Annotated in this window: 452 protein-coding genes, 3 tRNA genes, 2 pseudogenes and 1 riboswitch (2 of these 458 cut by a window edge); of the genes and pseudogenes, 229 read left to right on the top strand and 228 right to left on the bottom strand. The window is 56.3% G+C overall.

What is annotated here, in order from left to right; all coding sequences use genetic code 11:
• From ACR0L9_RS02650 to ACR0L9_RS02635, 4 genes are all read right to left on the bottom strand, one after another.
• On the bottom strand, positions 1-795 hold the 5' portion of the coding sequence (locus tag ACR0L9_RS02650) for a DMT family transporter (RefSeq protein ID WP_480894653.1). It extends 48 nt beyond the left edge of the window; 795 of the gene's 843 nt are visible here — the first part of the coding sequence; the start codon lies at positions 793-795; its stop codon lies beyond the left edge, outside the window.
• Between the two features lie 182 nt (positions 796-977).
• Entirely contained in the window at positions 978-2,621 is a 1,644-nt protein-coding gene (gene groL, locus ACR0L9_RS02645) for a chaperonin GroEL (RefSeq protein ID WP_170392413.1), read from the bottom strand.
• 55 nt (positions 2,622-2,676) lie between these two features.
• Positions 2,677-2,964 (bottom strand): co-chaperone GroES, encoded by a 288-nt coding sequence (gene groES / locus ACR0L9_RS02640; RefSeq protein ID WP_010441779.1) that lies wholly within the window; start codon positions 2,962-2,964, stop codon positions 2,677-2,679.
• Positions 2,965-3,138: 174 nt separating this feature from the next.
• Positions 3,139-3,813, bottom strand: coding sequence for a DUF2161 domain-containing phosphodiesterase (locus ACR0L9_RS02635; RefSeq protein WP_480894651.1), 675 nt, complete (start codon positions 3,811-3,813; stop codon positions 3,139-3,141).
• Between the two features lie 121 nt (positions 3,814-3,934).
• Here ACR0L9_RS02635 and ACR0L9_RS02630 point away from each other — a divergent pair, with 121 nt between their 5' ends.
• The 8 genes from ACR0L9_RS02630 to ACR0L9_RS02595 all read left to right on the top strand — a co-directional run bounded on the left by ACR0L9_RS02630 (position 3,935) and on the right by ACR0L9_RS02595 (position 11,180).
• Entirely contained in the window at positions 3,935-4,915 is a 981-nt protein-coding gene (locus ACR0L9_RS02630; RefSeq protein WP_480894649.1) for a TraB/GumN family protein, read from the top strand.
• Between the two features lie 99 nt (positions 4,916-5,014).
• Positions 5,015-5,935, top strand: a complete 921-nt coding sequence (locus ACR0L9_RS02625; protein ID WP_170735587.1) for a manganese-dependent inorganic pyrophosphatase — start codon at positions 5,015-5,017, stop codon at positions 5,933-5,935.
• 196 nt (positions 5,936-6,131) lie between these two features.
• Positions 6,132-7,007, top strand: a complete 876-nt coding sequence (locus ACR0L9_RS02620; protein ID WP_170392423.1) for a TIGR01459 family HAD-type hydrolase — start codon at positions 6,132-6,134, stop codon at positions 7,005-7,007.
• A 100-nt stretch (positions 7,008-7,107) separates the two neighbouring features.
• Positions 7,108-7,551 (top strand): MaoC family dehydratase, encoded by a 444-nt coding sequence (locus ACR0L9_RS02615; RefSeq protein ID WP_074736482.1) that lies wholly within the window; start codon positions 7,108-7,110, stop codon positions 7,549-7,551.
• Between the two features lie 127 nt (positions 7,552-7,678).
• A complete protein-coding gene (locus tag ACR0L9_RS02610; RefSeq protein ID WP_480567363.1) occupies positions 7,679-8,644 on the top strand; it encodes a phosphatase PAP2 family protein in 966 nt (321 codons plus the stop codon).
• 99 nt (positions 8,645-8,743) lie between these two features.
• A complete protein-coding gene (locus tag ACR0L9_RS02605; RefSeq protein WP_170392424.1) occupies positions 8,744-9,676 on the top strand; it encodes a bifunctional riboflavin kinase/FAD synthetase in 933 nt (310 codons plus the stop codon).
• Positions 9,673-10,146, top strand: coding sequence for a YcgN family cysteine cluster protein (locus ACR0L9_RS02600; protein ID WP_480894646.1), 474 nt, complete (start codon positions 9,673-9,675; stop codon positions 10,144-10,146). The genes ACR0L9_RS02605 and ACR0L9_RS02600 overlap by 4 nt, the downstream gene beginning before the upstream one ends.
• A complete protein-coding gene (locus ACR0L9_RS02595) occupies positions 10,146-11,180 on the top strand; it encodes a threonine aldolase family protein (protein WP_480894644.1) in 1,035 nt (344 codons plus the stop codon). The genes ACR0L9_RS02600 and ACR0L9_RS02595 overlap by 1 nt, the downstream gene beginning before the upstream one ends.
• A 19-nt stretch (positions 11,181-11,199) precedes the next feature.
• On the opposite strand, the gene ACR0L9_RS02590 is transcribed toward ACR0L9_RS02595, so the two are convergent.
• Complete coding sequence (locus tag ACR0L9_RS02590; RefSeq protein WP_480894642.1) at positions 11,200-11,799, bottom strand: DsbA family protein; 600 nt, start codon at positions 11,797-11,799, stop codon at positions 11,200-11,202.
• Positions 11,800-11,907: 108 nt separating this feature from the next.
• On the opposite strand from ACR0L9_RS02590, the gene ACR0L9_RS02585 reads away from it, so the two are divergent.
• On the top strand, positions 11,908-12,927 hold the full coding sequence (locus ACR0L9_RS02585) for a ribose-phosphate pyrophosphokinase (RefSeq protein ID WP_170392433.1): 1,020 nt from the start codon (positions 11,908-11,910) through the stop codon (positions 12,925-12,927).
• 52 nt (positions 12,928-12,979) lie between these two features.
• On the opposite strand, the gene ACR0L9_RS02580 is transcribed toward ACR0L9_RS02585, so the two are convergent.
• The 8 genes from ACR0L9_RS02580 to ACR0L9_RS02545 all read right to left on the bottom strand — a co-directional run bounded on the left by ACR0L9_RS02580 (position 12,980) and on the right by ACR0L9_RS02545 (position 20,142).
• The gene (locus ACR0L9_RS02580; protein ID WP_480894640.1) at positions 12,980-13,672 is read right to left on the bottom strand and encodes a nitroreductase family protein; all 693 of its coding nucleotides are present in this window, start codon (positions 13,670-13,672) and stop codon (positions 12,980-12,982) included.
• A 103-nt stretch (positions 13,673-13,775) separates the two neighbouring features.
• Complete coding sequence (locus ACR0L9_RS02575) at positions 13,776-14,126, bottom strand: H-type lectin domain-containing protein (protein ID WP_480614977.1); 351 nt, start codon at positions 14,124-14,126, stop codon at positions 13,776-13,778.
• A gap of 117 nt (positions 14,127-14,243) precedes the next feature.
• Positions 14,244-14,654: a F0F1 ATP synthase subunit epsilon gene (locus ACR0L9_RS02570; RefSeq protein WP_480614979.1), complete on the bottom strand. Its 411-nt coding sequence runs from the start codon at positions 14,652-14,654 to the stop codon at positions 14,244-14,246.
• A gap of 12 nt (positions 14,655-14,666) precedes the next feature.
• On the bottom strand, positions 14,667-16,091 hold the full coding sequence (gene atpD, locus ACR0L9_RS02565) for a F0F1 ATP synthase subunit beta (protein ID WP_480894638.1): 1,425 nt from the start codon (positions 16,089-16,091) through the stop codon (positions 14,667-14,669).
• 20 nt (positions 16,092-16,111) lie between these two features.
• Positions 16,112-16,990, bottom strand: coding sequence for a F0F1 ATP synthase subunit gamma (locus tag ACR0L9_RS02560; protein ID WP_170392441.1), 879 nt, complete (start codon positions 16,988-16,990; stop codon positions 16,112-16,114).
• A gap of 15 nt (positions 16,991-17,005) precedes the next feature.
• On the bottom strand, positions 17,006-18,544 hold the full coding sequence (atpA, locus tag ACR0L9_RS02555) for a F0F1 ATP synthase subunit alpha (RefSeq protein ID WP_480894636.1): 1,539 nt from the start codon (positions 18,542-18,544) through the stop codon (positions 17,006-17,008).
• Positions 18,545-19,105: a F0F1 ATP synthase subunit delta gene (locus ACR0L9_RS02550; protein WP_170392445.1), complete on the bottom strand. Its 561-nt coding sequence runs from the start codon at positions 19,103-19,105 to the stop codon at positions 18,545-18,547. It lies immediately after the preceding gene.
• Positions 19,106-19,407: 302 nt separating this feature from the next.
• Positions 19,408-20,142 carry a methyltransferase domain-containing protein gene (locus ACR0L9_RS02545; RefSeq protein WP_170401881.1) on the bottom strand — a complete coding sequence of 245 codons (735 nt, stop codon included), beginning with the start codon at positions 20,140-20,142 and terminating at the stop codon, positions 19,408-19,410.
• Between the two features lie 61 nt (positions 20,143-20,203).
• On the opposite strand from ACR0L9_RS02545, the gene gloB reads away from it, so the two are divergent.
• Both gloB and clpA read left to right on the top strand, forming a co-directional pair.
• On the top strand, positions 20,204-20,971 hold the full coding sequence (gene gloB, locus ACR0L9_RS02540) for a hydroxyacylglutathione hydrolase (protein ID WP_480459604.1): 768 nt from the start codon (positions 20,204-20,206) through the stop codon (positions 20,969-20,971).
• Between the two features lie 174 nt (positions 20,972-21,145).
• Positions 21,146-23,470, top strand: coding sequence for an ATP-dependent Clp protease ATP-binding subunit ClpA (gene clpA / locus ACR0L9_RS02535; RefSeq protein ID WP_170401887.1), 2,325 nt, complete (start codon positions 21,146-21,148; stop codon positions 23,468-23,470).
• An 87-nt stretch (positions 23,471-23,557) separates the two neighbouring features.
• Here the strand turns inward: clpA and ACR0L9_RS02530 are convergent, their stop codons facing one another.
• The 3 genes from ACR0L9_RS02530 to ACR0L9_RS02520 all read right to left on the bottom strand — a co-directional run bounded on the left by ACR0L9_RS02530 (position 23,558) and on the right by ACR0L9_RS02520 (position 27,018).
• Positions 23,558-25,237: a peptidoglycan -binding protein gene (locus ACR0L9_RS02530; protein WP_480894634.1), complete on the bottom strand. Its 1,680-nt coding sequence runs from the start codon at positions 25,235-25,237 to the stop codon at positions 23,558-23,560.
• Between the two features lie 3 nt (positions 25,238-25,240).
• Complete coding sequence (locus ACR0L9_RS02525) at positions 25,241-26,419, bottom strand: biopolymer transporter ExbB (protein ID WP_170392455.1); 1,179 nt, start codon at positions 26,417-26,419, stop codon at positions 25,241-25,243.
• A 68-nt stretch (positions 26,420-26,487) separates the two neighbouring features.
• Positions 26,488-27,018: a gamma-glutamylcyclotransferase gene (locus ACR0L9_RS02520; RefSeq protein ID WP_170392457.1), complete on the bottom strand. Its 531-nt coding sequence runs from the start codon at positions 27,016-27,018 to the stop codon at positions 26,488-26,490.
• Positions 27,019-27,085: 67 nt separating this feature from the next.
• On the opposite strand from ACR0L9_RS02520, the gene ACR0L9_RS02515 reads away from it, so the two are divergent.
• The gene (locus tag ACR0L9_RS02515; RefSeq protein ID WP_170392459.1) at positions 27,086-28,087 is read left to right on the top strand and encodes a DUF2125 domain-containing protein; all 1,002 of its coding nucleotides are present in this window, start codon (positions 27,086-27,088) and stop codon (positions 28,085-28,087) included.
• Here the strand turns inward: ACR0L9_RS02515 and ACR0L9_RS02510 are convergent.
• The 4 genes from ACR0L9_RS02510 to ACR0L9_RS02495 all read right to left on the bottom strand — a co-directional run bounded on the left by ACR0L9_RS02510 (position 28,084) and on the right by ACR0L9_RS02495 (position 32,384).
• On the bottom strand, positions 28,084-28,905 hold the full coding sequence (locus ACR0L9_RS02510; protein ID WP_480894632.1) for an extensin-like domain-containing protein: 822 nt from the start codon (positions 28,903-28,905) through the stop codon (positions 28,084-28,086). The genes ACR0L9_RS02515 and ACR0L9_RS02510 overlap by 4 nt on opposite strands.
• Positions 28,902-29,822 carry a prephenate/arogenate dehydrogenase family protein gene (locus tag ACR0L9_RS02505; protein ID WP_170609504.1) on the bottom strand — a complete coding sequence of 307 codons (921 nt, stop codon included), beginning with the start codon at positions 29,820-29,822 and terminating at the stop codon, positions 28,902-28,904. The genes ACR0L9_RS02510 and ACR0L9_RS02505 overlap by 4 nt, the downstream gene beginning before the upstream one ends.
• Positions 29,819-30,904 (bottom strand): histidinol-phosphate transaminase, encoded by a 1,086-nt coding sequence (hisC, locus tag ACR0L9_RS02500; protein WP_480894630.1) that lies wholly within the window; start codon positions 30,902-30,904, stop codon positions 29,819-29,821. Before hisC ends, ACR0L9_RS02505 begins: the two co-directional genes overlap by 4 nt.
• Positions 30,905-30,968: 64 nt before the next feature.
• Entirely contained in the window at positions 30,969-32,384 is a 1,416-nt protein-coding gene (locus tag ACR0L9_RS02495) for an aminotransferase class V-fold PLP-dependent enzyme (protein ID WP_480894628.1), read from the bottom strand.
• Positions 32,385-32,487: 103 nt separating this feature from the next.
• On the opposite strand from ACR0L9_RS02495, the gene ACR0L9_RS02490 reads away from it, so the two are divergent.
• Positions 32,488-32,949, top strand: a complete 462-nt coding sequence (locus ACR0L9_RS02490; protein ID WP_170401903.1) for an Lrp/AsnC family transcriptional regulator — start codon at positions 32,488-32,490, stop codon at positions 32,947-32,949.
• A gap of 124 nt (positions 32,950-33,073) precedes the next feature.
• Here ACR0L9_RS02490 and rpsD read toward each other — a convergent pair whose 3' ends face one another.
• The 14 genes and pseudogenes from rpsD to ACR0L9_RS02420 form a co-directional block, all read right to left on the bottom strand.
• Complete coding sequence (gene rpsD / locus ACR0L9_RS02485; RefSeq protein WP_170392466.1) at positions 33,074-33,694, bottom strand: 30S ribosomal protein S4; 621 nt, start codon at positions 33,692-33,694, stop codon at positions 33,074-33,076.
• A 212-nt stretch (positions 33,695-33,906) separates the two neighbouring features.
• Positions 33,907-34,221 carry a hypothetical protein gene (locus ACR0L9_RS02480; RefSeq protein ID WP_480894626.1) on the bottom strand — a complete coding sequence of 105 codons (315 nt, stop codon included), beginning with the start codon at positions 34,219-34,221 and terminating at the stop codon, positions 33,907-33,909.
• A gap of 317 nt (positions 34,222-34,538) precedes the next feature.
• Positions 34,539-35,247 (bottom strand): annotated as a pseudogene (locus tag ACR0L9_RS02475) (IS5 family transposase); the annotation flags it as partial.
• A gap of 110 nt (positions 35,248-35,357) precedes the next feature.
• A complete protein-coding gene (locus tag ACR0L9_RS02470; protein WP_480894624.1) occupies positions 35,358-35,834 on the bottom strand; it encodes a DUF411 domain-containing protein in 477 nt (158 codons plus the stop codon).
• Between the two features lie 283 nt (positions 35,835-36,117).
• Positions 36,118-36,507, bottom strand: a complete 390-nt coding sequence (locus tag ACR0L9_RS02465) for a hypothetical protein (RefSeq protein WP_480894622.1) — start codon at positions 36,505-36,507, stop codon at positions 36,118-36,120.
• A 152-nt stretch (positions 36,508-36,659) separates the two neighbouring features.
• Positions 36,660-37,046 carry a Cu(I)-responsive transcriptional regulator gene (gene cueR, locus ACR0L9_RS02460; RefSeq protein WP_170392471.1) on the bottom strand — a complete coding sequence of 129 codons (387 nt, stop codon included), beginning with the start codon at positions 37,044-37,046 and terminating at the stop codon, positions 36,660-36,662.
• A 15-nt stretch (positions 37,047-37,061) separates the two neighbouring features.
• Positions 37,062-39,572, bottom strand: coding sequence for a heavy metal translocating P-type ATPase (locus ACR0L9_RS02455; protein WP_480894620.1), 2,511 nt, complete (start codon positions 39,570-39,572; stop codon positions 37,062-37,064).
• Between the two features lie 325 nt (positions 39,573-39,897).
• Positions 39,898-40,626 (bottom strand): DsbA family protein, encoded by a 729-nt coding sequence (locus ACR0L9_RS02450; RefSeq protein WP_480894618.1) that lies wholly within the window; start codon positions 40,624-40,626, stop codon positions 39,898-39,900.
• Position 40,627: 1 nt separating this feature from the next.
• A complete protein-coding gene (locus ACR0L9_RS02445; RefSeq protein ID WP_170392473.1) occupies positions 40,628-41,101 on the bottom strand; it encodes a c-type cytochrome in 474 nt (157 codons plus the stop codon).
• Positions 41,098-42,471: a multicopper oxidase family protein gene (locus ACR0L9_RS02440; RefSeq protein WP_480894616.1), complete on the bottom strand. Its 1,374-nt coding sequence runs from the start codon at positions 42,469-42,471 to the stop codon at positions 41,098-41,100. The genes ACR0L9_RS02445 and ACR0L9_RS02440 overlap by 4 nt, the downstream gene beginning before the upstream one ends.
• Before the next feature lie 39 nt (positions 42,472-42,510).
• Complete coding sequence (locus ACR0L9_RS02435; protein WP_480894615.1) at positions 42,511-43,410, bottom strand: c-type cytochrome; 900 nt, start codon at positions 43,408-43,410, stop codon at positions 42,511-42,513.
• 9 nt (positions 43,411-43,419) lie between these two features.
• Positions 43,420-44,025, bottom strand: coding sequence for a c-type cytochrome (locus ACR0L9_RS02430; protein ID WP_480588125.1), 606 nt, complete (start codon positions 44,023-44,025; stop codon positions 43,420-43,422).
• A gap of 396 nt (positions 44,026-44,421) precedes the next feature.
• Positions 44,422-44,871 carry a c-type cytochrome gene (locus ACR0L9_RS02425; RefSeq protein ID WP_170392477.1) on the bottom strand — a complete coding sequence of 150 codons (450 nt, stop codon included), beginning with the start codon at positions 44,869-44,871 and terminating at the stop codon, positions 44,422-44,424.
• A 69-nt stretch (positions 44,872-44,940) separates the two neighbouring features.
• Positions 44,941-45,531 carry a L,D-transpeptidase gene (locus tag ACR0L9_RS02420; RefSeq protein ID WP_480894612.1) on the bottom strand — a complete coding sequence of 197 codons (591 nt, stop codon included), beginning with the start codon at positions 45,529-45,531 and terminating at the stop codon, positions 44,941-44,943.
• A gap of 15 nt (positions 45,532-45,546) precedes the next feature.
• Here ACR0L9_RS02420 and ACR0L9_RS02415 point away from each other — a divergent pair, with 15 nt between their 5' ends.
• Together ACR0L9_RS02415 and ACR0L9_RS02410 are read left to right on the top strand one after the other, a co-directional pair.
• Positions 45,547-45,822: a hypothetical protein gene (locus ACR0L9_RS02415; protein ID WP_480894610.1), complete on the top strand. Its 276-nt coding sequence runs from the start codon at positions 45,547-45,549 to the stop codon at positions 45,820-45,822.
• Positions 45,823-46,291: 469 nt separating this feature from the next.
• Positions 46,292-46,513, top strand: coding sequence for a helix-turn-helix domain-containing protein (locus ACR0L9_RS02410; RefSeq protein ID WP_170564439.1), 222 nt, complete (start codon positions 46,292-46,294; stop codon positions 46,511-46,513).
• Between the two features lie 303 nt (positions 46,514-46,816).
• On the opposite strand, the gene ACR0L9_RS02405 is transcribed toward ACR0L9_RS02410, so the two are convergent.
• Entirely contained in the window at positions 46,817-49,099 is a 2,283-nt protein-coding gene (locus tag ACR0L9_RS02405; protein ID WP_480894608.1) for an adenosylcobalamin-dependent ribonucleoside-diphosphate reductase, read from the bottom strand.
• 129 nt (positions 49,100-49,228) lie between these two features.
• On the opposite strand from ACR0L9_RS02405, the gene ACR0L9_RS02400 reads away from it, so the two are divergent.
• Entirely contained in the window at positions 49,229-49,660 is a 432-nt protein-coding gene (locus ACR0L9_RS02400) for a DUF1489 family protein (protein ID WP_480894606.1), read from the top strand.
• On the opposite strand, the gene hisG is transcribed toward ACR0L9_RS02400, so the two are convergent.
• From hisG to hisS, 3 genes are read right to left on the bottom strand one after another with little or no spacing between them, the layout of a single operon-like run.
• Complete coding sequence (gene hisG, locus ACR0L9_RS02395; protein ID WP_480894604.1) at positions 49,657-50,346, bottom strand: ATP phosphoribosyltransferase; 690 nt, start codon at positions 50,344-50,346, stop codon at positions 49,657-49,659. The genes ACR0L9_RS02400 and hisG overlap by 4 nt on opposite strands.
• On the bottom strand, positions 50,343-51,431 hold the full coding sequence (locus ACR0L9_RS02390) for an ATP phosphoribosyltransferase regulatory subunit (RefSeq protein ID WP_170512662.1): 1,089 nt from the start codon (positions 51,429-51,431) through the stop codon (positions 50,343-50,345). The genes hisG and ACR0L9_RS02390 overlap by 4 nt, the downstream gene beginning before the upstream one ends.
• A 3-nt stretch (positions 51,432-51,434) precedes the next feature.
• A complete protein-coding gene (gene hisS / locus ACR0L9_RS02385) occupies positions 51,435-52,934 on the bottom strand; it encodes a histidine--tRNA ligase (RefSeq protein ID WP_480894602.1) in 1,500 nt (499 codons plus the stop codon).
• Between the two features lie 125 nt (positions 52,935-53,059).
• Here hisS and ACR0L9_RS02380 point away from each other — a divergent pair, with 125 nt between their 5' ends.
• Together ACR0L9_RS02380 and ACR0L9_RS02375 are read left to right on the top strand one after the other, a co-directional pair.
• Entirely contained in the window at positions 53,060-53,254 is a 195-nt protein-coding gene (locus tag ACR0L9_RS02380) for a SlyX family protein (protein WP_170392484.1), read from the top strand.
• Between the two features lie 10 nt (positions 53,255-53,264).
• On the top strand, positions 53,265-53,954 hold the full coding sequence (locus ACR0L9_RS02375) for an imm11 family protein (RefSeq protein ID WP_480894600.1): 690 nt from the start codon (positions 53,265-53,267) through the stop codon (positions 53,952-53,954).
• A 23-nt stretch (positions 53,955-53,977) separates the two neighbouring features.
• On the opposite strand, the gene ACR0L9_RS02370 is transcribed toward ACR0L9_RS02375, so the two are convergent.
• The 3 genes from ACR0L9_RS02370 to dnaE all read right to left on the bottom strand — a co-directional run bounded on the left by ACR0L9_RS02370 (position 53,978) and on the right by dnaE (position 58,151).
• A complete protein-coding gene (locus tag ACR0L9_RS02370) occupies positions 53,978-54,346 on the bottom strand; it encodes a hypothetical protein (RefSeq protein WP_480894598.1) in 369 nt (122 codons plus the stop codon).
• A 5-nt stretch (positions 54,347-54,351) separates the two neighbouring features.
• Positions 54,352-54,564, bottom strand: a complete 213-nt coding sequence (locus ACR0L9_RS02365) for a YMGG-like glycine zipper-containing protein (RefSeq protein WP_480894596.1) — start codon at positions 54,562-54,564, stop codon at positions 54,352-54,354.
• Positions 54,565-54,650: 86 nt separating this feature from the next.
• Entirely contained in the window at positions 54,651-58,151 is a 3,501-nt protein-coding gene (gene dnaE, locus ACR0L9_RS02360) for a DNA polymerase III subunit alpha (protein WP_480894595.1), read from the bottom strand.
• A 342-nt stretch (positions 58,152-58,493) separates the two neighbouring features.
• Here dnaE and xdhA point away from each other — a divergent pair, with 342 nt between their 5' ends.
• The 8 genes from xdhA to ACR0L9_RS02320 all read left to right on the top strand — a co-directional run bounded on the left by xdhA (position 58,494) and on the right by ACR0L9_RS02320 (position 69,151).
• On the top strand, positions 58,494-59,855 hold the full coding sequence (gene xdhA, locus ACR0L9_RS02355; RefSeq protein WP_480894594.1) for a xanthine dehydrogenase small subunit: 1,362 nt from the start codon (positions 58,494-58,496) through the stop codon (positions 59,853-59,855).
• Positions 59,852-62,254: a xanthine dehydrogenase molybdopterin binding subunit gene (xdhB, locus tag ACR0L9_RS02350; protein ID WP_480894592.1), complete on the top strand. Its 2,403-nt coding sequence runs from the start codon at positions 59,852-59,854 to the stop codon at positions 62,252-62,254. Before xdhA ends, xdhB begins: the two co-directional genes overlap by 4 nt.
• Positions 62,254-63,189 (top strand): xanthine dehydrogenase accessory protein XdhC, encoded by a 936-nt coding sequence (gene xdhC / locus ACR0L9_RS02345; RefSeq protein WP_480894590.1) that lies wholly within the window; start codon positions 62,254-62,256, stop codon positions 63,187-63,189. Before xdhB ends, xdhC begins: the two co-directional genes overlap by 1 nt.
• Positions 63,186-64,703, top strand: coding sequence for an ABC transporter ATP-binding protein (locus ACR0L9_RS02340; protein WP_480894588.1), 1,518 nt, complete (start codon positions 63,186-63,188; stop codon positions 64,701-64,703). Before xdhC ends, ACR0L9_RS02340 begins: the two co-directional genes overlap by 4 nt.
• 38 nt (positions 64,704-64,741) lie before the next feature.
• Positions 64,742-65,824, top strand: coding sequence for an ABC transporter permease (locus tag ACR0L9_RS02335; protein ID WP_170392492.1), 1,083 nt, complete (start codon positions 64,742-64,744; stop codon positions 65,822-65,824).
• Between the two features lies 1 nt (position 65,825).
• Positions 65,826-66,746 (top strand): ABC transporter permease, encoded by a 921-nt coding sequence (locus ACR0L9_RS02330; RefSeq protein ID WP_170392493.1) that lies wholly within the window; start codon positions 65,826-65,828, stop codon positions 66,744-66,746.
• A 34-nt stretch (positions 66,747-66,780) separates the two neighbouring features.
• On the top strand, positions 66,781-67,854 hold the full coding sequence (locus tag ACR0L9_RS02325) for a BMP family ABC transporter substrate-binding protein (RefSeq protein WP_170392494.1): 1,074 nt from the start codon (positions 66,781-66,783) through the stop codon (positions 67,852-67,854).
• 262 nt (positions 67,855-68,116) lie between these two features.
• Positions 68,117-69,151: a S41 family peptidase gene (locus tag ACR0L9_RS02320; RefSeq protein ID WP_480894921.1), complete on the top strand. Its 1,035-nt coding sequence runs from the start codon at positions 68,117-68,119 to the stop codon at positions 69,149-69,151.
• Between the two features lie 195 nt (positions 69,152-69,346).
• On the opposite strand, the gene ACR0L9_RS02315 is transcribed toward ACR0L9_RS02320, so the two are convergent.
• Both ACR0L9_RS02315 and ACR0L9_RS02310 read right to left on the bottom strand, forming a co-directional pair.
• Positions 69,347-70,579, bottom strand: coding sequence for an HlyD family secretion protein (locus tag ACR0L9_RS02315; RefSeq protein ID WP_170392496.1), 1,233 nt, complete (start codon positions 70,577-70,579; stop codon positions 69,347-69,349).
• A 3-nt stretch (positions 70,580-70,582) separates the two neighbouring features.
• Entirely contained in the window at positions 70,583-70,993 is a 411-nt protein-coding gene (locus ACR0L9_RS02310; RefSeq protein ID WP_170392922.1) for a hypothetical protein, read from the bottom strand.
• A gap of 203 nt (positions 70,994-71,196) precedes the next feature.
• Here ACR0L9_RS02310 and ACR0L9_RS02305 point away from each other — a divergent pair, with 203 nt between their 5' ends.
• From ACR0L9_RS02305 to ACR0L9_RS02295, 3 genes are all read left to right on the top strand, one after another.
• The gene (locus ACR0L9_RS02305; protein ID WP_480894586.1) at positions 71,197-72,258 is read left to right on the top strand and encodes an NAD(P)/FAD-dependent oxidoreductase; all 1,062 of its coding nucleotides are present in this window, start codon (positions 71,197-71,199) and stop codon (positions 72,256-72,258) included.
• 2 nt (positions 72,259-72,260) lie between these two features.
• Positions 72,261-72,914, top strand: coding sequence for a DUF938 domain-containing protein (locus tag ACR0L9_RS02300; RefSeq protein ID WP_170465111.1), 654 nt, complete (start codon positions 72,261-72,263; stop codon positions 72,912-72,914).
• A 72-nt stretch (positions 72,915-72,986) separates the two neighbouring features.
• The gene (locus ACR0L9_RS02295) at positions 72,987-73,322 is read left to right on the top strand and encodes a carboxymuconolactone decarboxylase family protein (RefSeq protein ID WP_480894584.1); all 336 of its coding nucleotides are present in this window, start codon (positions 72,987-72,989) and stop codon (positions 73,320-73,322) included.
• A 69-nt stretch (positions 73,323-73,391) separates the two neighbouring features.
• On the opposite strand, the gene ACR0L9_RS02290 is transcribed toward ACR0L9_RS02295, so the two are convergent.
• From ACR0L9_RS02290 to ACR0L9_RS02275, 4 genes are all read right to left on the bottom strand, one after another.
• Positions 73,392-75,899, bottom strand: a complete 2,508-nt coding sequence (locus tag ACR0L9_RS02290; RefSeq protein WP_480894582.1) for a GcvT family protein — start codon at positions 75,897-75,899, stop codon at positions 73,392-73,394.
• Positions 75,900-76,039: 140 nt separating this feature from the next.
• Entirely contained in the window at positions 76,040-77,341 is a 1,302-nt protein-coding gene (locus ACR0L9_RS02285) for a hypothetical protein (RefSeq protein ID WP_480894580.1), read from the bottom strand.
• A 113-nt stretch (positions 77,342-77,454) separates the two neighbouring features.
• Positions 77,455-78,852, bottom strand: a complete 1,398-nt coding sequence (locus ACR0L9_RS02280) for an FAD-binding oxidoreductase (RefSeq protein WP_480894578.1) — start codon at positions 78,850-78,852, stop codon at positions 77,455-77,457.
• Between the two features lie 27 nt (positions 78,853-78,879).
• Positions 78,880-79,866: a 2-hydroxyacid dehydrogenase gene (locus ACR0L9_RS02275; RefSeq protein ID WP_170392503.1), complete on the bottom strand. Its 987-nt coding sequence runs from the start codon at positions 79,864-79,866 to the stop codon at positions 78,880-78,882.
• A gap of 169 nt (positions 79,867-80,035) precedes the next feature.
• Between ACR0L9_RS02275 and ACR0L9_RS02270 the strand changes: the two genes are divergently transcribed.
• The gene (locus ACR0L9_RS02270) at positions 80,036-80,524 is read left to right on the top strand and encodes an SH3 domain-containing protein (RefSeq protein WP_480706986.1); all 489 of its coding nucleotides are present in this window, start codon (positions 80,036-80,038) and stop codon (positions 80,522-80,524) included.
• A 27-nt stretch (positions 80,525-80,551) separates the two neighbouring features.
• On the opposite strand, the gene ACR0L9_RS02265 is transcribed toward ACR0L9_RS02270, so the two are convergent.
• Entirely contained in the window at positions 80,552-81,061 is a 510-nt protein-coding gene (locus tag ACR0L9_RS02265) for a ferritin (RefSeq protein ID WP_480894576.1), read from the bottom strand.
• A gap of 370 nt (positions 81,062-81,431) precedes the next feature.
• Here ACR0L9_RS02265 and ACR0L9_RS02260 point away from each other — a divergent pair.
• Positions 81,432-81,506, top strand: a tRNA-Gln gene (locus ACR0L9_RS02260).
• Between the two features lie 572 nt (positions 81,507-82,078).
• Here the strand turns inward: ACR0L9_RS02260 and ACR0L9_RS02255 are convergent.
• The 10 genes from ACR0L9_RS02255 to ACR0L9_RS02210 form a co-directional block, all read right to left on the bottom strand.
• The gene (locus ACR0L9_RS02255; RefSeq protein WP_480894574.1) at positions 82,079-82,531 is read right to left on the bottom strand and encodes an SRPBCC family protein; all 453 of its coding nucleotides are present in this window, start codon (positions 82,529-82,531) and stop codon (positions 82,079-82,081) included.
• Positions 82,532-82,633: 102 nt separating this feature from the next.
• Positions 82,634-83,242: a nucleotidyltransferase family protein gene (locus ACR0L9_RS02250; protein WP_480894572.1), complete on the bottom strand. Its 609-nt coding sequence runs from the start codon at positions 83,240-83,242 to the stop codon at positions 82,634-82,636.
• Positions 83,235-84,017, bottom strand: a complete 783-nt coding sequence (locus ACR0L9_RS02245) for an XdhC family protein (protein ID WP_170564287.1) — start codon at positions 84,015-84,017, stop codon at positions 83,235-83,237. Before ACR0L9_RS02245 ends, ACR0L9_RS02250 begins: the two co-directional genes overlap by 8 nt.
• Positions 84,014-85,195 (bottom strand): vWA domain-containing protein, encoded by a 1,182-nt coding sequence (locus ACR0L9_RS02240; protein ID WP_480894570.1) that lies wholly within the window; start codon positions 85,193-85,195, stop codon positions 84,014-84,016. The genes ACR0L9_RS02245 and ACR0L9_RS02240 overlap by 4 nt, the downstream gene beginning before the upstream one ends.
• The gene (locus ACR0L9_RS02235) at positions 85,192-86,067 is read right to left on the bottom strand and encodes an AAA family ATPase (RefSeq protein ID WP_170802045.1); all 876 of its coding nucleotides are present in this window, start codon (positions 86,065-86,067) and stop codon (positions 85,192-85,194) included. Before ACR0L9_RS02235 ends, ACR0L9_RS02240 begins: the two co-directional genes overlap by 4 nt.
• Before the next feature lie 46 nt (positions 86,068-86,113).
• Entirely contained in the window at positions 86,114-88,543 is a 2,430-nt protein-coding gene (locus tag ACR0L9_RS02230; protein WP_480894568.1) for an aerobic carbon-monoxide dehydrogenase large subunit, read from the bottom strand.
• On the bottom strand, positions 88,540-89,034 hold the full coding sequence (locus ACR0L9_RS02225) for a (2Fe-2S)-binding protein (protein WP_480894566.1): 495 nt from the start codon (positions 89,032-89,034) through the stop codon (positions 88,540-88,542). Before ACR0L9_RS02225 ends, ACR0L9_RS02230 begins: the two co-directional genes overlap by 4 nt.
• 12 nt (positions 89,035-89,046) lie before the next feature.
• Complete coding sequence (locus ACR0L9_RS02220) at positions 89,047-89,901, bottom strand: FAD binding domain-containing protein (protein WP_170513581.1); 855 nt, start codon at positions 89,899-89,901, stop codon at positions 89,047-89,049.
• A 111-nt stretch (positions 89,902-90,012) separates the two neighbouring features.
• Positions 90,013-91,128, bottom strand: a complete 1,116-nt coding sequence (locus ACR0L9_RS02215; protein WP_480894564.1) for an MHYT domain-containing protein — start codon at positions 91,126-91,128, stop codon at positions 90,013-90,015.
• Positions 91,129-91,413: 285 nt separating this feature from the next.
• Entirely contained in the window at positions 91,414-91,758 is a 345-nt protein-coding gene (locus tag ACR0L9_RS02210; RefSeq protein ID WP_480894562.1) for an adenylate/guanylate cyclase domain-containing protein, read from the bottom strand.
• 241 nt (positions 91,759-91,999) lie between these two features.
• Between ACR0L9_RS02210 and ACR0L9_RS02205 the strand changes: the two genes are divergently transcribed.
• Positions 92,000-93,277 carry a tetratricopeptide repeat protein gene (locus ACR0L9_RS02205; protein ID WP_480894560.1) on the top strand — a complete coding sequence of 426 codons (1,278 nt, stop codon included), beginning with the start codon at positions 92,000-92,002 and terminating at the stop codon, positions 93,275-93,277.
• 127 nt (positions 93,278-93,404) lie between these two features.
• Here ACR0L9_RS02205 and ACR0L9_RS02200 read toward each other — a convergent pair whose 3' ends face one another.
• Genes ACR0L9_RS02200 through ACR0L9_RS02185 form a run of 4 tightly spaced genes read right to left on the bottom strand, consistent with a single transcriptional unit; the run spans position 93,405 to position 98,890 of the window.
• Positions 93,405-94,253 (bottom strand): ABC transporter six-transmembrane domain-containing protein, encoded by an 849-nt coding sequence (locus ACR0L9_RS02200; protein ID WP_480734687.1) that lies wholly within the window; start codon positions 94,251-94,253, stop codon positions 93,405-93,407.
• Positions 94,254-94,259: 6 nt separating this feature from the next.
• Positions 94,260-94,679, bottom strand: coding sequence for a DUF2141 domain-containing protein (locus ACR0L9_RS02195; protein ID WP_480894558.1), 420 nt, complete (start codon positions 94,677-94,679; stop codon positions 94,260-94,262).
• The gene (locus ACR0L9_RS02190) at positions 94,676-97,804 is read right to left on the bottom strand and encodes an efflux RND transporter permease subunit (protein WP_480894556.1); all 3,129 of its coding nucleotides are present in this window, start codon (positions 97,802-97,804) and stop codon (positions 94,676-94,678) included. The genes ACR0L9_RS02195 and ACR0L9_RS02190 overlap by 4 nt, the downstream gene beginning before the upstream one ends.
• Before the next feature lie 3 nt (positions 97,805-97,807).
• Positions 97,808-98,890: an efflux RND transporter periplasmic adaptor subunit gene (locus ACR0L9_RS02185; RefSeq protein WP_480894554.1), complete on the bottom strand. Its 1,083-nt coding sequence runs from the start codon at positions 98,888-98,890 to the stop codon at positions 97,808-97,810.
• Between the two features lie 167 nt (positions 98,891-99,057).
• Here ACR0L9_RS02185 and ACR0L9_RS02180 point away from each other — a divergent pair, with 167 nt between their 5' ends.
• Complete coding sequence (locus ACR0L9_RS02180; protein WP_480894552.1) at positions 99,058-99,675, top strand: TetR/AcrR family transcriptional regulator; 618 nt, start codon at positions 99,058-99,060, stop codon at positions 99,673-99,675.
• 327 nt (positions 99,676-100,002) lie between these two features.
• On the opposite strand, the gene ACR0L9_RS02175 is transcribed toward ACR0L9_RS02180, so the two are convergent.
• On the bottom strand, positions 100,003-101,598 hold the full coding sequence (locus ACR0L9_RS02175; protein ID WP_170392531.1) for a GMC family oxidoreductase N-terminal domain-containing protein: 1,596 nt from the start codon (positions 101,596-101,598) through the stop codon (positions 100,003-100,005).
• A 109-nt stretch (positions 101,599-101,707) separates the two neighbouring features.
• Here ACR0L9_RS02175 and ACR0L9_RS02170 point away from each other — a divergent pair, with 109 nt between their 5' ends.
• The 4 genes from ACR0L9_RS02170 (at position 101,708) to ACR0L9_RS02155 (ending at position 105,827) form a co-directional block, all read left to right on the top strand.
• Positions 101,708-102,946: a TRAP transporter substrate-binding protein gene (locus ACR0L9_RS02170; protein WP_170402109.1), complete on the top strand. Its 1,239-nt coding sequence runs from the start codon at positions 101,708-101,710 to the stop codon at positions 102,944-102,946.
• A gap of 66 nt (positions 102,947-103,012) precedes the next feature.
• Positions 103,013-103,678: a TRAP transporter small permease gene (locus tag ACR0L9_RS02165; RefSeq protein WP_170392533.1), complete on the top strand. Its 666-nt coding sequence runs from the start codon at positions 103,013-103,015 to the stop codon at positions 103,676-103,678.
• A complete protein-coding gene (locus ACR0L9_RS02160) occupies positions 103,678-105,036 on the top strand; it encodes a TRAP transporter large permease (protein ID WP_170392534.1) in 1,359 nt (452 codons plus the stop codon). The genes ACR0L9_RS02165 and ACR0L9_RS02160 overlap by 1 nt, the downstream gene beginning before the upstream one ends.
• Positions 105,037-105,047: 11 nt before the next feature.
• Positions 105,048-105,827, top strand: coding sequence for an IclR family transcriptional regulator (locus ACR0L9_RS02155; RefSeq protein WP_170402115.1), 780 nt, complete (start codon positions 105,048-105,050; stop codon positions 105,825-105,827).
• Between the two features lie 271 nt (positions 105,828-106,098).
• On the opposite strand, the gene ACR0L9_RS02150 is transcribed toward ACR0L9_RS02155, so the two are convergent.
• Positions 106,099-107,136 (bottom strand): LacI family DNA-binding transcriptional regulator, encoded by a 1,038-nt coding sequence (locus tag ACR0L9_RS02150; protein ID WP_170422384.1) that lies wholly within the window; start codon positions 107,134-107,136, stop codon positions 106,099-106,101.
• Positions 107,137-107,307: 171 nt separating this feature from the next.
• Between ACR0L9_RS02150 and ACR0L9_RS02145 the strand changes: the two genes are divergently transcribed.
• From ACR0L9_RS02145 to ACR0L9_RS02075, 15 genes are all read left to right on the top strand, one after another.
• Positions 107,308-107,499: a hypothetical protein gene (locus tag ACR0L9_RS02145; RefSeq protein WP_170392536.1), complete on the top strand. Its 192-nt coding sequence runs from the start codon at positions 107,308-107,310 to the stop codon at positions 107,497-107,499.
• A gap of 31 nt (positions 107,500-107,530) precedes the next feature.
• Positions 107,531-108,676, top strand: coding sequence for a TRAP transporter substrate-binding protein (locus tag ACR0L9_RS02140; protein WP_170392537.1), 1,146 nt, complete (start codon positions 107,531-107,533; stop codon positions 108,674-108,676).
• 102 nt (positions 108,677-108,778) lie between these two features.
• Positions 108,779-109,294 (top strand): TRAP transporter small permease, encoded by a 516-nt coding sequence (locus tag ACR0L9_RS02135; RefSeq protein ID WP_170392538.1) that lies wholly within the window; start codon positions 108,779-108,781, stop codon positions 109,292-109,294.
• 15 nt (positions 109,295-109,309) lie between these two features.
• Complete coding sequence (locus tag ACR0L9_RS02130) at positions 109,310-110,641, top strand: TRAP transporter large permease (RefSeq protein WP_170402124.1); 1,332 nt, start codon at positions 109,310-109,312, stop codon at positions 110,639-110,641.
• Positions 110,642-110,677: 36 nt separating this feature from the next.
• Positions 110,678-111,985, top strand: a complete 1,308-nt coding sequence (gene hisD / locus ACR0L9_RS02125; RefSeq protein WP_480894550.1) for a histidinol dehydrogenase — start codon at positions 110,678-110,680, stop codon at positions 111,983-111,985.
• A gap of 8 nt (positions 111,986-111,993) precedes the next feature.
• A complete protein-coding gene (locus ACR0L9_RS02120) occupies positions 111,994-112,731 on the top strand; it encodes an SDR family oxidoreductase (protein ID WP_170392541.1) in 738 nt (245 codons plus the stop codon).
• Positions 112,728-113,690 carry an alcohol dehydrogenase catalytic domain-containing protein gene (locus ACR0L9_RS02115; RefSeq protein WP_170392542.1) on the top strand — a complete coding sequence of 321 codons (963 nt, stop codon included), beginning with the start codon at positions 112,728-112,730 and terminating at the stop codon, positions 113,688-113,690. The genes ACR0L9_RS02120 and ACR0L9_RS02115 overlap by 4 nt, the downstream gene beginning before the upstream one ends.
• 18 nt (positions 113,691-113,708) lie before the next feature.
• The gene (locus ACR0L9_RS02110) at positions 113,709-114,014 is read left to right on the top strand and encodes a UxaA family hydrolase (protein ID WP_170392543.1); all 306 of its coding nucleotides are present in this window, start codon (positions 113,709-113,711) and stop codon (positions 114,012-114,014) included.
• A gap of 12 nt (positions 114,015-114,026) precedes the next feature.
• Positions 114,027-115,205 (top strand): UxaA family hydrolase, encoded by a 1,179-nt coding sequence (locus ACR0L9_RS02105; protein ID WP_170392544.1) that lies wholly within the window; start codon positions 114,027-114,029, stop codon positions 115,203-115,205.
• A 208-nt stretch (positions 115,206-115,413) separates the two neighbouring features.
• Positions 115,414-115,830, top strand: a complete 417-nt coding sequence (locus ACR0L9_RS02100; protein WP_170402133.1) for a universal stress protein — start codon at positions 115,414-115,416, stop codon at positions 115,828-115,830.
• Positions 115,831-115,985: 155 nt separating this feature from the next.
• Positions 115,986-116,873, top strand: coding sequence for a helix-turn-helix domain-containing protein (locus tag ACR0L9_RS02095; RefSeq protein ID WP_170402136.1), 888 nt, complete (start codon positions 115,986-115,988; stop codon positions 116,871-116,873).
• Positions 116,874-116,986: 113 nt separating this feature from the next.
• Positions 116,987-117,940, top strand: coding sequence for an alpha/beta hydrolase (locus ACR0L9_RS02090; protein WP_480894548.1), 954 nt, complete (start codon positions 116,987-116,989; stop codon positions 117,938-117,940).
• Between the two features lie 58 nt (positions 117,941-117,998).
• Positions 117,999-118,493, top strand: coding sequence for a nuclear transport factor 2 family protein (locus ACR0L9_RS02085; protein WP_223116901.1), 495 nt, complete (start codon positions 117,999-118,001; stop codon positions 118,491-118,493).
• Between the two features lie 53 nt (positions 118,494-118,546).
• The gene (locus ACR0L9_RS02080; protein ID WP_480894546.1) at positions 118,547-119,053 is read left to right on the top strand and encodes a nuclear transport factor 2 family protein; all 507 of its coding nucleotides are present in this window, start codon (positions 118,547-118,549) and stop codon (positions 119,051-119,053) included.
• Positions 119,054-119,164: 111 nt separating this feature from the next.
• A complete protein-coding gene (locus tag ACR0L9_RS02075) occupies positions 119,165-119,857 on the top strand; it encodes an SDR family NAD(P)-dependent oxidoreductase (protein ID WP_480894544.1) in 693 nt (230 codons plus the stop codon).
• A 3-nt stretch (positions 119,858-119,860) separates the two neighbouring features.
• Here ACR0L9_RS02075 and ACR0L9_RS02070 read toward each other — a convergent pair whose 3' ends face one another.
• Positions 119,861-120,697 (bottom strand): LysR family transcriptional regulator, encoded by an 837-nt coding sequence (locus ACR0L9_RS02070; RefSeq protein ID WP_480894541.1) that lies wholly within the window; start codon positions 120,695-120,697, stop codon positions 119,861-119,863.
• Positions 120,698-120,788: 91 nt separating this feature from the next.
• Between ACR0L9_RS02070 and ACR0L9_RS02065 the strand changes: the two genes are divergently transcribed.
• Positions 120,789-121,784, top strand: coding sequence for a quinone oxidoreductase family protein (locus ACR0L9_RS02065; RefSeq protein ID WP_480894539.1), 996 nt, complete (start codon positions 120,789-120,791; stop codon positions 121,782-121,784).
• Positions 121,785-121,821: 37 nt separating this feature from the next.
• Entirely contained in the window at positions 121,822-122,562 is a 741-nt protein-coding gene (locus ACR0L9_RS02060) for an SDR family oxidoreductase (RefSeq protein WP_480894537.1), read from the top strand.
• Positions 122,563-122,590: 28 nt separating this feature from the next.
• Here ACR0L9_RS02060 and ACR0L9_RS02055 read toward each other — a convergent pair whose 3' ends face one another.
• A complete protein-coding gene (locus ACR0L9_RS02055) occupies positions 122,591-123,478 on the bottom strand; it encodes a MurR/RpiR family transcriptional regulator (protein WP_170392553.1) in 888 nt (295 codons plus the stop codon).
• 130 nt (positions 123,479-123,608) lie between these two features.
• On the opposite strand from ACR0L9_RS02055, the gene ACR0L9_RS02050 reads away from it, so the two are divergent.
• The 4 genes from ACR0L9_RS02050 to ACR0L9_RS02035 all read left to right on the top strand — a co-directional run bounded on the left by ACR0L9_RS02050 (position 123,609) and on the right by ACR0L9_RS02035 (position 127,627).
• A complete protein-coding gene (locus tag ACR0L9_RS02050) occupies positions 123,609-124,691 on the top strand; it encodes an alcohol dehydrogenase family protein (protein ID WP_480894535.1) in 1,083 nt (360 codons plus the stop codon).
• Positions 124,688-125,266 (top strand): dimethylsulfonioproprionate lyase family protein, encoded by a 579-nt coding sequence (locus ACR0L9_RS02045; RefSeq protein ID WP_480894533.1) that lies wholly within the window; start codon positions 124,688-124,690, stop codon positions 125,264-125,266. The genes ACR0L9_RS02050 and ACR0L9_RS02045 overlap by 4 nt, the downstream gene beginning before the upstream one ends.
• 25 nt (positions 125,267-125,291) lie before the next feature.
• Entirely contained in the window at positions 125,292-126,398 is a 1,107-nt protein-coding gene (locus tag ACR0L9_RS02040; protein WP_480894532.1) for a mandelate racemase/muconate lactonizing enzyme family protein, read from the top strand.
• A gap of 107 nt (positions 126,399-126,505) precedes the next feature.
• Complete coding sequence (locus ACR0L9_RS02035) at positions 126,506-127,627, top strand: aminotransferase (protein ID WP_170610033.1); 1,122 nt, start codon at positions 126,506-126,508, stop codon at positions 127,625-127,627.
• Here ACR0L9_RS02035 and ACR0L9_RS02030 read toward each other — a convergent pair.
• The 5 genes from ACR0L9_RS02030 to ACR0L9_RS02010 all read right to left on the bottom strand — a co-directional run bounded on the left by ACR0L9_RS02030 (position 127,624) and on the right by ACR0L9_RS02010 (position 133,964).
• Complete coding sequence (locus ACR0L9_RS02030; protein ID WP_170392556.1) at positions 127,624-128,706, bottom strand: sn-glycerol-3-phosphate ABC transporter ATP-binding protein UgpC; 1,083 nt, start codon at positions 128,704-128,706, stop codon at positions 127,624-127,626. The genes ACR0L9_RS02035 and ACR0L9_RS02030 overlap by 4 nt on opposite strands.
• Positions 128,707-128,709: 3 nt before the next feature.
• Entirely contained in the window at positions 128,710-130,365 is a 1,656-nt protein-coding gene (locus ACR0L9_RS02025; protein WP_480894530.1) for an alpha-glucosidase, read from the bottom strand.
• 9 nt (positions 130,366-130,374) lie between these two features.
• Entirely contained in the window at positions 130,375-131,523 is a 1,149-nt protein-coding gene (locus ACR0L9_RS02020; RefSeq protein WP_170392558.1) for a carbohydrate ABC transporter permease, read from the bottom strand.
• Positions 131,524-131,535: 12 nt separating this feature from the next.
• A complete protein-coding gene (locus ACR0L9_RS02015; RefSeq protein ID WP_170402173.1) occupies positions 131,536-132,543 on the bottom strand; it encodes a carbohydrate ABC transporter permease in 1,008 nt (335 codons plus the stop codon).
• A gap of 65 nt (positions 132,544-132,608) precedes the next feature.
• A complete protein-coding gene (locus ACR0L9_RS02010; RefSeq protein WP_170512843.1) occupies positions 132,609-133,964 on the bottom strand; it encodes an ABC transporter substrate-binding protein in 1,356 nt (451 codons plus the stop codon).
• Positions 133,965-134,178: 214 nt separating this feature from the next.
• Here ACR0L9_RS02010 and ACR0L9_RS02005 point away from each other — a divergent pair, with 214 nt between their 5' ends.
• Together ACR0L9_RS02005 and ACR0L9_RS02000 are read left to right on the top strand one after the other, a co-directional pair.
• A complete protein-coding gene (locus ACR0L9_RS02005; protein WP_170392561.1) occupies positions 134,179-135,210 on the top strand; it encodes a substrate-binding domain-containing protein in 1,032 nt (343 codons plus the stop codon).
• 1 nt (position 135,211) lies between these two features.
• Positions 135,212-136,531, top strand: a complete 1,320-nt coding sequence (locus tag ACR0L9_RS02000; protein WP_480894528.1) for a GH1 family beta-glucosidase — start codon at positions 135,212-135,214, stop codon at positions 136,529-136,531.
• Between the two features lie 34 nt (positions 136,532-136,565).
• Here the strand turns inward: ACR0L9_RS02000 and ACR0L9_RS01995 are convergent, their stop codons facing one another.
• Complete coding sequence (locus tag ACR0L9_RS01995) at positions 136,566-137,105, bottom strand: ZrgA family zinc uptake protein (protein WP_170513516.1); 540 nt, start codon at positions 137,103-137,105, stop codon at positions 136,566-136,568.
• 231 nt (positions 137,106-137,336) lie between these two features.
• On the opposite strand from ACR0L9_RS01995, the gene ACR0L9_RS01990 reads away from it, so the two are divergent.
• The gene (locus tag ACR0L9_RS01990) at positions 137,337-138,605 is read left to right on the top strand and encodes an imelysin family protein (RefSeq protein ID WP_480894525.1); all 1,269 of its coding nucleotides are present in this window, start codon (positions 137,337-137,339) and stop codon (positions 138,603-138,605) included.
• A gap of 89 nt (positions 138,606-138,694) precedes the next feature.
• Here the strand turns inward: ACR0L9_RS01990 and ACR0L9_RS01985 are convergent, their stop codons facing one another.
• Positions 138,695-138,844: a hypothetical protein gene (locus tag ACR0L9_RS01985; protein ID WP_480894935.1), complete on the bottom strand. Its 150-nt coding sequence runs from the start codon at positions 138,842-138,844 to the stop codon at positions 138,695-138,697.
• Here ACR0L9_RS01985 and ACR0L9_RS01980 point away from each other — a divergent pair.
• From ACR0L9_RS01980 to speB (ACR0L9_RS01940), 9 genes are all read left to right on the top strand, one after another.
• Positions 138,794-139,027: a (2Fe-2S)-binding protein gene (locus ACR0L9_RS01980; protein ID WP_480735683.1), complete on the top strand. Its 234-nt coding sequence runs from the start codon at positions 138,794-138,796 to the stop codon at positions 139,025-139,027. The genes ACR0L9_RS01985 and ACR0L9_RS01980 overlap by 51 nt on opposite strands.
• Positions 138,975-139,460 (top strand): bacterioferritin, encoded by a 486-nt coding sequence (gene bfr, locus ACR0L9_RS01975; protein WP_170392566.1) that lies wholly within the window; start codon positions 138,975-138,977, stop codon positions 139,458-139,460. Before ACR0L9_RS01980 ends, bfr begins: the two co-directional genes overlap by 53 nt.
• Positions 139,461-139,476: 16 nt before the next feature.
• Positions 139,477-140,967 (top strand): di-heme oxidoreductase family protein, encoded by a 1,491-nt coding sequence (locus ACR0L9_RS01970; protein WP_480894523.1) that lies wholly within the window; start codon positions 139,477-139,479, stop codon positions 140,965-140,967.
• A gap of 3 nt (positions 140,968-140,970) precedes the next feature.
• Positions 140,971-141,981: an imelysin family protein gene (locus ACR0L9_RS01965; protein ID WP_170392568.1), complete on the top strand. Its 1,011-nt coding sequence runs from the start codon at positions 140,971-140,973 to the stop codon at positions 141,979-141,981.
• A 3-nt stretch (positions 141,982-141,984) separates the two neighbouring features.
• The gene (locus ACR0L9_RS01960; RefSeq protein ID WP_480894521.1) at positions 141,985-143,070 is read left to right on the top strand and encodes a DUF1513 domain-containing protein; all 1,086 of its coding nucleotides are present in this window, start codon (positions 141,985-141,987) and stop codon (positions 143,068-143,070) included.
• A gap of 102 nt (positions 143,071-143,172) precedes the next feature.
• Positions 143,173-145,062, top strand: coding sequence for a biosynthetic arginine decarboxylase (gene speA, locus ACR0L9_RS01955; RefSeq protein ID WP_170819336.1), 1,890 nt, complete (start codon positions 143,173-143,175; stop codon positions 145,060-145,062).
• A 22-nt stretch (positions 145,063-145,084) separates the two neighbouring features.
• On the top strand, positions 145,085-146,296 hold the full coding sequence (locus ACR0L9_RS01950) for a saccharopine dehydrogenase family protein (protein WP_170646680.1): 1,212 nt from the start codon (positions 145,085-145,087) through the stop codon (positions 146,294-146,296).
• A gap of 89 nt (positions 146,297-146,385) precedes the next feature.
• Entirely contained in the window at positions 146,386-147,555 is a 1,170-nt protein-coding gene (gene nspC / locus ACR0L9_RS01945) for a carboxynorspermidine decarboxylase (protein ID WP_480894519.1), read from the top strand.
• On the top strand, positions 147,552-148,394 hold the full coding sequence (gene speB, locus ACR0L9_RS01940; RefSeq protein ID WP_480894517.1) for an agmatinase: 843 nt from the start codon (positions 147,552-147,554) through the stop codon (positions 148,392-148,394). The genes nspC and speB (ACR0L9_RS01940) overlap by 4 nt, the downstream gene beginning before the upstream one ends.
• Here speB (ACR0L9_RS01940) and ACR0L9_RS01935 read toward each other — a convergent pair.
• Complete coding sequence (locus tag ACR0L9_RS01935) at positions 148,391-148,981, bottom strand: HD domain-containing protein (RefSeq protein WP_170564393.1); 591 nt, start codon at positions 148,979-148,981, stop codon at positions 148,391-148,393. The two genes, speB (ACR0L9_RS01940) and ACR0L9_RS01935, sit on opposite strands and share 4 nt — an antisense overlap.
• Before the next feature lie 102 nt (positions 148,982-149,083).
• Between ACR0L9_RS01935 and ACR0L9_RS01930 the strand changes: the two genes are divergently transcribed.
• On the top strand, positions 149,084-149,917 hold the full coding sequence (locus ACR0L9_RS01930; protein WP_170402209.1) for a LysR family transcriptional regulator: 834 nt from the start codon (positions 149,084-149,086) through the stop codon (positions 149,915-149,917).
• Positions 149,918-149,919: 2 nt separating this feature from the next.
• Here the strand turns inward: ACR0L9_RS01930 and lptF are convergent, their stop codons facing one another.
• The 8 genes from lptF to ACR0L9_RS01890 all read right to left on the bottom strand — a co-directional run bounded on the left by lptF (position 149,920) and on the right by ACR0L9_RS01890 (position 162,620).
• A complete protein-coding gene (lptF, locus tag ACR0L9_RS01925) occupies positions 149,920-151,059 on the bottom strand; it encodes an LPS export ABC transporter permease LptF (protein WP_170564396.1) in 1,140 nt (379 codons plus the stop codon).
• Between the two features lie 72 nt (positions 151,060-151,131).
• On the bottom strand, positions 151,132-152,547 hold the full coding sequence (qhpG, locus tag ACR0L9_RS01920; RefSeq protein WP_170564400.1) for a flavin-dependent monooxygenase QhpG: 1,416 nt from the start codon (positions 152,545-152,547) through the stop codon (positions 151,132-151,134).
• A gap of 4 nt (positions 152,548-152,551) precedes the next feature.
• On the bottom strand, positions 152,552-153,862 hold the full coding sequence (locus ACR0L9_RS01915) for a radical SAM protein (protein ID WP_480894514.1): 1,311 nt from the start codon (positions 153,860-153,862) through the stop codon (positions 152,552-152,554).
• Entirely contained in the window at positions 153,859-155,619 is a 1,761-nt protein-coding gene (locus ACR0L9_RS01910; RefSeq protein ID WP_480894513.1) for a ferritin-like domain-containing protein, read from the bottom strand. Before ACR0L9_RS01910 ends, ACR0L9_RS01915 begins: the two co-directional genes overlap by 4 nt.
• Positions 155,612-157,285 (bottom strand): hypothetical protein, encoded by a 1,674-nt coding sequence (locus ACR0L9_RS01905; RefSeq protein WP_170594301.1) that lies wholly within the window; start codon positions 157,283-157,285, stop codon positions 155,612-155,614. The genes ACR0L9_RS01910 and ACR0L9_RS01905 overlap by 8 nt, the downstream gene beginning before the upstream one ends.
• 39 nt (positions 157,286-157,324) lie before the next feature.
• Positions 157,325-158,890, bottom strand: coding sequence for an FAD-binding oxidoreductase (locus ACR0L9_RS01900; protein WP_480894511.1), 1,566 nt, complete (start codon positions 158,888-158,890; stop codon positions 157,325-157,327).
• Between the two features lie 120 nt (positions 158,891-159,010).
• On the bottom strand, positions 159,011-162,316 hold the full coding sequence (locus ACR0L9_RS01895; RefSeq protein WP_480894509.1) for an adenylate/guanylate cyclase domain-containing protein: 3,306 nt from the start codon (positions 162,314-162,316) through the stop codon (positions 159,011-159,013).
• Between the two features lie 228 nt (positions 162,317-162,544).
• Positions 162,545-162,620 (bottom strand) — tRNA-Trp (locus ACR0L9_RS01890).
• 142 nt (positions 162,621-162,762) lie between these two features.
• Between ACR0L9_RS01890 and ACR0L9_RS01885 the strand changes: the two genes are divergently transcribed.
• A complete protein-coding gene (locus ACR0L9_RS01885; RefSeq protein WP_170392582.1) occupies positions 162,763-163,467 on the top strand; it encodes a DUF374 domain-containing protein in 705 nt (234 codons plus the stop codon).
• 34 nt (positions 163,468-163,501) lie between these two features.
• Here the strand turns inward: ACR0L9_RS01885 and ACR0L9_RS01880 are convergent, their stop codons facing one another.
• The 4 genes from ACR0L9_RS01880 to parC form a co-directional block, all read right to left on the bottom strand.
• Positions 163,502-163,723, bottom strand: a complete 222-nt coding sequence (locus ACR0L9_RS01880) for a hypothetical protein (protein WP_170420395.1) — start codon at positions 163,721-163,723, stop codon at positions 163,502-163,504.
• A 270-nt stretch (positions 163,724-163,993) separates the two neighbouring features.
• The gene (gene tuf, locus ACR0L9_RS01875; protein ID WP_010441214.1) at positions 163,994-165,169 is read right to left on the bottom strand and encodes an elongation factor Tu; all 1,176 of its coding nucleotides are present in this window, start codon (positions 165,167-165,169) and stop codon (positions 163,994-163,996) included.
• A gap of 116 nt (positions 165,170-165,285) precedes the next feature.
• A complete protein-coding gene (locus ACR0L9_RS01870) occupies positions 165,286-165,876 on the bottom strand; it encodes a hypothetical protein (RefSeq protein WP_170392584.1) in 591 nt (196 codons plus the stop codon).
• Between the two features lie 97 nt (positions 165,877-165,973).
• On the bottom strand, positions 165,974-168,322 hold the full coding sequence (gene parC, locus ACR0L9_RS01865) for a DNA topoisomerase IV subunit A (protein ID WP_170818854.1): 2,349 nt from the start codon (positions 168,320-168,322) through the stop codon (positions 165,974-165,976).
• 200 nt (positions 168,323-168,522) lie between these two features.
• Here parC and ACR0L9_RS01860 point away from each other — a divergent pair, with 200 nt between their 5' ends.
• The 6 genes from ACR0L9_RS01860 (at position 168,523) to ACR0L9_RS01835 (ending at position 172,790) form a co-directional block, all read left to right on the top strand.
• Positions 168,523-169,164, top strand: a complete 642-nt coding sequence (locus tag ACR0L9_RS01860) for an SH3 domain-containing protein (protein WP_480454364.1) — start codon at positions 168,523-168,525, stop codon at positions 169,162-169,164.
• Between the two features lie 69 nt (positions 169,165-169,233).
• Positions 169,234-170,061, top strand: coding sequence for an SDR family NAD(P)-dependent oxidoreductase (locus ACR0L9_RS01855; RefSeq protein WP_170565036.1), 828 nt, complete (start codon positions 169,234-169,236; stop codon positions 170,059-170,061).
• A 79-nt stretch (positions 170,062-170,140) separates the two neighbouring features.
• On the top strand, positions 170,141-170,341 hold the full coding sequence (locus ACR0L9_RS01850; protein ID WP_170392587.1) for a twin transmembrane helix small protein: 201 nt from the start codon (positions 170,141-170,143) through the stop codon (positions 170,339-170,341).
• Positions 170,342-170,344: 3 nt separating this feature from the next.
• A complete protein-coding gene (locus ACR0L9_RS01845) occupies positions 170,345-170,917 on the top strand; it encodes a cob(I)yrinic acid a,c-diamide adenosyltransferase (RefSeq protein WP_170425243.1) in 573 nt (190 codons plus the stop codon).
• Between the two features lie 185 nt (positions 170,918-171,102).
• The gene (locus ACR0L9_RS01840; protein WP_170392589.1) at positions 171,103-171,861 is read left to right on the top strand and encodes an electron transfer flavoprotein subunit beta/FixA family protein; all 759 of its coding nucleotides are present in this window, start codon (positions 171,103-171,105) and stop codon (positions 171,859-171,861) included.
• A complete protein-coding gene (locus ACR0L9_RS01835; protein ID WP_170392590.1) occupies positions 171,861-172,790 on the top strand; it encodes an electron transfer flavoprotein subunit alpha/FixB family protein in 930 nt (309 codons plus the stop codon). Before ACR0L9_RS01840 ends, ACR0L9_RS01835 begins: the two co-directional genes overlap by 1 nt.
• 63 nt (positions 172,791-172,853) lie before the next feature.
• On the opposite strand, the gene ACR0L9_RS01830 is transcribed toward ACR0L9_RS01835, so the two are convergent.
• A complete protein-coding gene (locus ACR0L9_RS01830) occupies positions 172,854-173,672 on the bottom strand; it encodes a DUF6473 family protein (protein ID WP_480894507.1) in 819 nt (272 codons plus the stop codon).
• Positions 173,673-173,835: 163 nt separating this feature from the next.
• Here ACR0L9_RS01830 and ACR0L9_RS01825 point away from each other — a divergent pair, with 163 nt between their 5' ends.
• Positions 173,836-174,711 carry a 3-hydroxybutyryl-CoA dehydrogenase gene (locus ACR0L9_RS01825; RefSeq protein ID WP_170392931.1) on the top strand — a complete coding sequence of 292 codons (876 nt, stop codon included), beginning with the start codon at positions 173,836-173,838 and terminating at the stop codon, positions 174,709-174,711.
• A gap of 79 nt (positions 174,712-174,790) precedes the next feature.
• Here the strand turns inward: ACR0L9_RS01825 and ACR0L9_RS01820 are convergent, their stop codons facing one another.
• From ACR0L9_RS01820 to ACR0L9_RS01790, 7 genes are read right to left on the bottom strand one after another with little or no spacing between them, the layout of a single operon-like run.
• Positions 174,791-175,690: a lysophospholipid acyltransferase family protein gene (locus tag ACR0L9_RS01820; protein WP_170625114.1), complete on the bottom strand. Its 900-nt coding sequence runs from the start codon at positions 175,688-175,690 to the stop codon at positions 174,791-174,793.
• Positions 175,691-175,724: 34 nt separating this feature from the next.
• Positions 175,725-175,994, bottom strand: coding sequence for an HPr family phosphocarrier protein (locus tag ACR0L9_RS01815; RefSeq protein ID WP_170392593.1), 270 nt, complete (start codon positions 175,992-175,994; stop codon positions 175,725-175,727).
• Positions 175,995-176,010: 16 nt separating this feature from the next.
• Positions 176,011-176,403: a PTS sugar transporter subunit IIA gene (locus tag ACR0L9_RS01810; RefSeq protein WP_170392594.1), complete on the bottom strand. Its 393-nt coding sequence runs from the start codon at positions 176,401-176,403 to the stop codon at positions 176,011-176,013.
• The gene (gene rapZ / locus ACR0L9_RS01805) at positions 176,400-177,281 is read right to left on the bottom strand and encodes an RNase adapter RapZ (protein WP_255611801.1); all 882 of its coding nucleotides are present in this window, start codon (positions 177,279-177,281) and stop codon (positions 176,400-176,402) included. The genes ACR0L9_RS01810 and rapZ overlap by 4 nt, the downstream gene beginning before the upstream one ends.
• The gene (locus ACR0L9_RS01800) at positions 177,278-177,748 is read right to left on the bottom strand and encodes a phosphoenolpyruvate carboxykinase (ATP) (protein WP_170425232.1); all 471 of its coding nucleotides are present in this window, start codon (positions 177,746-177,748) and stop codon (positions 177,278-177,280) included. Before ACR0L9_RS01800 ends, rapZ begins: the two co-directional genes overlap by 4 nt.
• A gap of 3 nt (positions 177,749-177,751) precedes the next feature.
• On the bottom strand, positions 177,752-179,461 hold the full coding sequence (locus tag ACR0L9_RS01795; protein WP_170392597.1) for a sensor histidine kinase: 1,710 nt from the start codon (positions 179,459-179,461) through the stop codon (positions 177,752-177,754).
• A 32-nt stretch (positions 179,462-179,493) separates the two neighbouring features.
• The gene (locus tag ACR0L9_RS01790) at positions 179,494-180,198 is read right to left on the bottom strand and encodes a response regulator transcription factor (RefSeq protein ID WP_170392598.1); all 705 of its coding nucleotides are present in this window, start codon (positions 180,196-180,198) and stop codon (positions 179,494-179,496) included.
• Between the two features lie 344 nt (positions 180,199-180,542).
• Between ACR0L9_RS01790 and ACR0L9_RS01785 the strand changes: the two genes are divergently transcribed.
• From ACR0L9_RS01785 to ACR0L9_RS01775, 3 genes are all read left to right on the top strand, one after another.
• Positions 180,543-182,141 (top strand): phosphoenolpyruvate carboxykinase, encoded by a 1,599-nt coding sequence (locus ACR0L9_RS01785; protein WP_480894504.1) that lies wholly within the window; start codon positions 180,543-180,545, stop codon positions 182,139-182,141.
• Between the two features lie 322 nt (positions 182,142-182,463).
• Positions 182,464-182,754, top strand: a complete 291-nt coding sequence (locus tag ACR0L9_RS01780) for a hypothetical protein (RefSeq protein WP_170392600.1) — start codon at positions 182,464-182,466, stop codon at positions 182,752-182,754.
• A 32-nt stretch (positions 182,755-182,786) separates the two neighbouring features.
• On the top strand, positions 182,787-183,329 hold the full coding sequence (locus ACR0L9_RS01775; RefSeq protein WP_255611805.1) for a hypothetical protein: 543 nt from the start codon (positions 182,787-182,789) through the stop codon (positions 183,327-183,329).
• Here the strand turns inward: ACR0L9_RS01775 and ACR0L9_RS01770 are convergent.
• Positions 183,326-184,090, bottom strand: coding sequence for a sulfite exporter TauE/SafE family protein (locus tag ACR0L9_RS01770; protein ID WP_170392601.1), 765 nt, complete (start codon positions 184,088-184,090; stop codon positions 183,326-183,328). The genes ACR0L9_RS01775 and ACR0L9_RS01770 overlap by 4 nt on opposite strands.
• Before the next feature lie 144 nt (positions 184,091-184,234).
• Between ACR0L9_RS01770 and ACR0L9_RS01765 the strand changes: the two genes are divergently transcribed.
• The 3 genes from ACR0L9_RS01765 to ACR0L9_RS01755 all read left to right on the top strand — a co-directional run bounded on the left by ACR0L9_RS01765 (position 184,235) and on the right by ACR0L9_RS01755 (position 187,090).
• Positions 184,235-185,926 carry an acyl-CoA dehydrogenase family protein gene (locus ACR0L9_RS01765; RefSeq protein ID WP_480894502.1) on the top strand — a complete coding sequence of 564 codons (1,692 nt, stop codon included), beginning with the start codon at positions 184,235-184,237 and terminating at the stop codon, positions 185,924-185,926.
• A 216-nt stretch (positions 185,927-186,142) separates the two neighbouring features.
• Positions 186,143-186,685 carry a hypothetical protein gene (locus tag ACR0L9_RS01760; protein WP_480894500.1) on the top strand — a complete coding sequence of 181 codons (543 nt, stop codon included), beginning with the start codon at positions 186,143-186,145 and terminating at the stop codon, positions 186,683-186,685.
• Positions 186,686-186,697: 12 nt separating this feature from the next.
• Complete coding sequence (locus ACR0L9_RS01755; protein WP_170402286.1) at positions 186,698-187,090, top strand: META domain-containing protein; 393 nt, start codon at positions 186,698-186,700, stop codon at positions 187,088-187,090.
• Here the strand turns inward: ACR0L9_RS01755 and recO are convergent.
• Positions 187,074-187,799, bottom strand: a complete 726-nt coding sequence (recO, locus tag ACR0L9_RS01750) for a DNA repair protein RecO (protein WP_170392605.1) — start codon at positions 187,797-187,799, stop codon at positions 187,074-187,076. The genes ACR0L9_RS01755 and recO overlap by 17 nt on opposite strands.
• A 168-nt stretch (positions 187,800-187,967) precedes the next feature.
• Between recO and ACR0L9_RS01745 the strand changes: the two genes are divergently transcribed.
• Complete coding sequence (locus ACR0L9_RS01745) at positions 187,968-188,357, top strand: VOC family protein (protein WP_170402289.1); 390 nt, start codon at positions 187,968-187,970, stop codon at positions 188,355-188,357.
• A 9-nt stretch (positions 188,358-188,366) separates the two neighbouring features.
• Here ACR0L9_RS01745 and ACR0L9_RS01740 read toward each other — a convergent pair whose 3' ends face one another.
• From ACR0L9_RS01740 to folK, 15 genes are all read right to left on the bottom strand, one after another.
• Positions 188,367-188,690 carry a SemiSWEET transporter gene (locus ACR0L9_RS01740; protein ID WP_170392607.1) on the bottom strand — a complete coding sequence of 108 codons (324 nt, stop codon included), beginning with the start codon at positions 188,688-188,690 and terminating at the stop codon, positions 188,367-188,369.
• A 110-nt stretch (positions 188,691-188,800) separates the two neighbouring features.
• Entirely contained in the window at positions 188,801-189,130 is a 330-nt protein-coding gene (locus ACR0L9_RS01735) for a DUF1491 family protein (RefSeq protein WP_170402292.1), read from the bottom strand.
• A gap of 55 nt (positions 189,131-189,185) precedes the next feature.
• The gene (gene era, locus ACR0L9_RS01730; protein ID WP_170392609.1) at positions 189,186-190,094 is read right to left on the bottom strand and encodes a GTPase Era; all 909 of its coding nucleotides are present in this window, start codon (positions 190,092-190,094) and stop codon (positions 189,186-189,188) included.
• A 168-nt stretch (positions 190,095-190,262) separates the two neighbouring features.
• Complete coding sequence (locus ACR0L9_RS01725) at positions 190,263-190,775, bottom strand: N-acetyltransferase family protein (protein WP_480894498.1); 513 nt, start codon at positions 190,773-190,775, stop codon at positions 190,263-190,265.
• A gap of 19 nt (positions 190,776-190,794) precedes the next feature.
• Positions 190,795-191,472, bottom strand: a complete 678-nt coding sequence (rnc, locus tag ACR0L9_RS01720; protein ID WP_170392611.1) for a ribonuclease III — start codon at positions 191,470-191,472, stop codon at positions 190,795-190,797.
• Entirely contained in the window at positions 191,469-192,308 is an 840-nt protein-coding gene (gene lepB, locus ACR0L9_RS01715; RefSeq protein WP_170636241.1) for a signal peptidase I, read from the bottom strand. Before lepB ends, rnc begins: the two co-directional genes overlap by 4 nt.
• A 59-nt stretch (positions 192,309-192,367) precedes the next feature.
• A complete protein-coding gene (acpS, locus tag ACR0L9_RS01710; RefSeq protein WP_170392613.1) occupies positions 192,368-192,787 on the bottom strand; it encodes a holo-ACP synthase in 420 nt (139 codons plus the stop codon).
• Between the two features lies 1 nt (position 192,788).
• Positions 192,789-193,766, bottom strand: coding sequence for an NADPH:quinone reductase (locus tag ACR0L9_RS01705; protein WP_480894496.1), 978 nt, complete (start codon positions 193,764-193,766; stop codon positions 192,789-192,791).
• A 27-nt stretch (positions 193,767-193,793) separates the two neighbouring features.
• The gene (locus ACR0L9_RS01700; RefSeq protein ID WP_170636242.1) at positions 193,794-194,120 is read right to left on the bottom strand and encodes a Dabb family protein; all 327 of its coding nucleotides are present in this window, start codon (positions 194,118-194,120) and stop codon (positions 193,794-193,796) included.
• A gap of 16 nt (positions 194,121-194,136) precedes the next feature.
• The gene (locus tag ACR0L9_RS01695) at positions 194,137-194,760 is read right to left on the bottom strand and encodes a LysE family translocator (RefSeq protein WP_170425202.1); all 624 of its coding nucleotides are present in this window, start codon (positions 194,758-194,760) and stop codon (positions 194,137-194,139) included.
• Complete coding sequence (locus tag ACR0L9_RS01690; protein ID WP_170392617.1) at positions 194,757-195,503, bottom strand: pyridoxine 5'-phosphate synthase; 747 nt, start codon at positions 195,501-195,503, stop codon at positions 194,757-194,759. Before ACR0L9_RS01690 ends, ACR0L9_RS01695 begins: the two co-directional genes overlap by 4 nt.
• On the bottom strand, positions 195,496-196,194 hold the full coding sequence (locus ACR0L9_RS01685) for a DUF2062 domain-containing protein (protein WP_480894494.1): 699 nt from the start codon (positions 196,192-196,194) through the stop codon (positions 195,496-195,498). Before ACR0L9_RS01685 ends, ACR0L9_RS01690 begins: the two co-directional genes overlap by 8 nt.
• A 16-nt stretch (positions 196,195-196,210) precedes the next feature.
• Positions 196,211-198,343: a RelA/SpoT family protein gene (locus tag ACR0L9_RS01680; RefSeq protein WP_170392619.1), complete on the bottom strand. Its 2,133-nt coding sequence runs from the start codon at positions 198,341-198,343 to the stop codon at positions 196,211-196,213.
• Between the two features lie 25 nt (positions 198,344-198,368).
• Positions 198,369-198,722 carry a DNA-directed RNA polymerase subunit omega gene (rpoZ, locus tag ACR0L9_RS01675; RefSeq protein ID WP_010437681.1) on the bottom strand — a complete coding sequence of 118 codons (354 nt, stop codon included), beginning with the start codon at positions 198,720-198,722 and terminating at the stop codon, positions 198,369-198,371.
• Positions 198,723-198,816: 94 nt separating this feature from the next.
• On the bottom strand, positions 198,817-199,398 hold the full coding sequence (folK, locus tag ACR0L9_RS01670; RefSeq protein ID WP_480894492.1) for a 2-amino-4-hydroxy-6-hydroxymethyldihydropteridine diphosphokinase: 582 nt from the start codon (positions 199,396-199,398) through the stop codon (positions 198,817-198,819).
• A 126-nt stretch (positions 199,399-199,524) separates the two neighbouring features.
• Between folK and ACR0L9_RS01665 the strand changes: the two genes are divergently transcribed.
• From ACR0L9_RS01665 to ACR0L9_RS01635, 7 genes are all read left to right on the top strand, one after another.
• Positions 199,525-200,100 carry a LabA-like NYN domain-containing protein gene (locus ACR0L9_RS01665; RefSeq protein WP_039541714.1) on the top strand — a complete coding sequence of 192 codons (576 nt, stop codon included), beginning with the start codon at positions 199,525-199,527 and terminating at the stop codon, positions 200,098-200,100.
• Positions 200,101-200,302: 202 nt separating this feature from the next.
• Positions 200,303-201,253 (top strand): 4-hydroxy-3-methylbut-2-enyl diphosphate reductase, encoded by a 951-nt coding sequence (ispH, locus tag ACR0L9_RS01660; RefSeq protein ID WP_170392621.1) that lies wholly within the window; start codon positions 200,303-200,305, stop codon positions 201,251-201,253.
• Complete coding sequence (locus ACR0L9_RS01655) at positions 201,250-201,702, top strand: DUF3429 domain-containing protein (RefSeq protein WP_170818863.1); 453 nt, start codon at positions 201,250-201,252, stop codon at positions 201,700-201,702. The genes ispH and ACR0L9_RS01655 overlap by 4 nt, the downstream gene beginning before the upstream one ends.
• Entirely contained in the window at positions 201,699-202,286 is a 588-nt protein-coding gene (locus ACR0L9_RS01650; protein WP_170565069.1) for a class I SAM-dependent methyltransferase, read from the top strand. Before ACR0L9_RS01655 ends, ACR0L9_RS01650 begins: the two co-directional genes overlap by 4 nt.
• A complete protein-coding gene (gene rnhA / locus ACR0L9_RS01645; RefSeq protein ID WP_480894490.1) occupies positions 202,279-202,746 on the top strand; it encodes a ribonuclease HI in 468 nt (155 codons plus the stop codon). The genes ACR0L9_RS01650 and rnhA overlap by 8 nt, the downstream gene beginning before the upstream one ends.
• Positions 202,743-203,366, top strand: a complete 624-nt coding sequence (locus ACR0L9_RS01640) for a trimeric intracellular cation channel family protein (protein ID WP_170392625.1) — start codon at positions 202,743-202,745, stop codon at positions 203,364-203,366. Before rnhA ends, ACR0L9_RS01640 begins: the two co-directional genes overlap by 4 nt.
• A 24-nt stretch (positions 203,367-203,390) precedes the next feature.
• Positions 203,391-203,990 carry a COG3904 family protein gene (locus ACR0L9_RS01635; RefSeq protein ID WP_170392626.1) on the top strand — a complete coding sequence of 200 codons (600 nt, stop codon included), beginning with the start codon at positions 203,391-203,393 and terminating at the stop codon, positions 203,988-203,990.
• Here ACR0L9_RS01635 and speB (ACR0L9_RS01630) read toward each other — a convergent pair.
• From speB (ACR0L9_RS01630) to def (ACR0L9_RS01605), 6 genes are all read right to left on the bottom strand, one after another.
• Complete coding sequence (speB, locus tag ACR0L9_RS01630) at positions 203,987-204,808, bottom strand: agmatinase (protein ID WP_480894488.1); 822 nt, start codon at positions 204,806-204,808, stop codon at positions 203,987-203,989. The genes ACR0L9_RS01635 and speB (ACR0L9_RS01630) overlap by 4 nt on opposite strands.
• Positions 204,809-204,870: 62 nt before the next feature.
• Complete coding sequence (locus ACR0L9_RS01625; protein WP_480894486.1) at positions 204,871-205,107, bottom strand: GlsB/YeaQ/YmgE family stress response membrane protein; 237 nt, start codon at positions 205,105-205,107, stop codon at positions 204,871-204,873.
• Position 205,108: 1 nt separating this feature from the next.
• Positions 205,109-205,345, bottom strand: a complete 237-nt coding sequence (locus tag ACR0L9_RS01620; RefSeq protein WP_170392629.1) for a hypothetical protein — start codon at positions 205,343-205,345, stop codon at positions 205,109-205,111.
• A 6-nt stretch (positions 205,346-205,351) separates the two neighbouring features.
• Complete coding sequence (fmt, locus tag ACR0L9_RS01615) at positions 205,352-206,266, bottom strand: methionyl-tRNA formyltransferase (protein ID WP_480894484.1); 915 nt, start codon at positions 206,264-206,266, stop codon at positions 205,352-205,354.
• Between the two features lie 23 nt (positions 206,267-206,289).
• Positions 206,290-206,784, bottom strand: a complete 495-nt coding sequence (gene def, locus ACR0L9_RS01610) for a peptide deformylase (RefSeq protein ID WP_170402334.1) — start codon at positions 206,782-206,784, stop codon at positions 206,290-206,292.
• The gene (def, locus tag ACR0L9_RS01605) at positions 206,781-207,299 is read right to left on the bottom strand and encodes a peptide deformylase (protein WP_170392632.1); all 519 of its coding nucleotides are present in this window, start codon (positions 207,297-207,299) and stop codon (positions 206,781-206,783) included. The genes def (ACR0L9_RS01610) and def (ACR0L9_RS01605) overlap by 4 nt, the downstream gene beginning before the upstream one ends.
• A 94-nt stretch (positions 207,300-207,393) precedes the next feature.
• On the opposite strand from def (ACR0L9_RS01605), the gene ACR0L9_RS01600 reads away from it, so the two are divergent.
• Positions 207,394-208,566 (top strand): MalY/PatB family protein, encoded by a 1,173-nt coding sequence (locus ACR0L9_RS01600; RefSeq protein WP_170513414.1) that lies wholly within the window; start codon positions 207,394-207,396, stop codon positions 208,564-208,566.
• A gap of 30 nt (positions 208,567-208,596) precedes the next feature.
• Complete coding sequence (locus ACR0L9_RS01595; RefSeq protein WP_170609756.1) at positions 208,597-209,295, top strand: fumarylacetoacetate hydrolase family protein; 699 nt, start codon at positions 208,597-208,599, stop codon at positions 209,293-209,295.
• Positions 209,296-209,385: 90 nt separating this feature from the next.
• Here ACR0L9_RS01595 and ACR0L9_RS01590 read toward each other — a convergent pair whose 3' ends face one another.
• Complete coding sequence (locus ACR0L9_RS01590; protein ID WP_170513411.1) at positions 209,386-209,739, bottom strand: hypothetical protein; 354 nt, start codon at positions 209,737-209,739, stop codon at positions 209,386-209,388.
• Between the two features lie 212 nt (positions 209,740-209,951).
• Here ACR0L9_RS01590 and ACR0L9_RS01585 point away from each other — a divergent pair, with 212 nt between their 5' ends.
• Positions 209,952-210,941, top strand: a complete 990-nt coding sequence (locus ACR0L9_RS01585; RefSeq protein ID WP_170402342.1) for a glutathione S-transferase family protein — start codon at positions 209,952-209,954, stop codon at positions 210,939-210,941.
• Here ACR0L9_RS01585 and ACR0L9_RS01580 read toward each other — a convergent pair.
• On the bottom strand, positions 210,923-211,285 hold the full coding sequence (locus ACR0L9_RS01580) for a response regulator transcription factor (protein ID WP_008756687.1): 363 nt from the start codon (positions 211,283-211,285) through the stop codon (positions 210,923-210,925). The genes ACR0L9_RS01585 and ACR0L9_RS01580 overlap by 19 nt on opposite strands.
• Positions 211,286-211,466: 181 nt before the next feature.
• Here ACR0L9_RS01580 and cobD point away from each other — a divergent pair, with 181 nt between their 5' ends.
• From cobD to ACR0L9_RS01565, 3 genes are read left to right on the top strand one after another with little or no spacing between them, the layout of a single operon-like run.
• On the top strand, positions 211,467-212,432 hold the full coding sequence (gene cobD, locus ACR0L9_RS01575) for a threonine-phosphate decarboxylase CobD (protein WP_480894918.1): 966 nt from the start codon (positions 211,467-211,469) through the stop codon (positions 212,430-212,432).
• Positions 212,429-213,349 carry an adenosylcobinamide-phosphate synthase CbiB gene (cbiB, locus tag ACR0L9_RS01570; protein ID WP_480894482.1) on the top strand — a complete coding sequence of 307 codons (921 nt, stop codon included), beginning with the start codon at positions 212,429-212,431 and terminating at the stop codon, positions 213,347-213,349. Before cobD ends, cbiB begins: the two co-directional genes overlap by 4 nt.
• Positions 213,350-213,361: 12 nt before the next feature.
• Positions 213,362-214,525, top strand: a complete 1,164-nt coding sequence (locus ACR0L9_RS01565) for a lytic murein transglycosylase (RefSeq protein WP_480894481.1) — start codon at positions 213,362-213,364, stop codon at positions 214,523-214,525.
• Between the two features lie 10 nt (positions 214,526-214,535).
• Here ACR0L9_RS01565 and ACR0L9_RS01560 read toward each other — a convergent pair whose 3' ends face one another.
• The 5 genes from ACR0L9_RS01560 to ACR0L9_RS01540 all read right to left on the bottom strand — a co-directional run bounded on the left by ACR0L9_RS01560 (position 214,536) and on the right by ACR0L9_RS01540 (position 221,097).
• On the bottom strand, positions 214,536-215,333 hold the full coding sequence (locus ACR0L9_RS01560) for a class II glutamine amidotransferase (protein WP_170648503.1): 798 nt from the start codon (positions 215,331-215,333) through the stop codon (positions 214,536-214,538).
• A 125-nt stretch (positions 215,334-215,458) separates the two neighbouring features.
• Positions 215,459-215,812, bottom strand: a complete 354-nt coding sequence (locus ACR0L9_RS01555; protein ID WP_480894479.1) for a hypothetical protein — start codon at positions 215,810-215,812, stop codon at positions 215,459-215,461.
• 53 nt (positions 215,813-215,865) lie between these two features.
• A complete protein-coding gene (locus tag ACR0L9_RS01550; RefSeq protein WP_480894477.1) occupies positions 215,866-219,321 on the bottom strand; it encodes a chromosome segregation SMC family protein in 3,456 nt (1,151 codons plus the stop codon).
• A 141-nt stretch (positions 219,322-219,462) separates the two neighbouring features.
• Positions 219,463-219,858, bottom strand: a complete 396-nt coding sequence (locus ACR0L9_RS01545) for a hypothetical protein (protein ID WP_170392642.1) — start codon at positions 219,856-219,858, stop codon at positions 219,463-219,465.
• Between the two features lie 45 nt (positions 219,859-219,903).
• A complete protein-coding gene (locus ACR0L9_RS01540) occupies positions 219,904-221,097 on the bottom strand; it encodes an aminotransferase-like domain-containing protein (RefSeq protein ID WP_480894475.1) in 1,194 nt (397 codons plus the stop codon).
• A 151-nt stretch (positions 221,098-221,248) separates the two neighbouring features.
• On the opposite strand from ACR0L9_RS01540, the gene ACR0L9_RS01535 reads away from it, so the two are divergent.
• Positions 221,249-222,019 carry a FadR/GntR family transcriptional regulator gene (locus ACR0L9_RS01535; RefSeq protein ID WP_170392644.1) on the top strand — a complete coding sequence of 257 codons (771 nt, stop codon included), beginning with the start codon at positions 221,249-221,251 and terminating at the stop codon, positions 222,017-222,019.
• 81 nt (positions 222,020-222,100) lie between these two features.
• Here ACR0L9_RS01535 and ACR0L9_RS01530 read toward each other — a convergent pair whose 3' ends face one another.
• From ACR0L9_RS01530 to ACR0L9_RS01510, 5 genes are all read right to left on the bottom strand, one after another.
• Complete coding sequence (locus ACR0L9_RS01530) at positions 222,101-222,661, bottom strand: F0F1 ATP synthase subunit B (RefSeq protein WP_170392645.1); 561 nt, start codon at positions 222,659-222,661, stop codon at positions 222,101-222,103.
• A gap of 5 nt (positions 222,662-222,666) precedes the next feature.
• The gene (locus ACR0L9_RS01525) at positions 222,667-223,218 is read right to left on the bottom strand and encodes a F0F1 ATP synthase subunit B' (RefSeq protein WP_170392646.1); all 552 of its coding nucleotides are present in this window, start codon (positions 223,216-223,218) and stop codon (positions 222,667-222,669) included.
• An 86-nt stretch (positions 223,219-223,304) separates the two neighbouring features.
• The gene (locus ACR0L9_RS01520) at positions 223,305-223,529 is read right to left on the bottom strand and encodes a F0F1 ATP synthase subunit C (protein WP_005981269.1); all 225 of its coding nucleotides are present in this window, start codon (positions 223,527-223,529) and stop codon (positions 223,305-223,307) included.
• A gap of 48 nt (positions 223,530-223,577) precedes the next feature.
• Entirely contained in the window at positions 223,578-224,336 is a 759-nt protein-coding gene (locus tag ACR0L9_RS01515) for a F0F1 ATP synthase subunit A (protein WP_170392647.1), read from the bottom strand.
• A gap of 2 nt (positions 224,337-224,338) precedes the next feature.
• A complete protein-coding gene (locus ACR0L9_RS01510) occupies positions 224,339-224,671 on the bottom strand; it encodes an AtpZ/AtpI family protein (RefSeq protein ID WP_170392648.1) in 333 nt (110 codons plus the stop codon).
• 231 nt (positions 224,672-224,902) lie between these two features.
• On the opposite strand from ACR0L9_RS01510, the gene ACR0L9_RS01505 reads away from it, so the two are divergent.
• Positions 224,903-225,235 carry an ArsR/SmtB family transcription factor gene (locus ACR0L9_RS01505; RefSeq protein WP_170392649.1) on the top strand — a complete coding sequence of 111 codons (333 nt, stop codon included), beginning with the start codon at positions 224,903-224,905 and terminating at the stop codon, positions 225,233-225,235.
• Here the strand turns inward: ACR0L9_RS01505 and ACR0L9_RS01500 are convergent.
• The 4 genes from ACR0L9_RS01500 to ACR0L9_RS01485 all read right to left on the bottom strand — a co-directional run bounded on the left by ACR0L9_RS01500 (position 225,232) and on the right by ACR0L9_RS01485 (position 227,849).
• Complete coding sequence (locus ACR0L9_RS01500; protein ID WP_170402365.1) at positions 225,232-225,645, bottom strand: universal stress protein; 414 nt, start codon at positions 225,643-225,645, stop codon at positions 225,232-225,234. The genes ACR0L9_RS01505 and ACR0L9_RS01500 overlap by 4 nt on opposite strands.
• An 81-nt stretch (positions 225,646-225,726) precedes the next feature.
• Positions 225,727-226,005: a hypothetical protein gene (locus ACR0L9_RS01495; RefSeq protein ID WP_170392651.1), complete on the bottom strand. Its 279-nt coding sequence runs from the start codon at positions 226,003-226,005 to the stop codon at positions 225,727-225,729.
• Between the two features lie 57 nt (positions 226,006-226,062).
• Entirely contained in the window at positions 226,063-226,974 is a 912-nt protein-coding gene (locus ACR0L9_RS01490) for a DMT family transporter (RefSeq protein WP_480894473.1), read from the bottom strand.
• Positions 226,971-227,849 (bottom strand): LysR family transcriptional regulator, encoded by an 879-nt coding sequence (locus ACR0L9_RS01485; protein ID WP_170513380.1) that lies wholly within the window; start codon positions 227,847-227,849, stop codon positions 226,971-226,973. The genes ACR0L9_RS01490 and ACR0L9_RS01485 overlap by 4 nt, the downstream gene beginning before the upstream one ends.
• 120 nt (positions 227,850-227,969) lie before the next feature.
• Here ACR0L9_RS01485 and ACR0L9_RS01480 point away from each other — a divergent pair, with 120 nt between their 5' ends.
• Positions 227,970-228,551 carry an NAD(P)H-dependent oxidoreductase gene (locus ACR0L9_RS01480; protein ID WP_170648517.1) on the top strand — a complete coding sequence of 194 codons (582 nt, stop codon included), beginning with the start codon at positions 227,970-227,972 and terminating at the stop codon, positions 228,549-228,551.
• Between the two features lie 64 nt (positions 228,552-228,615).
• A complete protein-coding gene (locus ACR0L9_RS01475; protein WP_480616295.1) occupies positions 228,616-229,356 on the top strand; it encodes an aspartate/glutamate racemase family protein in 741 nt (246 codons plus the stop codon).
• On the opposite strand, the gene ACR0L9_RS01470 is transcribed toward ACR0L9_RS01475, so the two are convergent.
• Positions 229,357-229,887, bottom strand: a complete 531-nt coding sequence (locus ACR0L9_RS01470) for a prolyl-tRNA synthetase associated domain-containing protein (protein WP_480894471.1) — start codon at positions 229,885-229,887, stop codon at positions 229,357-229,359.
• Positions 229,888-229,976: 89 nt separating this feature from the next.
• Here ACR0L9_RS01470 and ACR0L9_RS01465 point away from each other — a divergent pair, with 89 nt between their 5' ends.
• The 12 genes from ACR0L9_RS01465 (at position 229,977) to trmD (ending at position 237,435) form a co-directional block, all read left to right on the top strand.
• Positions 229,977-230,495 (top strand): hypothetical protein, encoded by a 519-nt coding sequence (locus tag ACR0L9_RS01465; RefSeq protein ID WP_170818880.1) that lies wholly within the window; start codon positions 229,977-229,979, stop codon positions 230,493-230,495.
• Between the two features lie 160 nt (positions 230,496-230,655).
• On the top strand, positions 230,656-232,164 hold the full coding sequence (ffh, locus tag ACR0L9_RS01460; RefSeq protein WP_170402391.1) for a signal recognition particle protein: 1,509 nt from the start codon (positions 230,656-230,658) through the stop codon (positions 232,162-232,164).
• A complete protein-coding gene (locus ACR0L9_RS01455; RefSeq protein ID WP_480894469.1) occupies positions 232,161-232,718 on the top strand; it encodes a GNAT family N-acetyltransferase in 558 nt (185 codons plus the stop codon). The genes ffh and ACR0L9_RS01455 overlap by 4 nt, the downstream gene beginning before the upstream one ends.
• The gene (locus tag ACR0L9_RS01450) at positions 232,715-233,266 is read left to right on the top strand and encodes a GNAT family N-acetyltransferase (protein ID WP_170625087.1); all 552 of its coding nucleotides are present in this window, start codon (positions 232,715-232,717) and stop codon (positions 233,264-233,266) included. The genes ACR0L9_RS01455 and ACR0L9_RS01450 overlap by 4 nt, the downstream gene beginning before the upstream one ends.
• The gene (locus ACR0L9_RS01445) at positions 233,263-233,802 is read left to right on the top strand and encodes a GNAT family N-acetyltransferase (RefSeq protein WP_170513361.1); all 540 of its coding nucleotides are present in this window, start codon (positions 233,263-233,265) and stop codon (positions 233,800-233,802) included. The genes ACR0L9_RS01450 and ACR0L9_RS01445 overlap by 4 nt, the downstream gene beginning before the upstream one ends.
• Positions 233,799-234,095 (top strand): chorismate mutase, encoded by a 297-nt coding sequence (locus ACR0L9_RS01440; RefSeq protein ID WP_170392662.1) that lies wholly within the window; start codon positions 233,799-233,801, stop codon positions 234,093-234,095. Before ACR0L9_RS01445 ends, ACR0L9_RS01440 begins: the two co-directional genes overlap by 4 nt.
• A gap of 42 nt (positions 234,096-234,137) precedes the next feature.
• Positions 234,138-234,527 (top strand): 30S ribosomal protein S16, encoded by a 390-nt coding sequence (gene rpsP, locus ACR0L9_RS01435; protein WP_010437590.1) that lies wholly within the window; start codon positions 234,138-234,140, stop codon positions 234,525-234,527.
• Between the two features lie 12 nt (positions 234,528-234,539).
• Positions 234,540-235,175 carry a 5,6-dimethylbenzimidazole synthase gene (bluB, locus tag ACR0L9_RS01430; RefSeq protein WP_480894467.1) on the top strand — a complete coding sequence of 212 codons (636 nt, stop codon included), beginning with the start codon at positions 234,540-234,542 and terminating at the stop codon, positions 235,173-235,175.
• A 2-nt stretch (positions 235,176-235,177) separates the two neighbouring features.
• Positions 235,178-235,324, top strand: a complete 147-nt coding sequence (locus ACR0L9_RS01425) for a hypothetical protein (RefSeq protein WP_170392664.1) — start codon at positions 235,178-235,180, stop codon at positions 235,322-235,324.
• Positions 235,317-235,820 (top strand): ribosome maturation factor RimM, encoded by a 504-nt coding sequence (gene rimM, locus ACR0L9_RS01420; RefSeq protein WP_170392665.1) that lies wholly within the window; start codon positions 235,317-235,319, stop codon positions 235,818-235,820. The genes ACR0L9_RS01425 and rimM overlap by 8 nt, the downstream gene beginning before the upstream one ends.
• Entirely contained in the window at positions 235,820-236,635 is an 816-nt protein-coding gene (locus ACR0L9_RS01415; protein WP_480894465.1) for a hypothetical protein, read from the top strand. Before rimM ends, ACR0L9_RS01415 begins: the two co-directional genes overlap by 1 nt.
• Positions 236,632-237,435, top strand: a complete 804-nt coding sequence (gene trmD, locus ACR0L9_RS01410) for a tRNA (guanosine(37)-N1)-methyltransferase TrmD (RefSeq protein WP_170392667.1) — start codon at positions 236,632-236,634, stop codon at positions 237,433-237,435. Before ACR0L9_RS01415 ends, trmD begins: the two co-directional genes overlap by 4 nt.
• Positions 237,436-237,437: 2 nt before the next feature.
• On the opposite strand, the gene ACR0L9_RS01405 is transcribed toward trmD, so the two are convergent.
• Entirely contained in the window at positions 237,438-238,238 is an 801-nt protein-coding gene (locus tag ACR0L9_RS01405) for a glycoside hydrolase family 25 protein (RefSeq protein ID WP_480894463.1), read from the bottom strand.
• A gap of 370 nt (positions 238,239-238,608) precedes the next feature.
• Between ACR0L9_RS01405 and rplS the strand changes: the two genes are divergently transcribed.
• Both rplS and rpmE read left to right on the top strand, forming a co-directional pair.
• Positions 238,609-238,992: a 50S ribosomal protein L19 gene (rplS, locus tag ACR0L9_RS01400; protein ID WP_170328369.1), complete on the top strand. Its 384-nt coding sequence runs from the start codon at positions 238,609-238,611 to the stop codon at positions 238,990-238,992.
• Between the two features lie 11 nt (positions 238,993-239,003).
• The gene (gene rpmE / locus ACR0L9_RS01395; RefSeq protein WP_170392669.1) at positions 239,004-239,225 is read left to right on the top strand and encodes a 50S ribosomal protein L31; all 222 of its coding nucleotides are present in this window, start codon (positions 239,004-239,006) and stop codon (positions 239,223-239,225) included.
• An 85-nt stretch (positions 239,226-239,310) separates the two neighbouring features.
• Here rpmE and ACR0L9_RS01390 read toward each other — a convergent pair whose 3' ends face one another.
• The 3 genes from ACR0L9_RS01390 to ACR0L9_RS01380 form a co-directional block, all read right to left on the bottom strand.
• A complete protein-coding gene (locus tag ACR0L9_RS01390; RefSeq protein WP_480894461.1) occupies positions 239,311-239,988 on the bottom strand; it encodes an SOS response-associated peptidase in 678 nt (225 codons plus the stop codon).
• Between the two features lie 51 nt (positions 239,989-240,039).
• Positions 240,040-241,629 carry an MFS transporter gene (locus ACR0L9_RS01385; protein ID WP_480894459.1) on the bottom strand — a complete coding sequence of 530 codons (1,590 nt, stop codon included), beginning with the start codon at positions 241,627-241,629 and terminating at the stop codon, positions 240,040-240,042.
• A 118-nt stretch (positions 241,630-241,747) separates the two neighbouring features.
• A complete protein-coding gene (locus tag ACR0L9_RS01380) occupies positions 241,748-242,635 on the bottom strand; it encodes an AEC family transporter (RefSeq protein WP_480894458.1) in 888 nt (295 codons plus the stop codon).
• A gap of 218 nt (positions 242,636-242,853) precedes the next feature.
• Here ACR0L9_RS01380 and ACR0L9_RS01375 point away from each other — a divergent pair, with 218 nt between their 5' ends.
• Complete coding sequence (locus ACR0L9_RS01375; protein WP_170402416.1) at positions 242,854-243,663, top strand: division plane positioning ATPase MipZ; 810 nt, start codon at positions 242,854-242,856, stop codon at positions 243,661-243,663.
• A 132-nt stretch (positions 243,664-243,795) separates the two neighbouring features.
• Here ACR0L9_RS01375 and ACR0L9_RS01370 read toward each other — a convergent pair whose 3' ends face one another.
• Positions 243,796-245,031 (bottom strand): adenylate/guanylate cyclase domain-containing protein, encoded by a 1,236-nt coding sequence (locus ACR0L9_RS01370; protein ID WP_170609786.1) that lies wholly within the window; start codon positions 245,029-245,031, stop codon positions 243,796-243,798.
• A gap of 62 nt (positions 245,032-245,093) precedes the next feature.
• Positions 245,094-245,546: a MarR family winged helix-turn-helix transcriptional regulator gene (locus ACR0L9_RS01365; RefSeq protein WP_170392676.1), complete on the bottom strand. Its 453-nt coding sequence runs from the start codon at positions 245,544-245,546 to the stop codon at positions 245,094-245,096.
• 65 nt (positions 245,547-245,611) lie between these two features.
• Between ACR0L9_RS01365 and ACR0L9_RS01360 the strand changes: the two genes are divergently transcribed.
• Together ACR0L9_RS01360 and fahA are read left to right on the top strand one after the other, a co-directional pair.
• Positions 245,612-246,235: a LysE family translocator gene (locus ACR0L9_RS01360; RefSeq protein ID WP_170609788.1), complete on the top strand. Its 624-nt coding sequence runs from the start codon at positions 245,612-245,614 to the stop codon at positions 246,233-246,235.
• A 22-nt stretch (positions 246,236-246,257) separates the two neighbouring features.
• Complete coding sequence (gene fahA, locus ACR0L9_RS01355; protein ID WP_480894455.1) at positions 246,258-247,517, top strand: fumarylacetoacetase; 1,260 nt, start codon at positions 246,258-246,260, stop codon at positions 247,515-247,517.
• A gap of 20 nt (positions 247,518-247,537) precedes the next feature.
• Here the strand turns inward: fahA and ACR0L9_RS01350 are convergent, their stop codons facing one another.
• Positions 247,538-248,101: a DUF2585 domain-containing protein gene (locus ACR0L9_RS01350; RefSeq protein WP_170402422.1), complete on the bottom strand. Its 564-nt coding sequence runs from the start codon at positions 248,099-248,101 to the stop codon at positions 247,538-247,540.
• Positions 248,102-248,153: 52 nt separating this feature from the next.
• Between ACR0L9_RS01350 and ACR0L9_RS01345 the strand changes: the two genes are divergently transcribed.
• From ACR0L9_RS01345 to ACR0L9_RS01320, 6 genes are all read left to right on the top strand, one after another.
• The gene (locus ACR0L9_RS01345) at positions 248,154-249,104 is read left to right on the top strand and encodes an MBL fold metallo-hydrolase (protein WP_039541551.1); all 951 of its coding nucleotides are present in this window, start codon (positions 248,154-248,156) and stop codon (positions 249,102-249,104) included.
• Positions 249,105-249,238: 134 nt separating this feature from the next.
• Complete coding sequence (locus ACR0L9_RS01340) at positions 249,239-250,849, top strand: FAD-dependent oxidoreductase (RefSeq protein ID WP_480894454.1); 1,611 nt, start codon at positions 249,239-249,241, stop codon at positions 250,847-250,849.
• A gap of 5 nt (positions 250,850-250,854) precedes the next feature.
• The gene (locus tag ACR0L9_RS01335; RefSeq protein WP_170392682.1) at positions 250,855-251,052 is read left to right on the top strand and encodes a DUF2783 domain-containing protein; all 198 of its coding nucleotides are present in this window, start codon (positions 250,855-250,857) and stop codon (positions 251,050-251,052) included.
• 4 nt (positions 251,053-251,056) lie between these two features.
• Positions 251,057-251,599, top strand: coding sequence for a VOC family protein (locus ACR0L9_RS01330; RefSeq protein WP_170392683.1), 543 nt, complete (start codon positions 251,057-251,059; stop codon positions 251,597-251,599).
• Positions 251,600-251,606: 7 nt separating this feature from the next.
• The gene (gene maiA, locus ACR0L9_RS01325) at positions 251,607-252,245 is read left to right on the top strand and encodes a maleylacetoacetate isomerase (protein WP_170402426.1); all 639 of its coding nucleotides are present in this window, start codon (positions 251,607-251,609) and stop codon (positions 252,243-252,245) included.
• A gap of 87 nt (positions 252,246-252,332) precedes the next feature.
• Positions 252,333-252,665 (top strand): DOPA 4,5-dioxygenase family protein, encoded by a 333-nt coding sequence (locus tag ACR0L9_RS01320; protein ID WP_480894452.1) that lies wholly within the window; start codon positions 252,333-252,335, stop codon positions 252,663-252,665.
• Here ACR0L9_RS01320 and ACR0L9_RS01315 read toward each other — a convergent pair.
• A complete protein-coding gene (locus ACR0L9_RS01315; protein ID WP_480894450.1) occupies positions 252,662-254,290 on the bottom strand; it encodes an acyl-CoA synthetase in 1,629 nt (542 codons plus the stop codon). The genes ACR0L9_RS01320 and ACR0L9_RS01315 overlap by 4 nt on opposite strands.
• 221 nt (positions 254,291-254,511) lie before the next feature.
• Between ACR0L9_RS01315 and ACR0L9_RS01310 the strand changes: the two genes are divergently transcribed.
• Positions 254,512-255,903, top strand: a complete 1,392-nt coding sequence (locus tag ACR0L9_RS01310; protein WP_170392687.1) for an aminotransferase class III-fold pyridoxal phosphate-dependent enzyme — start codon at positions 254,512-254,514, stop codon at positions 255,901-255,903.
• Positions 255,904-256,450: 547 nt separating this feature from the next.
• On the opposite strand, the gene ACR0L9_RS01305 is transcribed toward ACR0L9_RS01310, so the two are convergent.
• Positions 256,451-257,011, bottom strand: a complete 561-nt coding sequence (locus tag ACR0L9_RS01305) for a CHAP domain-containing protein (RefSeq protein WP_170392689.1) — start codon at positions 257,009-257,011, stop codon at positions 256,451-256,453.
• Positions 257,012-257,333: 322 nt separating this feature from the next.
• Here ACR0L9_RS01305 and ACR0L9_RS01300 point away from each other — a divergent pair, with 322 nt between their 5' ends.
• The 19 genes from ACR0L9_RS01300 (at position 257,334) to ACR0L9_RS01210 (ending at position 276,284) form a co-directional block, all read left to right on the top strand.
• Positions 257,334-258,149 carry an ABC transporter substrate-binding protein gene (locus tag ACR0L9_RS01300; protein WP_480894449.1) on the top strand — a complete coding sequence of 272 codons (816 nt, stop codon included), beginning with the start codon at positions 257,334-257,336 and terminating at the stop codon, positions 258,147-258,149.
• Position 258,150: 1 nt separating this feature from the next.
• Positions 258,151-258,984, top strand: coding sequence for an amino acid ABC transporter permease (locus tag ACR0L9_RS01295; RefSeq protein WP_010437538.1), 834 nt, complete (start codon positions 258,151-258,153; stop codon positions 258,982-258,984).
• Complete coding sequence (locus ACR0L9_RS01290) at positions 258,984-259,715, top strand: amino acid ABC transporter ATP-binding protein (protein ID WP_170392692.1); 732 nt, start codon at positions 258,984-258,986, stop codon at positions 259,713-259,715. Before ACR0L9_RS01295 ends, ACR0L9_RS01290 begins: the two co-directional genes overlap by 1 nt.
• A 101-nt stretch (positions 259,716-259,816) precedes the next feature.
• Positions 259,817-261,292 (top strand): Y-family DNA polymerase, encoded by a 1,476-nt coding sequence (locus ACR0L9_RS01285; protein ID WP_480894447.1) that lies wholly within the window; start codon positions 259,817-259,819, stop codon positions 261,290-261,292.
• On the top strand, positions 261,289-264,636 hold the full coding sequence (locus ACR0L9_RS01280; RefSeq protein ID WP_480894446.1) for an error-prone DNA polymerase: 3,348 nt from the start codon (positions 261,289-261,291) through the stop codon (positions 264,634-264,636). The genes ACR0L9_RS01285 and ACR0L9_RS01280 overlap by 4 nt, the downstream gene beginning before the upstream one ends.
• 145 nt (positions 264,637-264,781) lie before the next feature.
• Positions 264,782-265,768: a cobaltochelatase subunit CobS gene (gene cobS / locus ACR0L9_RS01275; protein ID WP_010437533.1), complete on the top strand. Its 987-nt coding sequence runs from the start codon at positions 264,782-264,784 to the stop codon at positions 265,766-265,768.
• 121 nt (positions 265,769-265,889) lie between these two features.
• Positions 265,890-267,767 carry a cobaltochelatase subunit CobT gene (gene cobT / locus ACR0L9_RS01270; protein WP_480894444.1) on the top strand — a complete coding sequence of 626 codons (1,878 nt, stop codon included), beginning with the start codon at positions 265,890-265,892 and terminating at the stop codon, positions 267,765-267,767.
• A 265-nt stretch (positions 267,768-268,032) separates the two neighbouring features.
• Positions 268,033-269,199 (top strand): alpha/beta hydrolase, encoded by a 1,167-nt coding sequence (locus ACR0L9_RS01265; RefSeq protein ID WP_170392696.1) that lies wholly within the window; start codon positions 268,033-268,035, stop codon positions 269,197-269,199.
• A gap of 77 nt (positions 269,200-269,276) precedes the next feature.
• Positions 269,277-271,067 (top strand): aminopeptidase P family protein, encoded by a 1,791-nt coding sequence (locus ACR0L9_RS01260; RefSeq protein WP_480894442.1) that lies wholly within the window; start codon positions 269,277-269,279, stop codon positions 271,065-271,067.
• Between the two features lie 63 nt (positions 271,068-271,130).
• Positions 271,131-271,475 (top strand): DUF427 domain-containing protein, encoded by a 345-nt coding sequence (locus ACR0L9_RS01255; protein WP_170392698.1) that lies wholly within the window; start codon positions 271,131-271,133, stop codon positions 271,473-271,475.
• A gap of 86 nt (positions 271,476-271,561) precedes the next feature.
• Positions 271,562-272,116 (top strand): DUF333 domain-containing protein, encoded by a 555-nt coding sequence (locus tag ACR0L9_RS01250; RefSeq protein ID WP_170597492.1) that lies wholly within the window; start codon positions 271,562-271,564, stop codon positions 272,114-272,116.
• Between the two features lie 134 nt (positions 272,117-272,250).
• Positions 272,251-272,487, top strand: a complete 237-nt coding sequence (locus tag ACR0L9_RS01245) for a hypothetical protein (RefSeq protein WP_170636270.1) — start codon at positions 272,251-272,253, stop codon at positions 272,485-272,487.
• Between the two features lie 333 nt (positions 272,488-272,820).
• Positions 272,821-273,696: a carbon-nitrogen hydrolase family protein gene (locus ACR0L9_RS01240; protein WP_170402459.1), complete on the top strand. Its 876-nt coding sequence runs from the start codon at positions 272,821-272,823 to the stop codon at positions 273,694-273,696.
• Between the two features lie 90 nt (positions 273,697-273,786).
• Positions 273,787-274,005 (top strand): translation initiation factor IF-1, encoded by a 219-nt coding sequence (gene infA, locus ACR0L9_RS01235; RefSeq protein ID WP_005978431.1) that lies wholly within the window; start codon positions 273,787-273,789, stop codon positions 274,003-274,005.
• Between the two features lie 10 nt (positions 274,006-274,015).
• Positions 274,016-274,594: a Maf family protein gene (locus tag ACR0L9_RS01230; protein ID WP_170513311.1), complete on the top strand. Its 579-nt coding sequence runs from the start codon at positions 274,016-274,018 to the stop codon at positions 274,592-274,594.
• Positions 274,591-275,613 carry a ribonuclease E/G gene (locus ACR0L9_RS01225; RefSeq protein ID WP_480894440.1) on the top strand — a complete coding sequence of 341 codons (1,023 nt, stop codon included), beginning with the start codon at positions 274,591-274,593 and terminating at the stop codon, positions 275,611-275,613. Before ACR0L9_RS01230 ends, ACR0L9_RS01225 begins: the two co-directional genes overlap by 4 nt.
• Positions 275,610-275,792: a DNA gyrase inhibitor YacG gene (locus tag ACR0L9_RS01220; protein ID WP_170513305.1), complete on the top strand. Its 183-nt coding sequence runs from the start codon at positions 275,610-275,612 to the stop codon at positions 275,790-275,792. The genes ACR0L9_RS01225 and ACR0L9_RS01220 overlap by 4 nt, the downstream gene beginning before the upstream one ends.
• A 79-nt stretch (positions 275,793-275,871) precedes the next feature.
• Positions 275,872-275,946 (top strand) — tRNA-Phe (locus ACR0L9_RS01215).
• A gap of 203 nt (positions 275,947-276,149) precedes the next feature.
• The gene (locus ACR0L9_RS01210) at positions 276,150-276,284 is read left to right on the top strand and encodes a hypothetical protein (RefSeq protein ID WP_480537039.1); all 135 of its coding nucleotides are present in this window, start codon (positions 276,150-276,152) and stop codon (positions 276,282-276,284) included.
• A gap of 490 nt (positions 276,285-276,774) precedes the next feature.
• On the opposite strand, the gene xylB is transcribed toward ACR0L9_RS01210, so the two are convergent.
• Entirely contained in the window at positions 276,775-278,211 is a 1,437-nt protein-coding gene (gene xylB, locus ACR0L9_RS01205; RefSeq protein ID WP_480894438.1) for a xylulokinase, read from the bottom strand.
• Between the two features lie 121 nt (positions 278,212-278,332).
• Between xylB and ACR0L9_RS01200 the strand changes: the two genes are divergently transcribed.
• The 8 genes from ACR0L9_RS01200 to ACR0L9_RS01165 all read left to right on the top strand — a co-directional run bounded on the left by ACR0L9_RS01200 (position 278,333) and on the right by ACR0L9_RS01165 (position 286,888).
• Entirely contained in the window at positions 278,333-279,358 is a 1,026-nt protein-coding gene (locus tag ACR0L9_RS01200) for a LacI family DNA-binding transcriptional regulator (protein ID WP_480894436.1), read from the top strand.
• 95 nt (positions 279,359-279,453) lie between these two features.
• A complete protein-coding gene (locus tag ACR0L9_RS01195) occupies positions 279,454-280,758 on the top strand; it encodes an ABC transporter substrate-binding protein (protein ID WP_170392705.1) in 1,305 nt (434 codons plus the stop codon).
• Positions 280,759-280,867: 109 nt separating this feature from the next.
• Complete coding sequence (locus ACR0L9_RS01190) at positions 280,868-281,734, top strand: carbohydrate ABC transporter permease (protein ID WP_170392706.1); 867 nt, start codon at positions 280,868-280,870, stop codon at positions 281,732-281,734.
• Between the two features lie 12 nt (positions 281,735-281,746).
• A complete protein-coding gene (locus ACR0L9_RS01185) occupies positions 281,747-282,577 on the top strand; it encodes a carbohydrate ABC transporter permease (protein ID WP_010443328.1) in 831 nt (276 codons plus the stop codon).
• Between the two features lie 11 nt (positions 282,578-282,588).
• Entirely contained in the window at positions 282,589-283,593 is a 1,005-nt protein-coding gene (locus tag ACR0L9_RS01180) for an ABC transporter ATP-binding protein (protein WP_170392707.1), read from the top strand.
• Entirely contained in the window at positions 283,590-284,363 is a 774-nt protein-coding gene (locus tag ACR0L9_RS01175) for an L-iditol 2-dehydrogenase (protein WP_480894434.1), read from the top strand. Before ACR0L9_RS01180 ends, ACR0L9_RS01175 begins: the two co-directional genes overlap by 4 nt.
• Complete coding sequence (locus ACR0L9_RS01170; RefSeq protein WP_480894433.1) at positions 284,363-285,862, top strand: mannitol dehydrogenase family protein; 1,500 nt, start codon at positions 284,363-284,365, stop codon at positions 285,860-285,862. Before ACR0L9_RS01175 ends, ACR0L9_RS01170 begins: the two co-directional genes overlap by 1 nt.
• A gap of 417 nt (positions 285,863-286,279) precedes the next feature.
• Positions 286,280-286,888 carry a histidine phosphatase family protein gene (locus ACR0L9_RS01165; RefSeq protein WP_480615589.1) on the top strand — a complete coding sequence of 203 codons (609 nt, stop codon included), beginning with the start codon at positions 286,280-286,282 and terminating at the stop codon, positions 286,886-286,888.
• Positions 286,889-287,319: 431 nt separating this feature from the next.
• Here ACR0L9_RS01165 and ACR0L9_RS01160 read toward each other — a convergent pair whose 3' ends face one another.
• From ACR0L9_RS01160 to ugpB, 5 genes are all read right to left on the bottom strand, one after another.
• Positions 287,320-288,267 carry a glycerophosphodiester phosphodiesterase family protein gene (locus ACR0L9_RS01160; protein WP_480894431.1) on the bottom strand — a complete coding sequence of 316 codons (948 nt, stop codon included), beginning with the start codon at positions 288,265-288,267 and terminating at the stop codon, positions 287,320-287,322.
• A complete protein-coding gene (ugpC, locus tag ACR0L9_RS01155; RefSeq protein ID WP_480752231.1) occupies positions 288,267-289,322 on the bottom strand; it encodes a sn-glycerol-3-phosphate ABC transporter ATP-binding protein UgpC in 1,056 nt (351 codons plus the stop codon). Before ugpC ends, ACR0L9_RS01160 begins: the two co-directional genes overlap by 1 nt.
• A gap of 3 nt (positions 289,323-289,325) precedes the next feature.
• Positions 289,326-290,162, bottom strand: a complete 837-nt coding sequence (gene ugpE / locus ACR0L9_RS01150; protein WP_170392936.1) for a sn-glycerol-3-phosphate ABC transporter permease UgpE — start codon at positions 290,160-290,162, stop codon at positions 289,326-289,328.
• 20 nt (positions 290,163-290,182) lie between these two features.
• Positions 290,183-291,064, bottom strand: coding sequence for a sn-glycerol-3-phosphate ABC transporter permease UgpA (gene ugpA, locus ACR0L9_RS01145; protein WP_155150415.1), 882 nt, complete (start codon positions 291,062-291,064; stop codon positions 290,183-290,185).
• 61 nt (positions 291,065-291,125) lie between these two features.
• Positions 291,126-292,436 (bottom strand): sn-glycerol-3-phosphate ABC transporter substrate-binding protein UgpB, encoded by a 1,311-nt coding sequence (ugpB, locus tag ACR0L9_RS01140; RefSeq protein ID WP_170513071.1) that lies wholly within the window; start codon positions 292,434-292,436, stop codon positions 291,126-291,128.
• Positions 292,437-292,617: 181 nt separating this feature from the next.
• Between ugpB and ACR0L9_RS01135 the strand changes: the two genes are divergently transcribed.
• Together ACR0L9_RS01135 and ACR0L9_RS01130 are read left to right on the top strand one after the other, a co-directional pair.
• Positions 292,618-293,520, top strand: coding sequence for a LysR substrate-binding domain-containing protein (locus ACR0L9_RS01135; RefSeq protein WP_223116970.1), 903 nt, complete (start codon positions 292,618-292,620; stop codon positions 293,518-293,520).
• A gap of 506 nt (positions 293,521-294,026) precedes the next feature.
• Positions 294,027-294,863 (top strand): TauD/TfdA family dioxygenase, encoded by an 837-nt coding sequence (locus ACR0L9_RS01130; RefSeq protein WP_170392715.1) that lies wholly within the window; start codon positions 294,027-294,029, stop codon positions 294,861-294,863.
• Positions 294,864-295,191: 328 nt separating this feature from the next.
• Here the strand turns inward: ACR0L9_RS01130 and ACR0L9_RS01125 are convergent, their stop codons facing one another.
• Positions 295,192-295,947 carry an isochorismatase family protein gene (locus ACR0L9_RS01125; protein ID WP_170597516.1) on the bottom strand — a complete coding sequence of 252 codons (756 nt, stop codon included), beginning with the start codon at positions 295,945-295,947 and terminating at the stop codon, positions 295,192-295,194.
• A 27-nt stretch (positions 295,948-295,974) separates the two neighbouring features.
• Entirely contained in the window at positions 295,975-296,421 is a 447-nt protein-coding gene (locus tag ACR0L9_RS01120; RefSeq protein ID WP_170425024.1) for a VOC family protein, read from the bottom strand.
• Between the two features lie 70 nt (positions 296,422-296,491).
• Here ACR0L9_RS01120 and ACR0L9_RS01115 point away from each other — a divergent pair, with 70 nt between their 5' ends.
• Positions 296,492-297,388 carry a LysR family transcriptional regulator gene (locus ACR0L9_RS01115; protein ID WP_480894428.1) on the top strand — a complete coding sequence of 299 codons (897 nt, stop codon included), beginning with the start codon at positions 296,492-296,494 and terminating at the stop codon, positions 297,386-297,388.
• A 231-nt stretch (positions 297,389-297,619) separates the two neighbouring features.
• On the opposite strand, the gene ACR0L9_RS01110 is transcribed toward ACR0L9_RS01115, so the two are convergent.
• Positions 297,620-298,537 (bottom strand): LysR family transcriptional regulator, encoded by a 918-nt coding sequence (locus tag ACR0L9_RS01110; protein ID WP_480894427.1) that lies wholly within the window; start codon positions 298,535-298,537, stop codon positions 297,620-297,622.
• Between the two features lie 103 nt (positions 298,538-298,640).
• Between ACR0L9_RS01110 and ACR0L9_RS01105 the strand changes: the two genes are divergently transcribed.
• The 5 genes from ACR0L9_RS01105 to ACR0L9_RS01085 all read left to right on the top strand — a co-directional run bounded on the left by ACR0L9_RS01105 (position 298,641) and on the right by ACR0L9_RS01085 (position 303,701).
• Positions 298,641-299,600, top strand: a complete 960-nt coding sequence (locus ACR0L9_RS01105) for a tripartite tricarboxylate transporter substrate binding protein (RefSeq protein WP_170565251.1) — start codon at positions 298,641-298,643, stop codon at positions 299,598-299,600.
• A 69-nt stretch (positions 299,601-299,669) separates the two neighbouring features.
• A complete protein-coding gene (locus ACR0L9_RS01100) occupies positions 299,670-300,137 on the top strand; it encodes a tripartite tricarboxylate transporter TctB family protein (protein ID WP_170818912.1) in 468 nt (155 codons plus the stop codon).
• A 6-nt stretch (positions 300,138-300,143) separates the two neighbouring features.
• Positions 300,144-301,658, top strand: coding sequence for a tripartite tricarboxylate transporter permease (locus tag ACR0L9_RS01095; protein WP_480894425.1), 1,515 nt, complete (start codon positions 300,144-300,146; stop codon positions 301,656-301,658).
• Entirely contained in the window at positions 301,651-302,766 is a 1,116-nt protein-coding gene (locus ACR0L9_RS01090; protein WP_170392723.1) for a lyase family protein, read from the top strand. Before ACR0L9_RS01095 ends, ACR0L9_RS01090 begins: the two co-directional genes overlap by 8 nt.
• A gap of 53 nt (positions 302,767-302,819) precedes the next feature.
• Positions 302,820-303,701, top strand: a complete 882-nt coding sequence (locus tag ACR0L9_RS01085) for an SDR family oxidoreductase (RefSeq protein WP_480894423.1) — start codon at positions 302,820-302,822, stop codon at positions 303,699-303,701.
• On the opposite strand, the gene ACR0L9_RS01080 is transcribed toward ACR0L9_RS01085, so the two are convergent.
• A complete protein-coding gene (locus ACR0L9_RS01080) occupies positions 303,664-304,335 on the bottom strand; it encodes a substrate-binding domain-containing protein (protein WP_480894421.1) in 672 nt (223 codons plus the stop codon). The two genes, ACR0L9_RS01085 and ACR0L9_RS01080, sit on opposite strands and share 38 nt — an antisense overlap.
• A 3-nt stretch (positions 304,336-304,338) precedes the next feature.
• Positions 304,339-304,515 (bottom strand): annotated as a pseudogene (locus tag ACR0L9_RS01075) (LysR family transcriptional regulator); the annotation flags it as partial.
• Between the two features lie 189 nt (positions 304,516-304,704).
• Between ACR0L9_RS01075 and ACR0L9_RS01070 the strand changes: the two are divergent.
• On the top strand, positions 304,705-304,887 hold the full coding sequence (locus ACR0L9_RS01070) for a PACE efflux transporter (protein ID WP_170818917.1): 183 nt from the start codon (positions 304,705-304,707) through the stop codon (positions 304,885-304,887).
• A 131-nt stretch (positions 304,888-305,018) separates the two neighbouring features.
• Here the strand turns inward: ACR0L9_RS01070 and ACR0L9_RS01065 are convergent, their stop codons facing one another.
• Complete coding sequence (locus ACR0L9_RS01065) at positions 305,019-306,053, bottom strand: hypothetical protein (RefSeq protein ID WP_170818918.1); 1,035 nt, start codon at positions 306,051-306,053, stop codon at positions 305,019-305,021.
• A 670-nt stretch (positions 306,054-306,723) separates the two neighbouring features.
• Between ACR0L9_RS01065 and ACR0L9_RS01060 the strand changes: the two genes are divergently transcribed.
• Positions 306,724-309,816: a hypothetical protein gene (locus ACR0L9_RS01060; RefSeq protein WP_480894419.1), complete on the top strand. Its 3,093-nt coding sequence runs from the start codon at positions 306,724-306,726 to the stop codon at positions 309,814-309,816.
• Between the two features lie 225 nt (positions 309,817-310,041).
• On the opposite strand, the gene tcuB is transcribed toward ACR0L9_RS01060, so the two are convergent.
• From tcuB to ACR0L9_RS01045, 3 genes are read right to left on the bottom strand one after another with little or no spacing between them, the layout of a single operon-like run.
• Entirely contained in the window at positions 310,042-311,112 is a 1,071-nt protein-coding gene (gene tcuB / locus ACR0L9_RS01055; RefSeq protein ID WP_480894417.1) for a tricarballylate utilization 4Fe-4S protein TcuB, read from the bottom strand.
• Positions 311,102-312,496: an FAD-dependent tricarballylate dehydrogenase TcuA gene (gene tcuA / locus ACR0L9_RS01050; RefSeq protein ID WP_170609827.1), complete on the bottom strand. Its 1,395-nt coding sequence runs from the start codon at positions 312,494-312,496 to the stop codon at positions 311,102-311,104. The genes tcuB and tcuA overlap by 11 nt, the downstream gene beginning before the upstream one ends.
• A gap of 11 nt (positions 312,497-312,507) precedes the next feature.
• Positions 312,508-313,188 (bottom strand): GntR family transcriptional regulator, encoded by a 681-nt coding sequence (locus tag ACR0L9_RS01045; protein WP_170392730.1) that lies wholly within the window; start codon positions 313,186-313,188, stop codon positions 312,508-312,510.
• A gap of 78 nt (positions 313,189-313,266) precedes the next feature.
• Here ACR0L9_RS01045 and ACR0L9_RS01040 point away from each other — a divergent pair, with 78 nt between their 5' ends.
• Positions 313,267-314,331, top strand: a complete 1,065-nt coding sequence (locus ACR0L9_RS01040; protein ID WP_480894414.1) for an AbrB family transcriptional regulator — start codon at positions 313,267-313,269, stop codon at positions 314,329-314,331.
• Here ACR0L9_RS01040 and ACR0L9_RS01035 read toward each other — a convergent pair.
• From ACR0L9_RS01035 to ACR0L9_RS01015, 5 genes are all read right to left on the bottom strand, one after another.
• Positions 314,300-315,280 carry a D-2-hydroxyacid dehydrogenase family protein gene (locus tag ACR0L9_RS01035; protein WP_170565297.1) on the bottom strand — a complete coding sequence of 327 codons (981 nt, stop codon included), beginning with the start codon at positions 315,278-315,280 and terminating at the stop codon, positions 314,300-314,302. The genes ACR0L9_RS01040 and ACR0L9_RS01035 overlap by 32 nt on opposite strands.
• Positions 315,277-315,513 carry a hypothetical protein gene (locus ACR0L9_RS01030; protein ID WP_170513062.1) on the bottom strand — a complete coding sequence of 79 codons (237 nt, stop codon included), beginning with the start codon at positions 315,511-315,513 and terminating at the stop codon, positions 315,277-315,279. Before ACR0L9_RS01030 ends, ACR0L9_RS01035 begins: the two co-directional genes overlap by 4 nt.
• 51 nt (positions 315,514-315,564) lie before the next feature.
• Positions 315,565-316,653 (bottom strand): 4-oxalomesaconate tautomerase, encoded by a 1,089-nt coding sequence (locus tag ACR0L9_RS01025; protein ID WP_170565300.1) that lies wholly within the window; start codon positions 316,651-316,653, stop codon positions 315,565-315,567.
• 92 nt (positions 316,654-316,745) lie between these two features.
• Positions 316,746-318,776, bottom strand: coding sequence for a tripartite tricarboxylate transporter permease (locus tag ACR0L9_RS01020; protein ID WP_480894412.1), 2,031 nt, complete (start codon positions 318,774-318,776; stop codon positions 316,746-316,748).
• Between the two features lie 79 nt (positions 318,777-318,855).
• Positions 318,856-319,944, bottom strand: a complete 1,089-nt coding sequence (locus tag ACR0L9_RS01015) for a type 2 periplasmic-binding domain-containing protein (RefSeq protein WP_170402506.1) — start codon at positions 319,942-319,944, stop codon at positions 318,856-318,858.
• Positions 319,945-320,083: 139 nt separating this feature from the next.
• Between ACR0L9_RS01015 and ACR0L9_RS01010 the strand changes: the two genes are divergently transcribed.
• From ACR0L9_RS01010 to ACR0L9_RS00970, 9 genes are all read left to right on the top strand, one after another.
• Entirely contained in the window at positions 320,084-320,752 is a 669-nt protein-coding gene (locus ACR0L9_RS01010) for a response regulator transcription factor (RefSeq protein ID WP_170424968.1), read from the top strand.
• Positions 320,749-322,116, top strand: coding sequence for a sensor histidine kinase (locus ACR0L9_RS01005; protein WP_480894410.1), 1,368 nt, complete (start codon positions 320,749-320,751; stop codon positions 322,114-322,116). The genes ACR0L9_RS01010 and ACR0L9_RS01005 overlap by 4 nt, the downstream gene beginning before the upstream one ends.
• Before the next feature lie 190 nt (positions 322,117-322,306).
• Positions 322,307-323,428: an aromatic ring-hydroxylating oxygenase subunit alpha gene (locus ACR0L9_RS01000; protein WP_480894408.1), complete on the top strand. Its 1,122-nt coding sequence runs from the start codon at positions 322,307-322,309 to the stop codon at positions 323,426-323,428.
• Positions 323,425-324,951: a choline-sulfatase gene (gene betC / locus ACR0L9_RS00995; protein ID WP_480894406.1), complete on the top strand. Its 1,527-nt coding sequence runs from the start codon at positions 323,425-323,427 to the stop codon at positions 324,949-324,951. Before ACR0L9_RS01000 ends, betC begins: the two co-directional genes overlap by 4 nt.
• A gap of 32 nt (positions 324,952-324,983) precedes the next feature.
• Positions 324,984-325,751, top strand: coding sequence for an SDR family NAD(P)-dependent oxidoreductase (locus tag ACR0L9_RS00990; protein WP_480894404.1), 768 nt, complete (start codon positions 324,984-324,986; stop codon positions 325,749-325,751).
• Positions 325,751-326,683 (top strand): 3,5-dioxohexanoate:acetyl-CoA acetone transferase, encoded by a 933-nt coding sequence (gene kce / locus ACR0L9_RS00985; protein WP_170597199.1) that lies wholly within the window; start codon positions 325,751-325,753, stop codon positions 326,681-326,683. Before ACR0L9_RS00990 ends, kce begins: the two co-directional genes overlap by 1 nt.
• A gap of 10 nt (positions 326,684-326,693) precedes the next feature.
• Positions 326,694-328,112 carry a gamma-aminobutyraldehyde dehydrogenase gene (locus ACR0L9_RS00980; protein WP_170597198.1) on the top strand — a complete coding sequence of 473 codons (1,419 nt, stop codon included), beginning with the start codon at positions 326,694-326,696 and terminating at the stop codon, positions 328,110-328,112.
• Positions 328,112-328,852: an SDR family oxidoreductase gene (locus ACR0L9_RS00975; protein ID WP_170597197.1), complete on the top strand. Its 741-nt coding sequence runs from the start codon at positions 328,112-328,114 to the stop codon at positions 328,850-328,852. Before ACR0L9_RS00980 ends, ACR0L9_RS00975 begins: the two co-directional genes overlap by 1 nt.
• Entirely contained in the window at positions 328,852-329,784 is a 933-nt protein-coding gene (locus tag ACR0L9_RS00970) for a 3-hydroxyacyl-CoA dehydrogenase NAD-binding domain-containing protein (protein WP_170818525.1), read from the top strand. The genes ACR0L9_RS00975 and ACR0L9_RS00970 overlap by 1 nt, the downstream gene beginning before the upstream one ends.
• Here the strand turns inward: ACR0L9_RS00970 and ACR0L9_RS00965 are convergent.
• Complete coding sequence (locus ACR0L9_RS00965; RefSeq protein WP_480894401.1) at positions 329,762-330,859, bottom strand: GlxA family transcriptional regulator; 1,098 nt, start codon at positions 330,857-330,859, stop codon at positions 329,762-329,764. The two genes, ACR0L9_RS00970 and ACR0L9_RS00965, sit on opposite strands and share 23 nt — an antisense overlap.
• Positions 330,860-330,960: 101 nt before the next feature.
• Between ACR0L9_RS00965 and ACR0L9_RS00960 the strand changes: the two genes are divergently transcribed.
• Positions 330,961-331,290: an alpha/beta hydrolase gene (locus tag ACR0L9_RS00960; RefSeq protein WP_480894399.1), complete on the top strand. Its 330-nt coding sequence runs from the start codon at positions 330,961-330,963 to the stop codon at positions 331,288-331,290.
• 89 nt (positions 331,291-331,379) lie between these two features.
• On the opposite strand, the gene ACR0L9_RS00955 is transcribed toward ACR0L9_RS00960, so the two are convergent.
• On the bottom strand, positions 331,380-332,324 hold the full coding sequence (locus tag ACR0L9_RS00955) for an alpha/beta hydrolase (protein WP_480894397.1): 945 nt from the start codon (positions 332,322-332,324) through the stop codon (positions 331,380-331,382).
• A gap of 118 nt (positions 332,325-332,442) precedes the next feature.
• Between ACR0L9_RS00955 and ACR0L9_RS00950 the strand changes: the two genes are divergently transcribed.
• The 8 genes from ACR0L9_RS00950 (at position 332,443) to ACR0L9_RS00915 (ending at position 342,735) form a co-directional block, all read left to right on the top strand.
• On the top strand, positions 332,443-333,033 hold the full coding sequence (locus tag ACR0L9_RS00950) for a TetR/AcrR family transcriptional regulator (protein ID WP_480894395.1): 591 nt from the start codon (positions 332,443-332,445) through the stop codon (positions 333,031-333,033).
• Positions 333,034-333,458: 425 nt separating this feature from the next.
• Positions 333,459-334,697 carry a hydroxymethylglutaryl-CoA reductase gene (locus ACR0L9_RS00945; protein WP_480894393.1) on the top strand — a complete coding sequence of 413 codons (1,239 nt, stop codon included), beginning with the start codon at positions 333,459-333,461 and terminating at the stop codon, positions 334,695-334,697.
• Positions 334,694-335,605 (top strand): UbiA family prenyltransferase, encoded by a 912-nt coding sequence (locus tag ACR0L9_RS00940; protein WP_480894391.1) that lies wholly within the window; start codon positions 334,694-334,696, stop codon positions 335,603-335,605. Before ACR0L9_RS00945 ends, ACR0L9_RS00940 begins: the two co-directional genes overlap by 4 nt.
• On the top strand, positions 335,602-338,058 hold the full coding sequence (locus tag ACR0L9_RS00935; protein ID WP_480894389.1) for a PEP/pyruvate-binding domain-containing protein: 2,457 nt from the start codon (positions 335,602-335,604) through the stop codon (positions 338,056-338,058). Before ACR0L9_RS00940 ends, ACR0L9_RS00935 begins: the two co-directional genes overlap by 4 nt.
• The gene (locus ACR0L9_RS00930) at positions 338,051-339,151 is read left to right on the top strand and encodes a DUF3419 family protein (RefSeq protein WP_170733690.1); all 1,101 of its coding nucleotides are present in this window, start codon (positions 338,051-338,053) and stop codon (positions 339,149-339,151) included. The genes ACR0L9_RS00935 and ACR0L9_RS00930 overlap by 8 nt, the downstream gene beginning before the upstream one ends.
• The gene (locus tag ACR0L9_RS00925) at positions 339,148-340,479 is read left to right on the top strand and encodes a hypothetical protein (protein ID WP_480894387.1); all 1,332 of its coding nucleotides are present in this window, start codon (positions 339,148-339,150) and stop codon (positions 340,477-340,479) included. The genes ACR0L9_RS00930 and ACR0L9_RS00925 overlap by 4 nt, the downstream gene beginning before the upstream one ends.
• Positions 340,476-341,321: a hypothetical protein gene (locus ACR0L9_RS00920; protein ID WP_480894385.1), complete on the top strand. Its 846-nt coding sequence runs from the start codon at positions 340,476-340,478 to the stop codon at positions 341,319-341,321. The genes ACR0L9_RS00925 and ACR0L9_RS00920 overlap by 4 nt, the downstream gene beginning before the upstream one ends.
• Positions 341,314-342,735, top strand: coding sequence for an AMP-binding protein (locus ACR0L9_RS00915; protein ID WP_480894383.1), 1,422 nt, complete (start codon positions 341,314-341,316; stop codon positions 342,733-342,735). The genes ACR0L9_RS00920 and ACR0L9_RS00915 overlap by 8 nt, the downstream gene beginning before the upstream one ends.
• A gap of 265 nt (positions 342,736-343,000) precedes the next feature.
• Here ACR0L9_RS00915 and urtE read toward each other — a convergent pair whose 3' ends face one another.
• From urtE to urtA, 5 genes are all read right to left on the bottom strand, one after another.
• Positions 343,001-343,696, bottom strand: a complete 696-nt coding sequence (gene urtE / locus ACR0L9_RS00910; RefSeq protein ID WP_480894381.1) for an urea ABC transporter ATP-binding subunit UrtE — start codon at positions 343,694-343,696, stop codon at positions 343,001-343,003.
• A 3-nt stretch (positions 343,697-343,699) separates the two neighbouring features.
• Complete coding sequence (gene urtD, locus ACR0L9_RS00905) at positions 343,700-344,440, bottom strand: urea ABC transporter ATP-binding protein UrtD (protein WP_170392779.1); 741 nt, start codon at positions 344,438-344,440, stop codon at positions 343,700-343,702.
• Positions 344,437-345,666, bottom strand: a complete 1,230-nt coding sequence (gene urtC, locus ACR0L9_RS00900) for an urea ABC transporter permease subunit UrtC (protein WP_170424908.1) — start codon at positions 345,664-345,666, stop codon at positions 344,437-344,439. Before urtC ends, urtD begins: the two co-directional genes overlap by 4 nt.
• Before the next feature lie 3 nt (positions 345,667-345,669).
• Positions 345,670-347,622 carry an urea ABC transporter permease subunit UrtB gene (gene urtB, locus ACR0L9_RS00895; RefSeq protein ID WP_480894379.1) on the bottom strand — a complete coding sequence of 651 codons (1,953 nt, stop codon included), beginning with the start codon at positions 347,620-347,622 and terminating at the stop codon, positions 345,670-345,672.
• Between the two features lie 62 nt (positions 347,623-347,684).
• Entirely contained in the window at positions 347,685-348,965 is a 1,281-nt protein-coding gene (gene urtA, locus ACR0L9_RS00890) for an urea ABC transporter substrate-binding protein (protein WP_480894377.1), read from the bottom strand.
• Between the two features lie 443 nt (positions 348,966-349,408).
• Between urtA and ACR0L9_RS00885 the strand changes: the two genes are divergently transcribed.
• The 9 genes from ACR0L9_RS00885 to ureG all read left to right on the top strand — a co-directional run bounded on the left by ACR0L9_RS00885 (position 349,409) and on the right by ureG (position 354,757).
• The gene (locus ACR0L9_RS00885) at positions 349,409-350,176 is read left to right on the top strand and encodes an urease accessory protein UreD (protein WP_480894375.1); all 768 of its coding nucleotides are present in this window, start codon (positions 349,409-349,411) and stop codon (positions 350,174-350,176) included.
• 1 nt (position 350,177) lies between these two features.
• Positions 350,178-350,480 (top strand): urease subunit gamma, encoded by a 303-nt coding sequence (locus ACR0L9_RS00880; protein ID WP_170392784.1) that lies wholly within the window; start codon positions 350,178-350,180, stop codon positions 350,478-350,480.
• Between the two features lie 14 nt (positions 350,481-350,494).
• Positions 350,495-350,656 (top strand): peptidase M23, encoded by a 162-nt coding sequence (locus ACR0L9_RS00875; protein WP_170392785.1) that lies wholly within the window; start codon positions 350,495-350,497, stop codon positions 350,654-350,656.
• The gene (locus ACR0L9_RS00870) at positions 350,653-350,958 is read left to right on the top strand and encodes an urease subunit beta (RefSeq protein ID WP_155150183.1); all 306 of its coding nucleotides are present in this window, start codon (positions 350,653-350,655) and stop codon (positions 350,956-350,958) included. The genes ACR0L9_RS00875 and ACR0L9_RS00870 overlap by 4 nt, the downstream gene beginning before the upstream one ends.
• Positions 350,958-352,667 (top strand): urease subunit alpha, encoded by a 1,710-nt coding sequence (gene ureC, locus ACR0L9_RS00865; RefSeq protein WP_480894373.1) that lies wholly within the window; start codon positions 350,958-350,960, stop codon positions 352,665-352,667. Before ACR0L9_RS00870 ends, ureC begins: the two co-directional genes overlap by 1 nt.
• A 121-nt stretch (positions 352,668-352,788) precedes the next feature.
• On the top strand, positions 352,789-353,013 hold the full coding sequence (locus ACR0L9_RS00860) for a DUF1127 domain-containing protein (RefSeq protein WP_170392788.1): 225 nt from the start codon (positions 352,789-352,791) through the stop codon (positions 353,011-353,013).
• A gap of 28 nt (positions 353,014-353,041) precedes the next feature.
• Positions 353,042-353,494, top strand: a complete 453-nt coding sequence (gene ureE, locus ACR0L9_RS00855; protein WP_170424891.1) for an urease accessory protein UreE — start codon at positions 353,042-353,044, stop codon at positions 353,492-353,494.
• Entirely contained in the window at positions 353,478-354,131 is a 654-nt protein-coding gene (locus tag ACR0L9_RS00850) for an urease accessory protein UreF (RefSeq protein ID WP_480894371.1), read from the top strand. The genes ureE and ACR0L9_RS00850 overlap by 17 nt, the downstream gene beginning before the upstream one ends.
• On the top strand, positions 354,128-354,757 hold the full coding sequence (ureG, locus tag ACR0L9_RS00845; RefSeq protein WP_170392791.1) for an urease accessory protein UreG: 630 nt from the start codon (positions 354,128-354,130) through the stop codon (positions 354,755-354,757). The genes ACR0L9_RS00850 and ureG overlap by 4 nt, the downstream gene beginning before the upstream one ends.
• A gap of 70 nt (positions 354,758-354,827) precedes the next feature.
• Here ureG and ACR0L9_RS00840 read toward each other — a convergent pair whose 3' ends face one another.
• The 10 genes from ACR0L9_RS00840 to ACR0L9_RS00795 form a co-directional block, all read right to left on the bottom strand.
• Positions 354,828-355,952: a cytochrome-c peroxidase gene (locus ACR0L9_RS00840; RefSeq protein WP_480894369.1), complete on the bottom strand. Its 1,125-nt coding sequence runs from the start codon at positions 355,950-355,952 to the stop codon at positions 354,828-354,830.
• Positions 355,949-356,254 carry a hypothetical protein gene (locus ACR0L9_RS00835; RefSeq protein WP_170392793.1) on the bottom strand — a complete coding sequence of 102 codons (306 nt, stop codon included), beginning with the start codon at positions 356,252-356,254 and terminating at the stop codon, positions 355,949-355,951. Before ACR0L9_RS00835 ends, ACR0L9_RS00840 begins: the two co-directional genes overlap by 4 nt.
• Positions 356,255-356,322: 68 nt before the next feature.
• The gene (locus tag ACR0L9_RS00830; RefSeq protein ID WP_170513215.1) at positions 356,323-357,129 is read right to left on the bottom strand and encodes an amidohydrolase family protein; all 807 of its coding nucleotides are present in this window, start codon (positions 357,127-357,129) and stop codon (positions 356,323-356,325) included.
• A gap of 21 nt (positions 357,130-357,150) precedes the next feature.
• The gene (locus tag ACR0L9_RS00825; RefSeq protein ID WP_480894367.1) at positions 357,151-358,017 is read right to left on the bottom strand and encodes a dioxygenase family protein; all 867 of its coding nucleotides are present in this window, start codon (positions 358,015-358,017) and stop codon (positions 357,151-357,153) included.
• Between the two features lie 10 nt (positions 358,018-358,027).
• Positions 358,028-359,332, bottom strand: coding sequence for a TRAP transporter large permease (locus ACR0L9_RS00820; RefSeq protein ID WP_480894365.1), 1,305 nt, complete (start codon positions 359,330-359,332; stop codon positions 358,028-358,030).
• Complete coding sequence (locus ACR0L9_RS00815) at positions 359,329-359,880, bottom strand: TRAP transporter small permease subunit (protein ID WP_480894363.1); 552 nt, start codon at positions 359,878-359,880, stop codon at positions 359,329-359,331. The genes ACR0L9_RS00820 and ACR0L9_RS00815 overlap by 4 nt, the downstream gene beginning before the upstream one ends.
• A 30-nt stretch (positions 359,881-359,910) precedes the next feature.
• On the bottom strand, positions 359,911-360,984 hold the full coding sequence (locus ACR0L9_RS00810; protein WP_170392798.1) for a C4-dicarboxylate TRAP transporter substrate-binding protein: 1,074 nt from the start codon (positions 360,982-360,984) through the stop codon (positions 359,911-359,913).
• 35 nt (positions 360,985-361,019) lie between these two features.
• The gene (locus tag ACR0L9_RS00805) at positions 361,020-361,475 is read right to left on the bottom strand and encodes an OsmC family protein (RefSeq protein WP_480894361.1); all 456 of its coding nucleotides are present in this window, start codon (positions 361,473-361,475) and stop codon (positions 361,020-361,022) included.
• Positions 361,476-361,493: 18 nt separating this feature from the next.
• On the bottom strand, positions 361,494-362,159 hold the full coding sequence (locus ACR0L9_RS00800; protein ID WP_170424876.1) for a malonic semialdehyde reductase: 666 nt from the start codon (positions 362,157-362,159) through the stop codon (positions 361,494-361,496).
• On the bottom strand, positions 362,156-363,040 hold the full coding sequence (locus ACR0L9_RS00795; RefSeq protein WP_170663025.1) for a fumarylacetoacetate hydrolase family protein: 885 nt from the start codon (positions 363,038-363,040) through the stop codon (positions 362,156-362,158). Before ACR0L9_RS00795 ends, ACR0L9_RS00800 begins: the two co-directional genes overlap by 4 nt.
• 84 nt (positions 363,041-363,124) lie before the next feature.
• On the opposite strand from ACR0L9_RS00795, the gene ACR0L9_RS00790 reads away from it, so the two are divergent.
• The 5 genes from ACR0L9_RS00790 to ACR0L9_RS00770 all read left to right on the top strand — a co-directional run bounded on the left by ACR0L9_RS00790 (position 363,125) and on the right by ACR0L9_RS00770 (position 365,170).
• Positions 363,125-363,511: a YciI family protein gene (locus ACR0L9_RS00790; protein ID WP_170625007.1), complete on the top strand. Its 387-nt coding sequence runs from the start codon at positions 363,125-363,127 to the stop codon at positions 363,509-363,511.
• A gap of 51 nt (positions 363,512-363,562) precedes the next feature.
• On the top strand, positions 363,563-364,219 hold the full coding sequence (locus tag ACR0L9_RS00785) for a GntR family transcriptional regulator (RefSeq protein WP_480615705.1): 657 nt from the start codon (positions 363,563-363,565) through the stop codon (positions 364,217-364,219).
• Positions 364,220-364,330: 111 nt separating this feature from the next.
• The gene (locus ACR0L9_RS00780; protein ID WP_480894358.1) at positions 364,331-364,570 is read left to right on the top strand and encodes a hypothetical protein; all 240 of its coding nucleotides are present in this window, start codon (positions 364,331-364,333) and stop codon (positions 364,568-364,570) included.
• A complete protein-coding gene (locus ACR0L9_RS00775; protein ID WP_480894356.1) occupies positions 364,555-364,848 on the top strand; it encodes a malonyl-CoA decarboxylase domain-containing protein in 294 nt (97 codons plus the stop codon). The genes ACR0L9_RS00780 and ACR0L9_RS00775 overlap by 16 nt, the downstream gene beginning before the upstream one ends.
• A 100-nt stretch (positions 364,849-364,948) precedes the next feature.
• Positions 364,949-365,170: a hypothetical protein gene (locus tag ACR0L9_RS00770; protein WP_480894354.1), complete on the top strand. Its 222-nt coding sequence runs from the start codon at positions 364,949-364,951 to the stop codon at positions 365,168-365,170.
• A 409-nt stretch (positions 365,171-365,579) separates the two neighbouring features.
• Here the strand turns inward: ACR0L9_RS00770 and ACR0L9_RS00765 are convergent, their stop codons facing one another.
• Together ACR0L9_RS00765 and ACR0L9_RS00760 are read right to left on the bottom strand one after the other, a co-directional pair.
• The gene (locus ACR0L9_RS00765; RefSeq protein WP_480894352.1) at positions 365,580-367,205 is read right to left on the bottom strand and encodes an FAD-binding oxidoreductase; all 1,626 of its coding nucleotides are present in this window, start codon (positions 367,203-367,205) and stop codon (positions 365,580-365,582) included.
• A 273-nt stretch (positions 367,206-367,478) separates the two neighbouring features.
• The gene (locus ACR0L9_RS00760; protein ID WP_480894350.1) at positions 367,479-368,102 is read right to left on the bottom strand and encodes a glutathione S-transferase family protein; all 624 of its coding nucleotides are present in this window, start codon (positions 368,100-368,102) and stop codon (positions 367,479-367,481) included.
• Positions 368,103-368,214: 112 nt separating this feature from the next.
• Between ACR0L9_RS00760 and ACR0L9_RS00755 the strand changes: the two genes are divergently transcribed.
• The 3 genes from ACR0L9_RS00755 to ACR0L9_RS00745 all read left to right on the top strand — a co-directional run bounded on the left by ACR0L9_RS00755 (position 368,215) and on the right by ACR0L9_RS00745 (position 372,169).
• Positions 368,215-369,117 (top strand): LysR substrate-binding domain-containing protein, encoded by a 903-nt coding sequence (locus ACR0L9_RS00755; protein WP_170424855.1) that lies wholly within the window; start codon positions 368,215-368,217, stop codon positions 369,115-369,117.
• Between the two features lie 480 nt (positions 369,118-369,597).
• Positions 369,598-370,308, top strand: coding sequence for a M48 family metalloprotease (locus ACR0L9_RS00750; protein WP_480894348.1), 711 nt, complete (start codon positions 369,598-369,600; stop codon positions 370,306-370,308).
• 1,237 nt (positions 370,309-371,545) lie between these two features.
• Positions 371,546-372,169, top strand: coding sequence for a transglutaminase-like cysteine peptidase (locus ACR0L9_RS00745; RefSeq protein ID WP_255611833.1), 624 nt, complete (start codon positions 371,546-371,548; stop codon positions 372,167-372,169).
• Positions 372,170-372,274: 105 nt separating this feature from the next.
• Here the strand turns inward: ACR0L9_RS00745 and ACR0L9_RS00740 are convergent, their stop codons facing one another.
• A complete protein-coding gene (locus ACR0L9_RS00740) occupies positions 372,275-372,958 on the bottom strand; it encodes an energy-coupling factor ABC transporter permease (RefSeq protein WP_480894346.1) in 684 nt (227 codons plus the stop codon).
• Positions 372,959-373,034: 76 nt separating this feature from the next.
• Positions 373,035-373,247: riboswitch (cobalamin riboswitch) on the bottom strand.
• Between the two features lie 215 nt (positions 373,248-373,462).
• On the opposite strand from ACR0L9_RS00740, the gene ACR0L9_RS00735 reads away from it, so the two are divergent.
• Complete coding sequence (locus ACR0L9_RS00735; RefSeq protein ID WP_480894344.1) at positions 373,463-374,125, top strand: L,D-transpeptidase; 663 nt, start codon at positions 373,463-373,465, stop codon at positions 374,123-374,125.
• 41 nt (positions 374,126-374,166) lie between these two features.
• On the opposite strand, the gene ACR0L9_RS00730 is transcribed toward ACR0L9_RS00735, so the two are convergent.
• Complete coding sequence (locus ACR0L9_RS00730) at positions 374,167-374,439, bottom strand: hypothetical protein (protein ID WP_170424852.1); 273 nt, start codon at positions 374,437-374,439, stop codon at positions 374,167-374,169.
• A gap of 186 nt (positions 374,440-374,625) precedes the next feature.
• On the opposite strand from ACR0L9_RS00730, the gene ACR0L9_RS00725 reads away from it, so the two are divergent.
• Complete coding sequence (locus tag ACR0L9_RS00725) at positions 374,626-376,968, top strand: heavy metal translocating P-type ATPase (protein WP_480894342.1); 2,343 nt, start codon at positions 374,626-374,628, stop codon at positions 376,966-376,968.
• 192 nt (positions 376,969-377,160) lie between these two features.
• Here ACR0L9_RS00725 and ACR0L9_RS00720 read toward each other — a convergent pair whose 3' ends face one another.
• The 8 genes from ACR0L9_RS00720 to ACR0L9_RS00685 all read right to left on the bottom strand — a co-directional run bounded on the left by ACR0L9_RS00720 (position 377,161) and on the right by ACR0L9_RS00685 (position 383,519).
• Positions 377,161-379,056: a penicillin acylase family protein gene (locus ACR0L9_RS00720; protein WP_480894340.1), complete on the bottom strand. Its 1,896-nt coding sequence runs from the start codon at positions 379,054-379,056 to the stop codon at positions 377,161-377,163.
• Between the two features lie 23 nt (positions 379,057-379,079).
• Complete coding sequence (locus ACR0L9_RS00715) at positions 379,080-379,271, bottom strand: hypothetical protein (RefSeq protein WP_170818853.1); 192 nt, start codon at positions 379,269-379,271, stop codon at positions 379,080-379,082.
• A gap of 76 nt (positions 379,272-379,347) precedes the next feature.
• On the bottom strand, positions 379,348-380,715 hold the full coding sequence (locus ACR0L9_RS00710; protein ID WP_480894338.1) for a peptidoglycan DD-metalloendopeptidase family protein: 1,368 nt from the start codon (positions 380,713-380,715) through the stop codon (positions 379,348-379,350).
• Positions 380,712-381,338 carry an SCO family protein gene (locus tag ACR0L9_RS00705; RefSeq protein ID WP_480894336.1) on the bottom strand — a complete coding sequence of 209 codons (627 nt, stop codon included), beginning with the start codon at positions 381,336-381,338 and terminating at the stop codon, positions 380,712-380,714. The genes ACR0L9_RS00710 and ACR0L9_RS00705 overlap by 4 nt, the downstream gene beginning before the upstream one ends.
• Positions 381,338-381,817, bottom strand: coding sequence for a copper chaperone PCu(A)C (locus ACR0L9_RS00700; RefSeq protein ID WP_480894334.1), 480 nt, complete (start codon positions 381,815-381,817; stop codon positions 381,338-381,340). The genes ACR0L9_RS00705 and ACR0L9_RS00700 overlap by 1 nt, the downstream gene beginning before the upstream one ends.
• A gap of 18 nt (positions 381,818-381,835) precedes the next feature.
• A complete protein-coding gene (locus ACR0L9_RS00695; protein WP_480894333.1) occupies positions 381,836-382,495 on the bottom strand; it encodes a DsbA family protein in 660 nt (219 codons plus the stop codon).
• Positions 382,492-382,914, bottom strand: a complete 423-nt coding sequence (locus ACR0L9_RS00690) for a disulfide bond formation protein B (RefSeq protein ID WP_480894332.1) — start codon at positions 382,912-382,914, stop codon at positions 382,492-382,494. The genes ACR0L9_RS00695 and ACR0L9_RS00690 overlap by 4 nt, the downstream gene beginning before the upstream one ends.
• Positions 382,915-382,919: 5 nt before the next feature.
• The gene (locus ACR0L9_RS00685) at positions 382,920-383,519 is read right to left on the bottom strand and encodes an SCO family protein (protein WP_480763719.1); all 600 of its coding nucleotides are present in this window, start codon (positions 383,517-383,519) and stop codon (positions 382,920-382,922) included.
• 177 nt (positions 383,520-383,696) lie between these two features.
• On the opposite strand from ACR0L9_RS00685, the gene ACR0L9_RS00680 reads away from it, so the two are divergent.
• Both ACR0L9_RS00680 and ACR0L9_RS00675 read left to right on the top strand, forming a co-directional pair.
• Entirely contained in the window at positions 383,697-384,125 is a 429-nt protein-coding gene (locus ACR0L9_RS00680; RefSeq protein WP_170392752.1) for a MerR family transcriptional regulator, read from the top strand.
• 97 nt (positions 384,126-384,222) lie between these two features.
• On the top strand, positions 384,223-384,972 hold the full coding sequence (locus ACR0L9_RS00675; protein ID WP_480894330.1) for a transglutaminase-like domain-containing protein: 750 nt from the start codon (positions 384,223-384,225) through the stop codon (positions 384,970-384,972).
• 7 nt (positions 384,973-384,979) lie between these two features.
• Here the strand turns inward: ACR0L9_RS00675 and phnE are convergent, their stop codons facing one another.
• Genes phnE through ACR0L9_RS00655 form a run of 4 tightly spaced genes read right to left on the bottom strand, consistent with a single transcriptional unit; the run spans position 384,980 to position 389,203 of the window.
• On the bottom strand, positions 384,980-385,723 hold the full coding sequence (gene phnE, locus ACR0L9_RS00670) for a phosphonate ABC transporter, permease protein PhnE (protein WP_480894328.1): 744 nt from the start codon (positions 385,721-385,723) through the stop codon (positions 384,980-384,982).
• Complete coding sequence (locus tag ACR0L9_RS00665) at positions 385,723-386,493, bottom strand: phosphonate ABC transporter ATP-binding protein (RefSeq protein ID WP_480894326.1); 771 nt, start codon at positions 386,491-386,493, stop codon at positions 385,723-385,725. The genes phnE and ACR0L9_RS00665 overlap by 1 nt, the downstream gene beginning before the upstream one ends.
• The gene (locus ACR0L9_RS00660) at positions 386,490-387,350 is read right to left on the bottom strand and encodes a phosphate/phosphite/phosphonate ABC transporter substrate-binding protein (protein ID WP_480894324.1); all 861 of its coding nucleotides are present in this window, start codon (positions 387,348-387,350) and stop codon (positions 386,490-386,492) included. Before ACR0L9_RS00660 ends, ACR0L9_RS00665 begins: the two co-directional genes overlap by 4 nt.
• Entirely contained in the window at positions 387,350-389,203 is a 1,854-nt protein-coding gene (locus ACR0L9_RS00655; RefSeq protein WP_480894322.1) for a cytochrome c peroxidase, read from the bottom strand. Before ACR0L9_RS00655 ends, ACR0L9_RS00660 begins: the two co-directional genes overlap by 1 nt.
• A 116-nt stretch (positions 389,204-389,319) precedes the next feature.
• On the opposite strand from ACR0L9_RS00655, the gene mntR reads away from it, so the two are divergent.
• The gene (gene mntR, locus ACR0L9_RS00650; RefSeq protein WP_170392758.1) at positions 389,320-389,772 is read left to right on the top strand and encodes a manganese-binding transcriptional regulator MntR; all 453 of its coding nucleotides are present in this window, start codon (positions 389,320-389,322) and stop codon (positions 389,770-389,772) included.
• 199 nt (positions 389,773-389,971) lie between these two features.
• On the opposite strand, the gene ACR0L9_RS00645 is transcribed toward mntR, so the two are convergent.
• Together ACR0L9_RS00645 and ACR0L9_RS00640 are read right to left on the bottom strand one after the other, a co-directional pair.
• A complete protein-coding gene (locus ACR0L9_RS00645) occupies positions 389,972-390,223 on the bottom strand; it encodes a GDCCVxC domain-containing (seleno)protein (protein WP_480503660.1) in 252 nt (83 codons plus the stop codon).
• A gap of 112 nt (positions 390,224-390,335) precedes the next feature.
• Positions 390,336-390,551 carry a hypothetical protein gene (locus ACR0L9_RS00640; protein WP_480894320.1) on the bottom strand — a complete coding sequence of 72 codons (216 nt, stop codon included), beginning with the start codon at positions 390,549-390,551 and terminating at the stop codon, positions 390,336-390,338.
• Positions 390,552-390,650: 99 nt separating this feature from the next.
• Here ACR0L9_RS00640 and ACR0L9_RS00635 point away from each other — a divergent pair, with 99 nt between their 5' ends.
• The 3 genes from ACR0L9_RS00635 to ACR0L9_RS00625 all read left to right on the top strand — a co-directional run bounded on the left by ACR0L9_RS00635 (position 390,651) and on the right by ACR0L9_RS00625 (position 393,200).
• Positions 390,651-391,049 (top strand): MerR family transcriptional regulator, encoded by a 399-nt coding sequence (locus tag ACR0L9_RS00635; RefSeq protein ID WP_170392759.1) that lies wholly within the window; start codon positions 390,651-390,653, stop codon positions 391,047-391,049.
• Positions 391,050-391,230: 181 nt separating this feature from the next.
• Complete coding sequence (locus ACR0L9_RS00630) at positions 391,231-392,556, top strand: sensor histidine kinase (protein WP_480894318.1); 1,326 nt, start codon at positions 391,231-391,233, stop codon at positions 392,554-392,556.
• The gene (locus tag ACR0L9_RS00625; protein ID WP_170392761.1) at positions 392,553-393,200 is read left to right on the top strand and encodes a response regulator; all 648 of its coding nucleotides are present in this window, start codon (positions 392,553-392,555) and stop codon (positions 393,198-393,200) included. Before ACR0L9_RS00630 ends, ACR0L9_RS00625 begins: the two co-directional genes overlap by 4 nt.
• A gap of 76 nt (positions 393,201-393,276) precedes the next feature.
• Here ACR0L9_RS00625 and ACR0L9_RS00620 read toward each other — a convergent pair whose 3' ends face one another.
• From ACR0L9_RS00620 to ACR0L9_RS00605, 4 genes are all read right to left on the bottom strand, one after another.
• A complete protein-coding gene (locus ACR0L9_RS00620; protein WP_480894316.1) occupies positions 393,277-394,146 on the bottom strand; it encodes a hypothetical protein in 870 nt (289 codons plus the stop codon).
• 159 nt (positions 394,147-394,305) lie between these two features.
• Positions 394,306-395,187, bottom strand: a complete 882-nt coding sequence (locus ACR0L9_RS00615; RefSeq protein ID WP_480894314.1) for a cation diffusion facilitator family transporter — start codon at positions 395,185-395,187, stop codon at positions 394,306-394,308.
• 158 nt (positions 395,188-395,345) lie between these two features.
• Complete coding sequence (locus ACR0L9_RS00610) at positions 395,346-396,254, bottom strand: c-type cytochrome (protein ID WP_480894312.1); 909 nt, start codon at positions 396,252-396,254, stop codon at positions 395,346-395,348.
• Positions 396,255-396,267: 13 nt separating this feature from the next.
• Positions 396,268-396,735, bottom strand: a complete 468-nt coding sequence (locus ACR0L9_RS00605; RefSeq protein ID WP_170392763.1) for a cytochrome c — start codon at positions 396,733-396,735, stop codon at positions 396,268-396,270.
• A gap of 86 nt (positions 396,736-396,821) precedes the next feature.
• On the opposite strand from ACR0L9_RS00605, the gene ACR0L9_RS00600 reads away from it, so the two are divergent.
• Positions 396,822-397,670 (top strand): LysR family transcriptional regulator, encoded by an 849-nt coding sequence (locus tag ACR0L9_RS00600; protein WP_170818946.1) that lies wholly within the window; start codon positions 396,822-396,824, stop codon positions 397,668-397,670.
• Positions 397,671-398,328: 658 nt separating this feature from the next.
• Here the strand turns inward: ACR0L9_RS00600 and ACR0L9_RS00595 are convergent.
• Positions 398,329-399,339, bottom strand: a complete 1,011-nt coding sequence (locus tag ACR0L9_RS00595) for a LacI family DNA-binding transcriptional regulator (protein ID WP_170625029.1) — start codon at positions 399,337-399,339, stop codon at positions 398,329-398,331.
• 107 nt (positions 399,340-399,446) lie between these two features.
• Between ACR0L9_RS00595 and ACR0L9_RS00590 the strand changes: the two genes are divergently transcribed.
• Genes ACR0L9_RS00590 through ACR0L9_RS00575 form a run of 4 tightly spaced genes read left to right on the top strand, consistent with a single transcriptional unit; the run spans position 399,447 to position 405,408 of the window.
• Entirely contained in the window at positions 399,447-401,768 is a 2,322-nt protein-coding gene (locus ACR0L9_RS00590; protein WP_480894310.1) for a DUF1989 domain-containing protein, read from the top strand.
• Positions 401,769-401,803: 35 nt separating this feature from the next.
• A complete protein-coding gene (locus ACR0L9_RS00585) occupies positions 401,804-402,772 on the top strand; it encodes an ABC transporter substrate-binding protein (RefSeq protein ID WP_170392767.1) in 969 nt (322 codons plus the stop codon).
• A gap of 58 nt (positions 402,773-402,830) precedes the next feature.
• Positions 402,831-403,880 carry a quaternary amine ABC transporter ATP-binding protein gene (locus ACR0L9_RS00580; RefSeq protein WP_170392768.1) on the top strand — a complete coding sequence of 350 codons (1,050 nt, stop codon included), beginning with the start codon at positions 402,831-402,833 and terminating at the stop codon, positions 403,878-403,880.
• 10 nt (positions 403,881-403,890) lie between these two features.
• Positions 403,891-405,408 (top strand): ABC transporter permease, encoded by a 1,518-nt coding sequence (locus tag ACR0L9_RS00575; RefSeq protein ID WP_170392769.1) that lies wholly within the window; start codon positions 403,891-403,893, stop codon positions 405,406-405,408.
• Positions 405,409-405,579: 171 nt separating this feature from the next.
• On the opposite strand, the gene ACR0L9_RS00570 is transcribed toward ACR0L9_RS00575, so the two are convergent.
• Both ACR0L9_RS00570 and ACR0L9_RS00565 read right to left on the bottom strand, forming a co-directional pair.
• Entirely contained in the window at positions 405,580-406,281 is a 702-nt protein-coding gene (locus tag ACR0L9_RS00570; RefSeq protein WP_170392770.1) for a hypothetical protein, read from the bottom strand.
• A gap of 437 nt (positions 406,282-406,718) precedes the next feature.
• Positions 406,719-408,494 carry an amidohydrolase gene (locus tag ACR0L9_RS00565; protein ID WP_480894308.1) on the bottom strand — a complete coding sequence of 592 codons (1,776 nt, stop codon included), beginning with the start codon at positions 408,492-408,494 and terminating at the stop codon, positions 406,719-406,721.
• A gap of 711 nt (positions 408,495-409,205) precedes the next feature.
• On the opposite strand from ACR0L9_RS00565, the gene ACR0L9_RS00560 reads away from it, so the two are divergent.
• From ACR0L9_RS00560 to ACR0L9_RS00550, 3 genes are all read left to right on the top strand, one after another.
• Positions 409,206-411,128, top strand: coding sequence for a DUF3604 domain-containing protein (locus ACR0L9_RS00560; protein ID WP_480894306.1), 1,923 nt, complete (start codon positions 409,206-409,208; stop codon positions 411,126-411,128).
• A gap of 158 nt (positions 411,129-411,286) precedes the next feature.
• The gene (locus tag ACR0L9_RS00555) at positions 411,287-412,117 is read left to right on the top strand and encodes a peptidyl-prolyl cis-trans isomerase (protein WP_170613830.1); all 831 of its coding nucleotides are present in this window, start codon (positions 411,287-411,289) and stop codon (positions 412,115-412,117) included.
• Between the two features lie 155 nt (positions 412,118-412,272).
• Entirely contained in the window at positions 412,273-413,103 is an 831-nt protein-coding gene (locus ACR0L9_RS00550) for a HupE/UreJ family protein (protein ID WP_480567581.1), read from the top strand.
• 433 nt (positions 413,104-413,536) lie between these two features.
• On the opposite strand, the gene ACR0L9_RS00545 is transcribed toward ACR0L9_RS00550, so the two are convergent.
• The 4 genes from ACR0L9_RS00545 to ACR0L9_RS00530 form a co-directional block, all read right to left on the bottom strand.
• The gene (locus tag ACR0L9_RS00545) at positions 413,537-414,547 is read right to left on the bottom strand and encodes a DUF2955 domain-containing protein (protein WP_480894303.1); all 1,011 of its coding nucleotides are present in this window, start codon (positions 414,545-414,547) and stop codon (positions 413,537-413,539) included.
• On the bottom strand, positions 414,537-415,493 hold the full coding sequence (locus ACR0L9_RS00540) for an HlyD family secretion protein (protein WP_170392807.1): 957 nt from the start codon (positions 415,491-415,493) through the stop codon (positions 414,537-414,539). Before ACR0L9_RS00540 ends, ACR0L9_RS00545 begins: the two co-directional genes overlap by 11 nt.
• 104 nt (positions 415,494-415,597) lie before the next feature.
• The gene (locus ACR0L9_RS00535; protein WP_170465183.1) at positions 415,598-416,677 is read right to left on the bottom strand and encodes an AI-2E family transporter; all 1,080 of its coding nucleotides are present in this window, start codon (positions 416,675-416,677) and stop codon (positions 415,598-415,600) included.
• 180 nt (positions 416,678-416,857) lie between these two features.
• Positions 416,858-417,127, bottom strand: a complete 270-nt coding sequence (locus ACR0L9_RS00530; protein ID WP_480439390.1) for a potassium channel family protein — start codon at positions 417,125-417,127, stop codon at positions 416,858-416,860.
• A gap of 423 nt (positions 417,128-417,550) precedes the next feature.
• On the opposite strand from ACR0L9_RS00530, the gene ACR0L9_RS00525 reads away from it, so the two are divergent.
• On the top strand, positions 417,551-420,199 hold the full coding sequence (locus ACR0L9_RS00525; protein WP_480894301.1) for an AsmA family protein: 2,649 nt from the start codon (positions 417,551-417,553) through the stop codon (positions 420,197-420,199).
• Between the two features lie 547 nt (positions 420,200-420,746).
• On the opposite strand, the gene ACR0L9_RS00520 is transcribed toward ACR0L9_RS00525, so the two are convergent.
• Entirely contained in the window at positions 420,747-421,667 is a 921-nt protein-coding gene (locus tag ACR0L9_RS00520) for a LysR family transcriptional regulator (protein WP_480894299.1), read from the bottom strand.
• Between the two features lie 111 nt (positions 421,668-421,778).
• Between ACR0L9_RS00520 and ACR0L9_RS00515 the strand changes: the two genes are divergently transcribed.
• Both ACR0L9_RS00515 and ACR0L9_RS00510 read left to right on the top strand, forming a co-directional pair.
• Complete coding sequence (locus ACR0L9_RS00515) at positions 421,779-422,702, top strand: SDR family NAD(P)-dependent oxidoreductase (protein ID WP_170597648.1); 924 nt, start codon at positions 421,779-421,781, stop codon at positions 422,700-422,702.
• 17 nt (positions 422,703-422,719) lie between these two features.
• Positions 422,720-423,094, top strand: a complete 375-nt coding sequence (locus tag ACR0L9_RS00510) for a DUF4345 family protein (RefSeq protein WP_480894297.1) — start codon at positions 422,720-422,722, stop codon at positions 423,092-423,094.
• Positions 423,095-423,298: 204 nt separating this feature from the next.
• Here the strand turns inward: ACR0L9_RS00510 and ACR0L9_RS00505 are convergent, their stop codons facing one another.
• A complete protein-coding gene (locus ACR0L9_RS00505) occupies positions 423,299-425,143 on the bottom strand; it encodes a DUF3604 domain-containing protein (RefSeq protein WP_170818646.1) in 1,845 nt (614 codons plus the stop codon).
• Between the two features lie 303 nt (positions 425,144-425,446).
• Here ACR0L9_RS00505 and ACR0L9_RS00500 point away from each other — a divergent pair, with 303 nt between their 5' ends.
• Positions 425,447-426,934, top strand: coding sequence for an arylsulfatase (locus ACR0L9_RS00500; RefSeq protein ID WP_480894295.1), 1,488 nt, complete (start codon positions 425,447-425,449; stop codon positions 426,932-426,934).
• Between the two features lie 238 nt (positions 426,935-427,172).
• Here the strand turns inward: ACR0L9_RS00500 and ACR0L9_RS00495 are convergent, their stop codons facing one another.
• Complete coding sequence (locus ACR0L9_RS00495) at positions 427,173-427,559, bottom strand: excinuclease ABC subunit A (RefSeq protein WP_255612012.1); 387 nt, start codon at positions 427,557-427,559, stop codon at positions 427,173-427,175.
• Positions 427,560-427,888: 329 nt separating this feature from the next.
• On the opposite strand from ACR0L9_RS00495, the gene ACR0L9_RS00490 reads away from it, so the two are divergent.
• A complete protein-coding gene (locus ACR0L9_RS00490) occupies positions 427,889-428,077 on the top strand; it encodes a hypothetical protein (RefSeq protein ID WP_170424798.1) in 189 nt (62 codons plus the stop codon).
• 253 nt (positions 428,078-428,330) lie between these two features.
• Here the strand turns inward: ACR0L9_RS00490 and ACR0L9_RS00485 are convergent, their stop codons facing one another.
• The gene (locus ACR0L9_RS00485; RefSeq protein WP_480894293.1) at positions 428,331-429,437 is read right to left on the bottom strand and encodes a hypothetical protein; all 1,107 of its coding nucleotides are present in this window, start codon (positions 429,435-429,437) and stop codon (positions 428,331-428,333) included.
• A gap of 198 nt (positions 429,438-429,635) precedes the next feature.
• Between ACR0L9_RS00485 and ACR0L9_RS00480 the strand changes: the two genes are divergently transcribed.
• From ACR0L9_RS00480 to ACR0L9_RS00470, 3 genes are all read left to right on the top strand, one after another.
• A complete protein-coding gene (locus tag ACR0L9_RS00480) occupies positions 429,636-430,256 on the top strand; it encodes a PepSY domain-containing protein (RefSeq protein ID WP_480894291.1) in 621 nt (206 codons plus the stop codon).
• A 38-nt stretch (positions 430,257-430,294) separates the two neighbouring features.
• Positions 430,295-430,954: a response regulator transcription factor gene (locus ACR0L9_RS00475; protein ID WP_170395997.1), complete on the top strand. Its 660-nt coding sequence runs from the start codon at positions 430,295-430,297 to the stop codon at positions 430,952-430,954.
• 500 nt (positions 430,955-431,454) lie between these two features.
• Complete coding sequence (locus ACR0L9_RS00470) at positions 431,455-432,282, top strand: ATP-binding protein (protein ID WP_480894289.1); 828 nt, start codon at positions 431,455-431,457, stop codon at positions 432,280-432,282.
• A 736-nt stretch (positions 432,283-433,018) separates the two neighbouring features.
• Here the strand turns inward: ACR0L9_RS00470 and ACR0L9_RS00465 are convergent.
• From ACR0L9_RS00465 to ACR0L9_RS00445, 5 genes are all read right to left on the bottom strand, one after another.
• On the bottom strand, positions 433,019-433,981 hold the full coding sequence (locus ACR0L9_RS00465; RefSeq protein ID WP_480894287.1) for an ion transporter: 963 nt from the start codon (positions 433,979-433,981) through the stop codon (positions 433,019-433,021).
• Positions 433,974-435,164, bottom strand: coding sequence for a low temperature requirement protein A (locus ACR0L9_RS00460; RefSeq protein ID WP_480894285.1), 1,191 nt, complete (start codon positions 435,162-435,164; stop codon positions 433,974-433,976). The genes ACR0L9_RS00465 and ACR0L9_RS00460 overlap by 8 nt, the downstream gene beginning before the upstream one ends.
• 198 nt (positions 435,165-435,362) lie before the next feature.
• Positions 435,363-436,016 carry a DsbA family oxidoreductase gene (locus ACR0L9_RS00455; RefSeq protein WP_480894283.1) on the bottom strand — a complete coding sequence of 218 codons (654 nt, stop codon included), beginning with the start codon at positions 436,014-436,016 and terminating at the stop codon, positions 435,363-435,365.
• 3 nt (positions 436,017-436,019) lie between these two features.
• Positions 436,020-436,739, bottom strand: a complete 720-nt coding sequence (locus ACR0L9_RS00450) for a glutathione S-transferase N-terminal domain-containing protein (RefSeq protein WP_170612612.1) — start codon at positions 436,737-436,739, stop codon at positions 436,020-436,022.
• A complete protein-coding gene (locus ACR0L9_RS00445) occupies positions 436,726-437,334 on the bottom strand; it encodes an NAD(P)H-dependent oxidoreductase (RefSeq protein WP_480894280.1) in 609 nt (202 codons plus the stop codon). Before ACR0L9_RS00445 ends, ACR0L9_RS00450 begins: the two co-directional genes overlap by 14 nt.
• A 213-nt stretch (positions 437,335-437,547) precedes the next feature.
• Between ACR0L9_RS00445 and ACR0L9_RS00440 the strand changes: the two genes are divergently transcribed.
• The gene (locus tag ACR0L9_RS00440; protein WP_480894278.1) at positions 437,548-437,832 is read left to right on the top strand and encodes a winged helix-turn-helix transcriptional regulator; all 285 of its coding nucleotides are present in this window, start codon (positions 437,548-437,550) and stop codon (positions 437,830-437,832) included.
• Between the two features lie 96 nt (positions 437,833-437,928).
• Here the strand turns inward: ACR0L9_RS00440 and ACR0L9_RS00435 are convergent, their stop codons facing one another.
• The 9 genes from ACR0L9_RS00435 to ACR0L9_RS00395 form a co-directional block, all read right to left on the bottom strand.
• The gene (locus tag ACR0L9_RS00435) at positions 437,929-438,282 is read right to left on the bottom strand and encodes a GFA family protein (protein ID WP_480894276.1); all 354 of its coding nucleotides are present in this window, start codon (positions 438,280-438,282) and stop codon (positions 437,929-437,931) included.
• Positions 438,283-438,356: 74 nt separating this feature from the next.
• On the bottom strand, positions 438,357-438,485 hold the full coding sequence (locus tag ACR0L9_RS00430) for a hypothetical protein (protein ID WP_480685655.1): 129 nt from the start codon (positions 438,483-438,485) through the stop codon (positions 438,357-438,359).
• Positions 438,486-438,583: 98 nt separating this feature from the next.
• Positions 438,584-439,540, bottom strand: coding sequence for an ABC transporter substrate-binding protein (locus tag ACR0L9_RS00425; protein ID WP_480894274.1), 957 nt, complete (start codon positions 439,538-439,540; stop codon positions 438,584-438,586).
• A gap of 28 nt (positions 439,541-439,568) precedes the next feature.
• On the bottom strand, positions 439,569-441,230 hold the full coding sequence (locus tag ACR0L9_RS00420) for a BCCT family transporter (protein ID WP_480894272.1): 1,662 nt from the start codon (positions 441,228-441,230) through the stop codon (positions 439,569-439,571).
• Between the two features lie 84 nt (positions 441,231-441,314).
• On the bottom strand, positions 441,315-442,661 hold the full coding sequence (gene dddP, locus ACR0L9_RS00415; RefSeq protein ID WP_120981183.1) for a dimethylsulfonioproprionate lyase DddP: 1,347 nt from the start codon (positions 442,659-442,661) through the stop codon (positions 441,315-441,317).
• Between the two features lie 259 nt (positions 442,662-442,920).
• A complete protein-coding gene (locus ACR0L9_RS00410) occupies positions 442,921-443,919 on the bottom strand; it encodes a GlxA family transcriptional regulator (protein ID WP_480894269.1) in 999 nt (332 codons plus the stop codon).
• Positions 443,920-443,933: 14 nt separating this feature from the next.
• Positions 443,934-446,384: a GcvT family protein gene (locus tag ACR0L9_RS00405; RefSeq protein WP_480894267.1), complete on the bottom strand. Its 2,451-nt coding sequence runs from the start codon at positions 446,382-446,384 to the stop codon at positions 443,934-443,936.
• A 172-nt stretch (positions 446,385-446,556) separates the two neighbouring features.
• The gene (locus ACR0L9_RS00400; protein WP_170671924.1) at positions 446,557-448,116 is read right to left on the bottom strand and encodes a trimethylamine methyltransferase family protein; all 1,560 of its coding nucleotides are present in this window, start codon (positions 448,114-448,116) and stop codon (positions 446,557-446,559) included.
• Between the two features lie 263 nt (positions 448,117-448,379).
• Positions 448,380-448,973 carry a helix-turn-helix domain-containing protein gene (locus tag ACR0L9_RS00395; RefSeq protein ID WP_170646503.1) on the bottom strand — a complete coding sequence of 198 codons (594 nt, stop codon included), beginning with the start codon at positions 448,971-448,973 and terminating at the stop codon, positions 448,380-448,382.
• A gap of 85 nt (positions 448,974-449,058) precedes the next feature.
• Between ACR0L9_RS00395 and thrC the strand changes: the two genes are divergently transcribed.
• Together thrC and ACR0L9_RS00385 are read left to right on the top strand one after the other, a co-directional pair.
• Positions 449,059-450,456: a threonine synthase gene (gene thrC / locus ACR0L9_RS00390; RefSeq protein ID WP_480894916.1), complete on the top strand. Its 1,398-nt coding sequence runs from the start codon at positions 449,059-449,061 to the stop codon at positions 450,454-450,456.
• Positions 450,453-451,241, top strand: a complete 789-nt coding sequence (locus tag ACR0L9_RS00385; RefSeq protein WP_170626388.1) for a hypothetical protein — start codon at positions 450,453-450,455, stop codon at positions 451,239-451,241. Before thrC ends, ACR0L9_RS00385 begins: the two co-directional genes overlap by 4 nt.
• Before the next feature lie 144 nt (positions 451,242-451,385).
• Here the strand turns inward: ACR0L9_RS00385 and ACR0L9_RS00380 are convergent, their stop codons facing one another.
• On the bottom strand, positions 451,386-452,315 hold the full coding sequence (locus tag ACR0L9_RS00380) for a LysR family transcriptional regulator (protein WP_010442716.1): 930 nt from the start codon (positions 452,313-452,315) through the stop codon (positions 451,386-451,388).
• Positions 452,316-452,395: 80 nt separating this feature from the next.
• On the opposite strand from ACR0L9_RS00380, the gene ACR0L9_RS00375 reads away from it, so the two are divergent.
• Positions 452,396-453,445 (top strand): ABC transporter ATP-binding protein, encoded by a 1,050-nt coding sequence (locus tag ACR0L9_RS00375; RefSeq protein WP_170567760.1) that lies wholly within the window; start codon positions 452,396-452,398, stop codon positions 453,443-453,445.
• A gap of 78 nt (positions 453,446-453,523) precedes the next feature.
• Positions 453,524-454,565: the 5' portion of an ABC transporter substrate-binding protein gene (locus tag ACR0L9_RS00370; RefSeq protein ID WP_029622133.1), read on the top strand. 203 nt of this gene lie beyond the right edge of the window; 1,042 of the gene's 1,245 nt are visible here — the first part of the coding sequence; it begins with the start codon at positions 453,524-453,526; its stop codon lies beyond the right edge, outside the window.

Genomic DNA, 454,565 nt, shown 5'->3' with positions numbered 1-454,565 from the left:
AAATCCGGCGCCGAGTAGAAGCCTTAGACTTGCCATCTCGGCTAACAGGATGACCCCGGCAGCAATTGCGATAACTGGAACGCTGAGTTGCACGATCGCGGCCACCGCCGGTGAAAGCTGTGGCACGACACGGTACCATAGCGCATAGCCGAGACCGGACGTGACGCCTCCGGAAAGCGCAGCCAGCCAATAGCCAAGCGGAGACATTTGCCAATTGCTTCCCAGCAGGAACAGGGCAAATCCCGTGACGGGCAACGCCATGATGAAATTTGCTGCAGTTCCCGACAATGCATCTGGTTCGGACCGGCCCGCGATGGAATATATGGCCCACCCGACCCCGGCAGCCGTCATTAAGCCGGCCCCTGTCGGGTCGACCTGAACCGTCCCAGCAGGCCAAAGAACAAACGCCAGTCCACCAAGCGCAATACTGGCACCCAATATCTGTCTCAACGTGGGTGCAGAACCGGTCATAGCACCAATCGCAAACATGGTAATTTGCACAACCCCAAACAGGATCAGCGCACCAAGCCCGGCATCAAGCGTCAGATACGCTACTGAAAACCCGATCATATAAAGCGACAGTGACCCGGCCCCAACAACACGTCGACGATTAAAAACAGGGATCGAGCCGCCCCGAAGCGCCACCAATACCGTTAAAACCAAGGCACCAGCCAAAACCCGGATAATGGCAAATCCCGCCGGATCACTTGCGCCATTATCGATAGCAAGGCGGTTCAGGATCGAATTCGCAGCGAAGGCGCACATTGTCAAAGCGGTCAGAAGAAACAGTCGCATATCAACCGCATAGCCGTTTCAAAGGGATTTGCACACTCACATTCCCGATTGCCGAGCCAATCCCGACCCTCCTCGGACCAGAGCCTACCAGCGCCAATGATACGAATGCACAACAGACATTCCAAACAAAACCGGGGCCGCCCAAAGGCGACCCCGCTATTAAGCACTAAGGCTTAAGCAGCTTACATCATGCCGCCCATGCCGCCCATGTCGGGCATGCCGCCGGCAGGTGCCGCGCCTTCTTTGGCGGGCTTGTCGGCAACCATTGCTTCGGTGGTGACCAGCAGGCCAGCAACCGATGCCGCATCTTCCAGAGCGGTACGTACAACTTTGGCCGGGTCGATCACACCGAACGAGAACATGTCGCCATATTCTTCGGTCTGGGCGTTGAAGCCGAATGCTGCGTCGTCGCTTTCGCGAACTTTGCCAGCAACAACCGCACCGTCGACACCTGCGTTCTCGGCGATCTGACGCAGAGGCGCTTCGATTGCCTTACGAACGATGTTGATACCTGCGTTCTGGTCAGCGTTTGCACCTTCCAGAGTTTCCAGTGCTTTACCGGCCTGAACCAGAGCAACACCACCGCCCACAACAACGCCTTCTTGTACAGCAGCGCGGGTTGCGTTCAGAGCATCGTCCACACGGTCCTTACGCTCTTTCACTTCAACTTCGGTCATGCCGCCAACGCGGATAACGGCAACACCGCCTGCCAGTTTGGCAACGCGCTCTTGCAGCTTCTCACGGTCGTAATCCGACGAGGTTTCTTCGATCTGAGTGCGGATCTGAGCAACACGTGCTTCGATCTCGGCTTTCTCGCCAGCACCGTCGACGATGGTGGTTTCGTCTTTGGTGATCTCGATCTTCTTGGCGGTGCCCAGCATGTCCATGGTGACGGACTCGAGCTTCATGCCCAGATCTTCGCTGATGACCTGACCACCGGTCAGGATCGCGATGTCCTGCAGCATGGCTTTGCGGCGATCGCCGAAGCCCGGTGCTTTGACAGCAGCAATTTTCAGGCCGCCGCGCAGTTTGTTGACAACCAGAGTTGCCAGCGCTTCGCCTTCAACGTCTTCCGCGATGATCAGCAGCGGCTTCTGCGACTGGATCACCTGCTCGAGCAGCGGAACCATCGGCTGCAGCGAGGACAGTTTCTTTTCGTGCAGCAGGATCATGCAGTCGTCGAGTTCTGCGATCATCTTGTCTGCGTTGGTGACGAAGTAGGGCGACAGGTAGCCACGGTCGAACTGCATACCTTCGACAACATCGGTCTCGGTTTCCAGACCTTTGTTTTCTTCGACGGTGATAACGCCTTCGTTGCCAACTTTCTGCATCGCGTCTGCGATCTGCTGGCCGATTTCGGCTTCGCCGTTGGCCGAGATGGTGCCAACCTGAGCAACTTCTGCCGAGTCTTTGACTTCACGCGAAGCGTCTTTGATGCCTTCGACAACCTTGGCAGTTGCCAGATCGATGCCGCGCTTCAGGTCCATCGGGTTCAGGCCCGCTGCAACCTGCTTCAGACCTTCGCGAACGATGGCTTGGGCTAGAACGGTTGCAGTGGTGGTGCCGTCGCCGGCTTCGTCATTGGTGCGGCTGGCGACTTCTTTCACCATCTGCGCGCCCATGTTTTCGAACTTGTCTTCCAGTTCGATTTCCTTGGCAACCGAAACACCGTCTTTGGTGATGCGCGGCGCGCCAAAGGATTTGTCCAGAACCACGTTGCGGCCTTTCGGGCCCAGGGTCACTTTAACAGCATCGGCCAGAACATTTACACCGGCCAGCATGCGGTTACGGGCATCGGTGTCAAACTTGACGTCCTTTGCAGACATGTTGTCTCTCCTTGAGAATATCTGTTGAAATGAAGATCAGAGAAAGCAGGTGCGCTTACTCGATGATCCCCATGATGTCGCTTTCTTTCATCATCAGCAGCTCTTCGCCGTTGACCTGAACCTCGGTGCCCGACCATTTGCCGAACAGGATCTTGTCGCCAGCTTTTACAGCCATCGCGATCAGTTCGCCGCTGTCCTTGCGCGCGCCTTCGCCGGTTGCAACGACTTCGCCTTCGCTGGGCTTTTCTTTTGCGCTGTCGGGAATGATCAGTCCGCCTGCGGTTTTCTCTTCGCTTTCTACGCGACGAACCAGCACACGGTCATGAAGCGGTTTCAATGCCATCTTTGCAGCTCCTTGGGCTCAAAGTTTGTTATCCTCCCCTCGCCGACTGACGAGGCGTTAGCACTCGGGTCTCATGAGTGATAACGACGCATAGCTAGGGAGTTGCAGGAAGCGAGTCAACAATATGTGAAAGATTTTTTTGCCCGGCGCGATAGGCAGGCTGGATCAAGGCACCTAATCCGGCTGATCCCAGCTGTACGCCCAGTGTTTCAGACCTTCTTGCCCTGCCTCAGACAGCGCGTAGACGCCCTTTTCCACTTTTTCGAACCAGCCGTAATGATTGTCGTACATCAAACGTGTCGCCGCACTTACGCCAGTGGCCTTTGCGACATCAGCCCCCCTGCCCGCTCCGTTCTCTGCCAGATGGGCCGCGCATTTTAGCGCATCTTGCCGATAGGCCGTTACGATCCCATGGCGGGTTGCACCACCCGAATTGGGATCACCTTGCAACCGTTCAAACTCGCGCAGCAAACGCTTGGCCCTGACCTTATCCTTGCGCGGCGCATATGGGCCGGGATCGCATTGAACCTCGACCGTCCCATCAGAGCGCACGGTGATCAAGCCCAACCCCAGGCGACGGCACAACGCCAGATTATCCTTCAACGCCCGTCTCGCTGCCCGGCCTTTTGGTTTACAGACCCCAATGTAGACCTGATCGGTTATTTTCAGACGAGTGATAGCTTGATGAAACAGCGCGAGGCTGAAGCGAAGCTTGAGTTCAACGATCACCGGCTCCTGCCCGTCTCGCAGAGCAACAATGTCGGCGGCGCCAACTTCACCTTTCACGGTATATCCCTGACGTTCCAACAAGGCTTTGATGGGTGGATAGAGATCCTGCTCGAGCTTCATGACGCCATGCTATGCAGTTTCGCGCGGATTGCCAGCCACGGTTTGGAGACAAACCACATTGCACCTTGCAAGAAGGCAAGCGTATGTCTTGGTCATATTCGCCATTTCCGGAAGGTTCCATATGCGCTTGATCAGCTTTTGTCTCGGCCTTTTGCTTCCGATTACCGCCCATGCGGCCTGCGAAGGGAGAGATCTTAGGCTTGACCTGTCGGCCGAAAGTCAAGCTGATCTCGAGAAGACAATCAGTGACATTCCGTTTCCGGAGGGCAACCACTGGATCGCGACAAAAGACGGGACCGTCTTGCACCTGATCGGCACCCTCCACACCAGCGACCCCCGCATGGCACCCGTGGTCGAGCGCTTGGAGCCAGTTCTGAGTCAGGCCGACTCGTTTTTCTTCGAGGTCACACAGGACGAAATGGACGCGTTCGAAAAAGATCTGGCCGATGATTTCAGCCCGGTCCTGATTACGTCCGGCCCCACTTTGATTGACCTGATGTCGGAAGAAGATTGGACAGCGCTGTCCGCGACTCTGGCCGAGCGTGGCATTCCCGCCTGGATGGCCGCCAAGATGCGCCCTTGGTTTCTAAGCATGATGTTGGGCATTCCGCCTTGCCTGATGAATACCCCAGACTTTGATCGCGGCATGGACACGCGCCTGACGGAACTGGCCGAACAACACGGGATACCCCAGTATTCGCTGGAGCGGATCGAGGATCTGATCGCCATGTTCGACAGCCATTCTTTAGAGGAACAAGTGGCCTCACTGACCAGGCTCGCTGGGGCGCTGCAGGCCGGGGACGACCAAATGATCACGATGGCGAACGCCTATATCGAAGAGCAGCACGCCGCGATCATTGAGCTTGCGAAAATTCAGGGACTTGAAGCTTCAGGGATGACACCAGAAGAGTTTAACGCCGAATGGAAAGGGTTCGAGGATCAGCTTCTGGTGCAACGCAACGCCAACTGGATGGAAAAGATTCTGGACCTGAAGGATCAGACCGCGGTGATCGCTGTCGGGGCCGGACATCTGAGCAACGACTACGGCTTACTGAACCAGCTACAGCAAGCCGGATATACACTGGAACGCGCTGAATTCTAGGTTTTCAGACCAAGGGTCGCAGCAAGTTTGCTTCCGGGTGACAACCGTGTTTGACCACCCTATAAGGCGCGCAAATCCATATTCTTCAGGACACGAGACATGACAACGCTAGTTTTTGGCCACAAATCTCCCGACACCGATTCCACCGGCTCTCCAATCCTGTGGTCGTGGTATCTGAACGAAGTGAAAGGTGAACAGGCACAGCCCGTTTTGCTAGGCGAACCCAACACCGAAGCCGCCTTTATGCTTGAGCGTTGGGACCTGCTCAAGCCGCAAATCATCGAGGACGTGGCCGAGGATGCACCGGTTGTCATCGTCGACACCAACAATCCGGCCGAGCTGCCCGCCAGCATCAACAGCGCCGATATCCGCGCCATAATCGACCACCACAAACTGGTTGGCGGGCTTGAAACCAAAGGCCCCATCGACATCACTGTGCGCCCGCTGGCCTGCACGGCAACCATCATGGTCGACCTGATGGGTGACGACGCCGCCAAGATGCCCGACGCGATCAAAGGTGCCGCGCTGACCTGCATCCTGTCGGACACACTGGAATTCCGCTCACCCACAACCACCGCGCACGACCGCGCCGTGGCTGAGAAACTGGCGGCTGAACTTGGTCTGGATGTCTCGGCCTACGCCGCCGACATGTTTGCAGCAAAATCGGATGTATCGTCATTCTCGGACGCCGAACTGATCCGCATGGACAGCAAAGAATACGAAGTCGACGGCACCAAGTTCCGGGTCTCGGTTCTGGAAACCACTGCCCCCGGTGTCGTGCTGGATCGCAAGGACAGCATCGTAAGCTCGATGGCTGATGTGGCCAAGGAAGACGGCGTTGATCAGGTGTTGCTGTTCGTGGTCGATATTTTGAACGAAGAAGCGACGCTATTGGTTCCAAATGATCTGGTGAAAAGCGTCGCTGAGAAGAGCTTTGGCGCAACCGTGGACGGTGACGCGGTTGTGTTGCCCGGCGTGATGAGCCGGAAAAAGCAGATCATTCCGAACCTCAAGGTTTGAATTTAGATCATCAAAGGCGCCCGAAACCGGGCGCTTTTTTTTTGCGAGGCTCTGCCTCGTGCTCCGAGATATTTTTGGCCAGATGAACAAGGGGGGTTGATTTCGGCCGCTCCGCCTGGGCTGCACCTCTGGCCAATTGCGCCACGCTCTGCCATAGGCTTTGACATCTCGCATTCCCTGCTGCACGAGGCGCGCCATGACCCAGATCGTTTCTTCACTCGCTGAAATCTCTGACCGCTACAAAGCGCTGTTTGTTGATTTGTGGGGTTGCGTTCATAATGGGATAACTGCCTACCCAGAGGCCGTCGCGGCACTGCAAGCTTATCGTCAACGTGGTGGCACGGTGGTTCTTGTAACCAATTCCCCCAAGCCTCGGGCCGGGGTTGCCGAGCAGCTTTTACATTTCAATGTGCCGGCAGATTCCTATGACACGATTGCAACCAGCGGTGATTCGGCGCGTTCAGCGATGTTTCGCGGGGCGATTGGCGAAAAAGTCTACTTCATGGGGGAATGGCAGCGGGATGCCGGTTTTTTTGAACCCCTGAAACTGCTGGATCATCCGATCCACATTGAACGCGTTCCGCTGGACGCGGCCGAAGGCATCGTGTGTTGCGGCCCGTTCGACCCGATGGCGGACCCAGATGTGAACCGGCCCGACTTTCTTTATGCCAAGCAGAAAGGGATGAAACTGCTCTGCGCAAATCCGGACATCGTGGTGGACCGAGGCGAAACGCGCGAATGGTGCGCAGGTGCTTTGGCCCGACTTTATACCGAGATGGGTGGTGAAAGCCTATATTTCGGTAAGCCACACCCGCCGATCTACGATCTGGCCCGGCGCAGGTTGCAGGCGATTGGGGTTGATGTGTCGGATTCTGAAATACTTGCCATAGGGGACGGGCCGCAAACAGATATCGCTGGAGGCATGGGGGAAGGCATTGATACCCTCTTCATCACCGGCGGTTTGGCAGCCGCAGAAACCAAAACATCACATCATCCAGACGAAGACGCGTTGAAAGCCCATAACGAGAAGGAACAGATCAATCCAACCTATTCGATTGGTCGCCTGAGATAGCAAAAAAGACTTGATTTTCTGCAACTGCGAAGTAATAAAGTTGCCGACGAGCGGCAGATGATGGTCTTTTGTTGCTCTTTCGATCTCGAATGAGGGCAGCATGTTGGACAACCTTCCGCGCGGAACGATTTGCATCGAAGACATCGAAATGGGCATGTCACGGCACTTGCGCAAAGTCGTGACCGATGAAGATATCGAGATGTTCGCTCAAGTATCGACCGACCGGAATCCGGTTCATCTGGATGATGACTATGCCCGCGATACGATTTTCGAAGGGCGCATTGCGCATGGCATGCTGACCGCCGGCCTGATCTCTGCCGTGATCGGAGAGCAGCTGCCCGGACATGGAACCGTGTACATGGGACAATCGCTTAAATTTCTGGCGCCGGTGCGTCCGGGCGACATGGTTTATGCCGAGGTCAAGGTGATCGATATCGATTTTGCCAAACGTCGGGTGAAACTGGATTGCCACTGCGCAGTTGACGGAAAGAAAGTGTTGGTGGGTGAGGCCATGGTGCTGGCTCCGAGCCGCAAGTTCGACTGACATTTCCAGCAGCCACACTCCAGTCGTAGATTTTACAATTTACCGACAAAAGCCCAAACTTTAGCCACATTGTCGCCGAATTGCGCTCCTAGTTCTGGGCCGTTCATTAGCGCCAGAGCACCTATTTATGAGAATTTTCTTTTTATTTTCATTTTGTTACGCCGTTTTCTCAATCGCCTTGGCACTCCTTGTCCGTGACAATGCCAGCATAGCACTGAACTACGAAACCACCAAGCTGCTCGCCCGAGTTGTTAAGTTTGTGCTTTATCTAAAGTTCGCCGGGATTCCACTATTGATATTGTTGTATGTTAGTCGGCAACAAAACTGGAAGGTCAAAGCCGCTAATACGGCATATGCGTTCTTCGGTAGCCTGATGTTCTGTGCCGCATTTTCTATAACAAAAACATCCATCCCTTACGTGGTTCCCTTTTACGCCGACCCTCTTCTCGCGGACGTCGACAAATTCCTCCACTTCGGGATTGATCCGTGGGAAATCACACATCGCGTATCCGCAAATATTACGCCAGCTATGGTCGAGGTCGTCTATGTGAAAATGTGGGCCTTGCCTGCATTCTTCCTGCCAGTGCTTATCGCACTCACCGATGGCGACAAGCCTCGTAGCCATCGTTACCTGGTATTGTACTGCGTATGCTGGATTTTACTTGGCAACATTTTGGCGCTTGGATTCAGTTCGGTCGGGCCCGTCTACTACGATTTGCTGTTTGATGACAGTCGCTTCGCTGGCCTGACACGAGCACTCAATGATACAGGGATTTCCGAGAGCATTCTTGGGCAAGTCCAAGCTTTGCTTTGGAACGACTACATCAGTAACTCGCAGAATTTTGCAACTGGGATTTCAGCATTTCCATCACTTCATGTCGGGATGGCAACCGTTATCGCCCTTTACATGACTGAACGTAGCGCCTTTCTGTTTCTGCCCGGCTTCGCGTTTCTGCTCGCCGTATTATTCTGCTCGGTCTATATCGGATTCCATTATGCAATCGATGGCTATGCCTCGATTGGCGTCATATTGGTGGTCTGGGCCTTGCAGAGACGGAGAACGCTCCCGATTGGCGCATTCGCGCCTGCTTGACGGAACACACTGAAACAGAAATCCGGCGAAACTGCTGTATTGAAGCACCGCCACAATCAGATGCTTGAACCTGACGGGCAGTCCCGCTAGGCAAGCCGCATGCATATCATCCGGGACTTCCAGTTTGTTGAACCAGAAGACCGAGGCGCAAGTGTCGCCATCGGGAACTTTGACGGTGTTCATCTTGGCCATCAATCCGTCATCGAGTTGGCGCGCAATGCTGAATTGAACGCGCCGCTGGGGGTCATGACATTTGAGCCGCATCCACGAGAGTATTTTTCCCCAGAGGCACCGCCCTTTCGTCTGATGCGCGGCAATGCACGCGCGCACCGGCTGGAAAAACTCGGCGTGCAGAAGCTTTATGAACTGCCTTTTAATTCAACGCTCGCGGGTATGACGCCCGAAGCTTTTGCGAGAAATGTCATATGCGATGGTCTGGGGCTTTCTCATGTTGTCGTGGGTGCCGATTTTTGTTTTGGCAAAGGGCGCAGCGGTAACCCTCAGGACCTGGTTCGCTTTGGCGAAGAGATGGGGTTCGGTGTGACAATCGCGCCCCTGTTGGAGCGCACCGAGAATGTGGTTTCGTCGACTGCGATCCGGACAGCTCTGTCAGAGGGGCGCCCGCGCGATGCGGCAACAATGCTGGGGCACTGGCACCGGATTGAGGGTGAGGTCGTCGGAGGCGAGCAACGCGGACGAGAGTTGGGGTACCCGACAGCCAATATGTCGATCGAAGGACTGCACCCTCCAAGATTCGGCGTTTATGCAGTTTTGGTCGACGTCCTGGATGGCCCGCATCAGGGCAGCTATCACGGGGCGGCATCGGTCGGGACCCGGCCCATGTTCCAAGGCGAGGTTCCTAACATCGAGACATTTCTGTTCAATTTCTCAGGTGATCTTTACGGTGCCACGCTGTCCGTTGGTCTGGTCGACTATCTGCGGCCCGAAATGACATTCGACGGCCTTGACGGGTTGATCTCGCAGATGGATGCCGATTGCGCGCGCGCCCGAGAGATACTGGCCAGTACATGACTACGGATCCAATCGATCGAGCTGGCCTCGCGCCCCGATTCTGGGAACGCAAGCCGCTGCGCAAGATGAACCAGCGTGAGTGGGAGGCCCTGTGCGATGGTTGCGGCAAATGCTGTCTGAACAAGCTGGAAGACGAAGATACGGGCGAGGTCGCATTGACCTGTGTTGCCTGTCGCCTGCTGGATGACGAAACTTGCCGGTGCACCCAATATGATATCCGCCACCAATTCGTGCCCGAATGCATCGTCATGACACCCGATAACATCGACAACCATGCCTATTGGCTGCCCCAGACTTGCGCCTATCGACTGCTCTGGGAAGGCAAACCGCTTTACGACTGGCACCCTTTGCTATCAGGTAAGCCTGAAAGCGTTCACACCGCCGGCGTTTCCGTTCAGCGGCGAACCGTATCTGAATTCGAAACGCCCATGGAAGAGTGGGAAGACTACATCATCGAGGAGCCGAGTTAATGCATTTTGCCTCTGATAATTCCGGGCCCGTTCATCCCGAAGTTCTGGCCGCATTGGCCGAAGCCAATCAGGGCTATCAGATGGCTTATGGCGCCGACACCTTGATGAACGAAGTGCGCGACCAAATCCGCGGCATTTTCGAAGCACCGGGTGCGGCAGTTTATCTGGTCGCTACGGGAACGGCAGCGAATTCACTGGCGTTGGCAACGCTGAGCAAGCCATGGGAAACCGTGTTCTGTTCACCCGTCGCTCATATCCACGAAGATGAGTGCAATGCCCCCGAATTCTACACCGGCGCGAAACTGACTCTGGTGCCGGGTGGCGACAAGATAACCCCCGAAGCGTTGACCAAGTCCATTGAGGGGGAAGAAACCCGCGGCGTGCATGGTCCGCAGCGCGGGCCTGTCTCGATCACTCAGGTGACCGAGCGTGGCTCGGTTTACTCGCTTGCCGAACTTCAAGCCTTGTGTGGCGTTGCCAAGAAGTATGGGTTGCCGGTGCATATGGATGGTGCACGTTTCACTAACGCTCTGGTCGCTTTGAATTGCTCACCGGCAGAGATGACGTGGAAATCTGGTGTTGACGCAGTCAGCTTTGGCGGCACCAAAAACGGGCTGATGGGTGTCGAGGCCGTAATCTTCTTCGACGAAAGCAAAGCTTGGGAGTTCGAGCTGCGGCGCAAGCGCGGGGCGCACCTGTTTTCCAAGCACCGTTACCTGTCTGCCCAGATGGCTGCTTATCTGCAGGATGACCTGTGGCTGAAATCAGCTCGCAAAGCGAATGCCAATTGCGCGCGATTGGCGGATGGTCTGCGGGCAGTCGGGGCAGAATTCCTGCATGAACCCCAGGCAAACATGATTTTCGCAAGCTTTCCCCGCAGCCAACACAAGCGCCTGCACGAGGCCGGCGCCGTCTATCACTTGTGGGGCGATACGTTGGACGGTGAGGACGAAGACGAGATGCTGGCCTGCCGCCTTGTCTGTGACTGGTCCATCGGAACCGAGCAGATCGATCGGTTTCTGAACCTCTTGTAGCCGTGCCTCCCTGCCCCGGCTATTTCATCTCAGCCAGATGCTTGTCCAGATCATCAAGACGGTCCTGTCCCCAGAACCTCTGATCGTCCAGTGTGATGTAAAACGGTGCCCCGAAAACACCCCGGTCCACGGCTTCTTCCAGATTTGCGGCGTAGGTTTCCGCACCTACCAACAGGCCACTATCAGCTAGATTTGGATTAAATCCTGCCTGTTCCAGGCAATCCCGGATCACGCCGTCATCAGAGATGTCCTTTTCTTCTGCCCAGCAGGCACGCAAGAAGGAATGGCAAAGTTTACCCACATCACCTGATCCATCCTGTACTGCTGCGATCACAGCGTAAGAGGACGGTGCCATGTTCGTCGGCCAGTGCGCAGGCTGCAGGTTCAACGGCATATTCAGATTGAGCGCTTGGCGCACCAATTCCTGCGCGCGGTATTCGATGCGAGAGATATGACGATCTTTTGGTGGCGTTCCACCTGTCCGGCCAAACAGGGCAACAATATCCAATGGTTTATAGTTGATCGTCGCACCGTGTTTTTCCGCGATCTCTTCAAGGCGCATTCCCGCCAGATAGGAATAGGGCGAGAGTGTCGCAAAAAAGTAGTCAATCTGGGCCATGTTCACTTTCTCCGCTGCGTTATCTTTGCGGGACGGTAGACCCATGCTAAGCGGTGTCAACATCACGAATCTGTCACATTGCCACTGCTGCCCGGGGAAAATCAGCCGATGCCGACACTTCACGAACCCAAGCTTATCGCTGGGAACGCCAATCTTCCGCTTGCCGAAACCATTGCACGTCGCATGAGCCTGCATCGCGGCGTTGACCAGGGGCTGGTCGATGCAAGGGTCGAACGGTTCAACGACGGAGAGATTTTCGTCGAGGTTTTCGAGAATGTGCGTGGTGAGGATATGTTTATCGTTCAACCAACCTCGAACCCCGCCAATGACAATCTGATGGAGCTGCTGATCATCGCAGATGCGCTGCGCCGTTCATCCGCAGCCCGGATCACCGCTGTCATTCCGTATTTCGGGTACGCCCGTCAGGACCGCCGCACCAAGGCGCGCACACCAATCAGCGCCAAGCTGGTGGCAAACATGCTGACTGGTGCGGGTATCGAACGGATTCTAACCATGGATCTGCACGCAGCCCAGATTCAGGGCTTTTTCGACATGCCGGTGGACAACCTTTATGCCTCTCCGATCTTTGCCCTGGATGTGAAGAAACAATTCAAGGATCAGATGGACGACCTGATGGTGGTCTCGCCGGATGTCGGCGGTGTTGCACGTGCCCGTGAATTGGCCAAACGCATCAATGCGCCCCTTTCGATCGTTGACAAACGCCGCGAAAAGGCAGGCGAAGTGGCCGAGATGACGGTCATTGGTGACGTGAAAGATAAAATCTGCCTGATTGTCGATGACATTTGCGATACCGCTGGCACTCTGTGCAAAGCTGCCCAGGTGCTGATGGATAACGGCGCCAAGGAAGTGCACTCTTACATCACCCACGGTGTCATGAGTGGACCGGCGGTTGAACGTGTGACCAATTCGGTGATGAAATCTCTGGTCCTATCGGACACGATCCAGCCTACGGCTGAGATCAACAAGGCCGCCAATATCCGCATCGTGCCCACCGCGCCGATCTTTACGCAGGCGATCCTGAACATTTGGAACGGCACCAGCGTGTCATCTTTGTTCGAAGATAAGACACTGACGCCGATCTACGAGTCACTTTATCATATGGATTGATCGAAAAAACTGCTGACTACCATAGATAACGTCTGAATTCATGATGGCCTGCCTATTCGGCGACCGTCATGATTTCTTCCAACGGTTTTTTCATCTTTGCAACTTTTGGCACCTTCGCATCGTCTTGCGGGTGGCCTACAGCTACGATCATAATAGGCTTTTCATGATCAGGGCGGTTTAGCAGTTTATTCAGGAATTTCATCGGGTTGGGTGTGTGGGTCAGTGAAACCAGCCCTGCATGGTGCAGCGCAGTCAACAAAAAGCCCGTGGCAATGCCCGTGCTTTCAGGCACGTAGTAGTTTTTGAACCGATCTCCATCATCGAAATGACCCCAACGTTGGGCGAAAATCACTATCAGCCACGGTGCGTCTTCCAGATGCGGCTTCTGATCGTTAGTCCCGATTGGTTCAAGCGCCTTCAGCCATTCATCTCCGGCACCGCCTTCATAAAACCTGCGCTCTTCAGCTTCCGCTTCTTCCCGAATACGGCGCTTCATCTCAGGGTTCGAGATTGCCACAAAGTGCCAGGGCTGATGATTGGCTCCTGAAGGCGCTGTTCCGGCTGCGCGAATGCACTCTTCGATGACCGTGCGCTCGACGGTCCGGTCCGAATAGTCACGCACGGTATGGCGGCGTTTCATCTTGTTGTAGAACGCTCGCGCTTCGGCCAGCATTTCTTCATCAGACAAGTCCATACGATCCGGAAGATCCAGGGCCTCGTATTCGATATGATCTCGTGCAAACACCTGTAAGATCCTCCGGTTGCGTTAGCCGCTATTTGGGGTGGACAGTCTTCTTTATGGGACGACGCGCGAAGGTGCGCAATCTTATCTCACGAACAGGCCTGCTTCACGAGATATCCCAATCGTCTTCATGCGAAACATCTCCAATTGCGGTCCAATTCACCCGAATTCTGGCGATACGCGTATCAGACCAGGTGCGAAACACCGCATTGAATCCTTCCGGCGTTATATCTTCGGCCTGAACTTCAGCCCGTAAAGCGGAAGACGTATCCACATCCCAAAGCACCACGCCTATCTGGACGATTGGCTCAGAGCGGAACACTTCTGAAAAACGGATGCTTACGCGACGCTCACGCGGGCCCTCACCAGTCCACATCACGCCACCATCGGCGAAATCGGAAAACAAGACCTCCTCGCCCTGATCAATGCCGATGGGATGGGTTTGAAACTTTTTCATCTATCGTCTTTTATTGTTCAATTCCTGCAGCTTAACTTCAGCGAATGGCAAAATCACGACAAAAAAACGGCCCCGCGGATACGGGGCCGTTCCAAGTGATCAGAATGTCATGAACCCTTACAGGCTCATATGCGTTCCTAGGGCTTCCATGTCAGCCAGCAACTTTGCAGCATCGTCGACGATCGTCTGATCTTCACCGGCCTTGGCCGCCTCGTGCGAGGCGCGGGCGTCAGCGATCAGATCGTCCAGATGCGAACGTGTTACTTCAGCAACCGGAATGGCCTTTTCGGCCAGAACCGACAGGCCATCGCCATTGATCTGAGCAAACCCGCCGGTGACCAGGTATTCACTGGCCCCTTCGGGTGCTTCGACCTTCAGGATGCCCGGGCGCAGCGTGGTGATAGTGGGGGCATGATCGGGCATTGCCGTCATATCCCCGTCCGCGCCGGGAATCTGGACCGCGGTGGCCTCGAGCGAAGCAAGGCTCCGCTCGGGGCTAACGAGGTCGAATTGCATCGTGTTTGCCATCAGGGATACTCCTTAGGCGGCTTCTGCGGCCATCTTCTCCGCTTTGGCGATCACTTCTTCGATGCCGCCAACCATCAGGAAGGCCGCTTCGGGCAGGTGATCGTATTCGCCAGCGACAACCGCTTTGAACGACTCGATGGTCACATCCAGAGGAACCTGAACGCCCGGCGAACCGGTGAAGACTTCGGCCACGTCGAACGGCTGCGACAGGAAGCGTTCGATCTTACGGGCACGGGCCACGGTCAGTTTGTCCTCTTCCGACAGTTCGTCCATGCCGAGGATGGCGATGATGTCCTGCAGCGACTTGTAGCGCTGAAGGATCTGCTGAACGTCGGTCGCAACCTTGTAGTGCTCTTCACCAACGATGGCCGGGTCGAGCAGACGCGAGGTCGAGTCGAGCGGGTCAACCGCAGGGTAGATACCCTTTTCCGAGATCGCACGGTTAAGAACGGTGGTCGCATCCAAGTGAGCAAACGAGGTTGCCGGCGCAGGGTCGGTAAGGTCGTCCGCAGGCACGTAGATCGCCTGAACCGAGGTGATCGAGCCCGACTTGGTCGAGGTGATGCGTTCCTGCAGGGCGCCCATGTCGGTGGCCAGTGTCGGCTGGTAGCCCACGGCTGAAGGAATACGACCCAGTAGAGCCGAAACCTCGGAGCCCGCCTGCGTAAAGCGGAAGATGTTGTCGACGAAGAACAGAACGTCGGTACCGGACTGGTCGCGGAACTGCTCGGCCAGGGTCAGACCGGTCAGAGCGACACGTGCACGTGCTCCCGGAGGTTCGTTCATCTGACCGTAAACCAGGGCCACCTGCGATTCCGACAGGTTGTCCGGTTTAATAACGTTCGATTCGATCATCTCGTGGTACAGGTCGTTGCCTTCACGCGTCCGTTCACCAACACCCGCGAACACCGAGAAGCCCGAGTGCACTTTTGCGATGTTGTTGATCAGTTCCATGATCAGAACGGTTTTACCAACGCCGGCGCCGCCGAACAGGCCGATCTTACCGCCTTTGGCGTATGGGGCCAGCAGGTCAACAACCTTGATGCCGGTTACCAGAACTTCCGACTCGGTCGATTGTTCGTCAAAAGTCGGTGCGGGCTGGTGGATCGCACGGGCTTCGGTTGCTTCAACCGGGCCTTTTTCGTCGATCGGCTCGCCAACCACGTTCAGGATGCGGCCCAGAGTGGCGTTACCAACCGGAACCGAGATCGGTGCACCAGTGTCGGTCACGGCTTCGCCGCGGACCAGACCCTCGGTCGCGTCCATCGCGATGGTACGGACGGTGTTTTCACCCAGGTGCTGAGCAACTTCCAACACCAGGCGCTTGCCGTTGTTGGTGGTTTCCAGCGCGTTCAGAATTTCAGGCAGCTGATCTTCGAAGTGCACGTCGACGACGGCCCCGATGATCTGTGTGACTTTGCCTTTTGCATTCGCCATGTTTCGTCTCCGGTATGTCTCTACAGCGCTTCGGCGCCGGAAATAATTTCAATCAGCTCGTTGGTGATCACGGCCTGACGCGAGCGGTTGAACTGGATCGTCAGCTTGTCGATCATCTCACCCGCGTTGCGTGTCGCGTTGTCCATTGCGGACATCCGTGCACCCTGTTCAGACGCTCCGTTTTCGAGCAGAGCCGAGAAGATCGCGGTGGCAACCCCCTTGGGCAGCAGGTCGGCCAGGATGGCCTCTTCGCTGGGCTCGTAGTCGAATACCGCACCGCTGTCGTCACCCGTCGCTTCGTCTTCGAACGAGGCGGGGATGACCTGCTGTGCCGTCGGGATCTGGGTCACAACGTTGACGAACTTCGAGTAGAAGATCGTGGCAACGTCGAACTCACCCCCGTCGAAACGAGACAGGACGTCCTTGGCGATGTCTTGCGCGTTGGAATACCCCAGACGCTTGACCTCGCTCAGGTCGATATGTCCAACGAACAGATCGCTAAAATCACGCTTGAGCGCGTCGCGGCCTTTTTTGCCGACGGTCAAAACCTTGACCGTCTTGCCTTTGGCGCGCAACTCGTCCGCCTTTTGGCGAGCGAGTTTGGCGATGTTCGAGTTGAAGCCGCCACACAGGCCGCGTTCAGCTGTCATGACAACCAGCAGATGGACATCATCACTGCCCGTGCCACGGAGCAGCTTGGGGGCGCTGTCGCTGCCCCCGACCGAAGCCGCCAGTCCCGCCATCACGGCATTGAACCGCTCGGCATAGGGACGCGAGGCTTCGGCAGATTCCTGGGCGCGGCGCAGTTTTGCTGCCGCGACCATCTGCATGGCCTTGGTGATCTTGCGGGTCGATTTGACCGACTCGATCCTGTTTTTAAGGTCCTTAAGATTTGGCATATGCCCGCCTCTCCCTTAAGCGAAGGTTGCGGCGTATTCGTCCAGCGCAGCCTTGATCTTGTCGGAAGCGTCACCCTTGATCTTGGGATCTTCGTCCGTGATCCACTGAAGCAGATCCGCGTGCTTGCCACGCAGGTGCGCCAGCAGGCCGGCTTCGTATCGGCCAACATCGGACACGTCGATCTTGTCGAGGTAACCGTTGGTACCGGCGAAGATAACGCAGACGATTTCGGCGTTGGTCAGCGGCGAGTACTGCGGCTGTTTCATCAGCTCGGTCAGACGCGCACCACGGTTCAGCAGCTGCTGGGTCGCGGCGTCGAGGTCAGAACCAAACTGCGCAAAGGCAGCCATTTCGCGGTACTGAGCCAGCTCCAGCTTAACCGGACCGGCAACCGACTTCATCGAGTTGGTCTGAGCCGAGGAGCCCACACGCGAAACCGACAGACCGGTGTTCACAGCAGGGCGGATGCCTTGGTAGAACAGTTCGGTTTCCAGGAAGATCTGGCCGTCGGTGATCGAGATCACGTTGGTCGGAATAAACGCCGAAACGTCACCACCTTGAGTTTCGATAACCGGCAGAGCAGTCAGCGAGCCCGCACCGAAGTCTTCGTTCAGCTTTGCCGAACGTTCCAACAGACGCGAGTGGAGGTAGAAAACGTCGCCAGGATAGGCTTCACGTCCGGGCGGACGGCGCAGCAGCAGCGACATCTGACGATAGGACACAGCCTGCTTCGACAGGTCATCATAGATGATCAGCGCGTGGCGGCCATTGTCACGGAAGTATTCGGCCATCGCAGTTGCGGCGTAAGGTGCAAGGAACTGCATCGGTGCCGGGTCGGACGCGGTTGCCGCCACAACGATCGAGTAGTCGATCGCACCGGACTCTTCCAGTTTCTTCACCAGCTGAGCAACGGTCGAACGCTTTTGACCGATCGCAACGTACACGCAGTACAGCTTCTTCGACTCGTCGTCGCCTGCTGCGTCGTTGTAAACTTTCTGGTTCAGGATCGCGTCCAGAGCAACGGCGGTTTTACCGGTCTGACGGTCACCAATGATCAGTTCCCGCTGGCCACGGCCGATCGGGATCATCGCGTCAACCGATTTCAGGCCGGTTGCCATCGGCTCGTGCACCGATTTACGTGGGATGATGCCCGGAGCCTTAACGTCTGCAACGCCACGCTTCGACGCGTTGATCGGGCCTTTGCCGTCCAGCGGGTTGCCCAGACCGTCTACAACGCGGCCCAGCAGCTCGTCACCGATCGGAACGTCCACGATCGAGTTGGTGCGCTTAACGGTGTCACCTTCTTTGATGTCACGGTCGGAACCGAAGATAACAACACCGACGTTGTCGCTTTCCAGGTTCAGCGCCATACCCATGATGCCACCGGGGAATTCGACCATCTCACCGGCTTGCACATTGTCCAGGCCGTATACACGGGCAATCCCGTCACCGACGCTCAGCACGCGGCCGATCTCGGCCACTTCGGCTTCCTGACCAAAATTCTTGATCTGGTCCTTCAGGATTGCAGAAATCTCTGCAGCTTGGATTCCCATTTATCCGACCTCTTTCATTGCATTCTGTAGGGAGTTCAGCTTCGAACGGATCGAGCTATCGATCATTTTCGAGCCCACTTTAACGACAAGACCGCCGATGAGGCTTTCATCAACGGTCGCATTGATTGTCACGGTCTTGCCCACACGCTCGGACAGCGTCTTGGACAGTTTATCCATTTGGGTCTTGGTGAGCGCCTTGGCCGAGGCGACATCGGCGGTCACCTCGCCACGCTCGTCAGCCAGCATGTCGCGCAGAACCTGCACCAGTTGCGGTACAACGAACAGACGACGTTTCTGCGCCATCAGACCCAGCGTATTGCGCAGGATGGCATGCAGGCCCATCTTGTCCGCAACAGCGGTGATTGCGCTTTCCTGTTCGGCGCGCGAAACCAAAGGCGATGCGATCAGGTCGCGCAATTCAGCGCTGTCACCCAATGCTGCTGCCAGATCGTTGATTCCGGTTTCCAGACCTGCAAGGTCATTATTCTCTTTTGCGATCTCGAAGATCGCGGTGGCATAGCGCTCGGCGATGCCAGTGGAAATCGAAGCTGGTTCGGACACGTCCACCCTTCCGATATTTGAGGCCCCGATTTTGAGTAGCGGCCGCTACCTTGGGGCGTGAGGAAACCCCGTCCATTTAGGGCGGGGATCAAAATCACCGGGGATGTAGCAGAGGTGTTCCAACCAAGCAATACGCTATAGCGGTAACAGTTTTATCCACAAATTATTATTTTTCATACACTTAACCCAACTGCGACCCTTTGGACCGATTGGGGCAGTTGAAAAATGTTACGAATATGCAGGTTTTTGCGATTCCTGTGACCTTTTTCCCGCATTTTTTCCGTTCAAAATGCGCCGGACTGTCACGCAGGCTTTAACAAACCATCCAACGCTTTGATCGGGCGCTTCGCTGTGTCTTTAGTAACGCTCCCGCTAGGTGGGCGAATGAGTTTACTGGCCTCAACCATAAGCACGCCTCCGGCCATGACGGTTGGGATGCGTTGTCCAGTCTTCTCGATCAGGCTGCCCGATTTTAGCCAGAACCGACGGAACGAAGGCGGCAGGTAAAGCGCCGAGCAATGGTTTTCCGGGACGAAGTGGTGCGCGCGCAATTGGTTTTCCAATTGGGTCGTTGAATAGGGCTGCCCAAAGCCAAACGGCGTCCGGTCTGAGCGCGACCAAAGCCCGGCCCGGTTCGGTACGACAAATAGCACACGCCCTCCGGGCCCCAGAACGCGCCAGCATTCTTCCAGCAATTGGCTGGGTCGGTTTGAAGTTTCCAAACCATGCATCACCACGAGTTTATCCACATGGCCAGTTTCGATTGGCCACATCGTCTCTTCGGTCAGAACGGAAACATTGGGCATCCCCGCAGGCCATGGCATTACACCCTGCGGACCAGGCATAAGACCAATCACACGGCGCGCATCTTTGAGGTAAGGCCGCAATAAAGGTACGGCAAAACCAAATCCGACCACAGTTTGCCCCTTGGCTTCGGGCCAAAGATCCACCAACCGACCACGGATCGCTGCCTGGGCCGCGCGACCCAGGGTGCTGCGATAGTAGAAATTCCTCAGATCCTGCACATCAAGATGCATTGCGGACACCCGGTCAATCGGCTTAGCTGGGCGCAGTCTAGCAATGAAAGGGCAAAAGGCCATGCCTCTTGAGATCGTTACCATTCCTTGCCTCAGCGATAATTACGCCTTTCTCGCCCATGATCCGGCCAGCGGTGAGACTGCCTTGATCGATGCGCCAGAGGCAGCTCCGATTCTGGCCGAACTGGATTCGCGCGGCTGGCAGCTAAGCCATGTGTTGTTGACACATCATCATTGGGATCATGTGGACGGGCTGAGCGGCATTCTAGCGAAACAGCCCGCGCGTGTGATCGGCGCAAAAGCAGATGAGCATCGGTTGCCAAAACTCGATCAGGCGGTGGTTGAAGGTGACACATTTTATATCGGCGGTGAGCCGGTCGAGGTTCTTGATGTGTCCGGTCATACAATTGGGCACATTGCATTCTACATGCCCCAAACTGGCGTTGTATTCACCGCTGACAGCCTGATGGCGCTGGGATGTGGACGATTGTTCGAGGGCACGCCTGCGCAAATGTGGGCCTCTCTCAGCAAGTTGGCGGCCCTGCCCGATGAAACAATCGTGTGCTCAGGCCACGAATACACGCAGGCAAACGCCAAGTTCGCCCTGACCATCGATCCCGACAACCCAGCCTTGCTTGACCGCGTGGCCGATATTAATCGCGCCCGCGCTGCTGGAGAACCTACTGTGCCTTCGCTTTTAGGCCTGGAAAAGGCGACAAATCCGTTTCTAAGGGCCACTGATCCGGCGATTCAGGCCCATCTGGGCATGGAAAACTCTGATCCCGTGTCCGTATTCGCCGAAATTCGAGCCCAAAAAGACAGCTTTTAACCCGTTTCAAGCCCCAATCACGGCCACGGTCACAACAAATGTGACTGTCAAGTGAAAGAAAACCCTTGAAGCCGGGGCGGGATCAACCAAACTCTAATAGTATGAGGACATGGTTGGGATGGGGATCCGGCCTGCAGCCCGCCCCCTTCCGGCCCAATACAGAGGAGCACCCGCGTGCCTTCATTCTCGAGCACACTTGAACAAGCCATCCACGCGGCCCTTGCGGCGGCGAATGAACGGCGACATGAATTCGCAACGCTAGAGCATCTGCTGCTGGCGCTGTTGGAAGAACCCGATGCGGTGCGCGTCATGAAAGCGTGCAGCGTCGATCTGGACGAGTTACGCAGCACCTTGGTCGAATTCATCGACGAAGATCTGTCAAACCTCGTCACTGATATCGACGGGTCCGAAGCAGTACCGACTGCAGCCTTCCAGCGTGTCATTCAGCGCGCCGCGATCCACGTTCAAAGCTCTGGCCGCACAGAGGTGACCGGGGCCAATGTACTGGTGGCCATCTTCGCCGAACGTGAAAGCAACGCAGCCTATTTCCTGCAAGAGCAGGACATGACCCGTTATGACGCGGTAAACTTCATCGCACATGGTGTGGCCAAAGACCCGGCCTATGGAGAGAATCGTCCTGTAACGGGTGCTGATGAAGCCGAAGAAGAGGCTCAGACGACCTCTGGTGACGCTGAGCAGAAAGAAAGCGCGCTTGGCAAATATTGCGTTGATCTGAACGCCAAATCACGCGCCGGTGATGTAGATCCGCTGATCGGACGCTCGGACGAGGTTGAACGCTGTATTCAGGTGCTGTGTCGCCGGCGCAAGAACAACCCGTTGCTGGTAGGTGACCCCGGTGTCGGCAAAACCGCCATCGCCGAAGGTCTGGCGCATAAGATCGTTGCGGGCGAGGCCCCGGACGTGTTGTCGGAAACCACCATCTACTCGCTCGATATGGGTGCCCTGCTTGCGGGAACTCGCTATCGCGGCGATTTCGAAGAGCGTCTGAAAGCGGTTGTGACCGAATTGGAAGAGCACCCTGATGCAGTTCTCTTCATCGACGAGATTCACACTGTGATCGGAGCGGGTGCAACCTCGGGCGGAGCGATGGATGCGTCGAACCTGCTGAAGCCAGCGCTTCAGGGTGGCAAACTGCGCACCATGGGCTCGACCACGTATAAAGAGTTCCGTCAGCATTTCGAAAAAGACCGCGCGCTGAGCCGCCGATTCCAGAAAATCGACGTGAACGAGCCGTCGGTCGAGGACAGTGTCAAAATTCTGCGCGGTCTGAAACCATATTTCGAAGAGCATCACTCGATCAAATATACTGCCGACGCGATCAAGACAGCTGTCGAATTGTCGGCGCGCTATATCAACGACCGCAAACTGCCCGACAAGGCGATCGACGTGATCGATGAGGCCGGGGCAGCGCAGCACCTGCTCGCCGAAAGCAAACGTCGCAAGACCATCGGCGTCAAAGAGATCGAGGCGGTGGTTGCCAAGATTGCGCGTATCCCACCCAAGAACGTCACCAAGGATGATGCCGAGGTTCTCAAAGATCTCGAAACCTCTCTGAAACGCGTGGTGTTTGGTCAAGATGAAGCGATCGAAGCGCTGTCCAGTGCGATCAAACTGGCGCGCGCCGGTCTGCGTGAGCCCGAAAAACCCATCGGCAACTATCTGTTCGCTGGCCCCACCGGTGTTGGCAAAACAGAGGTGGCGAAACAGTTGGCTGACACGCTTGGTGTTGAACTGCTGCGTTTCGACATGTCGGAATACATGGAGAAGCACGCGGTCAGCCGTCTGATCGGTGCGCCTCCGGGTTATGTCGGGTTTGATCAGGGTGGTTTGCTGACCGACGGTGTCGACCAGCACCCACATTGCGTCTTGTTGCTTGATGAGATCGAAAAAGCGCACCCGGACGTATTCAATATCCTGTTGCAGGTGATGGATCACGGCGAATTGACCGACCACAATGGCCGGACGGTGAATTTCCGCAACGTGGTCCTGATCATGACATCGAACGCAGGTGCGCAGGAGCAGGCGAAAGCCGCCATCGGCTTTGGCCGCGACCGGCGCGAAGGTGAGGATACCGCAGCGATCGAACGTATGTTCACGCCGGAGTTCCGCAACCGCCTGGACGCTGTGATCTCATTTGCACCACTACCGAAAGAGGTCATTTTGCAGGTCGTTGAGAAGTTTGTCCTGCAGCTGGAAGCACAGTTGCTGGATCGTGGCGTGACCATCGATCTGACACCGCGTGCCGCCGAATGGCTGGCCGACAAGGGCTATGATGACAAGATGGGTGCGCGACCTCTAGGTCGTGTTATTCAGGAACACATCAAGAAACCTCTGGCCGAGGAACTGCTATTCGGCAAACTGGCCAAAGGCGGCGTGGTCCGTGTCTCGATGAAGAAGGGCGAGCTGAATCTGGAAATCCTGGGCCCCGATCAGCCCCGCATTCCGGGCGACAAGCCCCCGCTCTTGACAGCGGACTAACCTACAGCCTCTATAACGAAAAACGCCCGCCTTTTCGGTGGGCGTTTTTCTTGTTTGGCAGGTGATCCAAGGTGGTTCGTACCAGCCTTATCGCTCTGTCAGCTTCAACTCGATCCGACGATTCTGGGCGCGCGCTTCGGGTGTGTCGGCGGGATTAACGGGTTGGAATTCTCCGAACCCGTTTGCCGCCAAGCGATCAGGTGGAATGCCCAGTGCGTCAACCATGTAGCGCACCACAGAAAGGGCACGACCCTGGCTGAGCTCCCAGTTGTCGCGATATCGTCCGCTGCCTGCAAGTGGCACATTATCGGTATGCCCATCGACACGGATGACCCAGTTCAGCCCTTCGGGTATTTCGGCGGCAACGCTTCGCAGGATATTGGCAACTTTGGCAACCTCCTGACGGCCTTCCGCGGACAGGTTTGCGGACCCGGTGGCAAACAGCACCTCCGACGAGAACACGAAGCGGTCGCCCTCAATGCGCACGCCATCCTGATCACCCAGCACATCGCGCAGTCGCCCGAAGAATTCCGAGCGATAGCGCTGCAAATCCTCGGCCTGTGCGGCTAGTTCCTGATTTTGGCCCGCCAGTTTCTCGGCCTCGGCTTCCAGCCGAATACGTTCAGCCTCTTCCAGCAGTCGGCGACGGCGTTCTTCCGAGGCTGCGCGCGCTAGAGCGGCATTCAGATCCTGGCCCAGCGTCTGTATCTGGATCTCGGCGGCGGTATTACGTTCTTCGTAGTCGTCTAACAAAGCCTGCAGCGACCCCAACTGGCTGCGCAGGGCTGCCATCTGCTGATTAAGCAGCGCGGTCTGACGTTGCGCTTCGGTCGAGATTTCCTGTTCCGATGCAAGCGCCTCTCGGGCGAGCGCCAGCAGCGCCGCGCGCTCCTCGGCCAGCGACCTTTGTTCAGCTTCATTTGCTAGTGCTTGGGTTTGGGCATCCAGTGCCGCCTGCAGTTGTTCCCTCAGTTCTTCGGCATTGATCTCACCGAACTGACGCTCAAGCTCTGCCTTGGCAGCCTGTGCCGCAGCTAGCAAAGTCAGGGTATCCTCGGCTTCCTTTCGCTGCGCTTCCAGCGCCAAGGTCATCGCTGTCAGTTCAGCATCTGCATTCTGCAATCGATCACGCAACGCCTCAGCAGCGGCGGCTTCGGCCAGACGCGCGGCCTCTTCCTCGGTCAGTTGCTGTTCTAGCTCGGATATCTGAGCTGCCTGTGTATCTTCGCTGGTTTCAAGTTCGGCGACGAGAGCTTCAAGTGCTTCGCGTCGAGCCGCGGCAAGGCGGGCGGCTTCGGCCTGTGCGTCGATTTCTTGTCTGCTTTGAGCAAGTGCCAAATTCAAGGCATCTTGTTCATTTAGCAACTCATCGCGTTGCGTTTCTAGCGCGGCGATATCCCCCTGCGCACGCGCCTGATCAGCCAGCAAAGCCGCGACCTGTGCTTCAAAGTCGGTTATGCGGGTTTGTGCCTGCGCCAGATCGTCTTCGACCTGATTAAGCGTTGCATTCAAGTTCCCAAGACGCGCTTGAAGGCGGCTGTTTTCCCGCTCTTCCAGCCCCAGCGCCCCGGCCAGAGCGGCGATTTCGTCGGACAGCGCAGTCAGTTCATCCTCTTGACCTGAAATGGTTTCGCGCAGCACAAATTGCACGACCATGAAGATGGTCAGCACAAAGGTCAGCACCATCAACAATCCCGTCATCGCATCCACGAAGCCGGGCCAGACCGAGCCCGAAAATCGTTGACCTGTGCGGCGGGACAGCGCCATGGGTTACTCTCCTTCCGGGGGGGTACGTACGGCGCCCCGTGGCAAGGTCAACGCTTTGACCAGTAACTCAAAATCCTTGCGCAGTTCGTTCATGCTGTCCTGACGACCAGCGGAGATTTCTTCGAGTATACGCAGCAACTGAACATCCATCGACCGCAGGCGCATGCGGCTTTCCGCATCGATCCCCTCGCCCGCGCCATGTTCGCGCATGTGATCCAACAAAGCGTCCTGCCCCAGCGCCACACGTTCAAGCGCAGCCGTTACGCCTTCGGTCTGGGCCTGCCGCTGGTTCATTTCCCCGATGACATCGACCAAATGTCCCAGTTTGGTCGAGACGTTCGTGCGATCAACTTCTTGCGCCGAGAACATGTCCTGCAGTGCATCCATCTGCTCGGACATGGCATCCAGTACTGGGGTCAGCACGGCCAGTTCCGCGCCGCCCTCATCGCCCGCAGCAAAGCCAACGCGGGTGATTGAGGACAACCATTCTTCCAATTCGCGATAGAACCGGTTCTGGCCATGGCCCGCGAATAGTTCCAGCAAACCGACTATCAAGGATCCGGCCAGACCCAGCAATGACGACCCAAAAGCAACGCCCATGCCCTGCAGCTGCGCTTCCAATCCTGTCATCAGACGGTTGAAGACGGCCAGACCTTCTTCACCTTCCTGCGGGTTCAGGCTGCGGATCGTATCAACGATGGCGGGGACAGTGGTAGCCAAACCAAAAAATGTCCCCAGTAGGCCAAGGTAGATCAGAACGTTGGTGATGTAGCGGGTGATCTCGCGCTCTTCTTCGACCCGTTCGGCGACGGAATCGAGGATCGATCGGGTAGAGCTAGAGCTGATCTGAGACCGCGCCCCGCGTTCCCTCAACAACGACGCCAGTGGGGCAAGCAGTTGCGGCGGGCGCACATCGTCACGTTCGACCCCTCCGGCAAAGGCTTCGATCCAACGAACCGATCCGATCAGCTGTGTGACTTGCAGAAAACAGGCAGCGACACCGATGACAAAAACCAGCAAAATGAACCCGTTAAGATACAGATTGGCCTGAATAACCGGCAGCACATATGGCAACGCCATGAACACGCCAAGTCCTGACAGCCCTATTGCGATCAGCATCATCAAAATCTGACGGATCGGTTGTGAAAAATGTGGTCTCACGCCCTGTTGTGCCTGCGCCATGCGCGTGGCTCCTGGTATTGTCTGCTCTGGGCTGAACCTATCGAAGTTCGCCCCGTGACGCCAAGAGTTTATGCGCTGATTGTCCGCACCCGTTGCGACAACCACTCAAGATCAGGGTCGTGCAGTCCGATCTCGGTCAAGTGCGAGGCAGTATTGTATAGATATTCGGTATTTGGCCCACGTCCGCCAACCGCGTGGGCGATGATCTGGGCCTGCTCTTCCAATGGAAGACCGCCGCAATACTGAACGTGGTGAGCATCGATGACGTAAGTCACTGCATTTACGATCTGCCCGCAGTCCAGATGCACGTCCAGCATCCGCTCCAGATAGGCTGACGAGATCAGCTCACGCTCACGCAATTCAGCCAAAGTGCGCTCTTCGTGACCTGCCTCGACAGCAAGCGCCAATCCAGTGCAATGCGCGTCTGGCTGTTCGTCCAGCGCCAATACCAAACCGGGGTCTTCTTCCGTGCCGCGATGGTGGATAGAGCGCATGCAAAACGACCGCGCATATCCGTGCAATTTAGCGCGTTCGCTGCGTGCCACCGGAAAGCCCGGGTTCCACAGCAGCGATCCATATCCGAATACCCACATCGTCATTGCACTGGTCCTTGCCCGTTTGGCCCTATAAACATCAAATCCGAGGCAGGAAAAAGGGCCATTCATCATGCGCCGTCTGATACGCGTTTTCGTATTTATCGCCCTCGCGTGGAGCGCCTACTGGTTTGTCGCCGGTTATGGTCTGCGAAACGCCCTGACCGGTTGGTTTGACCGACAGCAAGAACTGGGCTGGCAGGCCGAATTCTCGGACGTGTCGACGGCAGGATATCCATTTCAGCACATCACACGCCTGAATAATCCCGCTTTGGCCGATCCGGTCAACGGAACGGCGTGGAGTGCGGACTGGGTCGAGTTCCAAAGCCCAGCAATCTGGCCCGGCCGCCAGATGCTGCGCTTTGCCAGTACGCCGCAGCGCCTTTCCTATTTCGACCAGACCACGACCGTTCAGGCCGAAGCGCTACAAGCCGAATTGCAGCTCCAACCCGGTGTCGCGCTGGTGCTCGAGAAAATGGCGCTGACCTCAAAGCGCTGGCTGCTGACAACCGAAGGTGATCCGCAAGCCGGAGGCCAGTCGCTGAGCCTTGTGATGGAGCAATCTGGAGCGCCCGAAAGCTATGGGATTACTGCGAAGATCGACGGATTTACCCCCGGCGATGATCTGAGACGCCTGATGCGTTCAGCATCGACCCTGCCGCAATCGTTCGAAACGCTGGAAATGGATATGTTTGTCACTTTCGACAAACCCTGGGACCGCACCGCACTTGAGCAGCGTCGCCCCCAACCCGTTGCGATTGATCTGCGTTTGGCAGAAATGAAATGGGGTGAGCTGCGTCTGTTCGCCACCGGCGAACTGGAAGTTGACGAACAGGGCATTCCAACGGGTGAAATTGCGATGAAAGCCGAAAACTGGCGCGACATGATCGCGATGGCAAACGCCGCAGGTGCGCTGCCGGATCAGGCAGTCGATCCTGTGACCCGCGCATTGGGCTTCATGGCTGGACTGGGTGGCAACCCAAATGCGCTGGATTTACAGCTGAATTTCAGAGATGGGTTCGTCGCCTTAGGTCCGTTGCCCCTTGGTCCTGCCCCGAGACTGGTGCTGCGTTAACGGCAATAGGTGCCGCTGCGGTAGCGCGCGGTGTCTAGGTGGAAATGATCCCGATGGTAGCGATCAGAGTTTGGTCCGAGAACCGTGCCAAATGGCCCACACGCGCCGCGCCAAACCTTGGTCAGTTGCTTCTTGGACGGATTTTTGCGCCAGCCATTTAAAACCGTCACCACCTCACCATCGGCCATCTTGAAGCCCGAAATGTCGATGGCGCGCCCTTTACCATGCTCAGAGATCCGCGCCCCTTTACGGTTGTTACGTGTTCTACAGGCGTAATGCGCGGCGACCTGTAGCTCGACCACCGGACCTCGGCGTTTGAACGTGGGCTTTACAGTTTTGTCGACCCAATTGTTCAGCGCCTGTGCAGTGCCGCAATCCATCGTCGCTGGGCGGCTCAGCCCGACCCCCGATACTGAGGTGATTTGCACTGCATCCTTAATCCCGCAGGCTTTGATCTTGCCCTTCACACGTCCAACCGGCTTACCCTGAATATCGATATCGCCACAGACTGAACCCTTACGCAGCTTGCGTTTCTTAAGAAAGACGCGTTGTTCCAATTCTTCCGGGCGCACAAACGGGCGGATCGAATTCTCGGGCCCGAGCAATGGTAATTCAGCGGGAAGGGCTGCAGCGGCCGTTACCTGCGGCGAAGCGGGCCGTAGCACCGGCCGGATGTTGGGGGTGACGATTGCCACCATCGCTTGGGTGGTTTCCGGGCGCGTCAACGGCACAATAGATGTTTCAGGCGCCGCCGCATTTGCAGTCGTTGCCGCCAAAGCAACGCAGAAAATCAAATGGCTGCAGCCGATCTTTCTCATGTCGATGTTTTTCCCCGCCCGAAATCTGGCGCATCCGTATCCTGGCCCGCATCAATGATGCCGCGGCGGATCGCCCGTGTGCGCGTAAAGTAGTCGAACAATTGCTCTCCGTCACCTGTTCGGATGGCCCGCTGTAGCGCAAAGAGCTCTTCCGTAAACCGGCCCAGAATCTCCAGCGTTGCGTCTTTGTTGGTCAGAAACACATCACGCCACATCGTCGGGTCCGAAGCCGCGATGCGGGTGAAATCGCGGAAACCAGCTGCCGAATACTTGATGACTTCGGTGTCTGTAACCCGCCGGAGATCATCCGCAACACCCACCATCGTATAGGCAATCAGGTGAGGTGCGTGCGAGGTGACCGCCAGCACCAAATCATGATGCGCGGCATCCATTTCATCGACATTCGATCCCAGACCCTCCCACAAAGTCCGCAGGCGAGCGATCGCATCCGGATCGGAATCTTCGACCGGCACCAACAGGCACCAACGGTTGTCGAACAGTTCGGCGAAACCCGATTCAGGCCCGGAATGCTCGGTCCCGGCCAGTGGGTGCGCCGGAATGAAATGAACGCCATCAGGTATGTGTGGTGAGACGGCGTCAATCACGTGACGCTTTACCGACCCCACGTCTGAAACGGTGGCACCGGATTTCAGAACCGGCGCAATCTGCTGCGCTACCGGTCCCATTGCGCCAACCGGAACACACAGAACCACCAGATCAGCACCCTCGACCGCCTCTTCCGCGGTCTCGCAAACCCGGTCACAAAGGCCGATCTGGCGCGCCGTCTCGCGGGTTGCCTCGGATCGCGCATAGCCCGTCACTTCGCCCGCAAGCCCAGCCCGTTTGATCGCCCAGAACATGGACGATGCAATCAGGCCCAACCCGATCAGCGCAACACGGTCGTAAATCTGGCTCATACAGCGCCCCCTTTGAACGCAGTAATCGCTGCAACCACGCGACCGCAGGCGATTTCGTCGCCTACGGTGATCCGCAGCGCGTTTGGCAGGTTGTAGCCCGCGACCCGCCGCACGATCAAACCCTGCGTTTTCAAATAGTCATCGCAGGCTTCCGCCTCGGCCCTGTCAGCAAAGCGGGCGAGGATGAAATTCGTGCATGACACATCGGATGAAACGCCGACCTTCGCCAGTTCATCAGACAACCAAATCCGGAGGCGTGAATTTTCAGATAGGCAGAACCGCAGATATTCCTCATCCCGCACGGCGGCCTCGGCCGCCGCAAGAGCCGTCAGCGACAGGTTGAACGGCTGACGAACGCGGTTCAGCACATCAATAATCTCTTTCGCCGCATAGCCCCAGCCAACGCGCATCCCACCTAGACCGTACACTTTCGAAAAAGTCCGGGTCATGATGACATTGCTAAACCGGTCCACCAGCCCTGCGCCTCCATCGAAACCATCGACAAATTCGGCATACGCACCATCCAGCACCATCAGGCAATCGGCTGGCAATGCATCCGCCAACCTCTGCAATTCGGCGTCAGAGATCATGGTTGAAGTAGGATTTCCCGGATTGGTCACAAAGACAATCCGTGTCTGCCCAGTGACCGCAGCAAGGATGCTATCTACGTCTACACGGCGATCTCTCTCGGGCACCATGACCGGGGTCGCGCCAGCCATTCGCGCGATGATCGGATACATGGAGAATCCATGCTCGGTATATATCACCTCATCACCCGGACCAGCATAGGCCTGCGCTACGAACTGCAACACTTCATCACTGCCGACACCGCAGATGACCCGATTGGCATCCAGTCCGTGCCGTTCAGAAATTGCGGCGCGCAGGCTGGAATGATCGGTGCTGGGATAACGATGCAGCGAAACGGCACTTTCGCGCACCGCTTCGATCGCCTTGGGACTTGGCCCAAATGGGTTTTCGTTGGAACTCAGCTTGATGACATCCGCAACACCGTCAACATGCGACTGTCCGCCCTGATACAGCGCGATGTCCATTATGCCGGGTTGAGGTGTGATCTGGTTCATGAGGGGCTCCACTAGCTTGGCCCCTCATACCTTTCTCAACGGGTTGAGAAAAGCGGCAATTATCTTACGCCGCTTTGAAGCGCGCCGTCGCCGGATCGGCATTGTAGAATGGGACGAACTCCTCGGTCCGGCGCGACAGCTCGTTAACGCTGTCGATAATGAACTGAACGGTCTCTTCGCTCATGAGGTAAGAGAAATTCAACCGCACCCAACCCGGTTTCTTCATTTCCTCACCCTCCGACAGGGCCGCATGCAATTCTTCCGACGTTGCCCGATCAATGCCCAGCAAACGATGCGCATAGGGTCCGGCACAGGCACAGCCGCCACGTGCCTGGATGCCGTAGATATCGCTGAGCATCCGGGTAAACAGCTGCTGATGCACCGGCTGCCCATTCCGATCACACACGAGGAACGAGAATATCGGCAGGCGGTGTGCATTCTCGGCACCTAGCAATGTCAGATGTGGGTTTTCGGACCACCCATCCAACGCCATGTGGTTACACTGCGCTTCACGCTGCGCGATCTCATCCGCTCCAACCGCATCTTTCACGATGAAGGCCAAGGCCGCACGAATGTCTCCGATCACATTTGGTGTACCCGCCTCTTCCCGTGTCGCGAGATCGGCGCTGTAGTCGTGCCGCCAAGGCGAGACAAAGCTGACAGTCCCACCGCCGGGCCAACTCGGACACGTCCGCTTCACAGCGCATTGGTTAACGACCAGAACACCCGACGCCCCCGGCCCACCCGGAAACTTATGCGGAGAGACAACGATCGCGTCCTTCCGCGCATCTTCCGGCCCCATGTCCATTGGCAAATAAGGTCCACCACCCGCATAGTCCCATACCGCAAGCGCACCATGCTCTTTCAGCATCCGCGTCACTGGATCAGGGTCGGTGATGATGCCGGTGACGTTTGACGCCGCTGAGAATGACCCAATCACAAGATCGGAATCTGCGTGCTCTACCAGTGCCGCCTTTAGCACCTGCATATCGGGACCGCCATCAACGGCTTCTGGAATCTCGATCACCCGCGCCTTGCTTTCACGCCACGGCAGAATGTTCGAATGATGCTCATACGGACCAATCAAAACGACCGGCTGATTAGCCTCTTGCACTCCCAGCAGACTAACCAGCCGGTTAAGACCCGCTGTAGCGCCAGACCCGGTAAAGATCACCGCGTCCTCTTCCTTGGCGCCAACTATGCAGGCGATCTCGGCCCGCGCCTCGCGGCGCAAACGGGTTATATAGGAACCGCAATAGGAGGCTTCGGTGTGGCTGTTGGCATAGAACGGCAACACATGCTCAGCCACGAAATTTTCGACCTGTCGCAACGCGCGACCCGAGGCAACGTAGTCCGCATACACAAGCGGCACGTCCCCATGCAGACCCGGGATGAGTACCCCCTCACCGATCAGCCCATCACGCAGAGTATTTCCGTGAGCAGCAGATTGAATTTCTGCGCGAAAGTTGGACAAGGTCATTACACAGGCTCCATATTGCTAACTCCAATATGATTGATCCATCCTGTGGAAACCTCACAATTTTATGCTTTATATGTCCGAGTTTTGTGTCATATGAGTTTATATGGAGAAAAAATTAGATCAAATTGACACGCGCCTTCTGAAGGAACTGCAAAAAGACGCAACACTTTCCCAGCGAGAATTGGCAGATAGGGTCGGCCTGTCCCAAAATGCCTGCTGGCGAAGAATAAAGGCCTTGAACGACACTGGTGTCCTGCAAGGTTCTACGGCGCGCATCGCGCGCGAAAAGCTTGGGCTGAATCTGGTGGTTTTCGTCATGCTACGCACGCGCCACCACTCTGCCCAATGGTTGCAGGCCTTTCGCAGTCATGTCCTGACCATTCCTGAAGTGGTCGATTTCCATCGCATTGGCGGCGACTATGACTATCAACTCAAGGTCGTTACAGAAGATATGGCCTCTTACGACAAAGTCTATCAACGCCTCATCGATAAGATCGAACTGGACAGCGTCACCTCCTATTTCGCAATGGAGGCCATTGCCGAAAGTCGCCCGCTTCCTATCTGATCCGCCTCTTCATCTGGCCAAATATATCTCGGGGGAGTCGCGCAGCGACTGGGGCAGAGCCCCATCAAAACAAAAAAAGACCGCGCTGAAAGCGCGGCCCTTAAACTCAACAGGTCGGCGAAGATTAGTTCTTCGCGTAGAATTCGACGACCAGGTTCGGTTCCATCATAACCGGGTAAGGCACATCGCTCAGGCCCGGTGCACGCACGAAGGTCGCGGTCATTTTCGAGTGGTCGGCGTCGATGTAGTCAGGCACATCACGCTCGGCCAAGCCGACAGCTTCCAGGACAACGGCCAACTGCTTGGACTTGTCACGCACTTCGATAACGTCGCCTTCTTTGACGCGGTAGGACGGGATGTTGACCCGCTTGCCGTTCACTTTAACGTGGCCGTGGTTCACGAACTGACGTGCGGCGAACACGGTCGGAACAAACTTGGCGCGGTAAACAACGGCGTCCAGACGGCGCTCCAGCAGACCGATCAGGTTTTCACCGGTGTCGCCTTTGACACGCTCAGCTTCTGCATAGATGCGGCGGAACTGCTTCTCGGTCAGGTCGCCGTAGTAGCCTTTGAGCTTCTGCTTGGCACGCAGCTGCAGACCGAAATCAGACAGTTTGCCCTTGCGGCGCTGGCCGTGCTGGCCGGGGCCGTATTCACGACGGTTAACCGGGGATTTCGGACGACCCCAGATGTTTTCGCCCATCCGGCGGTCGATTTTGTACTTGGCAGACGTGCGTTTGGTCACGGCTGATCTCCTTCTTTAGATCGAGGCCCCGATGGGCCACTATGAAGGGCGTTGTCCTCTTGAGGTTTCCCTCATGACAGGCATCCCCTCGCGGGGGCCACCAACACCAATGAAGCCGCGCTTATATCCCTGCTTCGGCCAGAGTCAACACGCCACAGCAAGCAAAGGGTAGGATTTCTGCTTAGAGTTGGAATCTTTCTGAGAAGTATGCGTTATTCTGCAGCCCAACCGGCAGTATTTGATAGACTTACCGGTACTGAACTTGCATTTACACGAGCGGCCGGGAACACGACAACCTTGTCGTCATAACCGCTGTCAATCTCAACAGGTTCAATATGCGAAGCTGCCGAACTGACCCAGAAATCTTGATCAGGCTCAGGGTATCCATCCTCAAACACAAGCACCAGAGACGCTTCGTTCACCTCACGCACCAGCTCGGCAACGAAAGTCTGAGCCCCGTTTGACAACTCGATCTTGGCACTTTCGTTGATCTCGCCGGGGTTGGCGAAACTGGCTCTGGCCGCCAATATAGATCCAAGACCGGTGGAGCCTGCGTGCAGCGCAACTTGGTCTGCACTTGCGGCGAGTTGGACCCCTCGCCCCCTCCAAGACCAAGAGCTACCAACGCGCATGTGGGCCAAAGGCGCCGCCTCAAGCCCGTCAACTTCCGTCTGTGTCCAAAATATTGCTATTCGACCGTTATAACCGGTTCTCATCTGTCCGCCCGCACTTTTACTCATCCCACAAGTAACTGTGCTTGTGTATCAACGAAAAAATGGGCGGAAAAGAGACCGAAATGCAGCAATCACGAAAATGTTGCTAAAGAACAGCCTCATATTGATACTTATCGTCGAATGTTGGTGACCGTCTGGCGCACTGCGCTAGACTCTAGGCTCATTGAATTTCGGAGCCTGAAAATCGCTGCGAGTGCGATGGCTGATGGGAACTCTTTCGGCCATCTTTCGTAGCAGGATTCTACTCGGCTCGATTCCTTCAAGCGACCGAACATGACCTCGATGCGGTTTCGGCGCTTGAACCTGTGTTTGTCTTTTCGGACAGGCTTCTCGCGTGACTCTCTGCCGGGCATGCATAGGCGTGTCCCTTTGTATTTCATAACCTTTCGGAACTAGTCAGAATCGTAACCCCGATCAGCAATCATCCAATCGGCGGCTGGTAGGCTGCTTAGAAGTGCCCTGGCACCCGTGTAGTCACTGATCTGATCGACAGTTATGAAAGACCGGATTGGGTGGCCAGAAGCATCGCTGACGGCATGCAACTTGGCGCTCATTCCGCCGTTGGCACGCCCAATCAGGCACCAGCGCCCCTTTTTTCAACCGTAGGCTTAAAGCCATGCGATGTGCCTTCAGATACTTGCGCAGGCTCAATTGAACGCATGGCGTTCGCCTGCTCACTTTTATCATGATCGCCCTGTGATCGGAATGGTCCGAAGCCAGCCTTTCCATGATCCGTGCAAACACGCCGTTGTCGCTCTAACGTTTTTAGCAGTTGTAGAGCGTCTTGGGTGGGCCATACTCCTTCGGAGCATCGGACCAGCCCCGTATCGGACTAGCCGACCTTGAACTCGCTTTTCAATCGCTGCTACCGAAATTCACCTTAAACGCATGACAATTCCGTTTGCGGTTGTTGCAAAAAAAATTGGCGATCACGCTGCCTTGTAATGGTTGAAAACTTCAGTGGTGCCATCCTTACCGATCAGGAAAACCGAATAGGCTTCCCGCTCACTCTCCGGCCCCATACCAGGTGAGCCATAGGGCATACCTGGCACTGTCAGCCCGACCGCATCAGGGCGTTCGGCCAACAAACGCCGGATGTCCGCCGGGGGCACATGACCTTCTATGACATAGCCCTCGAGCAAGCCCGTGTGACAGGACGCCATCTCTTCTGGAATACCCTTGTTAGCTTTGTATTCAGACAAAGTCTCCCAGGAGGCATTCTGCACTTCCATCTCGAATCCTTCGCGTTGCATAATATCAATCCACGCGCCACAACACCCGCATGCGGGGTCCTTGAGAACCTTCACCAGCGGTTTGGTCGTTGCAAATGTAGGTGAAGCCAGGGCGATACCGGAGGCGCTGAGGCCAGCCAGGAAAAGGCGTCGGTCAAGTATCGTGGTGGTCATGTCATTTCCTTTCCGTGTTTACGCCTGCGCTGTGATATTCGGTCTTGTGATCGAAATCGCAGGCAAGTGCTATGATTTGTGTCAAGCACGCGATCATGACCAGCCCTGTTTCTGTTCGCTTTCGGTGCATAGCGCACGCATGTCGCAACCGCTTGGATAAGATGAGCGCCAAGGCAAATACTGATAGTTTAGCCTCTCTTCCACGCATAATAATCTCCTGACGACCGCAGTGCATGCTCGAACAGAAACAATTTGAAAACCCGCACTTTCGGGACTTTGGATGCTAGGATATTTGTGGAGGAAGATTGGGCGTCAGAGGCGCTTGAGAATTCTGGTTATCCGTGTCCATGTTAGGGTTTCTCTGGCCATAAGCTTCCACCAAAACCGCAAGTCCTAATTGGGTCGGGTTTTCACCAACGCAACAGGTTCCAGTGTGGCATGCCCCGCCACAACTCACGCAGTCGTCCGCGCAATCTTGATCGGTGGTAGAATGCGAACGGCGATTGTTGTGTTTGAATTCAGATGCTTTTGACGCGATCGAAACGCCATACAGTTTGTGGCTGTCTGCGATCTCAAAGTCGTTGTTTGCAAAAGCAACAGAGCCGATGATTGTCACAGTAAGACAGACGCACACTAAAAGCGTTTCTCTTAAAACAGGGATCAACTCATTCACCGTACTGCGGACGTAGTGTGATCGTGGCAACGTGCTGACCCGAAGCCAACAAAACTACAATTGATAGCGCGGCACGCACTAGAGAAGAGCGGATTGCAACGTCTGAAGAAAAAGATTGCCAAACTTGGAGGCAGATCAAACAACAAGGTCAACTACGCTTGGCCCAAGTTTTTTAGAATTGGACAGTCTGGGCGGTGGTCGCCAGCGCATTCTTCGATCAGATGAGACAGTGTTTCATGCATCGCCTTCAGATCGGAAATCTTATCGTCGATCTCTTTCAGATTCTGTTTTGCAATTTCTTTCACGTCCGCGCTGGCACGTTCTTTGTCCTCGTACAACGCCAGTAGTGAACGACAATCCTCAATGGTAAAGCCCAATGAGCGGGCCCGCCCGATGAAAGCCAGCTTGTGCAGTTCCTTTTCGTCGAAATGGCGATACCCATTTAGGCTCCGCTTGGGTTTGATGAACCCGATATCCTCGTAATAGCGGATGGTTTTGGCAGGCAGACCCGAACGTTCTGCTACATCTCCGATATTCACAGCGGTTCTCCTATACTATCCAGCATGCACTGAACGCAGCGTTTGCTCGGTGTTCTGCGAGATCTGTTCTCGCCCAACTTTGATCGGCTTTACCCAGCGCAACCGCAGCGCATTGGTCAGGACAAATACGCTGGACAGCGCCATGGCACCTGCGGCCAAAACCGGCGACAGCAGCGGGCCGCCAAACGGATAAAGCACCCCTGCCGCAACCGGTATGAGCAGTGTGTTGTAGCCGAACGCCCAGAACAGGTTTTGGCGGATGTTACGCATGGTGCGCTGACTAATATCGAAGGCATTGACCACGCCCGTCAGGTCGCCTGACATCAGAACGACGTCAGCCGCTTCGATGGCAATGTCAGTGCCTGTCCCGATCGCAATTCCTACGTCAGCTGCCGCCAAAGCAGGCGCATCATTGATGCCATCACCCACAAAGGCCAGTTTTCCGCCATTTGAACGCAAATCCTGTAACGCGGATACTTTACCCTCGGGCAGAACTTCAGCCACGACATGATCGATGCCAAGCTGCGCTGCAATGGATTTGGCAGCAGCGGCATTGTCACCGGTGATCATCGCTACTTTCAGGCCCAGCCCGTGCAGAGCTTCGATTGCGTCCGGCGTGGTGGTTTTGATTGGGTCCGCCACAGCGATTACGGCCGCGATAGCCCCGTCTACGGCAGCATAAAGTGGAGTCTTTCCGTTGATTGCGAGTTCAGCGCCCCGATCAGACAACGCGCCCATTTCTACCCCTTCGCGACTCATCAGGCGGTCGGCCCCGATCAGGATTTTATGGCCTTCGACTGAGGCGCTTACCCCGTAACCGGTGATCGACGTGAAGTCTTCTGGCTTGGAAAGCTCCAGACCACGGGTTTCTGCCGCGCGCACGATGGCTGTGGCGATTGGATGTTCGGAAGTGACCTCAACGGCAGCAACAAGGTGCAGAACCTCGTCTTCGGTCATTCCTTCGGCCACAATCAGGTCGGTCAGCTCCGGACGCCCTTCGGTCAGGGTGCCCGTCTTGTCCACCGCAACAACGGTGGTTTCCTGCAGCATTTGCAAGGCATCGCCCTTTCGGAACAGGACGCCCATCTCGGCAGCGCGGCCAGTGCCGACCATGATGGAAGTAGGTGTTGCCAACCCCATGGCGCAGGGGCAAGCAATGATCAGTACCGCAACCCCGGCCACCAACGCCAGGCTAAGCGCGGGATCGGGTCCGAACAACATCCATACCAGCACTGTTACAACGGCCACTGCGATCACTACCGGCACAAACCACAGCGTGATGCGGTCGACCAGGCCTTGAATCGGAAGCTTGGCACCCTGTGCTTGTTCGACCATCTGAATGATCTGGGCCAACATAGTGTCTGCGCCGATCTTTTCAGCACGGTACGTCAATGCACCCGCGCCATTTACGGTCCCCCCGACCACAGTTGCGCCCTCGGTTTTTTCGACGGGAACCGGCTCTCCGGTGATCATGCTTTCATCGACATATGACGCGCCGGTCATTACGGCACCATCCACCGCGATTTTTTCGCCCGGTCGAACGTGCACAATATCCCCTACAACGATCTGCTCAATCGGTAGCTCGACAACCGATCCGTCGCGCTCAACTCGTGCTGTTTTTGCCTGCAGACCGACCAGTTTTCGGATCGCTTCACCAGTTCGGCCCTTGGCGCGCGCCTCGAGGAACCGCCCAAGCAATATAAGAACCACGATTACCGCTGCGGCCTCGTAGTAGACATTTGCGGTTCCGGCAGGAAGAATATGCGGCGCGAAGGTCGAGATCAGTGAGAACCCATATGCCGCCGAAGTGCCCAGGGCCACCAGAGAGTTCATGTCCGGCGCGCCTTTGACCAAGGAAGGGAATCCCTTGGTGTAAAACTGCAAGCCTGGCCCAAAAAGAACGATCGTGGTCAGAAGGAATTGCAGGTAATAGCTGTTCTGGATGCCTATGGTGCTCGCTATCAGGTGGTGCATGCCCGGAATAACATGCGAGCCCATTTCGAGAATGAATACCGGCAATGCGAGCAAGGCGGCGAAGCTTGTTCGCCGCGCCAAATGGCTGATCTCTGCCGCTTTGCGGTCGTGTGGTTCGGTCTGCGTTGCGGATCGCAGGCTCGCCGGATAGCCAGCAGACGCCGCATGCGCCGCTATGGCTTCGGGTGTTGTGACCCCCTCAGCAAAACGCACAGTTGCACTTTCAGTGGCCAGATTGACCGACGCGGACAAGACGCCGCCATCGGCTTCCAGGGCTCGTTCAACGCGCCCTACACAGGATGCGCAGGACATGTTCTGAATATCCAGCGTGACCTCTGCGGTCCGCGCCGGATATCCGGCGCGGTTTAACGCATCAGCAATGGCCGCTTTATCGGCTGGATCGCGGAAATCGACCTGAACGCTTTCACTGGCGAGATTAACCGAAGCGGCATCTACCCCTGGCACATCTTTCAATGCGCGCTCGACGCGCCCAACGCAGGAAGCACAGCTCATACCCTGAACCTGGAACCGCGCATGTGAATTTTCAGTCATATTGTCACCACGTATGTTCTGCTGACGGGCAACATAAGGGTTCCAGCAAGTGGAAGGTCAAGGGATGAGGCTGACTTTCTTTCTCATCATTCATGACGACGCTAAGTATCCCGGATATGAGCTGCGGGCACCGCAAGTCAGCTATAGACAAAGCCATTGACACAGTAAGTTCCTCCGCACAGTTGGACTTTGACATGAAAAACCGCAGGGTACGTGTCTTAAGCGCTAATCAACTTGATCATATCCTTGCAGCTCAGAGTCCGAGGGATACGAAGCCACGTTCGCAACAGAAGCTTAGGGGCGCACATGCTGTCGTCCCTTAGTTCTATCTTGCGTCTCTGACTGCCTCGATTAGCCGGGTCATTTCATCTTCGGCGATCAGACCCGGGGCAAGCGCATCTCCAATCACAAACGAAGGGGTGCCACTGAAGCCAAGCTGCCGGGCCAATTCCATGGACACCTGAATATGCGCGTCGACTTCCGGCGCCTCCATGTCTACGCGCAATTGATCCTCGTCCAGGCCAAGTTCCCGAACAACTTTCAGGACACTGGCCTCAGTGGCACGACCGTTCAGAGCCATAAGCGCCCAATGGAATTCTTCATATTTTCCCTGATTACGTGAGGCAAGCGCGGCGCGTGCCGCGAAGTCGGAACCTTCTCCGAGTATGGGCCATTCTCGGTAAACAACTCGGACATCGGAATCGCCTGCGATTACGTTTTTCACGACCGGGGCCGCGCGTTTGCAATATGGGCAGTTATAGTCAAAAAACTCGACTACGGTTACATCACCTTCCGGGTTTCCGATGACAGGCGCATTCGGATCCTGTTCCAGCAATTCACGCTGATTTTCCAAGACGTTTCCAATGGCTTCGGCTTTTGCCTGATCTTCGCGCTGTTGAAGCAATTGAATCGCCTGCATGATGATTTCGGGGTTTTCCATAATGGCTTCCAGAGCCAGCCGTTTTACATCGGAGTCAGACAATTCGTCAGCACTCGCCATAGCAGCACCAATCGACATAGTGATGGCAATTAAGCCTGCAAAAAATCGTTTCACGTCAGTTTCCTTCCGTTTGTTCTGCCTCGGTGCGCTGCTCTTGCAGCTTGCGTTCCCGATCCGGCCAACTCTCCTTGATGAAGGCAAGGATGTCCCAGATTTCCTGATCCGAAAGAGTGTCCTCGAAACCTGGCATACCGCTTTTGACATCAGCGACGCCCATCTGTTTTAGTGTTTGGTACCCGCCAAGCTTTGTATAATCGAACAACAGCTTGTCGCCGTGATGCCAGGTGTGCCCTGTTCGGTCATGCGGGGGAGCTCGCAAGACGCCATCTGGATCAGGTGTCTGCCAATCTGGTTGACCCTCCAAATCTGCCCCGTGGCATGACGCGCAGTTTTCGGCGTACAAAACTGCACCACGTGCCGAATCCGCTGATGCACCGTTTTGTGCGCGCCCGCTCAGGCCCCAGCCAGCGACCGCGACAATGATCACCACAGCAGCTAGTGACACCCATTTCGCCGCGCTCTTGTTCATGACGCCACGCTCAGCCAGGTCTTCATTCCAGCGGCCTGATGCGAAAGCATGTGGCAATGAAACAGCCAGTCCCCCGGGTTATCCGCAACGAACGCAATCTCCCGCGTTTCCATCCGGTCAACCAGTATTGTGTCTCGCAGAGGTCCCAGGCTCCCGTTCGGCAGAACTTCCTGAAAGTGCGTCCCGTGCAAATGCATGGCGTGCGCAAAGACGGTGTCGTTCTGCATCTGAATACGGACTATGTCGCCACGCGAAACAGAAGCGAGCGGGTCTTCGGGTAACCCTGCGACTCCGTTGAATGTCCAGATCTGTCCTTCCTGAACCAACTCATTAGCGCTCATGACTTGGCCGTTGTAAGTACCTTGACGCAGTCCGCCCATCGCCCCGCCTTCCATCACCAATGGAACCTTTAAGGCGTCAGAAACATCTTCAAGAAAAGAAACAGGGTTGGGTGGCAGAGCTTCGATCTCACCGCGGCTGGCAGATGTACCGCTTCCCGAAACCGGGATCTCAGCGATAACAAATGATTCATCGCGTTCGTGAAGAGTTATTTGAACGGCTTCGTTCGATTCCGCTGTGACGTCGACAATCAAATCTGCTCGCTGCGCAGGTCCGAAAACAAGTGTTTCGAAATCTTCTGGCTGCCTTACAGGCATGCCATCATAAGCGACCAGTTTCCCGTTTGCGCCACCTACTGACACATACATGATCCGATCAGTTGCCACGTTGACCATTCGAATTCGCAATCGCTGGTTCGTCAAAACTTCGGTCATTGGCGATATGCGCGCGTGAACGTAGTTTCCCATGCGACCTGCATGGGTCCAATCATGCATTGCACCAAAATCATCTACTATTTGAGCGTCCTTACCCAACCGCCAATCATCCAGAAGGATCGTGATGTCATGGTCCGTGTCTGGCGGGTCCGTTTCGTCGACGATGAACGCGCCGTAAAGGCCCCTGGCCACTTGTTCCGTTGACTGGTTGTGAGAGTGATACCAGAAGGTCCCCGCGTCCTTCAGAGGCAAGTCATACTGAAATTTGCCGCCGGTTGGTACAGCCTCCTGCGTAAGGCCCGGCACCCCGTCCATATTGTTCGGAACCCGCAATCCGTGCCAATGGATTGCTGTAGGCTGAGGTAGCGAGTTCAGGAGTGTCCGGCGAACCGTTTCGCCTTGCCGGGCACGAATTTCAGGGCCTGGAACACCGCCATCATATCCCCATATCTCGGTTTCCGGATAGTTGTTGGGGGCAACACGCGCCAATCCTGAACGCGCCTCGATTATTCGGGGGGCGGTAGCCGACCTCCCAATAGTCGGCACTGCGATTAGTGCCGACGTGCCTGCAACGAATTGCCTGCGATTGAGCTTCATTAGGACTTCCTTCCAAAGAATACTTGATCTCGCACTGGATTATCCCCCGTCGTGCACATCCAGCAGATAGGTCGCCATTGCCTTCAGGTCTTCGTCTGTCAGAAAGCTGGTGCCATAGTTTACGACCTCTCCCATGGCGCCGCCGAAGACATCGCCATCAGGCATGACGCCGGTGCGCAACGCGTAGGCCAGATCATCAACTGTCCACCCACGCATTTGCAGGGTCTCAAAGTCGATGGCCGGTGCCTTGTCACCGCCCGGCAGTGAGTCACTTCCCTTGAAGTGTTCCGTGTCAGAATTTCTTGCGCCAGCCAGGTTTCTCCCGGTGTGACAGGCGGCACAATGCGTGGCACCTTCAACGAGTAACCGGCCCCGGTTCCATACATCATCATTGCCCGGCACGGGATCGGTCCGCGGCGGTTCCAAAAATGCCGCCCGCCACAGCTTCAGGCCCCATCTCTGATTGAAGGGGAACACCATTTCCTGCTCTTTTGACGGTTCCGCTACTGGCGGAACCGTTTGCCAGGCGGCCCAAAGATCGGCGATGTCCTGATCCGTGAAGTTGGCATAGAACGGATAAGGAAAGGCCGGGTAGTAGGGTTGCCCGTCAGGCGACACACCCTGACGCACAGCGCGGGCAAATTCCTCGATGGTCCAATCACCGATCCCGTGATCGGGATCTGTGGTCAGGTTCGGCGAAAAGAGCGTGCCGAACGGGGTATCCAACTCCACCCCACCGGCCAAGGGCTCACCTCCTTTGGCAAAGTCTGTGTGGCAGGCGATACAGCCGCTTGCCCTTGCCAGATACGCCCCGCGGTTAACGTCACCTTGAATGTCGAGAGCTTGTAAGGGCTGGCCAATCGGCCAAGCCATCACAGCAACAAACCCTGCTGACGCCGTAACGGCGGCAGCAAGACCCAACCGTATTATCGGCTTCATGATGCATTCCTATTCCGACCGAAATCGCGTGTGACACGCCGAGCATGTCTGGCTCAGCATCATGAACACACCATCTGCCGGCATTTCAGACAGCTGTGCTAAGTTTGGACTGCCAGCCATCATCCCGCTGCCCATCATGGAACCACCTCCCATCATGGAACCACCTCCCCTCATGGAACGACCTCCCATCATGGATTTGCCGCCCATCATGCCGGAACCATGACCCGATCCGGACGCCATCAGCCCGTTGTCTGCCGAAAGCGCAAGGCCTTCTGAGTAGATTTCCAACTGTCTGGCTATTTCTGTAAAGGAACCCCAATCCTGCCAGATTTGCGATTTGGCCTCCGAGGGTTTGCCATCAGATCCCTCTGGAAACAGCTTAGTCATGCTCTCACCGGCGTGGCTTCCGATTTTCTTGGCTTCGCTTCGTACCGTTTGCGCATTGTAGGGCGTTTTCCCCTGCATCATCGGTGTAAGGACCTTCATGCTGTCCTTCATCGCGGACATACCGTCCATGCGTTCTTTGACGACGCCGGTTGCGCCACCATGCGCCAAGGCGGCCGCCGCAAATAGAGAAACCAGGGCCACGCCTGTAGTCATTTTTAGAAAGTTCATTTATTTGTCCTTTTCGTCTGCTTCGACGCGCCCATCTTGAGCGCAATTCGACTCGTCAGATCAGGACACGCGGCGGTGGTGGGTCAAACGCGATAATACTAAGAACCCGGTATTGAGCCCGAGGGATCGAGTATCTTCGTTCCGTGCCTTGGGGACCAGGCAGTGTTGGACCCATCAAAAATAGTCCAACAGCGTTGCAGATCGCTCCGCCATGACAATGCCCGGGATGACCCTGCTTGACATGTTCGACGTCCGCAGAGTCGGTTTGGTCAATCACATGCTGTGAATCACCGCCATGTGCATGAGCAGAATCGGCCGTCACAAGTAGCCCGCCAATAGCCAGCGCAATTGACAGGATGGAGTAACGAATTGCTGTGCCCACTCGACTCGTCACCTTCAGAAAATCCCGTTTTCTTGCTGCAACTCTCTTATGTACGCCACGATGCCCTTCACATCCGCGCGGGTCAAACCATCGACCGGCGGCATGTTACCGAACTTCCAATGGTGTGCCCGAACACCATTCTGGACGGCCACGTAAAATGCCTCGTCCGAATGGTGGCTTGGTTCATAGATTTTATGCACCAATGGTGGTGCAAGGCCCTCCAGACCAGTTGCATTCCCGCCATGGCACGCCGAGCATTTTGCGTCGAATGCCACTTTGCCGACGGCCGCAAATTCGCTTAGCTGGTCCGGTAGATTGACGTTTTGGATTGGATCTCCCGACGCCAGCGTCGACGTATCAGGTGTCGTCATCGAATGGCCAGCTGGTTGCTGATTGAGATTGTAGACGATTGCGACGGCACCTGCGATCGCCACACCGCCTATCATGAGTGTAAGTTTATCCATTTTACTATTTCACGTCGTTGTCAGTTACCGAGCTTAAGCACCTGTCCAGAAAAGCCGACTTGACCATGGTCAGATCAGTTTTACCTGCGTGCCTACAGCGGCCAGCTCGAACAATTCCGCAATCTGATCGTTATATAAGCCGATGCAGCCATTGGAGGATCTTCTTCCGATCTTGCGTGTGTCGTTGGTGCCGTGGATCCGGTAGTATTGCCAGCTCAAATATAGTGCATGTGTCCCCAGAGGATTCTCCGGACCCGGGCCCACATAGTCGGGCCAAGCGGGGTTGCGCTTTTTCATTGCTGGTGTCGGTCGCCAAGATGGCCCCTCAACCTTGCGAGTTACTGTGGTGTAGCCCAGCCTTGTAAGGTCTTCCGTCAGCGGCACGCTGGTTGGATACATCCGATAGACGCTCTCGTCTTCTGACCAATATTGCAGGACCTTGGACTGTGTATCGGACAGGATCACACCATTCTTAAGCGTATCAAAGTGATCCTGCCATTTAGCAACGCGGAATGAGGAAACATTCCGGCGCGTCCCCTCGGTTGTCATCGATTGGGCCCAAACGGCCGGTGCTGGAAAAAGAGTTGTCGCAGCAAACGCGGCAATCACTCCGCGTCGCGTAACAGCCTTTCTATCCCTGTTCGGTTTCATGCCTGCCATCCCAAACGTGTATTCTTGCTTTACGACTCATTTGGGCTGTATGCCCGGTTCCCGCGCTGGAAGGTCAACAAACAACAGGTTTTGCGTAAGGGATATTTCATCTGGAATGCCGCCGCCGTGGGCACATGGGGCAGTTTCAAAGGTGGCTTCAGATCGTCAAGCCATTGTGAAAATCCAACTTTTCTTAGACATAATGCCAGTTCGCTTTCAGAAAGAGCTTTGTTTTCTGCACCGATCAAACACAATAAAAGCAACGTTAACAATCGCTTAGATTCTGGTGAATTGATTTGATCAACTGCCGGTGCGAAGGTATCAGAAGCTAAGAATGACAATCATGCTGGTCGAAGCACGATTCTTGTAGGAACTTGGGGACAGCAACCGCTGGGTAAATTCGTATCGAAATTCGCGCCGCATGAACTACGCACAATCAGAGTCTCCACTTCGTTGGCAAGTGGTTGATCGAAGTGCGCTAATAACGCTTCCATTGCTTCGTCAGTGGTCCTACCGGGCGCTACGCAAAGGATTTAGTAGATAGGCTCCAAGTGCTCATATTCGTCTGAAGTTAGTGTGAGTGGCTCTCGGGCAAACGCAAAACAGGGGAAAAAAGCTGCGTTGATTATATGTTTAGCAATTTTCATCATCCGCTCTTAGATATTCAATCTGACTTTCTAAACACTCTGAAAATGAGATTAGGAAATGTCCGAAGCATTAAACGGACACCAAAGCGGCCAAATCTCTCCGCTCGTCAGGGCATCTCGCGCTGATCTCCGCGCCTATCGCCGCCGACAAAGCCCAACGATACTCGCGGGCGAAGCTCGCCAAGAAGTTAAAGTGTCATCCGTTATTTATTGCCAGGATTGAGATCGGCCAAAGGCGCATAGATGTGCCAGAACTTGTTATACTATCGCGCGCACTTAGCATTCCCCCGGAGCAGTTCTTAAAATTTGTCGCAGACGCAATGCCACTCGACGAACGAGTTTAGGGTGCTGCTCTATTAAAGGTTCAAGGTTTGAACCTGCACCTGACGCTTGAAGAACTAAAAAGTACTCCAAAGCAAATGTTTGGAACAAATGCCATGCATCAAGTCGCACAGAGAAGCCGAAGCAACTCGCCAAAGGTGCTTCGGTCGACAAGGCCAGTAAATTTCCTTCAGACAAGAAACGTAAAAAAACTAGCGCTTCTTAGGTTCCGTCAGCAGGTCGGCAGATCGCAGTTAGAGGTCATTTGGTGACAATAATGGCGGTGTCGCCTGAAGCACCACAACATCAAGTCCTCTTCCGCCAAATCAGCCACACTTAGAATGACCGCAGCTGCGGCAGGTCATGCAGCCTTCGATCATCACCATGTCGAACTGACCACAGGATGGGCAAGTCTTGCCACGCGGGGCGTCCATGTTGACCACCTGCGCCTGAGGGTCGGATTTCAGGCCCATGCCTTCGCCCTCAAGGAAGCCGATATTGACCATGTGTTGCTCGATCACGCCGCCAATCGCGGCCAGGATGGACGGAATGTATTTGCCTTTGACCCAGGCCCCGCCGCGCGGGTCGAACACAGCTTTCAGTTCCTCGACCACAAAGGACACATCGCCACCGCGTCGGAACACGGCCGATATCATCCGGGTCAAAGCCAGCGTCCAAGCATAATGCTCCATATTCTTCGAGTTAATGAACACCTCGAAGGGGCGACGGCGTCCGCCAATGACGATATCGTTGATTGTCAGATAAATTGCGTGCTCGCTGTCCGGCCATTTCAGCTTGTAAGTCGACCCTTCAAGCGATTGTGGGCGATCAAGCGGTTCGGACATATAAACGACCTCGCCCCCGTCAACCTCATGCGGGGCATCCGCGCTTTCACCTGGCGCTTTGTCGTCGCTTTCCGATACGCTCAGAACCGAACCGGTGACATCATTGGGGCGATAGGTTGTGCAGCCTTTGCAGCCCTGATCCCAAGCCTGCATGTAGACGTCTTTGAAGGCGTCAAAGCTGATATCTTCGGGACAATTGATTGTCTTCGATATCGAACTATCGATCCACTTTTGCGCCGCCGCCTGCATTTTTACGTGATGGGACGGGCTTAGTGTTTGCGCATTCACGAAATACTCGGGCAATTCGGCGTCGCCAAACTTGTCGCGCCACATCTGCACCGCATAGTCCACAACCTCTTCTTCGGTGCGCGAACCGTCCTTTTGCAGCACCTTGCGCGAATAGGCATAGGCAAAAACCGGCTCGATCCCCGAAGACACGTTGCCCGCATAAAGCGAAATCGTACCCGTCGGCGCGATCGAGGTCAGCAGCGCGTTGCGGATGCCGTGTTCGCGGATTGCGTCGCGCACATCGTCATCCATCTGTTGCATGGTGCCGCTGGCCAGATATTTCTCGGCGTCAAACAGTGGGAAAGCGCCCTTTTCCCTCGCCAAATCGACCGACGCCAGATACGCGGCGCGCGCGATTGCGTGCAACCAGCGCTCGGTCTGACGCGCCGCCTCGTCCGAGCCGTAGCGCAGACCCAACATCAACAGCGCATCGGCCAGACCAGTCACGCCCAGCCCGATGCGGCGCTTGTCTTGCGCCTCGGCTTCTTGTTCGGCCAGCGGGAATTTCGACGCGTCCACCACGTTGTCCATCATGCGAACGGCGGTGGCCACCAGCTCTTCCAAGGCCTCCTCGTCCAGATGCGCGGCATCCTCGAACGGCTCGGCAACCAACCGTGCCAGATTGATCGAACCCAGCAGACAGGCACCATAAGGCGGTAGAGGTTGTTCTCCGCACGGGTTGGTCGCCGAGATCGTCTCGACGTAATTCAGATTGTTCGCCTGATTGATCCGGTCGATAAAGATCACGCCCGGCTCGGCATAATCATAGGTGGCCTGCATGATCTTGTTCCAAAGATCGCGCGCCTGAACGGTGTGATAGACCTTTCCGTCAAATACCAGATCCCACGGTCCATCGGCCTTGACGGCCTCCATGAATGGATCGGTGACCAGAACCGACATGTTGAACATGCGCAAACGCGCCGGGTCGGATTTCGCGGTGATGAACTGTTCGATATCCGGATGGTCGCAGCGCATGGTCGCCATCATCGCACCACGACGCGAGCCTGCAGACATGATCGTCCGGCACATGGCGTCCCAGACATCCATAAAGCTCAGCGGGCCAGAGGCATCAGCGGCAACCCCTTTCACATCCGCGCCACGTGGACGGATGGTTGAGAAATCATAACCGATTCCGCCACCCTGCTGCATGGTCAGCGCGGCCTCTTTCAGCATGTCGAAGATACCGCCCATGCTGTCGGGGATCGTCCCCATCACAAAGCAGTTGAACAGGGTTACCTGTCGCGCGGTGCCCGCCCCGGCGGTGATGCGGCCAGCAGGAAGGTATTTGAAATCCTCTAGCGCCTCATAGAATTTTTCTTCCCAATGCGCCGGGTCTTCTTCCACACGCGCCAGATCACGAGCTATGCGCCGCCAGCTGTCCTCGACTGTCTGATCGATGGGCGTACCATCCGCCTGTTTAAAGCGGTATTTCATATCCCAGATCTGCTCGGCGATGGGGGCGGCAAAGCGGCTCATTGGTGATTCCCTGTGCTGAAAGAGGCATTCAGATTAGCCCAGATCACATCTAAACCACAACACCTTGATGACAAGCGCATGAGGGCTACAATATAGGGATCATCCTTGGGACGACTCTGTGGGAAAGCTGTGGATAAGTACGTAAACCTCATCAAACTTTCGGTTGGGTCAGAAAGCGTCGACACGCTGATGGCGTGGCAAGACAGCCGCAAACCACTCTATGAGGACGGTTACCCGCGTCACGTCACCCGCATGTGGCCCAAGCACGACGCTGAAATTCTGAATGGCGGGTCGATCTATTGGGTGATCAAAGGTGTGGTCCAGTGCCGCCAGCGCATCCTGCGGCTGGATGAAGTCCGAGGCGAGGATGGCATCCGCCGCTGCGCCATCGTCCTGGACCCCGAGGTACACAGAACGCAGAACGCTCTGAAGCGTCCATTCCAGGGCTGGCGGTATCTCAAGCCTGAGGACACCCCTGCCGACTTGCCTAAAAATCGCGAGCAGGACGATGCCCTGCCCGACGATCTGAACCGCGCATTAGCGGAAATTGGGGTGCTTTAGGCCAACCTGTCCAGCAGCTCATTCAAAGCCGTCTTTTCAGCCGCATCGTATTTGGCCACGCGGCTGCGCCACAGCGTGGCCTGCGATTGCAGGATCAACCCATCCGACAGGATTTTCAGGTGGTTCGCCCGCAGTGTTTCCCCGGTCGAGGTGATATCGGCAATCGCCTCGGCTGTCTCATTCACCACCGTCCCCTCGGTTGCGCCCTGGCTGTCGACCAGCGTGTAATCGGCCACTCCCGCTTCGGTCAGGAATTCGCGGACCAGACGGTGGTACTTGGTAGCGATCCGCAGCCGGTGGCCATGCGCCCTGCGAAAACCCGCCGCCGCCGCATCCAGATCATCCAGAGTGTCCACGTCGACCCAGCAGGCTGGGGTTGCAATGACAAGGTCCGCCTTGCCGAACCCCAAAGGTGCAACCTCTTCCACCTGCTGTTCCCAGCGCGGCAGCTTTTCATGCACAAGATCGATGCCGGTCACGCCCAAATGAATGCGTCCCGCCGCCAGCTCGCGCGGAATCTCTCCTGCAGACAATAGGATCAGCGAGACGCCACCAATCCCATCAACCTTGCCCGCGTATTCCCGGTCTGATCCGCTGCGCGACAGTGTAATGCCGCGCTTTTCAAACCATGCGAAGGTCTTGTCCATCAACCGGCCCTTCGAAGGCACACCGAGTTTCAGGCTCATTGCGCAGCCTCCTCGATTTCGAGCATCAGGTCCGGGCGGATCACGCCGCCAATTGCCGGAATCTCGGCTCCACCACCCAATTGCCTGGTCAGCGCATCATAGCGCCCACCGGTCGCGACCGGTGGCAGATCAGGGCGGCCTTCGGCGTAAAAGCCGAATACAAACCCGTCGTAGTACTCCATCGAGGTCCTGCCATAAGACGCCTCAAAATCCAGTGTATCCACATCCACGCCACGCGCCTGCAGGGCTGCGATACGAGCTTCCAAACGATCCAAAGCAGATGTGATCTGTGGCAGATCAACCGCAATGTCACGCAGTTGTTCCAGCGCGAAAGGCATGGTTTCGCGCACATTAAGCAGCGTCTCCAAACCGGCCAGTTCATTGTCCGAGATCGGCGGTGCAGCGCGGTCTTCGCGCAGGGCTTCAATCCGGTCGAGGATTTCCGGCGCGCGGCGTTTACCGATCATGGGCACGTCAATCGCCAATGGGTCGACCGCGTCAAGCAAAGCATCGCGCCCCTCGAGACTTGCTTTGCGTCCGGCATATCGGTCCAGCAAAACGCGGAACCGGCGAGGCCGCCAGAGATGCCGCATCAGTGCAGCCTTACGACGGCTAGTGGTCTTGAGACCCTCAACAGCGGCGATCAGAATACCGATATCACCTGTCGCTGCCCGCAAGGGCAGCCCGCGCAATTGCAGGGCAAATAACGAAAACACCTCGGCATCGGCTCCGGCGGGGTCTTCGCGATCAAAGACTTCGTAGCCGACTTGGATATACTCATTAGCACGATCCGGATCGTGTTCCTGACGGCGGAACACTTCGCCGGAATAGGTGTATCTTGCTGGTTCAGCCCCATCGGACATGTGCATCTGTACCACCGGCAGGGTGAAATCCGGGCGCAGCATCTGCTCACCCCGCAGCGCGTCCGAGGTTACGTAAGCACGGGCGCGGATATCTTCTCCATAGAGGTCCAGCAGCGTCCCGGCTGGCTGCAGCAGAGGCGTATCAACCACCTGCGCGCCCGCTGCCTCGAACCGGACACGCATCATGGCGGCGCGGGCCTGTATTTGGGAACGGTTCGGCATGGGTCAGTCCTGATTGTCCAGAATCTCGCGCACCTTAGCGACCAGATCGCCGCGGGGCACTTCGAACTGGCTGGGCCGTTCTTTCCATTCCTCAAGCGTGGCGCTTTCGGCAATCTTGGCGCCAAGGATCAGGTCCTTGATCTGTACGATCCCATTTGCCTTTTCGTCACCGCCTTCGATCACCGCAATTGGAGAGTTCCGCTTGTCCGCATATTTCAGTTGGTTGCCAAAGTTCTTGGGGTTGCCCAAGTAGACCTCGGTCCGGATTCCGGCATTGCGCAGTTCTGCCACCATCGCCTGGTAGTCCGCCATGCGATCGCGGTCCATCACGGTCACAACCACTGGGCCGGTGGCCTGCGCCGCGATCCGCCCCTTTTCGCGCAAAGCGGCCAGCAATCGGTCAACACCGATGGAGATGCCGGTCGCGGGTACTTCCTGTCCGGTAAACCGTTTGACCAGATCATCATAGCGACCACCACCCGAGACCGACCCGAATTGCCGCTTGCGGCCCTTCTCGTCGTATATTTCGAAGGTCAGTTCGGCCTCATAGACCGGCCCGGTGTAATAGCCGAGGCCACGCACGACCGAAGGATCAATCTCAATCCGGTCCGAACCATACCCGCCTGCATCCAGCAGCGCACCAATCTGCTCCAACTCAGCGATCCCGTCCGCACCGATCTTGCTGTCACCCACAGCCGCGCGCAGGTTGGCCAGCGTTCCAGCGGTATCTGCAGCTTTAGAAGTCAGGAAGGCAATCACCGGCTCGGCCTGATCACCGCTAAGACCAACACCATCGATAAAAGCGCCAGAGGCATCCAATCGGCCTTTGGTCAAAAGCTCACGCACACCAGCCTCGCCCACCTTGTCGAACTTGTCGATCGTGCGCAGAACGTTATCTCGGGCGGCGGCGTCTTCACCCAAACCCATCGCTTCGAGCACGCCATTCAGAACCTTACGGTTGTTGACCCGCACCAGATAGTCACCGCGCGGGATTCCAACGGTTTCCAGCGTGTCCGACAGCATCGCGCAAATCTCGGCATCCGCAGCCATCGAAGCCGTGCCCACCGTATCCGCATCGCACTGATAAAACTGACGATACCGCCCCGGCCCCGGCTTCTCGTTCCGCCAGACCGGACCCATCGCATAGCGGCGATAAGGCGTCGGCAGATCGTTGCGGTGCTGCGCATAGACACGGGCCAAAGGCGCAGTCAGGTCATAGCGCAGGGCCATCCAGTCGCCCCCGGAACCTTTTGAGCCGCCTTCGTCAAATTCCTGCCATGCAAATACGCCCTCGTTCGGGCGGTCCACGTCGGGCAGGAACTTGCCCAACGCCTCAACCGTTTCAACCGCGCTGCTTTCCAAGGCATCGAACCCGTAACGATGATAGACACCCGCAATCGTCCGCAGCATCTCGGTGCGCTGCGTGACTTCCTCGCCGAAATAGTCACGGAACCCTTTCGGCGTTACGGCCTTGGGGCGGGGCTGTTTCTTGGGCTTGGCCATGTGGGGCGTCCTTGGGATTTAGTGTTCCGCGCGCGGTCTATCCCATGGTCTGTTTCGGGGCAAGGCGGGGTTTCTCTGGCCAGGGCGTCACAGGGTCGCTATGAGACGCCTATAAGGAGAGCCCCATGCAGCATCTGGAAGAGCAGATCGCCCATCTGACCCGCACGGTCGAAGAGCTGAACTCGGTCGTCACAAACCAACAGAACGAGATCGACCGCCTGACCCGCCGCGTCGAGATGCTGTTGCAACGCGAGGCGGAACGCGCGCAGGAAGGCTCAGGCGGCGTTGTGTTCGGCGACGAACGCCCGCCGCATTATTGAGGGCAAGCTGATGGCGAGTGAGGACAGCAACGCGCAATGCGTGTGGATTGCTACGACGGTGAACAATATCAACGTCATAGAGGGTGTATCGCGCAGAGAATACACAGACAATTGGCGGAAAAAACAATCTGCCGAAGACGTCGAATGGTCGAAGAGCATCCTCCGTCAAGCCTCTCAAAGCTGGAAACGCGGTGATCTGCTGACCAAAGAACAGGTTGGTAGCGTTTATCATTACAATTCTAAAGCCGAGTATTATACGGCTCCATTCATCAATGGCGGTGGCAAGCCTATGGTTTCCCAATCCGCCAAATCCGTTCTGGAACAGTTCGATCTGGGGGACACGGTATTTCATCCGTTGACGCTGATGGATTCAACTGAAAACCATCTGACCACGTCCGAGCGGTATTACTTTCTGAACGTGTGTAACAAACGACCCATGGGTAATTATGATGTGCTGGGCCCAGAGGGGGATATCCGTTCGCCGTTAAATAACATCGGCAACGGAATCTGCTACCTTCCTAGAAGCAGTCAAGAAACCAAACTGGTAGTCATACCCGAAGCGTTGGGCGGACCGGACATCTGGCTGGACCCGAAAGTTCCAAAACTCTTCTTTTTGTCCGACCGTCTCGTCTCAGGCCTGAAAGCGGCCCAGATGGACAAGGGCTGGGGCCTCATTCGTTGCCCGGTTGGCAGGCTTTAGCGCCCGCAATAACCAGCGCTCGCTTACATCCCCAACGTCGATTTCACCGCGTTATCGACCACACCGCCCAGAAGGGCGTTCTTGTCGGCGGCACAGCCCTCGGACAGAGCGGCGATGAAGGCTTCGCGCAGTTGGGCCTTTTCCTCGTCAGTGGCCGCATGATCTTCGATATTGATCTGGCGGTTATAGAGTGACAGGGCCGTCATTTTTCCAACAACGGCCACGACAAAATCTTCGTCGCCATCAGCCTCCTCTGCGATCGACGCACATGTGTAGTGCATCACAGGCAAGGCATCCTGTACCATCTGCTCTGCTGAATCGTCAGCCAGCGCGAATGTGGGTACGACAAAGAGCGTGGCACAGAAAGTAGATTTTACGAGAATTGACTGCATCAGCTTCACTTCCAGTTATGTCCGATAATCGCACCGGCCACCCCACCGACCGCAGCCCCTTTACCATCGCCGACCAGCGCGCCAACGCCCGCGCCGACCAAGGCCCCGGTAAGAGTATTTTTCTTCTTTTTGTCGTCTGCATGTACCGCAGTGGCCAATGCAAGTGAACATGCCGCGGCGAGTGTATATATCCTGAAAACATTGCCTGAACTTGCCATTTCGGAACCCTCCTGTGAAATGACCTTTGAGGATGTTCACCCAGCCTAGCGGGGTCCATCGCGTGTGGCAACATTACGGTTCGGGATCAGATTTCTTCGATCTCCGATATCCCCTCGAGCGATTTCAGCGCGCCTTTGATTTCTGGGTTGATCGGAAATTCCCGGCCCAGATCCATCTCGACCTCGCCTGGCAGTCCGGGATCGAATAGACAAACATAAACAGGTCCCTTGGCCACCCTTTTGGCTGAAGCCTCCGCGCCTTCCAGTACCGTGGCCATGTTCGGCAAAACCTTCGAATCCTCGACAAACACACGCAAACCCGTTGCACCCGCATCGGCCACAACTGTATCAACCGGACCAACGGAACGGCCCAGCAGTTTCAGCTGATCGGCCTCCATGGTCGCTTCGGCCGTCAGTACCACCTGTGCGCCGGTTTCCAGAAACTCTCGGGATTTCTCCAGTGTTTCCGAGAATAACGTGACCTCGAATGCTCCGGTGGGGTCAGAGAGCTGGGCAAATGCGAACCGATTGCCGCGCGCTGATTTCCTTTCTTGCCGTCCGGCAACGACGCCTGCCATCTTGGCAATAAATGGGCCAGAGCGCGCCTTTTCAGTCACCTGATCCAGTGTCAGTACCTGTTTGCGCTTCAGGGCCGGCATATAGTCATCCAGCGGATGGCCAGACAGGTAGAATCCGATGGCCTTGAATTCCTCGCTCAGGCGTTCGGCAGGTAGCCAATCAGGCGAAGGGGACAGACGCGGTTCGGGCAGGTCATCGCCTGCCTCGCCAAACAGGGAAACTTGGTTGGAAATCTTCTGCTCGTGAATCGCCGCCGAATACTGAACCAACGGATCAAGGCTTTCAAACACACGGCGACGATTTTTATCGAGCTCGTCAAAGGCACCGGCGCGAGCCAGCATCTCAAGCGGGCGTTTGCCGACCTTCTTCAGGTCAACACGGCGGGCGAAGTCGAACAGGTTTACGAAAGGCTTTTCGCCACGCCCCTCAACCACAAGATTCATTGCCTCGACGCCTACGTTCTTGAGCGCGCCCAGCGCATAGACCAAATGCCCATCGGCCACATCAAAGGTCGCTTGGGATCGATTTACGCACGGCGGAACATAGGGCAGCTGCAGCCCCTTGCGGACTTCCTCAAAATAGATCGCGAGCTTGTCGGTCAGATGGATATCGCAGTTCATGACACCTGCCATGAACTCAACCGGGTGGTTCGCCTTTAGCCAGCCGGTTTGATAGCTGACCACCGCATAGGCGGCGGCGTGGGATTTGTTGAAGCCATAGTTGGCGAACTTGTCCAGCAGGTTCCAGACTTCGGTCGCCTTGGCCTCATCCACATTGTTTTCGGCAGCACCTTTGAGGAACTTGGGCCGCTCTGCATCCATCGCCTCCTGAATTTTCTTACCCATCGCGCGGCGCAGCAAGTCCGCGCCCCCAAGGCTGTAACCCGCCATTTCCTGCGCGATCTGCATCACCTGTTCCTGATAGACGATGATGCCCTGCGTCTCATCCAAGATATGGTCGATGGACGGGTGCAGCGTGTCGCGTTCGCTAAGCTTGTTCTTGACCTCGCAGAACTTGGGGATGTTCTCCATCGGGCCGGGTCGATAAAGCGCGACGAGGGCGATGATATCCTCGATACAATCCGGCTTCATCCGCTTGAGCGCATCCATCATGCCCGAGGATTCCACCTGGAACACCGCCACCGTCTTGGCCGCCGAATAGAGTTTGTACGTCGCCTCGTCATCCAGCGGGATGGCGTTGATCTGATTTATTGCCCCTTCGGCGGGTTCATAGAGCTCCGTGCCATCGGGAGCAATGTGAAGGTCACGCCCTGACTTAAAGATCAAATCCATCGCGTTCTGGATCACGGTCAGTGTTTTCAGACCCAGAAAATCGAACTTTACAAGCCCGGCCTGTTCTACCCATTTCATATTGAATTGGGTCGCAGGCATGTCCGAACGCGGGTCTTGGTATATTGGAACCAGTGCATCCAGCGGCCGATCTCCGATCACCACGCCGGCAGCGTGTGTCGAGGCGTTGCGCAGCAGCCCCTCGACTTGCTGGCCATATGTGAGCAGACGGTCCACGACCTCTTCATTGCGTGCCTCTTCCCGCAGGCGCGGCTCATCCTTCAGTGCCTTTTCGATGGAAACGGGTTTGACGCCTTCGACCGGAATCATCTTGGACAGGCGATCAACCTGCCCGTATGGCATCTGCAATACACGCCCAATATCGCGCACAGCCGCCTTCGACAGCAAGGCACCGAAGGTGATGATCTGCCCCACTTTGTCGCGCCCGTATTTCTGCTGCACGTAGCGGATAACCTCTTCACGGCGATCCATGCAGAAGTCGATATCGAAGTCGGGCATAGAAACCCGCTCGGGGTTCAGAAACCGTTCAAACAGAAGCGAATACCGCAGCGGATCAAGGTCGGTAATCGTCAGCGCATAAGCCACCAGTGATCCCGCACCCGAGCCTCGCCCCGGACCCACCGGAATGTCATGATCCTTGGCCCATTGGATAAAGTCGGCAACGATCAGGAAATAGCCTGGGAAGCCCATCCCTTCGATGATGCCAAGTTCGAAATCCAGCCGTTCCTGATATTCTTCAGGTGTCACGGCGTGCGGGATCACGGCCAGACGTTTTTGCAGACCCTCGTTGGCGATGCGACGCAGTTCGGCGACCTCATCATCTGCAAACTTCGGCAGGATCGGGTCGCGGCGATAGGCCATGAAGGCGCAGCGTTGCGCGATTTCAACCGTATTCTCGACGGCTTCGGGCAGATCGGCGAACAGCGTCACCATCTCCTGCTGCGACTTGAAATAGTGCTGCGCGGTCAGACGTCGGCGACCGTCCTGCTGGTCGACATAAGCCCCCTCGGCGATACAGATCAGCGCGTCGTGGGCCTCGTACATGTCCGAAGTCGGAAAATAGACGTCATTGGTGGCCACCAGCGGCAGGTTCTTGTCATACGCCATCTCGACATGACCGCGCTCGGTCAAGCGCTCGGCCTCAGGTTGACCTCCTTCGCCAGGGTGACGCTGCAACTCAACATAAAGGCGATCCGGGAAAATCGCGGACAAACGATCCACCAAAGCCTCGGCAGCAGGGCGCTGACCTTGCTGTAACAGCAACCCTACGGGCCCATCTGGACCGCCGGTTAAGCAGATCAAATCATCTGATCGTTCCGCCAATTCGTCCAAAGTGACCTGCGGCAACTGCCCGCTTTTGTCTACATACAGGCAGGAACTGAGCTTCATCAGATTCTCATATCCCACCTCGGATTGTGCCAGCAGCACCAGCGGCGCGGGTGCTTTTGGCTTTTCTCCCGGCTGCGCCTGAACGTAACTGAGATCGACCTGACAGCCCATGATCGGTTGCACACCCGCCCCGCTGGCGGTTACCGAAAACTCTAAGGCCGAGAACATTGAATTGGTATCCGTCACCGCGACGGCGGGCATCTCCATCTTCTGGCACAGGTCCGGCAGCTTCTTCAGCCGCACGGCACCTTCCAGCAACGAATATTCAGTGTGAACGCGGAGGTGAATGAATCGGGGGGAACTGCTCATACAGGCTAAGCTATCTCAGCCAGCGACGTTGCAAAAGCGGGAACCGGCACCATCGAATGCCGAAAAAATCATCGGTGATTATTCGGCTTTTTCAGAAGGTGCTTCGGGCGCAGGAACGCACACCTTCCCAAAAAGTGTTTATTTTCAATTTATTAAGTTTCACACATACACGACAATCATGGGCCGCTCGGGTGCAATGGTGTATCATATAGGCAGTTTTTCTTGCCAGATAAGGTGCGCTGTTTCTAACATCTGACGGCAAGCTACCGCCCGCCACTCTTTCTACGTCGCATCGAAGGAGGGCCGAACGGGCGCAACCGGGTAACGCGACGGGTTTCTCGAATGAACATCACGTTTCTTCTGAACGGAGAGACAGTGGAGCTGCCGGATGTCGATCCGACGGCCACCCTACTGGACTGGCTGCGTGAAGATCGCGGTCTGACAGGCACCAAAGAAGGCTGCAACGAAGGCGATTGCGGCGCGTGCACGGTTATGGTGACGGACGAAGACGGCGCAAAAGCTCTGAACTCCTGCATCCTGTTCTTGCCCCAGCTGCATGGCAAAGCGGTCCGTACAGTCGAAGGGGCAAGCGGCCCGGATGGCGAAGCACATCCCGTTCAACAGGCAATGGTTGACCTGCACGGCTCGCAATGCGGTTTTTGCACTCCGGGTTTTGTCATGTCGATGGTCGCCAGTCATGCGACGGGCGCCACGGATCATGACACCCAGCTTGCCGGAAACCTGTGCCGCTGCACTGGCTATGCACCGATTATTCGCGCTGCGAAAGCGGTCGAGGACCGTCCCGTGCCAGTCTGGGTCAAAGACAAGCCACTCGCATCTTCTGCTGCGTCGCGCATGCTGCCTGAATCTTCCGATGAACTGGCAGCTGTTTATGCTGAAAACCCAGATGCCACGCTGGTTGCCGGAGCAACAGATGTCGGCCTGTGGGTGACAAAGCAACTGCGCGATCTGGATCCAGTAATCTTCCTCAACCGTTGCGATGATCTCAAACAAGTCACCATCACCGACGATGAAATTCGCTTTGGCGCAATGGTCGACATGAATCGGATGGGTGAGACTCTGGCCGATCTTCACCCCTCTTACGCCGAAATGATCCGCCGCTACGCCAGTGTACAGGTGCGCCATGCTGCAACGGTGGGCGGCAACATAGCCAATGGCTCGCCCATTGGGGACAACCCGCCTGCGCTGATTGCTCTGGACGCAACCCTTCATCTGCGCAAAGGCGACACCCGCCGGTCCCTTCCGCTGGAAGAGTTCTTTATCGACTATGGCAAACAGGACCGCGTTCCCGGTGAATTCGTCGAAGCTGTCAGCTTCCCCCGTCAGCTGGATCGCCTGAAGGCCTATAAACTCAGCAAGCGGTTCGATCAGGACATCTCGGCGGTCTGCGGGTGTTTCAACATCACCGTCTCGGGCGGCATCGTCACGCAGGCGCGCATCGCGTTCGGCGGCATGGCCGGCATTCCGAAACGGGCAACTCATGTCGAGGCCGCATTGGTCGGTAAACCTTGGGCGCGCGAGACGATTGACGCCGCGCTGCCTGCCTTTGCTGACGATTATTCACCACTCACGGACATGCGCGCCTCGGCCACCTATCGACTGGAAACCGCCAAAGCGATGCTCGAAAGATACTTCCTGGAAGATCAGGGCGAAGTGACCAATGTGCTGGAGGTATCGGCATGAGCGTGACCAAACCCCTCCCCCACGACGCAGCACCGCTGCACGTTTCAGGAACCGCGCGGTATGTGGACGATATCCCAACACCCAGGGACAGTTTGCATCTGGCTTTTGGCCTCAGCCCGATTGCCAAAGGCAAGATCACCGCAATGGACCTGTCTGCGGTGAAGGCTGCCGAGGGCGTCGTGATGGTTATGGCTGCGGATGATCTGCCCTTCGCCAACGACGTATCGCCTTCGATCCATGATGAACCGCTGCTGTCGGACGGAACAGTCCACTATATCGGCCAGCCGGTGTTTCTGGTCATCGCCACCAGCCATCTGGCCGCCCGCAAGGCCGCACGTCTGGGCAAGATCGACTATGCCGAGGAAACGCCAATCCTGACGGTCGAAGAGGCTCTGGCCGCCGACAGCCGGTTCGAGGACGGCCCGCGCGTTTACGCCAAGGGTGATGCAGATGCGGCTATCTCTGGCGCGACACACGTGATCGAAGGGTCTTTCGAACTTGGCGGGCAGGAACATTTCTATCTCGAAGGTCAGGCGGCGCTGGCCGTGCCGAATGAAGGCGCGGATATGCTAGTGCACAGCTCGACCCAGCACCCGACCGAGATCCAGCACAAGGTGGCGGACGCTTTGGGCGTTCCGATGCACGCGGTCCGCGTTGAAACCCGCCGTATGGGCGGAGGTTTTGGCGGCAAGGAAAGCCAGGGCAACGCTTTGGCTGTGGCTTGTGCTATAGCCGCACGTGCAACCGGCAAGGCCTGCAAGATGCGCTATGACCGCGACGATGACATGATCATCACCGGCAAACGCCACGCCTTCCGGATTTCCTACAAGGCTGGGTTCGATGAGAATGGCCACATTCAGGGCGTTTCGTTCTTACACCACGCCATCTGCGGTTGGGCGCAGGATCTGTCCCTGCCCGTCGCCGACCGCGCGATGCTGCATTCGGACAATGCCTATCTGTTGCCAAATGCACGGATCGAAAGCCACCGGCTGAAGACCAACACCCAATCCGCCACCGCTTATCGCGGCTTCGGCGGCCCGCAGGGCATGGTTGGCATCGAACGCGTGATGGACCACGCCGCGTATGAGCTGGGTCTGGACCCGGTGGAACTGCGCCGCCGAAACTATTACGAACCGGCCCATGCGATTGCCGAGATCACGCCGTCCGAGAACCCTTTGGGTCATCCCGACCCGCATGAGGACCTGACGAGCCGCGGCGCGGTCGAAACCGGGGACGCCCCCGTGCGCCCTCTGCCCGCTGGTGGCAATACCACACCCTACGGAATGGAGGTCAGCGATTTCGAATTGCACGGGATGACTCAGGCCCTACTGAAATCCAGCGATTACGAAACGCGCAAGGCCGCCATTGCGAAATGGAACGCCGAGAATCGTGTGATCAAGAAGGGCATCGCCTTCTCTCCGGTCAAGTTCGGGATTTCCTTCACGCTGACCCACCTGAATCAGGCAGGCGCTTTGGTGCATGTGTATCAGGATGGCTCGGTCCATCTGAACCACGGCGGCACCGAGATGGGTCAAGGCCTGTTCCAGAAGGTCGCGCAGGTGGCGGCTTCGCGCTTTGGCATCCCCCTGGAGATGGTCAAAATCACCGCCACGGATACGGCCAAGGTACCGAACACTTCGGCCACGGCAGCATCCTCGGGCAGTGACCTGAATGGTATGGCCGTGAAGGCGGCCTGCGATACGATCCGCGATCGAATGGCGGACTATCTGGCCGAGCGGCATCAGGCCGATCCGTCGACTGTCACCTTCTCTGATGGCCATGTTTCGGTTGGCGCAGAACGCTACACCTTCGCTGAAGCTGCGGCGCTGGTCTATCAGGGTCGGATCAGCCTGTCGGCGACCGGTTTCTACAAGACACCCAAGATCGAATGGGACCGGATCGCCGGACGAGGCCGTCCGTTCTTCTACTTCGCCTACGGAGCGTCGGTCACTGAAGTGGCCGTCGACACTCTGACTGGTGAGAACCGCATTCTGCGCACCGATATCCTGCATGATGCCGGTGCTTCGTTGAACCCGGCGTTGGATATTGGGCAGGTCGAAGGAGGTTATGTGCAAGGCGCGGGCTGGCTAACGACCGAGGAACTGGTCTGGGACGGCACGGGCAACCTGCGCACACACGCACCCTCGACCTACAAGATCCCCGCCTGCTCAGATCGACCCGACGTATTCAACGTCGCACTCTGGGATGCAGAAAACCGTGAGGACACGATCTATCGTTCGAAAGCGGTGGGCGAACCGCCGTTCATGCTGGGTATTTCAGCATGGCTGGCCCTGTCGAATGCGGTCGCGGCCTGTGGAGAGGCCTACCCCGCTCTTGATGCACCAGCCACGGCTGAAGAGGTTTGGCGCGGCGTCCAAAAGATGAAGGGAGGCATCTGATGGGATTTGACTTGGAGGCTTTGAGGGAGGCGGTCAAAACCCACGGAACAGTGGTCCGGGTGGTCATCGCCGGCATCAAAGGGTCGTCTCCACGTGAAGTGGGGGCCGCGATGCTAGTCTGGAAGGACGGGCAAAGTGGCACCATCGGTGGAGGCACGTTGGAGTATCAGGCAACTGAAGCTGCGCGATCCCAAACCACCGCCACCCGACTAACGCATCACGCTCTTGGCCCCGACATGGGGCAATGCTGCGGCGGTGCAGTTTCATTGCTGAGTGAAGTATTTGATCATGAAGCGCTGAATGCACTGGACGATACCGTCATCGCGCGTTCGGCCTCGGGCGGAGAGATGCCGCTATCGGTCAAACGTCGGCTGGCGGCAGCGCGAGGACAGGGTGTCGCGCCCGAGCCCCAACTGATCGAAGGTTGGATGGTCGAACCCGTTCACAAACCGACGCGTAATCTGTGGATCTGGGGCGCAGGCCATGTAGGCCGGGCGCTGGTGGACGTTTTGTCCCCCTTACCCGATCTAGCAATCACCTGGGTCGATACCGGACCCGAGCGGTTTCCCGATGTGGTTCCAATCGGTGTAACCCCGGTTCCGACCGCAAAACCCGCCGAGCTGGTTCGCCACGCGCCAACCGACGCCGAGCATCTGGTGCTGACCTATTCGCACAATCTGGATCTGGAACTGTGCAACCGGCTGCTTTCGCACAATTTCCTCTTTGCGGGGCTTATCGGCTCGGCTACGAAATGGTCGCGATTCCGGTCGCGACTTGCAGCCCTTGGGCATCCGCCCGAGCGGATCGGCCGGATCACCTGTCCGATCGGCGATCCGGGCTTGGGCAAACACCCGCAGATGATCGCCGTTGGCGTGGCAGCGCAACTGTTACGCCCCGCCCGACAGAACGAATTGAAGAAGGACCTGAGCGCGTGACCACTCCACTTCTGAGCTTGCAAGGGCTGACCAAAGCCTATCCCGGCGTCGTGGCCAATGATCAGGTGTCCTTTGACATCGGTGAAGGCGAAGTTCACGCGCTGCTGGGCGAGAACGGCGCAGGCAAATCCACGCTTGTCAAAATGATCTATGGGCTGGTGAAGCCCGACAGCGGCTCAATGCTGCTGCTGGGGCAGTCCTATGCACCGCCTGAACCGCGCGCCGCCCGTGCTGACGGGATCGCGATGGTGTTCCAGCATTTTTCGCTGTTCGATGCGTTGAACGTCGCCGAGAACATCGCTCTGGGGATGGAAAACCCGCCCCCAATGGGTGATCTGGCCTCGCGTATCCGCGAAGTATCCGAAACCTACGGCCTGCCCTTGGACCCCTTCCGCACGGTTGGCGATCTGTCTGCAGGTGAGCGTCAGCGGGTCGAAATCATCCGCTGCCTGCTGCAGGACCCAAAGTTGCTGATCATGGACGAGCCGACCTCGGTTCTGACGCCGCAAGAGGTTGAAATCCTTTTCGAAACGCTGAACAAATTGCGCTCGGAAGGGACATCGATCCTGTATATCTCGCACAAGCTGGAAGAGATTCGAACGCTATGCGACCACGCCACGATTCTGCGGCTGGGTAAGAATGTGGGCGAATGTGTACCAGCCGAAACCTCAGCGCGCGATATGGCTGAGATGATGGTGGGCTCGACCCTGCAGACACCTGAACGTTCCGGCCGGGAATTCGGTGACGTTGCGCTGGATGTCAGCGGATTGTCAGTGCCGTCGCCGTCGGAATTCGGAACCGCGCTTCGCAACGTCCACATGACCGTCCGCAAGGGCGAGGTTCTGGGGATCGGGGGTGTCGCGGGGAACGGTCAGGATGAATTGCTGGGTGTGCTTTCTGGCGAAATTCCGACCACCGCAGATGCGATCAAATTCAACGGTCAACCCATCGGCAAACTCGGCCCGACCGCGCGGCGTAAGCTCGGCGTGTTGACCGCGCCCGAAGAACGGCTGGGCCACGCGGCTGCCCCTGATATGAGCCTGACCGAAAACGCTCTGCTGACCGGGTCGGTCCGCGAGGGGCTGGAGAATAACGGCTTTCTGAAGTGGTCCGAGACCAAGAGCTTTGCCGAAAAGATCATTAGCGCCTTTGACGTGCGTACGCCGGGTCCTGAAAATGCCGCCCGGTCGCTGTCGGGCGGGAACCTGCAGAAGTTCGTGATTGGTCGCGAAGTGCTGCAAAACCCGGATGTTCTGGTCGTGAACCAGCCGACTTGGGGCGTGGATGCGGCGGCGGCGGCTTCGATCCGGCAGGCCATTCTGGATCTGGCGGCCAAGGGAACTGCGGTCATCTGTATCTCGCAAGACCTCGATGAACTGATGGAAATCTCAGACAGCTTTGCCGCCTTGAACGAAGGGCGACTAAGCGCCCCGCGTGAAACCACGGGTCTGACGGTCGATGAGATCGGCCTGATGATGGGCGGCGCGCATGGCATGGAGGTGGCCCATGTCTAAACAGTTAAAAGAAAAGAGAAACGCGGGGGTATGAGCAAATGATTGTGTTGGAGAAACGGCCTCAGCCGTCCAAGGCGTGGTCTTATGCCACCCCTCTGGTCGCGGTCCTGGCGACGATGGTTTTTGGTGGCATCCTGTTCGCCATTCTGGGCAAAAACCCGGTCGAGGCTATTGGAACCATATTCTGGGAACCCCTGTTTGGCGAGTTCGCCTTCTATTATCGGCCGCAATTGCTGGTTAAGGGCGCGCCCCTCGTTTTGATCGCCATCGGCCTGTCTTTAGGCTTCCGCGCCGGTATCTGGAATATCGGGGCCGAGGGTCAGTACATTATGGGGGCCATTTTCGGTGCGGGCGCTGGTCTGGCATTCTATCCGCTGGATGCATTCTACATCTTTCCGATCATGGTGATTGCAGGCGCGTTTGGAGGCTGGCTATGGGCAATGATCCCAGCCTTCCTGAAAGTGCGCTTCGGTACCAATGAAATCCTTGTGTCGCTGATGTTGGTCTATGTGGCCGAACAGATGCTGGCCTCGGTCTCGCTAGGCCTGCTGAAGAATCCCGAAGGGTTCGGCTTTCCGGGTTCGCGCAATCTGCAATCCTACGACAGCGCGTATAATGCCGAGCTGATTGCGGGTTCAGGCATGCACTGGGGCGTAGTCACTGCCCTGATCGCTGTTATCTTTGCATATGTCTTGCTGAACCGGCACATGCTGGGCTTCCACATCCGCCTGACAGGTGAGGCCCCGCGTGCGGCGAAGTTCGCCGGTGTAAACCCTGCCCGCCTGATCCTGTTCTGTTTGGGTCTGGCCGGCGCGCTGGCCGGTCTTGCGGGGATGTTCGAAGTCTCGGGCCCTGCTGGCGTGGTCAGCATCGATTTCAACGTCGGTTACGGCTTTACCGCGATCATCGTGGCTTTCCTTGGCCGTTTGCATCCGGTGGGCATCCTGCTGGCCGGAGGTCTGATGGCGTTGACTTATATTGGTGGTGAAATCGCCCAATCTCAGCTGGGTCTGCCCGCCGCAGCCATTCAGGTATTCCAGGGGATGCTTCTGTTCTTCCTGCTGGCATTCGATCTTCTGACAAACTACCGCATCCGTGCGGCCCGTAGCGAGGTAGCGTGATATGGACCTTGGTGAAATTAACCCCGTCCTTCTGGTCGCCTCGCTAATGGTGGCCGCAACCCCACTTTTGTTGGCCGCAATCGGAGAATTGGTGGTCGAAAAAGCAGGCGTCCTGAACCTCGGTGTCGAGGGCATGATGATCGTGGGCGCAATCAGCGGCTTCGCAATCTCAGTCGAGACCGGTTCGCCCTGGCTGGGCTTTATTGCGGCAGCAATCGGTGGCGCGGTGCTATCGCTGTTGTTTGTGCTGCTGACGCAGGTGGCGCTGGCCAATCAAGTTGCCAGTGGCCTGGCCCTAACATTGTTCGGCCTCGGGTTCAGCGCGCTGATGGGGCAGAGCTACGTAGGAATCAAGCCACCCAGCATGGGTGAAATCCATATCCCGGTGATCAGCGATATCCCTGTTATTGGACCAATCCTGTTTCAGCACGACCCGATCCTCTACGTCGGAATTGCCCTGACGGCCGCCGTCTGGGCCACGCTGAAATACACACGCATCGGCCTGATATTGCGCGCCGTTGGCGAAAACCACGATGCGGCGCATGCGCTGGGCTACAAGGTCATCAAGATTCGCATCATGGCGATCCTGTTTGGTGGTGCTTGCGCTGGCTTGGGCGGCGCCTACATCAGCCTGATCCGCGTGCCGCAGTGGACCGAGGGCATGACTGCCGGTGTCGGCTGGATTGCCTTGGCGCTGGTGGTTTTTGCCAGCTGGAAACCATGGCGTGTCTTGCTGGGCGCCTATTTGTTCGGCGGCATCACTGTGTTGCAGCTTAATTTGCAGGCAGCGGGCGTTGCCATTCCTGTCGAGTATCTGGCAATGTCGCCCTACATCATCACGATCCTTGTGCTTGTGATCCTTTCGGCCGACAAGAGCAGCGCACCTGCCGCATTGGGCCGGACCTTCCATGCCTCGCACTAAGCGAGGCCAACTGAACCAACTTGGGGAGTAACACATGAAATTCACTACACTTTTGGCAAGCGCCGCAATGGCGCTGGGTCTGGCCTCGGGAGCCATGGCCCAAGATAAGACCAAAGTCGGCTTCGTCTATGTCGGCCCAGTGGGCGACGGCGGCTGGACCTATGAGCACAACAAGGGCCGTCTGGCCGTGGAAGAGCACTTTGGCGACAAGGTTGAAACCGTGTTCGTCGAGTCGGTGCCTGAGGGCCCAGATGCAGAACGCGTGATGACCCAGATGGCACTGGAAGGCGCGGACCTGATCTTCACCACCTCGTTCGGCTACATGGATCCGACCATCAACGTCGCGAAGAAATTCCCGGATGTGAAATTCGAGCACGCAACCGGCTACAAGACCGCCGACAACGTCTCGGTCTACTCGGCCCGCTTCTACGAAGGTCGCGCCGTTCAGGGTCACATCGCCGGGAAAATGACCGAGTCGAACATCATCGGCTATATCGGTTCCTACCCGATCCCTGAAGTGATCCGCGGCATCAACTCGGCATACATCCACGCCAAGAAGGTAAACCCCGACGTCGAGTTCAAGATCGTCTGGGCTTACACTTGGTTCGATCCTGCGAAAGAAGCTGACGCCGCCACAGTTTTGATCGAACAGGGCGCGGACGTGATCCTGCAGCACACTGACTCGACTGCACCGCAGGCAGCCGCGCAAGAGGCAGGAAACGTTGTCACCTTTGGCCAGGCCTCCGACATGAGCGAATACGCACCCTTCCCGCGTGTGTCTTCAATCATCGACGATTGGGCTCCCTACTACATCGCGCGGACCCAGGCCGTGATGGACGGAACATGGGAAAGTGCCAACACATGGGATGGCATCCGGGAAGGCATGGTAGCAATTGGTGAGATTTCGGACGCCGTTCCCGCCGACGTTAAAGAAGAAGCACTGGCGCTGAAAGCCGCGATGGCAGCCGGTGAATACCATCCCTTTACTGGCCCGCTGAAAAAGCAGGACGGCAGTGACTGGCTGGCCGAAGGCGAGACCGCCGATGACGGTACGCTGGCGGGCATGAATTTCTACGTTGAGGGGCTGGAAGGCGAAATTCCGCAGTAAAAACTGACCTGGAAACTAACAACAAGGCCCGCATGTTTTTGCGGGCCTTTTTAGTCGCCCTGAGCCCAATCTGGACATTGACGAATGGCTATGCGCATCGTGAAACATGTCGCTCACGGAAGACCTGAACCAAATTTTAGAAACTGCCCTGCCGACCGATCCCAGTTTTCGACAGATCGAAAAGGCCGTGATTGACGACTGTATTGGTGAAACCCGGCAATATGCCTCAGAGGGCTCTGTCGAAGCCTTCCTTTTGTCAGCGATGCGTTTATTGGCACTTCCCGGCAATGGGCACACACGGCTGATCCCGAATGATGCGATCGCGGTGCTACCGCTGAGATTCGTGAGCGTTGGACGTTCCGTTCAATTCATCGACGCGGCGCCAGAGATAGCCGCACCGCGAGGAGAGTTGATAGCGGTCAACGGCTCAGCTTTGAGCCAGATTGAAGCCACTGCAGAGAAATTTCTGGCGGGAACGTGCCAAAGGAAACGGGTCATCGGCCCGATTCTACTGGCTTGGCCCTACGCTTTGGCGCGTTTGGGTTTTTCGTCAAACTGCGGCATGACCGAGTACCGTGTGCAGGACGAAAATGGGCGGATAGCCAATCTGAAAGTGGCCAATGAACATACAGTTCCTGGATCGGTGCTCTACCCGAGAAACGAGCACGGCAAGGCTGATCCAGCCTGGGAACCCGAGATATTTGTAGAGATAAAGGACTGGCAAGAGCTAGGGCTATCAATAGCGTTACCAAGCTTCTTTGATCCGAACGAAAATGCGCTGCCTAAAGCCATCTCAGCCGCGGTGAAATGCGTGCGCGCATCCTCGAACAAAACACTACTAATTGATGTTCGCGGAAACACTGGTGGCGACTTTCTTCTAACGATGCCCTTGATCGACGCGATCTCAGAAAGCGCAAACAAGCAGGTTGTTATGCTTGTCGATAAATTCACGTTTTCCGCAGCGATAGTGTTTGTAGCCATCCTCAAACATCGATTGGGAAACAGGCTCAAACTCATTGGTGAGGAAATGGGTGATGCGCTGACGTTCTTTGCCGAGGGCGGATTGCTCGAATTGTCGACCAGTGGAGCGGTCGTTCGATACTCATCAGCCTTTCACGACTGGAAGAATGGAACGACTGACGATACCACGCCGCCCGAAATCGCAAGAAAAATCGTACCTGCGGGATCACTGAACTTGGATTTGGAATGGGTCGAAAGACCTGCAGTTGAGGATGCACCAACCGAACTCCATCAACGAGTTCTCAAAAGCATGAGCAAATCGCTAAACAGCCGCTAAGTCCGCATAGCTGCATTCAAAGAAAGCAAATGCTGCACGCACGGCGAAGGTCTACTTGGTGGCCAGTCTTATTGGAGACCCAACACCATCGGCCCGTGGGCAATATTAGCCACGAGCGTTTTGATACCCAGCTGTCGTCGGGTCAGGACTTCAAGCGATTGAAACGCCGCAATGGTCAGCTTCTAGGGCGTGAAATTAGTGTCCTCCCAGCACCAGAGTGTTCACCGGCATCAGTATCAGTCGCAGGCGCAGGCCTGCCGCATGAACGACGCCAATCGTGTCTACCACATGCAGGAACGATTTTTCCCAGAAGCCGAGGCTCTCATCCTCCAGCTTTGCATGATTGTCCGTATAGATATTCGCCAGACAGTTGCTGCCTGGAGGCACATCATCGGCCATGCTTTTGTAGAGCGGTTCAAGGTAGACAAGGATCGAACCCGGATTAGTGTTGCTCTGCACGTCCCGCAACTCATCAGATGGCCTGATCTGCCCCGATGGGATCACATCCTGCACCTCGACGACAACCACCGGGATAACGGTAAAGGGCTTGGTCATGCAGCCCAATTCGCCAATCATACCCGGTTTGACCACCTGGGCCGAAAGCTGACTGAACGCCGCCTGGAATCGGTCATGTCCGGAGGAGGATGGCACCAGAATACCCGCCGGGCGCAGCAAAGGGCTGACATAGTCGCCGACCTGAAGCCCGAATTGTTCAACCCTGCCCGTCACTCCAGCGTTGACCACAGTCTTGTCCAACTCGGTCAATGCCGCATCCAGCTGCGCATTGGCACTGGCAAGTTGGGCCGGGATCAGCTCTTCGATCTGTTGTACAACCGCTGCGCGTTTTGAGACGGCTGCTTTGACCTGCGCTTCACGCTCGGCAACCAGATTTTCCAATCGATCAATCTCGGCCAAGCGCACCGCGCTGGATCCCTCGTCACGTAGGGTGGTATTGCGTTCCAGATCTTCGAGCGACTGATCCAGAGCTGCGCGCGCGCCTGCAATCCCGGCCTCAGCCTCGGCCAGATCGGTTTCCGCCACCTTCAACGAGGCTTGAACCTGAGCAATCTGGGCATGCGCCGCTTCGACCTGCGCGGTTTGCGTGAAGTCTTCGATCCGGAAAATCGGCTGTCCAGCTGTCACCTGTTCATTGTTGCGCACGTAGACTTCGGAAACGCGCCCCCCTAGCTGCGGCAGGATCGTTACCGTCCGGAAGTAGGAAGCCGCTGTTTTGCTGGACGGGTGAAAATAGAACAGCGTTGTGATAACGGTTAGCGCCAAAATAGCGCAAGTCGTCAGCCCCCAGCGCAACTCGTACCACATGGTGAACAGCGTGATCTCGTGTCCGATCCGTTTGCCCTGCACAAAGCGGCGAAACAGATAGTCAGGAAGCACGGTAATCAGGGCGCACAGCATCGTCTCGATCATTGTTCAGTGCCCCTGTGCTGCCGGTTCGGAGGGTTTGGATTGTTCGGGCTCAGTTTCCGGCTCAGGAGGGGGTGAAGCGTGTTCTTTGTCCTGCCCAGGCGCCAAAGATCGGATGGCATCGGCAATCGAGCGCAGCGGTGCCGCGAAATCAGGGAACTGGAACCCAGCCACAAGGATGGCGGCAACCCAGAAAAGGCCGTTATGCGTAAACAAAGCCAAAAGCGCCAGAATCCCAACCAATTGGAATTGCGGGTGATTGGTTTCATGCGCCATTTTTTCCGGGATCGAATGCAACGTAAAGTAGGCAACCCCGATCAGCACGACCATCCCGACGGTAAAAAACAACATGAAGGTGAAGAGGAAGTCGCTACCATCTGCTTGTGTCACATATGACGGAATGTGCCCCGTTGCCATCGGGTGAATATCTGCCGCGTTCACGTCCGCCTCCGAATCTTATGTTGTTTGCACTAAAAGCAGGCTGGCCGCCTACGATCAAGTTTCCATTGCGGTGGGCTTGTGTCTTTTCGTTTGGCAGTACGCGTGCCATGGTCCGCCAATGTCGCCAGTCAACTTACCACCGGCTCGATCACTTGGCGGCCGGAAACGGAACAAAACGCATGATTGATTTTCTGATAATCGGTGGCGGTGTCGCCGGGCTAAGCGTAGGTGCGCGCCTGTCAGAGCACGGCACAGTTACGGTGTTAGAGGCCGAGGACGGATTAGGATATCATACTTCGGGTCGTTCAGCCGCCCTGTTCGAAAAGGGTTACGGTCCAAACTCGGTCAAGGCATTGAACGAGGCAAGTGCTGCGTTCTTTGAAACAAATGCGTACCTCACACCACGCGGCCTGATGCTGATTGGCGGAAGGGATCAACAGGCGCTGTTTCAAAAAGACGCCCAAGATCTTGGTGTGCAAGAGATTTCGCCGGAAGATGCCATCGGACACATTCCTGTCCTGAATGCTGAAACTGTCGGTTATGCAGCCATAAGTAATAGCGCATATGATATCGATACAGATCGCGTCCTGCAGGACTTTGCGCGAACCGTCCGCAAGAATGGCGGTTCAGTCCTGACCCGTCAGAGGGTCAGCAGCATCCGCAAATCGGTTCATTGGACCGTCGAAACCTCAGAATCCTTAGAGGCACGCAATCTGGTAAATGCCGCCGGAGCCTGGGTCGATGAGGTGGCGCAGATGGCAGGAATCTCCCCCATCGGGATCACACCTTACCGTCGATCGATTGCGCGCATCCCCGCACCGGGCGGACATGACCTGCGAAACTGGCCAATGATGCTGGGCGCAGGCGAGAGCTGGTACGCCAAACCTGATGCGGGCAAGCTACTGGTCTCGCCTTGCGAGGCGGACCCAACCACACCCCATGACGCTTACGCCGATGACATGGTTCTCGCAGAAGGACTGGCACGATACGAAGCGATGGTTACTGAAACTGTAACTCGGGTAGAAACCAATTGGGCGGGGTTACGTAGTTTTGTTGCCGATGGCACGCTGGTGCTCGGACCTGATCCAACCGATCCATCGTTTATCTGGTCGGCAGCACAGGGAGGGTATGGGTTTCAGACCGCTCCTGCTGCCTCGCAACTTGTGGCGGATCTTGTGACTGGCGCGTCGCCGCGCCTTGATGCGGCGATTGTGAAAGCGCTGACACCCGGTAGGCTGTAACGATGACAAAACGCAAACTGCCCTCAAATGCCAGCGTCGCCACCGAGGGCGACGGCAGCAAACTCGTCGCCCCAGCCGCCAGCCGAAACACGGTTGTGCTGTGCGATCTTCTGGCACGGGTCGCTCCGTCATCAGGACAGGCCCTGGAACTGGCCAGTGGAACCGGACAACACATTTCGGCCTTTGCCCAGCGGATGCCCGGGTTGCATTGGCAACCCAGCGAAGTCACCTCCGAACGGCGCGCCAGCATCGATGCGTACACCAAGGGTTTACCAAACACCGCCGCAGCCGTTCATCTGGATGCAACTGCGGAGGGTTGGCACAAATCAATGGCGCAGCAAGATTTGGTTTTACTGATCAACCTCTTGCACCTGATCAGTTTACCCGAGGCTGAAACCCTCGTTGCCGAAGCAGCGTGCGCTCTGAAAACGGATGGGCGTTTGGTGCTTTATGGCCCTTTCAAACGTGACGGACACCTGACAAGCGATGGCGACCAGCGATTTCACGACGCACTGGTCCAACAAGACCCTGAGATCGGGTACAAAGACGACACACATATATTGTCTATGTTAAAGGACAACGCCCTCGAACTGGTCAAAATCGTAAAGATGCCTGCGAACAACTTGGCATTTGTCGCCCAAAAAACTGGAATCTGATCAGGATCAAAGTCTGCTTTGCTCTTCACCATTCATATGCAGATTATCATATGTATCAAGAAGGACGTGATAATGAGCTGGCAGGATTCACTGAACGAAACGCGCAAAAGCTTGCGTAACCTTAACGGAGCCATTCCTGATACGGCGCGTGCCTTCGGGGCGCTGGGAAAATCTGTCAAGGAAGGCGGGACGCTGGACTACAAAACCAAAGAGTTCATCGCGTTAGGCATGTCAATCGCAGTACGGTGTGAGCCTTGCATTACCCTGCATTCCGAGGCGTTGGCCAAGGCAGGAGCCACCCGCGATGAGATTTCGGACGTTCTGGCAATGGCCATCCAGATGGGCGGTGGGCCGTCCATGATGTATGCCGCCAAGGCACTAGACTGCTTTGATGTATTAAGCGCATGAAAAAAGCCCACCGAGAGCGGGCTTTTAATAGGCGGTGCTACGTGAGTACCGCCTTATTTCTTGGAAGCGTCAGCCGTCTTTGCGGATTGTTTCGTTCTTCGGATCGTAGGGGCTGTCGCAAGTCACGACCGCATCCCACAGCTTGTCCTGAATTTTGACCTGCAGCTTGGTGCCTTCGACCGCCAGCTCGGGCTTGACGTAGCCCATACCGATGGATTTCTCGAACGCCACCGAGTACCCGCCCGAGGTCAAACGACCCACGCGCTCACCTTCCGGCGTGTACAGTGCCTCGCGGCCCCAGGGGTCGGCATCGTCCGGTCCGTCGATCAGCAGAGTGCAGCACTTCACGCGCACGCCGGTCTCTTCCAGCTTGGCTTTGCCATAAAAGTCTTTCGACAGATCAACAAAGCGCGGCAGGTCAGCTTCCAGCGGGGTCGCGTCGCGGCCCAGTTCGGTGCCGAAGGCGCGATAGGATTTCTCCTGGCGCAGCCAGTTTTGGGCGCGGGCACCAACCAGTTTCATGCCGTGCTTTTCACCGGCCTTCTCCAGCAGGTCGAACAGATAGTTCTGCATCTCGATCGGGTGGTGCAGTTCCCAGCCCAGCTCACCCGTATAGGCCACGCGGATCGCGTTGACCGGGCACATGCCCAGTTCGATCTGACGGGCCGACAACCAAGGGAAGCGCTTGTTGGACAGCGCGGTTTCCGGATCGGCGTCCTTGATGACCTCTTTCAGAACGTCACGCGACTTGGGTCCGGCGATCGCGAAGACGCCCCACTGGGTGGTCACGTCCTGGATTTCGATGTAGCCGAACTCCTCCATCTTGTCCTCGGCCGCCTTGCGAAGGTAGTCGGCGTCGTACTCGGTCCAGGCACCGGCAGAGACGATGTAGTAATTGTTCTCGCCATTGCGGACGATGGTGTATTCGGTGCGGGTGGTGCCGTGCGCGGTCAGCGCGTAGGTCAGGTTGATGCGACCGACCTTGGGCAGCTTGTTGCAGGTGAACCAATCCAGGAACTGGGTCGCACCGGGGCCTTTGACGACATGCTTGGTGAAGGCCGACGCATCGATCAGGCCAACGCCTTCTCGGATCGCTTTGGCTTCTTCGACGGCATACTGCCACCAACCACCGCGGCGGAAGCTGCGGCTTTCTTTGTCGAAGTTATCAGGCGCATCCAGCGGGCCGAAATAGTTCGGACGCTCCCAGCCGTTGACCCAGCCAAACTGTGCGCCACGCGCTTTCTGACGGTCGTAGGCCGGAACGGTGCGCAGCGGACGGCAGGCTTCGCGCTCTTCGTCAGGGTGGTGCAGGATGTAGACGTGCTCATAGCACTCTTCGTTCTTGCGCGCCGCGAACTCGGTGGTCATCCAGTTCGACGAATACCGCTTGGGGTCCAGCGAAGCCATGTCGATCTCGGCTTCGCCATCGACCATCATCTGAGCCAGATAATAACCGGTGCCGCCCGCAGCGGTGATGCCAAAACTGAAGCCTTCAGCAAGCCACATGTTGCGCAGCCCCGGAGCGGGACCGACCAGCGGGTTGCCATCAGGTGTGTAGCAGATCGGGCCGTTGAAATCGTCTTTCAGACCGGACTCAGCACAGGACGGCACGCGTTCGGCCATCGCCATGTACTGATCGGCGATCCGATCCAGATCCAGCGGGAATAGGTCAGCGCGGAAGCTGTCCGGCACGCCGTGTTCGAACTGCGCAGGAGCGCCATGTTCGTAGATACCCAGAATCCAGCCGCCACGTTCTTCGCGCGCATACGACTCGTTGTCGGCATCACGCACAACTGGATGCTCGGGGTTGCCCGCTTCACGCCATTTGACCAGCTCGGGGTCTTTGTCCATGACGATGAAGGTATGCTCGACCGGGATCGCGGGCATCTTGATACCCAGCATTTTCGCGGTCCGCTGTGCGTGGTTGCCTGACGCGGTCACAACATGTTCGGCGGTGATCACAACCTGCTCATCTGACGGAATGAGGTTGCCGCCCTTTTCGACCATCTTAGTGCAGGTGACTTCCCAGTGAGTACCGTTCCAGCGGAACGCATCGGCCTGCATCTTGCGAACGATGTCGACACCGCGCTGACGCGCACCTTTGGCCATCGCCTGGGTCACGTCCGCAGGGTTAATGTAGCCGTCTTCAGTGTGATAGATCGCGCCTTTCAAGTCCGAAGTTTCGATCAGAGGCCAACGTTCCTTGATTTGCTCGGGCGTCAGCCACTCATATGCAACATCACAAGTTTCCGCTGTGGATGCATAGAGCATGTATTCATCCATACGCTCTTGTGTCTGTGCCATACGCAGGTTTCCGACTACGGCGAAGCCTGCATTCAAGCCGGTTTCTTCCTCTAGTGTCTTGTAGAAATCGACTGAGTACTTGTGGATGTGGGTCGTGGCATACGACATGTTAAACAACGGCAACAGGCCCGCTGCGTGCCAGGTGGAACCGGATGTCAGTTCGTCCCGCTCGATCAGCATCACATCATCCCAGCCCGCTTTGGCCAGATGATAGGCAATCGAGGTCCCGACGGCGCCGCCGCCAACGACCAGTGCTTTGACTTGGGTTTTCATAGCCGGGTGTCTCCCCTTGAATTCAGTTGACACCATATGGCGCATTTGAGGGGCTCGACGCGACATTCATCCGACCAGTGATATAAGAAAAGCGACCTGAGCGTTGCACCACGTCGCTTTCCAACAGTCGATCTGACGTGTTATCCGCCTCCCAATTTACACCTTTTGAACGTTCCGGTGGTTGCGCAATCAATGCCCGTTCCGGAACCGCCTCGGTTTACCCGCACGGCAGTTTCTGCTTCGGAATCAGAGCTACCAAAGGCTGATAACAGTCCGGACAGGAAGCCTTCATTTTCGTTTGCAGATGCGACTTCTTCAGAGGTTTCCTGATCTTTGAATTTGGCGAACAAATTTCCAAAGAAACCCTCGTCATCTCTGTCTGCCTGCTGCATCTCGTCTTCAAGCAAATCTGTCAGTCCTTTGCGGTATCCGACCTGGACCAAATCATCCGCAGATTCGATTCTGTTCGCGGTCAAGTCGAAGGTGTCTGCCGGCAAACCGTATTGCGCGGCCAAAGTATTTGCGACAAGAGACAATCCATCAATGTTTTCTAGCTTCAATCGCGCCAGCTCGCTGCGCAGCTTGACAAACTCGCCGCGCAAGGCGGCCATGTTTGTCGCCAATTCACTTTCTCGTTCAGCATCAAAAACGGTATCGTTGCCGACGCCAGGCACTTGCTTTTGAAGCAGTGCGTTCAATCCGTCATAATCCAGTCGATCCAGAAACGCTCGCAGCATAGGCGCTGGTGCATCGGAATAGACTTGCAAACGAATTTCTTCGCCCAGTCCGATTGTAGCCTTGTAGATTTCAAACCGAGGTTCGACCTCAAGGTCCGTCAGGCTCGCCGTGATCATTGACCAAAACTTTCGATCTTTCACTGTGACGGGTTTGTATCGGCTGTTTTCAAACCTGAAATACGCAGCACCACCAATTATGCCGAATGGAGTGTAGCCACTCGATCCTGCGCCCAACCCTTCGACAGACCTGACGATGTTGCCAGTCAGTGTATTGGATTTAGCGTCTTTCCTGAGTTTCGCCTGTAGCCAGACCGTATGCTCGCCGCTTTCGTAGACCCAACTAGAATTATCGAGTTTTCTGGCCAGTTGTTCGGTCTCTTGCACAGCAACTCTTTTTGCAATTGGACGAGCAGCTTCACTTATTCCGTCCTGCAAAACACCTTCTCGGGCATCGCGTGTAAAATCTGCATCCACGATCGAACGACGCACCCAGCCTTCGCCCGAATCCGGCAGGTACGGCTTGGCCCCCTCACGCCAACGCTTCTGCCTTTCGCGTTCAACTTCTTCCGCGGCTAGCTCCGCCTGATATAAGTTGAACCGCTGATTAATCGTGTCGACATATCCGTTGAAGGACAACCTGCCTTCGACTTTCTTATCCTGCTGATAATAATCCAGACCTACGACAACCACGACGGCAATCAGCAAAAACCCAATGAAACGCAACGCGCCCATGAATAACCTCGGAATCAAATACTGCTCTTTCCTAGATCATTCACCTAAAATTGAGGCGCTGTTATGGCCGAACCCAACAATCGCGGTCAAAGTACCTTGCCCGGATTCATGATGTTATCGGGATCCAGCGCTGCTTTGATCGCCGCCATATAATTTGTCGCCGCACCAAGTTCTTTCACCAGATAGGGGCGTTTACCCTGCCCGATTCCGTGTTCTCCGGTACAGGTGCCCTCCATCGCAATTGCAAGATCATTTAGCCAACCGACGAATTCCTCTGCACTTGCGACCTCTTTTTCGTCATCCATGTCGATTAACAGAAGTGTATGGAAGTTACCGTCACCAACATGACCCACGATTGGGGCCAGCAAACCCAATTCAGCGGCCTTATCCTGTGCGGCGGTCACACATTCGGCCAAACGCGAGATCGGAACACATACATCCGTAGAAATGCCCCGCGCGCCTGGGCGCAGTTGTAAGCTGGCCCAATACATATCGTGCCGGGCCTGCCACAGCTTGTTGCGCTCTTCGGTTGTCGTGGTGGTGGTGATATCGCTGCCACCAAATTCTTCCGCGATTTGGCCAAAAGTCTCTGCCTGTTCCGCTGCACCGCTGTCCGAACCGTGAAATTCCAGCAGCAGCAGTGGCGTTTCTGGCAAATCCAGTCCCGAATAAGCGTTTGCAGCTTTGACCGACATCTGGTCCAGCAATTCGATCCGCGCAACCGGGATACCATACTGAATAGTCATCATCACAGCCTGACAGGCTGCATCCACCGATGGAAACGAACAGCGAGCTGAACTGATGGCCTCGGGGATACCCTGCAATCGCAATGTGATTTCGGTGATTATTCCCAGCGTGCCCTCGGCACCGATTAGCAAGCGGGTCAGATCAAAACCCGCCGAAGATTTGCGCGCACGATGCCCGGTGCGGATCACTTGCCCGTCCGGCATCACGGCCTCAAGACTAAGCACATTGTCTTTCATTGTCCCATAACGCACAGCATTGGTGCCAGACGCGCGTGTCGCGGCCATGCCACCTAGCGACGCATTCGCGCCCGGATCAATCGGGAAGAACAACCCCTGATCCCGCAGATGGGTGTTCAATTCAGCTCGGGTGACACCCGGTTGGACAACGCAATCTAGATCACCGACATTGACCGCCAATATCTTGTTCATCTGACTCAGATCGACGGATATGCCACCAGCAGGAGCGTTTACATGACCTTCGAGTGAGGTGCCTGTTCCGAACGGGATGACTGGCACCTTGTGCTCGGCACAGGTCCTGACGATATCGGCCACTTCTTCGGTTGAATGCGGGAAGACGACTGCGTCCGGACTCTGGTTTTCAATCCACGTTGTCGTGTGCCCGTGCTGCTCGCAGATCGCAGCACCAGATTGCAGCCGGCCTGCGAACCTCTGCTTCAGAATTCCCAGCGCCGTGTCGATCCCGGCCTCGTTTCGCGGCAAAGCGGTTGCCTGAACCATTGCGTTCCCCTTTTCTCAGGCCACAGCCTAAAGCATTGCAGGCACAACCTGATCTGGCGGGCGATGACCGTCTTCGAAGGTCTTGATGTTGATAATGACTTTCTCACCCATCTCGATCCGACCCTCAAGCGTAGCCGAGCCCATATGAGGCAGCAGCACCACATTCGGCAATTGCCGGAGGCGTGGGTTCACATCCGTGCCCTGTTCATAAACATCCAGACCAGCGCCTGCGATCTCACCGGCGCGGATCATGCGTGTCAGGGCGTTCTCATCGACGACTTCACCGCGTGATGTATTCACGATCACGGCCGTGGGTTTCATCAATTTCAAACGCCGCGCATTCATCAAATGAAAGGTCGAAGGGGTCGACGGGCAGTTGATCGAGATGACGTCCATCCGCGCCACCATCTGATCAAGACTATCCCAGTAGGTCGCCTCCAGTTCCTGTTCAATCTCGGGGCGCAACCGGCGGCGGTTGTGATAGTGAACCTGCATTCCAAACGCGCTTGCACGTCGCGCAACGGCCTGCCCTATCCGGCCCATCCCAAGAACACCCAAGCGGCGACCACCGACCCGGCCACCCAGCAAGGCCGTCGGGGCCCAACCGGCCCAATCGCCCTTTTGCATCACGCCTAACCCCTCGGGGATACGTCGTGTAACCGCCAGGATCAGAGCCATAGTCATATCTGCAGTATCGTCAGTCAGTACTCCTGGTGTGTTCGAGACAAGGATCCCGCGCTGCCTCGCCGTCGCCACATCAATATTGTCGACACCGGCACCATAATTGGCGATCAGTCGCAATTTCTCACCAGCCTGCCCCAGGATACCGCCATCAATTGTATCGGTTATCGTCGGAACCAACACATCTGCTGTGTTCACTGCCGCCACCAGCTCTTCGCGAGTCATGGGATCGTCGGTGTCACGCAGTTTTACATCGAAAAGCTCGCTTAGCCGTGTTTCCACCGCTTCGGGCAACCGTCGCGTAACGACAACACTCAGACGTTCTCTTGGCACCTTGACCCTCCTACCGCTTTGCAAACTGCCGCGCGCCATGGCATCGTGGCGCAGGATTACACGGGGCACAAGAACCCCTTGGGCATCGTCTCAACCTTTTTTGCATACGATCCACAGGCATAAGAGCAGACAGGCAGTGAGTGCTAGTTTTTCAGTGAACCGCCATTTTGTGGTGTTGATATCGGTTTTCCTGCTCGTGCTCGGCGCAGTGGCCGTGTCCGCGCAGGAAAAACGCGGTCCAGTGACGAATCTACCGCTTCCACGATATGTCTCGATGAAAGCCGCCGAGGGTAATGTCCGTCGCGGCCCTTCGCTGACTCACCGAATCGATTGGGTGTTCAAACGCCGTGGCATGCCGCTGCAGATCACGGCCGAATATGGAAACTGGCGCAAGGTTCAGGATCGCGACGGTGCCGGGGGTTGGGTGCATTACGCGCTGCTTTCAGGTGTGCGGACAGTCCTTATCGAAGCCGACTTGCTGCCGGTTTACGCGATGCCCGATCCCAAGTCGCAGGTGAACGCGCATTTTGAAACCGGCGTCGTCGCCCGGCTTGAAAAGTGCTCACCCGATTGGTGCCGCATCTCGGCAGGCGGCTATCGGGGCTGGACCCTGAAAAGCAATCTTTGGGGGGTCGACCCCGCCGAGATTCGGGAATGACGTGCGTGCGCGACAGCGCCGACTGAGCTACTCCGCGCCTGCAGCGCTGCCGCGTTTGGCCAGTTCCTGATCCAACAACAGCAGGTTCCATCGGTCCCCGCTGGCCGCCTTGGCCTTATCCAGGATCGATGTGAACAGGTCTTCTTCCTCTATCTGTTCGGCCAGGAACCAGTTCAGCATATTCTGTGTGCTGTATTCTTTGACCTCATGCGCCAGCTCAAACAACGCGTTGATCTGACCCGTCACGGTTTGCTCCTGCGCCAGCGCCTGCTCCAGTACATCAACGGGTGATTCATAGTCCGTTTGCGGTTTTGCGATGCCGTCGAGATTTACCCTCCCACCCCGCTTGGCGATAAAGTCGAATATAAGCATTGCATGGGTTTCCTCTTCGGCAGAATGCCCCCGAAACCAACTGGCGAATCCAGGCAGATCCTGCGCCTCAAAATAAGCCGACATCGCCAAGTAGGTGTACGAAGCGTGGAGCTCATTGTTGATCTGCTTATTCAATGCTTCTGCAACTTGCGGGTTCAATTTCATTGCTCGCTCCTTTTTCGTGCTGGTTAGCGGACTTTATCTAGCTAGGTCCGAAGCCAAAGACATTCAACTGATAAAGGTAATTTTTATCGCTATTAATCAATAATTTAATCCAATTCTTGTGCTATTGAAACGCAATCGCAGGAACGAGCGTTGTAGCGCATTGCGGATTGTATCTCGCGACCGCAAAACCAAGGATTGCCAGTTGGATTTTCGTTTTAGAGATCTAGCTTCGCCTCAAACAAACGCCTGACCCATATTCGACCATCCCGACGATCCAACCGCCATCAAACTAAATTGCATATCCACATCAAAATTGTCCAAAAAAGCCCTTGAACCCTGAAAGCAACAGTCGTAGATAGCCGCTCACCGTTGGGGTGTAGCCAAGTGGTAAGGCAGCGGTTTTTGGTACCGTGTATCGTAGGTTCGAATCCTACCACCCCAGCCATGAGCTTCCAAAGACACAATAAAATCAAGGGGACAGAACCCACCCCTGACTCGCAGTGTGCTACAGCCCTCAGAAACTGAGACACATAGTGCAAAACACCCGAACCACAGAAGTGTACAATGAGTGAGCGGACCATCCGCCTTCTCAGAGCAATAAGCCGGAGCATTGGCACCGTTTGTGGGCTGACTATCAGAATTTCTACAAGACCTCTGTGAGCGAAGAGATCTACAAGGCATCTTTAGAACTGCTTTTATCTAGTCGTTCTGTTACTTTAACCGTAGGATCGCAGAAGTTGACGGCAAAGCGATAGGATTGTTTCACTTTCGATACCATCGCTTTGAGTAATATCTCGAAGATGCCTGCTATCTAAAGAATCTTAATCGCGACGCCTATGTACGAAGGAAAGGTTTTGGTTAAGCGCCGATCGCAGCAGTACACGAAATGGCTAAGATCATCGGAATCCCTAACACCTTTTCAGCGCGTTTGTTGTTGCTGGAACGGTGCAAATTTCCATTCGGATCGTTAGCGGGTGGAGCAAGCTCAAAGAACCGCTTCATCTCCACCCAATAAGATCAAATCATCGCGCCTTCATTCACTACATCAGCGAAGGACTTGAAGAATTTTCCAGCGAGCTTCTTGGCTGTGCTCTGGATCAAACGACTGCCGAGCTGAGCCAGTTTTCCGCCAATCTCGGCCTTGGCTTCATAGCGCAGGATCGTTTTGTCGCCGTCTGCACTCAGCGTCACATCTGCGCCACCCTTTGCATGACCAGCGGTACCACCATTGCCCTGACCAGACAGAGAGAATGCATCAGGGGCGCCGGTCTGGTCCAGGGTGACATTGCCTCCGAACCGCGCCTTTACGGGCCCTACTTTAAGCAAGACCTTGGCCTCCAGTTCAGTATCAGAATGCTTGATTAGTTCTTCACAACCCGGGATGCATTGTTTCAACACCTCGGGATCATTCAGTGCCGCATAGACGCGATCTTTCGGGGCGTTGATGATGATTTCGTCGTTCAGTTCCATAGTCTAGTCCTTCTTAGCAACAGGGAAATCTTATGTTGTCTGCTTGTTCAGTGGTCATTTCGAGCGATTTAAGACGCCCGCGCATCCAGATCAGAAGTCGGCTCATGAGATCGGCTCGTTCGCGGTTTCCAAATGGGTCGCATAGTCATCCGGGGTATCGACATCGGTGTAGAACCCTGGCGATGGCAGCTTAGCGGCTTGTACATGTTCGGGATGATCGCGCGTGAAGCCCAAGCAGCCGGGGCGTGCGGGGTTTTCCAGCAATCGCCGGCGCAATAGCTGCGGGATAGTAATTGGATTGCCTCGTGCGCCGTTATGGACAGGTATCGTCACTTTAGTCGCATCACCTGCAACGTGAGCGGCAATCAGATCTTGCAGATCCTGAGTGGTCAATAGCGGCTGATCACCCAAGCCGATCAGAAGCAGATGGGCGTCAGGTGCACAATGCAATCCCGTGGCAACCGAGCTCTGCTGGCCGCTGGTGAAGTTTGCATTGTGAACCAAAGAAACAGCTAGCCCTGATAATGCCCGGCGCACGGCGCTCGCCTCATGTCCTGTTACCACCGTCAGGTCAGTATCAATGGCACCTAAGTAAACCATGGCTACCCGGCGGATCATCGGCACGCCGTCTATTGGTAACAGCAGCTTGTTTTGCGCCCCCATGCGACGGGAAAGACCGGCGGCCAGAAGGATCGCTGCAACATCAGCCATCGGCAAGCCCCACAGTCTGCCGTCTGACACGGACTAACTGCGCAAGGATCGACAGCGCTATTTCCTCGGGCGTGACCGCCCCCAGGTCCAGACCCGCCGGGGCGTGGACGGTGTTGATGGCCTCGGGCGTTATGCCGGCGGTCTTTAGTTTTTCAGCCAGTGTCGCGAATTTCCGAGCGCTTCCGACGAAGGCAACATAGTCGGGCAAATCTGTCAGTACGGATTTGAGCGCGTCCAGATCTCCTTGGCCTTGCGTCGCAATGACAACGAAGCGGCGTCGATTGCACGTCGTATCAGCCGACGTGGTGCCAGAAACCGACCAGTGGAATTGCGGTGCCAGGGAACTAAGCGCTTGGGCCACAGGGGATGCGCCAAGCACGACAAGTTCGGGCATTGGCAAACAGGGCTCGATAAAAATGTCGACGGTGCCTTTTGACGGGCAACCATTGCGCGCAAAGCGCGTCCCGTCGATCTCATCCCCCGCTATCACGCCCATTTCTTCCAGGAGTTCCTCGGGCGCGACAGAAACCAGTTGCGGCTGACCGGCGCGCAAAGCCTCTACTGCAGCGCGTTTGACTGCGCCACGCGTGCATCCGCCACCAAGCCATCCATGCAGGATTGTCCCGTCCGCGCTGAGCAGCGCTTTGGCACCCGGCTTGGCCGCCGTCGCCCCCGCAGTGCGCACGATTGTCGCGAAGGCGAAAGGTTCTTGCCGGTCACGCAGGTCTTGTGCCGCATCGGCAAGGTCCGTGTCTAAGATCTCTGCCGGACTCATAGCGTCACCAATTTTGGTTCCAGGGCGGCAAGATCGGCAAGGGTGTTGGCCGGTTGAAAAAGGTCGAGATAAGGCAAGGCCGCAGCCATTCCGCCAGCTACGGGCGCGTAGTCGCTCCAACCCTTCAGTGGATTGAGCCAGATGATCTTACAGCCGCGTTTTCTCAGCTTCTCAAGCGCTGCTGCCAGGATTGCGGGCGGCTCGGTATCATAGCCGTCCGACAAGATCACTACGACAGACCGGCCATCTACAAAGCGCCGCGCATAGGTATCGGCAAAGCGTTGCAACGATGGCCCGATCTTTGATCCACCGCCGAAGCCATCTGCCATCAGCGACATCCGACCAATTGCACGCAGTGCGTCTTTGTCGCGCAATGCTTCAGTGATGCGTACCAGCCGTGTGTGAAAAAGATAAGCGTCGGCATCTTTGTCAGCGCGCATCAGCCCAGCGAGAAAAGCAAGAAAAACTTGCGCATAGACGCTCATCGATCCCGATACATCGCAAAGCGCTACGATTTTGCGGCTGCGATCAGGGCGAGACTTGCGCAAGAGCTGCAGAGGTTCCCCTCCTGTCGCAAGGCTCAGGCGAATGGTCTTGCGAAAATGCAGGCGGTCGCCTTTGCGGGCGGCGATCCGACGGCGCGAACGTCGATCGCGCAAAGCGGCACCGATGCGACGCGCAACTGCTTCGGCCTCTGCGATATCATCCGCGCGGACCAGATCACGCAGATCGCGGCGGCTGAGATTGCGTTGCTGAGTTGCGATAAGTTTACCGGTGCCATCGCTGTCGGCCTCGCCGTCACCGGAATCAGGAGCGATGGCGCTGCCCGATGCGCCCATATCCTGACCCTTGGCTTGACGAGAGGAATGCACGTCATCGCTGAGCGCAGACTGCGCTTTGGGCACGGCCCTTTGCTTCACCCGACCGGAATCCATCCAAAAACTATCGAAGAGGCTGTCGAACCGTTCGGCCTCATCCTTGCATCCTGTGCAGATGGCCCGTAACGCGCGACGGCTTTCATTCGGGACAGCGGCATTGACCTCGCCGAGGGCAAGCAAGGCAAGCTCTGCCTCTGCCACACCTAGGCGCAGGCCGTTCTGGCGCAAATGCGCAATGAACCCGGCGACACGGGCCGCTGGCCCCGGATCACGCGCCGCAAATTTGGTAACCCGGCTCATGCGGCCTTCCCCGCGATACGGGCCGCGACTTCGGCGGTGATCTGTGCCTGATCGCTTTGAGTTTTCAGCAGCGTGGTTAAGGTGGAGTGCAACACGGTTGGATCGTTGGTCAGATCCGCAATCCCAAGTCCCATCAAGGCGGCAGCAAAATCGAGCATCTCAGCGATGCCGGGTGTCTTTTCCAGTTCCTCCTCGCGAAGCTTTTGTACAAAGCCTACGACTTGCGCGCCAAGACGCGCCTCAATCGCAGGGCAGCGGGCTTTGAGGATTGCAAGTTCTGTCTGTCGGTCCGGATAATCGACATAGGTGTAAAGGCAGCGACGACGCAGTGCATCGGATAGATCGCGTGTGCCGTTTGATGTCAGGATCACGATCGGCTTACTAGAGGCCGTGATGGTGCCGAGTTCTGGCACAGTCACTTGATAGTCGGCCAGAACTTCCAGCAAGTAGGCTTCGAATTCCACATCAGCGCGGTCAATTTCGTCAATCAACAAAACAGGCGGCGTGTCCTGGGTAATGGCGGCCAATAGAGGGCGTTCCAACAGGAAATCACGGGAAAAAATACGCTCCTCAACGCTTTTGCCCGTCTCACCATCTTCGGCGGCGGCGCGGATCGTCAGCAATTGCCGCTGGTAGTTCCATTCGTAGATGGCCTGCGCGGCGTCGAGCCCCTCATAGCATTGCAGTCGGAGCAATTTGGTGGCGCGCGCATCGCTCAGGGTGCGCGCGACCTCTGTCTTACCTACGCCCGCGGCGCCCTCCAGAAGAAGGGGCCGCTCCAACGTCAGCGCCAAATGGAGAGCAACTGCTAGGTCGTCGGATGCGACATAGCCCTGCCCTTCAAGAGCGGATTGTAAATCGGTCCAGGTCATGTGTGTCTCCGGGCAGAGCGGAACGTCTCCGCCCTGCCTTTCGCCTTTAGCCGTGCAGGCCAAGCTCATTGGCGGTCTTCCAGATCCGCCAGTGATCATGTGGCATGTTGGTATGCCGCAGACCAAAGGCCCGGAACGCATCCTGCACCGCGTTGGAGAAGCATGGCACCCCGCCCACATGCGGACTTTCGCCCACGCCCTTCGCGCCGATGGGATGATGTGGCGACGGCGTGACGGTGTAGTCGGTCTCGTAGTTCGGAACCTCCCATGCCGTCGGCAGGAAGAAATCCATCAGCGTGCCCGTCTTCACGTTGCCCTGATCGTCATAGGCGATTTCCTGGCCCAAAGCGACGGCGAGTGCTTCGGTCAGGCCGCCATGCACCTGTCCTTCGATGATCATCGGGTTGATCCGGGTACCGCAATCGTCCAGCGCGTAGAAGCGGCGGATGTCTGGCACGCCTGTATCCACATCAATATCCATCACGCAGACATAGGCACCGAACGGATAAGTCATGTTCGGCGGGTCATAGTAGCTAACCGCTTCAAGCCCTGGCTCAATCCCTGGAATGGCCTGATTGTAGGCGGCGAACGCGATTTCTTTCATGGTCTTGAACCGCTCGGGCGCTCCTTTGACCACGAAACGGTCGACGTCGAACTCGACGTCATCGTCATGCACTTCCAACAGATAGGCCGCGATCATCTGCGCCTTGGCGCGGATCTTGCGGCCAGCCATGGCCGTAGCCGCCCCGGCAACCGGGGTCGAGCGCGAGCCGTAGGTGCCCAGACCATAGGGCGCGGTATCGGTGTCGCCCTCTTCGATGGTGATGCTATCGGCAGGTAATCCGATCTCGGAGGCCAGTATCTGTGCGAATGTCGTCGCGTGGCCTTGCCCCTGCGAAATCGTTCCAAGCCGTGCAATTGCAGAGCCCGTGGGATGGATGCGAATTTCGCAGCTATCGAACATGCCGAGACCCAGGATATCGCAATTCTTCACTGGGCCAGCACCCACGATCTCAGTGAAGAAACTGAGACCGATTCCCATGAGCTTGCGCGTTTCGCCCCGTTTGAACGCCTCTACACGCTCGGCCTGTTCCTTGCGCAATCCCTCGTAGTCGACGGTGCTGAGCGCTTTGTCCCAGGCAGTGTGATAATCGCCAGAGTCATATTCCCAGCCAAGCGCAGCCTGATAGGGGAATTGCTCTTTCTTGATGAAGTTGATCCGGCGCAAATCTGCCGCGTCCATGTTCAACTCGATCGCCAGCACCTCGATCATCCGTTCGATGAAATAAACCGCCTCTGTCACGCGGAAGGAACAACGGTAGCTGACCCCGCCCGGCGCTTTGTTGGTGTAGACGCCATCAACCTCAAGGAATGCAGTCGGGATATCGTAAGATCCGGTGCAGATATTCATGAAACCCGCCGGGAATTTGGTTGGGTCGGCGCAGGCGTCAAATCCACCATGGTCCGCTGTCACATGGCAATGCAACCCGGTGATCTTGCCGTCCTTGGTGGCAGAAATGCGGCCCTTCATCCAATAGTCGCGGGCAAAGGCGGTGGTCATCAGATTGTCCATCCGGTCTTCGATCCACTTTACCGGCTTGCCGGTGACGATGGAGGCGACGACCGAACACACATAGCCCGGATAGGCCCCAACCTTATTTCCAAACCCGCCGCCAATATCGGGAGAGATCACACGGATATTGTGTTCCTCGATCCCGGAAATCAGGCTGACCACAGTGCGGATAGCATGGGGCGCCTGGAACGTGCCCCAAAGAGTCAGCTTGCCATTGACCTTGTCCATTGAGGCGACACAGCCGCAGGTTTCCAGTGGGCATGGGTGCGTACGGTGGTAATACATGGTCTCTTCGGCAACGACCTCGGCATTGTCGATTGTCTCGAATGTTGGACCCTTGTCGCCCGCTTCCCACGTGAAGATGTGGTTGTGATGCTTTCGAGGACCATGTGCTCCATCGATTGGTTTGCCATCCTCGCCCACGGTGTCTTCACGCAGAACTATCTGTGATTCCATCGCCTTGAACGGATCGACCAGAACCTCAAGCTCTTCGTATTCGACTTCGACGGCCTCGATTCCATCTGCCGCCGCATAGCGGTCTTCGGCGACCACAAACGCCACTTCCTGGCCTTGAAACAGAACCTTGCCATCGGCCAGAACCATCTGCTTGTCGCCGGCCAGCGTCGGCATCCAATGGAGGCCGAGCGGTTCAAGGTCCTTGGCGGTCAGCACAGCGAGAACGCCGGGCACTTCAAGCGCTGCCGCCGTATCGATGTTGGTGATCCGTGCGTGAGCGTAGGGAGAGCGGACGAAATCTCCAAAGAGCATCCCGTCAAGCTTCACGTCATCGACGTAGTTGCCCTTGCCTTGAGTAAAGCGGGCATCTTCCACCCTTTTGCGCGAACAGCCCATGCCCTTGAGGTTCGCGGTGCGTTCCTCACGATCTGGTGTCATGTCATTCATTGGGCCGCCTCCTTGGCTGCATTCATCTCGGCCGCTGCGGCTTTGATGGACTTCACGATGTTCTGATACCCGGTACAGCGGCAGATATTACCTGCCATGCCAAAACGGATCTCTTCCTCGGACGGGTTCGGGTTCTCTTCGAGCAACTTTGCCGCGCGTGTGATCATGCCCGGTGTGCAGTAACCGCATTGCAGCCCGTGATGTTCCTTAAACGTCTCTTGCAGCGGGTGCAGCGCGTCAGGCCCACCGATGCCTTCGATGGTTGTGATATCCTTACCATCAGCCTGTGCCACGAACATGGTGCAGGACTTGACTGATTTGCCATCAATGGTGACGGTGCAAGCGCCACAATGGGAAGTCTCGCAGCCAATATGCGGGCCGGTGATGTTGAGCCGCTCGCGCAGCGTGTAGATGAGAAGTTCGCGTGGCTCGGCAAGGAATTCCTCTTCCTTGCCGTTCACCGTGATCTTGTAGTGTTGTTTCTTTGACATCGGACGATCTCCTCACGCACGCGACCAGGCGCGCTCAATGGCGCGGGTCAGAATGATACCTGCCACGTGTTTCTTGAAAGCGACGGGGCCGCGGTTGTCCTCGGTGGGGTCGATATCACCGAGCATGGCGGCCACAGCGGTCTTAATGGCATTTGCATCGACGCCGGTGCCAACCAGAGCGGCCCCAGCCGCCTCGGAAAAGACCGGTGTGTCGCTCAGATTGGTCATTGCAATCGAGGCGGAGGCACAGGTGCCACCTTCTTTCACGATCTGGACTGCAGCAGCAGCGGTAGCATAATCGCCAATCTTGCGCTTTTGTTTTTCATAGGCGTAACCGCCATGCGGCGTTGGGATGGTGACTGCAGTCAACACTTCTTCGTCTTCCCGAGCGGTCATGTAGGCGGCTTCGTAAAACTCGCGGGCAGCGATTTCGCGTTCCCCGTCAGGACCCTCGACAGTGAAACGCGCATCCAGGCACTGCATCAGGCCGGGCATGTCATTGCCGGGGTCGCCATTGGCCACGTTGCCACCAACTGTCCCCATGTATCGGACTTGCGGGTCTGCGATCTGAAGGGCAGCTTCGCGCAGAATCGGAGCGGCGTCAGCCAGTGCGTCGTGATCAATAATCGCGTGCTGGGTGACCATCGCACCGATGCGAATACTGTCACCTCCGATCTCGATATCAGACATGCCGCCAACATCCTGAAGATCGATCAGATGCGGCACATCCGCCATCCGCAGCTTCATCATCGGAATCAGGCTGTGCCCACCGGCCATGACGCGGGCATCATCGCCATGCTCTTCCAGGATCGACAGCACACCGGCCATGTCCTTGGGTCTGTAGTATTCGAATGCCGCTGGAATCATCGGCTCTCCTCCCTTCAAGCAAATGTTCTGGCTGAAAGGATCACTGCATGCGCTTGGATGGCGACGCTTCAGTAAATCAACAAAAAACAGGTATTTTGCACGAAATGCGCCCTAGGTCGCACGAATTGCACCGACCTGCGATGCAAGCGCATCCTGAACCGTCTTGAGTTTGGATCGACTGACCGGCGCGGGTGGCAAACCATCCCCGTCGAACAGGCATCGGCCCTTATCCTTGGTGCGCTCAAACCGCGCCACGCGCTGAGGATTGACAAGGTAGCTGCGGTGGGTCTGGAGAAATCCGGTGGGCACCAATCGCTTGGCGGCCTCGGTCACTGGCCAGACACAAAACAACCGATCCGTTTCGGTGTAAACTTGGGTGTAGTGCCCATCCGCGCGCAAAAACAACACATCTTCGGCAGAGATGAAGACCTTTCCACCATCCCGTTCGCAAGGAATTTGCAGCAATGGTTTTACATCCACGGCCGCTTCTGTTGGCTCCGGGTCTTTCCTCGAAGATCCAGGCAAATAGGTCACGCTGACCCACAAGCAAGCACCAAATATGATGAAACTGAACAGGATTACGCCAATGGCCAGCGTCTCATTGCTCATCAACGGGCCAAACTCAACCCCACTTGGCACGGCGACGAAACGGGTGCTCGCCAGAGCAAGAAAATGAACGGTGCAAACCGCCGCTGCAAAACACAAAGTGCCCAGCAAAATGTTTCTGTTTGTTCGCTGCCCGTAGGCAATCGCGAAAGCCAGCATACAAAGCGCTATTGCAGCAATCGAGGACAAGATGACGCCACTGGGCGTATACACTGCCCGGCAAAGCTCCAAGCCAGCCATGCCAATATAGTGCATCGCCAAGATGCCCAACCCAACAACGCCTCCTGCCATCGCAATCGTGGCGCGGTTGCGTTCGGTGAAATGCAACAGAATAAGCGCAGCTCCGACGAGCAGGATCGCGACAAGCGCAGACACAAGTGTGATTGCAGCGTCGTAATAGAACAGGATCGGCATCTGAAGCCCGAGCATGGCCACGAAGTGCATGGCCCAGATTCCACCGCCAAGCGAAACAGCCGCAAGAGCCACCGAGGCCTTCTTTTCAAAGACCGGCTTCGTCGAAAGATCTCGCGTCATCGACAATCCTGTAAACCCTGCCACGAAGGCAACAATGCAGGACATGGCGACGAGGAAACTGTTGTGGCTGACGTCGAGAAACTCCATTGTCGCAAATTGGCTAAAAAGTATGCGTTTGGCAAATGGATCAACGATGTCGGACGTTCAAAGAGCGGTTACACATTAGGCGATGCCCAGCTCCGAAGCATTCGTGCCGAGGTGGCTAGCACGCTGCTATTCGGCGGCTTTGAGGCCAAATCCGCCGTTCACATTGATTGGGTGAAAACCACAATTTAAGGCTAATGAAGGTCTGCTCGCCCCCTCGCGCCGTCATCATTTGATGTTTAATTTGTGACTTCCAAAAGCTGTTGGGTGGAATGGCTAGAGATGCCTTTAGACCGCTTCATAAACTTGCCAGTCTTCGGATAAGCCCTTCAGTTCTTTTGTTCCAAGACTTTCGAAGTCCAAACCGGACCCAGCCACCAGATCTTTTACTGTTCTGGAAACGACGATGTCGCCGCCTCCGCCCAATTCAGAGATACGCGCTGCAATGTTAACGGCAATTCCGCGCACATAATGCAAAGAAACTTCGACTTCGCCTGTGTGAACCCCTATGCGAACTTCCAGATTCAGCTTGGAAATGGCATCGCCAATCGCCTTGCCACGATGGATCGCCTGGCCGGGTCCGTCAAACGTAGCGAGAAAGCCATCGCCATATACTTGGTAGGCAATGTGCACCTCATCACTGTGCCTCCTTAGGACAACCCTATTGGCAAAGAAAGGCTATGAGGCACGCTTGGTTCAATCAATTTCTTTTCAATCAGTAGTGAAGGCCAGAAGGCCAGCCCGTTAACCGATGGTTCGATCCTTATAGCAATCGATTATCCACAATAGTGCTTATGGTTTCGCTTTTTATGCTAGCGTTGGGCAGTTGCGAGCACGCACGTTTGAGTATGCTGACGAAAGTGGGAGTATGGAGATGCTGGTTGACCGATATGGACTGACGCTGACGACCAGCCTGCCAGAGGCGCGGGACGCCTATGTCGCGGGGCTTGATCACATCCTTGCAGCAACGTTTGGTGCAAGCGAAGCTTTTTCCGCCGCCATCACGGCCGATCCCGGCTTCGCCCTCGGTCACGTTGGGCTTGCTCGAGCTCGAATGTATGAAAACGATATGTCTGGCGCTCAAGAGGCAATGGCGTCGGCCCGCGCTTGCGCACCTGGGTTGACTGAGCGCGAAGTGGGTCATCTCGCGGTATTCGATCTCTTACTTCAGGGACGTGTCTCACAGGCACGAAACGCAGTTCTGAAGCACGCTGCTCATCACCCCCGCGATGTCCTTGTCGCGCAGATCTGTACCAACATTTTTGGTTTGATTGGGACATCGGGTGAGCCTGGTCGGGAAAGCACGCAACTTGCCTACACGACCAAATTATTTGATGCCTTGGGCGAAGACTGGTGGGTTATGAGCGTACACGGTCAGGCGCTGTGCGAAGTTGGGCGGCTTGATGAGGCCATGTCCATGATGGACGGCTCGCTCGCTTTGAACAACGCCAATGCAAACGCGTCACACTTCAAAGCGCACACGCTCTACGAGCAAGGTTATGGAGAGGCCGGTCGCGCATACCTTGCCGACTGGATCGCGGATTATGATGTGCGCTCGGTATTGCACGGCCACTTAAGTTGGCATCGCGCTCTGTGGGCTTTGGAGCAAGGGGATGAGGCTGAGCTATGGACGATTTACGAGGGGGCTATCGCACCCGCAGCGTCCTATTCTTTGCCGATAAATGTTCTAACCGATGCTGCTGCACTTTTGCACCGCACTGAAATTGCGGGTCTAACAGTTGCGCCCAAACTTTGGCGCGACCTGAGCGAATACGCATCACGGTTTTTTCCAAACCCAGGCATGAGTTTTGCGGACATACATGGCGCGCTGGCTCATGCAATGGCAGGGGAAGGAGAACGCCTTGCGGTTCTGACCGAAACAAGCTTGGGTTATGCGGCAGATCTTGTTCGCCCGGTGGCACGTGCTTGGGGTGCGATTGCGCGACAAGATTGGACGGATGCGCTGCAACAGCTGACTCCGGTCATGGCAGATCACGCTCGTCTGGGTGGCAGCCGCGCACAGCGTGACCTATTGGAGCTGACTTACCTGAATCTGCTATTGAAATCCGGCCATATTCAAGAAGCTCATCGAACGATTACAGCGCGACGCCCGATCTTCAGTCATAATGCGCCCGTTGCAGGCTTTGTCTGAATTCACAAAGCTCTAGTTTATCAGCTCTTCTTACCCCTCCTTTAGCTAGGCTGCGCACGACCGGAATGGACTGGTTACTTCCTGATTACAAATCCCGTATCACGCCATTTATGGTATGCAAGCCTGATCAATCGCTCTGCAACCTGGTCGTAATTTCTGACAGGCGAGACCAGGATTGTAAGGTGACGGGCAAAGCAAGTGCGGCTTCCGCAAACTCCCACGAATAGCTGATAATCGAAAATATCATGCCCGGTGTCGCATCCAGGTTTTGGGTCGCGAACCACAGGTTGAATAGGAGCAGACCTATTAACAGAATGAAGATTACGCCATAAAGAACGGCTTCGGTATCCGAGAGCTTTACTTCGAACCGGCGCAGTTTACTCAGGTGGACGAAAACCGGACGGTCACGTCGTTGTTCCAGAACACTGACCTGATGCTCCATTTGCTCATTCAGCGCACGGTTCCATTGCCAAAACGTCGAATGAAACAGAGCGTATACAGATATCATTCCGACAAGAACCCCACAGGCAGACAGGGCCAGAACTGGCGAGAAGTAAAACAGCAAAATTGCTGATACGACGAACTGCACCACCCCCGCGATTGCCGAGGGCAGGATCTCTTCAAGAAAGTCGGCCAGTTCGCGCCCCATCCCGATCCGGGCGTTCAGCGACGAAATTGGAAGATTTGAAAACCGCGCGGCAAGCGCCTTGCCCAATTCGACACGGATCATACCGTAGACACGTGTATCGTAAATCCGCCGGATCACGCTGATCATAGTGAGGGCAACCATGAGCGCACCTAACTGCACAAAGGGCTCAAAATCTTCGCTCAGCAATCCATCTATGGCGAAGCCGACGAACAGCGGAATCAGAACCGTCAGGGCAGTTTCAACCAGGATCAGGAACCACGTAAGCCCTACGCGCCAGCGGAACACACTCAGAAGCGTGCCGATTGTCAGTTTTCGATCTGTCAGCATGTCGAATTACTGATCATAGTGAATGCGAACACGCACATCGCCCGGCCAGACCGAGGCAGCCTTGAAATCCGGCTCGTCCTGAGGGTCTGAGGCACCTGTTGAACCCAGCCCCTCCAACAGTTTTGTCTCAGTCATGTTCAGGTCATCGTCCTTGTTTTCGTCATGAAACAACAGCACAGCGTATGGGCCCGCATTCAGGCCAGAAAACTCATGGCTGGCGCTGCCTTTACGTGACGGAATCTGGGCGTAGTCAATGGCGCTCCAGACATCCAAACTGTCAAAGGCGCGCGCGTTATCGAATACAAGGATCACGATGTTGCCGTTGGCGTTGCGGATGCCGTCCACAGTCACATTCAGACCCTCGGCGGCGGCCGGTGTCGCAAGCGTTACCACGGCGAACGCAGGGGCTAGAAGGTTCCGTATCATGGCTTTGTCCTTTCTTCAGAAGGCTGCGGAAGGGGTGACTTGAAAATGGCAATGACATCCTCGGTGATGGCGATCAGTACCGGCACCAACAGCAGCATGAGGGCTGTGCCGAAGAGTTCTCCAAAAGCTAAAGAGATTGCCGCAGGGATCAGATACTGCGCTTGCTCAGAGGTTTCGGTCAGCAAAGGCAGCAGACCAATCACTGTGGTTGCGGTGGTCAGAAAGATCGCCTTGAAACGTCCAATGCCTGCGCTTCTCAGCGCCAGATTCACGGGCTGACCTTCCTCTCGCGCCTGATTGTAGCGGGTGATCATGACCAGACTGTCGTTCACAATCACACCGGTCAGAGCAAGCATGCCGAAGAACGAAAACAGCGACAGCGAGACATCCATGATCAGGTGCCCGACGGCGGCTGCGATAAAGCCGAATGGCACGATGGCCAGAATGACGAAAGGCTGCCAATAGCTTTTTAACGGCACGGCCATCAGCACATAGATCAGAACGGCTGCCAGCAACAGCGCGCGCTTCAGGCCATCGCTTATATCGGCCATCTCTTCCAGTTCACCGGCCGGCAGGACGGTTACGCTGGGATATTTGGCACGGAGTTTCGGGACCAGCTGCTCGAACACCGCCTGCCCCACCTCTTCGGGAGCAACAAGGTCGCGGTCGATGGACGCGGCTACGATGTTCATGCGCTTGCCGTCACGGCGATCGATAGTGCCAGAGGCATAGGTACCCTCGATTTCGGCGACGGTCTCAAGCGGCACCCAAGCGCCGGATGCGCTGCGCAACCGGGTCTGCACCAGATCCGCCAACGTATCGCGGTTTTCACGCGCGTTCTGTACGACTACGCGGACTTCGGACCCATCGCGTCTGACCTTGGTCAACTCGGCCCCGCCGAACCCATAGCCAATCTGTCTGGCCAGAGCCTCGGCGTTAAAACCAAGGTGCCGCGCGTCCGGGCGCAGGCGGAGTTTCAGTTCAGGTTGGCCGCCCACCAACCCATCCCTTACATTTGCCACGCCCTCGATGTTCGACAGGAAACCTTTCATTTCGGCGCTGGCTTGCTGCAGAAGGTCTTCGTCTTTTGACGCCAACCGGATTCGGAACCCTCCGGCAAGCGTTTCCGATCCGGTGAACTCCAACTCGGTGGCGCCCTCGACCGCACCGACCCGGTCGCGCCATTCGCGGACCACAGAAAGGATCGGGACATTCGGACGCTCAGCTACCGGGATCATTTCAGCGAAAATTTGCGCATTTCCAGCGCTGTTGATGATGGTGAATACTGTCTGAACGGGTGGAGCAGACATGCTCGCCTCTTCTGCAAGCTCGACGTTCAGCTCGTTCAACACGGCTTCGATCCGATTCACGTTCGTGCGGGTCAGTGCAAAGGGGGAGCGGGCATCCATTTCCAGGTTCATCGTGATGACCTGACCGGGCACCTCGGGAAAGAACACCGTCCTGACCTTGCCCTTGTACATCAGGCCAAGCCCCAGCGTTGCGGCGGCAATGAACAAGATCAGCACGGCATAGCGCTGACGCACCGCCGCGACGAGCAAAGGCTGGTAGATGCGATCCCGCACCCAGTACAACCCGCCCTGCGCAGAATCCTGTACCCGCCCCCACAAGCGGGTCAGCAGGTATCGACGCTCTTGCCGCATCGAAACCTGCGCCAGATGGGCGGGCAGGATGAATTTGCTTTCGATAAGCGAAAAGATCAGCGTCAGGATCACGATGCCCGCGAACCCGGCAAGTACCTTGCCCAGCGGATTGTCGATCAACAGCATCGGGAAAAAGGCTGCGATTGTGGTCAGCACGCCAAAGACGGTCGCAACGGCCACGCGATGCACGCCGCGTTCCGTGTCCCTAATCGGGTCCTTCCCCTTGCGGCGTTCTTCAAAAACACTTTCGCCGACTACAACGGCATCATCGACCAGAATTCCCAAGGCAATGATCAGACCAAAAGTCGTGACATCGTTCAGCGAATAGTCCACCCATTTCGAGCCCGAGACAGCAAGCGCCCCCATGACCGAAACGGGAATGCCCATGGCAACCCAGAAGGCCAAACGCACGTTCAGGAAAATCGACAGCATCAGGGTCACAAGGATCAAACCCTGCACCCCGTTTGAGCGCAACAGCGCCAGACGGTCCGAGATGTAGCCAGCGCTATCACCCCAGACCTCGACCTGAACCTGCGACGGCAGTTGTCGGCTGAACTCGTCAACCGTGCTGCGCACGACATCACTGATCTCCAGCAGGTTTTCCTTCTGCCCGACCAGAACCTCCATCCCTACGGTTGGTTTGCCGTTCAGGCGAAACAGGTACTCGCCGTCCTGAAACCCGTCTTCGATTTTGGCAATATCGCCCAAAGGCACATAGGACCCGTCGTCACGTTCGATAATCGGCAGAGCTGCGTATTCCGGCACGTATTTCGCCCTGTCATCGGCCCGCAGATAAATCGTACCGCCATCAGTCCTCAGACGACCTGCCTGAAAGGCCAGCGAATTCCCTTCGATGGCGCGGGTCACATCCGAAACCGTCAACCCATAGTGGCGCAGCAACGCCGGGTCGATTTCGATGCGTAATTCACGCGGTATCAGGCCCCAGATTTGCAACCGCGACAATTCCGGTTGCGCCAGCAACTCTTCTTTCAGGCGTTGTGCCAAGCTCTGCAATGTGGCGGGGTCTGTTTCTCCGAACAAGTTCAGATACAGCGCCGGGAAATCGAAACCCGAGGCTTCGATCACGGGTCGGCGCGCAGTATCAGGCAGATCAGTCAAGCCGTCGATCCGAATACGGACACGATCCAGGACGGCTTGTAGTTTCTGGCCACCTGCGCGGCGGACAGTCACGACACTTAGGTCATTTTGGGATTGTGAGATCACACTACGCACGCCCTCCAAACCTTCGAGGGCCTGCTCAACTTTCTGGGTCACCAATTCATCAACCTGTTCGGCTGTAGCGTCCGGAAACTCGATCGCGATTGTAACACTTTCCGGCGGAATGCGGGGGAAGCCTTCGATCCGAATGTTCAGCAGCGTTTGCACCCCAAGAAATAGGATCAGCGCCATCATCAAATTGGCAGCGACCGGATTTCGGATAAACCAGGATGTCAGAGCGTGCATGGCTCAGCCCCCATCTGATTGCGGCGTCACTCGCTGACCCGGTAGAAACGAGGCCAAAGGTGTTTTGGCCACGCGCCACGGGCCGGTCCCTTCGGGAGCCGATACCGTCACTGTACTTTCGCTGCGGAACAGGATGTTCGGGCTAAGCCTCTGCAATTGGTCCTTATCGTCTACAATCCAAATGTATCCCGCACGGGTCAGGACGCTTTCGGGTAGGGTTAATGTGTCCGAGATTCGGCGTCCGGGAATGTGAACCTGCAGGAAGTCTCCGGCGAGTATGCGTTCATCGGGCTTTGTGACATCCAGAAAGACCCGCACCTGCCGTGTGTCTTGATCCAGAAACCCTCCTCCACGCCGGACTTGAGCCCGCCCCAACGCTCCGCCCGAGCGCTGTGTCAGATCAGCAGTGGCGCCAGAGATCGGATGATCCAACAACGCCCAGTCCGCCTGACTAAACTCGGCGACCAGTTCGAATTGCTGGTCGTCCGAAAGGTGTATCAGGGCATCGCCTGGGTTGACCGTCTGGCCCAGGCTGGCAAAGCGATGGGTTACAAATCCCGAAAAAGGGGCGACAACCTCCGCGTCCTTCAGTTCATTTCGCGCCGCATTCAGCCGTGCCTGTGCAGCTGCAACGGTTTTCTCGGCAATGCGCAATTGCGGTAGATTCACAGCCAGTTCGTTTGGCGGTTCTGTTTCATCCCGATCAAACTGTCGTTGCGCGACTGTCACTTTGTTCTGCGCGCGCAATAACGCCAGTTCCGCTTGCTCAAGCTCCATCTCAGCGGCTGCAACGGCGCTTTGATAAGGTGCATTTTCGATTGAAAACAAAGGGGCACCCCGTTCCACCTTAGTCCCTGCCAAAGCGGCGTTGTGTACCGCAATGATGCGCCCGGACACAGCAGATCGCAGCTTGGCATCCCACCGAGGCCGAACTTCGGCAAACGCCGAAACCCGCGCTTGTACGGTTGCCGAAACTACTGTGACGACGGAGACGGTCGGTGGCGGAGGTGAGGTCGTTGTTGCCTGAACATCAATTGTATCTTCTGTATCAAACAGGAGGACGACGATCGCTACAAACAGTGCCAACGATAGTCCAATCCAAAGCCATCGCCGGGTCGGTCTTTGCCGAGTTTCCAAAGATTTTTCTGTCATAGACCAGTCTTTCCTGTGCCGCCGAATCCATTGCACCTTGTGGCATTCGATAGAGTGTCATATACTATGAACGATCGTTCGTTCAATATTAAGTTGAAAAAATGTCCGATGACACCAAGAAGCCGGAATCAATCCGGGAAAAGGCAACAGCCAAGCGTCGCAACCAGATTTTGGAGGCCGCAGTTATGTGTTTCCTTGAGCGCGGCTATCATCAGACAGGCGTCCGCGATATCGCTACGCGGGCGGGCGTCAGCCTTGGAAATCTCTATAATCATTTTCGCGGCAAACATGATGTGCTTGTAGAAATCGCAATACTTGAACGCCGCGAGATGGAGCCGTTTCTGAAAATCCTGAACTCAGATGCGCCCGCGCCCAAAGTCATAAGAAAGTTCATCAAGGCCTACGCAAAATACCTTGCTGCGCCGGATAACGTTATTTTAACATTGGAAATTTCGAGCGAAGCAGTTCGTCAACCGGACATCGCGCAGCTGTTCGTCGAGAACCGGTCGAGTTTGACTGAGGCCCTGGAAGCCGTAGTGAAGCGAGGAATTACCGGCGGTGAATTGCGCGCCGTTCCGGATCCCCTTCAGGCGTCACAACTGGTGATCGAAGTTCTGGAAGGCAGTGCATATCGTAGTGTGCTGTCAGAATTGCCCATGACCGGGATCATTGTGTGCGCTGAAGACTTTATTATGAGTTCCCTGTTGGCACGTCATTAGCACGTGGGTAGCGTGTCGTTTTGGAATTCGTGAATGTTAGCCAAAGGGAGCTGCCTGAGACAATCATGTAGGCAGCAAAGACCGATTTTGAGTCGGCCGAAACGCGGGGGAGGTCAAAAGAAAGTTGGAGTTGCGGTTAGGACTATTGGCTAACGCAATATCATCCGAGGTTCGGTTACCAGACTTCGTTTAGTCACAAGACAAAGCGGTCGCAAAGCGAATGCAGATTCCAACCACCGGCACAGCGCCAGATCGTTTTTAATGCGATTGACGCACTGATCTATTGATACTGTAGGGATCAGGCGATCAGATACGATGGCAGATTTCTCAAGCATCCGCCTTAATCAGGTCGCTTGCCTTTTCGCCAATCATGATCGCTGGTGCGTTGGTGTTGCCGCTGACGATTTCCGGCATGATCGAACAATCAGCCACCCGCAGGTTCGAAATACCGTGTACCTTTAGTCTTGCGTCGACAACAGACGTCTCGGCGTTCCCCATCGCGCAGGTGCCGGTTGGGTGGTAGATCGACACGCTGTTCGATCTGGCCCAATCCAGAGTGCCGTCATAGTCTTCGCAGCTCAGCTCTGCCGTTGGTCGAAACTCTTCTGATATCTTCGAGGCCAGAGGGTTTTGTTTGGCAATCCCGCGCGCGATGTTCACGCCGTCGACAATGGTTCGGCAGTCCGTTTCAGTGGACAGATAGTTCGGGATGATCTTGACATGTTCGGATGGGTCCGGTCCGTTCAGGCGCAGCTCTCCCCGACTTTCCGGACGCAGTTGGCAGACCGACATCGTGAAGGCCGAAAACGGATGCACGCCTTCGCCTGGGCTGTCGGCGGACCAGGGTTGCACGTGGAACTGAATGTCGGGCGTCTCAACATCGGGCCGGGTTTTCATGAAACCAGTCGCAAGGCTGGCGGCCATTGTCATCGGACCCGCACGGAATAGTGCGTATTTCAGCGCGATTCGCGCCTGATTGAACAGGCTGCGAACTTCGTCATTCAGTGTGGGCTCATTGCATTTGAACACCAGCCGCGCCTGCAAGTGATCCTGAAGACCTTTGCCAACACCCGGCAGGGCGTGCAGCGGTTTGATACCATTTTCCTTTAGATGATCCGGCTCTCCGATCCCTGACAACATCAGGATTTGGGGAGAGTTGATCGCCCCACCGGACAGGATGACCTCGCGCCGAACTGTCAGGGTCTGCTCGGCACCAGAACGATCCCGGTAGACCAGCCCGGTTACTTTTTTCCCATCCAGAACCACACGCGACACAAGCGCTTTGGTGATGATGTTGAGGTTCTGACGACTGCGAATGGGCTTGAGATAGGCGACGGCGGCGCTACAGCGGCGGCCATTGCGCGTGGTCAGTTGGAAGTAACCCACACCTTCTTGCTCGGCCCCGTTATAATCTGGGTTGAACGGGTAACCGGCGGCCTGTGCCGCCGCGACCCAGGCATCGCAGATCGGGCGCTGAATGCGCATGTTGGACACTGACAAGGGGCCATCGACGCCATGATATTCATCCTCGCCGCGCTCTTGATCCTCACAGCGTTTGAACAGGGGTAGCACATCGTCCCAGCCCCAACCCTCGTTGCCCATTTGCCGCCAGCGGTCGTAATCTTCCTTCTGGCCACGCACATAGAGCAACCCGTTCAGCGAGGATGAGCCACCCAGCACCTTGCCCCGTGGCCAGTCGATGGATCGACCGTTAAGGCCGGGGTCGGGCTCAGTGCGATAGCACCAGTCAACCGAGGGGTTATGCATCGTTTTGAAATAGCCGACGGGGATGTGAATCCACGGGTTGGTATCGCGGCCACCTGCTTCGAGCAGCGCAACAGTTGTGTTGGGGTCTGCGCTCAACCGATTGGCAATGACACAGCCCGACGATCCTGCGCCAACAACTGCATAATCCACCTCCATGACCGCCTCCTTCCAACGTCGCTGAAAAAAACTCTATGCAAGATGCAAGAATTATACTAGCCTTTTTTGATACAAAACGTCTCAATAATTGCGATCAGGGAGGTAAGCAATGGAGATCGGACGGAAACTAAGTGGTATTTCACGGCGAGATTTCTTCCGCGTGGCCGGGCGTTACGGCATGAGCTCGACACTGCTGGCGGCGGGCGGGTTCGGCGGCGCGATGAGTCTGGCGAATCTGGCGCAGGCCGCCGAATCCACCTATGAAAAGCGCTTTTCGAAAGAGCCGAAGCACACGCTGAAATTCGGCGCGTCGGGCTTCAACACCCGCAACCTGTTGATTGAGCGCGCCGGCGCAATTGAGTTCGCGCGCGACCTGGAAGAACGCACGGACGGCGAGATTCGCATCGAATTCATCGGCGACAACCAGATCTGCGGCCAGCTGAGCTGTGTCGAAAAGACCCAACAGGGAATCGTCGATATTTATGCCGCCTCAACTCAAAACTCGGCCGGAGGCGCACCTTATCTGAACGTGCTGGACTATGCCTATATGTTCCCCAGCCGCGCGGCGCAGTATCACTTCTTCTATAGCCCGGCGAGCCAGCGCATCCTGCGTGATCCGCTGGAAAAACGGCACGGGTTGAAGTTCCTGTTTACCCATTGTGAGCTACGCGGCCTGCAAATGGGTTCGACCTTTGCCGACAAGCCGACCGTCACCAAACTGGAAGAGTTGTTTGGTACCAAGAACCGCGTGACGGGTACGCAGTTGGGCCGGATTGCAATGCAATTGCTGAATCTGAACCCAGTCCCGGTGGCTTGGGAAGAGACACTGGATGCGCTTAAGACAGGTCTGATCGATGGGGCGGAAACCTGGGCCTCGGCAGTGGCTTACGCCAACATGGCGCCGGTGGTTTCGCAGTCGGTCAATCTGAAATTTTTCTGCGGCACTGAACATACGTCCATGTCGGCCGAGGTCTTTGACGGTCTGAGTGGAGAATTGCAAGACGCAGTTATGGAATCTTCCTACTTCACTCAAGCGTTGATCCAGGGTGCGAATGAAGCCGCATTGCTGAATACTGTAGGCTTCTCGGAGCCGCAATTGCCGGACACTATCTTCGCCGAAAATGGCGTGCGCCCGGCATTCCTGGCTGACGATCAGATCAAGCTGGCCGAAGAGATGTGCGCTCCGAACTACAACCCAGAGCCTTGGGCCCAGTGGCGCGAACGTCTGAATAAATGGGCAGGCGGCATTGATACCTATCAGGAAATCTACGACATCGCGCGCGAGATTCCGGCTGACACCCTGCCGGAAAATGTCGAACCGCGCCGTTGGTGGAAAGGCGAAGCCTGATAGACTGTTACGAACCGGCCCTGAGCGGGCCGGTTCAACTTCATACCGACTGGGAGGACGGGGTTCATGTCGTTTTGGGCAGACATCGGCGCGATTTTCAGCGCCTTTCTCAGCCAGGATTCGTTCGAGATTCAATCCGCACTGGAATCCGACGCCGCCTGGGTGTTGGGCGCGATTGTCTCGGCGATTGGCGGAATCGTGATCATGTTGATCTATCGGGCGGTGCCCTTTGTTGAACGTCATCTGGAACGGTCGGTGATGGTGTATTCCTACCTTGCGATCGCATTAATCATCTTCTGGGGCGTGATCGACCGGTTTGTGTTCAACGATCAGGAACCCTGGTCGACCACCATTCCCCCGCTGCTGTTCATGGTCATGGCGTGGTTTGGGGCGTCGTACAATGTCCGCCTGCGCACACATTTGAGCTTCAGCGAATTCCGCACTGCAATGCCGAGGGCTGGGCAATTGGCTTGCCTGATACTCGACGCGATATTGTGGTTCATCTTTGCGGTGATCGTCATCGTGACCACAACACGGCTGGTGGCATTGTCGGCATCAAACTTTCAGATCGTTCTGGGAACAGACAATATCATGCAGTGGTGGTTCCTTCTGGCCGCACCGCTGTCGTTCTTTCTGATGGTCGGGCGCGTGTTTCAGAACCTTGCCGATGATCTGAACAACTGGAAAACAGGCGAGCCGCTGATCAAGCAGGCCGTGATCGGAGCAGACTGATGACAGACGGAACTATGGTCACACTGATCTCTCTTGCGGTTACCTTTCTGTTCATGCTGGGTGTGCCGGTTTTGTTGGTAATCGGCTATTGGGTCATCGGCTGTTCGTTTGTTCTTGGCCTGACGCTGGACAACATGGGTGCTGAACTTCTGAACGTGTTCAACAAGGGTTTCGCCTTGCTGGCGATGCCGCTGTTCATCCTGACCGGAGACCTGATTAATAAATCGGGCATCGCGCGGCGGCTCAGCGATTTTGCTTATGCCTGTCTGGGCTGGATACGCGGCGGGTTGGCGATGGCATCCCTCGGGGCTTGCGGATTGTTCGCAGCAATCTCAGGCTCAAACTCGGCCACAACCGCCACGATCGGTTCGATGCTGCACCCCGAGATGGTCAAAGGGGGTTATGACGAACGTTTCAGCGCAGCCACCGCTGCGGCTGGTGGAACTGTGGGGATCATCATTCCTCCCTCGATTATCTTTATCGTCTACGGTTTCCTGATGAACCTGCCGATTTCCGAGCTATTTGTGGCGGGTATCCTTCCGGGCGCGCTGATGGTCTTTGGCATGCAGTTCGCCTGCTGGATCATTTGCCGCATGAACGGGTGGGGTCATCTGATCCCGCTGCAACTGAACCGGGTGCTGAAAACTGCATTCGGTGCCTGGCTTGGATTCTTCGCCATCGGGCTGGTGCTGTGGGGTATATACACAGGCAAATTCTCACCAACTGAGGCAGCCGGAGTGACGGTCGGCTTCTGCGTTATTGCGGGGTTGGTCAGCTATCCGATCAATCGGATCATGGGCGCGCGGAACGACATCTCACCCACCGAAAAAAGCTATGCCGAGATGTTTGTCGTCGAAGGCTTCACGATCCCCGAGATCCCCTCAATCGTGATCCGCTCGGCCCAGATCACAGGTATCCTCGCACCGCTGATCGCGATTTCTGTGGTGATGCAGCAGATCCTGTCATTGCTTGGCGCTCAGCAAACCATTGGGGATTTCGTAACCTCGATGGGGGGCTACCATGCGGTTCTGTTTACTTCGATGGTGATCGTTTTCTTCTCGGGCATGGTACTCGAAAGCCTGCCTGTCACGATCATCCTGGCCCCGATTCTGGCACCGATAGCGGCCTCGGTCGGGATTGATCCGATCCATTTCTCGGTAATCTTCCTTGTGGGGGCTTCGATTGGCTTCATCACACCCCCCTACGGTCTCAATCTCTACGTGGCATCAGGGGTGACTGGCGTTCCCTACTTCCGTCTGCTTCGGTACACTGTGCCCTATCTAGCAGCGCTGATATCAGTGTGGATTTTGATCTCGCTTGTACCTGATCTGGCCTTGATCCTGCTGCCAAATAACTAGACTGTTGCGGGATGGCCGAAACGGAAACACAAGACAAAGAAACCCAGATCCCAACTAACTTGCGCCTTCTCCTCATCCTTGAGGAGGTGGCGCGACGCGGGGTTGCCGTCAAACCATCGGACCTGATCGAGGCACTCGGTCTGGCGAAACCAACAATCCACCGTTTGTTGCAAACAGCAGAGGCCGAAGGTTTCCTGCAGCGTGATCTGGATGGCCGCTCATACGGTCCCGGGCACCGTCTAAGGTTGCTTTCAGTCAACACCATGTCGTCCGAGCATCTGCGCACAGCGCGTTTGGCGATCTTACGCAGTGTCGCCGAGCAGGTTGGTGAGACATGCAATCTCGCCATTCCTGACCGAGAGGGCATGATCTATCTTGACCGGGTTGAGACGAAGTGGCCTTTGCGCATTCAATTACCGGTCGGGACACAGGTTCCCTTTCATTGCACCGCCAGCGGCAAGATGTACTTGTCCACGCTCCGGCAGAAAACACTGGATGGATTTCTTTCAGCAGGAAATCTGCAGCCACAGACTGAAAGTTCCCTGACCGATCCGCAGTCATTGCGCACGGAAATCCAACATATCGCTGAGAACGGTTATTCCACTGATGATGAAGAGTTCATGAGTGGAATGGCGGCCCTAGCAGTACCCGTTCAAGATGGGCAAGGCCGATTGGTGGGCACACTTTCGGTTCATGCACCGACACAACGTCACAACGTCAACAGCCTGATGTCGTTTCTGGGTATCCTGAAAAAGGGGGCAAATGAACTTTCGGCTCTGTTAACCACGTGACCAGAACCTGAAAGACAGCCGCGACAAAATAATTTTTGCCCGATTGCCGCGGCAGGCATCGTCCGGTTCGGGGCATTCTGCATCGCAACGGATGAGCCGCGTACAAAGGCCTTCCTCACAGCTTTCTTAGTCTGCTAGCCATAAACTCTTAGTCTAAGAAATACTCACACCAGTAGTTCAAGTTGGATTGGCCGTGCATGCCGAATCCGGGTCGTACATCGTTGGTAGATTCGAGCGGGTAGATTTCCAGAGATAGCCCTCAAGGTTGGGATCACACAATAGTGCGGGCAGGACCGAGTGATTGACGTAGTCTTATTTCTGTCGGCAACTCAACACTTTGACCGCTGTGCGCATCACGAAGTATCTGGATCAGCATCCCAGCAGCGCGACGACCCATCTCGCGATGCGGGACATGGACCGTCGTAAGAGCGGGTTCGGCGAGCATTGCAATTTCGATATCGTCAAAACCGGTAATTGAGAGATCCCTGGGCACCTCAAGCCCCATTTCCCGAGCCGCACGTAAGGCTCCGACCGCCAAAACGTCATTGACGCACATCACGGCAGTGGTTTCTGGTGCGGCTGTCATGACCTCGCGCAAAGCAACTTCACCAGTTTCAACGCCGTAAGCGGTCTCGACAAGAAACATTGTATTCGGGTCTTGACCGGCCTCTTGTTTGGCATCCCGAATGCCTTGAACGCGTTCCCTTGCCCGATCATTCGAAGCGGTTGGAGCAGAGATACACGCGATATGCCGATGCCCATATCCAATGACCTGCCGGGCAAGGGCAAACATCGCAGCCCGATTGTCAAAGCCAATGGCCGGCGGGGATTGGTCAGGATCAAATGACCAGGCGATCAAAGTTGGTACACGCTGCTTTTCCAGAAACGCATAGATTTCCGGTTCGCGATCGTACCCAATCAGCAGCAACCCATCTGCACCCCGCGCTACCAACGCACGCACCTGTTGTTCTTCCAGCTCTGAATCATAGGCGGACGAAGCAACCAAAAGCGTTTTACCATGCCTCACCAGTTCTTCCTGAAACGCCTGTAGTCCGCGTGCAAAAACAGCGTTCTCCATAGTCGGTATCACGGCGGCAATCGTATTTGTCTGCCTTGCTGCAAGGGCTTGGGCTCCGAAATTTGGCGCGTACCCAAGTTCTCGTACAGCTGCCAGAACTCGTTCCCTTGTGCTTTGCCCTACCCGCTCTGGCGAGTTCAGGCACCGCGAGACAGTTGCGGTGGACACGTTCGCATGTCGGGCAACATCTGCAAGGGTTGGGACTGTGTTTTCGTGACCGCTTTGAGGCATGGTTTTTCTTGTCATTCTGGATGGGCAACTAGCTCAAGACAAATTCTATCAAAAGCACGATTTGTCGGGAACCTACAGCACATATGCAATGTAAGCGCTTGCATAACAAAATGTAAGCGCTTACATTGCGGACGACTCAGTGCAAGACATTGGATGGGTTGGGGAGGACGCATGCCATACTTGATAGCTGGAATATTGCTGCTCGCGTTTGTAGCGAACGTAGTGATCGGAGCAGTCTCGAATGCGCCCTTGGTCAACAATATCTGGGAAATGTTGATCTTGTTTGCTGCGGCCATCGCCTTTTCGATCGGCATTCTGCGGAGCGAAGCAAAAGAAATTTCGGAGAAAAAATCAAAGGAATAAATCCGAAAAAAGTCCAACGGGAGGAGAACACATGGACAAGACTAAACAGGAGCTGGCTTCGGCCGAGCGTCGGAATTTTTTGAAACTCGCGGGCACCGGCTCGTTCACGGCAGCTATGGTCGCCGGCGCGGCTGGGACATTGTGGTCCAGCGAAGCGGCAGCACAGACCGCCGCCGAGGAACGCGATCGCGAAAACGCGGCTGAATTCAAGATGACGTTGGCAACGGCCTATGTTCTGGGCGCGTCTCGCAGCTATCCGATCATGCAGCTGGACCTGAAAGAAAACATCCAGAACATGACGAATGGCAAGGTCTATGTGAAACTGGCGCCCGGTGGTCAGCTTGGTGCAGGTGGTGCGTTGGCGCAGGCGGTTCAGGGGGGGACCATTCAAGCCGCGCAACACTCGTTGTCAAATTTCGCACCCTTCGCAAGCGTCGTCGACCTGATCAACCTTCCATATTTCTGCGGGTCCAACCAGCGGTTCACGAACCTAACTTCCTCTGAAGCTTGGAAGGCGGAAGTAGACCCCAAGATCGCGGCATCCGGCTTTAAAGCGCTGATGTATATCGTGATCGATCCGCGCGTCGTCGCTGTTCGCCAGGGAGGCAACGCAATTATCACCCCCGGCGATATGTCCGGTGTCAAATTCCGCGTACCCGGATCAAAAATGCTGCAGCAGTATTATGGCATGGTGGGTGCGAACCCGACGCCTGTTGCGTGGGGTGAGACTCCGTCAGCGATCCGGCAAGGCGTCGCAGATGCGCTTGATCCCTCGGTGGGCGCGCTGCATGTCTTTGGCTTTGGTGAGATCCTCAGCCATGTGACCTTCACTCAGGCGGTGCCGGACAGTCAGGTCTATTCGATCAACCTTGAATGGTTCGACAGCCTGCCGATGGACGTCAAGGAAGGTATCGAATTTGCGGGCGAAGTCACCCAGCAGCAGAACCTGTCCAAAGTGCCTTCGGCACGGGCCTACGCCATGTCTCAATTGATCGCGAACGGCGTCGAGTTCCACTCGCTCAGCGAAGATCAGTTGGGCGAATGGAAAGAGGCCGGTGGCTATCAGCGCAGCGAATGGGACAGCTTCAAGACCGAGCTGGCCGGATCGATGGATGCGTTCGCCAAGCTGGAAGAAGCCGCAGACACGCGTGCGAAATACTACGTGCACGACGCCTGATCGCGTCTTCGGGCCGGCGCGTCCAGCGTCGGCTCATCCGATGTTTGCCCATTAAAAACCCGCTAGAACACGTCGCCGCCGCGTGACGGTAGTGAGGATGCTATGTCTCAGCTCTTTCGAGCGATTGATAAAAATGCCGAACGTTGGCTGCTTTTAGTCTTCTACGTCATGCTCGTCGGCACGATGTTTATCGAAGTGGTCCGGCGCGAGGTCTTTGCCTACTCGTCCATCTGGGGCGAAGAAATCGTCCGGTATGCGTTCATCTATCTCGCATGGATCGGTGCCGCCGCTGCGGTCAAGGAACGCGGGCATATCCGCATTGATGTTCTGATGCACTACGTCCCGCGCACGGTCAAAACGCTGCTCTATATCTTCGGCGACATCGTGATGTTCATCGTGGCACTCGTCGCGATCTATTGGTCGTGGGAGACAGTCCACGTGTCCTGGAAATTCGGGTCTGTCACACACGGCCTGCGGATCAGCCAGGTCTTTTTCCTCATGGCGGTGCCGTTTGGCTTCGCGCTAGTCATCTTTCGGCTGGTGCAGTCCTTCCTCCGCGATATTGCCGACCTTCGAACGGGCCGTCCCGTCTACGAAGGCGACAAGCTGTTTGATTAAGGGAGGGCCTGAGCCATGATGTGGCAACAACTCGGCGGTCAAACGCTTGAACTTGGGTGGGATTTCTACGCCTCCGTCATTCTCTTCGTCGCTCTTGTCGCGCTCGCCGTTCCGGTCTGGGCCGCGATCGGCGCAGCATCGATCACAATGCTGATCATGTCAGGCGCATTGCCGCTGAGCCTTGTCGGCGAAAAGCTGTTCTCGGGCATCGATGCCTTCGCGCTGACAGCTGTGCCGTTGTTTATCCTGACCGGAGACGTGCTTGTCCGAACCGGGCTCAGTCGAAAGTTTCTGGACGTCGCCGAAGCCCTGACCTGCTGGGCCAAGGGTGGCTTCGGTTCGGCCACCGTCCTGGTCTGCGGCATGTTCGCGGCGATCTCCGGGTCGGACGCAGCAGGTGCGGCAGCGGTAGGGCGCATGACTATCGACCGGCTGGTCGAGAGCGGTTATCCCCGCCCCTACGCCTGTGCTTTGGTCGCAGCAGGAGCCTGCACCGGCATCCTCATCCCGCCCTCTATCGCCTATATCATCATCGGCCTCGTGCTGGGCATAGCGGTCTCGACCTTGTTCCTTGCTGCGCTGATCCCCGGCCTTTTGATCCTGACGGCCATCCTGATCACCAACGTCGTGATGAACCGGCTGAACCTTTGGGAAGGCGGCGGCATGATGACCGCAGCTGAATGGCGCGCGAACCTGTGGAAGACGGTCAAGTCCGGCTGGTACGCTTTCCTTGTCCCCGGCATCATTTTCTACGGCATCTTCTCGGGGAAACTGACCCCGACCGAGGCAGGTGCCGTGGCGGTCGTCGTGACCATCGTCATCGGGTTTATCCTGGGCACACTAAAATTGTCCGACTTCCCGGCCATGCTGGTCAGTTCGGCCAAGGTCAACGGTGTGATCCTTCCGATCATCGCCTTCTCGATCCCTCTGGCCGAAGCTCTGGCGATCATTGGAGTGCCGCAAGGATTTGTCGGAGCTTTGACCTCAGTCAGCAGTAACGAATTCGTACTGATCGCCATGATGGTCCTTATCCTGATCATTGCGGGCTGCGTTATGGAAACGACGCCCAACATCGTGATCCTGGCACCGATCCTCTACCCGTTGGCGCAAGAGATTGAGATGAACCAGATTCAGTTCTGCATCATGATGATCACCGCGCTGGGGGTCGGGTTTATTACTCCACCCTTGGGGCTGAACTTGTTCGTGGTGTCGGGGATTACGGGCGAGTCGATCCTCAAGATCGCCTACCGCGCCATCCCGTTTGTTTTCTTCATGCTGATCGTGACGTTGATGATCGCCTATATCCCGGCGTTCTCTACCTCGCTGTTGCCTGATGTCTATCGATAAGCCGCCGAAAGACGCGGTAAGAAAAGGACCTAATTCATGACCCGTGAATACCTGAAGAAAGCCACGCTGACCGCGCGCAGCGGAGCGTCGGATGTCAGTGAAATTGTGCAGGGAATCCTGACTGATATTGAAGCAGGCGGCGATGCCAAGGCGCTAGAGTACGCTGCCAAATTCGACAAATACGAAGGCAACGTCATTCTCAGCGATGCCGAAATCCAGGCCGCGATGGATGCAGTGCCAGAAAAGCTGAAGCGCGACATCGAGTTCAGCCACAACAACGTCAAACGCTTTGCCGAGGCACAGAAAGCGTCCATGACCGATATCGCAGTCGAGGTCGTCCCTGGTCTGACTGCAGGTCAGAAGATGATCCCCGTGGATGCGGCAGGCTGTTATGTACCGGGCGGGCGATACAGCCATATAGCCAGCGCCATCATGACGGTCACCACGGCAAAGGTGGCGGGATGTAAGCACATTGTCGCGTGCTCGCCGCCGCGCCCGGATGTCGGTATCGCGCCTGCGATCGTCTACGCCGCGCATATCTGTGGCGCCGACAAGATCATGGCCATGGGCGGCGTGCAGGGGGTTGCGGCGATGACCTTCGGGTTGTTCGGGCTTCCCAAGGCTAACATCCTTGTGGGCCCCGGCAATCAGTTTGTGGCCGAAGCAAAGCGTATCCTGTTCGGGCGCGTCGGCATCGACATGATTGCGGGCCCGACGGACAGTCTGGTCCTTGCGGATGTCACTGCTGATCCGATGGTTGTTGCAACTGACCTCGTTGGGCAGGCCGAGCACGGATACAACTCACCGGTTTGGCTGGTGACAGACAATCGCGACCTCGCCGAAGAGGTTATGCGCTTGGTGCCAGTGCTGATCGAGGACCTGCCCGAAGTGAACCGCGAAAACGCTACGGCTGCGTGGCGCGATTATGCCGAGGTCATCCTGTGCGCGGATTGCGAAGAAATGGCGGCGACATCGGATCAATACGCTCCAGAACACCTGACAGTCATGGCCGATGATCTTGATTGGTGGCTGGATCGGCTGACGTGCTATGGGTCGCTTTTCTTGGGCGAAGAGACCACGGTTGCCTTTGGCGACAAAGCCTCGGGCACCAATCACGTGCTGCCCACGAGCCGGGCGGCCACTTACACCGGTGGCCTCAGCGTCCATAAATACATGAAGATCGTGACCTGGCAGCGCTCGACCGCTGATGCGATGAAGCCGATTGCGCAGGCGACGGCCCGTATCTCACGCCTTGAAGGTATGGAGGGGCACGCGCGTACCGCGGATATTCGACTAGCCAAGTTCTTCCCCGATGAAAACTTTGACCTGACAGCCGAAGACTGACCCAACCCGTGACCTATCATCCTGATCTCACTGGACATACCGCTCTTGTGACCGGGGCCAGCTCCGGCCTTGGTCGCAGAGCGGCAGAGGTACTGTCGCATGCTGGCGCTAAGGTCGTGGGCGTGGCGCGACGTGCAGAAGCGTTGGCCGAGCTGGATCAGGTTCATGCGCTGCCATGGGATCTTTCGGATCGCGATCGGTTGGCAGAGCTGGCCGTTGCCGCGTCGCAGCCGTTTGGGGCACCGGATATTCTGGTGCATGCCGCCGGGATCAACACGCGCGAGGCTGCGGATGATGTATCGCCTGAGGGGTGGGACATCACACTGGGATTGAACCTTGCCGTTCCCTTCTTTCTGTCGCAGCACCTAGTGCCCGATATGAAGGCCAAAGGCTGGGGACGGATCGTAAATTTCGCATCGCTCCAGTCCAGCCGGGCTTTTCCAGGTGGGCTTAGCTATGGGGCGTCTAAGGGCGGCGTGGCACAGCTGACCCGAGCAATGGCCGAGGCCTGGTCATCAAGCGGAATATGCGTAAACGCGATTGGCCCTGGGTTCTTTCGAACCGAGCTGACGGCTGCGGTGTTCAATGATCCTGAACGCGCGAACCGTAATGCTGCGCAGACCTGTATCGGTCGCAACGGTGAGCCCAAAGACCTCGACGGCCCGTTGCTGTTCTTTTGCTCTGATGCCTGTGCCTTCGTGACCGGGCAAGTTTTGATGGTCGATGGAGGGTTTACAGCGAAATGAAAGCTTTGGTTTACACCGATGTCGAAACACTGGAATACCGCTATTTCGCGGACCCGGAGCCCGGCCCCGATGAGGTTCTCGTCCGCATCGATAGCGTCGGTATTTGCGGGTCCGACATGCACGCCTATCTGGGCCATGATGATCGCCGCCCAGCACCGCTGATCCTGGGCCATGAGGGGGCCGGTGTGACTGCTGATGGTCGCCGCGTAACCATCAATCCGCTGGTAAACGACCCCAACAGCGCGGCCAGCCGGTCCGGACGTGAGAACCTTTGCCCCTCGCGACAGATCATCTCAATGCCGCCGCGCGAAGGCGCTTTTGCGGAATACGTCGCTATCCCAGAGCGCAATTTGATTGAAGTGCCCTCGCATATCACGCTGGAGCAGGCCGCACTCGCCGAACCGATTGCAGTCAGCTGGCATGCGGTGCGGCTGGGGCTTGCGTCCCTGCACCCGGCAGACGAACGGCGTGCCCATGTGATTGGCGGCGGGGCAATCGGGCTAGCGGCAGCTCTCGCGCTCACTGCGATGGGGGTCGAGCAGGTGACCTTATCCGAACCCAACGCAGCCCGTGCGACCTATCTTCGCGACACCTGTGGAATCGCCGTTGTGGACACACCGGAACAGGACATTCCATTGGTGATCGACGCAGTGGGGTTTTCGTCTACCCGTGCGGTTGCCTCGGCGCTCGTCAGCCCGGGCGGGGTGATTTTGCACATCGGCCTAGGCAGTTCCGAAGGTGGATTGGATATCCGACGCATCACGCTGCAGGAAATCACGCTGATCGGCACCTACACCTATACCGCACAGGACTTCCGCGACACATGCAATGCCATGTTCAACGGCCGCCTCGGGACGCTTGACTGGGTTGAAACCCGCGACCTGTCCGACGGGGCCGCGGCCTTTACAGACATTCGCGCTGGCAAGACGCTTGCGCCGAAAACCATCCTTAAACCATAGCAAAAACCGGAGACCTTCATGTCAAATCCAGCCCCAAATGAAATACCGCACCTTTTGGTGCATGAAGAGGAAGACAATGTCGGTGTCGTGGTCGTCGAAGGCCTGACTGCAGGCACCGACATGCTGTGCTGTATTACACATGACAACTCGACCTTTCGCCTGACCGCAGGCGCGGATGTTCCGATTGGCCACAAGATTGCGCTCACGGACCTCAAGAACGGCGATACGGCGATCAAATATGGCGAAGACATTGGTAAGATCATCGCTGACATCCCACGCGGCGGGCATGTCCACACGCAAAACTGCAAGACCAAGCGCTGGTAAGGGGTTAATACCATGAGCAAATATTCAAACATGACTGTCATGGGCTACCGGCGCGAAAACGGCCGGGTTGGTGTGCGCAACCACGTGCTGATCCTGCCCGTCGATGACATTTCCAACGCCGCCTGCGAGGCAGTCGCCAACAACGTCAAGGGCACGCTGGCAATCCCACATGCTTATGGCCGCCTTCAGTTCGGCGAGGACCTCGAGCTGCATTTCCGCACTATGATCGGCACAGGGGCCAACCCGAATGTCCACTCGGTGGTCGTCATCGGCATCGAGCCGGGTTGGACCAAACGCATTGCCGACGGCATCCGCGAGACCGGCAAGGACGTGGCAGAGTTCTCAATCGAACAGAACGGTGACTTCGAGACCATCCGGCGCGCTTCATGGGCCGCCAAGGATTTTGTTCACAAGGCCACCGAGGTCCAGCGCGAGGAATGCTCGATCAACGAGCTTTGGATTTCGACCAAATGCGGTGAAAGCGACACGACAACGGGTCTGGGGTCCTGCCCAACCGTTGGCAACATGTATGACAAGTTGCTGCCCGAAGGGATCACCGGGTTCTTTGGTGAAACCTCGGAAATCACCGGGGCGGAACATATCTGCCAGAAACGCGCCATCAATGAAGAAGTGGGCGAACGCTGGTACAAGATGTGGAAAGCCTATCAGGACGATGTAATCTTTGCCCATCAGACCGATGACCTCAGCGACAGTCAGCCAACCAAGGGCAACATCGAAGGTGGCCTGACCACCATTGAGGAAAAGGCGCTTGGCAACCTCGAAAAGATCGGCCGGACTTCGCAGTATATCGACATTCTGGAACCTGCCGAGCAACCTAACTCGGGCAAAGGCCTCTACTTCATGGACAGTTCATCAGCTGCGGCGGAATGTGTGACGCTGATGGCGGCGGGCGGTGCTGTGATCCATACCTTCCCGACAGGTCAGGGCAACGTGGTGGGCAACCCGATCGTTCCGGTCATCAAGATCACCGCGAACCCGCGTACAGTGCGCACCATGGGCGAGCATGTGGATGTTGATGTTTCAGGCATCTTGCGGCGCGAACAAACCATCGATCAGGCTGGTGATGCTCTGATCGATATGATCCGCAGGACAGCAAACGGCCGTAACACCGCGGCAGAGGCGCTGGGACATCGGGAATTCTCGATGACAAAACTGTATCGCAGCGCATAGTAAACTCAAGGCGGCCATTGCATATGCGGTGGCCGTCTTTCTCTTGAACCGAGGTCCAGAATGGGCGCGGCTCGAGGTGTTTGGCCACTAAGGCAGGGCGGGGTCCTGGGCAACAGATCAGAACCTTTAATTCTGAAAGTACTTATCAAGTTATGATGCACCAAGCCCTGCTCGTTGACATCGCCGAAACTCACTGGGAGTGCTTTACATGTATAAATCCATATTGATCCCCGTTGCCATTGATCATGAAGAGTTGGTTGCCGAGAAAATCACCACTGCCCGCAAGCTTTTGGCAGCTGACGGAAAGATCACACTACTTACAGTTCTGGAACAGATCCCGGGTTTTACGGCGGAATTCGTGACAGTGAAATCCGAGAACCATCTGACCAACAAAATCATGGGAACCCTAAAGTCGATCGCCGGAGAAGCGACCGATATAAACTGCCAGGTAGAAACGGGAAAGCCAGGGCTGCGCATTACCGAGTTCGCACGTGAAATCGGCGCTGATTTGATTGTTGTCGGAGCGCATCACCCATCGGCAATGGACTATTTTCTCGGATCAACGGCAGCGCGTGTTTCTCGTCGGGCATCGTGTTCCGTCTTGATTCAGCGACCGCAATCTTGAAAATTCTCTAAGCGTCGACCCGAACGCTACGGCTGCGTTGCGAGAAGCAGGTGGCCACGGCACCACTCCATGGGTTCGCACCCCTGTTGGATGTTTTCAACTGTGTGCGATCGACGCCAGCGAGAATTGCCCAGGTGCACTATGGGAGCCGACGATTGCCTTCGAGATATGCGGACATTTACCCCTCGGAACCTTTACTAAACAGCGATGCGATCGAGCGGCCTTCGGCTGCAGGGTTGATGTCCGTTCGGTATTTCCGGGCTGAGCCGGATCAGATGCCCGAGGATGTTTTCAAAGAGCATCACGTGCTTCTCAATCTCCAGACCATTCCGCACAGAGTTCAGAACTGGAGGGATGGTGAGTTGCGGGATTTCATGTTTCACAAGGATGAAATCATCGTCACTCCGGCTGGTATGCGATCGGGTTGGCGGTGGTACGCGACGTCTGATGTCATCGTTATCACGCTGGACCCGGCTAAGGTTGAACGCTTTGCTCAGTCCGAGCTGGGCATGCTGCTTGACCCGCAGCAATTTCGGGATTTGCCGCAGTTCTCGGACCCTGATCTGTGCACGGCTGGCGTTATACTGCGCGACGCATTGGAATCGACCGACATGTCTTCGGTCGTGATGTTCGAAGCCATGAGCCGCGTATTCCTAGTGAAACTGCTCCAGAAATATGGAAAACGCCGGATCGAAGATGTTCAGTTGTCATCCCGCTTCACATCCCGGCATTACCAGCGCGTTTTGGCCTTTGTACAGAACCGGCTGGATCAGACCATAACCGTTGAGCAGCTCGCGACCGAGGCGGGAATGAGCCCTTCGCACTTCGCACGCATGTTCAAAGAGACGTTGGGCACGACCCCGATGCAATATGTCATGGCCTACCGAATTGAACAGGCGATGAAGATGATGCAAGACCAGCAGCGTCCTCTGGGTGATATCGCTTTGGAATGTGGCTTTTCCGATCAGGCTCATTTCACGCGCAGCTTTAAACAGGTGGTGGGACAAACCCCCAAGGCTTATCGCGCGGCCAACATGGCTTGATGCAGGATCATTCAAAAACACAGCAGTCCGGTGCAATCAAGTGAACCTCCGGCAACGTATCTCTTTCGTCATCGGGCTTGCGCCCATCCAGACAGACTTTGGGAGATATCGCGATGAAAACCCTCGCTTTGAATACCGCTGCGGCTTTAATGGCCTCGACAGCTGCCGTCGCACAGGTCGAAACCCGCATTGTCACCTTTGAGAATGAAGGTGCCACCCTATCCGGCACACTGTACCTACCCGAAGAACGCGGCGATGCACCTTTGCCAACGGTCGTGGTCACAGGGGCCTGGACCTCGGTACAAGAACAGATGCCGGCGAACTATGCCCGGGAAATGGCCGAACGCGGATTTGCCGCCTTCACCTTCGATTTCCGAGGCTGGGGTAAATCCGGCGATCTGCCGAGCCAAGCGCGCTTTGTCGAAAGCCCCGAAGCCAAGACCTCGGACATCAAGGCAGCGATCGAATTCATAGCGACCCTGCCAGAAGTGGACGCCGAGCACATCAATGGGCTGGGTATCTGCGCCTCAGCGGGTTATATGGTCGATGCCGTCTCGGGCAACCCGCTGGTTCAGCGACTTGGTTTGGTTGCTCCCTGGCTGCAGAACGCCGAAATTGTTGAGGCCGTCTACGGCGGCTCAGAAGGTGTTGCCGGCTTGCTTCAAGTCTCTCGGGCTGCCGAAGCCGCCGGGGGCCAGATCATTCCTGCCGCGGGTCCAGAAGGTGCCGAAGGCGTGCTGATGCCGATCGGTGGTTACTACTATGAGGCTGACCGTGGGGCGATTCCGGAATATGATGACAAATGGAACAATGCAGGCTGGGAAGGCTGGCTGACCTACCATCCCGCCGACAACCCACAGCGTCTGGATAAACCGCTGACCATTGTTCACTCTGAAAGCGCAGCGATCCCGCAGGGCGTGCAGACCTTCCTTGCCGGATTTGCCGGTGACGCGACTGCGCAGTGGCTCGAGGATGTCACGCAGTTCGATTTCTACGACAACCCCGAGGACGTGACCCGGGCGGCCGACGCCGTTGCCGACCACTTCCGCGCCGGATTGGATAATTGATCCTGCTGATCAGGCGTCGGGCCTCGGTATCCGACGCCTCATTCCCTTGGAGACCCCGATGACCCGAAAACTTCAACTAGCACTCGCGGTCGCGACCGTTATGGGAGGCAATGCAATGGCCGATACCCCCGAAGACAATATGAAAGTGGTTCAGAACTTTTTTGCGGCTTACGGCTCGAACGACCTTGATGGAATCGCCGCAGTCATGGACGAGGACGTACAATGGCACATTCCCGGCCGCCATCCGCTGAGCGGCACCAAAAACGGTCGGGATGAAGTTTTGGCCTTCTTCGCCCAGTTGGGCGCAGCTGGGTTTCAGGCTGACCCGATCTACTTTGGCGCGGATGAAACCCATGTTGTAGATATTCACCGAGGCTGGTCCAACGCCGAAGGTAAGCCGAATGTCGATACCATCTGGGCTCTGGTCTACCGGATCGAGAACGGCAAGATCGTCGAGGCCACCAATCTCAGTGCCGATCAGGATGCGGCAAATGCGTTTTTTTGGTCGCAATACACCTTAGCGCCCGTGCCTGAACGCCTGGCTAATGAATGAAGCAGGCGCAACAACGTACGTTGCTTTGTCCAACTCTGACAAAGGACCCGGATATGAAACGATCCCTCATCGCCATGCTCACCGCCATAACAATGATTGGAGGCCCTGCATTGGCCGATCAAACCGACATCACCCGCACCCTAACGGATATCGCTGCAGGCGCAGACCGGCATGATTGGACCCGTGTAAGGGATGCCTTCGCCGATCACGTCACCATTGACTACACCAGCCTTTGGGGTGGAGACCCGGCAACCCAACCCGCTGACGAACTTGTTGCGGGCTGGGCCGCCTTCCTGCCCGGGTTCGACAGCACGCATCACATGGTGACCAACCATGCAATCACCTCAGTTTCAGAAACCGCCGCGACAGCGCAGGCTGATTTCACCGCCACCCACCGTCTTGACGATGGCCTATGGGTATTGGGCGGCCGCTATGACTATGCGTTGGAAAAAACAGGTGAACGCTGGGTTGTGACAACGATGACGATGACCGCTCTTTGGGAAACCGGCGACCGTGGTCTCGTCGCCCTCGCCGGTGAACGCGGGGCCGGGGCCAACTGACATCAGTTAACGCCGCATCGTTGCGCGCCGGTTGCCTTGCCAGAGCGATGTTGGCAATCTCACTATTAGGCTTTGCTTTCGGTTAACTGACGAAAATTCAAAGGAAACCTCATGACCGAACAACGTATCGCACTTGTGACCGGAGCCAATCGAGGCATCGGTAAAGAAGTCGCCCTACAACTGGCCCGCGATCATGGATTATTTGTTTTGGTAGCATCGCGCGACCCGCAAAAGGGACAAGCCACGGCCGAAGAGATTGGGCATGGAGCTAAGGCCTTGCAACTGGACGTGTCCGATCAGAGCTCGGTCAACGCTGCCTTTGATAAGATCAACTCCGAATACGGATATCTCGACATACTGGTAAACAATGCAGGCGTTGACTACGACACGGATCAGCACTCGCTCAGCGCCGACCTGGTGCGCGTACGCCGTGCTTTTGAGACCAACTTCTTCGGAGCCTGGGCAACAACCATTTCGGCCGTTCCTTTGCTTCAAAATGGTCATGATGCCCGGATTGTAAACGTGTCTTCCGGCTCAGGAGCGCTGACAGGCATGTCATCCAGCACTCCCGGATATGGCATCTCGAAAACAGCGCTCAATGCACTGACTATCAAGACTGCGGCTGATTTGAAACCCGAAGGCATCCTTGTCAACGCAGTGTGCCCCGGCTGGGTCGCCACTGACATGGGCGGGGGTGGTCGCCCGGTTCCCGAAGGGGCTAGGGGCGTCGTGTGGGCTGCAACACTGCCCGTGAACGGTCCAACAGGTGGTTTCTTTCGGGATGGGGTGCAAATTGATTGGTAGGATTTATCCCGGTGCCATGAAATCGATCAGTTTCCTGACACGCTCGGGCAACAGGCGACGGCTGGGATAAACCACATACATGTCTCGAGTCAGCGGGACAGTATTCTCAACTTCCAGTCGTCGCAGATCGCCCTCCACCATATCCTTCGGCAACATCGCTATCCCCAGATTACGACGAGCGGCCTGTGCTATGACATCAAGGTCGCCAATATTATGGGCTATGTGGGCTGGATTCACCGTCTCTCCCGTTTCCAGTACCCAGGGTTGACCCGCTATCAGCGCAGGAAGAGTCTGGAACTTCGGTCGCGTCAAAGGTCCCGAAAGTCCGTGCTCTCGAATGAAGCCCTGCCCTGCGCAAAAACAATATGGAACTGACCATAACCGCTTGGCAACAAGACCGGAGTCCGCAAGCGGACCGACCCGAAAGGCGAGGTCGATATTGTCCGCGAAAAAATCCAGCATGATGTTAGTCGTCGTCAGTTCAAGCTGGACCTGAGGATTTTGTTCCGCGAAATCCACCAGCTTTGGCCCAATCGTTGTACGAGCTGCCAAGGGTGGGGCCGTAATGCGGATCGTGTGGTGCCGCGTGTCATCGGTAAAACCCGCAACACGCTGAAGCGCTTCAATCGGATCCTGGCAACGATCCAGTAGACGGCGCCCCTCTTCGGTCAGGCGCACCTGCCTTGTCGTGCGCTCGAATAGCTTAGCGCCCAGATGATCCTCTAACATGGCAATCCTGCGACTAATCCTGCTAAGCGGAATACCCAGCCGATCTGCAGCTTTGGAAAAGCTGAGGTGGTGGGCGACAACAGTAAACAGGCCAAGGTCGTTGTAGATCATAATTCTATTTATGAGATAATACCTTCCAAATTCAACTATTATCACGAAATGGCGTCATCGCTATCTTCTGCGAAACAAAAGGAGATGCATGATGCCGTACGCAATAGAAATCACCCAAACTGGCGGGCCCGAAGTTCTGCGAAGCGTTGACCAAGCTGTCGCACAGCCCGGTGCCAGAGAAATCCTGATCCGTAATCATGCCGGGGCGGTGAATTTTATCGATACGATTATTCGCCGTGGCGAAATGCCAGAGGGCATGATGCCAGACCTGCCCCATGTACCCGGCGTTGAAGGTGCCGGAATCGTCGAAGCGACGGGCAAAGATGCCGTTGGTTTCGCCGTGGGTGATCGCGTCGCATGGATGGGCCCGATTGGTGCGGGCGGCTACGGTACGCATTCCGTAATAAGTGCACCTTATGTAACCAAAATTGCCGATACCATCGCCTTTGAAACCGCAGCAGCAATCCCTGTCAACGCAATGACGGCCTATCACATGCTGGTCAATCTGGGCGGTGCGGCGGCCGGAAGATCCGTACTGGTGCATGCGGCTGCAGGCGGAGTGGGCACGATGGCCCTACACATCGCCAAGCATCTGGGCATGACTGTGATCGCTTCGGTCAGCACTGAAAAGGTCGGATACGCCCAGGCGCAAGGAGCAGATTTTGTCATCGACTATCGTACTCAGGACGTGGCCAAGCTGGTGTCAGAGATCACAAGTGGGCGCGGTGTTGATCTGACGTTGAATCCGGTTTCCGGTGACTCCTTGAAATCAGACCTTGATGCGCTGGCTCCCCTTGGAACGGCTGTGCTCTTCGGATTCCTTGCCGGGCCGCCAGCTGGCGATTTTGCCGAGGATCTGGCGAAACACTTCCAGAAATCTGTCTCAGTGCGGGTCAGCGATATTTACACGTATTTTTCCAACCGACCAACTGCATTCGGCGCGGACATGACCAAGGTATTCAAGCTGTTGGAAACTGGCATTCTGCGTCCTCAGATCACCACATACCCAATCGCCAAGGCCACGGAAGCGCATCGCCGCCTAGAGGCGGGCGAAACCACCGGCAAGTTGGTGCTCAGCATCGATTGACTCATTTAACAAACACGACAAGCAAGGAACCAAAGCAATGAACTCGGTTTTCGAAACGGCCCTCATCGGCAAACACGTTGTTATCATTGGCGGCAGCAGCGGCATGGGTAAGGCCACCGCAAAGCTGGCGCTGGCGCTTGGTGCGAAAGTTACCATCGCCAGCCGGAGTCTCGCCAAGCTGGAGGCAGCAGCGGCAGACATCGGAGGCGAAGTTCAGATCGCACCGGTCGATACCACAAACGAAACTGGCATGAAGTCCTGGGCCAGCGGCCTTGAAAAAGTAGATCATCTGGTCATCTCTGCCTCAAGCGCAGCGCGTGGGGCCTTCGCCGAATTGCCAACCACTGACCTGCGCGCGATGTTCGAGGCTAAATTTATCGGGCCCTATGTGGCGGCGCGTGAAGTCTTGCCTGTCTTGACTGAAGGCGGCTCCATCACCCTCTTTTCTGGCGTCCTCAGCCGCCGACCCTCTGCCGGTGCAACGGGTCTTGGGGCCGTGAACGCGGCGGTCGAAGCCCTGTCCAAGGGGTTGGCACTAGAGCTATCAGGCCGTGCGCGCGTGAACTGCATCAGCCCTGGAATGGTTGCGACCGAGGCTTACGCGGCAATGTCGAATGAGGCTCGCGAGGCCATGTTCGCTCAGGTTGGTAACAGCCTGCCCGTCGGACGTATTGGTGAGGCCGAGGACATCGCCCAAGCTGTGATAATGGCAATGACAAATGGCTATCTCACAGGCGCTGTGCTGGATGTGGATGGAGGTCACCTGGTGCGTGGCTGAATGGCCAATGCGGATTGGCCTGATCCAATCAGGGCTCTTCCGCGTGATATAGGCCTAGCTGATGGCGACGCTTGTGAAAGGTCGCCACTCTTTCGACAATCTCGTCGCTGGCCACTGCAATGACGAAGGACAAAAGCGTTTCGAGCAATGCGATAGTACTTACTGATGACGGGAAGAATTGCGGCGTATCCGCCGAGATGACGAACCCGTGTTGTGCATTGCGCAGAACAGGGCTGGCTGGGCTGTCAGAAAGACCGACCACCGTCATGCCCTGCTCTCGGGCAACTTGCACCGCCTCGACCACTTCATTCCGATAAGGTTTGCAGGTCATCGCAATTAGCACATCGCGTTTGTCCGCCCATGCCAGATCGTCAATCGGATTTGATCCGGCGCGCGGGATAGCATGAAACTGCACCATGCCCGTCGAGGCCAGATAAACAAAGTTTCGCGCATTCGAATTGTTCACACCAACGCCCAGCACGAACACGTTACGCGAATTCCAGATATCTTCAGCGGCGGCTTTCAGCTGTTCGGACGAGATATTGGCAAACGTCTCCTCGACATTGCGCAGGGCGTCCTGAACCATATCCGCATAAAGCCCGCCCATATTGCCGGACTTACGAATATCCTGCAGCCAACGCGCGCGCTCCGGGAAATCGGCCTGCCCGCGCCTGATCGCCTCGCGGAAGGGAACCCGGAAATCTTCGTAGCCTTCGAACCCCACCTGCCGCGCCATTCTGACAATGGTATTGGGTTTCACATTGGCGGCTTCAGCAATTTCGCGTACAGTCGATACGCCCACGTCGCGCGGGTTCTCAAGCACATAGGTCGCAGCCTTGCGTGCCTCGGGTGTCAACTGAGACAGTTCTTCCGCCAGCCGTTCCAAAACTAAATTTGATACATCTGTCCCATTCATGATTGACGATGGTATTTTTGTTTGCATACGGTGTCGAGACCAAATCGACTCAGGGGGCCGGACCGATGTATTTCAGCTCACTCCCGCGTTTGATTGAGGTCACCGTAAATGCATCGACGGAGTTTGCCGCATGGCCCAATCCGAGACAATGAAGGCGATGGTCACCATGGGGCACGGTGATCTTGATCAGATGGTCTGGCACGAAAACTGGCCCTGTCCCACTCCCAAACCGGGCGAAGTTCTGATCAAGGTCGGTGCCTGTGGCCTGAACAATACCGACGTAAACACTAGGTCCGGCTGGTATTCTAAAACAGTCAGCGATGCGACCACCGGTGGCGCGTTTGAAGAGGTCGGCACTGATGACCCAACCTGGGGCGGAGCGCCACTGGCCTTTCCGCGCATTCAAGGGGCGGATGTCTGTGGGCAGATTGTTGGAGTTGGGGACGGCGTGGATCCAAACCGCTTGGGCGAGCGTGTGATAACCGATTGCTGGTTGCGCGATCCGACCGATCCGATGAACAAGGACAAAACCGGCTACTTCGGATCAGAGCGAGATGGCGGCTTTGCCGAATACACAACGATCCCGGCTGTCAATGCGATAGCCATCCAATCAACACTTTCGGATGCTGAGCTGGCAACCTTCTCCTGTTCCTACTCAACCGCCGAAGGCATGCTGACCCGCGCCAAGGTCACCGCGGCTGACACTGTTCTTGTTCCGGGCGCATCTGGCGGCGTCGGTGGCGCTCTGGTTCAACTGGCCAAGCGCCGAAATGCGCGGGTCATTGCGATGGCGTCGCAGGCTAAGCACGACGACGTAGCCCTGTTGGGTCCAGATGTCATCCTGTCCCGCGCCCCCGATGATTTGCGCAAATCGTTGGGAGACGAAAAGATCACGGTCGTTGCCGACGTGGTGGGCGGGTCATACTGGCCGCAGCTTATCAGCATTCTTGAACGCGGCGGACGCTATACCTGCTCGGGCGCCATCGCGGGCCCTATGGTCGAGTTCGATTTGCGGACGTTCTACTTGCGCGATCTGACCTTTACAGGCTCGACCGTCATCGACCCCGAAGTAATGCAAAATCTTGTACGTTATATCGAAGCGAGCGAAGTAAAACCGGCCCTGGCCGCAACCTACCCTCTAAGCCAATTGCATGAGGCACAAACCGCCTTCATCGCGAAGAAACACACCGGAAACATCGTGGTGATCCCATGACGTTGGATGATGTTTTAATGGCCGCCATGCGATTGCATCAGAACCACCCGGATTTGGCGGGTTTTGGGGGTTGGCCAACAGATTTATCCAGAACGGACTTACAGCCCGCACAGATTCCGGCAACCCGGCTTGTCAGCAAATTTGGTCTGAACGGTACGCCCGAAACACAGGCATTGGTTACGGCTATTGCAGCAACTGCAGAGCAAGCGCACTGGAAACTGACCTATTCCGAATCCGAAGTCGGTGCGGATTTCTTGTCTCGATACGGGTATTACGAACTGTTCGGACCCAGCGGGCATTTCCATTCGACCCAACTACGCGGTTATGTCGCCTATTGGGGCGCAGGTCTGCAGTATGACTGGCACAGCCACCAGGCTGAAGAGCTATACCTGACGCTCGCTGGAAAAGCCTGTTTTAAGGTTGAAGGGAATGCACAGCTTGTCGGGCCGGGCCAGACCCGCCAGCATGAAAGTTGGCAAAGCCACGCCATGACGACAAGCGATCATTCAATCCTGACCTTTGTCTTGTGGCGGGGCGATGGAATGGATGATCTGCCTCGGATGGATGCCGCATGACATACTGCGTCGAGGTGAAACCAAAATGAAAATTACCGGGATTTCTGTCTTTCAAATCGACCTGCCATTGGAGCATCCATACTGGCTGTCAGGCGGGCGATTGAAGTTTGAGAAGCTGGATGCGACGCTGGTCAAGATTGAAACCGACAAAGGGCTTGTTGGTTGGGGCGAAGGCACGCCCTGGGGGCATACCTATGTACCCGCCCACGGCCCCGGCATACGGGCCGGGATCGAGACGATGGCACCGTTTGTTCTTGGCCTCGACCCGCGGCGAGTTCTGGATGTTGAACGCGCGATGGATCAGGCCCTACCCGGACATCTCTACGCCAAAAGCCCGATTGACATGGCGTGCTGGGACATAGCCGGTCAGGTTGCTGGTCTTCCGATTGCTGATTTGATGGGGGGAGGGTCGCGTACGCCGCGCCCAATCGCATCTTCCGTAGGAGCCAAGACAATTAAAGAAACCCGCGCAGTCATCGGACGATACCGACAGCGCGGCTATGTCGCCCATTCCGTGAAGATCGGCGGTGATGTGGCCCGTGACATTGCCCGAATCCGTGACGTGGAAAGCCTGCGCAATCCCGAAGACATCATCCTCTATGACGTCAATCGCGGCTGGTCGCGGCAGCAGGCATTACGCGTGATGAGTGCGGTCGAAGACCTCAATGTCATGATCGAACAGCCTTGCGAAACACTGGATGACATTGCCGCGATCTCAGGCAAACATGCTTCGCCTGTTTCCGTTGATGAAAGCCTTGTGACCCTTCAGGACGCGACGCGCATAGCCCGCGATGGCATTGCCGAAATATTTGGCATCAAGCTCAACCGGGTCGGCGGGCTGACCAAAGCGGCCCGAATGCGCGATGTCGCGCTGGCGCATGGGATCGACATGTTTGTAATGGCAACCGGTGGTTCTGTGCTGGCGGATACCGAAGCGCTGCATCTGGCGGCGACAATACCGGATGCGAATTGCCATGCTGTATGGGCCTGTCAGGACATGATCACCGTCGATATCGCCGGTGGGCGTGGACCGAGAAATGTGGACGGTCACCTGCATCTACCCGAAACACCCGGCCTTGGCGTTCACCCAGATGAAGACGCGTTGGGTGATCCTGTGGCGATCTACCGGTAACGATACACGCCTTTTGTGCAAGTTCGATGACGGTCATCTGCCGAGGTTGACCTTGCCGCTTCGCCATGGGAACGATGCGCGATGGCTTAGTCGAACAGGATAGCGCGATGAAGATCGAACCCTTTGGCGTCGAAATCTGGATGGATGAATGGGAAACCCGCTGCGCCTATAACCTTGCAGAGACTTGCGTCGAGAGCCTGAGTATCGCCGAGCTTTTGAAGCTTTCCGGCAAAAACTCGGATGATCTGTCTGAATTGCTTGGGATGAAGATGACCTATGGCGCGATCCGGGGCTCGGACCGGCTGCGCGATGCGATTTGTAGCCTATATGACCAGCAAAAGCGTGAGAATGTCATCGTCACCCATGGCACCATCGGTGCCAACATGCTGGTCCACAAAACGCTGGTCGAGCGCGGCGACAAGGTGGTGGCCGTCGTGCCCACCTATCAGCAACACTATTCCATCCCGGCCAGCATCGGCGCGGAGGTGACGCAGATCCATTTACGGGCCGAGAACGCTTATTTGCCCGATCTTGAGGAGCTGCGCGCCGCCGTAACTCCGGGCACCAAACTGATTGCCATCAACAACCCCAACAACCCAACCGGTGCGGTGATGGATCGCGCGTTCCTGATTGAGATCGTCGAAATCGCACGCTCCGCTGAAGCATGGTTGCTGTGTGATGAAGTCTATCGCGGTACCGGGCAAGAAGGTTCGGGCATGACGGATGCGGTTGCGGATCTTTATGAGAAAGGCATTTCAACCGCGGGCATGTCCAAGGCGTTTTCGCTGGCAGGGCTGCGACTGGGTTGGATTGCGGCCAACCCAGAACTGATCGAAGCGGTTTCGATCCATCGGGACTATGACACGATCTCGGTCGGGATGATCGACGACCATTTCGCGGCGCTTGCGCTGGAAAACCACGACAAGGTTCTGGCGCGCAGCCACGCCATTACGCGCGGCAACCTCGCCATGCTGGAAGAATGGGTCGAAAGCGAGCCCAAAATCAGTTGGGTCAAACCCAAGGCCGGAACAACCGCGCTGTTGCACTACAACTTCGACATGCCCTCGCGCGAGTTCTGCGTGAAACTGCTGCAGGAAACCGGCGTGATGTTCACACCGGGCTCTGCCTTGGGTCTCGAAGGCTGTGTTCGGATCGGTTACGCCAATACTCCGTCGATCATTCGCGAAGGGCTGGAAAAAGTTTCCACCTTCCTTGCGAAGCTCGACTAGCGCCTCATCGACTGACCGTTGTGGAACAGATGCACCTTTTCGGGTGCCGCCGTGACCGAGACGGTTTTTCCTCGCAGATTGCGCTGAACACCAGGTAGTTTTGCAATCACGGCCTCCCGTCCATCCGGGACTGCAAAGTAAAGCAGCGTGACCTCACCCAAAGCTTCGGTGAAATCCACCAAGCCGGAATAAATTGGTGTTCCATCAGTGATGTTTAAGTCCTCAGGCCGGACACCGATATTGACCTTTTTGCCTTCGTCAGCGGCATCCGTCGGGATTGATGAGATTGCCACGCCGCCATCATCCAGCGTGACGGTTGTTGTCTCTCCTGTCGCGGTAATAGTCCCGGGCAGCAGGTTCATTGCTGGTGAGCCGATGAACTGCGCGACAAACTCGTTATCTGGCGTCTCATAGAGTTCCAGCGGCGTGCCAACCTGCGCAACTCCCTTATTGGCCAAAACCACAATGCGGCTGGCGAGTGTCATCGCCTCGACCTGATCGTGGGTGACGTAAATCATCGTGCTGTCGGGCATCGCCTCTTTCAGGCGTGCGATCTCGATCCGAGTCGCCACGCGCAGGGCAGCGTCGAGGTTCGAAAGCGGCTCGTCGAACAAATATACTTTGGGGTCGCGCACGATGGCACGACCGATGGCAACGCGCTGGCGTTGTCCACCAGACAATGCCTTGGGCAGGCGATCCAGCAGGGGTTCAAGCTGTAGAATCTGGGCCGCGCGCTCCACGGCGGCATCAACCTCAGCGCTCGGCATCTTCGCGATCTTGAGCGCGAAGGCCATGTTTTCGCGCACCGTCATATGCGGGTAAAGCGCATAGGACTGGAACACCATCGCGATGCCGCGTTGCGCAGGTGGCACATCGTTCACCACCTGCCCTTCGATCTCAAGCGTACCGCCAGTGATCTTTTCAAGGCCCGCGATCATCCTCAGCAAAGTGGATTTTCCGCAACCTGACGGGCCGACAAAGACAATCAGTTCGCCTTGCTCGATCTCGAGATCGATATGTTTCAGAACATCGACAGGACCATAGGATTTGGCCACATCCGTAAGCTTGAGTTCCGACATGGTTTACCTCTTTTCCCGAGCCAATAGACAGAATTGAGCGGCATCCAGCGTCACGTTGCTTTCCCCGCGAACGCCGCCCAACTCCTCCCCGATCACTTGCCAGTCACCTTCTGGCAGGGTCACGTCAACCGGACAGTCACCCAGATTGAAGGCGCAGAAGACCTGCTCGGCTTCATCCTCTCGGGTGAAGGTCAATACCGAACCGATTTGTGACATCCCTGTCTGCGCGCCGGACATCAGCGCTGAGTGCGCATGACGCAATGCAATCGCATGGCGGTAGTGGTGCAGTATCGACGCTGGATCTTTTTCCAACCGATCCACCGCCCGCTCGGCCTGCGCAGCGCTGACTGGCAACCAGGGACGGCTCGTGCTGAACCCGGATTGTTCGTCCTGTGCGGCCCAGACCATCGGAGTACGGCAGCCATCGCGACCTTTGAATTCCGGCCAGAATTCAATACCATAGGGGTCTTGCAAATCTTCGAACGCAACATCTGCCTCGGGTAGCCCCAGTTCCTCACCCTGATAAAGACAGGCTGAGCCACGCAGGCACATCATCAGAACGGCGTGCTGCCGGACAGCTGCATCGTCCAAACCCCAACGCGAAGCATGGCGTTGCACGTCGTGGTTTGAGAAGGCCCAGCATGGCCATGCATCACCCGCCTTGTCCTCAAGCTGGTCAAAAACCTGCTTTGCGTAAGCTGCCGTCAAAGCCCGCTTTTCGAGGAACTCGAAAGCATAACACATGTGCATCCGTTTATCGCCGCTGGTGTATTCGCCCATAATCTCAAGCCCGCGCTGCGCGTCGCCGACCTCACCCAGACAGGCGCGGCCCTCGTATTCGTCAGTCAGGGCGCGCAGCCTTTCCAGGAAGGCGATATTCTCGGGCTGACTTTTGGAATAGAGGTGATCCTGATGGTTATACGGGTTCACCATCGGCGCAATTGATGAGTTCCTCTGATCCATCGGCAGGCCAGGATTGTCACGTAGCTGGGCGTCGTGGAAATAGAAATTGATGGTGTCCAGACGGAACCCGTCGACCCCCATATCCAGCCAGAAGCGCGCCACATCCAGCAACGCATCCTGAACTTCCTTGCAGTGGAAGTTCAAATCCGGCTGCGAGGTCAGGAAGTTGTGCAGATAATACTGCAACCGCCGCGCATCCCACTGCCACGCCGAGCCGCCAAAGATCGAAAGCCAGTTATTCGGAGGTGTCCCGTCGGGTTTGGGATCAGCCCAGACATACCAATCGGATTTCGGGTTCTCGCGGCTGGCGCGGCTTTCGTTGAACCATGGATGCTGATCTGAGGTGTGGGATAGCACCAGATCGATCATCACCTTCAACCCATGCGCATGGGCTTGATGCAGCAGCTCTTTGAAATCTCCCATGGTGCCGAACATCGGATCGACATCGCGATAGTCGCTGACATCATAACCGAAATCCTTCATCGGAGATTTGAAGAACGGCGAAATCCAGATTGCATCAACCCCCAGCGAGGCGATGTAGCCTAACCGCTGGGTGATACCCTTTAAGTCTCCGATCCCGTCACCGTTGCTGTCCTGAAAGCTGCGCGGATAGATCTGATAGATCACCCCGCCCCGCCACCAATCTGACGCCGACTTGGTTTTTTCGAATGCTGTCGCGTTGGTCTGCACGTTCATCACACGCCCTTATTTTACGGAACCGGCCAGCAAGCCGCGAACCAGATATTTCTGCATTGCAAAGAAGACTGCCAACGGCACCGCGATTGAGACAAACGCCGCCGTGGCCAAGATTTCCCAGTTACCGCCCCGCGTACCCAGCAGCTCGACGATACGGTTGGTCATTACCGTTGTCTGGCCGCTGGCATCGATCAGGAAGACTTTGGCAACCAACAGATCGTTCCATGTCCAAAGGAACTGGAAGATCGCAAAGGATGCCAGTGCCGGAAAGCTAAGCGGCAGGATCAACTTGGTAAAAATCTGAAACTCGGTTGCGCCATCTACCCGGGCGTTCTCAATCAGGTCACGAGGCAGCCCGGCCATGTAGTTACGCAATAGGTAGATCGCCAATGGCATCCCGAACCCGGTATGGGCCATCCAGACCCCCAGGTATCCTTTGCCGATCCCGATATTGAGATGCAGTTTCAGCAACGGGATCAGCGCCAGCTGCAATGGCACCACCAATAGGCCAACCACCGCAGCGATCAGCAGGGCACGCCCCGGGAAATCCATCCATGCCAGCGCGTAAGCCGCAAATGCTGCGACAAGAATCGGGATAATCGTCGCCGGGATCGTCACCGTCAGGGTATTGAAGAACGCCTTGCCCATACTGTCGGAACTGCTTTCGTTGAACAGAACATGGGCATAGTTTTCCAAGGTGAATTCAGGCGGCAGAGTAGTCGTCACAAACACGCGAGGGCCGCGCTTGCCCGAAAACTCTTCTGCGTTTTCCATCCGATAGTCACCGTTGGCCTGAACCGTGATCGTCCCGCCACGACGAAGCTCAGCCGTTTCGCCCGGAGCAAAGGCATCAATCGCACGGGAATTCACACCCCATCGCGAAATGTCCGAGGCCCGATCACCATCGAAGATATTGCCTTCGATCACATAGAGACCATCCTGCAAAACTTGCGTTTCAGGTGCCGCCGCGCGCAGAGTCAGGTTTTGTTCCGACGGGAAGAGCGCCCGCCACCAGCCGCTGCTGGAAATCTGGTCCGCTGTTCTGAATGACGAGATCAACAAACCGAGTGTTGGGAAAACCCAAAGCACCACAAGCAGCACGACCGAGGCGTGAACGACCCATCTTAGGGCTGGGCGGGTTCCTGCAATATCGCTCATAACCCCGTCCTCCTACTGCATTTCTTTGCGCGCATTGCGCACGTTCCAGATCAGGATCGGCGTCACCAGCAACATGATCACCATGGCCGATGCCGATCCCACGCCCCAGTCATTGGCGCGGAACATCTTGTCGTACATGTAATTGGCCAGAACCTGCGTCTCCCACTGGCCGTTGGTCATCGCAAATACGATGTCAAAGACCTTGAGGACCACGATGGTGATGGTGGTCCAGACCACCATGATCGTGGTTTTGATCTGCGGCACTTTGATCTTGAAGAAAATCTGGAACGGATTGGCCCCGTCCAGAATGGCGGCCTCGATGGTTTCTTCCGGGATGCCGCGCAGCGCGGCGGACAGAATGACCATGGCAAAGCCGGTTTGTATCCAGACCAGCACGATCATCAGGAAGAAATTGTTCCAGAAAGGCAGGGTCAGCCAGGTGTGTGTTTCGGTTCCACCAAAGAAGATGTAGATCGCGTTCAGGACGCCGATCTGATCCTGATCGGCCGGACGCGCATCATAGACCAATTTCCAGATTACCGAGGCGCCAACGAAAGAAATCGCCATCGGCATGAAGATCAGCGACTTGGCGACGTTACCCCAGCGGATGCGATCCGTTAGCTGCGCCACGAGCAGGCCAAATGCGGTGGACATGGCAGGTACAACAATCAGCCAAAGCATGTTGTTGCGCATCGCCTCCCAGAATTTCGGCTCGGCTACCATCTGGGTATAGTTGTCAAAACCCGCCCATTCATATCCGCCTCCGGCTACGCGATCAGTCAGAGACAGGCGCAGCGTCTCAAACACCGGATAGGCAAGATAGACCCCAAGGGCGAGGATCGCGGGAAGCAGAAACAGCCAGGGCCGGATCATATTCGCGCGGTTGATATTGCGACCCGCGTTCGGTCCACGCGCAGGGAACAGGACTTTATCCAGAAATTGGTTGGACAGGTAGAAATAGCCCACGCATCCCGACACACCGATTACGATTGTTAGCAGGCCCTGAATTGCCGGATTCATGGCGTCCTCTCCCTTGCTAGGGTTTCGGGCAACCTGATTGAAAGGTTGCCCGAAGGTTCAGCGGATTACTTGATTGCGTCCCAAGATGACTGGATTTCGCCGGTGACTTCTTCGGCGGATTTCCCGCCAGTATAGTCAACCATGCCGGTCCAGAACGTACCCGCACCCACGGCGCCCGGCATTAGGTCCGAGCCGTCGAAGCGGAAGGTGGTCGCGCCCAGTAGAATGTCACCCAGACCGCGCAGAGTATCATCCTTATAGGCTTCGGTGTTCACGCCCTTATGCGGGGTCAGGAATCCGGTTTGTGCCATCATGACTTCATGTGCAATCGGTTGCTTGAGGAACTCCATGAACGCGCTGGTCGCATCCGATGGATTGCTTACCGCCATCAGAGTACCGCCACCCAGAACCGGGTTACCCAAGTCCTTGTCTGCGAAAGACGGCATGTAAAAGAAATCTGCATCCAGGCCGAACTCGACATCTTCGGGGAAGAAGGCCGGAACAAAGGACGCCTGACGGTGCATGTAGCACTGGGGCGGCGATGAGAACATGCCTTTGGGGCTGTCGCGGAAGTCAGTCGAGGCGACAGCATCTGACCCACCCGAGACCTTGGCGTCATCACGCGCAAACCAGCCAAACTCTTCGATTGCGGCGATAACGCGCGGATCGTCAAATGGGATCTCGTTTGTCACCCACTGGTCGTAAACCTCGGGCGGCTGAGTCCGCAGCATCATGTCTTCAACCCAGTCGGTCGCGGGCCAACCGGTGGCGGCACCCGATCCCAGGCCAATGCACCACGGGGTTTCGCCATCGGCGACGATCTGCTCGGTCAGGGCCTTCAGTTCTTCCATGCTCGTCGGCACTTCGTATCCGGCATCCTCGAAGTTTTCCGGGTTATACCAGACCAGAGACTTGACGTTCACATTGTAGAAGAAGCCATACATCTGGTCATTGCCGTCGGCGTCTTTGTAAGTGCCAAGATCAACCCAGGAATCGCCAGCCGCATAATTGTCACCAACCCAGGCCGCCATATCTTCACCCAGCGGTGTCAGCTGCCCTTTGGATGCCATGATCGCCGCCAGTCCTGGCTGCGGGAAGACCGCGATATTGGGGGCTGATCCTGCCTCGGCATCGATAACGATCTGCTGCTCGAAACTGTCGGAACCGGTATAGATCACATCTGCGCCAGTCGCCTCTTCGAAATAGGCAATCATGTTGTTGAAGTAACCGTCTTCCGGGGTCAGCCACGGACCAAAAATCGTGACCGTCTGACCGCTCAGATCCGGGGCGCTTTCGGCCCAGGCATTATAGCTGTCCCAGTTGAACGGCCCCTCGCCCGGCGCGAAGACCAAATCTTGTGCTTGTACCGACCCGGCCAGCAGAGCGATCGCCGCCGCACCCGAATAAAGTGCGTGTCTCATGAGTTCTCCTCCCAATATTTTCGGCGCAAACGAGATTCGTTTTCAAAGCGCTTTGGATGCGGTACTTTATCCGCTAACATTCAGATCCTGTCAATATCTCGCCTGCTAACCCCTAAAAAACTGCCATTCTAAGGCATTCTCTCGAAACATGTTGACTGAGCCAGGTTTTCACAACAAAACAAATGGGAATCAATTTGAAGGCGCTTTGAGTGAAATGAACCTAAAGCAACTCTCTGAGATCCTCGGCCTTTCACAAACGACCGTCAGCCGCGCGCTGAACGGTTACCCGGAGGTCAGCGAAGGGACGCGCATCCGGGTTCAGGCTGCTGCGAACAAGCATGGTTACCGCCCCAACAGCCGCGCAAAGGGGCTAGCGACAGGGCGGTCTATGGTCATCGGCCATGTGATTCCCACCTCGTCCCGGCACGAAATGGTCAATCCGATTTTCGGAGATTTTGTGGCAGGCGCAGCCAAAACCTATGCGGCGAACAATTATGACATGATGTTCACGCACGCGCCGGACACATCAATTGAAGAATCCTATCGCAGCCTGTTCAATCGGGGCGTCGTAGACGGCGTGGTCCTGCAAGGCCCCAAGGTACGAGAGCCGCGCATCTCGGTATTATCGCGCCTCGGCGTGCCCTTCATTGTTCATGGCCGGTCGACCTACGCCAAAGAGCCCTATGATTGGATCGATGTGAACAACCAGCGTTCATTCGAACGCGCTACTCGGTTTTTGATCGATCTGGGCCATCGGCGCATCGCCTTGATCAACGGGCTCGAGGAAATGGATTTCGCGCGTCGGCGGAGGAACGGCTATCTGGCGGCGCTCAAAGAAACCGGGATCTCGCCTGATCCAAACCTGCTGCGCAGCGCTGAGATGACCGAGATTTATGGGCATCAGACAGCCTGCGACATGCTGAAGCTCGACGACCCGCCAACAGCAATTTTGGCCTCTTCGATTATCTCTGCGGTTGGAGTCCGGCGCGCACTGGAAGAAAGCGGCCTGAAAATGGGGCGCGATATCTCAGTGATCGCTCATGATGACGAGTTGTCATACATGCGCAATGGTATGGATGTTCCAATTTTCACCGCAACGCGCTCGTCGGTCAGACACGCGGGCGAGGTGGCTGCCGAAATGCTGATCGAGCGGATCAACGCTCCGGATGACCCACCCAAAACGCGCTTGCTGGAGGCTGAACTTGTCGTCGGCAGCTCGACGGGGCCAGCCCCACAAAGGATGTGAGATGAAGTACAAACGCGCAGATTTCCCGCCAGATTTTCAGTTTGGTGTGGCGACGTCGGCCTATCAGATCGAGGGACACGCCAATGGGGGCGCAGGCAAGACCCATTGGGACAGTTTCGCTGCAACTCCAGGTAACGTCGCCAATGCGGAAAACGGAGATTTGGCCTGCGATCACTATAACCGGTTCGAACAGGATCTGGATCTGATCCGGAGCGCAGGCTTCGACTGTTACCGGTTTTCAACCAGTTGGGCGCGCGTGCTGCCCGAAGGGCGCGGACCGATCAATCAGCAAGGCTTGGATTTCTATGATCGCCTGACCGATGCGCTGATTGAACGCGGCATCAAACCCTGCGCAACGCTGTATCACTGGGAACTCCCGTCACCACTCGCCGATCTGGGCGGTTGGCGAAACCGGGATATCGCGAATTGGTTTGCAGACTTCACCGAGATCATCATGGGCCGCATAGGCGATCGGGTGTTCAGCGTCGCACCTGTCAACGAGCCTTGGTGTGTAAGCTGGCTGAGCCATTTCGAAGGCCAACATGCCCCCGGCTTGCGCGACATCCGGGCAACCGCGCGCGCGATGCATCATGTATTGCTAGCCCATGGCCGCGCAATCGAAACTATGCGCGGATTGGGCATGTCGAACCTTGGCGCAGTGTTCAACCTTGAATGGGCGGAACCTGCTGACGACAGCGATGAGGCTCAGACTGCGGCGGCGCTTTACGACGGGATTTACAACCGCTTTTTCCTGGGCGGCGCATTCAAGAAATCCTACCCTCAGAATGTTCTGGAAGGATTGGAGCCGCATCTGCCGGACAAGTGGCAGGATGATTTCGACACGATAGCTGCACCTGTCGATTGGTGTGGTCTCAATTACTATACGCGCAAGTTGATAACGCGCGCAGATACGTCTTGGCCTTCCTTGACCGACGTCCCCGGCCCCTTGCCAAAAACGCAAATGGGGTGGGAAATTGATCCGGCAGCCCTGTCCCGTTTCCTGATCCGGACCGCGCAAGAGTATACTGGGGACCTGCCTATCTACGTGACCGAAAATGGCATGGCGAGCGCAGAACGTCAAAACGACGCTGACAGAATTGACTACTTGAACCAGCATCTTGCCGAAGTGTGTAATGCCCTGGACCACGGCGTTCCGATCAAGGGATATTTCATCTGGTCCCTTCTCGACAATTACGAGTGGGCGCTGGGATATGAAAAACGGTTCGGGCTGGTCGATGTAGATTTCGAGACGCTGGAAAGAAGGCCAAAGGACTCCTACCGCGCGTTGCAGGCCGCATTGGTCCGGGATCAGTCTGGTTGACCGTCAAGCTTTGCTACTGCGGGCACACGCCGGTTCAGTTTGGCACCTTCAAATGTGGCGTTTGGCGTTCCACCGTAAGGTTCTGTGTGGCCGAGGATGATGTCAGCTCAACAAACAAGCGCTCGGCGCGCGCAAACCGTTCGAAATAGGTGAACTGGATTGAAGTCACTAACGACGGCTCCTGACACTGCACCAGATAGTCGGCCTGAAATTCGGTGTGATGCGCGGCATTATCGCTGACTTGCCCCTCATCCTGAACGAAGACATCACCAACAAGCGCGACATTGGCCGTTGCAGTCACACACCCCGCTTCAGGCGGCACCTCAAAGATCTCAAGCGGTTTAGAAAGGTCCGAGATTGCGACGGCAACATCCGCCCTCTCATCTTCGTTCTCGGCAGTGTGCTCGAACCCAACAATATCTACGCCTGGCACTTCAAGCGTCAGGCTAAATCCGGTTTCAACAAATGAAATTGCCATATGACCCGCGCCATGAGTATGCGCTTCGATGGCGGTCTCTGCCTGCGCCATCAGCGCGGCTGGTATTAGCGCAAGAACAACGGCCGCGCGTTTCATTCTGTTCACCATTAACCAAACAAACCGTAGGGCATTTTAATACAATTGCGCCTCAGCGCAATGTTCGCCGGGTGCCTCGGGCTCCCCAGATATGGTTAGTCAGAAATGGGAATAATACCTGACAATAAAACTCAGGTTGACATTACTGACTATTTCTCTAAGAAATTGCCGCATCCAGCCCCGCTGCGTCTGCCGGGGTCCGAATCCCGCTAAGAAAGAAAAGTGTTCCACATGACCAGATTGTTCAACGCGGCCAGTGCCCTGACCTTGTGTATCGCAAGTACAGCTGTCGCCGAGGCCCCGTCCAAAGCCGATGTTCTGACCACATACTCCAATATCGCCGAAGCCAAATATGACGACAGTCTGATTGCAGCAAAGAAACTGCAAGCTGCCGTCAACGCCCTCATTGCTGACCCGTCCGATGCCACTCTGAACACAGCCCGTGCCGCATGGATCGCCGCGCGCGTGCCGTATCAGCAGACCGAGGTTTATCGCTTTGGCAACGCCATCGTCGACGATTGGGAAGGCAAGGTGAACGCATGGCCTCTGGACGAGGGCATGATAGACTATGTGGATTCCTCCTACGGCGGCCCCAGCGATGAGAACGAGTTTGCCGCGCTGAACGTCATCGCCAACCCCAGCTTTGATCTGTCTGGCGAGACCATCGACGCCAGCGAAATTACCCCTGCCCTGCTGTCGGATACGCTGCACGAGGCTGACGGGATAGAGGCGAACGTCGCCACCGGCTATCACGCCATCGAATTCCTGCTGTGGGGTCAGGACCTGAACGGCCACGGCACGGGCGCAGGAAGTCGTCCTTATACCGATTATCTAGTTGGTGACGGCTGTACAGGTGGCAACTGCGATCGCCGCGCCCAGTATCTGAAAGCGGCAACCGATCTGCTGATAAGTGATCTGGAATGGATGACTGCCCAGTGGGCCGAAGATGGTGACGCACGTGCCGCTCTTGCCGCAAATGAAACTGCTGGCGTTAGTGCGATCCTAACCGGCATGGGTTCGCTGTCCTACGGCGAGCAGGCGGGTGAGCGTATGCGCCTCGGCCTGATGTTGAACGACCCCGAGGAAGAGCAGGACTGCTTCTCAGACAACACCCACAATAGCCATTACTATGACGGCCTGGGCATCCAGAATGTGTATTTGGGCAGCTATACCCGCATCGATGGCACGCCTGTTTCGGGTGCATCCCTATCGGATCTGGTGACCGCAGCCGATCCGACGCTTGATACAGAGATGAAAGCCAAGCTGGCCAACACCATGCTGGCGCTAGGCCGTATCAAATCAACCGCCGAAGCGGGTTTTGCGTATGACCAGATGCTGGAACGCGGCAATGAAGGTGGCGAAGCGCTGATTATGGCTGGCGTCAATGGACTGGTCGATCAAACCAAGACCATCGAACGCATCGTGACCGTGCTGGAGCTTGACCAGATTGATTTCGAAGGCTCGGACAGCCTGGATAACCCTGACGCGGTATTCCAATAGGCATCATGGCCGGGCGCATTTTTAGTGCTCTCGGCCTTTCTCAACATCGAGTGTGGCGTCTTGGCACTGGACGCGTCCTCAATAACCTACTATTTCACTAGGAAATAGCATACCCCGACTGAGTCGCCATGATCGTTTGCCAATGTACCAACATCTCTGACCACGACATCCGAGCGGCGATCGATTGGATGCGCACGGCAGACCCACAGACCATCATCACTCCCGGCAAGATCTATCATGCCCTTGGCAAGTCAGCGGATTGCGGCGGATGTATGCCGCTTTTCCTAGACACAATGCGCGCAGACGATAATCTTAAAGTCCCCATGCAGCTTCGGTCATTGCGATCCGAAGTATCACAGGAGAAAGCACATGAAGGGCGATCCCAAGGTCATAGAATACCTCAACAAATCACTGCGGCATGAACTGACGGCGGTCAGCCAATACTGGCTACATTACCGCCTGCAAGAGGATTGGGGGCTTGGCCATATGGCCAAGAAAAGCCGTGAGGAATCCATTGAGGAGATGGGCCATGCAGACAAGCTGATCGAGCGGATCATCTTTCTGGAGGGCCACCCCAACCTGCAGAAACTTGACCCACTCCGCATCGGGCAGACCCCGAAAGAAACACTGGAATGCGATCTAGCCGCCGAACAAGACGCGCGGGCGCTTTATGTCGAAGCGCGGGAATACTGCCGCGAGGCCGGCGACTATGTGTCCATGGGCCTGTTCGAAGAATTAATCAGCGACGAAGAAGGACATATCGACTTCCTCGAAACGCAGCTCGACCTTTATGAAAGGATTGGCGAAGCCAATTATGCGCAACTTAACGCATCCAAGATGGACGAAGGCGAGTAAGCTTGCCCTTGCATCGGTGGCCGCACTCACGGCCACCTCTTCCCAAGCCACCGAGCTGCGGGACCCTCATCTAAATTTCCTTCCAAGAACTGCCGAAGAACGCGCCCGGATCGACGCTGTCACAGCAACGCCGGACGACTTCAGTGTGCCGCAACGGTTCGAAGAACTGTCCGCTGGTGCTGCGACTGTGCGGGCGCGCACTGATGCGGACGCGTTTTCTCAGCCCTCCGCCAATTTAAGCTTCGAACAGGAGCTGGACTTCAAAGTCGGCAACGGGTTGTTCAAAAAGATCTGGGTCTCGTCTCCGTCGTCCACTCTGGCTTCGGACGGTTTGGGTCCGCTATACAACGCCCGCTCGTGTCAGCGCTGTCACATCAAGGACGGGCGCGGTCATACGCCTAACGGCCCGGATGACAATGCCGTCTCGATGTTCCTGAGAGTTTCGGTTCCCGGCAAGCCAGAGGGCGCGCCTGCCGAGATCGAAGACTATATCGCCACCCTGCCTGATCCGAGTTATGGCACTCAACTGCAGGATTTCGCTCTGGCAGGCCATCCCGCAGAATATCGGCTGGACATCACGTATGAGGAAGTCCCCGTCGCGCTGTCCGATGGCGAAATGGCCTCGCTCCGCCGCCCCAGCTATAAGGCCGCCGATTTAGGCTATGGCCCGTTGCACCCGGACGCGATGCTTAGCCCTCGAGTTGCGCCGCAGATGATCGGACTGGGGTTGCTGGAATCAATTCCGGTTGAGGACTTGCTGGCCAAAGCCGATCCTGATGACGAAGATGGCGATGGTATCTCGGGCCGTCCGAACATCGTATGGTCGACGGAATTTGGCGAACCAATGATGGGCCGCTTTGGTCACAAGGCCGGGATGCCCACGGTGATGGAGCAATCGGCGGCGGCCTTCGCAGGTGATATCGGCATATCAAGTCCGCTTTACCCCGCGCCGCACGGCGATTGCACCGAATTGCAGGCCAACTGCATTGAGGCACCGCACGGTGACAGCGATGTGCGGGGATTCGAGATTGACGCAATTGGCATGGACCTCGTCGCCTTCTACAGCCGCAATCTCGGTGTTCCGGCGCGCCGAGACACCGATGACCCTGAAGTGCTGCGCGGGAAAGAAGTGTTTCTTGCCTCGGGCTGCGCATCCTGCCACACGCCTGCATATGTCACCCACAGGATGCCCGATAGGCCCGAACAGAGCTTCCAGCTTATCTGGCCCTATACCGACCTGCTGTTGCACGACATGGGCGAGGGTCTGGCCGATAACCGCCCCGAGGCCCGCGCAACGGGCCGCGAATGGCGCACGCCGCCTTTGTGGGGCATCGGCCTGACACAGCGCGTCTCGGGCCACACCCAATTCCTGCACGATGGTCGCGCGCGATCCCTGCTTGAAGCCATCCTTTGGCATGGTGGCGAGGCGCAGGCCGCCCGCGACACGGTTGTTTCAATGCCAAAAGCCGACCGCGACGCCCTGATCCGCTTTCTTGGGAGCCTCTGACCCATGCGTAGCCTTACTTTCGCCGCCGCCCTGCTAGTGCCCTTGGGCGCCTTTGCTCAGGATCGTGCTCCGATTTTGATGGATGTGACCGAAACGCATATTCTACCGCGCTTTGCAGAGCTGGCTGACGCAACCGGTGCTTTGTCGACCACAGCCCAAACAGATTGCGAACCGGAGTCAGACGACCTGCGCGCTGATTACGCCACGGCATTCGATAGCTGGATTTCGGCCAGCCATTTACGTTTTGGGCCGTCCGAGGCTGACGATCGCGCTTTTGCACTGGCTTTCTGGCCAGATACCAAAGGATTCACGCCCAAAACCCTGTCCCGACACATCGCCAGTGAAGACACTGCCGTCGACGACCCCGATGCCTTTGCCGAAACCTCAATCGCCGGGCGCGGCTTTTTTGCATTGGAACGAATGCTCTTTGATCCAGCGATGACAGAACAAGGAAGCGCCGACTATCGTTGCGCGCTTATCCGCGCCATCACCACTGATATCAACCGAAATGCCGTCGCGATCAACGCGGACTGGCAAAGCTACGCACCACGACTGACGCAGCCGGGGGACAACAGCCCCTATCGCTCGGGCGATGAGGCAATGCAGGAGCTGTTCAAGGCGCTTACAACGGGGCTAGAGTTCACAGCCGACACACGCATTGGACGCCCTTTAGGAACGTTCGAGCGTCCGCGCCCGAACCGTGCTGAAGCGCGGCGGTCCAAGCGGTCGTTGCATCATGTCACGCTGTCTCTGATCGCCCTGCGTGACTTGGCCGCCCGTCTGTCCTTTGACCACCCCGAGATTGCTGCAGATCTGGATGCCGGTTTCGCGCGGGCCATCGACCGGGCTCAATCACTGGACGACCCCGCCCTCGCCGGTGTTGCGACACCGCAAGGTCGCGTCCGCATCGAAGCGCTGCAGCAATCGATCAACGACATTCGCGAGATCGCCGCGACCGAGCTTGGCCCGACGCTCGGCATCAGCGCCGGATTCAACTCACTGGATGGGGATTGACCATTGACGAACCGCCGCGAATTTCTTGCAGGCCTTGGTGCCGCCAGTCTTGCTTCGGTGCCGGGCTGGGCGTCCGTCGGCGCGCCCCGCTATCTGGCCGCTGCCTTATTCCCAGATGGTAGCTACCGCCTGTCCGGCCTGGATAACTCGGGCGCAGTTTTGTTCGCTATACCGCTACCCGCGCGCGGGCACGCCGCCGCGGCCCATCCGTTCAAAGCCCAAGCGGTCGCCTTTGCCCGCCGCCCCGGGACCTTTGCAATTGCAATTGATTGTACAGATGGTTCTGTCCTAAAGCGGCTGGAGGCACCCAATGGCCACCACTTCTACGGGCATGGTGCATTCTCGGCTGATGGAACACAGTTTTTCACAACCGAAAACGACTATGAGGCCGCAGAAGGTGTGGTTGGCGTCTGGGACGCGATCAGCTTCGCACGGCTGGGAGAGTTCTCGTCAGGTGGGATAGGCCCCCACGACATGCGCTTGCTGCCCGGTGGCGACATACTGGTCGTCGCCAATGGTGGCATCGAGACACACCCCGACAGCGGTCGGACCAAGCTAAATCTGCCAACGATGCAGCCCAACCTGAGCTATCTCGACATTTCGGGTTCGATTTTGGAGCAAGTGGAGCTACCCCGCGCGCTGCACAAAAACTCGATCCGCCATCTTGCGGTGCGTGACGATGGTCTAGTGGGTTTTGCAATGCAATGGCAAGGCAGCCAGACCAAGTACCCTGCCCTTCTGGGGCTTCACCAAAGGGGCGAAAAGCCTCGCCTTTTGTCAGCGCCCGAAACGCAGCAAAGAGAGTTGCAAGGGTATGCTGGCAGCATTGCCTTTTCCACCGATGGCCAATCGGTTGCGATCACCTGTCCGCGAGGCGATGCATTGCACCGTTTCGACGTAAATAGCGGAGCATTCATCGAAGCTTTAGTGTTCGAAGATGTTTGCGGTTTAGGCGCCGGCAAGGCTGGGTTGGCGTTTACCACCGGAACCGGTGCATTTGGCACTCTGACGACCACCGGCGCCGAAATCACCGCGCGGTCGGATTGCCAGTGGGACAACCACCTGATCCCGATCCGTACATACGGCTAGAATTCGGCGGCGAACCCTCTCACAGTTTACACTTGGACGAATCAAACCGCTGCCGTATTGGCAGGCGCTAAACCAGCACACCCAAGTTAAGGACTGATCTGATTGAAACAGACGCCCGACGCACCGCATTCCATCTACGGGGTTGAGAAATGGGGCCATGGCCTCATTGAGGTGACAGAAAGGGGCGAGATAGCTCTGCGCAATCCGATGGCCCCCGAGGCCGAGGCAATCAGCCTGCCGGGCATCCTCAGCGATCTGGACGACCGGGGGATCAAAGCCCCGATGGTTTTGCGTGTTGCGTCTTATCTAGAGCATGAAATCGCGCACCTGAACGAGAGCTTTGCCGAGGCAATCGCGCGCGTAAACTATAAGGGCCACTATCGCGGTGTTTTTCCGATCAAGGTGAACCAACAGGCGCAGGTGGTCGACCGGATCGTCGAGTTCGGCAAGAAATACAATTATGGCCTTGAAGCAGGATCAAAACCTGAACTGGTGGTGGCCCTGGCCCATCGCCTGGCCCCCCAAGCGCTGATCGTCTGCAATGGCGTCAAGGATGCTGAATTCATCCAATTGGCGATCCTGTCTCGCAAGATCGGGTTCAACACCGTCATCGTTCTGGAAAGCCCAAAAGAGGCCAATACCGTCATCGAGGTCTATAACCAACTGGGGATCGAGCCCCTAATAGGCGTTCGGGTCAAATTGACCAATCAGATCAGCGGCAAATGGGAAGAAAGTTCGGGCGACCGTTCCGCCTTTGGAATGAACACCGACCAGCTTGTTGCCACCGTGGACAAGCTCAAAGCGGCGGGTTTGCTGCACTGCCTCAAGCTGCAACATTCGCATCTGGGTTCACAGGTGCAAGACGTTAACGATGTGCGCCGCGCTGTTGGCGAGGCATGCCGGTATTACACCGAACTCTCGCGTGAAGGTGTACCACTCAGCTATCTGGATCTCGGCGGCGGCATGGGGGTGGATTACACGGGCGAAAAAAAGGCCGCGGAAAACTCGATCAACTACACGGTCGAGGAATATTGCGCCAACGTAGTCGAAACCGTGGCTTACGCCATGGACGAGGCTGAAATCGACCACCCCACACTGATCACCGAAAGCGGCCGTGCGGTGGTTGCGACGTCGTCCATGCTGGTCTTCAACGTGTTGGAAAGCACACTCTACGACGCCCCGGACGGACCAATGGCCGAGCCCGATGACCACCACATGGTTTCGGACCTCGCCGCAGTACACGGCTATCTCAGCAAGGATCGGCTGCAGGAATGCTGGAACGACGCAACTTTCTATCGCAATGAATTGCGCGCGCTTTTCAGGCGCGGGTATGTCGACCTGCGCCAGATGGCCCGAGCCGAGCGCATCTACCTGTCCCTTATGGCCCGTCTCAAGGCCTTGGCGGCAAGTGATGATCTGGACACGGAAGTGGATGACCAGCTTGAGAAGGTCGCAGACATCTACCATTGCAACTTCTCGCTGTTCCAATCCCTCCCCGATGTCTGGGCCATCGACCAATTACACCCGATCGTGCCGCTGCAAAGCTTGAATGAAACACCAGACCGCCGCGCGGTCCTGTCCGACATTACCTGCGACAGCGACGGTAAGATTGACCGGTTCATTTTGGCCGACGGCGTGTCCCCCAGCCTGCCGGTGCATTCGCTGCCCGAAGAAGGCGAGTATTTCATGGGCGTCTTCTTCGTTGGCGCCTATCAGGAAACACTTGGCGACCTACACAATCTGTTCGGCGACACCAATGTTGTCACCATCGACCTGCGCACCGACGGTGGCTTCGACTTGCTGCATGAACAAGAGGGCGACACAATTTCTCAAGTCTTGTCTTATGTGGAATTCGACCCGCAAGACTGTGTCGCCGCGTTCCGCAAAATGGTGGACGAGGCGATTTCGACCGGTACTCTGCAAGCCAAGGACCGAAAAACCCTGATGAGCGCCTATCGCGACTCGATCAACGGCTACACCTATTACGAATAACCCCTTGAGAGGAGACTATCCCATGGGCAAAACACTGGTTGTCGGCGCGGGCGGCGTGTCCCACGCAGCCGTGCACAAAATGGCGATGAATTCGGACATCTTTACCGAGATAACGCTCGCCAGCCGAACCAAGTCAAAATGCGATGCCATCGCAGCGGCCGTTAAGGACCGCGTCGGTGTGGACATCGCGACTGCCGAGTTGGACGCGTACAAGGTTGAAGACACAGTCAAACTGATCAAAGAAACGGGTGCAGAAATCCTCGTAAACCTGGCCCTGCCGTATCAGGATCTGGTTCTGATGGACGCGTGTCTTGAGGCCGGCATCCACTATCTCGACACCGCGAACTATGAGCCTGAGGACGAGGCCAAGTTCGAATACCACTGGCAATGGGCCTATCAAGAGCGGTTCAAAGAGGCTGGTTTGACTGCCATCCTCGGCTCGGGCTTCGATCCGGGTGTTACATCCGTCTTCGCCAAATGGCTGAAGAAGCACAAGTTGGATACGATCCGTCAGATCGATGTGCTGGACGCGAATGGCGGCAGCAACGATCAAGAATTCGCCACCAACTTCAACCCGGAAATCAACCTGCGCGAAGTGCTGGCCGAGGTGCGCCATTGGGAAAACGGCGCATGGCAGCACAGCCCGGCGATGACCCACAAGGTCGAGTTCGACTTCCCCGCCATCGGCCCCAAGAACATGTACCTGATGTATCACGAGGAACTGGAGTCGCTCAGCACCCATTTCCCCGAGATTGAGCGTGCCCGCTTCTGGATGACCTTCGGCGACGCCTACATCACCCACGCCAAGGTGCTGGAAAACGTCGGTATGACTCGCATTGACCCGGTGATGCATGACGGCAAGGAAATCATCCCGATTCAGTTCCTGAAAACCCTGCTGCCCGATCCCGGCGATCTGGGCGCGGAGACCAAGGGCAAAGCCTGCATCGGTGACATCGCCACAGGTCAGGCCAAGGACGGCTCGGGCGAAAAGACCTATTATATCTACAACATCTGCGATCACGAGGAATGCTACCGTGAGGTCGGCAGCCAAGCCGTCAGCTACACCACCGGCGTCCCCGCCATGATCGGTGCGGCGCAGGTGCTGAAAGGCAATTGGCGCGAACCGGGCGTGTGGAACATGGAGCAACTCGACCCTGACAACTTCATGGACATGCTGAACGAACATGGTTTGCCATGGCAGGTCCACGAACTCGACGGCCCCGTCGATTTCTGATCCGCATCAGCTTCATCTGGCTAAAAATATCTCGGGGGGTCCGGGGGCAGCGCCCCCCCCGGCCTCTCCACAATCCGGAGACACCCGAATTGTCCGACATGATGACCACCCAAGCCGGAGATGCCGGAGCTTTCCGCAATTTCGACTTCAACCGCGTGCCCACCCCTTGCTTCGTGGTCGATGAGAAAGCCGTGGAGCGCAACCTGACCATCCTCTCCGAGATCGGCACCTGCTCCGGCGCACATGTCCTGAGCGCGCTCAAGGCGTTTTCCATGTTCTCGCTGGCCCCACTGGTGCGCCGACACCTTGGCGGCACCTGCGCGTCCGGCATCTATGAGGCGCGGCTGGGGCGCGAGGAATATGGCGGCGAGGTCGCAACCTTCTGCGCCGGATATAAAGACGCGGACATGGACGAAATCCTGTCGCTATCGGACCACATCATCTTCAACTCACCCGCGCAAAAGGACCGCTTTCTGGCAAAAGCCCAAGCCGCCGGCGTACAGGTCGGTCTGCGCATCAATCCGGAACATTCCGAAGGCGAAATCCCCAAATACGACCCTTGCGCGCCCCGCTCGCGTTTGGGCACGCCGGTCAGCCAATTGATCGCCGAGACTATGAGTGGCGTGGACGGGCTGCACATGCACACGCTCTGCGAACAGGGGTTCGCGCCGTTGCAGCGGACATGGGACGCGGTTGAGCCAAAGCTCAAACCATACCTTGGCCAACTCAAATGGCTGAACTTCGGCGGCGGGCATCATATCACCCGTGATGACTATGACCGCGACGGGCTGGTCGCCTTCATCAAATCCATCCGTGAGATACACGGTATCGACGTCTATCTGGAACCCGGTGAGGCGGTGGCCCTGGATGCGGGCATTCTGGTTGGCGAAATCCTCGACTTGCCGACCAACGGTATGACCCTTGCGATCACCGATATCTCGGCCACCTGCCATATGCCGGACGTCATCGAAGCCCCCTATCGCCCCGCCCTCATGGATGAGGCCGAGGCAGGCCATACCTATCGCCTGGGCGGCCCGTCCTGTCTGGCGGGCGACGTGATCGGTGACTACACATGGGACAAACCACTGGAAATCGGCCAGCGCTTTGCCTTCCTCGATCAAGCGCATTATTCGATGGTCAAAACCAACACCTTCAACGGAGTTCCGCTGCCGACTATAGCGCTGTGGAACAGCGAAACGGACGAACTGAAAATCATCAAACAGTTCGGCTATGACGACTTTAAAGGCCGCCTCTCATGAGTATTTTCCTCGACAGTGAACTGTCCGCATCCGAGCGCACCGAGGACGCGCGGTTCCGTGTGATCCCTGTGCCGCTAGAACGCACCGTATCTTACGGGGCGGGCACCGCCAAAGGCCCGGACGCAATTATCGAAGCCAGTAATGAACTGGAACGCATCACTGGCGACGCCGAGCCCTGCGTCGAGGGGATCTTGACCGAAGAACCCGTTGACTGCGATGCAGCGTTGTCAGAGATAATGGAACGCCTAGCCCAACGCACGGAAGCGGCCGTTCGCGCCGGCAAAATCCCGGTGACGCTAGGTGGAGAGCATTCACTTAGCTACGGCGCAGTGTTGGGTGTTGCCCGCGCTCTAAACCAACCGATTGGTATCGTGCAGATCGACGCCCATGCTGATCTGCGCAACGCCTATCAGGGCGAGAAACATTCTCACGCCTCAGTCATGCATCTTCTTGCCGAAGAAGGTATCCGTCTGGCTCAATTCGGCGTTCGCGCCTTTTCGACCGAAGAAGCCCAAAGCCGCCTGAGAAACCACGTGTTTCATGTGGACGCCGAAGAACTGGTTACCGGCAACATCCACTCGGTTGATCTGCCAAAGGATTTTCCCGAACTGGTGTACGTCAGCTTTGACGTTGATGGGCTGGACCCGGCAATCATGCCCGCCACTGGAACACCCGTCCCAGGCGGGCTGGGATATTATCAAGCCCTGCGCCTGGTGGAACACGCCCTGAAGGGCCGAAAATGTGTGGGTTTCGACGTCGTCGAACTGGCCCCGAACGGCAATGCCGCCTGGGATTTTACCGCCGCCCAGATCGTCTATCGCCTGATGGCCGCCTGTTAAGCCTCGGCGGTCTCATTCAGTTCCATGTGCCCTTCGCCCTTGTTCAGAACGCGGCGTAGCATGGGCTCGAAGAACTCCAGCGGTTTGGTCGGATAATCCGGGTCGAACGCCTTCTGATCATATTCATGACAAAAATAGCGGCAGTCCTCCCAATACGGACTGTCGCGATATTTGTCGCGGGCATTCCGATCACCACCTAGATGATGATTGTAGTAGTAGCCCTGAAACACGCAGTGGTGCTTGAGAATCCAGTGTGTCTTCTCACTGACATAGGGCTTCATCATCGCGGCGGACAGTTCCCCGTGATTATAAGGCGACAAGATATCGCCGGTGTCATGGATCAGGGCAGCCACAACCAACTCTTCGTCAGCGCCGTCCTCATACGCTCGTGTCGCGGCCTGTAGGCTGTGCTGATAGCGATTTACCGGATACGGCGTCCATTCTTCGTCCAGTGAACGAATGGCGTCCAGTATGCGATCCGGCAAAGCAGCGTTGTAGCTGTCTTCATACTCCATGACCGCATCCCAGTCGGCCTTGGTCGCCTCTTCAAAACTGGTCCAGGTGGGTTTGTGGCTCTTGTCCAGCATCGCGCGAATCCTTTGGCTACGTTAGTCAAATCACTTTAAAGCGGCAGATATAGGCAAAAAAATGAATTGATTTTATCAATACGATCAAAAAATACTTTCAATATGCAAACCAAATCTCTCGAAACATTTTTAAGCGTAGCCGAAACCGGTGGGTTTCACTCAGCGGCCCGTAAGTTGAATGTAACCCAAACCGCAGTCAGCGCCCGGATCAGGGCCCTGGAAGACGCAACAGGCAAACCGCTGTTTTCGCGCGGGGCAGGCGGAACGGTATTGACCGAGTACGGTCGCCAATTCAAACCCTATGCTGAACAGATGCTGTCGCTGTGGTCGTTCGCAGCCAACGACCTGCCTGAACAGATTCAAAATCGGTTGGCACTGCGTCTGGGTGCCCAGTTGAGCGTGTGGGATCCGTTACTGGTGGACCTTGCTGTTCGCTTTGAACAACGGTTTGGACAATTGCTTTTAACCCTGAATTACGACCATGATTTGGATATGGTCGACGCCGTTGCTACCCACGTACTTGACGCCGCGCTGACCCATGAAAAACCTGCGGACCGGCGCGTGGTATTCCACGAACTTGCGCCCGAACGGCTGTCTTTGGTTCAAAGCAGGAAGGATGCGAACACCGACGCTGAACGGGTATTTGTCAACATAGAACTGGGCGAGACCTACCGGGATCATGTCCGTTCCACTGCGCGTCTCGCGACAGGGCAAACTATCTTTCTGGGTAATTGCTTGATGGCTTTACGCTATCTCCTACAGCGTGGCGGGTATGGGTATTTCCCGGACTATGTCATCACTCAGCATCTGAACTCGGGCGAGCTGTTGCGCGAGAAAGATGCGCGCGACTTAATGCTACCGCTGTATTTGGTGGTCCGTTCGGATAGTCAAGAAGTTGAAAACATCCTGCAGTGCCTGGAGGAACTTCGCCGCTGACTTCAGACCGGTGACGGCTTTGTTGCTCCGTTTCGAACCCTTTTTCGCAGCAAGGGTCGCCCCGCGGCCAGTAAAAACAGAACCGACACAAGCACGCCCATAACGGCGGGAAGATACAGCAAGCCCCAAAGTCTGGGATCATTGATGACGAACGGGGATACGAATCCCCGAACCCCCTCAAGCAGGACCAGAATGGTAAAGGCACCCAGGATCTGAGGCCAAAGCCCAAAGCGCGAAAAGCTACCCAGCATCAGGGTCGAATATCCGACCAATGCGACCGCAATACATATCGCAATCCACGAGAACCTCTGGTGCAGCTCATCCACCAGATGGCCGATGCTGTGATCATCTTTCACTGAGACCGCTTCGCGATCCCAGATCAACTCGACCGTCGGGATGGCTTCAAGGCTGCGATGGCCCATACTCGAATTCTGGGTCAGTTCGGAAATGTCGTAAGAGGCGTCTTCGAACAACGTGGATGACAGCGTGTTACCAGCCTGATCATACCGTAGCGCAATCCCATCCAGCATAACCAGATGAATGCCCGAAGCCTGATTGACCAGATAGGCCGTAGCACTGGAATAACTGACAGGGTTAATCCCATCGCGACGGTCCGAGACGAAGACTTCGCGCAGCGTTCCGTCCAAATCGATATTGCCGATATAGACGGTTACACCTTCTGCTGGATGCAAGAACTCGCCCTCATTCAACAGCTGTGCGGTGACATCTCCGGCAACTTCATCCTGTCTTAATTCCAGTTGATCAACCGATGCAGGTCGCAAAAAGACGCTGATGACAGCCATCATCAGTCCCGCACTGAGCCCGAACACCAAGACCGCTCGCGCAAGTCGCCACGGGCTGGAGCCTGTTGCCAGCATCACCGTCATCTCGCTTTCGCGGCTCAAACGGTTGGTGGCGTAAACAGCGGCCGCAAACACCGCCATGGGCATGACCGTCCGGATCAGCGTCGGCAAGGTCAACGCCGTGAACTCCAGGAATACCATCGCCGATTGGCCGCCGCTGATGACCCGATCAAAAAGGCTGACTGAACGCGTGATCCAGAACACCCCGACAAGCACAAGGGTGAAAAAGCCAAACAGCACCAGCAATTGCCGCAGGAAATACCCATCAAAACGCGACATGCGACCTCTTGTTTCTTGGCGATTGGCGTTGCGGCGGACTTTAGGTGATTCAACGCGCCGAGGAAACCTCGATTAAGCCTGATCAGCGGCGGGGATCACGATGCGATGATACCAAAGCCAGCGCAGAATGCGCGACGCCGTGTGCGTGGCCAAAACCTCTGACCAGCTCTTGATGATGTTCAAAGTGGTTGTCGGGGCGCCCAGCCGCTCTAACAACGGTCCCAGCATTGCGCCCTCCAGATTTGCAACTGGCCTTGGAAGATTCGGGTGCCCTATGACAAGGCCGGGTTCGATATGCGAAGCGGTTTGCACGCCGGAAGTGATGAGCTTGGCCTGAGGTGACAGGATGAGGGGCTGATCATCACGCAACGCCTCCGTGTTTGGATCGAACGCTGGAGACTTTACCCAATCCAACGGCTTTGCGCGCTCAGCCCAGAAGTGCGAAGGATCGACAGCATGCTGCCGTGCATAGAAATCGGCTGCGAGCGCTGCATGGGTCTGCACACGCTCGAATTGCCGATCCGCATAAAAAGACAAGGCCAGATCACTATGATCGGGGGTTGTCAGAAGCGTGTTCACCACAGCTGCGGCCTGCACCGCCTGCCCCATCGCCAATTGCACCCCCTGCGACGACAAAGCGTCGACCGCGAAGCTGGCCTCTCCGACCCGCAGAAGGTCGCGCGTTGGCGGTGTTGTCTCGGCCTGGCTGGTCGCATCCGCCCGCCGCGCAGGCCCGATACGGCGCTGTTCCAGACAGGGCGCTAGTAGTGTCGAACGGGCCAGAAGATTCAGATAGAGATCGCGTCGATCTGCGGGTGGCAGCCCGATGCAGGCGTCGGGATCGACAAAAACCATTGCGTTGACCACTCCTCCCGGTAACAACGCGCCCCAATACCAATGCCCTTGTCCCGCCTCGACCCGGGCTTGCGGGCCAAAGCCCGGCGGCACGTGCCAATAAGCATAAAGCGCCAACAAAGGTTGGGATGCAGGGCGAAACCTGCGGCCCAGCCCGGCTTGCCGTCCCGCTGCGTCCAGCAGGATTTGTGCCCGGATCCGAAAGGCGCCCGTGTCGGTCCGAACGGGAATCTCCCAACCAGACTGCTGGCGCACCGGGCGGTATGCGCGCGCAGGTTGGACGACCTGTGCCCCCGCCGCTTGTGCTGCATGTAACAGCACCGCATCAAACTGGCCCCGGTCAACCAAAAGTCCGGGGTGATCACCTTCGACGCCGCGACGTTCGAACGCTCCGGCCCAATGCAAAAGCGATCCGCTTGCACGCAGAAAACCGGCTTGGGAAACGGTTTCGTCGACCCCCAACAGGTTCAGGATCGGCCAGATTGATGGCGGCAATGACTCGCCGACATGTTGGCGCGGGAACGTTTGCCGCTCGATCAGGCAGACGCGCCGACCTAGCTGAGCCAACCTCAGCGCAGCAGCGCTACCTGCCGGGCCGCCTCCGATCACGCAGATTTCGGTCTCAATCTCCATCCGTTCAGGCAGAGGCCACCCGTGCGGACACGCCAAAATAATCCGGACGTGCTTCGGACAAGCGGACATAGGCTTGAAGGCAATAGTGCAGCCAACCTCGAATGTAGTCGCAAGCGGGGCGTCCGCGATGGATGACTTCGTGATGACACCCGCCGCCGCAGAGATACCGCGCCCAGCAGGTGCCGCACGGGGATTGTGTGTGCACGTGCCGATCCGCCAACCAGTTCTCGCGCCGAAGATCAGGGCCATCATATACATCGCCCATGGCTCCGGCTTCGTCTTCAACAAAGCGATGGCAGGCGAACAGGCCGCCATCAGCGGACACGCCAAAATACCCGCCCCCTGCCCCGCAGGCATAGGGCCGGTGGGTGCCTCGGTGGATCTCCTGCATCGCCGCTGCCATATTCGAGAAAGGGTAGCGCCACCCTTCGATTACCGCCGCCTCGAAAACTTCGCCGCAACGGATCATCTGCGATAACATCTCGTCCAAATCACTCCGGTTCAGTTCATGCTGACCGTTGGGCGAGGCCAGCATGGGCGAGAATCCAATCGAATGAAATCCCATTCCCACAAACCGATCCAGCGTCTCTGGCAGGTTCATATTCTTCGACGTAACCGTTACCCGGGCACCAACCTGCATACGGTGTTGAGCTGCCAGCAAAGGCTCGACCCGCTTCAGGATCGTATCAAAACTACCCCGACCGCCACGATTTGGGCGCAGCTTGTCATGGACCTCGCCCACGCCATCCAGACTGATGGTGACAGCAAATCCATGCGCATCGAAAAACGCCGCATCCTCGGGGCGTAGCAGGGTCCCGTTGGTTGTGATCGATAACCCGACGCTCAACCCGTTGGCCTGCGCCTGATCGACGGCATATTCCGTAGTGCGTTGCACCAGATCGCGGTTGATCAGAGGTTCTCCACCCAAATAGGCAAGGTTGATCCGCACACCGGGTTCGGCTTCGGCCACCAGCCGATCAACCGAAGCCTTGGCGACTTCCCATTCCATATTCCGCGCGGGTCCGCCAAATTCTCCCCCTGCAGCATAGCAATAAGTGCAAGCCAGATTGCATTTCTGCGCCACTGCCAGTGACAGCGACCTCACGGGCATACTCTGAGGCGGCGTGTCATCGATGAAAGGTGTTCCATCCAATCCCATGGACCTGAGGAAAGCGCTTTGACTTCTCTTGTCCATCGTTGCGAATTGGTCCGCCGTCCCCTCAGGCACATCAAACACGCGCGATCCATCAACGGCCAGCATGTGATCTCCATGCCCTGTGTCAAAGAAATGCACCTGCGCGGCGGGTGGGATCACGCCTTACCCTCCGTCCAGAACGGGATGCCAATCCCCTTGGCGGCCAGCGCTTCGCCCTCGACGCGGAACAGCTTCATGTCATCGCGCACCTGCTGGATGTAGGCCTGGGAGTCTTCAAATTTGCCATCCGCTTCAAGCGCATAGGCGTTGGCCAACCCATCCTTGACCTTAGCGTAGAGTTCCAGCGCCGTCCTGGCCTCCTCTTCAGTGCCAACCTCAATCTGACGCAAATAGGCAGGCGTGCCCTCTCCCGTATCGTATTTGGCCAAAACGTCCTTCATTTGACTGAAGCGCAGGAAGTGCTCGTCCCCGTCGGTGTCGATCCGTACCGCCAGCGCATAAAGGCGGCGTTCCGGGAACAAATCCTCCTGCTCCAAAGTCGCCACACATTGTGCATAAGCGCGGTCAATAAAGCCTCCGGGGCGCTCGATCTCGATGAAATCCGCAAGCGCTTCGGCCGTTAGTGGCCTCAGTGCGCGCGGCTGCGTCTTACCCTTGCCCGCCGGCAAGGTTTCGGACGGGGTCAAGATGGGTTCATACCCCTCAGGCTCAAGCTCCCAAAGCAACTGGTTCGCCCAGCGCATATGGGTCATCTCGCCAATCGCGACCTCCAGCACCGAACGCCGGGCAAATATCAGATCGTCTTTCAGCGTCGGCCATTTTCGGGTATCCGCCGTTTCGGGATCCGCCAACGAAAAATAGGCATAGAGATATTGCAGGCTCAGCGTCATCTCCATCGCGGCCAGACGCGTCTTGAGGTCCTCGATCATCGCCTGCGGCGTGTCATAGGGCTCCACGCCTGGCATTTCGGGATCAACTTCATAAACCTCGCCCGTTTCGCGGCCTTCAACGACGATAGGCAATTCGCTCCACATCTGATTTACCTGATAATGGTCAATCTGGTAGGGGCGGTTTTGTTCGACCGTATTCAGCGCCGCGACGTTACCGGACGGAGACTTGTCCGAGCGCAGCCAATCCAGATAGGTCTCGGCCTCGATCGGGTTCTTTGACTGACCCGAGGGTAACTGATCGTCATGTGCAACCTCGGCCATCACCACATCGGGATGGTTCGAGGGCCAGTAGTGGCAGCCGCAGTCGCGGAAGTCATGGGACCACGGGTTGCACAGGCTTTGCGTCAATTCTCCGGGATCATAGGCTTCGCTGAAGACCCCCGCCTCGGTCCGGTACTGGCGGCGGAATCCGTGCAGGACGACCTGCTCGGTATCCACGATGCCCTCATGATTGCGCCGTTCCAGAGCAATGCTGACCGGTTTGTTATCACCATGTTCCAGACTGCGGATGAACCGCCAAATCATCAGCCCGTCATAGGGTGTGCCGTCTTCCTCCTTGAAAGTGATGCGCTTACCGCTCTGCTCGACCCATGACAGGAACCAGCGACCTTGGCTGAGCTTTGCGCCGATGTCACCGCTGTAGGCCTCCAACAGCGTCTGCACCCACTCCTCGGGGCTGTTGTCAGGCAGCATCGGATCATAGAAATAGTCCACAAAAACCAGATGGAAGCCCTGTGAATTCTTCGGCGCCTCGGGCACGGGGTTCAGCGGCACCCGCGCGGCGTTGAACACCAGACCGGGGAAAAAGCGGCGGTCCAGGTTGCGCACATCCATTTCCAGACCGGGAAAGCAATTCCCCACCGATCCGTCCAGTCGCGTGTTGTCGGGGTTGCCCGGTACCTTATAGGCCGCGCGGGCGGTCAGGTTGCGGGGTTTAACGCGGATTTGGCCGGGCTGATCAGACATTCTGAGCCTCCGTTTCCTGTGCAACCAGATAGTCGATGAACGAGATCACCAGATGGTACTGCCTGCGCGACAGCGACAGCGGGTAATAGTTGGAATCGCGCATATAGGGCGGCATCCGCGCGTCGTGCATCGAGTCGCGGATAATCCGAGGATCGCGAAAATCCGGGTTCGGATTTTGATCAGGGTTCGGGTCGGTTTCAAGCTCGGTCAGGATACCATATGGTGGACGCAGCAGTGTTTTAACGAAATCCGGGCGACGGCGTAGGAAATCCAGCAGGTTGGCCTCGTCAATCAACTGCTCATGCACGAACTTCGTCGCCACTGTATAGGGCAGCCGATCATTCGGCACGGAGTTCGAAAAGACCGAGATCGGTTGCGGGCGGATCAGTTCGTCGATCTTGTCCGGCGGCCTTGCATCCTCCTCCGTCATGGATTTCGCATCGGTTGACGGCAGGCCCGGCGTCGGGGAAATCCCGGTTTTCGCCTGTAATTTGGCATTGTCCTTCAAACCTTGCGCGCGGATATCGTCGAGGTTGATCAGGCTGTTGGTCTCGAAGGCGCGGCGGAAGATATCGACCACCTCGTCTTTGGCCTGGGTGTAGTTTTCTTCAGTTACCGAGATTAGCGACAGATCACGATCGGCCAGATCATCCTCAAGGCTATAGAACGGACGCGCATCAGGTGCAAAATCGGGTGGTCCGGTCATGATCGTGGCGCGTGCGGTTAGGCGTTCGCCACGCACAGCCAGCGTCGCCTCGATCACGCCATCGCTGGTGTCATCGGCCACTCCCCAGGATTGGTCATTGCCCACACGGGCACCGTCGTAACTATCGTGCGGCTCAGGGTCGTCCGAGGTGCCGGACATCATGATCCATTTCGACCAAGGGGTGTCGGGGTTCAGGATGCGGTTCTGTTCGGGCACGATTTCGTGGATGCGACCATATTCCGATTTCGGCGGGTCGTTCTGATAGCCCGGTACGGCCAGCGTCGCCGGACCGTATGCAGCATCAGGCGGGCCATAAACCTCACCTTTCGGAGGCATAAAGCGCAGGCGCAGGATGCTGCGGTCGATGAACTCCCCTTCGACCGGTTCATCATGACCCTGCACAGGATGCATCACACGGATTGAGCCTAGCGGGATCGGGTTATGCTCATAGACCATCGGCTGTTGTTCGGACGTATACGGGCTGAAGGCCAGCAGGGGTTTCGGGGTGAAATCCTGACCCGCAATCTCGACCCGTGCACGAAACCCGCAAGCCGCGTCGCCAGTCCGGCGCTCGGCCTTGGTGTTCCCGACGGTGACCGAATAGCGCACGTTTTGCAGCGACAGGCCCTGATCGTCGAGCAGATCGAGCGTCACCGGTGTCTCATATTCCTCGCCGGTCTCGGCATCATGCATCCGCGCCCACAGCTCAAAGAACGGGGCAACCGGGCGCAACGCGCCGCCTTCGTCGCGAAAGCGGATCGTGTCGGGATCGGGAAGATAGGCGGTGACACTGCCATCTTCGATCTCGCGAAAGGTTATGTTCGACCGGATGACCGTTTTGTTGTTGCCATGGGCATCCATGTCCTGCTGCCACTCATAGCTTTCCAGCGGTGTCTCACCCGGTCCAAGACGGGCAACCGCCATGGGTGGCAGAAAGAAAATCTCTTGGATCGTGTCCATACTGGGCCCTCCCCCGTTTGGCCTTGGCAGCCCCCGCTTTCAGGGGTTCGAATAGCTCTCGTATGTGATCGTTGGGTCGTCGAAGATCGACTTGGACGTATCTCGGATGATGTCTGGCGGAGCGTCATCCGGCACTGGCGAAATGCTCTGCTGATAATGGAAGAAATTATGCGGGTCGAATTTCTGCTTCACGAACAGCAAAGAGTTGAAATACTCGCCCCAGTATTGCCAGCGATAGTTCTTCTGAGTCCGCCGTGGATAGTTCTGATAGACGCGGTCAATGAAATAGCCTTCTTCGGTCATCAGTTCCATGAATCCGTCGAGCCACGGCACCACGATCTCTTTTTCTTCTTCCGACACCCAGAACACATCGACGTAGAAGTTCAGCGACACATCACGGTGAATGAAGGCATTGCCTTGTTTGCCCAACGGCATCCGATTGATCGCCCCCCCATAGGGTTCGATGGCCACAGCGCCATAAGCGTTGGGCGTGCTGTCGAGATAGTCTACGACGCGCTGCCATTCGGCTTCGTTGAGCTGGCGTTCAATATATCCGGCCTGCTTATCTTCACGCGCCTGATCGGGGACGACGGGGATGTCATATTTGTCGTCATACAGCCATGAGTTGATTTCTTGATAGGTGCCATAGTTCTGGTCGTCCTCACCCATCTCGCCGCCGATTTCATCGCTCAGCAGGGGCTGTACAAACGCGTTCCCCTCTTCGGACGTGCCATCATAGAGCGCCGACACCAGCAGTACCTTTCGATCTCCCTGATAGGCCAGAAAGATATAAGCCCCGAAACGGTCATCTTCGCAGGTGCGCATGTAGTTGGCCTGCAGGTACTCCAGTGCCTTGGCGGCTTTGTCCAACGGCCATGTGATGTGGCAACCCCAGACTTCATACAGCTGGTGCAGCTGGTAGCGGATTTCCAGCAACACACCAAAGTTGTTGCCGGTCCCGCCTCGTATGGCCCAGAAGAGGTCGGAGTTCGTGTCTTTGTCCGCGATCACGATACTGCCGTCCCACAGCATCACGGTGACACCCAGAACGCTGTCGCAAGCCATCCCAAGCCTGCGCGAGGTAAAGCCATAGCCGCCGCCCATCATGAAACCCGCCACGCAGACATCCTGACAGGCCCCGCCCGGCACGTGCAGGTGATAGGAGTTCAACTCCGAATTCAGCATCTTGAACGGTGTGCCCGGACCGACATAGGCCATCGGCACCTTTGGATCGACGGTCACGTAACGCATTCGGCTGGTATCCAGCACCATCTGGTTATTGACCGAATATCCCGCCGTGCTGTGACGCCCTGACCGCGCAACAACCCACAGGTCATGCTCGCGCGCGAAAGCAAGGCTGGCGCGTACATCCTGAACGGTCTCGCAATAGACGATGATCTCTGGGTAGTCCTGGAAAGCCGGATTCCAAACCTGCCGGTCATTGTTGTAATCCGCGTCGGTCGGCAGAGTGACCGTTCCGATCAGTTTCTTCTCAAATTCACGTATCTCATCGGGCGTGATCGAATGGTACTGCTGCAGCGCCAGATCGGTACGGCTTTGCGCCAAGACATCCTTGGCCAGAAGGGTTTTGCTGATCTTACGCATTAGGTCTCCTCATACCACAAGAGCGGGGCGCCGGACTGGTGACCCAGCGCTAAAAAGTCGAAATTCAGGTATCATCCCAACTCTGCCCGCGCCCAAGCTGGCAGCAAGTTGGCCTTCGGGTCAAGTAATCGTTTCCATCAACGCTCGTGCGTCTTTGAGGTCCGGCAGTTGGGCATCTTGATGGAAATGCGACATGACCGAATTCAACGCCTCACCAACCGGTTCGCCTCGGTGTTGCCGCCACTCCGCCAACGCGACCGCTGCACGAAGCTCGTAAAGCCGCGCGCCTTGCCTTTGCGCTGTTTCGATAGCGCGCAACAGCAGCGGTACGGGATCGCCCCCGGTCTTGGCTACAAGGGCGGCCTCAATACGCAGTTGATCGGCCTCGGCCCATTTCTCTTCGGTTTTGCTCAGAACATCTCTGGCGTGCGTCAGAGTCTGATGCGCAGCGTCGTGATGGCCGGCGTTTGTCTGAATCTCGGCAATCAGCGAAGGGAAGAAAGTCTTGTAATTTCCGGCCCCAACCGACCACCAGTCTTCCGACGCCTGACGCAGGTCCTCGATATGCTCGACTTCAGAGGTCGTGGTCGCCTTTGCCCAGCTTTCCCATAGCCGCGCAATGGTCGCCATAAAGGGTAGCGAATGCTCCTCGGCGACTTCGGACAGCGCCTTAACATCCCTTTGCAATGCAGGGATGTCGCGCGCCAGCAGGTGAACCTTGCACATGTAAACCAAGATCTGCGCCACACTATGCGCGTGCTTGAGGTTCTTGGACCATTCCAGCGCTGTATTCTGCACCTGCAGGGCATCTTGATGCCGACCCATCAGGCAATAACATGTGCCCAGAAATGCTGATGTAATCGCGGCATGATCCGTTCCATAGACATAGGCTAGCTGGCTGTGCTGATCAAAATCATAAAGCGCCCAAGCTTGCTCAAGATGGCGCTTTGCATCTGACAGGTTGCCCAGATGCAATTGCACCGCCCCCATGGCGCGATGACCGACCATGCGGTGTTCGGTCTTGCCGCTTGTCGCCGCCAGATCGAGGATCTGCGCAGCCACGCCTTTCGCCAATCGATATTCGGCACGCACAAGATGGAATGCATATAGCCCGTTGAGCACAGGAAACAGCCGCTCGGTCTCGTCAGCTCGGTGACATAGTTCGCGCAGACGCCCATAGGCCTCACCCGTCGCATCCCCTGAAATACCGCTTGTTGAGCGCAGGACACCGGCACGCAGAATCTGGATGTCGATCTCTTGCAAATCCCGTGCACGGCTCTTTGGCAGATCGGCAAGCTGATCCAGAGCTTTCGACAGATGGGTCAACGCCTCGGCCTGGGCCGAGCGTTCGATCGCTCGACGCCCCGCGCTTTGCCAGTGCATCACGGCCTCATCCGCGCGTTGGGCCAACGTGTAATGCTGTGCCAGAACCTCGGGCTGAGTCTGGGCCAGTTGCGGCTGGTTCTCTAGCAATGCACCCGCCGCGCGGTCATGCAGCGACTGCCGTTCCGTGCGCAGCAGGCTGTCATAAGCCATGTCGCGAATCAATGCGTGGCGGAAGATGAACTCATCCTCTGCCGCATCCGGGGCTTGAAGAATGATCCCGGCCGATGAGAGCTGTTCCAGTCCGGCCTGCAGAACCGTCGGAGACAGAAACGAAACAGAGGCCAGCAACGCGATCGAGAACTGCCGCCCGAACACGGCGCCGGTTTGCGCCACTTCTTTGGCCTTGCCCAAACGGTCTAGACGCTCCATCAGCGAATCCTGCAACGTGCTGGGAACTGAAAGCGATGGCAGGGGGCCGCGCACGACATACCCCTTGTCGCTCAAGCGCAATTGCCCCGATTCCAAAAGACCGCGGGTCACTTCCTGGACATAAAGCGGAATGCCATCCGTCTTGGCCGCAATAAGGTCGCAAACCTCGGGTGGTACAGGGTGCCCCCCCGCCACCTCAGTTACGATCTCAGCCACATCCCGATTGGTCAAACGCTTGAGAGGTATACGCAGGGTATTGTTGTGGTGACCCCAACCCGGATCGAAACCGGTACGTGCTGTTACGACGATCAGCACCGGTAAGTCCCGAATATGTTCGATCACCCGATCTGTAAGAGACAAGGTGGTCGGATCAACCCAATGCGCATCTTCGAACAACAGCAACACCGGTCGTTCTCGCGCTAGCGTTGCAAGCTGTTCTGTCACTGCCTCCAACGTCTTCTCAAGCTTCACTTGCGGCGGCAGGTCGAGAGGCCCCAGCATAGCATCAGCATCAACGCTCAACAAATCAGCGATCAGGCGCACATGCTCAGGCGGGTGATGGCGCAAGAGGTACGAGAGTTTTCCCAGTTTATCCTCATCGTTGTCTGTCGGCGCAAATCCTGCGGCGCGTTCCAGATGCTGAATGATCGGATAAAGTGCCGAGTTGGCATGAAAGGGCGAACACTGGAAGTTCAGGCGAAGCGCGCCTTGATCCAGCACTTCTTGGCTAAGCCCCTCAATCAGGCGTGATTTGCCGATCCCTGCCTCGCCAGTGACAAGAACCGATTGTCCAGCGCCCTGACTTGCCTCATTCCATTTGTCGGTCAGCTTGCGGAACTCTGCCTGGCGCCCAATGAGCCGACCAGAACCGGCATCAGGCATTATGTCAAATCTGCGCTCGATCCGCGCCTGCCCTGTGACGCTCCAGGCTTGTATCGGTTCCGAAAACCCTTTCAGTGCGAAAGACCCGCGATCCTGCAGTTCAAATGCATTGCCCACCAATCTGCGAGTGGACGGGCTGATGATCAGTGTATTGGGCTCGGCCAAACTCTGCAAACGTGCTGCCAGATTGGGTGTCCGCCCCATGACCACGTCATGTTCCTTCAACCCTTCGCCATGGATCTCGCCCACAACGACAAGACCGGTCGAAACACCGATCCGCGCAGTCAGACGCTCCTGGCCTTCCATGCGATTCAATCCTTCAAGAATATCCAGACCCGCATGAACGGCGCGCGAGGCCGCATCTTCCACCGCATGAGGATACCCGAAATAGATCATCGCCCCGTCACCCATGAAATCGGCGATATGTCCACCAAATCGAGCAACCGAGGTCGAGCAAATTTCCTTGAACCGCCGAAGCAGCTCCCCCAAGTCTTCGGGATCAAGCCGCTCGGACATGGCAGTCGAGCCAACCAGATCAACAAACATAACTGTCAGTTGCCTCCGCTCGGCGACAATCTTCCCGCTGCCTTGCACCGGGGTCGGATTGGCATCCCGCGCCTGCCCCAATGCGGCCATCAATCGGCGCCTTGGTCCAAGTGGCAGCCCAAGGTCGATCAAATCATGTTCGGAGAGATGTGCGAGATCGGCCAATGTAACTTCGTTCGACGCGAATACCGGCGCATATTTCGACAGCCCGTGTTCTTCAAGGAATGCGTCGATCTCTGTCATTATCCCCGTTGTCCCCGATCGTCTCCGGGTTCCCCTACCCGGTCAGGCTTGCATATTGTGACACAAAAGCCGAACGACTTTAGCACATTAGCTGGACAGTCCTGATGGCTTTTCCTTCAGCCTTGATCAAGCTTTTTCTTTATTGCCGCACACGTCAAGTGAATTGCGCCACACGTAAGCACCAAGCCCACGCCTCTGTTGCAGGAATTTCGCTTGTCTGGTGGGAAATGGCAGGGGCAGCAGGGTTCGAACCCGCGACCTACGGTTTTGGAGACCGTCGCTCTACCAACTGAGCTATACCCCTAGGCTGGGCCATCAGATATGACAGAGGCGCAGCGGACTCAAGAGGCTTTTTGAGTTTTCCGAACACTTTACCGCTGACAAAAAAGTTGCGCCCGGCGCGCAGTTCTTTAAGACAAGGCTCGGCCAGCAGGAGGACCGCAGCCTTGAGCATCCGCAAGAAAATCGCAGACAGCGAAGCCGTGCTGAACTGGGTCGCGCGACGGATCGCAAGCTATATCCGGTTGGTGCATCGCAACACACGCTGGCAGCGCATCGGTTACGAAGAGCTGGATCAACTAGCCGAACAGGGCGAACCGGTCATCGTGGTGCTGTGGCACCAGAGACTGGCACAATCGCCATATTTCTTCCCACTGGACAAGGGCCGCATCTGCTCGATCACTTCGGCAGCGCGCGCGGGCAGCATGGTGGGGCGAGTGCAGAAGCTGTTCGGGATGGATACAATTGCAATGTCCAGCCGCAAGCGCCACGTCGCCTTGTCGCGCGAAGTGCTGGGAAAGATGAAACAGGGTATCTCGATTGGCATTGCCGCCGACGGCCCTCGCGGACCCGAGCGGGTATCCTCGACCGTACCGCTGGTCTGGGCTCGCACATCAGGTAAACGAGTTTTCGGCATCACCTATTCCGCGCGGCACGGGCGCGAAGCCGGAACTTGGGATCGTCTGCTGATGCCTCGCCCCTGGCGCAACGACGGCGTGTTTCTGTGCCGCGAATGGACCGATCCAGTTCCACGCAAGGCCAGCGAAGAGCAGATTGAGGCCCTTCGTCTGAGCCTTGAGCAGCATATGAACGACATCACCGCCGAGGCCGACCGGATGGTCGGGCGTGAGCCATGGGCAAAGAGCATTTGAACCCAGAACCCGGCGTGAAACGACTATTGCGCCGTTAGGCTGCGTCTGCGCTGGTTTTGACCGAGGTCGCTCCTCTCGCCATGCTGTCCGACATTTCAGCAAGCTTGATATCAAATCGCTTGCGCTCTCGGCAAAAGTCGCTGATTTTGCACTCAACTTCCTGTTCGTCGTCACCGAGAACAGCGGCTCTCATATCGTCCAAATCCTTGCTGTGAAGGATTTGCGTTCCATAATTTAGAAATTCAAAACCAAACATCTTGGTCTCCCCTGATCGCCGGGACGCGCTTGATTTGCGCGTCACCCTTGCTGTTGCAATAGAGAGCTGGGAGTTCAGTCTTCGTTTGGAGTGGACGGTAGATTAAGAATGCGAGATCGACAGCTGTTTTGTTCAATGAACTCAGCTTGCCCGAGATCATTCGACGAACAATCTCAATGCGCCGAGAAGATTGGATGAGAAAAGGCCGCCCCATGTGGAGCGGCCTTCTTTAGTTCACCGATTTGTCGGGCCAAAGCCCGACTACCGTGATTACTCGATGATTTTCGAGACGACGCCGGCGCCGACGGTGCGGCCGCCTTCGCGGATCGCAAAGCGCAGGCCGTCTTCCATCGCGATCGGGGCGATCAGCTCGACGGTGAAGCCGACGTTGTCGCCGGGCATAACCATCTCGGTGCCAGCCGCCAGGGTCACGGTGCCGGTCACGTCAGTTGTACGGAAGTAGAACTGCGGACGGTAGTTCGCGAAGAACGGAGTATGACGACCGCCTTCTTCCTTGGTCAGGATGTAGGCTTCGGCTTCGAACTTGGTGTGCGGTGTAACCGAACCCGGCTTACACAGAACCTGGCCACGCTCAACGCCGTCACGGTCGATACCGCGCAGCAGGGCGCCGATGTTGTCGCCCGCTTCACCGCGATCCAGCAGCTTGCGGAACATTTCAACACCAGTACAGGTGGTTTTCTGAGTGTCACGGATGCCGACGATTTCGATCTCGTCGCCAACATTGATCACGCCACGCTCGACACGGCCGGTCACAACGGTACCACGGCCCGAGATCGAGAACACGTCTTCGACCGGCATCAGGAACGGCTTGTCGACTTCACGCTCAGGGGTGTCGATGTAGTCATCAACAGCCGCCATCAGTTCCTTGATCTTCTCTTCGCCGATTTCCGGGTTGTTGCCTTCCATCGCGGCCAGAGCCGAACCTGCGATGATCGGAATATCGTCGCCGGGGTATTCATAGCTGGACAGCAGTTCGCGAACTTCCATCTCAACCAGTTCCAGCAGCTCTTCGTCGTCAACCTGGTCAACTTTGTTCATGAACACGACCATCTTCGGGATGCCAACCTGGCGGCCCAGCAGGATGTGCTCGCGGGTCTGCGGCATCGGGCCGTCAGCTGCGTTCACAACCAGGATCGCGCCGTCCATCTGAGCGGCACCGGTGATCATGTTCTTGACGTAGTCGGCGTGGCCGGGGCAGTCGACATGCGCATAGTGGCGGTTGTCGGTCTCGTACTCCACGTGGGCGGTCGAGATGGTGATGCCACGTGCTTTTTCTTCAGGCGCGCCGTCAATCTGGTCATACGCTTTGAAGTCACCGAAATACTTGGTGATTGCTGCGGTCAGCGTGGTCTTGCCGTGGTCAACGTGGCCAATCGTGCCGATGTTGACGTGCGGCTTATTACGCTCAAACTTTTCCTTTGCCATTCCTCAGGCGCCCTTTTTGCAATTTGGGGGACCCTTGGTCCCGTGGTTACATCTGCGCGCGCGAGATATTTGGTTCAGGGGGGAAAATCAAGCACATCCTGAGGGAAATGCATCCATCACGCCGGATTTTGTGTGACAGCTTCGGTTTCAAGCGGCTGGATCAAGCTGGGGCGCTTGTCAAACCAGCCATCATCCTTGTGCTCTTCGGCCAGCCACTCCTCAACCCGGTCGGCAACCTTCAAGGCCAGACCGTTCATCTGTTCTTCTCGGGTGCGCGCATTTCCTGATCCAGTAAGGGCGCTTTCACCGGTGGTATCTTCGAGCACCTGAAACTGCTTGCCTTTAGCAAGGAACTCTTTCTTTTCGACGTCATAGACGTTTACCAGAACGATGGCGGTGCTTTTGGGGTTGTAAATCACAGGAATTCCCGGAGGTGCCAACATGTAGCCCTCGAGACTGATGCCAATGTCGTATTCCTGTGAACCTTCATACCGGCCAAGCCTGATGTCCACTGCATTCTGGATCGCTTTGGTCCATTCATCCGGCGTAGCATCCCGCGAAACCGGTCCCTGAACGGCCTTTTCCGCAAAGGCATAATTCACGCGTAGCTTGAATTCACCCAGCGACTCGGGGTCTTCATAAACCTGCGTTTGGGTGCATGCGCCCATCAGGGCCAACCCGGTGATCAGTGTCAGAATGCGCAGCATGTCTCTCGTCTCGATAGGCCTGTTTTCTTTGGATGTAGCGCACCGATACGGGTTGTGCCAAGCCGTATCGGCAGATTTTCACCAAGCGGACAGCATATCACGAGAACTTGTAGTCCCTCGGAAAGCCATAAGGTGCTTTTTTCCCAACACCCGCACGCTTGGCCAACCATTGGGACATATCTGCCTCGTGCCGGGTTTTGTCGCCGCCCATGGACCATTTCAGGCCCTCTTCCCAGTTGAAGGTGGTGATATCGGATAACCCACCATCCAATTCCAGTGTGCCCTGCCGCCCACGCGCCATGTTGTACTTCTGCAAGCGGACACCCTTACCACGGGTCATCTCGGGCAGCTCCTCTGTCGGGAAGACTAGGAATTTCCCGTTCTGCGAGACAACAGCAACATGATCGCCCTCAACCGGCTTACAGATCATCGCCGTCTCGTCTCCTTTGACGTTCAGCACCTGTTTGCCATTCCGGGTCTGCGCCAGAACGTCATCTTCCGGCACCATAAAGCCGTTGCCCGCATCTGAGGCCACAAGCAGCTTGCGCCCCGGTTTGTGGATCAGGATGTCGATAATCTGCGCCTCGTTCGGCAGGTCGACCATCAGACGTAGCGGTTCGCCCATGCCACGCCCGCCAGGCAGGTTAGCGGCGCTGACGGTATAGAATCGGCCATTTGACGCAAAGACCAGCAGGCGGTCCGTAGTTTCCGCGTGGAAAATGAAACGCGGGCCGTCACCATCTTTGAACTTCAACTCGCGCTTCAGATCGATATGGCCGGTCATTGCCCTGATCCAACCCATCTGAGAGCAGACGACCGTGATCGGTTCCTTGTCGATCATCGCCTCAAGCGGCACTTCCTCGACCTGACCTGCCTCGGCAAATTGTGTCCGGCGCGCGCCGCCTTCATAGTCTTTGCCGAAGGTCTTCTTGGTCTCTTTGAGTTGCTCAGCGATCTTGGCCCATTGCAAGGCGGGATCAGCCAGCAGGTCTTCGAGATTGGCGCGTTCCAGCATCAGCTCGTCGCGTTCGCGGACCAGCTCCATCTCCTCCAGACGGCGTAAGCTGCGCAGGCGCATGTTGAGGATGGCGTCGACCTGAACTTCGGACAACTCACCCTCACCCGGTTTGGGCGAGATATAGTCGGACTCATCGGTTGCGCGGACGTGATCGATGCCCCAATCTTCGCGCATCAGAGCGGCCTTGGGGTCGTCGTCGTAGCGGATGATATCGATCACCCGGTCGAGGTTCAGGAAGGCGACGATAAAGCCCTCCAATACCTCAAGGCGGTGGTCGATCTTGGCCATGCGGTGACGCGACCGCCTGATCAGCACCTCTTGCCGGTGGTCAAGGAACGCGCGCAGCACTTCCTTCATCGAACAGACCTTGGGCGTCACCCCGTCGATCAGCACGTTCATGTTGAGGCTGAAGCGCACCTCAAGGTCCGAGTTGCGATAGAGCATGCCCATCAGCACCTCGGGGTCCACGTTCTTAGAACGTGGTTCAAGGATCAGGCGGATGTCATCAGCGGATTCGTCGCGGACATCGGCAAGGATCGGGATCTTCTTGGTCTGGATCAGTTCCGCGATCTTTTCGATCAGCTTGGATTTCTGAACCTGATAGGGAATCTCGGTGACGATGATCTGCCACTGGCCACGCCCCAGATCTTCAACCTTGTATTTACAGCGCAGCCGGAATGATCCACGCCCGGTGCGGTAGGCCTGCGCGATATTTTCGGGCGGCTCGACAATGACGCCACCGGTCGGAAAATCCGGGCCGGGAACATAGTTCAATAGCGTATCGTCACGCGCATCCGGCGTCTTGATCAGATGCAGACAAGCGTCGCACAGCTCGGAAATATTATGCGGCGGGATATTAGTCGCCATGCCCACCGCGATACCGCTGGCGCCATTGGCCAGTAGATTCGGGAACTGTGCAGGCAACACGACCGGTTCGGTCAGTGTGCCGTCATAGTTGTCGCGGAAATCGACAGCGTCTTCGTTCAACCCTTCCAACAGGGCTTCGGCCACGATGGTCATCCGCGCTTCGGTGTATCGAGAGGCCGCCGGATTATCGCCGTCGATATTGCCAAAATTCCCCTGCCCGTCGACCAGTGGATATCGGACGTTGAAGTCCTGTGCCAAGCGCGCCATTGCGTCGTAAATCGCCGCGTCGCCATGCGGGTGATAGTTACCCATCACGTCGCCAGAGATTTTCGCTGACTTACGGAAACCGCCCGTCGCACTGAGTCGCAACTCGCGCATCGCGTAGAGGATTCGCCGGTGAACCGGCTTCAATCCATCGCGCGCATCTGGCAAAGCGCGGTGCATGATGGTGGAAAGCGCGTAGGTCAGGTAGCGCTCGCCAATTGCGCGGCGCAGCGGCTCGGCTACCTCGCCCCCATTGTCAGGGGTCTCCATATTGGGGTCGTCGATCGTATCGTTCATACATGATGTGATACGACGCAAGCGCGCGCGGGTAAAGCAATCGGCGCATATTTTGCTGGGGACAAGTCGGGCTTTTTGCAACAGGGGGAGGCAAGTATCGGATTTCCCCCGCTTTTCGACTCGAAGCTGAATCTATGGTAGGCTTTCGAACATTAAGACTGCTGCCTTTTATTGATGTTACGATTGCCAGGGGGTGCGCCATGAAGCGTGTTATTGTTATCACTTTCGCCATGCTCGGCTGGAGCTTCTATGTGATGAGCGGAGGCCCGGATTTCGAACCGCGCGGCACCCGCACCGAGCAACCGGTTCGCGTTGCCTCTGTGCCAGAACATGAGCCTGCATCCGACCACGCACCTCGGGCTAAAGACGACCACGCACCTCGGGCTGAAGACCTTGTGACCAACGTTGCCGCGCGCATTGTACAGGCGCGCGCTCAGCCCGAGCCACAAGTAGAGGAGGATGCCGCAGTCGTTCTGTCACAAGTCACCAACGATCCGCTGTCTCAGTTCTCTGCATTTGACGAGAACGGCGTCAGCTTTACTCTGGCTTCGCTTGAAGACGGAGCCGCCGGACTGTTGCAGGTCGAGGCCGAGGTGCAGGATGACATCACACCTGTGAATCAGGTCATCGAGCCCGAGAAAGATATCCGCGAAATCTCGGGCACGCGGGTCAATATGCGCGATGGGCCCGGAACGATTTACCCCATCATCGCCAAAGCCAAACTTGGCCAGCGCGTTGAGGTTCTCAGCGATTCCGGCACCGGCTGGCTGCGTTTGCGGTTATACCCTGATCAGCGTGTGGGTTGGATTTCTGCCTCACTGGTTCGGAAACCAACAAACTGACGCAACTGTGTCATTGTCCTGACCTATAGCTCGCCATAGCTATGGGCGAAATACACAGGCGGGGGCAATATGCAGAAATCAATTCTGATCACAGGCTGCTCATCCGGGATCGGTCTGGACGCGGCGCACGGGATGCGCGCGCGCGGTTGGCGCGTTTTTGCCTCATGCCGTCAACAGCGTGACTGTGATCGGCTACGGGCACAGGGTTTCGACAGCCCGCTGATCGACTATACCGATTCCGATAGCATTACCTCAGGCCTGCAGCAGGTTTTGGACGCGACCGGTGGTACGCTGGATGCGTTGTTCAACAATGGCGCTCACGGCCTTCCCGGCGCGGTTGAAGATGTCCCAATCGAAGGGCTTCGCCTAATTTTCGAGACCAACGTATTTGGCTGGCACGAACTGACCCGGCAAGTGATTCCCGTGATGCGGGCTCAGGGCCATGGGCGCATCGTGCAGAACTCATCAGTGTTGGGACTGGTCGCGTTCCCCTGGCGCGGGGCATACGTCGCCACCAAATACGCCATCGAAGGCCTGACCGATACCTTGCGCCTAGAGCTACGAGACACCGACATCAAGGTCATCCTGATCGAACCAGGCCCGGTCACCTCGAAGATCCGTGTGAACGCGATCCCTGTCTTCGAACGCTTTATTGACTGGAAAAGCTCAGCCCTGCGACAGAGATACGAGGATACGCTGCTGAAACGCCTCTACGAATCCTCCGGACCTGACAAGTTCGAACTGCCTGCCTCGGCTGTTACCGCCAAATTGGCCCATGCGGTTGAATCCAAGCGCCCACGTCCGCGATACTATGTGACGACGCCCACATATGTCGCCGGATATCTGCGCCGTATTCTGCCCACCCGGGCCATTGATCGCATCCTCTCGGACATATGAGGCGAAATTACCTGTTCGCTTTTGCCGCTATCAACGCTAGATGACGGCTCAACAACTGAACAAACACGGACGGTGAGCTATGGACCTAACGATGGTCATACTGCTTCTGGCCATGGCGGCGGTCGTCGTCGTGCTGGTGATGGGCATTGCCAATTTTGGAAAACCCGGCAAAGAGGCCGCGCTGAAAAGCAACAAACTGATGCGCCTGCGGATCCTGTTTCAGTTCATTGCGGTGCTGCTGATCGTACTTTACGTCTATCTGCGTGGGCAGGGAGGGTAAGGCATGGTCGTTCTCAACAAGATTTACACGCGCACCGGCGATGATGGGAAAACCGCTCTGGGCAATGGTGAGCGCGTTGCCAAATATTCCGGGCGTGTCGCGGCCTATGGCACTGTGGATGAGCTTAATTCCTTTGTCGGCGTGGCACGGACCGAAGCAGACGGAGAAGTCGAAGCCGCCTTGTCCCGTATCCAGAATGACCTGTTTGATCTGGGTGCCGATTTCTGCCGCCCCGACATGGATAAGGATGCCGAGGCCGACTACCCGCCCCTGCGTATCGTTTCCGCTCAGATCGACCGGCTTGAAGCCGAGATCGATGCGATGAATGAAGCGCTCCAGCCCTTGCGCAGTTTCATCCTGCCCGGTGGCTCACGTTTGGCCGCGCATCTGCATGTGTGCAGAACAGTTTCGCGCAGGGCCGAGCGGTTGGCGGTTGAGCTGACAAACATGGAGCCGGTCAATGAGGTGGCTGTCAAATACCTCAACCGCCTGAGCGATTGGTTCTTTGTCGCCGCGCGCTGTGCCAACAACGGCGGGCACGATGATGTGCTCTGGATTCCCGGCGCAAACCGGTGATCGCGCCTGCCGTCGGGAAACTAAATTTCGTTTCTGGTCCAAAAAATGACAAAACGCGACGTCTCGAAACCATGACGTGACGATTTTGCTCTGTCGCAGAACATCACGACCCGCTATCTAAGCCAGCGAGAGCATTGGTGGAGTCGCTGCGCGGCTTGCCGTTTTTGTAAGGAGCATACGCAAAAATGAAGGTACTCGTGCCTGTCAAGCGCGTGATTGACTACAACGTGAAAGTTCGTGTGAAAGCGGATGGCAGCGGCGTTGATCTCGCCAATGTAAAAATGTCGATGAACCCGTTCGACGAAATTGCCGTGGAAGAGGCGATCCGCCTGAAAGAGGCGGGCAAGGCCGATGAGGTTGTTGCCGTTTCGATCGGTGTGAAACAGTCGCAGGAAACCCTGCGGACCGCACTGGCCATGGGCGCCGACCGTGCCATTCTGGTTGTCGCGGCGGATGACGTGCATCAGGACATCGAACCGCTTGCAGTTGCCAAGATCCTCGCCAAAGTGGTCGAAGAAGAGCAGCCGGGCATCGTTCTGGCGGGCAAGCAGGCGATCGACAACGACATGAACGCTACCGGCCAGATGCTGTCGGCCCTGCTGGGCTGGTCGCAAGGCACCTTCGCGTCCGAGCTGGACATCGAAGGCGACACCGCCAAGATCACCCGTGAGGTTGACGGCGGTCTGCAGACCATCTCTGTCAAAATGCCGACCATCGTCACCGTTGACCTGCGCCTGAACGAGCCGCGCTATGCGTCGCTGCCGAACATCATGAAGGCGAAGAAAAAGCCGCTGGATGAGAAAACCGCCGCCGACTATGGCGTCGACGTCACTCCGCGTCTGGAAGTCGTCAAGACCGAAGAGCCGCCGGCACGTGCTGCTGGTATCATCGTGGGCTCGGTTGATGAGCTGGTCGAGAAACTCAAAGAAGCGGGGGCTGTATAATGGCTGTTCTTCTTCTCGCAGAGGTTAACAATGGTGAGCTGTCGGTTGACGCCACAGCCAAGACCGTTGCCGCTGTCAAATCGCTGGGTGAAATCACCGTTCTGGCCGCAGGTGGTTCTGCCGCTGCTGCTGGTGAGGCCGCTGCCAAGATCGATGGCGTATCCAAGGTTCTGGTCGCTGAAGACGCCTCGCTGGGTCATCGCCTGGCGGAATCGACCGCAGCCCTGATCGTGGGTCTGGCCGATGGGTACGAGCATATCGTTGCCCCTGCCACCACCGACGCCAAGAACGTGATGCCGCGCGTTGCAGCCCTGCTGGACGTGATGGTGATCTCGGACGCGTCCGGCGTGGTCGATGCCACCACTTTCGAGCGTCCGATCTATGCGGGTAACGCGATCCAGACCGTGAAATCGAACGACGCCAAGAAAGTCGTGACCATCCGGACCGCCAGCTTCGATGCGGCGGGCGAAGGTGGTTCGGCGGCGGTCGAGACCATCTCGGTCGGCGAAAACCCCGGACTGTCGTCGTGGGTCGAGGACAAGGTTGCTGAAAGCGACCGTCCTGAACTGACTTCGGCTGGTGTTGTTGTTTCGGGTGGCCGTGGTGTTGGCTCGGAAGACGACTTCAAACTGATCGAAGGCCTAGCCGATAAGCTGGGAGCCGCCGTTGGTGCCTCACGCGCCGCAGTTGACTCGGGCTACGCCCCGAACGACTGGCAGGTGGGTCAGACCGGTAAGGTTGTTGCCCCTGACCTGTACGTTGCAGTCGGCATCTCGGGTGCGATCCAGCACCTGGCGGGCATGAAGGACTCCAAGGTCATCGTTGCGATCAACAAGGACGAAGAAGCGCCGATCTTCCAGGTCGCAGATTTCGGTCTGGTCGCAGACTTGTTCCAGGCCGTACCGGAACTCACCGAAAAACTCGGCTGATTTCAGACAAAGATTTTTCGACGAAAAATCTAAGAAGGCCCGCCACTGGCGGGCCTTTGCTGTTTATACGCCCAGGTCGTTGATCACTTGGGCAAGTGAGCCAGCGATATTGCGATGTGTGGCTGGGCCGATCATATGCTCGGCAATCGGTTGTTGCAGGGTGCCAAACAACATGTCTTCAAGCTCATCGGATACGCCGGATACCTGAACCTGCAAGGACAAAATATCCGTACAATGGGGTCTCAAAGGCTCAATCATCTCGGGGTTGATTGCAAAGCCGTCACCCGGTGTCGAATCCAAATCGCTTCTCTCCACTTGCAGATGCAAAAGCAGGACGGGCGGGCCTACTTCTGCAAGAAACTTGCCGAGCTTTTCGATCCAGACATTGCGCAGCTCTTGTTCCACAAGTTCAATACGGGCATCCGAGCGTGCCGACAGGCGGGTCAGCAAGTGCTGTACAAAATGGACATCCGTAAAATCTTCTTCGGGATACAGCGCAACCAGATCGGCATTTGGCGCAACGAAACGGTCATTGCGTCGTGGGTGCACCCGGTAGAATCGGTTCGATAGCCCCAGCATGCCGGGTAACTGCAGGACGCATATGTCAGACCGGTTTGCGATCTCCAGTAGCCCTTTGTCCTGCGTCAACGCCTCGGCACCGCAGAACAGGCTGCCCAGATTGACGCAGAGGCGATCCAGACGACGTTCCAACTCATTGGGAAAGGGGGTTTCTACGAAACGGCCAAAAGTCTCTTCGCCCCCCAAACATGCCACATAGGGGTTGTTCAACGCCCTTTGGGGGCCTCTGAAACGTAGTTTCGAATTTTCATATTCGCACGTCGTTTCCGCGGAATGGACCGCATTGATCGATTGATAGCTCATCACACTCACCCAAATAATCACCCGACCGCCATTTTGCCGCCGCAAGTCTTGAGAAAGTCCTAATGCGCGCATTTGAAGCGAAATTGACTGTCCCCGTCCCCTTGCCGCCCATAGGGAACTGCCGATAATGTCGCCATATTCTGCGAACAAGGGCATCGAACAAATGGACGTAAAATCAGTCGGAGTGATCGGCGCTGGACAGATGGGCAACGGGATTGCTCATGTTATGGCGTTGGCAGAGTATGATGTTCTACTGAACGATGTCAGCCAGGACGCGCTAAACAGCGCGATGGCAACCATTGAAACCAACCTGGCGCGTCAAGCGTCGCGCGGCAAAATCTCGGATGATGCAGTGAAATCCGCGTTGGGTCGGATCACGACGACACTGAATCTGCCGGATTTGGGGCAGACCGATCTTGTAATCGAAGCCGCGACCGAGCGGGAAACGGTGAAACAGGCAATCTTTGAAGACCTGTTGCCGCACCTACAGCCACATACGATCCTGACATCGAACACTTCGTCGATCTCAATTACCCGGCTGGCCAGCCGCACCGACCGGCCCGAACGTTTCATGGGATTCCACTTCATGAACCCTGTCCCTGTGATGCAGCTCGTCGAGTTGATCCGGGGCATCGCCACCGATGAAGCAACCTTTAACTCCTGTAAAGCCGTAGTGGACCGGCTTGGCAAAACCTCAGCCAGCGCCGAAGATTTTCCGGCCTTTATCGTGAATCGCATTCTGATGCCCATGATCAATGAGGCGGTTTACACATTGTATGAAGGTGTCGGGAATGTGCAGTCCATTGACCAATCGATGAAACTGGGCGCAAACCACCCTATGGGCCCATTGGAACTGGCGGACTTCATCGGCTTGGATACCTGTCTGGCGATCATGAACGTGCTGCATGACGGGCTGGCAGACACCAAGTATCGCCCCTGCCCGCTATTGACGAAATATGTCGAAGCCGGATGGCTGGGACGCAAAACCGAACGCGGGTTTTATGATTATCGAGGCGAGGTTCCGGTACCCACACGGTAGAATCTGAGAGGGCCAGCCCTCTCTTGAGCCTATGGCTCAATTCACTCCCGAGATATTTTTGGCCAGATGAAGGGGCGGATCAGGGTTTGAGGGTCTTGCCCAGCGCCATGGTGTGATCCCGGAGCCAGGCCATGAAGCCGCGTGGGTCGCGTTCCAGCAGCGCCATGTCTTCATCCGATATCGGATCACCGATCACCGGCGACTGGGGCCTGTTGCAGGATCGGACGATTTCGTGCAGCAGTAGGCCCTGGCGCAGGATGGGCGATATCCGGTTGGCAATTTGATACCAGCGCGAGTTGCTGCCGGGGAAGAAGATCGGCACGACCTTGGCACCCGACCTACGGATCATCTTCGCGGTGAAGACATTCCACTCCCGCTCGATGGCTGGTCCGAACCAATCATCCGAAGACATCACAACACCTGACGGGAATAACGCGACAACACCCCCATCTGCCAGATGCTTCATCGTCTTGCTGCGCATCTCAAGCATCTTGGCCTGCGCTTCAGGATCATGTGGGAACGGCACCGGGATCATGAATGAGGTCGCAGCTTCATCCAACCCGGTCAGGACTGAGCGGGTCAGGATGCGATAGTCACTGCGGACCCGGCCGATGAGTTCAGCGAAGATCATGCCATCAACCATGCCGTGCGGATGGTTCGCGACGACCACTACGGGGCCTTCTTTTGGGATGCGGGCGATCTGTTCGGCTGGGGTTGTCAGCTCGATACCCATGGTCTTGAGCGCACCGCCCCAGAACTTCTGACCTCGATAGCGTTCGTTCTGCTTCTCGAACTTGTTGACCATGCGCAAGATGGTCAGCTTGCCTGTGCACCATTCGATGGCGCGAATGGCCGTAGACGTCCAGGCATCGTCAAACGAGTTGGCGTAGGTCAGGGTTCTGCGGTCGTAGATTTCACCCTGATCGGTGTCGTGATCCACTACAGGACCTGTCTTGGTATCGTGCGTGGTTTCCGCCAATTGCCTTGTCTTTCCGTCCTTGGTGTCGTGGCTGTCAGAACCCTTCGCCGAACTTATCGTTCACCAATGTTTCCAAAGCCTCTGCCAACGCCTCAGCATCCGGGCCGGACGTCTCGACGTCAATAGTGCTTCCGCGCGACGCTGCCAACATCAAAAGGCCCATGATACTGTCGCCCGAGGCAGAAAGCCCGTCTCGTGACACCTCGGCGCGCGCATCAAAGCCCTCGACCACCTCGACCAGCTTGGCAGAAGCGCGGGCGTGAAGGCCCTTTTCATTGATAATTTTCAAACTCTTGGTCGTCATATGAATCTATCCGGTGTCAATCCAATGTCACATTTTGCGCATTGATGTACTTTCGTCCAGCTTCCAAAGCCAAACGTACGGCCTCGGCCAGTGGCAAGTGGCGACTTTTGGCCAGTTTGATCAGCATGGGAAGGTTGGCCCCGTAAAGGATTCGCCGGTCTTGTGGCGCACATGCGCGCAGGCTCAGATTCGAGGGGCTGCCGCCGAACAGATCGGTCACCACAACGACGCCATCGCCCATATCGACCTCGTCCGCCGCGCGGCAGATTTCAACTTGTTTCGCTTCGCGATCATGGTCGGCTTCTATCGGGATGGCCACCAGTCCGGGTTGCTTTCCAACCACATGCTGCGTGGCCGCAAGATACTCCTGAGCCAACCCACCATGTGCAACAATAACGATCCCGATCACTCCGGCCTCACATTCAACGCGCGTCGTTCCATTTCGCGATGCCTAATTGCCACCTGCTGCCCCCCTTCTGCAAGGGCCTTTGCAACTGCTTCAGCCACCGCGACCGAGCGGTGCTGCCCTCCGGTGCACCCAAATGCAACTGAAAGGTGCGCTTTGCCTTCCTCACGGAAGGCCGGAAGCAGTTCGATCAGCAGGTCGACCACCCGGTCAAAGAAGACGCCATAGTTTGCATCTGATTGAACATAGGCTGCCACATCCGAGTTTCGACCATCCGCATCCCGCAGTTCAGGCCGCCAGTATGGATTGGCCAGAAACCGGCAATCGAACACCATGTCCAAACCGCGCGGCAAGCCCCGCTTGTACGAGAAGGATTCGATCGACACCGCCAGATGCCGCCCGCCCTTTGGGGCGAACCAGCGTTCGACCTCTTCCCGCAGCTGATGCACATTCAACGCGCTGGTGTCGATCAGCGTGTCGGCAAACTCGCGAATTGGGGCTAACAGTTCCTTTTCCTGACAAATGCCGGTTTCCGGGCTGGCATCAGTCGCAACCGGGTGACGGCGGCGGGTCTCCGAGAAGCGACGCAGCAGCACCTCGTCCCGGCAATCCAGATAGAGGATCGTCAGGTCGACATTCTCCATCCGGCCCAGTTTGGCGGCAAGTTCGATAAACCCGGTGGTTGAAAAATCGCGGTTGCGCGCGTCGATACCCAAAGCCATTGGGCGCGCAGGCTCCGAATTGTCGACGAGGCGAGCCAGCAACCCCATCGGCAGGTTGTCAATCGCCTCGAACCCCAGATCTTCAAGCACATGAATTGCGGTCGATCGCCCTGCACCGGAAGGACCTGTTATCAGAACGACGCGCTGTTGTGCTGTCATGTATTCGGCCATTCCGGGGCTACGCGCCCCATTTTCACAAGTTGAATAAGTCCTGCAGCCAAATTGGGCACGCCAGCCCCGCGAAGCAAGGGAACAGTTTGCTTCAACACAAGAATTTCAGCGGGTTCAGGTAATCGCGCGGGCTCGGGTTGGTCCATATCCACAACAAATGCCAATCGGACCGGCCTCGCGGCTTCAGCTCGCAGTAACCCGATGCCGCGCGCTTCAATCAGGCCGCGGATCTGCGGAAGTCCAGCTGCCATCACGTGATCGGCCTGTCCGGTCAATTCGACCCGGTCATCAGCGACAAGCTGCGCCCCAAGCGCCATCATCTGTAGCGCCAAAGAAGATTTACCCGTACCCGAAGCGCCAATGATCAATACGCCCTTTTCCTGAAGCGCAACACAGGTCCCATGAATGCAGGCCGACCCTTGATCCGCTATCTCAGAAAGTGGGGTGGTGCTCATAACCTAGACGGGAAGCCCGACAACAAACCGCGCACCCAGTGGGTCCGAGGTGATATCGGCCTCGGTTGGACGGATGTTTTCTGCCCAGATCACACCACCATGCGCCTCGACGATTTGTTTCGAAATCGCCAATCCAAGGCCCGAATTGTTGCCGAAATGCTCTTCGGGGCGTTCGGAATAGAAACGCTTGAAGATCTTGGTCAGCGCCTGATCAGGAATGCCGGGACCGGTGTCTTCAACCACCACGAGCACGCGGTTGTCACGACGGCGGACCCAGACCCGGATGGCGTCTTTGTCCTCGCAGAACGAAATCGCATTGGTGATCAGGTTGACAAAGACCTGCGCCAGACGCGCCTCGAGCCCGTTGACCACGATGGGGTCCGAGGGAAGGTCTGTGATATATTCGATGCCTTTCGAACGGGCATCTTCACCCAGAAACTGACTGATATTGCCAAGCAGATTGAGCAGGTCAAAGGGCTGCTCTTCTTCTTTCACCAACTCCGCGTCCAGCCGCGATGCGTTCGAGATATCGCTGACCAGTCGATCCAATCGCCGCACATCATGCTCAATCACGCCCAATAGCTTTTCGCGCTGATCATCGCGTTTGACCATACGCATGGTGCCCACGGCGGATTGCAGGCTCGCCAGTGGGTTCTTGATCTCATGCGCGACATCGGCCGCAAATTGTTCGTTCGCGTCAATGCGGTTATAAAGCGCCGTGACCATCCCGCGCAAAGCCTGGCTCAGGCGGCCGATTTCATCCGGACGCGCACTGAGATCCGGGATGCGGATACGTCCGGGGTTCACTCCGGCTCCGCGGTCCTTGCCCATCTCGGCAGCGGCGGCCAGATCAGCAAGAGGATTGGCAATCGTTGAGGCCAAAACGAGGCTCAGACCGATCGAGACCAGCAGTGCCACCACAAACATCTGCAGGATCCGCTCTTGCTCCTTGCGGGCCAGCGCATCGATCTCGCCCGCCGGGCCCGCCATAGCAACGGCACCCACAGGCGTATCGTCCAATAGGATCGGGGCCACGGCGACAATCACCGTCTTGCCTTTATCGTCGTGCACGGCCTGTACTTGCAATCCGCCGTTCAGCGCCTGCGGGATCATTTCCTGCACCCGTTGCGCCAGCGTCGGAGCCTCGCTTTCGGAAGAACCGCTAAAGACCGCAGACACACCATTCCAAACCGCATTCAATGCGTCGCTGATCAAAGTGCTTCCAGTGGCGCTGTCGGCGTCCTGATGCAAAAGGCTGGGCAATTTGTCGGCCATGGACGCCCCGCGTGTCCAACCGATCAGAGTGCCCGTGCCGTCATAAACAAAAACCTCGCCGCCTTCGGGCAAGCTGAGACCCGCTAGCGTATCACGGACATCCAATGTGCCTGCACCATTGGCAGAGGGTTGACGCAGCTGGGTTTCAAAAACGTTGCTGACAAGTTGCGCATCACCGACCAGGTTCTGCGCGGTTTGTTGAACCCGTTCTTTTCGCGTGTCGTCAAGATACAGCAGCCCTGCCACCAAAATGACAAGGGCAATGAGGTTGAAGGTGATGATCCTGCGCGCCAGGGGCGAATAGCGCATAGAAAACAGGTTTCGTCGCGAACGCTTGGCCTGTAGCTCGGCAGCATCAGGGTCTTGGGGGATGACCCAGTCATCCCCAAGAACGACGTCTGCGTCGTGCACTTGGTTGGCTTGTTCAGTATCGCGCACGAGACCCCTTCGGCTTGATAAAACGGCCGCGCCTATTCTTCGTTATAACGATACCCGATACCGTACAGCGTTTCTATCGCCGAAAACTCGGGATCGGCTGCGCGCATCTTCTTACGCAGTCGCTTGATATGACTGTCAATGGTGCGGTCATCCACGTAGACCTGATCATCATAAGCCACATCCATCAGCTGATCGCGACTTTTGACAAAGCCCGGACGTTGCGCCAAGGCCTGCAGCAGCAGAAACTCGGTAACTGTCAGCGAGACATCATTGCCTTTCCAGCTGACAGCGTGGCGCAGCGGGTCCATCCGCAGCTCGCCCCGCTCCATCACTTTTGTATCGCCCGAGGCCGCATTGGTCACATCACCATCGACCGCTTCCTGACGGCGCAGCAAGGCGCGAATCCGTTCCACCAGCAACCGTTGCGAGAACGGCTTCTTGACGTAGTCATCCGCGCCCATCCGCAGGCCCAGAACCTCATCGATCTCATCATCCTTGGAGGTTAGGAAAATCACGGGCATCTGGGTTTTCTGCCGCAGCCTTTGCAGAAGATCCATGCCGTCCATCCGCGGCATCTTGATATCCAGTACGGCCATGTCTGGCAGCTTTTTGTTGAAAGCGTCCAGCGCAGCCTGACCATCGTTGTATGTTTCGACCTCAAACCCTTCGGCTTCGAGTGTCATGGACACGGACGTCAGGATATTTCTGTCGTCGTCCACCAGTGCAATCTTTGACATCGGGTTCACCCCTATTCCTGCTCACTCGCGCAATAATACGCTTTTTTGTAAGGCATTGTTGGCGGTTTTGAGCCACCGAATCAACTCGTAACCTCGAATCGTGCCATTCTTGCGGCAGGTATGCGGCAAATTTGCCTTGCTGCGCCCAAATAGCTGCCTTGATTTACGGCAGACAAATCGTGATGGCGCTAAACCTCAACTTGGTTGCGCTAACTACCCCCAACCCTCCTGTTCATGTCCCAAAATACCGTGATAAGAGGCGCTTGACCGCCGGCTCTTTCCGGTATCCGCCCCAATGGTGCACCCGGCCCAAGGCCCTCGCGCCGCCACAGGAGAAGACACACATGACATCTGGACGGGTTAACCCGCAATTCCGCCTCGAAGATCAGGGCATCGAGGGTCTGGGCAATGTCTATTACAACTTCATGGAACCGGCGCTGATCGAAGAAGCGCTGAAGCGCGGCGAAGGCACCCTTGGCAATGGCGGCGCCTTTCTGGTCACCACCGGCAAATTCACTGGCCGCTCGCCCAAGGACAAGCATGTTGTCAAGACAGACAGTGTTGCCGACAGCATCTGGTGGGAAAACAACGCCGCCATGAGCCCTGAAGGTTTTGACGCGCTCTATGAAGATATGCTGACCCATATGAAAGGCCGCGACTACTTCGTGCAGGACCTCGTGGGTGGGGCTGACCCCAGCTACTCGATCAATGTGCGCATGGTAACCGAGCTGGCGTGGCACAACCTGTTCATCCGCCACCTGCTGCGCCGCCCGGATCGTGAGGATCTGGATGATTTCACGGCTGACTTTACCATCATCAACTGTCCCAGCTTCCAGGCGGACCCCAAAAAGCATGGCTGCCGCAGCGAAACGGTGATTGCATTGAACTTTGATCGCAAGCTGATCCTGATCGGCGGCACCGAATACGCCGGCGAGAACAAGAAGTCCGTCTTCACCCTGCTGAACTACATGCTGCCCGAAAAAGGCGTGATGCCGATGCACTGCTCGGCTAACCACGCGGTTGGCAACCCGGTCGACACTGCCGTGTTCTTCGGCCTGTCCGGCACCGGCAAGACCACCCTGTCCGCCGACCCGTCGCGCACCTTGATCGGTGATGACGAACACGGTTGGTCGGATCGAGGCACCTTCAACTTTGAAGGTGGTTGCTATGCCAAGACCATCAACCTGAACGCCGAAGCCGAACCAGAAATCTACGCCACCACCTCGAAATTTGGCACCGTGATCGAGAACATGGTTTTTGATCCCGAGACCAAAGAGCTGGATTTCAACGACGACTCGCTGACTGCGAATATGCGCTGCGCCTACCCGTTGGAATACATCTCCAACGCGTCGAAAACTGCATTGGGCGGGCATCCTAAAAACATCATCATGTTGACCTGCGATGCGTTCGGCGTTTTGCCTCCGATCGCTCGGTTGACGCCTGCGCAGGCGATGTATCACTTCCTTTCCGGCTTTACCTCGAAGGTCGCCGGGACCGAACGTGGCGTGACCGAACCGCAGCCCACCTTCTCGACCTGCTTTGGCGCGCCCTTTATGCCACGCCGCCCCGAGGCTTATGGCAACCTTCTACGCGATAAGATTGCTCAGCATGGTGCGACCTGCTGGTTGGTCAACACCGGCTGGACTGGAGGTGCCTACGGCGTGGGCAGCCGCATGCCAATCAAGGCCACCCGCGCGCTGCTGACGGCTGCGCTGGAAGGATCACTGACCGATGCGGAATTCCGCAAGGACGCCAATTTCGGCTTCGATGTGCCGGTCTCTGTCCCTGGTGTGCCCGAGGTCTTGCTGGATCCGCGCCGCACCTGGGACGATCAGGAAGCGTTCGACAGACAGGCGGAAAAGCTGGTGCAAATGTTCGCGGAAAACTTCGAGCAGTACCTGCCCTTCATCGACGAAGACATCAAAGCTGTCGCGATCGGTTGATCGAATTCAGGGGCCATCATGGCCCCTGACCCACCAAAGCTTACGCTTCGGCACCTTGTGTGCACACAGACAAGTTCATTGCGATAACGTGCAACATGCGCTATCGCAATTTACCCAAGACGCTTCGAAGCCCGGCGTCCTTTGGCAGCGGCTTCTGTTAAATTTGAACATCGGGCGATCCGGGCTAGCTTACTCACATCATGTCTCGGGCCGTTCAACAAGGTAATGATTATTTCTACACGGGGATGGGTGTCGGCGTGATGTGTTCCAAAGGTCAGCCTTTCGAACTGCCTCGGTCCGTCACGGAAACTATAGGCAAGTAATGACTGAAATCTCAAAACTCACCGAACTGCGCAAACTGATGCAAAGCATGGAGCGCACTCTTGGGCTGGAAGAACTCTCACCGGTCGAGCGCGACATCTACTATGCCGCCGAAGAACTGTCGAAAGATGATCGCGAAGTACGCACCTTTGGTCTGATCGAACACACGCTGGTCAAAAGCGTATCTCGCCCGACATTTTTCCGCGCGCTGAAGTCTCTGGTTCAAAAGGGTTATCTGTCGCAAAGCGGTAGCGCCAATCGCGGACGGTATCTGGTTCATGCGCCCAGGTGATCGCCACCCCAGATCTGTAATCGGCTGACCCCGTGCGCAGATGGGCCTCTGAAACATTCTATGCCTCTTTGGCCTATGTCGCTGCATCGTTCCTAACATTCCAGGTGCTGATGCCGCTTCAGAACGTGTTTTTTCCCGCATACCCCAGCTATGCCAGCTTATTGTTCCTGCCGCACGGCGTGCGGGTTCTGTCGGCTTGGTTATTGGGATGGAGGGCGATATTCGCACTGTTGCCCGGCGTAGCCATCGTCTTTGCCCTTGTGGGCGGTTGGGATGTTCTTCTGCCCAGCAGATTGCTGGCGATCACTATCGCGGTCACCACAGTTCCAGCGGTTTTTTATGTCTGCAAGGCGTTGGGCTGGGATTTGTTTCCGCGCGTCGATCGGAAGCCATGCTGGCTGTGCGTGATGGGCGTTGGAATCATCACATCGGTATTGGTGTCCGTTCTCACCAACATGGCCTTCGGCAGCGCAACGGCCGAGTATATCGCCTATCTGATCGGTGATATCTCAGGTCTTTTTTTCCTAATGTTGGGCCTCTATTTCGCCTTTCGATTTGCTGAAAGACGCAATTAACCCAAAAGACCCCTGCGCAGCAGGTTCAGCCCTGCAATCAGCAGTACAAGCAGAGTGAGTTTGCGGAACTGTGCCTGATCGATACGATCCTGCAGAAACTGACCCCCGCGCATTCCCACCAAGGCAGGGATAATCAGCAGCGCTGAGAACACCGCTGTGTCAGTCCTTAGAATACCCGAACCCAGATGCGCCACAATAAGCGCCACGGCGCCCAGACCGTATATCACGCCCTGTACCCGCATCTGATCCTTCTTCGGTGTATTCAAGGCTGTCAGATAGGCCACAGTTGGTGGTCCCCACACGCCCGAGATGCCGCCGACAGCACCGGCCACCGCACCCACCATAGCCTCAACCCGCATTGAGGGCGCTTGCAGCGTCAGTTTCAGCCCCAGTAGTTGCATCAGAGCGAAGAACGAAACTGGTGCGCCTAAGATCAGCAGAAATGCTTTGGGCGACAAGATGTTGATCAGCTGTGCGCTGGCCAATAGACAGACCAGTCCAACGCTCAGAAATACCTTGAACTTTCGAACTGACGCCGCCGCCGCAGGTAAACCTTCCCGCAAGGCCTGCACCCCATTGGTCACCAGCGTGGGCAAGATTAGACCTGCCAGCGCCAGCTCAGGCGGCAGCATCATGCTAAGACCAGAAACAAGCACCATTGGCATGGCAAAACCGACCATGCCTTTGACCCAGCCCGCGACGAAGGCAACGACCAAAGCCAGACAGAAATCCTGCGGCGACATAAGTGAAAACAGTCCCATCGACCCTTCATACCAGTCCAAAAAATTTCTGCACTGCAAAAGTCACTAAGCAATTTTTGAACTTTTTATGAATGATTTGCGTATTTTTGTTGCGCTGCATGTGCAGCATGATATGACCAGACAACCCAGCAGAGGACGTGATTCATGGCCCATGACGGACAGGATGTGACGAACATGACGCAGCCAGCGGTTTTGCCCGATCTTCTAACACTCAGCGCAGCAGCCCTGCCCGGCGTTCAAGCGGTGTTCGATAAGGCGGTCGAATCGGTTCGCGCGCAGGTGACGAGCGAAGGTCGCATATCGGGCGCACTGATCGAGGCCAATCAGACAGCCGCCCATGGGCTGGCTTGGCTGGCCACATACCACCAGTCGCTGCAGCAGATGCAGCGCTGGGCCGAGGCGCTTCAGGCCGAGGGTAAATTCGGCGAGATGGAGCAGCTGTTGCATCAGATCGCTTTTGGGGAATACCTGCATCAGATCGCCGGTGGTATTCCGATGAACCAGGGCGAGGTTGTACGTTTGCAGGATCTTGGCCTTGGCTGGGATGCGCTGTCGGGATTCCAATGCAGCGAAGTGCAGACACTGATGGCGCAAGCCAACTCTCAGGCCGCGCGCACGCGTCTGGTTGAGTTGATGCAGGACCAGTCCGGTGCCACGATGTTTGGTGCGTCTGGTCTGGACGAAGAACTGGAGATGATCCGAGACCAGTTTCGCCGCTATGCCGTTGAAAAGGTTGAGCCTAATGCCCATGAATGGCACCTGAAGGACGAACTGATCCCAATCGAGATTATCGAGGAACTGGCCGAGATGGGCGTGTTCGGTCTGACCATCCCCGAAGAATTCGGCGGGTTCGGCCTATCCAAAGCCTCAATGTGTGTGGTCTCGGAAGAGCTTTCGCGCGGGTACATCGGTGTGGGTTCTCTGGGCACACGGTCCGAAATCGCCGCAGAACTGATCATCGCGGGCGGTACGGATGAACAAAAGGCCAACTGGCTGCCAAAACTGGCCAGCGCCGAGATCCTGCCAACCGCTGTTTTCACTGAACCCAATACCGGATCGGATTTGGGCAGCCTGCGCACGCGGGCCGTCAAGGGTGAAGCTGGTAACTATAAGATAACAGGAAATAAAACATGGATCACGCACGCGGCGCGCACCCATGTGATGACCTTGTTGGCGCGGACTAATCCCGACAGTACCGATCACCGTGGGCTGTCCATGTTCCTGGCCGAAAAGACACCTGGAACCGACGAGAACCCCTTCCCCACGCCCGGCATGACTGGTGGTGAGATTGAGGTGTTGGGTTATCGTGGCATGAAGGAATACGAGCTGGGATTTGACGGCTTCGAAGTGAAGGGTGAAAACCTGCTGGGCGGCGAAGAAGGCAAAGGTTTCAAGCAGTTAATGGAAACCTTCGAGTCTGCCCGCATCCAAACGGCTGCCCGCGCCATCGGCGTAGCGCAGAGTGCTTTGGACATTGCCATGCAATATGCACAAGACCGCAAGCAGTTCGGCAAATCTCTGATCAATTTCCCTCGCGTCTCGGGCAAGCTGGCGATGATGGCGGTCGAGATCATGATCGCGCGACAGCTAACTTATTATTCTGCTTGGGAAAAAGATCACGGTCAACGTTGCGACCTTGAGGCCGGGATGGCCAAGCTGCTGGGCGCTCGAGTTGCTTGGGCTGCGGCGGATAACGGGCTGCAGATTCATGGCGGAAACGGCTTCGCTCTGGAATACAAAATTAGCCGCGTGCTTTGTGACGCGCGCATCCTAAATATCTTTGAAGGCGCCGCAGAAATACAGGCGCAAGTCATCGCGCGTCGATTGCTGGGCTGACGCCCGAAGCGACGCGGTTTCCCCAACTGAACCCGGCCTTGCGCCGGGTTTTCTTTTTCTTCCGTGTTGTACGGACCTTCAGGCCTATTTCTTCCGAGTTGTACAACTCGGTTTCAGGGCTTAATGGGCGAAACTTCCCCCTCGGATCGAGCGCAGAAATCGGGTAAAGGGCGTCAACCAAACCCAGCGCCCAAGCTGGCCAGAGGAGAATCGAGCGTGAAGATCATCATCGCAGTTTTGGCCACCTGCATGGCCCTTGCCGGATGCGCCATGGCACCAAACACCGGGCCCGATGATGTGGACCAGTTGGCACAAGCGATCCAGCAGCTTGACCCCAAGGTTGACCCTGCCGAGGCGCGGCGTGCAGCGGAGATATCTTATGCCTATTCCAATCAACTGAAACAGGACTGGAACGTCACCGATCCAGCCATCATCCACAACGCAAAGGTCATCAACGGATTTCGCGAAAAAGGTCTGTGCAATGATTGGGCGCAGGCCATGACCACGCGTTTGAAGCAAGAGAACTTTCGCACGCTGGACCTGCACTGGGCCACGTCGCCTCCAACTGCGTTCCGGATCATCCACCATTCGGCTCTGATCAGCGCTAAGGGAGATTCAATGTATGAAGGCATCATCCTTGACCCGTGGCGCAACAGCGGGGTGCTTTACTGGGATCAGGTGCGCGAGGACGCCAAATACAACTGGCGCCCCCGCCTTGAAGTGCGCGAAGAGTTAATCAGCGGTGTGAACCCCTACTGACAGGATATTGCGATGTTACGTCTGGCCTTGTTCCTGCCCCTTTTGACCCTGTTCCAATGCGACAAGGATGAGACTGTCGCCGCCTATGGCGCAGCGGATCAGACATGGGCTTTGCAAGAGATCGACGGGCAGCCTTTTGAGGCCAGCGCCCTTTTGCGATTCCCCGAAGAGGGTCGGATTGAGGGCAATGCCCCGTGCAACACTTATTCAGGTACACTGAATGCACCCTACCCGTGGTTTGAGATCACCGATCTTGTCGCCACCCGCGCGGCTTGCGCCGGGCTTGAAGCCGAGGGGTTTTATTTCGCCGCACTGATGGCGATGACCCAGTCCGAGGTGTCCGGCGATGTGCTGATCCTGCGCAATGAGGACGGGCACGAAATGGTGTTCAAAGCCGCCGAGTAAACTGTGCCACAAATCGCGCGCGTGCGTCCGGCAACGGCGTATGACCCAGCGACGGAGCCAGATGGTTTTCCAGAAAATACCCGGTTGTGCGTAAGGCTTCAGCAATCTCGGTATCCGGAGCCGCGCCTTCGCCGCGCAGGCAGGGGGGCAAAGGCAGCAGCTTATCGGCCCAGTCCCCTGCCCCCGCCGCACTGACCGCGCGGCCGGTTTTCGGAGAGACATAGACCAACCCCTCGGTCGCCCCTGTCACTGCGCAGGCCGAAAGATCCAAGCCAAAGCCCAGCTCTTCCAGCAGCGCCAGTTCCCAGCGCAGATAGGCCAGTGGCCAGACCTCATCCTGACCCAGCAGGTCCATCAACTGTTCTGTTTGCTGATAGATCGCCGGATGAGGCTCGCGTTCGGGCAGGCAAAAGGACAGCAGCGCCACCACCGCATTTAATCCGGCGAGCGCCAGCCGCCCTGAAAACGCCGCTGCAGCGCGCGAACGCAGGGGTTCGACCTGAAAGGTGCCAAGATGTTCTTCGAGCCGCGCGCGCCAAAGCACGTCCAGTTGCGCGCCGGGTTGCAGGATCGGGGCGATCTTGCGGCTGGTGCCTCCGCGCACAATGCCGGCGTGACGACCATGGGCTTCGGTAAAGACCTCGATGATCGCCGCTGTCTCACCATGACGGCGAGAAGTCAGAAGAATGCCGTGATCACGCCAGTCCAAGTTTGGCCTCGTCAGGTCACCAGATATATACGCAGGAAATCTTATGGCCGTTGCAGGTTCAAGATGGAAACGCGTTAGGTTGACCCTGTGGAACACCAAAAACACGTTGCGTGACATCTGTTCACGCAATAGTGTTCACTTTATGTTCTACACGGAGGAATTTAAGAAATGTCACTTAACTATGTCATGATCGGTTCAAATGATGTCGTCAAAGCGCGAAGCTTTTACGATGCGGTTGTGCCCAAAATCGGCGGCAAGGTTATTGCTGAATATATGCCCCACGCTGTTTGTTACGAGCTGCGGGGCGGTGGGTCCATGTGGGTCGCGACGCCCTTTGACAAAGAGGCCGCGACGGTTGGAAACGGCAACATGGTTGGCTTGCTTTGCGAAAGTGAAGCGGAAGTTCGCGAGGTGCATGCCGAGGCTCTTGCCAATGGCGGAACAAATGAAGGTGACCCCGGGGATCGACCTCAATATGGCCCGAACTTCTATGGCGCTTATGCGCGCGATCCTGATGGCAACAAGATGAGCTTTGTCTATTTTAGCGATGCAGGCTGATCGCGCGCCCTAGAACGTCATACCTGCGTGAATCAGAATGCCGATAACCATCAGCAGGTTCAGCACCATTGAGATACCGTTGCCCACATAGATGGGCAACTTGCCCACCACCAGCCCATAGGCGAACCACAAAAACGACAGCCCAGCATACAGAGACCAGGACAGCAGCGACTGTCCGGTCGCGTGTTCGGAGTGGGTGAAATAAAGCTTAATCAGTTGTGGAAGCGTGGCGAAGGGGCCAACGACGCCGATGAAGACCATGAACCCCTCGAACCGCTGCATCCAGTGACCGAGATTTGAGTTTTCCAGTTTCTGGGCAAGCGTTTCAGCCACTCAACCCCCTCCTGTTCCTGCGGCCCCCGGAAGATTGGGCCGTTTCATTCAGCCGGTTGCAAAGCAAAATAGTCGCTTTGCGCCGCGCGTCCAAGATCATTTGGCGCGGGTTAGTCCAGACCTTCTTCACCCAGCAGGTGCCTGCCTTGGCGGTCTTCCACCTCGATTACCCAAAGGTCGGGGTCAAAACTGCGTTGGCGGGTGATGGCGGCATCTACGTCTGCCTCTTCTCCGGATGAGAGCTCCACCCATTTGCGCTCGCCGCTCATCAGATCAAAACTGCGCTGAAAGGCTGCGGCCCGCCCGTTGAGTGTGTTGAGTTTGATAAGCACCGCCCCAGCGGTGTCATCCCCATGCGCCACAACAAAAGCAGGTATTTCCTGAAACCGCAGCCGCGCCAGATAGGCATGCACCCAGAATTCAGCTGTCAGCCGGGTCATGGTTCTGACCTTTCCGTAGGGGTTGAGAATTTTCGACGAAAATTCTTGGCCCGGGTCATGCGTTGCCGTCTTTGAAATCCAGACCCATTTCCGAGTAGCGCTCGGACTCCTCCAGCCAGTTGGGCCGGACTTTCACCTGCAAGAACAGGTGAATCTTGCGGTCCAAAAACTCTTCCAGCTCGGCACGCGCCGCTTGACTGACGGCCTTTATGGTCTCACCACGTTTGCCCAGCACAATCCCTTTGTGGCCATCACGCATGACATAGATGACCTGATCGATCTTGGCCGAGCCGTCCTTGCGCTCTTCCCAGTTCTCGGTCTCGACGGTCAGCTGGTAGGGCAGTTCCTGATGCAGGCGCAGGGTCAGTTTCTCGCGCGTCATCTCAGCCGCGATCATGCGCAGAGGCAGATCCGCAATCTGGTCTTCTGGATAGAGCCACGGGCCCTCAGGCAGTTCCGAGGCCAGCCATTTGCGCAGGTCGTCGACACCGTGGCCTTTTTCGGCCGAGATCATGAAGGTCTCGGCAAAGGGATAACGCGCATTCAGGTCACTGGTCAGCGCCAGCAGCTTTTCCGAGGGCACCTTGTCGATCTTGTTGATCGCAAGTGCGATGGTGCGGCCCTGTCCGATCTCTTCCAGGCCTTCGAGGATGCGTTCGACACCTTCGGTGATACCGCGATGCGCCTCGATCATCAGCACGACCACATCCGCATCTGCAGCCCCGCCCCAAGCGGCGGCTACCATGGCACGGTCCAGACGGCGGCGCGGTTTGAAGAGGCCCGGCGTGTCCACAAAGACCAGTTGCGCATCGCCCTCCATCGCCACGCCACGGATACGAGCACGGGTGGTTTGCACTTTGTGCGTCACGATCGAGACTTTGGCTCCGACCATGCGGTTCAGAAGGGTGGATTTGCCTGCGTTGGGCTCTCCGATCAGGGCGATAAATCCGGCGCGTGTGCTCATGTGTCCTGCGATCCTGTTTGCAAGTGCGCACCCCTATAGCAGAATGCGCGGACGGGCCAGAGGGATTTGTCGCATTGCGGATATCAGTGAGCGAAGGCCAGTCTGCGGCCCATAGGGCGACGCTGCCCGGTCGACCGGTGCCGGCAATGGCAGGGCTTGATCGCGCGATCAGGTTGTAGTGTTCAACGCCAGAACTTGGTTCGGATAGGCTTGGTCCCCGATCCGAAAATCTGTGACTCCGACCTGCCGGAACCCTTTGGCTAGATAGAAGTCGATTGCGGGCGTGTTCTCGGAATTGGTTGTCAGCCAAATCGACGGGCGCCCTTTTTCACGCATGGAGTCAATCGCGATGTCGAGCAGCGCTGAGCCGATGCCTTTACCTTGATGGCGGTGCTGGACATAGAACGTCACGATTTCTAGGTCAGAAAGCCCGTCCACAGGTGCGATGCGATTTTCCGCAAGCCGAATATATCCGTCGATCCCGTCTTCGTTTTCGGAAACCATCAAGAGGTCTTGGCCGTCCTCCAATATGGCTTCGAACCGGGCGGTCGTGAACTCGGACAGTGCGAACTCGGCAAAGAAGGCGTTCACACCACGCTTTAGATATGTTCCGATCCAGACCTCAATCGACAAGGCGGCGAGGCTGGCGGCATCGGATTTCTGGGCGGGTCTGATCTTCATGATCTGGCCGCAAAACGGATCAAGACAACTGTTCCAACAACGCCTTTGCCGCTGCCTGTTCGGCCTGTCGCTTGGAGCCTGCGGTGGCCTGAGCTTCGGTACCATTCTGCAGACGAGCGGCGATCGTGAAGATCGGGGCATGGTCAGGGCCGGTGCGTTTGACCTCGACATAGCTGGGTGGTTTCTGGCCGCGGGCCTGTGCCCATTCCTGCAGGGCGGTTTTTGCATCGCGGGCGTCGGCCTCGACCTTGTGGATGCGATCGCCCCAGAGGGCGAGGATCACGTCTCGGGCAGCCTCGAACCCTGCGTCGCGGTAGATGGCCGCGATGACCGCCTCCATCGCGTCGCCCAGCAAGGCCTGCTTGCGACGACCTCCGGACAGCATCTCGGACCGGCCCAGTTTCAGCACCGCACCCAGATCAATCTGGCGGGCCACATCGGCGCAGGCTTCCTTGCGCACCAGCGCGTTGAAACGGGGGGCCAGTTGGCCTTCGGAAGCTTTCTTGTCGGCCTCAAGCAAAGCAGTGGCCATGACGAGGCCCAGGACGCGGTCGCCCAAAAATTCAAGACGCTGATTGTCGGGGCGCGTGGCAGAAGACACCGAGCCGTGGGTCAGCGCGCGCACCAGCAGTTCAGGGTCGGAAAACTCATACCCCAAGCGCTGCTGGAACGCCTTTATCTCAGCCGATAGCTTCAATTGACCGCCTTGAAGAAGCGGTCACCGCGCCATGTCCAGAAGAACAGCATCGAGCGACCTGCGGAGGAGAACATGATCCGGTCGGCGCGACCGATCAGGTTTTCGTAAGGTACATAGCCCACGCCACCAGCGGATTGCGGTAAGCGGCTGTCGGCCGAGTTGTCGCGGTTGTCGCCCATGAAGAAATAGTGGCCCTCGGGTACAGTATAGACCCCGGTATTGTCCGATCCCTGATTGCCGATGTTCAGCACGTCGTAGGAAACGCCATTTGGCAAGGTCTCGATCAGGCGGTTCTTTTCGCAAACACCGCCGATCCCGACGGGACCGTTGGAACAGCGCGGGCGCAGGCCTTGTGGGCCCTGCGGTTCAGCAACTTCGGTGAACACACCGTCGGGTTGCTGCGGCACAGGAGTGTCGTTGAGGATGATTTGGCCTCCACGAATCTGGATACGATCACCCGGCAGGCCGATCAGTCGCTTGATATAGTCGCGCCCTGTCACCGGATGGCGGAAGACGATGACATCGCCCCGCTCGGGATCGCCACCCAGCAGACGGGAGTTGTCATCACCCTGCATCCAACCGCACACATCCTCGGCATCGATGTTCAGGCCGACGCTGGGGATGATCAGGCTGGGGCAGGACGCGTAGGAATAGCCATAGGCCATCTTATTGACGAAGAGGAAATCACCGATCAGCAGCGTCTGCTTCATGGAGCCTGAGGGAATCCAGAACGGCTGAAAGAAAAGCGTGCGGAAAACGCCCGCGATCAGCAGGGCGTAGACGATGGTTTTGATCGTCTCCCAGACGGCGTTTCCGGATTTGGCTTCCTCGGCCATACTGCTCTCTCCAGTCTATGCGTGGTTGGGGTGCTACATGCGGGTCAGTTGGGGGCAAGTCAAGGCTGCGCGGGCGCTTCTTGAAGCGGGCGGGCCTCGATCACCACAAAGGCCTGCGCCCAGGGATGATCATCGGTCAGGGTGACGTGGATGATCGCCTCGTGGCCTTCGGGAGTCATTTCTTTCAGACGCTCTGCGGCCCAGCCGGTGACATGCATAACGGGCTGGCCGGTGCGCAGGTTGGTCACCGCCATGTCCTTCCACGCGATCCCCATCCGCAGGCCGGTGCCTAACGCCTTCGAGCACGCCTCTTTCGCGGCCCAGCGTTTGGCGTAGGTGCCCGCAGTATCGGCGCGACGCTCAGCCTTGCGCTGTTCGGTTTCAGTGAAGACACGGTTACGGAAGCGGTCGCCGAACCGGTCGAGCGTGCCCTGAATGCGATCAATATTTGCGAGGTCGGTGCCGATGCCGAGGATCATGTCAGACCTCCAACACAACGGTCCCGAGCTTTTGCCCCGCCTCGACCATTGCGTGTGCATTTGCCGCATCCATCAGCCCTCCGCCGGGGACGACGGCGTGCGACAGTGCGCCTTGTTCCAGCCACTGGCCCAACTGCGCCTCGCCACGACGGCGGGCCGCGGCGTCGAGTTGGTAGACGATCAGCATATGCAGGCGGATGTTCTTGAACATGAAGCCATAGAAATCCAGTTCGGGCTTCATTTGCGAAGCCGAGGCATAGCTGGCGATGGTGCCACCGGGGCGGATCATAGAAAGGGAAGCGGGTTGGTTGGCTGCGAAATCAACCTCGACAATGCGGTCTATGCCTGCGCCGTTGGTCATGTCCATCGCCGCCTCGGCCACGTCTTGCGTGCGGTAGTTGATCCATTCGGACGCGCCGGAATGGGCGGCTTTTTCATCTGAACTGACCGTTGTGATAACGCGTGCGCCGCCCAGTGCGGCCATCTGGCAGGCGTAGCGCCCGACCGTTCCCGCACCGCCGGTCACAAGCACGGTCTGGTCGGTGATCGGTCCGTCACGATAGAGCGCGCACCATGCAGTCAAGGCGGGGATACCAAAACACGCGCCCTCGGCGAAGCCGGTCGTATCTGGAAGGAATACGGCCTGTTCGGAAGGTAGTGCGATGTATTCGGCCCCAGTGCCAAAAGCGCGTTGCCATTGGCCGTTCCAGATCCAGACACGTTCGCCGACGCGCGCGGGATCGACCCCTTCGCCTACGGCCTCAATCACTCCGGCCCCGTCCGAGTGGGGAACAACCATCGGGTATTGCATCACAGCGCCAGGGCGCGCGCCGCCGCGCAGCTTGACGTCTGAGGGGTTGATGCCGCTGGCATGGACCCGGACAAGAACGTCGCCTGGGCCGGGGTTGGGCGTGGGCAGGTCGACCAACTCAAGGACATCCGCCGCCGCACCAAATCCGCGATAGGTGATTGCTTTCATGACAGTCCCTCGTCTCCTATTGGTCAGCTATTGGTCAGCCGCGTCGGGCGTTTCCAGATCGAACACCAAGACGCCCTCGGCCCCATCCACGCACAGCGCGACAAGCCGTGCGCCAAGTTGCTGGTGGGTTTCGTCACTGGCATAGCGCTGTAGGTCGGCCTGAGCCGCGAAATCCAGCGTGAAGCCGTAGGGATAGCTTGGGGATTTTGCCTCAAAATCGCGGTTGGGGCCGTGGATGAAGCCACCGCAGCCAGACAAACGGTCTGCGACCGCGCCCAGCCCATCCATCACAGCTGCAAGCTCTGCAGTGTCGTGATCGGGCTTGAGTCGCAGCATCACGCAATGTCGGATCATCCTTGCACCTCAGAGGTCATGACAGGCGCACCGTGAGGATCTTGTAGCTGGCCACGCCAAAGAAACCCGCGAAGGCAAAATCAAACCAGCGGCGGGCGCGGCGATAGGCGTTGACCATGCGCGCAGACGAAAACAGGAAGGCGTAGCCGATGAAGATCAGCAGTGAACCCGCATAAAGCATGGCGAAATAACCCAGCAGCATAGCAAGGCTGGCGTCATTTGGCGCAACTATGGCGTAGATCGAGCCCCAGCTGAGGATCGCCTTGGGGTTGGTCAGGTGGATCGCCGCACCTTTGGCAAATATCGTACCCAATGAGCCGGTGACCGGATTGCCCAGCGCCACTTCATCCGAAGTCAGCGCGCGACGTAGCGCCTTGAGCGCCAGCCAGCCCAGATAAGCGACGCCGATATAGCGGATCACCTCGAACACCCAGACATTGGCCAGCATGATCGCCGACAGCCCCAGTGCGGCGGCGATGCCCCACGCGGCGGACCCGGCGCAGATGCCCAGCGCAAAGGCCAGACCGGCGGTGCGGCCTTCGTTCATGGCGGTTCCGGCGATGCCCATGGTGGCAGGGCCCGGAGAGCCCCCAGCCATGAGCCATGCAAACCAGATCGCCACAAAGCCGGGTGTGATCATGCCCGCGCCTCGTCCATCAGGCGGCGCATTTCGTGAACCGCAGGGGTGAGGCCCCGGAATATCGCCTCGCCGATCAGGAAGTGGCCGATATTCAGCTCTCGTACTTCAGGGAAGGCCGCCACCGGTTGCACGGTGTCGTAAGTCAGCCCGTGACCCGCATGAACTTCAAGACCCAGCGAATGGGCATAGGCGGACATCTCGCGCAGGGCTTCCAGTTCGCGCGCGGCGTCGTCCAGTTTGCCTTCGGCGTGGAAATCGCAATAGGCACCGGTGTGCAGTTCGATCACCTCAGCCCCGATGCGGTGGGCGGCGTCGATCTGGCGCTGGTCGGCGGCGATGAAGATCGACACGCGGCAGCCCACATCGCGCAAGGGCGCAATGAAATGGGCCAGCTTGTTTTCCTCGCGCGCGACTTCTAACCCGCCCTCGGTTGTGCGTTCCTCGCGCTTTTCGGGAACGATGCAGACGGCGTGCGGCTTGTGGCGCAGGGCGATTTTCTGCATCTCGTCGGTTGCGGCCATCTCGAAGTTCAGCGGCACCGACAGGATCTCCATCAACCCGTCGATATCGGCGTCCGAGATGTGGCGGCGATCTTCGCGCAGATGTGCTGTGATGCCGTCGGCCCCGGCCTCTTCCGCGATCCGGGCGGCGCGTAGTGGGTCGGGATAGGCCCCGCCGCGCGCATTCCGCACGGTGGCTACGTGGTCGATATTCACGCCCAGACGCAAACGGTTGTCAGACATCTTTCGAATCCTTCATTTTCCCTGAGGTCGAGCCTAGTGGTTTTGTCGGGGGAACGTCAGCCTCTGCCTGAGCAAGGCGTTTGATTTGTTCAAACTTCGCTTTGATTCTGGCGCGGCGGCGTTGCTGATAAGTGCGGATAAGCGGCAGGCTAAGATAGGCGCAGATCACTCCGGCCACGATGCCTGGAATGACCCCGCCGATCATATAAGGAAAGAACACATCGTCATAGAACCGGCTAAGCCCGTGCCAGTCCGCCTCGCGATGGGTAAACATGGCGATGCAATTGTCCTTGAGATCGCCCATCGCATCCGCAAATTTCCCCATCAACCCATCGGTATCGTCTTTGCGGAACTTGGTCCCCAGCAGGAAATGCCCGGTTTGCAGGCTGATGACCGCGATCGGCACATAGGTCAGGGGATTGCCAAAGAACGTGCCGCTGAGCGCGGCAAGAATGTTGCCGTTCAGCAGCCGCGCCAGCACGGCGGCGACCAGGAAATGCAAGCCATAGAAAGGCGTGAACGAGGCAAACACCCCTGCCCCGATGCCACGCGCGATGCGTTCCGGGCTGTCAGGCAGGCGCCGAACCCGATGTTTGACATAGTGAAAGGCGCGGGTCCATCCGCCGCGCGGATAGACGAACTCTGACGCGACTTGGACAGGCGAGCGGCGATCTCGGCGCTTGAAAACCACTCGTGATCACCCCTTCTCAGCCAGCCGCAACGGCGGGTTTCGCACTTTCCCGGTACCGTTCGACCGCAGCAACGTCGCTTTCAGCCTCGAGCATCAGCATCAGCGAATGCAGCTGTTCAAGATCGCGAAGTTCGACATTGATCATCAGCCGATAAAAATCCGGTTTGCGGTCGACAAATTCGAGGTTCGAGATATTGGCCTTTTTCTCGCCGATCAATGTGCAAATACGCCCCAGCACCCCGGCATCATTGCCGATGGTCAAATCCAGCGTCGCGCCATAGACGGCGGGGTGGGTGCCCGAATGCCAGTGCAGATCAACCCAGCGCTCGGGTTCATTTTCAAACTCGGTCAGGCGATCGCAGTCGATGGCGTGCACGACAACACCCTTGCCGCGATATGTAATTCCGACGATGCGCTCGCCCGGCAGTGGCTGGCAACAGGGGGCACGATCGAATTTCTGGCCCGGTTCAAGCCCGATCACAGCGCGACGGGGCGAGATCGCGTCGCCATCATCCTTGGTGAGTTCGGGATATACCGCTTCGACCACCTCATGGGCGGTCAACTCGGCACTGCCCAGACGGGCCAGCAACTCGTCCCGATCTTTTAAACGCAGGTGTTTGGCCGCGGTTTCCAGCGCCTTGTCGGTGGCTTTGCGGCCCAGGTTTTCGAACCCGGCGCGGGCCAGTTCCTTACCCAGCTTGATGAAGCGTTCCCGGTCGACCTCGCGCAAGGCGCGGCGGATCGAGGTGCGGGCTTTGCCGGTAACTGCGATCTCAAGCCAAGTGACCTGCGGGCTCTGGCCATCGGCGGTGATGATGTCCACCGACTGCCCGTTCTTGAGCCGGGTCCAAAGCGGCACACGAATGCCATCGACCTTGGCCCCCACGCAGGCATGACCAATGCGGGTATGGATTGCGTAAGCAAAATCAATCGGCGTCGCCCCACGCGGCAGTTTCACCACATCGCCCTTGGGGGTGAAGCAGAACACCTGGTCCGAATACATCTCGAGCTTCACAGCTTCGAGGAAATCCTCATGATCATCCTCACTGTCGAATTGCTCGGTCAGGTTTGCGATCCACTTTGCCGGGTCGACCGCAAAGGGGTTTTCGGACCGCACACCGTCGCGATAGGACCAGTGCGCTGCAACACCGGTTTCGGCCACATCGTGCATCTGACGGGTGCGGATCTGGACCTCGACCCGTTTGCCGTCGCGCCCCGAAACTGTTGTGTGGATCGAGCGATAACCGTTCGATTTCGGTTGGCTGATATAGTCCTTGAATCGCCCTGGCACCGCGCGCCAGCGCTGGTGGATGGCACCGAGTGTGCGGTAACAGTCTTCCTCGGTCTGGGTGATGATGCGGAACCCGTAGATGTCGGACAAACGTGAGAAACCCTGATCCTTTTCCTGCATCTTGCGCCAGATCGAATAGGGTTTCTTGGCGCGACCAAAGACTTCGGCTTCAATGCCCGCCTTTTCCAATTCGTGCCGCATGTCGCCGGTAATGCGATGGATCACGTCGCCGGTTTCGCGTTGCAGAGTGATAAAGCGGCGGATGATCGACTGGCGGCCTTCGGGGTTCAGGACGCGGAAGGCAAGGTCTTCGAGTTCCTCGCGCATCCATTGCATCCCCATGCGGCCCGCAAGCGGCGCGTAAATATCCATTGTCTCACGCGCTTTTTGCACCTGCTTTTCAGGGCGCATCGCCTTGATCGTGCGCATGTTGTGCAGGCGGTCGGCGAGTTTGACCAGAATAACCCGAAGGTCCTTGGACATGGCCATGAACAGCTTGCGGAAATTCTCGGCCTGTTTGGTCTCACGGCTGGACAGCTGCAGGTTGGTCAGCTTGGTGACGCCATCGACCAACTTGGCGACCTCATCCCCGAACAGTTCGGTAACCTTGCCATAACTGGCTTTGGTGTCTTCGATCGTGTCGTGCAACAGGGCCGTTATAATGGTCGCATCATCCAGACGTTGTTCGGTCAGGATGGCGGCAACGGCAACGGGATGAGAGAAATAGGGCTCGCCGGAATGGCGGAACTGGCCTTCATGCATCTGTTGGCCAAATTCATAGGCCCTTTCGATGCGGTCGGCATTTGTCTTGGGATTGTAATTGCGGACCAGCGCAATCAGGTCTTCTTCTGAAATCATCCGGTCCGCACCTTTGTCGCTTGGGTTACCCCTGGCCCTGGGCCTCCATCAGAGCGCGCAGGAGCTTTTCTTCCGACATGTCGTCATCCGCAGGCTTGTCGGATTCCGCACCCATCAGCAGGGCCATCTGATCTTCTTCGGGCTCATCAACCTCGATCTGGGTCTGGTTGGCTTCGATCAGACGCTCGCGCAGCTCATCAGCGCTTTGGGTTTCGTCGGCGATTTCGCGTAGCGAGACGACAGGGTTCTTGTCGTTATCGCGGTCAACGGTGATCGGGCCACCAGCAGAAATCTCGCGCGCCCGGTGGGCTGCAAGCATCACCAGTTCGAACCGGTTCGGGACCTTGTCTACACAATCTTCGACCGTAACGCGGGCCATGGGGCGCTCTCCGTAAATGAATCCGTGGCAGGAAGGGGTTTATCTAAGCGCGAATCCCCGCCTTGACAAGCAAGAAATGCCGCAAATGCGAGGATCACAGAGGCTTGACCTCTGCCACCTCATCGGGCGGCAAGGCTGCAACCATCTGCGTCACTGTCCGGTCCAGAATGGGATGGCGCCAATCGGGGGCGACATCCATCATGGGAACAAGCACAAAAGCGCGGTCCTGCAAGCGCGGATGGGGCAGGATAAGGTGTTCCGGCGCAGATTTGGTCTGATCTTCGGGGGGAAGGGTCAGCCAGCGCTGGTATTCGGCGTCATCCGGCAGAACAAGTTCATCCCAACAGACCAGATCGAGGTCCAGAGTGCGCATGCCCCAACGCTGTTCACGGGCGCGCTCAAAAACATGTTCGATGCGGTGCAGCAGGTCCAGAACACCCTGTGGCGTGAGGTCCGATTCGATCAAAACCGCGGCGTTGACATAGTCCGGCCCTGCCCCTGCCGGAAAGCATGGGGTGGCAAAAAACCGGCTTATCTTGCGAATCACCAAGCCAGCCTCGGCCATCGCGATCAGCGACCGCTCAAGTGTCACCTTGGGCCCACAACCTCTCAGACTGAGATTTGCCCCTAGGGCAATGACCGCTTTTGACAAGGTTTTGTCCACTTCAGACCCCATATTCGGACCAGAGAATACTTGCGATAAAGCCTAAAACACCTATTTTAAGGACACCATTGCACTGACCTATTACTTTATCACTCACGGAGCTCACGGTGCGGTGGCTTATACCGGAAGGACCATTTTATGTTTTACAAGGACGAACGGCTAGCGCTGTTCATCGACGGCTCGAATCTTTATGCAGCCGCCAAAGCACTAGGGTTTGACATCGACTACAAGTTGCTGCGTCAGGAATTTATGCGCAGAGGCAAACTGCTTAGAGCTTTCTACTACACAGCGCTACTGGAAAATGACGAGTATTCCCCGATCCGGCCTCTGGTGGACTGGCTGCACTATAATGGCTTCACCATGGTCACCAAACCGGCCAAGGAATACACCGACAGCATGGGGCGGCGGAAGGTCAAGGGAAACATGGATATCGAGCTTACCGTCGATGCCATGGAACTGGCACCACGCGTTGATCATATCGTACTGTTTTCGGGCGATGGGGATTTCCGCCCGCTGATCGCAAGCCTGCAACGGCAGGGCGTACGTGTTTCCGTTGTTTCGACCATCCGTAGCCAGCCGCCGATGATTTCGGACGAACTGCGCCGCCAGGCCGATAACTTCATCGAGTTGGAGGATCTGCGCGACGTGATCGGCCGCCCTCCGCGCGAGATGCCGACTGAACCCCGCAGCGTCGCAGCTGCAGGCGGGCACTGACCCCACCAAACCCCACCACTCACCAATGGGGGTTGGCAAGAATATGCGCGGCCAGGGCCAGAAGCCCTGGCCGCGCGACTTTAAAGGTATAGGTGCTGAAAACACCCTTGTGCTAACAGCGATTCATGTCAGTGAAATGACGCAGTGCTGTCTGGACCATGGCAATGAAAAGACCTAGGTGTTCGGTCCAGGAGATCGCCGAATGACAAAGCCGCCGCTGACATTATATCTGGCCGCCCCGCGCGGGTTCTGCGCCGGTGTGGACCGTGCCATCAAGATTGTGGAAATGGCCCTTCAAAAATGGGGGGCGCCTGTCTATGTGCGCCATGAGATTGTTCACAACAAATTCGTCGTCGACGGTCTGCGCGCCAAGGGTGCCGTGTTTGTCGAGGAGCTGGACGAATGCCCTGATGATCGCCCGGTGATCTTCTCGGCCCACGGTGTGCCAAAATCGGTGCCCGCCACAGCAGCCCAGCGCGAGATGATATATGTCGACGCCACCTGCCCGCTTGTATCCAAGGTGCATGTCGAAGCGCAGCGCCACGCGGATGCCGGGCTGCAGATGATCATGATTGGTCACAAGGGCCATCCCGAAACAATCGGCACCATGGGACAGCTGCCCGATGGCGAGGTGCTGCTGGTTGAAACGGTAGAAGATGTGGCGCAGGTCGCTGTGCGTAACCCCGAAAAGCTGGCCTTTGTCACCCAGACAACCCTATCGGTGGATGACACCAAGGACATTATTGCCGCGCTTGAGGCCCGCTTCCCCGCCATCGTCGGGCCGCACAAGGAAGACATTTGTTATGCCACCACCAACCGGCAGGAAGCGGTGAAAGCCGTCGCTCCGAAAGCCGATGCCTTGCTGGTGGTGGGTGCGCCGAACTCATCGAATTCACGTCGTCTGGTCGAGGTCGCCTCGCGCGCCGGATGCAGTTATGCGCAGCTGGTGCAGCGCGCGACCGAGATCGACTGGCGTGCGCTGGAAGGAATTTCCAGCATTGCGGTTAGCGCCGGGGCATCCGCGCCCGAAGTGCTGGTGAACGAGGTGATCGATGCATTCCGCGACCACTACGATGTCACCGTCGAGCTGGTCGAAACCGCTGTCGAGAATGTCGAGTTCAAAGTTCCCCGCGTATTGCGGGAACCAGCATGAGCGGCATCCCCCGCGCGCCGTTATTCCTTGGTTTGGCTGGGCTGATCCCGTTTGTCTGGGGCGCGCTGACTTATCTGAACGGTGATTTGAACGATTGGGGTCGGCAGACGCTGGGGTCGCGCTTCGTGGGGCCGTATATTCAGCTATTCTATGGCTCGGTGATCCTGAGTTTCATGTCGGGCGTGCTGTGGGGCTTCGCCACCAAAACCTCAGGCAGCAAAGCTGCGGCCTGTTACACTTTGTCGGTGTTGCCTGCACTTTGGGCATTTTTCACGACCGGCGGCGGTCCGGTGAATGCGGGCACCAACCTGATGTATGGGTTTGCGGGCTTGCTTTTGCTGGACGCCATGTTCTCATATTGGCGGTTGACCCCGGTCTGGTGGATGCGGCTGCGCGTCCTGCTAACCGCTGTCGTGCTGACCTGTCTTGCTGTGGGAATTTACCTGTGAGTGATGAACGGACTATCAAGGCCTACACGGATCGCGTTGCGGATTACCTAAGGATCCCCCTGCCCGCCGAGCAGCTAGAGGCGCGTCAGGCTTTTGTAGATGCGGTCCGCGAGGGTGGATATGTGCTGGATCTGGGCTCGGGTCCCGGATCAGACAGCGCGTTTTTGATGCGGCAAGGGCTGAAGGTACGGGCGCTGGATGCCACCCCTGCCTTTGTTGAACATGCGCGGAGCAACGGTGTTGACGCCCACCTTGGCACCTTCGATGACGTCACCGAGGTGGCAGAGTATGACGGCGTCTATGCCAGTTTCTGCCTGCTGCACGCCCCGCGCGCCGATTTCCCGCGTCATCTGAACGCGATCCACACCGCACTGAAGCCGGGCGGGCAGCTGTTTCTAGGAATGAAGCTGGGCACGGGCGAGCATCGCGATGATTTGGACCGTTACTATACCTATTATTCAGAGACCCAGATCAAGGACGCCCTGACCTCGGCAGGTTTCACCATTGATCGTACCATGCAGGGAATGGGGAAAGGTTTGGCCGGGTCTTACGACGGATTCATTCTGGTATTCGCTCATGCCTGATCTCTTTGCCTATACCGATGGTGCCTGTTCCGGAAATCCCGGCCCCGGCGGCTGGGGCGTACTGCTGCGCGCGATGGATGGCGAGACCATCCTGAAAGAACGCGAGCTGAGCGGAGGCGAAGCCGAGACAACCAACAACCGGATGGAACTGCTGGCTGCAATCAGTGCTTTGGAGACGCTGGAGCGGCCCTCGGAACTGACTATCGTCACCGACAGCGCTTATGTGAAGAACGGCGTTACGGGATGGATTTTCGGGTGGAAGCGGAACGGCTGGAAGACGTCGAACAAGAAGCCGGTCAAAAATGTCGATCTGTGGCAGCGGCTGGATGAGGCGCAAGAGCGGCATCAGGTGACATGGGAATGGGTCAAGGGTCATGCGGGCCATCCCGAAAATGAACGCGCGGATGAGTTGGCACGCGCCGGCATGGCCCCGTTCAAACCTAAGAAGGCGCAGGCGTGAGCGGGCTTGCCCTGCTGGATTACGCCTCGGTTTTGGTCTTTGCGCTGACCGGTGCGCTGGTGGCCAGCCGAGCGCAGCTTGATCTGGTCGGGTTTGCCTTCATCGCCTGTCTGACGGCAGTGGGCGGTGGTACCGTACGCGACTTGCTGCTGGACCGACATCCGATCTTCTGGGTCGGTCAGCCCGCCTATATCCTGATCGCTTGCGGCGCTGCGGTGCTGGTATTTTTTACCGCTCACCTAGTGGAAAGCCGGTATAATTGGCTGGTCTGGTTGGACAGTTTCGCCCTGTCCATCGCGGTCGCTGCTGGCACGGGTGCAGCGTTGTCACTGGATCAATCCGGTATCATCGTAGTGCTGATGGGGGTGACCACGGGCTGTTTGGGCGGCTTGATGCGTGACGTGGTGTGCAACGAGGTGCCGCTGGTACTGAAACAAGGTGAGCTTTACGTATCCTGCGCCTTTATCGGAGCCTTGACCGCTGTGTTTGCCACCCGCCTCGGGCTGGAAGGCCTGCTGGCATTGGGCTTATGTGCATTGATTTGCTGGGCGTTGCGCGCCGGATCTCTGCTGTTCGGTTGGCAGTTGCCGGTTTACAAGGCCCGACCGCCTCGGCAATAGGGTAGAAACGGACAAGAGATCGCGATGACCTACAGACTTTCGTTTCTGGCCACGGCACTGCTGCTAACGGCATGTGCAGAGCAATACGCCCCGGTCAGCTTCACGGCAGTGGGCAATCAGATCGTCGCGTCCGGAACGATCGACCATACAACGCTCAGCGCGTTTGAAGAAGTGATGGACGAGAACCCCGAAATTAAGACGCTGGTGCTGCAAAATATCGAAGGTTCGGTCGATGATGACTCGAATGTGGTCTTCAGTCGCGTAGTGCGTGAGGAAGGGTTCGACACGGTGGTTCCGTCAAACGGGCTGGTGGCCTCGGGCGGCACCGATTTGTTTCTAGCGGGTAACCGACGCGTGCTGGAACCCGGCGCCTGCGTGGGGGTCCACAGCTGGGGCGGCGGCGGCTATGTCGCTGCGGAGCTACCCGAAGATCACCCCGAGCATGACCGGTATTTGAACTATTTCGAAGATATCGGCGTCGATCCCGACTTCTACTGGTTCACGCTGGATGCAGCATCCGAGGAAGAGATGCACTGGATGACGGCGTCCGAGGCGAACCGGTTCGACATGACTACACGGTCCGCCCCTCGCCTTGGCACTGCCGCAATCTGCGACGAACGTTAGCGACTGAGCAGCCGCGCGCCGATTTCCTTGACGAATTTCGCCGCCACCATGGCGGTCATGCCATAGGGGTCGCGGTGCGGGTTCAACTCGACAATATCCGCGCCGACCAGCTGCCCTTTGAAGCGATGGATCAGGTCGATCACCTCGCGCGTGCTGAGACCGCCAGGTTCGTGATGTGAAACGCCGGGGGCAAAGGCTGGATCCAGCGCATCGAGGTCCAGCGACAGATAGACCGGGCCGTCAAAGCTGATCTCAAGATCGGGGCTCCAGTTGCGCATGTCGATCACCTCGACCCCGAACTTGTCGGCCTGTTCCTGTTGGTGCTTGTTCATGGTGCGGATCCCGACCTGCACCAGACGGTTGATCTTGCCTGTCTCCATCACGCGGGCAAACGGGCAGCCATGGCCCAGCGGGCCGATCTGCTGACTGTCATAGAGGTCGGGATGTGAGTCGATATGCAGAATATTCAGCCCCTCATACCGGTCGGCATGCGCCTTGATCAGCGGAAAGGCCACCGAGTGATCACCGCCCAATGACAGCAGCCGTGCGCCGGTTTCAATCCGGGCGGCGGCCCCTGCCTCGATCCGGTCGATGGGTTCCTGCCCCATCATCTCGAACACATCCAGATCGCCGGTGTCTTTGAAACGGTCGGCTGCGCCCAGATCAGTGCCATCCTCGGCGGTCAGGTTGGCCGCGCCGGAATGCAACGCCTCGCGGATGCGACCCGGGGCAAAGGCGGGGCCTTGCAGGAATGAGGAATGCAGGTCCAACGGCACGCCCATCAGCGCGACGTCTCCGGCGGTCAGATCATGCGACATGAGAGGCCTTTCAACAAAGAATTGACGGGACATTGGTCGCAGATCACGGTCGGGTCAAGCGATCAGCGGCGGATATATGTCTGCCAAATCCATATCCCCAAAAGCGCGCCCAGAACGGCGCCGATAAACCCTGAGAGCCATCCCATCACGGTGATGAGCGTGCGTAGGACCAAACCGCCTACCAAACCGCCGACAATGCCGATCAGCATGGTGGTTGGAATATCGGCCTCGATCCGCATTAGGCGGGTGGCGAGGAAACCTGCAGCGGCTCCGACGATGATCAGGGCGATGATCGGCATATCATTTCCTCCAATGCGTGGGCACGATGATCAGCGCACCGATCGAGGACAGCACCGCGTCCAACCCCGGCGGGCCAAAGCTGATGCCGAACATGATGCGCACGAAATAGAACAGGAAAGCACCACCCACGCAGATGATGATCGACTGCAGATAGCCGTTATGGGTAAAGCCAGTCTGTTCAGACAGATAGCCTACGATCCCGGCAATCACGACCGTGCCCATCATGATCATGATCATGTACGCCTACTCCGATGACAGGCGGGTCCCGGCCGGCATGGGCCATCCCCGCAGAAAAGTTTCCCTATCCTGCGCGCCCTTGCCTGCCCGTTGCAAGCGCAGCAACTCAACTGCGCCTTCGCCGCAAGCCACGCGCAGGTGGTCGTCCAGCATCTCGCCCGGAGTGCCCCGTCCTTCGGCCAGCCGCGAAGCCAGTAGTTTGATCCGATTACCCTCGACCTCGGTCCATGCGCCGGGGAACGGGGAGAGACCGCGGATTTTTCTATCGACTTCGGACGCGGGGGCCGACCAGTCGATACGTGCCTCGGATTTGTCGATCTTGGCGGCGTAGGTCACGCCCTCATCGGGCTGCGGGTCAGGTGTAAGGCTGTGCAGTTTGGCCAGAGCCTCAACAATCAGAGCCGCGCCCATATCCGACAGGCGGTCATGGAGTTGCGCCGTGGTTTCCTCAATCCCGATCTCGGTGGCTTCGCGCAGCAGAACGGGACCGGTATCCAGCCCGGCCTCCATCTGCATGATACAAACACCGGTTTGCACATCGCCTGCCATGATCGCGCGGTGTATAGGCGCGGCCCCACGCCAGCGCGGCAACAGGCTGGCGTGAATGTTCAGGCAGCCATGGGTTGGCGCGTCCAGAATAGGTTGTGGCAGGATCAGGCCATAGGCGACGACCACCGCGATATCGGCGTTCAGCGCGGCAAAGCTGGCCTGTTCTTCGGGCGATTTCAGCGAGGTCGGATGGCGAACGTCTAAGCCCAGCGCCAAGGCACGCGCGTGCACCGGGGTTGGACGGTCTTTTTTACCGCGACCGGCGGGGCGTGGCGGTTGGCAATAGACGGCGGCGATTTCGTGCCCGGCACGGACCAGCGCATCCAGCACCGGCACCGAGAAATCTGGCGTTCCCATGAAGATGATACGCATCCGTCCCTCCGTAGGATGGGGTTTCACCCCATCTTCTGTGCTTTGCGCAGCAGCATGTCGCGTTTGACCTTGCTGAGCCGGTCGAAATACATCCGCCCGTTCAGGTGGTCGATCTGATGCTGCACGCTGGTGGCCTCGATGCCGACAAAATCGCGGCGGTCGATCTGGCCCTGTTCGTTGAGAAATTTCACGGTCACTGCGCGCGGTCGCTTCACCTTGGCGGACACGCCGGGCAAGTTCGGGCTGGCCTCGTCATGTTCACGCAGCTCAACCGAGCTGTGCAGAATCTCGGGGTTGGCCAGTCGCACAGCTTTGCCTCGCTGGGTCGAGCCATCCACGACAGCCAGCCGCAGCATCACTCCGATCTGCGGCGCAGCGAGGCCAACACCCGGCATCGCCTCCATCGTATCGATCATATCGTCCCAGATGGTGCGGATGTCGTCGGTGATTTCCGTGACATCCTCGGCCTTGGTGCGCAGGCGCTTGTCGGGCCACGGCAGGCAGGTCCGCACCGTCATGTACGGGCCTTTTCGCGCTTGAGCTTCTGCATTTTGCGCGTGATCATCTGACGCTTGAGCGGTTTGAGATAGTCGATGAAGAGCTTACCGTTCAGATGGTCGATCTCATGCTGCACACAAGTCGCCCAGAGATCATCAAAGGTTTCCTGCTGCAGATTACCGTCACGGTCCAGCCAGGTGACATCAACCGTCTTCGGGCGCGTGACTTCGGCATATTGCTCAGGGATCGACAGGCAGCCTTCTTCGTAAACGTTGGTCTCGTCCGAGGACGCGATGACCTCGGGGTTGAACATCACCAGTGGGCGTGGGGCCTCGCCTTCTTCTTTGACGCAGTCCACCACGATCAGCCGGTCGAGCACACCGATCTGCGGCGCAGCAAGGCCAATGCCGGGCGCGTCATACATCGTCTCCAGCATGTCATCGGCCAGTTTGCGCAGATCGTCGGTGATGTCGGCCACCGGCGCGCAGACCTTTTTCAGGCGGGGATCGGGATGGATCAGGATATTGCGTTTCATGGGGCTGATTTAGGCCATCGCGCCCGCCTCCGCAACGGCCCCCTTGCACCTTATGGATTTGTGGTTAGCTTTCGCCTCGACAGATGGAGATGACATGACTTTCAACGACCTGATCGACCGCCGGGGCACCAACTCTTCAAAATGGGACAAGATGGAGCAGCTTTACGGTGTCGCCCCCGAGGATGGGCTGGCCATGTGGACGGCTGATTCCGACTATGCCACGGCCCCTTGCGTGATCGAGGCGGTGCGGGAAGCGGCCGATCATGGCGCGTTTGGATATTCATGGATGCACCCGGATTATCTGAATGCAATCCAGTGGTGGATGAAGACACGCCACAACTGGGAGATCGACACCGATTGGATTCTGACCTCGCAAGGGTTGGGCAATGCGATTGCCCTGTGTCTGGATGTTTGGAGTGAACCGGGAGATGGCGTCGTGATCTTCACGCCCGTCTACCATGAGTTTGCCCATAAGGTGAACAAATCCGGCCGCCGCGTGGTGGAATGCCCGCTGGTACGCGATGGCGACAGCTATGGGCTTGATCTGGACGATGCGCAGTCGCGGTTGGACGGATCAGAAAAGCTGCTGCTGTGGTGCTCGCCGCAGAACCCGTCAGGTCGGGTCTGGACGCCGGAAGAACTGCGCGCTGTGGCGGCGTTTGCGGAGCGCAACGGGCTGATCCTTGTGTCGGACGAGATTCACCATGATCTGGTTTATCCGGGCAATACCTTCGTACCGATGGATACGGCCGCCCCCGATGCGCGCCCGTGGACGGTGACACTGACCGCGGCGTCGAAAACATTCAACATCGCCGGGCAGCGTACCGGCAACATGATCATTCCCGATGCCAAGCTGCGGGCCGAGATGCGGCACCGGATCACCACGCTGGACTATGACCCCAGTGCGTTGGGTGTGGCGATGATCACTGCCGCCTATTCGCCGGAAGGTGCAAAATGGGTCGATGAACAAATTGCCCACCTGGACGCGAACCGGAAGCTGTTTGATGCTGCCATCGCCGAGATACCGGGCCTGTGGTCGATGCCTCTGCAGGCGACCTATCTGGCATGGGTCGATTTTTCGGGCACGGGTATGAGCCACGATGAGTTTGTCCGCCGCCTACGCGAAGATGCGCGGATCGCGACATCCTCAGGCCCCGGTTTTGGCACCGGTGGAGAAACCTTCGAGCGCTTCAATCTGGCCACCCAACGCGAGCGGGTTGAAGAAGCCTGTGCGCGATTGAAGACAGCCTTTGGCGATTTACAATGAACCCCGTTCACAAATAATCGGAGGCACGTCATGCCCAACCACCTTTTTACGCTTCCGGACATCCCAAGCATCCCGGTGCAGGGGGAACAGGCGACCTATCCGATCGGGCGGATTTTTTGCGTGGGCCGCAACTATGCCGCCCACGCTGCCGAGATGGGGCATGAGGTGGATCGTCAGGCGCCGTTTTACTTCACCAAATCCGCGCCCAACGCGGTTTTGACCGGAGCGCATGTGCCGTATCCGGCTGGGACTGAGGATTATCATCATGAAATGGAACTGGCCGTTGCCATCGGCAAGCCGGTTTTTCAGGCCACGGCCGCGCAGGCCCAAGCCGCGATCTTTGGCTACGGCTGTGCCTTGGACATGACGCGCCGCGACTTGCAGATTCGTGAGCGCAACAAGCAGCGCCCCTGGGATCTGGGCAAGGATGTGGAAAACGGCGCGGTCTTCGCTCCGCTGACCCGCGCCGATGACTGGAGCCCATCTGATGACAAGCGCATCTATCTGAGCGTCAATGAGCGGGTCGTACAAGACGCCACATTGTCAGAGCTGGTCTGGAAGATCGATGAACTGATCTCCCATCTATCGGGTTTCTACCATTTGCGCCCCGGCGATCTGATCCTGACCGGCACACCCGCCGGGGTCGGGCCTGTGGTCGCCGGAGACCGAATTGAAGGCGGCATCGATGGTTTGGCTCCTGTGCACCTGACCCTGACGGCCTCCGACTAAACCGTCCGGCCTGATACCGAGAATCTCGTGGCACCATTGCCGCCCGAGCGCCGGTGGCGCATCGGTGCCAAAGGTCAAACGGTGCGCGCGTCAGTCGCGGTTTTCGAGCAATGCGATCGGTGCATCCGGGGCGCGGTAGAAATCCAGCGGGGCCTTGTCGGCTGCCACGGTGCTGCGCTTGAACTCATAGCGCATCTCACCCACCGCTTCTTCATCTGCGATGATCAGGCACTGATACATGTGATTGGCACCGTCATAGATATCGACGAGCCCACGCAGGCGTGGCGTGGTTTCGGCCTCGACGGTGAAACCATCCTTCCACAATGTCAAAATTTTGAAGCTATTGTCGCCAACCTCCACCCGCAAACGGCTGGATTTCTTGAGGGTAGCGATTCGGGCCGCATCCAATTCGGCGCGAATTTCCTTGGAAACATAGGTACTCATAATAAACTTCCCCCCTTAACACTCATTAGTCTGACGCGATTCCTGTAAAAATCCAGTGAACGGCGTCACATAAGTTTTGGCATTGCGGTTCTGGTGCCCAGACACCGCATCCCACCTGTGCGCGCATGCAGGCCTGATGCGCGCCCGGTGAAATAGGATCGGGGCGCAAGACGGCCTATCTTTGACCCAATCGCAATGCGAAAGGAATAACGATGGGCCTGCTTGTCGACGGCGAATGGCATGACACCTGGTATGACACCAAATCCACAGGCGGGGCATTCAAACGCTCGGCCGCACAGTTTCGCAACTGGATCACCGCCGATGGCGCGCCCGGCCCCTCGGGGCGCGGCGGGTTCGAGGCGGAATCGGGGCGCTATCACCTCTATGTCAGCCACGCCTGCCCTTGGGCGCACCGCACACTGATCTTTCGTGAGTTGAAAGGGCTGAGCGACCATATCTCGGTCTCGGTCGTGCATCCGGATATGCTGGATAAAGGTTGGACCTTTGAGACCGACGACCATGGCGCGACCGGCGACAAACTGTTCGGATCAGAATTTGCCCATCAAATCTACACCCGTGCTGACCCTCACTATTCGGGCCGCGTTACGGTTCCGATCCTGTGGGACAAAGTTGAGAAAACGATCGTGTCGAACGAAAGCTCGGAAATCATCCGCATGTTCAACTCGGCTTTCAACGGGATCACCGGTAACACCGACGACTACTGGCCCGAGGCGATGCGGGACGAGATTGAGGAGGTCAACGCGCGCATCTATTCCGATGTCAATAACGGGGTCTACAAATCCGGCTTTGCCACCTCGCAAGAAGCTTATGACGCCGCGGTTGGCCCTCTGTTCGACACGCTGGACTGGCTTGAGGATCGTCTGGCCCGGAACCGCTATCTTATGGGTGACCGCGTGACCGAGGCCGACTGGCGCCTGTTCACCACATTGATCCGGTTCGACCCGGTTTATCATTTACATTTCAAATGCAACAAGCGTCGGTTGGTGGACTACCCGAACCTCTGGGCCTTTACGCGGGAGCTATATCAATGGCCCGGCGTGGCGCAGACAGTGAACATGAACCACATCGTGCGCCACTATCACTACAGCCATGACAGCATCAATCCGCACCGAATTATTCCGGTGAATCCAACGTTGGACTATTCAGAACCTCATGGGCGGGATCAGCGCCCCGCCGCGTAGTGTTCGACCATGGCCGCCAGATCCTCGGGCGGGGTCGAGCTTTGGACATAGGCGCAGGCATTGGCGCTATGGGCAAAGATTGATCCGTCCGAGAAGAATGTGGTGTTGGTGACGAAGATCACTCGCGCCTCGGGCCTGCGATAGCTTGCGAAATCGGCAACCGCCAAGGCGCTGCCGGTTTCCAGAACCAGATCCAGCACGATGATATCGAATGCGGTGCCATACAGCGCCAGGATCGCGGCCTCTTGCGTTTCGACCAGCGTGACTTCGGCCTCCTGCCTTTGCAGATGCCGCTGCCAGACCCGACCTAGATCGGGGTTACTCTCAACAATCAGTACTTTCATTTGCAACAACCTCGGCACGTGATATGGGTGAGTGGTGCCGACCCCTGTTGTCCGTGATCACGCGATTTCCTTAACAAAGTGTTAACAAGGCCCGCACAGCGCCGTGATCGGGCGGATTCGCTTGTAAGAACGGCAAAAATCCGCTTGAAGCATGAGAAATAGGCGATTCCGGCTGGGGCAGATGGTTGGACAGGATGACAGATTGAACCCTCGGGCTGCGCGCGATCATGGCGGAGGGCTGGATGGCGCGATGACGCGGTTTGGGGGCACGCGCGCAGACTGGATCGATCTGTCCACGGGGATCAATCCGCATGCTTATGAGGTCTCGGGCCTGCAGCCTCCGGACTGGATGGAACTGCCGGATCATGGCGCGTTCGAACGCCTCTCGGACGCGGCGCGGGTGTTTTGGAACGTGCCTGATGGGGCCGAGATTCTGCCATCGCCTGGTGCCTCTGCGGTGATTGCCCGCGTGCCCGCGCTGACCAAAGCCGGCCGCGTGCAGATCACGATGCCCACTTATAACGAACATGCCGCTGCATTCACCGCTCAGGGTTGGACGGTGCACGAGAGCGGCCCGGCTCAGGCACATGTCATCGTAAACCCCAACAATCCTGATGGGCGCATCTGGCAGGACGCGGATGTCGACGCGCCGCTGACGGTGATCGATGAAAGCTTCTGCGACGTAACGCCCGAAGCCTCGCTGATTCATCTGGCCCAGCGGCCCGGCATCGTGGTGCTGAAGAGCTTTGGCAAATTTTGGGGGTTGGCCGGGTTGCGACTGGGTTTTGCAATCGGCCATCCCGATCTTATTGCGCGGTTGAATGACCTGACGGGACCATGGGCCGTATCCGGCCCGGCACTGCGGATCGGCGCGCAAGCGTTGCACGATGTAAAATGGGCTAATGAAACGCGCATGCGTCTAGCAAATGAAGCAACACGGTTGGATCAGCTTGTAACGGCCAAGGATGCGCGGCTGATTGGCGGCACCAGCCTGTTCCGCCTCTACGACGTTGATGACGCGACCGCCTGGCAAGACCGATTGGCGCGGGCGCATATCTGGAGCCGTATTTTTCCCTATTCCCGGACCTACCTGCGCCTTGGATTACCGCCAGCAGATGGTTGGGCCCGGTTGGAAGCAGCGCTGTGAGCACCGCGTTCCTATTGGTCTGCGCTATGTGTCTGGACGCAGCATTGGGTGAGCCTGATTGGCTGTGGTCGCGGATTCGCCACCCTGCCGTACTGATGGGCAACGCGATTGGCTGGCTGGACAACCGGCTGAACCATAGCGCGTATCGCCGCCTCAAAGGGGTTGCGACGGTGCTCATCCTGGTTGCGGTGGCACTCATCCTTGGCCGGTTGCTGGAGCTGCTTGGTCCGATCGTCGAGATCGTGGTCTGCGCCATTCTTCTGGCCCAGAAATCCCTGATCACCCATGTTCGCGCAGTAGGTGAAGGCCTGTTGAACTCGCTTACCGAAGGGCGCGCGCAAGTCGCCATGATTGTCTCGCGCGATACGCGGGACATGACCGAGGCGCAAGTGGCGCGGTCCGCCATCGAAAGTGCCGCCGAAAACCTGAGCGACGGGGTGATTGCCCCTGCCTTCTGGTTTCTGGTCGCAGGTCTGCCGGGGCTACTGGTTTACAAGGTCGTCAACACCGCCGACAGTATGATCGGTTATCGCAACGACAAATACCGCGCCTTCGGCTGGGCAGCGGCGCGGCTGGATGATGTGCTGAACCTTGTCCCGGCACGCCTGACCTTCGTAATGATCGTCGCGCTGTCCAGCCAATGGTCGCGCTGGGGAGAGATGGTTGAGGATGCACGCCGCCATATCTCACCCAACGCAGGCTGGCCCGAGGCCGCGATGGCACGTGCGCTTGATATCGCACTGGCCGGACCGCGCAGCTATGATGGCCAGATGCGGGATCTTGCTTGGGTGAACGGGAATGCGCGGCAGAATATCGACGCGGCGGAGGTTTTTCGCGCATCAGACATGCTCTGGCAGGTATGGGGGCTTGCGCTTGGGCTCGTGTCGGTGTGGGTTGGGTTCAACTTCATATTCTGACGGATCAGACCCATGCGTTTCCTTTCCGGCCTTATTGCCGCCGCCCTCTTCGCCTCGCCTGCACTCGCCCAATGCGGCGGCGGGTTCAATACCTTCGTCAAAGGGCTGAAAGCCGAAGCCATTCAGCAGGGTTACGACAAATCCACCGTCAACAGCTTTTTCAGGGGCGTGCAGCAGGACGGAGCCGTTCTGAAAGCCGACCGCGCGCAGGGCGTATTCCAGAAACCATTCATCGACTTCTCGCGGCGCCTGATTTCACAGAACCGGATCGACCGGGGCAAGGCCATGTCGGGCAAATACGACGCGGTGTTTGACCGGATTGAGCAGGAATACGGCATTTCGCGCGGTGTGCTGCTGGCATTTTGGGCGTTCGAGACCGACTACGGGTCCTTTCAGGGCGATTTCAACACTCGCAACGCGCTGGTGACGCTGGCCCACGACTGCCGCCGCCCCGAGTTGTTCCGCCCGCAGATTTTCGCCGCGATCAAGCTGTACAGCCAGGGCAATTTTGACCCGGCCCGCACCACCGGAGCCTGGGCCGGTGAAATCGGCATGGTCCAGATGCTGCCCCGCGACATTCTGGAAAACGGCGTGGATGGGGACGGAGACGGCAAGGTTTCGCTAAAAACCTCGGCGCCAGATGCACTGATGTCCGGGGCCAAGATGCTGTCGCATCTGGGTTGGCAACCGGGTCAGCCATGGTTGCAAGAGGTCACCGTGCCCGCGCAGATGGACTGGTCTCTCTCTGGCCCCGGCAAGCCCCGCTCAGTGTCCGAATGGCAGGCGATGGGCGTGCAGGCGCGCAGTGGGTCGTTGGCAAATCTGCCTGCCTCACTGATCCTGCCACAAGGGCACAAGGGCCCCGCCTTTCTGGCTTACCCGAATTTCGACGTCTATTTCGAATGGAACCAGAGCTTCGTTTACGTCCTGACCGCCGCCTATTTCGGCACACGGCTGGAAGGCGCGCAGATCTACGACGCAGGCAACCCCGCGCCGGGGCTGACGGGCGCGCAAATGAAACAGTTGCAGAGCAAACTGCAGGCGCGCGGGCACGACGTAGGCAAGATCGACGGCATCCTTGGGGCCGGAACGCGTGCGGCTGTGCAGGCTGAACAACTGCATCTGGGTTTGCCAGCCGATGCGTGGCCAACGACAAAGCTGCTGAAGCAGCTATAAGGGTCAGCGCCTAGGCAACCTTTGCAGGTTCACGTTTCACTGACGGATCAAACGCATGGATAGATACCAGCGAGCCTTCTGTGACGATGGCGGTATTGGGCTGTATTTCAACCCAGCCGTCACTGTCTGCATCAAGCGGTTCGGACGATATCACTATCCCGTCTTCTGAGGTTCGGTAATGCAGACTGGGTGCATAACGATCAGACGCATAGCGCGCCGCAAATACACGCTTGCCGTCTGACCAGCACGCAGCAAACCGCATATAAGGCGACGATCCGCATTGTCGGGACAGCGCTTCCACCCGCCCCACGGCCCGTGCCATTGCGTCGATCGGATTTGAATCCAGACCTTCGCCATGAGCAATCAAAAAGATCGCTTCACTTTCTGTCGCACCCATTCGGTGCCCGTATAAATGTGCCGGGATCATAGCATCGAGCTGCTGCCGGATTTGGTCATGCCCTCCAGCCTGGCCATTGTGCATGAAGCTCCATTTGCCAAATCCAAATGGGTGACAGTTGTTGCGCGAGGTCGCAGTGCCTGTCGACGCTCTTACATGGGCCAAAAACAGTCGTGATCGTGTGTGATGAGCCAGTTGTTTGAGATTTGCATCGGACCACGCGGGATGAGTGTCCTTGTAGAAACAAGGCGTTTCGCGATCAGAATACCAGGCCAGTCCAAACCCATCGGCATTGATTGGTGTCTTCCCGATCAACGCGTTGCGGCTCTGGATGACAAGCGATTGCTCTTGCTCCTGGATCAATTCATCCAGATATCGCTGCTCCCCAACCCAAGCCAAAAAACGGCACATTTGGCATCCCCATCAGTTTTTCGATCCAGGGCATTCTACAACTTGAGGAGATGGTAATTATCCCGTTATCTTCCGTTTTTGCTCAAGCTCTCTATCAAAATATCTAATTGATCGGAAAAAACAGATCAATTACTCGCTCTGACCGGATAGCGGTTGCCTTTCTCATCAATCAGGATCAACCGCTCGCCACTGCGGACATATAGGTCGCATCGGCTGAACCCGTTACGATATGCGATGCAAACGCTGCCGTCCCCGGCGATGGAATAGGTGCCAAAGGCGGATTCGCCGCTGGCATAGGTATAGGAATAGGCCCCTCCGGCCGAGTATTTGGACTGACCGTCATCATAGAATGTCAGAGTCTGGCCCGCCAAAGCCTCAAGCTCTTGCGGAGAAAGCCGCTGGTCCCCGGGTTTGGTGGCCCATTCGGCGGCCGCAAGTGGGGTGGCGCATAGCAGAAAAAAGATCAGTGATCGGGTCATACGCTACCCTAACCCGGCAAGCCGGGAATGGGTCATAACGTTGCGGTGATCGCTCAGGCGACCATCTGCTCGGCTTTTTTCAGATCGACCGAGACCAGTTGGCTGACGCCCTGTTCCTGCATGGTCACACCGAACAGCCGATCCATCCGCGCCATGGTCACCGCGTGGTGGGTGATGATCAGGAAGCGCGTGTCGGTCTGGCGGCACATCTCGTCCAGCAGGTCGCAGAAGCGGGTGACGTTGGCATCGTCCAGCGGCGCGTCAACCTCATCCAGCACACAGATTGGGGCCGGGTTTGCGAGGAAGACACCAAAAATCAGCGCCGTTGCGGTCAGGGTCTGTTCGCCGCCCGACAGCAGGCTGAGGGTCGAAAGTTTCTTGCCTGGCGGCTGGCACATGATCTCAAGGCCCGCATCCAGCGGATCGTCACTTTCGACCATGACCAGATTGGCCTCACCGCCACCGAAGAGGTGTTTGAACAGCATCGCGAAATTCGAGTTCACCTGTTCGAACGCGGTCAGCAGACGCTCGCGTCCTTCGCGGTTGAGGCTGGCGATACCGCTGCGCAGGGCCTTGATCGCCTCTTCCAGATCAGCCTTTTCGCCGTTCAGCGTGTCGAATTCTTCCTGAACTTCCTTGCTGTCCTCTTCGGCCCGCAGGTTCACCGCGCCCATCGCATCGCGCTGGCGCTTGTGGCGATTGACCTCGGCCTCAAGCGCGTCAGCGGCGGGTATCTGGTCGGGGTTCACGTCCAGCTGGTTCAGCAACTGGTTCGGCGTCAGTTGCTGATCCTCGGCAATCCGTTCGGCTGCCGCGACGACGCTTTCCTTAGCCGCGTCGCATCGCGCCTCAGCGGCTGCGCGGGTCTCGCGGGCTTCCGAGGCCAGACGTTCAGCCTCGCGCTCGGCAAGAACCACCTCGCGCTGCGCTGTTTCGGCTTCTGCCAGCTTGTCAGCGGCTTCGGCCCGGCGGGCTTCGGCGGTTTCGATCAACTCGTTCAGTTCTTCCCGCGCCTCGGCGATTTCGCTGGGGGCCGCCATCGCCTCGGTCAGTTCTTCTTCCGAGCTTTCCTTGCGTTCGGCCAGTTCCGATATCCGCTTTTCCGCCGTTTCCAGACGATGCCGCCAACCGCTGAGGTCCTTAGTCACCTCCTGCGTGCGCCGGGTGCGCGCCTCGCCCTCGCGGCGCAATTCATCATGCGTTGAGCGGTGGGTCAGCATGGTGATCCGCGCCGCCTCGACCGTCTGCTTGATGTCCTCGACTTGCGCGCGGGCGCTGTCGAGATCGCCCAGGCCAGTCAACGCGCCTTCAGCCTCACGCAGTTGTGCACGGGCGGACATGGCGTCTTCCTTATGACGGTCGACCGCGAGTGTCAGTGTTTCCAGTTTGCCCTGCGCCAGATTGCGATCCGCCTCGGCCCGGCTGAGCATCCGCGCGGTTTCGGCCATGCGCTGATCGGCGGCGCGGCGGGCATCGCGCGCGCGGCGGTCGGCTTCGGTGACGTCAGCCAGTTGCTGCGACAGCGCCTCATGCGCGGCGCGAGCACCGTCGGCCTGCGCTTCGGTGCGGGCCAGTTCCTGTTTCAGCGCCTCAAGCTTGTTGAGCTGTTCCAAACGCAGGGCGGCAGCGCTTGGTGCATCCTCGGCCCAGGCGCGGAATCCGTCCCAGCGCCACAGATCACCCGAGCGCGACACCAGTCGTTGACCCGGTTTCAACGACGCCTGCAGGCGCGCGCCCTGATCCGCATCGACCAGACCGATCTGCGCAATACGGCGACTTAGGCGGTCGGGGCCGGACACATGCAACGCCAGCGGCTCGGCCCCATCGGGCAAGGGCTGGTCGCTGTCATAGCCCGCTACCTGCACCCAACCTGAAGGTCCGTCGCCCTCGACCAATGGTGCACGCAGGTCATCCGCCAGCGCAGCCCCCAATGCCTTTTCAAAGCCCGTTGCCACCCGCAGCATGTCGAGCACTTGCCCACCCTCAGCCGTGTCGCGTTCGACCAGCTTGGCCAGCGCGGTGGTCTCGGCCCTTATCGCGCCCAGTTCACCCTCGGCCTCGGAGCGTTTGGCGCGGGCCTCGGCCTCACGCGCCTGCGTGTCATTGCGCAGCTCGTCGGCGGCGGCCAGCGCTTCTTCCGCTGCTTCAGCAGCTTCGCGGGCTTCTTCCTCACCCTCCTGCGCGGTCTCGAACGCCTCGCTGGCGCGGGAAAGGGCATTGCGCGCCTCGTCCACGGCGGCGCGGGCCTTTTCTTCCTCGCCCTCGGAACGAGCCAGTGTCTTGCGGCTGTCTTCAACCAGTCGTTGCGCCGATTGGTGGCGGGCCACCAGACGGGCCATGTCTTCGGTTTCCTGCGACAGGTGATCTTCGCGATCCTGCAACACCGACGCGGCCTCGCGCGCAACTTCTGCAGCTTCAGCGACCTTTTCGTCATAGCCATCGGCGGCTTTTGCAAGCTCGCGGGCCTCCCATTCGAGCCGTTCGATCATCTCACCCGCATCCCGGTTCAGACCGGATTCGCGTTCGATGTCGTTGCCCAATTGCTGGATACGGTTGGTCAGAGTCTCGATCGTCTGGCGTGCGCGGGTTTCCTGATCCGACAGCTGATCGCGTTGTACCTGCTGGCGCTGCAGGACGGCTGCGGCGATGGCCTCTTCCTCACGCAGGGGCGGCAGGGTTTCCTCGATCTCAGCGCGTTTGGCGGCGGATTCACGGGCGGATGCCTCGGCGCGAGAGGCTTCGGTGATCCGGTCGCGTAGCTTTTCCTCGGCCGCCTGACGGGCCATGTCGGCCTCTTTCCAACGGCGATAGAGCAGCATCCCTTCGGCCTGACGCAACAGCTCGCCGATCTCACGATAACGCGCTGCCTGACGGGCCTGACGGGCGAGTTGCGCCAACTGCCCGCCCAACTGTTCCAGCACGTCATCCACGCGGGTCAGGTTGGCCTCGGTGCCTTTCAGTTTCAGTTCTGCCTCGTGGCGGCGTTGATAAAGCCCGGAGATGCCGGCGGCCTCTTCCAGAATGCGACGTCGTGCGCGGGGTTTGGCGTTGATCAGTTCGGCAATGCGGTTTTGCCCCACCAGCGCAGGCGAATGCGCACCGGTCGAGGCGTCCGCGAACAGCATTTGAACGTCGCGGGCGCGCACGTCCTTGCCGTTGGTCTTGTAGGCACTGCCCACATCGCGGGTGATGCGGCGGACAATTTCCAACTGGTCGCTGTCGTTGAAGCCGGATGGCGCCAAACGTTCCGAGTTGTCCATCGTCAGGACCACCTCGGCAAAGTTGCGCGCAGGCCGAGTGGCAGCGCCCGCAAAGATCACATCTTCCATCGCGCCACCGCGCATGGATTTGGGACGGTTTTCACCCATCACCCAGCGCAACGCTTCCAGCAGATTGGACTTGCCGCAGCCATTCGGACCAACCACTCCGGTCAGCCCGTCCGCGATGATCAGATCGGTCGGGTCCACGAAGCTTTTGAAGCCTGTCAGTTTGAGTTTGCTAAAGCGCAATGGCTGCTCTTGGTATGATTCCTATGGGTAAGAAGTCTGCGCAACGGATGGGGGAGGTGTCAACGTGATTGCGCAGGATATGGGAGATTGGACCAAGTTATCCACAACATCTTGGCAAAACTACGCGGAGTCTCGCGTATCTCAGTAAGGCGAGCATTCAAAGACCTGATATCCGTAGTCTTCGTAATATCCGTAATCAACGCATTCATAGGGACGGCGAAGGAGTGCGCCGAAAATCAGTTTTTCCCCCAGTTCCTGGTCGCAGCCCAGCACGCCCACAGTGACGGCCGCATCGCCAAGAACGTCCAGAAGCGGACAGCCCGAGACCTGCGCCATGGCCAGCGCGGCCCGGTCACGGATCGGACCCAGACGCGGCGCGTATTGCGGGTTCACGCGGACGGCCTCGGCCAGTTCATTGCGGACGCGGACGTCGAAGATACTGCCATTCACCGCGACGCGCGTTGCGGGCAAGTCGCGAAAATAGGGTGTACCACCCGAGCAGGCGGCGAGGCACAGGAAAGCGAGCACGCGGATCATGCTGCTTTATTAGCGACAATATGGTTAATGAAACCTTTCCCCGGTTCAGGCGCGCAACACTTCTCCTAACCGGCATATACCCTCGCGGATCGTGTCCTCATCCGAGTTGGAAAAACTCAGTCGAATGGTATTCGACCCGGTGTCGTCGGGATAGAAAGCCTGACCGGGTACAAAGGCCAACTTGACCGTTTCCAGCGCCCTCGCCAGCAGGTCGGCGCCGTTCATTTCCTTGGGCAGAGTGACCCAAATGAACATGCCACCCTCGGGTCGGGTCCAGTCGACGCCATTGGGCATGTGCTGGTTGAGCGCCTCAAGCATCGCATCGCGGCGCGCGGCATAGGTCTGGCGTAGCATGGGGACATGAGTGTCGAAGCGATCCCGTGCCACCTGATACACCGCCATCTGGTTGATCGTAGAAGAATGCAGATCAGCCGCCTGTTTCAGCAGCACCAGTTGCGAGATCACCGGTTTTGCTGCAACCACCCAACCCAGCCGCAACCCCGGTGAAAGAGTTTTCGAGAAGCTGCCGCAATAGATCGTCCGGCAGTTCTCGATCGATCCCTTGCGCGCCTGTTCTAACGCGAGGATCGGAGGGATCGGATCGCCGTCATAGCGCAGTGCTTGATAGGCTCCGTCCTCGATTACTGCGCAATCCAATTCATCTGCCAGATCGAGCAGCGCCTCCCTGCCCCGCAAATCGGCCGTCTCACCAGTCGGATTTGCAAAATCGGCGGAAAGATAAGCGAATTTGATCGGGCTGTTACCGGCGGCGGCCTGGTATTCGGCAGCCCCACGATTGCCATTGATGCTAAGCTGGTCAAAGCGCGGCTCATAAGCGTCAAACGCATTGAGCGCGCCCAGATATGTGGGCCACCCAACCAACGCAGTATCACCCGGTGACAAGAACAACTTACCCAAGTAATCCAGCGCTTGCTGCGAGCCTGAGGTGATCAGGATGTTGTCGATGCCGCACGTAACGCCGATCCCACGCATATGGTCGGCCAGCCATTCACGCAGCGGGGCATAGCCCTCGCTGACCGAATATTGCAGCGCCTGCGCCTGTTGATCTGGGCTAAGCGCATTTTGAAACGCTTCGGCGAAAGCCTCTGCTGGAAACAAAGCGGGGTCGGGAATACCGCCTGCGAAGGAAATGATACCGGGCTCGCCCAGCAGTTTCAGCAATTCGCGGATTTCGGAAGCCTTCATCCGAGCGGTTCGGGTGGCGTAGAGCTGATCCATCGTAGGGGGCCTCCTCCGCCCTTGGGACGCAGATTAGGCAATGCGCCTCTTATGTCAATAATTCTGACCTAATGTTTCAACCTCTGTGAGCGACTTGAACGCCCCTTACAAACGTGGTCAAGTGACTTGACCAATTCCAAGTGGTAGCCAGATGCCTTTTCAAAAAGTTCAAACCGAAAAACTGTCACTGGCTGTTGTGCGCCAGATCGAACTGCTGATCCTGCGCGGCATTCTGCGCCCCGGAGAACGCCTGCCCTCGGAACGGGAGCTGGCCGAGCGGATGGGCGTGTCGCGCCCGTCGCTGCGCGAGGCAATCTCGGACCTCCAGGAGCAGGGATTGCTGACTGCCAAGGCCGGATCGGGCATCTATGTGGCCGAGGTTCTGGGCTCGGCCTTCGCGCCAGCTTTGATCCGGTTGTTCGGCAATCACGACGAGGCAGTGTTCGACTATCTCTCATTCCGGCGTGACATGGAGGGTCTAGCGGCTGAGCGTGCCGCTCGCATGGGCTCGGGCAGCGATCTGAAGGTGGTGCAGACCATACTGGACAAGATGGAAGACGCCCACGCCCGCAATGCAGCCGAAGAAGAGGCGCATCTGGACGCCCAGTTCCATATGGCGATCATCGAGGCCAGTCATAACGTGGTGATGCTGCATATGATGCGGTCGATGTTCGATCTGCTGCGGCAGGGCGTATTCTACAACCGACAGATCATGTTCCAGCAACGCACCACCCGCGACGCAATTCTGGACCAGCACCGAGCCATCAACACAGCCCTGCAGGACCGCGACCCGAAAGGGGCACGGAAGGCGGTCGAAGATCATCTGAACTTTGTCAAAAGCTGCATGGCCGATCAGCAGAAGGCCCTGCGCAATGAAGAGATAGCGCAACAGCGTTTGAAGCACGAGACTGGAGAGGTCTGATCCTTCAAACTGGAAGCCACGAAAAGAAAAAACCCGAGAGCCTGAAGCCCTCGGGTTTTTCAAATCATATGATCCAGGCGATCAGTGTAGCTTTTCACCCACATCCGCGATGGATGCATCGATCAGCTTGTTCGCCTGCGTTGCGGTCATCTGTTTGGCCAGCACGGCGTTGGCTGCCGAAACCGCTACGGTGATGGCCTGATCGCGGACTTCCTTGACGGCAGATGCCTCAGCCGATGCGATCTGATCCTGCGCTGCCGCGAGACGGCGCGCGATGGATTTTTCCAGATCCACCTTAGCTTGTTCAGCCGCCAGAACCGCGTCTTCCTTGGCCGCGGCAACGATAGCTTCGGCCTGACCCTGAACTTCGCGCTGCTTGCGCTCGTACGAGGCCAGCAGACTGCGTGCTTCTTCATGCAGGGCGCGGGCTTCGTCCAGCTCGGCTTGAATACCTTCGGCGCGATTGTCCAGCGCACCACCGATCATACCGGGGACCTTGAAGTAGAACAGGACCGCGATAAAGACGATGAAGCCCAGAGTGACGACAAAGTCAGTGTTGGCAAGCGAGAAGAACGGGCCGCTTGCGGCCAGCGCGGGGCTGGCGGCACCAACGGTCAGGATAAGGGCAAGAGTGTTCCGCATGTCACTTATCCTTTCGTCTGCGCATCTACTGCACTGTTGATGGCTTTGGCATCCGCCTCGCCGCCCAGTGCTGTGACCAGTTCAGCCGCCGTATCCTTGGCAACCACTTGAATGCTTTCCAGCGCACCGGCACGGATTTCGGCAATTGCCTTTTCCGATTCAGCCGCCTTTGCAGCGATTTCCGCATCCGCCTTGGCAATCGCGTCATCCAGACCAGACTGGATTTCGGCGCGGGCTTCCGCTGCGATACGCTGAGCCTCAGAACGGGCATCGGCCAGCGCTTTGTTATAGGCCTCTTCGGCCTCGACCGCTTTGGCCTTCAGATCTTCGGCCGCAGCCAGGTCATTTGTAATGGTCCCCTGGCGTTCAGCCAGGATTGCCGCGATGCGGGGCAGAGCCACGCGGGACAGGACCAGAAAGATGACGACCAGCGTGATGACCAGCCAGAAAATCTGGTTGGGGAACCAATCGAAGCAGAGCTGCGGCATCCCGACGGCGTAGCCGCTGGAATCAACGCATGTGCCTACTACTTCTTCAGCAATGGGTTCAGTCGCCATGATGTCCTCCGTCGGAACGTTGTCTTTACAACAGATGGGCCGCTATGGCTTGGGCCCATCTGCGCGTAAGGATCAGGTTCCGCAGATTATACGGCGAACATCAGCAGCAGCGAGACCAGGAATGCGAAGATGCCCAGCGCTTCTGCGAACGCGATACCGATGAACAGGGTTGCGGTCTGCGAAGCAGCCGCCGAAGGGTTGCGCAGGGCGCCGGCCAGGAAGTTGCCTGCAACGTTGCCCACCCCGATTGCGGCTGCGCCGGAACCGATTGCTGCCAGGCCTGCGCCGATGTGTGCGAGATCGCCTTCCATGAGAATTCTCCTTACGATTTGGAAGTTTCGATGTTGGGGGTTCGGACCTTAGTGCGACGGATGCAGCGCATCTTTCAGATACACACAGGTCAGAATGGTGAAGACGTAGGCCTGAATGAAGGACACGAGGACCTCAAGGCCATACATTGCGGTGATCGCCAGAACCGACACGGGCGAGATCACGGCAATCGCGGCAAAGCCTGCGAACACCTTGATAACCGCGTGGCCTGCCATGACGTTACCGGCAAGACGAATGGAGTGGCTGACCGGGCGTACGAAGTACGAGATCAGCTCGATAATCGCCAGAACAGGGCGCAGCGCCAGTGGCGCGCTGGAGACCCAGAACAAGCCCAGGAACGCAGCGCCGTTCTTGACGAAACCCAAAACAGTCACGGTCAGGAACACGGCCAGCGCCAGCGGGATGGTCACGGCGAAATGCGATGTGGTGGTGAAGGACATGGGCAACATGCCCAGGAAGTTCGCGCAGACGATGAACATGAACAGGGTCATGACATAGGGGAAGTACTTTACGCCTTCCTTGCCGCAGATGTCTTCCAGCATCTTGTAGATGAAACCATAGGCCAGCTCGGCCACCGACTGCATCCGCGTCGGAACAATGGCGCGCTTGGACGTGCTGAGAACCAGCAGGGCAAAGATCGCCGCAATCGCCAGGAACAACCACAGGGTCACGTTGGTGGGCGTGTACCAGGCAATCGCACCGTCGCCGAACAACGGCTTGACGATAAACTGGTCCATTGGATGGAAAGCCAGGCTGCTGCCTTTTTCTGCGGTGGTCTCGGTTGCCACGTTCAGTCCCTCTCGTCCTTCTCGGTCGCGCTTGCGGCCGCTTGTTTCTCTTGAACCTCTTTCGCGCTGCGGAGCATAACCTTCACGCCCGCGACAAGGCCCAGCAATGTGAATAGCACCAGAAAGATCGGGATCGTCCCGAGCAGGCTGTCCAGCCCGTATCCGATGCCAAATCCGATCCCCAGACCGGAAACCATTTCGATGACCATCCTCCAGGCAAGCTCGCCTCCGGATACGTCAGCATCCGCACGAGGTTTCGGCGCTTTGGCCTTTTTCGCCGCTTCGATCTTGGCCTCCAGCTGCGCCATACGCTGCTTTTGGTCATCTTCGGTCACGGGCGTTTCCCTCGCACAGTCTTGGGTAGGGTGCTAAGGGGCTGAGGGCGCAGAGTCAACGGCAATGAAGCCGCAGCATGAACGTCGCTATGTATATGATTTTTATATTAAAATCACAGATCGCGTGAAACCTGCCGATGGCGTATAGTTCGCTGACCGGGCGGATAAGCCTGAATCCGCATATTCAACCAAATGGTTGACCAAACTCACAGGCTATGGTTCAGCGGAACCATGTCCAACGACCTCGACACTGTCTTCGCAGCCCTCGCCGATCCCACCCGCCGTGCCATCTTAGCGATGCTGCTGGAAGATGACATGGCCGTCACCGACGTGGCCGAACCGTTCGAAATGTCGCTGGCCGCGATTTCAAAGCATCTGGTGATCCTGACCAAAGCAGGTCTGATTTCTCAGGAAAAACGCGGACGGGTGAAGTGGTGCAAACTAGAACCCGACGCGCTTCGTGCGGCCTCGGTTTGGATGCAGGGGTTCGGACAGTTCGAACCGGTCAATCTGGATGCGTTCGAGCGGTTTCTTGAAGTTGAACTGCCCCCGGATGAGGCCTAACGCACAACTAAGACCGACATGCTGGCGTGTTTGGCCAGATATCCCGCGTGGCTGGACAGGATATAGTCTGTGATCCGGGGTGCGTGGGTTCCCACAACAATCAGATCGGCCCCCATTTCCTCTGCTGCGTGGGTCAGGTCCTTGTCGATCTCGACCGCGACATCAACCGAATGAATGTTGCGTGTGTCCACCTGCGCCCCGCTTTGCATCGCGATTTCATTGGCGCAGGTCAGCAATTCTTGTTTGATCGCGTCTGTTGTCAGGTGGCTATCCCCAGGCTGCGGGCCGGTGACGCTGACGATGGTCACTTTTGCGCCCTGCCATTTGGCCAATTGCGCCGCAACCTCGGTGGCTTTCTTGACCTCGGGCGGCAAGTGCAGGTCGACCGGGACCATGATGTGTTTGAACATATTGGCGTCCTCCTGATCCTGAGATATGTCGAACCGGGCAGTTCGCCAGTCTGACCCGTCGGGACGATCCAAACGGCAGGCTCAGCCCTCGCGGCTATATTCCACCCCGGTCACAACCCCCGTTGGGTCGGCACGACAGAGCCACGGAGCCTCGGCCCCTGCCACGAATACGCTGGTGACCGAGCCTGTCGGGCTGGACTGGGTAGACATCGCTTTGACACCATCAGGCCCTGTGCCGGTTTCGGCGCCCACCAGAGCTTCGCAGCTGGCTTGCAGGTCCGCCTCTGCAGCGTCTTTCGCGCTACCGGGGGCACAGGCGGACAGCGCCAGCAATGCGGGAATAAGTGACATTGTTTTCATGGCCCAGCTCCTTGGTGGTGACAGGCAGGCTGCCACATCAGGTAGAAATCACAAGCTTCAATTCGAGCGCACAGGAGTGTTTGCAGGCGCGTCTTCTCCTTTCAGCAGCAACAACAGCGCAACAGCGGTGAGCCCGGCACCAATCAACACCAATGCCGTCGGCGCAGGACGTCCCAGGGCGATTTCCCACAGGATCACCCAGCTGGGCGTCAGGTAAGTGTAGGCCATGACCTTTGCCGCGGGCAAACGCAGGGCTGCAAACTGAACCAGTACAAAACTGGCGGCGGTCGCAAACAACGAGATATAAAGCAGCGTCACCCAGACAATCCCGGGAAGGTTGCCCCAATCTACTGCACGTATATCGGACCAGCCCCAGACCGTCAGGATCAAACACCCCGCAACCAACGTACCGAAGGTGAACACCACCGCAGGCTCGCCCCGGTTCAATCGCCGTATCATCGGCGTATAGACGGCGTGCGCGGCGCAACCCCAGAAATAGATGATCTCGCCGCCTCCGATCTCGAAGACCTGAAAGGCTTGCCAATCCGCTCTGAAGATCACCCACAGCGCACCGACCGCACCGACCGTCAGGGCCAGCGCCATGCGTGGGGTGGTGATCTGGCGCAGCAGCACCCACCCGGCCAGCGCCGACATGACCGGGGTCAGCGTAAAGACCGCTGCCGCGCTGACCGGGGGAGCGGTTTTCAATCCGTAGAACATCAGGACAAAGTAGGCTCCGAACAATCCGCCAAGAACCAGATAGCGCCATGGTGCCCGAGCCGCGCTGCGCGGAATGCCCGTTGTGGCAATCGCAGCGATGCCGATCACAACCGCCGCAATCGCAAAGCGCGCTGCCGTGATCGCCGACGGTGCGATCTCATTTGCCGCCATTGAGCCAAGCGAGAAACTGCCCGCCACCAAAGCCGAGAATGTCAGCATGGCCAGATGGCCGCGCGCCTGCGGTGTCACGGCAGCCAGCCCTTGGATTGATCTTTCAGGAAGGATAGAAAAGCCTGCACCTTAGTGGTCCGGTGCAGATCCACATGAGTCACCAGCCACAGCTTGCCAGACCACTCGGGCAACGGTGCCATCACCTCGACCAGATCGGGATCGCGCGCGGCCTCCCAACGGGCCATAAAGCCGATGCCTGCACCGGCCAGAACAGCCTCTCGCATACAGAAATTATTGGTGCAGCGGAAAGTGATCGCCTGCTCCGGCGCGTTGGCACGCAGCCAGCGGGAAAACGGCGCGCGGCTGTTTTCGTCATCATTGCCGACGAAGTGGTGATTGGCGAAATCTGCAACGTCCGCGGGTTTGCCGTGGCGCGCGAGATAGGCCTTGCTGGCGAATAGTCCGACCTCTTGTGGAATGAACGGCTGCACCACATTGTCCGGTTGATCCGGCGCGGCCCCGGCGCGGATCGCCACATGCGCCTCGCCATATTCCAACCGGAACAGGCGGTCGCCGGTCAGATAGCGCACAATCAATCCCGGGTGGGTCTGCTGGAACTCGGTCAGCGTCGGTACGATGAGCGGGGCCAGTGAGGCCAGTGAGGTGACCACGATCTCGCCCGAGACATCGTCTCCGCGCCCCTTCATGCGACCAACCAACTGGTTGAATTGATCTTCGGTTGCCTGCGCGACCCGCAACAAGTCCTCACCCGCTTCGGTTGGTGTGTACCCACGCGCGTGACGCTGGAATAGTTTGACGCCCAACCGTGCCTCGATCGCATCGATATGGCGGATCACGGTGGCGTGGTGCACACCCAGCACATCCGCCGCGCCGCTGACCGTTCCCATGCGCGCCACCTGATAGGCGGTTCTCACTTCATCCCAATTGTCCATTGCATCTGATCCAATGTGCAAATTCTAACAATGCTTGTTGATATATCCGAGTTTTGTTCATGCACGCAACAGCCATATTGGGGCAACAGAAGCTAATTCCGCAACAAAGGACGCCCCGAAATGACCAAAACCATCCTGCATATCGACGCCTCGGCCCGCCGCACTGGATCTGCCACCCGCGATCTGTCCGACCGCGTGGTTCGCCACCTGAACGCCAGCCGCATCATCCGCCGCGATCTGGCCACCCCCCTGCCCCTGCTGACCGAAGACTGGATCGGCGCCAATTTCACCCCCGCCGAACAGCGTGACGCGGTACAGAAAGACCTGCTGGCCCTGTCGGACGAATTGGTGTCCGAGTTGCAAAAGGCCGACACGATCGTCATCGGCCTGCCGATCTACAACTTCTCAGTTCCCGCCGCGTTCAAGGCCTGGATTGATCTGGTCGCCCGTGCCGGTCTGACATTCTCCTATTCCGAAGAAGGACCGAAAGGTCTGCTGGAAGGCAAACGCGCCATCCTTGCTGTTGCATCAGGCGGTACGGCGGTGGGCTCCGAGATCGACTTTGCCACCACCTATGCGCGCCATGTTCTGGGCTTCATCGGCATCCATGATGTCGAAGTCATCGCCGCAGATCGCATGGCACTGGACCCCGAAACAACCCTGTCCAATGCGCAGAAAGCTGTCACCAAACTGGCAGCCTGATTGACCTGCCCCCCTTGAACCGTCCAGTCTGCGCCGAGGCAAATCGGCAGACTGGGCGTTTCACATGAAAAAGATTGGAATATTGGGCGGTGTTGGCTGGGCCTCAACTGTCGACTACTACCGGGCGATCGCTGAAGGCGCGGGTCGGTATTTTGCTGAACGCGGCCACGGATCGCCGCTGCCCATCCCACCCATGACCATCGAATCCGTCACCCAAGCCAAAACCCGCGCCTTGCGCGGCGTGGCCGGTGACGAAGACAGCTGGGCCGCTTTCGACGCGGTGTTCCGCGAAGCACTGCTGACTTTGGAACACGCAGGCTGCGATTTCGGCATCATCGCCTCCAATACGCCACACGCGCGGCTTCACGCGATCCGCGAAGGCGTCTCCATGCCTATTCTCAGCATTTTTGACGCAACCGCCGACGCGACCGCCTCGACCGGTGCCACCAATGCTTTGGTCCTTGGAACCGCAGTCACTATGCAGGCCACAAACTATGCCGACCGGCTGGCCGCCGAGGGTATCACGGCAAACACACGCCTGCCCGAGCCTGAGATCGCCGAGATGCAGGCGATGATCGACAGTGATTTCTACGGCGGCGCATCCGACACCGCACATGCGCGCCTGCTGGCCTTCTGCAACAAACACGCCACACCCGGAACCGCGATCTTGCTGGCCTGTACCGAGTTGCCTCTGGCCTTCCCCGATCATCTGGACGATCCGGTGTTCGAGGCGGACGGTCACCTGTTCGTCAACCCCTCCGCCGCCCATGTCGCTGCCGCTTTGAACGAAGCGCTTGAAGGGTGATCACGGCAGCCAGTTTATCTCGCACCCGATCTTATCAAAGAACACCATCAGTTCTTCGCGCGACAAAACGACGGTTCGGTCGTTGACCAAAGGGTGCATGTTGATGACATCGGCCTGTTGCGCGGCGGCGTCCATGAAGAACTTAACGTTGTTCTCAACGCCGTTGATCATCGCCAGCGGACTGACCGCGCCAGGGCGGATGCCGAGGTTCTGGAACAGCCTATCCGCCGAGCCGAAGGACAGGTTGCCAACCCCCAACTCCGCGCCCAGCGCCTTGAGGTCGATCTCGCGGCTCTGTTCCAGCGTCACTAGATAATTCCGCTTTTTCTTGTCGCGCAGATACAGGTTCTTAAGCCGCAATGTGTTTTCACCCGGCACCATGAACTGGCCTTCCACCCCCTTTGCATCCTCAACCGTGCGCAGCGGGATATGTGTATGCAACCGATAGGGCAGCCCCCATTCATCCAACTGCGCCAAAAGCGCATCCGAGCTGAGCGGCAACGTATCCTGAAATGCGGATGATGCGTCCATGGGAACCTCCTCGTATGGCGCGCTCATCGCCCAACCGACAGGTAAATTCAAGCCACGACAGGCGCGGCATTCGGTGCTAGCGTGCCGCCATGAAAGTCACGCGTAACACTCCGAGCCAACTGATCCTGTCCAATACGCCATGGTTCATCGGCATCACGCTGGTTTTCTTCATTCTGGCATTTGTCGGCGCGGGCGTCTTCTTGGCCAGTGAAGGTGGCGAGGGTATCTTGTTCGGCATTTTCTTCGCACTATTCGGCGGAGGCATGGGTTTTGGTGCATTTTGCGCCTTTGTCCGGCGCGTGCAGGTCATACTGGATCGCAATAATAACAGCATCCTGATCCGCAGACAGTCAGTCTTTGGATATGATGCCGTGGAACATGAGCTCTCGCACCTCTCGCACGCGGAAACCGAAAGCACGACCTCGCGTAGCGACAATGGCACATCGACCCTCTATCGCCCTGTCCTAATACTGGATGAGGGCATGAGCGCCGGACGGCATCCCATTGTCGAGGCTTATTCCAGCGGGCGCGGCGCGCATCGGCTGGTTGATGCGATCAATGACTGGCTTCCGGCGCGCAAGGTTGACTCTGCCAGCCAATCGGCCTAAGTCGCCACCAACATCCGGAAGCGCTTGATCTTCCGGTCCCTTGAGTCGTTCAGGGATCGCCCCCCACCAGCGAGTTTCGCCCGTGGGGGCGTTTGTGCATTTAACCGACGCGTCCTATCTAGGGCACGCCACCAGATAACCGGCTAAGGAGGCCGAAGGCATGTTTGAAAATCTATCCGAACGCCTTTCCGGCGTCTTTGACCGGCTGACCAAACAGGGTGCCCTGTCTGAAGAAGACGTGAAAACCGCCCTGCGCGAAGTCCGCGTTGCCCTGCTTGAGGCCGACGTCTCGCTGCCGGTGGCGCGCGAGTTCGTCAAGAAAGTACAGGAACAAGCGACCGGTCAAGCTGTCACCAAATCGATCACGCCCGGCCAGCAGGTCGTTAAGATCGTGCACGACGCGTTGGTCGATACACTGCGCGGCGAAGAAGACCCCGGTGCGCTGAAGATCGACAACCCGCCTGCCCCGATCCTGATGGTCGGCCTGCAGGGTTCCGGTAAGACAACCACCACCGGTAAGCTGGCGAAACGCCTGAAAGAGAAAGAGGGCAAGAAGGTCCTGATGGCCTCGCTCGACGTCTATCGCCCAGCGGCGATGGATCAGCTTGCGGTTCTGGGCACGCAGGTTGGTGTAGATACGCTGCCGATCGTACCCGGTCAGACGCCGGTTGATATCGCCAAGCGCGCCAAGCAACAGGCAACGCTGGGCGGCTATGACGTCTATATGCTCGACACCGCGGGCCGTCTGCATATCGACGAAGTCCTGATGGACGAGGTCGAGCAGGTTCGTAACGTGGTCGACCCGCGCGAGACGCTGCTAGTGGTCGACGGCCTGACCGGTCAGGTCGCTGTTGAAGTGGCCGAAGAGTTTGATGCCAAGGTCGGCATCTCGGGCGTGGTCCTGACCCGTATGGACGGTGACGGGCGCGGCGGTGCGGCGCTGTCGATGCGCGCGGTCACCGGCAAGCCGATCCGCTTTGTTGGTCTGGGCGAGAAGATGGACGCGCTCGAAACCTTCGAGCCGGACCGGATCGCCGGTCGTATTCTGGGCATGGGCGACATCGTTGCTCTGGTCGAAAAAGCCCAGGAAACGATGGAGATGGAACAGACCGAGCGCATGATGAAGCGCATGGTCAAAGGTCAGTTCAACATGAACGACCTGAAAATGCAGCTGGAGCAGATGATCCAGATGGGCGGCATGCAGGGCATGATGGGCATGATGCCGGGCATGAACAAGATGGCCAAGCAGATGGATCAGGCCGGTCTGGACGATAAAATCCTGCGCCAGCAAATCGCGCTGATCCAGTCGATGACCAAACGCGAACGCGCCAACCCGCAACTGCTGCAAGCCAGCCGCAAGAAACGCATCGCCGCCGGTTCGGGTATGGAGGTCAGCGATCTCAACAAGCTGCTCAAGATGCACCGGCAGATGTCCGACATGATGAAAAAGATGGGCAAAATGGGCAAAGGCAAGATGCTGAAACAGGCCATGAAAGGCATGTTCGGCAAAGGTGGCCCAAGCCCCGAGGAAATGGCTGCGGGCATGGACCCCAAGGCGCTGGAACAAGCCGCCAAAGCGATGGGCGGTAAGATGCCCGGCGGTCTGCCCGGACTGGGTGGCGGCATGGGCCTGCCCCCGGGGTTGAGCGGTTTTGGAAAGAAAAAGTGACGTCAGCACGCTGCACCCAGCCCCCGTCCGGAAAGGCGGCGATGGCAGCAGCGCAGTATCGCGCGGCCCTGCCGGTCATTGAGACCCGGCGGCTGGTTCTGCGTGCACCCACTCTGGACGACCTGCCGGTGTGGACATCGATCTGCAAGGACAGCTTTGGCGATACCGAGCAGGACGCCTGGACTGAGTTTTCCTACTACACATCAGGCTGGCTTTTGCATGGTCACGGCTTGTTCACCGTCACGTTTAAAGACGATGATCAGGTCATTGGCTTCGTCATTCTGGGCCTCGAATGGGACGATCACGAGCCCGAGCTTGGCTATATGTTCGATAGCAAGTTCCGCATGCAAGGTTACGCGACCGAAGCGTGCAGCGCCGTTCGCGATTTTGGGCTTGATCTGCTCGGATCCGGCCAGTTCGTAAGCTACGTTTCGCAGTCCAACGCTCGTTCGAACGCTTTGGCTCAGCGTCTGGGTGCAACGCGCGACGCCGTTGCCGAAAGCGCCTTTGGCCTAACCCAGCATGTCTGGCGATACGGCGAGGTGCAGGCATGACACTTGCCATGGCCATACCAACGCTGGAAACCGAACGCCTGATCATGCGGGCCCCTTGCGAGGCCGATTTTGAGGCTGAGGCAGAGTTTTTTGCCAGCGACGCCTCGAAATTCGTCGGCGGCCCGAAACGCCCGGATGAGACATGGCGCGCTGTTGCGATGCTGTTAGGCCACTGGGCGATGCGTGGTTATGGCTTCTGGGGTGTCGAGGAAAAAGACACCGGCACCTATGTAGGCCATGTTGGCTTGTGGAACCCTCACGGCTGGCCCGAGCCCGAAATTGGCTGGACCCTGATGAACCACGCCACCGGCAAGGGTTATGCGACCGAAGCGGCACTGGCTGCACGCGCACATGCCTATGACGTGCTGGGCTGGGAAACCGCAATCTCGCTGATCGATCCGGATAATCTGGGCAGCAAGGCTGTCGCGAAACGGCTGGGCGCGCAGTTTGAATATATGTTCGAACACCCGGCTTTCGGGGCGATGCAGGTCTGGCGTCATTCTGCGCCTGCCGATCTGGTAAACGGTGGCGTGGAGGCATACGCATGACCTCGTTCACTATACCCACCGTCGAAACCGATCGCCTGATCCTTCGCGCGCCGCATCTGGACGATCTTCCTGCGATGACCGCGTTCTACGCGACCGAGCGCAGCCATATGGTTGGTGGTCCCAAGGACGCGCTTGGAAGCTGGAGCTCTCTTTCGAACAGATTGGGTCATTGGGCGCTGCGCGGTTATGGTCTGTGGCATCTGACTGAAAAGGCCAGCGGCGCATTCGTGGGATGGGCAGGCATGATCTACGTACCCGGCTGGGCGGAGCCCGAGCTGGGCTGGACGCTGATGGCCGAGGCCGAAGGCAAAGGTCTGGGCTTTGAGGCCGCCGCGGCTGCACGCGACTATGCAGCGCGGCATCAGGGGCTTAACGGTGTGATTTCTTACATCGCCCATGCCAATGATCGCTCGCGCGCGCTGGCCGAACGGCTGGGCGCAACGCTGGAGATTGAGAGAGCCGAGCTTTTGGGCAAGCACGCTCAGATCTGGCGTCATCCGCAGATTGATTTGACCACCGAAAGGACCGGCCAATGAACAACCCCGTGACACAGGCTGCTGCGCTGTTGAAAGACCATCGAGAAAGCATCGACCGGCTGGATGCGATCCTGGTCTATACGCTGGGCGAGCGGTTCAAGCACACGCAGGCCGTTGGCAAGCTCAAGGCCGCACACGACCTTCCCCCGTCCGATCCGTCGCGCGAGGCTGCGCAGATCGCACGGTTAGAAGACCTGGCGAAAGAGGCCGATCTGGACCCCGATTTCGCCAAGGCTTTTCTGAATTTCATCATTCAGGAAGTCATCCGACACCACAAGAAACACCAGAACTAAGCCGGTCTAGCACCGGATACGCCATTCAAAGGAGATACCACCATGGCAATGAAAATTCGTCTCGCCCGCGGCGGCTCGAAAAAGCGTCCCTTCTATCGCATTGTTGCGGCTGACAGCCGTATGCCGCGCGATGGTCGTTTCATCGAAAAACTGGGCACCTACAACCCGCTGCTGCCGAAAGACAGCGAAGAGCGCGTGAAAATGAACATGGAGCGCATCCAGTACTGGCTGGATCAGGGCGCACAGCCCACCGACCGGATCGCACGTATGCTGGAAGCTGCCGGCGCCCGTGACAAGGCCGAGCGCAACAACCCCAACAAGGGTACCCCGGGCAAGAAAGCTCAGGAACGCGCGGAAGAGAAAGCTGCCAAGGCTGCTGAAGCTGCCGAAGCGGCTGCAGCACCGGCTGAAGAAGCTGCTGCAGAAGAATAAGCAGTCGGGCGCGTGCAGGATCAGGCCTTTTCCGACGATTTTCGCACGCAGTTCGATCTGTTGATGCGGCTCCGGCGTGATGTGCGCCGGTTTCGCACCGATGCAATTGACGAGGCAGTGCTTACGCGCTGCCTCGACGCGTTTCGACTGGCCCCTTCTGTTGGGCTCAGCGAACCCTGGCGCGTGATCCGCATCGAAAGTCAGGCCGCGCGCGACGCGGCGCTGAAGAATTTCCAAGCGGCCAACGAGCGGGCGCTGAGCGGGTATTCCGGCGAAAAGGCGCAGCTGTACAGCCAGCTGAAACTGTCCGGGATGGAAGAAGCTCCGGTGCAGCTGGCCGTGTTCTGCGACGATGCCACCGACAAGGGTCAAGGTCTGGGCGCAGGTACTATGCCCGAGATGCGGCGCTATTCTGTGGTCTCTGCCATCACCCTGTTCTGGCTTGCCTTACGGGCAGAAGGGCTGGGGCTGGGTTGGGTCTCGATCCTCGACCCGGACCAGATGGCGTGCGATCTGGATGTCCCCGAGGACTGGCGGTTGATCGGATATTTCTGCTTGGGCTGGCCCGAGGCCCAATCCGATACGCCGGAGCTGGAGCAGGTCGGCTGGGAATGCCGCGACGCCTCTCTGCCGATCGAGGTGCGTTAGTCATGTTCGGTTTGTTACGGCTTCCCATCCTGCTGGCGATCGCATTTATTGTGGGCGTATTCTTCGAACGCTCGAACCAGCGCGAGGCGTGCGAGGTGATCGGACAATGGCGGGACGGGCTATGTGTGACGGATGGTCGAAATGAGTGATCTGATCTGCGTAGGCAGCATCGCGGGCTCGTATGGGGTGCGCGGCGAGGTGCGGCTGAAAAGTTTCTGTGCCGTCCCCGAGGATATCGAAGGCTATTCGCCGCTGACAGACGAAGAAGGTAAAGAGCGCTATCCCGTAGTCCTGACCCGCGCGATCAAGAACGGCTTTGCCGCCCGGCTGGGTGGCATTGAGACGAAGGAAGCGGCGGATGCGCTGAATGGCCTGCGCCTTTACGCGCGGCGCGATCAATTGCCGTCGCTGCCGGACGATGAGTTTTACCACACCGACCTTATCGGGCTTGAGGTTTATGACACCGGCGGCACGCTGCTGGGCCGAGTGAAATCGGTGCAAAATCACGGTGCGGCGGATCTGTTGGAACTGCATGGGCCGGGCTTAAAGGCCACCGTGCTGCTGCCGTTTACACTCGAATCCGTTCCGACCGTTGATCTGGACAAGGGCCGCATCATCGCTGATCCGCCTGAGGGCCTGCTGTAGTGCGCCGCGTGTTGCTGCATCTGGGTCTGCACAAGACCGGGACAACGGCGGCACAGTCCTTTCTGTTCGAAAACCGCTCACTGATCTGGCCGCACCATGCGTTGGTCCTGCCCTATCGGACCCGCAAAACCGGCTTGTCCGAAGCAGCCACTCGCTATTCCGTTTACGGCACCCCCGGCGCGATGAGCGATTTCAAGGATCAGATGCGGCACTTTCTGAATTCACTGGAATTCGGACAGAAGCGCGGGCTGGTTCTGAGCGAAGAGAATTTCTCGGGCCTGCGCCCCAGCCGGAATGTCGCGGTGGGATATGAGGCCGCGCCCGAGCTTGCCTCGTGCCTTGTCGGCCTGATCCGCGACCGATTTGCCGGGGAAGAGGTGCATGTAACGATCTACTACTCGCTGCGCCAACGGGGAAGCTGGCTGCGCAGCCTGTGGGCGCATGATCTGCAACGATCGCGCCTGATTCAGGATTTTGAGACCTTTCGCGCCCGGCTTGAACCGGTGCCGTCGCCTCAGATTGCTGCTGCGGCTGTGCGCGACCGTTTGCCCTCGGTCTCGGTCCGCACCGAATGGCTGGAAGACCTGCAGGGCCAGCGACATGGGCTTGGAAGCACTTTTGCTGAATTCCTTGACCTGCCTGCGGACAAAGCCGCCGAATTGGTAGGCCCGACCCGATCAAACCCACGCCTGCCCGAGGATGTCTTGCAGCAGATGCTGGAAATGAACCGATCCGATCTGGACGATGCTGCGCTGATCGATCAAAAGACGGCTTTGGTTCAAAGCACCCAAAATGATCTGATCGGCTCGAGATGACAGATAAACCCGGAAAGTCCCATGGCCGCAAAGCCATCCGTCCAACGTTGAAGCCGCGCGAGTTGATGACGCCGACGCCCGATCTGCACGGGGTGTGGAAGGCCAAGATCATCACGTTGTTCCCGTCTGCCTTCCCCGGTGTTCTGGGCGAAAGCCTGACCGGCAAGGCCCTGCAAGAAGGGCTATGGCAGTTGGAAACTGTGGATTTGCGCCAATTCGGGATCGGCAAGCACCGCAATGTGGATGACACCCCGGCGGGCGGCGGTGCGGGCATGGTGCTGCGTGCCGATGTGCTGGGTGAGGCCATTGAGCATACGATGGCGGGCATCCGGGGCAACTGGCCGCTGATCTACCTCAGCCCGCGTGGGCGTCGGATGGATCAGAAAATGATGCAAAACCTGGCTCGCTGCGATGGCATGACCCTGTTATGTGGTCGTTTCGAAGGCGTCGATGAGCGCGTGCTGGAGCACTACGGCGTGCAAGAGATCAGCTTGGGTGATTTTGTCATGACCGGGGGAGAAATCGCCGCACAGGCCCTGATCGACGCCACCGTGCGGCTGATCCCGGGCGTTCTGGGCAACCAGGCCTCAGCCGAGGAGGAGAGCTTTTCCTCTGGCTTATTGGAGCATCCGCAATACACCCGCCCCGCCGACTGGAAAGGCCGCCCGATCCCCGAGATCCTGATGTCAGGCCACCATGGACGCATTGCGGATTGGCGTCATGAAATGTCGGAACAGATCACCCGCGAACGGCGGCCCGATCTGTGGGACGCCTATCGAAAATCAGAAGATAAGGGCTAAGACTAACGGGTTGCCTTCCACAACGCCCAGGTTTCCGGCGTGCCGTTGAAGGTGTTGATGTCCACCTTACCCTGAACCCCCGGCACCAGCCCGGTGCCGGTGTATTGCCAGAACCGCCAGACCGAGCCTGGATAAACGTTGCGCGGGTGGCCCGCGACCGAGCGCAGCCAGAACTCAGTTTTGGGAAGTCGTCCGATATGGGTGTCGCCGTAGAAATCTACCGTCGTGTAGACAATCGGGCGTCGGCCATAGTGGCGCTCGAGAATATCAAGGAACCGCTGCGCCTCGGCCCGAACGGCTCGGCCATCAGGGCGCAGGGTGCAGGTTTTGGAATGGGGCGTCCATTCCATATCCAGCACATGCGGCAGGTCGGCCCCTTTGGGCACGTTCTGGATGAACCAACGCGCCTGTTCATGGGCCGGACGGCAGAAATAATAATAGTGATAGGCCCCCCACGGCACTCCGGCAGCTTGTGCGCCGCGTCGGTGCTCGTCGAACATCGGGTCGGTAAAATCCCCGCCCTCGGTGGCTTTGATGAAGGCAAAGCTGACACCGTTCTTCTGTGCGGTGCGCCAATCAATCGGCCCCTGCCAACGCGAGACATCCAGCCCGTGCACGGGGTACTGGCCGGGGTGGCGACCTTCCCACGGGTGCGGGTCAGCGTCACCAAAGGCGGGGTAGATGATCGAAGGCGGGGTCGTGTCCGCGAAGGCCTGCGGCTCAACCGCCTGAGGTTGCGGGCCGCGGCGACCACATGAGACAAGTGCAAGCGCCATAACGGCCAGCAGAAGTGCTTTGCGCATCTTATGATCCTGTATCAAATATCTGCTCTTATAATTAACCCCAGAATGCCTGATCTGGTGAACAAGGCAACGGTGGATTTGACGGGTGGCAAAAACTCACCTGTTTCACCAAGAATAAGGCTTGATCCCCGCCCACAAAGCCCGTAAAGCAGCCCAATCCGGTGTGGCGTTACGCGACTCCGGTGTTTTGGTTTGCATCCTGACGTGACGCCCGGCTTTCTTCGGCCACGGCGCGACAGGGCGGACCGGACCAAAAGGAACATTCGATCTGACCTCTGGCGGGCTGTACGCAGGACCCGGTGAAGACCAAGAGCTCTCAGGCCGTGCCCAAACTTCGTGGACCAACCGCGAGCATATAGGAGTAACTGCGATGGACCTAATCGCACAGCTTGAGGCGGAACAGATTGCCGCCCTGGGGAAAGACATCCCCGATTTCAAAGCCGGTGACACCATCCGTGTCGGCTTTAAAGTGACCGAAGGGTCGCGTACCCGTGTGCAGAACTATGAAGGCGTCTGCATCGCGCGCAAAGGTGGCAGCGGCATCGCCGGTTCGTTCACCGTTCGCAAGATTTCGTTTGGCGAAGGCGTGGAGCGTGTGTTCCCGCTGCATTCGACCAATATCGACAGCATCACAGTTGTCCGCCGTGGCCGCGTTCGTCGCGCCAAACTGTACTACCTGCGCTCGCGCCGTGGTAAATCCGCGCGTATCGCAGAAGTCACCAACTACAAGCCCAAGGCTGGCGCCGAGGCGTAAGGAGCGGAAAGATGAAAAAAGACATCCATCCCGATTATCACGTCATCAACGTCAAAATGACCGATGGCTCTGTGGTTCAGATGAAATCCACCTGGGGCAGCGAAGGCGACCAGTTGGCTCTGGAAATCGACCCTTCCGTGCACCCCGCATGGACCGGTGGTTCGTCGCGCCTGATGGACGCAGGCGGCCGCGTGTCGAAGTTCAAGAAGAAATACGAAGGCCTGGGCTTCTAATCCCGACCTGGTTGAAATGCGAAAGGCCGTCCATTTGGGCGGCCTTTTTTGTTTTGGAATTACCCCACTGCACTTTGCGGCTGTTTCAGAAATCAAACCCGGTCTGGACCGGGGGCGTGTAAGGCTCAATCATATCTTCGCCCTCAGCTCCGCGTTTGATGGGTTTGACGGTGTGATATTCAAACCGGCCTTCGTACTGCGTGCCCAACGACTGCTGCGCCTCTTGCGCAGTTGTGACGCCCGATAGCCAGTTTTCGATCTCATCCGGGGTCAGGATCACTGGCATGCGGTTGTGAATATGCGCGATCTGCGGGCTGGGTGGCCGGGTCAGGATCGTACAGCTATGGCTGCCGTCATCAGTCCTGTAAAACCCCGCAAAAAACATCACCGGGGCATTGCGCTGAACCGTGATGTAGACCGGGCAATCATGGCCCTGGTCCTTGGGCCACTCGTAATATCCCAGTGCCGGAATTAGACAGCGCCCGTTGTTCCAGTATTGCTGCCAGAAGCTGACATTTTCGATCTTCGAATTGATCATCGGCTTCTTGCTGCGCGGATCCTTGATCTGCCAGCGCGCCGTCGCCAGCTCGGCCCGGTCGCCGTCCCAACGGACCATGCCAACCCGATTGGTCGGAGACACATTGTACCCACCCGAAGGCAGCTGTTCGGGCAGATCAGGCGAGACCTTGCCGTAGAGAAAATACTCGGTAATCGCCAGCATTTCCCGCTGTGTCAGGTGACCGGCTGCAAATTTTCCACACATGGCAAAAGCCTAGGCCGATTGGGTGCCGGTCACAAGTGGCCCCACCGACGATCAGTCCCTTGTCAGATCAACCGCGCTGTGCGGTGGAGGCACGGGGCCTCGCAGCATTACGGCAGCCAGGATCATCCCCAAAAGCGCAGCGATAGCGGCGACAAGCATGGCACTGTTAAATGCATCATCCTGCAGATCTCGCAAGGCGCGCGCCAACGCTTCGCCCGTGGTCGGATCAAGCGCCGCTATAAGCTGCTGCACCTGACTGGCGGTGCCATGTGTCAGTGCATGGGCCAGGTCGGCCCGTTGCTCGGACCCGGTGGGCAAGGCGTTGATCACTTCGGACAGGCCGCGTCGGGTAGTGATTGCTTCGGCCAGACCTCCGACCACGGCACCAAGGGTGGCACCAAAATAAAGGAACGCATTCACTACGCCCGAGCCCTGCCCCATATGTTCTTCCGGCAACAAGCGCAGCCCGAGACGCGGCAATAACGAAAAACCGATGCCAAGCCCGATCCCGATAATCACCAGCTTCCACCAAATCGCACCCATGCCTGTTGTGTTCGTCGTTGTCGTCAACAGCATGAACCCACAGGTCATGAACCCCATGCCCAGGATCACCGGCCATCGAAAACTGTAAGGTGCAAGAAAACGCGGAGCCACCACGGACACGACGAACATACTGAGGCTCAACGGCAGGATCGCCACCCCCGCCCCAACAGCGGAAAGGCCAAACGCATCTTGCGATTGCACGAAGACGTTGAAATAGACGAAAAAGCTGAACAGCGCGAAACCGGTAATGAACATCCCTGCCGCCGCCATGAAATAACGGGGGTGGCGGAAATACCGCAACTCGATCAGGGGGTCCGCGCTGCGGCGCGAGGTGAAGATCAGTGCAATCACCGCTACAGCCGACACGGCAAGCGGGATCAAGGTCGATCTTGTGGCCCATCCGTGACTTTCCCCGTTGCTGAGCGCAAAGGATAGCGGGCCAAGCAGCAGGACCAGTGCGACTGCACCCGCAAGATCGAACTTTGCGCCTGCAAGACGCGTGTCGGGCACGTAATGCTCTTTGCTGACCCGCAACCCGACCGCAAACGCCACGATCAGCAGCGCAAGATCGGTGGCAAATACGCCGCGCCAGCTGAGGTAATGTGCAAACGCGCCGCCAACAATCGGACCAACGCCGATTGCCAGCCCGACGATTGCGCCCCAGGCACCGGTGACGCTGGCCCGTTGTTCCTCGGGCGTGGCGGCAGTTAGCAGCGAAAGCGAGGTGCCAAACAGCGCTGCCGCCCCGGCACCTTGGGCCCCGCGGCCTGCCAGCAACATGGCTGCATCCTGCGAAAACAATACAAGGGCCGAGCCAAGACCGAACACGATCATTCCGGCAAAGAAGACGCCCATCTTGCCGGTGATATCGCCAAGTCGGCTGACGATGGTGACGAGGGTCGCGCTAACCACTGTATAGATCGCCATCACCCATTGCAGGCTGGAAGGCGACAGATCGAACTCGGCCTTCAGATTTGGCAGGATCGTCGCAACGGCGGTTGTGTTGAAGCCAACAACCATCATGCACAGCGCGGTCATCACCAGAACCAGACGTGCCCCTCCCGCGCCGGATATGTCCTCAGTGACGTCTTTTGGCATCTGCCTGTCCCCCGTTCAGGAATAGCGCGCTGGCCCTTCGGGCACCGTGTTGTGCCTATTATTAAACGGTTTTTTGCTGATAGATACTGTTTTTAGCGCACTGCGCGCCCAGCGCCTATTAGATCCAGTAGGACAGCGCCACTGGCAGCACCAGGATCGTGGACAGAGTCGAAACCAGAATGAACCCGGCCACATCGGGTCCGTATTCCGGCACATGCTGATCGATGAACAAATAGGTCGCGACAGAGGAGGGCATCAAACAGCACAGGATCACCGCGCCCCGCTCAGCCCCGGTGAAGCCGAAGCTCCAGACCAACGCGCTGGCAATCACCGCAGCCATCAGCAGGTGCAGCGCTGTCAGCAAAACGGCTCGGCCAAGGCTTTTGATCCGCAGGGTCGCCAGCGTGTGGCCCAGCGTCAGCAACATCAGCGGGATCGAGAGCCCACCCAGAATATCAAAGGATTTGGCCACCGGTTGCGGCAGGCTGGTGCCCGTCGCCATCAACACCAGCGACAGTGCGACCGCGTAAATAATCGGCGAAGTCGCCAGTTTCTTGGGCGAGAACTCTCCGGCCGGAATCCACATGCCGATCGTGAAGATACTGATCAGCACAACCACCACAAATGCCATCGTATAGGCCATTCCCGCATCGCCTAGCGCCAAAAGGGTAATGGGCAGGCCGATATTGCCGACATTACCATGCATCAGTGGCGTCAGAAATGCCCGCACCGGCAGCCGCATCAGTTTGAGCGCGACAAGCCCCAACAGCCCAAAACCTGCAATCGCCAAAGCGGCGGCCATCATGACATCAAGAAAGGTGCCGACCGCAATCTGGGTGGTTGAAAGGTGCGAGATTATTAGCGTCGGATACCCGACCCGCGAGACGATCCCGCCAATAACCTTGTTGTCATAAGGGGCCCTGATCACAGCCAGAGTGTAACCGATTCCAGCGCAAATCAGGACAGGCAGAACCACGTTCAAAACGTTCAGAAACAGATGATCCAATGGCTGCCCTCGATCACAAATCCATAGGATGGACAGTGAAACAGGGGTGTGTGTTTGGCAAGGATTTACCCTAACCCCCAAGTACCAAGCACTTTTCCAATTTGAGGCTTGATAATACCGCTCAAGACGGCCCGAGGTTCTTCCCTTCCCGGCCTACACAACATATAGTGGCTGCCAACAACGTGTAGGCAAACACGGCGGGACTTGGGAATACAGGCATGGCACATATCATTGTGGTCGGGAACGAAAAGGGCGGCGCAGGCAAATCAACCGTGTCGATGCATGTGGCCACTGCATTGGCACGGCTGGGGCACAAGGTCAGCACACTCGATCTTGACCTGCGGCAGCGCAGTCTGGGTCGTTATTTCGAGAACCGCTTGAACTTCCTGAACGGCTCGGACCTGTCTCTGCCCAGCCCACGCCACCACGACCTGCCCGAGATTGACGCCAGCGCTCTGCAACCCGGTGAAAACATCTATGACCACCGCCTTTCAGCCGCCGTGGCCGAACTGGAAAGCGATAGCGATTTCATCCTGATCGACTGCCCCGGTTCGCACACTCGACTCAGCCAGGTTGCACATTCGCTGGCCGATACGCTGATTACACCGCTGAACGACAGTTTCATCGATTTTGACCTGCTGGCGCGGATCGATTCCAAAGGTGAGAGAATCCTTGGCCCCTCAGTCTATTCCGAGATGGTCTGGAATGCCCGCCAACTGCGCGCCCAAGCTGGGCTGAAACCGATCGACTGGGTCGTCGTCCGCAACCGAGTCGGCACCCAGCGCATGGTCAACAAGGAAAAGATGCAACGCGCGATCGAGATGCTGTCACAGCGCATCGGCTTCCGCGTCGCCTCGGGCTTTTCCGAGCGAGTGATTTTCCGCGAGTTGTTCCCGCGCGGACTGACTTTGCTGGACCTCAAGGATATCGGGGTCAAGCAGCTCAATATCTCCAACATCGCCGCACGCCAGGAACTGCGCGATATGATGAAGGAACTGAGCTTGCCAGGTGTTGAGATCGACTTCTGAGCGACCACAGCTCGAATTACCCAACACATCCGCCCAAGACCCCGGAAACTTTAAAAGTTTCCGGATCGATTTCATTCTATGAAATCGTGCGCATCAGCAGTCGCACGCACTGGCACAGGTGTCAGTGATCGGTTAGTCAGCCCTTCTGTAAATCGTAAACAGCTCTTTCGGCTCTGCCACACCCCGCAACATATAGCGCCCGACCGAAATCAGGTCCTGATCGCAAGGATGCGCCGCGCGGGCTACATCGTCGGAAATCAGGATGCGCTGCCCCAGTGACCGATGCATCCCCGCAATTCTGGACGTCTGGTTGACCGCCGGACCAATTACCGTGAAATCCAGCCGACTTTCGGAGCCGATGTTTCCATAGAGGATCTCACCAGAGTGCAATGCCAGCGTATAGTTCGAAACCGGTTGTCCCCGTGAACTCCGCTGAGTGTTCAATTCGGCCATGCGCTCTTGCAGCATGGTCGCCGCAGCCAGCGCAGCGCGGGCATCGGCATCGATCTCGCCGACATCAAACATCGCCATGACACCGTCGCCCATGAACTTCAGGATGTTGCCTTCGCATTGATGAACAACATCGACCACCACACCCAGGTAGTCATTCAGCATATCTATGACTTCGATCCCTGGCATCTCTTCCGACAAGCTGGTGAACCCTTCCAGATCGAAGTTCCAGATCACCGCATCAATCTGCTGCAGTGACCCGCGACGGATTTCACCGGACAAGACCCGACGACCGGCATCGCGCCCCAGATAAACCCGCATCAAATCTTTCGACACCCGCGCGTTCGAGGCTGACTTCAGAGCCAGCCCCAGATGCGGTAGCGCCGTATTGATCACGTCCAGATCATCGTCGCAGAATCCTTCCGGCGCATTGCTGGACCAGGACATCAAGACGCCGTCGATTGCCTCTTTCGCATCATAGGGGTTGCGTTGAGCCGGCACATCAAAGCTGATGCCAGTCGCGTAATAGTCCGTGGCCCCGTTTTCCCGCAACTCGTTTAGCAGGGGAAAACGGCTGGGTTCGTTCTGATCGACCAGCCGTTCACGGATAGCATCGATATCTTCGTGCAATACGGCATACAGCGGACTTTGTGTCCAAACTTCACTGGGCTCTTCGGAATACTCGAAGGTTTCCAGATTACTTCCTTTGCTGCGGTACCAGCTATAGCCCGTTCCGCCATAGACGGGATGCAAGGCCGGTTGCGCCGCATGAAAGCGCATCAAGGGCACACCAAGATCAACTAAACGGGTGCAATACCCGTCCAAAAGTTCTTGTTTGTCGGCCCCTTCCAGGCCTCGGGTCACCAACCAATCTATCAGATCATGGGATTTTGCCGTTGGGGAATCCGGCGCTGTCATGTGTCGTTCCTGTGTCCGTTATGACGTTGATCTGGGGGCAGCTGTACCGGATTACCAGTACCCTAATCCATTCCGGCCAGACGTCGCAGCATCATGCGCAGCAAAGCGGCCTCACCCGTGGTGAAACGCGATGCCAGTTTCTGATCATAATCCTGCGCGATACCGCTTAGCTCACGATAAACCTTCTGGCCAGCCGAGGTCAGCGATAGCCGCTCAACCCGCCGGTCATTTTCATCCCGCAACCTTTGTAAATATCGGCGCTGTTGCAATCGGCTGACCGCTCGGCTGACCTTGGTTTTGTGGATTTTGGCACGCTCAACAATGTCGCGTGCGGTCATCTCACCATGATTGCCAAGATGAAACAGCACCCGCCATTCAGTTCGCAGCATTCCGTAGCGATCCTTGTAAACGCGCTGAAACTCAAGCGAACTTTCTTCGGCCGCCTGATTCAACAGGAACGGCAGGAAATTTCGCAAATCAAACTCATCTTTTTGGTCATTTTTAGGCTGGGTCATCCTTGTTAGTTACAAAATCAACTATTATTCGACAAGTGACAAGTTGAAGGATCACCGGAGACGAGATGAGTTTTGATATCTGGATCACCTATGTGGCGACGGTGTTGTTGCTGATGAGCACACCGGGGCCAAGCCAGTTGCTGATGCTGTCGAACTCGGCAACCAATGGGCTGTGGCGAGGTTTTTTTACCGCTGCGGGTGATTTGACGGCCAATTTCTTTCAAATGTTGGCCGCCGGTCTGGGTCTGGCTGCCCTGATCGCCACGTCCGGGACCGCCTTTACCGTGATCAAGTGGTTGGGCGTGGCCTATCTGGTCTATCTCGGCGTCAAGCAAATCGTGAAGGCACGTGTTGCCGAAACCAACGATGCGCTACGTGCCAGCCGCAGGGCGCTCTGGATGCAGGGCTTCATCACCTCTGCCGCGAATCCCAAGGCGGTGGTGTTCTTCGCCGCTCTGTTTCCGCTGTTCATCGATGGCGCGCTGCCATTCTGGCCACAATTCGCCATCCTCTCGGCCACATATCTGATCATAGACGGGTTGTTTCTGATGGCCTATGGCTCCACTGCCAGTTGGCTGGCCCGGCGCCTGCAGGGGCCGGCAAGACTTTGGCTCGACCGGATCGGTGGCAGCTTCATGATATTGGCGGCAGTCCTGCTGGGCTTCAAATCCCTGCGCGCCGCCTCATAACCGAAAGACATAAGGACGCAATATGCCTTTGAAGAAATCCTGGGTCGCATCGGCCAATTCCGCCGACCACCCCTTCCCGCTGAACAACCTGCCTTATGGCGTGTTCTCGACCGAAACCACCGAGCCCCGCTGCGGCGTTGCCATCGGCGACATGATCTTCGACGTGACTGCTGCCGAGGCTGATGGATTAATCGCGCTGTCGGATGAGCCGCTGTTCGATCTGCCCTTCTGGAATCCGCTAATGGAAGAAGGCCCTGCCGTATGGGCTGCATTGCGCGACCGCCTATCTACGCTATTGGCTGAAGATTCGGACGAACAGCACAAGATCGAAAGTCTGCTGATCCCGCAGGACGAGGCCGAGATGCATATGCCCTTTGCCGTCAGCGAGTACACCGATTTCTACGCGGGCCGCCACCATGCCCAGAACGTGGGCACCATGTTCCGCGGCCCGGAAAACGCATTGCCGCCGAACTGGCTGCACATCCCCATCGGCTATAACGGCCGCGCGTCGTCTGTTGTCGTTTCAGGCACAGATATCCGTCGCCCCTGGGGTCAGTTGAAATCGCCCGATCAGGACCTGCCTGCTTTCCTGCCCAGCCGTCGATTTGATATCGAACTAGAGATGGGTGCAATCGTGGGCACACCGTCTGACGGCCCAATTTCAGTGCAGGAAGCCGATGACAACATCTTTGGCTATGTCCTGCTAAACGACTGGTCCGCGCGCGATATTCAGGCCTGGGAATACCAGCCGCTGGGGCCGTTCCAGGCCAAGGCGACCGCGACCTCGATCAGTCCGTGGATCGTGACCAAAGCGGCGCTGGAACCGTTCCGCTGCGATACGCCCGACCGTGAGTTTGCACTGCTGGACCACCTGAAGGATTGCGGCCCGATGCTCTATGACATCGATCTATCCGTAACGATGGCGCCCGAGAATAAAGACGCCACGACCATCGCACGAACCAATTATCGCGAGATGTATTACTCGGCGGCGCAGCAGTTGGCGCATCACTCGACGTCTGGGTGTCCGATGAACACGGGCGACCTGTTGGGGTCCGGCACCATTTCGGGGCCGAACAAGCCAGAGCGCGGATCACTTCTGGAACTCAGCTGGGGCGGGAAAGAGCCGCTGACGCTGGACACAGGCGAGACCCGCACCTTCATCGAGAACGGCGACACGCTGACCCTGACCGGCGCAGCCAAGGGCGACGGCTATTCCATCGGGTTCGGCGATTGCACCGGCACTGTGCTGCCCGCACTCGAAAATCCATTCGCCAGAGATTGATGCAGGTCCAGTCCGCATATTCAGAGCGCGCTCTGCCAGTCCTTAACGGCCTCGATGGGATAAAGCAGCATCAGCACGTTCAGCGTCAGACCATCGCGGATCAGCGTGGTGGTCAGGATCTCGAATCCCAGCGCAATGGTGACCGTCATCCAGATCGGCAGGCGACGCGCCAACCAGAACCCCAGCATCATCGCGCCAATATCGGCGATCGAGTTGACGACACTGTCGCCGTAGTAATCCAGCGAGATCGTGACCGCGCGGTAATGTTCGATCACGGCATTGGTGTTCTCGGAAATCTCCCACGCGACTTCTATCAAGGTGGCGATGAACAACCGCCAGCCAACGGCAAGGCGGCGCGCCACCAGCCACAGAAGACCGTAAAACAGAAAGCCATGAATGATGTGGCTGGGCGTGTACCAATCGGTCAGATGCTGCGAGCTTTCGGAACTGAAGGTTTCACCATGCCACAGCTTGACATAACCGCATTTGCAAATCGGTTCGCGGCCCATCCACAGCAGGATGATGGCGCAGGCAATGACAACACAAGCGGTTGCCCAATAAGGCAAAAATCGACGTTCAAACATATGGCGACAACATCATCAAAGCCAGTCGCTGTCCAGAAGGGAAATCACTGATATGGCCAAGGCATTTGCGTCCCAGGGGGACATGTCGGAAAAGAAAATCAGCTTCACTGAGGTGGGCGAAGGGCTGTATGCCTTCACTGCCGAAGGCGACCCGAACTCGGGCGTGATCATCGGCGATGACAGCGTGATGATTGTCGAGGCGCAGGCGACGCCGCGTCTGGCCAACAAGGTGATCGAATGCGTGCGGTCGGTGACTGACAAGCCGATCACCCATGTGGCGCTGACCCATTACCACGCAGTACGCGTGCTGGGCGCGAGCGCCTTTGGTGCGCAACAGATACTGATGTCGGATATGGCGCGCGCAATGGTGGTTGAACGTGGTCAGGAAGACTGGGACAGCGAATTCCAACGCTTCCCGCGTCTCTTTGAAGGACACGAAAGCATCCCCGGCCTCACATGGCCCACCACCACCTTCAGCGACACAATGACGGTTTATCTGGGCAACCGCCGGATCGACCTGATGCATCTGGGCCGTGCGCATACCGCTGGCGATATCGTCATCCACGTGCCCGATCAGAATGTCATGTTCACCGGTGACATCGTCGAATACCACTCGGCGTGCTATTGCGGCGATGGGCATTTCAGCGACTGGGGCGATACGCTGGATGAGATCAAGTGGTTCGACGTAGACGCTATCGCGCCGGGGCGCGGCGACGCTCTAGTTGGTAAGGACATGGTCAATGCGGCCATCGAAAACACCCGCGATTTCGTGGAAAGCACCTACCGCCCGGCAGCAAAGGTCGCGGCGCGTGGCGGTTCGCTGAAAGAAGCCTGGGACGCGGTCCGCGCCGAATGCGACCCCAAATTTGCCGACTATGCAATCTACGAACACTGCCTGCCCTTCAATGTTGCCCGCGCCTATGACGAGGCCCGCGGCATCGACACGCCCCGGATCTGGACCGCCCAGCGCGATCTGGAGATGTGGGAGGCCCTTCAGGGCTAAGAATTCCGGGCCGGATTTGATCCAGATCGTGGCGGCCCGGATTTGACGGTGAAACTCTAACGCAAGACCTCCGGCGCAACTGTGCCGGGGAACAGATGGGGTGCGCCCGATGCGCCAGAAATGGGAGAGAGAGAGTGAACAAGATTTTTGAAGTTCCACTTTATGCCTACGAGGCCAGCCCGGATCAATCCGCGCCAGCGCCCGTGCGTCACAAGGTCATCGTTGTTGGGGCTGGTCCGGTGGGTCTGGCCGCCGCCATCGATCTGGCCCAGCAAGGGGTCGAGGTGCTGGTGCTGGACGACAACGACAAGGTCAGCTTCGGCAGCCGCGCCATCTGTTTTGCCAAACGCCCGCTGGAAATCCTCGACCGACTTGGTTGCGGGCAGCCGATGGTCGACAAAGGCGTTCTTTGGAACAAGGGCAAAGTGTTCTTCGACGAACGTCAGGTTTACGAGTTCGACCTGCAGCCCGACAGCGGCGATCAGCGCCCGGCCTTCATCAACCTGCAGCAATACTATTTCGAGCAGTTTCTGGTCGACCGCGTCCGCGAATTGCAAGCGCAGGGTGCACCGATCGAAATCCGCGGCCGCAACAAGGTCGAAGCCGTTGGAACCCACCCCGATCACGTCAAGCTTGAGGTCGAAACGCCCGAGGGATCATACACCATCGAAGCGGATTGGGTCATCGCCTGCGACGGCGCGGGCTCACCCATGCGCGCCATGATGGGTAAGGATTTTGTGGGCCGCGTGTTCGAAGACAACTTCCTGATCGCGGATGTGATTATGGAGGCCGATTTCCCCTCGGAACGCTGGTTCTGGTTCGATCCGCCGTTCAACAAAGGCCAATCTGCGTTGCTACATAAACAACCCGATGGCGTCTGGCGCATCGATCTGCAACTGGGATGGGATATCGACAAGGAACGCGAAAAGCGCCCGGAAAACGTGATCCCGCGCCTCAAGGCCATGCTGGGCGAGGAGGTAAATTTCGAGCTGGAATGGGTCAGCATCTACACCTTCCAGTGCCGCCGGATGGAGCAATTCCGCCATGGCCGCGTGATCTTTGCCGGTGACAGTGCCCATCAGGTCAGCCCGTTTGGCGCACGGGGCGCAAACTCGGGCGTGCAGGATACCGACAACCTGTGCTGGAAACTGAAACTGGTGATTGACGGCAAAGCGCCTGAGTCGCTGCTGGACAGCTACGATCAGGAACGCATTCACGGTGCGGACGAAAACATCCTGAACTCGACCCGCTCGACCGATTTCATCACCCCGAAATCGCAGATGTCCCGCATCCTGCGCGACGCGGTGCTGGACTTGAGCGAACATTATGACTTCGCCCGCCCGATGGTGAATTCTGGCCGCCTGAGCGTACCTTGCGTCTATGACGGCTCGTCGCTGAATTCGGCGGATGCGTTGAACGGGCCGACACAGACGCGCCCCGGAGCGTCCTGTCCCGATGCGCCTTTGGATGATGGCTTTCTACTGCCTAAACTGGCTGGACAGTTCACGCTGCTGACCATCGACGCCGATGCGCCCGATGAGATGGAGGTTGACGGGATCACGGTCAAACGCCTTGCGCTTTCGGTCAAGGATGACCCAACCCTGACGCTGAAGCGGCGCTATCTGGGCGATGCGACCGGAGCGGTCTATCTGATCCGTCCCGATCAGCACGTGGCCGCCCGCCGCGACACGTATGAAGAAAATGCATTCCGGCACGCGGTCCGCCGCGCCACAGGCAAGGAGTAAGCGACATGGCTGATCTGATCCTCTCATCCAATCTGACCCAGGCCGACGATTTCTATGCCGATCTGGTGGCGGCCCACGAAGGGCTTGAGAAAGCCGAAAGCGATGCGTTCAACGCGCGCCTTGTGCTGGTTCTGGCAAACCACATCGGCGACAACGCGGTGCTGAAGCAGGCGTTGGACGCCGCAGCCCTGAAACAGGAGTAAGCCCATGAAAATCGAACAGATTCACCACGTCGCCTATCGCTGCAAGGACGCGAAAGAGACCGTAGAATGGTACGGCAAGATGCTGAACATGGATTTCATTCTGGCGATTGCCGAAGATCATGTGCCCTCCACCCATGAACCTGATCCCTACATGCACCTGTTTCTGGATGCCGGAAATGGCAATGTGCTGGCGTTTTTTGAGCTGCCTACCAAGCCGGAAATGGGGCGCGATCCCAACACACCGATTTGGGTGCAGCACATCGCATTCAAGGTGAAGGACCGTGATGAGCTGATCGCATTCAAGGACCATCTCGAAGCCAACGGCGTCGAGGTTCTGGGTGTCACGGATCATTCGATCTTCCATTCGATATATTTCTTCGATCCGAACGGTCATCGGGTGGAACTGGCTTGCCCCGACCCCGAGGAAGAGGCCATGCTGGCCCGGCTGGATTCGGTCAAATGGGATATGCTCGAAGAATGGTCGCGCACCAAACGAGCCCCTCAGCATGCCGACTGGCTGCATGCCAAGGAACTAAGCAAAGGCTAACCATCTTATGTCCGAAGTGGTTCTGTTTGATTACTGGCGTTCGTCCGCCAGTTACCGGGTGCGGATTGCACTGAATCTGGCTGGGATCACCTACCGCCCGGTCGTCGTGGATCTGGTGAACGGGGCGCATCGCGCCCCGGATCATTTGGACCGCAACCCGCAAGGTCTGGTCCCGGTGCTGGATATCGATGGGGTTCGGTTGACCCAATCGCTGGCGATCATCGATTATCTGGATGAGACCCGCGAACTGGGTCTGCTGCCAACCGATCCGGCCAAGCGAGCCGCGGCGCGGGCATTGGCGCACAGTATCGCGGTGGATATCCATCCGGTCTGCAATCTGTCGGTTGCCAAACATGCCACCGCGCTCACCCAAGGTGCAGGCGACATGCCCGGCGACTGGATGCGTCACTTCATCCGGCCGGGTCTGCTCGCGTTTGAATCGCTGCTGGGCGGCTTTGATCAATCCCCGTTCTGCACCGGTGAAACGCCGGGTCTGGCCGATATCTGCCTGATCCCACAGCTTTATAATGCGCGCCGGTGGGAAGTTGATCTATCCGATATGCCACGCCTGACAGCAGTCGAGGCCGTCTGTGCCGAGCATTCTGCCTTTGCCGCAGCCCATCCCGACCTTCACGCTCCGCTCTGATCCGGCGCACAGGGTCTGTGTGGCGATGCGGGTGCACAAGCGCTCGGGTCGCCCTTAGGTTTTCCACAACGACAGACGGAGACCCCCATGCCCGAGATCACCGGTTACCACGCCCATGTCTATTTCGATGCCGACACGCAGGACAAAGCGCAGCAGGTCTGTGAAGAGGCCGCGCGCCTGTTTCCCACCGTCCAGATGGGCCGTATGCATGCGCGCAACGTTGGCCCACACCCACGTTGGAGTTGCCAGCTGGGCTTTCCAGCCGAAGCCTTTGATCAGGTCTTTCCCTGGCTGATCCTGAACCGGCAAGGGCTGACCATCTTTACGCATCCAGAAACCGGCGATCACTTGGCTGATCACCGGGATCGCGCTATCTGGATGGGCGAGATGCTGCCACTTGATCTGTCGATCTTCGATTAAGCCAATTCACGCGCCCGGTCGCGCAGGATGAACTTCTGAATCTTCCCCGTCGACGTCTTGGGCAACGCCCCAAACACAACCGTCTTGGGTGCTTTGAAATGGGCCATATGATCCCGGCAGAAAGCGATGATCTCCGCCTCATTCGCCTCTGCCTGCGGTTTCAATTCAACAAATGCACACGGCGTTTCACCCCATTTCTCATCCGGGCGGGCCACCACCGCTGCCTCCATAACAGCCGGGTGTTTATAAAGCGTATCCTCAACCTCGACCGATGAAATATTCTCGCCGCCCGAGATGATGATGTCCTTGGACCGATCCTTCAGCGCGATGTAGCCATCCGGGTGCATCACGCCCAGATCGCCCGAGGCAAACCACCCGCCTTTGAAGGCTTTGTCGGTCGCCTCGGCGTTCTTGAGATAGCCCTTCATGACAATGTTGCCCTGCATGAATATCTCACCCATGGTTTCGCCATCCGAAGGAACAGGCTCCATGGTTTCAGGGTCTGCGACCATCAAGCCAGACAATGCCACGTATTTCACACCCTGACGCACCTTGAGCGCGGCGCGGTCCTCTGCACCCTTGTCGTTCCATTCGTCCTTCCACGCGCAGACGACGGATGGACCATAAGTCTCGGTCAACCCATAGACATGGGTAACCTCAACACCCATCCCTTCCATCGCTTCGATCACCTTGGCCGGCGGCGGAGCGCCAGCGGTCATCGCCTTGATCTGCTGCGTGAAATCCTTGAGGTGATCCGGTGCATTGGCCAGCATGTTCAGCACGATCGGCGCGCCGCAGAAATGAGTTACGCCCTCTTCTCGGAAGGCGCGATAGATCGGTTCGTCCCGTACGGCGCGCAGGCAGACGGAGGTTCCCGCATTGGCCGCCATCGTCCACGGGAAACACCAGCCGTTGCAGTGGAACATCGGCAAGGTCCACAGATAGACCGAATGCTGCGGCATCCCCCAGGTCAGAATGTTCGATGTTGCATTCAGCGCCGCGCCGCGGTGGTGATAGACTACACCTTTGGGGTTGCCGGTGGTGCCCGAGGTATAGTTCAGCGTGATCGCATCCCATTCATCTGCGGGCAAAGACCAGTCGAACTCTGGATCACCCTCGGCCAACAGAGCCTCATAGGTCAGATCTCCCAATCGCTCGCCACCGTCAAAACTGGCGTCTGCGATGTCGATCACCAGAATGTTGTGATCCACCTGCGCTAACGCCTGTTTCACGACGCCTGAAAACTCGGGATCGACCAGCAGAACCTTGGCTTCGGCATGGTTCAGAATGAAGGCGATGATCGGCGCATCCAGCCGCGTGTTGATCGCGTTCAGCACCGCCCCTGCCATGGGCACGCCAAAATGTGCCTCATACAGCTCGGGGATATTGGCCGCGATGATCGAGACTGTATCGCCCACGCCTACGCCACGCGTAGTCAGCGCGCTGGCCAGACGTCGGCTCCGCGCATAGGTTTCTGCCCAGCTATACCGACGCTCGCCATACACAACGGATGGGTAATCCGGATACACTGCCGCCGTCCGCTCAAGATAGCTCAGCGGAGACAACGGCGTGAAATTCGCCGGGGTTTTATCCAGATGTTGCTGGTAGATAGGTGTGGCTGTCATCCGGCGATCCTCCCAAACTCGTCAGATTGTCGTATTGAGCACAAAGTTTGCGACATAACAAACCCGTATTAATACGCGTTTGAGCTACACTGGAGATATCCTATGGGCTAATCTGGCCCTACTTCACGCGCACCATTCGCGTTGATCTGCAGTATCACGTCACTTTGCGCCCGCCGGGACCTACTGATTCCCCGCGCGCCCCACTTTTGAAAGGACATGTCATGGACGGCACGTTCAACGAAAACGATCTTTCCCGCGTCGTCGAAGCCGACCGCGCCCACCTCTGGCATCACCTGATCCAGCACAAGCCGTTTGAGACCAACGATCCCCGTATCATTGTCGAAGGCAAAGGCATGCGCGTGTGGGACCAAAAGGGCAAAGAGCACCTGGATGCCGTATCAGGCGGTGTCTGGACCGTGAACGTGGGCTATGGCCGCGAATCTATCTGTAAGGCGGTTTATGACCAGCTGATGAAGCTGTGCTACTTCGCCAACACCGCAGGCTCGATCCCCGGTTCGAATTTCGCGGAAATGCTGATCGACAAGATGCCGGGCATGAGCCGCGTGTACTACACCAACTCAGGTTCTGAGGCGAACGAGAAGGCGTTCAAGATGATCCGCCAGATCGCGCACAAGAAATATGGCGGCAAGAAAACCAAGATCCTGTATCGCGACCGCGACTATCACGGCTCCACCCTGGCGACCATGTCAGCAGGTGGTCAGGACGAGCGCACCGCGCAGTACGGTCCCTTTGCACCCGATTTCGTGCGCGTGCCTCATTGCATGGAGTACCGCAAGCACGAGCTGGACGGCGCACCGGAAGAGAACTTTGGCGAATGGGCTGCAGATCAGATCGAAGAGGTCATCCTGCGCGAAGGCCCCGACACCGTTGGCGCCCTGTGCCTTGAGCCCGTGACCGCAGGCGGTGGCGTCATCGAAGCGCCTGAAGGCTATTGGCCCCGCGTGCAGGAGATCTGCAAGAAATACGACATCCTGCTGCACATTGACGAGGTTGTCTGCGGCGTAGGTCGGACCGGCACGTGGTTCGGCTACCAGCAATACGGCATCAAGCCGGACTTCGTGACCATGGCCAAGGGCGTTGCCTCGGGTTATGCCGCGATCGCCTGCATGGTCACCACCGAGGAAGTCTTTGACATGTTCAAAGACGACGCGGCAGACCCGATGAACTATTTCCGTGATATCTCGACCTTTGGCGGCTGCACTGCCGGTCCGGCGGCAGCGGTTGAAAACATGCGCATCATTCAGGATGAAAACCTGCTGCAGAACTGCGTGGACATGGGTGATCGCATGATGGGCAACCTGCAGGCGCTGATGGAAAAGCACAAAGTCATCGGCGACGTGCGCGGCAAGGGTCTGTTCCTTGGCGCCGAGCTGGTAACCGATCGGACCACCAAGGATCCGATGGACGAAAAGCGCGTTCAGGCCGTGGTTGCTGATTGTATGGCGCAGGGCGTCATCATCGGTGCCACCAACCGCTCGATCCCCAGCCGCAACAACACGCTGTGCTTCTCGCCAGCGCTGATTGCAACGGCGGACGATATCGACCAGATCACCGACGCCGTAGACGGCGCGCTGGGGCGTGTGTTCGGCTGATCCGACCGCTGTAGTATTGCTAAAACAGACGAAACCCGCCAGCTTTTGGCGGGTTTCTTTTTATGTGGACATCGGCCAAGTTTATGAGCTGATGCCAAGGATACTCGGTTTGCATTCAAGGGGCAGGTAAGAGCCCATTGTCACAATGATTTCGGTCTTGTAGCTTCAAATCTCAGCATATCGAGGTTGTGCGATGGAAAATTTGGCTTTGGCTCTCGCACTAGCAGTGAAACACATTGAGACGCGCGAGGCCCCAACGGATTGTGACAACGATATTCGCGCCTTGGAAAACATTGCAGCTCATCTACAGTTAGCTGACCAGGATTCACAGAATGCAGTCGCAGACGCGTTTCGAAAGCTTGATGCGCCAGAGTTAATTGAAGGAATTGGCCTACAAATAAGTGACGGATAAGTCCGCCCTGCGGGCATTGATCATGTGTCAAAGTAAACAAACCCGCCACCGAACAAAAAACGCCCGAATGACAGCGGCATGTCGGACACTCGGCTTTACCGTGCCAGCTACTGGCGGGGGTGAGGAGAGCTTGGGTTACTCGCCGAAATTCGGATAGATGAACCCGTTCACCGGGTAAGAACTGCCGTAGCTGCCCGGCCGGCTTTCAACCCGCACAAGCGTCCAATCATTGTTTTTGGACACGTCCCTCACGCCCATCTGCAACGACACCTTATTCCGGAGCCAGTTTGCGTGGTTCACAATGACTTCCCGCTCGGTGACAATATCGGACACGACAGCCACATGTCCCAGGGGCATCCCTCTGGTGGCCCGAAACGACATCACCGCACCGACCTCCGGTTCATTACCCCGGTCAAACCCATTGCGAGCCTTGCCCCACCAATCCTTGGCGTTGCCACGAATTTCGATGCCGCTGAGGTTGCGTGCGTAGGGCACGCACCACACCCTTTGTCCCAGCGCATGTTTTCTTGAGACCTCTTGCAACGCCATGGCCTGACGTTCGGGATCCAAGTCCACCTCATTCGGATTCTTAGCACAGGCCGAGATCAGACTGAAAAGTCCCAAAACAACGGCAATTCGCGCGACGCCGGGCAGGCGCGACCAGATCGTATCGGTATTGCGTGCGTTGTACTGCAAGAAGGTTCTTTGCCGGTTTGAGTGGTGAAGCAGTTTTAATAATATCTTTAGGAAAAAGAAAAGAGCCCAGCTGCTCCCCGGCAGAATATTGCCAGTTCCTGCGCCACATTCCGACCGTTGGCCGAGCGTGCGGTCACTGATGCAACAGGTTTCCTCACTGTGCCGTCCTTGGGATTCCTGGCAGGCGAAGAGACCGGCACAATGTCATCGGACACATGAACGCCAACCCCTCATGATGGTCGACGATCAAGCATCCGCTGGACAGTCGGGTTAGGCAGAATTACTTTGACCGCAACCCAATCCAACAGGAGGTTTGTATCGGATGTCCAAGACACTCTCGATCGCGGCAACTTCAATTCTGTTTTTGTCAACAGCGGCCTATGCGCAAGAACAATGCGCTGCCGGCAAAACGCTGACAGACGGCAAATTCACCATCGCAACGGGCAACCCGGCCTACTATCCGTGGGTGATTGATGACGCGCCTGAAAGTGGCGAAGGGTTCGAGGCTGCTGTGGCTTACGCCGTCGCCGAAGAAATGGGGTTCGCGGCCGATGATGTGGTCTGGGTCCGATCCTCGTTCGATGAGGCGATCCAACCCGGCGCCAAGGAATTTGACGTCAACATGCAGCAATACTCGATCACGCCCGAACGGGATCAGGTGGTCGATTTCTCTACCCCTTACTACACCGCCCCGATGGCAGTTCTGGTCAGCCCCAATTCGACCGACACTGCCCCGACGCTTGAAGCGCTGAAAGGCCTGCAATGGGGGGCCGTCGGCTCGACCACGGCGGTGCCGAAACTGGCCAGCATCATCCAACCCGACAGCGACCCGTTGCTGTATGGCGACAATGCTGACGTTAACGCCGCCATGTCGGCCAACCAGATTGATGCGGCCCTGTTCGATCTGCCCACCGCCCTGTTCCTCAGCGCGGTGATGATCGAAGGCTCAAAGGTCATCGGTCAGTTCCCGGCGGATGAAAATGACAATCCCGATCATTTCGGCATGCTGATGGAAGAAGGCAACCCTCTGAAAACCTGCGTGGACGAGGCGCTGGCGGCACTGGCAGCTAACGGCAAACTGGCCGAAATCGAAGCCGTATGGCTGCAGGACACCACTGGTGTCCCTCTGATCAAGTAACATGGCAGATCATAAGGCGGCGGGGATGACCCGCCGCGAACGGTACGAGGCGCACCAACGACGCAGGTCGTTGGTGATCGCCACGATAAGCACGGTCACAGTTGTGGCCGCGATTTACTTTCTGGTGCCGCTGGCTCCGGGCTGGTCGAAGGTTCAGCAGAGCTTTTTTAACGGCGAGACGCTTGTCAAAACCTTCCCGAAACTGCTTGAGGCGTTTCGGATCAACGTGATGATCTTTTTGTGGTCCGCACCGGCGATCGCCGTGCTTGGCCTGTTGATTGCCTTGGCGCGGGATGCCAAATCACCTGCCCTGTTTCCGCTGCGCATCTTTGGCGCGGCGTTCACCGACATTTTCCGCGGCGTGCCAGTGATCCTGACGGTCTATCTGATCGGCTTCGGCATTCCGGGGCTGGGCCTGCCGCGCCCGTGGAATTCGCCTTACATATGGGGCTCGCTGGCGCTGATCCTGACTTACTCGGCCTATGTGGCTGAAATCTTCCGCTCAGGCATCGACAGCGTCCACCACAGCCAGCGCGCCGCCGCATTGTCGCTGGGTCTGTCGGAACGGCAAGTGATGCGCGACGTGGTGTTGCCGCAGGCGATCCGCAACGTGGTGCCCTCACAGATGAACATGCTGATTGCGCTGCAAAAGGATGTCTCTCTGCTCAGCTTTATCGGCCCGGTCGAAATCTTCCGTCAGGCCGGAGTGTTCAAGTCGCTGCTGGCGAATTTCACCCCCTATGTGGGCGCGGCGATCATCTTCCTGATCGTCACCATCCCCGCCACACGCTACGCCGATCACCTGATGGCCCGCCAAATGCGAGAGAGGCGCTGATGCCCAAACTGGAACTTCAGGGCGTGGTGAAACGCTTTGGCGACCGCACGGTCTGTGAAGGGATTAATCTCACCGTTGATGAGGGCCAAATGGTTTGCTTAATCGGCGCATCCGGGTCGGGCAAGTCGACTCTGCTGCGTTGTATCAACCTGCTGGAACCCATCGAAGACGGCGCGATCTTTCTGGATGGCGAGGATATCTCGATCCCCGGTCTGAACCCGCAATCGGTGCGCGCCCGGATCGGGATCGTGTTCCAAAGCTTCAACTTGTTTCCGCATATGACCGCGCTTGAGAATGTCATGCTCGCGCCCCGCCGGGTGCGTGGGCTCACGCGCGCTGAATTGCAGCCCGAGGTCGAAGCGCTGTTCGCCCGGTTCGGGTTGGCCGACCGGATGCACAACTATCCCGACCAATTGTCGGGCGGGCAGCAGCAGCGCGTTGCCATCGTGCGCGCCTTGGCCATGCAGCCTGAGGTCATGCTGTTTGATGAAATCACCTCGGCCCTCGATCCCCAACTTGTGGGCGAGGTGCTGGATGTTCTGCTGATGCTCAAGAAACAGGGCATGACGATGATGATGGCCACGCATGAAATGGGCTTTGCCCGCGAGGCCGCCGACAAGATCTGCTTCCTAGACAGCGGTCGGATCATCGAAGAAGGCCCGCCCGAAGCGGTGTTTGACCACCCGACACACCAGACCACACAAGCCTTTTTGGCGCGGGCGTTGAAGTAAGCGCCTGGGCTCTGAATCCCTGACAATCTGACCCTCAAGGACTCGACTCTTTGAGGGTCAAGAACATATAAGAACAAATGTAGAACATTTGGGGGTTTTATATGTTCGGCGGGATGCAGCGCCGCATCGTTTCACTCTGGTTTCCCCGGCTGGCAAGTGACCGGGCTTTGCGTGTGCGCCCGGTCGATGGGCCGTTTGTTCTGACGCTGAAACAGAATAATGCAAACCGGGTGTATTGCCTGAATGTACAGGCCCAGCGGCAGGGCCTGCACAGCGGCATGCCCTATTCCGATGCCCGCGCCTTTTGCCCCGATCTGCAAAGCCATCCTGCCGACCCGCAAGGGGATCAACGGTTTCTGCACGCCCTGCGCCGCTGGGCCACGCGCTATTGCCCCTGGGTCGGGCTCGAGGGTGAGGATGGGCTGGTTCTGGACATCACCGGATCGGCTCATCTGGCGGGCGGGGAAGAGATGATGCTGACCGACATGCGCAGGCGTCTGGCCCGGGCCGGGCTGACGGTGCAGATCGGTCTGGCCCCGACACGCGGTGCGGCCTGGGCTTTGGCCCATTATGGCGAAGGGGTTGCGACCCAGGATACGCTGAAGGCCATCCGCGCCCTGCCGGTGGCAGCGCTGCGACTGGATGAGGATACCTCGGTCGCGTTACAACGGCTGGGACTGCGCCGGATTGGCGAACTGGCGCAAACCCCGCGCGCGCCGCTGACACGCCGCTTTGGCCCCGAGGTGCTGATGCGTCTGGATCAGGCGCTGGGGGATCAGCCCGAACAGATCACCCCGTTGGCCGATCCGCCCCATTACGGCGTGCGCATGACCCTGCCCGAGCCCATTGGCCTGCTGTCCGACATGATGGCCGGGGCGGAACGGCTGCTGGAACGGCTCTGCGACAAGCTGAAAGCGCAGGAAATGGGCGCGCGCAAGCTGTGCATCACCTTGCGCCGGGTGGATCAGGACCATCAGCAGGTCGAACTGCGGCTGGCCCGGCCTCTGCGTGATCCATATCGCATCCTGCCCCTGTTCGAGCGTGGACTGGCCGAGGTGGATGCAGGCTTTGGCGTCGATCAGCTGCGGCTCGAGGCCACGCTGGTGGAACCCCTGCCGGTGCGCCAGATCAGCCGCGCCGCAAGCCGGGGCAAAGATCAACTGGATGACCTGATCACCCGCATCGGCACCCGGATCGGGCTGGAACAAATCCACCGCCTGCTGCCCGCGCAAAGCCATATCCCCGAACGCAGCTTCATCATCTCGCCCGCCGCCTATTCCGACCCCGCGGGTGGTTGGGTCGCCCTGCGCCCTCGCCCTCTGCAGCTGTTTCCGCCAGAACCTATCGCCGGATCAGGCCCGCACCCGCCGCGCCGCTTTCGCTGGCGACGCATGTCGCTGACCACAGGCCGCTCAACCGGCCCCGAACGCATCTGCCCCGAATGGTGGCTGGAAGATGAGAACTGGCGCACGGGCCTGCGCGATTACTGGCAGGTTGAAACCCGGCAGGGGCGGCGGTTGTGGCTGTATTACACGCCGCAAAATCCGGGATGGTTTGTGCATGGGGAATTCGCATGAGCAAACCGAACCCGCCCAGTTCCCACGCGCAGGACCCCGGCTATGCCGAGTTGGGCGTAACCACCAACTTCACCTTCCTGACCGGAGCCTCACACCCAGAAGAGCTGGTAACCCGCGCGGCAGAGCTGGGCCTGAAGGCCATCGCGATCACCGACCGGAACTCACTGGCCGGGGTGGTCCGGGGCTGGAGCGCATTGAAAGAGCTGCGGCGCGAGGCGGAAGGCGCGGTTCAGATCCGCTCGCAACACCGGGTTGATTCCTCATCCCGGCAAGAGGTCGGGCATGTGCAGCCGATCGACAAACCGGATGTGCCCGCCCTGCCCAAGTTGATCGTCGGCTGCCGTCTGGTTCTGCGCGACAGCGCGGTGCACTGGCTGGCCCTGCCCCGCGACCGCGCCGCCTATCAGCGGCTGACCCGGCTGCTGACGCTGGGCAAGCGACGGGCCGAGAAAGGCGACTGTCATCTGGACCTGCAGGACATGCTGGCGGCCTGTCAGGGGATGATACTGATCGCGCTGCCTCAGGCGGGGTTGAAACAGGCCATCCCCGATATTCAGACCGTCCGGCGGCAATTCCCCAATGCGGTGTTTCTGGGGGCCGTGCCGCGTTATGACGGCAGCGACCGGGCCTATCTGACGGCCTGTGCGCAGGCGGCGCTGCGGGCCTCGGCCCCGATGGTGGCGGTGGGCGATGTGCTGATGCACCGTGGCAGCCGCCGCCAACTGGCCGATGTGCTGACCTGCATGCGCGAACACATCACGATTGACCAGATCGGCACCCGCGCCCTGCCCAATGCCGAGCGGCGGCTGAAAGGCTACGCGGATATGGCCCGGCTGTTTCAGGACCACCCCGGCGCGCTGCGCCGCACGCTGGAAATCGCCGACCGCTGCAGCTTTGACTTAAGTGAGTTGTCTTATGAATACCCCGACGAGATCGCCAGCACTGAAACCCCGCTGGCGCGGCTAGAACGTCTGGCGCGCGAGGGGTTGAAACGGCGCTATCCCGATGGCCCGACCGAGAAGGCCATCAACCTGATGAAAAAGGAACTGGCGCTGGTCGCCGATCTGGATTTCCCGGCCTATTTCCTGACCGTGCATGACATTGTGCAATTCGCCCGCTCGCAAGGCATTCTGTGTCAGGGGCGCGGATCAGCCGCCAATTCGATCCTGTGTTATCTGCTGGGCATCACCGATGTCAGCCCCGACATGATCGCCATGGTGTTCGAGCGTTTTGTCTCGAAGTACCGGGGTGAGCCGCCGGATATCGATGTGGATTTCGAACACGAGCGGCGCGAAGAGGTGATCCAGTGGATTTATGAGAAATATGGCCGCCACCGCGCGGGCCTCTGTGCCACGGTCATCCATTTCCGATCTCGCGCGGCAATCCGCGAGGTGGGCAAGGTGATGGGCCTGTCTCAGGACGTCACCGCGGGCCTGTCCGGCCAGATCTGGGGGATGAGCAATGGCGGCGTTGATGCCGAGAGGTTGCAGGAACTGGGCCTCGACCTCAAGGACCGACGCCTGATGCAGACGGTTCGCCTGATTGGCGAGATCATCGGCTTCCCCCGCCACCTGTCGCAGCATGTGGGCGGGTTTGTCATCACCAAGCAGCGGCTGGATGAGCTCTGCCCGATCGAAAACGCCGCGATGGAAGACCGCACCGTGATCGAATGGGACAAGGATGACATCGACGCGCTTGGCATTCTGAAGGTGGATATATTGGGGCTGGGGATGCTCAGCTGTATCCGCAAGGCGTTTGACCTGATGCAACAGCACAACAGCGAAACCCTCAGCATCGCGACCGTCCCGCAAGAGGACACGGCGACCTACGACATGCTCTGCGCCGCTGATGCGGTGGGCGTGTTTCAGGTCGAAAGCCGGGCACAGATGAATTTCCTGCCCCGGATGAGGCCGCGTGAATTCTACGATCTGGTGATCGAGGTCGCCATCGTTCGCCCCGGCCCCATTCAGGGCGATATGGTGCAGCCCTATATCCGACGGCGCAACGGGCTGGAAAAATCCGAACCCTTCGGTCCCGCCTTGGAAGAGGTGACGCGGCGCACGCTGGGCGTGCCGCTGTTTCAGGAACAGGCCCTGCAAATCGCCGTGGTTGGTGCAGGGTTTTCGGCGGAAGAGGCTGATCACCTGCGCCGCTCGCTGGCCTCATTCCGGCGCATGGGGACGATTGGCACATATCGTGACAAGTTCATCGCGGGGATGCTGAACAACGGCTATGCGCCCGAGGTCGCCGACCGCTGCTTTGGCCAGATCGAAGGCTTTGCCGATTACGGCTTTCCCGAAAGCCATGCGGCGGCTTTTGCGATGCTGGCCTATGTCTCGGCCTGGATGAAATGCCACCACCCGGCGATCTTTGCCTGCGCGCTGCTGAACTCGCAGCCCATGGGGTTTTACGCGCCTGCCCAGATCGTGCGCGACGCGCGCGAGCATGGGGTCGAGATTCGTCCGGTCTGCGTTAACGCCTCGGAATGGGACAATCTGCTGGAACGCCGCGCCGATGGGGCGCTGTCCCTGCGGCTGGGTTTTCGCCAGATCAAGGGGTTCAAGCAGGAGGATGCGGATTGGATCGTGGCCGCGCGCGGCAATGGGTATCCGGACCCCGAAACGCTGTGGCTGCGGGCCGGGCTGCGCCCGGATGTTCTGACCCGTCTGGCCGAGGCGGATGCATTCTCCGGCATGGACCTGACCCGGCGCGACGCCCTGTGGCATGTCAAAGCCATTCGCAGCCGGACCGCCCTGCCGCTGTTCAATGACCCCATCGATGGCGAGAGCATCAACGAGCCGCAGGTCAACCTGCCGGTGATGCATCTGGGCGAGGAGGTTGTCGAAGACTACGTCTCGACCCGCCTGACCCTGCGCTCGCACCCGATGGAGCTGTTGCGCCCGTCCCTGCCCGGCCTTGTGCCGCATGCCACGCTGCAGGACATCCCGCTGGGCTGCTACAGCGTCTGCGGGTTGGTGATTACGCGCCAGCGGCCGGGAACTGCCTCGGGCGTGATCTTTCTGACGCTTGAGGATGAAACCGGGGTCAGCAATGTGGTTGTCTGGCCCAAGGTCTATGAACGGTTTCGCCGCATCGTGATGGGCGGGCGGTTGCTGCAGGTTCGCGGGTATCTGCAGCGCGAGGGGATCGTCGTGCATCTGATCGCGCAGGAGATCACCGATATGTCGCATAAACTGTCCGAGCTTGGGCATCCGCTGGATGAGGCCATCGGCATCACCCAACCGCAAGCGGATGACACCCCGCGCCCCCGGCAGAACGGCCCAAGCGCCCGCCATCCGCGCGAACAGGCCAAGCGTCTGTTCCCAAGCCGGGATTTTCACTAGAACCCGCGCCAGCATAAGGCCAGTTTCAAAGAAACATCTGGCTAACGTGATCCGGTCACCTCTTTCCCTTGCCCTTGCCCGCAATATGTTGCACCACACACGGGTTCAAACCCGGTGAACGGGCCAAAGGATAAGGACAAGGCGCATGGCTGACGGATCGATCGACATCAACGCAAAACCCACCGAGGACATTTCGGTTCGCGAGGTGTTTGGCATTGACAGCGATATGGCAGTCAAAGGCTTTGCCGAACGCAGCGACCGCGTGCCGGTGATCGACCCGACCTACAAGTTCGATCCCGAAACCACGCTGGCGATTCTTGCGGGCTTTACCCATAACCGCCGGGTGATGATTCAGGGCTATCACGGCACGGGGAAATCGACTCATATCGAACAGGTCGCAGCGCGTCTGAACTGGCCCGCCGTTCGCGTCAACCTCGACAGCCATATCAGCCGGATCGACCTGATTGGTAAGGACGCGATCAAACTGCGCGACGGCAAGCAGGTCACTGAATTCCACGAAGGCATCCTGCCCTGGGCGCTGCGCAACCCCGTTGCCATCGTCTTCGACGAATACGACGCAGGCCGTGCGGATGTGATGTTCGTGATCCAGCGCGTGCTGGAACATGACGGCAAACTGACCTTGCTGGACCAGAACGAGATCATCACACCGAACCCGAACTTCCGCCTGTTTGCGACGGCCAACACTGTGGGTCTGGGCGACACCACCGGCCTCTATCACGGTACACAGCAGATCAACCAGGCGCAGATGGACCGCTGGTCTCTGGTTTCGACGCTGAACTATCTCAGCCACGATGCCGAGACTATGATCGTTCTGTCGAAAGCGCCGCATTACAACACCGCCGAGGGCCGCAAGACCGTCAGCCAGATGGTCACCGTCGCCGACCTGACCCGGACCGCCTTCATGAACGGCGATCTGTCCACCGTGATGAGCCCCCGGACCGTGATCAACTGGGCCCAAAACGCAGAAATCTTCCGCAACATCGGCTATGCCTTCCGCCTGTCGTTCCTGAACAAATGTGACGAGCTAGAGCGCCAGACGGTTGCTGAGTTCTATCAGCGCTGCTTTGATGAGGAACTGCCGGAAAGCGCGGCGAGCGCGAGCTTGGGCTAAGCAATATGAATTGCGCCCTCCGGGGCGCAATGCCTCCGGCGGAGGTATTTTTGGCCAGATGAAGGGGGATCCGGTTTCGCATTGATGCGGCGGGTCACTGCAACACAAAGGGCGATTGAACATGGTGCAGAAGAACGACAATCCTGCTGATCCGTTCAAGAAGGCTCTGGCCGAGGCTACTAAAGTTATGGCCGACGACCCCGAATTGTCGGTGAGCTACACTGTTGATCCATCGGGCCTGTCGGGCGAGTCGATGCGTTTGCCGCAGGTCTCTCGCCGGATGACGCGCGAAGAGGTTCTTTTGGCGCGCGGGACGGCAGACGCGTTAGCTTTACAACGCAAATATCATGATGACGCGACCCATGCGCGATATGCCCCTCCAGGTGATATGGCGCGGGATCTCTATGAGGCGATGGAGACCGCCCGGTGCGAGGCGATGGGTGCGCGGGATATGCCCGGCACCGCGTCGAATATCGACGTCAAGATCGGGCATGAGGCGATCCGGCGCGGCTATGATCAGTGCAAACAGCCTGCGGATGCGCCATTGGCTGTGGCGGCGGGCTATCTGATCCGGCATCTGGCCACGGGCCGCGACATGCCGCCTGCCGCCGAGAATGTCATGAACCTGTGGCGCGGATTTATCGAGGAACAGGCCGGCGGGACGCTGGAAAATCTTGACGAAATCCTCTCGGACCAGGCCGAATTTGCCAAGTTCGCCCGACAGATGATCAAAGATCTGGGTTACGGCGATCAGCTGGGTGATGACCCGGATGAACTGGACGACGAACAGGAAGATCAGGCCGAAGAAGACGCCGAAGAGCAGCCCGATCCCGACAGCACCGGGCAGGATGATCAGGACGAACAGGACGCCGACGCGACGCCTGAGCAAACTCAGGAAGAACAGCAGGACCAGTCTCAGGCCCAGGTCTCGATGGACGAGATGGCCGAGGATGAGATGGGCGATGAGGCTGAAATGCCCGAGGGCGAGGCTCCGCTCGAGCCGCCAGCCCCGTCACCTGCGTCCGAGGCGGACCCGGATTACAAGGTCTATCTGAACACCCACGACGAAGAGATCGCAGCTGAAGACTTGGCGGAACCCGCCGAACTGGAACGGTTGCGTGCCTATCTGGACCAGCAGCTTGAGCCGCTGAAAGGCGCAGTGAGCCGTCTGGCCAACAAGCTGCAGCGTCGCTTGCAGGCACAGCAGAACCGGTCTTGGGAGTTCGACCGCGAGGAAGGCATTCTGGATGCCGGACGTCTGGCGCGTGTCGTGGCCAACCCGACCACGCCGCTAAGCTTCAAGGTCGAAAAAGATACCGAATTCCGCGATACAGTGGTGACGCTGCTTCTGGACAATTCCGGCTCGATGCGGGGGCGTCCGATCTCGATTGCCGCGATCTGTGCAGATGTCCTGGCGCGGACGCTGGAACGTTGCAACGTCAAGGTCGAGATTCTGGGCTTTACCACCCGGGCCTGGAAAGGCGGTCAGGCGCGCGAGGCGTGGCTGAACGATGGCCGCCCGCAACAACCGGGGCGTCTGAACGATCTGCGCCACATCATCTACAAAGGCGCCGATGCCCCATGGCGTCGCGCGCGACCCAATCTGGGTCTGATGATGAAAGAGGGCCTGCTGAAGGAAAACATCGACGGTGAGGCGTTGGAATGGGCGCATCGCCGGATGCTCGCGCGGCGTGAGGCCCGCAAGATCCTGATGGTGATCTCGGATGGCGCGCCGGTGGATGATTCCACGCTCAGCGTGAACCCGGCGAACTATCTGGAAAAACACCTGCGCGACGTGATCGCAATGGTGGAAAAACGCAAGATGGTGGAATTGTTGGCCATCGGGATCGGCCATGACGTGACCCGCTATTATGATCGCGCCGTCACGATCACCGATGTCGAGCAGCTTGCAGGTGCTATGACCGAGCAGTTGGCCGCACTGTTCGACAGCGACCCGCGCGCCCGCGCGCGCGTGATGGGGATGAAGCGGGCCAGTTGACGGCCCTGCTTCGACAGTGCAGACTTAGTGCCATCCAAGCCAGTTTTTGCACCGCTGAAGGCGACTTTGCTTATGGTGGCGCAACGGATAGCGCATAAGCGCTATATCGAAGGGCAGGAACATTATTCGTTCTCCTGTTTATCTGCTTGGATAGTGTCCCAGCCCTGCCCGGCCTGCTTGTAGCTGGTCCTGAGATACGCCCTAGAAACCCTTGAGATTGTTGTTGAACCTTGTCGTTCCGCGAGAAACGGAGTGTATTTGCCCCATGCGCTATGAGTTTGCAGACTGTATTCTGGATGTGGATCGACACGTCCTGACCCGCCGGGGTGAGCCCGTCGCAATCGAACCTCAGGTATTCGATCTGTTGGTCCTCTTGGCTCAGCACCCAGGTAAGCTGGTGCCCCGGGACGAGATCATCGCGCGTGTATGGAGTGGCCGCTTTGTCTCGGATTCTACCATCAGCGCACGAATTGCAGCGGCGCGTAAAGCAGTCGGCGATGATGGCAAAGCGCAACGGATCATTCGGACAGTCGTACGGCGCGGGTTGCAAATGGCGGCGGATGTGACCTGTGACGCCGACACCGATTCAGGCGTAGACAACCATACGCAACGGCTGCGTTACGCGCGCGGTGCGAAGGGCCGCGCTGTTCCATACACGCTTTCCGGTGATGGGTTGCCGGTGCTGCGCATCGGTTCGGTCGTGCACGATCTGGAGGCGGAATGGCGCATCCCGTCCGAGCGTACCCGGTTGCAGGACATGGCAAACCGTTTCCGCCTGTTACGCTACAACAAGGACAATGACGTCAGCTCAAACATCGATCATCAGGCGGTGTATGACCGCAGAATAGAAGAAATCCTGACCGTCGTGAATGCAGCGGGGTTTGACCGCTTTTCCATTCTCGGTGAAATGGGCGGCACCTTCCCTGCCCTACACTTCGCCGCAAGGCACCCCGAGCGGATTGACAAGCTGATTATCTCCGGCGGATGGGCAGAAGGGCGAGATTACCGGGAAGATACCAAACAACCCGACTCGATCCGGTCACTGATCGCGGAAGGCTGGAACACGCCGGGCAGCGGCTATGCTATGGGCGCTGAATTCAGCTATTTTCCAGAAGGTCCGCTGGATAGCGTTCGGCACATGGTCAATGAATTGCAGACACTTTATTCAAGCGAGGAAAGACTTCACTACCGTGACATCGCCAATAGCACCTCGGTGCTGCAACTTCTTCCGATGGTGCAATGCCCCACTCTGGTTCTGCACGGGCGGCACACAGCCGTTCACCCCCTGTCCGAGGCGCGCAAACTGGCGGCTGGAATCCCCAATGCCTCGCTTGTGATCCTTGAGACCGGCAACCAGATACCATTGCCTGGAAATGAGGCCTACAACCCGTATATCCAGGCCATTCAACGCTTTCTTGAGACAGAAGAATAGTGTGCGCCGAGGCGCTGGACATTTCCTACCGCAGGCCGCAGGTTTGCGCGCAGCAAGACCGACGAATGAGGCCGCCCATGTTCCAGAGTTTCGAAGTGACCGCACGCCCCGAGCAAGGCCCACCACGACTGGCCGCTTTACGGGACGAGCTGGCGCGCGAAGGCCTGCAGGGCTTCCTGATCCCGCGTGCGGATGCGCATCAGGGTGAATATGTGGCCCCTCGGGACGAAAGGCTGGCCTGGCTTACCGGATTCACCGGTTCTGCGGGGTTTTGCGCGGCGCTCACGGACATTGCCGGGGTTTTCATCGACGGGCGCTATCGCACTCAGGTAAAGGCCCAGGTCGCACAGGATTACACTCCGGTCCCATGGCCAGATGTCAGCCTGAGCGCGTGGTTGAAAGAGCAATTGCCAAATGGCGGCAAAGTCGGGTTTGATCCGTGGCTCCACGCTGCAGGACAGATTTCGTCTGCACAGAAAGAGCTTGAAGGCAGCGGCGTCGAACTGGTGCGCTGTGATAACCTTGCAGACCGAATTTGGGCGGATCAGCCCGACCCTCCGATGAATCCTGTCAGGGCACATCCGATTGAATTTGCAGGTGAAAGCGCCGAGAGCAAAATCAAGCGCCTCGCGAGTGACCTGCAGAGCGCAGATCGTGCGGCAGCGGTGATCACCTTGCCGGATTCGATCATGTGGTTGTTGAATATCCGAGGCGCGGACATCGCATACAACCCTGTGGCCCATGGCTTTGCCATCCTGCACGGTGATGGGCGGGTGGATCTGTTCATGGCCGCTGCCAAACTGACCGGGATCGGGGATCATCTGGGCCCGCAGGTCACCCAACACCAACCCGACGCGTTCCTGACAGCGGTTGAGGCACTTGAAGGCAAGGTACAGGTCGATCCGGGAACGGTTCCGCAGATCGTAGCGGATGCGTTGGGGGACCGTATGGTCGATGGCGGCGATCCCTGCGCCCTGCCCAAAGCCCGCAAGAACCCGGCCGAAATCGCAGGCACGGCCGAGGCACATCTGCGAGATGCCGCAGCGGTGATCGAACTGCTGTGTTGGCTGGACGCGCAGAAGCCCAGCACCCTGACCGAGACACAGGTAGTAACGCGGCTGGAAGAAAGCCGCCGCCGGGACAACGCGCTGCAGGATATCTCATTCGACACCATCGCGGGCACCGGGCCGAACGGGGCCATCATGCATTATCGCGTGACCGAGGAAACCGACAGCAGGCTGGAAAACGGTCACCTGCTGGTGTTGGACAGCGGTGGGCAATATCTGGACGGCACCACCGATATCACCCGCACAATTGCAATCGGTGATGTTGGGGATGAGGAAAAGGACTGCTTTACACGCGTCCTCAAAGGCATGATCGCCATGTCGATGCTACGCTGGCCTGTTGGCTTGGCAGGACGCGATATCGAATGCGTAGCGCGGCTGCCGCTGTGGCTGGCCGGGCAGGATTTCAACCATGGGGTCGGTCATGGGGTCGGTACCTATCTCAGCGTGCATGAGGGCCCTCAGCGCCTGTCTCGGGTCAGCCATGTCCCGCTTGAGCCGGGTATGATCCTGTCGAACGAGCCGGGATATTACCGCGAGGGTGCTTTTGGCATCCGGCTTGAGAACCTTGTCGTAGTGGAAGAGGCCCCAAACCTGCCCAGCGGTGACGACGAACGCGCCATGCTGAACTGGCGTACGCTGACTTATGTCCCAATCGACAGGCGTTTGATTGTAGTCGATTTGCTGACACGAGAGGAACGTGCTTGGCTGAACGCCTATCACCGCGACGTGGCGGAAAAAGTCCGGCCAAGGCTGGGCGACGCCGCTCAACTGTGGTTGGATGCCGCAACCGCACCGGTCTGACACCGGATTGTTACATAGTTTGGGCAGAGGAGAAGCCCTGACACGACGAGGGAAGGAACAGGAATGACAGACACCATCACGATCCGCAAAGCACCGGGCAAATGGAGCGTCCGTTCAGGCGGCGCGATTTTGGGTGAAACCAACAACGCGCTGGAACTTCTGGAAGGCGACAAAGACCCGGTTATCTACTTCCCGCGTGCGGACATTGCGATGGCCTTTCTGGATCGGACCAACAAAGTCACCCAATGCGCAGGCAAGGGAGACGCCACGCATTTCTCGATCGTAAACAAATCCTCAGTCACCGAAAACGCCGCTTGGAGTTATGAAAACCCGATCGACGCGGTGGCCGAAATCAAGGATCACTTGGCCTTTTATCCCGCAGACTCGATCAAGGTGGAACAACTCTGATCCAAGTATCCGCGCAGGACCGGATCGATCTGCAAAACGGCGAAAATCCTCAGAACCTGCCCTGTCCACAATGTTGCGAGGTGACCATGACAAAGCGTCTATTGAATTCCGCAGGCACGATTGCGACCCTGACGATGGCCTTTTCAATGGCCCTGCCCGCCGCAAGCTCTGCCAACACCGGTCTGGCCAATCCCGCGGCAACATATTGCATCGCGCAAGGCGGGCTCTACGGTATACATGACGGTCCGGACGGTCAGAGCGGTATCTGCCAATTGCCCGACGGCACCCGGATCGATGCCTGGACCTATTTTCGCGAACACCATGCGGGCGCGGATGGCAGCAAGCCGGTCGGCCTTGCAAATCCCGCCGCCGTGTACTGTGGCTCAATTGGAGGCGAATATGACCTGACCACGTCTCGCTGCGCACTGAGCGACGGTACGTCCGCCGATGCATGGGAGCTGTACCGCAAGGCACATGGAAAAACGCATCAGGTGGTGAACCCAGCAGCAGCCTACTGCCTTGAGATTGGCGGCAGCTACAAGATCAAAGACACTGGTTCGGGTCAGGTAGGTATATGCACCAAGCCGGACGGCACCTCGCAGGACGCATGGGCCCTGTTCCGTGCGGAAAATCCCGAGTGATCCGATCCGGTAATCAAGCCCGACATCCACACCCAAAATGAACTTGAAGCCCCGATTGAGCCGCAGTTTACCGACGATCAGAGCGCGTGGTAGTGACCGTTTTGCGATAGCCTGATCGCGTCCATTAAGTCGCCTTGGCTAGTTATCAGGTTTTCCTGCAACGCAAGCCTATTATCTGGCTGCTGATTACACTGGGGTTCGCCTTCCTCGCCTTTGATGAAGGGTTCGAGATTCACGAAGCTCTGGACAAGGCGTTTCACCGCTTTTTCGGGATTTCGCAAACCAGCCTGACCGACCGGATCGAGGACATACCTGATCCCCGGATTTGCCCTTCTGGCCGCATCCTTGGTGCACGATGCCGTTACAAATGACAACGCCTTGTTTCTGTGAGTCGATATCCCCGGGGCCAATGTTCTTGATGTAAAACTGCCCCTTCGCGCGCTTGAAGAAGTTGCAAAGTTGATGCCCGAGGTGGAGTTCCTTGCCTGTTTCGTTCAGGTTCTTCGATAGGTCAACTCGACCTCTGATCAGCCATTCGATGCAATCTCTGCACCGGCGGCCGAGAAAGCCTGCCAATAAACACACACCCGCCTCGAAACAGTAAGTCGCAACATAGGTTTCAGAACCACCCGTGCCGCGATTGCAGTAGCCCTGGACGATCTGCTGTTCTAGTGTCGCGCAGCGACCAGACATAGGACTCGGGAATGAAAATCGCCACCGCCGCCTACGACCTCGATTGGCTCGATAGTTGGGCTCAATATGAAGACAAGCTTGAGGCATGGGTTTCCGAGGCCGCAGGACAAGGTGCCGACCTTCTGGTCTTTCCCGAATACGGCGCAATGGAGTTGTCGACGCTCGACGGCCCTAAGGTGGCCGGCGATCTCGAACGCTCAATCCGGGCGGTTTCCGACCGGATGGAAGATGTACAAGTTGTGCATTCGCGCCTTGCAAAGATGTATAACACATACATTCTGGGGGCTTCCGCCCCGGTCATCGACGGACCAGGGCGCCCGGTGAACCGCGCAGTGTTCTACGCTCCTGACGGTCGTCTCGATCATCAGGACAAGCAGATCATGACACGGTTTGAACGCGAGGCCTGGGACATCGCCCCGGGCGGTTCGTTGAAACTGTTTGATACCGCATTGGGTAAAATCGGCGTTCTGATCTGCTATGACAGTGAGTTCCCTCTCTTGGGTCGGGCCCTGAGCGAGGCCGACTTGATCCTCGTACCATCCTGCACCGAAGCCCTGTCCGGGTATTGGCGTGTGCGGATCGGCGCCATGTCTCGTGCCCTTGAAAATCAATGCGTTACGGTAATGTCATCGTTAGTTGGCGGCAATGAATGGTCCGAAGCAGTCGACATGAATACCGGCATGGGTGGCGTGTTTGGCCCGCCCGATATCGGGTTCCCACCGACGGGAGTGCTTGCCGAGGGCACGCTGAATACCGCCGGCTGGACCTATGCCGAGGCCGACCTGTCCACAATTGCAAACGTCCGCGCAGACGGGTGGGTGTTGAACCGCACGCACTGGACCGAGCAAGACGCTCGGGTCGATTCAGTCACAATATCACCCCTTTAGGTGACTTCGCCCTTGAAATAAGGCCGAAATAGGCTCATTTAAGCGCACGATCTGCAGATTCTGCAGGTGCAACCTAATGATGGAGACAACATGGCCAAGGAAGATACGCTCGAATTTCCCGGTGTCGTGAAGGAACTCCTGCCTAATGCGACGTTTCGGGTCGAGCTGGAAAACGGCCATGAGATCATCGCACATACGGCAGGCAAGATGCGCAAGAACCGCATCCGTGTTCTGGCCGGCGACAAAGTTCAGGTCGAAATGACCCCATATGATCTGACCAAGGGTCGGATCAACTATCGCTTCAAGTAACGCTTCGTACATGGCGTTTATCCTCGGATCGGGCAGCCCGCGGCGGCTGGACCTGCTGGCGCAGCTTGGCGTTCGGCCCGATGCGATCCGTCCGCCGGATATCGATGAAACGCCGCTGAATGGCGAACTGCCGACCCCCTATTGTAGCCGCATCACCCGGCAAAAAGTTCAGGCTGTTCAAGCTGATAGCGATGATATCACCTTATGTGCTGACACTACGGTCGCACTGGGTCGCCGCATTCTTGGCAAACCCGAAGACGCGGGACAAGCTGCAGAGTTTCTGCACGCCCTGTCCGGCCGACGCCATCGGGTGATCACTTCGGTCGCTGTGCGGCGCGGGGATAAAATCCTCCAGCGTGACGTGGTTTCTCAGGTAAAGATGAAACGTCTGTCTGACAGCGAAATCAATGCCTATCTTGCGACGGATGACTGGCAGGGCAAGGCCGGAGCCTATGCAATACAAGGCCCTGCCGGTGCATTCATCCCGTGGATTTCAGGCTCGTTCACCGGTATCGTCGGCCTGCCCTTATCCGAAACGGCTGCACTGCTGCAAGGCATCGGCTATCCCTTATATCGCGAGGTATCATGAAGGGTCGTACCATCATTCTGGATCATATTCAGGAACGCGAAGCTGCAGCTCTGATGGTGGATGGTATTCTCGACGATTTCCTGATCGCCACAGATGCCCCTGCGCCAGGTACGATCTACCGCGCCCGCGCCGATCGCCCGGTCAAAGGTCAGGGCGGCATGTTTCTCACCACACCCGACGGCCCGGCTTTTCTGAGGCAAGTCAAAGGGTTGGCACCCGGTACTTTGCTACTGGTGCAGGTGACCGGATATGCCGAGCCCGGCAAAACCATACCCGTCTCGAACCGTATTTTGTTCAAAAGCCGCTTTGCGATCGTGACACCTGACGCGCCCGGCCTGAACATCTCGCGCCGAATCCGTGATGAAGATATGCGCGACCAACTTCTCGAAATCGCGCATGAGCAAATGGGAAACAGCACGCACGGCCTGATCCTGCGCTCGTGCTGTCAGACGGCGGATGCAGATGAAATCGCTGAAGATATCTCAGCCATGTTGGCACTTGCCGAGCAGGTATTGGCTGACACGGGCAGTGAACCAGAATTGCTGAGCGAGGGCGATGGTCCGCATATCCTGGCCTGGCGTGATTGGACGGACCCGGCCGAGGTCGTGACCGCATCCGGCGGATTTGAGGACCACGGTGTCGTTGATGCGCTCGATGCAGCAAAGGGGATTTCCGAAGCGCTTCCCGGTGGAGGACACCTCTATATCCAACCGACCCGCGCGCTGGTTGCGGTGGATGTGAACACCGGCGCCGACACATCTCTCGCGGCGGGAACCAAAGCTAACTTCGCCTGCGCCAAAGCCCTGCCGCGCGCCCTGCGCGTGCGCGGGTTGGGGGGGCAGATCACTCTGGACCTTGCACCGATGCCCAAGAAAGACCGGAGGGGTTTCGAATCGGCCTTGCGGTCGGCATTCAAGTCCGATCCTGACGAGACGATTTTGGCCGGTTGGACCCCGCTTGGCCATTTCGAACTACAGCGCAAACGTGGTCGTATCCCATTGACGGAGATTCTGAAATGAGCTGCCCGATCTGCGGAGAAGATACCCAGCAGGCCTTTCGACCATTCTGCTCCAAACGCTGCGCGGATATCGATCTGGCAAAATGGCTAAACGGTTCTTATGCGGTGCCATCGCAACGTGAAGAAGACGCCGAGACGACCTCGGAACCAACCGAAAGCCCCACGTCTCGCCCGCATTGAAAAAATGTCAAAAAGCCTCTGGACACTGCCTGTGGCAAGTCATAGAAGGCCTCCACCCAATGGCAAACGCCATTCCCGTGCCCGGGTAGCTCAGGGGTAGAGCAGTGGATTGAAAATCCTCGTGTCGGTGGTTCGATTCCGCCCCCGGGCACCATTCCCAACAGGTAAACTTCTGTTTCCCTTCAGCTTTAACCGGAGCTGATCAAGGGCGTAGTACATGCTGGAGAACAAAACCGTTCCCTTCTCATTTGTGAATGCAGAGGTCTTCTACTTCACACGACGGGTCCCGAAAGACCTCGATCACCACTAGCTGCAGAGAAGTGTTGCTTTCCGGCGGTCTCCGAGCGACTCAATGCGATGGCTGAACTCGTAAGGCTGGGGATTCCCGTCTCGGCGAGGCTGCAGCCGCTTGTACCGGACAACGAAGAAGACGCGGCAAAACTAATTCGCGGATTCGCTGATTGTGGTGCGAAACACGTTTCGGTCGAGTAATTGAAACTGCCTATCGAAAAAAATGTTTCGCAGTCAAAAGTGTTGGAAAGAGTTCTTCCGTGCGCCCGAAAAGACTACCAATCACGGCAAGCGGTTCGCGCAGCTAGGGAGTATGTGCTACCGCCTTAGCACAAGATTGAAGGCCACGAGTATCTATCGACAACCGCCAAGAAACATGGATTAATCTATGGCTATGCCGATAACGAGTTTTTGCTTCGCAACCCCTTTCGCTCTTGCTTTAATGGTGCAGATTTGTTCCTGAGGGGCTCTGGGTCGCTGACATCACGCATTTCATTGTGGTCAAGATAGCCATAGCTCAGCCCAAAACTCAGATCCGCAGCACCTAATCCTAACGAAAATTGACGGCATGATCTGCACCTCTCAGACCTAGTTATCACCCATACGTCGATCCATGTCATGCCTATTGCTTCACCAACGCAGGTCCATCTAGCGCGGGGGACGATCTAAATACTGAAGATTATTAGTGCGATCAATTTACACCTTTAACCGCAGAATAAAGTCGGCGGAATTTTATCAACCGCTCGGAAAGTGCAGCTATTTCAACGGGCTCAAACCTTTCGGTTGTGGGCGGCTGATATGCCAAATCGGCTTTCGTCAACGCGCCGAGACCACACGCCGCGAGCCGGGCTGCGCCATATGCCGGACCGGAATCCGCCCCATCAGATCGTACAATGGGTTTTCCAATCACCGTTGCGATCAAACCAAGCAACAATTCTGATCGGCTGCCGCCTCCTATGGCGGCCAATTCGGGCAGGTCGTCAATTGTGTCACCAAAACTGAGCGCTGCATCGGCAAAGCTAAACGCAATTGCCTCAACTACAGAGCGGCAGATGTCAGCACGTGTTGTTGAATCCTCCAGTCCAAAGAAACTGGCCCGAATACGTGGGTCTCCGTGCGGGCTGCGTTCACCCGTCAGATAGGGCAGAAAAATAGGAACGCGATCACCGTTGACCGTTTCAGCAAGCGCGACAACTTCGGTAGAAGTCAGCCCCAACTGATCCCCAATCCATGAAATGGGCCTTGCCCCGTTCAGCATCGCAGCCATTTGATACCAACGATCGGGCAGCGTGTGTGCAAAAGCATGAACATAGCGTTCAGGGTTAGGCTTATAACTTCGATTAGCCACAAATAGCTGACCGGATGTCCCAAGTGAGATGAACCCACGCCCTGGCTCGGTAGCACCCAATGACACCGCCCCTGTTGCCGCGTCCCCTCCTCCAGCCACGACGGGAATACCGGGTTTCAGCCCTGTCTCTGCCGCAGCACGTGCGGTCACTTTCCCAACAACCGTTTGACCGTCGAATACTGGCGGTAACCAGTCGGGCTTTACAAATGTGGCTTCGGTGACAGCGGCATTCCATTTGCGCGACGCCTGATCGAGCCACATTGTTCCGGCCGCATCGGACGTATCGGTTGCCAATTCTCCATGCAGGCATAAGCCGATGTAGTCTTTGGGCAGCAGGATATGGGCAAGTCGACCGTAATGTTCGGGCTCATGTTGTCTAAGCCATGCAATCTTAGGTGCGGTAAAGCCTGGCAAGGGCAGGACACCCGCAATCTGTCCAATCTGTGGTTCGGCCGCACGCAGTTCATCACACTCGCGTGCTGATCTGCTGTCATTCCAAAGGATCGCCGGGCGGATCGGACGCAGATCGCGGTCCAGCAAAACGGCTCCATGCATTTGACCGGACAATCCGACGGCCTTGATTTCGGACAACTCAATTCGGCCCACAAGTTGGTTCAAAGCGTCTAGTGTCGCCTTCCACCAAAGGTCCGGGTGCTGCTCAGACCAGCCGGGCTGGGGTGAAGATGTCTGTATCCCCACCGAAGATGTCGCGAGAATCCGGTCCCTATCCGCGTAGGCAAGCTTGACAGCCGAAGTTCCGATATCGATCCCGAGATACATTCAAACCCCTCGCCCCGTTCAACTACTCGGAGACCGTCTGGCTATTGATTTTTTAGCGCGCGCAAAGAATATGTAAAGATACGATAAAATCAAGGCGGCTATGATCCGCAGGCAGACTAGCATGACCAAGATTAAGAATATGGAAGAGTTCGCAGCCCTCAGCGGCATTTCGCGGCCCACAGTATCCAAATATTTCCATGATCCCGAAAGTGTTCGCCCGACGACAAGGGCGCGCATCGAAGAAGCGCTCGAACGGTTTGATTACCGCCCTAACATTTTTGCGGTGAACCAGAACCGAAAGCTGACCAAGAATATCGGCATCGTCGTACCCTATTTGTCTGACCCTTTCTTTGCAGAAATCGCACGGTATCTGGAACAATCCTGCATCGCGGCGGGCTATCGACCGTCTCTCTTCAGCTCACATGGCGAGCAAAAGCTCGAGAACGAAATTCTGGACGGCCTGCAATCCCTGAAACCCGCCGGGGTTTTGCTAGCCCCTTTGGGGCGTATCTCGGACCGATCCGCGATCGAGAAATTCTGTGCCAACGTGCCAACGGTCTTGTTTGACAGCAACCTGGATGGTTTGGGGGCTGCCTTTGTTGGGTCGGACAATTTCAGTTTTGTGTCACAAACGGTCGAATACATGACCCGCACTGGCGAACCGCCATCTTTCTTTGAAATGCGTACGCCTGCGAATCCGAATGCCAACAAACGTCGAAAAGCCTATGTTGAGGTGATGGATCGTCTTGGGTTCGAGCCTCATATCATCAAAATCGACGGCATAGGCTGGGCATTTGAAGAGATCGGTCACCGGGGCGCGTTGAAAGTTCTGGACGAGCGTCAATTGAGGACGAATTCAGTTCTATGCAGCAATGACCGACTGGCAATTGGCTTTCTTGCGGCCTGTTACGAACAGGGGATTCGGGTCGGACGCAAGAACGATTGCACGCTGCGCGTGGCCTCAAATGACGATCATCCGTTCGCAAAATTCACCTGCCCTTCTCTGACCACAGCTGCGCATGATTACGACAACGTGGCCGGAAGAAGTGTCGAAACGCTATTCGAACTCATTGAAAATGGGGGAGAATTTGAGACACGAACAGAAACCCTTTTCCCTGCGCGGCTCGTATTAAGGAATTCGGCATAACTCGATAATTTTAACGCGCGTAAAGTTTTTATTGACGGCGCGACAATTTACGCTCTACGCTCTCTGCACGACATCCAAGCTCAGGGAGGACAGGGATGTATCTGAAGCACGCACTTCGCGCGGCGACTGCATTGACATTCGTCGCTACGGCCGCAGCCCACGCGCAATCCATCACGATCGCCACCGTGAATAATGGCGACATGATCCGGATGCAGGGCTATACTGACAAATTCACCGAAGCGACCGGTATCGACGTCGAATGGGTAACGCTGGAAGAGAACGTGCTGCGTCAGCGCGTCACCACCGACATCACGACCAAGGGCGGTCAGTTCGACATCATGACCATCGGCATGTACGAGACGCCCATCTGGGGCGCGAATGGCTGGTTGGTTCCGCTGGATGGTTTGTCCGAAGACTACGATGTCGGGGACATTCTGCCCGCAATGGCGGGGGGCCTAAGCCATGAAGGGACGCTGTATGCCGCACCATTCTATGGCGAAAGCTCGATGATCATGTACCGCACTGACCTGATGGAACAGGCCGGCCTTGAAATGCCCGACGCGCCGACCTGGCAATTCATCCGCGAAGCTGCCGCTGCGATGACGGATCGGGACAATGACATCAACGGCATCTGCCTACGTGGCAAGGCTGGTTGGGGTGAAGGCGGCGCCTTTATCACCGTGACAGGCAATTCCTTCGGCGCACGCTGGTTTGACGAGGATTGGAAGCCCCAATTCGATCAGCCGGAATGGAAAGAAGCGCTCACTTTCTTCGTCGACATGATGAATGAATCTGGCCCGGCAGGCTTCGCCACCAATGGGTTCAATGAAAACCTGTCGTTGTTCCAGCAGGGCAAGTGTGGCATGTGGATCGACGCAACCGTCGCGGCATCCTTCGTGACCAATCCTGACGACTCGACAGTGGCAGACAAGGTTGGTTTTGCACTGGCACCGAACTCGGAAGGCGTAGATAAACGCGCCAATTGGTTGTGGGCCTGGGCGCTAGCGATCCCAGCGGGCACGCAGCAAGAGGACGCGGCAAAGCAATTCATCGAATGGGCGACCTCGAAAGACTACATTGAGTTGGTGGCCGAAAATGAAGGCTGGGCCAATGTGCCGCCGGGCGCGCGAACCTCGCTCTATGAGAACCCGAACTACAAGGAAGTTCCCTTTGCGAACATGACCTTAGAGTCGATCCTGATGGCCGATCCACAGAATTGCTGCGCACAGCCGACGCCATACACGGGTATCCAGTTCGTCGCGATCCCCGAGTTTGCCGGTATCGCTACGCAAGTAAGTCAGGAGTTCTCGGCAGTTTATGCCGGACAGCAGTCAGTGGACGAAGCACTCGCCAAAGCGCAGGCCTTCACCACCGAAGAAATGGAAGCCGCAGGCTACTGAGGCATCCCTCCCCGGCGGGCGGGCAGAGGTCTGCCCCCCGCTCTACCCTTCCACAACTCGCGTTTTTCTCGCAGGCTTTGGTTATGCCTGAACAGAGAGGGTTTGCGTCATGGCAACTCAACATTCCCGATCCGTCGCGCGCCTGATGATGGCACCCGCAGTGGTCCTGCTACTTGGCTGGATGCTCGTGCCCCTGACGATGACGCTGTATTTTTCCTTCAAGAAGTATCTGCCCCTTCGCGGTGGCGACTTGGGCTGGGTCGGGTTCGACAACTATGTCCGGTTCGTCTCGTCCAGCTCCTTCTGGCCCGCGGTGCAAGCGACGTTGATGATCGTAGGCGGCGTCTTGGTGATCACCGTAATTCTAGGCATTCTACTAGCGATGCTGCTGGATCAACCCATGTGGGGTCAGGGCGTTGTCCGTATCCTCGTGATCGCTCCCTTCTTTGTCATGCCCACGGTGTCTGCGTTGGTGTGGAAGAACATGTTCATGGATCCTGTGAATGGGTTGCTGGCCCATCTATGGCGCTTTTTCGGGGCCGAGCCGATCTCATGGCTATCCGAGGCCTCGATGACTTCGATCATCATGATCGTCTCATGGCAGTGGCTACCCTTCGCGACACTGATCCTGCTGACCGCAATTCAGTCACTGGACAGTGAACAGCTGGAAGCAGCCGAAATGGATGGTGCGCCAGTCCTGAAACGCTTTTATCACATCGTCCTGCCACATCTGAGCCGCGCGATAACCATCGTGATCCTGATCCAGACGATCTTTCTTCTGTCGATCTTCGCCGAAATCTTCGTGACCACCGGCGGCGCCTTCGGCACCCGAACCCTCACCTACCTGATATTCCAGCGCGTGCTGGAAAGCCAGAATGTCGGCCTTGGATCAGCCGGAGGTGTCTACGCCATCATCCTTGCCAATATCGTTGCCATCTTCCTGATGCGCATCGTTGGCAAAAACCTGGACGCGTGAGGAGGAACCACCATGGCCCGCGCCGTCACATCCCGTCGTAAATCGCTGAACACCGCCCTTGCCTGGGCCGTTGGTCTGCTGATCTTTTTCCCGATCCTCTGGACGATCCTGACCAGCTTCAAAACCGAGGCTCAGGCGATCGCCAGCCCACCGCTGTTCCTGAACTTCGATTGGACGCTCGAGAACTATGCAATCGTACAGGAACGCTCGGATTACATGCGGTTCCTGTGGAATTCGGTGATCATCGCAGGTGGATCAACCATTCTGGGCGTGATCATCGCAGTGCCCGCAGCATGGGCCATGGCCTTCGTGCCGTCCAAGCGTACCAAGGACATCCTGCTGTGGATGCTGTCCACCAAGATGCTGCCCGCGGTGGGTGTTCTCTACCCGATCTATCTGCTGTTCATCCGGTTGGGTCTACTGGACACGCGCGGAGGGCTGGTCGTGGTGCTGATGCTGATCAACCTGCCGATCATCGTCTGGATGCTTTACACCTATTTCCGTGAAATCCCCGGTGAGATTCTGGAAGCCGCCCGGATGGATGGTGCCACGCTGAAAGAAGAAATCCTCTATGTGTTGACACCCATGGCCGTGCCCGGCATCGCCTCGACCGTGCTACTGAACTTCATTCTTGCCTGGAACGAGGCATTCTGGACGCTCAACCTGACTGCCGTTGACGCAGCGCCGCTTACCGCATTCATCGCCAGCTATTCCAGCCCCGAAGGCCTGTTCTTCGCCAAGCTCAGCGCGGCATCGACCATGGCGATCGCACCAATCCTCATCCTTGGCTGGTTCAGCCAGAAACAACTTGTCCGCGGCCTGACTTTCGGCGCTGTGAAATAAGGAAGACGACTATGGGACGTATCCAACTCAAGTCAGTGACCAAAAGCTTCGGTGACGTAGAGGTCATTCCACCACTAGATTTGACTATCGAGGACGGTGAATTCACCGTCTTCGTTGGGCCCTCTGGTTGTGGCAAGTCCACGCTGTTGCGGCTCATTGCGGGGCTAGAGGACATCACTTCGGGCTCCATCGACATTGATGGCGCGGATGCAACCGACGTACCGCCCGCCAAACGTGGTCTGGCAATGGTGTTCCAGTCTTATGCTCTGTACCCGCATATGAGTGTGCGCAAGAACATCGCCTTTCCCTTGCGTATGGCCAAGCTGGATCAGGCCGAAATCGACAAGCGGGTCGAAGGCGCAGCAAGCGTTCTGAACCTGAGCGATTATCTCGACCGCCGCCCGGGGCAGCTTTCAGGTGGGCAACGCCAGCGCGTTGCCATTGGTCGCGCCATTGTTCGTGAGCCCGCGGCATTCCTGTTCGACGAGCCCCTTTCAAACCTAGACGCGGCGCTGCGCGTCGGCATGCGGCTGGAGATCAGCGAACTGCACGAACGTCTGGCGACAACGATGATTTACGTGACGCACGATCAGGTTGAAGCCATGACAATGGCCGACAAGATCGTCGTGCTTCAGGCCGGTGTGATCGAACAGGTCGGCAGCCCGCTTGAATTATATCGGACGCCGCGCAACTTGTTTGTTGCAGGGTTCATCGGCTCGCCCAAAATGAACTTCATCGAAGGACCAGAGGCGGCGAAACACGGCGCACAAACAATCGGTATTCGCCCGGAACACATCGCGGTTTCTGAAACTGAAGGTGAATGGTCCGGGATTGTTAGCGTTTCAGAACACTTGGGATCGGACACCTTTTTTCACGTCCACGAGACCGGCCTGGCCGAAACCATAACCGTCCGCGCAGATGGTGAGGTCGGCTTCCGCCATGGGGATCGAATTCACCTGACACCGCGTGCAGATGTCATCCATCGGTTTGATGCGAAAGGCTTGCGGATCGAATGACACGCTTGGCAGGCAAAACCGCCCTGATCACCGGGGCTGCGCGAGGCATCGGATTGGCCTTTGCCAAAGCTTATGTTGCAGAAGGCGCGCGTGTTGCCATCGCCGACATCGACATCCAGCGTGCGAAAGACGCCGCCGCAGAATTGGGTCAGGTTGCATTCGCCATCGAGATGGACGTGACAAACCAAGAAAGCATAGATGAGGCCGTCGCAAGAGCCGCTACACATTTCGGCCCTATCGACATTCTGATCAACAATGCGGCAATCTTCACCGCCGCCCCAATCGTTGAGATTGAGCGGGAAGACTACAACCGCGTGTTTGACATCAACGTCTCGGGTGCTTTGTTCACGATGCAAGCGGTCGCCCGGCACATGATCGAGCACGGGACCAAAGGTCGGATCATCAACATGGCATCTCAGGCTGGGCGAAGGGGGGAACCTTTGGTCGCGGTTTACTGCGCCAGCAAGGCGGCGATCATATCGCTGACCCAATCGGCAGGGCTGAACCTGATCGCTCATGGAATCAACGTGAACGCAATTGCTCCGGGTGTTGTTGATGGCGAGCATTGGGACGGCGTTGATGCGTTCTTTGCAAAACATGAAGATAAACCGCTCGGCCAAAAGAAACGCGAAGTGGCGGCAGCTGTTCCCTATGGGCGGATGGGTCGCGCAGAGGATCTGACCGGGATGGCTGTATTTCTGGCCTCTGACGAAGCCAGGTACATTGTCGCCCAGACATATAACGTCGATGGCGGAAACTGGATGAGCTGATGAATCCTGTGGCAAACGCAAATCCTGCAGTACATCTAAGGCGAGATAACCTTTCAAACCTGCCGACAACTGTCAGGACCCCATCTTACAGGTGCTCGGACCTGACGCCCGGCATTGTCCATATCGGTCTCGGGAATTTTCACCGCGCGCATCAGGCTTGGTATATCCACCAGTTGATGCAGCAAGGTCAGGCCCACGACTGGGCAATCATCGGAGCCGGTGTGCGAAGCTACGATTCCGAGATGCGAGGGCGTCTGCTGGCGCAGGACTGCTTGACGACATTGATCGAACTGGACCCGAAAGGGATGTCCGCCGAGGTAACTGGTCCGATGATCGATTATCTTCCGGTCGAGGCCGGCAATGCAGCGTTGATCCGCAAGATGTCCGAGCCTTCCATCAAGATTGTGTCTTTGACAGTGACCGAAGGTGGATATTACCGAGATGCCAACACGGGTGCCCTCGACACAGATCACCAAGAAATTCTTCATGATGCAGCAAATCCAAACCAGCCGCGCACGGCCTTCGGTGCGATCATTGCGGCGCTCAAGCAGCGCAGGGCGCAGGGCATCAAACCCTTCACCGCGCTGAGCTGCGATAACCTTAAGGATAATGGCGTGATCCTGAGGAACTGCGTTGTCGGTCTAGCACGCCTGTCTGACCCTGCTCTGGCCGACTGGATAGACCAGAACGGCGCATTCCCCAATTCAATGGTGGATTGCATCGTGCCCGCTACAACAGACCAAGTGATATCACAATGCCACGCACTTGGCGTCGATGACCAAGCACCCGTCTCGCACGAGAACTATCGCCAATGGGTGATCGAGGACGATTTCTGCGCCGGGCGCCCACCCCTGGAACAGGTTGGCGTCACGCTGACCCGTGATGTCCAAAGCTATGAGACGATGAAACTGCGCATCTTGAACGGCGGTCACCAGTTGCTTGCTAATGTCGGCGAAATACTGAATGTCCCGACAATTTCGGATTGCATGCAGGACCGGGATATCTTGGCGTTTTTCAGAAAGGTCCAAGAAGAAGAAATTCTGCCTCATGTCGCAGCCGTCCCCGGAGCGACTGCAAATGAATACCTTGAGCAAGTTGAGACGCGATTTGCAAATACGGCCATTCACGACACGACGCGCCGGGTTGCTTTCGATGGATCGGCGCGACACCCCGGGTTCTTGCTGCCGTCACTTCGTGATGCACTTGCGGCAGGCTCTTCCATAAGCGGGCTCGCGCTGGCCGAAGCTTTCTGGTGCCGGATGTGTGCAGGATACCGTGAAGATGGCTCCGAAATCGCCCCCAATGACCCCCAATGGGAGAGTCTACAGAAAGCTTCGCTGGCGTCCAAAGACGATCCAGAACTCTGGGTCGGCCAGCAACACTATAGCGATGCTTGCGCCCTCGGTGCAGACTTTCCCAGAGCTTTTGCCTTCTGGCTAACTACGATCTGGAAACACGGCAGTCGGGCAGCTATCGCGGAATATATCAATCGCAGTTGAGCCCTTTTCTGAACGCGCTTTGCAGAGCAGTGTCAGTCTCCGATACGAATATCGAGCGACACAGTATTCAGCCATTCGGCCTTAGCGAAGCCGTCGATTTTGATACGACCCCAATACCCACTACGCGCAAGTTTTGCGATTTTCGCCTATAAGTTCTTCCATCATGTCCACGCATCCGAGAAGATGTCATCGAATTTAAGCGCAAACCAAGTCGGCGGAGAGCCCTTAAAGGATCAAAATGAGCGACGCCTCATTTAACGCACAGGTCGTGTAGCGGCCCTTCATTCGTGTTATCAATTGTGTCAACCAGAGGATTGGTTGCTTTTTTCGACAATAGTTGCCCGCTTAGACGAGATACTGCTTAAACTAAAAATCAGAATTACTTCGCTTTGCGTCGATGAATAAAGTAGTCAACAAGTGCGAGACCAGAACATCAGCCCAACCTTCTATTTGCTTCGTCACGGCGAGACCGAATGGAACTCCCAAAAACGGAGGCAAGGACGTCGGGACTCGCCCCTGACCGAACGAGGCATTCGTCAAGCATTGGCAAACGCAAGTAAACTACGAAGCCGCCTTTCTTTCGATCATTCGCTGACAATATTTTCGAGCCCGCTTGGCCGAGCTGCACAGACAGCATCAATCGTGATCAAGGAACTAGGTCTGCCGCCAGAAATCATCGAGTACGAGACCAGTTTGGTGGAATGCAGTTTCGGGCAATGGGAAGGATTGACTGAAAAAGAGATCACTCGACAGTTTCCCAAGGAATGGGAAGCGCGATGCTCTGATCGCTGGAATTATCCACCCCCGGGTGGAGAGTCCTATGCTGACGTGCACAATCGTGTTTCCTCATGGTATTCGAGCAGCTCGTTCGAAGGAACAGTAATAATTGTTGGCCACGGACTAACATCCCGCGTGTTTCGAGGAATATTCCTGGGCCTATCCGCACAAGAGGTATTTGAATTGAACGAACCTCAAGACGGCTTCATCAGGTTGCAAGACGGACATTCAGCCTACATTGAGCACTAAAGCTTCGTTGATTGAGCATTTGTCCCGAGTATCCGGTTTTCCGTTGGTTGCAGGTCCAAATTATTATCTCGATGAAGCGGGGGATATCGGCTCATTCACCGCAAATTCACTACGACACTGAGTTTTCACAAACTGCGCCCCTCTAATTGAATGCGCCACTTCACGGATAGCTTTGTTTTTTCTCGGTATGTTTTTTGTTAGTGTAACACACTGTTCACGCCGACCTCTCCAAGCGAAGCAATTTCTGCTGCACACGGATCTTAATCGCATCCATTGGCCAGCCTTTCGGCATGATCCAATGCGGCTACCTGACAATTGCACAGTACTTTAGACGATGGTTCTTTTGCAAATTTAGGCTAGTTGATGTGTCTGATCCTTCCCAACTGCAACTGAAAAGAACATGAACGGCGTCAGCTTTTGTGGCGCGGTGCTCACCGGCAATCGACACTCCACCTCATGCCCAAATCCGACAGATGCCTTTGAACCCGCCCAGGATAATCAGATACAATTGCATCCACGCGCAGGTCGATCATTCTGCCTATTTCTTCGTGCGAATTGACCGTCCACACGGCAACACATAGGCCCAGTTCTTTTGCGCGCGCCACATTTTCAGCCGTTACATCCGTGTAGTATGGGCACCAAAGCGAACCGCCAGCTTGCTTGACCAAATTTGGAATTTCATCACGACGACCACGAAAGTCAGGGCAAACCGCTTTCGAGGAATCCTCACCAACATCCGCCGCGTTTTCCGGAAGCTGCGTCAGGTAGGAAGACGGCATGTCAGGAGCCTGCCGCTGACACTCCTCCAACAGGTTCCAATCAAAACTGTGGAGCACCGCGCGCGAAGACAATCCTTTGTCACGTACTTCTTGAAGAACCCGCCCGACAAATTTCTTCCTATAAAGCGCATCGTGAGCCAAATCCGGATCCGACTTCAGTTCGAGCATCAAATTGGCATCGCCGTATTTTGGATCATCAACCAAATCCAGCAAATCCTGCAACTTTGGAACACGGATGCCATCCAGTTGAGCCTGGTCCGGAAACCGTTGGCCATAAGCCGAATGACCATCCAACCGCCCGATGTCAAATTGCTGGATTTGCTCGAACGTCAATGACGAGACCTTCGGCTCTTCTCCGGTCAGAAACAGGCCATTTGCGTCACGAAAGCTAGGAGCGTGCAGCCGATGGTTGTGGGTTATGACCGGTACGTCATCGGCCGTCATGACAACATCAAACTCAAGCAGCGGGACGCCGATAGAGAGCAAAAAGTCAAAGCCAATCATACTGTTTTCGGGCAGCACACCCCGCGCACCTCGATGCCCCACAACCCGGATCAGGTTTTTGCCACCACGAAAGGCTTCAACCTGTGGAAAGACCATCAGCCTTCCAACCTCTTGCCGGATGAATGGTCAAACAGATGCATGTGCTCTGAGGCAACTGAGAACCGCATGCTCGGATGCCGGCCTTCGATTGGGTGGACACCCGGAAGACTTATCGTAATCGCGTCGCCTGCATCCGTGAGCTGGCCATGCAACAAGGTGTTTGCGCCTAGCGGTTCCGCCATCTGAATAGCGGCTTCCAACGGACCATTGTTGTCCAGAAACAGATGCTCTGGTCGGATTCCAAGCTTTAGTGGGGTATCAGGCCCCGTGGATGGGCCAATCTCTAAGCCCCCTATCTTAACCGTTCCGTTTTCACGCTGAGCATCAAAGATATTCATTGCAGGGCTACCAATAAACTGAGCCGCGAAAAGGGTTCCTGGTGTTTCATATACCTCCAATGGCGTCCCAATCTGCTCAGCGATGCCTCCGTTCATCACGATCATCCTGTCTGCCATCGTCATCGCTTCGACCTGATCGTGAGTCACGTAAAGCGATGTAATTCCAAGCTTTTCCTGAAGCTCGCGGATTTCTAAACGCATCTGAACACGCAGCTTGGCATCAAGATTTGAGAGTGGTTCATCAAACAGGAAAACCGCTGGCTCGCGAACAATTGCCCGCCCCATTGCCACCCTTTGGCGTTGACCGCCTGAAAGCTGCCGGGGTTTGCGGTCCAACAAAGCTTCCAGCTGCAACAGTTTGGCGGCCTCGGTCACCTTCTGGTCAATCTGGTTCTTTGGAAGCCCCGCGATTTTCAGCCCATACCCCATGTTCTGGCGCACCGACATATGTGGGTAGAGCGCATAATTCTGGAACACCATCGCGATATCGCGATCCATAGGCTCTTTGTCGTTGGCTCGTTCTTCTCCAATCCGGATTTCACCGGACGTTACGGTTTCAAGGCCCGCAACCATTCGCAAAAGCGTGGATTTTCCGCAGCCCGAAGGGCCAACAATCACGATGAATTCACCGTCCGCAATATCTATGTCGATGCCATGGATAACGTCCGTCGGGCCAAAGCTCTTTTTGACATTCTCTAAGTTTACTGTTGCCATTTTTTATTTCTCGCTATCGACAAGGCCGCGGACAAAGAGCTTTTGCATAGACACCACCACGATGACCGGCGGGATCATTGCCAAAATCGAAGTGGCCATGATGACCGGCCATTCCGCCACGTCGTCGCCGGATGGGAACATCTGTTTGATACCCATCACGATGGTGTTCATTTCAGGATCGGTAGTGATGAGCAGCGGCCAGAGATATTGATTCCACCCGTAGATAAAAAGGATCACGAACAGCGCCGCGATATTCGTTCGGCTCATGGGGACCACGATATCAATGAAGAACCGCATCGGGCGGGCACCATCGACGCGTGCAGCTTCGGCCAGTTCATCCGGGATCGTCAGAAAGAACTGCCGGAACAGGAACGTTGCCGTGGCCGAGGCGATTAAGGGGAAGATCAGCCCATAGTAGCTGTTGAGCATGCCGAACCCGGCGACAACTTCGAACGTCGGCACAATACGAACTTCGACCGGAAGCATCAGCGTTAGGAAGATCAGCCAAAAGAACGTCGTTCGCCCGGGAAAACGGAAATAGACGATCGCAAAAGCTGACAGCAGCGAAATTATGATCTTGCCCACTGCGATTCCGATGGCCATCACGAGACTGTTGAACAACATTGTGGCGACCGGGACGTTCACGCCGGAAAACAGCGCGGCCTTATAGTTTTCCCAGAATTGATCGCCGGGAAGAATGGGCATGGGCGGCGACACGATTTCCGGCTGGGTCACAGTCGATGCCACGAACGCCAGCCAGATCGGGAAAAAGATGATTAAGACGCCAAGGATCATCATGGCATGGGTCAACCAGATCCCCATGCCACGTTTTTCGACCATTCCGTGTTGTTGGGCTGCCATCAGTAGTGCACCCTTTTTTCCACGTATTTGAATTGGATGACGGTCAGCAGACCAACGACAATAAGCAGGATGACGGACTGAGCGGAGGACGAACCGAGATCTTGTCCAACGAACCCATCCGAGAAGACTTTGTAGACTAGAATGGTCGTCGCCTGCTGTGGGCCACCGCCAGTGATCGTGTGGATGACGCCAAAGGTCTCAAAGAATGCATAGACAACATTCACCACTAACAGGAAGAACGCGGTTGGCGACAAAAGCGGCAGCACGATTGTGAAGAACCGGCGCCAGAAGCGCGCGCCGTCAATTGCCGCAGCCTCGATCACCGATCTTGGGACCGACTGCAGCGCTGCGAAGAAGAACAAGAAGTTATAGCTGATACGCCCCCAGGCTGAGGCTACAACCACCAGGCCCATGGCCTCGGTGCCGTTCAGAACGTGGTTCCAGTCATAACCAAGCTGGCCGAGGTACCACGACACGACACCAACACGCGTGTTGAACATGAACAGCCACAGCACGCCTGCAACAGCGGGGGCAACGGCGTAGGGCCAGATCAGCAGCGTCCGGTAAACACCCGATCCTTTGATCAGGCGGTCCGCTATGACCGCCAGAAACAACGCTGGGATCATTGAACACAGAGTGACGAGCGTCGAAAACACCGCCGTCGTCACGAAAGAAGCACGGTAGAATTTATCGCTCAGCAGGAATTCAAAGTTACCCAATCCAACAAATTGGGACGACAGCCCAAATGGGTCAGGAATGAACAGGGACTGCCACACCGCCTGCCCGGCCGGATAGAAGAAGAAGACAGCGGAGATGATGACCTGCGGGGCGATCAGCGCCAATGGCAGAAGCCAGCCGCGAAAGGTGACGCGTTTTTCCATCCCGATAAACCACCGAATAAAGAAGATGCGGGCCCGAAACAGGCCCGCATCAAATTAGGACTTATTGATTGGCAGACTCGAACCGGCGCAGCAGGGCATCGCCGCGTTCTTTCGCACTGTCCATTGCTTCCTGAGCGGTCTTTTCACCGGACCAGACGGCCTCGAGCTCTTCGTCGATGATGCCGCGGATCTGGTCAAACGACCCCAGACGCAGACCCTTCGAATTCGCAGTCGGCTCTTTGGCGGTCATCTGTATGACAGCAATGTCAGTACCTGGGTTTTCTTCATAGAAACCAGCATTTCGGGTCGCGACGCCAGCTTCGGCGGTGATTGGAAGATACCCTGTGTTCTGGTGCCAGTTCGCCTGAACGTCCGAAGATGACAGGAAGCTCAGGAATTCACCGACACCTTTGTATTCTTCAGGATCGTGACCCTCCATCACCCAAAGCGAAGCGCCACCAATAATGGTGTTTTGCGGCTCGCTTACGGCCGCCTCCCAATAGGGCAATGGGCGCACGTCGAATTCGAACTCAGCCTCAGAGCTAATACCGGCATAACCTGCCGAACTTTCGGTGAATAGCGCGCATTCACCTGCCCGGAAGTTCGCGCCACCTTCGTTTCTGCGGCCGGTATAGATGAATTTGCCATCTTTGGCCCAGTCACCCATCGCGGTCAGGTGTGCCACCTGCGTCGGTCCGTTCAACATCAGCTCGGTATCAAGACCGGCAAATCCATTGTCCTTCGATGCGAATGGGACGTCGTGATAGGCCGAAAGGTTCTCAAGGTGGATCCAGCTTTGCCAAGCAGTGACCAGCGGACAGTCTTCACCCCCAGCCTTAAGCTGGTCAAGAACGTCACCAACCTTTTCCCAGGTCGACAAATCCGTGTCAGGGTCAACACCCGCCGCTTCCATAGCATCGCGATTGACCCAGAGAACGGGTGTGGACGAGTTGAAGGGCAGCGACAGCATGTCCCCGTCAGTGGTCGTATAATAGCCTTTGACGGCACCAATGTAGGCATCAGGATCGAATGATGCACCGCTTTCAGCCATCACTTCATACACGGGTTTGATAGCCCCTTCGGCCGACATCATCGTTGCCGTGCCTACTTCGAAAACCATCAGGATATGTGGTTGTTCACCTGCTCGGAAAGCAGCAATACCCGCATTCAAGGTTTCCGAATAGTTGCCTTTATGGCTTTCTACTACAGTGAACTCATCTTGGCTGGCATTGAACTCTTCAACCTGAGCCTTCACAAGATCGCCTAGTCGACCGGTGAAGGCATGCCAGAACTGAATTTCGGTTTGCGCCATAGCCGCCACCGGCGACAGAGCAGTTGTTAAGGCGAGAGCGCCTAGAAAATTCTTTTTCATGATTCCTCCCATGCATCAGGGGTTGATGCTTCGTTGAATACCGACCGCAACGCGTAATCAGCACACATGACGATTTCACGACGTTAACGTTACAATTTTATAATTCAAGCATTTAATTTTTGAGAAAAACATAACATTACATTATAAACCAACCAGGGAAACAACGAACCAGGTTCAAAATATGAGTCAAACTTTGCGGATCCGGCAATTGGAAGCGCTCATGGCCGTTTCCACCAATGGGTCGGTCACTGCTGCGGCAACGGATCTTGGGATAAGTCAGCCCGCAGTCAGTAGACTGCTTTCTGATTTGGAAAAATCACTTGGCTTTCAGCTTTTTGATCGCCGCGAAGGTCGCTTGGTGCCCTCGCAGGAGGTACGATATCTGCAACCCAGCGTAGAGCGCGTTCTGGAATTGATGAAGCAAATCTCGGATGTCAGTCAGGACATCACACAGCGCAAAGCGGGTCACATCCGCGTCGCTTGCTTACCGGGGTTCGCCACAAGTCATCTTCCCGATGTCGTGGCCAAGTTTTTGCAGGATCGGCCCGGCGTCACCCTGACGATTGAACCAGATCGACCGGAACGGATTCTCGAGTGGATGATAGGTGAGCAGTATGATTTCGGGATCACGGACAGCTTTAACGGTCACCCGGCCGTTGAAAGCAGAAACATCAATGTCCGCACAGTTTGCGTGTTTCCCACCGGGCATGAATTGGAAAGCCTCGCTGAGGTGACACCAGCGGATATTAAAGATGCTAAAATTATCCATACACGACGCGACAGCGACTTTTTTGGGCGGCTTTCCAAAGCGTTTCAGAGCGCCAACGTAGAGTTGAATTCCCACATCGAAGTCAGGCAGTTCACCGCAGCTTGTGAGTTGGCACTAAAAGGTGTCGGAGTTTCCGTGGTAAGCGAGTTGGACGCCATCCAGTATTCAACGCGTGGATTGAGCTATAGGCCGTTCAAGCCATTGCTTCCACATACACTATCGCTTGTGCGCCCAATATTGAAACAACCGTCACTGGTGACACTCGAATTCATCGAACAGTTTCAAGAAAGCTTAAAACCGTTCAAAGCCCAATGAGCCCGTCAAAAAACCACGGCACATGAAAGAGCCTTTGCGCTGCCGACAAATCACCTACCCCTTTCTGCATAAGAAACATCAGAGTTTTGAGACCTCTGGGCATCATCCGGATCCAGCACCAAAGCGATCCACACCCATTCAGCCATGATCAGTGAAACAGCCATAAATTTCGCAAAGGAGCATCAATTGCAAGCTTCCTAATCCTTGCTCGCCAAAATCCATTTGACCGCGCAAATAGCATTCGTCTGACCAACGTGCTAGCGCTGCAGTAAGAGGCAGGCTTATCCGTAGTGCAGGTTGATCGAAATGCGGGGACCGATGTTATCGAAGGTTAAGTTTGAACAACGTAAACGCACTTATGCTGAACCAGCGCACTGTACACGAAATGATCGAGCTAGTTCAGATGCAGGTTTTACGCAGCACCAACAAAACTGTGTCCAGATAGTTCAGTTTCTCCGATCATTGGCCACCCCTATACTTCCGCCACTAGAGCAAGGAGCAGAATAATGGACATAAGACCACTGACAGGCGGTTTGGGAGCTGAGATCATGGATGCTGACATCCGCGACAGTACCCAGTTTGAAGATATTCACGCCGCGTTTGCAAAGTACTCAGTGATCGTCGTCAGAGATCAGCAGGTCAGCCCAGACGATCACCTGGAATTTGCCCGTCGCTTCGGTCCGATCAATGTCAATCGATTCTTCAGACCTGTCGATGGCCATCCTGAGATCGCCATGGTGCTTAAGGAAAAGGATCAAAGAGAAGCGGTCGGCGAAGGATGGCATACCGACCATTCGTACGATCAAGAACCCGCCATGGGTTCTATTCTCCATGCCATCGAAATGCCGCCATACGGCGGGGACACGCTTTTTGTTTCAATGGGCGCAGCCTATGACGCACTGTCCGTGCCGGTACGCCAATTTCTGCATGGGCTTACAGCCATTCATTCATCGCGGCACGTCTTTGGTGCAGCTGCGCAAGAAAGCGAGGCTGCAACGAGCGGGCGACTGAGCAACGCAGAAAACGCAGTTCAAGACGCACGCCACCCAGTAGTCATCACGCATCCCTTGAGTGGGCGTCGCGGATTATTCGTGAACCCGGTGTTTACCACGCATATCGAGGGCCTCTCCCGTGAGGAGTCCGATGCAATCCTTGCCATGCTCTATGAACATTGCAAACAACCTGAATTCCAATGCCGCGTCCGATGGCGGACTGGAGACATCACCATGTGGGACAACCGAGCGACATGGCACAAGGCCATCAACGACTATCACGGATTTCGACGCCTGATGCATCGAGTAACTGTGGAAGGCTCAGCTGTTTCCGCCATTCAGCCGATATAGAATACAGCCCCGAGGGTGCGCAAAATTGCCTATGGTGTGAGTTCGGACCATTAAATTGCCAATGTCGCGAATGCCTGATTTGACGGACCCAACCGTCACAATGGCAACCTCAAGCAAATGGTGGGTTCGGGCTGTTCTCGATTTTGGTGTTTGCGCCCGGAAGGACAAGTTGTTGCTGAACCGCAATCAGCAGCGGGGAGCTGTCCCAATCAGGTTCCCCATAGTAACAGACGCCGGCTTTCTAGAAATTGCTCAAGTGCAAACAGGCAAAGCCTGATTTCAAGCAGAATTCGTCGTCAGGGACCGAAGCCCCTGACAGATGTTGAATTTACCAGGTTGAGTCCGGATCAACTTTGAAAAGATGCTCCATAAAAACGCGAGTGACGGCCTGCAGTTTATCGGTGCGCGCGTGGTCGCGTTGCAGTTCGGCTGGAACCACATTCCATGTTATAGGTTCAACACCAGCCTCGATCATGCGGCGCATGCCGTTTGCGTGGCTGGTCTGAGTGATCGATCCAACGGCATCTTCCGGAACGTAGACGTCATATCCGGCCAACTCGGCCTCAATCGCGGGATAAGCCAGACATACATCCGTCCAAAGACCGCCCATTATCAGCTTCTTTCGGCCCGTTGCTTCAACTGCAGCTACAAATTCAGGCTCTTCCCAAGCGTTCACATTGGTCCGGTCAACAAATACCGCGTTCGGGGCCAGTTCGCGCAAATCTTCGATCATAGGATCATAGCCGTTCAATCCTACGGCAACATGGCTGAATATGATCGGGATGTCGTAAATCACGGCGGTCTTTATCAGACCCGTGGTATTGTTGATCAGCTCTTCGTGGTTGATATTCTTAACCCCAGCCAAAATCGGCGGCTGGTAGTCGATAAGGATCAGCGCCGAGTTGGTCGGTGACAGAAACGGGTCATTATCTGCGGCTCGGACAGGCGTGCCTTGATAGCCGTCTGGGTATGTTGCGACACCATCCACTGTTTTGATCATAGGTATTTCTGCGGTTGCTGGGAGTGCTACGGCGCTGATCGTCAAGCTCAGGGCTGCGGCGAACGGTTTGATGAAAGTGGTCATGGGAGCATCTCCATTAATGATGGGGGTTCAACCGTGCACATGCTCGGCGATCAGTTGCGCGACAGATGGTCCGGGACCAACAAGTTCCAGGACATTACGATCCGGATCGCGGATGAAAATTGTCTTGGTACCGCGAAATTCTCGACGGCCTGTTATGGCTATGCTGCGTTCGGTAACAAAGGCCTCGGTTGCTTCGGCGTCCCTTACCTTGACGGCTAGGTGCGTGATGCCGGGAAACTTCTCGACCTCATCCATCAAGACGTTTTCACCAGCTTTAGCTGTAGCGGGGCCTAACAGGTTGATGTTGATCCCGGACGGATGCAGCATCACCAACGGATGGCCATGGTCATAGCCGCCATCCGCGATCAACTCGAATCCCAGTAACTCATAGAAGGCGACTGATGTATCGCGGTCGCTGATGCGGATGCCAATGTGATCGAAGTTTCTTATATCCAACATGGTTTGGCCTTTCATTACACTGCAACCAATGTAACTATACTTGTGTTGATGCTTAATAGCTAATCTGGAAGGCAATTTATTCCAAATGGATCATAATAAGGATTTGTTCGACGGCATGGTTCTGTTCTGCACAGTAGTGGAACAGGAAGGCATGAGCGCCGCCGCAAAACTGCTGGGCCATACGCCTAGCCATATCAGTAAAGAAATCGGACGGCTTGAGGCCCGGCTTGGCGCCCGGTTATTGAATCGGACCACGCGTCGGATCAGCCTGACGGAATCCGGGCGCATATACTATGAAAACGCCCGCCGGATTGTGGATGACGCCCGCGCCGTACAAAACAGGTTGCATTCCATCGGCGACAGACCCTTTGGAGAGCTTCGGATGAGCGTTCCTGTGGTTTTTGCACATGGATGGCTGAACGATCGGTTGCCCGAATTTCTGCAGCGATACCCCAAAGTTGATCTGAACATTGACATATCCGAGCGCCGGGCCGACATGATCGGTGAAGGCATCGATCTGCTGGTGCGCATCGGTGATTTGCCTCCGTCCGATTTGATTGCACGCGAACTTTTTTGCACACAAGGCCTTACAGTGGCTTCCCCCGCCTATCTGAAACGAAACGGCACGCCCCGCCACCCCGATGACCTAAAGGGGCATCAACTAATTGATTTTTCGTTTCACGGGGTCACCCAAAACTGGACCTACCCAGGACCAGATGGTGAGGCAATCGCGGTTCCAATCGCTCCTCGTATTCGATGCAACGATGGTCATACCGAAAAGGTGCTGGCCCTTGCTGGTCGCGGGATTACACGTCTGCCTCAGCTTTCCTGTCAGGCTGAACTGGATGCCGGGGCATTGGTGGCGATCTTACCCGATTTCAGCCCGCCTTCTATCGGAGTCCATGTGATCTATGCCAGCCGCGACAACCTGCCCGCAAAGACCCGCGCTATGATCGATTTTCTGGTCGAAATGAGCGGCTGAAGTCAGGTGCCGCCGAAGTTTCAAAGTCCTTCGTTTGCTGTGAGCAGTCTTCTTGCGGACAGTATCGCGCCTTGCAGCAATGTCTGATTTGATCAACCACGTCATAGTTTTACTTACGCCACGATAGGCAGCAATGAGCTGACTGATGGGAAATAATGGGTAGAAAACTGCAATCATTACATCTTTCCCGCAATTCCTAATCTGTCGAAACATGGAATCCGGCAAACAGGGTCATCGAACACGTTCAAGCGTCGGGCTTAGTTGAGCCAACGCGTTGACCACGCCAAACAACTCCTTTTCGAATGAAAGCAAGGCATCGGACTTCGCATCCACGATCGGGTAAAGCAGGCCAAACGTCATCCAGCGCTCAGGCGTCACCGGTACAAGTGCTAGTTTGTCCGAATTGGTTTGGGCGACGACCAACTCGTCCGCAACAGTTACACCAGCACCCTCTGCAACAAGCGAGCACGCGAGTTGAGATGCTGCCACTTCGCAAGTTTGCTTTGGTGTGACACCAGCAGAGTGAAAAATATCGTCCAACTGGTCGCGCAACAACAGACCGTGCATCAAGCGTATGATAGTTTCTTCCGCGAGATCACTCGCCGTAATTTCTTCTCGGATGGAAAGAGGATGATCCAATGGTAAGACCGCTTGTGCTCTCACTCTCAACAAAGGTTTAGTGACAATGCCTGGATGATCGACGGGCAAAGCACCAATACCGATATCGTATTCTCGTCCGGCCAACCATTTCCCCGCTTCACGTCTTGCCCGGACATCAAGGTTGATATTGGTGCCGGGGCTGGCCTTCATGAATCGCGCTACGGCCGGGGCTGACAGCGACTGCGCAATTCGGGGCATGGTTACAATCCTCAGAGTTTCCGTGCGACCTGCCCGGATTTCGGCAGCGATCCGAGGAACTTCATCAAGGTTGTCCAGGATGCGGCCTGCCTCGCGGTAGAACGCCAACCCTTCGGGTGTCGGGGACAGATTGCGGCCGCTGCGGTCAAACAGCGTCAGCTTGAGTTCGGCCTCGAGCCCCGAAATCAAGCGGCTGATCGCAGGCTGGCTAAGGTGCAGAATCTCGGATGCGGCAACTAGCGAACCTTCGGACAATGTTGCGCGAAAGGCGCGTAGGGCCTTGATGTTCATCAATCCATACTTTCAATTTTTGCAAGAGTAGATAACATATTTGCATTTTTTACAATTGATGTTTTCGCGTAATTTGATCCCAAGCGAATTTGGGAGGTTACTCATGAAACGCAGAACGCTTCTTGGTGCTGTTATTGCCGCCATAGCCGTCACCACGACTGCCACCGCAACCTTTGCAGCGGATTGGCCAAAACGACCAATCAACCTGGTTGTTCCCTACAAGGCCGGGGGCGGTACTGACGCCTATGCCCGCGCCATCTCGGCCGCGGCGGAAGGCACGCTGGATGTGCCCGTTGTTGTGGTCAACAAGCCGGGGTCGGGCGGCCTGAATGGGGCCAATGCGGTGGTTGGCGCACGGCCCGACGGGTATACTCTGATGATGACATCCGGAGGATCGTTCCTTTTGTCGACGATGACCCGAGATACTGACATTGATGCATTGGAGAGCTTCGATTTTGTCGCTCAGGTAGGACAATTGCAGACGTCGCTTATGGTACCAGTCAACAGTCCGTATCAGACCGTTCAGGATTTAATTGACGCGGCCAAGGCCAATCCCGGCGAGCTGCGTTGGGCACACTCGGGGCGTGGTGGATTCCACCACGTCGGTGGGTTGGGCTTTCTGGCCAGTAACGGGCTTGACGCCCAGGATGTGCCGTTCAAAGGCGGCGGGCCGACCCGGGCTGCCCTGATCGGCGAGCAGGCTGATTTCGGGTTCCTTGGCGTTCAGCAACTTGCTGGTTTTCAAGAGCAATTGAGGGCACTGGCCGTCAACAGTCAGGAGCGGGATGGCATCATGACTGATGTCCCCTCGTTTGGTGAGCTGGGCATTCCATTCGCTGCAGTATCATCCCCTGTGATCGTCTTTGCACCTAAGGGCACACCGGTAGAAGTGATTGCTGCGTTGGAGACCGCGCTGGAAGAAATTGCCGCCAAGCCAGAATTTGCGGAACTCCTTGCCTCACGCGGAACCGGCCCGGTCTATCAGAATGGAGCGGACGCAAAAACAACTCTATCCGCAATGAAAGAGGACGCCACTCCCTTGGTCCAAAGCCTGACCAACTAATGTCCTCATGGTCGGGTGAACAATGGTCACCCGACCCCCTTGTTCATGTTGATATCTCGGAGGAAAGACATGCGTGCCTATGCAGAAGGTCTGGTGCTTGCCCTCATCTCAATCTTTGCAATCTGGGGGGCCTGGCAAGTACCGGCCGCATCTCCGGGCGATACATGGGCCGGGATTGTGCCATTCTCCGCCGCTCTCGCTCTACTTGCTCTGTCCGGTGTTATGGTGTTGAGCGCAACGCGCCAGACGGCGGGTGACACAAGTGACGATCAAGACAGCAGCGCGACTTTACAGATCATAGGTCTGTTTATCATCGCTATGCTGTACCAGCAGTCGTTCCGCTGGTTCGGCTACCTGCTGCCGACTGCGATCGTGACGCCGATCGTCCTCTACATTTTCGGCGTACGCAGTCGGATCGGACTGGTTTTGTCGATCGTTCTATGCCCGCTGGTCTTCCATCTCATCTTTTTTGTCCTGCTGGGTGTGTACCCGCCATATGGCGAAGTTTTCGACCTTCTCAGCTGGATTCAGGGGTAAAACATCATGGAGATCTTTCCTGCACTTCTGTCGGTAGTGACTGACCCTACATTGCTCTTTGCCATCGTACTTGCAGCGGCGGTTGGGATGGTGGTTGGTGCGACGCCTGGCCTTACTGCCTCTGCGGCTATCGCGATGTTGCTTCCAATCACCTTTTATATGTCGCCGATCTTTGCGTTGGCATTTCTGTATGTGATCGGCAAGTCCGGTCGGTACGGCGGCTCGATCGCAGCAATCCTGTTCAACACACCCGGAACAGCGGCCAGTGCAGCGACTCAGATCGATGGCTATCCGTTGGCACGAGCGGGCAAAGCAGGAAAAGCTATGAAAGTGGCGACAATCTCGTCCGTCATCGGCGACCTGATGGGGGATGTCCTGCTGGTCACCGGTGTAGGTTTCATTGCGGCCGTCGCACTGAAACTCGGCCCGCCTGAGACTTTCGCCATCTACTTTGCCGCTTTTGTCGTAATCGGTTCTGTCATTGGCAATTCCATCGTCAAGGGTCTGGCATCGGCCTTGATGGGCATTCTGATCGCCATGGTCGGGCTGGACCCGATTTCGAGCGAAGAGCGCTATACATTCGGATCGTTCGATCTATCCAATGGCATCGGCTTGGTACCCCTGATGATAGGTGTTTTTGTATTGGGCGAAGTATTCGCGCAGCTAGAATCCCGCCGCAAGGCTACCGGAGAGACCAAAGAGAATGAAACCACAGCGGATGGCAACAGTCTGACCTGGGCGGAATACAAACCCTGTCTTCCGCACGCATTGCGTGGTGGGTTCATCGGCGCAGGCATCGGAGTATTGCCCGGCCTGGGATCGGCGATCGCGGCGTTCATCTCTTATGGAGAAGGCAAACGCCACGCAAACAACTCCGAGATGTGGGGCAAGGGGGCACTAGAAGGCGTTGCCGCACCTGAGGCTGCCAATAATGCTGTGTCCGGTCCATCAATGGCTCCATTGCTGACGCTGGGCATTCCAGGTTCGACCATCGGGGCAATATTGCTGGGCGTTTTCCTGATCCACGGCATTCAGGTTGGTCCGACCTTATTCCTGACGGATAAGGAGCTGGTGTACAAACTTTTTGCATGCGGCATGCTGGGTATTCTGGCTTATGGCTTGATCGGTTATTTCGGCGCCACACAAGTTGCCCGCCTGATCCTGAAGATTCCGACCAATGTGCTGTATCCACTGATCTTCCTAACCGCGTTTGTAGCGGCCTATTCAGCTCGTGGATCGATGTTTGACGTAACCGTCATGACCGTAGCGGGGTTCGCCGGCTGGCTGATGCGGAAATACGACTTCAACGTTGCAGCGTTCGTAATTTCCTTTGTGCTGGCTAAGGGTGCCGAGGAAACCTTTCGCCAATCCCTACTGATGTCCGAAGGCGGCGCACTGATATTTGTCGAACGCCCCATAGCTCTTGCGTTCATCATCGTCGGCTTTGCTGCCATCGCGTTCCGAATCCGAGGTATCGTCAAAGAACGCCGCATCTCTCGTGGAGGGCTCGAAGATGCTTGAATACAGTATCTACCGAGATTGTTTTTCCAGCGCCGATATGCGGTCGATCTGGTCTGAACACGCCACGATATCCGCCTGGCTTAAGGTCGAACAGGTTCTTGCGGCGCATCAAGCTGCGGCTGGTCTAATCCCGATTGAGGCTGCTGAGGCAATTGAGGAGATTTCGATCTGCGATCTGAACCATGAGGAATTGCGGAAAGAGATGATGTTTGTTGGCCGCCCCATCGTAGGACTGGCCAAACAGTTGCGCCAACTATTGCCAGAACACTCGGCCCATGTGCACTATCGTACGACCACGCAGGATGTGATGGACACGGCGTTGGCGATGCAGATGAAACTGGGGCTTGAGCAAATACAAAGCACCCTCGGCGATGTCATGGCTGCGATCGCTCATCATATTTCCGCCCATCCAGACACAATGATGATGGGAAGAACCAATGGTCAGCATGCTGTGCCCATTCGCCTTGCGACGAAGCTTGAAGTCTGGAGATCTGAACTGGGTCGGCGGTCTGAGGCACTTCAAGAGGCAGCAAAACGTGGATTGAATGTTCAGATTGGTGGCCCCGTCGGAGACTTGCGCGGATATGAAAATGGCATTGGTCGCCAGATTAAACAGGATGTTGCTCATTCACTCGGTCTGAGCGTCGTCGAACCGCACTGGCAGAACGCTCGTGACGGTATCGCTGACATCGTCACCGCCCTTGGCTCGCTTTGCGGGACGCTGTGCAAAATCGCCCACAACGTCAATCAACTGTCATCATCCGACATCGGTGAATTCGCCGAAGTTCATGAACCTGGCAAAGGATCGTCTTCAGCGATGGCCCACAAACGAAATCAACGCGCATCGGAATTTGGGGAGGCCGTCGCTCGGCTGGGACGCCAACGGGCCGGACAAATAGGTGAACTGACCCATCATGAGCATGAACGATCCGGTGGCGTCTGGATTGGGGAGTGGATCGTTGTTCCCGAGGTCTTTCTTTTGACTTCCGGCGCGCTGCATTGGTCGGAACGGATGTTCAAGAGTTTAGTGACCGATACTAACGCGATGGCGCTGCTGGTTTCGTCTTATCGCCCTGTGAATAGTATCTATCATCTAGATAGATCATAACTAAACACATCGCATCCTGACTTGTAGAAGCGTGGCAGAACAGGGATGCCACTATGACCAAGAAGATCACAATCATCGGTGCCACAGGCCATTTGGGGCATCGCGTGACCGCGAAACTTGTTGAGAAAGGTGCAGAAGTAACTGTCATCGTGCGTGATCCTGAGGCGGCAAAATCAATGCTTCCCACGCAGGTTCGGCTTATCCAGGGCGACGTGTCGGACTTGGCCAGCCTGAGATCAGCCCTTCACGGCACTGAGACGCTGTACATTACGCTGAATACCGAATCTCTGGACACCACCGCACCATTCCACACAGAGCGGGAAGGCGTAATCAACATTATCGCGGCAGCAAAAGAGGTCGATGTTCAGCACATCATGCAAATTGCAGGGGTCGACTACGCGTATCCGCAGTTTTCGACCGAGGGCATGGCCTATGGCACCAACGCGATACGCACGGGCGGGATCAATGCCATCAAAGCATCTGGCATTCCTTATACTTTTTTCTTTTGCTCCTTCTTTTTGGATTCATTGCCCAAGCTATTGATGGACAATCAATTGGCCGTAATCGGAAATCACATTCATCCAATCTGGTTCACCAATTCCAGCGATCTTGCAGAACTCGTCCACAATGCCATCGGTAACGATGCTGCCAAAAACATGGAATTTGCCGTGCAGGATCAACAGGCCGTCACGTATACCGAAGCGGCCAAAGAATTCCTCGCTTCTTTCGCCCCCGAGGCGGAGGTGGTTGAGTTACCCATGGATGCTCTTGATGAAATGGGGCTGCCGGAAGAGCAGGCCGTTTTCATCGAACACGTTTTGACGTTTGTGCAACAGTTGCGGGAAGAGCAAGTGGACAGAGAAACCCGTGGGATTCTTGGGGCGCCAAAACACACCATTACCTCATTCGCCGAGGAGCTTCGAAATGAGGCTTAAGCCACGTTGGAATTTTGAATAACGGCTTTTCAGCGAGCAACTCCTTAAGCCTTACCGTCGCTCGACCTATAGGCCTTTCGAAAGACCAGATCATATCCACCGAGCGTTCGGCGTAGTTCTTGGTCTCGAATTGCAGTGGCAGGATTTTTAACGCTCCGGTCTGAACAAAGACGTCCACCGCGTGCAATGGCAGCGCCGACCACCCTAGGCCGGCCTGCACAAGATCAATGGCTTCCGATTCAGTGCTGACCTGCCAAATAGACGACGATGCCTTAAGGATAGCGCTGTTGGGATTATCGGCTTCCTTCAATAATATCTGAAGATGTAGTCGCAATTCTTCCCAAGAGACTGACGACATTTGAGCAAGCGGACCTTCGGGATGGCTGACACACACCAGCCTGAGCGTGCCCAATGAGCAAAAGTCTAGTGCCTGGGGGATGCCCTCAGGTTCCAGAATAACCCCCAAATCCACCACACCATCGACGATCAATTGCTGAATTTCAGCGGTAGTAAAGGCACGTATCTCCACATCGACAGAAGGAAATTCTTCACTGAAGCTGCGAATGATCTCTCCCAGATTGGCCAGTTTGATGTGCGGCGCCATGGCGAGGGTAACGCGGTTTTCCAATGTCATGGACTAGGCATCTGCAACCTCTAGAAAACGGCTGCGCCGTTCCAACAGAATTTCGGCCGGCGAGATCAACGCCTCTCCTGCTTTGGTAAGCGAGGGATATCTTAAGCTGCGATCTAAAAGCTCGACATCCAGATCGACCTCCAGATTGGCGACCAAAGTGCTGATCACCGATTGTGCTTTGTTGCATTTTTCTGGCTGCGGCGGAAAAGGATTCTTCGTTGTGGGTGGTAACGAACGCCTCCAACTGCTCGAATGACGCGCGCATCAGAACCCTCTTTCCATCTATCTATCATCAGTATGGTAATCAGCTTTATGGATCGCAACAACAGACCGTTACTTGCCCAACGACATGAATTGAGGAGAACTTTCATGAGCTTTGCCGGTCGGATTGTGCACGCGGTGTTGTTCGAGATCTTTGCGCTTATAAGTATTGCCCTACTACTTCCGCTAATCACACATATCGACGCGCAGAAATCATTGATGCTTGGGGTGTTCTTCTCCTTGGCAGCGATGCTTTGGAACGTTGTCTTTAATATCACGTTTGATTGGTAATATCACGTTTGATTGGTCGCATTTCAAACTGGTCAATCAGTCCAATTCTTCTGTTTCGAGCTATCGCAACTGACCAGTGATTACGCCCAATGCGTATGCCTTTATGCTGATGATGGGATTCTCATCATCCGCTAAAGGAACAGATATGGGGAACCATTGGGCCAGTGATCTTCGATCCTGGTCCGTTGAGCGTCGTCAAAGTTCAGGTGTGCGACCTGAGCATTTGTGAACTCTTCTCGCATAGCATGGATTAATCCTGCGGGTTTTATAGCATCGGGAATCTCTGCCGCCTTTTCAACACGGGGCTCGACTGCTGTTTCGCCCAATTTGATCGCCGGTCCGAGCAGTGCGAAGGCAGGATTGATGGACAGAGCTGCGATCGCACCAATGAATTCAGCGATGCCCGCGCCCCATTTCAATCTGACTGGTATTTTGGTGGCTGCAACAGCCATTGCGTAGGCCTTAACCAGCGTCTCCATGCGCTCGCGCGCCTCTTGTTTGCTGGTTCCTCTCAAAGCTTCGACCGATGTCCAGGCACGCAAGGCGTTGCGGTGTTCCTGCACCTCAGGCATCGCGCAAAGATCAAGCGCGGCCTTGATCTGGTCTTGATGAGAGCGGGTCTTGCCCTCAGCAGTTTCGTGATGAGGAACCAGAAATTCCCAACCAAACGCGCGCAGCAAAGGTTCCTGCTCTGGAGTATCATCAAGGAAAGCCTGAGGGCCATCATAGGCCGGGATAACTGCGACCTCGGTGAGAGGTATTCCCTTGATCAGTGCCCGGTTCCGTTTGGCATCCACAAAATCCTGAAGAACCCGACGGGTTAGGTGAAACGCAGGCGCATCGAAATCCGCTTCCTTTTGCGCTGCTTCGAATCCGGGCTGTTGCTGAAGATCGGCCACATCCATTTCGGCGTCCGTAGCGATCTTTCGTTTTTTCCACTCCATGTGGTGCGCGTTGTCCCAGGAAACCTCCATCAAGCGATCTTTGGGAATCCAGCTTAGTATCTTGTCCTGGCGCACCGGGTTCCATTTTGCAGGCCAGGTCGCTCCTTGCGGTGGCCGGGGGATCACCAGTGTCTCGAAAAGCACCAACTCGGCGACGAAAGCGCTCGGTCGAAGATGATCGCGCACTGACATGGTGCCCCAAAGCTGCGACGAATTGTTCATGGCATTTCTCCTGCAATCGTCTTGCAGATCAGGTTACCATCTTTGTGCACCAACCCAAGATGGTTGCTTGGGTATGCCCAAACAAAGCTGATGTAGCTTATGCAACAGGAATGCGGAAAACTCATCTCGCCGCGCTCGCAATTCCGCGCCACCATTTCTAATAGCGCCCAAAATGCCAAGCGTTGTCGCGAACGACTGGTCAGGCAATGCAGCGGTGCGATAGGACGGTATTTCCCGAAAATCCGGTCGCACCATTCTAGGCCATCAATGTGAATGTCCGCGTAGAGGATATTCATGGCTTCCTAGTCTGATGACCCTCTTCTTCAGCAACACAGTGATTACATCCGCAATGGCTTTGCAAATTCGATGCCAGTTGTAAGGCGCTAACCGTTGCATACCTGCACCTACAGCTCCGCATTGACCGAGAGCCTCGGGTGAGCGGCGATAGCAAAACAAAGGTGATCGCGCCTTCCGGCTTAGCTGGCAGATTTTTGCGGGAATCGGCAATAAATGCTACGATAGCTTTGTTGGCAGGATCGCCGCTGGGTCTCTCCGGCCATCGCGCTTCGTTATTCTTTTTTATTACAACAAGTTCTTTTTTTTGTCGTTCGGCCGGGCGATCCGGGGCCTCTGGGCCAGCGTTTCAGATTGATTTTGAACGGAGGCAGACATGCCCGAAACGGTATTTGAACGCGCGCCAGACGGCGCGATCATTGGACTTCAGCATCATGGCGACCCTCTTCGAGGGCGTTCTAAAGGAACCAGTGCGCTGGATGTGGCGCAGGCTTATGCCGCCGAAGTGGCGGGGCTTTACCGGATAAAGCCTGATTTTCTTGACAGGCTCGGCGAGAGTGTTTCAGGCAAGTACAATCGCGAGGAGGGCAGCAAGCTACGGCTGGAAGAAGCCAAGGCAGTACAGTCCTTTCTGGTCTACACATTTCGTCAGACACATCACGGCATCCCGGTCTGGGAGCGCGGTCTGACACTGCGCATGGCCGGCCCAGACAATGTGGTCACCGGTTCGTCCTCAAGTGTTGCTGCCGATATCGAACTCAGCAACGCCCCTACTCCGCCTGCTGGCCGCGACAAACAAGCTGGCACGGTTCTGCGCGAAGCTGTGAAAGGGGCCAAGTTCACAAAATTTAAGGTTAATGACACCCGGGACTTTGTCTATCGCTACGACGCAGAACATCGCCTGCCACACAAAGAACCAGGCGAGATCGAAGGGGCCGAGTTAACCCCGCTGCCAGAGATTGGTCGTGTACCAAAGGGCATCAAGGACGGCGAATGGCGTTTCGTAAGCCTTGTGCATTTTGGCTGCAAAATTCCCGACTACGGAGAGCTGAACTGGCGAGCATTGGTCGATTGGGAAACCGGCGCGGTGCTTTACATCCGGCCATTGGTGGGGTGTGTTTCGGGTTACGTCTTCACAGACGACCCGATATCACTTTCAGGAGATTCAGAGCTTGATCCGACGGCCCCGGTTGCGCTTTTGGATGCGCAACGCGAACTGGTGGCGCTGGAACGGTTGATATTACCGGGCGGTGGCGCACCGGTGGAACTAAGCGGCGAATTGGTGGCGGTACGGGATCTCGACACACCAAACATCGCCCCACCGACTGAAAACGCCGGTGCAGCATCGATCTTTGATTATCCCGCCGACAGCGACGATTTCGCGGCGGTCTGTGCGTACTACAACCATGATTTCCTGTATCGCTTCGTCCAGTCTTTGGGCTTCGATCTGCCCAGCTATTTCGACGGGGTGACCTTCCCAGTGGATGTTGATCACCGCTGGTTCAATCCCATTGCAGGACCGGTGAATGCTCAGGCGCCAGGCAATGCCATAGGCGATGGTGTGCTACGCTTTCGTTATGCGCTTGCGGCAAATGGCTCCACAGTCGGCATGGCCACAGACTCGCGCGTATCGGCGCATGAATTCGGGCACGCGGTGCTATGGGATCATCTCAATTGGCCCAATTTCGGCTTTTGTCATGGCTTTGGTGACGCGCTGGCGGCAATACTCTACGATCCTCAAGGTATTGCGCCGGATCGTTTCCGTACCTTCCCCTTCAGCAACCTGATCACCCGGCGATGGGATCGGTCGGTCGCCTCGGGTTGGGGCTGGGGTGGCACGATGGACGTGGGCGGATATCGGTCAACCGAGATCAATGCCACTACTTTGGGCCGAATCTATCGATCTCTCGGAGGTGATTCCACAGAACTAGACGACAGGCTGCATGCCAGCCGCTACACGATCTATCTGATCCTGCAGGCGGTGCCGCTTTTGGCCGGGATCGTGCCCAACACAGTCGAAGGTTTTTCCCGCGCCTTGCAGGAATCAGACGAGAACACCGCTCAATTCGACGGTGCAGCCGGAGGCTGGGCACACAAAGTGGTACGCTGGGGCTTTGAGAAACAGGCGCTCTACAACGGATCCCCGCCTGATGTTGACGTCTTCATTGATGACGGACGACAGGGTGAATACCCTTGGCACCAACCGGGCAACAATGCTCCCGGCATCTGGAATCGGCACCGTCCTGACGGCGGCACCGACCACGAGACTCCGCGCCGCTGCGTCGAGAATTATCTGTATTTCCGGATCGGCAATCGCGGCAACTACCCAGCCCAATCAGTGACTTTGTCACTAGCCCGCGCGACCGAAGGCAAGGGCACCACATGGCCGGATGACTGGGATCCGCTGATCGTAGGCGAACCTATCGGCCAATCAGTGCATTGTGGCGACGAAGTGATCGTCGGCCCGATCCCATGGTGCCCCGAGGACCTGTGCGAGGAATACATTCTTGCCAGCGTGGATACGCCAGAAGACCGCAGCAATGTCGAAACGATCGCAGGCAGTCTGCCTGTCGATCGACTGGCGCTTGGTGACAACAACGTCGCCCTTCGCCGAATGGAGGTGAACCGCGCCGAAGATGACACCCCTTGCTGCGAGGAGGAAGAAACGAAGATGACCTATCGTTACGCCGTCAAGTTCGTCTGCGGCTGTTCCAAGGGCCGCATTTTGTCCCAGGGCCGCTATCACACAGCAATCAACATCGGAAACGGCAGCGGAGATGCTGTGCGTTTTCGTAAACGGGTGTCGTCGGCCTTGCCAAACGAAAAACCGGGTAATGTCTCGGCCAGAACGAAGAACAAACTCGGTCCCTGGGAATCGATGGAGATCGATTGCGAAGATGTGGCACGACACCTGCGGGTGGCCGAATGCTGTTTCCTGAAAGGGTTTGTCTTTATCGACAGCGAAACACCGCTGGACGTGGTCGCGGTCTACACCGCTGCCCATGGTGAAGGCGAAGTGGAAACCATCGATGTCGAACCGGTCGTGCCTCGGCTGATCAAAAAGGTACCGCCCCCGCCACCGCCACCTCCGCCGCCGCCCCCACCCGAGGACAAGCCGGACCTGATCCCGGTGCAGCCCTTCCCTCCCGGCCCGCCACCCTTCCCGGCTTGGTATTGTGAGGAGCCGCGCAAGTTGAGGATCATTGTGCGTAACATTGGTGCAGGGGCTGCCGGGCCTTCGACCACGCGGGTCGATTTCTTCCAGAGCGGCGTGGTGGTCGATCTGCCGACACCAGCACTGGGGCCAAACGGGGATGAGACCACGCTATCGCTCGAATTCCCGGACGAGGTCAAAGGTGGCGAGCAGATCCCCTTCAAGATCACCGTCAATGCCAATCCGGCCGATGGTGTGACGGAGACAGACACCACCAACAACAGCGACTCTTCCTCCTGCGGCCTGGCCAGCTAAAGCAACTGGGGGTGGCCCGGGCCATTATCGGCCCGGGCTGCGCGATCTAGAGGTGCCGGTCGCAAGGCTGCATCATGATCGTGATTGCGCTCTACGTACGGGAGGGCAATTTGCTTCAACGACACCAAGGTGGGACCGCCCTGTCTGATCCCAAAGTCAGACCTCAAGCTGCGATTTAAGTTTACTTTTTCACCGTTTCCCAAGGAGCGACAGGGTCGCCGCAGCCTAGTAACTATCTCTTTTCCGTTGCGCATCCTTAATAAGAGCAGCAAGCCGATAGAAACCGTGGGCCATCTTGGTGTAGGGCGTTAGCAGGAAGAATGTCAGGACCGATCCAAGATGAATAGCAAGCAACGCGGGCATCAAAGCCGTTGATCCGAAAGCGTAAAGAACAAGTCCGCTAAAACCGACGAATCCCAGCAACAGGATGAAACCGATATCGCCGCCCCATGCCGAAGCATCACCTAGATTACGATCGGACCTTTGCTTGAGAATTACCATGGCGCAGCAACCCACTGTCAACATCACACCGCCGGAAATTCCGAATAGTTTGGGCAAAGACCAGAACCCGTACGGCGCGTGAATTCCAAAGCCATAATGCATAACCGTTGCAATCGAGGTCGACGCGAAGCAAAGCAGGAAGCCATACATGATCGCGTGGTGAATATGACGTCGCGCCTGACTGAACCGGTCTTCGTCTTCAAAATTACAGCCTTCACCATGACCTGCGGCAAGATCCTGCATTTTGCCCGCTCGTTTGAAGGCGGCCAGCAGGTCCGCCATTTTGATGGGTTTTCCCCCCACCTCGGCCCAATAGCGCCTTAGGCTGATGGCAATGCTAAAGAGTGGCAGCAAGAATGCCGGAGCAAAAATCGCAACCATCGCATTATGCGACAGAACGGCATAAAATCCGTCCCCTCCGCTGGAACCTATCGCGCGAACTGCCCAGAACAACAGGGCAAATCCGACCACAAGTGCCAGCGCAATCGCCCCGCCATGGGTGTGAAATCGGCGCGCCAACGGCTGCGGCCATGCGAAGCTTTCCCAGCTGTCCCTCCGTACCTCGGCCAGAGCCTTCGGCAAATTCAGGTCGAACTCGTGCGGGGCTGTGTACTGGCAGGCGTAGTAGCAGCCGCGGCAGTTGTGGCACAGGTTGGCCAGTTGCGTGATGTCCCCATCCGAGAACGCGCGTTCCGCATGAAGCGACGGAAAGACCGAGCAATAGCCCTCGCAATAGCGGCAGGCGTTGCAAATTTCAGCCTGACGGCGGGCTTCCTGTATCAATTCAATTTGCATAAGCGGCGGCCTCACGTCCTGCGATGCGTCCAAAGACGGTTCCGATGGTCATGCCGAAACCGGCTAGATAGCCTTGCCCAAGGATCGAGCCCGCCATGGTTTCGCCAGCCGCCCACATGTTTTTGATCTTGCCGTCGGCGCTCGAACATTGCGCGGCATCGTCGACTTTGAGGCCCAAATAGGTGAAGGTTACGCCCGTACGCAGCGAATAACCGTAAAATGGCGGCTCGGTGATCGGACGCGCCCAGTTGGTCTTGGGCGGGTTCAAGCCAGATGTTGAAACGCCGTCCAGCTCTGTCGGATGAAAGGCGCTGGTGTCTCCGCAGGCGGCGTTGAATTCAGCGATTGTTGCGGCCAACTTTTCGGCAGGCAGGCCCATCATCCCGGCCAGTTCTTCCAACGTATCTGCCTTCAGCGGTGGAAACACCGACGGCATGAACAGATTCAACGAATTGGCGTCGATGACCACATAGCCAACTTGATCTGGTTGGGCTGCCACCAAGCGCCCCCAGATTGCATAGCGCTTGGGCCAGACATCCTCGCCCTCATCGTAGAAGCGCTCGGCATCCTTGTTCACGACGATCGAAAACGGCACACAATCCAGACGGGTGACAATACCACCGTCAAATTTCGGTGCACGCCCATCGATAGCAACGGCGTGGCATTGGGTCGGGTCGCCAACACTCTCGACGCCTTGATCCAGAAGATCAGCTAGGACCACGCCTCGGTTATAAGGAGTGCCTCGGATCAGAAAGTTTTTTGCAGGCTCACCCCATGCACGGGTCAGCCAATCCGTATCGGCCTGAAACCCGCCCGAGGCGACGATGACTGCGTTTGGCATTATCCGGTGGTTTTGACCTTCATAGGTATAGTCGACCCATTCGATCCGATCACCGTTCAGCTCCAAATGCGTGACGGCGGCTTCATACAAAACATCGATACCCAAACCCGCCGCAGTTCGGTAATAAGCATTCACCAGAGACTTCCCGCCTCCCATAAAAAAGGCATTTGTCCGTGCCAAAGAAAGTGTTCCGGAAAGAGAGGGTTGAAACCTGACACCGTGCTCTTCCATCCATGGCAGGCATTCCTCGGAAGTGCGGATCGCAAGGCGGGCCAGATGCTCATCAGTTTTGCCGCCGGTGACCTTCATCAAGTCCGCGAGATATTCGTCTTCGCTATACTCTTCGATCAACGGGCCCAAAGGGCCACCATGCATGCAGCGAAAATTGCGCGTATGGCGCGAGTTTCCTCCGCGATAGGGTTTTGGTGCGGTTTCCAGTATCAGAACGCGGGCACCGGCTTCGGCGGCGGTCATCGCGGCGCATAGAGCAGCGTTCCCGCCACCGATCACAGCGATATCGTAAGCTTCCTTTTGGGTGGCCATATCCTGTCTACCTAGTGATTTTCGTCGGTTGTCCGATCGCGTTCCTGCAACGCCCGGATACGCATTCGTTGTGCGGCCTGAATATGCCCGCGCATTTCTGTCTCGGCCGCCGCGCCGTCACGGGCCTTCAGCGCGGCCATAATACGCCGATGTTCAGCGACTGCCGCTTCGGCCCGATCCCCGTCCAACAATTGCGACGGCCCAAGGATCAGCAGCGCCTTCTGCAAGGACAACATGGATTTCGCGAGAAATCGGTTCTTGGCTGCATCCAAAAGCGTGGCGTGAAATATCCGGTTGATCCGAGCCGCGTCTGGACCTGTGCCAGCCTCGGCCAAACGATCATTCAAAACGTCCAACTCGTCCAATTCGACATCCGACGCCGCACGCGCTGCTAGACGGGCCGCAGTGCCCTCGAGCACTGCGCGCATCTCATAGAGTTCCATCACCTCGGCGTAATCCAGACTGCGGACGGTCGCGCCCTGCCGCGGTACATGCGTGACCAGGCCGTCGGTCTCCAGCTGCCGGATCGCCTCGCGCACCGGTGTTCGGCTGACACCCAACCGTTCAGACAGCTCAATCTCGCGCAGGCGCTCGCCGGGCAGAAGGGTGCCCTCGCGAATCTCATCCAACAGGCGTTGATACGCCGAATTGCCTTGCGGGCCAGGCTGTAAGGGGTCGTCCTGAATGGTCATCGCGTGCTCACTTGTCTTCTTGCGTCCATTTGTATACACTTGGATACATAGTGAGTCAATATTGTCGGAAGCTGCACTTTGCCCACCCAGAACAAAACACCTTCTCTCCTCGCAAAGCGGGCCCTAACACTGGGCTTGGCACTTCTTGGCACAGGGCTATTCTGGGCGTTGAATCTGCCATTGCCTTTTCTGTTCGGCCCGATGAGCGCGTGTCTGATCGCGGCTCTGGCTCATGCTCCAATGGAAGGCTTTGGTCAGGTCTCGATTGCTGCGCGCACCATACTCGGCGTGGCTGTAGGGGCTTCGATTACCCCAGCCCTATTTGCAGAACTGCCGAAGATGGCAGCGTCGATTGCACTGATCCCGTTCTTTATCCTGCTGATCGCGCTGGTCGGAGTGCCTTTCTTCCGCAAGGTCTGGGGCTTTGATACCACGACCGCGTTTTACGCGGCCATGCCCGGCGGATTGCAGGATATGATCATCTTCGGGGCCGAGGCTGGCGCTAACCCGCGAACGCTGTCCCTGATCCACGGAACCCGCGTTCTGATTATTGTAACGCTGGCCCCTCTGTTTCTTACGGCGTTTTACGACGCCCAACTCACCAACCCAATCGGAGAGCCCGCGCGCAACCTGCCGATACATGAATTGGCGCTGATGGTTCTTGCTGCCTTTGTCGGCTGGAAAGGCGGTGAGCGGATCGGCTTGTTCGGAGCGTCGATTCTAGGGCCAATGATCCTGACGGCTGCGTTGTCACTGGGCGACTTCATTCACACCCGACCGCCTCGCGAGGCCATCCTTGCGGCTCAGTTCTTTATCGGCTGCGGAATCGGCGTGAAATTCGTAGGTGTCACATGGGTCGAACTACGCCGTGTGGTAGCGGCGGGATTCGCCTATGTCATTGTCCTCGCCGTTCTGGCAGCCGCTTTCACCGCCGTTGTCACCACCTTGGGGCTGGGCCAACCGGTCGAGGCATTTTTGGCCTTTGCCCCCGGCGGGCAGGCAGAAATGACAGTTCTGGCCATCGTCTCAGGCGCGGATCTGGGCTTTGTGATCACGCATCATCTGACAAGGATCGTGTTGGTAATCATCGGTGCGCCGATAGCGGCCAACCTTATCCTGCGCTGGTCCAAACCTCGGGGTTGATCATGTGAACCGGAGCGTCTGCAGCGTAGGCGTTCACTTGATCGAAAATGTCCGAAAATTGCAGATCGAACTCATCCTCGGTCACAAAGCCGATATGCGGCGTCGCAATCAGATTTGGATGCGAAAGCAAGGGGTCTTTCGGATCATTGAGGGGTTCGGAATCGAAGACATCGATTGCGGCCTTCCCGGGATGGCCGGCATTCAGCGCCCCAAGCAATGCCCCTTTTGCAATAAGGCCAGCACGAGATGTATTCACAAACAGTGATCCCGGCTTCATGTGCGCGAAGTCTGACGCAGTAATGATGCCGTTTGTGCCTGGCTTTAGGCGAACATGGATCGAGACAACATCGCTGTTGGCAAAGAAAGCTTCGCGGTTCGCGGCGACCTGAACACCATCCGCCTGCGCCCGAACCCGACCTTCATCTGAGGACCACCAGACTACATTCATTCCAAATGCCTCGGCGTAGCCCGCGACAGCGCGTGCGATACGGCCATAGCCGTACAGTCCCAGCTGCCGCCCTCTCAGCGTCTTGCCAACTCCGGCCTGCCACCGCCCCGCTTTGACCGAGGCCATCTGCGCCGGTAAATCGCGCATCCCAGCCATGATCAGCGCCCAAGTGAGTTCGGCTGCAGCATATGAAGGCGTTCCACCATGCATGTTCGAACACAGCAGAACACCGTTGTCCGAGCATGCCTGCACATCAACGTGCGGATACACGCTGCGCTGACTTATCAATCTCAGGTTCGGCAGCTTTTCGATCAACTCGCGGGTAACCTTGGTGCGTTCGCGAAACAGAACCAACGCTTCGGCCTTCTGCAACCGTGCTGCCAATTCATCGGTATCCTCGACATGATCTGTCCAGATCTTCACTTCATGGTCGGATAGCTTCCCAAAACAAGGCAAGCCCTGCAGTGTATCAAACCAATCATCCAGAATGTGAACCTTCATCGACTTTCCAAACCCTGCCCGGTATTCAGTTTTCTTGGCGTCGGCACAAAATGCAGCGTATCGAGTGCTGCAAGCGCATTGCGGACCCGCTCGCTTTGATCCAGCAAATGGTTGAACTGCTCATCGCACCCGGCGATCGGTGTCGGGTATTCCGCAATGTCCCGCCGCAGGACCGACTGCGCCAGCCTTAGTTCCTGACGCGCAATATCGAGGCATTCAGAATAATTGTTCATCGTGGCACCTTCATATTGTATACCTTAGTATACATAACGGAGATCCCAGTTTCAACTGCCACTCCACACAGATCCGGGTATGTAAACATGCCCATCTGCAAGCTTTCGCGCAGTCCGCACCAGACCAGCAGAGTTTACGTTGAAGTCCCCGTCATTCGAGAAGTCCACCAGCACATCAATCTTCCCAGAAGCGTGTTCCAGCACAACTTCAGCCGGGCTTGCCTTAGGTCGGTTCAACAACCCATCAGCGACGGTTCCGGGCGTCAAAGCACAAGACGCCATGCACTGCGCACCCGTAACGGCCATTGTCGGGTGAGTTTTCCATGGCATGAAATACCGAACTGCAAGGGTTCCGCCCTCTTCGGCTGGTGCCAACAGCCCGAATTTGGGGGTTACCGATTTCGATACATCCCCCATACCCATCAGTTCCCCGGCTTCGATCCGAACTGCCTCCATCTGGGCAAAGAAAGAGCGGTTGGCGTCCAGTTCTTCTGCGCTTTCATACCCAGTTAGTCCAAAATCGGTGGCGCGGGCCATAGCCATAGGCATGGCGACATCCATACAGGTCAGTTCGACCCCTTGCACCGTATCGCGCAGATTTCCGGTGGGCAGAAATGCACCTGTTGCCGAACCCACAACTCCCATAAAACTCAGTTGTACCGGTGCAGATTGCCCAGGAACTCCGGCAATCTCGGCATCGCCCTCATAGGCCAGTTCACCACCCGGGGTCTGCACTTTGGCAACCACTCGCGCACCCGTATTAACTGCGCGTATCCGGACCACGGTCTCATCGCCTTGAGGCTGAAACAAACCCATTTCAATTGCGGCCGGAGCGACGCCGGAAAGAATGTTTCCACAAGTTGGCTTGAAGTCGACCAGCTTTTCCTCAACCGAAACCTGCGCGAAGAAATAATCGATATCGGCCCATTCATCATCGCTGACAGATAACATGGCTACCTTGGTCGTCACAGCAGTACCGCCACCGATTCCGTCAATGTTAAACGCCTGCCCAGCCCCTAGGGCAGCGACCAGCACATCAGCCAACGTGTCCATATCCACGGGCAGGTCAGAGCGACGAAAATAGGGCCCCCGCGAAGTGCCGCCACGCATAAAAATATACGGGATTGCTGTCTGGGTCATCTCGAACCCCTCCTCTACAAACCGTCAAAAACTGTTGTGTTTTCAGCTTTGTCCGACCTGTCTGCTTCGCAGGCCGGACCTCAGTGGAGCATTCATTTCAGTGGCCATGGCAGGCTCACCATGTCTTGCAACAGTCCCGGTGGGAAATCCCGGTTCAGAGCGCCTGCCATGACGCACATGAAACCGATGCCGCAGGCTGTCAGGATCAGCGTCATCTGCCAGCTTGAACCGGCTCGAATGCGGAAGAAGGCAATCAGAAACCCGATCAGGGCTAGGATGAAACCAACAACCCACGTTGCCGCGATAAGACCTGCAAACCACGCCAACGTCGACCAAAGCCCATGCGGAGCGCTCGCATCTTCACCAGCAATTTCCTTATCGGCAAAGATTGCATCACCCTCGGGTCTCCGCATCATCTGGATCAGCAGGATCACGCAGCAGAACAAGGACACACCGCCGATCACCAACGGGATGATCTTGTCGGTCATGTTGTAGTCTGGGATCATGTTGGCGTTGATCAATGCCGCGATTAGGTAAGCCATGATCACCAGCAGGAAGATCAACGGCGCGCGCTTGCTGCCAGACTGGACTTCACCTTCGGCCATGATCATCTTAGCCTGCCGAATTCCTAAAATGACCGAAGCCACAGTGACCAAGATCAGAACAATCACGATCGGGCTGAAGACATACTCCATGCCCTCACCAAAGCTTTTGCGGAACCGGAATGAGGCAATCTGGAACGCCTGATTGGTAAACTTCTCAACCGGGTTCGACAGCACGAACCCAATAAGAAAGGCCGGACGCGACCAATCGAACCGGCGCAGGAAGATCCCGATCAGGCCGATCACGAACAGCGCCAGAAGGTCTTCGAAGTTCTGACCGGACTGGAAGGCTGCAAAGCTGATCAGCATAAACAGGAAAGGTGCCAGATAGGTGAAGCGGATCGTTGTCAGCTTGGCGATGCCTCCGGAAGCCGCGATGCACAGGATGGTGCCCACGACGTTAGCAAGCGCCAAAAGCCAAACGATCGAATAGGTGATGTCGAGATTGTCCTTGAGCATGCTTGGACCGACCTCGATGTCGCCAGACCCCAACAGAGCCACTGCGCCGATGAAGATCGCCATCGAGCCCGAGCCGGGAATGCCGAACAGTAGCGTTGGCACCAGCCCGCCGCCTTCCTTGGCGTTGTTTGAGCTTTCTGGCCCGATGACGCCACGCACTTCGCCCTTGCCGAAGTTGCTTTTATCTTTGGTCGATTGAACCGAATGGCCGTAAGCGATCCAGTCGACGACCGAACCGCCTAGGCCGGGAATGACGCCAACGACCACCCCGATGATCGAGCAGCGAACAGACAGCCAAATATTCGCGGCCCAGTCTTTGACGCCGTCCAGCCAACCCGCCCCCAGCGAAGCCCCTTTGGCAATCGATCGATCCTGCCGCAGCAACGAGACGATTTCGGGAACGGCAAAGATGCTCAATCCAACGATGACCAGCTTCAAACCATCTGTCAGATACGGAATATCATAGGTTGCCATACGGAGCGAACCGCCAGCGTCCGCCTCACCAATTGTGCCCACCATCAACCCAAGCCCAGCAGCTGCGACGCCCTTTAAGGGGATGCGCCCAGCCAGAATGGCAACCATGGAAAGGCCGAGGATGGTGATCATCAGCATCTCTGGTAGACCAAACGCCAGAACGATGGGCCGCGCGACCAGAATGAACATTGTTAGGAAGGTTGCGCCGACCAAACCGCCAAACAGCGATGAAGCGAACGCGGCAGATAGTGCCCGCGCAGCCTCACCCTTCTTCGCCATTGGGAAGCCGTCCAGGACAGTTGCCTGAGAGGCGGAGCTGCCGGGGATCCCCATAAGAACAGAAGCAAAGGTGTCAGAGGTCGGAACAACGGCGACCATCCCGATCATCAGCGCCAAACCAAGTATTGGGTCCATCCCGAACATGAAAGGCAGCAACAGGGACAAACCGGCAATACCGCCAAGTCCCGGGAAAACACCTACGGCCAGTCCCATAACGACACCGAGAACAAGATATCCCAGTACGATAGGTTGCAGGATCAAACCCCACGCATCATTGAGCGCAGGAAGAGCGGTGGCGAAAACCTCCATAGCGGCCGCCTTTCATATACTGTCTTGTGTTTGAAAAAGCGCGCACCCGACATTGGGGTGCGCGCTGTGGTGTGTGGGCTTAGTTCAGCTCGACACCGTAGGCTTCTTTGAGCCAGTTCAGAACGTAGCCTTTGGCATTGTCGTCGACGTTTGTCGCGGTTTGCAGCGCCGCCTTGGAACCGTCGCCCACAAATACCGGGTACTTACCGACGCGTTTGGACGAAATATCAGCAAAGTCGCCGCGCTCGGTCACAGCCTGAAACGCTGCGGTGTAGGCGTCGACCACTTCCTGTGGTGTATCACCAGGCAGAAAAGCCAACTTCTGAACCGGGAAACCCGCGACAAAGAACGCTTTCCAAGCGTCCCACGCCTCGCCACTGGTTTCACAGCCATCCGTTGCCTCGCAAACCTCTTTGAAGGTTGGAATATCAGGGAAGGTCGGATCACGAACAATGTTTCCATCGGCATCCAGCGCCCCCCAGGTCATCATCGGCACAGCCTGACCGGCCTCAACCAGCGGGGCCGATCCACCCAAGTAGCCGGATGAGGTCTGATAGTCGATGTTAGCTTCGCCACGTTCGAACATCAGACGACCATCGCCACGGCCTTTGATGCCAAAGACTGGCTCAACGTTCATACCCAGCATTTGCCATGCCAACAGCGGCACGAGATCCAGACGCGTTGCGCCCTGCGAGCCGTAGATGAAGTTCGTGTCTTTCAACGCATTTGCGGAGCCATCAAACTTGGCACCATCTTCTGCGTTCAGATAGGCGACACCTCCCGTCCCGGACGCCATAACCGGGATCCAGTCGTTGTATTCATAACGCACGCGCGGATCGCTCAACAGATAAGGGAATTGAGTTGAACCGGAAGTGCCGAACAACAAGGTTCCATCATCGTGGCTTTGTTCCTGGAACCAGTTTGCGCCTTTGGTCGAACCGGCACCCGGCATGAATTTCACGACCACGGTCGGTTGACCCGGAAGAGCTTCGGACAGAAGCGGCGCAAAGAAGTTGGCCCATTTCGCCGAACCACCCGTTTCCGAGAACGGGATGACCCATTCGATGGTCTTGCCCGAGAAATCAACCTCGGCAGCGGCAGGTGCAGCGATACCGGCGGCGGCGATCAGCCCCACGACGGCGCGACGGGTGAAGTTGGAAATGGTCATTGGTTCCTCCCTGTTGACCAGACAATCACGTCATCGCCCCCGGCGCTACCGTGATCGCAAATAGAACTGTGGGGTTGATTCCCCCTCCCATCTGGCAATCATGGAGCGCCAACCTTGCGCGAAACTTGCAGGAGACCTAATGCGGATCGTCATAGTCGAGGACAATGAGCCACTCGCCAATGCCATTGCTTATCGCCTTCGTGACCGAGGTCATGCGGCGGATATACTGACTGACGGAGATGCGGCCGACCTGTACCTTCAACAAGAAGGCGCGGATTTGATCGTTTTGGATATCAACCTACCCGGCCGGTCAGGGTTGGACATCCTGAGATCGCTTCGCGAACGTGGTGACAGTGCGCCCGTGATCCTGCTAACAGCGCGCACCGAAACAAGCGACCGGGTGACCGGTTTGGATATGGGCGCAGATGACTATCTGGTCAAACCCTTCGAAATGGACGAGTTAGAAGCACGCGTCCGAGCGCTTTCTCGGCGCAAAGAGCTTGACTACGGAGCGCGGGAGAGCATCGGTAGCCTGGAATTCGACCGTGCATCGCGTCAGGTTAGTGTTCAGGGCGAAGTCATGGATATACCACGGCGGGAAATAGCGGTGCTTGAATGCCTGTTGGAGCGTCGGGGCAGAATTGTTCCTAAAAGCCAACTCACAGATTATGTCTATGGCGTTGGGGCCGATGTCGATGACTCAGCTGTTGAACCTCATGTGTCGCGGTTACGAAAACGCCTTCAAAATCTCGGCATTAAGATCAAGACAGCGCGCGGTCTGGGGTACCTTCTTGAGGTGCAGAAGTGATCAGGCACGGCTCCCTCAGGCTACGACTCTTCATTCTTATCCTGACACCCTTGGTATTGCTTGCGATCCTTCTTGGGCTTTGGCGCTTTATGATTGCCCAGGAAACGGCTCAGGAGCTGTTTGACGACAGCCTGCTATCTGCCGGTCTTGCAATTTCACGAGATGTTGCGATTTCAGGAGGTGACGCACTTTCGCCCACCACGCGCAGCTTGATCCGCGACGCGTCGGGCGGAGAGATCTTTTATCATGTTACGGGCCCGGGTGGCATCTACGTGACTGGCTATGCATACCCTCCGGCACCCGCGAACCCGTCTGCACAAGAGGCGAACAGGCCGCAGTTTTTCGAAGCACTCTATCGCGACGAGCCAGTGCGAGTTCTTAAGCTGACAGAACGTGTGACCATAGAAAATCTCATAGGAGATGCGACGGTCACAGTTTGGCAACGTATGGCGGATCGCAACGCGTTTGCAAATGAGCTGTCAATCCGCGCAGGAATTCTCATGGGAATCCTACTTGCCACTCTGGCATTTGTGGTATGGTTCGGAGTTGCTCGCGGGCTGCGGCCCCTCCTGGATTTACAGGACGCAATCGACCTGCGCTCACCAGATGACCTGAGTGAGATCAAACGCGCGGTACCGATCGAGGTTCAAGGTGTCGTCAAAACCTTGAATCGACTCTTTGGACAGGTGGAAAAAAGTATCAATGCCCATCAGGTGTTCATATCCGAAGCCGCACATCAGCTACGTAACCCTGCGGCCGCCGTTCAGTCGATGGCCGAAGCGCTTCGAGATGCGAAAACCGATGAAGACCGCGATAAACGCATCATCGAGCTTGTCGCAGCGGCAAAGAACTCAGCAACAGTCGCTGAACAACTGCTATCACTTGAACGGCTCAGGCAACCGACGCACCAAGATCAAATGGTTGAAATTGATTTCCGCTCGGTTGTCGAAGAAGCCTGCGCAGAAATGGGAGTTCACATTCTTGCAAAAGGCATCGAGTTTGATGTCACGATGCCCGAGACGGCGGTCATAGTATCAGGTGATCAGGTGTTTCTAACTGAAGCTCTAAAGAACCTGTTAGACAATGCTGTTAAGCACGGTGGCGCTAAACTAAGCCGCATTTCAGTCGTCCTGCGTTCTGACGGCGGAAACGTTAGGCTTACTGTCGCTGATGACGGCGCTGGCCTTTCGCCCGACCAAAGCGAAGCTGCATTTAGTCGGTTCTCCCAGTTGGAATATTCCGAAGGCAGTGGCCTGGGTTTGTCAATCGTCTCTGCGGTGGCGCAGCGCCACGACGGATCAGTCTTAATCAACCAGGTCGAAAGAGGAGCGAGCGTTACGCTTGAGCTTCCGATAATCCTTTGAATTGTTTCGTTTTTGACAAGTCCGACACCTATAAGGGTTGAATTGCTCCTCGACTAAATCCGGCGCTTGAGAGATTGAAACAGAGTCCCCGCAGGTCAAATAACTGTCGAAAATGATCAAACTAGCGGCCGATTAAGCATATCCCCGATTCTCACTTGAAATAGGTTTAAGTTTAACGGGAGAGGGCAGCATGACCGATTCAGAAACAATTTCCTTGGGCTATCACGTCGATCCATCACGCTCTAGCTCGTTACAGGCTGCGGCATACACACAGGACAAGTGGTTTGACGCAGACCTTCGCTCCATCCTCTCCAAAACTTGGCAATGGGTGTGTCATGTCGAGAAAACACAAGAGCCGGGATCATATGTAACAGTGGATATTGCCGGTCAACCTATTGCGGTTGTGCGCGACAAAGAGGGTAAGCTTCGCGCCTTTTACAACGTTTGCAAACACCGTGCCCATGAACTGCTATCAGGCGAAGGCAATACCACACGGATTATGTGCCCCTATCATGCCTGGGTCTATAAGCTTGACGGGCAATTGGCGCGTGCGCCACATACTGAAAACCTCGAAGACTTCAACAAGGATGAGATTTGCCTCGACGAAGTGCAGGTCGAAGAGTTTTGCGGCTTTGTTTTTGTCAATTTGGATCCGACGGCTGCCTCTTTGTCAGAGCAATCCGGAAACCTGGAAACCGAGGTGCGCCATTGGGCACCGGATGTGGATCAACTCACTTTTGGCCACCGTCTGACCTACGACATCAAGTCGAATTGGAAGAACGTCGTGGACAATTTCCTTGAGTGCTATCATTGCCCTACGGCCCATAAGGATTTTTGTGACCTCGTGGATATGGATACCTACAAGGTTACAACCTACGGCATCTACTCCAGCCATATGGCTGACGCAGGCAACAGTCCAAATACCGCCTATGACGTCTCGAACGCCACGGTGAAAACTCACGCGGTTTGGTGGCTCTATCCCACCACTTGCCTGATGCGATATCCCGGACGGTCCAGCATGATCGTGTTGAACATCATACCTGTTGGGCCAGATCGGACGCTTGAAACTTACGACTTCTTCCTTGAGACGCCGGAACCCGACCCGATGGAGTTGGACGCAATTCGCTATCTGGACGAAGTTCTTCAGGTCGAAGATATCAGCCTTGTCGAAAGTGTGCAGCGCGGGATGAATACACCTGCGTTCACCCAAGGTCGGATCGTCAATGACCCGGACGGGTCCGGCAAGTCCGAGCACGCCGTTCATCACTTCCATGGCTTAGTCTTGGACGCTTACGCAAAAGGTGCCACGTGACGCGGCCAAACATCCTTGTGGTCATGGCGGACCAATTGGCTCCGCATTTCACAGGGGCGTACGGGCATAAGGTCGCCAAGACGCCACATCTTGACGCGTTGGCCGCGCGCGGCAGGCGCTTCGATGCAGCTTACTGCAATTCCCCTCTCTGTGCGCCTTCACGGTTTTCCTTTATGTCGGGTCAGCACATCAGTCGCATCGCAGCTTACGACAATGCATCCGAGTTCAAGGCTACGGTGCCGACATTTGCGCATTATCTGAAATCGCTGGGCTATCGTACATGTTTGGCAGGCAAGATGCACTTTGTCGGGCCGGATCAGATGCATGGATTTGAGGATCGTGTGACAACCGACATCTATCCTGCTGATTTCGCGTGGACCCCGGATTGGGAGGCCCCGGATGAGCGGATCGACAAGTGGTATCACAACATGCAAACGGTGAAGGAAAGCGGCGTTGCCCACGCGACTTTCCAGATCGACTATGACGACGAGGTCGGTTTTGCTGCCAAACGCTGGCTGTTCAATGCGGCCCGAGACAAAGCGCTTGGCAATGACGCGCCTTTTGCGATGGTTGCAAGCTTCATTCACCCGCACGATCCATATGTAGCCCGACCAGAATGGTGGAACCTGTATGCGGAAGATGAAATTGACTTGCCCGCGTTTGTGCCCGCGTTGGAGGATCAAGACCCCTTTTCACGACGTTTATTGGATGGGATCGAAGCGTCTTATGTGCCACTGACCGAGGAAGAAATCCTGCGCGCGCGCCATGCCTACCTGGCAAACGTCAGTTACTTCGACAGCAAAATCGGAGAGCTGGTTCAAACCCTCGAAGAAACGGGCGAGTTGGACAGCACCATTGTGATTGTCACAGCCGACCATGGCGACATGCTGGGTGAACGAGGGCTGTGGTACAAAATGAACTTCTTTGAGCACTCCGCGCGAGTTCCGTTAGTCATGGCCGGGCCGGGCATTGCGGTTGGAACGGCGCAGAATGCGGTGTCACTGGTCGATCTGTTGCCGACATTTATCGACATCGGCGGCGGTGATGAGACGATGATCGGAGAGCCGATCGACGGTCGTAGCCTTATGCCTCTGGCTCGGGGTGAAGAAGATTCAGTTGATGAGGCGATCGGAGAATATTGTGCCGAGATGACGGGCTATCCTGTGATCATGATCCGGCGCGGACCCTTAAAATATATTCATTGTGATAGCGACCCACCGCAGCTCTATGACCTGAGTGCTGACCCGATGGAAACGAAGAATTTAGCTTCGGACCCAAGCCACTCCGACGCGAAAACTCGTTTTGCAGCCGAAGTCGCCGAACGGTGGGACGGCAGTGCTTTGCGAAAGAAGATAATCGCCACGCAAAAATCGCGCCGTGCATTACATGCCGCGATGGAGGCCGGTGCCAGCGAGCCTTGGGACTACAACCCGCCGTCCGATGCAAGTCAGCAGTATGTACGCAACAATATGGATTGGACAGTGGCTGCACGCCGCTACCGCTATCCGCCATTGAAGGATTGAAACCAATGATGCTGAACGGAAAAGTTGCTCTCGTGACTGGTGCCCGCGGTGGAATCGGGCGCGCGATTGTCGCTCGGTTTCTAAGAGAAGGCGCAACGGTATTTGCCGCTGATCTCACACCGGAAGGGTCGTTAGATCAACACGACGACGACGGCAGTCATTTTGTTAAGCTGGATGTGACTCAAGAAGCAGACTCGGTTGCGGCGATGGATCATGTGCGCGCCGCACACGGAAAGTTGGACATCCTAGTGAACGCGGCGGGGATCGAGATCGAAAAAACGGTTGAGGAGACTACGCTGGAGGAATGGAACCAAAGCTTTGCCGTAAACTCCACAGGCACTTTCCTGACCTCGAAATACGCCCTCCCCCTAATGCGCGAAGCGGCGAAGACAGGGAATAGCGCAAGCCTTATCAACTTTGGCTCCTACGACGGGTTCATCGCAGACCCTGGGCTTGCGGCCTATTGCGCGACCAAGGGTGCAGTTCACGCTTTGACCCGCGCAATGGCTTGCGATCATGGCCCAGAAGGTATCCGGGTGAATGCCATCTGCCCTGGCTATATCGACACTCCAATGCTGCAGAGCTTCTTCAACGGCGATGGATCCGGCGGAGGAGGTGACAACATTGAAACGCTGCAAAAGGCCGTGCGCGATGTTCATCCAATGCGGACCTACGGGACGCCCGAGGATATTGCAAATTTGGTCAACTGGCTTGCCTCGGACGAGGCGCGCTATGCCTCTGGCCAGTTGTGGGTTCTGGACGGGGGGCTGTCTGCACAAGTGCAGCAGATGAAACTCTGATGCCCAAGCCAGTCATTATCACTTGCGCGCCGACCGGAGGCATCCATACGCCGTCAATGTCACCGCATCTGCCGATTACACCGGCCGAGATTGCGACGGCCAGTATTGAGGCGGCCCAGGCAGGGGCATCAATCATTCACCTGCACGCACGGCACCCGGAGACAGGAAAACCCGATCCCCGACCTGAGCTGTTCAAGCAGTTTCTACCCGTAATCAAGCAGTCCACCGATGTTGTGATGAATGTCTCGACCGGCGGCGGCTTGGGGATGTCGATGGATGAGCGGCTGCTGGCGGCGACATCTACCAGCCCAGAGATGGCATCGCTCAACATGGGATCCATGAACTTTGGTATCTTTCCGATGCTGCAGAAATACACCGAGTTTCAGCACGACTGGGAACGGCCATTTTTGGAGATGACGGAAGACTTTATCTTTCCCAACACTTTCAAAACAATTCGTTACGCCATCGAAAAACTTGGTGGAGATCACGGCACCAAGTTCGAGTTCGAATGCTATGATCTTGGACATCTCTACAACGTCAAATGGTTCGTGGATCAGGGCCTGATCAAACCGCCATTTTTCATTCAGATGGTATTTGGCATCTTGGGTGGCGTTGGCGCAGATGCGGACCATCTGACTCACATGCACAACACAGCCGATAAGCTGTTCGGAGCAGAGAATTACGAATGGTCGGTCCTTGCCGCTGGTCGTCACCAAATGCCATTTGCGACCCAAAGCGCCATGCGGGGCGGTAACCTGCGTGTCGGCCTCGAAGACAGCCTGTTCATCGGCAAGGGTGAGTTGGCAAAATCTAACGCGGAACAGGTCACGCGCATCCGATCAATCGTTGAAAACCTTGGCCTTACGGTCGCGTCGCCAGCAGAAGCCCGCATGCGGCTCGCACTAAAAGGCGGCGATCAGGTTGGCTTCTAAGGAGATGCATATGCAGACGAACATGTTGATCAACGGTGAAATGGTCGAAGGGATCGGAGAGGCCTTGGACGTCCTGAACCCTGCAACAGGCGAGGTAGTCGGTGCTGTAAAAGAAGCCAGCGATGCACAGGTCGAGGCGGCGGTGCGCGGCTCAGCAGAGGCATTTGAAACCTTTTCGGTTACGCCCCCTGCAGAACGCGCTGCAATCTTGCTTCAGATAGCTGATGTTATCGAGGCGAACAGCCATGAGTTGGCAGAACTTGAGAGCCTAGATGTGGGAAAACCCTGGCCATCGGCTCATGATGATGAAATGCCGCTTACGATTGATGTCTTTCGCTTTTTCGCCGGGGCTGCGCGCACCATGATGGGGTCTGCCTCTGGAGAGTATGTCGCGGGTCATACGTCGATGATCCGGCGCGACCCCATTGGCCCTGTCGCCGCCATCGCCCCTTGGAACTACCCGCTGATGATGGCGTCCTGGAAGATTGCTGCACCAATTGCGGCAGGATGTTCGGTGGTGTTGAAACCGTCCGAGATCACGCCGCTATCTACTCTGCGACTCGCAGAACTGTTACAAGATGTTCTGCCAAAAGGCGTGCTAAATGTGATCCATGGTCGCGGGCCCTGCGTGGGGAATGCCCTGATGAACAGCCCACAGATGGAAGGGATCAGTGTTACGGGTTCTCCGGCGACAGGCATGGCTGCAATGCGGGCTGCTTCCCAGAAAATTAAACACGTTCATCTGGAATTGGGCGGCAAGGCGCCAGTCATTGTCTTTGATGATGCTGATCTCGATGCTGTGGCCGAGACGATCCGATATGGCAGCTACTTCAATGCCGGTCAGGACTGCGCACAGCCTTGCCGCGTGATGGTTGCAGACAGAGTTTACGACAAACTTGTGGCCGCGATTGCCGATCAGGTTGGCCAGATCCAGATCGGTGCACCGAAAGCTCAAGGAACGGAAATGGGTCCGCTTGTCTCTGCGACTCAGCGGGATCGTGTAGCGGGTTTTGTTGATCGCGCACGCAGCAGCTCTGAAATCGTTTCCGGTGGGGCGTCTGGCGAAGAAGACGGCTTTTTCTACCAGCCGACAGTCATCGCCAATGTCGACAATACAGCAGAGATTGCCTGCAATGAGGTTTTTGGACCCGTTGTAACTGTCTCTCGGTTTTCTGAGGCAGAAGATGCGTTGAAGACCGCCAACAACGGACCTTACGGGTTGGCCTCATCGGTTTGGACACGAGATGTTGGGAGAGCAATGCAAATGACGTCCAAGTTGCGCTATGGATTCACCTGGGTAAACACGCATGGGGTTGCGACCCCCGAGATGCCATGGGCCGCGATGAAGGGCTCAGGAACGGGCAGTGATATGTCGGTCTATGCGCTGGATGCTTACACCGCAGTCCGTCACGTTATGGTGGCACACTGATGCGGTTAGCTGGGAAACGCGCCTTTGTTACAGGCGGCAAACAGGGCATTGGTCGCGGCATCGCTGAGGCCTTCGCAGCCGAAGGTGCGGCTGTCGCCACCTGCGGGCGCGGCCCGCAACCAGATGATCTACCGGATCACGTAGCATGGTATACGCTGGATGTATCCAATCCCGAAGCGGTTGCACGTACTGCCCGAACAATCGGCCTGGTAGATATCCTGGTAAACAACGCCGGCGTTCAGGTCGAAAAAACGGTGACCGAAAGCACAGACGCGGATTGGGATTTGGTGATGGGAGTAAACGCACGAGGCGTTTTTAACTGTTGCCGCGCCTTTATCCCGAAAATGTCTCAGGGTGGTTCGATCATCAACATTGGTTCGATCTCGGGCAATGCCGCTGACCCATCGATGGCGCTCTACAATGCTTCAAAAGCGTTTGTGCATGGACTTACACGCTCTATCGCAGTGGACCATGGACCTGCGGTGCGCTGCAATGCAATCTGCCCGGGATGGATTGAGACGGGCATGCTGGACGCAGCATTCGAACTCGCCCATGACCCGGAAAAGGCTAGATCAGACGCGCTGGCACGCCATGCGGTCAAACGCTTTGGTAAGCCCGCAGACATTGCTGCGATGGCTGTTTGGCTAGCTTCTGACGAGTCGTCTTTTGCGACTGGCCAAGTGTTCACTGTAGACGGTGGTATGACTGCGGCATCCCCCCTGAATCCGGGACTGTTCTGATGTCGGAAATCGAAAGAACCGCCATTCTCGGAGCCGGTGTCATCGGGGCAAGCTGGGCAGCGCTGTTCCTCGCGTCGGGTCGCAGTGTGACCGTATTTGATCCCGATCCGAGCGCTGAGGCATCCGTCCGTAAATACATTGAAAAGGCGCGGCCTGCGTTAGAAGAATTGGGCCAAGTTGGCCACGCCACCCGAGATGCGATCACCTTTGCACCGACCGCAGCTGAGGCCGTGCGAAACGCGCAATTCATTCAGGAGAATGTGCCCGAGCGGTTGCCGATCAAACATTCCATCTATGCGGAAGTTGAGCCAGAGTTGGGCGCTGAGGCAATAGTTTCAAGCTCAACATCCGGCCTAACACTTGAGGCTCTCCAACAGGGATGGCGCGATCCGAGTAAGCTCATCTTAGGTCATCCGTTCAACCCGCCACATCTCATTCCGCTGGTCGAGTTGACAGCGAACGACGCCACCGGTTCAGATGTTCTGAACCGAACAGAGACGTTCTACGAAGACCTGGGCAAAGTCACGATCCGGATCAAGAAGGGCATGCCCGGACACGTCGCAAACCGCTTACAAGCTGCAGTATGGCGCGAGGCCGTCCATATGGCGATTGAAGGCGTTGCCAGTGTCGAAGACATCGATAAAGCGATGTGGGCCGGCCCCGGATTGCGGTGGGCCGCGATGGGTCCGACGACGCTTTTCCACCTGGGTGCAGGCGACGGCGGTCTGCGGGCCTTCTGTGACCATTTCAAGGATACATTCAATGGCTGGTGGGACGACCTGGGCAACCCTCGTCTTGATGAGGATGTCATCAATAAACTGGTCGATGGCATTAACGATCAAACTCAAGGGCAAAGTACCGAAGAGTTATCAGCGCAACGCGACAAGATGCTTACGGCGATGCAAAAAGCTACCCAACACCTTCGGACTTAATATCAGGCTTGAACATTGGCCACGCGCGGAACTCGAATGGAGTACGGCCTTCAATACGGTCTGCAGTTGGTGTGAGGCCAAAACGGCTTCGATATGCCCGGCTGAAATGAACTTGCCCGTTAAATCCTGATGCTTCTGCAATCTCGCTGAATTTCAGCTCTGTTTGGGTTACTAGTCCACGCGCGCGATCAAGGCGTATGTCACGGTAGTACTCGATCGGCGACTTCTGGACATATTGCTGAAACAATCTGCTAAGTTGTCGTTGCGAAATCTTCAACCTCGCTGATATTTCAGGGATCGACAAAGTGGCTTCCAAATGTGCCTCCATCAAGTCGATCGCGTCCCTTACCACCCCAGAGGTGACATACCCCAGTGGCTCCACGTCTTTGGGGTTCTGTGATTGGCCCTCACCGCGTACATTGTGATGAAAAAGATATCGCGCAGATGCATTGGCGATACTCTCACCATCGACAGAGTGCACAAACCGCAAACCCAGATCAGTCGCTGCGGAACCCCCGCAACAAGTGAACATCTTTCCATCCATAACAATCATGTTCTCTGACACTGTGGTATCATGGGCCATTTCAGCAAAGGCATCGATGTGCTCATAGTGAACCGTCGCTGTCTTGCCTTTAAGCAGTCCAGCAGCCGCAAGAACAATCGCACCAGTATCCAAGCCGCCAACGATTGCTCCGCACGCCTCCCACTTCTGAAGGGCCACCTTAAACTGAGATGTTCCGTGACGTTCAGGTGACCAACTTGTACTCACCAGAACCAACCAGGGCTTGCGCCCAGTCACGGCCGCCAATGGGGCAGTGTCAACGACTAGGCCGCTGCTAGACTCGACTGGTCCACCGAGGTCCGAGACATAGGTCCAAGAAAATCGAGCCGAACCTGTCAGGTAATTGGCTATTCTGAAAGGATCCACGAAAGACGTAGTCGCCGAAACATTGAAATGCGGACTCACCAAGACAACGATATCTAGCTTGCGATCAATTGGATGGATCATGGCCGATTCTGTAAAATGGAGTCCAAAATTGTCAATTGTTTTTCGCAGGAGTGCAAGAGTTACCAATTCACGGGCTCAGTGTCGTGATGCACACCATGACGGAATGCCTCAAATACATTGATGACGTGAAAGCGTTTGCTTGCACGCAACCCGCGTCCATCAATGTCATGTCAAAGGTATCGATGGACGCGATGGGGCTGGCTGCGTTTCATAACGTTCTGGCCGAAGAGATTGAAAAGATTAGAGGCTTGCCCTTGGACAAAATGACCCCTCATCTTCACGCCAAAAACGTCACCATGCCGACATACACTGTGCAGAATAAGGATGATGTCTGGACGATCCCCGAAGACTTTCAGACCACTTATGTTCTGATCCCGGGCGAAGACAAGAAGCTACACTGGATTGAAAGCGGCGATACGCGACGCTTCATTGGATACAATTTCTTCGATGAACATCCTGAAACAATGATCGAGTTTTTCGACAAGTACATGCAGTGACGTCAAGGTTCTTTCGGAACCGGCCAAGCGATCCCGAAATTCATCATTCAAAATGGCAGAGGTCACGTAGTGACCTCTGCCTTATCAGTTTATCTGCCAAAGAACTCGGCAACTGCATCGGTCGACGCTTTCACAGCCTCCGGCTTGTAGTAAAAGTCCACGTGGCTGAATTCATCGAAAGCCAACTCCTCATGTTCATTCGTCAACTTCGCGACAAATTGGGTGGAGCACGGCGCTGTAAAGGCCGTGCTGCTGTAAATTGTCAGGGACGGTTGCACGATCTTATCGGCATAAGCTTCCCCGATGGAAATCAGAGACTGCATGCCCTGATCGCCGATATGCATGTTGGTATAGGTCGGAACCGCAACCGGGCCTTTGACTCCATCGCGCCCGTAGTAGTCATAGGATTCTCCGGCCATCGGGTTGACACCCGATCCAACAAATTCTTCCCGGGTTTGCTCATCATCCAGCCCAAATGGTGCGACATAATCCGGCTCGCCGGTTTCATACATCTTCTGCATCGAGGCGTTCGAGGCCGCGATTTGCTGATTGACCATGTTGCGGTCGGTCCATTGAAAACCATCTGCCGCCATCATGCCCGACACCATTGCAATTTTCTTGATGCGATGATCGGTCACGGCGGCGGATGCGATGATCGAGCCGCCTTGGCAAACACCAAGACCGAAAATCTCGTCAACGAACGGCAGAGTGCCAAGATAAGACACGGCGTCCCAGGTGTTTTCGATTAGCCGGAACATATAGCGGGACTGCTTGTGCTCCCCGGGGAGCGCGGGGGACGAGCCCATGCCGAGGTAGTCAAAACCAAGGTAGATGAAGCCCCGTGCGGCCATTTCCGGCCCGTAGGTGGCCGGGATCTGATCTTTGACCTGCGGGAAGGGGCTGGCCCCCACGATGGCCTTGTAGGTCTTGGTCTCATCAAAGCCTTCGGGCAGGTAGAGATCGCCCGCCAGATCCACGCCAAAGGATTTGAAGGTGACTTCGTTTTTGCCTGCAGTGAGATTTTGGGTCGTCATGGTCTTGGTCCTTTCGGGATCAGGCAGCATTGCGCCTTGCTAAAGTAAATCGTTGTGTTTACTTATGGTGGCAAGCAGTGCTTTGTAAACACTTCTTTTTACTTTTGGAGCTGAATTCGTGAAACGCACTGAAAAGAAACGTAAAGATATCATCGATGCGGCCATCGATGAGTTCAAAGAGCAGGGGTTTCTGGGGGCAAAGACCACTTCAATCGCGAAAAAAGCGAACGTATCGAGTCGCACGCTCTACAATCACTTCGAGAGCAAGGAGGCTCTCTTTGAGGCGATCTCACAGATCATGCTGGAGCAGAACCGGAGCATGGAGCCAGTGCCTTATGATCCGGATCGAGAATTCGTTGAGCAACTGAAGAACGCCTTGTGGCGCTACATTGGGGTGATCACAGATGAGACCGCCATCGGATTAAACCGGATGGTTATCTCAGAATTGATCCGTGACCTTGACCGGTCCCGGCAATTCTTCAGTGAAACCGCGACACATGACTACCCGATAACGAGGCTGATCAGCGAAGCCATGGATGCAGGCGTGATCCGAAAGGCTGATCCGGTTCTTGCGACCAACCAGCTTCTGGCGCTCGTCAAAAACTTTTTCTTTTGGCCGAAGTTCTTCCTTGGTGAGAACCCAACGCCGAAAGACGTACTGGACGATTGTGTCGCGATGTTTCTAAAGCACTACAAAGCGGACGTTTGATCGATCATCACCGAAACAGATCTTGGATGGCGGGTTCTTGCACCCACCGGGTGAATGACGGCATAGTGATGAACCGAGCAGCTCGCTGGTCATAATGTCTGATGCGAGATCTGGTTGTACCTCAGGTAAAGAGCAAGGCATCTGAAAAGCACCCCCAGTTTGAACGCTTAGCGTTTAGTTTCAAAAGGGTTACGCTCCCTTTTTGCGATGCGTGTCGTGCCAAGATCATCTTCCTCAGGCCTACCGGTACTTTCAACTGCGACAAATGCGAGACCCTTTGGGATCAAACACTTGATCGATGAACATTTGACTGGATTTCGATCAAACGACTGATAACTTGCCTCGCAGCGGTTTTTGGTTGCAACAGCGTTGCACAGAAAATCTATTGGAGCGCGCTATTGGTAATTCCGTTTCATGTCCGGGAAATGCTTCAACGCATAAAAGCACGATTTGATGCTGACCAGATACCTCAGCAGATGGCGCCAAGCGATGCTGAGTTTTCAACCTTACGCCCATCTCGCAAGCCGACCAAGGAGATGGTCGCACGATTCTGGGAAAAGTTGAAACCAACGGCCAGCGACAAGGATCAGGCACAAATTGCAGATTCGGCGGCTATCGAAGATGCCGAAACCTATGGCGCCAATATCGAGAATTTCATCGGGACGGTTAAGCTTCCAGTCGGGGTTATTGGCCCCTTACGCCTGAACGGAATGAACGCCAACGGCGATTTTCATGTCCCCCTCGCAACAACCGAGGCAGCGATGGTCGCATCTTATGCCCGGGGCGCCTACGCCGCCACTCGGTCGGGCGGTATCAGTACCGCTGTTTTATACGAAGGCGTGCTGCGGACCCCGGCCTTTGTGTTCGATAGCCTGCTAAGAGCGGGGCAATTTGTGGATTGGGTGGTGACCAATGTTGACAGGCTCAAATCTGCGGCCGAAGCGACGACCCGTCATGGCAAGCTTGTATCGCTGGAGCCATTCATTGACACCAACGTCGTTTTCCTGATTTGCCGCTATACCACTGGTGATGCTGCAGGTCAGAACATGGTGACCATCGCCACCGACGCCCTTTGCCACGCAATCGCGGATAGCTGTCCTGTTGCGATTGAGAACTGGTATGTCGAAGGTAATTTCTCGGGCGACAAAAAGGCCTCGGCGCTGGGGTTGGTGACGGGGCGCGGGCGGAAAGTCAGCGCCTCGGTTACGCTTCCGGCTGAGATTGTCGAAAAGACACTGGGCACGACGGTCGAGGCGATGCTGGACTATGGCCGTGTCGCCAATCTGGGCGCACATTTGTCTGGCCAGTTTGGCGCACAGGCGCATTATGCCAACGGGCTGGCTGCGTTCTATATCGCAACCGGACAGGACGCGGCCTGCGTTGCCGAAAGTGCAATGGGCGTCACGCGTATGGAACCTAGGGGCGGCGATCTATTCTGCTCGGTTACGCTTCCGAATATCCTTGTCGGCTCGGTCGGCGGCGGAACCGGTTTGCCAAGCCAGGCAGCAGCGCTGAACATACTCGGTCTACGGGGCAGCGGGTGTGGCACGGCTTTGGCCGAAGTTGCTGCGGCCACGTGCTTATGCGGCGAAATCTCCATTGTCGCCGCGATTGCTGCCGGTCATTTCACCCGCGCCCATGAAAGTCTGGCCCGCCACAGATGAGCTTTCAGAACCGATTTTGGATTTACCAATCCGAGCGCTTTCCGCTTAAGAAAACCGTCCCCCTGCTGCTGGTGTTTTCCTCGGCCAGCATTTGTGTGTCTGCCCGTCTGGCAGACCGCCCCTTGCCCGAGTGGCCTGCCTTTGCCGCCGGTTTTCTGCTGGCCATGGCGCTGTTCTTCCAGATGCGGGTCTGTGACGAGTTCAAGGACGCCGAGGATGACCGACGTTACCGGCCCGACAGGCCGATCCCACGCGGATTGGTCTCACCAGGCGAAGTTTTGAGCTTGGGCTTACTGACCATTCCACTTGCACTTGCGGCTTCCTGGTTCTGGCACCCGTCGGTTTTGTGGCTGTTGGGTGCGGTTTGGATCTGGCTCGTGGCGATGACAGTTGAATTCGGTGTCCCGGCTTGGCTGAAGGCCCGGCCGGTTCTGTACCTGCTAAGCCACATGGCAATCATGCCCTTGATCGATCTATTGCTGACCGGTCTCGAGTGGCTGCCAGCAGGTGGGGCAGCGCCCTCGCTCTGGCTGTTCCTGGCACTGTCCTTTGTGAATGGATGCGTCCTTGAGATCGGGCGGAAATTGTGGGCGCCCGAAAACGAGATTGAAGGGGTCGACACCTATTCCTCCAAATGGGGTCCGCGTATGGCGGGACGTATCTGGATCGGCTGCGTTCTGTTATCCTACGCGCTTCTCGCCGGCACAGGAAGCGCCACCGGAGTTGGCTGGCCAAGCGCCCTGATCGGCGCACTAGCGCTGGTTCCCTGCGGGGTTGCTGTATTCCGCTACAGTCAGACACCCACTGAGAAAGCACAGAACAGGATGGACACTGTTTCCGGTCTGTGGGTATTTTTCTGCTATGCCACGGCTGGTTTCCTACCCTACCTGATCGGAGCCGTAGCATGACTTTCATCGTCGACCAAATGGATGCCAATGACATCTCTGTGGTTGGAGGCAAAGCGGCAGCCCTGTCGCATCTGACACAGCACGGGTTTTCCCCGCCCGCATTCTTTGTCATCACAAATGACGCGTTTCGTATGGGGCAATCGGGCCCGATCGCGCAAAAAGGCCTGCGACTGGCTGTGTCCACCGCGCTTGAAACACTCGGGTCCGGGCCTTACGCGGTACGCAGTTCTGGCCAGTCCGAAGATGGCGTGGACCACAGCCATGCAGGACAGTTCGCAACGGTCCTGAATGTTCCCGGCAAGAGTGTGATCGCGGCGGCCAAGCAGGTTTGGCAATCCGGTTTCTCATCAACGGTCGAAACCTACCGCGCGGTCAAATCCGGTGGCGAGGCCGAGGCCCCCGCAATCATCGTGCAACGCATGATCGATGCCAAAGCGGCCGGTGTCGCCTTTTCCGCCGATCCGGTCAATGGCCGGCGCGATGTGGTCGTGATCTCAGCGATTGACGGGCTTGCAGAGCAGCTTGTGTCGGGGGAAGCGGACGGAGAAGACTGGGTCATCGATGCAGATGGCGTACCGGAAAGCGCTCCTGACGCCCCTGCACATTTGACCGTCACGGAGGCGCGATCCATCGCAGCCCTCGCCCGAAAGGCCGAGGTGCTATTCGGTTCTCCTCAGGACATCGAATGGGCCATTGATGCGCAAGGGCTGCATATTCTGCAGGCCCGCCCGATCACCACGGCCCTGCGCCCTGCCCCGCTCGAAGATCAGACGCTTACCATTTTCGACAATTCCAATATCGTCGAAAGCTATCCGGGCATCGTCAGTCCGCTGACTTATTCCTTTGCCCTGCACGTGTATTCTCAGGTATATCGAGCTTTCGTTAGGCTGCTGGGCGTGTCCCGGTACACGGTCGCGCTGAACCCCACTGTGTTTGACAATTTGCTGGGGCGGGTGGACGGGCGCGCCTATTACAATCTGATCAACTGGTATCGCGCGCTGGCACTGTTGCCCGGGTTTTCACTGAACCGCGACTATATGGAAACGATGATGGGCGTTTCTGAACCGATGCCGCGTGAGGTCACGGATGCTCTTGCCCCACCCCCCACCACCGGCTGGCGCAAGGTCGTGGAGTACGCGAAACTGGCCAAGGTTGAGGGCGGCCTGATCTGGCAGGCCATCCGCCTACCGCAGACCCGGCGTGATTTTTACCGCAGGCTGAACGACATATTACAGACGGGGCTGAACGTGGATGCCTCTAACGCGACCCAACTGGCTGCGGAATACCGGCGCATTGAAAGCACTCTGCTGGATCGGTGGGATGCCCCGCTGATCAACGATTTCCTGTGCATGATTGCCTTTGGCGGCTCGCGCAACCTGCTGCAAAAGTGGCTGGGCGAGGCCGGGTTGAGCCTGCACAACGACCTCATGATCGGGCAAGGTGATATCGTTTCGGCGGAACCCGCGCAACGCATCGCCCGGATGGGAGAGTTGGTTCGGCAGGCAGGGCTTGCCGCTCCTTTGAAGGCCAATGCACATCTGTCGGTTTTGTCAGGACACCGGCAAATCGAAGCCGAGGTTGATGCGTATCTTGAGAAGTTCGGCGACCGGTGTACGGAAGAGCTCAAGCTGGAAAGCGTTCCATTACGCGATGACCCGACCAGTCTGTTGCTGGCCATTGCAGCCAGCGCTGAACGTCCACCTGCCGGGCGTCAGGACGGCGATGAACCGGACTGGAAGGCTCTGTTTCCGTCAAACCCACTCAAAAGGTACTTCGCCAAATGGATTTTAGGCTGGACCAAGGCGCGGGTGCGCGACCGTGAAAACCTGCGCTTTGAACGCACGCGCATATTTGGTTATGCGCGGCGCGTGTTTCTGGGCATCGGCCGCGAATTCGCTGCGCGTGACCTGCTTTCATCGCCAAAGGATGTATTCTTCCTGACAACACATGAAGTCCTCGGAGCAGTCGAAGGTTATAGCCTGTCACCTGATCTGAAAGGCATCGTTGCGCAGCGCAAACTGGAAGACGAAGCCTCGTCCCGACGCCCAGATCCGCCGGAACGCATCGAAATCCGTGGCCCCGCCATCGCCCCGGTTTGGTCCGAGAACGCAGAAGCGGAGGCGGACACTGCACGGATGAAGCACGGCACAGGTTGTTCTGCAGGTCAGATCAAGGCGCGCGCGCGCGTGATCCGCGACCCGCGCACCGAGGCCTTAAACCCCGGAGATATACTCGTGGCGCGCCACACCGATCCGGGCTGGATCGCCGTATTCTCGAACGCATCCGCCATCGTCGTCGAACGGGGGTCTCTGTTGTCACATTCTGCGATTGTCGCACGCGAACTGGGTATCCCCTGCGTGGTTGGCTTGAAAGGCGCAACCAACTGGATCGAAGATGGTGAGATGATCCGGGTCGACGGGGCAAGCGGCGCGGTGGAGCGGTGCGATGGATAGCAGTGAGATTGAGAAAAAGGCGGATTTCGACCATATCCGCTATGCCCAACTGTGGGAAGACGCGGATGTTCTCACCTCCGCCCTGGGTGATTGTGCGGGCAAGACATTGGTCTCCATCTGCTCTGCCGGGGATAATGCGCTGGCAATGCTGACACTCGATCCCGCGCGCATTGTCGTTCTGGATCTTTCACCGGCCCAGATCGCCTGCCTTAAGCTCAGGATCGCGGCCTATAAAATGCTGACCCATCCCGAATTCATTGAACTCACCGGCTCGCGGCGAAGTACCCGACGGGGCGCATTGCTGAACCAGGTTTTGGAAGCCACAGATGCCGAAACGCGCGCTTTCTGGCGGACTCTGATCACGGATGTCGAAAAACACGGCATCGGTGGCGTCGGCAAGTTCGAGCGCTATTTTCGCATCTTTCGAACTTGGCTACTGCCTCTTGTGCATTCACGCCGAACCATCGACGCAGTGTTTGTTCCCCGCTCGCCCGAAGAGCGACTGACATTCTTCGACACGCGGTTCAACACGGTGCGATGGCGTCTTTTGCTGAACATCTTCTTCTCTCGCCTCGTCATGGGTCGCATGGGCCGGGACAGTGCGTTTTTCGACCATGTAGAGGGTAGCCCGGCCCAACATGTCTCCCGCCGCATCCGTCATGCGGGAGTCACCACCGATCCCTCGCAAAATCCCTATCTGCACTGGATTCTCAAAGGCGATCATGGCGACGCGCTGCCAATGGCGTGGCGTCCCGAGCATTATGAGACAATCCGATCCCGGTTGGATCGTCTCGACATCCGCCTTGGATCGCTTGAGGCTTTTGTGTCGACCGACGAAAAAGCCAGAGGATTCAACCTGTCCGACATCTTCGAGTACATGTCGCCCGAGACCTTCCATCAGGTTTACGGGTCGATCCTGACCGCTGCGGAGCCAAATGCCCGACTAGTCTATTGGAACATGATGGCACCCCGGAGGGTTCCGCCGGAATTCAGAAACAAGGTTGAAACCCTGACCGACATCGAAACACAGCAGAAGGCCCGCGACATGGCATTCTTCTATTCGGATTTCGTCGTCGAAGAGTTTCAACCGTGACTGTTATTGGGCAGATTCTGCTGGCGGCGGGGTCGGTGCTGGCTCTGGTCGGCGTAATGATGGTCATACGCAATCTGGCCAATACAGCGGGCCTGAAACCCGAAGTGCAGCGCAAGCTTATGCATGTCAGCACCGGCCTCTTTGCGTTGCTGCTGCCCTGGTTGTTTCCCGATCGCTGGCCGGTTTACATGCTGATTGCGGCCACAATCCTGGTGATGCTGGTGCTGCGCCTGCCTCGTTTTTCGTCGGGTCTGGGTGCAACTTTGCATGGTGTGGATCGTACGTCCTACGGCGACTTTCTGCTCGCCCTGTCAGTTGGGCTATGCTTTCTGCTAGCCGGGGAAAACACGCTGTTCTACATCCTGCCAATCGCCGTTCTAACACTGGCGGATGCAGCCGCTGCGCTTGCCGGGACTACGTATGGAACCAAACGCTACGTGGTAGAAGATGGCGACAAGAGCTTAGAAGGGTCCGTGGTGTTTTTTGTCGTAACGCTATTGGTTGCGATCATCTGCTTCTTGTTCTTATCGAAACTCCCGCCATCTAACATCATGATGTTGTGCCTTATGGTTGCGGCTTTTGGCACATTGGTCGAAGCACAAAGCTGGCGCGGGTTTGACAACCTTTTCCTGCCGCTTGGCTTGTTGATTTTCCTAAACGGCCACTATTTCAGCTCTTTGGCAGAGCTCGCCCTGTTGGCCGCCATGTTCTTTGCCGCCCTTGCCGGTTTTGGCGTGGTGGGAACCAAACTGGGCCTGACCAAACATGCGACCCGTGTGTATGTTGTCGCGGTTTTTTTGCTGCTGGCCGCCGCAAAACTGCAGAACACAGTACTGCCGATCATGGTTCTTGCCGCACATGGCTGGGCGCGTACCGCTTCTCCTTGTGACAGTAAGTACCCCGATCTGGATATCATAGCCGCCTTGGGGCTTTTAGGATTTGGTTGGCTTGCGGTGGGAAATGCAACGGGATGGGATGCGGTTTCCTTTTTTGGGCTCAGTGCGATGGGGTTGGCTATGGGGCTCACTGCTGTGGCGCTGCGTCCTATTCCTATTTTGATACCGCTTGCTGCGGCTGTCCTTTATTTCATTCGGGCTTGGGCTGTTTCCATGAATTCTGAACAGTCGAACTGGGCCGAACCACTTACGATTCTGGCCCTGTTGTCGCTATTTTGTACAGTCGCAGTGCCGCTGCTCCGACCACATTGGTTCGAAAAAGACCGAGTGCTCAGGTTGACACTGTTGGCCCTCACCCTGCCCTTGATTTACTACGTTTGGATCGTTGCTGGATCGCTTGGTGCAGGGTACTTTACCGGAGTCGTTTCATGACCAAAGAGACAATCAAAACAGCGGATGCAAAGCTGACCGTTTATCTGAACGGTCCGATCTGGGACGGCGCGCGTGCCGCGACCTTCGGCGATTTTTCCTGCAAAACGCCCGAAGCCGGTGCCGAAATCCTGCGCAAAGGGATCGAGAGGGTGCAAGACGCAGGCCTGGATCGCATCATCGGGCCGATGTCAGGCGATACCTGGCACAGTTACCGGTTCGTCTCGGATAGCGACGGGTCCGCTCCGTTCCTGATGGAGCCCACCAACAAACCGCATGAGCTTGAGGTGTTCCGAACCGCAGGATTCACCGAGATCAGCCGCTATTTCTCGGCTCGGGTGTCGCTGCAAGCCGCAACCGGGTCAGCACCACCGGAAAGCGACGGGTTCGTGCTGGAAGAGTGGGACGGAACAGACCCCGAGGCGCTGTTTCGTCAGGTCTTCGACCTGTCAACCCGCGCATTTTCCGGCAACGCGTTCTACAAACCGATATCCGAGGCAGATTTTCTGGCCATGTATATGCCAGTTGTGCCGATGATGAAGCGCGATCTGATCCTTTTTGCGCGCCGCCATGACGGGACATTGGCCGGGTTTCTGTTTGGCATTCCCAATTATGCCGAAGGCCCCAATCCGGCATCCGCAATCCTCAAGACCTATGCAAGTCTCGAACCGGGCGCCGGACGGCATCTGGCTCACCGGTTTCACAAGGCGGCGCTCAGGATGGGGTACGAAACCGCCATTCATGCGCTGATCCATGATGACAACACCTCCGCCGAGCGCAGTGCAGCGGAAGGCGCGACAATATTCCGGCGCTATACTTTGCTTGGACGGAAGCTGAATGGCTGACCTGCTGTCCCAATTCGCCACGGCGGTTAAACGGGTTCCCGACCGGACAGCCATAGTGGACGGCAAGGGCCGCGAGATCACCTTTCAAACCCTGCGCACGCGCGTTCAGCACTTGGCAGGTCGGTGGCAGGACAAGGGTATCCGGTCAGGTGATCGTGTGCTTTTGGCCATGCCAGTCAACGCGGACCTATATGCAAGTCTGGCTGCGCTTTGGACCCTTGGCGCAACCGTTGTCTTACCAGAGCCAGCCTTGGGGCTGGCCGGTCTGCGCCACGCCGCCCGAACAACGAAGCCAAAAGCGTTCTGTGCAGCGGGTGCGTATTCTTTGCTGAAGTTTCTGGTTCCGGATCTCTGGGCCCTGCCCCTGCTGACGCCTGGTGAAAGCCGCAGCAACCCGGTGGCGCAAAAGGTACAACCGGACGATATCGCCCTTATTTCCTTTACCTCTGGTACAACTGGCCAGCCCAAAGCCATTCCGCGCTCGCACGCGTTTTTGATGGCGCAGCACGATGCGATCGCACCCCTCCTCGACAGCCGCAAGGCCGAGCGCGATCTGGTGGCCTTTCCGGTTTTCACCCTGATCAATCTGGCGGCCGGGCGCACGAGTGTTCTACCCAACTGGAGGTTCAGCAAGCTGGACCGCCTGTCGACTGTGCAGTTGGAAAGTTGGCTTCAAACGCAACAGATCACCCGGGCCCTCATCCCACCATCGCTATGTGAAAAACTGATTCAATCCGACGATACCGGTCCGTTGCACACGGTGTTCACCGGCGGCGGTCCGGTGTTTCCGAATCTTGTCGAGGCGTTGAGAACCCGGCACAGTCTGTCGGTTGTGTGCGTCTATGGGTCGACCGAGGCTGAACCGATTGCCCATCTCGACGCCGCGGATATCACTGTGAAGGATCACCACGACATGGCTGTTGGAAGGGGTCTTCTTGTGGGATACCCAGTGCCCGAAATCACGCTCCGCATCCGCGACAATGAAATTCAGGTCGCCGGCGCGCATGTGAATGACGGGTATTTGAACCCGACCCACTCAAAGAACAACAAAATCAAGGAAGGTGACGTCATTTGGCACCGGACCGGTGACGCTGGCGCGCTGGATGATGACGGGCGTTTATGGTTATGGGGGCGCGTCGGGTCCGAAATTGAAGTCTTTTCAGGTACGCTCTTCCCCTTTGCTATCGAAGTCGCGGCACAGCGATGGCCAGGTGTAGATCGATGCGCGCTCGTCAATACCAAAGCAGGCCCCACACTTTGCGTCCAAGGTTCCGCGGATCACATCGACGATTGGAGTGAATCTGCGCTTGGTTTTGGCGTTCCAAATGTGATTTCGATTAAGAACATCCCTATGGACAAGCGTCATGCCTCCAAAGTCGATCGTACGAAACTTGCACGCATCATAGAAACCTGACGCAATATGGCTCGTAGGCCACTGAGCCTGCACGCCACTACCCAAATTGCGATACAAATTGGGAGAAAGGCCAAGCATAACCTCAGTACGATATGAAGTCCTTCACTTGATCAAAACTATTCTCCGCTCAAGGCAGGGGTCAGAGAACGACGGTATCTCAAAAGGAAAAACTGTTAGTACTTAACATGTTCGTAGGGTCAAACTATATCCCGAACTAAATCTGGATTTCATCCTTCAATTCCGAAACCAATTTCAAGTATCAGCACTAGACTGTTACAGCCTGCAGCAACTCACCGCGTGTCACGTCTTCCCTGGTGCCGTTGCTTATGACTTCTCCTCGTCGCAACGCAATAAATCTGTCGGCAAGTTCATAGGCGAAGTCAAAGTATTGCTCCACTAGAATGATTGCCATTCCGCTCGTGGTTCTGAGGTGTCGGATGACTTCGCCTATCTGTTGGATGATGTTGGGCTGAATACCTTCGGTCGGCTCGTCCAACAGAAGCAGGCGTGGTCGTGTTATCAATGCCCGTGCGATCGCCAGCTGTTGCTGCTGACCGCCAGAAAGGTCACCTCCGCGACGGTTTTGCATCTGTTTGAGGACCGGGAACATATCAAATATATCACCTGGAATGAAATGTTCGCTGGCAGGCAGACAGGCGTACCCCGTTTCAAGGTTTTCGCGAACTGTGAGCAAAGGAAATATCTCACGACCTTGTGGGACATAGGCCACACCTTTCCACGCCATTTGATGAGCAGGCAGGACGCCCAGAATTTCCCCGTCCAGTTCCAGACTGCCGCCCGATCGCGGATGCGTACCTGATATTGCTTTCATCAGGCTGGTTTTCCCGACACCATTGGTCCCCATCACGCAAGTCACTTCACCTTGTCTGGCTTCCATGGAAATCCCGTTGAGGATTTGCGAATGCCCATAATGCAAAGTCAGTTCTGTTAGCTTCAGCATTGTTTAGCGCCCTAGATATACGTCGATGACGTCCTGGTTAGATGTCACGTGATCAAGACTGCCTTCAGCCAAGGCGGACCCTTCGTGTAGAACCGTGACTTTGCAATTCAGGCGTCGGACAAATTCCATATCGTGTTCCACCACAACAACGGCACGGGTTCTGGCGGCTTGTACTAGCAAGTCGGTGGTGTGTTCGCGCTCCTGCGGTGTCATGCCGGCGGCGGGTTCGTCCACGAGCAAAAGTCGTGGCTCCTGAGCCAGCAGCATGCCAATTTCCAGCCACTGCTTTTGACCGTGGCTCAGTTCACCAGCTTTGCGGCTTAGATTCTGATACAGGCCGATTTCGACAGCCAGATCTTCAACTTTCTGCAAATCGTCAGTGGAGGTTCGATAGAAAAGCACGTGAAGCCAGCCACGTTTGTTCTGAAGCGCCATCAGCAAGTTTTCCTGCACGGTCTGGTCTTCGAAAACCGTGGGTTTCTGAAACTTCCTTCCGATCCCAGCCTGCGCGATCTTTGCCTCGGACAGCCCCAACAAAGATACCGATTTCTCCCCCCAGATGACACGTCCTTCATCGGGCCGGGTTTTACCTGTAATGATGTCCATGAACGTGGTCTTGCCTGCCCCGTTTGGGCCGATCACGGCGCGAAGCTCGGCCTCGCCGATCTGAAACGACAAGTTGTTGATAGCTCGGAAACCATCGAAAGTGACCGAAACGCCGCTAACCTCAAGCAAAGTGCTCATTCGATGGCCTCCTTCTCGCGCAGAGCGCCGTCATCCGGTCCCAGATTTGCCCCATGCCTGTCCGGGTGGCGGCTGTCGGTCCACAAGTCGAACAATCCTCCGATGCCCTGCGGGGCGAACAGCGTAACCAACACAAAAGTTATGCCCAATAGCACCTGCCACCAGTCGACCCATTTGATCGTGTAAAATCCAAGCGGAATATCCGGGGCCTGCCCGCCCGTGAACCACGTGCTCAGAAGACTGACAAAAGCTGCACCAATTACCGCACCATACAATCGGCCTCGTCCACCGATGGCGACCCAGACGGCCAAATAGATCGAGGCGATAGGGGCCATTTCCTCGGGATTGATGATGCCTGCTTGCGGGTAATAAAGCGCGCCGGCAATGGCCGCGATACAAGCAGTCAGGGTGAAGACGGCCAGCTTGAATACCTCGACTGAATAGCCAAGGAAGCGCACCCGTGCCTCGTTATCGCGAATGCCGCGGATGACCGAGCCGAACTTGCCTGACACGATCCAGGCTGCCAGCATATAGCCCAGACCCAAGGCCAGCGCCGAGGCCCAGAGGAACCAGATCGACACCACGTCCTGCGAGGCGGTGACACCTGGCAGGTTCTGCAGGCCGGACAAGCCGTTGTTCCCACGCAGCCCGCTGTCGTTCTGAAACAGATACAGGGCCAGTGCCAACGTCATCGCCTGTGTCAGGATCGATAGGTACACACCGGTGACACGGCTCCGGAAAGCCAACCATCCGAAGACCAGCGCCAACAGACCCGGGACCAGCACAACCAGGATCAGTTGCAGGGTCAGGCTGTGGGAGAACGCCCAGATCAACGGAAACTCCGACGATCCGACAACGCCAAAGACTTGTGTTCCAATCGCGTCCACCACTTCGGACGACGTCGGTGGAATTTCGGCCTGTGCCAGCGAGTCGACCACGATCAGGCGGGTGCGTTCGTACATCAGCCACATGCCGATCATGTAGCCCCCCAGCCCGAAGAAGGCGAAGTGACCCAGTGACAGGATGCCGGTGAAGCCCCAGACCAGATCCATCGCCACTGCGATCAGGCAAAGGCACAGGGTTTTGCCCAGCGTTTTGACGAAACTGGTCGAGATTACACCGATCCCGAATCCCTCGGACAGGATGGTTACGCTCAGAGTGAACAGGGACAGGATGGCAAGAAAGACCAGCACGGATGGGTTCTTGGCGATAAAGCTGCGTTCCATGGCTCAATCCCCCGCCGCGCGACCCTTGAGGGCGATAATGCCCCGCGGCCGAAACTGGATGAAAATGATGATGAAGATGATCATGTAGGTTTGGGCCGCGAGGGTGTTCGACGGGTTCATCCACTCGATCCCCTTCTGCAAGAAGCCGATCATGCCCGCACCTGCAAGCGCGCCCCAGATGTTACCAACACCACCCACAACCACTGTCATGAAACTTTGCACGATATAGTCGCTGCCCAGATCGGACGTGACCTTGGCGAATAGGCCAATCGCGACCCCGGCGATGCCGGCAATGCCGGAGCCAAGCCCAAAGGTCAGCATATTCACTCGCCCGGGATTAATCCCCATTGACGCCGCCATGCGCGAGTTCTGCGTTACTGCACGCATCTCAAGCCCTAGCCTCGTCCGTTTGATGATGTAGAGGAAAAGTCCCAGAAAAATAAGCGCCAGAACGAAGATCGCAATGCGGATGTAGCTGATTGAAACCACGTCATTCAGCATCCACGAACCATCCAACCAATCGGGAGCAGTCAGCGGGCGCGCCTGCGTGCCAAAGATATTCTTGGCCAGCTGCTGTAGGGCAATTGAGATGCCGAACGTCGCCAGCAACGTCTCCAATGGGCGAGCGTAAAGCCAGCGGATCACCAACCGCTCCATAGCGACGCCCATCGCGAAGGTGACGGCAAAAGCCATTGGAATAGCAACCATGATCGAAAGCGTATGATCAGGGATAATCTGCTGCACCACGTAGCCGGTATAAGCACCCATCATGATGAACTCGCCATGGGCCATGTTGATCACGCCCATCACGCCGAAGGTGATGGCCAGACCGATGGCGGCGAGGAAATAGATCGACGCCAGTGAGATCGCGTCCAGCGTCAGGTCGAGTGTTTGGTTCAGGCCGACCTTCAGTTCGATCTGTTGCAGGGCTTTCTCTGCTGCTTCAGTGACCTCGGCAGATGGCTCACTGTAGGTTTCGAAGAATACATGCGTGTTAACTGCAGCGTTGACATCCGCGTTCGTGACCAAGGCTGGCACAGTCCCCGCCTCTGCCAGAGAGGTATACGCACGCGCGCGCATTGCATCTGAATTCAGCTGTGCGACGGGAGTACCACCTACACGACCACCTTCTATATTGGCCGCCAGTGCCGATCTGATATCTTCCGCCGAAACACGCGGTGCGGCCAGGTTTCCTGCAACGAGCAAGTCATATGCTTCGTCAGACGTTAAGGCGTCTGACCCCGCTTCAAGAATAACGGCGACGTTCAGGTCCTGGGGCAATTCGGTAGCGGCTTGGCGGGCAGTGACGACCAACGGGTTCAGAGCCGCACGAACGTCTACGCCCAGATCGCCGGACATTTCTTTGATCGCCGCCACGCGCGCTGCGGTATCTTCGTCAAAACCAATCGTCAGCAACCGTTCCAACCGCTGCTTTTGCGCCTTCAACTCTGCTTCGGGTTCATCCCCTATCGAAGCGCGAAGTGGCTCCAAGAGTGTACTTTCGGGATCACGTTGGATGGATTGCAATGCGGCCAGACGTTTTGCGCGATCCGGATCGGTCAGTTGGAACCGGACCAGAGCGGTCCCGATCATCGCGCGGATACCGCTGTTGGGCTTCAGCTGCCTAAGCTCGGATTTCTCAAATGTACCGACGACTTCTCCGGTATCGAAGTCGGTCAATTCATACGACCGCCCCTCTCCTTTCTGGCCAGAAAAGAACAGACCGTCCGACTTGCGCATCCACATGTTCTTGGCTGCCCATGTCTCAAGCATCACTTGCGCCTGAGGCAAGCCGCTTGACGCAATCGCATCAATCGCCGGTTTGATCGTCTTGCGCGAGCTTTTGGCGATGATCTCCTGATGCTCTTGCAGGATCGGTTGTAGACCGACCTCTTGAGCGTTGGCAGTCAGGCAGGCGCACAGGATTGCGAGGCCCGCAAGGAAAAGTCGTACCATGTGGTGAAACCCGAATGTCTTTTGTGGCAAGGCGGGCAAACAAACCCGCCTTGCGTGGTCTGTTAGTAGTTCGACAGAGTCTGAACGCAGATCTTGGTCTCGGTGTTGTACATACCGCAACCCAGCTCTTTCCAATCCGAGACGAGCACAGCCGACTCCGGCAGGAAGTCGGTCCAGGCGTCACCCGGCACGACATCAGTCTCACTGATGATATCGAACTGGCCGTCTTCCTGAATCTCGCCGATCAGAACCGGTTTCGCGAGGTGATGGTTCGGCAGCATCACAGCGGTGCCTCCGGTCAGGTTCGGGAATTCCTGCCCATACATCGCGGCGCGCACGGCATCGACCTCGGTCGAACCGGCCTCGGTCGCGGCGTTTACCCACATGTTGAAGCCGATGTAATGCGCCTCCATCGGGTCATTGGTCACACGTTCATCACCCATGGTGGCTTTCCAGGTGTCCACAAATTCCGCGTTGGCCTCAGTATCCGCCGACTGGAAGTAGTTCCAAGCGGCGAGGTGACCGACGAGGTTGGTGGTGTCCAAACCGGACAGTTCTTCCTCACCGACCGAGAAGGCCACGACCGGAATGTCATCTGCCGAAACACCAGCCGCTGCCAGTTCCTTGTAAAAACCAATATTGGCGTCACCATTGATGGTCGAGATCACACCGACTTTTTTACCATCCGCGCCCAGCGCGACCACGTCCGCCACGATCTTGGACCAGTCGGAATGGCCGAAAGGCGTGTAATTGACGAAGATATCTGCTTCCGCGATACCTTTTTGCTTCAGATAGCTTTCCAAGATATTGTTGGTGGTCCTGGGGTAGACATAGTCTGTGCCGAGCAGAGCGAATTTCTCGACCCCCAGTTCCTCCAGGAAATAGTCCGTGGCGGGGATGGCCTGTTGGTTCGGAGCGGCACCGGTATAAAAGACGTTTTTAGAGCTTTCTTCGCCCTCATACTGGACCGGATAGAACAGAAGACCGTTTAGTTCCTCGATCACTGGCAGAACCGACTTGCGGCTCACCGAAGTCCAATTGCCAAAGATTACATCCACCTCGTGGACGGTTAGCAGCTCACGCGCTTTTTCGGCAAACAGAGGCCAGTCAGAAGCCGGGTCGACCACGACAGCTTCAAGCTGTTTACCCAACAGACCGCCCTTGGCGTTTTGCTGGTCAATCAGCATCAGCATGGTGTCTTTCAACGTCGTTTCCGAGATCGCCATCGTACCGGAAAGCGAATGCAGCACTCCAACCTTGATCGTGTCTTCGGTCGACAAGGCGGCAGTGGCCATGACAGCAAATACTGCCGATCCGGCGAGTGTGGATTTGAGCGATTTCATGTGATCCTCCTGGCGGGGCCGGGAGAGAGGGCTTGCACAAAGGCACACTCTTCTTCTACCTGATCCCCGCAACTGTTGTTGCGTTCCGTGTGGCGGTTGTGTTCGAGGTCCAATTCGCGCAGCCGTCACACACCCCCGGGTCATCTCCGCGGTGGCACCCATACGGTTTCTGCATCGCAGCAAGCTTGGCAACTTACCTTTAACCCAATTCGGAAAATCGGCGCGATCCGCCTATTTTTTCATCCAAGACCGAGGTCGCTGTCTAAAATTTAGCCGCGCGATGTCGAATTAAGCAGATTTCGACTCTGTAGATTAGTGTTCCGCCCCTTCAACAGAGAAACAAGTGGCACCAATCAAAGCTCCAAAGGTGCCCTATTACCCACGTTGCAGCCATATTGCCCACGCACAGTGCTATTCCACCGCGCGCTGCAGGTGCCGTCAGTTTGAGTACCAAGCAATTGGGTGACAGGACGGTGCTGAACAAGTTTCGCCAGTCCGGGTCTTATAAATGTCTGTTCCCCAGAACCAACACACCTGATCTTGACGCGGTTCTTCTTAACACGGCAGGCGGCGTAACCGGAGGCGACTCATTTCGACTTTCCGGTAAGGCAGCAAAAGGAACGGCGCTGACTTTGACAACACAAGCCTGCGAGCGCGCCTACAAGGCCAAGCCGCAAGAACGTGGCCAGATTACCAGTCATCTGACTGTTGAGACTGAAGCCCGGCTGAACTGGTTGCCGCAAGAGACTATTCTGTTCAATGGCAGCGCTCTGGAGCGACGCCTGAAAATCGAGATAGCGCCAGATGCCGAGATGCTGATGGTAGAGCCGCTGGTCTTCGGCCGTATTGCGATGGGCGAGACGCTGACCGATATCCGTCTAAACGATCGGATCGAGATACGGTACCAAGGAAAAAAGGTGTTCCTTGACGCGATCCAGTTCTCGGGTGATTGGCACAAACATCTGTCCAAACCGCATATTGCAAACGGCGCGGGTGCGATGGCGTTGATCGTCTTCGTATCGGAGTCAGCCGAAGGTCATCTGAATGCCATTCGTCAGATGCTGCCCGACACCGCAGGTGCGACTATGATCCGCAATGACCTGTTGGTTGCTCGTGTTCTTGCCGAAAATAGCTTTGCCCTCCGTCGCACATTGATGCCGATCTTGCGTCGGTTGAACAAAGACACGCTACCTCGATGCTGGATGCTTTGACATGAACCTGACCCCTCGTGAAAAAGACAAACTGTTGGTCGCCATGGCGGCCGAAGTCGCCCGCAAACGGCTGGACCGCGGCGTCAAGCTGAACCACCCCGAGGCGATCGCCCTGATCACGGACGCCGTGGTCGAAGGTGCACGCGATGGGCGTTCAGTTGCTGACATGATGCAAGCCGGGGCCGAGGTGATCACCCGAGAGCAATGCATGGAAGGTGTGCCCGAAATGATCCACGAAGTTCAGGTCGAAGCCACCTTTCCAGATGGCACCAAGCTGGTGACCGTCCACAACCCCATTCGCTGAAAAAGGAAACCAAAATGACCCGCATGCTTTTCCCCGCCCTGATCTTCGCTGGCCCCGCAGCAGCCCACAACGGAACGCATATCCACGCGCACGGCACCGATTATGCGGCGATGGGCGTTGGGCTGGCGGTTGTTGCGCTGGCTGCTGTCGCGCTAATCACAAAGCTGAACAAATGATCCCCGGGGAGCTATTCCCAGCTGATGGTGAAATCACCCTGAACCCCGACACTGATGCGATCACTTTGATGGTTGCCAATACCGGCGACCGCCCGGTTCAGGTCGGCTCACACTACCATTTCGCCGAAACCAACCCCGCGCTCGACTTCGACCGCGCTGCTGCGCATGGCCTGCGTCTGGACATTGCGCCAGGCACCGCTGTGCGGTTCGAACCGGGGCAGGCCCGCGAAGTTTCGCTGATCCCGATCAGTGGTGCGCGCAGGGTCTACGGCTTCAATCAAAAGGTCATGGGGGCACTCTGATGCCAGCAAAAATCAAGCGCTCAGACTACGCCGCGATGTTCGGTCCCACCACCGGGGATAAGCTGCGGCTGGCCGACACCGATCTTGTGATCGAGGTCGAACGTGATCTGACCAGCTATGGCGAAGAGGTCAAGTTTGGTGGCGGAAAGGTAATCCGCGACGGGATGGGGCAATCTCAGACCACGCGCGCCGAAGGCGCTGTGGATACGGTCATCACCAATGCTCTGATCGTTGATCACTCGGGCATCTACAAGGCCGACGTTGGCCTGAAAGACGGGCGGATCGCCAAGATCGGCAAGGCGGGAAACCCCGATACACAACCCGGTGTCGACATCATCATAGGACCCGGAACCGAGGCCATTGCTGGCGAGGGTCGTATCCTGACGGCAGGTGGGTTCGACAGTCATATCCACTTTATCTGCCCGCAACAGATTGAAGACGCACTACATTCCGGCCTGACCACCATGCTGGGCGGTGGCACAGGTCCTGCGCATGGGACATTGGCCACCACTTGCACCCCCGGTCCATGGCATATCGGGCGGATGTTGCAAGCGGCGGATGCTTTCCCGATGAATCTGGCCTTTGCGGGTAAGGGCAACGCTTCGCTGCCTGCCGCGCTCGAAGAACAGGTCAAAGCCGGAGCCTGTGCCCTGAAACTGCACGAGGACTGGGGAACCACCCCGGCCGCCATTGATTGCTGCCTGTCGGTGGCCGACGCGATGGACGTGCAGGTGATGATTCACACTGACACGCTCAATGAATCAGGCTTTGTTGAAAACACCGTGGCGGCCATGAAGGGTCGCACTATTCACGCTTTCCACACCGAAGGCGCAGGCGGAGGCCATGCTCCGGATATCATCAAGATCTGCGGCGAGAACCACGTTCTGCCGTCCTCGACCAATCCCACGCGGCCCTTCACCGTGAACACGGTTGAGGAACATTTGGATATGCTGATGGTCTGCCACCACCTCGACAAATCCATCCCCGAGGACGTGGCCTTTGCCGAAAGCCGCATCCGGCGTGAAACAATCGCAGCCGAGGACATACTGCACGACATGGGCGCATTTAGCATCATCGCGTCTGACAGTCAGGCCATGGGTCGGGTCGGAGAGGTTTTGATCCGCACGTGGCAAACCGCTGACAAGATGAAGAAACAGCGCGGGCGCCTGCCCGAAGAAACCGGTGAGAACGACAACCTTCGCGTCCGTCGCTATATCGCCAAATATACGATCAACCCTGCTATTGCCCATGGGCTCAGCCACGAGATCGGGAGCATCGAGGAAGGCAAACGCGCTGACCTCGTCCTTTGGAACCCGGCCTTTTTCGGCGTGAAGCCCGAGATGGTTCTGCTAGGCGGCACCATAGCCTGCGCGCAAATGGGCGATCCCAACGCGTCGATCCCTACACCGCAGCCGGTTTATAGTCGCCCAATGTTTGGCGCTTACGGACGGTCGGTGGAAAACTCGGCGATCACATTTGTCTCGCAGGCGGCCCATGCAGATGGGATCGGTGATACACTGGGATTGGCAAAGCAAACCGTCGCCGTCCAAAACACACGAGAAATTGGCAAGCAGGAACTTCTGTTGAACAACGCGACACCGCATGTCGAGGTCGACCCGGAAACCTACGAGGTGCGTGCGGATGGCGAATTGCTGACTTGCCAACCCGCCGAAACGCTGCCGATGGCGCAACGATATTTTTTATTCTGATCAAAAAATGTGCTGCGTTGCGGCGCGTGCAAGGCAGCAATGACCAAATACGCACTTCTAAGTGAGGCCAATATGACAGATATAAAAACCCATGGGAGGACCAACTTTTACGAGGGTCCAAATGGCACACTCAGCAACACATACAAACACGCGCTTTTCGCTGGCCGGTTTAATCGTATCCATCGGGTCGTCAATTTACTCGGCCCTGATCAGCGTAGCCGAAGCTCAATCTCGCGTCCGGCAAGTCGAATTCCTGCAATCGCTCAGCGACGAAGAGCTGAAAAACCGCGGTCTGACGCGCGAACGGATCGTGCACCGAGTGTTCTCGGACTCAATCTGGCTCTGACTATTCCCGCTGCAGAGGAGGTGATGGTATGACCGCCCTGCTCTGCACTGCGCGCCAGTATTCGGATCACACGCATGGCGATCCGGCAGACTGTCTCTCGTTGACCTACGACGACCGTTTTTTGCGGCGTAAGGTTCTTACCTGCGAAAGCGGCGAACAGATTCTCATCGATCTCGCGCAAACGACCTCACTGAACCACGGTGGCGCGTTGGTTTTGGACGACGGTCGCGAGGTGGAAATACAGGCAGCACCGGAAGTGTTGCTGGAGGTAAAAGCACCGGACCTGACACGTATCGCCTGGCATATCGGCAATCGGCACACGCCTTGTCAGATTGAAAAGACTCGCCTGTTGATCCAAGTCGATCACGTCATCCGTGATATGCTTCTTAAAATCGGAGCAAAAGTGCGAGAGGTGAATGAACCATTCACCCCCGAAGGCGGGGCCTATGGCCACGGCAGGACCCATGGCCACACCCACTGACGCCGACATCCTGACGCTGACACAATGGTTGTCCCCTGCCTATCCTGTTGGGGGGTTTGCCTACTCTCACGGGCTTGAAGCTGCGATTGACGGGGGAACTGTCGCGAATTCTCGGGATACTGAAGCCTGGATTTCAGATGTGCTGGAACATGGCTCTGGGTGGAATGATGCCGTGTTCGTTGTGGCGGCCTTCAACGCGCATGACAAAGAAGAACTGATCGACGTCGATATCGCGGCGCGCGCCTTTTGTGCGACATCCGAACGGCTCATGGAAACCGAATTGCTGGGACAGGCCTTCGGAAATGTCACCAAAGGTGTCTGGGAATTGGACCTTGGGCAATTCACCTACCCCGTCTCAATTGGACGGGCTGCAAGACTTCAAAACCTTCCCTTGCTGCTGACGACCAAGATGTTTCTGCAAGCATTCGCAAGCAACCTTGTCGCCTGTGCGACGCGCCTTGTACCACTGGGACAGACCGATGCGCAGCGGTTGATCCGCCAGCTGACACCGTTGTGCGCCCAGATTGCTGAAAGGGCAAAAAAGGCGAGCTTGGACGAGTTAAGCTCTACCGCGTTCTTGGGGGACATTGCGGCCATGAAGCACGAAACACAATATTCGAGGATTTTCCGCACATGACCAGTATGAACGGCCCGCTTCGCGTAGGTATTGGAGGCCCAGTAGGAGCCGGAAAAACCACTTTGACCGCCGCCTTGTCTGAAGCGCTGCGCGATGTCTGTTCGGTGGGAGTTATTACTAACGACATATATACGCAGGAAGATGCCGAAGCGCTGATGCGCATGCAGGTCCTGCCGCGGGACAGGATCATCGGCGTCGAAACTGGCGGTTGCCCGCATACAGCAATTCGCGAAGACGCCTCGATCAATTTGGCCGCCGTCGCCGAGATGCAGACACGTCATCCGGATCTCGATATTGTTTTGATTGAAAGCGGAGGCGACAATCTATCAGCCACATTCAGCCCGGAACTGGCGGATCTGACCATCTACGTGATTGATGTCGCTGCAGGCGAAGAAATACCCAGGAAAGGCGGGCCGGCGATTACGAAATCAGACATCCTTGTAATCAACAAGACCGACCTTGCACCGCATGTTGGCGCTTCGCTTCAGGTTATGGAACGTGATGCGAAAATGATGCGTAAAGGAAGGCCCTTCTTGTTTTCGTCACTTCGTCACAGAAGCGGGGTCGACGCAATTGTGGATCTGCTGGTGAAAGGCGGAGGTTTAAGAATTTCGGAAGCGAATTAGTCCCAGAGACGAAGAGGCTAAGATAGCTCGCCAATTAGCCCATTCCCAAGCCCTTTATACCAGTGCTTTATTAAGAATCCTTGGAGAGCGTGACCAAAAACGCAACTAAGTCTGCAATCTCCTGCTCAGACAAATTCAATTCCGAAAGAATGGCTTCACCGTCGGCGTGCAGCCTTTCAGTGTCAATTTTGCTGTAATGCCGTATCACAGATTTCAGATCACCTAAGCTGCCGTCATGCATGTAAGGAGCGGTTTCAGTCACTCCCCGCAGGCTGGGCGTCCGAAAGGTTCCAAAATCAGAATGGCTCCTGCGTACATTTCGCACGGCCCAGGCACCTTTCTTTTCCGGATCGTCGTTCCAATTGCCGTCCAGTGTGTAGGGGCTTGAGAGTAAAATGTTCAATCCTCCGAACCGACCTTGGTCAACCTCGGTTTCATTCAGAAAATATGGCACACCAGCGTCATGGAACTCGTTGTTGGAAAACCTCGGACCGTTGTGGCAAAATACGCATTTCCCGCGCCCTAAAAAGAGCTGAAGACCTCGCTGAGCTGCTTCGGGGTATTCCTTAGCCGCTGCAATATCTCGGCGCTCCAAAGCATCGCGAAAATCGTCAAATACCGTCCGGTCGGTGGCTAAGGTCTCCAAGTAAGCAGAAAGAGCTTTTGCGGTATTCACCAGAAAAAGTTCAGGGCTTTGATCCTGGAGGTGACCAAATATGGCTTCAAAATCATCAATGTAGGTACTTTCAGAGATAGCTATCTTTAGGCTTTCGGCACTATGCGCCATCTCTTGTTCTTCGATGATCGGATGCAGGCTGGCTGCCCAAAGATTATCGCTTTTGCCGTCCCAACCATACCAGCGCAGCCCGGCAAGGTTTCGCAGTGATGGTGTGTTTCGATTTAACAAATCACGACCGAGTGCCCGCGCCTCCGGCGTCGTAAATGCCTGATCAGGATCATGACAACTTGCACATGAAAATGCACCATCGACTGACAATATCGGATCGTTGAATAATGCCTGTCCGAGCTTGATTGCTCTGGCGTCTTTGGAAAATCTATTGCTTGGATCCGGCTGGAAGGATGGTGGCCACGGCCCAAAGGACAACGTTTGTTCAATTTCGTCTTCGGTCAACAAGACATCTGCACGTACTGCCCCGGTCAGAAAAATTAGCGCAGCTGTCATCCACAGCTTCATTTCAGCGCAATTTCTGACGTGTAGAAAACCGATTGGCCACTGACGTCGACATCGATTTGCAGCTCCCACAAACCCGGCATGTGAAACAACATATCATCAATTCGGAACACTCCGCCGTCCAATGCGGTAACCTTGGGAGTATAGTTCATACCATGTTGATGAGCGGGCATGATTGCATCCACACGCATTTGGCCCACAGCAGTTTCACTACAAACTGAAACCAACACCGAAAACGGTTGGGCCAACGGAATTTCGTCGACCGTCAGATAAACCTTGGGTGCGTTTTGAACTTCCGAATTCATGCGTTGCCCCGTCGCTTCACAAGCAACCGCCGCGCTGGACCATATAAGAAACCAAGCAGCGCAGCGGGTCATTCTGATGCCAGCAAACGTTCTGCGTTAGCATAGGCAATGTTGTCTGCGATCTGGTCCGGCAGCAAATCCAACCATTCACGCGAAAAATCGGCATGAGGGCCTACGTAGTACCAACGTTCAGGTGCGAACGTATCCGTACCGACCATGAACCTATCGGGATGGGCTTGGAACGCAGCCCTCCAATCCGGGTCGACACGGCCCCGCGAAACCATGTCCGAACGAAATGCCAGATCGGCCCATAGCCCGGGATAGATGTCTAGCGCATCGACCACACTGGCTGGATCGTCAAACCCAGAATGGGCCCACAATACCCGAGCTTCCGGCCATGTTTCGAAGATCAAATCAACGGCCTCGCGATCACCATGGTGGTGCAGGATTAGGTTCCGCTCTTTCGCCAGTGCAATCATACGCTGGATGACCGGCGTCTTGATGTCATCTCCGTAAGCGTGAAACTCGCCGATGGCCTCGTAGTTGTTTTTTGCCAGGTTTGTTTCCAGATACTCGATTACAGTTTCATCGTGCATCCAGGTGTTGATCTCACCGCGACGACGATAAGGGCGAAGCGCCGGAACAACGATGTCCGGTGCCACGGCCAACAATAGCTGAGTGCCATTGTCATCCGAGCTGGAAATCAGCGCTTTACGCACGCCTGCATCTCGAAGGATTTCGGCCACCTGTTCAGGCGGAACCAGTTTGACGGCATCGTGGCTGTAGTGAATATGTGCGTCAAAGATCGGTCGCTGTTCTGCGACGGCGGTACTGCAAAATAACGCTGCACTTAAAATGGAGATATGTTTCAGCACCTCAAGCCTCCTCAATATCATTCAGACCCTGGCAAGCGTCACGTCGAAATTCACGTGCAAGAAAGGTTCGGCGATCTTACCAGAAAGCTGCATGCCATCGGGAAACTCTGATGCAGGTCGTTCAACATATGTCATTACCAGATCGTCCCGAACGCCAAAGACAGTATCCTGATCTAAATAGGGATCATTGTCCGGAAAAATCTCCGTCACGAGTGAGCGATACCCGGGGGCTTTGACGATAAAGTGCAAGTGTGAGGGCCTCCATGGATGGCGACCACAAGCGCGCAGAATATCACCGACTGGCCCGTCAGACGGCACGGTGTATTCAACTGGTTTAACTGTGGTGAACGCATATCTGCCATCATCGCCAACTGACATCAGCCCGTGGAAAGAATAGGTGTCCTGTTCTTCATCCTGACTGGCGTAGAGGCCGTTGGGTGCCGTTTGCCAGATATCCAGTTCTGCCCCGGCAATCGGATGACCTTCGGTATCGCGGATCACGCCCTCTGCAAGTAGAACCGGCCCGCCGTAGTGACGCTTCATATCGCCACCGATTGGCAGCGGGGGGGCGCCCGAGACGTGAAATGGACCTAAAACGGACGAACTGGTCGCATCGGCACTGGAATGCAGCATATCAACCAATGACGACAGGCCCAACACGTCCGAGGCTAGCACGAATTCATGCCTATCCTCGGTTTCCACCGCAGCGCAGCCTTCCAGAAACGCAATCCCGGCCCGCCACTCGTCATGCGTCAGGTTGGTTTCCCGCGCAAAGTCGTGGAGGTGTTCGACTAGGGAGCCCATGATTTCACGCATCCGTGGATCAGTATCTTTGGACAGGTACCCCATGAAGACGTCGGTGATATTGTCTTTGGTGACAGAGCGCATCTTGTCCTCCTTAAATCAGGGCAAGGCTGAGGATCGGGAACTCGATCAGAATGAACAGAACGATCAGCATCACGAACGCAAAGGGAAGCGCGCCCATGAACACGTCCTTAAGTGATATGCGGTCATCGTTAATCGTGGATTTGATAACGAAGCAGGATATACCCAAAGGTGGTGTCAAAAGACCGATTTCAGCCCCGACCACAGTGATAATGCCAAACCAGATCAGCGACATATCAAGCGCTTCGGCCATGGGTAAGAACAGCGGTACTACAATCAGAATGATCGACGCGGTGTCGAGCAATGTTCCCAGAAATAGCATCAACAGAACATAGAGCAGCATGATCGACCAGAAAGATGCGGAATTCCCCGCAAGCAGATCCTGCAGTTGATTGGGTAGCCCGGCCAGTCCCAGCATGCGGCTGTAGATTGAAGCGGCCGTGATTAGGAACAGGATCGCCGCTGTGATGTGACCGGTTTCCAGCAACGCGTCCCAGAATGCGCGTGGAGACATCGACTTGCGGGCAACCGCGATGATTAGCGCAACGAGAGCTCCGGTGGCCCCTGCTTCTACGGCAGTCAACCAACCTGTGTAGATACCACCAAGGACGATGGTAATGATGAACAGTGTCGGCAGTGTTTTGGAAGCTATCTCGCGCCCTGACATCCACTCGGTGTCTTCGACAACGCGGCCACCGACGAATGCAGGGGTGAAACGACCCATAACCCAAATCGCGCCTACATAAGCGATCGCCAGCATGATCCCCGGAATAACCCCCGCAAGGAACATGTCCCCTACAGATTGCTCGGCGACAAAGGAATAGATGATCAGCATCGCCGAGGGCGGGATGATCATCCCCAAAACCGAAGACCCGGCGACCACGCCAACAGCAAAGCGTGGGTTATAAGCCTGCGCCATCATCTGCGGGACCGAGACCTTGGTGAACACGGATGCGGAGGCTATTGATGACCCAGTCACTGCGGCAAAGACGGCGTTGGCTCCAACGGTTGCCATACCGATACCGCCTTTGACCTTGCGAAATCGCATGGTCATGACCTCGTAGATGTCCCTGCCCAACCCGGCTTTTGAGACAATGAGCCCCATGAAAGTAAACAACGGGATGGTTGCGAAGCTGTATTCCATCGCGCTGTCGCCGACCGCCACTTTCAGCAGGTTGAGCGCAAGCGTGAAATTGTCCCGCATCAGCCAGATCGACACGAACGAGACCACGCCCAAAGCAATCGGAATGTAGACGCCTGCGTAAATCAGAAAGACGATGGCAACGACCGAGATCAGGCCAATCTCAATCGGCGTCATTCTGCGGCCTCGTCATGTTCAGGTGCGCGAATTAGATGCGGGCGGTCCTGCGCCGTGACAACCTTGAGCAGGAAGATCACGCAGGCAAGCGCAGTACCGCACGCGATGACCAGTTTGACCGGCCACCATGGCAGAGTAAAAAGACCCGGAACTCCGAAGTAGTCCTGTGTCTCCCACATATGCAGGAACTCGGGAAAGGTTACATAAGCAATCAGACCCATGAAGATTGCGGAGATGGCATTGATAATGCGCCTCAGGTTGGCCGTTAGCCCAGGACGGCGGTGGTGTAGCAGGTTCAGAAACCCGTCCGAGCGCGTCAGCCGATCCACTCTGACTACGTCGGCCAGCTGCAAAAAAACGATCATCACGACCGAAAACTGCACCATTTCATAGGTGCCACGCAGAGGTGCCGAAAACAGACCGCGCGCAATGACGTCGACATTCAGAATGACCACCAACGCAAGGACGATAAGCGTACCCAATGCGTTGGCGGCGATACCAAGCGAATTGGCGACCCGCGACAAGCCAGCAACTGCGGTCTTCAGCATGAAAGGCCCCTTTCGTGGATCGCCAGACTGTTACTCGGCCGTCCAGTCACGCACTCCGGTAAAACCGGCGTCCTGCAGCTTGCCGAGATAAGCGGCCAGTATCGCGTCGCCTTGTTCACCGTTCTCATTCAGCGTGGCTGCCCATTCCTGTGCTACATTTGGCATTGCGTTGGCCCAGGCCGCTCGGTCTTCGTCCGAAACTTCGACAATCGTCCCGCCGGCTTCGGTGTATGCGTCCCTTGAGGCCGCAGCCCGGTCCATAGCGATGCCGGCCACATGATCACGGTAGTCAATTGCGACGGCCTGCAGAACGCCTTTGACTTCATCCGGCAACTTTGCCCAATAGTCAGAATTCACCGTGATCGTCTTGGAGTTCACGGCACCCAAGTCAGCTTTGAGCATGTAGGGAGCCACTTCGGCGATCTTGAAGGTCTTGGCGGCTTCAGGCCACAGCATCGCACAATCAACAAGGCCGGTTTGCAGCATATTGTAGAAATCGGTCAGGCCACCGCGAACCCCCGCTGCATCTTTGATACCTTCGAGATATCGGAGGTTCAGTCCCGCCCCAGCCACTTTTCGGCCTTCCAGATCAGAAACAGCCGAGACCGGCTCTGTACAAAAAACCTGATAAGTATCGAGCACTACACCGGTCGCCAGATAGACTTGGTTCTGCGCAGCGAACTCATTTTGCATCGCTGGGTATTCGCGCGCGATCTCATCCACGGCTTTGGCTACCGCGCGAGAGTCCGATGACACGAAGGGGGTCGACCCCGATATCCCCTGACTGGGCAACTTGGACGAATGGAAGATAGTTGTGACAATGCCGATGTCGCCAAGGCCAAGCTGGATCCCTTCCAGCACGCCCTTCGGCTTTACGATCGAACCGCCATAGTTCTCTTGCCAGTTCATCTTGTAGTTGCCGGAGTCGGCCAGCCGCTTGTCCACTTCTGGAATGAAGAAGTTGGTGAATTCTTTCACCCACAAGGCCCGATCGGGATAGCCATCAATCACGACGGCGGAAATGGTCTCTTCTGCTGCAAGAGGCAACGCCATGGTGCCTGCCAGAGCAAATCCCATTAGGCTGCGTTTAGTCCAGTTTTTCATTTCTCTCCTCCCAGAAAGTCGGGTCCTGTCGATTTTTATTGGTTGGTTTTGACCCAGTTGACGGTCAGGTCCGTGCCTGCCGCTTGAAACAGTTTTGCGATGGCGCAATACTTGGCTGTCTCCTCGCCCACGCGTGTCAGATCCTCCTGACTGGCGGGCGTATCGCACTTCACAGTGAGTTCGATTTCGGGAAACGGAACATCGATCTCCTCTTCCATCAGGACACCGCGCCGATCCAGCCTGCATTTCGCGTCGATTGTCACGGTGCCAAGATCAATTCCCAAGCGGTGCGCATTCTTGTGCCCGATGACATTCGTACAGGCGATCAAAGCAGCCATTGCGGTTTCGGTCGGAGACGGGCCAAGATTTGTTCCGCCTCGCTCCACGGGCTCGTCGATAATCACGTTCAGATCGCGAATTGGGATCTCGGTTCGCGCGTGTGTCGGGCATTGAGCTGTCGTACGGTAGGTTACGACAGGTTTCACTTTCATCGCCACAGGATCACCTCCTCATGCATAAGAGCAAACCTTTTCGAATGAGAAGCGAGGCAGCTTGTGAAACAATCCTGTTTCGTCTGCGTAGCCCAGATTGCAAAGAAAGTTCGACTTGAGCGTCGTACCCGCGAAGAATTCCTCGTCGACGATCTTGTTTGAAAAGCCAGACATGGCGCCGACGTCCAACCCGACCGCACGCGCGGCGATCATGAAGTAAGCGCCCTGAAGCGTTCCATTGCGAAACGCTGTATCGGCTACATATTCGGGATTGTTTTCGAAAAGTGGCCGTCGATCTTCGTGCGGGAAAAGAAAAGGTAATTCCTTCCAGAAGTCCATGTCATAAGCAATGATCGCAGTGACCGGCGCACCCATCATCTTTGGCACGTTCTTCGGCTTTAACGACTTAGCTAGGCGCTGTTTACCTTCCGCACTTTTAACGAAAACGAAGCGGGCGGGCAGCGTGTTCATGCTGGTCGCGCCGTTGATCGTGATGTCGTAGATCTCTTCAAGCAATTCGTTAGAAACAGCTTTGTCGGTCCAGGCGTAATGAGATCTGGATTCGCGGAGGATCAGAGCAATTGCGTCGTCTGAAAGACGTGGGATGCGCTCGCGCAGATCGCGATGATCTTGCTGCGCCTTTGCGCGAAGTGCCTCCAGCTCTGCCCCGGTTGGTGCGCTCATGCTGCGGCCACCTTAGTCTCGGCGTCCTTTTCGTCGATGACGGGGCTGGCGCATATGCCGATGCCCTCAATCTCGACCTCGACGGTTTCACCCGGCTTCAACCAACGTGGATTGGGCTTTTTGGCGTGACCAACACCCGGCGGCGTACCCAACGCAATCAGATCACCGGGCTCGAGAGTGGTATATTCCGAGATCGTGGCGATGACCTGAGGGACCCCCCAGATCATGTTGGCGGTGTTCGAGCTTTGCAGGATTTCGTCCCCCACGCGGCTTTCGATTTTCAGGCCGGATGCTCCCTCTGGCAAGTCTTCCGGCGTTACGGTGAAAGGGCCGATCGCGCCTGTGTCATCGAAGTTTTTGCCGGGCGTCCATTGAACGGTTTTACGCTGGTAATCCCTCAGCGACCCGTCGTTAAACACGGTGTAGCCGAAGACATAATCCAATGCGTCCTCTTCCGAGATATGACGGCCGCGTTTTCCAACGATCAGCATAAGCTCGGCTTCGTAGTCGAGTTTCTCGGAACAGGTCGGCCGCACCATAGGTTGCCCTGCCGCCATGATCGAATTCTTCCCACGCATAAACAGCGTCGGATACTCCGGGATATCATACCCGCCTTCCTTGATGTGGTCCGTGTAGTTCAACCCCATGCAAATGATCGTTCCGGGAGCGGCAACGGGCAATGCAGGAGTGATGGAAGACACGGGCACACTGTCTGCGGCGTCAATTTTGCCGGAAAGTGAGTCGGCCAGTTCAGGCTCGGCTATCAAACCCATCAAATCCGAACCGATTGCAGGATGCAAAGTCGTTAGATTCACTGCATTTTCGCCGTTTACAGCAAAAACCGCTGTGCCATCCAAAGTCTCTCCCACCAGGTATTTCATTTTCACCATCCATGTCAGTTCACTTGATTTTTGCCGACTATTTTGCAATATGTCAAATAATATCGATATTTTTGGAGGACGCAAATGGTTGCCTGGGCGAACTACAAATCAGAAGCAAAAAGCCGTGGTGCACTTGCTTTGGAACTCTACGTAGTACTCAGCACACCTGCCAAAAAACCCGAAGATGTAAAGGCGACACTTCCTGACCACCTGGCCTATCAAGCACAGCTTGAACGCGCGGGACAGCTGGCTTTTGCAGGGCCAATGTCGGATGAGACTGGTGAGCACATGCAAGGAATGGGCCTGATTATCTATCGTGCTGACAGTCTTGAGGCTGCCCGAAAACTGGCCGAGGACGATCCGATGCACCAAAGCGGTGCGCGCGAATTTGAACTTCGGCGCTGGATGATCAACGAAGGCTCGCTGAGCCTTTCAGTTGGCCTATCGACTGGAACGAGTGCCCTCAGTTAAGAGCAATCAAAAGTTTTGCCGCGAACAAAGGAACGGTCGGATATGGACGCCATGCTTGATACTGAAGGCAAAGAGACATCTGCCACGCATGGCGCGTATCGAAGGCTGCGCGACATGATATTGACCGGAGAATTACCTCCGGGACAAAAACTCAAGATCGAGCAGCTTCGGGGGCTTTTGGACACCGGCGCTAGTCCGGTTCGCGAAGCGCTTAGCCTTTTGACATCGGATATGTTGGTCGAGCGGATTGATCAGCGCGGATTTCGGGCAGCACCAGTCAGCAAGTGTAACTTCGAAGAAATACTCCTGTTGCGATGCAACCTCGAGGAAACAGCGCTGCGCGCTTCCATCGTCAATGCAGACGGAGCTTGGGAGGACAGGCTAGTCTTGCGTCACCATCATATGAAAAAGGCCAGTCAAAAAGGCGCGCCTGACTTCGAAGACGCCCACAAAGCGTTTCATATGGCCTTGTTGGAAAATGCAAAACTGCCATTGCTGCTACGGTATTGCTCGCAGCTATACGACCTGAACATTCGCTATCGCTATCTGGCGGCTGGCGGTTCGAGCTACAAGAAGCGGGACATTGCCGCTGAGCATCAGCAAATCTTGGACGCCGCACTAAATCACGACGCGGACAGCGCAACTCGGCACCTAGTTGATCACTATCGTCGAACAGGCGAATACCTGAGTAGTCAGATGGAGCCCTGAAATGCAGCGGAATTGGTTTCTGGGTGATCAATTGAACCAATTTCTGGAGCGTACTGAAATAGGCGTGGCCAAGATGACAAACGGTCCATTGCCGAACTATGTGAAGCGCTATTGTCTGCCGAAGGTGAAGTATCAGGTTTCACGCTAGCGTCTACGATCCTTGAGCGCTACCACACCCTGAATGATGCGGAAAAACTAGACTTTTTTGTCTATTTGAATGACCAACTTGAGTTGGACGCAAATCAGCTTTCTGAAGCAGCCAGCCTCTACGCCAGCGATCAAAGTGTCAATTTTTATCAAGGCTTAGCGAAGTTTCAGAGCCAAGGCGGCAAGAGTTGTTGCGACGGCTGAACCAGCCGTCTGGTGCGGCACAGGAACTTGTAGCCATGCACGTTGACCTGCTGCACTTTCTCAAATCCAAACCGGAACTCGAGCGAACGGATATCGATTTCGTCCATTTGTTGCACAGCTGGTTCAACCGGGGCTTTCTGGTGCTCAAGCAAATTAGCTGGGACGCCCCTGCCCGCGTTCTGGATAAGATCGTTGCCTATGAAGCGGTGCACCAGATCAACGATCTGGACGATTTGCGGCGAAGGCTCTATCCAGTACAATCACCAAGTCCTGTATGATTTTATCCATTGCCTATGCGCGCAATGAATCCCTGCTAGGAGCCAGCAGGCCGCGCTACTATTGTCAAATCGCAACTGATCGCAGCCTAAAACCCGCAGCGTGTCCACCGTTGCGGTGATCAAGGACGTGCCCGCTGGCCCGCGCATTCCCCCTAAGTGCAAGCCTTGGGCGATTGTCACCACAATCGTGCAACTGGACACCCGAAAAACCTTGTTTGGTGCCCACAAAATGACGATCACACTGTTGTTTATGATCGGCAACCCATTGGCGGAAGTGCCGTTCTTCAATCAGTGCCATGATCGTAGGTGCGCGAAAATCTGACATTCGACGTTCGTCAACTTGGCGGCCAAGCTTTTTACTCAAGGGTCTTTGGAAACTAGTGCAACCCTATCAACACCATACTACTCGACTTTGTTGTAGCGTCGTCAGATGACCGATTTGTTGCGCGACCCGGTCCTACCCCCTGTGATACTACCGCGCTCTGCATGAATGGTCGCAATGAGAACGCTAGGGTACGGCGGCCGGTTTTGCGATGAATGGCCGGTATGGGCCTCTTTTTTTCTAAATGAGGCGGGTTTTTCTACAAGATGCTGAAGTTACTCCGAGGTCAGCTGAGAGCTCATCTCACGTATGATGCATATCAAATGAACAACCGCAAAATGGCCCTAAGCCAACATCCTGTATAGTCCGCGAGCGCTACGACTTCGGCACTAATTTCGAATTCAAGTAACTATGCTCCGAAAGCTTCATATTTGATCCGGTCAGTCGGGACCCCAGCGGTTTCCAAACCGCTTTTTAGATTCGTCATAAACTCCAGAGGGCCGCAGATCATATAGTGCGCGTCCGGCCCCGCCCTGATCGCCAACAAGTCCTTAGCAGTGATCCGGCCATGGACGTCAAACGTCTCGCCTAGAAGATCGGTCCTTTCCGGTGAACTGAAGAATATCAATCGGGTGGCATTCGGGTTTCCCGCAATCAGTTTATCAACCTCACGGCCAAACGCATGGGCGCGCCCACTTCGAGCTCCATGGACATACCACACTGGCCGATGGTTTTTTTCTGCTGAGGCTTCGTAAAGCATTGCAAGCATTGGTGTCAGGCCGACACCAGCGCTGATGAGAACTAATGGATTGTCATCTTTGGGGAGTACAAAGTTACCAGCGGGCGGCTTTGCCTCGATCACATCGCCCACGTGCACCTCGTCATGTAGGAATTGCGACCCGATACCGCCTGCCTCGCGTTTTACGCTTATCCTGTAGTTCTGAATCGCGACCGAGCCAGATAGTGTGTATGTCCGACGTACCTTCGCCCCATGACCCGGGATGTCCAAGGCAATCGGCAAATGCTGTCCTGCAAGAAAAGGTGTCACCGCCTCGCCGTTCGTGGATGCCAGATGGAAAGAGGTGATGTGCTCGGCTTCTAAGACCTTGTCGATCACGGTCAGTTTTGTCATCGTCGCAGGGTCTGCAGACCACCTCAGAGAAAGCGCGGCTGGTCTGTCGATGACAGATTCTATCTCTACATCAATCACACGAAGGATGCTTGGATCGCGCGCTTCCTCCGGATCCCACACGACCGAAGCCCGACCCGTCAAATGCAAAAGCCCGCCAGTTGAGAAGTCGACAAAGAGCAACCCAACACGCGGATCTTCGAGCAGGTTCCCGATCGTGTTGAAGAAGTTATTGCCGGTATAGTCGGGGATGCGCAGGCGCTTCGGCCCAACTAACCGGACGAATCCAGGGTCACCGCCACGATGGGAAGCGTCATAGCCGTCGGAGTGCGCTTCGTTAGAGCTTTGTCGCCCCGATCCGATGAATAGAGTGTCAGCGGCGCCTATGTGTTTGATTTGTTCGGAGCTGAGTTGAGTAGACGTCGTCGCTTCAATCGTCATCGCCCTATCGGCTCGCCACCAATTCCGCTCGTTGATATACTTCGGACAATTCCCAAAGGTCTGATGGATATCGACTGCGAAGCCATCCTTGGTTGGACGCGACTTACCGCTGAAGCGGTTGCGGCGGCGCGTAGCGAGTTCGATGCCAACCACGCCGATATCGGTGCCAGCCATAATCGATTCGCTCAGCGGATCTTGTGGATCAATCCGTGTTGCAAGCGTCAGCGTCTGAGAGTCCGGTGACCCAATGAATCCTTCCTCGCCTTCGATGATCGTCGCCCACACTCGTCCCTGGTTATCGCTGGAGGCAGCAACCAGAAACGGTTGTGCTTGATAAAAAGCGCGGTGTTGATCTGGCATGTGATTTCGGATGAAGGGCGCCACGCGTTTGGAAAGCCCCCTAACACCCGCGCGTTCTTGTGCAGCCAGTTCGCCCGGATGAAATGGGGTTTCTTCGTCCAACATCGTTTTGTCCTTCTTTCTCAATCTTGTCATCAAAGACGCTGTACACTCAGGTCCGGGTTATCGTCCGCAAGCAACCCCATGTCCCAACAGTCCAAGCGACTTTCGGGGTGCTCTGCACGGTTGCGTCAGTTGCCGCCTAGCGTTTATGCGGGCGCGACCTTAGCTACGTTGCGTCCGTTCATGCCGACTTAGTCAAGGCGCGCGTTTTCAATCACGGTTTCCCGAGTCGATGATGAGACGGCGCTTCGTTCGCCTTCGCAAATGTCCATTGAACTACTCGGCAGCAAGACCAACGGCGGTGGCTGGCATCGCTTGAAAACCGGTCAGCGCTTCGAACCTTGCAATCCAGGCACGGACATTCGGGTACGGCGCGAGCGAAATATTCCCTTCTGGCGCATGGGCTGTGTAGGAATAGGCCGCAACATCAGCGATGGTCGGTTGATCACCAACAAGCCAGTCGCGACCGTCCAGCCCAAATTCCAGTTTTTGCATTGCTTTCGCGGCGGTTGCGGCTGCAAAGTCCTCGCCCAGAGGTGCGCCAAACACCGTAATCAACCTTGCTGCACATGAGCCAAATGCAATTTCACCTGCAGCGAGTGTCAGCCATTGCTGAACGTTCGCTTCTCCTACGGCATCACTTGGTATCCAGTCGGGTGCGTATTTGCGGGCTAAGTAAACTAATATTGCGTTTGAGTCGGAAATGACGGCGTCGCCATCTTCCAGCACGGGCACCTGTCCATTCGGGTTCATGGCAAGGAAGTCAGGCGTTTTGTGCTCACCAGCGGCGAGATCTACAAAGACAGCTTCATGGGCAATCCCTGCGAGCTTAGCAAAAACCAAAGCGCGATGCGCGTGACCTGATCTGGGGAAGTGATGAATACGAACCGGGTTTGACATTTAAGGGCTCCTGCTGGGGTTGGTCATTTACCAAAACAGATACGACTTGCACAATTGCGCGATAATCGTCAATTTTTGAGAAAGTTTAGGCCCTGAGGGGGCGGAATAAGCTATGGATAAGATTGACCGCATGCGAGCCTTTGCGCTTGTCGCAAAGAACGCCTCTTTCACACTTGCCGCACAGCGTATGGGACGATCCGCGCGGCAGGTTAGCAAATACGTCGCGGATCTGGAAGAAGCGCTAGGCGTTCAGCTTCTGAACAGAACCACACGCAGTGTATCCCTGACGGATGTCGGCGCCACGTATCTGGCGATGTGTGAACCACTTCTTGACGGGTTCGACGAGTTGGAAGAAACCGTCAGGAACCAACAAACGGCTTTACGCGGTGTCATCCATATCTCGGCTCCGACGGGATTTGGATCGGTGCGGCTCGCGCCTTCTCTTGCGGTATTCGCCGCACAGCATCCGGAAGTTGAAATCGACCTTCGTCTCTCGGATCGAAGGGTGTCAATTATTGACGAAGGTCTGGATCTCGCGATCCGCATCGGACCGATGAGAGACAGTTCACTTAGAGTACGCCAGCTTGGCCCAATGCCTTTGCTAGTCTGTGCATCTCCAGACTATTTGAAGCGCACAGGTATACCGGCGCATCCACGTGCACTGGAGACGTATGAGTGCATTTTAGACGGCAACATGACGGATCCTACGATCTGGCGCTTCGATTTAGAAGGTCGGGAAATTGCGGTCCATGTTAACGGTCGGCTTCGCGCCAATGCACCAGCAGCATCAGCACGGCTGGCAGCCACGGGAATAGGGGTTGCCCGTTGTCCGGCCTACACAGTTTCAGAAGCTCTAAAGACAGGAGAATTGGTCGAGCTCTTCGCCGAGAATCGCGTTACACCCTATGTGGTCGCCGCACTTTTTCCGCAGAATCGCCGACTAACGACCCGCGTGCGCGCCCTTATTGATCATCTTGCAAGCGACACGTCGCTTTGCTCTGACTTAAAGGGGTGATGAAGCAAAACCGTTAATCAAAAGCCGTTACGATGAGCAGCTTCCTTTGAAGCTCCTGCTTCCAGTATATCTTGAACAACTTACGCTTTAGGTTGAGACTTGCCGCCAATGCGACTTTTTGGGACGTCGACAGTAAGCCCATACTGGAAGCGTCCAAAGAACTGCGCGTGCGCTCGCAGAAATCCCTTCACCGCGAAGCAGATAGAATTCAAGCCGTTTCACAGTGGGAATAGGGGGAGATGTGTCGTTCAATGCGGTTCACGTCATTAGTTACAGGGTCGCGGATCAATTGGTCCTCCGATTCAAAGGCATTTGCGGTGCTTCCCGTTTTGGCGCCAGCTGAATCAGGATGCGCCTACGGACAATCTCCAGTGTTATTGAATAACAATCCACAGAGAAACTATTCTCGGATTTGGATGTAAGTGTATCGAAGATTACGATCTCTATTTCGGTATTCTCGTTCATTGGAAGGTTGTATTTATGAAGCGAACTGTATTGGTACTAGTTATTTTGATGCTGGCGGGATGCGTGTCATCCGTGCCTCCCCCCTCTGCACCCGTCCCAATATCAAGTCGCGTAAGCACCCCAGTCAATTCACAGCAGGCACAAGTAAGATTCCGTCAAGTCGCCTCTCGAGTTGAGCCCGTGGCAGAGCGAGAATGCCGCCGCCGTACAAAAGGTGCGAATTGCGATTTTCTGATCCGAATACATCCTAACAAGCAAGCACCCTCTAACGCGTATCAGAGTTTGAGCAAGTCGGGGCGCCCGGTAATAACAATGACGCAAGCCTTGATAAAAGATGTGAACAACACCGATGAACTTTCATTTGTTATGTCACACGAAGCTGCCCACCATATCCAAGGGCATTTGGCACGCCGTGCTCAAAATGCGGCAGCTGGTGCGATTATTTTTGCTGGTCTAGCAACAATCGCCGGGACTGGACCAAATGACATCGCCGCAGCACAAGACCTTGGAGCCTTTATTGGTGGTCGCAGCTATTCGAAGGACTTCGAATTGGAAGCTGATCGGCTAGGCACGGAGATAACTTACAAAGCAGGCTATGATCCACTCAAAGGTGCGCTCTATTTCGTACAAGTCCCTGATCCTGGTGATCGTTTTCTAGGGACGCATCCTCCCAATGCTCAACGATACTATGCAGTGCAAAACACAGTGGCTCAGATCGGTCGTTGACTAATTTGAGATCAGGTTCTGCACGACCGCAAAGCTTGAGATCGAGCATGCCATGATTCCGCGGCTGCAGAGAATGATCAACCTGACGCACCATGACGCAGCACCGTCATCGCCAATTCACCACAGCTGCCGGCCCTTCAAGTGGTCGGGCTCCTGGAATTGGAGAAACGGGTGCGCTATTACGGTTATCGCACTTGGCTGTGGCGAACGGGCTGTTTCAAACGTAAGTAAACAAGGTGCTTTGAATGACGGCTCTAATGACACACGCGATACTTCCGCGATGGCAGCGTTGTCTCCGCGAGCGAATACTGAGTCAGTAACAGCCGCTCCTGCATAGGGCAGCTTTGGTGCGCGTATCGCCACTTCAATCAATCCATGATCTCGCACAAGCACCGAGTGGAAGGTTCGACGGGCCGCGCTGCAGCATTCACATGTCGCGTTAAACGGCAGAATTGGGTCGGCTGTCATTTTTGCAGTTTAGCAATATGTAACAATCGAATTTGGTGGCGTTCATCCTCTCCGTCGCTTCCCTTTCTTGGACCAGCAGGATTTATGCAAACCAAACGCCCTAGACCGTCACGGGGAGGGCACTGCCCTCTCACTCGGGCAACCCTATCGGGCAGGGCCGAGGCCGCACCACCCTTATCGAATAGCCTCACCTCCCCCCGGCGTTCACCACATTGCAGATTAGCTGCGACAAGCTGCATCGCTGTCTGAACTGCAATTCAGCTCTGATTATCCGAAAGGGAAGCCGGATCAAACGAAACTGCCTGCGGTAGTCCTAAATGGTGGGTTTGGATTGAAGTATAATACTAAGGGTCATATTTAGTAGATGTCCGACTTCGAAGTTTCATCTGATTTCGAACATTCATTACAGTGTAGTCCGACTATGACGGTTGGGTAAGATAAGTGTGACCTTCAACAGGAAACTGTTCAACGTCACTGGCCTTAAACTCGATCGATGCCAAAACATAAACAAATCAGTGAATCGCGTCATCCAAATCCGCCACAAACCTCAAGCGTTTCTAACCCAGGACTACTAGCCGGCTTTCTTCTATGCCGCTGCAAGAATCTCAATTAAGCTCACCCATGCAATCACGACTTAAAACTGCGCGCTCGCGAACTTTGCTGCTCTGCATTTTAAATTGAATAAGCTGTTGTAATGCCTCGATGAACATAAAAGATTGAAATAGAGTTCTCTTGGCTCGGTAGCTTCAGATACCCAGGAGAAACGAGCATGGGGAAAGCAGATATGACAAAACCTACTTCCGCTCAGAAAAAACTTTCGGAACGGTTACCAGTTTATCTATCGTTGGCCTGTATCATATGCAGCTACCTTGTCTCCGCCGCTTCATTGCAAGCTTCTGAGCTTCCCTGGATCAAACTAGATAGAGAGGTTCAGGCGCCATCGGGTGCCAAATCACTCTGCAAAGATTATTCGTGGGCGTGCGCGAATACTCGTACTTCTGGTCTGCCAGAAGCGCAGGAGAAACAGATCGTTAAAGCGATTAACTTGCGCGTCAATCGGAGGATCCGCGCCGTTTCGGATCAAAACCAATACGGGACAAAGGAATACTGGACGCTACCAATGCAGGGGTCAGGGGATTGCGAAGATTTCGCTTTGCAAAAGAAGTTTGAACTAATGCAGAACGGCTTGGATCCTACGAAGCTACTTATTGCAACTGTCTTAGACACCAATCGCAGTGGCCATGCAGTTTTAGTTTATCGCTCGAGTGAAGGCGATTTGATTCTGGACAATGTCACCAACAGGATCAAATCGTGGAAGGAAACGAGGTATCTTTTCCTACGAATACAGGACCCAAATCACCCTGATCGTTGGGTACAGGTTTCTAGCGGCTAAAAACAATGTGGCGCGCCCTCGAGACGCGCCACAATAAAATTTTGGTCCTGCGACTATTGGTTGTTTCGCGGCAACCCAAGTTTAGGACACCGCTTCAAACTTTGGTCAAGCTTTCGCAGCGTTGTACAAACGCGGAGTCACCAGACCTGTACTGTTCAAACCGCGCATCGCCTTGGCTGCCGCAAGCACTGCCAGATCAGCAATCGGCTCAATGACGATTACCAGCATATAAGCGCCGCCAAAGGACAGAACCGACGCCATGGTTTCTGCGCCGAAACCCTGGCCGTAGAAGGCCCAGAACCCAACCCATGCGACTACTCCTCCCTGATACGTCGCACTTAGGGCAAGAGCTTGGCCATATTTGAGGTCAACATATGCTGTGCCGGGTGCGATGATGCGGCTGGCCAGTGCTTGTAGCGCAAACAGCGGCACCAGCAGAGTGGTCAGGTTGATGAAGTATTGCGGAAGATCGAACGGGGCAAAAAACACACCCTGAATCAGGAGACCAGCTGCCAATCCAAAAGCCGCGGGTGCAGCACCGAGAATCAGAAACAACGTCGACCCCAGGATGAAGTGGACTTCAGAGACACCAACCGGGAAATGCGGCAGGACTTCGAAGAAAAGGAAAACCCCAACGGTGGCGAGCACCGAGCGCATAACAAAAGATGCAGGTCCATTCGCACGCAATGTGGAAAACGTTTCTTTCGCTGCGTAAGTAGCCGCACCTGCGGCGGTAACATAGGAAAGCGCGATTTTGGCACCATTCACGATGCCCGGTTCGATATGCATGTTCTTTCTCCCTACCGCCTCACCCGGCGGCTTGTCAGGTTGAATCGACCGTAAGGCCGACAGGTTCAGTCTGGGCATAGCCCGGCGCTTTACGGCAGGTCTCCTGACTCGCGGGTGCTCGCTCCGCCAACCTTCCCGGTTCCATTACGAACCAGTGGTGTCTTGGCATCGCTCTCCGCTCACAGTTGCGGGGGCAGTTACGGAATTGGCGCAATTGAAAACACCGAACCGTATTCCCTTTTAATCCTTTTGGCTTCCGCCATCAGGAACCGAAAACAAATCACCGCTACAATGGCGGCTTCGCCTGTGTCAATTGTCTTTGCGACCTATTCCAATGTAAACTCGACCGAAGCAGGATTCACGCAACCGGTCACGTGATCAACTGGGTAAACCCAGCGTTACCTGAAACCTCTTGAAGCTCTAGCTGCTAGAGGCTTTAAGATTCGAATTAATTCGCGATAGTGCGATCCAAATACGTTAAACTTGTGAACCAGGACGAGACCTATGCTTACAAGGCGCCATTTCATTCAATCCACCACAGCGCTGTTCTCGGCGTCTGCGGCCAGTCCATTGATCGCCAAAACATGGCCAACCTCGTCGCAAAAGACCTATTGGGACAGCCAGGTCACGCCATTTGATTACGATCCAATGACCTCAAATCCGTGGGGTGTTCATGACCGTTTTTTACCAAGACGCGTCGCGGCAAATGATGGTTTGGTTCCAGGTGACATCCATGTGGATGCCGTCGCGCGCTATCTCTATCATATCGAAGAAGGCGGGACCGCAATGCGCTATGGCGTAGCGATCGCGCGTGGGAATCTTTACGAGCCCGGCACCTATGTTATCCGCCGAAAGGTCGAATGGCCACACTGGACACCAACCGCTTCAATGATCGAGCGCAACCCCGAATACGCGGAATTCCGGAATGGAATGGAGCCCGGGCCGAATAATGCTCTCGGCTCTCGTGCCCTTTATCTATACGTTGGAGACCGAGACACATATCTCAGAATTCACGGCACGCCTGAGCCAAGAAGCATCGGCGGTCGCGCAAGTTCTGGATGTGTGCGAATGATCATGGCTCATATCAATGACCTCTACCCAAACGTGAAAACCGGCTCGACCGCTTTCCTATACTCTGCCGAAGATAGCGTCACAGCCCGCTCATGAATATTGGGCAGCGTACATGGACGTCGCTGCCCTCATTTCGATCAGGCGTCGCGCGCAATGCAGATCGGAGCGCCATTCGTCGCGCGCAATGGTACCAATGTCGTCTCGACGGGTCCGCTGTGCTCATACCAAAAGCAATTGTCTTCGGGCAGGAGGCGCGCTGTGGTCAAATCCTGCGCCGGCCCTGCCAGCGCTACGACCGAATCTGGCACGTTGCCTGGTTCAAATGCTTTGCTTTTGGCCCCAGTGAACTGGGCTGAGCAACCAGCCGTAATCGAGACTAACGTGATGGTAATTGCGATCCGTTTCTGCATTGATCTATTCCAAATTTTTTGCGTCATCTGCAATTAGATTGCATCCACACGGCCGGCCCGCAAGACGAAATGAACTAACAATATCGCAGGCCAAGAACCCGGATGAAAAAAATATAAAAGGTATTGAAGCTCTAGTTACTGTAGGAACTATTTACAAAGGACCATAGAGATTCTTGAGGTCCAATCATGTCATCCGATACCCATAGCCACGACCATGGCCACGAAAACAAACATGGTCACCACGCATGCGGTAGTGGCGGGTGTGGCGACATCGCCCCCGCCGGTCCGATTCCCGAAGGTGGCAGAAGCTTTCAGGTCTCTGGCCTCGATTGCGCCGAAGAGGTTGCGATCCTGAACCGGGTTATCGGCCCGAAAGTTGGTGGTGAAGAGCATCTCGCATTTGATGTGATCAACGGTCGGATGACGCTTCTTGAAAGTGCTTCCAAGTTATCTGACGAAGATGTCATGATGCTGGTTGCCAGTACTGGTATGACCGCCAAACCATGGGATGACGGAAATGCCGCCCAGGACCAGGCGGCGCATATTGCACGTCAGCGGCGGTTCACCACTCTTAGCGGAGGGTTTTGGGCAGCGGGTTTTGGCTGGCACATTTTCGAAACCGGCATGGGCGGTGCGCTCGGGCTGTTCTCGGGACATGGTGAGGTTCCGATGCCTTTGCCCGAGGCAGCTTTGTTCGCGGTCGCGATCTTGTTTGGCGTCTGGCTGGTGGCCCCTAAGGCCTGGTCTTCGGCGCGTCGACTTTCGCCGGATATGAACCTTCTGATGGTTGTTGCCGTCGCTGGTGCCATCGCTCTGGGTGAGTTTTTTGAAGCGGCAACTGTAGCATTTTTCTTCTCGCTCTCTCTTTATCTGGAAAGCTGGAGTGTCGGACGTGCTCGGAACGCGGTATCCGCGCTGCTTGATCTGGCCCCCCCGACGGTTCGGCTGGTTCGTGCTGACGGTTCTGAGGCAACGGTCCCGGCGGCGGATGTCTTTGTCGGCGACAGCTTCATCGTTCGGGGTGGGGATCGCATTCCACTTGACGGGGAAGTCATCGAAGGGGCTGGTGCCGTTGACCAGGCTCCAATCACAGGTGAAAGCGCGCTGATTCCCAAAGAGCTGGGTGATGAGGTCTATGCCGGCACAATCAATGGTGAAGGCACCCTCAAAATACGTGCGACGAAAACAGCGTCAGACACCGTGCTTGCCAAGATCATCCGGATGGTCGGTGATGCTCATGCTCGCCGTGCGCCGGTTGAGCAGTGGGTTACAAAATTTGCGCGGATTTATACGCCCATCGTTATGGTCGTCGCAGTGGCCATCGCCCTGATCCCACCGCTTGTATTTGGCGCATCGTGGGGCTTCTGGTTTTACAATGCACTTGTTCTGCTGGTTATCGCCTGCCCTTGTGCACTCGTCATTTCCACACCGGTTTCCATCGTTGCGGCTTTGACCGCTTCGGCACGGGCCGGGGTCCTGATTAAGGGCGGTGCCTATATTGAAGCCCCCGGGCGTACCACCGCACTGGCCATGGACAAGACCGGCACGATCACCATGGGAGAGCCTGAAGTCGCCAATGTCTATCCGCTGGGCGACGCATCCGAGCAGAAGCTGTTGGCGAACGCTGCCAGCCTTGAGGTCCGCTCGTCCCACCCGCTGGCCCGTGCCATTTTAACCAAGGCGGAACAGACCGACATTTCGGTTTCGGCGGCTGACGATATCCAGACCGTTCCCGGTCGGGGTCTGGAGGGCCGAACCGAGCGCGGAGGTATCTGGCTTGGCTCTGACCGCTTCGCTGTAGAGAAGGGCTTTGGCGCGTCCATCCCTGTCGAATTGCGCAACCAAATCGAGAGCGCGGGAAGCACACTTGTGGTTGTCGGAGATGAGAACGGAGTCACCGGTTTGCTTGAGCTGCGGGACCGCATTCGCCCCGAAGCCAAGAACATCGTTGCCCGGCTTCACGCGCAGGGCGTGAAGTCAATCATCATGCTGACTGGTGACAACGAACAAACAGCGAGAGCGGTAGCAGCCGAAGTCGGCATCGACGAAGTCCGGGCCCAACTTCTGCCGGAGGACAAAGTCGCTGCGATTGAGGAACTGGCAGAACAGCACGAGATGGTTGCGATGATCGGCGATGGCGTCAACGACGCGCCTGCTATGGCTCGGGCACATTATGCAGTTGCGATGGGTGCAGTTGGGTCTGATGCGGCGATTGAGACCGCAGACATTGCTCTGATGACTGATGACATCGGCAAAGTACCCTGGCTGATCGATCATTCACGTCGAACCATGTCGATCATCCGTCAGAACATCGGCTTCTCACTTGCGACCAAAGCACTGTTTGTGACCCTTACCGGTTTTGGATTGGCATCAATGTGGGGTGCAATCGCCGCAGATGTCGGAGTGTCCTTGCTGGTCGTGGCTAACGCCTTGCGGCTTCTGAAAGCCTCGGAGGGTAACATACACTCAACAGGAACAGAAACCGTTGGAACGCCAGGTGAAAATGCTGAATTGGCGCATGGGCAGTAATCAGGCGCGCGGAACCTAAGATCGCGTGTGCTGTGGGATGCCCATTGAAATCAGCATCCCACAGCCGATTTCCGCAATCTATCACTGTGGCGTGGTGCCCGATATATCAATCAGTCCTGGGCTTTGTGTGGCATTTCATCCTGAAGATGAGGGACATTGACACTGATCTGGCTTCCCGGAGCCGCACTTTAATCAGTCAACTTCATCCTGAATGAGGGGGGTTAGTTTGGATCGCCCCACTGCCCCACCCTCTGCTACTGCCAGATCCATTGCCATCATCCTGTAATCACCGCGCATCCATGAAGAAAACAAGTTCTTGTAGAACCGCGAAAGCGGGTGTCCCGACTGCCCGGATGGTGTCAGGAAAAAGAAGCCTTTGTCTTCTGAAACAGACATGACGGCCTGAAAATTCGTGCCGATATTTGTTGCAAACGGTTTTTCGTCAGACATCCCGAATGGAGACGAGAGCAATGAATAAGGTCCTCCGGACTTCGGTTCCCGCACAGATAACAACCCATTGAGGAATCCGGCTGGGCTAACCGCAGACCAATCCAGATTCACAATGTGTTCAGCTCCCCAGCTCCACGAAGAAAGGTCGGGACCGTAGCGCTCGGTTATCCAGACGAGCGCATCGTCGAGTGCGAGAACGATCCACTCGTCGCAGGTTTCGACACGAGTTGAGGTGCGATTGTCACACCACATCGCGGCCTCGTCTCTATTTGAAAGAACCGCGGCAAGAAAATATGGATTCGGATTTGTCCACAAATCACGCGCCGCAGGAAATTCATCCTGTAGAAATCGGCGTTGCAAAGCACGCGCCCATGCCCAGAATATTAATGGCTCCGGTGAAAAACGATCCATTTCACCGTTCCATTCAGCCAAGCGGTTCAAGGCATCCTGTCGGATTCCATTGAGCGGGTCGTCGGTTGCGGGGATCATGGGTGCAGAACGCCACAAGTCCGCCGCCATCAGAGGCAACAAGCTACGCGCTGCCGAACTAACGGTATCTTGTTGTACCGCCATAACACCATCAACTGAAAAAACGCGTTGGCGCGCATCAAGTTCTGTGAGCCGTTGCTGCCGAAGCAGGATTGCATCTTCATCGGAGATGCCCGGCCAGGTCATGACGTCTTCTTTGTCAATAACGACGGTCTCCAACCCGAACAGAGGCATTTCAGAGATCAACTTCACGGCGTCTTTTGCGGTGACTACCTGTGTCAGTCGGTAAAGAGTTCTCAAAAAGATATCGCTATCTACCCGTTCGGATGTGCCGTTTTGCAATTCAGGTTGCCCGGCATTTGAGTCCAAGGCCCAAGCAACGTCATTTGAACGACCCAGAACAACGAACGGAACGCCGGGCAAAGTCACCCCTGCTACTGCCCCCGAGGGAAATTGAAGATCAGCCATGTACCAGGTTGATGGGAGCGAAAGCGGCCCGCTAGTCTCGACCGCGAGAATTGGGGAATTGGAAACCGTTCGTTCACTGGTCAATGCCCAGGCACCCAGCCGAGCTTTTGGCGTGCTCTTGAGCAATCCAGGTGTTTTCGGTCTGTCGCCTGGAATTGACGCGCCGCCACTCTCGGCCTGCCGCAGATTGCCTAAGAATTGTTGAGTTATTCTGAGACTATCCTCTGGCCGCCAGGCCATGATGGTCTTTTCATCGTACAACAACAGTTCTGGTGCCCCCCGGCCACGCCGGTCTTTTGACACCTCCCCGATCCAGGCATTGACGCCAGCTGCATAGGCAATCAGCATTTCGGACAAAACTGGATCCATATCGCGATATCGCGGAACCGGCACTTTGCCCGAAGCGGACCGCCGTTCCCTTAACATCTGACCCAATCGATCCTGCGCATGAACGAAACCAAGTGCAAAATAGGCATCGGACGGGGATGAAGCCGAGATATGTGGGATCGCCATAGAGTCCCTCAGGACGTCCACAGAATCTTTCAAACCCTCTAACCTAAAATCTTCCTCATAGTCCGGAAGAGAAGCCAGCATGAGATATGTAGCCGTGCTGAAACAGACAGTAGCGATGAACAGGGCTGCCAGAACCAACCCAAGCACAATCCTGAGCAGCGCTTTCAATTTCAACCACCAATCGGATCAGCCTAGGAAATCAGACGCACAACTGCGATCGACATAAAGAACGCAATCAGGCCACAAACGATGGCATATCCTGCGGCGTACTGAAGAATATCAAGGCTGTTGCCATTCCGGCGCTTTGCCAGGACCCCACCCCAAACGGCGCCAACCAAGGCACCCGCGATTGCCATCATCTTACATCCTCTGATTTTGTTCATTTGCGGTGCAGTTCACTTCAGGCGTTCAAACCGTCAAACTGATAGCCGCGCGTCTGAAGGCGTTCTGAAAGAACTCTCACGAGTTAACTTCGCGTTTCTTGGCAGTGAGATCGCCCAGCTGCTTCTCAAGCTGTGCCCGTGCACTACTTAATCGCTTTTGCGCTGCTTCGTTTTCTACCTTGTCATTCGCAGCGGCAGCAAGTCGATCGTCAGAAAGCGGGTCTGTCGGGCGCCCGTCGACCAATACTTCATAATGAAGATTTGGGCCGGTCGCGGTGCCGGTCGACCCGACACGACCAACCACCTGGCCCGCCTCCACGCGCTGACCTTTGGTCAGACCATCGGCGGTTGCGCTAAGATGCGTGTATCGCGTGACCGTATCCGATCCATGAGCGATTTCGACCACACGCCCATACCCCCCGCGCCAACCAATATAAGACACGCGGCCCGGGGCCGTCGCATGCACCGGAGTACCACGTGCGGCAGCAAAATCGACACCTGTATGCATCCGAACATTTCCGTAGACCGGATGTTTTCGCCGACCAAAGACTGAACTCAGGCGCGCGCCCTCGACTGGCTGCGAGAAGACGCGAAGAAGCTCACCATCGACATAGATTGTGGCGCGGCCATTTTCGGCATCTGGCCATGCTATTTCATAAAGTTGGTCATCAACTTCCAGCGCCGCAAAAATGAGTTCTGGCTGGCCTGTTCTCTCGCCATCGATGCTCTTTTCGCGCCAGAGAAGACGGAGAGCTTCACCACCTGTCAGGTCCCTCCGAAAATCCACTGTCCCGCTCAGCATCTGCGCCAGATCCACCGCAAAGCGAACCGGGATCTTTGCGCTACTCAGCGCATTTGAAATCGAAGTTTCGATCTCTGTTTTGCGGGCCAGAATGACGGTGTCGGGTTCTGGCGAGACCACGCGCGTGGACAACGTTTCGCTAAGTATCACCTCGATTCTTACACCATCTTCCACCGCAAGCTCCACGCTCTGCGGTTGATCCGCTGCGGTTGTAACGACTGTTATCGAGTGGCCCGGGCGCAAACGCTGCAAATCATATTCAGCGCCAAGCGCAAGGGCGATTTCGGCCCGATCGGTTGCGTTGATCCCGGCTTTAGACAGCAAACTGTCGAGCGTGTCACCCAACGCAAGTTCGCGCGTCCATGTCCGTGAAGGCGGTTCAACAGGTGGCAAAGGTTCCTCTGCCTGAATGGGTTCCGGTTGAGCAGGTCGAAACGAAACGGGGCTTGGAGCGAGTTCTGCTGATGGTACGTTCAGCAACGGAGCCGATGTGATCTGCGGTTCCGCAGGAAGCTTGGGCACCGGAAAGACCGTGGGCGCAGGCGCCGTCACTTCAGACCGGTTCGAGGCAATGAACACGATCGAAGCAATTGAGACGCTGCTGATCGCAATTGCCGAGGTTGCTAGAAACCGTGCGTTCATGATGTTTTATCCGCTCCACTTTTCAAAGCACGACGGATCTTGGGCACAGCGAATTCTCTCTGCTCATGATAGTCGATGGTGCTGACAAATTCGCCTGTGGGGCTAAACAGAAATACACTTGCAGTGTGGTTCATTGTGTAGTCGCCATCTTCCATTGGAACTTTTTCATAAGTGGCGCGAAAATCGTCTGCGGCCTGAGCGATTTGGTCCGAAACGCCGACCCACCCACGGACAGCGGGATGAAAGTAGCTGACATAGTCGGCCATAGCTTCGACTGTGTCTCTTTCAGGGTCTACGGTTATGAACACGACGTTCAATTCATCCGCGTCATTGCCCAGATCATCCAGCCAGAGGGAAATATCCGAAAGTGTCGTCGGGCAAACATCCGGGCAGTAGGTAAAGCCGAAGAACGCCATTGTTGCACGTCCGACGAGCGATTGCGGGGTGACGGTGCTCCCTTCGTGATCAACCATGCGAAAGTTCATGTCTGACAACGCAAGGGGACGAAAGCGATCAGATTGAGCCGCTCCCGGCCCATCCACTTGCCACCATCCGGCAAAGAGTGTCAGGCCGATTGCACCGAGTCCAGCAGCCCCGAATGTGAGAACGCGTCGCCGCTGCATCAGTTCTCGGGGCCTCGCGCAGCAATACCAAATATCGGCACGTTGACGGTCTTTTCTGTGCCATCGGCAAAGATCAGAGTCAGCGCAAAACTCTCGCCTTCGGTCATAGGGCGTTGCAGCCGCATGAGCATAGCGTGGAGCCCGCCCGGCTCAAGCTCTACGGAACCACCCGGCGCAATTTCCAGCTCGCCAGCTGGTGCCATGGAACTGACGCCCTCTGCATTGGTCGATGTCTGATGGATCTCGGGCATCATCGCAAGATCGGTGCGGATAGACGTCAGCGTGACGGCCTCATTGCCGGTGTTGCTGATCGTCATGTAAGCGGCGCCAGGTCGGTTGGTGCCAATTGAAGCGCGCGACCAGGCATCTTCAACGACAACATCGCCGCCCCCTGCCAGTACAGGTGCCGATAGAATGGCAGTGGTGCCGAATGCGGCAAGCACACCTGCCAGAAGTGTATTTTTTGCAGTGAGTCTCATAGTACCTCTCGCTACTGCTCAGCTTTGCAGTGCTGCTACTTCTGCAGCGACCAGGCGTCTCAATTCAGCCTCACCAAACGGATCCAGAGATTTGCCATTGACGAAGAATGTCGGAGTTTGCCTTATACCGACCGCTTCGACATCAGCGCGATCCTGATTGAGCACACCGACTGTCTGGGGTGCGAGCATTTGTGTCTGCGCTGCCTCGGCATCCAGTCCCGCTGCTGCTGCAATTCGAATAATAAGACCAGGCTCAGGCGCACCATGCGCGGCCCATTTGGGCTGCTCTCGCAGCACAGCTTCCAGGACCGGTTCAAAGACCCCCTGCATGCGTGCCGCTTCAAGCACGCGGATCGCCTCCTCTGAGCCTTCGCCATGGAAAGGAGTGTACCGGATCACAACGCGCACGAGGTCTCCATGCTGTGCCATAATGTCCTTCACGACCGGATGAAAGGCACGGCAGGCTTCACAAGCCGGATCGAAAAATTCGACGATTGTAACCGGTGCGTCTTTAGGGCCGAGAACAGGCGAGTAAGAACGGATAAGTGTTTCAGCGATTTCGGGTGCGACAGGCTCGGTATTGCCTGAAGCAGTCGTTCGGTTCACGTACCAGGCGGCGGCCCCGAATCCGGCCCCACCGAGCGCGAGAACGGACAAGATCATGCCACGTCTGTTCATACTTGTTTCTCCTTGAGTGAAAGAGCACATAAAGCGCCGATCAGCGCAAACGAAACGAGCGCCATCAGCGGAATCGGGATGCCCAAAACAGTTTGATTTGCATCCATGCAGGACGGACCGCTGGCCGAGCATGGTTGGATTTTTTCGGGGATTAGACCAGCATACAGGCCCATGTGCCACAAGGCGACAGCAGCGCCCCCCAATGCCAGTGCTATTCCGTAGCGGCCCACGTTCTGGTCCTGCCACCACAGGCCAAGCCCCAGTACGATCGCCAATGGGAACATGAACGCACGCTGGAACCAGCAAAGCACACAGGGCTTCTGCCCCAAGATCTCTCCAATGAACAGAACAGAAAGAGACGCAACCAGGGCAATCGTCCAGGCCAGGGCAAGAAGTGTATCTTTGGAAAACCGGGTCATGGTGCTCAGAGTCTCTGTTTCAGATCCGCAAGAATTTCTTCGGCAGGCGTGCCATATGACCAGGACTGAACGAATCCAGCGTCCTTGTTGAACAGAAACAGATGAGAGGTATGCCCCATCGTATACCCGTCCGGTGCAGTAGCTTGTTCGATCCGTTCGTAGAAAATCGGAAAGGTCTTGGACGTCTCCGCAATCTGTTCCGGCGTGCCTGTAAGCCCAATGATCCCCGCATCGAAAAGTGGCACATACTCGGCCAGCACGGCCGGAGTGTCGCGCTCGGGGTCGATGGATATGAAGATAGGTTGCACTTGGGTTGATTGATTTCCCAGACCTTCCTGCACTGCTGCCACCTCGGACAGTGTTGTAGGGCAAACGTCGGGGCAGTTGGTGAAACCGAAAAACACCAACATCCACTTGCCTGCAAAGTCGTTCTGGGTGCGGACAACACCAGAGTGATCTGTCAGTTCGAACCTGGCTTCGAACGGAACAGACCCCTCCTCAATCCGCGCAGGTCTATATTCTGACCACAGCATCAGATAGGCAAATGCCGCCGTTGCGACACCAGCCAGTACCCATAAGATTTTTTGAAATACGGTCAGTTTCAAAGTTAGCCGTCCGCCTGTGATTCTTGGTTCAGAACGGCATGTACACCCTCTACCTGCTAGAGGTTCAAAGGGGATTTTGAGCCTGCGGCTGGGTGTCACAGGTCCAACGTCTGGAAGGTGCTATTGTGCGGCGTCAACCCGAGCCTACATAAGCTGTAGCTTTGTAAGGAGACCCAGATGCTGACGATCGGTACGCTTGGAAAAAAGACCGGAACCAAGGTTCAGACGATCCGCTACTACGAGCAGATCGGACTTATGCCGGAACCGGGGCGCACCGAAGGTGGCCAGCGGCGTTATGGCCATACCGAACTGGATCGCCTGGCTTTTATCCGTCACGCCCGCCAACTGGGGTTTTCGCTTGAGGCGATACGCGAACTGCTTGATTTGTCCGACGATCCGGATCGCCCATGTCATGAAGCCGACAGTATTGCGCGCCGGCAACTCAAACAGATTGAGCAAAGAATGGCGCGGCTGGAAGCGTTGCGAACCGAGCTGGAGCGCATGGTGCATGAATGCAGTGGCGGCAACACTTCGGATTGTCGTGTACTCGAAGTTCTACGCGATCATTCCGAATGTCTTACTGATCACGAAGACATCGGCGCGTAACCCTGGGTAGCGTTGTTGCGAACTGGAATTAGCCCCTTGAAGCTATAGTCACTATAGCAATTACAAGTCTTTCTGAGTTGATTCGACGAGAGACCAAATGCTGAACCGAGACCCGTTGTTAACCGCCACACCTCTGCTTGATTTTGAAACACCCGTAATTTTGGGACTCATTACGGAACGGCGCTGGCCCGATCTGCCTATCTCGGATCGAATTGGCGCTATTTATGATTTCGTGCGTAACGAGATTGCCTTTGGTTACAACCGTGCTGACGATATCCCGGCATCAGAGGTGCTCGCCAACGACTATGGGCAATGCAATACCAAGAGCACGCTTTTGATGGCACTGTTTCGCGGCAGCGGTATTCGATGCCGTTTGCATGGCTTTATGATCCACAAAGAGTTGCAGAGGGGTGTGGTCCCCGAATTGATTTATCCGCTGGCGCCAGAAGAAATCTTGCATTCGTGGGTCGAAGTTGAAGTAGGCGATCGTTGGGTCAACCTCGAAGGATTTATTCTGGATCAGCCATACCTGGAGGCGTTGCAGCGTAACTTTGCAGAAACAGAAAGCCTGTGCGGTTACGGGGCGGGCACCGGTTGTTTGAGCGACCCTCAGGTCGAATGGGAAGGTCGTAACACATACATTCAGAAAACCGGCATCGTGCAGGATTTTGGCGTTTTTGATACTCCGGATGCGTTCTATGCTGACCATGCGCAAAGTTTCGGGAGCATTCGTGGTTGGCTCTATCGCTTCATATTCCGTCACTGGATGAACGCGCGCGTACGTTCCCTGCGCAATGGGAAGCTGAAGGCTCGAATGGCCGCTACGCATACACACGGAAATGCATAGCGGGGCTTCAACTGAAGCGCTTTTGCAAGGCCGTATTCAGTGCCTCTGACAATAAAACCAAAACGATGATTGCCAACGTCACGGTCGCAGCCTTTTCATACTGAAACGACCGTACGTAGGTTTGTACATACAACCCGATGCCACCGGCACCGACAATGCCCAGTATCAGGCTTTCGCGCAGATTTAGCTCAAACCGAAATACGGTATCGCGCATGATCACAGGCGCCATCTGCGGCCAGATTGCCCAACGCAACTGTTGAATTCTGTTGGCCCCTGCGCTTTCAAGCGCCGCCACAGGAGCGGTGGCAACATTGTCGATGGCTTCTGCATAGAATTTTGCCAACATGCCGGTCGCGTGAAATGTGATTGCCAGTATACCGGGAAGCGGGCCCAACCCAACAGCGCCCACCATTAGCATAGCGACCAGGATCAGCGGGATCGACCGGATAATCGCAAGCAAGGCACGGACGGGACGCCAGATCGCTGTTGGTACCATAGTTTCAGAGGCCAAAACGGCCAGTCCCGCCGACAGGATCACGGCGAACAATGTTCCCAGAATGGCGATCCTCAGTGTCTCCGCCAGCCCGGTCAGAACCTCGCGCCAAACGGACAGGTCAGGTGGGATCATACGCCCCAAAAACTCTGCCAGACGGGGCCCTGCGCCTGGCAGCTTGCCCAATCCCATATCCCCGCTGGTCAGCGACCACAGGATCGCCAGCACCAGCATGACCCAAATGACGGATCGACCCATCAACTGACTACACGCAGCCCCGATGTGACACCGGCACCGTGATACAGTTCATCGATGTCCCCGCTGGTCAACTGAGCCGAAGGTTTGTCGAACAATACCACGCCATCTCGCAGGCCTATGATGCGCTCAGCAAAGCGGCGTGACAGGTCGGGCTGATGCGAACTGAAAATGACGCCGATTCCACGGCTACGTGCAGAGCTTGTGATCAGGCTCAGAATGCGTTCGGCGTGAGCAGGGTCCAAATTGCTGACGGGCTCATCCGCAAGGATCAACTCGGGTTCTTGTGCCAGACATCTGGCAATCGCAACGCGCTGCCGTTGTCCACCCGACAACTGATCGGCACGGCGGCTTGCCAGATCGGACAGCCCCGTATCCTGAAGCGCCTGTGTCACGCACATATGGTCCTCTTCCCGGAACCGACCCCAGAGTGAGGACCAGATATTCATCCGGCCCATCCGGCCGTTCATCACATTCTGATAAACACTCTGCCGATCAACCAGGGCGAATTCCTGGAAGACAAAGCCAGTATTGGCACGGTCCTCGCGGGATGGAATCCCAGTTGCCAAAAGTGGCTTGCCCAGCACCTGTGCCTCGCCCTGCCATCCACTCAAACGACCATCCAACAACGCCAGCAACGTTGATTTGCCCGCACCCGAAGGACCCAGTAGCGCGACGCTTTCACCGGGCTGCACCGACAGCGAAACATCTGAAAGAGCTGCCGCACTGGCAAAGTGCTGCGATACCGCGTTGAGTGAAACTATAGGGTTCATTTCAGAAACCCATAGCGCCGCGCAGTCTCGCGCACGCCTTCGTAAACCGAAGGATCAGCAGGAAGATACCCGTCCGGGCCATAGAGGTAAGCCAGCAGATGACGGTTCTCACTCTCGTTGAGGCGCAGCATGGTTTTAATGAACTTCGCCTGCAGCCCGGCGTCCAGATCAGGGCGGGCAATGATTGCGTGGCTGGGAATTTGTTCTGATTCCGCCAGCACCTTGACCTCGGCCTGCTGATCCGGAGTCAGATAGAGATCGGCATACTGGCTCGCACCCGCCGCATCGACCAGCCCATTGGCCATGGCCTGCATCGCTTGCTGATATCCGCCAGCAAAGAATTTTTGCCCGAAAAAGCTGTCGGCATCGCCCGTGCCCGAGAACAGCCCGGCGCGCACAAACAGATCAAGGGGATAGATGTAACCGGATTCCGAGACCGGATCGGAAAAAGCGATGTCACGTCCCCGGAGATCTGCCAGCGTTTCGATTCCGCTGTCACGCCGCACGAAGACCCGGCCCGAATAGCTGGGTTGCCCGCGATAAACCTCGGACAATAGCGGTACGGCGCCGATCTGGTCTTCGGCCAACACAAAGGGCAACGCTCCCATGAACGAGATATCGGCATCACCGTTGCGCAGCGCCTCAACGGCAGCAGCGTGGTCGAACGTGACAAACCCCGTGACCGGAACGCCCATCTGCTCTGAAAGCCAGCCAGTGATGACGTTGATGTCACCCAACAGCTTTTCGGGGTTCTCCTGCGGGATGAAGGCCAGTTTCAGCCCCTGATCAGTTGCAGCCATTACGGGCAGGGCTGCAGTTGCGGCTGCTGCGACCAGAAAATTGCGGCGCGACAACATCAGAACATCCTCTCGTCAATTTCGGCCTGCATGGCCTTGAACAGTTCCCACTGGCGGGTGGATTCGGTCCAGTTTCCTTCGGCGCTGGCATCGCCAACCGCCCGCAGGATCGCGGCGAATTCGTAGATTTCGGGCTTGGCGTTCTGATTGACCATGACACTGGCATCCGCGGCCAGATCAGGAGCGACCGTGTCGATCAGAACCGCTATGTTTTCGGCATCCTGCATCGGCAGCAGGGTATCGAGCGTGCTGGCGAATGTCGTCAGCTCCTCCCAGGACAAGCGGAATACGCTGTTGCGACCCTCGAATACTTGATAGGGTTCTTCACCGTCTCCAACAGCTTCGACGTAGGCCGTCAGGTCTGCGCGCTGTGCTTCGTCCAACCCTAAATTTTTGGTGTCATTGAACCAGTCAACAACGCTGGCCAGCGTCGGCAGCGATCCGTCATGCATGTAAGGTGCAGTGAAATTGACGTTGCGCAGTGTCGGGGTTTCGAACGCGGTAGCCGTGCCGCCGGGGAATGGTGGTTCCGCGCTGCCGATGTCGTAGGTCAGACCATCGCGGAACTGACGGTCAGGCGTGTGACACGAAGCGCAGGACTTGTCACCAAGTCCTGCAAATTTGGTGTTGAATAGCACCTCCCCGCGCTTGGCGTCATCTGACGCCAGATCGGTCAGCTTACCGGACCGATCGATCTTTGGGTTGGGAAGAAAGTCGAACTGTTTGACATAGGCTTCCAGCGCGTCCAGTTGGAACGGCGTTGGTTCCTTTCCGGCGAATTCAGTCACAATCACATTTCGGATGAACCGGCGCAGGCTGGGTTCGCGGCCGTCGCGGCCATAAGGTGCGGTAAAGCGGATGCCGCGCATGGAAGGCGTATCCAAGTGATCATCGGTCCGATCATTGAACATTGGATTGAAGAACGAACCGTCCACATCCATCCCACCCGGATGGGATGACAGGCCGGGAATGAAGAAATCCCGGTTCACGTCGGAGCGGTTGTGGCAGGTCGAGCAGGCGATGCCTAACTCGCGCGCCGGGCCGCCGAAGATTTCAGGGCTGTCGAACAGCATATCGCCATAGGCCACCAGCGGTAGATTGGCTTCATCCTCACCCGCCTCTTCAAACTGAAGAACCAGCCGCGGCAGCTGCGCCTGATCTCCGATGTTCGACCCTGGCGGCAGCGTGGCGGGCATTGTGATTTGTTCGCCGGAAAGCACAACTGTTTCAGGCAGCGGTGTTAACTTGTCGCGTTGGGCATACTCGGATGGCAGATAGTTGGCACGAATATAGGCAGCGACAATGGCCTGAGCCTCCGCAAATTGGTCGGCATCCACCGTTTGTGCACCATTGCCCAGTACTCCTGCGCTGCCAAGGGTGGAGTTCAGAACCAGCCATGCCCGGCCCAGATCGCGAGCCGCCGACGCATCCGCAGCCTTGATACCATCTTCGAATGCGCGGAACAGAGCTGCCGCTTGTGCAACCTCGCGTGCCGCTTCAGGCTGACCCAACGCGGTCTTTGCGACATCCAGATGGCGCAGGATTCCCTCAGCAATGGCAATTGTGCTTGCTTCGAACAGCGCCTGGAGATCTTCGGCTTGCATAGCTTGGTTGATCGCAAGCGCCTCTTTGTCGGAAACGCGTGACAATGGAGCGACCTGAATGTCACTGCCAGGTGCGGGCGAGGTCCAACTCCTCTCAATTTCATCCCAGGGAACCGGGGTTAGATTTCCCATGAACAAGGTCAGTCGATACGCGGCAGCGCGCGGAGCCCAAGGAGATTCTTCAATCGCCGTGGCATCGGCGATCACTGGCAATGCGCAAAGAAGTGTGGACGCTATTAGATATTTCATAGCTCTGTCTATTAAAGTTAGCCTTGTCTAATTTATTGATGAAGGCATGCTCATTGTCAAGTTCGGCTTTCAGGTGCATACACTAGTGACTGGATTACCGACCTAATCGTGAGCCGATGACTGAAACGACACCGCAAGATTCAGATCGTACTATTGACACTCAGGCGAGTGGATTTGAGGCTGTGCGACAGGCCCACCAAAGCGAAATGGTTGAAGACTACGTTGAACTTATTGCGGAGTTGATCCATCAGAATGGCTCGGCGCGCCCGGTCGAAATAGCCGAGCGGTTGGGCGTAACCCAACCTACGGTTTCGAAGAATTTGGCCCGTTTGAAACGAGAAGGTTTCATAGAACAAATTCCCTACCGCTCACTTCAACTGACCGATGCCGGGCGTCAATTGGCGGAAGCTTGTAGAAGGCGTCACCGAATTGTCGTGGATTTCCTGATCGCCTTGGGTGTTTCAAAGGAAGTCGCAGAGCATGATGCTGAAGGTATTGAGCATCATGTAAGCGAAGAGACTCTTGCAGTTTTTAAAAGGTTCGTTGGGCGGACTGAGGAAACAAAGTAGAAACTAAAAACCTAAGTTGTGCTGGCGAATTCTGACACACTTAGTTTTAGAAAGACTAAGACCACTTAAACCTTTGTTGGGCCGTTGCACTAGCCCCGCACGAACCCTTGTCGCATCTGAAAAGCGAATATTGAGCGGATTTAATGATTGAATCTTTTCCCAAGCAGCCAAGGTAATAATCGGTCTAGCTCATTTATTTTCATTGGGGATCGAAACCTTTAGCGGCAGTGGCCTTACTACAGCAGCTATCCCCCAACTGAATTGGCGGACACGGTACAGTTGCGTAGGAACAAAAGACACAGCAATCGCCTTCTAACGGTTTCAAGACTGCCTTGCATGATTTGCATTCATAAAACCACTGGCACGAGTCAGTTGGCATTCTTTCGGTTTCAATGTGCCCACACTTTGGGCAGGTCAAAGTGCTATCGAGCACCACAGTTTGATTTGTCATTGTCTCACATCTGCATGATTAGATAGTCGTTGATTTGAGCCTCATTGAACACGATGACCCATGCCAACGCGGTAATCGCCGTGCTTTCGAAAAGCCACCATTTCAGATTTGCCTACGTCCCGTTTAGATGCGCTAAGAACCACGAAACCGCGGCCAGCGCTGTTGAGACGGCGAGAACATAGTAGCTTGCCGCCGCTATTTTTCCGAATACAGCCAACCAACTGCCGCCCAAGCCTAACAACATCATGGCCATTGGAAGAACACAGCATGTTGCGACGCCCAGAGCTGAAACCGATCCCAAGTAGCTGAGGTTCACGTATTTCTTCATCTTTTGCTCCCGAGATGCTCGATTTGATTGTGTTGAAGCACCGGTATTCAGAGCGTATAACTCCTGTAGTAACTACAGGATCAAGTGGAGGCACTTCACATGATTGCGATAGGTGAGGCTTCCCGGCAATCCGGGGTTGGCATAGAAACCATCCGCTACTACGAACGCGAAGGTATCGTACCAAGACCTGTGCGAGCTCTGAACAATCGTCGCCTCTTTTCAGCAAGCGATGTGGGAAGACTTCGATTTTTGAAGAGGTGCCGCGACCTGGGATTTCCTCTCCCAGACGCAAAGGCGCTTTTAGAGCTGTCAGAAGGAAGTGCCGAAGACTGCTGGTCAGTGAAAGAATTGGCCGAGGCGCATATTGCCAGCGTTCGAAGCAAGATTGATGAGCTCAGACGTCTGGAGCGTGCCTTGAGTGAGCTTACCGCCAATTGTGATAGTGGTAACGTTCACTGCCCGATGCTGCAAAGTCTGCGAACGATGGATGATATCTGACTCTGGACACTGGGCGGAAACTCAGGGTCTGAGATTTAGCCAGATCACCTCAGACCAAGGTCTGTGGTGCGGTAACAGATTGTAGTTCATAGTCGATTTCACGATGAGAGCGAAAGTAACTGACCTGACGATTGGCAATTGGTCGTTGTCGCGAGTCTTTCTTGCGGCAAGTATCTTCGTGATGGGTACTGCTACCGCAATCGTTGGGGTCTGGGTGTCTAATCGAATTCAGAACGCAGTCGTGCAAAACTCCGCCAACTCCGCAGCGCTGTATATGGAAAGCGTAGTTTCCCCGCTCAGCCAGGAATTGGCACATGGCGACCGCCTTTCTGAGCAGGTGAGCCTGGCGCTGCATGAGATTTTCATGACCCAGCCAATGCGTGACCGTATCGTTTCCTACAAATTCTGGAAGCAAGGCGGTGTGATTGCGCATGCCTCGGATACAGACATCATAGGAAACCGTTTCAATCCAACGGATGATTTAAGGCGAGCGTGGAACGGTGATATCTCCGGCTCTTTCGAAGAACTTGATCATGCCGAGAGCGCCGCCGAGGCGGCATTGGGGATACCACTGCTGGAAGTTTACAGCCCAATTCGCGAACTCTGGTCCGGCGAAATCATCGCAGTTGCGGAGTTCTACGAAAGAGCTGACCAGCTTGAGTTAGACTTAGCCAAGGCCAGGCGAACAAGTTGGTTGGTCGTCGGCTCCGCATTTCTGGCAAGTACTATTGTTCTGTATTCCATCGTCGCAATTGGCGACAAAACAATTCGACGACAGGGGTCTCTTCTTAAACAGCGGTTGAAAGAAAGTGAGAAGATGGCTGAGCAGAATGCGCTGCTGCGGTCGCGTGTGGTCGAGGCGTCAGAAAGATATACCACGCAAACAGATCGGTTCCTCAAGAATCTTGGAGCTGAGCTACATGATGGCCCTGCGCAATACCTGTCGCTCGCCGCCCTTAGACTGGAGGCGGCGTTTTCCAAAGAGTCGGAAAGGCCTAAAGAGGCAGTGGAAATTCAGCAGTCTTTGCAAAAATCGCTGGCTGAAATTCGTGCAATTTCGCGAGGGCTGTCCGCGCCAGATATCGATAGCCTGTCACTCGTCGATGTTGTGAAGAGAGCCGTAGAGGATCACGCCGAACACAGCCCGTTGCGACCGGATATTTCATTCCTGGGTAGCCAGGCTCCGGAGTTGTCATTGTCCGACAAACTGTGCGTTTTTCGGTTCCTCCAGGAAACGCTTTCCAATGCGGCGAGATATGCTCCAGCTTCCAAGTGCACTGTTATCGCTGAGGCGCAGAACGACCGCATAGTTGTAAAGGTCACAGACGACGGACCAGGATTTGACAGGTCAAAAGAAACCGCGTTGCGAGATGATGGTGGCCAGGGGCTTATGGGCTTGCGAGATCGGGTCGAGAGTATTGGTGGCAGGTTCGACGTCGCATCGAGACCGGGCGAAGGCACCACCATAGCTATGACACTATTTCCCAGAAAGTTGGGCACATCATGACTACATCTGTCGTAATAGCCGATGATCACCCGATATTCAGGGATGGTTTGCAGCGCACGTTGGATGAAGCTGATGGCTTCGAAGTTTTAGCCGCTGGGTCCAGTGCTGAAGAGGCAGTATCGCTGGTCGGCACGCATCAGCCGGACATAGCTATTCTTGACCTCTCTATGCCCGGTGGCGGGATAAGCGCGACACGTAAAATCGCGGCAATGGCAAATCCACCTGTCATTGCAATCTTGACAGTCTCAGAGAACAGCGGCGATGTCGCGGACGCCTTGGAGGCGGGTGCGATTGGGTACATTGTGAAGGGAGTAACCGCAAGCGAACTAACCGCTTCTTTACGCAGCATCGCCGCAGGTGAAGGGTTCGTTTCTCCTGGCTTGGCCTCGCGGGTACTTCTTCAAATCAACGCTGACACCGGCATGTCTGTTAACAGCAGCATTCTAGATGACCTTACACATCGTGAGGAAGAAATACTGAGACGTGTGGCCAAAGGACTGAGTAATCGTGAAATCGCTGACGAGTTAGACCTCCAGGAAAAGACCGTGAAGCACTACATGACCGCAGTTCTGTCCAAGCTTCATGCGCGAAATCGGGTAGAGGCCGCGCTCATTGCACATGATGTTTGGAACAAGGGAGAATAGCTGCGGTCTCGTTGACGACGGTGGCGGCCCCTCACCAAAAAGAAGCCGCCAACGGATTATCGACTGGAATTGCAGCTCAGTTGGCGACCGACTGTAACCTCCGGCGATCAGAGGCCGTTGCGTTTCTTTCAACAACAGTCCGGTTGTAAGGGTCTTTCAACTCGTAACGCCCAAACTCGATCTCCTCTTTCCAACCATTGGCATAATTTACTTCGATATTGTTGCCTTGGCGTTCGATTTTCGTGGGTCGACTTCCAGCAGTGCCGCCTTGCCCAGATGAGCGTACATTGTCGATTGAGATACCATTCGCCAAGGACCGAAGCCTTGAAACGTCAGCGCCTGTCGCGGGGCGTTCCTCAACAGTTCGGTTCTGAGCATTCTTTCTCTCATACCGCCCGTTTTCGATCTCTTCCTTGGTTCCGTCCGAGTAACGCACCTCAATGCCGTTGGCGTTCGTTTCGACCTTTGTTATCCCAGCCGAACCCGACGATTTGCCCCCTGAATTAGACTTATCCTTCTTTCCGCTGCCCTTATTGGAGCGTTTGGAGTCATCATCGTCATTATCGTCATCATCATCGTCGTCGCGACCACTTTTTCCCGACCCCGAATTGTCGTCCCGGTTATCATCTTTGTCGTCGTCTCGATCATCGTCTCTATCGTCATCACGATCATCATCTCGGTCGCCACCACGGCCGCTATTACCCGACCCCGAGTTATCATCCCGATCGTCGTCGCGATCATCATCCCTGTCATCGTCACGATCATCATCCCGGTCATCGTCACGATCATCCCCGTCTTTCCCTTTGCCGCTTTTGGCAAAGGCATATGACGGTTCAAAATGTAGGCGGCCATCGTCATCAAAGGTTGGCACATAAGGCGTCGCGGCAATCAACGAAGCCAACGCCGCGGTACTTAGAAGTTGACCCAGCTTTCTTTGAATTTTCATTTTCGCCTCCAATTTTGATCGTCACGCTTCATGACATTGGAGACAGGCTACTACCGGCCCGACTTTCCCACATCGGGCTTAGGTCTGACGAATTTCAAGCCGAACGTCTTAATCCGATCAGTCAAACCAATAGATTCTTTGCAGAACCAAATGAGCAGTTTAGTGGGGATTAACCCCGTCGCCTTTCAGCTCGTCATCAGGTTCGAGGTGGATGACAAAGACGGAACCCGGGTACAGACACTCTAGTTCTTCCTCTATGTCGTTGCATATATCGTGCGCCGCGCTGACTGGCATCGTGCCATCCACAACAAGGTGAAACTCTACAAAGATAACATTCGCGGATCTGCGCCCTTTGAGGTCATGATACTCTAAAGCTGCGCCAAGGTTTGCTTCGATTGCATTAGAAACAGTCTGCAAGTCATGTTCCGACAGGCTCACATCCATCAGGCCATCGACGGATGCCCGAATAACTTTCCAGCCCTCCCACAAGATGTTCAGCGCAACAAGAATTGCCAGGATCGGGTCAAGGATCAACCAGCCGGTGACAAGCGCTAGTATCAGTCCTGCGACGACACCAGCAGAAGTCATAACATCCGTAAAAATGTGGCGGGAGCTCGCTTCCAAGGCGGGCGATCCCTCGCGCCTACCTGTCCTAAGCAAGAGGTAGGCCCATGCACCGTTCACACCCGTTGCAACGATATTGACGGCAATTCCAAGCAGCGGCGCATCCTCAAGATGCGGGTTCGGGAGCACCAGTACAGCTTCTCTGATGATCAAGAACGCCGCCAACACAATCAGCGCGCCCTCAACCACGGCTGAAAGATACTCAGCTTTTTTGTGACCAAAGGGGTGGTTTTGGTCAGGGGGCTTATTGGCAACCCGAACTGCGAAATACGCCAACAAAGCCGCGACAACATTCACGGTTGATTCCATTGCGTCCGACAACAAAGCCACCGAGCCTGTCAGCCACCAAGCCAACAGTTTCAAGGCCAGTACCGCAATGGATATCGGGATAGACCAAAGAGCGATTTTTTGTGTCATTTCGCCGCGACCCTCAGTCAATCACGAACAGAAACTCGGGTGATTGGTGAGCTCCGATGTTCAAAACGTAAAACAGGTGTTTGGCGAAAAGGGAATAGGTCTTACGGCATCCTAACGGCGACAGCATCTGGTCGCCAGTGCGTGGCGCCAAACGACTGTTATTCGGATGAAAGCCCGGTCGACGAAACAGGAACAGCCTTGAGATAGGCGGCAATCGCCAAACGGTCCTCATCCGTCAGCCGTGAGGTGTTCTCGATGACTTCCACCATCTCACCACCCGCACTGTCATAGTCTGGTGTAAAGCCAGATTTTAGGTATTCGGCAATGTCTGCCTCTGACCAATCAAGCTGGTCTGAGGTTAAGCCGGGGATACGACCTTTCCCGTTTGGATTTGGTGCACCCGTCAGCCAAAGGTCTCGTTTCAGGCCCCCTAAACCATTTCGCGGGGTATGGCATTCAGCGCAATGACCCAGCGCCTCGACCAAATACCTGCCATGTTTTTGTTGGTCGGTCAGATCACCTTCAACCACCCAGCCTGATGACATGAACAAGAGCTTCCATCCCCCCAATCCGCGCCGAACGTTGAAGGGAAAACCTACTTCATGCGCAACACTTTCGGTTGCGGCCGCTGGCAGCGTGCCGAGGAATGCGTGTAGCGAAACCACGTCTTCGGCCGACATGTTGGCGTAAGAGGTATAGGGAAACGCTGGGAAATAGTGCTGCCCTTCGGGTCCGGTTCCATGGATCAAGGCACTGGCCAGATCCAGGGCAGACCAGGATCCGACACCAGTTTCCGGGTCACTGGAAATGTTGGGGGCAATGAACGTGCCGAATTCCGTCTCAAACCGGCGACCACCAGCGAGCACGAGCTTGTCTTCACCGACCGCATCCGGCGCTGAATGACAGGATGCGCATCCCCCCGCGTGGAACACGATTTCACCTCTAGCAAGATCTGGGTTCAAACCGTCGAGTCGTGATTGCTCCATTCGTTGAGGTCGGGTCAGGACCAAACCGGCCAACCCGACCAACACAATGACGATTGCGACAAAGAAAAGAAAGCGCCGCACCGTTAGTGCCCAATCAGTTCTTTGGAGCTCTGTATGCTTTGTGACATGCCGAACAGCTTCCGCCCAGATCGCCCATCGCTGCTTTCAGGGCATCAACATCTTGACCTGCCGCAGCCTGCATCGCAACAGCGGCGTCTGCCATGGCCTGCCCTTTTGCACCCACGTCAGGGAAGTTCTCCCAGATCGCAGGCAATGCACGGGTGGTCGGATCGGACACATTGTCAGATCCCTGGGGCCACATCGCGGATTGATCGATTTGTGTCAGTACAACAAGATTATTCGCGGCCCGAGTTGCGGCCTCGGCATTATAATCGACCTCTCCCTTAGCCATTCCGCCAAGTGTACCAAGATTGAAAGCATAGAGTTGCATGATTGAGGTACGAGCTTTCACAGCCGGGTTTTCACTTTCTTGGGCGATGGCTGTGCCAATGGCGGCCAATGACAAAAGACCTGCAGCGAATACTGAGAACTTCTTCTTCATGATGTGTCTCCCTATTTAATGCTCCGAATGTTAACTTGAACGATTTTTCTTGTAATTGTTTGTTATTGGTCGTCACTTGTTAATTTATGAACAACGAAAACTGGGATGATATTCGGTACGCGCTCGCCGTAAGCAAATACGGCTCACTCAATGCAGCTGCAGCGGCACTGGGCGTCACGCATGCGACCGTGTTGCGAAGGGTAGCCGCATTCGAAGAGCGCAATAGCTGTGTGATTTTCCAGAAAAGCCCTTCGGGATACTCTGCCCTGCCCGAGGCCAGAGCAGTTCTGTCGGCTATGGAAAGCGTCGAAGATGCGGTGCTATCGGTCGAACGAGCGCTTGTAGGAGCAAACCGGTCTCCAGTAGGTCACGTACGTATCGCGTCAACTGACAGCCTTTGCCAGCTTGTCTTGCCCCAGATACTTAAAGAGATATCCCAGTTATACCCTGGCTTGGAGCTGACTTTATTGAGCGGCAACAGCCATCATGATTTATCGAGATTAACTGCGGACATCGCCGTAAGACCCTCCATAAAACTTGAAGAAGGGCTTGTTGGGGAACGCGCAGGTACGCTGTCATTTGGAGTTTTCGACGACGGCGGCACCAATCGAAAATGGTTGCGGCTTGATGGGGCATTGAGTCGTTCTCTTCCAGCAAAATGGCTTGCCGATCATGTCAGTGCGGACGAAATGACCAACGGAGCAGATAGCTTCTTAGTGCTTCAGCAGATGGCTGCATCTGGGGTGGGCAGAGCGTTTCTGCCCTTGTTCATCGGGAACGCGGACCCTCGGCTTCAGCTATCGAGCGAGATGGATCCTGGAATTGATGTTCCACTGTGGGTCGCGACACTTGATGAAATAGCACACACTCCGAGGTTTGCCATTGTACAACGAGCTTTGGTTGATCGCATAGCCAACAAAACACTCTGCCGCTGAGAACAACGGGAAGTCGCGCCCTCGCTCGGGCGGACTGTACGCTTTCAGGCCTTCAAGGGTTTCGTCCGGTGGCAGGAAGCGCGCGATCATTAAGGTTACTAACGTCGCAAAAGGCGCGGCTGACCTCTAAGGCAACCCCATTGTTCGCTGCCTGACCTACAAATCAGCTCTGATTTTCCGAAAGGGAAGTCAGATCAAACCAAACAGTCCGTCGGAGCATGAACTGGAGGCGGTGGGTTAGTTTATGAAGCAAATGTCAAATTCAACTAATGTCTAACATTGGGGCGTCTTCTGATGACGAACGTCCACCGCTTGTCTGGTCCAACTATGACGGTTAGGTCGGGTTCGCTTGACTTTAAACAACAGGAATGTGGGGAGACATATAGCTTTGCGATTCGATAGATATTAGTTTACTGATTTTATATGTTATTTTTCCTTAGAGGAGCGCAGACACTAACACTCGCAAGTCAAGGCATTTCCGATTAGTCAGCGCCCTTCTTAGAATTTCTCAGGTATTAGCTGCGTCTCGACCAATGAGCAAACGCGCTTCTCTCTGACATCCACTGTGGTTTGTGCCGGCTGGTGATCAGAGCCCGTAATAGGCCTTCGGCATCATCCATAGCCTCGCTCGTTTCGCAAATCGTGATGCCCAGGTCGTCTAAATTCGTTTTGTAGAGCTCCGAACAACGAGTCGTGTGGCGAGCTCTTCGGATTTAGGTGCCTGATCAGAAGCGATCCAATCGGCTAGCGCGTCTGCTGCTCGTTCACCCATCTTAGAAACAGGTAGATGCACGCTTGTCAGAGGCGGAACGGTCACGGACGAAATTGGAAGGTCGTCAACGCCCATCATAGAAATCTGGTCCGGGACGCTGATGTTTTGCGCTTGAAGACCAAGCAAAACCCCAAGCGCAACGACGTCAGATAGGCATAAAATTGCATCTGGCTTGGTGTTTAGACCGCCGAGGTGTTTTGCAACGTTTACTCCGCCCTGATGGCTGATCTCGGTTTCGAAGGTTGAAAGATTTCCAGCGAAGGGAAAGGTTGTAATGCCTGCAAGGCGAGCTCGTGTGCGATCATTGTCGTGAACCGGGCCATGTACGACAGCAATGTCCCGATGTCCGAGATCTGCAAGGTGCTGCAATGCAAGTTGCGCCGCGGCTGCGTTATCATACCCGATGGTCGGCAACGGGTTTTCGGGGTCAAAGAAAGACGTAATGATTGTTGGCAACATAGTGCGCTCGATCAGATCGAGCAGCGCGGCATTGTGTGTGGCTCCGGTGATAATCAGCCCCTCAGCTCCGATATCCAGCAGGCTTTTGGCTTTCTTGGCTTCGATATCCAGATTTGCCTCGGTGGTTGCTACGATCAGTGACAATTGGTGGTCCGACAGCTTGCGCTCTAGCGCCGCAAGAAAGCGGGCAAAGATTGCGTTGTCCAGAGTTGGGACCAATGCGCCGACAAATCTAGTGCGTCCGGAGTTGATCGCGCGCGCGGCCGCACTTGGGACAAATTTGAGGTCAGCGATGGTGGCTTGAACTTTTTCCAGAGTATCTTTCTTAACCACACTCGGTTCGTTCAACACGCGCGACACCGTCGCGACAGACACGCCCGCAGCCTTTGCTACATCTCTGAGATTTGCGCGTTTTTTAGGCTCTGGGGCTTTTTGCATCGTAGGATTTGGTGTCCATTTCGCGGATTTCTGAGTAAAGAGTTGACATATGTAACTAGTTTCATCAACCTCTGTAACTAGTTACATTTTGGGAATTCAGCAGCGATATGCAGGGGTCATCCGTCTTACACGCGTTTACCAACTCGGGGTTTGACAGCCCTGGCCGCCTGTTTCCTGGGTTTCAGAACGCTTCTGACACCCGCATGCACATCCTTACCGCACGTGAGGCTGTTCGACTGGTCGTAAAGCACGGTGATTTGCTTTCGATAGAAGGGGTTGGTCCAAAGCAAGCACTGGATGTTGTGGCGTTCACCAATGATGGAAAGTCGGGACTGGCGGCGCTGAGTTTGACAGCAACCGGGCACGTCAAATGGGACAATTTTGATAGTACACAGCTCCTGACTTGGGTTACGGCGCATGGCGGCAGTCGGCAGGTTCCCTGTCACAGGCTGGACCATATACCCGAGCCGCTGATTCTCCGCGCAGACCACACGGTTACTGTCTGGGTGATCCGTACAACCGCGGTCACAGGGTTGATTGAAGGCAGTGCGACCGGGAACATCACAGTCTTGCACAAACCAGCAATGGTCAAAGGGCCGCCTTTGCCACCTTTGCTGGGTGATACACGGGACGAATTCACCGTGCAACGCGGTAGCGCTCTGGCCTATGAACTGAAGGCTGGAGAATTTGTTCAAATCATCGACATTGAAGGCCAGCAGTGTTCTGACTTCATGGCGCTGCGAACTGATGGGCTGGATCGTGGCCAGGAATGGATGATCGATTCAACTGCCACTCGGTCGATGGTGCGCCGTGCCTATCCCGGCCCCGGCTTGCTGGACAAGTTCTTTGATCGTGACATGCGCCCGCTGTTGAACGTAGTGCAGGATACCTGCGGTCGGCATGACACATTCGGACTAGCCTGTACCGCTCGCGGGTATGAAGAGCGAGGGTTCCCCGGCCATCTGAACTGTTCGGATAATATGTCAAACGCCTTGGCCCCTTACGGCGTTTCACAGCGGGCTGCGTGGCCTGCAATCAACTTCTTCTGGAATACATGGATCGACCCGACGAACCATCACATACTAACCGAGGAATCCTACTCGCGTCCCGGTGACTATGTCGCCATGCGCGCGCTTGAGGATCTGGTTTGCGTCTCGACCGCCTGCCCGGACGACATTGATCCCATCAATGGCTGGAACCCGACCGATGTGCATGTACGCATCTACCGCCCCAAAACGCCCATCCGCCGTGCGGTTGCCTATCGTGAAAAGGAAGACGCGCCCATGTCGATCAGTCAGGAGTCGGCCTTTCACGACCGTCTGGCCCCGTTAACCCAGCATTTCGCACCTGCGCGCGACCTATGGGCGCCCGTCAGTTACCCTGCCCACGGCACGTTGGGTGAATACTGGGCCTGTCGCGAGGCGGTGACTGTTCAGGACATGAGCGGGCTTCGCAAATTCGATATTGTCGGCCCGGATGCCGAGGCTCTGATGCAATTGGCCACCACGCGCAATGTGGCGAAGCTACCGGTCTGGCGCGGGTCTTATACATTGATGTGTGACGAGAGCGGCTCGGTGATCGACGATGGCACCCTGTTCCGACTTGCGCCCGAAATCTTCCGTTGGTGTTGCGGCACCGAGGAAAGCGGGCGCGCGTTGCAAGAACTGGCCGATGCGCGTGGCCTGCAAGTGCGGATCCATGCGCTGCGTGGAGCAATGCCCAACCTGGCCATTCAAGGGCCAAAGTCGCGCGAACTGCTACGCAAGATCGCCTTTACGCAACCGCATGTGCCAGGCTTGGATCATCTGAAATGGTTCGGCGTCACCGTCGCGCGGCTACGTGACCGCGAGGGTGCGCCGTTTATGCTGTCACGCTCGGGGTATACCGGTGAGTTGGGGTATGAGGTCTTCTGTTCCAAATCCGACGCCGTTGCGATCTGGGATGCGGTGATGGCGGCTGGGGAAGAGTTTGGGATCACGCCAATGGGCTCGGCCGCCCTGGACATCATCCGGATAGAGGCAGGGCTGGCCGCGGCCAATGCCGAATTTGCGCCGGGTGTCGATGCCTTTGAGGCTGGTCTTGGCTTCGCCGTCGATCTGACAAAAACCGAATTCACTGGAAAAGCCGCACTGGAACGCAACCTGCGCGAGCCACGTCGGGCGCTTAAAGGGCTTTTAATCGGATGCGATGATGTGCCAGCGCACGGTGCACCCGTCTATACAGGTGAACGGCAAGTAGGAGTGGTAACGTCTGCCACCCGATCACCGACGCTGGAACACGCAATCGCAATGGCACGGTTATCCATCGAACACGCGGAAAACGGCACTCAACTTGAGATCGGTCAACTCGACGGGCGGATGAAACGCCTGCGCGCCACCGTCTCGGATATTCCATTCATAGACCCGCAACGTAAGCGGGCGCGCGCCTGAAGGCGCATGCAACTCAACGCAACGGGAGAAAGTACATGAAAAAACTGAAACTTATTGCAACCTTGACCTTTGCTTTCGGCGCAACAACGGCGATGGCACAAGAAAAGGTTATGGTGGGCGAGCCCAGCTGGCCCGGTGCCAAAATAATGAGCCGTGTGATCGGCCAGATCATTGAGACCCGCTTGGGTGGAGAAGCTGGCTATGCCCCCGGAGCAAACGCGGTGATCTTTGCCGCCATGGATGGCGGTCGTGGTGACATCGACGTACACCCGGATGTTTGGCTGCCGAACCAGTCGTCCTTTACGGATGAATATGTCGATCAGAAAGGCACCGTAGGTTTGTCCTCAGGCAGTTACGAAGGCCGCGCCGGGATTTGCGTGCCAAACTACATGGTCGAAGATCACAACATCCGTTCGATCTACGACCTGGCGACACCCGTCGCGCAAGAGCTGTTTGACTCCGATGGCGACGGCATGGGTGAGGTCTGGGTTGGTGCCTCGGGCTGGGCCTCGACCAACACGTTCAAGGTGCGGGTGCGGGATTATGGGATCGAGACCTTTCTGACGCCGACCACTGAAGATGAAACCGTGTTCTATTCGCGTCTGAAAGATCAGATCGACCAGAAGAAAGGCGCGGCCTTCTACTGCTACGCGCCACACTACGTACACGCCTTATATGATGTGACCATTCTGGAAGAGCCCGAGCACGACGCGGCCACCTACAAGATGGTTCAGCCCGATCAGGATGCCGATTGGTATAACAAATCCCATGTCAGCACGGGTGAACCGGTCAAAACCGTGACAGTGGCGCATTCGAAATCGCTGGAACAGCGCAACCCGGCAGCGGCCTCTTTCCTTGCCAATATCGACATGGATGCGGGAGAGCTAAGCGGTCTGACTTATGAAGTCGTGGTCAAGGGCCGTGACACGGATGAAGTCGTAGCCGAATGGATCGCCGCCAACGGCGATATCGTCGACGGTTGGCTGGGACTGACGACCAACTAAAGCCCATGCGCCCCTGACAATCGGGGGCGCGAACCAACACAATTCCAATGGGGCCAATATGACAGCGGAAATAGCAATCGACGCAAAAGGCGTGTGGAAAGTTTTCGGTACTCGCTCCCAGGAGGCTTTGAACGCTATCCACAGCGAGGGCCTGAGCAAGGCTGAGGTGCTGGAGCGTTTCAACTGCGTTGTCGGCGTGGCTGATGCCAGCTTTGAGATCGAACGAGGTGAACTGTTCTGCGTCATGGGCCTGTCGGGTTCGGGTAAATCGACCCTTGTGCGTCATGTGAACCGTCTGCTGGAGCCCACTGACGGCCATATCTATCTGGATGGCGAGGATGTGATGGGCCTGAACGATGAAGGTCTGCGCGATCTGCGTAACCGGCGCGTTGCGATGGTGTTCCAGAACTTTGGCTTGATGCCTCACCGCACAGTCCGCGACAATGTAGCAATGCCGCTGGAAATTCGCGGAACCGGAAAAGCACGCCGCTGGGAAGAGGCGGACCGGGTGCTGGAGCTGGTCGAGCTGAACGGTTGGGAAGACAAATACGCACATGAGCTGTCAGGCGGTATGCAACAACGCGTGGGACTGGCCCGTGCGATCGCTGCAGACCCTGAAATCCTTTTGATGGATGAGCCGTTCTCGGCCCTAGACCCGCTAATCCGCAAGCAGTTGCAGGATCAGTTCATGGACCTCAGTCACAAGCTGAACAAAACCACGATGTTTATCACCCACGACCTGGATGAAGCAATCCGCATCGGCCACCGCATCGCGATCATGAAGGACGGGCGCATCGTGCAGATCGGCACGCCGGAAGAGATCATACTCAACCCCGCTGACGACTATGTGGCCGACTTTGTGGCGGGAATTTCGAAACTCAATATGATCTTCGCCCATGCGGTCATGAAACCGGTCGATGAGTTCGAGGCGCATCACGGCGAACTCCCGGAGGATGCCAAAGAGGCTCACCCAGATATGGATCTGTCCGACCTGATGAACCTCTGCGTGGACGGACATGGAGTCGTAGCTGTGACGCAGGATGGCAAGACGGTAGGTGTTATTAACCGTGCGGGTTTGATCCGCGCTATTCAGGACAGTCAGGCGTAAGGGCAACGATATGAAACATGTTGATACGCAACAGATCCAACCGGAAACCGCCGACCGCCTGAATGGGCTAATAGGAGACTTTGTCGGTCAGGGGAACGCCTATTACCAGAAGACCTTCGCCTATATGATGCAGGCCCCAGGCTATCGCTTTACATTAAACACAGCTGCAGCAATCCTCGGGCCGATCTGGTTTGGTGCACGCGGGCTGTGGTCGTGGTTTCTCGGGTTTTTGGTTTTGGAAACGCTGGCCTACATCCAGATCGGTCTGGGTTTGTTTGGTGATCTTGGGCGCGAGTTCCGCGAGCGGGCGATACAGATCGAGCAGACACTGGAGCTGCGCCGACAGCAGATTGCAGCGGCGGAGCAATCCGGGTCGACCACGTTGGAGTCGTTGAAACGCGCGGCGGAATCACTTGAAGGAGCTCTGGCTGGCGCGCAGGAGGCCGCACGCACAGCGGACTCTACCGGTGTCACGTATCTGATCATTGGGATCGCCCTTCTGCTGGCAGTCAAGTTTTTAGCTGCTTCGCTGGCCAACTGGACGCTTGAAGGTCAATTCGCGCGCTGGCGTTCAGACCCAAGTGTAGCCCACGGCTGGTCTATCTCTCGGCTGATTGTGGCGACGGCGTTGACCGCTGTGGTGGTGATCCTGTCTATGATCAAATTTGCACAACCGGACGCGGTGGCTGTGCTCAAGACCTTCCCAACCAACCGGGACTGGCGTCTGAACGTAGGCGATGGTGTGCAAGCGGTGTTCGAGTGGACCAAGACTGCCGGGCGCGGCTTCTTTGATGGGCTGACCTATGGGATGCGCACCCTGCTGGACTGGATCGAGGTTGTGCTGGTCGATACCCCCTGGCCGGTCGTAGCTTTGGTGATCATCATGCTGGCTTACCTGTCGGCTGGTCCCCGTGTGGCGATCTTCACCGGAGCCGCGCTGGCCTATCTAGGCCTGCTGGATTTTTGGGAAAAGGCGATGACTACAATCGCCCTGTTGGGCGCCGCGGCGCTGATTTCGATCACGCTGGGCATTCCATTGGGTATCTACTGCGCCCGTCGCCCACGTGCTTTTGCCATCGTGCGGCCCATTCTAGATTTCATGCAGTCAATGCCCTCCTTCGTCTACTTGATCCCGGTGGTGGCTTTTATTGGATCTGGAAAGCCTGCAGGCGTAGTTGCAACCATGATTTTCGGTAGCCCTCCGGTAATCCGCTTTACCGTACTTGGCCTGCAACAAGTCCCTGAAACTGTGCGGGAAGCCGCTTTGGCCTTTGGAGCAACGCCTCGTTACCTGCTATGGCGGGTAGACCTGCCCTTGGCGCACAAAACCATCATGGCAGGTGTGAACCAGACTATCCTGATGTCTCTGGCAATGGTTGTTGTCGCCTCGCTGATCGGTGCCAAGGGTTTGGGCGAGGACGTGCTAGAGGCACTGCAATACGCAGCGGCGGGACAAGGAATTCTGGCCGGTTTGGCAATCTTGTTCTGCGCGTTAATCTTGGATCGGATTGTGGCCGGAAGAAAATAGCAATTGTGGCAAACGCACGATCATCCGACTGAAGTTCTAAGTGTGTTTTCAAAGCCAATTGGTAGAGGGCGCTGCCTGAAGAGCAATCCGATGCTTTGCCCATACCTCTCAAAAAAGGCTGAGAAACATCCGGTGCATTAATAAAAAGAAAAGTCCAATAGTGTCCTCGGATCAGTACCGGGTTACAACGACTGCGACCGCAGCGAACACCACACCAATCAAAAGAGCCTTTGTATTCATTGAAGAACGATCGGGCAGTTTAACCCGAAGAGATAGAGCTATAATCACGCCCCCCGTTAACCCGGTCGCGATTGAATAGAGCATGCTACTTTTGTCCGCGTTGAGACCGATTAATATGCCGACCGTAAGTGAAGCGACAAAATATGTACGTAACCATCCAGACATATGCCCGGGGTGGGTTTTATAGAGATAAATATTCACTCCAAATAAATGCAGCGAATAGGCCAACGTTCCTATGACGTACAGTTCAGGCGAAGTTGCGGTTGCTTGCATGACTGTAATGGCAAGCAAGCAGTTATAGGTTCCGAGTGCCACAGTATCCAAGCCAAGAGACAACCTGTTGTCGACCCCTATCTCGCGACCGGCTTCCAACAAGTAGTAAGCGAGAAATCCTAGCAGAGAGTAACCATACAGCGAGTGTTCCCATTTCCCGGTTGCAGCTAAACCGGCTGACAATTCACCGATTTTTGGCAGCAAGAAAAGGAAAGCATAGCCAAGTCCGATCCCTGATGAAAAATCAGATAGCCAGCTTGCCGGGGCCGGGAATCTGCGGAAAAAAGACACGCAGAAGACGTGAACAGTACCGATGACTGCAATCGATGTTATCGCGAGGTATGTCGGCGCTTCGAACACGGCTAAGATCCAACGAACACATTACAAGCTGATGAGACACTCGTTGAGATCAAAAGCACAACCCAGAAAGTGAAGAAGGTGCGATAGCGGCTTTCTCAGAATGCCCACCGACTAGTTTTTTGAGTACCGATCGTACTGAACGATCAACGGCAGCTTTTGTCTGCTTAACAGCCAATTATTCAAGTTTGCCAAACACGTGCCTTGAGCCCATCGCGCCCAATGACTTAAGGTTTGCCAATGAAAAAGAAACACGGAAAGCGAGAACTACATGGTTGCAGGCGTGCCTTGAAACAAACACTTGTACAGGCGCTCGGCCTTGCCGAATTGAACCCGGTGCGTTCACAAGCGCATGGCCTTGTAACCCCCAAGAGAGCCTGGACCATGGATCTCTTTCGGAGCCTTGGTGCCAGTGAGTTAAATAAACTCAGATCAAAACGTTATTTGGCCTCAAAAACCATCTCACCCTCGACGAACGTCATTAATATCTGCGTCTCACTGACCTCCGAGATCGGAATTTCAAATAGGTTGCGGTCAAGCACGATGAAATCGGCAAGCTTGCCGGTTTCGATTGAGCCAAGCTCTTCGTCCGCAAAATCCAAGTATGCAGAGTTGATTGTGCGGGCATCAATTGCCTGCTTCAGCGTGATCGCTTGGCCCACCGCAGGATCGGGTGGACTCGTGTCAGCCACAGGGTCGATACGGGTCACGGCCGCCTCTATCGATGCCAATGGGGTCTGCATGAACAACGGACCATCAGAAGCGATAACGACCCGTCCTCCGGCATCAGCCACAGAGCGCATTGGGAAAACCCTCTGCGCGCGTTCCGGGCCAACCACGCGGTTGACGACATCGTTGTGGGGGTTCGAAAACCATAGTACTGGCGAGAATTCCGGTGTCAGATCGAGTTCTACCAGTCTTGGCATGTCTTCTTCCGATATGAAAAACGAATGGGCAAGCTGGTAGCGGCCTTTCAGCTCGCCCAGTTGGTTTCGTGCGATTTCCATTGCGTCCAGAACAAGCCTAGCACCGCGATCACCCACAGTGTGGAAAACCATGCCTTTCATACCTTGTTCTTCAAACCGGATAATGTCGGCCACAAGTTCCTCTTCGGTGAAAAAGATTAGCCCATAGTCGCCCTGACCAGAAGCAAGAGGATCATACTTTGAAACCGCGTCAGATTGGGACTGTTCCGCTTTCGAGGCGTTCGTCAGGAAAGGTTCCAGCATCGCACCGGTTTCAGTCGGGATGCCATCGATATTGACCTTAATAAAGGTTGGGTCCAGCCGTGGCGCGATCAAGTCTTGAAACGTGTCGATTGCAGCACGTTGGTCTTCCACGGATTGATATGCCCGCGTCGGAGAATCGTAGGTCCACGCCACACTAACCCTGATCGGAAGCCCCTCGGTCGTTGCAAGCCGATGTAGCGCCTGCACATTTATCAATTCGCTATGCATGTTTCTGGCAGATGTCACACCCATTGAGGCAAGCAAGTGTAGCACGTCCCTTGCGCCATCAACGTGGGTTTCGATATCCAGCCCGCGTAGAAATGGCATCGCGTAAAGACCCATCGCGGCCTCTTTCATGTAGCCTGTTGCTTCTCCTGTTTCTGGATCCCGCACAATGATCCCGTTCCGTGGGTCCGGTGTATCGACATCAATACCGCTATCGATCATCGCCGGTGTATTCAGCACTGCCTCGTGCCCGGTTGCAGTGATAATATAGGCCGGAATATCAGAGACTGCCTCATCAAGCCAAGTAGTGTTCGGTTCTCCATCAAACAGCTCGTTGGCCAATCCAGATCCAAAAAGGTATTCGAGATCTGGGCGCGCAGCTACAAATTCGCGAATCAACTCCGCTGCCGCTTCCGGGTCGGCATCGCCCGGGAGTAGGATCACCTCGTCAGACAATGCCGCAGCAACGTACCAATTGCGGAAATGAACATGGATGTCATAAAGGCCCGGCAATACCATCGCACCCGCAAGGTCGATCGTTTCAGTCTCGCTCCCAGCCAGCGCAACGACTTCTTCTGCTGAACCGACAGCAATGAAACGTCCATCCTCAATCGCAAACGCCTGGGCCCATTCTTGTTCAGGGTCGACCGTATAGACCTGCGCATTGGTGTATATGGTGTCGGCGGTTTGAGCGTGTACTGCCGTCGTCGCAAGGGCGATTAATGCAACGGGCGCTAACAGGAAGCGAAATGAGAAGGCCATGGGGCTATCCAATCATTGTGCAAACATTGATCCTCGCCAACGCAGGGATTGGCTGAACGGGACCCTCAAGCAAGCTTCCGAGCAATGCGCGCGCGCCCATCTGATGCACAGCGTTGAATATCTTGATACTATTAGCAACTTAAATTACCGCGATTCAGTTCTGAAATTTACCCTTGCTTTGTCCGCAAGCGGGGCCTTCAGCTCCGGGTCGTCGAAGGTCAGCTTTCCTTAGCCTGACCGCTTTTTTTGCTTTCTTCTTTGATCTGAGAGCGGACATTAAAACAGTTAATCGCTAATAGCGGCAAAGTCTGCAAAGCTAGAATTGCAAGGCGCAGGTTTGAAGGCCTGGTTTGGGCTGCGGCGAGTTGCTGATCTTAAATCATCCCAAGATCCATCTCAGGCCTTCATCTTAAAGTTAGATGGCTGCTGCAATGGAGGGCGGCCGAGCATTTGCCAATCCTAACGGTGCTGAGTCGCAATTTCTCTAAAGCTTCCGTTATCGATGTTGAGCACAACAATCTAGGAGATGGCTTATGGAGTTATTGTTAGACCAACTTCTTCAGACAAACTCCTAAGTGTACCACCGTGACAATGTCAAAAGCGGAATATCCCCACAAACGGAAAATTGATGTTATATAGAGAAATAGGAATATTAATTCTTGAGTTGCAGATCATCGGCACCACCGCGCTATCTTGATTTAGGAGTTCCACATGCTTCGAGCTTTTGTTTGTTCTATCTCACTAGGGCTGGCATCATCGACTGTCCTTGCAGATGCTGTTCCAAGTGAAGAAGCCGCGGCAGGCTTGTTCTCAGATCAACCGTATTCCCCGTATGCCGAACGCACTTTCCCCGAGCGACCGCTGTGGGGAGACACGCATCTTCACACCGGGCTTTCGCTGGACGCAGGTGCTTTTGGGAACACTCTGTTGCCTAATGAAGCATGGCGTTTTGCAAAAGGTGAACAGGTCACTTCTTCAACGGGTCAACCAGTAAGACTGGCCCGGCCTCTGGACTGGATGGTTCTCACGGATCACACTGACCTAATGGGATTCGCCCCTGACCTTCAAGCTGGCAAGCCAGGCGTTCTTGCCGATCCGAAAGGTTTGGAATGGTACGAAGGTTACAAGGCAGGCGGCGAAGAGGCCGGCAAAGCGGCGTTCGATATCATTACCAATTTCTCGCAAATGACCCTGCCAGAAGTCCTTCTGGACTCCTACAGCCCGGGTGCTGACGCTTTTGCTTTTACATGGGAGCAAATCGTTCTGGCTGCGGAAGAACACAACGACCCCGGCAATTTCACGGCGTTCATAGGGTTCGAGTGGACTTCTGTACCCAAGGGCTTCAACCTGCATCGGAATGTTATGCTGCGCGATGGGCCCATCAGGGCGCTTCAGATGGTGCCGCCAGTCACGCAACCGCCATTTGGTGATACCGACCCAAGAACGCTGTATGCATGGCTAGATGACTATCAAGAAAAAACGGGTGGTCGCGCGGTAGCTTTCGCCCATAACGGCAACCTTTCGAACGGATGGATGTTCCCGACCGAAGACACCTATCACGGTGGCAAGGTCGACGAGGAATATGTGGCTGCCCGCGCAAAATGGGAGCCCCATTACGAAGTCACTCAGATCAAGGGCGACGGCGAAGCGCACCCCTATCTGAGCCCCGACGACGAATTCGCGGATTACGAAAACTGGGACGTTGGCAATCTCGACATAACCGAGCTGAAAACTGATGACATGCTGGCCGGCGAGTACGCCCGAGAAGCCTTGAAGCGCGGTTTGTTGTTGGAAGAGAAGTTCGGCGTGAACCCATATAAGTTCGGCATGGGTGGCGCGACGGACAGCCATACGTCTCTGGCAACTGCTGAGGAAGACAACTTCTTCGGAAAATCCGTCAGCGTTGAACCTTCGGCCACGAGAATAAAGCATCCTTTCATCGCCAACGATCTTGGCGAAATTCCTGGCGACCTCCTTGTAGCTTCCGGGTACACGGCCGTTTGGGCGACCGACAATACTCGCGCTGCGATCTTCGATGCGTTCAAGCGGCGCGAAACCTACGCGAGCACTGGACCGCGGATTGGTCTACGGTTCTTTGGCGGATGGGATTTCGATGACGCTGATGTTGAAACTCGCTTCCTTGCGGATGTGGGCTACACAAAAGGTGTTCCAATGGGTTCGGATCTGCGACCTCGCGAGGGTGAAGGTCCGCCCACATTCCTGATCGCTGCTCTGCGCGACCCGGTCGGGGCCAACCTGGATCGCGTGCAGGTGATAAAGGGATGGCTCGATTCCGAAGGTGCTTTGCAGGAAAACGTCTATGACGTGGCATGGTCGGACAACCGTGTTGCCGATCAAAACGGCAAGATCCCTGCGGTTGGGAATACCGTGGATCTGGAAACCGCCAGCTGGACCAATACAATTGGAACCGCCGAACTGGTAACCGTTTGGTCTGATCCTGATTTCGATCCAAATGCGCGGGCATTCTATTACGTACGTGCGCTCGAAATCCCAACCCCACGCTGGGTGTTGTACGACAAACTGAGGTTTGGTGCGGAGCTGCCAGAAGATGCGGTACTTACGCATCAGGAGCGCGCGTATTCCTCGCCGATTTGGTACACGCCTGCAGAGTGACCTTACTTCGTGCAGATTTGGGGACCTAGGTCGCAATCACTAACTCGGGACGCTCTTATGATAAGCGGCGCGCCTTGAGTTGCAATTCCTTGTGTTATTCAACTGCCTGATGCCAGCATAAAACATAATGCCGTATCGCGTTTCACGCAGGAGCCTTCATGCGAATAGTGAAAGAACCTCTGTTCCATTTCTTCTTGATCGGAGCTGCCATATTCATTTGGTTCCACATAATATCACCAGATAACGACGCCGCTGCAGATCCGGAGACGATAGCCATAAGCGAAAGTGATGCCGCGCTGTTAGCTTCACAGTTCGAAGCAAGGTGGAAACGCCAGCCAAGCGGTTCCGAGTTACAAGCGTTGGTCGACGCTTCAATTCGCGAAGAAGTTTTAGTTAGGGAAGCAAGGAAGCTTGGCTTGGAACGCGGAGATAGCGTGATTAGATCGCGGCTGAGCCAAAAGATGGATTTTCTGACCGAAGCCATCGCCGCTTCAGTTATTCCAGAAGACGAAGATCTAGAGGCTTTCCTCCAACAAAACACGGACCGCTACGCGACACCCAATAAGGTCGCGTTCACTCAAGTTTTTCTTGGTGAAGAACCAAGTGAGACCGAGATTGAAAGGGCACTGGCCGCCTTGCTTGCGGAGCAAGAGACTTCCGGCTTGGAAAGCGCGACACTACTGCCTGCATCAATGCCCCTAACCGCGACACGGGTAATCGACTCGGTCTTTGGAACCGGATTTTCCAATGGTCTCGCCAATCTCGAAAAAGGCCAGTGGATGGGGCCGGTCCAATCGGGTTACGGCATCCATCTGGTGAAAGTGCTTGCCATTGAACCAAGCCGGATACCTCGCTTGCAAGAGATCCACAGTGTGGTGCTTCGTGATTGGCGTCGCGCCATGAGCGAAGATTTGGCGCAGGCGCAATACGAGGCTCTTGCCGACAATTATGAGATCACAGCACCCGATCTCACAGGTCAGGTCAAATGAACTTCATCTTCAGCTTGATGTTTGCTCTGCTGTTCACGTGGCCCACGGGGTACGCCAACGCGCATGCGCTTGATCCGGGATACTTGGAAATTCGACAAATCACTACGGACACTTGGAGTGTTCATTGGCGAAAACCAGATGTTTATGGTCAACCAATGGCGATTGATGCGGTGTTACCGGATGGCTGTACACCCTCACACGGCCCTGACCCAATCTCCGATGGGCGAGCGTGGGTTTCTTCCTGGGTTGTCGAATGCCGTGCTGAGATCGCGGGCCAATCCATCGAGATCGACGGACTGGCGGCACAAAAGAACGACGTTTTGGTCCGTGTGCATCCTCTGCACGCCGAGCCTGCCACGCTTCGTTTCACCCCGGATGCTGCCATCCAAAATATACCTTTTGAACAGACAACATGGTCTGTTTTCATAGCCTATTTTCAGTTGGGTTATGAACACATACTAGAAGGCTGGGATCATCTGCTCTTCGTCTTCGCCCTATTTATTTTGGTCCCTGATCCGTGGAGACTGGCGGGAGCAATCACGGCATTCACCTTGGCACATTCAATAACACTGGCACTGGCAACGCTGGGATTTCTGAATGTCCCCGGCCCGCCGGTCGAGGCCGTCATTGCGCTTTCTATCGTTTTTTTGGCGATGGAAATTGTTAAGGGCGGCGACGGGCGTTTTCGACTTTCAAAACAAAAGCCCTGGATCGTTTGTTTCGGGTTTGGGCTTTTGCACGGCCTTGGTTTTGCAGGCGCTTTGGCCGAGATAGGACTTCCCTCCAACGATATTCCTGCAGCCTTGTTTGCCTTCAACCTAGGCGTCGAAGCTGGTCAGTTGAGCTTTGTCGGAGCTTTGGCACTTCTTGTCGCGATCTGGCGATTGATGGCACGTCCAGTTAGCCAAAGGGCGACTGTGATTGCCGCTTATGGCATCGGGTCGGTATCGATGTACTGGCTCATAGAACGCATAAGTGGGTTCTAAAGCGCTAAACCTCGATGTCGTTGAGGTGGTAGATCGGCTCAAGTCACTAGTCGATTGCGAAGCGCGCAAATTGACCGGATGCAGGTGCAACCGCGCAGAATAGGTTGCGAAAAAAGCCCACTTCATCGCATGCCCAACGTTAGTTTACCTATGCGGCCATAGTTGCTCCCTGTCCAATCTGCGGATCTGGTATGTGCGCATTTGGTTGCGAGCGTTCATTGAAACCAAACAGGTGAAGGGCAGCTTTGTCCGCGAGGCAGCCCTTCATATTCGCTCCACCGAACAGCCATCACTCAACCAGAGATCGCTTGACATAAAACCGCTTCAGCGATGTTCGCGGTTTGCCATGGCGCTGCAATTCGAGCGATGGTTGCAAAAATCGGTCAAACGGGAACTCTGCTGGTTTCAGCGCCAAGCTTTATCGCAACAAACTTCATGGAGTCGCCTGGCGCTCTTTTTCTGGCCAGAATTCATCCACCACGACATATGCGATAATTACAAAGAAAGCGGCGCTGGCGACTTGCAATACACGAGTGATGCTCTTGACGTCAGCCTCGTCTGAAAACGGCGCAACCGAGCCGCCATATACAATCAGAGCTGTTGTAATCGCGGAACCGGCGGCGGCGGCGAGAGGGAATTCTGACTTTCCAAGTGCTCCGAGTGTTAGGCAAAAGAAAAAACACAGCAGAATGGGGGTTAGAATGACCGGAGCTATTACGTTTATTTCATAGCATATGATGGATACTGCAGCCCCAAGTAGATTTGCCGTCAGCATAGCTTTTGCAACTGTTTTGCCTGCAGCAGGCATTGCCGCAAGTTGCTGGCTCAGCAGGGCGACAAAAAACAGAACCAACAAAGCAGAAGCGCCGGAAATAAAGAACGCCATAGCAAAGGGCACTGTGACAAGAGACATCCTGACTATTCGGCGATGTGAGTCGAAGTCCGGCGATGTTGCAGCTTTCTTTTGAGGTGCCGTTTGAGGTGCAGCGGGTATCAACACGAACATCAGCGTCGATACGAAGCCAGCAAACAGCAGGTTCAACGGGATCCAATACACAAGCACCAAAGCCAGATCCTGTGATTGCAGCACCAAATTCGGAATCATCAACGCCCCCATGAGAGCGATGACACCCGGCAATACTCCGGCACCGGAAACTGACCAAATGAAAGACAGGATTATTCCAATGGCCACCAGAATTAGAAACACAAGAGGATAAGGTGAGAAGATTGACGACAAAAGGAACGAGATGAACATCAATCCAATCGAGAAGACAAACAGCTTACCAAATGCTGCCAAAGGTAGTGCCGCAGGTGCTTGAAGGAAAAGGGCAGTGAACACCGCCCCAACAACGGCAAGGGGCCACCCAAGAAATAGGCCCAATGCAAAGACACCGGTAACACCCAGCGCAAGCCGGGTGACAGAGCTTTGATCCTCAGTACGCATAGGAGAAGATTGAAACTACGCGGATGTAGGCGCGGCCTACGAGGTTCAGCAACGAGTTGTCGCTTAGATACATGATCACATCGGCCTGCCCGTTCAGTTGAAAGCGAAGATCGTCTTCGGCACTTCCAGCTTCATAGCCGGGTAAAACAATCCTGACCGGAAACCTTTCAGGCTCCCGCAAAAATCCCTTGGTGCTTGGCGGGCTCGCCAATTGCCCCGGCTCATCACCGCCACTCAAAGAAACAGCAGCACTAAAGCTCTCAATGACGCCCGGAACAATCTTACCAGGATGCATATCCAACACCACATCGACCGGAGACCCTATTGAAGCTCTTCCCAGATTGTTCTCGGTAAAATACGCCTCGATCCAGACGTCGGTTGCATCCAGAAACGTCAAAAGATCCTGACCGGATCGCGCATACGTTCCGGGGGCAATCAGCAGATTAGAAATGACACCTGTCGCCGGAGCACGCAGTTCGGTCCATTCAAGGTTCAGTTCCGCATCCGCCAAGGCCGCCAGTGCGCGCTGGATTTTCGGGTTTTCAATCCCATCGTCACCAAGCCTTTGCTTCGCTTTTTCCAGATCAGCTTTTGCGTTCTCAAAGTTTGCCTCAGATTCTGCCAGTTGTCCTCGTGCATCATCGGCCTTTGAGACGGCAATCAACCCTTTCTTTTCAAGCGCAAATACACGTTCCGTCTGAATGCGCATCGTATCCAGATCGCTCTGCGCCCTTGCGAGTTTGGCTTGTGCCGCACTTACCTCTGCCGAAGACGCACCCACCTCTTGGGTCGCCGCTTCAAGATCAGCTTCCGCCTTTGAACGCTCGATCTCGTAGGGTCTGGAATCTATTCGAACCAGAACATCACCTGCCGAAACGACTTGGCCGTTTTCTACCAAAACTTCCGTTACCGTTCCGGTCACCTGAGGCACGATTTGGGTGGCCACAGCTTTTACTCTGGCGTTCCCTGTAAATGGCGTTTTCCGATCAGCGACCAAGTACCAAACAAGAAAAAACAGAATGACAGCGAGTGTTGTCCATATTGTCTTTCTCATTTCACCGCACCTTCAGCAGCGTCATCGGCTTCGGGCGAGGTATCAATCCAAACCTTGAACAGCTCATAGAAGACAGCAAAGAGTACCGGCCCCATAAAAACGCCGATCAAACCGTACGCCATCATACCTCCGAGAACACCGATGAGGATGACCAACATGGGAGTCTCGAGGCCTTTTGAGATGAACACGGGTCTTAGGAAACTGTCCATTATCATGACGGGAACGGCCAATATGGTGAAGATCAGAGCAGTTCCGCCGGACATGGAGCTCCATGCGTAGATAATTACCGGTATAAGAACCAATCCGGGCCCGATTTGGATAATTGAGAGTATGAGGCAGACAAATGCCAGTGTGGCGGCCGAAGAAATCCCAAACAAAGCCAGCAGTATCCAAACGAAAACAGCCTGAATGGCTGCTACGCCAATCACGCCTTTTGTAACGTTCCGGATCGTTGCGCCTGCCAGTGTCACGAATTCACCGCCGCGTGGTGCAAAGACACGGTTGGCAAAGCGCTGAAGACCCTGGACCAAATTTGGCCCCGGGCTGAACAATGCCCCCATAATCAACACGGACAGAGCTAAGCCAAGAAGCCCGATACCAATGCCCAGCACCTTTCCGAAGAGCGATTTGGTTATCTCAAGGATTTGCGCGCCGTATTTTGCAAGCGCGCCGTCAAGATTGCGCTCAAACATTCCCCAGACATCGGAGATTTTATTTCCAACCAACGGCAATTCCTTGAGGCCCTCGGGCGCAGGGGGGATTTTCAATTCACCCTTGTCTGCTTGTTCCGCGAATTCAGACCCTAGTTCTGCAGCACCAGACACCGCAGTTGCGACTGGCCCCAGGGTCAGAACAAGGCCCAACAGAACGATAATTGTTGTGGCAAGCTTCTTACGTCCTCCCAGCTTGGATTGCAGCCAATCAAATGCCGGGTAGAGCGCGACGCAGAGTATCGTTGCCCAGATAACCACACTTGCAAGCGGAGCCACCATGACCAGGGCGCTGTAGAGGAATAATCCGAGAAAGAGCAATCGTATCGCGAGGTCGACAATCTTCGCGTCCTGGGTCTTTTCCATTCCATCCCTCCACTATCTGTTTTCCAAACAATACACTCAAAAAACGTAATATGTATATTTTTTGAGTTTTCGGCGATCATCTATCAGTTTGAAGGTACGAGTGAATCCGAGGCACGGCTTCAGATGCGCGGTCGCACTGATACCTGCGCATGAACTCAAATTGCCTTAATTTGGGATAATCTATTTGTCCGTTTTTTCGTCGTCTTGGGACAAGATTGTATCTGCCACTGTGGTCGCCGCAGTCACGAAAACACCCAAGCCTACAATGATATACACCATTGTGAAGATTTTCCCCGCCGCAGTTTCAGGTGAGAAGTCACCGAACCCTACGGTCGAAATTGTCACTACGGAAAAGTAGATCGAGTCTAGCCAACTCCAACCTTCGACAAAGTGGTAGAAGACCGAGGCCCATAAAATCATTCCGACTGTGAAGGCAAGAAGGCCTTTCACTCTACCGTCCTTGAAAGCGACGCCTATCCCACGTGTTATTCTAGTTAGCGAATTCATTGTGTCCCCGTCGTTTGAAGAATTCACATATAACAGTAATTAGATGGATGTGGGAAATTGAAGCATTTTAACCGCGTCTAGTTTAATTGGGGCGTCCAGGCGCAGTCGTCAAAGCTAATGCAATGTGCTCGTTTATGAAACGTTAAACGCGTTTCAAGCCAGCTATTTTGAAACTGGATCAGCAGCACATCCTAAATTTAGTCCTTTAACCGTTTCTTGGCCGCCCGACCAATTCCGCAAGAGAAGTCGGCTAAATGGTCAAGGTCATTTAGGGTTCAGCAAAATAAGAAGCCACATATTCCATTAACATGATGCTTTAATGGTCTAGTCTGCCCAAGAAAGGAATCAGAACCTTAGGAGAAAAGCGTGCGGTTCATCACAAAAGGTGTAATGGTTTGTTGCGCTGTCGCGTTCGTCGCGGTTGTTGTGGCATGGCTTTTCCTGTCCTCTGCGTTGTTTTCTTCTGTCAGAACCACTTTTGTTGAAAACCTGATATCGAAGAAACTTGATCAGGACGTGTTAATAGAAGATGAAGTGCGTCTAGGCCTTGGTCGGCAACTGCAGGTATCCGCAGCGGGATTGGTACTACCCGGCGCGATCAAGACCAAAGCGAATCTGGCGGCAATCGACAAACTTGAGTTCAATATTTCTGCCCGCGACCTTTGGAACAGCAAATTGTCGCTGAGTGAGCTTTCTATCTCGGGTGTTCACCTCAACTTGATCACGGACAAAGACGGTGTCGGAAACTGGCAGTCCGCTTCCCAAATGGGCACTAAAGCCGAGGATCCGGCCAAACCTGCAAACCTGTCTGTGGCTGGAATTCTAACGGACCACGAAATTGACCTGACCGATGTCACCGTTCTTTACCAGAACGATCTAAACGGGCTTGGTCTGGATCTGCAGCTTCCTGAGCTGAATTTAAAGCGTGATACGGAAACCGACGTTGTGACCGCGGTTGGGGCTGGATCACTAAATGGAGAGAAGTTTGATCTGAACGTGAGCATTCCCGCGGACGACCCGTTTCAGGTCGCGGTGAACTTCGAACAGATTGCGATTGCCGCCGAAGAAGTCCCTCAAGAGAACGGGCTACAAGTGAATACGACCATAGAGGTTGCCGAACTTGGTCAGCTTCTTGATATCTTGAAACTCAACCGCGTTCTGGAGGGTTCAGGAAGCATTGGCGCAACATTCAAATCAGTCGACGGCGTAGCCCGGATTGATGACCTGGCTGTATTGACTGAATTGGATGGTGGGCAAAGCCTTTCGCTGACGGGACAAATCGGAGAGTTGGGAAACCCAGAAGACGTATCCCTGACAACCCGCATTCGGTTGTACCCTGAAGATGCTGAACCCGGCCCAGCCGCGTCGCGGTATGATCTAAGACTAATAGCAGTTGACATGGTTATCGATAGCGTACCCGGGCAGGTCCCGCAGCGACAAATGGTCATTGAAACCAACGGGTTCACATTGGATACCTCTGGTGAAGGCCCCCCCCCGATTAAGTTTTCCGAGCTTTCCAGAACACCCGAAGGCGCCTTGAGTGTTGGAAACATCAATTTGAGAATTGGGAACCCTGCTGATCCATTTATCATTTTGGACGGTTCGGTCGAAGACGCGTTGCAATTACAAGGCATATCGGCCGACGGGTTAATGGATATACCCGCAAGCAGCTTGATCTCACCAGAGCTTCTGGGACCGGATGATCAACTTGGTCGATTTTCTGGTAACTTTCATTTGAACGGCGACATCAATCAGCTTTCGCTGACAAATTTGGATGGCCAGACAAGCGAAACGGAACTTTGGAACCTTGAGGTGCATGGCTCTGTCAAAAATGTGCTCACATTCGAGAACCTGGATTTGGCAATTCAAGTAGAAGTCCCCTCCGGAGCGGACCTGTTAGAAGCCCTATCGCTTGAACGGGTGGAAACTGGACAGGCTATCTTTGAAATTGGCCTTGCCAGCGAAGGAACCGATTGGGATGCGAATGCCAAAGTCAAGGTTGCCGACTCTGTCCTGCAAATTGTGGCCGATCTTGATGATGCAACGAGTGATCCTGTACTACAGGGTTCCATAGAGAGTGACTTGATAAAGATAGATCAGATCCGAACCATCGTTCAGGCCGCTGCACAATTGAGGAAAATAGGCGGTCCAGAGCCCGACGAGGAAGACGTCATTGAGGAATCCGGCGACACTAGTCCTCTAAGAGACGTAACACTTAAACCTATTGGGCGTTCAATTCTCTTGTCCGGTATGGATATGGATGTCGACGTTGACCTTCGGCACATAGAGGGTGCCAAAGGCATCAGCAGTTTGCAGAGTGAACTGACGCTCAACGAAAATGAACTCAAGGCCGGACCTTTGAATTTTGAATACGGAGGTGCTCATTTCGATGTCAGCGGACAAATGGATCTATCGAACGACGCACATCTGCTCACGTTGACCGGCAAGGCAGGTGGCTGGCAACTGGATGAAATTCTTCACAGCCTGAACTTCAAAAAGGGCGCAAGCGGTACGATCTACGCAGATTTTTCGGTGACCGGCAGAACCGATTCAGCCAAGCATTTTGCCAATAGCATGAGCGGCAATGCCACAGTTTCAATGCGTGATGGCTCGATCGAGACCCAGCTTTTGGATCTGGCAGGGCTAGGGATACTACCTTGGGTGTTTACCAAAGAGAAACAAAAGGTTGCTCCGATCATATGTTTGCGTGCACCGATTAGTATTTCCAATGGAAGTATTTCGACGAAACAAACCACATTGGAAACAGATCATGTCCAAGTCGTCGTCTTTGGCGGTGTTAATGTGGCGGGCAAGGTTTTGGACCTAAATCTGCAGCCCCGCAAGATTGGCGAACCTCTTTCGAAGAGCCCCTGGCCCGTGACCTTGAAGGGCCCACTAGCAAAGCCGAAGATCAAGGTCAAAGACGGTCCCAAACGACTAAAACGATCGGATGGTGCGGACAAAATGCCAGCAAAAAGAAAGCTTTGCGTTCCGGATATTCTACAACTGCAGTAGTGGCGAAGGCAGTCGACAAAAGAACACAAATAAAGTTCAAAAAGAATGACATCGCTTTCAGGATGCGATCTTTGCTTTGGGTTTTCTCTCGATATATTCCGCACTTTAGGCGCGAACCAACCCGGCGTCACAGGGGATCGTCTCGATTTCTCTTCGGTCCAGCGCCAGAGCCAGATGGGTCGCTGCGGGCTCAATGTGCTCTGCAACTTGGCCAAGCTTCACACGCCTCTGCAAACGCTTGAATACTCTCTTCAGTTATGTCCAACGTTGGAGTCACATTCCGATCTCGAACGTTCACTGCACTTCTGTTCCAACTGTGACGGTTGAGTCAGGTTCGTGTGACGTTCAACAAGATATTTGGAACTTCACTGATCTTTGACTCAATCGACGGCCAAAACCTCAACAAACAGGTCAATCAAGTCATTCAATTAAGACCCAAACGTCAAGCATATCTGACCCAACGAGATTAACGGCTAATCACCGGCGCTGCTTTCAAAGTCTCAAAAGAGTACCAGTTTGTTATTCGTCTGACCTAACGACATGACGGCTAATCACGCGTTTTGGTTCCCGAGACCCAGAACTCGTTTCGCCGGGATCGGACCCGTTCGGCCAAAAAGTCTACGAATAGCCGGACACGGGCTGTATTCCGAAGGTCGCGATGCAGCAAAAGCCAGATGCTCCGATACGGCATTGGTTTTTGGAACGGTGCACGGATCAGATCAGGATGGCGGTCGCCCAGATTGCAAGCAAGATAGGCCATCCCCAAACCGGAGGCCGCCAGTGTGATCAGAGGAACCAACTCAGAGACACGGTGCTTCAGCTTGGCCTTGGGGTAGTAACTGTCTTTCAACCACTTCACCGTGGTGGCTTCTTCAGGCTCATGCCAGCCAATCAGGTGCAATCCCTCGCCGCCGTTGTCGGTGATACGTTCCGCGTAGTCGCGCGTGCAATAGGCCGCCTGTGACATTTGGACGAGTTTTCGCCCAACCACATCGTCCGTAACCTCGTCAGCCACGCGCAGCGAGACGTCAGCTTCCCGACGCATCAAATCGCGGACATCGTTGGTGAAGTTCATATTCAAAATGATGTCCGGGTAGAGATCAGCGAAGGCTGCAAAATCATCCATTAACGATGTCATAGCCAGACCATGGGGCAGCGTCACGTAAACCGTGCCCGAGGGTAGCGCATCTCTGCCAACAATGACGCGAGACGCAGCGGTCATTTCAGCTTCTACCCGTTCGGCGTGAGGCATCAGATCTTCGCCGAGCTGAGTCAGGGCGAGGCCGGTTTTTGAGCGATCAAACAACCGGCTGCCGACGCGTTCTTCCATGACTGAAATCCTGCGCGTCAGCGTGGTGTGGTTCACCTGAATACTGTCAGCTGCCCCCCGAAGAGTTCCGGTTCGGGCAACCGCCAGAAAGTACTTCAGATCGTCCCATTTCAGGGAATGGCTTTCCTTGATCGACATACATCTTGTGTTTCATTTTTGAAGCACTGTGTCCAGAAATATCTATCTACAGATCATTTTTTGGCCATCCTACCTTGGGCGCATCAATCGCAAACCCAAGGACCATACCCCATGAACCAAATACAATCTGTATTGATCACAGGCGCTAATGCCGGACTGGGCCGCGAGGCGGCCCGACAGCTTGCACTGCAAAAAGGCATATCCAAAGTTTATCTGGCTTGCCGCAACCCAACGAAGGCGGAAGCCGCAATTGCAGCGTTGGAACGTGAGACCAGGCGCAAAATCTTTGAAATCGTCCTGATGGACGTGACCGATCCGGCTTCGGTTCGCGCCGCTGTAGCCGAACTTTCCACCCCAATCGACGCCGTAATCCTGAATGCAGGCGGCACGGGTGGACGGCATCCGAACAGCCTCACCAGCGATGGCGTGACCAACATCTTCGCCACCAATGTTCTCGGCCACGTGGTGTTGGTAGACGCATTATTGGAGCGTCAGTTGGTAACGTCCACAATTCTGTATGCCGGATCCGAAGCCGCACGCGGCATTCCCAAAATGGGTATGCGCCGCCCGGACTTGTCCGATGGAACAGTCGACGAATTCAAATCAATCGCTGATGGCAGCAAGTTCGGCCCCGAGGGCGATCCGATGCAGACCTACGGCTACGCCAAGCTCACCGCGACCCTGTGGATGGGAGCGATGGCACGTCAGCACCCCCATATTCGCTTTGTCACAATGAGCCCGGGTGGTACCGCAGGTACCGCTGGCTTTGACGACCTGCCGTTTATAAAACGTATTGTCTTCAAACATATTGGCGGCGTTCTGATGCCCATATTCGGGATGATGCACGGCGTTGAGGCTGGGGCAAAACGGTATCTGGACGGTTTGCTGAACCCGGAATTCAAGACCGGCCACTTCTACGCCAGTCAAACCGGCTATCCCACCGGAGCAGTCGTGGATCAAGCCAGCATCGACGGGGCTCTGTCAGACGTCACCACTCAGGATAACGCGAACCAGGCACTACGTCAGTTCGCCTGAAGCAAAGGAGAAATGAAATGGAAACCATACTGAACATCTTGGTCATCCTTGCAACCATCGTGCTGTCTTGTCTCGGCATAATTTCAATGTTTGCTCCTCGGCGCATAGTAGCCAACCTTGCCATCGAACCAGTGGGAACTGTTGGGCTCAGCACGATCCGTTCAGTGATCGGAGGGCTGTTTCTGGCCTCAGTTGCCTTGCTGGTGATCGGATTTACGACAGGGCAGACGCTGGGCTATGTGGCTGTAGCGATCCTGATGGCTGTTGTCGCTCTTGGACGCATAGTCGGCATTTTGGCGGACGGCTTCGACAAGGCGGTTCTGCCGCCGCTGGCTGTCGAGCTTGTGGTCATCGCAGTGTTGATGACGGCCTACCACCAGCTTTCCGCATAGTCGGATTTGCTTTGGAGGGACAGTGGCTAACATGATATCGCCGTCGTCCATAGTTTTTAGAAAAGCCATTGCGATCATTCATGCAGATCACAGAGAAAGTCGGCAATGAGCCCAAAGCTGACACTAGCTACAATAGAACTGGCCTAACGTCACTGCCTCGATTGCCTCTGGTTATTTGTAGTAGAAAAAGTCGGTTTATTAACCTCACCCCCCGGGAGTATACCAAATTGGCGAAGTGTAAGCGCGTTCCTGTGTTGAGGTCGGCACTTCAGCAGGCAATTCGTCTCCGAACCGAACGGCATCGTAAATTGTCCACCTCGGTGTGGGAATTTCCAGGACGCGGGCGTAGTAGAAAGCCCGCACAGAAGGATCGAATTCAGGGTCCGTCCAAACAGTGATCAGTTCCGGGGATCCTATCGAATTGGTAAACGTACCCGTTGCAACATCCACAGTATTCCCCACCGCCGGTAGGTTGCCGTCCGCATCAGGTTCGCGGTCTCCCGACCATGCCACGTCATAAACCCGCTCTTCAGTGTCGCCGTTGGCATTTAACCAGCCTTTCACAATCTGAATACGGTCGAGATTGCCGGAAAACGGGTCTTTCAGGGCAGCAACCAGGAATGTTGGGGCGTCCGCGCCTTCTGTAGCGGTTGCGAGGTCCCCACCCATCGGAACGCCTTTTTCATATCCGACGTCGGCGGGCAAACGAGATTTTGCATCAGCTTCAGTAAAGTCCCAGCCACCAAAGAAGCGAACCGCGATGCGACTACCAGTCGTCCCATATACTTCTTTCCTCTCCATGGCATCGAATATCGCTTCGCGCGTGTTATCTTCTGCCCAGACTGCAGCGTAACCTGAGGCTGCCATTTCCCACCCAAGAATCCTTGTCGTATCGAACTCGCCAACGACATGCTGCCAACGGCCAGGTTCCGGTTCGACACCGGAGTGTTTGCCAAAGAAATTGTCTTCTTCCGCCGTTGCCAAAGCCGTATGGCTGTCGGTCGAGCCCACTACTCCGAACTTGTATGGATTGGTGCCGAGTTGAGCCTCTAGTTTAAGACCATTCTTCAAAGCCTCACGCGCGTATTCGTACTGAAGCATCCAGTCTTCTTTGGGTGTCGGACCCAGATTTGACTTATCCCAGGTTTCATAGTCCGCGAACTCATCATTCGGGCTGAGAAACGGGTGGGTTTCTCCATCGCCCTTGATCTGGGTGATCTCATACATCGGCTCCCACTTGGCACGCCGCTCTGCGTAATCTTCGGTCAAAGGTTCACCCGTTTCAGGGTTGGTCTCGACAGGAAACATCAGGCCGTTGGAGACGTTGCCGTTGTGGGCAAGGGCCAGCACACGGCCGCCGGTCTCTAGTTCATAAGTTTCCATCCAGTCCCACAAACGTTCGGGATTAAAAGTTTCTGCGGTTGTGAATGGCAGCATCTGCCGTGCGCGAATGGCATCATCTCGGTAGATCACGTTGCGGTGGAGGTTGTTGCCTCCTTCAGTGGACGTCCATTCGTACCCGATGAACGCAGTGAATGCGCCGGGGTCGTTGTGATGATCCGCAGTTTGCGTGAATTCGTCCCAAACGGATTGTACGAACCTGCGATCTGAAACAGCCTCGGGAAGAGCATCACCGGTTATACCCGCAAAGGTTTCTATGACCTCCATTGTTGCGCCGAGAGCAACATCTCCACCGGCATTAAGACGTTCGTTCCAGTCTCGAAGTGTTGGATCGCGCATCAGCGTAGAATTCCCTGCGACGATCTCATTCATGGCGCCCATGGCGTCCGAGTGATCGGATACGACAAGCCAGTCGAGGGGACGCGATAACTGCACCCGAAGGCCGTGCGACGTAGTGACTTCCTCACCGCGTGCAAATCTATAAGCATCGTCTGGGCTCAGGATGACGCCAAACCCCCGCGCGTCGAGCGAATTTGACGTGTGCAGGTGAGTGTCACCCCACAGAGGTCGTGTAGGAAAGTTTCGACCTGCATAAGGTGAGAAATCAGCAGGCGCGGGTTCACGCATATCATCAACTGATATGGTCATCTCTCCAACTTGCCCACCTTGAGCGGCCTCTTGAGCATGTGAAGAGCTTGTTATGAATGCTGCGGAAACTATTGCTGTTGATGTCGTCAGAAAAAACTTCATTTGAACCTCCCAGCCGAGCTGAATGCCAGCCCATGGCAACATCTGAGCCGGCTGTTCGTCAAGGAAAACAACAGTTTTTCTTAGTTTTGCACAAGGACCCCGGGGGAAGTTCGACCAAAATCGGGCCGCAGCTTCGCCCAATTCTTTAACGCTCAGCCGTTGTGAGAAAATACCGCAACGAGTGGGTGTTCTTGACGACTTGTGGCCTGGATCGTCAAACTTGAACCTGTGATCTTGATTGGAGGCGTTGTTATGAAATGGTTGTCGCGAACATTCCTACTGGCCTTATCCCTTCAATTTGCCACGGGAGCTTCAGCTCAAGATAAACCAAACATCGTATTCATATTTCTAGATAATTTTGGTTGGGGTGAACCCGGGTTCAATGGAGGTGGCATAATCCGAGGTACAGCGACCCCCGAGATGGATGCCCTCGCCGCGGAGGGACTGCGACTCACGAACTTCAACGTGGAAAGCCAGTGCACGCCGTCCCGCGCAGCGACCATGACGGGACGATATGGCATCCGGAGCGGCAACCACACGGTCCCACTAGGCGGCGGTGTCTACGGCCTAACTCAGTGGGAAATCACGATGGCCGAGATGCTAAAGGATGTGGGATACAACACGGCCATGTACGGCAAGTGGCACCTTGGCTGGACCGAAGGACGATATCCAACGAATCAAGGATTCGACGAATTTTTCGGAGTTGAGACCACTGACGTTACAGTCTGGCGCACGCTTCCGGGATTTGCTGAAGCCAACTTGGAAGAGCCTGTTGTGATGCAGGGTGTTGCAGGTGAGCCAGCAACCATCGCGCGGGACTACGATCTCGACTATCGCGGCGAGATAGACGGCGACCTGACGAAAAAGGCTATCGAGTTTATCAAAGCGAAGAGTGCCGAAGAAGCGCCGTTTTTTATCTATCTTGCCTATACTCAGACTCACTATCCAAATATCGCGTCCGAGGAATTTGATGGCGCCACCGGTAATGGTGTTTGGGCCGATATTCTGCTTCAAACAGATACCTATGTCGGGCGCATCGTGGATGCGATCGAGGCGGCAGGTGTTTCCGACGACACTGTGGTTATATTTACTGCTGACAATGGCCCCGAAGCTCTTCCGGTTGGAAACGCAAATGTCTCGCCCGTGCCAGCGGTACATGGCACCGCCGGGCCTTGGCGTGGCACTCTGTTCACCAGCCTCGAAGGAAGCATGCGCGTGCCTTTTGCGATCAAGTGGCCGGGTAAGATTCCCGCGGGTTCAGCAAGCAACGATGTTGTCCATTCGATGGACCTCTATCCGACACTTGCGGCATTTGCAGGCGGCAAGCTGCCTGATGACAGGGCGTTTGATGGCATCGACCAGTCGAAGTTCTTTCTTGGTGTCCAGCCAAATTCAAACCGAGAAGGCGTGATCGTTTACATGGGCGAGCAAATATTCGGCGTAAAATGGAAGGATTGGAAAGTTCTTTTCAAAGAGAATACGACGGCTTTTGGTGCAACGGAGTCTTTCGACACACCAAGGGTCTACAATCTATTGAACGATCCACACGAGCGCGAAAGTGTACTTTTCCCTTACACGTGGGCGGTCGAAAAGGCGCTTCCGCAGCTGCAAGAGCACATCGCTACCTTCGAGGAATACCCTCCGATTCCACCGGGAACGCCCGATCCCTACGAACCACCCAAAAACTGAACGGCGTCTTTGTCTGCACACTCGCCTTTAGTCGTCATTAGGTCTAACGACCTTTTTTTGCAGTTCGCGACTTGCTGCAAGAGCGAAGCCCTAAACGGCGATCAAGGTCCGCTCAGGGCTCTCACCACCAGTCCAAGCGCACCACAGTGAATGGCCGTAGCGAGTCCATACTTTCGACTGCCGCAATCCAACCGAATGGCCGCAAACAGTGCTTCAAGGTGGTGAGCGATACCAGCTCTCAATTCAGAATGTCGGCGATTGCCCCTATCAGGTTCAGCACTTCATGTGTTTCACGGTTTACTTCGTAAACATAATCTCCGGCACGCACGTAATATCCGTTGCGCCGTAGTCCCCAACGGCTGGGATCATCAATGCGGACATACCCATCATAGATGTAATCGCCACGTCGATATTTCTTTGCCTGTCCAGGCGGTACGCACGGGATTGCCTTTTTTGCCAAGCCTGGCGGACAATGTCCGGATTTGGATTTCACATGGATCGGCGAGGTGGCGCCGGTTCCGCTAACGTGCCCCGTGCTAAGGCTCCACAAGCTGACACTGGCGTTCGCAAATGACGCGCCTTGCACGGTCAGTGCCACCGCCAGAATCCCAACAATCTTTTTCATTCCCAGCGCCTTTTTCAGCTTCTTAGCCTAGATATGATCTTGAATGGGCCTTGGCGAGTTCATAAGCGAAGAGTCGCTTTCCGATGCAGCAGTTTGTTCACGAGCTGAAATCATCGGCTGCGATTGTCATCGCAAATTCAACTAAAGCACCAAAACGGGAAGTTCTTCCTCCACCTGGTCGCCCGCCTATTCGTTTGTCTTTATTTCGCGAACAACATTAACTGAACGTGAACAATGTATTCTCAGAGTGTTCAAACAGTCTCAGGCATAGTGATGGTGTTGGATCATTCGGGACGTTGTTCCATTTGATCGCTGACAAGGGGAAACGCATGATCAAGTCTGCCTTTGTGACTGAAGAGTCCAGCACAACAGCTGTGATGCAAACCTCCGGCAAAATCGCCGAAGAACGTTTGCCAACCACGACCAAATCGAGCAGTGGTCGCTTCCCTCCTATCGAAAATGCATTAACACAGATCGTCAAAAACAAGCGGCTTTCCGAGGCACATAACAACGTCTGAAGGCAGTTCAGCAGACCCCCAAACAATTCCCGGTATTCGTCCTAGATATTGGAATTGAAAACTAAATCCCGCTCCAGTTATGGGGCGGGGTTTCTTTATTATGCCTTTGGGAAAAAGGGCGTAGCCCTTGATTTGCAAAAGTATCCGGCCAGCCGCTACCCATCCTGTGAAGCCTTTGGCTGACCCGGGCTTTAGTACTTCCCTGAGTGGTCAGTATTAAGGGTTGATTGACGCAGAGAGCCGTTGTCTTTCGTTACAGACCCAACAGCGCCTTTACCTCATGTTCAACGGCGTCGGTCACGGGCTTGTTTGCGGCGGCTTCCAGGGCTTCCCGTTCGGTCAATTCCTGTTCCTCGACCTGGTCAGCCAGTTCTTGCACCTGTTCAGTCGCTTCTTCGTATTCGACGGCAGCCTGACGTTCATCATTCAGGTCCTGCGCTGCTTCGATCGAAGAGTCCAAATCAGCGCGGGCTTCATCCAATTGCTCCTCAATCTCTGGGTCAGTTCCGCCTGCGTCTTCCAGAGCTTGTTCGAGATCCTCGACGCGTTCCTGGTTTTCCTGGACTTCACTCAACGCGGCTTCCAGGTCTTCTTCAATCTCAGGAACAGTCCGCTCCGGCGGCTCCAAGCCAGCGAGCTCTTCCAATTGTTCCTCAAGCTCTTCGCGCAAGGGTTCTCCGGCCAACACGGTATCTCGATAATTGGCAATTCGGCCTACGCGGGAATTGGGTGCTTCATTTTCTAATGCAGTTGCGCTGGCGTTGGCGGCATTGAGCGCCCCTAACTCAGACGGGTGGGCACCAAGAAGTGCCGCCATCTTGTTCCCCTTTTCCCTGACCGCTGGGCGAATGGACTCTTCGACAATTACTGTTTTCGAAGGCTTCTTGTACGTCCTGGGCTTTTGTTTGCTACCGTTGGTGGTCGAGCGTTTTCCAGATGTGGCAACCGTTCTCGACTTGCCTTTGCCGCTAAAGATATCCTTCAAGGAAAAACGACCGCCCTTGCCCAAAGCAGAGCGCGAAGATTTTGTCTTGGATTTACCGGTGTTTCGGCCACCAAGACTTTTGTCGGCACCTTTCTTTCCGCCTTTGTTACCGGCGAAACTGTGGTCATCGCGATCTCCGCTGGCGGAGTTCCCTTTGCCACCGCTATTGCCTTTTCCGCCGCCGTTGCCTCCACCGTTTCCTTTATCGCCGCCTTTGCCGTTGCCTCCACCGTTACCCTTTCCACCGCCATTGCCTTTGCCCTCCTTTGCAAATGCAATATCCGGCACCGCAACGGTGGCTACGATGGCTGTAGATCCCAACAACGCGATTGCCAGGGTCGATGCTTTTAGCAGTCTCAAACTGGTGATTTTCATATCGACCTCCTCGGTGGAAATCAGCGGGTATCAGTTTTCTGAAACAACTCGCTATGTTCAATAGTCTCGATTCACGCACGAATCCCCTATGCTTCTTGCCATTTAACTTGAGGGTGCTTGAACGCAGGGCTAACTGCTTGTTCATCATCGGTTCATGTCGAAAGACGTAGTCTCTAGCCGCGAAATACGAGGACTTTCATGCGCGCGAAGGTGATCTTGGTGGTAGCAAGCCTGATTGTTGCTTTGCCTTTTAGGGAAGCGGCTGCCCAGACACGCGAGCTCAAGCAAGGTGAACTGCGCAAAGCGACCCTGACCGGGGACACCATTCGTTTGAAACGGGTTATCAAAGGTGTCGAAAAAGCCTATGGCGGCACCCCTGTCGATGCGCGCGCGTTTCAGGCTGATCAAATTTACTATCGTATTCTAGTCAAAAAGCCCGATGGAAAAATTGTCAGTGTCATTGTGGATGCACAGACCGGTACAGTCGTTTCCAATCGATCCAGTGTTGGGCGTCAAATATCGAAAGCAGCCCGTTCGAACCCCGCCAACGCCAACAACAGCCGCGACACCAACAGCAATCGTGGAGCTTCTGCGAGCCGTGGAAACAACGGCAAAAGCAGTGGCAATAGCAATGCTGGTGGAAACGGCGGTGGCAATGGCAACGGCGGTGGCAATGGCAATGGCGGCGGCAACGGCGGCGGCAATGGCAACGGCGGCGGCAATGGAGGAGGTAATAGCGGTGGTAACGGCAGCGGCAACAGCGGTGGAAACGGCGGCGGGAACTCTGGCGGGAACGGCAAGGGCAACGGTAAAAAATAGGGCTTAAACCAAAGCAGTTGTGACTGTAGTTTTTGAATATGAGAGTACTTCTGGCCGAAGATGAACCGCAGCTATGCGAGCAGATTAAGAAACTTCTTAGCGCAGAAGGCCGCGTGGTAGATGTGGCCAAGAATGGTACTGACGCCCTGCACCTGGGTGCGACCGAACCTTACGACATGATCATCCTCGACATCGGGTTGCCGGAACGCGACGGTATTTCTGTCCTGCGCGAATGGCGCAGCGCGGGCGTCAAGACACCCGTGTTGATCCTCACCGCCCGCGATGGGTGGAGCGAGCGCGTGGATGGTCTTGATGCAGGTGCTGATGACTACATGACGAAGCCATTTCACATGCCCGAGCTTGCCGCTCGTGTACGGGCCATCCTGCGCCGACAAAGCGGTCAGTTGAACCCGGTTATCGAAATGGGGGACGTTATGCTCGATACACGAAACGGTCGCGTCAGCGTGGGCGGCATTCCTGTTGATCTGACGGCGCAAGAGATCGCAGTTCTGACATACCTTGCCCACAACATCGGACGCATGGTGTCACGTACCGAGTTGTCAGAGCATATCTATGAATATGACGGTGACAGGGATTCGAACACCATTGCCGTCTTCATAACCCGGCTGCGAAAGAAACTGGGCTCTGACCTTATTACAACGGTCAGAGGACGCGGCTATATGATCGATACGGCCTGATGTTATCGCTGCGCCAACGCGCTTTGCTTGGCGGCCTTGCGACAGGCGCGCTTTCTGTCGGCGTCGGAACGTTGATTGTGTTTTCGTACATCAACACACGTGTTCTGGAACAATTCGACCAGACGCTACGTGACCGGCACACCCAACTCGTTGTCGGTTTGAGCGCAACGACGCATAACCCTGAGGCATTGCGCGAACTGATATTCGATCCAGCCTATGGAACGCCGTATTCAGGCAGATACTGGCAGGTTACCGATGGAAACGGGGCTACATTCACATCAGCCTCGCTCTTTGACGAGACAATTTCCGAACCTTTACGTGTGAGCGAAGAGGCAATCGTTTGGAACACCACAGGTCCGGACAGCGAAGCCGTTCGTAGCGCATATCAGAGAATCACATTCGAAGACGGAACCGAGTGGGGCGTAACGGTCGCCGAAAGCAGGCGAGAGCTGATAAGCGAACGCAGAGCCGCGCAAAACAACTTGCTACCGGTTTTTGGATTGGTCGGCCTGATCGGGGTTGCTGGCTCGCTGCTGTTGATGTCTGCAATTATCGGCCCCCTCAGGAAACTGCGCGCAGATGTGACGCATCGCTGGGACAAGGGAGATGACCTTAGGCCGAAAGACTATCCCGAAGAGGTTTCGCCACTTGTCGAAGACCTCAATCAACTTCTGCACAGAAACCGCGAGATTGTATCGCGCTCGCGGCGGCAAGCGGCGGACCTGGCGCATGCGCTGAAAACGCCGACAGCAATCCTCAGAAATGAACTGACAAACTTGTCGGAAACCGGAGCCGATACCATTCAAGCAGAAGAGGCTTTGGGTCGGATCGATGCACAGCTTGGCCGCTCCCTCGCGCGCATGCGTGCGACCAATACTGGAGAATTGACACATTCAAAAACCGATCTTTCGAACTCAATGGGGAGATTGTCCAGACTGTTTTCAGTCATGGCAGAGCGCGAAGGGAAATCACTTGCTTCAGACCACGAGGCCGGTCTCTGGGTGCGAATGGACACTCAAGACATAGAAGAAGTGATTGGTAACCTTCTCGACAACGCTCTCAAATGGTGCCAATCAACAGTTCAGATCGCTGCAAAGCGTGTTGAAGACGGCATTCAGATCTGCATTGAAGATGACGGGCCTGGAATTCCTGAAAATGCACGTGAAGGAGTGCTTCGTTCGGGAGGTCGTTTAGACACTTCTGTCAGCGGAACCGGTTTAGGTTTGGCAATCGCCGTTGATCTGCTGAATGCATATGGCTGCAATCTGACACTAGATACATCCCAAAAACTCGGCGGCTTGGCTTGCCAAATTCTGGTTTCAGAATAGGCACAATTGCGTAAAGGCGCACAACGGCCCTTGAATTCAGTCAATCAAATGGCAGTTTTTTGCTCAGACTATAAGTTCGGACAGTCTTCTGCTCTGCCTGTGCTGGGAATAGCATCAGCATGGGCGCCGACCGCGATATGGAAGTTCGATGTAGAGTAACCGCTTTGAGCCGCAGCATCGGTCGCTTCGGGCTCATTGCCGTCCTATTTCGCGCGCACCGAAATCGCCTCGCAATACGTTCCCCTCATCTCGTCTGACCTAACAGTCAAAAAGCCCAGCCAGCCCGCGCTTGTTATGCGTGGGGTAGAAACAAAACTGCACCGCTTCCGGGTGAGGCCGGGGGGTGGGGTGCGACATTCCGACTCAATCCGATATCGAGCGGACGATCCGGCAAGCGATTTGATTTTAGTGGCAGATCAGGGGCAGGAAAACGTCGATGGGGATTTATTCAATGTTTTCAGCACCTGTGGAACGTCACAGATCTTTGACTCAATCGATGGCAAAAACCTCAAGAAATCAGTACATCACGTCATTCATATCTGACCCAAACGTCAGGCATTTCTGACCCAAACTGAACTGCGTGCCCAGATCTTTCAACTATTCAGAGCAGTAAAGTGTTTTCAGTTTCATTGACTCCGATTTTTGGGATCAACGAAAGAGCGCACGCTAAAGAACTGACAGACAGTTTTTCCCCGCAAATCTCGAACTCCGTGGACAAGCAGTCCGATGCTGGCGTTCACGACTTGGCCTTTTGCTTGGTCGGCTGACCACATGTGGGACAGTGATCAACCTGTGACATCGCTTCGGCATGCACGCGGTTTCGGATGTGGTCGGCAGCGCGACGCGACAGACCCAACTGCTTGCGAACGGCGTCAATTTCTTTCTCATCAGCCTCGCAGATATCGCCATCTTCCAAGGCCTTTCGGAACTCGCGCTCCAGGCTGGCACGTCGGCGGTGCAACTGGTCGTTCAAGCCGCTGGCAATGATCCCTGCAGGCAATGCGGCCATGCCAATGCCGATCACTGTGATCGCAGCGCCGAAGATTTTACCCGCGACCGTCACAGGAGTAACGTCGCCATAACCAACGGTCGTCAGTGTCGCCATTGCCCACCACATTGCCGCGGGGATGGAGCCAAATGCTTCAGGTTGCGCCTCGTGCTCGGCCAGCCAAGCACCGCTGGCGGCAAAGATCAACATCACCATCAGAATGAAAAAGCCCGCAAAAAAGGCGCCGGCTTCTTCCTCAAACACGGCAAGCAGCATGCCGAGTGCAGGTGAATACCGCGTGAGTTTGAGTAGCCGCAACATACGGAAGGTCCGCAGCAGACGCAGGTCAACCGGAAAGAACAGGTAAAGCAGCGCTGGCAATATCGCCAGTAGATCGATGATAGCGATCGGAGAGACGGCCCAGGAAGCACGCGTTCTGTAGTTTGGGTTTTCAGTCGCAACCCAGAGTCTGCCTGCGTATTCGACAACGAATACGAGCAGAGACAGGCCCTCAAACACATTGAGCGCGAGCCCCCAGCGGTCATAGATAGTGTCGACCGTCTCAAGGATGACGGCGGCAACGTTCAGCGTTATCAGGGCGATCAGCGCCATTTCCAGCAACCAGGGGCCGGTGGCAGCCCGGTCCGGGCGTTCGAGCCACCAATAAACTCGCTTTCTCAGACAACTCGGACCCGTCACAGCTTCACTCATGTCGAAACTTTGTCCGGGCGCGCATCAAGGGAAACGCGATCTGCGATAGCAAGGCTGTGCCCCAGATCAGGTTGCCGACCAACGAGGGGACATGTGGGACGATGTAGAAACAGGCAATTGCCAGAACGATCCCAAACACCCGAACGTCCCAACGTCCGAAATCCGAGGCAAGACGGTGTTCAATGACGTTCTGAAGCACCCAAAGCATGGCAATGTAGCCAGCAAGGCCGAAACAGCCAATGGCGGCATATTCGGTTGGGTATGGCTCCCAAAACCCGACCTTTACCTCTGCAGCAAGAGCCACTCCGACCATGACGCCGCAAAGCATCAATATCAGGTGCGCAAGCCACCAGATGACCAAAGTTGACACCTTCTTGTCCTTTGGTTTGGCATTGCCGACAAAGTCGAAATAGATCCAGCACATGACGAACATCGAAACGCCGCCGATGACGAAGTTGACCAGCACGTCGGGCGAAACTTTGTAGATGCCTTTCTCGGACAGGGTGACGACCAGTTTGAAGAACCCTTCGCCCAATACGATCAGTGTCAGCAGCGCAAACCGTTCGGCCATATGGCCAAGGCGGGGGACGAACCGCTCAAACCGCAGGACAGTGACGCCGGGGATCATGTACATCGCCTGTGTGGCCACCATCGCGGCGGCAAACACCCAATAAGCAAGCGGTGTTGGCAGAAACGCAGTGATGGCGAAGATCACCGCAAAGACCGAGAAGTTGCGGATCTGCGCCGCTGACATAGACTCGCCTGAGGAATTGACCCGCCTGGCGCGATAGTACAGCGCGGCGATCATGGCTCTGTTTGCGGCAAATCCTAACGCAAAGAAGACCCAACCTTTACTGTCGATGGCCGGGATCGCAGCGGCCATGAACATAACCGTACAGATCATCACCGACATGATGAGGCGGTGCCAGAAATCGGTACTGACGTAAATCGAATTGAAAATACTGAGCTCACCCCATGCGTACCAGAGCGTGATGAAGACGCCGGCAAACACAAGAAACCCATGCAGATCAAGGTGATGGGATAGATAGTTGCCCAGCAGGAATATCGTCACGACATGGATCAGGTCATAGAACAGCTCGGCCCAGTGGACATGGTCATGCGCGTGGTCGAGGTCTTGATGGTGTTGCGGCTTTCGCCACATGGGGTGGTCATGCAGTGCCATAAATTGGGAACTCTTCAAGGTTGAAAGACTGTAGTGGCCGGCATGCGGCCACCCTGGTTGAGTTTCTTTTTGAAGACGAAGGTTGTCGCGGAGATCACGACCTTGCAACCCCCGTAACGGTTGTTAAGCGAGGGCATGCCGGAAGACACGCAGCTAATCTCGCGGCAATCATGCAACTCGGGCCGGTACTCACCGGCGTCACGCGGCCCTGTTATATTGCAGATGTAACAGGATGCGGGCATAGCTTTCTTCGCCTTGCGCGCCCGTTACAAGGTGACGTTGGTCGAACACCATTGCGGGCACGCCCTGAATTCCTTGGCTGATCCAGAACTGCACTTTCTGGCGAACACTGTCGGCCCGTTTTCCGCTTTGTAACATGGCAAGTGCGTTGACGCGGTTCAGCCCGATGCCTGCGGCCGCGTCGGCGAGAACTTGCATGTCCGAGACGTCCTCGCGACGGGTGAAGAAGGCCGCAAAAAGTGCCTGCTTCATCTCGTGGCCTTTTCCTAGTTCCGTTGCCCAGTCAATCAACTGATGCGCTCGGAAGGTGTTATACATCCGCATGTCATCGGCGTAGTTGAACTTGAACCCAAGTGCTGCGCCCATCTCGCTGAGGCGGGCACGCGCCTTGATCGATCCTTCCAAAGTGGTCCCGTATTTTGCCGCCAGATGTTCGCGTAGGTTCTCGCCACCCTCGGCCATCTGCGGGTTCAGCTCGAATGGATGCCAATGGATATCTAGTTCGGTCTGGGTGTCGCGCGCAGCTTTGGCAAGTTGGTGGTAGCCGATCACACACCAAGGGCAAACAACGTCTGACACGATATCGACGCGAATGGGCAGAGCAGCTTGCACGGTTCAGGTTCCTTTTACATCGCTGGAAAAGCGCGACGCGTTTTCCTTAGCAAAGGCGCTGGCATCTGCGTTGGCATCCCAGAATTGGGGGTTGGCCTTTGGGATGGTCAACGCCCGTTGCACGGCCGGCCGGGCGTCAATACGGTCGAACCAGGCGTTCAGATGCGACAGGTCCGACACGTCTACCCTTGCCCAGACATATGCACGCGCCCATGGGAACAGCATCATGTCAGCTATGGTGTATTCGTCTGCAGCAATCCATTCGCGCCCGTCCAAACGAGAGTTCATCACCTCCATCAAGCGGCGGCTTTCGTCCACGTAGCGACGGATTGAAAAGGGCTCTTCATGGCCATTAGGCGCAGCAATGTGCTGGAAATACATCGCCTGTCCCATCATCGGTCCTACGTGCCCAACCTGAAACAGCATCCATTGCATGACCTCGGACCGTTTGACCGGGTCCGATGGCAGAAATTTTCCGTATTTCTCGGCCAGATACCACAGGATCGCGCCGGATTCGAAAATCGCGCGCCCTTCCGAACGGTCTTCGATGGTCGGGATCTTTCCGTTCGGGTTCAGCGCCAGATAATCCGGCGCTTTTTGTTCCTGTTTGGAAAAGTTGATGTGAGTCAGGTCGTAAGGGACACCTGCCTCTTCCAGAAAGATGACCGGCTTGTAACCGTTCATCGTACCGGCGGTGTAGAGATGGATATCAGGCTGGGACATGTTCAACCTCGGCAAACGTGGTTTTCAGATGCGCGTCAAATCGAGCGAAATCGGTGTCGATTTCCGGGTTCTTCATTACATCAAATGCCGCAAAGGTCGGAAGCGGCTGCATTGCAAAGAACTTTGCGTTCAGGTGCATCGGGCGCAGCAAATCATCGACGCTACCACCGGCAAAGAACGGTTCGGCCTCATTGTTAAACGCTTCTTTCGGGGCGTTGAACGTCACTGAAAGCATGTAAGTCTTATCGCTCAGCGCACCTCCCATCCCATAATTGGCCTTCGGTGCTTCTGCCGTCCGACCGTCACCGGTACTTAGCCGCCCATCCATTCCAGCGGTGTAAACTTCATCCATGTATTTCTTGAAAACCCACGGAACGCCCATCCAATTCACCGGAAACTGCATGATGACCGTATTGGCCCACATGTGCGCCTCAACCTCAGCATTCGCGTCATAGCCGTCGGCGACAGTTGCCACGCGTACCTCGTGACCCATTGCGGTAAGCATGTCGCGCGCGCGCTCCGTTAGGCTGGCGTTCAACTGCCCGGGGGCGAATTCGTAGGGCTGAGTACCGTTCACGATCAGGATTTTTCTCATGTCCATATCCTATTTGTGTAATCTTGAACCCTTGACTTTCTTCGGGCTCAGAGAGCATTTGATGGTACAGGTGTGGGAAATCAACTAGTATACTTTTGGTAACCTAGTTGCCTAAGCTACAGGATGACGATGCGAGCGCGGATTGACGAAGATGCCAAAGGGCGCCGACTGGTCTCGGAGGCCTGTGTGGAGCCATGTGCAATAGAACGAGGTATGCGGATCATTGGCGGAAAATGGACCGGGTCTATCTTGTGGCACCTCAAAGATGGTCCTGTGCGTTTCAACGATCTGTCGCGCATGATCGGCGGGGCAAGCAAGAAGATGATCACCGAGCGATTGCGTCAACTTGAGGAGCAGGGCTTGGTTGCGAGGCAAGTAATGGATACTGCCCCTATTTCCGTTCAATATTCCATTACCAAGTTTGGCAGCACGGCGCTTGGATTTCTCGATGAACTGCGAAAGTGGAGTGAGGAGTTACCCAACGGTTTGAATCGATAGCATCGGTGTGTGTTTTAGTTTCTTCTGATCGCCGTTTGTCAAAATGCAACGACTCGATTTTGATGTGTACAGTTCCCTTCAGACGTCTTGGTCGCGTCAGAGATTTCTTCCGTCATAGATTATCTCAGGTAGGCGAAGAGCGTCCAACTCATCTATGCATCCCAGGTTAACTCGATAGTGGCCCGGGTTCAGTCGCGTCTCGACGAATGTATGAATTCCGCAGCGACTGCAAAAATAGTGCCGCGCCGTTTCTGTGCCAAATTGGTAAGTTGACAGAACACCCTGCTCACACCTGATTTTAATTTCTTCAGGCGGGATAACCGTTGCACTCATCACCATGCCTTTGCGGGAACATAGTGAACAATCGCATCGCATTGCATGATTGATGTCGGGTATCGAAAACGTGAATTTTACAGAACCGCAATGACAGCTGCCTTGGAATTTTTTCACCTTTCACTCCACCGGTTGAGTGCGGAAAGAGCGCCCACAAACGATCTGTAGTCACTCAAGGATTGTTCACACTTTTATTCGGCCACAATTGGGCCCGTATCCGGAACTGTAGAGGTAAGACCAACTGCGTTCCGGCGGCTACCGTTGATGATTGCCTTGATCAGAGCAAAGCCGATCAGCGCCATTGCCAGCCTTCCGGTCATCTGGACCGGAAGGCGCAAGGGTATCAAACACTCTAGCGGAATTCACTTCCAAGCTTGGAATTCGTTACCGCCTGAAGCATTCTTGGAAACGTATGTCACTACGGGAACCAACTGTCGACTACAGCCGAGTTGTCTTCAACCCATTGCTTTGCAAATGCTTCGGGGTCTTGTTTCTCGACCGCCAAGGCAAAGGACATTTCCGAGAGCATCTCGGTTTCCAAATTGACATTGCTTAGCATTGCGACGGCATCAGGCTGCGCGCTTTCCAGGCTGGTCGCATAACTGACATGAAGATCGTCAGTATCCCAGGCGACACCGGCAGTCGATTTCTCCAACCAGCCCGGGATCGAGTTGGGCGGCACGATAATCCACTTTGAACTTACGTGCGCTGGCTCGCTCAGAACGACAAGGTCGTGCACTTCGAACATGTAGTGCGGCTGATAACAATAGAATACGACATTCTCGTTCTGTCCGGCAGCAGCCCCCAGTTCTGCCAAGGCGTCGGCTTCATCCATGATCCTGAGGCTCATAGTCTTGTGATAGCCGTAAGAACGTGCACGGACCTGTTCGATGGAAGTGGAAGTCCAACCTTCTGCGCCGATCCAGACTTCACCTTTTCCGTCTCCGTTACTATCAAATTTCTGAGCCATTTCCGGATCGGAAAGCTGTTTGATATCCGTGATACCGGTGCGTTCCGCCGTGTCCTTTGTCACGCACATTCCTTGCGCCCCCTTGGGGCCACTGGACTTTACCTGAACCGTTTTTCGGCCGTCGACATATTCCCGCCGAAGGTAGTCGAGACTGGGCAGCCAGACCTCAGGGTGCACATGCAGGGTTCCGGCATCCATAGCCGCAAACATGGCTGCATTGGTGCTGTCCTGCAATTCGACGTCCAAGTCCAGCCGACTTTCCAAGGCAACCTTCAGAATATGTGCGGTGGCTTCCCCCGATGGCCAGTTCGGGACCCCAATGACCATGTCGGCCGCCGAGACCGTAGAAGCGGCAGTTACCGCGGACACCACACTGATAGCTGCAAAAGATTTACGCGTTTTCATCTCGAAGTCCTTTCATCACTATCAAGTTTCATTCCGCAGCAGATGCCGGGGCGGTGGTCGGAACACCTTCGGCAATTCTTCGGCTATCGTTGTAGATCGCCTTAATCAGTGCAAAGCCCATCAGAACCATCGCCAAACTGAATGGCAAAGCCGCAATAACCATCGCGGTTTGAATGGCTCCCAGACCCCCAATGACAAGCAGGGCTCCGACCACCAGTGCCAGGGCGACACCCCAGAAATAGATGTGCGGCTTGGCTTTCGGGCCGTCATCGCCTGCGGCGTTGATTGTATTTACGATCAAAACAGCGGAGTCTGCCGTGGTCACGAGATATGTCAAAAGAAGTACCACAACGATAACTGAGAAGACCCATGTCAGATTGTCGTTGAGAATAACGGCCAGTGTCGCAAACAGCTGGTCCGAGATCCCTGCGCCCAGAATCGAGCCCCGAGCCTCTCCTGTAAGTTCAAGGTGGATGGCCGTACCGCCAACAAAGGCGAACCAGATGAAACACATCATTGCCGGGACAAGCATTGCACCCAACACGAACTCGCGCACTGTGCGCCCTCGCGAAACCCTGGCAAGAAACAGACCAACGAATGGGGTCACCGCGATCCACCAGGCCCAGTAAAAGACCGTCCAGCCGCCTTGCCAGCCGGCGAGTGCGGCGCCCGTTTCGGTTCCATCATCTGACCAGACGGTAAAGCTGATTCCCGGCAGCGCCAGCAGGTAATCCCAGATACCGACAAACATGGCCTGCAGACTGAAGAATGTTGCACCGAAAATCAGGAAGAACGCCAACAAGAAAAAGCTCAGCCCCATATTGATGTTGGAAAGCCATTTGATGCCCTTGCCGACACCGGAAAGTGCGGACAGGGTCGATGCACCCATGATAACCACAAGGGCGAAGATGATGGCAGCAAAGGACGCTTTCTGTGTTCCTCCCTCATCGGTCACCAGCAACCAGTCACCGAATCCAATCCGGTTAAGGCCGGCTACAAACTGCTCGACACCAAAGCCAAGCGTCTGGGCAACACCCAGTATAGTTGCCACCACGGCCACGATATCGATGACATGACCAATCGGACCCGAAAGCGACTTGCCGAAAAGCGGGACGAGCGCGGTGCGCACCGTAAGTGGTAGATTCCTGCGATAAGAGAAGTAGGCGAACCCCAGCCCGGCGATCGCATAACACGCCCAGGCCGATAGCCCCCAATGCGCAAATGACCAGATATAAGCTGACCTTACGGTCTCTGCCGTTTGCGCGGGCACGTCTCCCATAATCACGTGGGGGTTGTTCTGAAAATGGTAAATCGGTTCGGCCGTCGCAAAGGTCAGCATCCCAATGCCAATCCCGGCGCTGAACATCATTGAAAACCATGAGAAATTCGAAAATTCAGGCCTTTCATCGTCTTGGCCCAGCCGGAGCCTGCCAGAAGCCGGCAATGCCGCCAGAACAAGGCAAAGTATCAGGAAGAACGCTACCGCGTAGATGTACCAGGAGTTAAAGCTTGCCAGAATGAAACCATTCAGTGCTCCTAGTGTCTTCGCAGCGCTCTCCGGAAAGGCCACGGCCCACACGATGAGCAAACCCACCAGGATTTTCGCGGACACGGCAACGTTTTTCGAGAACCCGGCGTAAAAGCCGCTCTCTGATACTGGAATGTCCAGTTCGCCTAAAGGTGGTTTCATACTTTCCTCCATGTATGGTAAATTTTAGCCGCCAGCCAACCGTGGGTGGTTTTGCTGGCGGGCTTTGGATATTGCGAATGCCAGCTAGGCCGTTTCTCCCATCAGGCGCTTATCGAGCGGGTAGGTCGAAATCGTTTCGAACCCGCTTTCAGTCACAACTCCCTGATCCTCCAGCTTGACCATGTGGTCGCCGCCGACCTCACCCACCAGCGCTTCGACACACAGCGTCAGCCCAGGTTCGAGAATGGCGTCGAAGGCGCCGTCCACCAGTCGGTCGGGATAGGCGATCAATGGCCATTCGTCGCACAGGCCCACACCATGCATCGGAGAGGAATATTTCAGCGCCTGATACTTGTCCTGCAGCACATGCAATGAGCGTGTCAGCTCCTCCATGTGGAGGCCGGGGCGCAGGAGCGCCGTGTTGTAGCGGATGTGCTCGACGGCCTCGGCGTAGCTCTCGCGCATATGCTTCGGCGCCAGTTCGTCACCGATCCACCATGTACGGCTGAGGTCCGCGCAAATGCCATATGGCCCGATCAGATCAGTGTCGAAGGCGAGGATCTCGTTCTCGGCGATGACCCGAGGTCCACATTCCTGAAACCACGGGTTCGTGCGTGGCCCCGAGGTGAGCAGCCGTGTCTCGATCCATTCGCCGCCACGCTTGATGTTCTCGGCATGGAGCACGGCCCAGACATCGTCCTCGGTCACCCCGCCCTTTGGAATTTCTGCGCGCGCGAACTCTTCCATGGCGGCCATCGAACGCTCGCAGGAATGTATGGCGCAGCGCATGGCGCGTAACTCGTGCTCGGTCTTGATGCCCCGTGTGCGTTCGGTGACTTCCTCGCCGTCGCGATACTCCAGCCCCGCTCGGCGGATCGCGTCCAGTCCCGCAGGCTGGATCTTGTCTATCCCGATCTGTGTATAGCCCGGCGCATGGGTGGCCAGCAGGTCCGCCACCTCGGCAGCGAAGGCGTCGGCCGCTGGCCCAATCCGGTCGCCACGGGCGAAGTAGAACATGTCAGCGCCAGATCGGCTCTCGCGGACAAGCGGATTATACTCGGCGAGGAACGGCGCATTCTTGTAGTCCCAAAGCACCATGTATCCGTCGGCACATAGCAGGCAGGCTCGGAACGGGTTGTGGGTGTTCCACAATTGCATGTTTGTCGTGTCGGTCGCATAGCGGATGTTCAGGGGATCGAACATCAGCAACCCCCCATAGCCGCGGGCCACAATAGCGTCGGTCAGGCGCTGATGCCGGGCCTTGCGCATCTCGGTCAGATCGGGCAACGCCAACCCCGCCTCGCGCCATTCAGCATGTGCAAGTGCGGTCGGCCCAATCTCGACCCGGTCGCCGTCATTTGCCGTCCCATCGCCAAGACGAACGCCCTGGCTAGGGTCAATCTTGCGCCGATGACTGTAATGGGTGTTCATTCTATGGCTTCCTTTCAGGCGCTTGATGGCAAGCAAGAAAAGCCGCGCCCTGACGTGCGCGGCCTCTCATTCAAGCTGCGTTCATAGCTTGATCTGCGAATTCCCCCATTGACGTATCCGGGGTGCGATCATTTGCAGTGTTGTTGATCGGAACACCGAAGGCACAAGGGATCATTCTGCGCTCTGCTTCGCCGTAGGCACAGTTTAATTTCGTTGTGATCAGTGTTGTCTGAGTCGATTGCATTGCCGTTCTCCGAAGCTAGTGCGCAAGCACAACCTTTTCGTCACGAGGCAGTATCCCGAAGTGTCTTTTGTAGTGTTTGGAAAACAGGCCTTGTGTTGAGAACCCGCAGGCCGTGGCAACATCGATCACACGCATCTGAGTTTGCTGCAGCAATGCCCGCGCCCTCTCGAGCCTCAGAACCATCATGTAGGTCTTAGGACTCATCCCCAGATATCGACTAAAAAGCCTTTCAAGTTGCCGTGTCGATATTCCGACCTGGCGAGCGACTACCGACGGTGAAACAGGCTCTTCCCAGGTTTCCTGCATATAGCTCAGCGCTTTGGATAGCTTTTCGTTCCGGTGTTTCGGACCATAAAGACTGGAGATACTCTGACGGCAATTTCCGTCACGCATAGACCCACAAAGGAGCTGGTCAGCAACCTGACTAGAGGCTTCCGGACCTGCTTTTTGGCGGATCAACGCAGAAAAAAGGTCCAGAGTGGCGGCACCTCCCCCGCAGGAGACGATGTTTGATGTCTCTTCAAAAATTGTGCAGGTAGGCTCCAGATCCAGATAGCCTTCCTCAAAGACAGGCTTCATTCTCCAGTGTGCGCTGATGGGTCCTTCGATCGCTATGCCGATCCGGGCGAGAAACAGTGCACCACCTCCTAGACCGCATAGTCGTGCTCCTAGTCTTGCGGCTTGCCGTAGCCAAGCCGCAGTCCTTCCAGACTTAGAGTAGTTTTGGGAATTGAAGGCGCAGCAAACAACGATGCAATCTCCACGGTGCACATCAGGCAGGGCACTATCGACTGCTACTGTCAGCCCTGAAGAAGAATTTATGCTATCGCCCGTTTCGCTGGCTGTTTTCCACTGAAAGAAGGCCTTACCCATTGCTTCGTTGGCGGCGGCCAGAGAGTCGATGCCGGATCCCAGTTCCAATGCCGAGAACCCGGGCATCAATAAGAATACGAAGCGGTTCACCTCAACAAGTTCACTTAGAACCACATCTATGTCTTTCTCTGGCCGCCCCATGGTTTTTCTCCTGATCAAGAACGCATGTTTGCGCCGTTGGCGTCGTAGATTGGTCCTGCCAGAACCAGCGCGTCGTAGAAGTTGCCCAGAATTTCCACCTGAAGCGTCGTTCCCGGCAGTGCGAACTCGGCTGCGACGTAACCCATCGCCATCGACTTGCCGACATGGTGCGCATAGCCGCCCGAGCTGACGTAGCCGACCGGTTCACCATCTTTCAGGATCGCCTCGTCATGGGCCACGTCGATCCCCTCGACGTCGATGGTCATTGTCACCAACTTCTGCGAGACCCCTTCATCGCGGGCTTTCAGCGTTGCTTCTTTGCCGACGAAGTCCTTCTTCCAGTTGATGAAGACATCCATGCCGGATTCGACAGCGTCGAAGTCGGGACGGTATTCCATCGTCCAGACGCCCCAGCCCTTCTCGAGTCGCATCGACAGCAACGCACGCGCGCCGTACCAGCGATAGCCCAGATCGGCGCCGGCCTCTTCGATGGCGTCTGCCAGGCGCATCAGGTATTGCGGTTTGCAATAGATTTCGTAGCCCAATTCGCCAGAGAAGCTGATCCGGTTAATGATCACCGGCACGCCGCCGACAAAGGTCTGGCGCAGGTCGCGGAACTTGAAGGCTTCGGCTGAAACATCGTCCCGCGTGATCCGGGCCAGCAGGTCTCGCGATTTCGGGCCAGACAATGCAATGCCGTGCCAGTCGTCTGAAGCGTTGGCATAAGAAATGCCCGCAGGCAGGTCTTTTTCGAACCAGCGGCGGTGTGCCTCTTGCATCGCGCCCGAGCCGAACAGCATAAAGTGATCCTCGGCCAGGCAAGCCACCGTCAGGTCGCCGTAAAGCTTGCCCTTGGGTGTCAGCATCGGCGTCAGAGCCAGGCGTCCGGGCTTGGGAACAAACCCGGCAAGGATATGGTTCAGGTATTCGCGAACACCCTCGCCCTTGAACTCATGCTTGGCAAAGTTGGCAATCTCAATGCCACCTACGGCCTCGCGCACGGCCTTGATCTCCCGTCCGACATAATCGTGAGATCGGTTGCGCTCGAACGAGGGAACCTCGTGCGCATCTTCCGGGCCATCGGCAAACCAGAGTACGTTTTCGAGGCCGAAACCCTGATCCATCACCGCACCTTTGGCGATCATGCGATCATAAAGCGCGGTGGTCTTTTGCTTGCGGCCCTTAGGCAGGGTTTCGTTCGGGAAGGTCATCACGAACCGGCGTTCGTAGTTTTCCGACGACTTGATTGTGCCCCAGTCGGGTGTCGCGAACTCACCAAAACGCGCCACGTCCATCGCCCAGACATCGATGGATGGCTCGCCGTCGATCATCCATTCCGCAAGGGTCAGGCCCACGCCGCCGCCCTGGCAGAAGCCCGCCATGACACCAACAGCGACCCAGTAGTTTTTCACACCTGGAACAGGGCCGATCAGCGGGTTGCCATCAGGGCCAAATGTGAACGGACCGTTGATCACATCCTTGATCCCGGCATAGGCCATTGCCGGAAGACGCTCGAACGCGGTTTCCAGACGATCCGCCACGCGATCCAGATCCGGCGGCAGCAGTTCATGACCGAAATCCCAGGGCGTTCCGCCGACTTTCCAAGGGGTTGCCTGGGCCTCATAGGTACCCAGCAACATGCCCTGCCCTTCCTGGCGGCAGTACACGTTGGCCTCAAAGTCGATGCCATGCGGTAGCTGCTGACCGAAGTTCACGACCTCGTCCATGCGCTCGGTGATCAGGTAGTGGTGCTCCATCGGCTGAACCGGCAGATGAAGGCCCGCCATGTGACCCACCTCACGCGCCCACAGACCGCCGCAGTTCACGACATGCTCTGCATTGATCGTGCCTTTGGGGGTGACAATGTCCCAGCTGCCATCTGGGCGCTGTGTCATATCGGTGGCGCCACAGTGGGTGAAATACTGGGCACCATGCGCCTTGGCCGCCTTGGCAAAAGCGTAGGTCGTGCCGGACGGGTCCAGATGGCCGTCCTGTGCGTCCCAAAGAACCGCGTGATAGTGGTCCGGATCGATCAGCGGATGACGCTCGGCCAGCTCTTTGGGCGAGATGAATTCCTGATCCAGCCCCATGTAGCGCGCTTTCGAACGCTCGCCCTTCAGGTAATCATACCATTCCTTGGTCGAGGCGGCATAAAAGCCACCAGTTTGATGTAGACCAACGGATTGCCCGGACAGTTCTTCGATCTCTTTATAAAGATTGATCGTGTATGATTGCAGGCGCGAGATATTCGGATCCGAGCTGATGGTGTGGATACCGCCGGCCGCGTGCCAGGATGAGCCGGATGTCAGCTCGTCACGTTCAAGCAGGACCGCATCCTTCCAACCGAACTTGGCCAGGTGGAACAGGATCGAGCAACCAACAACGCCGCCGCCAATAACAACGACTTTGGCGTGCGACGGCAGTTTCTTTCCGCCTGTGGACTCGTCGGTCTGAATAGTAGGCATATTTCGTTTTTCCTCAGGAATTCAGCTTTCACTCTGACTGCATTTGGGTGCGCGCTCCTCGTTTTGACCCAAAGCATCTATCTCGGTGAAAAGGGGTTCTCTTCTTTGCAGTGGATTGCTGGTAAGCGGAACGATCCCGGTTGTCGCGACCGTCCTGGCGAACCTGCAAGTGTCAGAAATCCGTGGCAGCACCGCCCTCGGCCTTGCGCTTGACGACAAAGGCGTCAAGCTCGTCCCTGATCGCCGGGTCCAAGGCCGGGGCCTCATAGGTGGCAAGGCGGTTTTTCCACTCTGCGTTGGCACGCCCAATCGCAATCGGCGATCCCGCCTCCTGCCAAGTCTCAAAGTTGCGCCAGTCACTCAGGATTGGCGAATAGAAGGCATCGCGGTAACGCGCCTGGGTGTGTTCAGTGCCAAAGAAGTGACCCGCTGGCCCGACCTCATTGATGGCTTCCAGCGCCAGGTCTTCCGGGCTGGTCGAAACAGGTTGAAGGAATTCCGTGACCATCTGCAGCAGGTCGATATCAAGCATCACCTTCTCATACGAGCAGCACAGCCCTCCTTCGAGCCACCCTGCCCCGTGCATCAGCATGTTGGCGCCGCCATTGATGGCACCCCAAAGCGAGAAGACCGCCTCGTATGCAGCTTGCGAGTCAACCGTATTGGCCGCGCACACATTCGAAGAGCGATACGGAATGCCGTAGCGCCGCGCCAACTGTCCACCGATATGCTGCGCCTTCATGTATTCCGGTGTGCCAAATGCTGGCGAGCCGGTCTTCATATCCACGTTGGACGTGAAGCCGCCATACATCACCGGCGCACCTGGCCGCACAATTTGGGTAAAGGCCACACCCGCCAGAGCTTCGGCGTTTTGCAGCGTGACGGCACCCGCAATCGTAACGGGCGCCATCGCCCCTGCCAGCGTGAAGGGTGTGATCACAACAGGCTGGCCCATCTCGGACAACGCCATCACGCCCTGCATCATCGGAATATCGAGCTGGAGAGGAGAGTTCGTGTTGATGATCGAGAACATACAGGCCTGATCACGCATCTGGTCGTGCGTCAGACCATGGGCAATCCGCGTCATCTCGATTGCATCGGAGACACGCTCCTCACCAAGTGAGTAGATGCAATAGGCCTTGTCGGTCAGCGTGATGTAATCCTGAATACAGTCAAGATGGCGGATAGATGCGTGAATATCGACAGGCTCCACCGGATACCCACCCGTCACGTGTAGAACGTTGTGCATCTGGGCCAATCGGAGGAAGTTGCGAAAATCTTCCTGATTGCCTGCGCGCCGGCCCCGATCCGTATCCGAACAATTCGGCGCGCTTGCCATCATGTTGAATACAATGTTGTTTCCGCCCATGGTCACGTTGTGCTGGGCGTTTCGCGCGTGGAGCGTGAATTCAGACGGCACGCTTACAATGGCTTCGTTGATCAGATCAGGATCGAAGCGCACACGTTCTTCACCGTCCCGGACATCAGCCCCCGCTTTTTTCATCGCTGCACGCGCGTCGTCATGCAAGACATCCAGGCCGGTTTCTGAAAGCAGTTTCAGGGATGCCTGGTGAATGTGTTCAACCTGATCATCCGAAATCAGCTCAACGGCAGGATAGGAACGCTTAAGCTGCGCGAACGGGCGCTGCACGATTGCCGGGGCTGGTACCCCGCCATCACGGCGACGCCCACGGCGCCCGCGCGCTTTCTGGGCCAGTTGTTCAGTTGTCATCCGATAGCACCTTCATTGCCGGAGTTAAGCCTGAGAACGAGTGGATTGGGCGTTACGCCTCAAGTCATTTGCTGCTTACGGCGGCAGGCAAAGAAACCTGACCGCGATTCGTCGCTCAATCCTGCGTGGGCCCGCGAACGGAAAAGTCCGCTATTACTTGGAGGTACCAGTTGATGTTTCACTTTTAGATTTCCAATATGCCGCACGAGATGCGGTATATTGGAAAATCAATATGATTCAGTCAATACATTTTGTAGGCCTTCTCAAACTGACGCTGTAGGTTCCTGATATTGAGTCGGCTGAGCCACGAGAAGGATGGCCTCCGTTTCTCCATCCGCCTCGTTGTTAATGCGATGATTGCAGTCACTGCGGTATCGCAATGTATCGCCCGCCTCAGCCCGAACAGTTCGTCCAGCGACCGTTACCGACAGTGAGCCGGACAGGCAGGTCAGGTGCTCGAAGGTTCCAGGCGCATGAGGCTTTGAATCAAGCTCTGCTCCGACCTTCATGAGAAGCCTGTGCCACTCTACGGGAAGAACAGTGCGTCGCGGGCTCAACATATAAATCTCGCATTTACCGTCCGCACTTCGCTGCATCGGCGTGGAATAGTGATGAAGATGCTCGATTGGATCCTCGCCACCAGGCGTGCCCTCAAGCAAGCTAAGGTCAACGCCAAGTGCCTGAGAAAGGGCCCAGACTATGGAAAAGGTCGGGTTGGTGGCACCCCTCTCAATGGCGGATAGCATCGATCGGGACACCCCTGTACGCTCAGAGAGTCGCTCAAGGGTCAGGCCTAGCGATTTCCTGGCTTCCTTCATAATTTTCCCGATTTCAGGTGTAGGTGAAGGTGTGTTCATTCCGTAGTTCCACTATATTAGATTTTTGTTTACGAACGATAGAGGTCTTGCTAAATCCACAATATTAGAAATCTTGGAAAATGCCATGCTCTACTCAAGTACTCGCGGGAACGCACCCGCTCGATCTCTCCGAGAGTTGCTAAGCCGTGGAACTGCCGAAGATGGCGGTCTTTACGTGCCTGAGGCCTGGCCCGAACTTACATCCAGCGAATTGGCCACGCTGAGCGGGCGGGCCTACGACCAGATTGCATCGGATGTTCTGGCACTGTTTGGCGGAGCTGAGTGGCAACAGTGCGACTTCACCGCAGGCATAAGAAAAGCGCTGGCCGGTTTCGAACGCAATGATGGCCCACCTCTGTCTCGCCTGGATGACCAGCTGTGGAGCATGGAGCTTTTCCATGGCCCCACACTCGCTTTCAAGGATTACGCCCTCGCTCCTTTGGCGGAAGCGATCGATCGGGAACTCACAATCACTGACAAACGCGCGACCGTACTCTGCGCAACGTCGGGAGATACTGGCGCAGCCACCGCAAATGCCTTTGCGGGACGTTCGCGAGCCAACGCAGTAATTCTGTTTCCGGAGGGCCGCGTCTCTGATGTTCAACGCAAGCAGATGACCTGCCTGGGAGCCGCAAACGTTCAGGCAATTTCCGTTCGAGGCGACTTTGATGACTGCCAAAGCATAGTCAAAAACCTGTATCAAAGCGAAGTTGCCAAAGAATATAGCTTTACGGCTGTGAATTCGATCAACCTGGCCCGGATCCTCCTTCAGACGTCCTACTACATTTACGCTTCGGTCAAAATCCACAACGATTACGGCCGACCCGTGAACTTTGCTGTCCCCAGCGGGAATTTTGGAAATGTCTTTGCGGGCTATATCGCGAAGCAAATGGGCGCTCCCATTGGGAAGTTGATCGTCACATCGAACGAAAATGATGTCCTCCCCCGGCTGTTCGAGACTGGTATGATGTCGAAGGCAGAGACAATACCAACGATCTCGCCAAGCATGGATATTCAGGTTTCCAGCAACTTTGAGCGTATGCTGTGGATCCTGAAAGGACGCGACGGGAACGCAACGCGCGACGTGCAAACGCAGCTCGCTGAGAGGTCTTTTTACGAACTTTCGCAATCCGAACGTTCCCGACTGACCAAAGACTTCGATGCGATGAAGTGCGGCAAAGATGATGCCTTAAACACCATGCGCCAGATCCATAAGCAGTTCGGCAAGATCATTTGCCCACATTCGGCAACCGGCTACTTCGCGGCGGATCAGCTGAGGGCAACGCTTAACGGACCCATTGTTGTCGCTGAAACAGCCCACCCGGCAAAATTCCCGACGGCAGTTGTAGAAGCGCTTGGAACACTCCCAGAAACTCCGGCGCGGCTGGAAGCCTTGTTTGCCCGCGAAGAAGAGTTCGCAACCGTCGATCCGACGGTTGAAGCGGTGCAAAGTGTGATTGATGGAAAATTCGCAACACCATGAAGCTGACGTGTGTAACCCCGGAAGTTCAATCTCTTCTGAGTGAACCGCGTGACATACTTCTGATCGGGATGTCGGGAATTGGAAAGACGCTCCTTTCGAGCTTTTTGAACCAATCCGGGGCGTGGCGCTATGTGTCGATAGACGCCCAAATCCAAGGGCAGTATTTGCGCAAGCAGATACTTGACGCATTCAATGCCGAGGTCAGCAAGGGAGCTATGCTGTCCAGGCTGCAGGAACTGGGCATTCTCAACTTGGACGACGAATTGTGCAAGGACACGCTTGCGCCATTGACTTCCTATTTGGGGATGCCTGGAGACCCAGACAGAGGCGGGATTGAATTCAACGAATATGTGAAACGGCAGAACTTTCATAGGCAGGCTGAACTCACCGCAGTCGAAGGCCTTCTTAGCCTGGAATCCGATCAGCCAGTTCTGGCTGATTCAAGCGGGTCGTTCTGCGAATTGTTTGCGGCTGGTGATCCCACATTTTCTGCTTTGAAAGAAAGGTTCCTCATCGTTTCGCTTAGGGAGAGCGATGAACTCGTCCAGAACCTGATAGTCAGGTACGTTGAGAACCCAAAACCAATTTACTATCCTCCAGACCTGCTTTCTGAATATTGGAGTGAGTATTCAGAAATGGCCGGAGACCGAGACAGTGATATCGATCCAACGATGTTCGCGCTTTGGTCGTATCAGAAGCTAATTTCGGTCAGGCGAGATAAATTTGCGGCACTAGCTAGGCACAGCGACATATCTATTAGTGCCGCAGATTTGCGATACGCCTGAGTCTTCATCGACCAACGCGCCAGGCCATGTTGAGAACGATCATTCTTCGAACACTATTATGTCTTGCGTCAAGTTGACCTCCATCACAGATACCAGCTTGTTTCATGTCGGAAAGTAGATGTGAGCCCCTTTTGTGAACACGGCCTAGTCGGAAACAACTTCTATCAGTTGATTGATTAGCCAGATGTGTAGAGGACTATTGGCGTCTCGAATATGACGAACTGCATGGAGTTTGAATATTCCCCCTGCGATCGGTAGGGGTCTGTGGGATATATCGAACCTCCGAATGTTGTTATTTGCGGCCCGCTTAGGCAATGTCATCACAAGGTCGGAGCTTTCCACAATCGATAGAGCGGAAAAAAGTGAAGGCACAATCGTCTGAATGTTTCTTCTAAGCCCTTGAAGTTGCAGAGCTTGGTCGACCAAGTTTCTAGTAGGACCATGCGGTGAAATGAGCAGGTGGTTCGCCCTGGCTATTCGTTCAAATGTCAAATCTTCCTCCAAAAGAGGATGACCATTGCGACCTACCAGCACGTAATCTTCTGAAAAGAGCTCTTCTGAAACAAAGTGATTTTCACTTTTTGCCGGAAAGTCGAAATATCCTATCGCGAGATCAATGCGCCCCTGCGTCAGGGCCTCAAGAGCTTCGTCGTTGAATAATGAAAATGCGTGGATATTGATGCCCGGACTCACCTTGCGCAGCTTCGCAACCAGCGGCGGAATTACCCCGGTAAGCTCGTAGTCAAATGCACCTATCTTCAAGTCGGTGGAAGTAGAACTCGGTTCGAATTCATCGGCACCTTCTAATGTTTGTGAAATGAGTCGAACAATTCTGCGAACTTTCGGTTCCAATTCGTGCGCTAAAGCAGTTGGTTCTAGCCCATGCGCGCGCCTTAGAAACAGCGGGTCATCATAGAGTTTTCGAAGACGCTTTAAGGCATGGCTGACGGCAGGTTGGGTCAGCCCCATCTCGCGCGCGACGGCTGTGGCCTGCCTGTGGCGCATGGCCCCGAGAAACACCAGGAGTATGGTAGTGTCGACAAGTCTGAGATCAATTTGATTTATATCACTCATAGAATGAATTCATTATTCTGAAAGTGGCTGACCGTCTAGCCTTATCTCAATCGTATGCAAGGCGATTCCGGGAGGGATAGATGGCGGAAATCCAACTTCGCAACATTGGCAAGCGTTGGGGCAGCTTCATTGGGGTGGACAATTTCGACCTTACGATTGCGGACAAGGAGTTCTTAGTCCTTCTGGGCCCTTCGGGCTGCGGCAAAACCACAACCATGCGGATGATTGCAGGACTCGAAGACGCCAGCGAAGGCGACATTTTGATCGACGGCCTGCGGGTTAATGAAATGGAACCAAAGGATCGCGATGTGGCGATGGTGTTCCAGAGTTACGCGCTTTACCCGAACATGAACGTTTATGAGAACATTCGCTTTCCGCTGAAAGTGCGCGGCGTCGATCCAAATATCCATGACGAAAAGGTGCGGCGAGCCAGCGCGATGGTTGAGTTGGATGACTTCCTACATCGGAAGCCTGCTGAACTATCGGGTGGACAGCGGCAGCGTGTGGCGTTGGCTCGGGCAATTGTACGTGAACCAAACGTTTTCCTGATGGACGAGCCTCTTTCGAATCTGGATGCGAAGCTTCGGGTTTCGACGCGGGCCCAGATCAAAAACCTGAGCCACGAACTGGCGGTGACCACCATCTATGTAACCCACGACCAGATTGAGGCGATGACCTTGGCGGATCGGGTTGTGATCATGAAACAGGGTGTTGTGCAGCAAGTGGGTACACCTGTTGAGATCTACGACAGCCCCGCCAACGCTTTCGTCGCCAGCTTTATCGGCAACCCTGCAATGAACCTGATGGATGGCGATATGTCAGGTGGAACTTTCCGCGCACAACATGTCGACGTGCCGGGATTGAGTGCACCAGATGGCAAGGTCACCCTTGGCTTCCGGGCCGAGGACGCCAACGTCGTCGAAATCGGCGGCCAGATCAACGCTCCAATCTACACGATGGAACTCCTGGGTGACGCGACCATGGTTTCGGTTCGCATCGGCGGCGCGCTTGTCTCGGTAAAAGCAGACAAATCTTACCGCGCCGAGATCGGTGAAATTGTTTCGATCAACGTCGCCCCTGAACACTTCCATCTGTTTGATCAGAAATCTGGAGCACGCATCGGAAGCTGACGCATAGCACATTCCGAAACAGCCGAGAAACCGGGTGCAAAGTTACAAGATGTGCCCAACATCAAAGGGAGAAAACACATGCTCATCAAAAAACTATTCGTTGCTGGAGCAATGGCAGGACTAATGGGGACGACTGCTTACGCGGCAGATTGCGGCCCGTCTGATCAGTCCATCCGTATACTTGCGAGTGATTTTCCCGCCATTCACGCTGTGGCGGGCACCGCAGAAGGAAATTGCGCCGAAGCAGCCTCAGAGTTTTCGCGCAATCATACGACCGAAGCCCGACAGATCATGAACGCGGCGCTCACTCCGGATCCTGCCGAATACACCAGCGTAATTGTAGCTAATTCAACACTGACACAATTGATGAATGATGGACTGGTCCGTCCGCTGAACGATCTAATCGAAAGCCACGGTCAGAATATTCCCGACAATCTAAAGATCGCCATTGACGGCAATGTCATGGCCATTGCTTTCATGGCTAATGCGCAGCACCTGTTCTCACGCTCCGACATTCTGGCGCAAGTGGGGATCGACAGCGCTCCGAGCACCTATGACGAGGTGATTGAAGCTGCAAAGGCGATCCGGGATGCCGGAATCATGGAATATCCCATCGTCATGAACCTGAAGACCGGCTGGAATGTAGGCGAGTCCTTTAATCTGGTCTTTCTTGCGCACGGTGGTGAGTTCTTCAAACCCGGCACCGCCGAACCAACTGTCAACAGCGAAGCTGGTATTGCTGCCTTGGAAACACTGAAAGCGATGGTGGAATACGCGCATCCAGACCATCTTACGCAAGCCTCGAACGAAACGCAGGGACTTTGGGAAGCTGGCGAGGCCGCACTTGGTATCATGTGGGGGTCTCGTGGAGCGCCAATCCTCGACGATGAAGGGTCAAGCGCGGAAGTTACGTCGAATACAGTTCTATCCGCTGCGCCCTCAGTTGAACCGGGTGGCATCCCCGGAGCAACACTATGGTGGGATGGCTTCACAATCTCCACGAATGTATCTGACGCTGAAGCAGAAGCGACATTCGCTGCACTGGCAAGCGCGTTGACGCCGGAAATGGTCGCGGCCAACAACGACGACGCTGTTTGGTTGCTCGAAGGATTTACGCCTG

The sequence above is a fragment of the Ruegeria sp. I3 genome (genome assembly GCF_056532525.1).
The sequence above is the reverse complement of the archived record's forward strand: the minus strand, read 5'-3'. Positions and strand labels throughout refer to the sequence as shown.

Bases quoted from the DNA above. Each gene is read 5' to 3' on its own strand.
- groL (WP_170392413.1), bottom strand. From the start codon at position 2,621: ATGTCTGCAAAGGACGTCAAGTTTGACACCGATGCCCGTAACCGCATG.
- groES (WP_010441779.1), bottom strand. From the start codon at position 2,964: ATGGCATTGAAACCGCTTCATGACCGTGTGCTGGTTCGTCGCGTAGAA.
- ACR0L9_RS02635 (WP_480894651.1), bottom strand. From the start codon at position 3,813: ATGAAGCTCGAGCAGGATCTCTATCCACCCATCAAAGCCTTGTTGGAA.
- ACR0L9_RS02630 (WP_480894649.1), top strand. From the start codon at position 3,935: ATGCGCTTGATCAGCTTTTGTCTCGGCCTTTTGCTTCCGATTACCGCC.
- ACR0L9_RS02625 (WP_170735587.1), top strand. From the start codon at position 5,015: ATGACAACGCTAGTTTTTGGCCACAAATCTCCCGACACCGATTCCACC.
- ACR0L9_RS02620 (WP_170392423.1), top strand. From the start codon at position 6,132: ATGACCCAGATCGTTTCTTCACTCGCTGAAATCTCTGACCGCTACAAA.
- ACR0L9_RS02615 (WP_074736482.1), top strand. From the start codon at position 7,108: ATGTTGGACAACCTTCCGCGCGGAACGATTTGCATCGAAGACATCGAA.
- ACR0L9_RS02610 (WP_480567363.1), top strand. From the start codon at position 7,679: ATGAGAATTTTCTTTTTATTTTCATTTTGTTACGCCGTTTTCTCAATC.
- ACR0L9_RS02605 (WP_170392424.1), top strand. From the start codon at position 8,744: ATGCATATCATCCGGGACTTCCAGTTTGTTGAACCAGAAGACCGAGGC.
- ACR0L9_RS02600 (WP_480894646.1), top strand. From the start codon at position 9,673: ATGACTACGGATCCAATCGATCGAGCTGGCCTCGCGCCCCGATTCTGG.
- ACR0L9_RS02595 (WP_480894644.1), top strand. From the start codon at position 10,146: ATGCATTTTGCCTCTGATAATTCCGGGCCCGTTCATCCCGAAGTTCTG.
- ACR0L9_RS02590 (WP_480894642.1), bottom strand. From the start codon at position 11,799: ATGGCCCAGATTGACTACTTTTTTGCGACACTCTCGCCCTATTCCTAT.
- ACR0L9_RS02585 (WP_170392433.1), top strand. From the start codon at position 11,908: ATGCCGACACTTCACGAACCCAAGCTTATCGCTGGGAACGCCAATCTT.
- ACR0L9_RS02575 (WP_480614977.1), bottom strand. From the start codon at position 14,126: ATGAAAAAGTTTCAAACCCATCCCATCGGCATTGATCAGGGCGAGGAG.
- ACR0L9_RS02570 (WP_480614979.1), bottom strand. From the start codon at position 14,654: ATGGCAAACACGATGCAATTCGACCTCGTTAGCCCCGAGCGGAGCCTT.
- atpD (WP_480894638.1), bottom strand. From the start codon at position 16,091: ATGGCGAATGCAAAAGGCAAAGTCACACAGATCATCGGGGCCGTCGTC.
- ACR0L9_RS02560 (WP_170392441.1), bottom strand. From the start codon at position 16,990: ATGCCAAATCTTAAGGACCTTAAAAACAGGATCGAGTCGGTCAAATCG.
- atpA (WP_480894636.1), bottom strand. From the start codon at position 18,544: ATGGGAATCCAAGCTGCAGAGATTTCTGCAATCCTGAAGGACCAGATC.
- ACR0L9_RS02545 (WP_170401881.1), bottom strand. From the start codon at position 20,142: ATGCATCTTGATGTGCAGGATCTGAGGAATTTCTACTATCGCAGCACC.
- gloB (WP_480459604.1), top strand. From the start codon at position 20,204: ATGCCTCTTGAGATCGTTACCATTCCTTGCCTCAGCGATAATTACGCC.
- ACR0L9_RS02530 (WP_480894634.1), bottom strand. From the start codon at position 25,237: ATGGCGCTGTCCCGCCGCACAGGTCAACGATTTTCGGGCTCGGTCTGG.
- ACR0L9_RS02525 (WP_170392455.1), bottom strand. From the start codon at position 26,419: ATGGCGCAGGCACAACAGGGCGTGAGACCACATTTTTCACAACCGATC.
- ACR0L9_RS02520 (WP_170392457.1), bottom strand. From the start codon at position 27,018: ATGACGATGTGGGTATTCGGATATGGATCGCTGCTGTGGAACCCGGGC.
- ACR0L9_RS02515 (WP_170392459.1), top strand. From the start codon at position 27,086: ATGCGCCGTCTGATACGCGTTTTCGTATTTATCGCCCTCGCGTGGAGC.
- ACR0L9_RS02510 (WP_480894632.1), bottom strand. From the start codon at position 28,905: ATGAGAAAGATCGGCTGCAGCCATTTGATTTTCTGCGTTGCTTTGGCG.
- ACR0L9_RS02505 (WP_170609504.1), bottom strand. From the start codon at position 29,822: ATGAGCCAGATTTACGACCGTGTTGCGCTGATCGGGTTGGGCCTGATT.
- hisC (WP_480894630.1), bottom strand. From the start codon at position 30,904: ATGAACCAGATCACACCTCAACCCGGCATAATGGACATCGCGCTGTAT.
- ACR0L9_RS02495 (WP_480894628.1), bottom strand. From the start codon at position 32,384: ATGACCTTGTCCAACTTTCGCGCAGAAATTCAATCTGCTGCTCACGGA.
- ACR0L9_RS02490 (WP_170401903.1), top strand. From the start codon at position 32,488: ATGGAGAAAAAATTAGATCAAATTGACACGCGCCTTCTGAAGGAACTG.
- ACR0L9_RS02470 (WP_480894624.1), bottom strand. From the start codon at position 35,834: ATGACCACCACGATACTTGACCGACGCCTTTTCCTGGCTGGCCTCAGC.
- ACR0L9_RS02455 (WP_480894620.1), bottom strand. From the start codon at position 39,572: ATGACTGAAAATTCACATGCGCGGTTCCAGGTTCAGGGTATGAGCTGT.
- ACR0L9_RS02445 (WP_170392473.1), bottom strand. From the start codon at position 41,101: ATGAACAAGAGCGCGGCGAAATGGGTGTCACTAGCTGCTGTGGTGATC.
- ACR0L9_RS02440 (WP_480894616.1), bottom strand. From the start codon at position 42,471: ATGAAGCTCAATCGCAGGCAATTCGTTGCAGGCACGTCGGCACTAATC.
- ACR0L9_RS02435 (WP_480894615.1), bottom strand. From the start codon at position 43,410: ATGAAGCCGATAATACGGTTGGGTCTTGCTGCCGCCGTTACGGCGTCA.
- ACR0L9_RS02430 (WP_480588125.1), bottom strand. From the start codon at position 44,025: ATGAACTTTCTAAAAATGACTACAGGCGTGGCCCTGGTTTCTCTATTT.
- ACR0L9_RS02425 (WP_170392477.1), bottom strand. From the start codon at position 44,871: ATGGATAAACTTACACTCATGATAGGCGGTGTGGCGATCGCAGGTGCC.
- ACR0L9_RS02420 (WP_480894612.1), bottom strand. From the start codon at position 45,531: ATGGCAGGCATGAAACCGAACAGGGATAGAAAGGCTGTTACGCGACGC.
- ACR0L9_RS02405 (WP_480894608.1), bottom strand. From the start codon at position 49,099: ATGAGCCGCTTTGCCGCCCCCATCGCCGAGCAGATCTGGGATATGAAA.
- hisG (WP_480894604.1), bottom strand. From the start codon at position 50,346: ATGAGCCTGAAACTCGGTGTGCCTTCGAAGGGCCGGTTGATGGACAAG.
- ACR0L9_RS02390 (WP_170512662.1), bottom strand. From the start codon at position 51,431: ATGCCGAACCGTTCCCAAATACAGGCCCGCGCCGCCATGATGCGTGTC.
- hisS (WP_480894602.1), bottom strand. From the start codon at position 52,934: ATGGCCAAGCCCAAGAAACAGCCCCGCCCCAAGGCCGTAACGCCGAAA.
- ACR0L9_RS02380 (WP_170392484.1), top strand. From the start codon at position 53,060: ATGCAGCATCTGGAAGAGCAGATCGCCCATCTGACCCGCACGGTCGAA.
- ACR0L9_RS02375 (WP_480894600.1), top strand. From the start codon at position 53,265: ATGGCGAGTGAGGACAGCAACGCGCAATGCGTGTGGATTGCTACGACG.
- ACR0L9_RS02370 (WP_480894598.1), bottom strand. From the start codon at position 54,346: ATGCAGTCAATTCTCGTAAAATCTACTTTCTGTGCCACGCTCTTTGTC.
- ACR0L9_RS02365 (WP_480894596.1), bottom strand. From the start codon at position 54,564: ATGGCAAGTTCAGGCAATGTTTTCAGGATATATACACTCGCCGCGGCA.
- dnaE (WP_480894595.1), bottom strand. From the start codon at position 58,151: ATGAGCAGTTCCCCCCGATTCATTCACCTCCGCGTTCACACTGAATAT.
- xdhA (WP_480894594.1), top strand. From the start codon at position 58,494: ATGAACATCACGTTTCTTCTGAACGGAGAGACAGTGGAGCTGCCGGAT.
- xdhB (WP_480894592.1), top strand. From the start codon at position 59,852: ATGAGCGTGACCAAACCCCTCCCCCACGACGCAGCACCGCTGCACGTT.
- xdhC (WP_480894590.1), top strand. From the start codon at position 62,254: ATGGGATTTGACTTGGAGGCTTTGAGGGAGGCGGTCAAAACCCACGGA.
- ACR0L9_RS02335 (WP_170392492.1), top strand. From the start codon at position 64,742: ATGATTGTGTTGGAGAAACGGCCTCAGCCGTCCAAGGCGTGGTCTTAT.
- ACR0L9_RS02330 (WP_170392493.1), top strand. From the start codon at position 65,826: ATGGACCTTGGTGAAATTAACCCCGTCCTTCTGGTCGCCTCGCTAATG.
- ACR0L9_RS02325 (WP_170392494.1), top strand. From the start codon at position 66,781: ATGAAATTCACTACACTTTTGGCAAGCGCCGCAATGGCGCTGGGTCTG.
- ACR0L9_RS02320 (WP_480894921.1), top strand. From the start codon at position 68,117: ATGCGTTTATTGGCACTTCCCGGCAATGGGCACACACGGCTGATCCCG.
- ACR0L9_RS02315 (WP_170392496.1), bottom strand. From the start codon at position 70,579: ATGATCGAGACGATGCTGTGCGCCCTGATTACCGTGCTTCCTGACTAT.
- ACR0L9_RS02310 (WP_170392922.1), bottom strand. From the start codon at position 70,993: ATGGCAACGGGGCACATTCCGTCATATGTGACACAAGCAGATGGTAGC.
- ACR0L9_RS02305 (WP_480894586.1), top strand. From the start codon at position 71,197: ATGATTGATTTTCTGATAATCGGTGGCGGTGTCGCCGGGCTAAGCGTA.
- ACR0L9_RS02300 (WP_170465111.1), top strand. From the start codon at position 72,261: ATGACAAAACGCAAACTGCCCTCAAATGCCAGCGTCGCCACCGAGGGC.
- ACR0L9_RS02295 (WP_480894584.1), top strand. From the start codon at position 72,987: ATGAGCTGGCAGGATTCACTGAACGAAACGCGCAAAAGCTTGCGTAAC.
- ACR0L9_RS02290 (WP_480894582.1), bottom strand. From the start codon at position 75,899: ATGAAAACCCAAGTCAAAGCACTGGTCGTTGGCGGCGGCGCCGTCGGG.
- ACR0L9_RS02280 (WP_480894578.1), bottom strand. From the start codon at position 78,852: ATGGTTCAGGCAACCGCTTTGCCGCGAAACGAGGCCGGGATCGACACG.
- ACR0L9_RS02265 (WP_480894576.1), bottom strand. From the start codon at position 81,061: ATGAAATTGAACCCGCAAGTTGCAGAAGCATTGAATAAGCAGATCAAC.
- ACR0L9_RS02255 (WP_480894574.1), bottom strand. From the start codon at position 82,531: ATGGAACTGAACGACGAAATCATCATCAACGCCCCGAAAGATCGCGTC.
- ACR0L9_RS02250 (WP_480894572.1), bottom strand. From the start codon at position 83,242: ATGGCTGATGTTGCAGCGATCCTTCTGGCCGCCGGTCTTTCCCGTCGC.
- ACR0L9_RS02245 (WP_170564287.1), bottom strand. From the start codon at position 84,017: ATGAGTCCGGCAGAGATCTTAGACACGGACCTTGCCGATGCGGCACAA.
- ACR0L9_RS02240 (WP_480894570.1), bottom strand. From the start codon at position 85,195: ATGAGCCGGGTTACCAAATTTGCGGCGCGTGATCCGGGGCCAGCGGCC.
- ACR0L9_RS02235 (WP_170802045.1), bottom strand. From the start codon at position 86,067: ATGACCTGGACCGATTTACAATCCGCTCTTGAAGGGCAGGGCTATGTC.
- ACR0L9_RS02230 (WP_480894568.1), bottom strand. From the start codon at position 88,543: ATGAATGACATGACACCAGATCGTGAGGAACGCACCGCGAACCTCAAG.
- ACR0L9_RS02225 (WP_480894566.1), bottom strand. From the start codon at position 89,034: ATGTCAAAGAAACAACACTACAAGATCACGGTGAACGGCAAGGAAGAG.
- ACR0L9_RS02220 (WP_170513581.1), bottom strand. From the start codon at position 89,901: ATGATTCCAGCGGCATTCGAATACTACAGACCCAAGGACATGGCCGGT.
- ACR0L9_RS02215 (WP_480894564.1), bottom strand. From the start codon at position 91,128: ATGGAGTTTCTCGACGTCAGCCACAACAGTTTCCTCGTCGCCATGTCC.
- ACR0L9_RS02205 (WP_480894560.1), top strand. From the start codon at position 92,000: ATGCTGGTTGACCGATATGGACTGACGCTGACGACCAGCCTGCCAGAG.
- ACR0L9_RS02200 (WP_480734687.1), bottom strand. From the start codon at position 94,253: ATGCTGACAGATCGAAAACTGACAATCGGCACGCTTCTGAGTGTGTTC.
- ACR0L9_RS02195 (WP_480894558.1), bottom strand. From the start codon at position 94,679: ATGATACGGAACCTTCTAGCCCCTGCGTTCGCCGTGGTAACGCTTGCG.
- ACR0L9_RS02190 (WP_480894556.1), bottom strand. From the start codon at position 97,804: ATGCACGCTCTGACATCCTGGTTTATCCGAAATCCGGTCGCTGCCAAT.
- ACR0L9_RS02180 (WP_480894552.1), top strand. From the start codon at position 99,058: ATGTCCGATGACACCAAGAAGCCGGAATCAATCCGGGAAAAGGCAACA.
- ACR0L9_RS02175 (WP_170392531.1), bottom strand. From the start codon at position 101,598: ATGGAGGTGGATTATGCAGTTGTTGGCGCAGGATCGTCGGGCTGTGTC.
- ACR0L9_RS02170 (WP_170402109.1), top strand. From the start codon at position 101,708: ATGGAGATCGGACGGAAACTAAGTGGTATTTCACGGCGAGATTTCTTC.
- ACR0L9_RS02165 (WP_170392533.1), top strand. From the start codon at position 103,013: ATGTCGTTTTGGGCAGACATCGGCGCGATTTTCAGCGCCTTTCTCAGC.
- ACR0L9_RS02160 (WP_170392534.1), top strand. From the start codon at position 103,678: ATGACAGACGGAACTATGGTCACACTGATCTCTCTTGCGGTTACCTTT.
- ACR0L9_RS02155 (WP_170402115.1), top strand. From the start codon at position 105,048: ATGGCCGAAACGGAAACACAAGACAAAGAAACCCAGATCCCAACTAAC.
- ACR0L9_RS02150 (WP_170422384.1), bottom strand. From the start codon at position 107,136: ATGCCTCAAAGCGGTCACGAAAACACAGTCCCAACCCTTGCAGATGTT.
- ACR0L9_RS02145 (WP_170392536.1), top strand. From the start codon at position 107,308: ATGCCATACTTGATAGCTGGAATATTGCTGCTCGCGTTTGTAGCGAAC.
- ACR0L9_RS02140 (WP_170392537.1), top strand. From the start codon at position 107,531: ATGGACAAGACTAAACAGGAGCTGGCTTCGGCCGAGCGTCGGAATTTT.
- ACR0L9_RS02135 (WP_170392538.1), top strand. From the start codon at position 108,779: ATGTCTCAGCTCTTTCGAGCGATTGATAAAAATGCCGAACGTTGGCTG.
- ACR0L9_RS02130 (WP_170402124.1), top strand. From the start codon at position 109,310: ATGATGTGGCAACAACTCGGCGGTCAAACGCTTGAACTTGGGTGGGAT.
- hisD (WP_480894550.1), top strand. From the start codon at position 110,678: ATGACCCGTGAATACCTGAAGAAAGCCACGCTGACCGCGCGCAGCGGA.
- ACR0L9_RS02115 (WP_170392542.1), top strand. From the start codon at position 112,728: ATGAAAGCTTTGGTTTACACCGATGTCGAAACACTGGAATACCGCTAT.
- ACR0L9_RS02110 (WP_170392543.1), top strand. From the start codon at position 113,709: ATGTCAAATCCAGCCCCAAATGAAATACCGCACCTTTTGGTGCATGAA.
- ACR0L9_RS02105 (WP_170392544.1), top strand. From the start codon at position 114,027: ATGAGCAAATATTCAAACATGACTGTCATGGGCTACCGGCGCGAAAAC.
- ACR0L9_RS02100 (WP_170402133.1), top strand. From the start codon at position 115,414: ATGTATAAATCCATATTGATCCCCGTTGCCATTGATCATGAAGAGTTG.
- ACR0L9_RS02090 (WP_480894548.1), top strand. From the start codon at position 116,987: ATGAAAACCCTCGCTTTGAATACCGCTGCGGCTTTAATGGCCTCGACA.
- ACR0L9_RS02085 (WP_223116901.1), top strand. From the start codon at position 117,999: ATGACCCGAAAACTTCAACTAGCACTCGCGGTCGCGACCGTTATGGGA.
- ACR0L9_RS02080 (WP_480894546.1), top strand. From the start codon at position 118,547: ATGAAACGATCCCTCATCGCCATGCTCACCGCCATAACAATGATTGGA.
- ACR0L9_RS02075 (WP_480894544.1), top strand. From the start codon at position 119,165: ATGACCGAACAACGTATCGCACTTGTGACCGGAGCCAATCGAGGCATC.
- ACR0L9_RS02070 (WP_480894541.1), bottom strand. From the start codon at position 120,697: ATGATCTACAACGACCTTGGCCTGTTTACTGTTGTCGCCCACCACCTC.
- ACR0L9_RS02065 (WP_480894539.1), top strand. From the start codon at position 120,789: ATGCCGTACGCAATAGAAATCACCCAAACTGGCGGGCCCGAAGTTCTG.
- ACR0L9_RS02060 (WP_480894537.1), top strand. From the start codon at position 121,822: ATGAACTCGGTTTTCGAAACGGCCCTCATCGGCAAACACGTTGTTATC.
- ACR0L9_RS02055 (WP_170392553.1), bottom strand. From the start codon at position 123,478: ATGAATGGGACAGATGTATCAAATTTAGTTTTGGAACGGCTGGCGGAA.
- ACR0L9_RS02050 (WP_480894535.1), top strand. From the start codon at position 123,609: ATGGCCCAATCCGAGACAATGAAGGCGATGGTCACCATGGGGCACGGT.
- ACR0L9_RS02045 (WP_480894533.1), top strand. From the start codon at position 124,688: ATGACGTTGGATGATGTTTTAATGGCCGCCATGCGATTGCATCAGAAC.
- ACR0L9_RS02040 (WP_480894532.1), top strand. From the start codon at position 125,292: ATGAAAATTACCGGGATTTCTGTCTTTCAAATCGACCTGCCATTGGAG.
- ACR0L9_RS02035 (WP_170610033.1), top strand. From the start codon at position 126,506: ATGAAGATCGAACCCTTTGGCGTCGAAATCTGGATGGATGAATGGGAA.
- ACR0L9_RS02030 (WP_170392556.1), bottom strand. From the start codon at position 128,706: ATGTCGGAACTCAAGCTTACGGATGTGGCCAAATCCTATGGTCCTGTC.
- ACR0L9_RS02025 (WP_480894530.1), bottom strand. From the start codon at position 130,365: ATGAACGTGCAGACCAACGCGACAGCATTCGAAAAAACCAAGTCGGCG.
- ACR0L9_RS02020 (WP_170392558.1), bottom strand. From the start codon at position 131,523: ATGAGCGATATTGCAGGAACCCGCCCAGCCCTAAGATGGGTCGTTCAC.
- ACR0L9_RS02015 (WP_170402173.1), bottom strand. From the start codon at position 132,543: ATGAATCCGGCAATTCAGGGCCTGCTAACAATCGTAATCGGTGTGTCG.
- ACR0L9_RS02010 (WP_170512843.1), bottom strand. From the start codon at position 133,964: ATGAGACACGCACTTTATTCGGGTGCGGCGGCGATCGCTCTGCTGGCC.
- ACR0L9_RS02005 (WP_170392561.1), top strand. From the start codon at position 134,179: ATGAACCTAAAGCAACTCTCTGAGATCCTCGGCCTTTCACAAACGACC.
- ACR0L9_RS02000 (WP_480894528.1), top strand. From the start codon at position 135,212: ATGAAGTACAAACGCGCAGATTTCCCGCCAGATTTTCAGTTTGGTGTG.
- ACR0L9_RS01995 (WP_170513516.1), bottom strand. From the start codon at position 137,105: ATGAAACGCGCGGCCGTTGTTCTTGCGCTAATACCAGCCGCGCTGATG.
- ACR0L9_RS01990 (WP_480894525.1), top strand. From the start codon at position 137,337: ATGACCAGATTGTTCAACGCGGCCAGTGCCCTGACCTTGTGTATCGCA.
- ACR0L9_RS01980 (WP_480735683.1), top strand. From the start codon at position 138,794: ATGCGCACGGCAGACCCACAGACCATCATCACTCCCGGCAAGATCTAT.
- ACR0L9_RS01985 (WP_480894935.1), bottom strand. From the start codon at position 138,844: ATGATAGATCTTGCCGGGAGTGATGATGGTCTGTGGGTCTGCCGTGCG.
- bfr (WP_170392566.1), top strand. From the start codon at position 138,975: ATGAAGGGCGATCCCAAGGTCATAGAATACCTCAACAAATCACTGCGG.
- ACR0L9_RS01965 (WP_170392568.1), top strand. From the start codon at position 140,971: ATGCGTAGCCTTACTTTCGCCGCCGCCCTGCTAGTGCCCTTGGGCGCC.
- ACR0L9_RS01950 (WP_170646680.1), top strand. From the start codon at position 145,085: ATGGGCAAAACACTGGTTGTCGGCGCGGGCGGCGTGTCCCACGCAGCC.
- speB (WP_480894517.1), top strand. From the start codon at position 147,552: ATGAGTATTTTCCTCGACAGTGAACTGTCCGCATCCGAGCGCACCGAG.
- ACR0L9_RS01935 (WP_170564393.1), bottom strand. From the start codon at position 148,981: ATGCTGGACAAGAGCCACAAACCCACCTGGACCAGTTTTGAAGAGGCG.
- ACR0L9_RS01930 (WP_170402209.1), top strand. From the start codon at position 149,084: ATGCAAACCAAATCTCTCGAAACATTTTTAAGCGTAGCCGAAACCGGT.
- lptF (WP_170564396.1), bottom strand. From the start codon at position 151,059: ATGTCGCGTTTTGATGGGTATTTCCTGCGGCAATTGCTGGTGCTGTTT.
- qhpG (WP_170564400.1), bottom strand. From the start codon at position 152,547: ATGGAGATTGAGACCGAAATCTGCGTGATCGGAGGCGGCCCGGCAGGT.
- ACR0L9_RS01910 (WP_480894513.1), bottom strand. From the start codon at position 155,619: ATGTCTGATCAGCCCGGCCAAATCCGCGTTAAACCCCGCAACCTGACC.
- ACR0L9_RS01905 (WP_170594301.1), bottom strand. From the start codon at position 157,285: ATGGACACGATCCAAGAGATTTTCTTTCTGCCACCCATGGCGGTTGCC.
- ACR0L9_RS01900 (WP_480894511.1), bottom strand. From the start codon at position 158,890: ATGCGTAAGATCAGCAAAACCCTTCTGGCCAAGGATGTCTTGGCGCAA.
- ACR0L9_RS01895 (WP_480894509.1), bottom strand. From the start codon at position 162,316: ATGACAGAGATCGACGCATTCCTTGAAGAACACGGGCTGTCGAAATAT.
- ACR0L9_RS01880 (WP_170420395.1), bottom strand. From the start codon at position 163,723: ATGTTTGGTTTTGAATTTCTAAATTATGGAACGCAAATCCTTCACAGC.
- tuf (WP_010441214.1), bottom strand. From the start codon at position 165,169: ATGGCAAAGGAAAAGTTTGAGCGTAATAAGCCGCACGTCAACATCGGC.
- ACR0L9_RS01870 (WP_170392584.1), bottom strand. From the start codon at position 165,876: ATGCTGCGCATTCTGACACTGATCACCGGGTTGGCCCTGATGGGCGCA.
- parC (WP_170818854.1), bottom strand. From the start codon at position 168,322: ATGAACGATACGATCGACGACCCCAATATGGAGACCCCTGACAATGGG.
- ACR0L9_RS01860 (WP_480454364.1), top strand. From the start codon at position 168,523: ATGAAGCGTGTTATTGTTATCACTTTCGCCATGCTCGGCTGGAGCTTC.
- ACR0L9_RS01855 (WP_170565036.1), top strand. From the start codon at position 169,234: ATGCAGAAATCAATTCTGATCACAGGCTGCTCATCCGGGATCGGTCTG.
- ACR0L9_RS01850 (WP_170392587.1), top strand. From the start codon at position 170,141: ATGGACCTAACGATGGTCATACTGCTTCTGGCCATGGCGGCGGTCGTC.
- ACR0L9_RS01845 (WP_170425243.1), top strand. From the start codon at position 170,345: ATGGTCGTTCTCAACAAGATTTACACGCGCACCGGCGATGATGGGAAA.
- ACR0L9_RS01840 (WP_170392589.1), top strand. From the start codon at position 171,103: ATGAAGGTACTCGTGCCTGTCAAGCGCGTGATTGACTACAACGTGAAA.
- ACR0L9_RS01835 (WP_170392590.1), top strand. From the start codon at position 171,861: ATGGCTGTTCTTCTTCTCGCAGAGGTTAACAATGGTGAGCTGTCGGTT.
- ACR0L9_RS01830 (WP_480894507.1), bottom strand. From the start codon at position 173,672: ATGAGCTATCAATCGATCAATGCGGTCCATTCCGCGGAAACGACGTGC.
- ACR0L9_RS01825 (WP_170392931.1), top strand. From the start codon at position 173,836: ATGGACGTAAAATCAGTCGGAGTGATCGGCGCTGGACAGATGGGCAAC.
- ACR0L9_RS01815 (WP_170392593.1), bottom strand. From the start codon at position 175,994: ATGACGACCAAGAGTTTGAAAATTATCAATGAAAAGGGCCTTCACGCC.
- rapZ (WP_255611801.1), bottom strand. From the start codon at position 177,281: ATGACAGCACAACAGCGCGTCGTTCTGATAACAGGTCCTTCCGGTGCA.
- ACR0L9_RS01800 (WP_170425232.1), bottom strand. From the start codon at position 177,748: ATGAGCACCACCCCACTTTCTGAGATAGCGGATCAAGGGTCGGCCTGC.
- ACR0L9_RS01790 (WP_170392598.1), bottom strand. From the start codon at position 180,198: ATGTCAAAGATTGCACTGGTGGACGACGACAGAAATATCCTGACGTCC.
- ACR0L9_RS01785 (WP_480894504.1), top strand. From the start codon at position 180,543: ATGACATCTGGACGGGTTAACCCGCAATTCCGCCTCGAAGATCAGGGC.
- ACR0L9_RS01780 (WP_170392600.1), top strand. From the start codon at position 182,464: ATGACTGAAATCTCAAAACTCACCGAACTGCGCAAACTGATGCAAAGC.
- ACR0L9_RS01770 (WP_170392601.1), bottom strand. From the start codon at position 184,090: ATGGGACTGTTTTCACTTATGTCGCCGCAGGATTTCTGTCTGGCTTTG.
- ACR0L9_RS01765 (WP_480894502.1), top strand. From the start codon at position 184,235: ATGGCCCATGACGGACAGGATGTGACGAACATGACGCAGCCAGCGGTT.
- ACR0L9_RS01755 (WP_170402286.1), top strand. From the start codon at position 186,698: ATGTTACGTCTGGCCTTGTTCCTGCCCCTTTTGACCCTGTTCCAATGC.
- ACR0L9_RS01745 (WP_170402289.1), top strand. From the start codon at position 187,968: ATGTCACTTAACTATGTCATGATCGGTTCAAATGATGTCGTCAAAGCG.
- ACR0L9_RS01735 (WP_170402292.1), bottom strand. From the start codon at position 189,130: ATGACCCGGCTGACAGCTGAATTCTGGGTGCATGCCTATCTGGCGCGG.
- era (WP_170392609.1), bottom strand. From the start codon at position 190,094: ATGAGCACACGCGCCGGATTTATCGCCCTGATCGGAGAGCCCAACGCA.
- ACR0L9_RS01725 (WP_480894498.1), bottom strand. From the start codon at position 190,775: ATGAAGATCAGACCCGCCCAGAAATCCGATGCCGCCAGCCTCGCCGCC.
- lepB (WP_170636241.1), bottom strand. From the start codon at position 192,308: ATGGCCGAGGAAGCCAAATCCGGAAACGCCGTCTGGGAGACGATCAAA.
- acpS (WP_170392613.1), bottom strand. From the start codon at position 192,787: ATGATCCTCGGCATCGGCACCGACCTCGCAAATATTGATCGCATTCAG.
- ACR0L9_RS01705 (WP_480894496.1), bottom strand. From the start codon at position 193,766: ATGAAAGCAATCACCTATCGCGGATTTGGTGCGGCGGCGGATGTCCTT.
- ACR0L9_RS01700 (WP_170636242.1), bottom strand. From the start codon at position 194,120: ATGATCCGACATTGCGTGATGCTGCGACTCAAGCCCGATCACGACACT.
- ACR0L9_RS01695 (WP_170425202.1), bottom strand. From the start codon at position 194,760: ATGATCACACCCGGCTTTGTGGCGATCTGGTTTGCATGGCTCATGGCT.
- ACR0L9_RS01690 (WP_170392617.1), bottom strand. From the start codon at position 195,503: ATGTCTGACAACCGTTTGCGTCTGGGCGTGAATATCGACCACGTAGCC.
- ACR0L9_RS01680 (WP_170392619.1), bottom strand. From the start codon at position 198,343: ATGATTTCAGAAGAAGACCTGATTGCGCTGGTCCGCAATTACAATCCC.
- rpoZ (WP_010437681.1), bottom strand. From the start codon at position 198,722: ATGGCCCGCGTTACGGTCGAAGATTGTGTAGACAAGGTCCCGAACCGG.
- folK (WP_480894492.1), bottom strand. From the start codon at position 199,398: ATGGGGTCTGAAGTGGACAAAACCTTGTCAAAAGCGGTCATTGCCCTA.
- ACR0L9_RS01665 (WP_039541714.1), top strand. From the start codon at position 199,525: ATGTTTTACAAGGACGAACGGCTAGCGCTGTTCATCGACGGCTCGAAT.
- ispH (WP_170392621.1), top strand. From the start codon at position 200,303: ATGACAAAGCCGCCGCTGACATTATATCTGGCCGCCCCGCGCGGGTTC.
- ACR0L9_RS01655 (WP_170818863.1), top strand. From the start codon at position 201,250: ATGAGCGGCATCCCCCGCGCGCCGTTATTCCTTGGTTTGGCTGGGCTG.
- rnhA (WP_480894490.1), top strand. From the start codon at position 202,279: ATGCCTGATCTCTTTGCCTATACCGATGGTGCCTGTTCCGGAAATCCC.
- ACR0L9_RS01635 (WP_170392626.1), top strand. From the start codon at position 203,391: ATGACCTACAGACTTTCGTTTCTGGCCACGGCACTGCTGCTAACGGCA.
- speB (WP_480894488.1), bottom strand. From the start codon at position 204,808: ATGTCGCATGATCTGACCGCCGGAGACGTCGCGCTGATGGGCGTGCCG.
- ACR0L9_RS01625 (WP_480894486.1), bottom strand. From the start codon at position 205,107: ATGCCGATCATCGCCCTGATCATCGTCGGAGCCGCTGCAGGTTTCCTC.
- ACR0L9_RS01620 (WP_170392629.1), bottom strand. From the start codon at position 205,345: ATGATCATGATCATGATGGGCACGGTCGTGATTGCCGGGATCGTAGGC.
- fmt (WP_480894484.1), bottom strand. From the start codon at position 206,266: ATGCGTATCATCTTCATGGGAACGCCAGATTTCTCGGTGCCGGTGCTG.
- def (WP_170402334.1), bottom strand. From the start codon at position 206,784: ATGACGGTGCGGACCTGCCTGCCGTGGCCCGACAAGCGCCTGCGCACC.
- def (WP_170392632.1), bottom strand. From the start codon at position 207,299: ATGAAACGCAATATCCTGATCCATCCCGATCCCCGCCTGAAAAAGGTC.
- ACR0L9_RS01600 (WP_170513414.1), top strand. From the start codon at position 207,394: ATGACTTTCAACGACCTGATCGACCGCCGGGGCACCAACTCTTCAAAA.
- ACR0L9_RS01595 (WP_170609756.1), top strand. From the start codon at position 208,597: ATGCCCAACCACCTTTTTACGCTTCCGGACATCCCAAGCATCCCGGTG.
- ACR0L9_RS01590 (WP_170513411.1), bottom strand. From the start codon at position 209,739: ATGAGTACCTATGTTTCCAAGGAAATTCGCGCCGAATTGGATGCGGCC.
- ACR0L9_RS01585 (WP_170402342.1), top strand. From the start codon at position 209,952: ATGGGCCTGCTTGTCGACGGCGAATGGCATGACACCTGGTATGACACC.
- ACR0L9_RS01580 (WP_008756687.1), bottom strand. From the start codon at position 211,285: ATGAAAGTACTGATTGTTGAGAGTAACCCCGATCTAGGTCGGGTCTGG.
- cobD (WP_480894918.1), top strand. From the start codon at position 211,467: ATGGTTGGACAGGATGACAGATTGAACCCTCGGGCTGCGCGCGATCAT.
- ACR0L9_RS01565 (WP_480894481.1), top strand. From the start codon at position 213,362: ATGCGTTTCCTTTCCGGCCTTATTGCCGCCGCCCTCTTCGCCTCGCCT.
- ACR0L9_RS01560 (WP_170648503.1), bottom strand. From the start codon at position 215,333: ATGTGCCGTTTTTTGGCTTGGGTTGGGGAGCAGCGATATCTGGATGAA.
- ACR0L9_RS01555 (WP_480894479.1), bottom strand. From the start codon at position 215,812: ATGACCCGATCACTGATCTTTTTTCTGCTATGCGCCACCCCACTTGCG.
- ACR0L9_RS01545 (WP_170392642.1), bottom strand. From the start codon at position 219,858: ATGATCCGCGTGCTCGCTTTCCTGTGCCTCGCCGCCTGCTCGGGTGGT.
- ACR0L9_RS01540 (WP_480894475.1), bottom strand. From the start codon at position 221,097: ATGGATCAGCTCTACGCCACCCGAACCGCTCGGATGAAGGCTTCCGAA.
- ACR0L9_RS01535 (WP_170392644.1), top strand. From the start codon at position 221,249: ATGCCTTTTCAAAAAGTTCAAACCGAAAAACTGTCACTGGCTGTTGTG.
- ACR0L9_RS01530 (WP_170392645.1), bottom strand. From the start codon at position 222,661: ATGCGGAACACTCTTGCCCTTATCCTGACCGTTGGTGCCGCCAGCCCC.
- ACR0L9_RS01525 (WP_170392646.1), bottom strand. From the start codon at position 223,218: ATGGCGACTGAACCCATTGCTGAAGAAGTAGTAGGCACATGCGTTGAT.
- ACR0L9_RS01520 (WP_005981269.1), bottom strand. From the start codon at position 223,529: ATGGAAGGCGATCTCGCACACATCGGCGCAGGCCTGGCAGCAATCGGT.
- ACR0L9_RS01505 (WP_170392649.1), top strand. From the start codon at position 224,903: ATGTCCAACGACCTCGACACTGTCTTCGCAGCCCTCGCCGATCCCACC.
- ACR0L9_RS01500 (WP_170402365.1), bottom strand. From the start codon at position 225,645: ATGTTCAAACACATCATGGTCCCGGTCGACCTGCACTTGCCGCCCGAG.
- ACR0L9_RS01495 (WP_170392651.1), bottom strand. From the start codon at position 226,005: ATGAAAACAATGTCACTTATTCCCGCATTGCTGGCGCTGTCCGCCTGT.
- ACR0L9_RS01485 (WP_170513380.1), bottom strand. From the start codon at position 227,849: ATGGACAATTGGGATGAAGTGAGAACCGCCTATCAGGTGGCGCGCATG.
- ACR0L9_RS01480 (WP_170648517.1), top strand. From the start codon at position 227,970: ATGACCAAAACCATCCTGCATATCGACGCCTCGGCCCGCCGCACTGGA.
- ACR0L9_RS01475 (WP_480616295.1), top strand. From the start codon at position 228,616: ATGAAAAAGATTGGAATATTGGGCGGTGTTGGCTGGGCCTCAACTGTC.
- ACR0L9_RS01470 (WP_480894471.1), bottom strand. From the start codon at position 229,887: ATGGACGCATCATCCGCATTTCAGGATACGTTGCCGCTCAGCTCGGAT.
- ACR0L9_RS01465 (WP_170818880.1), top strand. From the start codon at position 229,977: ATGAAAGTCACGCGTAACACTCCGAGCCAACTGATCCTGTCCAATACG.
- ffh (WP_170402391.1), top strand. From the start codon at position 230,656: ATGTTTGAAAATCTATCCGAACGCCTTTCCGGCGTCTTTGACCGGCTG.
- ACR0L9_RS01450 (WP_170625087.1), top strand. From the start codon at position 232,715: ATGACACTTGCCATGGCCATACCAACGCTGGAAACCGAACGCCTGATC.
- ACR0L9_RS01445 (WP_170513361.1), top strand. From the start codon at position 233,263: ATGACCTCGTTCACTATACCCACCGTCGAAACCGATCGCCTGATCCTT.
- ACR0L9_RS01440 (WP_170392662.1), top strand. From the start codon at position 233,799: ATGAACAACCCCGTGACACAGGCTGCTGCGCTGTTGAAAGACCATCGA.
- rpsP (WP_010437590.1), top strand. From the start codon at position 234,138: ATGGCAATGAAAATTCGTCTCGCCCGCGGCGGCTCGAAAAAGCGTCCC.
- ACR0L9_RS01425 (WP_170392664.1), top strand. From the start codon at position 235,178: ATGTTCGGTTTGTTACGGCTTCCCATCCTGCTGGCGATCGCATTTATT.
- rimM (WP_170392665.1), top strand. From the start codon at position 235,317: ATGAGTGATCTGATCTGCGTAGGCAGCATCGCGGGCTCGTATGGGGTG.
- trmD (WP_170392667.1), top strand. From the start codon at position 236,632: ATGACAGATAAACCCGGAAAGTCCCATGGCCGCAAAGCCATCCGTCCA.
- ACR0L9_RS01405 (WP_480894463.1), bottom strand. From the start codon at position 238,238: ATGCGCAAAGCACTTCTGCTGGCCGTTATGGCGCTTGCACTTGTCTCA.
- rplS (WP_170328369.1), top strand. From the start codon at position 238,609: ATGGACCTAATCGCACAGCTTGAGGCGGAACAGATTGCCGCCCTGGGG.
- rpmE (WP_170392669.1), top strand. From the start codon at position 239,004: ATGAAAAAAGACATCCATCCCGATTATCACGTCATCAACGTCAAAATG.
- ACR0L9_RS01390 (WP_480894461.1), bottom strand. From the start codon at position 239,988: ATGTGTGGAAAATTTGCAGCCGGTCACCTGACACAGCGGGAAATGCTG.
- ACR0L9_RS01385 (WP_480894459.1), bottom strand. From the start codon at position 241,629: ATGCCAAAAGACGTCACTGAGGACATATCCGGCGCGGGAGGGGCACGT.
- ACR0L9_RS01375 (WP_170402416.1), top strand. From the start codon at position 242,854: ATGGCACATATCATTGTGGTCGGGAACGAAAAGGGCGGCGCAGGCAAA.
- ACR0L9_RS01370 (WP_170609786.1), bottom strand. From the start codon at position 245,031: ATGACAGCGCCGGATTCCCCAACGGCAAAATCCCATGATCTGATAGAT.
- ACR0L9_RS01365 (WP_170392676.1), bottom strand. From the start codon at position 245,546: ATGACCCAGCCTAAAAATGACCAAAAAGATGAGTTTGATTTGCGAAAT.
- ACR0L9_RS01360 (WP_170609788.1), top strand. From the start codon at position 245,612: ATGAGTTTTGATATCTGGATCACCTATGTGGCGACGGTGTTGTTGCTG.
- fahA (WP_480894455.1), top strand. From the start codon at position 246,258: ATGCCTTTGAAGAAATCCTGGGTCGCATCGGCCAATTCCGCCGACCAC.
- ACR0L9_RS01350 (WP_170402422.1), bottom strand. From the start codon at position 248,101: ATGTTTGAACGTCGATTTTTGCCTTATTGGGCAACCGCTTGTGTTGTC.
- ACR0L9_RS01345 (WP_039541551.1), top strand. From the start codon at position 248,154: ATGGCCAAGGCATTTGCGTCCCAGGGGGACATGTCGGAAAAGAAAATC.
- ACR0L9_RS01335 (WP_170392682.1), top strand. From the start codon at position 250,855: ATGGCTGATCTGATCCTCTCATCCAATCTGACCCAGGCCGACGATTTC.
- ACR0L9_RS01330 (WP_170392683.1), top strand. From the start codon at position 251,057: ATGAAAATCGAACAGATTCACCACGTCGCCTATCGCTGCAAGGACGCG.
- maiA (WP_170402426.1), top strand. From the start codon at position 251,607: ATGTCCGAAGTGGTTCTGTTTGATTACTGGCGTTCGTCCGCCAGTTAC.
- ACR0L9_RS01320 (WP_480894452.1), top strand. From the start codon at position 252,333: ATGCCCGAGATCACCGGTTACCACGCCCATGTCTATTTCGATGCCGAC.
- ACR0L9_RS01315 (WP_480894450.1), bottom strand. From the start codon at position 254,290: ATGACAGCCACACCTATCTACCAGCAACATCTGGATAAAACCCCGGCG.
- ACR0L9_RS01310 (WP_170392687.1), top strand. From the start codon at position 254,512: ATGGACGGCACGTTCAACGAAAACGATCTTTCCCGCGTCGTCGAAGCC.
- ACR0L9_RS01300 (WP_480894449.1), top strand. From the start codon at position 257,334: ATGTCCAAGACACTCTCGATCGCGGCAACTTCAATTCTGTTTTTGTCA.
- ACR0L9_RS01295 (WP_010437538.1), top strand. From the start codon at position 258,151: ATGGCAGATCATAAGGCGGCGGGGATGACCCGCCGCGAACGGTACGAG.
- ACR0L9_RS01290 (WP_170392692.1), top strand. From the start codon at position 258,984: ATGCCCAAACTGGAACTTCAGGGCGTGGTGAAACGCTTTGGCGACCGC.
- ACR0L9_RS01285 (WP_480894447.1), top strand. From the start codon at position 259,817: ATGTTCGGCGGGATGCAGCGCCGCATCGTTTCACTCTGGTTTCCCCGG.
- ACR0L9_RS01280 (WP_480894446.1), top strand. From the start codon at position 261,289: ATGAGCAAACCGAACCCGCCCAGTTCCCACGCGCAGGACCCCGGCTAT.
- cobS (WP_010437533.1), top strand. From the start codon at position 264,782: ATGGCTGACGGATCGATCGACATCAACGCAAAACCCACCGAGGACATT.
- cobT (WP_480894444.1), top strand. From the start codon at position 265,890: ATGGTGCAGAAGAACGACAATCCTGCTGATCCGTTCAAGAAGGCTCTG.
- ACR0L9_RS01265 (WP_170392696.1), top strand. From the start codon at position 268,033: ATGCGCTATGAGTTTGCAGACTGTATTCTGGATGTGGATCGACACGTC.
- ACR0L9_RS01260 (WP_480894442.1), top strand. From the start codon at position 269,277: ATGTTCCAGAGTTTCGAAGTGACCGCACGCCCCGAGCAAGGCCCACCA.
- ACR0L9_RS01255 (WP_170392698.1), top strand. From the start codon at position 271,131: ATGACAGACACCATCACGATCCGCAAAGCACCGGGCAAATGGAGCGTC.
- ACR0L9_RS01250 (WP_170597492.1), top strand. From the start codon at position 271,562: ATGACAAAGCGTCTATTGAATTCCGCAGGCACGATTGCGACCCTGACG.
- ACR0L9_RS01240 (WP_170402459.1), top strand. From the start codon at position 272,821: ATGAAAATCGCCACCGCCGCCTACGACCTCGATTGGCTCGATAGTTGG.
- infA (WP_005978431.1), top strand. From the start codon at position 273,787: ATGGCCAAGGAAGATACGCTCGAATTTCCCGGTGTCGTGAAGGAACTC.
- ACR0L9_RS01230 (WP_170513311.1), top strand. From the start codon at position 274,016: ATGGCGTTTATCCTCGGATCGGGCAGCCCGCGGCGGCTGGACCTGCTG.
- ACR0L9_RS01225 (WP_480894440.1), top strand. From the start codon at position 274,591: ATGAAGGGTCGTACCATCATTCTGGATCATATTCAGGAACGCGAAGCT.
- ACR0L9_RS01220 (WP_170513305.1), top strand. From the start codon at position 275,610: ATGAGCTGCCCGATCTGCGGAGAAGATACCCAGCAGGCCTTTCGACCA.
- ACR0L9_RS01210 (WP_480537039.1), top strand. From the start codon at position 276,150: ATGGCTGAACTCGTAAGGCTGGGGATTCCCGTCTCGGCGAGGCTGCAG.
- xylB (WP_480894438.1), bottom strand. From the start codon at position 278,211: ATGTATCTCGGGATCGATATCGGAACTTCGGCTGTCAAGCTTGCCTAC.
- ACR0L9_RS01200 (WP_480894436.1), top strand. From the start codon at position 278,333: ATGACCAAGATTAAGAATATGGAAGAGTTCGCAGCCCTCAGCGGCATT.
- ACR0L9_RS01195 (WP_170392705.1), top strand. From the start codon at position 279,454: ATGTATCTGAAGCACGCACTTCGCGCGGCGACTGCATTGACATTCGTC.
- ACR0L9_RS01190 (WP_170392706.1), top strand. From the start codon at position 280,868: ATGGCAACTCAACATTCCCGATCCGTCGCGCGCCTGATGATGGCACCC.
- ACR0L9_RS01185 (WP_010443328.1), top strand. From the start codon at position 281,747: ATGGCCCGCGCCGTCACATCCCGTCGTAAATCGCTGAACACCGCCCTT.
- ACR0L9_RS01180 (WP_170392707.1), top strand. From the start codon at position 282,589: ATGGGACGTATCCAACTCAAGTCAGTGACCAAAAGCTTCGGTGACGTA.
- ACR0L9_RS01175 (WP_480894434.1), top strand. From the start codon at position 283,590: ATGACACGCTTGGCAGGCAAAACCGCCCTGATCACCGGGGCTGCGCGA.
- ACR0L9_RS01170 (WP_480894433.1), top strand. From the start codon at position 284,363: ATGAATCCTGTGGCAAACGCAAATCCTGCAGTACATCTAAGGCGAGAT.
- ACR0L9_RS01160 (WP_480894431.1), bottom strand. From the start codon at position 288,267: ATGGTCTTTCCACAGGTTGAAGCCTTTCGTGGTGGCAAAAACCTGATC.
- ugpC (WP_480752231.1), bottom strand. From the start codon at position 289,322: ATGGCAACAGTAAACTTAGAGAATGTCAAAAAGAGCTTTGGCCCGACG.
- ugpE (WP_170392936.1), bottom strand. From the start codon at position 290,162: ATGGTCGAAAAACGTGGCATGGGGATCTGGTTGACCCATGCCATGATG.
- ugpA (WP_155150415.1), bottom strand. From the start codon at position 291,064: ATGGAAAAACGCGTCACCTTTCGCGGCTGGCTTCTGCCATTGGCGCTG.
- ugpB (WP_170513071.1), bottom strand. From the start codon at position 292,436: ATGAAAAAGAATTTTCTAGGCGCTCTCGCCTTAACAACTGCTCTGTCG.
- ACR0L9_RS01135 (WP_223116970.1), top strand. From the start codon at position 292,618: ATGAGTCAAACTTTGCGGATCCGGCAATTGGAAGCGCTCATGGCCGTT.
- ACR0L9_RS01130 (WP_170392715.1), top strand. From the start codon at position 294,027: ATGGACATAAGACCACTGACAGGCGGTTTGGGAGCTGAGATCATGGAT.
- ACR0L9_RS01125 (WP_170597516.1), bottom strand. From the start codon at position 295,947: ATGACCACTTTCATCAAACCGTTCGCCGCAGCCCTGAGCTTGACGATC.
- ACR0L9_RS01120 (WP_170425024.1), bottom strand. From the start codon at position 296,421: ATGAAAGGCCAAACCATGTTGGATATAAGAAACTTCGATCACATTGGC.
- ACR0L9_RS01115 (WP_480894428.1), top strand. From the start codon at position 296,492: ATGGATCATAATAAGGATTTGTTCGACGGCATGGTTCTGTTCTGCACA.
- ACR0L9_RS01110 (WP_480894427.1), bottom strand. From the start codon at position 298,537: ATGAACATCAAGGCCCTACGCGCCTTTCGCGCAACATTGTCCGAAGGT.
- ACR0L9_RS01105 (WP_170565251.1), top strand. From the start codon at position 298,641: ATGAAACGCAGAACGCTTCTTGGTGCTGTTATTGCCGCCATAGCCGTC.
- ACR0L9_RS01100 (WP_170818912.1), top strand. From the start codon at position 299,670: ATGCGTGCCTATGCAGAAGGTCTGGTGCTTGCCCTCATCTCAATCTTT.
- ACR0L9_RS01095 (WP_480894425.1), top strand. From the start codon at position 300,144: ATGGAGATCTTTCCTGCACTTCTGTCGGTAGTGACTGACCCTACATTG.
- ACR0L9_RS01090 (WP_170392723.1), top strand. From the start codon at position 301,651: ATGCTTGAATACAGTATCTACCGAGATTGTTTTTCCAGCGCCGATATG.
- ACR0L9_RS01085 (WP_480894423.1), top strand. From the start codon at position 302,820: ATGACCAAGAAGATCACAATCATCGGTGCCACAGGCCATTTGGGGCAT.
- ACR0L9_RS01080 (WP_480894421.1), bottom strand. From the start codon at position 304,335: ATGACATTGGAAAACCGCGTTACCCTCGCCATGGCGCCGCACATCAAA.
- ACR0L9_RS01070 (WP_170818917.1), top strand. From the start codon at position 304,705: ATGAGCTTTGCCGGTCGGATTGTGCACGCGGTGTTGTTCGAGATCTTT.
- ACR0L9_RS01065 (WP_170818918.1), bottom strand. From the start codon at position 306,053: ATGAACAATTCGTCGCAGCTTTGGGGCACCATGTCAGTGCGCGATCAT.
- ACR0L9_RS01060 (WP_480894419.1), top strand. From the start codon at position 306,724: ATGCCCGAAACGGTATTTGAACGCGCGCCAGACGGCGCGATCATTGGA.
- tcuB (WP_480894417.1), bottom strand. From the start codon at position 311,112: ATGCAAATTGAATTGATACAGGAAGCCCGCCGTCAGGCTGAAATTTGC.
- tcuA (WP_170609827.1), bottom strand. From the start codon at position 312,496: ATGGCCACCCAAAAGGAAGCTTACGATATCGCTGTGATCGGTGGCGGG.
- ACR0L9_RS01045 (WP_170392730.1), bottom strand. From the start codon at position 313,188: ATGACCATTCAGGACGACCCCTTACAGCCTGGCCCGCAAGGCAATTCG.
- ACR0L9_RS01035 (WP_170565297.1), bottom strand. From the start codon at position 315,280: ATGAAGGTTCACATTCTGGATGATTGGTTTGATACACTGCAGGGCTTG.
- ACR0L9_RS01030 (WP_170513062.1), bottom strand. From the start codon at position 315,513: ATGAACAATTATTCTGAATGCCTCGATATTGCGCGTCAGGAACTAAGG.
- ACR0L9_RS01025 (WP_170565300.1), bottom strand. From the start codon at position 316,653: ATGACCCAGACAGCAATCCCGTATATTTTTATGCGTGGCGGCACTTCG.
- ACR0L9_RS01020 (WP_480894412.1), bottom strand. From the start codon at position 318,776: ATGGAGGTTTTCGCCACCGCTCTTCCTGCGCTCAATGATGCGTGGGGT.
- ACR0L9_RS01015 (WP_170402506.1), bottom strand. From the start codon at position 319,944: ATGACCATTTCCAACTTCACCCGTCGCGCCGTCGTGGGGCTGATCGCC.
- ACR0L9_RS01010 (WP_170424968.1), top strand. From the start codon at position 320,084: ATGCGGATCGTCATAGTCGAGGACAATGAGCCACTCGCCAATGCCATT.
- ACR0L9_RS01000 (WP_480894408.1), top strand. From the start codon at position 322,307: ATGACCGATTCAGAAACAATTTCCTTGGGCTATCACGTCGATCCATCA.
- kce (WP_170597199.1), top strand. From the start codon at position 325,751: ATGCCCAAGCCAGTCATTATCACTTGCGCGCCGACCGGAGGCATCCAT.
- ACR0L9_RS00980 (WP_170597198.1), top strand. From the start codon at position 326,694: ATGCAGACGAACATGTTGATCAACGGTGAAATGGTCGAAGGGATCGGA.
- ACR0L9_RS00975 (WP_170597197.1), top strand. From the start codon at position 328,112: ATGCGGTTAGCTGGGAAACGCGCCTTTGTTACAGGCGGCAAACAGGGC.
- ACR0L9_RS00970 (WP_170818525.1), top strand. From the start codon at position 328,852: ATGTCGGAAATCGAAAGAACCGCCATTCTCGGAGCCGGTGTCATCGGG.
- ACR0L9_RS00960 (WP_480894399.1), top strand. From the start codon at position 330,961: ATGTCAAAGGTATCGATGGACGCGATGGGGCTGGCTGCGTTTCATAAC.
- ACR0L9_RS00955 (WP_480894397.1), bottom strand. From the start codon at position 332,324: ATGACGACCCAAAATCTCACTGCAGGCAAAAACGAAGTCACCTTCAAA.
- ACR0L9_RS00945 (WP_480894393.1), top strand. From the start codon at position 333,459: ATGCTTCAACGCATAAAAGCACGATTTGATGCTGACCAGATACCTCAG.
- ACR0L9_RS00940 (WP_480894391.1), top strand. From the start codon at position 334,694: ATGAGCTTTCAGAACCGATTTTGGATTTACCAATCCGAGCGCTTTCCG.
- ACR0L9_RS00935 (WP_480894389.1), top strand. From the start codon at position 335,602: ATGACTTTCATCGTCGACCAAATGGATGCCAATGACATCTCTGTGGTT.
- ACR0L9_RS00930 (WP_170733690.1), top strand. From the start codon at position 338,051: ATGGATAGCAGTGAGATTGAGAAAAAGGCGGATTTCGACCATATCCGC.
- ACR0L9_RS00920 (WP_480894385.1), top strand. From the start codon at position 340,476: ATGACCAAAGAGACAATCAAAACAGCGGATGCAAAGCTGACCGTTTAT.
- ACR0L9_RS00915 (WP_480894383.1), top strand. From the start codon at position 341,314: ATGGCTGACCTGCTGTCCCAATTCGCCACGGCGGTTAAACGGGTTCCC.
- urtE (WP_480894381.1), bottom strand. From the start codon at position 343,696: ATGCTGAAGCTAACAGAACTGACTTTGCATTATGGGCATTCGCAAATC.
- urtD (WP_170392779.1), bottom strand. From the start codon at position 344,440: ATGAGCACTTTGCTTGAGGTTAGCGGCGTTTCGGTCACTTTCGATGGT.
- urtC (WP_170424908.1), bottom strand. From the start codon at position 345,666: ATGGAACGCAGCTTTATCGCCAAGAACCCATCCGTGCTGGTCTTTCTT.
- urtB (WP_480894379.1), bottom strand. From the start codon at position 347,622: ATGGTACGACTTTTCCTTGCGGGCCTCGCAATCCTGTGCGCCTGCCTG.
- urtA (WP_480894377.1), bottom strand. From the start codon at position 348,965: ATGAAATCGCTCAAATCCACACTCGCCGGATCGGCAGTATTTGCTGTC.
- ACR0L9_RS00880 (WP_170392784.1), top strand. From the start codon at position 350,178: ATGAACCTGACCCCTCGTGAAAAAGACAAACTGTTGGTCGCCATGGCG.
- ACR0L9_RS00875 (WP_170392785.1), top strand. From the start codon at position 350,495: ATGACCCGCATGCTTTTCCCCGCCCTGATCTTCGCTGGCCCCGCAGCA.
- ACR0L9_RS00870 (WP_155150183.1), top strand. From the start codon at position 350,653: ATGATCCCCGGGGAGCTATTCCCAGCTGATGGTGAAATCACCCTGAAC.
- ureC (WP_480894373.1), top strand. From the start codon at position 350,958: ATGCCAGCAAAAATCAAGCGCTCAGACTACGCCGCGATGTTCGGTCCC.
- ACR0L9_RS00860 (WP_170392788.1), top strand. From the start codon at position 352,789: ATGGCACACTCAGCAACACATACAAACACGCGCTTTTCGCTGGCCGGT.
- ureE (WP_170424891.1), top strand. From the start codon at position 353,042: ATGACCGCCCTGCTCTGCACTGCGCGCCAGTATTCGGATCACACGCAT.
- ACR0L9_RS00850 (WP_480894371.1), top strand. From the start codon at position 353,478: ATGGCCACACCCACTGACGCCGACATCCTGACGCTGACACAATGGTTG.
- ureG (WP_170392791.1), top strand. From the start codon at position 354,128: ATGACCAGTATGAACGGCCCGCTTCGCGTAGGTATTGGAGGCCCAGTA.
- ACR0L9_RS00840 (WP_480894369.1), bottom strand. From the start codon at position 355,952: ATGAAGCTGTGGATGACAGCTGCGCTAATTTTTCTGACCGGGGCAGTA.
- ACR0L9_RS00835 (WP_170392793.1), bottom strand. From the start codon at position 356,254: ATGAATTCGGAAGTTCAAAACGCACCCAAGGTTTATCTGACGGTCGAC.
- ACR0L9_RS00825 (WP_480894367.1), bottom strand. From the start codon at position 358,017: ATGCGCTCTGTCACCAAAGACAATATCACCGACGTCTTCATGGGGTAC.
- ACR0L9_RS00820 (WP_480894365.1), bottom strand. From the start codon at position 359,332: ATGACGCCGATTGAGATTGGCCTGATCTCGGTCGTTGCCATCGTCTTT.
- ACR0L9_RS00815 (WP_480894363.1), bottom strand. From the start codon at position 359,880: ATGCTGAAGACCGCAGTTGCTGGCTTGTCGCGGGTCGCCAATTCGCTT.
- ACR0L9_RS00810 (WP_170392798.1), bottom strand. From the start codon at position 360,984: ATGAAAAACTGGACTAAACGCAGCCTAATGGGATTTGCTCTGGCAGGC.
- ACR0L9_RS00805 (WP_480894361.1), bottom strand. From the start codon at position 361,475: ATGAAAGTGAAACCTGTCGTAACCTACCGTACGACAGCTCAATGCCCG.
- ACR0L9_RS00800 (WP_170424876.1), bottom strand. From the start codon at position 362,159: ATGAGCGCACCAACCGGGGCAGAGCTGGAGGCACTTCGCGCAAAGGCG.
- ACR0L9_RS00795 (WP_170663025.1), bottom strand. From the start codon at position 363,040: ATGAAATACCTGGTGGGAGAGACTTTGGATGGCACAGCGGTTTTTGCT.
- ACR0L9_RS00790 (WP_170625007.1), top strand. From the start codon at position 363,125: ATGGTTGCCTGGGCGAACTACAAATCAGAAGCAAAAAGCCGTGGTGCA.
- ACR0L9_RS00785 (WP_480615705.1), top strand. From the start codon at position 363,563: ATGCTTGATACTGAAGGCAAAGAGACATCTGCCACGCATGGCGCGTAT.
- ACR0L9_RS00765 (WP_480894352.1), bottom strand. From the start codon at position 367,205: ATGTTGGACGAAGAAACCCCATTTCATCCGGGCGAACTGGCTGCACAA.
- ACR0L9_RS00760 (WP_480894350.1), bottom strand. From the start codon at position 368,102: ATGTCAAACCCGGTTCGTATTCATCACTTCCCCAGATCAGGTCACGCG.
- ACR0L9_RS00755 (WP_170424855.1), top strand. From the start codon at position 368,215: ATGGATAAGATTGACCGCATGCGAGCCTTTGCGCTTGTCGCAAAGAAC.
- ACR0L9_RS00750 (WP_480894348.1), top strand. From the start codon at position 369,598: ATGAAGCGAACTGTATTGGTACTAGTTATTTTGATGCTGGCGGGATGC.
- ACR0L9_RS00745 (WP_255611833.1), top strand. From the start codon at position 371,546: ATGGGGAAAGCAGATATGACAAAACCTACTTCCGCTCAGAAAAAACTT.
- ACR0L9_RS00740 (WP_480894346.1), bottom strand. From the start codon at position 372,958: ATGCATATCGAACCGGGCATCGTGAATGGTGCCAAAATCGCGCTTTCC.
- ACR0L9_RS00735 (WP_480894344.1), top strand. From the start codon at position 373,463: ATGCTTACAAGGCGCCATTTCATTCAATCCACCACAGCGCTGTTCTCG.
- ACR0L9_RS00730 (WP_170424852.1), bottom strand. From the start codon at position 374,439: ATGCAGAAACGGATCGCAATTACCATCACGTTAGTCTCGATTACGGCT.
- ACR0L9_RS00725 (WP_480894342.1), top strand. From the start codon at position 374,626: ATGTCATCCGATACCCATAGCCACGACCATGGCCACGAAAACAAACAT.
- ACR0L9_RS00715 (WP_170818853.1), bottom strand. From the start codon at position 379,271: ATGAACAAAATCAGAGGATGTAAGATGATGGCAATCGCGGGTGCCTTG.
- ACR0L9_RS00710 (WP_480894338.1), bottom strand. From the start codon at position 380,715: ATGAACGCACGGTTTCTAGCAACCTCGGCAATTGCGATCAGCAGCGTC.
- ACR0L9_RS00705 (WP_480894336.1), bottom strand. From the start codon at position 381,338: ATGCAGCGGCGACGCGTTCTCACATTCGGGGCTGCTGGACTCGGTGCA.
- ACR0L9_RS00700 (WP_480894334.1), bottom strand. From the start codon at position 381,817: ATGAGACTCACTGCAAAAAATACACTTCTGGCAGGTGTGCTTGCCGCA.
- ACR0L9_RS00695 (WP_480894333.1), bottom strand. From the start codon at position 382,495: ATGAACAGACGTGGCATGATCTTGTCCGTTCTCGCGCTCGGTGGGGCC.
- ACR0L9_RS00690 (WP_480894332.1), bottom strand. From the start codon at position 382,914: ATGACCCGGTTTTCCAAAGATACACTTCTTGCCCTGGCCTGGACGATT.
- ACR0L9_RS00680 (WP_170392752.1), top strand. From the start codon at position 383,697: ATGCTGACGATCGGTACGCTTGGAAAAAAGACCGGAACCAAGGTTCAG.
- ACR0L9_RS00675 (WP_480894330.1), top strand. From the start codon at position 384,223: ATGCTGAACCGAGACCCGTTGTTAACCGCCACACCTCTGCTTGATTTT.
- phnE (WP_480894328.1), bottom strand. From the start codon at position 385,723: ATGGGTCGATCCGTCATTTGGGTCATGCTGGTGCTGGCGATCCTGTGG.
- ACR0L9_RS00665 (WP_480894326.1), bottom strand. From the start codon at position 386,493: ATGAACCCTATAGTTTCACTCAACGCGGTATCGCAGCACTTTGCCAGT.
- ACR0L9_RS00660 (WP_480894324.1), bottom strand. From the start codon at position 387,350: ATGTTGTCGCGCCGCAATTTTCTGGTCGCAGCAGCCGCAACTGCAGCC.
- ACR0L9_RS00655 (WP_480894322.1), bottom strand. From the start codon at position 389,203: ATGAAATATCTAATAGCGTCCACACTTCTTTGCGCATTGCCAGTGATC.
- mntR (WP_170392758.1), top strand. From the start codon at position 389,320: ATGACTGAAACGACACCGCAAGATTCAGATCGTACTATTGACACTCAG.
- ACR0L9_RS00645 (WP_480503660.1), bottom strand. From the start codon at position 390,223: ATGACAAATCAAACTGTGGTGCTCGATAGCACTTTGACCTGCCCAAAG.
- ACR0L9_RS00640 (WP_480894320.1), bottom strand. From the start codon at position 390,551: ATGAAGAAATACGTGAACCTCAGCTACTTGGGATCGGTTTCAGCTCTG.
- ACR0L9_RS00635 (WP_170392759.1), top strand. From the start codon at position 390,651: ATGATTGCGATAGGTGAGGCTTCCCGGCAATCCGGGGTTGGCATAGAA.
- ACR0L9_RS00630 (WP_480894318.1), top strand. From the start codon at position 391,231: ATGGGTACTGCTACCGCAATCGTTGGGGTCTGGGTGTCTAATCGAATT.
- ACR0L9_RS00625 (WP_170392761.1), top strand. From the start codon at position 392,553: ATGACTACATCTGTCGTAATAGCCGATGATCACCCGATATTCAGGGAT.
- ACR0L9_RS00620 (WP_480894316.1), bottom strand. From the start codon at position 394,146: ATGAAAATTCAAAGAAAGCTGGGTCAACTTCTAAGTACCGCGGCGTTG.
- ACR0L9_RS00615 (WP_480894314.1), bottom strand. From the start codon at position 395,187: ATGACACAAAAAATCGCTCTTTGGTCTATCCCGATATCCATTGCGGTA.
- ACR0L9_RS00605 (WP_170392763.1), bottom strand. From the start codon at position 396,735: ATGAAGAAGAAGTTCTCAGTATTCGCTGCAGGTCTTTTGTCATTGGCC.
- ACR0L9_RS00600 (WP_170818946.1), top strand. From the start codon at position 396,822: ATGAACAACGAAAACTGGGATGATATTCGGTACGCGCTCGCCGTAAGC.
- ACR0L9_RS00595 (WP_170625029.1), bottom strand. From the start codon at position 399,339: ATGCAAAAAGCCCCAGAGCCTAAAAAACGCGCAAATCTCAGAGATGTA.
- ACR0L9_RS00590 (WP_480894310.1), top strand. From the start codon at position 399,447: ATGCAGGGGTCATCCGTCTTACACGCGTTTACCAACTCGGGGTTTGAC.
- ACR0L9_RS00585 (WP_170392767.1), top strand. From the start codon at position 401,804: ATGAAAAAACTGAAACTTATTGCAACCTTGACCTTTGCTTTCGGCGCA.
- ACR0L9_RS00580 (WP_170392768.1), top strand. From the start codon at position 402,831: ATGACAGCGGAAATAGCAATCGACGCAAAAGGCGTGTGGAAAGTTTTC.
- ACR0L9_RS00575 (WP_170392769.1), top strand. From the start codon at position 403,891: ATGAAACATGTTGATACGCAACAGATCCAACCGGAAACCGCCGACCGC.
- ACR0L9_RS00565 (WP_480894308.1), bottom strand. From the start codon at position 408,494: ATGGCCTTCTCATTTCGCTTCCTGTTAGCGCCCGTTGCATTAATCGCC.
- ACR0L9_RS00560 (WP_480894306.1), top strand. From the start codon at position 409,206: ATGCTTCGAGCTTTTGTTTGTTCTATCTCACTAGGGCTGGCATCATCG.
- ACR0L9_RS00555 (WP_170613830.1), top strand. From the start codon at position 411,287: ATGCGAATAGTGAAAGAACCTCTGTTCCATTTCTTCTTGATCGGAGCT.
- ACR0L9_RS00550 (WP_480567581.1), top strand. From the start codon at position 412,273: ATGGCGATTGATGCGGTGTTACCGGATGGCTGTACACCCTCACACGGC.
- ACR0L9_RS00545 (WP_480894303.1), bottom strand. From the start codon at position 414,547: ATGCGTACTGAGGATCAAAGCTCTGTCACCCGGCTTGCGCTGGGTGTT.
- ACR0L9_RS00535 (WP_170465183.1), bottom strand. From the start codon at position 416,677: ATGGAAAAGACCCAGGACGCGAAGATTGTCGACCTCGCGATACGATTG.
- ACR0L9_RS00520 (WP_480894299.1), bottom strand. From the start codon at position 421,667: ATGTCGATCAAGGAAAGCCATTCCCTGAAATGGGACGATCTGAAGTAC.
- ACR0L9_RS00515 (WP_170597648.1), top strand. From the start codon at position 421,779: ATGAACCAAATACAATCTGTATTGATCACAGGCGCTAATGCCGGACTG.
- ACR0L9_RS00510 (WP_480894297.1), top strand. From the start codon at position 422,720: ATGGAAACCATACTGAACATCTTGGTCATCCTTGCAACCATCGTGCTG.
- ACR0L9_RS00505 (WP_170818646.1), bottom strand. From the start codon at position 425,143: ATGACCATATCAGTTGATGATATGCGTGAACCCGCGCCTGCTGATTTC.
- ACR0L9_RS00495 (WP_255612012.1), bottom strand. From the start codon at position 427,559: ATGAAAAAGATTGTTGGGATTCTGGCGGTGGCACTGACCGTGCAAGGC.
- ACR0L9_RS00490 (WP_170424798.1), top strand. From the start codon at position 427,889: ATGATCAAGTCTGCCTTTGTGACTGAAGAGTCCAGCACAACAGCTGTG.
- ACR0L9_RS00485 (WP_480894293.1), bottom strand. From the start codon at position 429,437: ATGAAAATCACCAGTTTGAGACTGCTAAAAGCATCGACCCTGGCAATC.
- ACR0L9_RS00480 (WP_480894291.1), top strand. From the start codon at position 429,636: ATGCGCGCGAAGGTGATCTTGGTGGTAGCAAGCCTGATTGTTGCTTTG.
- ACR0L9_RS00475 (WP_170395997.1), top strand. From the start codon at position 430,295: ATGAGAGTACTTCTGGCCGAAGATGAACCGCAGCTATGCGAGCAGATT.
- ACR0L9_RS00465 (WP_480894287.1), bottom strand. From the start codon at position 433,981: ATGAGTGAAGCTGTGACGGGTCCGAGTTGTCTGAGAAAGCGAGTTTAT.
- ACR0L9_RS00460 (WP_480894285.1), bottom strand. From the start codon at position 435,164: ATGGCACTGCATGACCACCCCATGTGGCGAAAGCCGCAACACCATCAA.
- ACR0L9_RS00450 (WP_170612612.1), bottom strand. From the start codon at position 436,739: ATGTCCCAGCCTGATATCCATCTCTACACCGCCGGTACGATGAACGGT.
- ACR0L9_RS00445 (WP_480894280.1), bottom strand. From the start codon at position 437,334: ATGAGAAAAATCCTGATCGTGAACGGTACTCAGCCCTACGAATTCGCC.
- ACR0L9_RS00440 (WP_480894278.1), top strand. From the start codon at position 437,548: ATGCGGATCATTGGCGGAAAATGGACCGGGTCTATCTTGTGGCACCTC.
- ACR0L9_RS00430 (WP_480685655.1), bottom strand. From the start codon at position 438,485: ATGACCGGAAGGCTGGCAATGGCGCTGATCGGCTTTGCTCTGATCAAG.
- ACR0L9_RS00425 (WP_480894274.1), bottom strand. From the start codon at position 439,540: ATGAAAACGCGTAAATCTTTTGCAGCTATCAGTGTGGTGTCCGCGGTA.
- ACR0L9_RS00420 (WP_480894272.1), bottom strand. From the start codon at position 441,230: ATGAAACCACCTTTAGGCGAACTGGACATTCCAGTATCAGAGAGCGGC.
- dddP (WP_120981183.1), bottom strand. From the start codon at position 442,661: ATGAACACCCATTACAGTCATCGGCGCAAGATTGACCCTAGCCAGGGC.
- ACR0L9_RS00410 (WP_480894269.1), bottom strand. From the start codon at position 443,919: ATGGGGCGGCCAGAGAAAGACATAGATGTGGTTCTAAGTGAACTTGTT.
- ACR0L9_RS00405 (WP_480894267.1), bottom strand. From the start codon at position 446,384: ATGCCTACTATTCAGACCGACGAGTCCACAGGCGGAAAGAAACTGCCG.
- ACR0L9_RS00400 (WP_170671924.1), bottom strand. From the start codon at position 448,116: ATGACAACTGAACAACTGGCCCAGAAAGCGCGCGGGCGCCGTGGGCGT.
- ACR0L9_RS00395 (WP_170646503.1), bottom strand. From the start codon at position 448,973: ATGAACACACCTTCACCTACACCTGAAATCGGGAAAATTATGAAGGAA.
- thrC (WP_480894916.1), top strand. From the start codon at position 449,059: ATGCTCTACTCAAGTACTCGCGGGAACGCACCCGCTCGATCTCTCCGA.
- ACR0L9_RS00385 (WP_170626388.1), top strand. From the start codon at position 450,453: ATGAAGCTGACGTGTGTAACCCCGGAAGTTCAATCTCTTCTGAGTGAA.
- ACR0L9_RS00380 (WP_010442716.1), bottom strand. From the start codon at position 452,315: ATGAGTGATATAAATCAAATTGATCTCAGACTTGTCGACACTACCATA.
- ACR0L9_RS00375 (WP_170567760.1), top strand. From the start codon at position 452,396: ATGGCGGAAATCCAACTTCGCAACATTGGCAAGCGTTGGGGCAGCTTC.